419 protein-coding genes, 4 tRNA genes, 1 other RNA gene, 1 pseudogene and 3 riboswitches (1 of these 428 only partly in view) are annotated in these 429,105 nt (G+C 64.9%); of the genes and pseudogenes, 253 read left to right on the top strand and 172 right to left on the bottom strand.

Features of this window, described 5'->3' with window-relative positions; all coding sequences use genetic code 11:
• Positions 1–813: pseudogene (locus H292_RS0108480) on the bottom strand (DUF222 domain-containing protein); the annotation flags it as partial.
• Between the two features lie 55 nt (positions 814–868).
• Positions 869–1,465, bottom strand: coding sequence for a TetR/AcrR family transcriptional regulator (locus H292_RS0108475; RefSeq protein ID WP_027498691.1), 597 nt, complete (start codon positions 1,463–1,465; stop codon positions 869–871).
• Between the two features lie 120 nt (positions 1,466–1,585).
• On the opposite strand from H292_RS0108475, the gene H292_RS0108470 reads away from it, so the two are divergent.
• Entirely contained in the window at positions 1,586–2,467 is an 882-nt protein-coding gene (locus H292_RS0108470) for an alpha/beta fold hydrolase (protein ID WP_020111117.1), read from the top strand.
• Positions 2,468–2,474: 7 nt separating this feature from the next.
• Here H292_RS0108470 and H292_RS0108465 read toward each other — a convergent pair whose 3' ends face one another.
• From H292_RS0108465 to H292_RS0108445, 5 genes are all read right to left on the bottom strand, one after another.
• On the bottom strand, positions 2,475–3,356 hold the full coding sequence (locus tag H292_RS0108465) for an alpha/beta fold hydrolase (RefSeq protein WP_020111116.1): 882 nt from the start codon (positions 3,354–3,356) through the stop codon (positions 2,475–2,477).
• A gap of 88 nt (positions 3,357–3,444) precedes the next feature.
• Positions 3,445–4,833, bottom strand: a complete 1,389-nt coding sequence (hydA, locus tag H292_RS0108460) for a dihydropyrimidinase (protein ID WP_020111115.1) — start codon at positions 4,831–4,833, stop codon at positions 3,445–3,447.
• Positions 4,830–5,216, bottom strand: a complete 387-nt coding sequence (locus H292_RS0108455) for an allophanate hydrolase-related protein (RefSeq protein WP_020111114.1) — start codon at positions 5,214–5,216, stop codon at positions 4,830–4,832. Before H292_RS0108455 ends, hydA begins: the two co-directional genes overlap by 4 nt.
• A gap of 27 nt (positions 5,217–5,243) precedes the next feature.
• Positions 5,244–6,392, bottom strand: a complete 1,149-nt coding sequence (locus H292_RS0108450; protein WP_231383789.1) for an NAD(P)/FAD-dependent oxidoreductase — start codon at positions 6,390–6,392, stop codon at positions 5,244–5,246.
• Positions 6,382–7,347 carry a dihydrodipicolinate synthase family protein gene (locus H292_RS0108445; RefSeq protein WP_020111112.1) on the bottom strand — a complete coding sequence of 322 codons (966 nt, stop codon included), beginning with the start codon at positions 7,345–7,347 and terminating at the stop codon, positions 6,382–6,384. Before H292_RS0108445 ends, H292_RS0108450 begins: the two co-directional genes overlap by 11 nt.
• Positions 7,348–7,541: 194 nt before the next feature.
• Here H292_RS0108445 and H292_RS0108440 point away from each other — a divergent pair, with 194 nt between their 5' ends.
• The 4 genes from H292_RS0108440 (at position 7,542) to H292_RS0108425 (ending at position 11,173) form a co-directional block, all read left to right on the top strand.
• Complete coding sequence (locus tag H292_RS0108440; protein WP_019667569.1) at positions 7,542–8,558, top strand: LacI family DNA-binding transcriptional regulator; 1,017 nt, start codon at positions 7,542–7,544, stop codon at positions 8,556–8,558.
• 196 nt (positions 8,559–8,754) lie between these two features.
• Positions 8,755–9,633 carry an ABC transporter substrate-binding protein gene (locus H292_RS0108435; RefSeq protein WP_019667570.1) on the top strand — a complete coding sequence of 293 codons (879 nt, stop codon included), beginning with the start codon at positions 8,755–8,757 and terminating at the stop codon, positions 9,631–9,633.
• 5 nt (positions 9,634–9,638) lie between these two features.
• Positions 9,639–10,379: an amino acid ABC transporter permease gene (locus H292_RS0108430; protein ID WP_020111111.1), complete on the top strand. Its 741-nt coding sequence runs from the start codon at positions 9,639–9,641 to the stop codon at positions 10,377–10,379.
• Positions 10,376–11,173 (top strand): amino acid ABC transporter ATP-binding protein, encoded by a 798-nt coding sequence (locus H292_RS0108425; protein WP_019667572.1) that lies wholly within the window; start codon positions 10,376–10,378, stop codon positions 11,171–11,173. The genes H292_RS0108430 and H292_RS0108425 overlap by 4 nt, the downstream gene beginning before the upstream one ends.
• 156 nt (positions 11,174–11,329) lie before the next feature.
• Here H292_RS0108425 and H292_RS0108420 read toward each other — a convergent pair whose 3' ends face one another.
• Positions 11,330–13,684, bottom strand: coding sequence for a transketolase-like TK C-terminal-containing protein (locus H292_RS0108420; protein WP_020111110.1), 2,355 nt, complete (start codon positions 13,682–13,684; stop codon positions 11,330–11,332).
• 260 nt (positions 13,685–13,944) lie between these two features.
• On the opposite strand from H292_RS0108420, the gene H292_RS0108415 reads away from it, so the two are divergent.
• From H292_RS0108415 to H292_RS0108395, 5 genes are all read left to right on the top strand, one after another.
• Positions 13,945–14,217 (top strand): hypothetical protein, encoded by a 273-nt coding sequence (locus H292_RS0108415; protein ID WP_231383788.1) that lies wholly within the window; start codon positions 13,945–13,947, stop codon positions 14,215–14,217.
• 128 nt (positions 14,218–14,345) lie between these two features.
• Positions 14,346–15,239 carry an NYN domain-containing protein gene (locus H292_RS0108410; RefSeq protein ID WP_020111108.1) on the top strand — a complete coding sequence of 298 codons (894 nt, stop codon included), beginning with the start codon at positions 14,346–14,348 and terminating at the stop codon, positions 15,237–15,239.
• A gap of 25 nt (positions 15,240–15,264) precedes the next feature.
• The gene (locus H292_RS0108405; RefSeq protein ID WP_020111107.1) at positions 15,265–15,606 is read left to right on the top strand and encodes a DUF2200 domain-containing protein; all 342 of its coding nucleotides are present in this window, start codon (positions 15,265–15,267) and stop codon (positions 15,604–15,606) included.
• Positions 15,607–15,655: 49 nt separating this feature from the next.
• On the top strand, positions 15,656–16,234 hold the full coding sequence (locus tag H292_RS0108400) for an FKBP-type peptidyl-prolyl cis-trans isomerase (protein ID WP_020111106.1): 579 nt from the start codon (positions 15,656–15,658) through the stop codon (positions 16,232–16,234).
• A gap of 111 nt (positions 16,235–16,345) precedes the next feature.
• Positions 16,346–16,915, top strand: a complete 570-nt coding sequence (locus tag H292_RS0108395; protein WP_019667579.1) for a hypothetical protein — start codon at positions 16,346–16,348, stop codon at positions 16,913–16,915.
• A gap of 6 nt (positions 16,916–16,921) precedes the next feature.
• Here H292_RS0108395 and H292_RS0108390 read toward each other — a convergent pair whose 3' ends face one another.
• From H292_RS0108390 to H292_RS0108370, 5 genes are all read right to left on the bottom strand, one after another.
• On the bottom strand, positions 16,922–17,251 hold the full coding sequence (locus H292_RS0108390; protein ID WP_019667580.1) for a rhodanese-like domain-containing protein: 330 nt from the start codon (positions 17,249–17,251) through the stop codon (positions 16,922–16,924).
• Positions 17,248–17,673: a hypothetical protein gene (locus tag H292_RS0108385; RefSeq protein ID WP_019667581.1), complete on the bottom strand. Its 426-nt coding sequence runs from the start codon at positions 17,671–17,673 to the stop codon at positions 17,248–17,250. The genes H292_RS0108390 and H292_RS0108385 overlap by 4 nt, the downstream gene beginning before the upstream one ends.
• A 34-nt stretch (positions 17,674–17,707) precedes the next feature.
• Complete coding sequence (locus tag H292_RS0108380) at positions 17,708–18,127, bottom strand: MarR family winged helix-turn-helix transcriptional regulator (RefSeq protein ID WP_020111105.1); 420 nt, start codon at positions 18,125–18,127, stop codon at positions 17,708–17,710.
• A gap of 197 nt (positions 18,128–18,324) precedes the next feature.
• Positions 18,325–20,730, bottom strand: coding sequence for an ABC transporter permease (locus H292_RS0108375; RefSeq protein WP_027498689.1), 2,406 nt, complete (start codon positions 20,728–20,730; stop codon positions 18,325–18,327).
• Complete coding sequence (locus tag H292_RS0108370) at positions 20,730–21,488, bottom strand: ABC transporter ATP-binding protein (RefSeq protein WP_020111103.1); 759 nt, start codon at positions 21,486–21,488, stop codon at positions 20,730–20,732. The genes H292_RS0108375 and H292_RS0108370 overlap by 1 nt, the downstream gene beginning before the upstream one ends.
• A gap of 108 nt (positions 21,489–21,596) precedes the next feature.
• Here H292_RS0108370 and H292_RS0108365 point away from each other — a divergent pair, with 108 nt between their 5' ends.
• Both H292_RS0108365 and H292_RS0108360 read left to right on the top strand, forming a co-directional pair.
• Positions 21,597–22,820, top strand: coding sequence for a sensor histidine kinase (locus H292_RS0108365; RefSeq protein WP_020111102.1), 1,224 nt, complete (start codon positions 21,597–21,599; stop codon positions 22,818–22,820).
• Positions 22,805–23,452: a response regulator transcription factor gene (locus H292_RS0108360; RefSeq protein ID WP_020111101.1), complete on the top strand. Its 648-nt coding sequence runs from the start codon at positions 22,805–22,807 to the stop codon at positions 23,450–23,452. Before H292_RS0108365 ends, H292_RS0108360 begins: the two co-directional genes overlap by 16 nt.
• 118 nt (positions 23,453–23,570) lie before the next feature.
• On the opposite strand, the gene H292_RS0108355 is transcribed toward H292_RS0108360, so the two are convergent.
• Positions 23,571–24,995 (bottom strand): aminotransferase-like domain-containing protein, encoded by a 1,425-nt coding sequence (locus H292_RS0108355; protein WP_027498688.1) that lies wholly within the window; start codon positions 24,993–24,995, stop codon positions 23,571–23,573.
• Between H292_RS0108355 and H292_RS0108350 the strand changes: the two genes are divergently transcribed.
• The gene (locus H292_RS0108350; RefSeq protein ID WP_027498687.1) at positions 24,994–25,935 is read left to right on the top strand and encodes a DMT family transporter; all 942 of its coding nucleotides are present in this window, start codon (positions 24,994–24,996) and stop codon (positions 25,933–25,935) included. The two genes, H292_RS0108355 and H292_RS0108350, sit on opposite strands and share 2 nt — an antisense overlap.
• 2 nt (positions 25,936–25,937) lie before the next feature.
• On the opposite strand, the gene H292_RS0108345 is transcribed toward H292_RS0108350, so the two are convergent.
• On the bottom strand, positions 25,938–26,444 hold the full coding sequence (locus H292_RS0108345; RefSeq protein WP_020111098.1) for a GNAT family N-acetyltransferase: 507 nt from the start codon (positions 26,442–26,444) through the stop codon (positions 25,938–25,940).
• Between the two features lie 24 nt (positions 26,445–26,468).
• A riboswitch (ZMP/ZTP riboswitch) is annotated at positions 26,469–26,549 on the bottom strand.
• A 42-nt stretch (positions 26,550–26,591) separates the two neighbouring features.
• Here H292_RS0108345 and H292_RS0108340 point away from each other — a divergent pair.
• Together H292_RS0108340 and H292_RS0108335 are read left to right on the top strand one after the other, a co-directional pair.
• Positions 26,592–27,095, top strand: coding sequence for a GNAT family N-acetyltransferase (locus H292_RS0108340; protein WP_230594344.1), 504 nt, complete (start codon positions 26,592–26,594; stop codon positions 27,093–27,095).
• A 48-nt stretch (positions 27,096–27,143) separates the two neighbouring features.
• Complete coding sequence (locus tag H292_RS0108335) at positions 27,144–28,502, top strand: FAD-binding oxidoreductase (RefSeq protein ID WP_020111096.1); 1,359 nt, start codon at positions 27,144–27,146, stop codon at positions 28,500–28,502.
• Between the two features lie 13 nt (positions 28,503–28,515).
• On the opposite strand, the gene H292_RS0108330 is transcribed toward H292_RS0108335, so the two are convergent.
• On the bottom strand, positions 28,516–28,911 hold the full coding sequence (locus tag H292_RS0108330; protein WP_141216197.1) for a hypothetical protein: 396 nt from the start codon (positions 28,909–28,911) through the stop codon (positions 28,516–28,518).
• A gap of 69 nt (positions 28,912–28,980) precedes the next feature.
• The gene (locus H292_RS0108325; RefSeq protein WP_020111094.1) at positions 28,981–29,733 is read right to left on the bottom strand and encodes a phosphotransferase family protein; all 753 of its coding nucleotides are present in this window, start codon (positions 29,731–29,733) and stop codon (positions 28,981–28,983) included.
• Between the two features lie 64 nt (positions 29,734–29,797).
• On the opposite strand from H292_RS0108325, the gene H292_RS0108320 reads away from it, so the two are divergent.
• Positions 29,798–30,457 (top strand): hypothetical protein, encoded by a 660-nt coding sequence (locus tag H292_RS0108320; protein ID WP_019667591.1) that lies wholly within the window; start codon positions 29,798–29,800, stop codon positions 30,455–30,457.
• Between the two features lie 140 nt (positions 30,458–30,597).
• On the opposite strand, the gene H292_RS0108315 is transcribed toward H292_RS0108320, so the two are convergent.
• From H292_RS0108315 to H292_RS0108305, 3 genes are all read right to left on the bottom strand, one after another.
• A complete protein-coding gene (locus tag H292_RS0108315; RefSeq protein WP_027498684.1) occupies positions 30,598–31,782 on the bottom strand; it encodes an epoxide hydrolase family protein in 1,185 nt (394 codons plus the stop codon).
• Positions 31,783–31,900: 118 nt separating this feature from the next.
• On the bottom strand, positions 31,901–32,266 hold the full coding sequence (locus H292_RS0108310; protein WP_141216198.1) for a hypothetical protein: 366 nt from the start codon (positions 32,264–32,266) through the stop codon (positions 31,901–31,903).
• Positions 32,267–32,354: 88 nt separating this feature from the next.
• Positions 32,355–33,668 carry an aspartate aminotransferase family protein gene (locus tag H292_RS0108305; protein ID WP_020111090.1) on the bottom strand — a complete coding sequence of 438 codons (1,314 nt, stop codon included), beginning with the start codon at positions 33,666–33,668 and terminating at the stop codon, positions 32,355–32,357.
• Between the two features lie 206 nt (positions 33,669–33,874).
• Between H292_RS0108305 and H292_RS0108295 the strand changes: the two genes are divergently transcribed.
• Positions 33,875–34,159 (top strand): hypothetical protein, encoded by a 285-nt coding sequence (locus H292_RS0108295; RefSeq protein ID WP_020111088.1) that lies wholly within the window; start codon positions 33,875–33,877, stop codon positions 34,157–34,159.
• A 127-nt stretch (positions 34,160–34,286) separates the two neighbouring features.
• On the opposite strand, the gene H292_RS0108290 is transcribed toward H292_RS0108295, so the two are convergent.
• Positions 34,287–35,180, bottom strand: coding sequence for a LysR family transcriptional regulator (locus H292_RS0108290; protein WP_020111087.1), 894 nt, complete (start codon positions 35,178–35,180; stop codon positions 34,287–34,289).
• A gap of 73 nt (positions 35,181–35,253) precedes the next feature.
• Between H292_RS0108290 and dapA the strand changes: the two genes are divergently transcribed.
• Positions 35,254–36,135, top strand: a complete 882-nt coding sequence (gene dapA, locus H292_RS0108285) for a 4-hydroxy-tetrahydrodipicolinate synthase (protein WP_020111086.1) — start codon at positions 35,254–35,256, stop codon at positions 36,133–36,135.
• Between the two features lie 8 nt (positions 36,136–36,143).
• Here dapA and H292_RS28095 read toward each other — a convergent pair whose 3' ends face one another.
• Positions 36,144–36,338: a hypothetical protein gene (locus tag H292_RS28095; RefSeq protein WP_141215417.1), complete on the bottom strand. Its 195-nt coding sequence runs from the start codon at positions 36,336–36,338 to the stop codon at positions 36,144–36,146.
• Positions 36,339–36,473: 135 nt separating this feature from the next.
• Between H292_RS28095 and H292_RS0108275 the strand changes: the two genes are divergently transcribed.
• The 4 genes from H292_RS0108275 (at position 36,474) to H292_RS0108260 (ending at position 40,322) form a co-directional block, all read left to right on the top strand.
• Complete coding sequence (locus tag H292_RS0108275) at positions 36,474–37,778, top strand: lipase family protein (protein ID WP_020111085.1); 1,305 nt, start codon at positions 36,474–36,476, stop codon at positions 37,776–37,778.
• A 53-nt stretch (positions 37,779–37,831) separates the two neighbouring features.
• Positions 37,832–38,428, top strand: coding sequence for a YoaK family protein (locus H292_RS0108270; RefSeq protein WP_141217840.1), 597 nt, complete (start codon positions 37,832–37,834; stop codon positions 38,426–38,428).
• A gap of 68 nt (positions 38,429–38,496) precedes the next feature.
• Complete coding sequence (locus H292_RS0108265) at positions 38,497–39,921, top strand: MFS transporter (RefSeq protein WP_020111083.1); 1,425 nt, start codon at positions 38,497–38,499, stop codon at positions 39,919–39,921.
• Positions 39,918–40,322: a MarR family winged helix-turn-helix transcriptional regulator gene (locus tag H292_RS0108260; protein WP_020111082.1), complete on the top strand. Its 405-nt coding sequence runs from the start codon at positions 39,918–39,920 to the stop codon at positions 40,320–40,322. Before H292_RS0108265 ends, H292_RS0108260 begins: the two co-directional genes overlap by 4 nt.
• Before the next feature lie 15 nt (positions 40,323–40,337).
• Here H292_RS0108260 and H292_RS0108255 read toward each other — a convergent pair whose 3' ends face one another.
• From H292_RS0108255 to H292_RS0108240, 4 genes are all read right to left on the bottom strand, one after another.
• On the bottom strand, positions 40,338–42,323 hold the full coding sequence (locus H292_RS0108255; RefSeq protein ID WP_019662780.1) for a hypothetical protein: 1,986 nt from the start codon (positions 42,321–42,323) through the stop codon (positions 40,338–40,340).
• A gap of 41 nt (positions 42,324–42,364) precedes the next feature.
• Entirely contained in the window at positions 42,365–43,606 is a 1,242-nt protein-coding gene (locus tag H292_RS0108250) for an ATP-grasp domain-containing protein (RefSeq protein ID WP_020111081.1), read from the bottom strand.
• Positions 43,607–43,726: 120 nt separating this feature from the next.
• Complete coding sequence (locus H292_RS0108245; RefSeq protein ID WP_020111080.1) at positions 43,727–44,068, bottom strand: DUF1801 domain-containing protein; 342 nt, start codon at positions 44,066–44,068, stop codon at positions 43,727–43,729.
• 9 nt (positions 44,069–44,077) lie between these two features.
• Positions 44,078–44,575 carry a hypothetical protein gene (locus H292_RS0108240; protein WP_019662783.1) on the bottom strand — a complete coding sequence of 166 codons (498 nt, stop codon included), beginning with the start codon at positions 44,573–44,575 and terminating at the stop codon, positions 44,078–44,080.
• Between the two features lie 79 nt (positions 44,576–44,654).
• Between H292_RS0108240 and H292_RS0108235 the strand changes: the two genes are divergently transcribed.
• From H292_RS0108235 to H292_RS0108215, 5 genes are all read left to right on the top strand, one after another.
• Complete coding sequence (locus tag H292_RS0108235; protein WP_020111079.1) at positions 44,655–46,064, top strand: GGDEF domain-containing protein; 1,410 nt, start codon at positions 44,655–44,657, stop codon at positions 46,062–46,064.
• A gap of 86 nt (positions 46,065–46,150) precedes the next feature.
• Positions 46,151–47,365, top strand: coding sequence for an acyl-CoA dehydrogenase family protein (locus H292_RS0108230; RefSeq protein ID WP_020111078.1), 1,215 nt, complete (start codon positions 46,151–46,153; stop codon positions 47,363–47,365).
• Complete coding sequence (locus H292_RS0108225; RefSeq protein WP_019662786.1) at positions 47,362–48,384, top strand: phosphotransferase family protein; 1,023 nt, start codon at positions 47,362–47,364, stop codon at positions 48,382–48,384. The genes H292_RS0108230 and H292_RS0108225 overlap by 4 nt, the downstream gene beginning before the upstream one ends.
• On the top strand, positions 48,381–49,112 hold the full coding sequence (locus H292_RS0108220) for an SDR family oxidoreductase (RefSeq protein WP_019662787.1): 732 nt from the start codon (positions 48,381–48,383) through the stop codon (positions 49,110–49,112). Before H292_RS0108225 ends, H292_RS0108220 begins: the two co-directional genes overlap by 4 nt.
• A gap of 154 nt (positions 49,113–49,266) precedes the next feature.
• Positions 49,267–50,241: an alpha/beta hydrolase gene (locus H292_RS0108215; protein WP_019662788.1), complete on the top strand. Its 975-nt coding sequence runs from the start codon at positions 49,267–49,269 to the stop codon at positions 50,239–50,241.
• Here H292_RS0108215 and H292_RS0108210 read toward each other — a convergent pair.
• A complete protein-coding gene (locus tag H292_RS0108210; RefSeq protein WP_020111077.1) occupies positions 50,213–50,401 on the bottom strand; it encodes a hypothetical protein in 189 nt (62 codons plus the stop codon). The genes H292_RS0108215 and H292_RS0108210 overlap by 29 nt on opposite strands.
• A 47-nt stretch (positions 50,402–50,448) precedes the next feature.
• On the opposite strand from H292_RS0108210, the gene H292_RS0108205 reads away from it, so the two are divergent.
• The 6 genes from H292_RS0108205 to lpdA all read left to right on the top strand — a co-directional run bounded on the left by H292_RS0108205 (position 50,449) and on the right by lpdA (position 57,216).
• The gene (locus H292_RS0108205) at positions 50,449–50,910 is read left to right on the top strand and encodes a carboxymuconolactone decarboxylase family protein (protein WP_019662790.1); all 462 of its coding nucleotides are present in this window, start codon (positions 50,449–50,451) and stop codon (positions 50,908–50,910) included.
• Between the two features lie 164 nt (positions 50,911–51,074).
• The gene (locus tag H292_RS0108200; protein ID WP_020111076.1) at positions 51,075–52,430 is read left to right on the top strand and encodes an MFS transporter; all 1,356 of its coding nucleotides are present in this window, start codon (positions 51,075–51,077) and stop codon (positions 52,428–52,430) included.
• Between the two features lie 115 nt (positions 52,431–52,545).
• Complete coding sequence (gene pdhA, locus H292_RS0108195) at positions 52,546–53,649, top strand: pyruvate dehydrogenase (acetyl-transferring) E1 component subunit alpha (protein WP_020111075.1); 1,104 nt, start codon at positions 52,546–52,548, stop codon at positions 53,647–53,649.
• Complete coding sequence (locus tag H292_RS0108190) at positions 53,646–54,647, top strand: alpha-ketoacid dehydrogenase subunit beta (protein ID WP_019662793.1); 1,002 nt, start codon at positions 53,646–53,648, stop codon at positions 54,645–54,647. The genes pdhA and H292_RS0108190 overlap by 4 nt, the downstream gene beginning before the upstream one ends.
• Positions 54,644–55,879, top strand: a complete 1,236-nt coding sequence (locus H292_RS0108185) for a dihydrolipoamide acetyltransferase family protein (RefSeq protein WP_019662794.1) — start codon at positions 54,644–54,646, stop codon at positions 55,877–55,879. The genes H292_RS0108190 and H292_RS0108185 overlap by 4 nt, the downstream gene beginning before the upstream one ends.
• Positions 55,876–57,216 (top strand): dihydrolipoyl dehydrogenase, encoded by a 1,341-nt coding sequence (gene lpdA, locus H292_RS0108180; protein ID WP_020111074.1) that lies wholly within the window; start codon positions 55,876–55,878, stop codon positions 57,214–57,216. The genes H292_RS0108185 and lpdA overlap by 4 nt, the downstream gene beginning before the upstream one ends.
• A 44-nt stretch (positions 57,217–57,260) precedes the next feature.
• Here the strand turns inward: lpdA and H292_RS0108175 are convergent, their stop codons facing one another.
• Complete coding sequence (locus H292_RS0108175; RefSeq protein WP_020111073.1) at positions 57,261–58,634, bottom strand: FAD-binding oxidoreductase; 1,374 nt, start codon at positions 58,632–58,634, stop codon at positions 57,261–57,263.
• 71 nt (positions 58,635–58,705) lie between these two features.
• On the opposite strand from H292_RS0108175, the gene H292_RS0108170 reads away from it, so the two are divergent.
• Positions 58,706–60,454: a helix-turn-helix domain-containing protein gene (locus tag H292_RS0108170; protein WP_020111072.1), complete on the top strand. Its 1,749-nt coding sequence runs from the start codon at positions 58,706–58,708 to the stop codon at positions 60,452–60,454.
• Here the strand turns inward: H292_RS0108170 and H292_RS0108165 are convergent.
• Positions 60,440–61,252 carry an alpha/beta fold hydrolase gene (locus H292_RS0108165; protein WP_020111071.1) on the bottom strand — a complete coding sequence of 271 codons (813 nt, stop codon included), beginning with the start codon at positions 61,250–61,252 and terminating at the stop codon, positions 60,440–60,442. The two genes, H292_RS0108170 and H292_RS0108165, sit on opposite strands and share 15 nt — an antisense overlap.
• A 310-nt stretch (positions 61,253–61,562) precedes the next feature.
• On the opposite strand from H292_RS0108165, the gene H292_RS0108160 reads away from it, so the two are divergent.
• Complete coding sequence (locus H292_RS0108160) at positions 61,563–62,495, top strand: aldo/keto reductase (RefSeq protein ID WP_026347378.1); 933 nt, start codon at positions 61,563–61,565, stop codon at positions 62,493–62,495.
• A 2-nt stretch (positions 62,496–62,497) separates the two neighbouring features.
• Here H292_RS0108160 and H292_RS0108155 read toward each other — a convergent pair whose 3' ends face one another.
• Positions 62,498–63,106, bottom strand: coding sequence for a GNAT family N-acetyltransferase (locus H292_RS0108155; RefSeq protein WP_020111070.1), 609 nt, complete (start codon positions 63,104–63,106; stop codon positions 62,498–62,500).
• 52 nt (positions 63,107–63,158) lie between these two features.
• Between H292_RS0108155 and H292_RS0108150 the strand changes: the two genes are divergently transcribed.
• Both H292_RS0108150 and H292_RS0108145 read left to right on the top strand, forming a co-directional pair.
• Positions 63,159–64,280 (top strand): GAF domain-containing protein, encoded by a 1,122-nt coding sequence (locus H292_RS0108150; protein ID WP_020111069.1) that lies wholly within the window; start codon positions 63,159–63,161, stop codon positions 64,278–64,280.
• 64 nt (positions 64,281–64,344) lie between these two features.
• Positions 64,345–64,872 carry a gamma carbonic anhydrase family protein gene (locus tag H292_RS0108145; RefSeq protein WP_020111068.1) on the top strand — a complete coding sequence of 176 codons (528 nt, stop codon included), beginning with the start codon at positions 64,345–64,347 and terminating at the stop codon, positions 64,870–64,872.
• Here the strand turns inward: H292_RS0108145 and H292_RS0108140 are convergent.
• Entirely contained in the window at positions 64,865–65,614 is a 750-nt protein-coding gene (locus tag H292_RS0108140) for an IclR family transcriptional regulator (protein ID WP_020111067.1), read from the bottom strand. The genes H292_RS0108145 and H292_RS0108140 overlap by 8 nt on opposite strands.
• A gap of 151 nt (positions 65,615–65,765) precedes the next feature.
• On the opposite strand from H292_RS0108140, the gene H292_RS0108135 reads away from it, so the two are divergent.
• Genes H292_RS0108135 through H292_RS0108120 form a run of 4 tightly spaced genes read left to right on the top strand, consistent with a single transcriptional unit; the run spans position 65,766 to position 69,759 of the window.
• Positions 65,766–66,527 carry a CoA transferase subunit A gene (locus H292_RS0108135; RefSeq protein WP_026347379.1) on the top strand — a complete coding sequence of 254 codons (762 nt, stop codon included), beginning with the start codon at positions 65,766–65,768 and terminating at the stop codon, positions 66,525–66,527.
• Positions 66,524–67,153 (top strand): 3-oxoacid CoA-transferase subunit B, encoded by a 630-nt coding sequence (locus tag H292_RS0108130; RefSeq protein ID WP_020111066.1) that lies wholly within the window; start codon positions 66,524–66,526, stop codon positions 67,151–67,153. The genes H292_RS0108135 and H292_RS0108130 overlap by 4 nt, the downstream gene beginning before the upstream one ends.
• 48 nt (positions 67,154–67,201) lie before the next feature.
• Positions 67,202–68,077 carry a dioxygenase family protein gene (locus H292_RS0108125; protein ID WP_020111065.1) on the top strand — a complete coding sequence of 292 codons (876 nt, stop codon included), beginning with the start codon at positions 67,202–67,204 and terminating at the stop codon, positions 68,075–68,077.
• A 20-nt stretch (positions 68,078–68,097) separates the two neighbouring features.
• On the top strand, positions 68,098–69,759 hold the full coding sequence (locus H292_RS0108120; protein ID WP_020111064.1) for a dihydroxyacetone kinase family protein: 1,662 nt from the start codon (positions 68,098–68,100) through the stop codon (positions 69,757–69,759).
• 82 nt (positions 69,760–69,841) lie between these two features.
• On the opposite strand, the gene H292_RS0108115 is transcribed toward H292_RS0108120, so the two are convergent.
• The 5 genes from H292_RS0108115 to H292_RS0108095 form a co-directional block, all read right to left on the bottom strand.
• Positions 69,842–70,327 carry a GAF domain-containing protein gene (locus H292_RS0108115; protein ID WP_020111063.1) on the bottom strand — a complete coding sequence of 162 codons (486 nt, stop codon included), beginning with the start codon at positions 70,325–70,327 and terminating at the stop codon, positions 69,842–69,844.
• Positions 70,328–70,336: 9 nt separating this feature from the next.
• Positions 70,337–70,999 carry a DUF998 domain-containing protein gene (locus tag H292_RS0108110; RefSeq protein WP_020111062.1) on the bottom strand — a complete coding sequence of 221 codons (663 nt, stop codon included), beginning with the start codon at positions 70,997–70,999 and terminating at the stop codon, positions 70,337–70,339.
• 76 nt (positions 71,000–71,075) lie between these two features.
• Positions 71,076–71,522 carry a very short patch repair endonuclease gene (locus H292_RS0108105; RefSeq protein WP_020111061.1) on the bottom strand — a complete coding sequence of 149 codons (447 nt, stop codon included), beginning with the start codon at positions 71,520–71,522 and terminating at the stop codon, positions 71,076–71,078.
• 21 nt (positions 71,523–71,543) lie between these two features.
• Positions 71,544–72,326: a hypothetical protein gene (locus H292_RS26915; protein WP_020111060.1), complete on the bottom strand. Its 783-nt coding sequence runs from the start codon at positions 72,324–72,326 to the stop codon at positions 71,544–71,546.
• Positions 72,327–72,368: 42 nt separating this feature from the next.
• Positions 72,369–73,532, bottom strand: a complete 1,164-nt coding sequence (locus H292_RS0108095; RefSeq protein WP_051127737.1) for a DNA cytosine methyltransferase — start codon at positions 73,530–73,532, stop codon at positions 72,369–72,371.
• 226 nt (positions 73,533–73,758) lie between these two features.
• Here H292_RS0108095 and H292_RS0108090 point away from each other — a divergent pair, with 226 nt between their 5' ends.
• Together H292_RS0108090 and H292_RS0108085 are read left to right on the top strand one after the other, a co-directional pair.
• Entirely contained in the window at positions 73,759–75,549 is a 1,791-nt protein-coding gene (locus H292_RS0108090; RefSeq protein ID WP_020111058.1) for an ABC transporter ATP-binding protein, read from the top strand.
• A complete protein-coding gene (locus H292_RS0108085; protein WP_020111057.1) occupies positions 75,542–77,386 on the top strand; it encodes an ABC transporter ATP-binding protein in 1,845 nt (614 codons plus the stop codon). The genes H292_RS0108090 and H292_RS0108085 overlap by 8 nt, the downstream gene beginning before the upstream one ends.
• Positions 77,387–77,392: 6 nt before the next feature.
• Here H292_RS0108085 and H292_RS0108080 read toward each other — a convergent pair whose 3' ends face one another.
• Positions 77,393–77,716, bottom strand: a complete 324-nt coding sequence (locus H292_RS0108080; protein WP_027498681.1) for a hypothetical protein — start codon at positions 77,714–77,716, stop codon at positions 77,393–77,395.
• Positions 77,717–77,893: 177 nt separating this feature from the next.
• On the opposite strand from H292_RS0108080, the gene H292_RS0108075 reads away from it, so the two are divergent.
• Entirely contained in the window at positions 77,894–78,409 is a 516-nt protein-coding gene (locus H292_RS0108075) for a putative glycolipid-binding domain-containing protein (protein WP_037143148.1), read from the top strand.
• On the opposite strand, the gene H292_RS0108070 is transcribed toward H292_RS0108075, so the two are convergent.
• Entirely contained in the window at positions 78,382–79,350 is a 969-nt protein-coding gene (locus H292_RS0108070) for a prephenate dehydrogenase (RefSeq protein ID WP_019662839.1), read from the bottom strand. The genes H292_RS0108075 and H292_RS0108070 overlap by 28 nt on opposite strands.
• Positions 79,351–79,404: 54 nt before the next feature.
• On the opposite strand from H292_RS0108070, the gene H292_RS0108065 reads away from it, so the two are divergent.
• The 5 genes from H292_RS0108065 (at position 79,405) to H292_RS0108045 (ending at position 81,675) form a co-directional block, all read left to right on the top strand.
• A complete protein-coding gene (locus H292_RS0108065; protein ID WP_019662840.1) occupies positions 79,405–79,968 on the top strand; it encodes a tRNA adenosine deaminase-associated protein in 564 nt (187 codons plus the stop codon).
• Positions 79,965–80,417, top strand: a complete 453-nt coding sequence (locus H292_RS0108060; protein ID WP_020111055.1) for a nucleoside deaminase — start codon at positions 79,965–79,967, stop codon at positions 80,415–80,417. The genes H292_RS0108065 and H292_RS0108060 overlap by 4 nt, the downstream gene beginning before the upstream one ends.
• A 92-nt stretch (positions 80,418–80,509) precedes the next feature.
• Positions 80,510–80,707, top strand: coding sequence for a CsbD family protein (locus H292_RS0108055; RefSeq protein WP_019662842.1), 198 nt, complete (start codon positions 80,510–80,512; stop codon positions 80,705–80,707).
• A 58-nt stretch (positions 80,708–80,765) separates the two neighbouring features.
• Positions 80,766–80,856, top strand: a tRNA-Ser gene (locus H292_RS0108050).
• Between the two features lie 102 nt (positions 80,857–80,958).
• Positions 80,959–81,675, top strand: a complete 717-nt coding sequence (locus H292_RS0108045; protein ID WP_020111054.1) for a siderophore-interacting protein — start codon at positions 80,959–80,961, stop codon at positions 81,673–81,675.
• Between the two features lie 26 nt (positions 81,676–81,701).
• Here the strand turns inward: H292_RS0108045 and H292_RS0108040 are convergent, their stop codons facing one another.
• Complete coding sequence (locus H292_RS0108040; protein ID WP_020111053.1) at positions 81,702–83,441, bottom strand: ABC transporter ATP-binding protein; 1,740 nt, start codon at positions 83,439–83,441, stop codon at positions 81,702–81,704.
• Positions 83,438–85,273 carry an ABC transporter ATP-binding protein gene (locus H292_RS0108035; protein ID WP_231383787.1) on the bottom strand — a complete coding sequence of 612 codons (1,836 nt, stop codon included), beginning with the start codon at positions 85,271–85,273 and terminating at the stop codon, positions 83,438–83,440. Before H292_RS0108035 ends, H292_RS0108040 begins: the two co-directional genes overlap by 4 nt.
• A gap of 219 nt (positions 85,274–85,492) precedes the next feature.
• Here H292_RS0108035 and H292_RS0108030 point away from each other — a divergent pair, with 219 nt between their 5' ends.
• The gene (locus H292_RS0108030) at positions 85,493–86,068 is read left to right on the top strand and encodes a TetR/AcrR family transcriptional regulator (RefSeq protein WP_019662846.1); all 576 of its coding nucleotides are present in this window, start codon (positions 85,493–85,495) and stop codon (positions 86,066–86,068) included.
• Positions 86,069–86,086: 18 nt separating this feature from the next.
• Complete coding sequence (locus H292_RS0108025; protein ID WP_020111051.1) at positions 86,087–86,575, top strand: FBP domain-containing protein; 489 nt, start codon at positions 86,087–86,089, stop codon at positions 86,573–86,575.
• 58 nt (positions 86,576–86,633) lie between these two features.
• Here the strand turns inward: H292_RS0108025 and H292_RS26910 are convergent, their stop codons facing one another.
• Genes H292_RS26910 through H292_RS0108010 form a run of 3 tightly spaced genes read right to left on the bottom strand, consistent with a single transcriptional unit; the run spans position 86,634 to position 89,034 of the window.
• The gene (locus tag H292_RS26910) at positions 86,634–87,101 is read right to left on the bottom strand and encodes a hypothetical protein (RefSeq protein ID WP_037188081.1); all 468 of its coding nucleotides are present in this window, start codon (positions 87,099–87,101) and stop codon (positions 86,634–86,636) included.
• A gap of 20 nt (positions 87,102–87,121) precedes the next feature.
• Entirely contained in the window at positions 87,122–88,027 is a 906-nt protein-coding gene (locus H292_RS0108015; protein ID WP_020111050.1) for an alpha/beta hydrolase family protein, read from the bottom strand.
• Positions 88,024–89,034 (bottom strand): PHP domain-containing protein, encoded by a 1,011-nt coding sequence (locus H292_RS0108010; protein WP_020111049.1) that lies wholly within the window; start codon positions 89,032–89,034, stop codon positions 88,024–88,026. Before H292_RS0108010 ends, H292_RS0108015 begins: the two co-directional genes overlap by 4 nt.
• Before the next feature lie 119 nt (positions 89,035–89,153).
• Between H292_RS0108010 and H292_RS0108005 the strand changes: the two genes are divergently transcribed.
• Complete coding sequence (locus H292_RS0108005) at positions 89,154–89,840, top strand: YceI family protein (protein ID WP_019662851.1); 687 nt, start codon at positions 89,154–89,156, stop codon at positions 89,838–89,840.
• Here the strand turns inward: H292_RS0108005 and H292_RS0108000 are convergent.
• Complete coding sequence (locus H292_RS0108000; RefSeq protein ID WP_196248763.1) at positions 89,821–90,732, bottom strand: sterol desaturase family protein; 912 nt, start codon at positions 90,730–90,732, stop codon at positions 89,821–89,823. The genes H292_RS0108005 and H292_RS0108000 overlap by 20 nt on opposite strands.
• A gap of 209 nt (positions 90,733–90,941) precedes the next feature.
• On the opposite strand from H292_RS0108000, the gene H292_RS0107995 reads away from it, so the two are divergent.
• From H292_RS0107995 to tgt, 6 genes are all read left to right on the top strand, one after another.
• Positions 90,942–91,397: an RrF2 family transcriptional regulator gene (locus tag H292_RS0107995; RefSeq protein ID WP_027498680.1), complete on the top strand. Its 456-nt coding sequence runs from the start codon at positions 90,942–90,944 to the stop codon at positions 91,395–91,397.
• A gap of 104 nt (positions 91,398–91,501) precedes the next feature.
• Positions 91,502–92,158: a TetR/AcrR family transcriptional regulator gene (locus H292_RS0107990; RefSeq protein WP_019662854.1), complete on the top strand. Its 657-nt coding sequence runs from the start codon at positions 91,502–91,504 to the stop codon at positions 92,156–92,158.
• Positions 92,159–92,161: 3 nt separating this feature from the next.
• Positions 92,162–94,456, top strand: a complete 2,295-nt coding sequence (locus H292_RS0107985) for an MMPL family transporter (protein WP_019662855.1) — start codon at positions 92,162–92,164, stop codon at positions 94,454–94,456.
• An 83-nt stretch (positions 94,457–94,539) separates the two neighbouring features.
• Positions 94,540–96,270 carry an ABC transporter ATP-binding protein gene (locus tag H292_RS0107980; RefSeq protein ID WP_019662856.1) on the top strand — a complete coding sequence of 577 codons (1,731 nt, stop codon included), beginning with the start codon at positions 94,540–94,542 and terminating at the stop codon, positions 96,268–96,270.
• Complete coding sequence (locus tag H292_RS0107975) at positions 96,267–98,222, top strand: ABC transporter ATP-binding protein (RefSeq protein WP_020111046.1); 1,956 nt, start codon at positions 96,267–96,269, stop codon at positions 98,220–98,222. Before H292_RS0107980 ends, H292_RS0107975 begins: the two co-directional genes overlap by 4 nt.
• Before the next feature lie 28 nt (positions 98,223–98,250).
• The gene (gene tgt / locus H292_RS0107970; RefSeq protein ID WP_020111045.1) at positions 98,251–99,489 is read left to right on the top strand and encodes a tRNA guanosine(34) transglycosylase Tgt; all 1,239 of its coding nucleotides are present in this window, start codon (positions 98,251–98,253) and stop codon (positions 99,487–99,489) included.
• Here tgt and H292_RS0107965 read toward each other — a convergent pair.
• The 7 genes from H292_RS0107965 to H292_RS0107935 form a co-directional block, all read right to left on the bottom strand.
• A complete protein-coding gene (locus H292_RS0107965; RefSeq protein WP_020111044.1) occupies positions 99,446–100,186 on the bottom strand; it encodes a MerR family transcriptional regulator in 741 nt (246 codons plus the stop codon). The genes tgt and H292_RS0107965 overlap by 44 nt on opposite strands.
• Positions 100,187–100,218: 32 nt before the next feature.
• Positions 100,219–101,808 carry a flavin-containing monooxygenase gene (locus H292_RS0107960; RefSeq protein WP_020111043.1) on the bottom strand — a complete coding sequence of 530 codons (1,590 nt, stop codon included), beginning with the start codon at positions 101,806–101,808 and terminating at the stop codon, positions 100,219–100,221.
• The gene (locus tag H292_RS0107955) at positions 101,805–102,725 is read right to left on the bottom strand and encodes a reductase (protein WP_020111042.1); all 921 of its coding nucleotides are present in this window, start codon (positions 102,723–102,725) and stop codon (positions 101,805–101,807) included. Before H292_RS0107955 ends, H292_RS0107960 begins: the two co-directional genes overlap by 4 nt.
• A gap of 1 nt (position 102,726) precedes the next feature.
• The gene (locus H292_RS0107950; RefSeq protein ID WP_019662862.1) at positions 102,727–103,542 is read right to left on the bottom strand and encodes an SDR family NAD(P)-dependent oxidoreductase; all 816 of its coding nucleotides are present in this window, start codon (positions 103,540–103,542) and stop codon (positions 102,727–102,729) included.
• 131 nt (positions 103,543–103,673) lie between these two features.
• Positions 103,674–104,423, bottom strand: coding sequence for a queuosine precursor transporter (locus H292_RS0107945; protein ID WP_094620703.1), 750 nt, complete (start codon positions 104,421–104,423; stop codon positions 103,674–103,676).
• A gap of 61 nt (positions 104,424–104,484) precedes the next feature.
• Positions 104,485–105,366 carry a tRNA glutamyl-Q(34) synthetase GluQRS gene (gene gluQRS / locus H292_RS0107940; protein WP_020111040.1) on the bottom strand — a complete coding sequence of 294 codons (882 nt, stop codon included), beginning with the start codon at positions 105,364–105,366 and terminating at the stop codon, positions 104,485–104,487.
• 70 nt (positions 105,367–105,436) lie between these two features.
• Positions 105,437–106,411, bottom strand: a complete 975-nt coding sequence (locus H292_RS0107935; RefSeq protein ID WP_019662865.1) for a LysR family transcriptional regulator — start codon at positions 106,409–106,411, stop codon at positions 105,437–105,439.
• 77 nt (positions 106,412–106,488) lie between these two features.
• Between H292_RS0107935 and H292_RS0107930 the strand changes: the two genes are divergently transcribed.
• On the top strand, positions 106,489–107,901 hold the full coding sequence (locus tag H292_RS0107930) for an MFS transporter (RefSeq protein WP_019662866.1): 1,413 nt from the start codon (positions 106,489–106,491) through the stop codon (positions 107,899–107,901).
• Positions 107,898–108,644 carry a 3-hydroxybutyrate dehydrogenase gene (locus H292_RS0107925; RefSeq protein WP_020111039.1) on the top strand — a complete coding sequence of 249 codons (747 nt, stop codon included), beginning with the start codon at positions 107,898–107,900 and terminating at the stop codon, positions 108,642–108,644. Before H292_RS0107930 ends, H292_RS0107925 begins: the two co-directional genes overlap by 4 nt.
• Before the next feature lie 86 nt (positions 108,645–108,730).
• On the opposite strand, the gene H292_RS0107920 is transcribed toward H292_RS0107925, so the two are convergent.
• A tRNA-Ser gene (locus tag H292_RS0107920) sits at positions 108,731–108,815 on the bottom strand.
• Positions 108,816–108,953: 138 nt separating this feature from the next.
• Here H292_RS0107920 and ffs point away from each other — a divergent pair.
• Positions 108,954–109,050: signal recognition particle sRNA small type (gene ffs, locus H292_RS27840), an RNA gene on the top strand.
• Positions 109,051–109,084: 34 nt separating this feature from the next.
• Positions 109,085–110,374, top strand: a complete 1,290-nt coding sequence (locus tag H292_RS0107915) for an aminotransferase class I/II-fold pyridoxal phosphate-dependent enzyme (protein WP_027498679.1) — start codon at positions 109,085–109,087, stop codon at positions 110,372–110,374.
• A gap of 75 nt (positions 110,375–110,449) precedes the next feature.
• On the opposite strand, the gene H292_RS0107910 is transcribed toward H292_RS0107915, so the two are convergent.
• Positions 110,450–111,970 (bottom strand): DHA2 family efflux MFS transporter permease subunit, encoded by a 1,521-nt coding sequence (locus H292_RS0107910; RefSeq protein WP_019662869.1) that lies wholly within the window; start codon positions 111,968–111,970, stop codon positions 110,450–110,452.
• A gap of 132 nt (positions 111,971–112,102) precedes the next feature.
• Between H292_RS0107910 and H292_RS0107900 the strand changes: the two genes are divergently transcribed.
• From H292_RS0107900 to H292_RS0107875, 6 genes are all read left to right on the top strand, one after another.
• Complete coding sequence (locus tag H292_RS0107900; RefSeq protein ID WP_020111036.1) at positions 112,103–112,750, top strand: TetR/AcrR family transcriptional regulator; 648 nt, start codon at positions 112,103–112,105, stop codon at positions 112,748–112,750.
• A gap of 108 nt (positions 112,751–112,858) precedes the next feature.
• Positions 112,859–114,166, top strand: a complete 1,308-nt coding sequence (locus H292_RS0107895; protein ID WP_230595752.1) for a lipase family protein — start codon at positions 112,859–112,861, stop codon at positions 114,164–114,166.
• 122 nt (positions 114,167–114,288) lie between these two features.
• Positions 114,289–114,942: a phosphate signaling complex protein PhoU gene (gene phoU, locus H292_RS0107890; protein WP_019662873.1), complete on the top strand. Its 654-nt coding sequence runs from the start codon at positions 114,289–114,291 to the stop codon at positions 114,940–114,942.
• A gap of 53 nt (positions 114,943–114,995) precedes the next feature.
• A complete protein-coding gene (locus H292_RS0107885; protein WP_026347385.1) occupies positions 114,996–115,799 on the top strand; it encodes a transglutaminase-like domain-containing protein in 804 nt (267 codons plus the stop codon).
• Positions 115,800–115,832: 33 nt separating this feature from the next.
• Positions 115,833–116,408, top strand: coding sequence for an HhH-GPD-type base excision DNA repair protein (locus tag H292_RS0107880; RefSeq protein WP_026347386.1), 576 nt, complete (start codon positions 115,833–115,835; stop codon positions 116,406–116,408).
• Positions 116,409–116,493: 85 nt separating this feature from the next.
• Positions 116,494–118,812 (top strand): DNA polymerase III subunit gamma and tau, encoded by a 2,319-nt coding sequence (locus H292_RS0107875; protein ID WP_027498678.1) that lies wholly within the window; start codon positions 116,494–116,496, stop codon positions 118,810–118,812.
• 102 nt (positions 118,813–118,914) lie between these two features.
• Here the strand turns inward: H292_RS0107875 and H292_RS0107870 are convergent, their stop codons facing one another.
• Positions 118,915–119,154 (bottom strand): hypothetical protein, encoded by a 240-nt coding sequence (locus H292_RS0107870; protein WP_019662877.1) that lies wholly within the window; start codon positions 119,152–119,154, stop codon positions 118,915–118,917.
• Between the two features lie 285 nt (positions 119,155–119,439).
• Here H292_RS0107870 and H292_RS0107865 point away from each other — a divergent pair, with 285 nt between their 5' ends.
• Entirely contained in the window at positions 119,440–120,651 is a 1,212-nt protein-coding gene (locus H292_RS0107865; protein ID WP_020111033.1) for an acetyl-CoA C-acetyltransferase, read from the top strand.
• Between the two features lie 10 nt (positions 120,652–120,661).
• Positions 120,662–122,812: a 3-hydroxyacyl-CoA dehydrogenase NAD-binding domain-containing protein gene (locus H292_RS0107860; protein WP_019662879.1), complete on the top strand. Its 2,151-nt coding sequence runs from the start codon at positions 120,662–120,664 to the stop codon at positions 122,810–122,812.
• Between the two features lie 36 nt (positions 122,813–122,848).
• Here H292_RS0107860 and H292_RS0107855 read toward each other — a convergent pair whose 3' ends face one another.
• From H292_RS0107855 to H292_RS0107785, 15 genes are all read right to left on the bottom strand, one after another.
• Positions 122,849–123,529, bottom strand: a complete 681-nt coding sequence (locus H292_RS0107855) for a GntR family transcriptional regulator (RefSeq protein WP_176458757.1) — start codon at positions 123,527–123,529, stop codon at positions 122,849–122,851.
• Positions 123,530–123,577: 48 nt separating this feature from the next.
• The gene (locus H292_RS0107850; protein ID WP_020111031.1) at positions 123,578–124,735 is read right to left on the bottom strand and encodes a cation:proton antiporter; all 1,158 of its coding nucleotides are present in this window, start codon (positions 124,733–124,735) and stop codon (positions 123,578–123,580) included.
• A 4-nt stretch (positions 124,736–124,739) separates the two neighbouring features.
• Positions 124,740–125,219 carry a cation:proton antiporter regulatory subunit gene (locus H292_RS0107845; RefSeq protein ID WP_020111030.1) on the bottom strand — a complete coding sequence of 160 codons (480 nt, stop codon included), beginning with the start codon at positions 125,217–125,219 and terminating at the stop codon, positions 124,740–124,742.
• Positions 125,220–125,287: 68 nt separating this feature from the next.
• Complete coding sequence (gene mihF / locus H292_RS0107840) at positions 125,288–125,602, bottom strand: integration host factor, actinobacterial type (RefSeq protein ID WP_026347388.1); 315 nt, start codon at positions 125,600–125,602, stop codon at positions 125,288–125,290.
• Between the two features lie 235 nt (positions 125,603–125,837).
• Entirely contained in the window at positions 125,838–126,308 is a 471-nt protein-coding gene (locus H292_RS0107835) for a hypothetical protein (protein ID WP_020111029.1), read from the bottom strand.
• Positions 126,305–127,510 carry an MlaD family protein gene (locus H292_RS0107830; protein ID WP_020111028.1) on the bottom strand — a complete coding sequence of 402 codons (1,206 nt, stop codon included), beginning with the start codon at positions 127,508–127,510 and terminating at the stop codon, positions 126,305–126,307. The genes H292_RS0107835 and H292_RS0107830 overlap by 4 nt, the downstream gene beginning before the upstream one ends.
• Positions 127,507–128,544 carry an MCE family protein gene (locus H292_RS0107825; RefSeq protein ID WP_231383786.1) on the bottom strand — a complete coding sequence of 346 codons (1,038 nt, stop codon included), beginning with the start codon at positions 128,542–128,544 and terminating at the stop codon, positions 127,507–127,509. Before H292_RS0107825 ends, H292_RS0107830 begins: the two co-directional genes overlap by 4 nt.
• Positions 128,541–129,635: an MCE family protein gene (locus tag H292_RS0107820; RefSeq protein ID WP_020111026.1), complete on the bottom strand. Its 1,095-nt coding sequence runs from the start codon at positions 129,633–129,635 to the stop codon at positions 128,541–128,543. Before H292_RS0107820 ends, H292_RS0107825 begins: the two co-directional genes overlap by 4 nt.
• Positions 129,632–130,609, bottom strand: coding sequence for an MCE family protein (locus H292_RS0107815; RefSeq protein ID WP_020111025.1), 978 nt, complete (start codon positions 130,607–130,609; stop codon positions 129,632–129,634). Before H292_RS0107815 ends, H292_RS0107820 begins: the two co-directional genes overlap by 4 nt.
• Positions 130,606–131,616, bottom strand: coding sequence for an MCE family protein (locus H292_RS0107810; RefSeq protein WP_020111024.1), 1,011 nt, complete (start codon positions 131,614–131,616; stop codon positions 130,606–130,608). Before H292_RS0107810 ends, H292_RS0107815 begins: the two co-directional genes overlap by 4 nt.
• Positions 131,613–132,743: an MCE family protein gene (locus H292_RS0107805; protein ID WP_020111023.1), complete on the bottom strand. Its 1,131-nt coding sequence runs from the start codon at positions 132,741–132,743 to the stop codon at positions 131,613–131,615. Before H292_RS0107805 ends, H292_RS0107810 begins: the two co-directional genes overlap by 4 nt.
• Positions 132,740–133,588: an MlaE family ABC transporter permease gene (locus H292_RS0107800; protein ID WP_019662891.1), complete on the bottom strand. Its 849-nt coding sequence runs from the start codon at positions 133,586–133,588 to the stop codon at positions 132,740–132,742. The genes H292_RS0107805 and H292_RS0107800 overlap by 4 nt, the downstream gene beginning before the upstream one ends.
• The gene (locus tag H292_RS0107795; protein ID WP_020111022.1) at positions 133,588–134,397 is read right to left on the bottom strand and encodes an MlaE family ABC transporter permease; all 810 of its coding nucleotides are present in this window, start codon (positions 134,395–134,397) and stop codon (positions 133,588–133,590) included. Before H292_RS0107795 ends, H292_RS0107800 begins: the two co-directional genes overlap by 1 nt.
• A 3-nt stretch (positions 134,398–134,400) precedes the next feature.
• The gene (gene fadD5 / locus H292_RS0107790) at positions 134,401–135,936 is read right to left on the bottom strand and encodes a fatty-acid--CoA ligase FadD5 (protein ID WP_020111021.1); all 1,536 of its coding nucleotides are present in this window, start codon (positions 135,934–135,936) and stop codon (positions 134,401–134,403) included.
• Positions 135,937–136,053: 117 nt separating this feature from the next.
• On the bottom strand, positions 136,054–136,842 hold the full coding sequence (locus H292_RS0107785; RefSeq protein ID WP_179277987.1) for an enoyl-CoA hydratase-related protein: 789 nt from the start codon (positions 136,840–136,842) through the stop codon (positions 136,054–136,056).
• 175 nt (positions 136,843–137,017) lie between these two features.
• On the opposite strand from H292_RS0107785, the gene H292_RS0107780 reads away from it, so the two are divergent.
• Positions 137,018–138,244, top strand: coding sequence for a TetR/AcrR family transcriptional regulator (locus tag H292_RS0107780; RefSeq protein WP_020111019.1), 1,227 nt, complete (start codon positions 137,018–137,020; stop codon positions 138,242–138,244).
• Between the two features lie 3 nt (positions 138,245–138,247).
• Here the strand turns inward: H292_RS0107780 and H292_RS0107775 are convergent, their stop codons facing one another.
• Positions 138,248–139,183, bottom strand: a complete 936-nt coding sequence (locus tag H292_RS0107775) for a DUF808 domain-containing protein (protein WP_020111018.1) — start codon at positions 139,181–139,183, stop codon at positions 138,248–138,250.
• A 117-nt stretch (positions 139,184–139,300) separates the two neighbouring features.
• Between H292_RS0107775 and H292_RS0107770 the strand changes: the two genes are divergently transcribed.
• Positions 139,301–140,365, top strand: a complete 1,065-nt coding sequence (locus H292_RS0107770) for an alpha/beta fold hydrolase (RefSeq protein WP_019662897.1) — start codon at positions 139,301–139,303, stop codon at positions 140,363–140,365.
• On the opposite strand, the gene H292_RS0107765 is transcribed toward H292_RS0107770, so the two are convergent.
• Together H292_RS0107765 and H292_RS0107760 are read right to left on the bottom strand one after the other, a co-directional pair.
• Positions 140,315–141,259 (bottom strand): oxygenase MpaB family protein, encoded by a 945-nt coding sequence (locus H292_RS0107765; RefSeq protein ID WP_020111016.1) that lies wholly within the window; start codon positions 141,257–141,259, stop codon positions 140,315–140,317. The genes H292_RS0107770 and H292_RS0107765 overlap by 51 nt on opposite strands.
• 4 nt (positions 141,260–141,263) lie before the next feature.
• A complete protein-coding gene (locus H292_RS0107760; RefSeq protein WP_019662899.1) occupies positions 141,264–142,760 on the bottom strand; it encodes an aldehyde dehydrogenase family protein in 1,497 nt (498 codons plus the stop codon).
• A 133-nt stretch (positions 142,761–142,893) separates the two neighbouring features.
• On the opposite strand from H292_RS0107760, the gene H292_RS0107755 reads away from it, so the two are divergent.
• Entirely contained in the window at positions 142,894–144,069 is a 1,176-nt protein-coding gene (locus tag H292_RS0107755) for an acyl-CoA dehydrogenase family protein (protein ID WP_026347391.1), read from the top strand.
• Entirely contained in the window at positions 144,066–144,722 is a 657-nt protein-coding gene (locus tag H292_RS0107750; protein WP_019662901.1) for a GntR family transcriptional regulator, read from the top strand. Before H292_RS0107755 ends, H292_RS0107750 begins: the two co-directional genes overlap by 4 nt.
• A gap of 7 nt (positions 144,723–144,729) precedes the next feature.
• Here H292_RS0107750 and H292_RS0107745 read toward each other — a convergent pair whose 3' ends face one another.
• Positions 144,730–145,476, bottom strand: coding sequence for a TetR/AcrR family transcriptional regulator (locus tag H292_RS0107745; RefSeq protein WP_019662902.1), 747 nt, complete (start codon positions 145,474–145,476; stop codon positions 144,730–144,732).
• A gap of 85 nt (positions 145,477–145,561) precedes the next feature.
• Between H292_RS0107745 and H292_RS0107740 the strand changes: the two genes are divergently transcribed.
• On the top strand, positions 145,562–146,380 hold the full coding sequence (locus tag H292_RS0107740; protein ID WP_020111015.1) for an oxygenase MpaB family protein: 819 nt from the start codon (positions 145,562–145,564) through the stop codon (positions 146,378–146,380).
• 82 nt (positions 146,381–146,462) lie between these two features.
• On the opposite strand, the gene H292_RS0107735 is transcribed toward H292_RS0107740, so the two are convergent.
• From H292_RS0107735 to H292_RS0107725, 3 genes are read right to left on the bottom strand one after another with little or no spacing between them, the layout of a single operon-like run.
• Positions 146,463–148,817, bottom strand: coding sequence for an FdhF/YdeP family oxidoreductase (locus tag H292_RS0107735; protein WP_020111014.1), 2,355 nt, complete (start codon positions 148,815–148,817; stop codon positions 146,463–146,465).
• A 40-nt stretch (positions 148,818–148,857) separates the two neighbouring features.
• Positions 148,858–149,115, bottom strand: a complete 258-nt coding sequence (locus H292_RS0107730) for an acyl-CoA-binding protein (RefSeq protein WP_026347392.1) — start codon at positions 149,113–149,115, stop codon at positions 148,858–148,860.
• Positions 149,116–149,158: 43 nt separating this feature from the next.
• Entirely contained in the window at positions 149,159–149,737 is a 579-nt protein-coding gene (locus H292_RS0107725) for a TetR/AcrR family transcriptional regulator (RefSeq protein WP_019662906.1), read from the bottom strand.
• Between the two features lie 11 nt (positions 149,738–149,748).
• On the opposite strand from H292_RS0107725, the gene H292_RS0107720 reads away from it, so the two are divergent.
• Positions 149,749–150,666 carry an oxygenase MpaB family protein gene (locus H292_RS0107720; RefSeq protein ID WP_026347393.1) on the top strand — a complete coding sequence of 306 codons (918 nt, stop codon included), beginning with the start codon at positions 149,749–149,751 and terminating at the stop codon, positions 150,664–150,666.
• Here H292_RS0107720 and H292_RS0107715 read toward each other — a convergent pair.
• Both H292_RS0107715 and H292_RS0107710 read right to left on the bottom strand, forming a co-directional pair.
• A complete protein-coding gene (locus H292_RS0107715; protein ID WP_020111013.1) occupies positions 150,663–151,979 on the bottom strand; it encodes a class I SAM-dependent methyltransferase in 1,317 nt (438 codons plus the stop codon). The two genes, H292_RS0107720 and H292_RS0107715, sit on opposite strands and share 4 nt — an antisense overlap.
• Positions 151,976–153,400, bottom strand: coding sequence for an FAD-binding oxidoreductase (locus H292_RS0107710; protein ID WP_230621072.1), 1,425 nt, complete (start codon positions 153,398–153,400; stop codon positions 151,976–151,978). Before H292_RS0107710 ends, H292_RS0107715 begins: the two co-directional genes overlap by 4 nt.
• A 264-nt stretch (positions 153,401–153,664) precedes the next feature.
• Between H292_RS0107710 and H292_RS0107705 the strand changes: the two genes are divergently transcribed.
• A complete protein-coding gene (locus tag H292_RS0107705) occupies positions 153,665–154,099 on the top strand; it encodes an SRPBCC family protein (RefSeq protein WP_019662910.1) in 435 nt (144 codons plus the stop codon).
• On the opposite strand, the gene H292_RS0107700 is transcribed toward H292_RS0107705, so the two are convergent.
• Positions 154,096–154,704: a TetR/AcrR family transcriptional regulator gene (locus H292_RS0107700; protein ID WP_020111011.1), complete on the bottom strand. Its 609-nt coding sequence runs from the start codon at positions 154,702–154,704 to the stop codon at positions 154,096–154,098. The genes H292_RS0107705 and H292_RS0107700 overlap by 4 nt on opposite strands.
• A 137-nt stretch (positions 154,705–154,841) precedes the next feature.
• Here H292_RS0107700 and H292_RS0107695 point away from each other — a divergent pair, with 137 nt between their 5' ends.
• From H292_RS0107695 to recR, 3 genes are read left to right on the top strand one after another with little or no spacing between them, the layout of a single operon-like run.
• Positions 154,842–155,531 (top strand): siderophore-interacting protein, encoded by a 690-nt coding sequence (locus H292_RS0107695; RefSeq protein ID WP_019662912.1) that lies wholly within the window; start codon positions 154,842–154,844, stop codon positions 155,529–155,531.
• A 26-nt stretch (positions 155,532–155,557) separates the two neighbouring features.
• Complete coding sequence (locus H292_RS0107690; protein ID WP_026347394.1) at positions 155,558–155,896, top strand: YbaB/EbfC family nucleoid-associated protein; 339 nt, start codon at positions 155,558–155,560, stop codon at positions 155,894–155,896.
• A gap of 1 nt (position 155,897) precedes the next feature.
• The gene (recR, locus tag H292_RS0107685) at positions 155,898–156,515 is read left to right on the top strand and encodes a recombination mediator RecR (protein ID WP_026347395.1); all 618 of its coding nucleotides are present in this window, start codon (positions 155,898–155,900) and stop codon (positions 156,513–156,515) included.
• Between the two features lie 42 nt (positions 156,516–156,557).
• Here recR and H292_RS0107680 read toward each other — a convergent pair whose 3' ends face one another.
• The 3 genes from H292_RS0107680 to H292_RS0107670 all read right to left on the bottom strand — a co-directional run bounded on the left by H292_RS0107680 (position 156,558) and on the right by H292_RS0107670 (position 159,526).
• Positions 156,558–157,268, bottom strand: coding sequence for a type 1 glutamine amidotransferase (locus H292_RS0107680; RefSeq protein ID WP_026347396.1), 711 nt, complete (start codon positions 157,266–157,268; stop codon positions 156,558–156,560).
• Positions 157,261–158,526, bottom strand: a complete 1,266-nt coding sequence (locus H292_RS0107675) for a Mur ligase family protein (RefSeq protein WP_019662916.1) — start codon at positions 158,524–158,526, stop codon at positions 157,261–157,263. Before H292_RS0107675 ends, H292_RS0107680 begins: the two co-directional genes overlap by 8 nt.
• A 91-nt stretch (positions 158,527–158,617) precedes the next feature.
• On the bottom strand, positions 158,618–159,526 hold the full coding sequence (locus H292_RS0107670) for an EamA family transporter (protein WP_019662917.1): 909 nt from the start codon (positions 159,524–159,526) through the stop codon (positions 158,618–158,620).
• A 72-nt stretch (positions 159,527–159,598) separates the two neighbouring features.
• On the opposite strand from H292_RS0107670, the gene H292_RS0107665 reads away from it, so the two are divergent.
• Positions 159,599–160,498, top strand: coding sequence for a LysR family transcriptional regulator (locus tag H292_RS0107665; RefSeq protein ID WP_020111010.1), 900 nt, complete (start codon positions 159,599–159,601; stop codon positions 160,496–160,498).
• Positions 160,499–160,540: 42 nt separating this feature from the next.
• Here the strand turns inward: H292_RS0107665 and H292_RS0107660 are convergent, their stop codons facing one another.
• The 6 genes from H292_RS0107660 to H292_RS26895 form a co-directional block, all read right to left on the bottom strand.
• The gene (locus tag H292_RS0107660) at positions 160,541–160,933 is read right to left on the bottom strand and encodes an SHOCT domain-containing protein (protein ID WP_019662919.1); all 393 of its coding nucleotides are present in this window, start codon (positions 160,931–160,933) and stop codon (positions 160,541–160,543) included.
• A gap of 204 nt (positions 160,934–161,137) precedes the next feature.
• The gene (locus tag H292_RS26905) at positions 161,138–162,163 is read right to left on the bottom strand and encodes an ABC transporter ATP-binding protein (protein WP_020111009.1); all 1,026 of its coding nucleotides are present in this window, start codon (positions 162,161–162,163) and stop codon (positions 161,138–161,140) included.
• On the bottom strand, positions 162,160–163,260 hold the full coding sequence (locus H292_RS26900; RefSeq protein WP_051127735.1) for an ABC transporter ATP-binding protein: 1,101 nt from the start codon (positions 163,258–163,260) through the stop codon (positions 162,160–162,162). Before H292_RS26900 ends, H292_RS26905 begins: the two co-directional genes overlap by 4 nt.
• A complete protein-coding gene (locus H292_RS0107645) occupies positions 163,257–164,189 on the bottom strand; it encodes an ABC transporter permease (RefSeq protein ID WP_020111007.1) in 933 nt (310 codons plus the stop codon). The genes H292_RS26900 and H292_RS0107645 overlap by 4 nt, the downstream gene beginning before the upstream one ends.
• Positions 164,186–165,118, bottom strand: coding sequence for an ABC transporter permease (locus tag H292_RS0107640; protein ID WP_020111006.1), 933 nt, complete (start codon positions 165,116–165,118; stop codon positions 164,186–164,188). The genes H292_RS0107645 and H292_RS0107640 overlap by 4 nt, the downstream gene beginning before the upstream one ends.
• A gap of 46 nt (positions 165,119–165,164) precedes the next feature.
• A complete protein-coding gene (locus H292_RS26895) occupies positions 165,165–166,718 on the bottom strand; it encodes an ABC transporter substrate-binding protein (RefSeq protein WP_020111005.1) in 1,554 nt (517 codons plus the stop codon).
• Between the two features lie 308 nt (positions 166,719–167,026).
• On the opposite strand from H292_RS26895, the gene H292_RS0107630 reads away from it, so the two are divergent.
• The 10 genes from H292_RS0107630 (at position 167,027) to H292_RS0107585 (ending at position 177,848) form a co-directional block, all read left to right on the top strand.
• Positions 167,027–168,199, top strand: a complete 1,173-nt coding sequence (locus H292_RS0107630) for an acyl-CoA dehydrogenase family protein (protein ID WP_020111004.1) — start codon at positions 167,027–167,029, stop codon at positions 168,197–168,199.
• 52 nt (positions 168,200–168,251) lie between these two features.
• Entirely contained in the window at positions 168,252–170,417 is a 2,166-nt protein-coding gene (locus tag H292_RS0107625) for an acetate--CoA ligase family protein (RefSeq protein ID WP_020111003.1), read from the top strand.
• Complete coding sequence (locus H292_RS0107620) at positions 170,414–171,343, top strand: SDR family oxidoreductase (RefSeq protein WP_033190088.1); 930 nt, start codon at positions 170,414–170,416, stop codon at positions 171,341–171,343. The genes H292_RS0107625 and H292_RS0107620 overlap by 4 nt, the downstream gene beginning before the upstream one ends.
• Positions 171,343–172,188, top strand: coding sequence for a MaoC family dehydratase (locus tag H292_RS0107615; protein ID WP_020111001.1), 846 nt, complete (start codon positions 171,343–171,345; stop codon positions 172,186–172,188). The genes H292_RS0107620 and H292_RS0107615 overlap by 1 nt, the downstream gene beginning before the upstream one ends.
• Entirely contained in the window at positions 172,185–172,991 is an 807-nt protein-coding gene (locus H292_RS26890) for an acyl-CoA thioesterase domain-containing protein (protein ID WP_020111000.1), read from the top strand. The genes H292_RS0107615 and H292_RS26890 overlap by 4 nt, the downstream gene beginning before the upstream one ends.
• Positions 172,992–173,028: 37 nt before the next feature.
• A complete protein-coding gene (locus tag H292_RS0107605; protein ID WP_020110999.1) occupies positions 173,029–173,493 on the top strand; it encodes a Zn-ribbon domain-containing OB-fold protein in 465 nt (154 codons plus the stop codon).
• The gene (locus H292_RS0107600) at positions 173,490–174,626 is read left to right on the top strand and encodes a thiolase C-terminal domain-containing protein (protein WP_020110998.1); all 1,137 of its coding nucleotides are present in this window, start codon (positions 173,490–173,492) and stop codon (positions 174,624–174,626) included. The genes H292_RS0107605 and H292_RS0107600 overlap by 4 nt, the downstream gene beginning before the upstream one ends.
• Positions 174,627–174,717: 91 nt before the next feature.
• Positions 174,718–175,326, top strand: coding sequence for a TetR/AcrR family transcriptional regulator (locus H292_RS0107595; RefSeq protein WP_020110997.1), 609 nt, complete (start codon positions 174,718–174,720; stop codon positions 175,324–175,326).
• A gap of 168 nt (positions 175,327–175,494) precedes the next feature.
• A complete protein-coding gene (locus tag H292_RS0107590; RefSeq protein ID WP_020110996.1) occupies positions 175,495–176,349 on the top strand; it encodes an MBL fold metallo-hydrolase in 855 nt (284 codons plus the stop codon).
• Entirely contained in the window at positions 176,346–177,848 is a 1,503-nt protein-coding gene (locus tag H292_RS0107585; RefSeq protein WP_020110995.1) for an MFS transporter, read from the top strand. Before H292_RS0107590 ends, H292_RS0107585 begins: the two co-directional genes overlap by 4 nt.
• A gap of 19 nt (positions 177,849–177,867) precedes the next feature.
• Here the strand turns inward: H292_RS0107585 and leuA are convergent, their stop codons facing one another.
• From leuA to H292_RS0107570, 3 genes are all read right to left on the bottom strand, one after another.
• Entirely contained in the window at positions 177,868–179,679 is a 1,812-nt protein-coding gene (gene leuA, locus H292_RS0107580; RefSeq protein ID WP_020110994.1) for a 2-isopropylmalate synthase, read from the bottom strand.
• 179 nt (positions 179,680–179,858) lie between these two features.
• Positions 179,859–180,092: a hypothetical protein gene (locus H292_RS0107575; RefSeq protein WP_019662921.1), complete on the bottom strand. Its 234-nt coding sequence runs from the start codon at positions 180,090–180,092 to the stop codon at positions 179,859–179,861.
• 107 nt (positions 180,093–180,199) lie between these two features.
• On the bottom strand, positions 180,200–182,851 hold the full coding sequence (locus H292_RS0107570; RefSeq protein ID WP_231383785.1) for a LuxR C-terminal-related transcriptional regulator: 2,652 nt from the start codon (positions 182,849–182,851) through the stop codon (positions 180,200–180,202).
• 447 nt (positions 182,852–183,298) lie between these two features.
• On the opposite strand from H292_RS0107570, the gene H292_RS0107565 reads away from it, so the two are divergent.
• From H292_RS0107565 to H292_RS0107505, 13 genes are all read left to right on the top strand, one after another.
• On the top strand, positions 183,299–184,564 hold the full coding sequence (locus tag H292_RS0107565; RefSeq protein ID WP_019662923.1) for an aspartate kinase: 1,266 nt from the start codon (positions 183,299–183,301) through the stop codon (positions 184,562–184,564).
• On the top strand, positions 184,561–185,583 hold the full coding sequence (locus tag H292_RS0107560) for an aspartate-semialdehyde dehydrogenase (protein ID WP_019662924.1): 1,023 nt from the start codon (positions 184,561–184,563) through the stop codon (positions 185,581–185,583). Before H292_RS0107565 ends, H292_RS0107560 begins: the two co-directional genes overlap by 4 nt.
• Before the next feature lie 114 nt (positions 185,584–185,697).
• Complete coding sequence (locus H292_RS0107555; RefSeq protein ID WP_231383793.1) at positions 185,698–187,467, top strand: multicopper oxidase family protein; 1,770 nt, start codon at positions 185,698–185,700, stop codon at positions 187,465–187,467.
• A 90-nt stretch (positions 187,468–187,557) separates the two neighbouring features.
• On the top strand, positions 187,558–188,139 hold the full coding sequence (locus tag H292_RS0107550; protein ID WP_019662926.1) for a TetR/AcrR family transcriptional regulator: 582 nt from the start codon (positions 187,558–187,560) through the stop codon (positions 188,137–188,139).
• The gene (locus tag H292_RS0107545) at positions 188,133–189,608 is read left to right on the top strand and encodes a flavin-containing monooxygenase (protein ID WP_020110991.1); all 1,476 of its coding nucleotides are present in this window, start codon (positions 188,133–188,135) and stop codon (positions 189,606–189,608) included. The genes H292_RS0107550 and H292_RS0107545 overlap by 7 nt, the downstream gene beginning before the upstream one ends.
• Complete coding sequence (locus H292_RS0107540) at positions 189,605–191,293, top strand: GMC oxidoreductase (protein ID WP_020110990.1); 1,689 nt, start codon at positions 189,605–189,607, stop codon at positions 191,291–191,293. Before H292_RS0107545 ends, H292_RS0107540 begins: the two co-directional genes overlap by 4 nt.
• 6 nt (positions 191,294–191,299) lie before the next feature.
• Entirely contained in the window at positions 191,300–191,956 is a 657-nt protein-coding gene (locus tag H292_RS0107535; protein WP_020110989.1) for a hypothetical protein, read from the top strand.
• A gap of 190 nt (positions 191,957–192,146) precedes the next feature.
• Positions 192,147–193,664 carry a catalase gene (locus H292_RS0107530; protein WP_019662930.1) on the top strand — a complete coding sequence of 506 codons (1,518 nt, stop codon included), beginning with the start codon at positions 192,147–192,149 and terminating at the stop codon, positions 193,662–193,664.
• Between the two features lie 76 nt (positions 193,665–193,740).
• Positions 193,741–194,214, top strand: a complete 474-nt coding sequence (locus H292_RS0107525; RefSeq protein WP_019662931.1) for a Dps family protein — start codon at positions 193,741–193,743, stop codon at positions 194,212–194,214.
• Positions 194,215–194,300: 86 nt separating this feature from the next.
• The gene (locus tag H292_RS0107520) at positions 194,301–194,978 is read left to right on the top strand and encodes an HAD family hydrolase (RefSeq protein ID WP_019662932.1); all 678 of its coding nucleotides are present in this window, start codon (positions 194,301–194,303) and stop codon (positions 194,976–194,978) included.
• Positions 194,975–196,753, top strand: a complete 1,779-nt coding sequence (locus H292_RS0107515; protein ID WP_020110988.1) for a glycoside hydrolase family 15 protein — start codon at positions 194,975–194,977, stop codon at positions 196,751–196,753. Before H292_RS0107520 ends, H292_RS0107515 begins: the two co-directional genes overlap by 4 nt.
• A gap of 23 nt (positions 196,754–196,776) precedes the next feature.
• Positions 196,777–197,577 (top strand): SDR family NAD(P)-dependent oxidoreductase, encoded by an 801-nt coding sequence (locus H292_RS0107510; protein WP_020110987.1) that lies wholly within the window; start codon positions 196,777–196,779, stop codon positions 197,575–197,577.
• 10 nt (positions 197,578–197,587) lie between these two features.
• Positions 197,588–198,559: an LLM class F420-dependent oxidoreductase gene (locus tag H292_RS0107505; RefSeq protein WP_019662935.1), complete on the top strand. Its 972-nt coding sequence runs from the start codon at positions 197,588–197,590 to the stop codon at positions 198,557–198,559.
• A 131-nt stretch (positions 198,560–198,690) separates the two neighbouring features.
• Here H292_RS0107505 and H292_RS0107500 read toward each other — a convergent pair.
• Together H292_RS0107500 and H292_RS0107495 are read right to left on the bottom strand one after the other, a co-directional pair.
• Positions 198,691–198,764, bottom strand: a tRNA-Pro gene (locus H292_RS0107500).
• 18 nt (positions 198,765–198,782) lie between these two features.
• On the bottom strand, positions 198,783–199,721 hold the full coding sequence (locus H292_RS0107495) for a metallophosphoesterase (protein ID WP_170947552.1): 939 nt from the start codon (positions 199,719–199,721) through the stop codon (positions 198,783–198,785).
• Positions 199,722–199,906: 185 nt separating this feature from the next.
• Between H292_RS0107495 and H292_RS0107490 the strand changes: the two genes are divergently transcribed.
• The gene (locus H292_RS0107490) at positions 199,907–200,371 is read left to right on the top strand and encodes a GatB/YqeY domain-containing protein (protein ID WP_019662937.1); all 465 of its coding nucleotides are present in this window, start codon (positions 199,907–199,909) and stop codon (positions 200,369–200,371) included.
• A 69-nt stretch (positions 200,372–200,440) separates the two neighbouring features.
• On the opposite strand, the gene H292_RS0107485 is transcribed toward H292_RS0107490, so the two are convergent.
• The gene (locus H292_RS0107485; protein WP_020110986.1) at positions 200,441–202,801 is read right to left on the bottom strand and encodes a penicillin-binding protein; all 2,361 of its coding nucleotides are present in this window, start codon (positions 202,799–202,801) and stop codon (positions 200,441–200,443) included.
• Positions 202,802–203,171: 370 nt separating this feature from the next.
• On the opposite strand from H292_RS0107485, the gene H292_RS0107480 reads away from it, so the two are divergent.
• Complete coding sequence (locus H292_RS0107480; RefSeq protein ID WP_026347399.1) at positions 203,172–203,495, top strand: WhiB family transcriptional regulator; 324 nt, start codon at positions 203,172–203,174, stop codon at positions 203,493–203,495.
• Positions 203,496–203,501: 6 nt separating this feature from the next.
• On the opposite strand, the gene H292_RS0107475 is transcribed toward H292_RS0107480, so the two are convergent.
• From H292_RS0107475 to H292_RS0107465, 3 genes are all read right to left on the bottom strand, one after another.
• Complete coding sequence (locus H292_RS0107475; RefSeq protein ID WP_020110985.1) at positions 203,502–204,626, bottom strand: ArsA family ATPase; 1,125 nt, start codon at positions 204,624–204,626, stop codon at positions 203,502–203,504.
• On the bottom strand, positions 204,623–205,630 hold the full coding sequence (locus H292_RS0107470) for an ArsA family ATPase (protein ID WP_019662941.1): 1,008 nt from the start codon (positions 205,628–205,630) through the stop codon (positions 204,623–204,625). Before H292_RS0107470 ends, H292_RS0107475 begins: the two co-directional genes overlap by 4 nt.
• 68 nt (positions 205,631–205,698) lie before the next feature.
• The gene (locus tag H292_RS0107465) at positions 205,699–207,057 is read right to left on the bottom strand and encodes a wax ester/triacylglycerol synthase domain-containing protein (RefSeq protein ID WP_020110984.1); all 1,359 of its coding nucleotides are present in this window, start codon (positions 207,055–207,057) and stop codon (positions 205,699–205,701) included.
• Between the two features lie 93 nt (positions 207,058–207,150).
• Here H292_RS0107465 and H292_RS28090 point away from each other — a divergent pair, with 93 nt between their 5' ends.
• Positions 207,151–207,318 carry a DUF4177 domain-containing protein gene (locus tag H292_RS28090; RefSeq protein ID WP_019662943.1) on the top strand — a complete coding sequence of 56 codons (168 nt, stop codon included), beginning with the start codon at positions 207,151–207,153 and terminating at the stop codon, positions 207,316–207,318.
• Between the two features lie 2 nt (positions 207,319–207,320).
• Complete coding sequence (locus H292_RS0107455; protein ID WP_027498673.1) at positions 207,321–207,773, top strand: RidA family protein; 453 nt, start codon at positions 207,321–207,323, stop codon at positions 207,771–207,773.
• Positions 207,774–207,777: 4 nt separating this feature from the next.
• On the opposite strand, the gene H292_RS0107450 is transcribed toward H292_RS0107455, so the two are convergent.
• Positions 207,778–208,623 (bottom strand): Gfo/Idh/MocA family protein, encoded by an 846-nt coding sequence (locus H292_RS0107450; protein ID WP_027498672.1) that lies wholly within the window; start codon positions 208,621–208,623, stop codon positions 207,778–207,780.
• Positions 208,624–208,640: 17 nt separating this feature from the next.
• Between H292_RS0107450 and H292_RS0107445 the strand changes: the two genes are divergently transcribed.
• Positions 208,641–209,420, top strand: a complete 780-nt coding sequence (locus tag H292_RS0107445; RefSeq protein WP_019662946.1) for an MBL fold metallo-hydrolase — start codon at positions 208,641–208,643, stop codon at positions 209,418–209,420.
• Here H292_RS0107445 and H292_RS0107440 read toward each other — a convergent pair.
• On the bottom strand, positions 209,417–210,091 hold the full coding sequence (locus H292_RS0107440; protein WP_019662947.1) for a Crp/Fnr family transcriptional regulator: 675 nt from the start codon (positions 210,089–210,091) through the stop codon (positions 209,417–209,419). The genes H292_RS0107445 and H292_RS0107440 overlap by 4 nt on opposite strands.
• A gap of 246 nt (positions 210,092–210,337) precedes the next feature.
• On the bottom strand, positions 210,338–210,589 hold the full coding sequence (locus tag H292_RS0107430; protein ID WP_019662949.1) for a hypothetical protein: 252 nt from the start codon (positions 210,587–210,589) through the stop codon (positions 210,338–210,340).
• Between the two features lie 80 nt (positions 210,590–210,669).
• Between H292_RS0107430 and nth the strand changes: the two genes are divergently transcribed.
• Genes nth through marP form a run of 4 tightly spaced genes read left to right on the top strand, consistent with a single transcriptional unit; the run spans position 210,670 to position 214,053 of the window.
• Positions 210,670–211,503 carry an endonuclease III gene (gene nth, locus H292_RS0107425; RefSeq protein WP_020110981.1) on the top strand — a complete coding sequence of 278 codons (834 nt, stop codon included), beginning with the start codon at positions 210,670–210,672 and terminating at the stop codon, positions 211,501–211,503.
• Positions 211,500–212,159, top strand: coding sequence for a TlpA family protein disulfide reductase (locus H292_RS0107420; RefSeq protein ID WP_019662951.1), 660 nt, complete (start codon positions 211,500–211,502; stop codon positions 212,157–212,159). Before nth ends, H292_RS0107420 begins: the two co-directional genes overlap by 4 nt.
• Positions 212,156–212,866 carry an NUDIX hydrolase gene (locus H292_RS0107415; protein WP_019662952.1) on the top strand — a complete coding sequence of 237 codons (711 nt, stop codon included), beginning with the start codon at positions 212,156–212,158 and terminating at the stop codon, positions 212,864–212,866. Before H292_RS0107420 ends, H292_RS0107415 begins: the two co-directional genes overlap by 4 nt.
• On the top strand, positions 212,863–214,053 hold the full coding sequence (gene marP, locus H292_RS0107410) for an acid resistance serine protease MarP (protein WP_019662953.1): 1,191 nt from the start codon (positions 212,863–212,865) through the stop codon (positions 214,051–214,053). The genes H292_RS0107415 and marP overlap by 4 nt, the downstream gene beginning before the upstream one ends.
• Before the next feature lie 34 nt (positions 214,054–214,087).
• On the opposite strand, the gene H292_RS0107405 is transcribed toward marP, so the two are convergent.
• Both H292_RS0107405 and H292_RS26885 read right to left on the bottom strand, forming a co-directional pair.
• Positions 214,088–215,029 carry an alpha/beta fold hydrolase gene (locus H292_RS0107405; protein WP_020110980.1) on the bottom strand — a complete coding sequence of 314 codons (942 nt, stop codon included), beginning with the start codon at positions 215,027–215,029 and terminating at the stop codon, positions 214,088–214,090.
• Between the two features lie 18 nt (positions 215,030–215,047).
• A complete protein-coding gene (locus tag H292_RS26885; RefSeq protein ID WP_019662955.1) occupies positions 215,048–215,569 on the bottom strand; it encodes a phage holin family protein in 522 nt (173 codons plus the stop codon).
• Between the two features lie 187 nt (positions 215,570–215,756).
• Between H292_RS26885 and H292_RS0107395 the strand changes: the two genes are divergently transcribed.
• Positions 215,757–217,130 carry an MFS transporter gene (locus H292_RS0107395; RefSeq protein WP_026347401.1) on the top strand — a complete coding sequence of 458 codons (1,374 nt, stop codon included), beginning with the start codon at positions 215,757–215,759 and terminating at the stop codon, positions 217,128–217,130.
• Positions 217,131–217,246: 116 nt separating this feature from the next.
• On the opposite strand, the gene acs is transcribed toward H292_RS0107395, so the two are convergent.
• On the bottom strand, positions 217,247–219,193 hold the full coding sequence (acs, locus tag H292_RS0107390; RefSeq protein ID WP_020110979.1) for an acetate--CoA ligase: 1,947 nt from the start codon (positions 219,191–219,193) through the stop codon (positions 217,247–217,249).
• Between the two features lie 440 nt (positions 219,194–219,633).
• Between acs and H292_RS0107385 the strand changes: the two genes are divergently transcribed.
• From H292_RS0107385 to H292_RS0107365, 5 genes are all read left to right on the top strand, one after another.
• Positions 219,634–221,262: a peptide ABC transporter substrate-binding protein gene (locus tag H292_RS0107385; RefSeq protein WP_019662958.1), complete on the top strand. Its 1,629-nt coding sequence runs from the start codon at positions 219,634–219,636 to the stop codon at positions 221,260–221,262.
• 142 nt (positions 221,263–221,404) lie between these two features.
• Positions 221,405–222,331, top strand: coding sequence for an ABC transporter permease (locus H292_RS0107380; RefSeq protein WP_019662959.1), 927 nt, complete (start codon positions 221,405–221,407; stop codon positions 222,329–222,331).
• Positions 222,324–223,283 (top strand): ABC transporter permease, encoded by a 960-nt coding sequence (locus tag H292_RS0107375; protein WP_019662960.1) that lies wholly within the window; start codon positions 222,324–222,326, stop codon positions 223,281–223,283. The genes H292_RS0107380 and H292_RS0107375 overlap by 8 nt, the downstream gene beginning before the upstream one ends.
• On the top strand, positions 223,280–225,025 hold the full coding sequence (locus tag H292_RS0107370; protein WP_020110977.1) for a dipeptide ABC transporter ATP-binding protein: 1,746 nt from the start codon (positions 223,280–223,282) through the stop codon (positions 225,023–225,025). Before H292_RS0107375 ends, H292_RS0107370 begins: the two co-directional genes overlap by 4 nt.
• A gap of 106 nt (positions 225,026–225,131) precedes the next feature.
• Positions 225,132–225,884, top strand: a complete 753-nt coding sequence (locus tag H292_RS0107365) for a hypothetical protein (protein WP_027498670.1) — start codon at positions 225,132–225,134, stop codon at positions 225,882–225,884.
• A gap of 364 nt (positions 225,885–226,248) precedes the next feature.
• Here the strand turns inward: H292_RS0107365 and H292_RS0107360 are convergent, their stop codons facing one another.
• Positions 226,249–227,082, bottom strand: a complete 834-nt coding sequence (locus H292_RS0107360; RefSeq protein WP_020110975.1) for an HAD-IB family hydrolase — start codon at positions 227,080–227,082, stop codon at positions 226,249–226,251.
• Positions 227,083–227,461: 379 nt separating this feature from the next.
• Here H292_RS0107360 and ssd point away from each other — a divergent pair, with 379 nt between their 5' ends.
• Genes ssd through H292_RS0107325 form a run of 7 tightly spaced genes read left to right on the top strand, consistent with a single transcriptional unit; the run spans position 227,462 to position 232,028 of the window.
• Positions 227,462–228,577, top strand: a complete 1,116-nt coding sequence (ssd, locus tag H292_RS0107355; RefSeq protein ID WP_081631854.1) for a septum site-determining protein Ssd — start codon at positions 227,462–227,464, stop codon at positions 228,575–228,577.
• On the top strand, positions 228,574–229,752 hold the full coding sequence (locus H292_RS0107350) for a TadA family conjugal transfer-associated ATPase (RefSeq protein WP_170949319.1): 1,179 nt from the start codon (positions 228,574–228,576) through the stop codon (positions 229,750–229,752). Before ssd ends, H292_RS0107350 begins: the two co-directional genes overlap by 4 nt.
• Positions 229,749–230,537 carry a type II secretion system F family protein gene (locus tag H292_RS0107345; RefSeq protein WP_020110974.1) on the top strand — a complete coding sequence of 263 codons (789 nt, stop codon included), beginning with the start codon at positions 229,749–229,751 and terminating at the stop codon, positions 230,535–230,537. The genes H292_RS0107350 and H292_RS0107345 overlap by 4 nt, the downstream gene beginning before the upstream one ends.
• Positions 230,528–231,106 (top strand): type II secretion system F family protein, encoded by a 579-nt coding sequence (locus tag H292_RS0107340; RefSeq protein ID WP_020110973.1) that lies wholly within the window; start codon positions 230,528–230,530, stop codon positions 231,104–231,106. Before H292_RS0107345 ends, H292_RS0107340 begins: the two co-directional genes overlap by 10 nt.
• 60 nt (positions 231,107–231,166) lie before the next feature.
• Positions 231,167–231,367, top strand: a complete 201-nt coding sequence (locus tag H292_RS0107335) for a DUF4244 domain-containing protein (protein WP_020110972.1) — start codon at positions 231,167–231,169, stop codon at positions 231,365–231,367.
• Between the two features lie 20 nt (positions 231,368–231,387).
• Positions 231,388–231,675, top strand: coding sequence for a TadE family type IV pilus minor pilin (locus tag H292_RS0107330; protein ID WP_020110971.1), 288 nt, complete (start codon positions 231,388–231,390; stop codon positions 231,673–231,675).
• Positions 231,672–232,028 carry an Rv3654c family TadE-like protein gene (locus H292_RS0107325; protein ID WP_020110970.1) on the top strand — a complete coding sequence of 119 codons (357 nt, stop codon included), beginning with the start codon at positions 231,672–231,674 and terminating at the stop codon, positions 232,026–232,028. The genes H292_RS0107330 and H292_RS0107325 overlap by 4 nt, the downstream gene beginning before the upstream one ends.
• Before the next feature lie 28 nt (positions 232,029–232,056).
• Here the strand turns inward: H292_RS0107325 and H292_RS0107320 are convergent, their stop codons facing one another.
• Entirely contained in the window at positions 232,057–232,617 is a 561-nt protein-coding gene (locus tag H292_RS0107320; RefSeq protein ID WP_037188108.1) for an FAS1-like dehydratase domain-containing protein, read from the bottom strand.
• Positions 232,618–232,731: 114 nt separating this feature from the next.
• A complete protein-coding gene (locus H292_RS0107315; RefSeq protein WP_019662972.1) occupies positions 232,732–235,047 on the bottom strand; it encodes a DEAD/DEAH box helicase in 2,316 nt (771 codons plus the stop codon).
• Between the two features lie 497 nt (positions 235,048–235,544).
• Between H292_RS0107315 and H292_RS0107310 the strand changes: the two genes are divergently transcribed.
• The 6 genes from H292_RS0107310 to H292_RS0107285 all read left to right on the top strand — a co-directional run bounded on the left by H292_RS0107310 (position 235,545) and on the right by H292_RS0107285 (position 242,093).
• A complete protein-coding gene (locus H292_RS0107310; protein WP_005248460.1) occupies positions 235,545–235,748 on the top strand; it encodes a cold-shock protein in 204 nt (67 codons plus the stop codon).
• Between the two features lie 167 nt (positions 235,749–235,915).
• Positions 235,916–236,503, top strand: a complete 588-nt coding sequence (locus H292_RS0107305) for a hypothetical protein (RefSeq protein ID WP_019662973.1) — start codon at positions 235,916–235,918, stop codon at positions 236,501–236,503.
• A 144-nt stretch (positions 236,504–236,647) separates the two neighbouring features.
• Positions 236,648–239,641: a type I DNA topoisomerase gene (gene topA / locus H292_RS0107300; protein ID WP_020110968.1), complete on the top strand. Its 2,994-nt coding sequence runs from the start codon at positions 236,648–236,650 to the stop codon at positions 239,639–239,641.
• Positions 239,642–239,756: 115 nt separating this feature from the next.
• Complete coding sequence (locus H292_RS0107295) at positions 239,757–240,311, top strand: DUF3558 domain-containing protein (RefSeq protein WP_231383784.1); 555 nt, start codon at positions 239,757–239,759, stop codon at positions 240,309–240,311.
• Positions 240,312–240,854, top strand: coding sequence for a DUF3558 domain-containing protein (locus H292_RS0107290; protein ID WP_020110966.1), 543 nt, complete (start codon positions 240,312–240,314; stop codon positions 240,852–240,854).
• A 51-nt stretch (positions 240,855–240,905) separates the two neighbouring features.
• Positions 240,906–242,093 carry a DNA polymerase III subunit delta' gene (locus H292_RS0107285; RefSeq protein ID WP_020110965.1) on the top strand — a complete coding sequence of 396 codons (1,188 nt, stop codon included), beginning with the start codon at positions 240,906–240,908 and terminating at the stop codon, positions 242,091–242,093.
• Between the two features lie 9 nt (positions 242,094–242,102).
• Here H292_RS0107285 and H292_RS0107280 read toward each other — a convergent pair whose 3' ends face one another.
• Positions 242,103–242,621 (bottom strand): CGNR zinc finger domain-containing protein, encoded by a 519-nt coding sequence (locus H292_RS0107280; RefSeq protein ID WP_020110964.1) that lies wholly within the window; start codon positions 242,619–242,621, stop codon positions 242,103–242,105.
• Between the two features lie 86 nt (positions 242,622–242,707).
• On the opposite strand from H292_RS0107280, the gene H292_RS0107275 reads away from it, so the two are divergent.
• From H292_RS0107275 to H292_RS26875, 7 genes are all read left to right on the top strand, one after another.
• Positions 242,708–243,409 carry an SDR family oxidoreductase gene (locus tag H292_RS0107275; RefSeq protein WP_020110963.1) on the top strand — a complete coding sequence of 234 codons (702 nt, stop codon included), beginning with the start codon at positions 242,708–242,710 and terminating at the stop codon, positions 243,407–243,409.
• A 60-nt stretch (positions 243,410–243,469) separates the two neighbouring features.
• Positions 243,470–243,542, top strand: a tRNA-Thr gene (locus H292_RS0107270).
• A 264-nt stretch (positions 243,543–243,806) separates the two neighbouring features.
• Positions 243,807–244,199: a VG15 protein gene (locus H292_RS28845; RefSeq protein WP_442978526.1), complete on the top strand. Its 393-nt coding sequence runs from the start codon at positions 243,807–243,809 to the stop codon at positions 244,197–244,199.
• A gap of 125 nt (positions 244,200–244,324) precedes the next feature.
• Positions 244,325–245,068: an ADP-ribosyltransferase gene (locus H292_RS27680; protein WP_051127733.1), complete on the top strand. Its 744-nt coding sequence runs from the start codon at positions 244,325–244,327 to the stop codon at positions 245,066–245,068.
• Positions 245,068–245,397: a hypothetical protein gene (locus H292_RS0107260; RefSeq protein ID WP_020110962.1), complete on the top strand. Its 330-nt coding sequence runs from the start codon at positions 245,068–245,070 to the stop codon at positions 245,395–245,397. Before H292_RS27680 ends, H292_RS0107260 begins: the two co-directional genes overlap by 1 nt.
• A gap of 299 nt (positions 245,398–245,696) precedes the next feature.
• Entirely contained in the window at positions 245,697–246,794 is a 1,098-nt protein-coding gene (locus H292_RS0107255) for a helix-turn-helix domain-containing protein (protein WP_027498666.1), read from the top strand.
• Between the two features lie 5 nt (positions 246,795–246,799).
• On the top strand, positions 246,800–247,360 hold the full coding sequence (locus tag H292_RS26875; RefSeq protein ID WP_020110960.1) for a hypothetical protein: 561 nt from the start codon (positions 246,800–246,802) through the stop codon (positions 247,358–247,360).
• Positions 247,361–247,454: 94 nt separating this feature from the next.
• Here the strand turns inward: H292_RS26875 and H292_RS0107245 are convergent, their stop codons facing one another.
• Positions 247,455–248,105, bottom strand: a complete 651-nt coding sequence (locus tag H292_RS0107245) for a hypothetical protein (RefSeq protein ID WP_020110959.1) — start codon at positions 248,103–248,105, stop codon at positions 247,455–247,457.
• 312 nt (positions 248,106–248,417) lie between these two features.
• Here H292_RS0107245 and H292_RS28085 point away from each other — a divergent pair, with 312 nt between their 5' ends.
• The gene (locus H292_RS28085; RefSeq protein ID WP_143545079.1) at positions 248,418–248,621 is read left to right on the top strand and encodes a helix-turn-helix domain-containing protein; all 204 of its coding nucleotides are present in this window, start codon (positions 248,418–248,420) and stop codon (positions 248,619–248,621) included.
• Positions 248,622–248,950: 329 nt separating this feature from the next.
• Here H292_RS28085 and H292_RS0107230 read toward each other — a convergent pair whose 3' ends face one another.
• Positions 248,951–249,424, bottom strand: a complete 474-nt coding sequence (locus tag H292_RS0107230) for a flavodoxin family protein (RefSeq protein ID WP_020110957.1) — start codon at positions 249,422–249,424, stop codon at positions 248,951–248,953.
• Positions 249,425–249,702: 278 nt separating this feature from the next.
• On the opposite strand from H292_RS0107230, the gene H292_RS0107225 reads away from it, so the two are divergent.
• From H292_RS0107225 to H292_RS0107215, 3 genes are all read left to right on the top strand, one after another.
• Positions 249,703–250,680, top strand: a complete 978-nt coding sequence (locus H292_RS0107225) for a LacI family DNA-binding transcriptional regulator (protein ID WP_020110956.1) — start codon at positions 249,703–249,705, stop codon at positions 250,678–250,680.
• Between the two features lie 118 nt (positions 250,681–250,798).
• Complete coding sequence (locus H292_RS0107220; protein WP_231383783.1) at positions 250,799–252,730, top strand: S16 family serine protease; 1,932 nt, start codon at positions 250,799–250,801, stop codon at positions 252,728–252,730.
• Between the two features lie 57 nt (positions 252,731–252,787).
• A complete protein-coding gene (locus tag H292_RS0107215; protein ID WP_020110954.1) occupies positions 252,788–253,489 on the top strand; it encodes a type 1 glutamine amidotransferase domain-containing protein in 702 nt (233 codons plus the stop codon).
• Positions 253,490–253,498: 9 nt separating this feature from the next.
• Here H292_RS0107215 and H292_RS0107210 read toward each other — a convergent pair whose 3' ends face one another.
• From H292_RS0107210 to H292_RS0107200, 3 genes are read right to left on the bottom strand one after another with little or no spacing between them, the layout of a single operon-like run.
• Complete coding sequence (locus H292_RS0107210) at positions 253,499–254,923, bottom strand: GGDEF domain-containing protein (RefSeq protein WP_020110953.1); 1,425 nt, start codon at positions 254,921–254,923, stop codon at positions 253,499–253,501.
• A 50-nt stretch (positions 254,924–254,973) separates the two neighbouring features.
• Complete coding sequence (locus tag H292_RS0107205) at positions 254,974–256,644, bottom strand: phospholipase D family protein (RefSeq protein WP_020110952.1); 1,671 nt, start codon at positions 256,642–256,644, stop codon at positions 254,974–254,976.
• Between the two features lie 37 nt (positions 256,645–256,681).
• Positions 256,682–257,053 carry a YybH family protein gene (locus tag H292_RS0107200; RefSeq protein WP_230594333.1) on the bottom strand — a complete coding sequence of 124 codons (372 nt, stop codon included), beginning with the start codon at positions 257,051–257,053 and terminating at the stop codon, positions 256,682–256,684.
• Between the two features lie 70 nt (positions 257,054–257,123).
• On the opposite strand from H292_RS0107200, the gene H292_RS0107195 reads away from it, so the two are divergent.
• Entirely contained in the window at positions 257,124–258,029 is a 906-nt protein-coding gene (locus tag H292_RS0107195) for a LysR family transcriptional regulator (protein WP_020110950.1), read from the top strand.
• On the opposite strand, the gene H292_RS0107190 is transcribed toward H292_RS0107195, so the two are convergent.
• Positions 258,026–259,141, bottom strand: a complete 1,116-nt coding sequence (locus H292_RS0107190) for an NADH:flavin oxidoreductase (protein WP_019662989.1) — start codon at positions 259,139–259,141, stop codon at positions 258,026–258,028. The genes H292_RS0107195 and H292_RS0107190 overlap by 4 nt on opposite strands.
• An 80-nt stretch (positions 259,142–259,221) precedes the next feature.
• On the opposite strand from H292_RS0107190, the gene H292_RS0107185 reads away from it, so the two are divergent.
• Genes H292_RS0107185 through H292_RS0107175 form a run of 3 tightly spaced genes read left to right on the top strand, consistent with a single transcriptional unit; the run spans position 259,222 to position 262,272 of the window.
• Positions 259,222–260,034 carry an SDR family oxidoreductase gene (locus H292_RS0107185; RefSeq protein ID WP_019662990.1) on the top strand — a complete coding sequence of 271 codons (813 nt, stop codon included), beginning with the start codon at positions 259,222–259,224 and terminating at the stop codon, positions 260,032–260,034.
• A gap of 9 nt (positions 260,035–260,043) precedes the next feature.
• Complete coding sequence (locus H292_RS0107180) at positions 260,044–261,249, top strand: acyl-CoA dehydrogenase family protein (RefSeq protein ID WP_019662991.1); 1,206 nt, start codon at positions 260,044–260,046, stop codon at positions 261,247–261,249.
• Between the two features lie 33 nt (positions 261,250–261,282).
• Complete coding sequence (locus H292_RS0107175) at positions 261,283–262,272, top strand: ABC transporter substrate-binding protein (protein ID WP_231383782.1); 990 nt, start codon at positions 261,283–261,285, stop codon at positions 262,270–262,272.
• Positions 262,273–262,348: 76 nt separating this feature from the next.
• Here the strand turns inward: H292_RS0107175 and H292_RS0107170 are convergent, their stop codons facing one another.
• The 3 genes from H292_RS0107170 to H292_RS0107160 all read right to left on the bottom strand — a co-directional run bounded on the left by H292_RS0107170 (position 262,349) and on the right by H292_RS0107160 (position 266,560).
• A complete protein-coding gene (locus H292_RS0107170; RefSeq protein WP_020110948.1) occupies positions 262,349–263,458 on the bottom strand; it encodes an NDMA-dependent alcohol dehydrogenase in 1,110 nt (369 codons plus the stop codon).
• Between the two features lie 10 nt (positions 263,459–263,468).
• On the bottom strand, positions 263,469–264,926 hold the full coding sequence (locus H292_RS0107165) for an aldehyde dehydrogenase (protein ID WP_019662994.1): 1,458 nt from the start codon (positions 264,924–264,926) through the stop codon (positions 263,469–263,471).
• Between the two features lie 65 nt (positions 264,927–264,991).
• A complete protein-coding gene (locus tag H292_RS0107160) occupies positions 264,992–266,560 on the bottom strand; it encodes a sigma-54-dependent Fis family transcriptional regulator (protein WP_230621051.1) in 1,569 nt (522 codons plus the stop codon).
• Between the two features lie 75 nt (positions 266,561–266,635).
• Between H292_RS0107160 and H292_RS0107155 the strand changes: the two genes are divergently transcribed.
• Positions 266,636–267,640 (top strand): aldo/keto reductase family protein, encoded by a 1,005-nt coding sequence (locus tag H292_RS0107155; RefSeq protein WP_019662996.1) that lies wholly within the window; start codon positions 266,636–266,638, stop codon positions 267,638–267,640.
• Between the two features lie 5 nt (positions 267,641–267,645).
• On the opposite strand, the gene H292_RS0107150 is transcribed toward H292_RS0107155, so the two are convergent.
• Complete coding sequence (locus H292_RS0107150; RefSeq protein ID WP_019662997.1) at positions 267,646–268,074, bottom strand: nucleoside deaminase; 429 nt, start codon at positions 268,072–268,074, stop codon at positions 267,646–267,648.
• On the bottom strand, positions 268,071–268,193 hold the full coding sequence (locus H292_RS28725) for a hypothetical protein (RefSeq protein WP_020110946.1): 123 nt from the start codon (positions 268,191–268,193) through the stop codon (positions 268,071–268,073). Before H292_RS28725 ends, H292_RS0107150 begins: the two co-directional genes overlap by 4 nt.
• Before the next feature lie 234 nt (positions 268,194–268,427).
• On the opposite strand from H292_RS28725, the gene H292_RS0107140 reads away from it, so the two are divergent.
• Both H292_RS0107140 and H292_RS0107135 read left to right on the top strand, forming a co-directional pair.
• On the top strand, positions 268,428–268,838 hold the full coding sequence (locus H292_RS0107140) for a GDSL-type esterase/lipase family protein (protein ID WP_019662999.1): 411 nt from the start codon (positions 268,428–268,430) through the stop codon (positions 268,836–268,838).
• A 31-nt stretch (positions 268,839–268,869) separates the two neighbouring features.
• A complete protein-coding gene (locus tag H292_RS0107135) occupies positions 268,870–269,505 on the top strand; it encodes a TetR/AcrR family transcriptional regulator (protein WP_019663000.1) in 636 nt (211 codons plus the stop codon).
• 62 nt (positions 269,506–269,567) lie between these two features.
• Here the strand turns inward: H292_RS0107135 and H292_RS0107130 are convergent, their stop codons facing one another.
• Together H292_RS0107130 and H292_RS0107125 are read right to left on the bottom strand one after the other, a co-directional pair.
• The gene (locus H292_RS0107130) at positions 269,568–271,385 is read right to left on the bottom strand and encodes an NAD(P)-binding domain-containing protein (RefSeq protein WP_026347408.1); all 1,818 of its coding nucleotides are present in this window, start codon (positions 271,383–271,385) and stop codon (positions 269,568–269,570) included.
• Between the two features lie 50 nt (positions 271,386–271,435).
• Positions 271,436–272,329 (bottom strand): alpha/beta fold hydrolase, encoded by an 894-nt coding sequence (locus H292_RS0107125; protein ID WP_027498664.1) that lies wholly within the window; start codon positions 272,327–272,329, stop codon positions 271,436–271,438.
• A gap of 39 nt (positions 272,330–272,368) precedes the next feature.
• Between H292_RS0107125 and H292_RS0107120 the strand changes: the two genes are divergently transcribed.
• From H292_RS0107120 to H292_RS0107110, 3 genes are all read left to right on the top strand, one after another.
• A complete protein-coding gene (locus H292_RS0107120; protein WP_026347410.1) occupies positions 272,369–273,157 on the top strand; it encodes a helix-turn-helix domain-containing protein in 789 nt (262 codons plus the stop codon).
• Between the two features lie 94 nt (positions 273,158–273,251).
• On the top strand, positions 273,252–274,082 hold the full coding sequence (locus tag H292_RS0107115) for an LLM class flavin-dependent oxidoreductase (protein ID WP_231383781.1): 831 nt from the start codon (positions 273,252–273,254) through the stop codon (positions 274,080–274,082).
• Between the two features lie 19 nt (positions 274,083–274,101).
• Positions 274,102–275,379: an LLM class flavin-dependent oxidoreductase gene (locus tag H292_RS0107110; protein WP_020110943.1), complete on the top strand. Its 1,278-nt coding sequence runs from the start codon at positions 274,102–274,104 to the stop codon at positions 275,377–275,379.
• Here H292_RS0107110 and H292_RS0107105 read toward each other — a convergent pair.
• The 5 genes from H292_RS0107105 to H292_RS0107085 are packed head-to-tail and all read right to left on the bottom strand — an operon-like array spanning position 275,376 to position 281,712.
• On the bottom strand, positions 275,376–276,587 hold the full coding sequence (locus H292_RS0107105) for an acyl-CoA dehydrogenase family protein (protein ID WP_019663006.1): 1,212 nt from the start codon (positions 276,585–276,587) through the stop codon (positions 275,376–275,378). The two genes, H292_RS0107110 and H292_RS0107105, sit on opposite strands and share 4 nt — an antisense overlap.
• 40 nt (positions 276,588–276,627) lie before the next feature.
• Positions 276,628–278,256, bottom strand: coding sequence for an ABC transporter substrate-binding protein (locus H292_RS0107100; protein WP_230595760.1), 1,629 nt, complete (start codon positions 278,254–278,256; stop codon positions 276,628–276,630).
• A gap of 23 nt (positions 278,257–278,279) precedes the next feature.
• Positions 278,280–279,905, bottom strand: a complete 1,626-nt coding sequence (locus tag H292_RS0107095; protein WP_019663008.1) for a dipeptide ABC transporter ATP-binding protein — start codon at positions 279,903–279,905, stop codon at positions 278,280–278,282.
• Entirely contained in the window at positions 279,905–280,753 is an 849-nt protein-coding gene (locus H292_RS0107090; RefSeq protein ID WP_019663009.1) for an ABC transporter permease, read from the bottom strand. The genes H292_RS0107095 and H292_RS0107090 overlap by 1 nt, the downstream gene beginning before the upstream one ends.
• Positions 280,750–281,712 (bottom strand): ABC transporter permease, encoded by a 963-nt coding sequence (locus H292_RS0107085; protein ID WP_026347411.1) that lies wholly within the window; start codon positions 281,710–281,712, stop codon positions 280,750–280,752. The genes H292_RS0107090 and H292_RS0107085 overlap by 4 nt, the downstream gene beginning before the upstream one ends.
• Before the next feature lie 197 nt (positions 281,713–281,909).
• Between H292_RS0107085 and H292_RS0107080 the strand changes: the two genes are divergently transcribed.
• From H292_RS0107080 to H292_RS0107025, 12 genes are all read left to right on the top strand, one after another.
• Complete coding sequence (locus H292_RS0107080) at positions 281,910–282,980, top strand: 2,3-butanediol dehydrogenase (protein WP_019663011.1); 1,071 nt, start codon at positions 281,910–281,912, stop codon at positions 282,978–282,980.
• The gene (locus H292_RS0107075; RefSeq protein WP_019663012.1) at positions 282,977–283,744 is read left to right on the top strand and encodes an acetoin reductase; all 768 of its coding nucleotides are present in this window, start codon (positions 282,977–282,979) and stop codon (positions 283,742–283,744) included. Before H292_RS0107080 ends, H292_RS0107075 begins: the two co-directional genes overlap by 4 nt.
• A gap of 45 nt (positions 283,745–283,789) precedes the next feature.
• On the top strand, positions 283,790–285,076 hold the full coding sequence (locus H292_RS0107070; RefSeq protein ID WP_019663013.1) for a GAF domain-containing protein: 1,287 nt from the start codon (positions 283,790–283,792) through the stop codon (positions 285,074–285,076).
• Positions 285,077–285,107: 31 nt separating this feature from the next.
• The gene (locus tag H292_RS0107065) at positions 285,108–287,210 is read left to right on the top strand and encodes an FUSC family protein (RefSeq protein ID WP_020110942.1); all 2,103 of its coding nucleotides are present in this window, start codon (positions 285,108–285,110) and stop codon (positions 287,208–287,210) included.
• A gap of 16 nt (positions 287,211–287,226) precedes the next feature.
• A riboswitch (cobalamin riboswitch) is annotated at positions 287,227–287,356 on the top strand.
• A 101-nt stretch (positions 287,357–287,457) separates the two neighbouring features.
• Positions 287,458–288,441 (top strand): ABC transporter substrate-binding protein, encoded by a 984-nt coding sequence (locus tag H292_RS0107060; protein ID WP_019663015.1) that lies wholly within the window; start codon positions 287,458–287,460, stop codon positions 288,439–288,441.
• Positions 288,441–289,535, top strand: coding sequence for a FecCD family ABC transporter permease (locus tag H292_RS0107055; protein WP_020110941.1), 1,095 nt, complete (start codon positions 288,441–288,443; stop codon positions 289,533–289,535). Before H292_RS0107060 ends, H292_RS0107055 begins: the two co-directional genes overlap by 1 nt.
• Complete coding sequence (locus tag H292_RS0107050) at positions 289,532–290,299, top strand: ABC transporter ATP-binding protein (protein ID WP_020110940.1); 768 nt, start codon at positions 289,532–289,534, stop codon at positions 290,297–290,299. The genes H292_RS0107055 and H292_RS0107050 overlap by 4 nt, the downstream gene beginning before the upstream one ends.
• Positions 290,296–290,988, top strand: a complete 693-nt coding sequence (locus H292_RS0107045; protein ID WP_020110939.1) for a (2Fe-2S)-binding protein — start codon at positions 290,296–290,298, stop codon at positions 290,986–290,988. Before H292_RS0107050 ends, H292_RS0107045 begins: the two co-directional genes overlap by 4 nt.
• Positions 290,989–291,047: 59 nt before the next feature.
• Positions 291,048–291,536, top strand: coding sequence for a hypothetical protein (locus H292_RS0107040; protein WP_020110938.1), 489 nt, complete (start codon positions 291,048–291,050; stop codon positions 291,534–291,536).
• Between the two features lie 90 nt (positions 291,537–291,626).
• Positions 291,627–293,027, top strand: a complete 1,401-nt coding sequence (locus H292_RS0107035) for a PepSY-associated TM helix domain-containing protein (protein WP_027498662.1) — start codon at positions 291,627–291,629, stop codon at positions 293,025–293,027.
• Positions 293,024–293,491, top strand: a complete 468-nt coding sequence (locus H292_RS0107030; protein ID WP_019663021.1) for a copper chaperone PCu(A)C — start codon at positions 293,024–293,026, stop codon at positions 293,489–293,491. The genes H292_RS0107035 and H292_RS0107030 overlap by 4 nt, the downstream gene beginning before the upstream one ends.
• Positions 293,484–294,650, top strand: coding sequence for a Dyp-type peroxidase (locus tag H292_RS0107025; protein WP_020110937.1), 1,167 nt, complete (start codon positions 293,484–293,486; stop codon positions 294,648–294,650). The genes H292_RS0107030 and H292_RS0107025 overlap by 8 nt, the downstream gene beginning before the upstream one ends.
• Before the next feature lie 4 nt (positions 294,651–294,654).
• On the opposite strand, the gene H292_RS0107020 is transcribed toward H292_RS0107025, so the two are convergent.
• Positions 294,655–295,104, bottom strand: coding sequence for a hypothetical protein (locus H292_RS0107020; protein ID WP_020110936.1), 450 nt, complete (start codon positions 295,102–295,104; stop codon positions 294,655–294,657).
• Positions 295,105–295,183: 79 nt separating this feature from the next.
• Between H292_RS0107020 and H292_RS0107015 the strand changes: the two genes are divergently transcribed.
• The 7 genes from H292_RS0107015 to H292_RS0106980 all read left to right on the top strand — a co-directional run bounded on the left by H292_RS0107015 (position 295,184) and on the right by H292_RS0106980 (position 299,459).
• Positions 295,184–295,522 carry a plastocyanin/azurin family copper-binding protein gene (locus tag H292_RS0107015; protein ID WP_020110935.1) on the top strand — a complete coding sequence of 113 codons (339 nt, stop codon included), beginning with the start codon at positions 295,184–295,186 and terminating at the stop codon, positions 295,520–295,522.
• Between the two features lie 46 nt (positions 295,523–295,568).
• A complete protein-coding gene (locus H292_RS0107010; RefSeq protein ID WP_020110934.1) occupies positions 295,569–296,186 on the top strand; it encodes a hypothetical protein in 618 nt (205 codons plus the stop codon).
• Between the two features lie 9 nt (positions 296,187–296,195).
• Positions 296,196–296,591: a DUF2752 domain-containing protein gene (locus H292_RS0107005; protein ID WP_020110933.1), complete on the top strand. Its 396-nt coding sequence runs from the start codon at positions 296,196–296,198 to the stop codon at positions 296,589–296,591.
• A gap of 110 nt (positions 296,592–296,701) precedes the next feature.
• Positions 296,702–296,899 (top strand): hypothetical protein, encoded by a 198-nt coding sequence (locus H292_RS0106995; protein WP_019663028.1) that lies wholly within the window; start codon positions 296,702–296,704, stop codon positions 296,897–296,899.
• A 36-nt stretch (positions 296,900–296,935) separates the two neighbouring features.
• Positions 296,936–297,586 carry a GntR family transcriptional regulator gene (locus tag H292_RS0106990; protein ID WP_019663029.1) on the top strand — a complete coding sequence of 217 codons (651 nt, stop codon included), beginning with the start codon at positions 296,936–296,938 and terminating at the stop codon, positions 297,584–297,586.
• Positions 297,583–298,851, top strand: coding sequence for an MFS transporter (locus tag H292_RS0106985; protein ID WP_019663030.1), 1,269 nt, complete (start codon positions 297,583–297,585; stop codon positions 298,849–298,851). Before H292_RS0106990 ends, H292_RS0106985 begins: the two co-directional genes overlap by 4 nt.
• A gap of 2 nt (positions 298,852–298,853) precedes the next feature.
• On the top strand, positions 298,854–299,459 hold the full coding sequence (locus tag H292_RS0106980; protein ID WP_019663031.1) for a hypothetical protein: 606 nt from the start codon (positions 298,854–298,856) through the stop codon (positions 299,457–299,459).
• A gap of 17 nt (positions 299,460–299,476) precedes the next feature.
• Here H292_RS0106980 and H292_RS0106975 read toward each other — a convergent pair whose 3' ends face one another.
• Together H292_RS0106975 and H292_RS26870 are read right to left on the bottom strand one after the other, a co-directional pair.
• Complete coding sequence (locus H292_RS0106975) at positions 299,477–300,823, bottom strand: M1 family metallopeptidase (protein ID WP_020110932.1); 1,347 nt, start codon at positions 300,821–300,823, stop codon at positions 299,477–299,479.
• Positions 300,820–304,884 carry a Pls/PosA family non-ribosomal peptide synthetase gene (locus tag H292_RS26870; protein WP_020110931.1) on the bottom strand — a complete coding sequence of 1,355 codons (4,065 nt, stop codon included), beginning with the start codon at positions 304,882–304,884 and terminating at the stop codon, positions 300,820–300,822. Before H292_RS26870 ends, H292_RS0106975 begins: the two co-directional genes overlap by 4 nt.
• Before the next feature lie 227 nt (positions 304,885–305,111).
• Positions 305,112–305,227, top strand: a riboswitch (SAM riboswitch).
• A gap of 51 nt (positions 305,228–305,278) precedes the next feature.
• Here H292_RS26870 and H292_RS0106965 point away from each other — a divergent pair.
• Positions 305,279–306,622, top strand: a complete 1,344-nt coding sequence (locus tag H292_RS0106965) for an aminotransferase class V-fold PLP-dependent enzyme (RefSeq protein ID WP_020110930.1) — start codon at positions 305,279–305,281, stop codon at positions 306,620–306,622.
• 138 nt (positions 306,623–306,760) lie between these two features.
• On the top strand, positions 306,761–307,270 hold the full coding sequence (locus H292_RS0106960; protein ID WP_230594324.1) for a hypothetical protein: 510 nt from the start codon (positions 306,761–306,763) through the stop codon (positions 307,268–307,270).
• 31 nt (positions 307,271–307,301) lie between these two features.
• Here H292_RS0106960 and H292_RS0106955 read toward each other — a convergent pair whose 3' ends face one another.
• The 3 genes from H292_RS0106955 to H292_RS0106945 are packed head-to-tail and all read right to left on the bottom strand — an operon-like array spanning position 307,302 to position 309,771.
• Complete coding sequence (locus H292_RS0106955; RefSeq protein ID WP_020110929.1) at positions 307,302–307,775, bottom strand: YbaK/EbsC family protein; 474 nt, start codon at positions 307,773–307,775, stop codon at positions 307,302–307,304.
• A 35-nt stretch (positions 307,776–307,810) separates the two neighbouring features.
• Positions 307,811–308,773: an allantoicase gene (alc, locus tag H292_RS0106950; protein ID WP_020110928.1), complete on the bottom strand. Its 963-nt coding sequence runs from the start codon at positions 308,771–308,773 to the stop codon at positions 307,811–307,813.
• Positions 308,774–308,778: 5 nt separating this feature from the next.
• Positions 308,779–309,771, bottom strand: a complete 993-nt coding sequence (locus H292_RS0106945) for a hypothetical protein (protein WP_019663038.1) — start codon at positions 309,769–309,771, stop codon at positions 308,779–308,781.
• A gap of 112 nt (positions 309,772–309,883) precedes the next feature.
• Between H292_RS0106945 and H292_RS0106940 the strand changes: the two genes are divergently transcribed.
• Positions 309,884–310,465 carry a TetR/AcrR family transcriptional regulator gene (locus H292_RS0106940; RefSeq protein WP_019663039.1) on the top strand — a complete coding sequence of 194 codons (582 nt, stop codon included), beginning with the start codon at positions 309,884–309,886 and terminating at the stop codon, positions 310,463–310,465.
• Between the two features lie 70 nt (positions 310,466–310,535).
• Positions 310,536–310,757 carry a DUF6480 family protein gene (locus H292_RS0106935; protein WP_019663040.1) on the top strand — a complete coding sequence of 74 codons (222 nt, stop codon included), beginning with the start codon at positions 310,536–310,538 and terminating at the stop codon, positions 310,755–310,757.
• A gap of 13 nt (positions 310,758–310,770) precedes the next feature.
• Here the strand turns inward: H292_RS0106935 and fes are convergent, their stop codons facing one another.
• On the bottom strand, positions 310,771–312,000 hold the full coding sequence (gene fes / locus H292_RS0106930) for an enterochelin esterase (RefSeq protein WP_037188075.1): 1,230 nt from the start codon (positions 311,998–312,000) through the stop codon (positions 310,771–310,773).
• A 38-nt stretch (positions 312,001–312,038) separates the two neighbouring features.
• Here fes and fepB point away from each other — a divergent pair, with 38 nt between their 5' ends.
• Positions 312,039–313,049 carry a Fe2+-enterobactin ABC transporter substrate-binding protein gene (gene fepB, locus H292_RS0106925; RefSeq protein ID WP_020110926.1) on the top strand — a complete coding sequence of 337 codons (1,011 nt, stop codon included), beginning with the start codon at positions 312,039–312,041 and terminating at the stop codon, positions 313,047–313,049.
• 30 nt (positions 313,050–313,079) lie between these two features.
• On the opposite strand, the gene H292_RS0106920 is transcribed toward fepB, so the two are convergent.
• Complete coding sequence (locus H292_RS0106920) at positions 313,080–313,586, bottom strand: 2-oxo-4-hydroxy-4-carboxy-5-ureidoimidazoline decarboxylase (RefSeq protein WP_019663043.1); 507 nt, start codon at positions 313,584–313,586, stop codon at positions 313,080–313,082.
• A 269-nt stretch (positions 313,587–313,855) separates the two neighbouring features.
• Here H292_RS0106920 and H292_RS0106915 point away from each other — a divergent pair, with 269 nt between their 5' ends.
• Genes H292_RS0106915 through H292_RS0106905 form a run of 3 tightly spaced genes read left to right on the top strand, consistent with a single transcriptional unit; the run spans position 313,856 to position 316,294 of the window.
• On the top strand, positions 313,856–314,683 hold the full coding sequence (locus H292_RS0106915; protein ID WP_019663044.1) for a crotonase/enoyl-CoA hydratase family protein: 828 nt from the start codon (positions 313,856–313,858) through the stop codon (positions 314,681–314,683).
• Position 314,684: 1 nt separating this feature from the next.
• Positions 314,685–315,158 (top strand): MarR family winged helix-turn-helix transcriptional regulator, encoded by a 474-nt coding sequence (locus H292_RS0106910; protein ID WP_230594322.1) that lies wholly within the window; start codon positions 314,685–314,687, stop codon positions 315,156–315,158.
• Between the two features lie 59 nt (positions 315,159–315,217).
• Complete coding sequence (locus H292_RS0106905; RefSeq protein ID WP_020110924.1) at positions 315,218–316,294, top strand: GGDEF domain-containing protein; 1,077 nt, start codon at positions 315,218–315,220, stop codon at positions 316,292–316,294.
• 90 nt (positions 316,295–316,384) lie between these two features.
• Here H292_RS0106905 and H292_RS0106900 read toward each other — a convergent pair whose 3' ends face one another.
• Together H292_RS0106900 and H292_RS0106895 are read right to left on the bottom strand one after the other, a co-directional pair.
• Positions 316,385–316,834 (bottom strand): PAS domain-containing protein, encoded by a 450-nt coding sequence (locus H292_RS0106900; RefSeq protein WP_019663047.1) that lies wholly within the window; start codon positions 316,832–316,834, stop codon positions 316,385–316,387.
• An 80-nt stretch (positions 316,835–316,914) separates the two neighbouring features.
• On the bottom strand, positions 316,915–317,406 hold the full coding sequence (locus tag H292_RS0106895) for an inorganic diphosphatase (protein ID WP_026347416.1): 492 nt from the start codon (positions 317,404–317,406) through the stop codon (positions 316,915–316,917).
• A 178-nt stretch (positions 317,407–317,584) separates the two neighbouring features.
• Here H292_RS0106895 and dacB point away from each other — a divergent pair, with 178 nt between their 5' ends.
• Genes dacB through hpt form a run of 4 tightly spaced genes read left to right on the top strand, consistent with a single transcriptional unit; the run spans position 317,585 to position 321,645 of the window.
• On the top strand, positions 317,585–318,994 hold the full coding sequence (gene dacB / locus H292_RS0106890; protein WP_020110923.1) for a D-alanyl-D-alanine carboxypeptidase/D-alanyl-D-alanine endopeptidase: 1,410 nt from the start codon (positions 317,585–317,587) through the stop codon (positions 318,992–318,994).
• Positions 318,995–319,047: 53 nt separating this feature from the next.
• Positions 319,048–320,070 carry a zinc-dependent metalloprotease gene (locus H292_RS0106885; protein ID WP_027498660.1) on the top strand — a complete coding sequence of 341 codons (1,023 nt, stop codon included), beginning with the start codon at positions 319,048–319,050 and terminating at the stop codon, positions 320,068–320,070.
• Positions 320,046–321,059: a tRNA lysidine(34) synthetase TilS gene (tilS, locus tag H292_RS0106880; protein WP_020110921.1), complete on the top strand. Its 1,014-nt coding sequence runs from the start codon at positions 320,046–320,048 to the stop codon at positions 321,057–321,059. Before H292_RS0106885 ends, tilS begins: the two co-directional genes overlap by 25 nt.
• Positions 321,060–321,093: 34 nt before the next feature.
• Positions 321,094–321,645, top strand: a complete 552-nt coding sequence (gene hpt, locus H292_RS0106875; RefSeq protein ID WP_019663052.1) for a hypoxanthine phosphoribosyltransferase — start codon at positions 321,094–321,096, stop codon at positions 321,643–321,645.
• Here hpt and H292_RS0106870 read toward each other — a convergent pair.
• Entirely contained in the window at positions 321,636–324,053 is a 2,418-nt protein-coding gene (locus H292_RS0106870; protein ID WP_027498658.1) for a serine/threonine-protein kinase, read from the bottom strand. The genes hpt and H292_RS0106870 overlap by 10 nt on opposite strands.
• 272 nt (positions 324,054–324,325) lie before the next feature.
• Here H292_RS0106870 and ftsH point away from each other — a divergent pair, with 272 nt between their 5' ends.
• The 15 genes from ftsH (at position 324,326) to H292_RS0106795 (ending at position 340,338) form a co-directional block, all read left to right on the top strand.
• Positions 324,326–327,223, top strand: a complete 2,898-nt coding sequence (gene ftsH / locus H292_RS26865; protein WP_051127732.1) for an ATP-dependent zinc metalloprotease FtsH — start codon at positions 324,326–324,328, stop codon at positions 327,221–327,223.
• A gap of 103 nt (positions 327,224–327,326) precedes the next feature.
• The gene (gene folE / locus H292_RS0106860) at positions 327,327–327,953 is read left to right on the top strand and encodes a GTP cyclohydrolase I FolE (protein WP_019663055.1); all 627 of its coding nucleotides are present in this window, start codon (positions 327,327–327,329) and stop codon (positions 327,951–327,953) included.
• Positions 327,950–328,792 carry a dihydropteroate synthase gene (folP, locus tag H292_RS0106855; protein ID WP_027498657.1) on the top strand — a complete coding sequence of 281 codons (843 nt, stop codon included), beginning with the start codon at positions 327,950–327,952 and terminating at the stop codon, positions 328,790–328,792. Before folE ends, folP begins: the two co-directional genes overlap by 4 nt.
• Positions 328,793–328,806: 14 nt before the next feature.
• On the top strand, positions 328,807–329,169 hold the full coding sequence (folB, locus tag H292_RS0106850) for a dihydroneopterin aldolase (protein WP_026347421.1): 363 nt from the start codon (positions 328,807–328,809) through the stop codon (positions 329,167–329,169).
• Positions 329,166–329,702 (top strand): 2-amino-4-hydroxy-6-hydroxymethyldihydropteridine diphosphokinase, encoded by a 537-nt coding sequence (folK, locus tag H292_RS0106845; protein ID WP_019663058.1) that lies wholly within the window; start codon positions 329,166–329,168, stop codon positions 329,700–329,702. Before folB ends, folK begins: the two co-directional genes overlap by 4 nt.
• Before the next feature lie 19 nt (positions 329,703–329,721).
• Positions 329,722–330,186: a DUF3180 domain-containing protein gene (locus tag H292_RS0106840; protein ID WP_179275297.1), complete on the top strand. Its 465-nt coding sequence runs from the start codon at positions 329,722–329,724 to the stop codon at positions 330,184–330,186.
• Between the two features lie 104 nt (positions 330,187–330,290).
• On the top strand, positions 330,291–331,535 hold the full coding sequence (locus H292_RS27675) for a DUF6779 domain-containing protein (protein ID WP_020110918.1): 1,245 nt from the start codon (positions 330,291–330,293) through the stop codon (positions 331,533–331,535).
• A gap of 123 nt (positions 331,536–331,658) precedes the next feature.
• Entirely contained in the window at positions 331,659–332,573 is a 915-nt protein-coding gene (locus H292_RS0106830) for a Rossmann-like and DUF2520 domain-containing protein (protein WP_019663061.1), read from the top strand.
• Positions 332,570–333,499 (top strand): pantoate--beta-alanine ligase, encoded by a 930-nt coding sequence (panC, locus tag H292_RS0106825; RefSeq protein ID WP_020110917.1) that lies wholly within the window; start codon positions 332,570–332,572, stop codon positions 333,497–333,499. The genes H292_RS0106830 and panC overlap by 4 nt, the downstream gene beginning before the upstream one ends.
• Before the next feature lie 4 nt (positions 333,500–333,503).
• Positions 333,504–333,935 (top strand): aspartate 1-decarboxylase, encoded by a 432-nt coding sequence (gene panD, locus H292_RS0106820; protein WP_019663063.1) that lies wholly within the window; start codon positions 333,504–333,506, stop codon positions 333,933–333,935.
• A 2-nt stretch (positions 333,936–333,937) separates the two neighbouring features.
• Positions 333,938–334,738: a type III pantothenate kinase gene (locus H292_RS0106815; RefSeq protein ID WP_020110916.1), complete on the top strand. Its 801-nt coding sequence runs from the start codon at positions 333,938–333,940 to the stop codon at positions 334,736–334,738.
• A 114-nt stretch (positions 334,739–334,852) separates the two neighbouring features.
• The gene (locus H292_RS0106810; protein ID WP_094627817.1) at positions 334,853–335,488 is read left to right on the top strand and encodes a cysteine dioxygenase; all 636 of its coding nucleotides are present in this window, start codon (positions 334,853–334,855) and stop codon (positions 335,486–335,488) included.
• Positions 335,485–335,913, top strand: coding sequence for a rhodanese-like domain-containing protein (locus H292_RS0106805; protein WP_019663066.1), 429 nt, complete (start codon positions 335,485–335,487; stop codon positions 335,911–335,913). Before H292_RS0106810 ends, H292_RS0106805 begins: the two co-directional genes overlap by 4 nt.
• A gap of 39 nt (positions 335,914–335,952) precedes the next feature.
• A complete protein-coding gene (gene lysS, locus H292_RS0106800; protein WP_019663067.1) occupies positions 335,953–337,503 on the top strand; it encodes a lysine--tRNA ligase in 1,551 nt (516 codons plus the stop codon).
• Between the two features lie 294 nt (positions 337,504–337,797).
• The gene (locus H292_RS0106795; RefSeq protein WP_019663068.1) at positions 337,798–340,338 is read left to right on the top strand and encodes an ATP-dependent Clp protease ATP-binding subunit; all 2,541 of its coding nucleotides are present in this window, start codon (positions 337,798–337,800) and stop codon (positions 340,336–340,338) included.
• Positions 340,339–340,497: 159 nt separating this feature from the next.
• On the opposite strand, the gene H292_RS0106790 is transcribed toward H292_RS0106795, so the two are convergent.
• Positions 340,498–341,673: a lipase family protein gene (locus H292_RS0106790; protein ID WP_231383780.1), complete on the bottom strand. Its 1,176-nt coding sequence runs from the start codon at positions 341,671–341,673 to the stop codon at positions 340,498–340,500.
• A gap of 135 nt (positions 341,674–341,808) precedes the next feature.
• Between H292_RS0106790 and H292_RS0106785 the strand changes: the two genes are divergently transcribed.
• The 4 genes from H292_RS0106785 (at position 341,809) to H292_RS0106770 (ending at position 347,894) form a co-directional block, all read left to right on the top strand.
• Positions 341,809–343,380 (top strand): MFS transporter, encoded by a 1,572-nt coding sequence (locus tag H292_RS0106785; protein WP_020110914.1) that lies wholly within the window; start codon positions 341,809–341,811, stop codon positions 343,378–343,380.
• 66 nt (positions 343,381–343,446) lie between these two features.
• On the top strand, positions 343,447–343,884 hold the full coding sequence (locus tag H292_RS0106780; protein WP_019663071.1) for an OsmC family peroxiredoxin: 438 nt from the start codon (positions 343,447–343,449) through the stop codon (positions 343,882–343,884).
• 219 nt (positions 343,885–344,103) lie between these two features.
• Positions 344,104–346,446 (top strand): putative bifunctional diguanylate cyclase/phosphodiesterase, encoded by a 2,343-nt coding sequence (locus H292_RS0106775; RefSeq protein ID WP_230594317.1) that lies wholly within the window; start codon positions 344,104–344,106, stop codon positions 346,444–346,446.
• A gap of 29 nt (positions 346,447–346,475) precedes the next feature.
• On the top strand, positions 346,476–347,894 hold the full coding sequence (locus H292_RS0106770) for a sensor domain-containing diguanylate cyclase (RefSeq protein WP_019663073.1): 1,419 nt from the start codon (positions 346,476–346,478) through the stop codon (positions 347,892–347,894).
• On the opposite strand, the gene mhuD is transcribed toward H292_RS0106770, so the two are convergent.
• Complete coding sequence (gene mhuD, locus H292_RS0106765) at positions 347,847–348,155, bottom strand: mycobilin-forming heme oxygenase MhuD (protein WP_019663074.1); 309 nt, start codon at positions 348,153–348,155, stop codon at positions 347,847–347,849. The two genes, H292_RS0106770 and mhuD, sit on opposite strands and share 48 nt — an antisense overlap.
• A 36-nt stretch (positions 348,156–348,191) precedes the next feature.
• On the opposite strand from mhuD, the gene H292_RS0106760 reads away from it, so the two are divergent.
• Together H292_RS0106760 and H292_RS0106755 are read left to right on the top strand one after the other, a co-directional pair.
• Positions 348,192–348,929 carry an alpha/beta fold hydrolase gene (locus tag H292_RS0106760; RefSeq protein ID WP_020110912.1) on the top strand — a complete coding sequence of 246 codons (738 nt, stop codon included), beginning with the start codon at positions 348,192–348,194 and terminating at the stop codon, positions 348,927–348,929.
• Between the two features lie 5 nt (positions 348,930–348,934).
• The gene (locus H292_RS0106755) at positions 348,935–349,741 is read left to right on the top strand and encodes an alpha/beta fold hydrolase (RefSeq protein ID WP_019663076.1); all 807 of its coding nucleotides are present in this window, start codon (positions 348,935–348,937) and stop codon (positions 349,739–349,741) included.
• Here the strand turns inward: H292_RS0106755 and H292_RS0106750 are convergent, their stop codons facing one another.
• Entirely contained in the window at positions 349,742–350,617 is an 876-nt protein-coding gene (locus H292_RS0106750; RefSeq protein WP_020110911.1) for an A/G-specific adenine glycosylase, read from the bottom strand.
• Positions 350,618–350,721: 104 nt separating this feature from the next.
• Between H292_RS0106750 and H292_RS0106745 the strand changes: the two genes are divergently transcribed.
• Both H292_RS0106745 and H292_RS0106740 read left to right on the top strand, forming a co-directional pair.
• Entirely contained in the window at positions 350,722–351,345 is a 624-nt protein-coding gene (locus tag H292_RS0106745) for a carbonic anhydrase (RefSeq protein ID WP_019663078.1), read from the top strand.
• Positions 351,346–351,422: 77 nt separating this feature from the next.
• Positions 351,423–352,163 carry a hypothetical protein gene (locus tag H292_RS0106740; RefSeq protein WP_020110910.1) on the top strand — a complete coding sequence of 247 codons (741 nt, stop codon included), beginning with the start codon at positions 351,423–351,425 and terminating at the stop codon, positions 352,161–352,163.
• 3 nt (positions 352,164–352,166) lie between these two features.
• Here H292_RS0106740 and disA read toward each other — a convergent pair whose 3' ends face one another.
• From disA to H292_RS0106725, 3 genes are all read right to left on the bottom strand, one after another.
• Positions 352,167–353,264: a DNA integrity scanning diadenylate cyclase DisA gene (gene disA / locus H292_RS0106735; RefSeq protein ID WP_019663080.1), complete on the bottom strand. Its 1,098-nt coding sequence runs from the start codon at positions 353,262–353,264 to the stop codon at positions 352,167–352,169.
• Positions 353,265–353,413: 149 nt separating this feature from the next.
• Complete coding sequence (gene radA, locus H292_RS0106730) at positions 353,414–354,823, bottom strand: DNA repair protein RadA (RefSeq protein WP_020110908.1); 1,410 nt, start codon at positions 354,821–354,823, stop codon at positions 353,414–353,416.
• A gap of 44 nt (positions 354,824–354,867) precedes the next feature.
• On the bottom strand, positions 354,868–355,530 hold the full coding sequence (locus H292_RS0106725; RefSeq protein ID WP_371828088.1) for a hypothetical protein: 663 nt from the start codon (positions 355,528–355,530) through the stop codon (positions 354,868–354,870).
• A gap of 447 nt (positions 355,531–355,977) precedes the next feature.
• On the opposite strand from H292_RS0106725, the gene carD reads away from it, so the two are divergent.
• Genes carD through H292_RS0106695 form a run of 6 tightly spaced genes read left to right on the top strand, consistent with a single transcriptional unit; the run spans position 355,978 to position 361,111 of the window.
• Positions 355,978–356,466, top strand: a complete 489-nt coding sequence (gene carD / locus H292_RS0106720) for an RNA polymerase-binding transcription factor CarD (protein WP_019663083.1) — start codon at positions 355,978–355,980, stop codon at positions 356,464–356,466.
• A gap of 17 nt (positions 356,467–356,483) precedes the next feature.
• Positions 356,484–357,164: a 2-C-methyl-D-erythritol 4-phosphate cytidylyltransferase gene (ispD, locus tag H292_RS0106715; protein WP_019663084.1), complete on the top strand. Its 681-nt coding sequence runs from the start codon at positions 356,484–356,486 to the stop codon at positions 357,162–357,164.
• The gene (ispF, locus tag H292_RS0106710) at positions 357,161–357,625 is read left to right on the top strand and encodes a 2-C-methyl-D-erythritol 2,4-cyclodiphosphate synthase (RefSeq protein WP_019663085.1); all 465 of its coding nucleotides are present in this window, start codon (positions 357,161–357,163) and stop codon (positions 357,623–357,625) included. The genes ispD and ispF overlap by 4 nt, the downstream gene beginning before the upstream one ends.
• 23 nt (positions 357,626–357,648) lie before the next feature.
• Positions 357,649–359,064, top strand: coding sequence for a cysteine--tRNA ligase (cysS, locus tag H292_RS0106705; protein ID WP_027498655.1), 1,416 nt, complete (start codon positions 357,649–357,651; stop codon positions 359,062–359,064).
• The gene (gene rlmB, locus H292_RS0106700) at positions 359,064–360,053 is read left to right on the top strand and encodes a 23S rRNA (guanosine(2251)-2'-O)-methyltransferase RlmB (protein ID WP_019663087.1); all 990 of its coding nucleotides are present in this window, start codon (positions 359,064–359,066) and stop codon (positions 360,051–360,053) included. Before cysS ends, rlmB begins: the two co-directional genes overlap by 1 nt.
• Before the next feature lie 56 nt (positions 360,054–360,109).
• Positions 360,110–361,111 (top strand): iron-siderophore ABC transporter substrate-binding protein, encoded by a 1,002-nt coding sequence (locus H292_RS0106695; protein ID WP_026347425.1) that lies wholly within the window; start codon positions 360,110–360,112, stop codon positions 361,109–361,111.
• Positions 361,112–361,128: 17 nt separating this feature from the next.
• On the opposite strand, the gene H292_RS0106690 is transcribed toward H292_RS0106695, so the two are convergent.
• The 6 genes from H292_RS0106690 to H292_RS0106665 all read right to left on the bottom strand — a co-directional run bounded on the left by H292_RS0106690 (position 361,129) and on the right by H292_RS0106665 (position 366,219).
• The gene (locus H292_RS0106690; protein ID WP_019663089.1) at positions 361,129–361,974 is read right to left on the bottom strand and encodes a biotin-dependent carboxyltransferase family protein; all 846 of its coding nucleotides are present in this window, start codon (positions 361,972–361,974) and stop codon (positions 361,129–361,131) included.
• A complete protein-coding gene (locus H292_RS0106685) occupies positions 361,971–362,573 on the bottom strand; it encodes a 5-oxoprolinase subunit B family protein (protein ID WP_019663090.1) in 603 nt (200 codons plus the stop codon). The genes H292_RS0106690 and H292_RS0106685 overlap by 4 nt, the downstream gene beginning before the upstream one ends.
• Positions 362,573–363,331, bottom strand: a complete 759-nt coding sequence (locus H292_RS0106680) for a LamB/YcsF family protein (RefSeq protein ID WP_019663091.1) — start codon at positions 363,329–363,331, stop codon at positions 362,573–362,575. The genes H292_RS0106685 and H292_RS0106680 overlap by 1 nt, the downstream gene beginning before the upstream one ends.
• A 148-nt stretch (positions 363,332–363,479) precedes the next feature.
• The gene (locus H292_RS0106675) at positions 363,480–364,355 is read right to left on the bottom strand and encodes a metal ABC transporter permease (protein ID WP_020110905.1); all 876 of its coding nucleotides are present in this window, start codon (positions 364,353–364,355) and stop codon (positions 363,480–363,482) included.
• Positions 364,352–365,173: a metal ABC transporter ATP-binding protein gene (locus H292_RS0106670; protein WP_019663093.1), complete on the bottom strand. Its 822-nt coding sequence runs from the start codon at positions 365,171–365,173 to the stop codon at positions 364,352–364,354. Before H292_RS0106670 ends, H292_RS0106675 begins: the two co-directional genes overlap by 4 nt.
• 38 nt (positions 365,174–365,211) lie before the next feature.
• Complete coding sequence (locus H292_RS0106665; RefSeq protein WP_019663094.1) at positions 365,212–366,219, bottom strand: metal ABC transporter solute-binding protein, Zn/Mn family; 1,008 nt, start codon at positions 366,217–366,219, stop codon at positions 365,212–365,214.
• A gap of 141 nt (positions 366,220–366,360) precedes the next feature.
• Between H292_RS0106665 and H292_RS0106660 the strand changes: the two genes are divergently transcribed.
• The gene (locus H292_RS0106660) at positions 366,361–367,452 is read left to right on the top strand and encodes a LacI family DNA-binding transcriptional regulator (protein ID WP_026347426.1); all 1,092 of its coding nucleotides are present in this window, start codon (positions 366,361–366,363) and stop codon (positions 367,450–367,452) included.
• 13 nt (positions 367,453–367,465) lie between these two features.
• On the opposite strand, the gene otsB is transcribed toward H292_RS0106660, so the two are convergent.
• The 3 genes from otsB to H292_RS0106645 are packed head-to-tail and all read right to left on the bottom strand — an operon-like array spanning position 367,466 to position 371,423.
• Positions 367,466–370,012: a trehalose-phosphatase gene (gene otsB / locus H292_RS0106655; protein WP_019663096.1), complete on the bottom strand. Its 2,547-nt coding sequence runs from the start codon at positions 370,010–370,012 to the stop codon at positions 367,466–367,468.
• A gap of 51 nt (positions 370,013–370,063) precedes the next feature.
• Positions 370,064–370,711, bottom strand: a complete 648-nt coding sequence (gene kstR / locus H292_RS0106650) for a cholesterol catabolism transcriptional regulator KstR (RefSeq protein ID WP_026347427.1) — start codon at positions 370,709–370,711, stop codon at positions 370,064–370,066.
• A gap of 4 nt (positions 370,712–370,715) precedes the next feature.
• Positions 370,716–371,423, bottom strand: a complete 708-nt coding sequence (locus H292_RS0106645; RefSeq protein ID WP_019663098.1) for a FadR/GntR family transcriptional regulator — start codon at positions 371,421–371,423, stop codon at positions 370,716–370,718.
• 67 nt (positions 371,424–371,490) lie between these two features.
• On the opposite strand from H292_RS0106645, the gene H292_RS0106640 reads away from it, so the two are divergent.
• The 7 genes from H292_RS0106640 (at position 371,491) to H292_RS0106610 (ending at position 376,704) form a co-directional block, all read left to right on the top strand.
• Positions 371,491–372,363 carry an alpha/beta hydrolase gene (locus H292_RS0106640; RefSeq protein ID WP_020110903.1) on the top strand — a complete coding sequence of 291 codons (873 nt, stop codon included), beginning with the start codon at positions 371,491–371,493 and terminating at the stop codon, positions 372,361–372,363.
• Positions 372,364–372,477: 114 nt separating this feature from the next.
• Positions 372,478–373,854: a GntP family permease gene (locus H292_RS0106635; protein WP_019663100.1), complete on the top strand. Its 1,377-nt coding sequence runs from the start codon at positions 372,478–372,480 to the stop codon at positions 373,852–373,854.
• A 1-nt stretch (position 373,855) separates the two neighbouring features.
• On the top strand, positions 373,856–374,380 hold the full coding sequence (locus H292_RS0106630; RefSeq protein ID WP_020110902.1) for a gluconokinase: 525 nt from the start codon (positions 373,856–373,858) through the stop codon (positions 374,378–374,380).
• Between the two features lie 240 nt (positions 374,381–374,620).
• Complete coding sequence (locus H292_RS0106625) at positions 374,621–374,923, top strand: WhiB family transcriptional regulator (protein ID WP_033190153.1); 303 nt, start codon at positions 374,621–374,623, stop codon at positions 374,921–374,923.
• Positions 374,924–375,066: 143 nt separating this feature from the next.
• On the top strand, positions 375,067–375,390 hold the full coding sequence (locus H292_RS0106620; protein ID WP_020110901.1) for a hypothetical protein: 324 nt from the start codon (positions 375,067–375,069) through the stop codon (positions 375,388–375,390).
• Positions 375,391–375,434: 44 nt separating this feature from the next.
• Positions 375,435–376,148 (top strand): DUF2637 domain-containing protein, encoded by a 714-nt coding sequence (locus tag H292_RS0106615; RefSeq protein ID WP_020110900.1) that lies wholly within the window; start codon positions 375,435–375,437, stop codon positions 376,146–376,148.
• Complete coding sequence (locus H292_RS0106610; protein ID WP_020110899.1) at positions 376,138–376,704, top strand: DUF427 domain-containing protein; 567 nt, start codon at positions 376,138–376,140, stop codon at positions 376,702–376,704. The genes H292_RS0106615 and H292_RS0106610 overlap by 11 nt, the downstream gene beginning before the upstream one ends.
• A gap of 1 nt (position 376,705) precedes the next feature.
• Here H292_RS0106610 and bluB read toward each other — a convergent pair whose 3' ends face one another.
• Positions 376,706–377,359, bottom strand: coding sequence for a 5,6-dimethylbenzimidazole synthase (bluB, locus tag H292_RS0106605; RefSeq protein ID WP_020110898.1), 654 nt, complete (start codon positions 377,357–377,359; stop codon positions 376,706–376,708).
• Positions 377,356–379,623 carry a putative bifunctional diguanylate cyclase/phosphodiesterase gene (locus H292_RS0106600; protein ID WP_020110897.1) on the bottom strand — a complete coding sequence of 756 codons (2,268 nt, stop codon included), beginning with the start codon at positions 379,621–379,623 and terminating at the stop codon, positions 377,356–377,358. Before H292_RS0106600 ends, bluB begins: the two co-directional genes overlap by 4 nt.
• Positions 379,624–379,769: 146 nt before the next feature.
• On the opposite strand from H292_RS0106600, the gene H292_RS0106595 reads away from it, so the two are divergent.
• From H292_RS0106595 to dinB, 4 genes are read left to right on the top strand one after another with little or no spacing between them, the layout of a single operon-like run.
• On the top strand, positions 379,770–380,723 hold the full coding sequence (locus H292_RS0106595) for an ABC transporter substrate-binding protein (RefSeq protein ID WP_230621058.1): 954 nt from the start codon (positions 379,770–379,772) through the stop codon (positions 380,721–380,723).
• A gap of 57 nt (positions 380,724–380,780) precedes the next feature.
• Positions 380,781–381,314, top strand: a complete 534-nt coding sequence (locus tag H292_RS0106590) for a GNAT family N-acetyltransferase (RefSeq protein ID WP_019663109.1) — start codon at positions 380,781–380,783, stop codon at positions 381,312–381,314.
• Positions 381,315–381,345: 31 nt separating this feature from the next.
• Positions 381,346–383,211, top strand: a complete 1,866-nt coding sequence (locus tag H292_RS0106585; protein ID WP_020110895.1) for a Na+/H+ antiporter — start codon at positions 381,346–381,348, stop codon at positions 383,209–383,211.
• Positions 383,212–383,246: 35 nt separating this feature from the next.
• Positions 383,247–384,455 (top strand): DNA polymerase IV, encoded by a 1,209-nt coding sequence (gene dinB, locus H292_RS0106580; RefSeq protein ID WP_019663111.1) that lies wholly within the window; start codon positions 383,247–383,249, stop codon positions 384,453–384,455.
• On the opposite strand, the gene H292_RS0106575 is transcribed toward dinB, so the two are convergent.
• Positions 384,441–385,835 (bottom strand): cytochrome P450, encoded by a 1,395-nt coding sequence (locus H292_RS0106575; RefSeq protein WP_019663112.1) that lies wholly within the window; start codon positions 385,833–385,835, stop codon positions 384,441–384,443. The two genes, dinB and H292_RS0106575, sit on opposite strands and share 15 nt — an antisense overlap.
• Positions 385,836–385,920: 85 nt before the next feature.
• On the opposite strand from H292_RS0106575, the gene H292_RS0106570 reads away from it, so the two are divergent.
• Both H292_RS0106570 and H292_RS0106565 read left to right on the top strand, forming a co-directional pair.
• Complete coding sequence (locus H292_RS0106570) at positions 385,921–386,496, top strand: TetR/AcrR family transcriptional regulator (RefSeq protein ID WP_019663113.1); 576 nt, start codon at positions 385,921–385,923, stop codon at positions 386,494–386,496.
• Between the two features lie 30 nt (positions 386,497–386,526).
• Positions 386,527–386,802 carry a DUF2277 domain-containing protein gene (locus H292_RS0106565; RefSeq protein ID WP_019663114.1) on the top strand — a complete coding sequence of 92 codons (276 nt, stop codon included), beginning with the start codon at positions 386,527–386,529 and terminating at the stop codon, positions 386,800–386,802.
• Positions 386,803–386,808: 6 nt separating this feature from the next.
• Here H292_RS0106565 and mraY read toward each other — a convergent pair whose 3' ends face one another.
• The 3 genes from mraY to H292_RS0106550 all read right to left on the bottom strand — a co-directional run bounded on the left by mraY (position 386,809) and on the right by H292_RS0106550 (position 389,772).
• On the bottom strand, positions 386,809–387,885 hold the full coding sequence (gene mraY, locus H292_RS0106560; RefSeq protein ID WP_019663115.1) for a phospho-N-acetylmuramoyl-pentapeptide-transferase: 1,077 nt from the start codon (positions 387,883–387,885) through the stop codon (positions 386,809–386,811).
• Between the two features lie 55 nt (positions 387,886–387,940).
• The gene (locus tag H292_RS0106555; RefSeq protein ID WP_019663116.1) at positions 387,941–388,360 is read right to left on the bottom strand and encodes a helix-turn-helix domain-containing protein; all 420 of its coding nucleotides are present in this window, start codon (positions 388,358–388,360) and stop codon (positions 387,941–387,943) included.
• A 248-nt stretch (positions 388,361–388,608) separates the two neighbouring features.
• Positions 388,609–389,772: a globin domain-containing protein gene (locus H292_RS0106550; protein WP_019663117.1), complete on the bottom strand. Its 1,164-nt coding sequence runs from the start codon at positions 389,770–389,772 to the stop codon at positions 388,609–388,611.
• A 178-nt stretch (positions 389,773–389,950) separates the two neighbouring features.
• Between H292_RS0106550 and clpB the strand changes: the two genes are divergently transcribed.
• The 6 genes from clpB (at position 389,951) to pyrE (ending at position 396,622) form a co-directional block, all read left to right on the top strand.
• Entirely contained in the window at positions 389,951–392,497 is a 2,547-nt protein-coding gene (gene clpB, locus H292_RS0106545; RefSeq protein WP_020110893.1) for an ATP-dependent chaperone ClpB, read from the top strand.
• Between the two features lie 124 nt (positions 392,498–392,621).
• Positions 392,622–393,518: a DUF5666 domain-containing protein gene (locus H292_RS0106540; protein ID WP_230621059.1), complete on the top strand. Its 897-nt coding sequence runs from the start codon at positions 392,622–392,624 to the stop codon at positions 393,516–393,518.
• Positions 393,519–393,571: 53 nt separating this feature from the next.
• On the top strand, positions 393,572–394,507 hold the full coding sequence (locus tag H292_RS0106535; protein WP_020110891.1) for a hypothetical protein: 936 nt from the start codon (positions 393,572–393,574) through the stop codon (positions 394,505–394,507).
• Between the two features lie 69 nt (positions 394,508–394,576).
• Positions 394,577–395,389 (top strand): SDR family NAD(P)-dependent oxidoreductase, encoded by an 813-nt coding sequence (locus H292_RS0106530; protein ID WP_019663121.1) that lies wholly within the window; start codon positions 394,577–394,579, stop codon positions 395,387–395,389.
• 66 nt (positions 395,390–395,455) lie between these two features.
• Entirely contained in the window at positions 395,456–396,025 is a 570-nt protein-coding gene (locus tag H292_RS0106525; protein WP_020110890.1) for a LemA family protein, read from the top strand.
• 57 nt (positions 396,026–396,082) lie between these two features.
• Entirely contained in the window at positions 396,083–396,622 is a 540-nt protein-coding gene (gene pyrE / locus H292_RS0106520) for an orotate phosphoribosyltransferase (protein WP_019663123.1), read from the top strand.
• A 71-nt stretch (positions 396,623–396,693) separates the two neighbouring features.
• Here the strand turns inward: pyrE and H292_RS0106515 are convergent, their stop codons facing one another.
• The 3 genes from H292_RS0106515 to H292_RS0106505 are packed head-to-tail and all read right to left on the bottom strand — an operon-like array spanning position 396,694 to position 399,554.
• On the bottom strand, positions 396,694–396,999 hold the full coding sequence (locus H292_RS0106515) for an EthD family reductase (protein ID WP_019663124.1): 306 nt from the start codon (positions 396,997–396,999) through the stop codon (positions 396,694–396,696).
• Between the two features lie 11 nt (positions 397,000–397,010).
• Positions 397,011–398,612, bottom strand: a complete 1,602-nt coding sequence (locus H292_RS0106510; RefSeq protein WP_019663125.1) for a flavin-containing monooxygenase — start codon at positions 398,610–398,612, stop codon at positions 397,011–397,013.
• A 12-nt stretch (positions 398,613–398,624) separates the two neighbouring features.
• On the bottom strand, positions 398,625–399,554 hold the full coding sequence (locus H292_RS0106505) for an alpha/beta hydrolase (protein ID WP_019663126.1): 930 nt from the start codon (positions 399,552–399,554) through the stop codon (positions 398,625–398,627).
• Between the two features lie 219 nt (positions 399,555–399,773).
• On the opposite strand from H292_RS0106505, the gene H292_RS0106500 reads away from it, so the two are divergent.
• Genes H292_RS0106500 through H292_RS0106475 form a run of 6 tightly spaced genes read left to right on the top strand, consistent with a single transcriptional unit; the run spans position 399,774 to position 405,146 of the window.
• Positions 399,774–400,937 (top strand): ABC transporter substrate-binding protein, encoded by a 1,164-nt coding sequence (locus H292_RS0106500; RefSeq protein ID WP_019663127.1) that lies wholly within the window; start codon positions 399,774–399,776, stop codon positions 400,935–400,937.
• A gap of 38 nt (positions 400,938–400,975) precedes the next feature.
• On the top strand, positions 400,976–401,866 hold the full coding sequence (locus H292_RS0106495) for a branched-chain amino acid ABC transporter permease (protein WP_019663128.1): 891 nt from the start codon (positions 400,976–400,978) through the stop codon (positions 401,864–401,866).
• Positions 401,863–402,795: a branched-chain amino acid ABC transporter permease gene (locus tag H292_RS0106490; RefSeq protein WP_019663129.1), complete on the top strand. Its 933-nt coding sequence runs from the start codon at positions 401,863–401,865 to the stop codon at positions 402,793–402,795. Before H292_RS0106495 ends, H292_RS0106490 begins: the two co-directional genes overlap by 4 nt.
• On the top strand, positions 402,792–403,619 hold the full coding sequence (locus tag H292_RS0106485) for an ABC transporter ATP-binding protein (RefSeq protein ID WP_019663130.1): 828 nt from the start codon (positions 402,792–402,794) through the stop codon (positions 403,617–403,619). Before H292_RS0106490 ends, H292_RS0106485 begins: the two co-directional genes overlap by 4 nt.
• The gene (locus H292_RS0106480; protein WP_020110889.1) at positions 403,603–404,319 is read left to right on the top strand and encodes an ABC transporter ATP-binding protein; all 717 of its coding nucleotides are present in this window, start codon (positions 403,603–403,605) and stop codon (positions 404,317–404,319) included. The genes H292_RS0106485 and H292_RS0106480 overlap by 17 nt, the downstream gene beginning before the upstream one ends.
• On the top strand, positions 404,316–405,146 hold the full coding sequence (locus tag H292_RS0106475; RefSeq protein WP_019663132.1) for a mycofactocin-coupled SDR family oxidoreductase: 831 nt from the start codon (positions 404,316–404,318) through the stop codon (positions 405,144–405,146). Before H292_RS0106480 ends, H292_RS0106475 begins: the two co-directional genes overlap by 4 nt.
• Positions 405,147–405,154: 8 nt before the next feature.
• Here H292_RS0106475 and H292_RS28375 read toward each other — a convergent pair whose 3' ends face one another.
• The 11 genes from H292_RS28375 to H292_RS0106420 all read right to left on the bottom strand — a co-directional run bounded on the left by H292_RS28375 (position 405,155) and on the right by H292_RS0106420 (position 414,283).
• The gene (locus H292_RS28375) at positions 405,155–405,319 is read right to left on the bottom strand and encodes a hypothetical protein (protein WP_019663133.1); all 165 of its coding nucleotides are present in this window, start codon (positions 405,317–405,319) and stop codon (positions 405,155–405,157) included.
• Positions 405,316–406,611 (bottom strand): phenylacetate--CoA ligase family protein, encoded by a 1,296-nt coding sequence (locus H292_RS0106465; RefSeq protein ID WP_019663134.1) that lies wholly within the window; start codon positions 406,609–406,611, stop codon positions 405,316–405,318. Before H292_RS0106465 ends, H292_RS28375 begins: the two co-directional genes overlap by 4 nt.
• The gene (locus H292_RS0106460) at positions 406,608–406,997 is read right to left on the bottom strand and encodes a MaoC/PaaZ C-terminal domain-containing protein (RefSeq protein WP_019663135.1); all 390 of its coding nucleotides are present in this window, start codon (positions 406,995–406,997) and stop codon (positions 406,608–406,610) included. The genes H292_RS0106465 and H292_RS0106460 overlap by 4 nt, the downstream gene beginning before the upstream one ends.
• Positions 406,994–407,458: an FAS1-like dehydratase domain-containing protein gene (locus H292_RS0106455; protein WP_019663136.1), complete on the bottom strand. Its 465-nt coding sequence runs from the start codon at positions 407,456–407,458 to the stop codon at positions 406,994–406,996. The genes H292_RS0106460 and H292_RS0106455 overlap by 4 nt, the downstream gene beginning before the upstream one ends.
• Positions 407,455–408,735, bottom strand: a complete 1,281-nt coding sequence (dctP, locus tag H292_RS0106450) for a TRAP transporter substrate-binding protein DctP (protein ID WP_230621060.1) — start codon at positions 408,733–408,735, stop codon at positions 407,455–407,457. Before dctP ends, H292_RS0106455 begins: the two co-directional genes overlap by 4 nt.
• A 9-nt stretch (positions 408,736–408,744) precedes the next feature.
• A complete protein-coding gene (locus H292_RS0106445; RefSeq protein WP_020110888.1) occupies positions 408,745–410,190 on the bottom strand; it encodes a TRAP transporter large permease in 1,446 nt (481 codons plus the stop codon).
• Between the two features lie 32 nt (positions 410,191–410,222).
• Positions 410,223–410,774, bottom strand: coding sequence for a TRAP transporter small permease (locus tag H292_RS0106440; protein WP_020110887.1), 552 nt, complete (start codon positions 410,772–410,774; stop codon positions 410,223–410,225).
• A gap of 78 nt (positions 410,775–410,852) precedes the next feature.
• Positions 410,853–411,590 carry an SDR family NAD(P)-dependent oxidoreductase gene (locus H292_RS0106435; protein ID WP_019663140.1) on the bottom strand — a complete coding sequence of 246 codons (738 nt, stop codon included), beginning with the start codon at positions 411,588–411,590 and terminating at the stop codon, positions 410,853–410,855.
• A gap of 1 nt (position 411,591) precedes the next feature.
• Positions 411,592–412,356, bottom strand: coding sequence for a crotonase/enoyl-CoA hydratase family protein (locus H292_RS0106430; protein ID WP_019663141.1), 765 nt, complete (start codon positions 412,354–412,356; stop codon positions 411,592–411,594).
• Positions 412,353–413,117 carry an SDR family NAD(P)-dependent oxidoreductase gene (locus H292_RS0106425; protein WP_019663142.1) on the bottom strand — a complete coding sequence of 255 codons (765 nt, stop codon included), beginning with the start codon at positions 413,115–413,117 and terminating at the stop codon, positions 412,353–412,355. Before H292_RS0106425 ends, H292_RS0106430 begins: the two co-directional genes overlap by 4 nt.
• 11 nt (positions 413,118–413,128) lie before the next feature.
• A complete protein-coding gene (locus tag H292_RS0106420) occupies positions 413,129–414,283 on the bottom strand; it encodes a thiolase family protein (protein ID WP_027498652.1) in 1,155 nt (384 codons plus the stop codon).
• A 121-nt stretch (positions 414,284–414,404) separates the two neighbouring features.
• On the opposite strand from H292_RS0106420, the gene H292_RS0106415 reads away from it, so the two are divergent.
• Genes H292_RS0106415 through H292_RS0106375 form a run of 9 tightly spaced genes read left to right on the top strand, consistent with a single transcriptional unit; the run spans position 414,405 to position 424,324 of the window.
• Positions 414,405–415,595 (top strand): acyl-CoA dehydrogenase family protein, encoded by a 1,191-nt coding sequence (locus tag H292_RS0106415; protein ID WP_019663144.1) that lies wholly within the window; start codon positions 414,405–414,407, stop codon positions 415,593–415,595.
• A 32-nt stretch (positions 415,596–415,627) separates the two neighbouring features.
• The gene (locus H292_RS0106410; RefSeq protein ID WP_019663145.1) at positions 415,628–416,398 is read left to right on the top strand and encodes an SDR family NAD(P)-dependent oxidoreductase; all 771 of its coding nucleotides are present in this window, start codon (positions 415,628–415,630) and stop codon (positions 416,396–416,398) included.
• A 25-nt stretch (positions 416,399–416,423) separates the two neighbouring features.
• Entirely contained in the window at positions 416,424–417,449 is a 1,026-nt protein-coding gene (locus H292_RS0106405) for an LLM class flavin-dependent oxidoreductase (protein WP_019663146.1), read from the top strand.
• Positions 417,446–419,089, top strand: a complete 1,644-nt coding sequence (locus tag H292_RS0106400) for an AMP-binding protein (RefSeq protein ID WP_019663147.1) — start codon at positions 417,446–417,448, stop codon at positions 419,087–419,089. The genes H292_RS0106405 and H292_RS0106400 overlap by 4 nt, the downstream gene beginning before the upstream one ends.
• A gap of 14 nt (positions 419,090–419,103) precedes the next feature.
• Positions 419,104–420,270 carry an acyl-CoA dehydrogenase family protein gene (locus H292_RS0106395; protein ID WP_019663148.1) on the top strand — a complete coding sequence of 389 codons (1,167 nt, stop codon included), beginning with the start codon at positions 419,104–419,106 and terminating at the stop codon, positions 420,268–420,270.
• Between the two features lie 13 nt (positions 420,271–420,283).
• Positions 420,284–421,174, top strand: a complete 891-nt coding sequence (locus tag H292_RS0106390) for an HpcH/HpaI aldolase/citrate lyase family protein (RefSeq protein ID WP_019663149.1) — start codon at positions 420,284–420,286, stop codon at positions 421,172–421,174.
• On the top strand, positions 421,175–421,648 hold the full coding sequence (locus H292_RS0106385; protein ID WP_019663150.1) for a MaoC family dehydratase: 474 nt from the start codon (positions 421,175–421,177) through the stop codon (positions 421,646–421,648).
• A 1-nt stretch (position 421,649) separates the two neighbouring features.
• Positions 421,650–423,122, top strand: a complete 1,473-nt coding sequence (locus H292_RS0106380; RefSeq protein ID WP_026347434.1) for an aldehyde dehydrogenase family protein — start codon at positions 421,650–421,652, stop codon at positions 423,120–423,122.
• On the top strand, positions 423,122–424,324 hold the full coding sequence (locus tag H292_RS0106375) for a CaiB/BaiF CoA transferase family protein (protein WP_027498651.1): 1,203 nt from the start codon (positions 423,122–423,124) through the stop codon (positions 424,322–424,324). The genes H292_RS0106380 and H292_RS0106375 overlap by 1 nt, the downstream gene beginning before the upstream one ends.
• Here H292_RS0106375 and H292_RS0106370 read toward each other — a convergent pair.
• Positions 424,314–424,907, bottom strand: coding sequence for a TetR/AcrR family transcriptional regulator (locus H292_RS0106370; RefSeq protein ID WP_020110884.1), 594 nt, complete (start codon positions 424,905–424,907; stop codon positions 424,314–424,316). The two genes, H292_RS0106375 and H292_RS0106370, sit on opposite strands and share 11 nt — an antisense overlap.
• 167 nt (positions 424,908–425,074) lie before the next feature.
• Between H292_RS0106370 and H292_RS0106365 the strand changes: the two genes are divergently transcribed.
• The 5 genes in view from H292_RS0106365 to H292_RS0106345 are tightly spaced (each overlapping or abutting the next) and all read left to right on the top strand, a layout consistent with a single transcriptional unit that may run on beyond the window.
• Positions 425,075–426,307 (top strand): CaiB/BaiF CoA transferase family protein, encoded by a 1,233-nt coding sequence (locus tag H292_RS0106365; RefSeq protein WP_020110883.1) that lies wholly within the window; start codon positions 425,075–425,077, stop codon positions 426,305–426,307.
• Positions 426,304–427,506: a CaiB/BaiF CoA transferase family protein gene (locus tag H292_RS0106360; protein ID WP_020110882.1), complete on the top strand. Its 1,203-nt coding sequence runs from the start codon at positions 426,304–426,306 to the stop codon at positions 427,504–427,506. The genes H292_RS0106365 and H292_RS0106360 overlap by 4 nt, the downstream gene beginning before the upstream one ends.
• Positions 427,503–428,102, top strand: coding sequence for an FAS1-like dehydratase domain-containing protein (locus tag H292_RS0106355; RefSeq protein WP_020110881.1), 600 nt, complete (start codon positions 427,503–427,505; stop codon positions 428,100–428,102). The genes H292_RS0106360 and H292_RS0106355 overlap by 4 nt, the downstream gene beginning before the upstream one ends.
• Positions 428,099–428,533: a MaoC/PaaZ C-terminal domain-containing protein gene (locus H292_RS0106350; protein ID WP_020110880.1), complete on the top strand. Its 435-nt coding sequence runs from the start codon at positions 428,099–428,101 to the stop codon at positions 428,531–428,533. The genes H292_RS0106355 and H292_RS0106350 overlap by 4 nt, the downstream gene beginning before the upstream one ends.
• Positions 428,530–429,105, top strand: the beginning of a protein-coding gene (locus H292_RS0106345) for a thiolase family protein (RefSeq protein WP_020110879.1). Its footprint extends 579 nt past the window's final position; 576 of the gene's 1,155 nt are visible here — the first part of the coding sequence; its start codon is at positions 428,530–428,532; the stop codon falls past the right edge of the window. Before H292_RS0106350 ends, H292_RS0106345 begins: the two co-directional genes overlap by 4 nt.

Here is a 429,105-nt window from a genome sequence, read left to right as displayed (position 1 = left end):
CAGTGTTTCGGCGTCGAGGAGGATCTGCACCAGCGGACCCCGCCGAGGATCGGGCCGGTCCGCGGCACCGTCCAGCGGGCAACGTTCACCGCGCCCGCAGTGGCATTCGAGGGCGTGTTCGCCGTGGATCAACGCCATCAACCCATCGACCCGTAGCGCTGTGGTCGATCTGGGGTCCTCTCGGCAGACCGTTGCGGCGATCTCGGTCACCAATGCGTCGACTTCGGCGCCTTCGAGGTCGGTGACGATCGCTTCGAGTACCGATGCCCCGCCGGAGTCGCGGCGCACCCGCATCGCTCGGCTACTGCGTACCGTGCGCTCTTGTGCGGCTGCGGCTTCGTCCCGGTCGTGGGCGAACCACAGTCGCCACAGCCACAGTCGCAGTGATCGCGGGGTCAACCGTTCCGCCGCAGCGACGGCCTCGTGTTCGAGGGCCGCGATGGTGGCATCGGATGCTTTGCCCAACACGGCGGTCAACACCTGGATCCGCGGCCAGTCGATTCCGCCGAAGACGAACCGCAGCGCTGTGAGCGGCATCCGCGACAATTCTTGCCCGACGGTCAGCAACGGCCGCGTGGCGCTCTGCGACAGACCCAGCGTCACCGCCACCTCGGTGACCACCTGCGCCAGAACGGTCAACGGATCACCACCGGTGGTGTCGGCGTCGGTGAGGCGGATGTCGGCGATCTCGCACACCGCTTCCACCGTTCTCGCGCGGGCGATGTTCTCCCGTACCCGGCATACCGCGGCGTAGCCTGCCAACCCGGCTACGCATGCCGTACTCGATCCCGTCGAAACCCCCGTATCGAACATACTTTCGAATATACGGAGGGGGTCCGACAGGTTCACCCACGCAGCTGGTCGGGCTTCAGTGAAGCACCCGTTCGAGAAGGTGTTCGATGAGTTGCTCAGCGGAATGCCTTGTGCTGTAACCCTGCAGCATGCCTTGTGCGAGTCCGCCGACGGCCATGAGCACGAGATCGGCATCGAGTTCAACGGCGACTGAGGGAGATTCGGCGTCACCGCGCGCACGCGTGAGCTGGTCGGCGACTAGTGTTGCGAGTGCTCGCGGTGCGGCGAAGGTCTCCTCTGCTGTGATGCCTTGCCCCGTGATCGCGGCCCACCCGAAGGCGCCGAGTACCAACACTTCCTCGCGGCGAGGTTCGTCCATTGGCAGTAGTTCGGTCAGCACGGCGCGGAGGGCTTCGCGTGGCGTCGGATCGGTGCCGAGCTCCGACCAACGTTTCATGAAGCGCGCGCCTGCGTCGTCCATGACCGAGCGATGAGTGGCGAGCAGGAACTCCTTTTTGGTGCCGAAGTAGTACTGCACGAGGCGTACCGAGAACCCCGCCTCGGCAGCGACCGTCTGGAACGTGACGGACTCGAGTCCGCCGGTGCAGATGACGCGTCGCACTGCGTCGGTGACCTGACGCCGCCTTACTTCGTGGTCGACCAATCGTGGCACGAACGTCTGCCGCCTTCCTGGATGCTGGTTCGTCAATGATAAGCCCGTACCAGGAAGCCTGATATGGATGTATCATCAACAGTGATATGTCCATATCAATTAGATCGGGGAGGCCGGACAATGCCGAAGATCGGACGTTTCAGCAGCGAGAAGGACAGCCGAAGGTTCACCGACGTTTACGACGCCATCGCTGATCGGTGGCCGGTGCCGTCCACTTCGGTCGACGTCGACACCTCGTTCGGATCGACGTATGTCCGACGATCCGGCACTGGCGAAGGTCTGCCGATCGTCGTGTTGCCCGGAATCGGAGGGAACAGTCTGGTGTGGGGCCGATTCATCGAGGCTCTGGCGCATGACCACGTCGTCTACACGCCGGACGTCATCGGATGGGCAGGGCGGTGCAAGCAAACCGACCCGGTAAGGAACTCGGAGGACGTTGCCCGCTGGCTCGTGGAAGTCATGGACGGTTTGGGGGAGAGGCGATTCCATCTGGCGGGGAATTCAGCGGGCGCCTGGTTGGCTGCATGCGTTGCGGTCCACCAGCCGGAGCGTCCTGCCAGCTTGGCCATGTTGGAGTCGAGCGCTGCAGTCTTCGCCAGACCGCGGATCGGTCTGCTGCTGAAGTTCCTCTGGGTGGGAATTGCGCCGACGGAGAAGCGGATGCGGAAGCTCAACGAATGGCTTCAACCTCGGACCGTGCTCAGCGACGAGGAATACGCTCTTGCACTGGCCGCGGTGAAGTTTCGTATGGCAATGCCGTGGGACCGCACGTTCACGGACGCGGAGCTCGGCGCGATCACTGCACCGAGCCTTGTACTGTTCGGCGCGGAGACGGTCGTCGCCGATCCGAATCTTGCTGCGGCACGGGCGCGTCGACACATCAGGTCCGTGGACGTCGGGTTCTACGAAGGGGTTGGTCACGATCTGATGTGGGCCAACCCCGACGAAGTGATTCCGCGGTTCTTGGCATTCACCGATAGCCATGATCCGGTTCGTGCCTGACCGAGCGTCACCAGTTGCGTAGGTACTCGAGTGCGCGTGCTTGGGCGGCGTCGGATTCGGGGTGGGTGTAGAACGCGAAGTGGGTGCCGCGGTCGAGGGTCAGCAATTCGGACTCGGCGATACCCACGTGTGCGTGCTCGCTGTTCTCCGGCAGTACGTCCGAATCCGCGCTGCCCTGCACCAGCAAGGTGGGCGCTTCGATCGCTCCCCATCCCGGGTCGGCGGATTTGGCGAATTGCACCAGATCGTTGTCCCAGCCCGCTTTGCGCCTGCCCACCTGTGAGGCGGTGAGGGCCATGTCGAGGACGAACTGCTTCTTCACCGGATCGGAGTCGATGTATTTCACGTGTTCGTCGAATTCGTCACCACTGAGGGAGCTTTCGTCCGACACGGCGCCCTGGATCACCTGAAGCGGTTGATGCGCAACGAGTTTGCGCATCAACCAATCACCGATCCTGGTGGTCTGAAAGATGCGCGACGCGATGTCCGGAGTCGGGTTGACCCAGTGTTCGCTCAGGCACGCAATGGCCACGAGCGCACCGGTTCGGTCCGGGTGGGTGGCCGCGAACTGGTAGGCCGACGGCCCGCCTCCCGACCATGCCAGCACGCCCACCTTGGCGATCCCCAACTCGTCGAGCAGCGCGGCGTACAGATCAGCCTGCTCTCGCGGCGTCGCGCGATCGCCCAGTTCGGTTCCGAGGTAGCCGGGCCTCGACACCAAGATCGCCTGGAACTCGTCGACGGGGAGGAAGCCCGCCATCGCGGCGGCGGCGTCGATCCCGCCCGGTGAACCGTGCAGCACCAACACCGGTTTTCCGGAGCCTTTGACTGCGTACTCGATGGGCCCACGCGCAGTGGAGATCACCTTCACATCGACCAGTTGTTCCATGGCTCCTCATCAGCGCTCGGCGACTGAGGATCAATTCTGCTCGCCCACTGACCTCGTCGCTTCGCCCGAATCGTGTGAGAACAGGGCTCTACATACTGAACGCGCCGCTGAAGTCGAGGGGCGCGGCTTCGACGTGCCGTCCGCGGGGCGTTGCGTCGACCAGTACACCGCCGTCGACGACGATGTCACCGCGGACGAGAACCGTGACGGGCTTCCCTCGCAGCGGTATCCCTTCGTAGGGTGTGTAGTCGGTTGCCATGTGCAGGGTGTCCGTCCCGGCGGTCCATTCGAGGTCCGGGTCCCAGATGGCGATGTCTGCGTCCGCCCCCGGCATCAACGATCCTTTGCGGGGATACAGGCCGTTGGTGCGGGCGGGATTGGTGGAGGTGAGCTCCACGAATCGGCTCGGGGTGAGTCCACGGCCGTTCACGAACGTTGAGAAGATCACCGGCAATCTCGTTTCGACGCCGGGTAGCCCGTTCGGCATATGCCTGACGTCGTGGCTGTGCACCTGCTTCTGGGCGGTGTCGTAGCAGCAGTGGTCGGATCCGATGGTGGTGATGTGGCCGGTGAACAGGTGCTGTCCCAATTCCTCGACGACATCGGCTGCACGCAACGGAGGGCAGCACACGAAACGTTCCGGGTGCTCGCCCTCGTACGCGGAGTCGTCGAGGATCAGGTGGTGTGCGACGGCTTCGGTGAAGGCGACGAGCCCACGCTTGCGGGCGTCGGCGACGAGTTCCACAGCTGCCGAACTGGATTGGTGGACGAAGTAGACGGGTGCCTGCTGTGACTCTGCAATCGCGAGAACGGCGGCGACCGACGCGGTTTCCGCCAGTTCGGGTCGTGTCTGCGACATGTGGGCGGCGTCCACACCGTCGGATGCCGCGGCAAAGTTCTGGGCGTCGGTGACGATCGCGTCGGATTCGCAGTGGATGATCACCATTCCGCCGAGGTCGCGTGTGGTCTGCATCGTGTTGAGGATGGTGTGTTCGTTCGCCATCGTCTCACCGGCGTAGGTGGTGAACATCTTCACCGTGCGGATGCCGGCGTCGGCCATGGTCGCGAGCTGATCGGCCGTCGTGTCGTTCCAGTCCACGACGCATGCGTGCAGCGCGGAATCGCACACACCTTCCTCGGCTTTGGCGCGTTGCTTCTCCGCTGCATCCAGCGGTTCCTGGCCGGGACGGGGAATGGCGAAGTCGACGATCGTCGTCGTTCCACCGAACACCGCAGCTGTCGTGCATTCGAGATAGGAATCGAGGGAGGTGAACTCACCGGAGGTGAAACCGACGTGGCAGTGCGGATCGACACCGCCCGGCATGACGAGTTTTCCGGTCGCATCGATCGTTTCGGCGGCTTCGTCGACCTCGCTGCCGGGGCTGAGTACGGCGACGATCTTGCCGTCGTCGATGAGTAGGTCCGCCGGGCCCGCCCAATGGGGCTCGACGAGAGTTCCGCCGCGGACGACCTTCATCGCTGTGCCTCCAGGTATGCCAACCAGCCGCCGCGGTCGCTGATGTCGACGACTCCCGCTGCCGTGAGGGAGTTCTCGCGCATCCGCATCGACAACGATCCCGTGCCGTCGGCCAATTCGATGACACCGAGTTCCAGTTCGGCGGGCTCACGCGGCAACAGTTCCTCGCGGAGTACGTCGTACTCGACCTCGTACAGTTCGCCTGGGACGACGAAGCCCGCGGGCGTCACCGGATGGAGTCCAGGAAACTCGTCGCGCACGGAGTAGAAGCGATACTTCGGTGCGGTGTCGACCGCGCCGAGAAACTTCGCGCGATTCAAGGCGTCGTTGAGCGTGCCACCGGACATTGCCTGCCCGTTGACGAACATGGTGACCAGAGCCATCGTCTTCCTTCTTTCGGGGTGGAGCGTTCAGTGAGCGGTGAGTTGGGTGAGTCGTGCGGGCGAGAAGGTGGAGACGTCCAGCTGCGGGGTCGATCCGTGCACCAGAGCGGTCAGGACACCCGCCCACAGTGGCGCGAACGTGAACGAATACGTCCCGCCTGCCACGAACAGTCCGGGTGCACCGTCGAGTTCGCCGATGACGGGCATCTCGTCCGGAGTGGTGACGACAGGTCCGGTCCAGGTGTCCGTGGGCGTGTCGCGATGCAGGGACGGCAGCAGCCGCGCGACCTGTGCGAGGTTGCCGACGGTGCTCTCGGCCAGCGTCGGCGCTGCATCATGGTCGTGGAACGGCCCCGCCGGCCAACCGCCTCCGAGGACGAGACGACCACGTCGGTCCTGCTTGATCGACATTCCCTCTCCCACATGCTGAACCAGCACCTCGAGTGCGCCGGGCGCGGCGTCCAGGGAGTGCATCTGAAGGGATGTCGGAACCAGATCGAGCGAGACCCCGGCCATGGCGGCGATCCGAGCCATCCACGGTCCGGCCACATCGACGACGACGGGCGCGGTCCACGTGCCTGCCGGGCTGGCGACGTGCCACACACCGTCGACGCGGTCGAGTCCGGTGACCGGGGTCTCGGGGTGCAGGACTGCGCCTTCGGCGACTGCTTGGCGCAGCAATGCCGGTCCGGCGAGGTCCGGTTCGGCGAACCCGTCCCACGCGCACCAGGTGGCTGCCGTGACGCTCGGCCCGAGCAACGGGAGGGCGCGGCGTGCTTCGTCGCCGGTCAGCACCTCGGTCGGGATCCCTGCTGCGTCTTCCCAGGTGTGCTTCGTCTGCAGCGTGAGGGCTTGTTCGTCGGTCTCCGCGACCATGAAACCGCCGCAGCGGTTCAAGCCGAGGCCAGGAACACTCTCGTCGAGAACATCCCACAGTGCGCTGGTCGACTTCTGCAGTGGCAGCAGCTGTTCGACGTCGACGGCCGTTCCCTGACCGGGGCGTCGGGTGTGAATGGTCTGAATGTGCAGATTGCCGGCGGTCGTACCGGATCCAGCGGTGTTGGGCAGCGTTCGATCCAGCACGGCGACGCGGGAGCCGGCCCGCGTGAGTGCAAGGGCTGTCGCGGCGCCGACGATTCCGGCACCGATGACGACCACGTCGACCTCAGAGTGCATGACTTGCCCCTACCGGCCGCGCGTACGCATCTTGAATGCCGGACTGCACGACGATGTTCTGCAGCACGTCGAGGGTCTCGGGATCGGTGACCGGCAACAGTGGGTCGCGAACGTATCCGCCGGGTTGTCCGAGCAGATTCATCACGGCCTTCAGCTGAGGAATCGGAGATGCGTGAATTCCGCTGTAGTCGCCGTTGATCAGGCTTCCGGAGAACGCGCGGTACTTGTCCACCCAGCCGCGTGCGGAGTCGGCGTCACGTTCCGCGACCGCTCGATAGAAGGGAACGGCGAACGGGGCGCCGACGCCACCGCCGTCGATGTTGCCGTCGCCACCGAGCTCGAGCAGCGTGGCCAATCCTCGGCGGTGCAGGAAGCTCCCGAACACGCGCACTCGATCGGATACTGCTTCGACGGTGTCGAGCATCCTCAGCCAGTCGCCGGTGCTGTCCTTGATCGCCACGACGTTGTCCAAGTCGGCGAGGCGTGAGAACAAGCCTGGTACCGCAGCCATGTCGACGGCCACACCGCGTGGCCAGTTGTACGCCATGAACGGTAGTTCGGTTGCTGTGGAGATTTTTTCGTAGAACCGGAAGGTCTCCTCGCCGGAGGTGTGCACGTACGGCGGGGGAGTGGACAGCACACCGTCGGCGCCTGCCGATGCGGCATGCGCCGCGAGTTCACTCGACTCGCGTGCGGTGTAGGCGCTGACGCCGATGACCACGGGAAAGCGTCCGGCGACGGCGTCGATCGCGATCTCGGCGACCTGTCGGCGTTCGTCGTCGGTCTGGCTGAACCATTCACCGGTGCTTCCGTTGACGAGGACTCCGTCCACAGCGACATCGGCGTAGAGGTTCATCAGGTCGCGGAGACCGTCGGCGTCGACGGCGCCGGACTCGGTGAACGGGGTGGGGGATGCGGGCCAGTAGCCGGACCACGCGACATCATCGCGATTCATGATGGAGACCTTTCGAACGAGATCGGTCGGACGAGCGACCGTCTCGGAGGAGTTTTGGGATCGATTGCATAGACTGCCGTCGGGTGGCCGCGATCGTCAAGCCGGAAACGTACTTGTAACGAGCGCACTGTCCAATATCCCTACCGGCCACCGAGAATGTCCGAGTGAACAGCGAGAGGAAGGTGAGGCGACCGATGGCGGTCACCTTGATCGACGTGGCCGACGCCGCCGGAGTGTCACGGAGTACGGCGTCCCGCGCGCTGAGCGGATCGTCGTTGATCTCGGCCGAGACTCGCGCTGCAGTGCAGGAGGCGGCGCGCTCGCTGGGATATCGACCGAATCGTGCCGCTAGTGCCCTCCGGTCCAATCGTTCGCATCTGATCGGCCTGGTCATGAACAACCTGATCAACGCCTCGTTCCACACTGTTGCCGAAGTGGTGCAGAAGCGTGCGTCGGCGAGCGGCTTCCAGGTTCTGCTGTGCATCACCGACGCTGATCCGGCTCGGGAGAACGACGTGCTCGCGATGCTCGGCGACCACGGAGTCGACGGCACCATCGTCATCGGCAGTGGCCGAAGCGCTGCGGCGTCGAACGCGCTGCTCGCCGAGGGCCGAGCCGTGGTCAACCTCATCAGGTCCGTGCAGGGCAGCAAGGCGTCGACGGTCCTCGCCGACGATCTCGACGGTGCCCGTGATGCCATCGCTCACCTCGTGTCGTTGGGACATCGCCGGATCGGTTACATCGGCGGCACCGAGGACGCGACATCGGGCCGGGAGCGCTACGAGGGATATCGGTCTGCGTTGTTCGACGCGGGCATCGACGTCGACCAGGCCATCGTGAGGAAAGGGCCGTTCACGACCGAGTTCGGCGCCGAGGCCGTGAACTCGCTGTTGGACGGGCCCGAGCCCATGACCGCGCTCTACGCGGCCAACCATGAGGCGGTGTTCGGGATTCTGCCGACCCTGGCGTCGCGAGGGGTTTCCGTGCCCGACGACTTGTCCCTCATCTGCCACGAGGACATGCCCTGGTTGGCGTTGTGGCAGCCGGCGATCACCGTGGTCGACAACGGTGCGGCTCAACTGGCGAATGTGGCGATGGATCTGCTGTTTCAGCAGATCAACGGGGCCGCGGTGCCGGACAGGCGGACCTACCGAGTCGGGGCCCAGCTGGTCGAGCGTGCCTCGTGTGGCGCGGTGACGGGCACAACATGAGCGGCGCGGTACGTGGGGCCGCCACCCTCGAATGGTTAAAACTTCATGTATCGCGTGTCATCCGTGTTAACCACGTTGACGCTGACGAAATGCTCTGAGACGCTTTATGCAATCGATCCCATCGGGATCGGCTCGCACCTCGCGAACATTCGAATGGTCACTGCTGCAGTGCAGTTGACGAACGAAAGGCACACCCATGCGCAGGATCATCACGCGGACTCCGCTCCTCGGAATCGCCGCCGCGGCCGTCGTGGCAGCAGGGCTCACCGGCTGCAGCTCCGCTGCGGACGAGCAGGCAGCGCCGACGGACTGTACGCCGACGCTCGGGGCCTCCGATCTGGCCGAGGAGGGTGCGTTGACGATGGCAACGAACGCCACGTTGCCTCCCATGCAGTACGTCGACGCCAATGGCGACGTCGTCGGAATGCGGGTCGAACTGGGCAAGGAAATCGCCAAGCGTCTGTGCCTGACGCCGAAGTTCGTCAACATCGAGTTCGAGGCGCAGATCCCCGGAGTGCAGAGCGGACGCTGGGACATGATCGACACAGGCATGTTCTACACCCCGGCGCGTGCGGAGACGATCGACCTGGTGCCGTACGAGGTTCAGGCGGTGTCGATTTCGGTGCCGTCGGGTAATCCCGAGTCGATTTCCAGCGTCGACGATCTGGCAGGCAAGACCATCGGCGTCGAGGCGCCGGGTTACGAGTTCGACACGCTCACTGCGTTGTCCGAGCAGTTCGCGTCCGAAGGCAAGCCGCCGCTGACGGTCCAGACCTTCAAGACCAATGCCGATGCTTACCAGGCTCTTTCGGCTGGACAGCTCGACGGAACCTCCATCGTGGAATCGGTCACGTCCTTCTACCAGGAGGACGGACGCTTCGAGACGGCCGTCGGTGGAATCAACGAGGCCCCTCTCGCAATGGGATTCGCCAAGGGCAGCGCGTCGTCCGCCGAGGTCGCACGTGTGCTGACGGAGATGCGTGAAGACGGCTACCTCCCCGAGTTGTTCGAGCAATACGACGTCACCGGGTACGAGGGCGACATCGCCGTCAGTACCGGGCCGCTGGACAGCTGATCCACATGTGGTCCTGGGACGCCTTCTTTTCCATTCTCACCAGCACGCAACTCCTCGAGGGTGCGTGGGTCACGATCTGGCTCACCGTCGTCAGCATGATCCTCGGTTTGATTCTCGCGGTCGTCGTCGCCGCGGCGAGGTCGTCGAAGCGGATGCCGCTGCGCGCGATCGCCGGGTTCTACGTCTGGCTCATGCGCGGAACACCGCTGCTGGTGCAGCTGGTGATCATCTACACCGGCCTACCTCAGGTCGGAATCAAACTCGGTGTCATCGAAGCGGCGTTGCTCGGCTTGGTGCTCAACGAGGCCGCGTACCTGTCGGAAATCGTTCGGTCCGGTTTGCTCTCGGTTCCGACCGGTCAGACCGAAGCAGCGCGTGCGCTGGGAATGTCTCCGACAAAGGTCTTCCGCGTCGTGGTTCTGCCTCAGGCTCTGCGGGTGATGATTCCGCCGCTCGGCAACAGTTTCAACGGTCTGCTCAAGACCACGACGCTCGTGTCGGTCATCTCGGTGCAAGAGTTGCTCCGCCGCACCCAGTTCCTGGTGCAGATCAATTTCCGGGTGTTGGAAGGACTGTGTGCCGCCGCGCTGTACTTCCTCGTCCTCACGACGCTGTGGGGCTTGATTCAGCGCATGATCGAGGTCCGTGTGGGTCGGGGCTACGACCGTGACTACCGACGCAAAGGTGGCACGAAGACCGACAAGTTGGACGACAGTGTGATGGAAGCCGAGGCCGTGAACCGATGATCGACGCAGCAAAAGTGATCGACGCCAGGAAAGTCACCACGACGATGGTCGAGGTGCGCAACATGACCAAGGCCTACAACGATCTGGTCGTCCTCGACGACATCGACTTCACCGTCGACAAGGGCGAAGTAGTGCTGCTTCTCGGCCCGTCGGGCAGTGGCAAGAGCACGTTGTTGCGGACGTTGAACTGCCTCGAGACCATCCAGTCCGGCACGGTGCGTGTCTGTGGGGAGATGATGGGCTTCTCCGACAATGCGAATCGGACTCCGTTGTCCGAAGCACAGATTGCGAAGCAACGTCACCACACGGGCATGGTGTTCCAAAGCTTCAACCTGTTTCCGATGATGACGGCACTGGACAACGTGGCGTCCGGCCCTCGGCACGTGCTCGGCACACAGAAGGACCGTGCACGTCGCCAAGCCCGAGAATTGCTCGATCTGGTGGGCCTGGCGGACAAGGGCGAGAACTACCCCTCGCAGCTCTCCGGTGGGCAACAGCAGCGCGTCGCCATCGCCCGAGCACTTGCCATGAAACCCGAAGTGATGCTGTTCGACGAACCGACCTCGGCTCTGGACCCGGAGATGGTCAACGAGGTGCTCGACGTGATGCTTCGCCTGCGCGACGAAGGCATGACGATGGTCGTCGTCAGCCACGAGATGGGTTTCGCCAAAGCCGCAGCGGATCGTGTGGTCTTCATGAGCGACGGCAAGATCGTCGAGGAGGCGCCCCCGAACGAGTTCTTCGACAACCCGAAGAACGCTCGTACCCAACAATTTCTCAGCCGGATTCTCTGACCGCTGAGGAGCCGATGTTTCGAAGGCCCCGGTACGTGGAAGACAAGACCGAGTTCGGACGTGATCGCCCGGGCACCGCGGTCGAGCCAGGGCCCGGAGGTTCAAACACTCGTGCCTCCGGGCCCGCCGCTGCGGGTATCGAATCCCCCCGACGAATCAGCGACCGATGACGTCCAGGGCTGCTCCGATGATGGAGTCCGTGTCGATGTGGTGGTATCTGTACACCTCGTCCAGTGAGCCCACCTGACCGAAATCACTGACGCCCAACGACGTCGACGCGACTTTGTTGACGGTGGCCAGAAACGCCAGGGTGTGTGGATGTCCGTCGAGCACGGTCACCAGGGGCGTTGCCCGATCCGCGGGCAGTAGCTGATCCAGAATCCAGGAGTCACCTGCTCTGTGCCCCTGGCGTGCCTGGATTGCGCGGTAGAGCTCGCCGGGGCTGGTGACGCACAGGACGTCGGCGACGACGCCGATGCCGTCGAGTCGTTCGGCAGCCTGGAGTGCCTCGGTCATCAGCGCCCCCATCGCGGCGATCGTGACCGTGGCTCCGTCGCGCCTGACGAGGGGGTATCCGCCGGCGACGACCTGGCGTCGGCGCCGTTCCCGGGCAGCGGGGTCGGCGGGCACGTCGGCCAGTGTCTGATCGACGGGACGGGTGGACAACCGCAGGTACGCGGAGCTGCCGTCAGGCCTGCCGAGGCGGCCGATGCTGGCGAGCAGCGTCCACTCGACATCGATGGCGAACGCAGGCTCGTACGTGATGCACCCCGGTTGTTCCAGGCCGATCGACGGAGTCTTGATCGACTGGTGCGCGCCGCCCTCCGCAGCGAGAGTGACACCGGACGGAGTGCCGACGAGAATCGACTGGCCACCTGCGTAGATGCCGTAGGACCAGGGTTCGAGCGCGCGTTCGACGAACGGGTCGTACATGACCCCGATCGGGAACAAGGGCTGTCCCCACCGACTCCACGTGGCGCCGAGTTCGCCCATGAGTCCGACGAGGTTGGTCTCGGCAATGCCCAGTTCCATGTGCTGGCCGGTGGGCTTTTCCCGCCAATGCATGATCGTTTCGGCGTCGTCCTCGAACCAGTCGCGACGCTCGGCCGAGGACCAGACCCCGACCTTGTTCACCCAGCCACCGAGGTTGGTGGTGGAACTGACATCGGGGCTGACGGTGACGACCCTGCTCGCGGCGTCCGGGGCATCCCGCGTCAGATCGATGAGCACGCGCCCCAGTGCAGCCTGAGTGGTGGCTGTGCCCTTCGGTGTCCGGCCGATGTCGACCGGCACGGCGGGAGGCTCGGATACAGGGACGGGATCGCGACGAAGGCGAGCAGCTGCCGCGTCGCACACCAGGTCCGACGGGCTGCCCGGGGCGAACGTCGCCCACGGATCGGCCGGATCGACGCCGAGGGATCTACCCAGAGCCTCGTACTCGTCGACGGTCAGAAGCGACGAATGATTCTGCGGGTGACCCTGGGTCGGCAGGCCGAATCCCTTGACGGTGTAGGCGATGACGACGGTCGGCCTGGTGTCGTCGATGCGGGAGTACGCGTCGCGCAACGCCGCCATGTCGTGGCCGCCGAGATTGCGGATGGACTCGGTGAGCAGTGCGTCGTCGAGATCGGAGATCAGGTCCGCGATCGCCGACGCGTCCTGGCCTGTCCCGGGAAGCCGGGATCGGAGTTCGTCCGCGGTGCAGCGGAGGAGCCGCTGGTACTCGGGGTTGGGCATATCGAGAATTCGGCTGCGCAGTGCTTCCCCGTCTGGACGGGCGAAGAGATCCTCGAGGAGGCGGCCGAACTTGACGGTGATCACTTGCCAGCCGGCGGCGTCGAACATCTTCTCGAGGCGCCGTGCAGCGATGTTGGGGACCACCCGATCGAGCGATTGACGGTTCAGGTCGACGATCCACACGATCTCGCCGAGCTCGGCGATACCGGGATCGATGATCGCCTCCCACACGGCTCCCTCGTCGAGTTCGGCGTCTCCGACCAGTGAGTACTGGCGTCCGGAAAACCCCGACGGTCGTGATGTCTCGTCGGGATCGCCGAAGCTGGTTTCGACGTATCGGCGCGACATCGCACCCCAGATGGGTGCGGTGGCACCGATTCCCACCGAGCCCGTGGAGTAGTCGACGGGGTCGGGATCCTTGGCACGCGACGGATAGGACTGCAATCCGCCGAACGAGCGCAGAGTGGTGAGGTACTTCGCGTCGAGCTCACCCAGCAGATAGTTGATCGCGTGGAGAACCGGAGAAGCGTGCGGCTTGACCGACACGCGATCCCCGGCTTCCAGCTGTTCGAACCACAGCGAGGTCATGATCGAGACCATCGATGCGCACGAGGCCTGGTGACCACCCACTTTGAGTCCCGACGGGTTGGGCCGAACTCGATTGGCGTGATGGATGATCGACGTCGACAGCCACAGCACCTTCTCGGCGATCTCGTGCAGATCGTCACGAGCGCCCCGGGGCGAATGATGTTCGGCGGGAGTGATGCTGGTCATGACTGCTCAGTCGATCAGACATCGATGTACTGCACAATGCACGAACGGGAGACTGAGCACGATGCACGGTTTCAAGTGCACCAGGCGGCGTCGAATTGGTCGAAGTGGTCAGTAGCAACCGCCCATGACATCTGTCATCACGTTTTCATGGAGAAGTCACTGCACAAGATGATGAGGCGCACTGTTTTTCGTTTCCGATGAACGACAGAGTCGTAGATGGAAAGAGCACCTGGCTCACAGCATCCACGAAGGAGACGAAGATGAGGAATTCGACCAAGTTCGCGCTGACCACCCTGGCCGCTGCCGCGCTCTTCGGGACCGCGGGTGCCGTCGGGACCACGGCAGCGTCGGCGGACACGATCGAGAACCTGACGCCGCGAGCGAACGACGGCGCGCAGTGCGTGGTGTTGGACGACCACGGTCGTGAGCAGGAGTTTCTGTACGGCCCGCTCGACTGCTCTGACGCTCAATCGGATATCGATCGCGAGGAGCGCCGCGAAGAACGACGCGAGGAGCGCGCGTCCGCGGAATGAGGCATGAGCCGTTCACCGTGAGATAGTGGCCCATGCGGCCGACCTGTTCTGTGTACGTGGATACCGGCTACCTCTTGGCTTCTGCCGCAACTCGAAGGACAGGCACGTCTCTGCGCAGCGGAATCTTCGTGGATTACGCAACGTTGATCGCCGCTCTGGTCGACGCCGCAGAGACCCGATCGGGCTTACCGATACTCCGCGTGTACTGGTACGACTCCGCGCGGAACGGAGTTCCGGACGCCCAACAGGAGCGCATCGGTGAACTGTCCAAGGTCAAGCTCCGACTCGGCCGGTTCGGGGTCAACGGTGAACAGAAGGGCGTCGACCTCCGCATCGGACTGGACCTCGTCGCTCACGCGAGGAGCAACGCGTCGGACGTGTTCTTCCTCGTGTCCGGAGACGACGATCTGACCGAGGCCGTCGAGGAGGCACAGGCACACGGTGTGCAAGTGCTGCTCCTGACCGTCCCGACGAACGACGGCAAACCCCACGGCGTCAGTCGCCACTTGATCCGAGCGTCCGACGGACTCGACTTCTTCGACGGCGCCGCCGTGGATGCGGCCGTCATGAAGATCGATCGGCAGCCGCCTCCCGTCGTCGTCACCGATCCGGTGAGCGTCCCCAAGCCTGCGCACCGGCCGGGACCCAAGCCCGGCCCCCGCGTGCCCACTCCGCTCGACGTCGCGTCCACCGCGCAGGCACCCGCTCCCGTTCGGCCCGCGAACGTTCTCGTCTACAGCGGAACCACCGGATCGGGCACTACCGTCCAACCCGAGTACGTGATGGCGGGTGAGGAAACCGAACTGATCGACGAAGTGGTCTCCCGCGTCCTGGCATCGTTGGAAGCGAGCAGCACACCCGAGGACAAGCTGAGCCTGCAACGCACCAGGCCGAACATCCCACCGGATATCGACCGGGCACTCCTGCTCGACGCCTCCGACGCCATGGGGCATCACGACCTCGACGAGGGAATTCGATACCGCCTGCGCGCGCGGTTCTGGGAGAAGTACGACGAACAGTGACGGCGCACGGCCCTACACTCGTCGCATGCATCGCATCTTCACCACCAGCGTCGCTTCGGTGTATCCGCTGTACGTCACCAAGCTGGAACGCAAGGGACGCACGGAAGAAGAGTTGCGTGAAGTCGTGGAATGGCTGACCGGATTCGACAGTGCTGCATTGGAACGCCATCTCTCCGCCGAAACGACGTTCGAGGATTTCTTCGCCGACGCACGGCTCAATCCGGGCGCGTCGTCGATCACCGGTCTGGTGTGCGGGGTGCGCGTCGAGAACGTCGAGGATCCGCTGATGCAGAAGATTCGCTACCTGGACAAGCTGGTGGACGAACTGGCCAAGGGAAAGAAGATGGAGAAGGTGCTGCGGACCTGACCGGACGGGTGTATGTACCGTTGCTGCGGTGAAATCAACTCGTGTTTCGGTGTCCGGTGTTCTCGTGTCCAGCGCGGCACTCGTCCTGACGTTGGCTGCATGTAGCTCCGACTCCGATGCTCCGGCGGCGTCGACGTCCTCCGCCGCATCGTCGGTAGCGGAGGCAGCGACATGCCCCACCGCGGAACCGGACGACGCGGGCGACCCCGAGTGGACTCTGGCGGGAGATACCGGCAGCGTGTCGGTCATCGGTTCCACGGATTCGTCGGCTCCCGTGGTGGACGTCGAGGCGCCGTTCAGCGTCGCGCAGACGCAGGTGCAGACGTTGCAGGCCGGCGACGGACCTGTCGTGGCGGACGACGCCGAGGTCTCGGTCTGCTACATGGGCGTCAACGGACGCGACGGATCGGTGTTCGACAGCAGTTACCAGCGCGGAGCCCCGGTGGAGTTCCCGCTGACCGGCGTCGTCCCCGGATTCCAGAAGGCGATCGCAGGCCAGACGACGGGGTCGACCGTGGCTGTGGCCATGAACTCCGCCGACGGCTACCCGGACGGTCAGCCCCGCGCCGGAATCGAAGCCGGCGACAGTCTTGTGTTCGCGATCAAAATTCTGGGCGTCACCGGATAACTTCCCGGTGCGTGGCACGAATAGTTGCGTGCTGTGACCGATGTTCAGCGCCACGTACCCCGGCAGAATCGATGATGTCAGATCGAGGACTTCGGCGAAGGGCGGCCCGGGATGCGCTTGCCTGGTCTTGCACTCGGCTTCGTGCCGTGGGCGCTGTTCCTCGTGATGCCGCATCGCGAAGGCGACCACGCGCTGCTCTTCTCGAGCATCCTCACTGCGCTCGTTGCACTGGTGCTCACCCACTGGACCCGCGGGCGGGCAGGAATCAAGTGGCTCGGCGCCACTGCGGTGCTCATCTTCGCGGGTTTCGCAGCAGCATCCCTGGTGTCGGTCCCGTCGTCGACGTGGCTGTCGGAGTACGCGTCGGCAATCGCGCTGTTCGTGCTCGCCGCCGTGATGGCGACGTCGACCCTCGGCGTCACCTTCACCGAGCAGTACGCGCGTGAAAGCCTGCCGAAGGAGTACTGGGGCGCGCCGCGGCTTCGCTCGCTCAACGTGCGGATCTCGGCCACGTGGGCAGTGTGCACCTTCGCGGCAGCCCTGAGCATGACCGTTGCGGCAGCGGTCGCCGACCCGTTCTCGAAATACTTCGCACTCGCGTGGATCGTCCCAGTGTGCTTGACACTCTTCGCTTCTCGTTACACAGCTACGTCGCTGGGGGCCCTCACCTCGCGCGCATGAGTAATGTCAGGTCGTCAATTGCCCGCCCGCAGAACGCCAGTGGATCAAGCCACCGCTCATGTTGACAGCGTCGAAACCGTTCTCCACCAGAAGATTCGCGGCCCCCGCTGATCGCAGCCCGCCCGTGCAGAAGGTGATGATCTTCCGGTCCTCCGGGAAATCGATGCACTTGTCCAGCAGGACTTCCAGCGGTGCGTGCACGGCACCCGGGATGTGCGTCCGGTTCCACTCGAACTCTCGTCGGACATCGACGACGAGCGCGCCCTCCTCCACCAAGCGAACGGCCTCCTCCGCCGAGACGGCGGGTGGTCTACGCAGATAGTGACGGATGCTCATGAGTAACTCGATCCAGGGCGAACGATCATCAGTACGACGACGATCACCCACAACAAGTTGAAAATGCCGGTGGCCATGCCGATTTGCTTCAGCCTTGCCCCGTCGTCGGGAGTCGCCAGGGCCTCGCTCTGCATGGGTGCGATGAGCAAGGCCAACAGGCCGCCGGCCACGATCGTCAGCACGAGAGCGACGCTGATCCACACTTCACCGATGCGCCCTTGAACAGCAGCGAGTACCAGTCCGACGACCGGTACGACGATGGCCAGTAGGCCGTAGACGCGGGTGATGCGATGGAGTGCCTTTGCGACGTCGATGCTGTGTCCGGGCGACGCGTACTTCGGGAACAGGCTTGCGACGACGGCGACCGGGCCGACGAAGAGGATTCCCGCCACCACGTGGATGGAGAGCAACAACGATTCCATGACCTTCAGCCTAACTGAAGGTCATCGGTGTCGATCACTCCGTGGCCGACATCACCCGCAGCATGTGCTCCCGTAAGGCCTCCGTCAGTTCGGGGTGATTCTCGGCGAACTGCACATCCAGGGCGGTTACAGCCTGAGCTGCATCGTCCAGCAGTCTCAGACCTGCGTTCGTCACCCGCAGCTTCGACGCGGCCCCGGCCTGCGCCGTGCCGTCGTCGACCAGGCCGGAACTGACAAATCCGGCGACCGCACTGTGCGCGCTCTGCACAGTGATGCGAGAGCGACGCGCAAGTTCACTGAACGAAATCCCAGGCGTACCGCGAATATGGCCCAGCAGCCCGTACTTCCGCGTCGTCAGCCCAAGCGGCTTCAGCGCCTCCGCGAACGCCGCATCCCACACCCTCGCCACCGTGAGCAACGTAATCATGGGACTGAACGGAACAGGCGCGGACATACCGGCAGATTACCGACGGCCGGGTTGGTCCGTGTGGTGCGGCTCGAGAATTCGTGCTCAGTTGGTCAGATGCCCTGTATCGCTGAGGCGAGCGTAGTTCTGGTGCAGAACATCATCGACAGCCGAGTAGACGCGTCGGGAAAAGGCGAGAACTGCTATGTCATGCACGAGCAACCGTTCTCGTCGGCGGTAATCCACTATCGGCAGTTACCCTCTGACCGCGGTCCGAGCATGCGCCGCGTGACGAGTGCGGTAGCGCCCGATGCCAGGACCAGGCAGCCGGTCATGACCCAGGCGATGGTCCGCCAGGGGAGATGCAGTCCGACCTCGGTGCCGGTCAGTTGGCTCAACCCGGCGGCCATGCCCAACAAGGGTGGGATGGTCACGATCGAACCGAGTGCAGAACCGATGAGGACGATGATCACCGTCTCGAAGACTGCCGTCGACAGTAATTGTCGTGATGTGCCGCCGGAGGATTGCAGAGCCGAGATGTCCGGCCCACGACGGTACGCCGACACAGCCATGCCGTTCGCGACGGCAAGGCCGCAGTAACCAACGGACATCGCAATGAGTGTCGCTGCAAGCCAATTGGTCAGCCGAGCGTCGACTTCGTAATCCTGCAGCGCGAAACTGTAGGCATCCTTCACCGTGGCGCCCGGAGGCAGTTCAGAAGGTGTCATTTCCTGCGGCAGGAAGACGACATCGGTCAGGGCTGATGGATCATGCTCGCGCACCAGGTCCCGCGGCAATACGAAGGCCCCACGCGCGGGATCGAGTGGGAGTACCTGCGAGATGGTCACGTTTTCGGACATTCCGTCCGCAAAGCGCACCGTGATCGTCCGTCCGACCTGCACGTCGACCAAAGTCGCAGTCGCTTCGTCCACAGCAGCATGCCCTGCTGTGGCATAACGTTCGTCGAGACTTCCGATGGCGTCGATGACCGTTGTACTGCCCTGTGTTCCAGGTACGAACAACCGGGTCGGTAGGCCTGCGCGAGTCCCGAGCGGGCCCGCCCCTGATTCCGCCACCACCTGGTCGCTGAGGCCTGGGGTGCCGTCGGATGTCACGAGCACCATTCCCTGCAGTTGCTCGGTCTGCTCGGCGGGATAAGCCACCGCCATCGTCTCTACCATCCCGCTCAACAGCACCGCGAATCCGACGGCTGCAATGACTGGAGCAGCCGTGCCGGCGGCACGTCGCGTACTCGTGGTGAGTTCTGCTCTCAGGAGCATCGGTCCCGCCGAGCGGGATGAACGCGCGAAGGGCCATGTCACCAGCTGTGCGATCGGACCGATGACGATGGGCGCGAGCAGCGCGGCCGAGACGGTGAACAACATGGCTGCTCCGATTGCGTTGGTTGTCCTGCTGTCCGGTGCCGCGCCCGCGGTCAACGCAGTCGCGCCCACACCGCCGAGGAGTGCGGCGATTCCCGATACCCAGCGCACCTTCGTCATGGGATGTCGCTCGACGGCGGCGGCGAGCAGTGCTTCTATCGGAGCCACCCTGGTTGCGGACTCGGCAGCCGTCCAGGCGCCGATCACCGCCACGGCTACTCCGATGGCCACTGCCACTATCACTGGCCAAGCGGAGATGCGCAGATGAAAGTCAGGAGGCTGAACGTCGAGACTCGACAGCACGATTCGCAGTACCGGAGCAAGTGCGAGACCGACTGTAGCGCCGATGATTCCACCGATACAACCGATGGCAGCAGCTTCACCGAGAACCATGCGCCGAACCTGCCCCGGTGAGGCGCCGACGGTTCGAAGCAAACCGAGTTCCCGACGGCGTTCGGCCGTAGCGAGCGCAAATGTCGAGGCTACGACGAAGACGGTCGTGAACAGCCCGATGGACGACATCGCGATGATCAATTGATTACCGAGGTTCCTCCGGTGGCTGACGAATTCGGGCTCGAGTGCTGCTCGATCCTCGCCGGTGACGATCCGGCCGCGGTCGCCCAAGTACTGTTGCGCCGTAGCGGAGACGGCGTCGATCTGCGTGTCCGTCGAAATCGCGAGTCCTATCGCCCGGACACCCGGATCGAGTTGCGCAGCACGCTCGTCGGCGAAATACAGACCAGCACCGCTGAGCGTCCCCGATACGGTGAAGGCCTCCAATCCCGCCGCGAGATTGACCGACACAGAATCACCGGGTTCGAAGCCCAGCGCATCCGGTACGACGACCTGATTGCCATTGGTCGGCGGTGTTCCGGATGTCAATCGATACGGGCTCAGATCGACACTTGCCCAGCCGTGTCCGGCTTCTTCGGCTCCCTCGTCCTCGATCGGAATGCCGTCGACCACGGGTTGCGCATAGAACGAACGGTCGGCGACGACGCGCACGTCCGGCAGGGTGCCGAGATCGTCGGCGATCTGTTGGGCTTCGGTCGCACTCCACGGAACGAAATCCGATGTGTTGCCGAACTCGTTGTCGGCTCGAAGGGGTAATGCGAGCGCAGTCGCCTCGGTCAAACGTGGTTGAACCACGGGGCGTGACGAGTCGTAGACGACGAGTGTCGCACTGATCAGCGCAACACCGAAAGTGGTAGCCAGGAGCGCGGCCATATAACTCGGCCAGTGACTGCGTAGGTTGGCCGACGCAAGCATCAGGACTCCAATCCGGCCAACCGAGTAGCGATCGTGGCAACACTGTCGGACCGACCGCGCTGGATGCTCAGTGAGTCCACTATTCGACCGTCCGCCAGGAAGATCGTTGTGTCTGCATAGGAGGCGGCGAGTGGGTCATGGGTGACCATCACGGTGGTCTGCTGTTGCCGGTCCACCAGTTCACGCATCAGCGTCAGAACGTGTTTCGAAGTCCGGGTGTCCACTGCACCTGTCGGTTCGTCCGCGAAGAGAACATCCGGGCGGGTGATGAGGGCACGCGCGAGGGCGACGCGCTGCTGCTGGCCACCGGACAGTTGAGCTGGACGATGAGAGGCACGGTCCGCGAGTCCCACCTCGGCCAGGGCTGCCGCCACGTCCGTAGGGCGTACGCGCCGACCGGCGAATCGTGCAGGCAGTTCGACGTTCTGAGCTGCAGTCAACGAGCCCACCAGGTTGAATGACTGAAACACGAATCCGACGTGTCGTCGACGTAGTTCGGTCCGCGCTTTCTCGTCCATCTCGGTGATGTCGGAACCTGCAATCCTCACGGTGCCACCACTCGGTGTGTCGAGGCCGGCCGCACAGTGCAGCAAGGTCGATTTGCCTGAGCCCGACGGGCCCATGATCGCGGTGAAACTTCCTCGGGCGAAGTCCATCGACACCCCGGAAAGGGCTGTCACCGCGCGGTTGCCTCGACCATGCACCTTGCGGACGTCCTCGAGTTCGATCGCGGCTTCTGCGTCGTGGTGCTTGTACATTCCTTCAGTGAAGCGGCTGCTCCTGACTCGCACAGTCACGCGCGCTCTATGCGACAGGGGTATGCCAGCACTACCGCGTCGATCACGTCGAGAATCTACGATCGATACATGCGCGTCACGACGGCCTGGCAGGCACTAGCGCACCATCCTTTACGTTTTCTGCTGACGCCATGGCCATGGCGTAGCCTCCTGTATCTGCTTTCCGGCGGCATCCTCAACCTGATCGTGTTCGTGGTGCTCGCAGCCGCAACAGTCCTGGGCGTGATCTTCTTCGTTGTAGTCGTCGGCATCGTCGTGCTGCTGCTCGTGGCGCTGTCGGGCATCGTCGTCGCCCGGGTGGAGCGAATGCGGATACGGCTGGTCGATCTCGACGGAATCGCCGATCCACACCGTCGGCCCCTTTCCCCCGGTGTGCGCGCCTGGGTGCGTACCCGATTCTCGGAGCCGGTGACCTGGCGTGAGTTCGGTTTTGCGGCGTTCTCCGTGACCGCGCTCTGTTGGCTGGACATCACCGTGCTCGCCTTCGCTTTCGTCCTGCCGGTCCTCAGTTTCCGTGCCCCCATGGACGACCCGTCGGCCTGGCCTTGGTGGTTCATCGGTGTGGTCACACTCGCGGCAGGGCCCTATCTGGTGACGGCCTGGGCAGGTGCGCACGCAGCACTCACACGCATCTTCCTGGCGCCCCGTGACGACGAGATCGGGGTCGACCTCACCGACGTCTCCAAGTCGCGCGAGCGTTTGCTCGATGCCTTCGAGTCCGAGCGTGCCCGAATCGAACGCGACCTGCACGACGGCGCACAGCAGCGCCTGGTGACCCTCGGGATGAACCTCGGGCTGGCGAGACTGGATGCGAACGATCCAGAACTCGACGCGCGGTTGTCCGACGCGCAAGGCCAGCTCACTGTCGCGCTCGCGGAGCTCAGGGATCTGGTCCGTGGACTGAATCCGCAGGTGCTTGCCGACAACGGCCTCGCGGCGGCTGTCGCCGACGTCGCCAGTCGGTCCTCCATCGACACCGAGATCGACATCCGTCTGCCCGAGCGTGTTCCCCGCCGCGTCGAGACGACTGCGTACTTCGTTGTCACAGAAGCGCTCACCAACGTCTCGAGGCACAGTCGTGCGACCCGAGCCCGAGTTCACGGTCGCATCCACGCAGACATACTCGTGCTGGAAATTTCCGACGACGGAGTGGGCGGTGCGGATCCACGAGTCGGAACCGGTCTGACCGGGCTTGCCGACCGTCTCGATGTTGTTGCCGGACAACTGAAACTGTCCAGCCCTGCCGGCGGGCCGACCACGCTGAGAGTGGAGATCCCATGCCGTATCGCGTGATCCTGGCCGAGGATTCCACCCTCATGCGGGAAGGCCTCGTCGGGCTCCTGCAACGCTTCGGACACACCGTCGTCGCCGCTGTCGGCAGCGCCGACGAGATCGCTCGTGCGGTCGACGACCACGAGCCGGACCTTCTCATCACCGACGTCCGGATGCCCCCCGGTCAAGCGGACGACGGTGTGAGGGCGGCCGTCGCCCTGCGCGAGCGCATTCCTGGCTTTCCGGTACTGGTTCTCAGTCAGTACGTCGAGCAGTCCTACGCGTCACAGCTGTTGGGCGCAGAAAACGCCGGCGCAGTGGGTTACCTGCTCAAGGACCGCATCGGTGCAGTCACGGTGTTCAACGACGCGGTGGAACGAATCGCATCGGGCGGGACCATCGTCGATCCCGAGGTGGTCCGTCAACTACTTCACCGACGGACGTGCCCGCTCGACCGCCTCAGCAAACGGGAAAAAGAGGTCCTCGCCCTCATGGCCGAGGGCAGATCGAACTCCGAAATCGAAAGGTCCTTGGAACTCAGCGTCCCCGCTGTGAACAAGCACATCAGAAACGTCTTTCTGAAACTCGACCTTCCCAGCGACATCGACGGGCACCGGCGCGTACTCGCCGTCCTCACCTACCTTCGAGGCTGACGAATTCCCGAAGTGCCGCGGCGAATTTCTCCGGTTGGTCTTCTCGATGGAGAAGTCCAATTCCGTTGCTGTCACGGGCTTCGTCCAGTGCAGCTCGATCGAAGAGTACTGAGCCCGTTCACAATCGGGAGGTCGAAGACCGAGAGCGCTCGACAGCCGAGCCAATTTCGCGTGCGGCAATCGGGTAGTCACCGGGGTTCCGACCTGCGAAGTTGAGGCGAAGATACTTTCCTGTTGGTTCGGCCGGGAAGTAGTCGTCTCCTGCGCCGACGATGACGCCAGCCGACCTGCACTCGGAGACCACGACGTCGAGATCCGTCTCGTCGGGGAGCCTCAGCCACAGGTTCAGTCCACCTGCCGGTATGCCTTCGAGTTTCCCCGTTGGAACGTGCTCTTCGATGCTCGTCACGAGAAGATCGCGGCGGGCGGCCAATTGACTGTGGAGACGAGTGAGATGCGTCCGCCATGCCGGCTGAGTGACGACGTCCAAGGCGACGGTCTGAAGAATCGAACTCACGTACATGGACTCCGCGCTCGTGTCCGCGATGATCCGTTCCCGAGCGGGTCCGCGGGCGATGATTGCTGCAACCCGCACCGCGGGTGACACGCTCTTGGTCAATGCTCGCGAATACACGACACGTCCTGTGTCGTCTCGGGCTGCCAGGGGGCTCGGGTGCGCCGAAATTCCGAAGTCATGAGCAGAGTCGTCTTCGATGATGAACGCCCCATGTTGTTCGGCGATCTTCAGAACCTTCTCCGCGAGTTCCGGTTTCCACAACGCGCCGGTCGGGCTCGCGAAGTTGGGTTGGGCATAGAACGCGCGAGCACCGGTGCTCTCGAACGCTCGTCGAAGTTCCTCAGGGTCGGGCCCGGTGAATCCGGAAGGAACAGGAACGACATCGACGCCGGCCTGGGCTGCTGCCAGGATTGCGCCCCAGTACGTCGGCGACTCCATCAGTAAAGGCCGGCCCGCTCCGACCAGTGCTCTGAACGCAGTGCTCAGGCCTGTCTGACTGCCGGGTATCACCGTCACGTCGCTCGACGACGGTGGATTGATTCCGGGGGAAGTGATCGACGCGAGTTCTCGAGCGAACCATGATTGCAGCTCGGGTAGACCTGCGGTCGGTGGTCGATCGACAATGGCGTCACTTCGTACAGCCCGGGCGAAAGCACTACGTACGAGCTTCTCCGGCAGCAACGTTCGGTCCGGGTAACCCGAGTGAAGTGAGACCACGTCGTTCGACGGCGACTGAAGCGCTGCCGGTAGTTTGAGCCGTGTCACGGGGGCGCCGAGTGCGGCGGTTTGCCAACTATAATCGTTGGCTCGGACCGATGTGTTCTCACGCACGAACGTGCCCACGCCGGGCCTGCTCTCGACCACCCCCTGCGATACCAGGACGCGAAGCGCTTTCTGTACGGTCACCGGACTTGCACTGTGTTCGACGACGAGAGAGCGCGTGGACGGCAGCTGCGCGCCAGGTGGGGCGGAGGCGATCCATCGACGTAGGGATGCAACGATCCGCGAACTGCTATCGTCAGACATGAGCCCCCATAGTAGCGCTACTTGTAACCGCGCATCGGCGATATCGTACGTACCCGGCCCGGGAATTCTGTGGGGGTTAGTCGGTGTCGTGGCGTTCTCCCTGACAGTTCCTCTCACTCGTGTGGCCGTCCTGGGCGGCATGCCGGCGTTGTTCGCGGGGGTAGGGCGCGCCGTAGTCGCTGCCGCGCTCGCCGTCCTGGTGCTGGGAGCTACTCGGCAGCGGCTACCGAACGGGATGCAGTGGGCTCGTCTGGCTGTCATCGCCTCTGGCGTGGTGGTCGGATTTCCACTGCTGACCTCGTATGCCCTGACGACCGCCTCTGCCAGCCACAGCGCAATAGTCATCGCACTTCTGCCCGCCACCACCGCAGTGGTCGCAGTCGCGCGAGGCAAGGAGAAGGTCCGTACAGCATTCTGGCTCATGGCTGTTCTCGGGGCGACGGCGGCGTTGGGGTTCTCTGTCGTGAGGAGCGGAGGATGGTCTGTGCCGCAATGGTCCGACCTACTGCTGCTGGCCGCTGTCGTCAGTGCGGCCATCGGGTACGCCGAAGGCGGGCTACTGTCAAGGGAATTGGGATCGTGGCAGACGGTGTCGTGGGCTTTGATAGTGGCTTTGCCGGTAACGGTCCCGTTGACATTCTTATCGCTCGACGGATTGTCCGAGATCGAGCCGAAGGCCTGGGCTGCGTTCGGCTACTTGGCTTCGATCAGCATGTATCTGGGTTTCTTCGCATGGTACAGAGGCCTCGCCATCGGTCCGATCACCAACGTCAGCCAGGTTCAACTTGTTCAGCCCGTTCTGAGTCTTGGTTGGGCTGCAGTCATTCTTCACGAGTACTTGACTTGGTCGTCGGCGCTGGGTGGTGCAGTCGTCGTTGTATGCGCAGCGATGACCGTGCGAACGCGATCATCTCCCGAAAGACTGCGAGCGCGAAAGTAGGCCTATGGCCACGTCTTCAGACGTTTCTCGAAGAGTGTCACGCTGAACCATTTTCCGTCCTCGAATTCGCGACGACCGACTTCGGTGAAACCTTGACCGAGGTAGTACCGGCGGAGCGTGGGATTGGTTTCGGCGCAATCCAATCGAACACGCGAGATGCCTGCGTCGGCTGCCGAGCGGGCCGCGTGGTCGAGCATGGCTGCACCCAGGCCGGTGCCCGCATGACAGCGATCGATGACGAGTCCGTGTACGTACAACGCGTCGCCGTCGTCGGGCCAGATCTCGGGGTCCGACCGTATCGTGCGCATTGCGGCCACGATTGGCGACGACCCGGGATACCGAGCGACGACGAACTCACCGCGCGAGACCTGCAGTCGAACGGTGGACAGCGGAACTTCACCCGGAGACCACTGGTCGATCGAGCGGGATGCCAGCCAGTCCTCGGCAGCATGTCGAAGAGCCAAAATAGCTGGTGCATCGTTTGTTCGGGCGGCCCGCACGTCGAGCATGGGTCCTCTCTTTCACCGGTATCGGTGAAACACCCAGGCGGACGATGTTTCGTGTTCACAGGCTCCCTGATGGTGACCCATCCTTCGCCAGTCGCCTGCAGAAAAATGTAGCAGTGCCGAGGGTGGCGCTCGGTTAGTCTGGTCGCTGTGTCTTTCCGCATAATGCCTGTCGACGGACGATCCTGGCAGTCGTTCCGCGATCAGCGGTTGGAGATGCTGGCGGATTCACCGAAGGCCTTCGTCGAGACGCTCGACTCCGCGACGGCCCAGACCGACAACCAGTGGCAACAGCGCGCCGAGAGCACGAACTCGGCGTTGTCCTGCGGCTTCGCTGCAGTGGACGACACGGACGCGTGGCTCGGAATCATGCGCGCACGCATCGAGGACGGCAAAGTCTTCCTGCTCGGCGTCTACGTGTCGCCGACGGCGCGTGGAGGGGGCGTCGCCGACGCACTGTTGCGCGAAATCGAGCAGTGGGTGTACCGGCAAGGGCACCGTACCTTGACCCTGGAAGTCCACGAGGCGAACGGGCGGGCGCAAGCCTTCTACCGACGCATGGGGTTCGCAACCACAGGTGAGACCGTTCCCTATCCCTTGGCGCCGGACGAGCTCGAGATCGTCATGACGAAGCGGGTCGTGTGCGCAGGTTGAACTCCCGCGTTCGGGCCGTGTAGCGGTCGACGCACTACCCTTCGAAGTATGGAGTTCGATGACGTGCTCGACGCCGCCGCCCCGGGACGGGTTTCGCGAGACGCCGACGTCATGGCCTCGTATTCGGTCGATTGGACTCGGCGTTGGAGTGGACGACCGCGTGCGGTGGTGCGCCCCGAGTCTGCAGAGCAAGTTGCGGACGTGTTGAGAGCCTGCACCCAGCACGGGGTTGCGGTGACGGTGCAAGGCGGCAACACCGGGCTCGTCGGAGGTGCTGTTCCGTCCGATGGAAGTGTGGTTCTGTCGACGCGTGCGTTGCGCTCACACGGACCGGTCTCGGCGGACGGTTCCGTCACGGTCGGGGCCGGTGTCACTCTCGTCGAGCTCGAAACGCTTGCCGCCGAGGCGGGCTACACCGCTGGTTTGTCACTGGCGTCGGGAGAGTCGGCCACCGTCGGCGGCGCCGCATCGGCCAACGCAGGTGGGGCACGCGTGTTGCGCTACGGCTCGGCTCGCCATCGTATTTCAGGACTCCGAGCCGTCTTGCCGAGTGGCGATATCGTCGACCGTGGGACATCGCTGGTGAAGGACAACACGGGCTACGATCTGACGAATCTGCTGATCGGATCCGAAGGAACGCTCGCCGTCATCACCGACGTCACTTGGAAGTTGGTCCGTCCGCTGACCGACCACTTGGTGATAGCGATGTCGTTCCCCGACGTCCGAGCCGCTGTCGATGCCCTCCCGACGATCCTGCAGCTGCCCCAGATCGACGCCGTCGAATGGGCCGAAGGTGCCGCAGTGAGCCGCGTTGCGGAACACTCCGGTACACCGACGCCATTACCCGCCGAGGGTTTCTGGGTGTTCGCAGAGATGGGTTCTTCTCTCGTCGGCGCGGAGCCGGTGCTGGAGGCGTTGATGTCCGGCGGGCTGGACAGCAGCAGAATTGCGATCGCGGAATCCGCTGCGGAACGTCGGGCACTGTGGTCGTTCCGCGAGCGAATCACCGAATCGATCTCTACTGCTGGGGTTCCCGTCAAGCTCGACGTCGGTGTACCAGCCGAGCGGTTCGAAGAGTTCGTCGGCTCGATCACGGACGCAGTCCACTCAGTCGACATAGATGCTGTGCCCGTTCTGATCGGTCACTTCGCCGAGAGCAACATCCATGTCAACATCCTGCCCGGTGCCGGTACATTCGCAGACGACGTTGCCGGAGCGTTGGAAGATGCTGTCCTGGAACTGGTTTTGAGTCACGACGGCACCATCAGCGCCGAACACGGCATCGGCCGAGCCAAACGTAGATGGCTGATCCGCCAACGTGGTGAAACGCAGTTGGCAGCCATGGCGCTGCTCAAGAACGCATGGGACCCACACCGCATCCTCAATCCTGGTGTGCTGCTGGATTGACCGCGGAGTACGGTCAGGACCAGGTCGATTCCCTCCGGTTCGGGGCAACCGTGTACGCACACACGTAACTCGCGGTCAGCAGCACTACAAGAACTATGGCCGACGTCGGAAAACCTGCCCGGTCGAGCGACATGTCGCCTGTACTCGCCATCGCCCACGTCATCACGCCGAGGGCGAGAAGAGCGACCGCTGCTGTCGAACATACCGCGAACCGGTGCTTCCACAACCGTACCGAGCGTGCCGGCAACATCCGATCGGTCGCAAGCGCCACGTGCCCTCCCGCAACCGCCCCCGCGCCGATGAACAGGCCCGCCAGTCCTCCGACGACGGCCGGGACGACGAAGCCGCCGACTCCGATCACCGGAACCGTCGCCGCAGCTCCCGCCACAGCGCCAAGTGCCGCGAACACAACGAGCACTCTTCCCACCCACGTCACGGACCAACTAGAACACGAAGGTTGCTTATCCGAAAATCTTCCTCACCGGCCCGCCAGGCGAATCAGGACATCGACTTCGCACCCTGGGGCGGCTGGATCGAATCCGTGCTCGTGCAGCCAACGAATTCCTCTGAGACTTCGCACCGACCACCATGCCCGGATGACCTCCCTGTCCACGGCGGACCCGTATCCCTCGAGGACGTCTGGGAGGTGTTCCGGGTGTCCCATCGTCAGTGTGGCCAGGTCGTACAGAGCGTCGCCTTGGGCGGCCTCAGACCAGTCGATCACTCCGGTCACGCGGTCGTCCAACACGAACACGTGGGAGGGTTGTAGGTCCCCGTGCACGAAGGCAGGGGCCCATGGGCGTAGTGCTTTCGCGGCCATTCGACGGTTGATCTCGACGATCTCACTCGACACGAGACCGCTGGTCCTCAACCAGGCGCATTCCCGGTCGAGCTCGTTCGAAATTGCGGCCGGGCTAGGTCCGGTCCGTGATGGGAGTGGTGCGCGGTGCAGAGTGCGGATTGCCGCACCGGCGGCGGCCCAGGAACGCGGCGTTGCCGTTGCCGGTGTGCCGAGATTGCCGAGTGGAGTCCCCGGGACAGCGCCGAGCGCGAGCACAGGGGCGCGTTGCCACAGGACGTGCGGCGTCGGGACGGGCGCCCGACCCATGGCATCGACCTCGATGTGGATGTTCGACGGATCGGTGTCGATTTTCAAGAAGACGTCGCCGACACGTACTGTTGCGCGATCTCTGTGCGCGACGACGACTTCGAGTCCGTTCACGTCGGCCATTATGTCCGCGAAGGCAGACCGAGTCAGTTCATTTTCCTCTGAGCGTCGCAGATAAGGTCCGTTCATGCGAAGCAAAAAAGGACGCAGCGGCGTATGGGTCGATATCGCAGTGGTGGCAGCCATCGTGGGAACGGGAGTAGTGGTTGCGGGGATCACCGACACTTCTTCGTCCACCGATCTGGCGATTCCCGGTTGCGAGGAGGTGATTCAGGAAGAGGATCTGATGCGAATCAACTACGCATTCACCACGGGCGCTGAAGTTGCTCGTGCAGACGAGCCGTGGATTGCCGACAGCAAATTGAATGGAATGACCGAGGCGCTCGTCGGTGCGTTGCCGGCAGGTACGGTTGTCGAACCGAATTCCGTCACTTCGCGATTGGAATTCTCCGGTGACCGAGAGACCTACAGTGTCGCAGGTTCGACCGCCGATGCAGGTGCATCCGGGACGATTACGTCGGACGGTCGAACTGGTCTGCTGGATGTAATCGTTGGACGCGCCGACCAGCCACCGGGCCCGTGCTTCGTTGGGACGGTCGACGAGCGAGTCACGTCCCAGGACGGCGCCGTCTTCGATGTCCAGGATCGCGGGGATACCCGACGGGTCGTCGCCATTACACCGGATGAAACGCGAATCGAAGTGACGTCCGTCGGGGTGTTGACGATCGACCAGCTGACCGACATCGCCTCGGCGCCCGGACTGAGAATCAACGCGCCCGGTCGATAGGCGGTTTGCTGGGCGGGGTGTGACACTTGTGCATTCTGCAAGCGGGATTTCGCCTGCACACGACGCAAGTGTTACACCAGAACCGCGAGGAACACGGTGGGCGAGGATTTCGCCTGTCGAATCTCTCGCTTTCTGAGGCGTCAGCTGTTTCCCTGTTCGGTAGCCAGAATCACGGCCGCCAGGCCTTCTCTCAGGTCTGCGACGAAATAGTCGGGGCGTTCCAATGACGGGAAGTGCCCACCCGACTCGGGTTCTTGCCAATGGACGATGTTTCGAAAGCGTTGCTCCGCCCATGGTCGTGGGTTCTTCTCGATGTCGCGGGGGTACGTTGTAATTGCGGCGGGGACATCTACGCGTAGTTCGGGATCGAGTGAGTCGTGGCTCTCGTAGTAGATCCGAGCCGATGAGGCGCCGGTCCGTGTGAGCCAGTAGAGAGTGACGTTGTCGAGGAGTTTGTCCAGCGGAATCGATTCCAGCGGAGAGTCTCGATTATCGGTCCATTCAGCGAATTTGTCGAGAATCCACGCGAGCAGCCCCACAGGTGAATCGACCAGGGAATAGCCGATGGTTTGCGGGCGGGTTGCCTGCTGCTTGGCGTAAGCAATGCTTCCGACTTTGAAAGCCTTTGTCTGTGATACCCATTCGAGCTCTGCAGGGTTGAGGCCGTTGGTCGTCACGCCCGGCGGAGGCTGGGCCAGAGTTGTGTGTATCCCCAACAGGCGTTCCGGGAAGCGTCCGCCGAGTATGGTCGTGATTATCCCTCCCCAATCGCCGCCGTGCGCAACAAAGTTGCTGTAGCCGAGTCTGTCCATCAGCTCGACCCAGGCAGTCGCGATCCGGTCGGTTCCCCACCCTGTGGAGCTCGGTTTGTCGCTGAACCCGAATCCCGGCAGCGATGGGACTACGACGTGAAAGGCCGGAGAATCAGGTGATACGGGCTCTGCGAGCTTGTCCACAACGTCGACGAACTCGGCAATGCTGCCCGGCCAGCCGTGTGTGACTATCAGCGGGGTGGCGTCGTGCCTGCTCGAGCGTCGGTGGAGAAAGTGGATCTCGAGACCCTCGATTGTTGTGTAGAACTGGCCGATTTCTGCGACTCTCGATTCGAAGGACCGCCAGTCGTAACTTGTGTGCCAGTAACGAACAACTTCGACGAGGTCATCGAGCGGCACACCCTGACTCCATCGGAGTGAACGCGGCAGCGAATCGCGAACGGTCTCGGGTTCGGGGAACCGCGTTGCGGCCAATCTGCGTACGAGTTCGTCCAGATCTGCGTCGGACACCCGTGACCGAAACGTATGGACTTCGTCGATTCGACCGACCATGGCAACCCCTTCGTCGACGGCAGTCTGTCAATCATGGGTGACTTTTCAGCGTCGTAACAGTGGCCTTCGAGCCATTACTCGCAACATTCAGGCCATAAAGGCATCGACCTGTTTGGGTCTACAGCGCCTGAAACGCCAGAGCCTGACTGAGAGCGAAGGCGGCTACTTCGACGGCGACGGCTGCAACGAGAAGCGACATCGCAAGGCTGGGAACGGCGAAGGCCAAGACACCGATGCCCAACGCGGCAAAGACATTTGCCGACATGACGGCAAGCAGCATCGGACGTAACGCGACGTGTGCTGTGCCTGTCCAGAGAAGTGTCGCCCATACCGCTACGAGCGCGGCGACGAGGAGAACAGGGAATGGGCCGACCGACAGATGATCGGCGATGAAACGCGAGCATGCTGCAATGCTCAGTGCAGCCCCCGCACAGTAGGCAGCATCCAATCGAAGCGACAAAGAACCAATTCGACGACCGTTCATGCGGACCCCTCGGTGAATTCTACGGAAAGTACCCGGCTCGGTCCTGCGCCTGAGCTCAGTGACCCGATCGAGGATCTGAGACCGGTCGTCAGGAAGAAGAGCTACCGGCCAGGACGGCTGAGATGGAGGCGTCGAGGATGTCGATGCCGTCGTGTAGTTCGGTTTCGGTTGTCGTCAGTGGGGGAGCGATGCGGAAGATGCCGCCCATTCCCGGTAGCTGGACGATATTGAGGTGCAGTCCACGCTCCAGGCAGGCGGTGGTCACTTTCTTGCCCAGGTCGTCGGCGGGGTTCTTCGACTCCTTGTCGGTGACGAATTCGAGTCCGCGTAGCAGGCCACGGCCCCGGACGTCGCCGACGACTTCGTAGGTGTCGCGCAGTGCGTCGAGGCGGTCGGAGAGCTGTTCGCCGAGTTTTGCGGCTTGCTCGACGAGTCCGTCGCGTTCGATGACGTCAAGCACGGTGTTTGCGACGGTGGCAGCCAACGGATCCGATGCGTGGGTGGTCAGGAACAGGAAACCTTTGTCGTTGCAGACGTTCTCGATCTCGTCGCCGGTGATCACCGCGGCGACGGGAAGCCCTGCGCCGAGAGTTTTGGACAGAGTCAGGATGTCCGGGAAGACCCCATCGCGTTCGAAGGCATACATCCGGCCGGTGCGGCCGAGGCCGGTTTGCGCTTCGTCGAGAACGAGCAGCATTCCGCGTTCGACACAGAGTTCTTTGAGCCGTGCCAGGTAGCCGACGGGCGGATCGATGATGCCGCCGGACGACAGGATGGGTTCGACCAGACAGGCCGCAAGTGCGCCGGTGGACTGTCTGTCGATGAGCGAGAAGCCGTAATCGAGCTCGGTCTCCCAGTCGTAGGAGCCGTCGGCACGCCGAAACCGAGGCCGGTAGGAGTCAGGCGTCGGCAAGGTCAGATTGCCGGGGATCACCGGGCCGTATCCTCGTCGTCCGGCGGAGAAGGTCGCGGCCGCCGCGCCGGACGTCATACCGTGCCAGGACCGATCGAACGAGACGACCTCGTATCCGCCGGTGTACAACTTGGCCATTTTCAGAGCCGCTTCGTTGGCCTCCGCGCCGGTGGTGAGCAGTAGCGTCCTGCTGAGTTCCGGCGGGAGGGTGGCGGCGAGCTTGGTGGCGAGGTCGACCACGGGTCTGCTCAACATCCCGCTGAAGAGGTGGTCCAGCGATCCGACGGACTGCGACACCGCTCGAACGATGTCCGGGTGGGAATGGCCGAGGACTGCGCTCATCTGGCCCGAGGTGAAGTCCAGTATTGCCTGGCCGTCGCTGTCGTACACGTACGTGCCTTCGGCCCGTTCGATGATGCGGGGCGTGAACGTCACGCCGTAACGAATCAGGTGGCGATCGGCGTCGCTCCAGAAGCTGTCGGTGCTCATGGGCGTCTCCTCGATTCGGCGGCCCTCCGGTCACGCACAGACTAAGCCACGCGGTGCCGATCCGTCGGCCCATGACGAATGTCATCTCGATTCCGTGACGATGTCAGCCGAGCTCGTGATCCTGCGCACTGTTGCCGAACAGCGGACGACGACAAGATCGTAAGTGACCGAAAGCCAAGCTGCAGAACACGATAGAAGGAGTCATTATGAAGAAGCTCGCCATCCGCACCGCCACTGTCGCTGCCTTGATCGGAGGGCTCGGTGCTGCCGGCGCAGCAGTCGCCACGGCCGATACGGTGACCGAACTTGTCCCGGCTATGAACGGCGGCGCTTACTGCCTGGTCGTCCAGGACGACGGGACAGAGCAGTTGCTGTACAGCAGCTTCCGCTGCGACGAAGTACAGGCCGACATCGACGAGAAGGCCCGTCAGGACGAGCGTCGCGAAGAGCGCAAGGAAGAACGACGCGAAGAGCTCCTTCGCAACGGCTGATCGCACGGCAAGTCCATGAACGAAGTAGCTCTGCCGGAACAGATTTCGATCGAAGGGCTCATCAGCCCGCCCGACCGGCCCGGCGCGTCGATTTCACCGCCACGGACTCGGGCACACGCCGCGTCGTTTATGTGGCAACGAGTGCGTCGACGAGTGCTCGGATGGCCGGGCTGGAATCTGCACTGCGGCGCCAGACGGCGTGCAGTTCACGGGTTGGTGGGCGACGCAGTTCGAGGGATACAAGGTGTTCGCCCAAAGGGGGACGTGCGAGTCGAGGGATGAGTGCGACGGCGTTCGTCGACGCCACCAAGGCGAGTTGGCTGGAGAAGTCGTCGACCAGGTGCCGGACGTCGGGACTGTCCGGCAGGTCGGCGACGACGCGTCGAAACCATTGGTGGCACACGGTTCCCGGTGGACTCGTCACCCAGGTGAGACCGGTCAGTGCGGAGGCGGGCAACGGGTGAACTTCGCGGGTGAGTGGGTGATCTCGATGGACGACGATGTCGCCGATGTCGGTGTGCAACGACCGTCGGTTCAGAGACGGCGGTGTGGGGGCGATGAGTCCGTCTGCGTCGTGCACGAGGGCGATGTCGGCGACACCCGAATCGACGCTGTGAATCGCGCGGTCTGGATCTTGTTCGGTGATCTGCAGGCTCAGCTGTGGGCATGCCGCGCCGAGGGCGCGCATCGCCGGAGCAAGCACACCGCGGATGGCGGTGGAGAAGGCTGCGACCCGCAGAGTGCCGCGCGGTGCACCGTCGGCCACGGAACGTGCGGCTTCGGCGCATCGTTCCAGTGCATCGAAGACGTCGGGAGAGGAGTCGACGAGTGCCTGGCCTGCCGGTGTCAGCACGACACCGCGCCCTGACTGCGCGAGAACCCGAAGACCCAGCTGGCGTTCGAGTCGCTTGATCTGCTGTGAGACGGCAGAGGCCGTGAAGCCGAGTTCGTCGGCGGCCTTCGCCAAGGTGCCCAGGGTGGCCACTGACCTCAGAGCATGTAGCGATGCGACGTCGACCATGAAGCGATGCTACGCATTATCGGCGAAAAACCATCGCTGGACCGAAGGCTTACTGCGTCGCACACTTCTGTGCATGACCACCGAACAGCTCTTCGGCACCAACTGCGTCGCCATGGTGACGCCGATGACCAAGGATGGAGAGCTCGACGAGCACTCCCTCGGCAGGCTCGTCGACCATCTCGTCGCCACGGGGTGCGACGGCATCGTCGTCGCAGGCACGGCGGGGGAGGCGCCCACGCTCACGGACGCCGAGACGGAGAAGCTCGTCGCCGCGGTGGTGTCGCGAGTCGACGGACGAGCGAAGGTGACGGCCGGCGTCGGAACCTACGACACCGCGGCCAGCGTCGCGCGGGCTCGTCGCGCGGAAGCGGCGGGCGCCGACGGGCTGCTCGTCGTCTGTCCCTACTACTCGCGGCCTACGCAGGCGGGCATCGTCGCGCACTGCACTGCCGTCGCCGACGCGACGAATCTCCCGGTGATGTTGTACGACGTGCCGGCGCGGTCCGGCACGGCGTTCTCGCCCGAATCGTTGATTCTGCTGGCCGAGCATCCGCGAATCCGAGCGGTCAAGGATGCCAAAGGTGACCTGTACGAGGCCGCGACGGTGATGTCTCGGACATCTCTCGCCTACTACTGCGGAATCGACGAGCTCAACCTGGCGTACTTGGCAATCGGCGCAACAGGACTCGTCAGTGTGGTGGGCAATCTCGTCGGCGATCGGAACGCGGCCCTCGCGGATGCGGTGCGGCGAGGTGACCTCGTCTCCGCTCGTCGAATCCAGAACGAACTGCTCCCGCTCACCGACGCCGTCATGCGTACGTCTCAGGGCGCGATCATGGCCAAGGCAGCGCTGGCGGAGATCGGCGTCATAGACTCTGCGGCAGTGCGACTTCCGCTGCTCGAATCGCCTCCGGAGGATCTTAGACGCCTGTCCGCCGCGACGAGAGAGTGCTGAACGGCGTTCTACAGCTTTCTGAGCCTCGTCAACTGGACAGCGCTGCCGATTGCCACGATGGGCCAACACACGATGGCGATCCACTCGCTGGTGGAACGTTCGCCGTGAGTGATGTCGTAGATCGCCAATACGGTCAGTGCGATACCGATCACGAGGGTGATCCAGTTGAGCCGCATGCGCGTTGCCGTCGACGTGGTTGTCATGGGAAGAAATGTACGACCGGACGGCGGGTTTTGCTCCCGAATTGTCCAGATGAGCGTGCCGGTGCGGTACGCCGACGGCGTGCGGCGTCCGGTCCGGGGTTAGTGTGACCCGGAGACTCGGACAAAGGGTGTGGGATGAGCGTCGTCGACGAAAAAGCCGGTAGATCTCCGTGGGAACCGCAGGAGATGCCGCGGCCGAACCGGGCAGCACGGCCGGATGCGGACCCGTTCTACGTCGCGCCCGACGGCTTCGAGGAGGCTGCGCCGGGTGATGTCCTGCGGTTCCGTGAGGTCGAGGTGGCGCTGTACGGGAAGATTCCGCAGCAGGTCGACGCGTGGCAACTGCTGTATCGGACGTCCGATCTCCACGGATCGCCGCAGGTCAGCGTCACCACCGTCTTGATGCAGCGCGGAGCGGTTGCCGAAACTCCGCGCCTCCTGTCGTATCAGTGCGCGATCGACGCGGTGTCGGCCACGTGCTTTCCGTCGTACGCGCTGCAGCGGGGCGCAAAAGCGTGGGGCGCGGTTCCGCAATTCGAGTTCGTCCTGGTGCTGCATGCGCTGCGCCGCGGCTGGGTCATCTCGATCCCGGACCACGAGGGTCCGGACGGGCACTGGGGCTCGCCCCGTGAGCCCGGCTTCTTCATCCTCGACGGGGTCAGAGCCTCGTTGCGGTTCGCACTGGCCGGACTGACCGACGACACCAAGGTCGGTCTGTGGGGCTACTCGGGCGGAGGGCTCGCGACGTCCTGGGCTGCGGAGATGGCCCCCGAGTACGCACCGGAGATCGCACTGGTCGGGGCGGCCCTCGGCTCACCCGTCGGCGATCCTGCGTCGGCTTTCACCAGGCTGAACGCGACGTTGCACGCCGGTCTGCCCACCTTGGTGGTCGAAGGGTTGCGTAGGACGTACCCGGATCTGGACAGGGTGGTCAGAGCCCACGTCAATGCCGACGGGCTGGCGTTGCTCGAGTCGGTGGACGACCTGACCACCGTCGCTGCCGTGCGCAAGCTCGCGAAGCACGATCTGGACAGGTACATCGACATTCCGCTCGCGGATCTGCTGGCTACACCGGAAATCCTCGAGGTGTTCGAGGCTATTCAGCCCGGTAGAACCGCTCCCACCGTCCCGATGCTCGTGGTGCAGGCCGTCCACGACCAGATCATTGCCGTCGACGATGTGGACGGACAGGTCGACCGCTACCTCGACAACGGGGTCCACGTCACGTACCTGCGTGACCGACTCAGCGAACATCTGTCCCTGCACCCCCTGTCCGCGCCGCTCACCCTCGACTGGCTACAGGACCGGTTCGACGGACGCCCGGTGCCGCCGTCGGGCGTCACCACGGTCTGGTCGACGGCGTCGTCCTTCGGTGCGGTCCGTGACCTTCTCGCGCTGGCGTGGTCGACGACGATGGCGGTCCTGGGCCGCCGGCTGTGAGTGAAAATGTGTCCTGGGGGACACATTTTCACTCACCTGGGGTCTTGCTTCTGATGCTCTCGTTCGGCGCAGGTGCGACAGATGCGTTCGCCTTCCTCGCACTCGGCGGCGTATTCACCGCGAACATGACGGGCAATCTGGTGCTCGTCGGACTGGTCGGCCGGGACGATTACCTTGCCAGCCTGGTCGGGGCCGCGATCGCCATCGCCGTGTTCTTCGTGGTTCTGCTGGCCGGGTTCCGCTACGCGCACCGCTCCGTGCGCGTCCCGACGTTGCCGTTGCTGGGGACGGCTGCGGCCGTCCAGGTGCTCACCCTCGTGGCGTGGTGGCTCGATGTAGGCGCCGTCGTCGCTCTGGTGGCGATGTCCGCGGCGGCGATGGCGTTGCAGACGGTGGTCGCGCGCTCGTCACTCCCCGAGGGAGGATTGTCCTCGACGTTCGTCACCGGAACGATGGTCAACATAGCCGACGACCTGGCCCGGGGCAGGACCGAGCATCTTGCGCTCAGGCTGGGCGCAATTGCCGCCTTGGTCGCGGGATCGTTCGCCGGTGCCCTGTCGATTCACGCCGAACCCCGACTCGGTCCCCTCGTGGCCGCGGTCGTCGCCTGTATCGGGTTGGCCCTGGCCGCTTTCGTCGTTCGCCGCTGACTTGCGTTGCGGCCTGCCGAGGTCGATACTCGAACTAATAGTTGTGTATCTACAAGTATTGGACTTCGATGAGCGAACTGACCAAGCGGCACCGCTACCTGGTGCTCGCAATCTGCTGCATGAGCTTGTTTCTCGTCAGCATCGACAACACGATCGTCAACGTCGCGCTGCCGGCGATCGGGTCCGACCTGCGGGCATCGGTGTCGGGTCTCCAGTGGATCATCGACGCATACACCTTGGTGCTGGCGTCGCTGCTGATGCTCGGCGGGTCGAGTGCGGACCGGTTCGGCCGCAAGAAGTTCTTCATGATCGGTACGGCACTGTTCATCGCGGGATCGTTGCTGTGCAGTGTCGCGCCGTCGCTGGGCTGGCTCGTCGCGTTCCGCATGGTGCAGGCCGTCGGAGGGTCGATGATGAACCCGGTGGCCATGTCGATCATCACCAACACCTTCACCGATCCGAAAGAACGCGCAGGAGCGATCGGAGTGTGGGGTGGCGTGGTCGGAATCTCGATGGCGGGAGGCCCGCTCATCGGCGGCGCACTGGTCACGTCGGCGGGTTGGGAGTCGATCTTCTGGGTGAACGTGCCGATCGGCCTGATCGCGCTGTTCATGACGTGGAAATTCGTTCCCGAATCCAAAGCAGCGCATGCACGACGCTTCGACCCGGCCGGGCAGGTGTTGATGATCGTGCTGCTTGCCAGCGTTGTGTTCACCATCATCGAGATGCCGACGAAGGGATGGTCTTCGCCGACGATCCTTGCCACTGCCACCAGCGCTGTGGCGTCACTCGTCGGTTTCCTGTACGTGGAGACTCATCGGACCGAACCCCTTGTGGAACTGAGCTTCTTCCGCAGCGTTCCGTTCTCCGGGGCGACCGTCATCGCCGTGTGTGCGTTCGGATCACTCGGCGGATTTCTGTTCCTCAACACGCTGTATCTGCAGGACGTGCGCGGATATTCGCCGCTGCACGCCGGCCTCTACACACTCCCGATGGCGTTGATGACGCTGATCCTCGCGCCGATATCGGGTCGGCTCACCGGTTCTCGCGGACCTCGAACCTCACTGGTGGTGGCAGGAGTCGGCTTCATCGTTTCGTCCCTGATGCTGACCCAGCTGACGGCGACGACGTCCTTCGCGTGGCTTGCTCTTCCCTACCTCGTGTTCGGTATCGGATTCGGGATGGTCAACGCACCCATCACCAACACCGCTGTGTCCGGAATGCCCCGTAGCCAAGCAGGAGTCGCGTCGGCGGTGGCATCGACGTCTCGGCAGGTGGGCCAATCGCTCGGTGTCGCAGTGGTGGGGTCGATCGTCACCGCCGGTCTCGTCGGCACCTTCGCCGACGGGTTCGTCGACGCCGCCCGTTCGGCGTGGTTCGTCATGACTGGTGCCGGAATCATCGTCCTCGCACTTGCTTTCGTCACGACCGGTTCGTGGGCTCGCGGCACAGCAGAGCGGGTTGCGGATCGGTCGTCGGAGCTCGTGGCATGAGCGCGGAGGACGTGTGGGGTGACATCCGTACGCTTGTCTTCGACCGAGCCGATCCGCACCGCGCCGTGGTCGCGGCGACAGGAGAGAGCTTCTATCGGTGCAAGGTACTTCGGCGACTGGTGCCCGGCCCTCTGTCGGCCGGAGCGCTCGCGGAACGACTGAACACCGACCCGCCGTATCTCTCGGTGACGCTGAAAGAGTTGGAATCTCGGGGATACGTGGTACGCACCGAAGACCCTGCCGACCGGAGGCGCCGGGTCGTCGAACTCACCGACTCCGGACGTGAGCTGGCCGACCGGGCGAATGCTGCACTGAACGCACCGCCCGCAGAGTTCGCGAATTTGTCAGCCGACGAATTGGAGCAACTCGAGACGCTGATGGGTAGGCTGCTCCGAAGCTGACAGGCAAATCCGGTGCTAACTCTCGGTACCCGGCATCCGGTCTGCACCCCAGCTGCGTTCGATGTAGCCGATGGTGTCCTGCACTGCCGATGCGGGAACCTTGTCCGGCTCGCCGTTCTCCAGCGGATCGGTGTGGAAGATGTACAGCCGAGACGCGAACTGCTCGAACGGAAGTGAGCCTTCGCCCGCTTTCTCGCCGTTACCGGCCGTGCCGACGACGACGCCGTCGCCCCAGTCCTGACCGCTGTCGTTGTTCGGGTTGAAGAAGTAGACCCGCATGACAGCGTCGGGGTCGGGGGCGACGCGCAGGATCGTGATGGCGTGCCACCCGATGTACCGTGCGGCGCTGTCGGTGACGGCGACACCTGCAGGCTGGGGATGCACCAGCGGTTGGCCCCCGTTGTATTCGAGATGGTACGACGCGTAGAACTGCCGAACGAAGTCGTCCAGGTCGATCAGGTTGCCCGTTGCGACATCGACGTCGATGTTGAATCCGCGTGCGGACCACCAGCCGTGGAACTCCGGGTTGACCCACTTGTGCGGATCCCCGGGGCGGTCGGCGCACCTACGAATCATCTCTGCGTAGATGCGATCCAGATGCGGAACCAGGAGCTGCGACACAGGATCCAGGTCGAGGGGAGCAGTGGTGGCCACGCCACCGGAGCTGTCCTTCGACGACAGTGGCTGCCCCTCGAAGTGCATGACGATCTCGTCGTCGCGCGCGGCCCACACCACCATCTGCAGGAGGTAGTCCGGGTCGTTGTACGCCCACATCGACAGCGCGCGAGCGGACTGGCACGTTGGATTGTCGCCCTGCCCGACGCCCAGCGGTTGCCCGAGCATCGACAGAAGCCCACCGAGCAAACGGGATTCGGGCTCCGGCGTCGGGCCGAACACGTCGACGAGCCGCTGACGTACGCCTGGTTCCAGTCGAAGCGCCAGCTGCCGCCACAGCGACGGCACGATCGGCGGTTGGTGCAGGATGCCGCGGTCGAGCATCAGGGCGATGCCGTACAGGCATTGCGCGGCATCGGGATGCACGGCTTCGACGATCAAGCAGTGGACCAGCTCCGGGTACCGCTGAAGGCAGGTTCGTCCGGTTTCGGAGACGCCGAGTGCTTCACCGAGCAGATAGGTGTTGTGCTCGATCAGGAATCGAACCAGCGTCGCGTGGTACGGCGAGACCAGACCGGTGTCGTGCATGGCCCGGGCGAACCCGCGAGCCTCGAACTCGAGACCCTCGGCGTCCATGGCGTCGAGGCGTGAGCGATACACGTCGACGCCCGGATCCTCGCGGCACGCCTCCGTCGGACCGAACAATGCCGAGATCAATCGATCGAGACCTTGCCCCGATGCCCCGAGATCCACCTCGGGGTCTTCGCGGTACACCGCGATGCGGGTCACCATGGCTTTGATGTGGTCGACCTGAATGGGCCGCTGCCGCAGTACCCGCCAGATCTCGTCGCCCAATTTGTCGAGGACGCTGTCGTATCCGATCTGGTCGGCGACGTAGCCGAACAGATCTCGGATGAGGTGCGCGACCCGGCCGAGCTTCACGCGCTCGGCCTCCGACGGTGCGGAGAACAGCACCTCGAGGTTCATCGCCAACACTTGCGACAGAAAGTGTTTCGCGTCCTCGGCACTGACCGCGGGGTGCGTGTACTCGCCTGCAGCGATTGCTACCAGCCGAAGCTCGCTCGTTGCCTCGAGGACGACGGTATCGATCACACCACTGCGCAGGGACGGCCCGACGAAACCGGGCACCAGGATGTCCGGATGCGCCCAGTCGGTACCGGTGAACAGCCCCGCCTCGTCCAACGCTGCGGCACGTTCACGGACTGCAGCGCATCCACCGCGTTGCAACAGAACTCGATGCAGCGCGTCGAGGACACGTTTGACCTTGGTGGTCTTGGAGAATTCAGGGGCCCCCGCCAATGCTTCGGTGGCGTGGTCGAGTTGTGCGACGCGACTGACCAGCGCCTGGTCGACGGGTGGGTCCAATGTCTGTGACGGACCGGTCGAGAAGTCCCCGAAGTCTTGCCTCACACGTAGAAGTCCAGTTCTTCCTGATGCTTCAGCAGGTCACGCATGCGGTACGGGTCGTCGCCGAAGAAGTACAGCAGACCCCAGTGCGTGCCGAAAGCTGTTCGCTTGGTGACGGTTTCCTCGACGGGTGCCGAGAGGTCGTTGGTTTCGTAGTAGTCGTGCTCGGCGGTTTCGGCAGGAATCTCGAGGTGGCTGACGACGCGCCGGCGTGGGTACACGCCGAAACAGCCGGCGATGCCGGTGGCGTCCTCGACCTCGGTCGGGAAGAACGCGTCGATCTCTTCCTCGGTGGTCTTCGGGTCGAACGCCAGCGCGAGCCCTTGGTAGGCGTTGAAGCCGTAGGCACGCTCGAGGAGCTCGAACACCTTGAAGCCCGGTGGCCGGTACGCGACTTCACCGAAGTACATCTCGCCGTCGCTGGTGACGAAGTATTCCGGATGCACGAATCCGAACTCGATGTCGAAGGTCTTGATGAGCTTCTCGATCTGCGCGGTGATCTGCGGCCGGTACTTCTCGAGCTCCGGAGTTGCGGGCACGAACACCGAGTACCCGAGCGTCACGTACTCGGAGATGTTGAGGAACTTGATCTTTCCGTTGTGGATCCACGCTTCGACAGCGAATTCCCAACCGTCCAGATGCGATTCCATCAGTACCGGGAACTCGTCGTCGGGGATGGAGTCGACCTCGTCGGGAGTGCGGATGACGCGGTGCCCGAGACATCCGGCCTTGTCGAAGGCCTTGAGGTGGATGGGATCGTTGGGGTCACCGTCGAGTTTGAGCAGTGTCTGATTGACCCGGCGGAGGAATCGGACGACGTCCTCTCGGTCGTGCGCCTCCTCGAAGATGCCGACGCGGATGCCGCCGAGCTGCGCGCGACGTTTCATCAGCGCCTTGTCTCGCAGCAACATCGCTTGACCGAACAACCGTGGATTACCGAGCAGAACGGAGTTGATGGCACCCGCCCACTCGACAGTTTCCTCGTACAGCGGGATCGCGACGTCGACACCGCGATCCTGCAGTGCCTCGGCGATCTCGAGCGAACGGTCGTTGATGCGCTCGAAGTTCCAGGAGATGTACGGAATGTCGTGTTCGGTGCAGTACTGCTCGGCCCATTCGGGTGCCACGACCACGTACCGACGGTCGAATGCATCCAGGGCCTCCACCGCGGCGAGACTCCAGCCCAGTAGTGCGACGTAGCCCTTCTCCGGATTCTTCTCCAGTCGTGTGGGCTGCGGCATACATGGTCCTTTCCGTCGGAAACGTGTCGTCAGGTCGTCCCGTCCACCGTACAGAGGGCAGTGCGCAGGGCAAATCGCGCACGCGTGTCCCCGTCGCGACGTGCGGTGGTCACCGCCGGGCTAGCGCTGGTTGACGTCGACGGCGCCGCGGACGAGATCCGAGAAGCCTTTCTCGTCGACGACGTCTCCGGAGTGGATGTCGATCGCACGGCGCGTTCCGGCGTCGAGGCTGGCGTTGAAGATGCCCGACGGATCGGCTACGGACGCGCCCTTCGCGAAGGTCACCTTGACTTTGTCCTTGTAGGTCTCGAGCGTGCAGAGCAGCCCGTCGAGGCTGAACGTGGGCACGCCGTCGGGGTTGGACGGCTTGCGCCACTTCACTTCCTCGGTGACGCCTGGGGCCGCGGCGAGAATCAGTCCTCGGAGGGTGTCCACGGTGTCGATCCGCCAGTCTGCGCTCATGGCGAAAGACTACTGGCGTCGGCGCCACAATCGCAGGACGACGTACGTGTTCGCGACGAGAACCGCGATGTACGGCACCACGAACAACGGCGTGCCCGACGGTGTCAACGCCGAGACCCAGTCGGCCGGGTCGCCGTCGACGACGGGGCGGAACAGGTCGGTGATCTCGGCGGTGACGAGAACGGTCATGCCGAGGATTGCAGTGATGTTGCCGAACGTCGACACCGCCCGGCCGGCCCGAAAATCGCCGATCATCACCAGTGCCGCCACGCAGGCGACGATCATGATGGGAGCGAACACCGTCAGGCCGAACACCGCATACAGATTCCAGTCGCCCAGTGCGCCGGGAAGAAGATCCTGATGGTCGATCAGTGCTACGACCGGCATCGTCAGAACCAGAACGAGTAGCGGCGCAACTCCGACGGTCAATACCCATTCGATATCGCGAGGGCTGCGGGTGCGGTGCCCGACGGCCGTCGTTTGGGGGTATTTGTCCGCTTCGTGCACGGACCTACAGTGCCATACGCGCAGGTGAGATCGAAACGGTTCTCCGCAGGCCAGGCCCGGGATCTGCAAGAATCGACCGATGATCGACGACGTAGCGCTACGACGGGATTCGCTCGTGCGGATCCTGGAGGTCGTGCGCGGCCTGGGCGTCGGCGAGGGATTGGAAGTCACCCTCGCGCGCGTCGCTGCAGCCGTCGTCGATGTGCTGGGTTTCGGTGCCGTCGTCGTCAACGTCAAGGTTCCGGGCGACGGCCTCGTCGTCTCGACGGCAACGGGCCCTCCCGAGGTCCGCGACATGGTCGGCGAGACGATGACGCACGAGGTGTGGCTGGGTCTGCTGGACGCCTGCGAGCGGTGGGGAGAACTACGGTTCCACGAGAACCTGGCGGAGGTCGATGCTCTCGGAGGCGTGTCCTATCGTGACCCGCACCGAACTCACTACCTCTCCGCATCGCCGGATGGTGAGCGGAGGATCTGGCAGCCCGAGTACGCGCTTCTGGCACCGATGTGGGCCGGGGAGAACGCGCTGCTGGGTGTTCTGAGCGTCGATCTCCCGATCTCCGGGTTGATCCCGGACGCCGAGCAGTGCGCGATGTTGGAGTTGTTCGCAGGCCAGGCGGGTGCAGCCATCGCCGAAGCGGCGAGGATCGGTGATGCCGAGGACCAGCAACTGCAGTACCGCGCAGTGTTTCTCGATTCGCCGATTCCGACGGCGATGCTCGGGCTCGACTCCACCGTCGTCGAGGTCAACAGGGCGTTCGAGGAGCTCACGGGCCGGATCGAGTGCGAGCTCCGCGGTCTCGATCTGACCGCGGTGTTCGGCGCCGAGACCAGGCACGCAGGCGTCGAGGACCGTCGCGTGTTGCGTGTGGACGACGAGGAACGATGGGCGCACGTCCGGGTCCAGCGCATCGAAAGTGCTTACGGCACAAGGTTCGTGTGCACTGCCGAGGATCGCAGCGCATCACACCTCGCTCTCGACCACCTGCGCCTGCGCGCGGAGCGCGACGACCTCACCGGACTCGGGGTCAAGAGCCTCGCGATGACGGAACTTCGCGAGCGGCTCGAGCGTCAGGCCGAGGACGACCTCGTCGCATTCCTGTTCTGCGATCTCGACGGCTTCAAAGCCGTCAACGACGGGCACGGCCACCTCGTCGGCGACCGGGTTCTGACGGAAATTGCTGCGTGCCTGCGTGAGTGCGTCGAGGACGGTGACCTCGTGTGCAGACTCGGCGGCGACGAATTCGGGATCGTCGCCACCAGGACGACGGTGGACGGCATCGAGGATCTCGCGCGCCGCTGCGTCGGGAAGCAGAGTTCCGTCCACGGCAGGATGTCCGTCGGAGTATGCATCGTGCCGGCGGGGAGCGGCAGGACGGCCGAGGCGGTGGTCGAGGCCGCCGATTCGATGCTCTATCGGACCAAGGGCGACGGTGGTGGCAACTGGCGGAGCACCGTGCTCGGGCCGGCTGTCGGGAAGCTCAGCTGATTTCTTGACTCCTCTCGGCGGGCTGTGCGAACCTGAAACGGTGACCGAGCGATCGCTCGGTCGGCCCAACTTCGAGGAGCGCGCCGGTGTCGATCGATCTGACGTATTCGCCCCAGGTCCAGACCGTGATCGACAAGACTCGGACGTTCGTTCGTGAGACGGTGTTGCCGATCGAGGACAAGTTCCTCGGAAACATCGCCGATGCGGGCGGAGACGAACTGCGGATTTCTTTGCAGCAGGCAGCCAAGGACGCAGGCGTCTTCGCACCGCACGCGCCCGTCGAATACGGCGGGCTCGGACTGAACATGAGCGATCGCGCTCCCGTGTTCGAAGAGGGCGGCTACTCGCTGTTCGGTCCCGCTGCACTGAACATCGGCGCCCCCGACGAAGGCAACGTGCACATGCTCGCCCACATCGCATCCCAAGGCCAGAAGGAACAGTTCCTCGCGCCCCTGGCGTCCGGCGACGTGCGCTCCGCGTTCGCGATGACCGAGCCGGCCCCCGGTGCAGGCTCCGACCCGTCGGCCTTGACCACGGCCGCAGTCAAAGTCGACGGCGGATGGAAGGTCGACGGGCAGAAGTACTTCATCACGGGCGCGGACGGCGCCGGGTTCTTCATCATCATGGCCAGGACCGCGGGCAAGCCGGGTGACCGCGGCGGTGCGACGATGTTCCTCGCGCCGGCCGACACCCCCGGCATCAAGGTCGGCAGGCACATCGGAACCCTGGACAAAGCGATGATCGGTGGACACTGCGAGGTGTCTTTCGAAAGCGTCTTCGTACCCGACGAGAACGTGCTCGGCGCCGTCGACGAAGGCTTCTCCTACGCGCAGGTCCGCCTGGGACCGGCGCGCATGACCCACGTGATGCGATGGCTCGGTGCCGCCCGCCGCGGCCACGACATCGCCGTCGATCACGTTGCGCGTCGAGAGGGATTCGGATCCACGCTCGGCGATCTCGGCATGGTGCAGAAAATGGTCGCGGACAACGAGATCGACATCGCCGCGACGCGCGCGCTGCTGGTGCAGGCCTGCTTCGCTCTCGACCAGGGATCACACGCTGGGAACGAGACGTCGATCGCCAAAACCTACGCGGCCGAGGCTATTTTCCGCATCGTCGACCGCAGCATTCAGATGTGCGGCGGCCTCGGAGTGTCCGACGACCTGCCGTTGGCCAGGTTGTCCAGGGAAGTCCGCCCGTTCCGCGTCTACGACGGACCCTCCGAGGTGCACCGCTGGGCCATCGCCAAACGAGTCGTCGGCGCAGCCAAGAAGGCAGCGCGTCAGGCCGCCGACAAATGACCGAACTCCCAGGAATGAACACTCCCGCTCTCGCCGTGTTTCTCGGCGAGAACGGCGTGGCACTCGACGGCGAGCTGCGCGTCGAACTGATCAGTGGCGGCCGATCGAACCTCACCTACAAGGCGTTCGACGACACGAACGCCTGGGTCGTTCGCCGTCCCCCGACGAGCGGTCTCACCCCGTCGGCACACGACATGGCCCGCGAGTGGGCAGTGACGAGCGCGCTGCAATCCACCGACGTACCCGTCGCCAGGACCGTGGCCTTCGACCGCGACGGAGACGTATTGGGCGCTCCGGCAACTGTTGTCGAGTTCGACCCGGGTACGGTCATCAGAACCCGCGAGGACCTGGACGCCCTGTCCGACGACGACGTCGCGGCCAACACGTCCGAACTGATCCGCGTACTCGCCCGCCTGCACCACGTGGACTACGACGCAGCGGGCCTCGGCTCGTTCGGCAAGCCCGCGGGATTCGTCGGGCGCCAGGTCAAGACATGGGCTCGCCAGTGGGAAGCCGTCAAGACGCGCGACCTCCCCGATGTCGAGAAGTTACGGGACAAACTGGAAGCGGCGGTACCGTCGTCGTCCGGTGCGTCCATCGTGCACGGCGACTACCGGGTCGACAACGTCATCCTCCGGCGCGGGAATCCAGGTTCCGTTGCCGCAGTGGTGGACTGGGAGATGTCCACCCTCGGCGACCCGCTCACCGACGTCGCCCTGATGTGCGTGTACCGGCAACCGGTGTTCGACGCGGTCCTCGGCACGGCTGCGGCATGGACCAGTGACCGCTACCCGTCCGCGGACGAACTCGCCGAGATGTACAGCCGAGAAACCGGTTCCGGATTGTCCGACTGGAACTTCTACCTTGCCCTCGCCAACTTCAAACTCGGCGTCATCGGCGAAGGCATCACGCACCGAGCGTTGTCCGGCTCCGACTCCGGGCCGGGGGCAGCGTCGGCAGCAGAAGCAACACAGGAATTCATGGCGTCGGGACTCCGCGCGATCGAGGGGAAGAAGTGAAATCTGCACTGGTCACCGGTGGATCGCGCGGCATCGGTCTGGGAATCGCCACTCGCATGGCGCACCTGGGCTACTCGTTGACGATCACGGCGCGCGATGCCGCCGCTCTCGAGGAGGTCGCCGAAGACCTCGGGAAGGCAGGTGCTCCCCAGGTGGTGACGGTGGCCGCCGACCTCGCCGACCGGGACGCCGCCGACCGAATCACCGGCGCGCACGCGAACGCGTACGGATCCATGAACGCACTGGTCCTCAACGCAGGCGTCGGAACGGCAGGCCGCATCGAGGACTACCCGATGCGCCGCTTCGACAAAACACTCGACGTCAACCTCCGGGCGCCGTTCCACGTGCTGCAGAACTCGATCCCGCTCATGCGCACTGCCGTCGACGCCGACCCGGACAACGGAGCCAAGGTCATCGCCCTCGCATCCATGGCGGGCGTCTACTCCGAAGCAGGACTCGCCGTCTACGGCGCCACCAAGGCGGCCATGCTGTCGCTCGTCGAAACCCTGAACGCCGAGGAAAGCGCCAACGGCATCAGCGGAACGTCCATCGCGCCCGGTTACGTCGACACCGACATGAGTGACTGGACCAAGGACAAGATCCCCGGCGACTCCATGATTCGGGTCGACGACATCGTCGAACTCGCGGCCGGCATCCTGTCCCTCTCCTCCCGTGCAGTCGTACCTCGCCTGGTGGTCACCCGCGCCGGGGCCGGGCTGGGAGCGTAGCCGATAACAATCGAATGGATTGGTACACCCGCTTTCGATTGAAGACTCGCCGGTTTGCCACCCGGTCTGTGGACGAAGTTGCCCCACAATCGTTTTGGTGTGCAAAACTGCCGGTGGACACGGTCGTCGGAGCCGTCTCGAGCGCGGGGGTTTCATGGTTCACGCATGGCGTTTCGTTGTGTTCTGCGCGGTCCTCGTCGTGGGCTGGGCCGGTATCCCCACCCTCGCTGCCGCGGAACCGTCGGCCCCGAGGATCGACAGTCGAGTGGACGTCAGCACCACCCTCACTCAGCTCGCGGTGTACTCGCCGAGCATGGATCGAATCATCGACGTCCAGGTGTTGACCCCGGAGACCGAGAGCGGCCCCCGTCCGTCGCTGTACATGCTCAGCGGCATCGGTGAGGAGGACCCGACCAACAGTATGTGGCTGCGCAAGGGGGGAGCTGCCGAGTTCTTTCGCGACAAGAACGTCAACGTCGTGCTTCCGCTGGCCGGGCCGGGAAGCTTCTACGCCGACTGGCAGCGCGACGACCCGAAGCTCGGGCGGTACAAGTGGGAAACCTTTCTGACGCAGGAGCTTCCGCCGCTGATCGACGAGGAGTTCGACGGCAACGGCCGCAACGGGATCGCCGGCTTGTCGATGGGTGCGCAGTCGGCGATGATGCTGGCGTCGCGTAACCCGAGTCTCTACTCGGCCGTCGGTGCGTACAGTGGCTGCTTCGCCTCGGCGGAACTGTTGGGCCAGGGCAGTATGCGCGGGATCGTCACGGCCTTCGGTGGCAACGCGGACAACATGTTCGGGGGACCGCTCGACCCGGCCTGGGCGGCTCACGACGTATTGGTCAACGCCGAAGCGCTGCGTGGCACATCGATCTACGTCTCCGTCGGAACCGGGTTGCCGGGGCCGCACGAGAAATTCGAGACCGCCAAGGACTGGGACGTCGTTGTGGTGGGTGGCCTCATCGAGGTGGGATCGAACTTCTGCACGCACCGGCTGGACGACCGGTTGCGTGAGCTCGCCATCCCCGCCACTTTCGATTTCGAGGACGTCGGCACCCACTCGTGGGCGTACTGGGTCGATCAACTGCCCAAGAGCTGGCCTACCCTCGCCGCCGGCCTCGGGTTGTGAGTTCGAGAACCGAGACCAACGTCTCCACTGCGCGAGGGAAGGCACGGTCGCTCGGTGCGGAGAATCCCACCAGGATTCCGTCGGGCATGACGTCGGACTCGACCTCGGCGGCGCTTGGATGCCTGAACCAGCCGAGACCCTCGACCACGATTTCTGCCACGGAATTGAACCTTATTGCGGTCATCGAGGCGTCGTAGCGTTCCGGTCATGACAACACGCATCAACTTCGCATCCGCATCCCCGGCCGTGCGCACGGCGCTCGTCGCTCTCGACGTCGCCGGCCGCAACGGCATCGACCCAGCCTTGGCCGAACTGATCAAGATCCGAGCGTCACAGCTCAACGGCTGCGCGTTCTGCCTGCACATGCACACCACCGACGCCAGGAAGGCAGGCGAGAGCGAGGAGCGCTTGGCTCTCGTCGCGGTGTGGCGAGACGCAAGCAACTTCTTCGACGAGAAGGAACAGGCGGTACTCGCGCTGACCGAACAGGTCACGCTCATCTCGCAGGGAGGAGTGTCCGACGAGGTGTACGAGCGTGTCGCGCAGCACTTCGACGAGCACCAGATCGGTCAGCTGCTGGCTCAGATCTTCACGATCAACGCCTGGAACCGCATCGGCGTGTCCACCCACCTGGTGCCGGGTGTGAACAATCCGGGCCGCTCCGCCTGAGGGCGAGTGGGAATCGACGTAGTCGCTCAGGGAGAGCACGGAGATCGGAAAGGACAAACTGCACGTGTCGACGCCGCGGGAATGGTCGATTTTTCCATAGGCCAAGCGCCCACCAACCCATAACGTGTCCCAGGTCACTCTCACCACCGAGAAAGCCGAGACACATGCCTGCAGACGCACCGAAACCCGAGATCGAAACGCGGGTGGTCAAGAAGGTCGCCCGACGGATCATTCCGTTCCTGGGTCTGGCCTACTTCGTCAACTACCTCGACCGAACGAACATCGGGCTCGCGAAACTCACCATGAGCGACGAGCTCGGCCTGACCGAGACGATGTTCGGGTTGGCGTCCGGACTGTTCTTCATCGGCTACCTGCTCTTCGAGGTGCCGAGCAACCTGGCGCTGCACAAGTTCGGTGCCAGGCGCTGGATTGCCCGCATCATGCTGACGTGGGGAGTGATCGCCGCGGGCATGGCCTTCGTGCCCACCGCGGGCTGGCTCTACGGTTTGCGCATTCTGCTGGGTATCGCGGAAGCCGGCTTCTTCCCCGGCGTGCTGCTCTACATGACGATGTGGTTCCCGCGTGCGTACCGCGTGCGGTTGATGGGACTCTTCCTGCTGGCGCTCCCGATCTCCTCGGCTCTGGGGGCGCCACTGTCCAGCGCGATCATCCAGTACTGGGACGGTCTGTTCGGGCTCTCGGGATGGCGCGTGATGTTCCTCGTCGAAGGCCTTCCCGCGGTTCTGCTCGCCGTCGTCACCTGGTTCTACCTGACCGACCGGCCTGCTCAGGCGAAGTGGCTCGACGACGACGAAAAAGCGTGGCTGACAGCCGAACTGGAGTCCGAGGACTCCGCGAAGGGCGGACATGTCAGTGGCTCGGTGACTCGAGCACTGCGCGATGCAAGGGTGTGGATGCTCGGCCTCGTCTATTTCGGTATCACCTACGGGCTGTACTCGCTCAGTTTCTTCCTGCCCAGCATCGTCGCCGGGTTCAAACAGACGTTCGACACCGACTTCTCGCTCGTCGCAACGGGTCTGATCGTCGCCGTTCCGTTCGCCGTCGGTGCAGTCGCCATGGTGCTGTGGAGCCGGCACAGTGACCGGACCGGTGAACGTACCTGGCACGTCGCGATTCCAACCCTTGTCGGCGCTGTCTCCATCCCGTTCGCGCTGTACATGGACTCACCGTTCACGACGATGCTCGCGGTGACGGTCAATGCCGTCGGTGTCTTCTGCGCGCTCCCCGTGTTCTGGTACCTCCCGAGCACGTTCCTGACGGGGGCGGGTGCCGCCGCTGGAATCGCGATCATCAACTCGGTCGGCAACATGTCCGGCTTCGGCGCTCCTTACGTGACGGGGTGGCTGCTCGACACCACCGGAAACGCGCGCGCAGGGCTGTGGGTAGTGGGCGCGGTGATGCTCTTGGCCGTCGCGTTGGTTCTGATACTTCGCGGTCGTGTGGGCGCCCGTCCCAGCCCCGTCGCCGCACCGCGCGAGGAATCAATGCGCACAAGATAAGCACGTTTTCGTGACCAGGAAACGTGCAACGTGCTCAATCCAAATCCGAACTATTGATCCTTCTGATGATTCTTGATTGTGTTCCAGGTAACAGTGCAACTGTACGGAGGCCGAGATGGACACCGCAATTTCACGAGCGAGCGATGACGACCTCATCCAGCTCGTCACACCCGAAGGCACGCGAACCGAGCCTTCCGAATTCACCGGCCTCGTCGAGGACATCACGACGGACAAGCTCCGCGACCTCTACGAGGACCTGATCGTCGTACGACGGATCGACGCAGAGGCCACCGCGCTCCAGCGGCAGGGAGAACTCGGGCTCTGGGCACCTCTGCTGGGACAGGAAGCCGCCCAGGTCGGATCCGCCCGCGCACTGCACCCCGACGATTTCGTCTTCGGCAGCTACCGCGAGCACGGGGTCGCGTACTGCCGCGGCGTCGACCCGACGGAAATGTTGCGGTTCTGGCGCGGTTCCACCCAATCCGGCTGGAACCCGTACGAGTACAACATGACAACGCCGGCCATCATCGTCGGATCTCAGGCCCTGCACGCCACCGGATACGGGCTGGGAATGAAATTCGACGGAGCCGACGGCGCCGTCATCACCTACTTCGGTGACGGCGCCACGAGCCAAGGCGACATCTCCGAAGCATTCGGATTCGCGGCAAGTTTCAACGCCCCTGTCGTGTTCTTCTGCCAGAACAACCAGTGGGCAATCTCCGAGCCGGTGACTCTGCAGACGCACATCACGATCGCCGAACGTGGCCGTGGATTCGGTGTTCCCGCGCTACGCGTCGACGGCAACGACGTGCTGGCCGTCCTTGCGGCCACCCGGATGGCATTGACTCGCGCACGCGAAGGCAGCGGACCGATGCTGATCGAAGCCGTCACCTACCGAATGGGACCGCACACCACTTCCGACGATCCCACCCGCTACCGGTCGGCGGCAGTCGACGACGAATGGAAGAAGAAGGACCCCATCGACCGCATCGAGCGACTGCTCGACGCCGAAGGAGCGATGGACGACGCGCTCCGCGCACGCGTCAAGGATCGGGCCGACTGGACCGCAGCCGAACTCCGCCGCGGATGCCTCGGCACCGTGGAGCCGACGGCGATGTCGGTGTTCGACAACGTGTACGCAGACCCCCATCCGTTGATCGCCGAGGAACGAGACGCCTACGCCACCTATCTCGCCGGATTCGAAGGAGCTCAGTCATGACCGCGACACTTGCCGCCCCGCAGCTTCCGCTCGGTAAAGCGCTGAACGCAGGCCTGCGTCGGGCGATGGAAGACGACCCCAAAGTAGTGCTGCTCGGCGAAGACATCGGCAAACTCGGCGGGGTCTTCCGCATCACCGACGGCCTGCAGAAGGACTTCGGACCCAACCGCGTCATCGACACTCCACTGGCCGAGTCCGGAATCATGGGCACCGCAGTCGGACTCGCCTTCCGCGGATACCGGCCGGTCGTCGAAATCCAGTTCGACGGCTTCATCTACCCGGCGTTCGATCAGATCGTCTCGCAGGTGGCCAAGCTGCACTACCGCACCGGTGGCAACGTCACGATGCCCCTGACCATCAGAGTGCCGTACGGCGGCGGAATCGGTGCCGTCGAACATCACTCCGAATCCCCGGAAGGCTACTTCGCGCAAACAGCCGGCCTACGCGTCGTCAGCTGCAGCAATGCCGCCGACGCCAACGTCATGCTGCGCCAGGCCATTGCGTCGGACGACCCGGTTCTGTTCTTCGAGCCCAAGCGACGCTACTGGCAGAAGGGCGAGGTCGACGTCACTGCGCCGATCGACGATGCGTACCCGCTGCACCGAGCTCGGGTCGTCCGTGAGGGCACGGACGCGACGATCATCGCGTACGGCCCACTGGTCGTCACCGCCCTCCAAGCAGCGGATGTCGCTGCGGGCGAGGGCCGGTCGCTCGAGGTGATCGATCTGCGTTCGCTCTCGCCACTGGACACGGACACCATCGCGAAATCGGTCCGCAAGACCGGCAGGCTCGTCATCACCCACGAGGCAGCGACGTTCATGGGTATCGGCGCAGAAATCGCCGCACGAGTACAGGATCAGTGCTTCTACAGTCTGGAAGCGCCCATCCAACGCGTCGGTGGATTCTCCACCCCGTACCCGGCGGCGAAGCTCGAGGAGTTCTTCCTCCCCGACGCCGACCGGATCCTCGACGCAGTGGACAGGACGTTCCCGGCATGACGAACAGCTTTCGCCTACCCGACCTCGGAGAAGGACTCACCGAGGCCGAACTGATCAGCTGGTCGGTCGAGGTCGGTGACACCGTCGAACTCAACCAGGTGATAGCCGAGGTGGAAACCGCCAAGGCGTCCGTCGAGCTCCCATCGCCGTTCGCCGGGACCGTCACGGCGCTGCACGCCGAGGAAGGCTCGACCGTCCAGGTGGGCAACGTCATCATCGACATAACCGACGGCTCGGCCGAGATCGCAGTCGAAGAGCCCGCCGAGAAGGAAGAACGCGTCCCCGTCCTCGTCGGGTACGGCGTAGCCGGTGAGGGCGCGAGCCGACGAGGCAATCGTCGCCCGTCGCCCCCGGCGTCGCCGCCCCCCACGAACGGCAGACCGCTGGCGTCCCCACCGGTCCGATTCGTCGCCAAGCAGCGCGGCGTCGACCTCGCGGACGTACCGGCCACCGGTACACACGGCGAGGTCACCCGGGACGACCTGGCGGCGTACACCGAACGCGGAACCGTCCCGGCCGCAGACACGGTGAAGAACGAAACCCGCACTCCCATCAAGGGAGTTCGCAAACACACCGCGGCAGCCATGGTGTCGAGCGCCTTCACCGCGCCACACGTCACCGAGTTCATCACCGTCGACGTGACCCCGTCGGTGGAACTGCTGGAGAAACTGCGCGCCACCAAGCACTTCCGCGACATCAAGCTCACCCCGCTCGCTCTCGTCGCCAAGGCACTCCTGGTGGCTCTGCGCTCCAATCCGAGCCTGAACTCGGAATGGGACGAGCAGAACCAAGAAATCGTCACCAAGAACTACGTCAACCTCGGAATCGCTGCGGCGACGCCCAGAGGCCTGATGGTGCCGAACATCAAGGACGCACACACCCTCGGTCTGAAAGACCTCGCGCACGCGCTGACCCAACTGACCGTGACGGCCAAGGAAGGCAAGACCGGCCAGGCCGACCTCGCCGACGGCACCATCACGATCACCAATGTCGGTGTTTTCGGTGTGGATTCGGGGACCCCGATCCTCAACCCAGGGGAGGCAGCGATCCTCTGCTTCGGCGCGATCCGTCGTCAGCCGTGGGAGTTCGAGGGAGAGATCGCTCTGCGCTCGGTCACGACGCTGAGCCTGTCGTTCGATCACCGTCTGGTCGACGGTGAGCAAGGATCGAGATTCCTGGCCGACATCGCGTCGATCCTCGCCGACCCGATGAACCTGGTGGCGTTGGCATGAGCGACGTCGTCGTCCTCGGAGGCGGATCGGGCGGGTACGCAGCTGCATTTCGTGCTGCGCAACTGGGACTTTCGGTCACCCTGGTGGAGAAGGACAAGGTCGGAGGAACCTGCCTGCACCGCGGGTGCATCCCGACCAAAGCCCTCCTGCACGCGGCGGAGGTGGCGGACACCGCCCGGGAGAGCTCGTCGGTGGGGGTTCGTGCGAACTTCGAGGGTATCGACATCGGCGGCGTCCACGCGTACAAGGACGGCGTGGTCTCCAAGCTGTACAAGGGCTTGCAGGGCCTCGTCAAGGCTCACAAAATCGAATTCGTCAGCGGTACAGGTAAATACGTCGGAAACAAGACCGTCGACGTGGACGGCCGCAGGATCACCGGATCATCGGTTGTCCTCGCGACTGGGTCGTACGCGAAGGTGCTCCCCGGAATCGAACTCGGGCCGCGAGTGCTGACCAGCGACCAGGCGTTGACCCTCGACTACGTCCCGAAGCGGGCCATCGTGCTGGGCGGGGGAGTCATCGGCGTCGAATTCGCCAGTGTGTGGGCATCGTTCGGCGTCGAGGTGACCATCGTCGAAGCACTGCCCCGACTGGTTGCAGCCGAGGACGAGTGGGCGTCCAAACAGCTCACCCGCGCCTTCAAAAAACGCGGCATCGTCGCACGGACATCGTCGCCGTTCACCGGCGTCAAGGAAACCCCCGACGGTGTGACGGTGACCCTCGACTCCGGGGAGACGCTCGATGCCGATGTTCTGTTGGTCGCGGTCGGGCGCGGGCCCACTACGTCCGACCTCGGCGGCGTCTCGATGGATTCGGGATTCGTCGGCGTCGACGGCAACCTGATGACCTCGGACGACGGCGTCTACGCCGTCGGTGACATCGTGCGTGGACCACAGCTGGCGCACAGAGGATTTCAGCATGGCATCTTCGTCGCCGAGCACATCGCGGGTCTGAAGCCCACCGCAGTCCCCGACGAGAACATCCCCCGGGTCACGTACTCGAACCCCGAAATCGCGTCCGTCGGACTGACGGAAGCGCAGGCGATCGAGCGTCACGGTTCTGCGGATTCCGTCGTCTACGACCTCGCCGGCAACGGCAAGAGTCAGATCCTCGGCGCGTCGGGCGGGGTCAAGCTGGTGCGGGCCGGGGGCTCCATCGTCGGCATTCACATGGTCGGCGCACGCGTGGGCGAATTGATCGGTGAGGCGCAGTTGGTCGTCAACTGGGGCGCATACCCCGAGGAAGTCGCGCACCTGATCCACGCTCACCCAACGCAGTCCGAGGCCTTCGGGGAAGCTCACCTCGCACTGGCGGGGAAGCCGCTGCACGCGCACTGACCCCCTATGTGAGTGGAAATGTAGGCCAGGGCCTGCATTTCCACTCACATAGAGAAGACCTTGCCCGGATTCAAGATGCCGTGTGGGTCGAGGGCGTTCTTCACCGAGCGGTGCATGTCGAGGACGATCGGGTCGAGTTCCTGAACCAGTCCGTCCATCTTGAGCAACCCGACGCCGTGTTCACCGGTGACGGTGCCGCCGAGTTCCAATGCTGCGTCGATGATCTCGGCGAAAGCAGTTTGCGCGCGTTCGCGCGCAGGAAGATCGTCGTGCGGGGTGATTAGCAGAGGGTGCAGGTTGCCGTCGCCCGCGTGGGCGATGTTGGCGATCGTGGTCTCGTACCGCCGGCCGATCTGCTCGATCCGTGAGAGCATTTCCGGCACATGTCTCTTCGGGACACACACGTCCTCGGTGAGGACCGGTCCGAGGCGCTCCATCGCGGGGTAGGCCAGTCGCCGTGCTGCGAACAAGGCGTCGGCCTCCTCCTGGTCGGTCGAGACGGCCGACCACGTGGCACCTGCTTCCTCGAAGCAGGACAGCATCTTCTCTGCTTCTTGGTCCCCGACGATTCCTGGGTCGTCGATCCGGCCGAGCAGGACGACGTTCGCTTCGACCGAGAGGCCCATGTTCTTCCAGGCGTCGACGGCGATGAGGCATTGTTTGTCGATCAGTTCCAGCGCGGACGGCGTGAGTCCCGCTGCGGCAACGGCAGCTACGGCTCTTCCGGCGTCGACGATCGAGTCGAAGTATCCGGCGATCGTCCGCTGGGGATCTTGCAGGGGCCGCAGTTTGACGGTGACCTCGGTGATGATGCCGAGGGTTCCTTCCGACCCGACCATCAGTCCGGCAAGATCGTATCCGGCAACACCTTTGGCGGTCTTGCGTCCGAGCCGGACCAGCTCGCCGGTTCCGGTGACCACCTGCATGCCCATGACGTAATCGCGGGTGACGCCGTATTTGACGCAGCACAGGCCTCCGGCGTTGGTGGCGACGTTGCCGCCGATGGTGGACCAGGGTGCGCTGGCCGGGTCCGGCGGATACCACAGTCCCTGTTCTGCACAGGCGGCCCGCAGGTGGTCGTTGACGACGCCCGGTTCGACGACGGCGTACCGCTCCAGCGGATCTATCTCCTTGATGGCGTCCATACCGTCGAGGGCGAGAACGACGCACCCTTCGGTCGCGTTGGCTCCGCCGGACAGTCCGGTGCCGGCGCCGCGCGTGACGACGGGGGCGCCGTGCGTCAGACAGGCTCGTACGACGGCCTGGACTTCTTCTGCGGTCCGCGGCCGGACGACCGCCACCGGCACGGCGTACGGAGCCCACTCGGCCTCGTCGTGTTGGTAGGACGCGATCACGTCCGGATCGACGACGATGCGGTCCGCGGGAAGGGAGTCCAACAGCTGTTCGACGAGCGTCATGTCTCCGAGTTTATCTGTGAGCTGGGTCTCCACCAATGTAGGTTCTGTCCATGGCGTCGGATAGATCATGGATGGATTTGCTGCTCGACGACGCTTCGATCGACGAGCTCGAGGCGCATCGCCTCGCCTTCCCCGGTCCCGACGCGCACGCTGCCCTGCGGCTTCGTGCGTTGCTGGACCAGCGTCGCCAACGCAGCACCGAGCTGGCGGCTCTGAACGACATCGCAGTGCGGTTGACGACGGCACGTGACGACCGTGTCCTGCTTCAGGAGGTCGTCGACCAGGCGCGCAGGTTGTTGGGAGTCGACCTCGCCTACATGGGCTCGGTGTACGACGACGAATTCGTCATCGAGGTCACCAGCGGTGCTCTGACTCCGAATCTGATCGGGATCCGGTTGGCTCAGGACGAGGGGTTGGTGGGCGTCATCGTGCGCGGAGCGTCTCCGTCGTGGACGCCCGACTATCAGAGCGAGCCGGCGTTCCGGCACATCACCGGTGCGGACAGCGCGGCGCGGTCGGAGAACATGCGGGGGCTGCTCGGGGTACCGCTGAAGGTAGGGGATCGGGTCATCGGTGCGTTGTTCGCGTGCAAGCGTCAGGAGCGTGACTTCGCGGACAGTGAGATCGCATTGCTGTCCGCTCTTGCCGCGCACGCTGCGATTGCCATCGAGAACGTCCGCGCCATCGAACGGCTCGAAGTGGTGAACGCCGAGCTGTCGGCACGGACCGCCGAACTGGAACAGACACTGCAGTGGGACAGGACGCTGACTCAGGTGGTGCTGCGCGGGGGTGGGGTGGGTCGTCTCGTTCGGGAGGTGGCGACACTGTCCGGTCGACCGGCGTTCTTTCTCACCGACGCCTCGTCTGTTCCGGAGTCTCTGGAGGAACGGGTCGTTCCAGTCGAGATCCTGTTCGGGCAATGCCGCGACGGCGCCGACATCGTCGCCGACGACTTTGTCATTGCCCACCGTGTTGCCGCTGCGGGCGAGTTTCTCGGTGTCCTTATCTCGGTGGGTCCGGACGATCAGCAGACGCGGCTGCTCCTGGACCGCGCGGTGCCCGCCATCGCGTTGTCGCTCGCCGAGGAGCGCGCGGCGGCCGAAGCTGCCAGGCGGGCGCAGGACGCGTTTCTGGTCGATCTGCTCTCTCATCCGGCGTCGACCACCGACGACGAGCGACGGCAACTTCGCCTTGCCGGCCTGTCCCCGGGTGCCTCGTACTGCATCGCCGTCGCGCAGGGAATGGTGTCCCGTACCGAGATCGGCAGATCGGAATTCCCGGTGGGTACGGTTGTGGCAGAACATGGTTCGAGGGTGCTTGTCGCGGTGCCCGCGCAGGAACTGGCTGTGGTTCGGCCGATGTTCACGACGGGTGCAACGGTGGGGATCTCGGAGCCTGCCCGCGGAGCGGTCGCGCTGGCGGCTGCCTACCGCGAGGCCCAGCAGACCGTCGACGTGTTGATCACGCTCGGACGAGATGGCGAGGTGTCGTCGGCACGCGGACTCGGTATCTACCGAATCCTGCTGAGCCACATGGCTCGTGAGCATCTCGACGAACTGACCGAGGAGCAATTGGGTCCGCTGATGGCCGAGCAGAGCAAGCGGGGCGTTCCGTTGCTCGAATCGCTGTCGGTGTATCTCGCCCACGGGCGTCACCATTCGGCCACCGCCGCAAGCCTTGGAGTGCACGTCAACACGCTCTACCAACGACTCGACGCCATCGACCGGCTCATCGGTTCCCAATGGCGTGACCCGGACAAGGCACTGGACCTGCAGGTGCTGATGCGACTCCGACGAAGCGCGGATCTATTGGGGAAGTGAACCGAGAAAGTCCAGCAGTGCAGCGTTGAATTCCATGGGGCGGTCCATGTTGGACGCGTGACCGCAGTTTTCGAGCACCACGGAGCGTCCGAGTGGGTTTCCGGCAATGGAGTCCGCTGCGTGCGTACACGGCCAGAACTGGCTCTCCCTACCGGCGACCATCAGTACCGGGACGTCGACGGTGGCAACGACCTCGCGCCAGTCCGCTACTGCGTGATCGTGCAGAAGGGCTTTCATCGGTGGCGTATCGGGTGAGACCATCTTCGGCATCGCGCGGAGCTTCGTGACGAGCTTCAGGATCGGCAACGCGGACTTCCACTTCGGCAGACCCCATCCCGTGTCCGGAACCCCGTCGGCGAAGAACGTGTCCTTGTTGGAGTCGGTCAATCCGTAGAACCCGTTGGACCATTCGGCATCGTTGATCATCTTCGGGGTCTGATCCACCGACACGACGGCCTTCACACGGCCGGTGCCGAACTGCGAGACGTACGACCAGATGGTGCTCGCGCCCATGGAGCCACCACACAGCACAGCATCGTCGACGCCAAGCGACGCGAGCACATTCTCGACGTCCTGACCGTGCCTGGCCATCGTGGCACCGTGCTCGGGAGACTCCGAGTCACCATGCCCTCGGCGGTCCAGAGCAAGAACTCGATAACCGGCTTTCACCAGTGCGTCCTGCTGCATCACCCACGTCGTCGCAGGAGCGCAGAAACCTGCGATCAGAACGATCACGGGCCCGGCGCCCTCGTCGATGTAGTTCAGAGTCACATTGTCGTTGGTGACGACGGTGGGCATGGGCACTCCTTCGGGTCGCTCCCGATGCAACCACGGATCAGGCACCTACGACATGGAGGATTCCTCTACCGAGCGCATCACACCGGCGCGGTCAGGTCGTCGATCGGGCGACGGCTCGGTAGTCCTGCCTGCGGCGCCACTGGTCCGGTGGTCTTCGCACAGTTTTTCCGGAGTTCGCACACGCTTTCAGGTCCGAGCACGCGTGTCACGTCGGGAAAAAGAGTGGCAAGTTGCCGGGTGTCGCCTCGAGGGGAATTTGAGGGACTGTGACGTTGCGAATGCGGTGATCGGCGCTGAATACTTGCTCACCATGCGCTACAACAAGCTGGGTCGGACCGACCTCGAGGTGTCCGAGGTGTCCTTCGGGACCGCGCCGCTCGGAGACATGTTCGGATCTGCCGACGAGGATCAGGCCATCGCGTCGGTGCACCATGCCCTGGATGCCGGGATCAATTTCTTCGACTCGTCGCCGTACTACGGCGGGGGCCTGGCGGAGGAACGGCTCGGCGCAGCCTTGGCGGGCAGGCGCGAGGACGTCCTGATCGGCACGAAGGCCGGCCGATACGGCAACGAGGACTTCGACTTCTCGCCACGGAAACTACGGGAAAGCATCCACACCAGCCTGAAGCTGCTCCGCACGGACTACGTGGATGTGCTGCAACTCCACGACATCGAATTCGTGCCGTTGTCCCCGGTGTTCGAGGACTCCTACGCGGAACTGGTGAAGCTGAAGGACGAGGGATTGTGCCGCTACATCGGCATGACCGGGTACCCGATGCACACGTTGACGCGCGCTGTCACCGAGACCGACCTCGACGTCATTCTGTCCTACGCGCACTACACGCTGCTCAACACCGAACTCGCGACCGCATTGAAGCCCGTGTGCGACGAGCGAGGCGTCGGCGTGATCAACGCTGCGGCAGTGGGATTGGGCCTGCTGACACCCGGAGGCGTCAAGCCGCACATTCCCGCGACCGACGACGTCAAGGCGGCGGCCGCACGGGCTCGCCAGTGGGCGGCGGACAACGGACAGGACATCTCGTTCCTCGCCAATCAGTTCTCGCTGCAACGATCCGGCTGCCCGACAACCGTGATCGGCACGACCAAAGTCCATCACCTCGATTCCGCTATCCGCGCCGCGACGGAACCCATCGACACCGACGTCCTCGATGCAGTGCTGGCTCTGACCGCAGATGTGCACGACGTGTCCTGGCAGAGCGGACTTCCCGAGAACAACGGCTGACCTCAGCTCCCGGCCGGGCGCCGCCACATCGACGTCATCACGGCGCCCGACGCCAACGGGAACGTCTCGGTCACCTCGAACCCGAACTTCTCGTAGAAGGTGACGTTGTCGGCCGACGTGCACACGAGATAGGCGTCGTCGCCGTCCGAATCGCAGCGCGCGAGCCGGTCGAGCAGGAGCGTCGAGACGAAGCCCCGGCCCCGAGCCGACTGGGTACTACCCAGATTCGCCAGATACCACGCCGGTTCGGAAGGATGATGGGCATCGAGCGTCGACCTGACTCCCACCGCCGCGCCGACTCGGGTCCGCAACGCGGGAAGCAGCGCCGGCAACGCGCGCGCGGTGCGCAGCAGCGACGAGTGCTGCCGACCGGGCGGATCCCACACCTCGACGGCAACGGCTGCCCCGTCCTCCTCGACGAACCGCACCCCGCCTCCGGCGATGTGAAAGTGCCGCAGCGACGCGGTGAAGTAGCCGGTCAAAGCCGCGTGCCGTCGCGCGCGATCGGGCCAGATGGTCGCCATCAACGGATCGTCGCGGAAGGCGTCGGCCAGAACCGAGGCGCAGGTGGCGGCGTCGCCGATGGTCGCGGTGACGATTCGGCCAGTCAAGAGTCCCCCGGGGAAATCATTCGGAACAGTCGGTTCGCACTAGGGTGGCTGTGTGAAATCGAAACCGGATGCCGCGGCGCCGCAGCGCAACGTCGACGCGGGGGCACAGCCATGGATGCTGGTGGAGACGCTACATCAGGACAGAGCGACTCTGGTCTCCCTCGGCGGACGACTACGCGAGATGTCGTCCTTGCCGCGCGCCGTCAGGTCGACGGTCGGTGGTCGATCGTCGGCACAGGTCTGGGCGGAAGTCGCCCGGTCGATCGACGTCGTCCGTGAACACGCCGCCTCGCGAGACGTCACGATCCCCACCGGCAGCGGACGCACCCGCGTCGTACTGCATCCCGTCGTCGGCCCGTCGGGTGCCGTGCACGGCATTGCGTTGTGGGTCGGCGACGCAGAGTCCGCCGTCCCGCAGCGGCCCGAGGACGCGCTCGCCGTGACGTTCGAGTCCGAGCGCCGCGCGTTCGTCGTCGACGCGGACTGCCTCCGCGCACTTGCCACGGACCTGCCCTCCGACATCCGAACCAGCTTCACCTCGCCCGAAGTGTTCCGGAAGATCGACGTCGACGACGCGGTGGGCGCCATCGGCGCGCTTCTCCAACCCGCTCCCGACGACGGCGCGACCTGGACCGGCCTGGCGTCGACGACGCACCTGCCCGGCGTTTCCCGCCTAGACCTCGTGTTCACCGCCGACGACGACGGGTCGACATGGCGGGGCCTGGTCCACGCCGTCGAGTCCGAGACGGTGGCACAGCCGCGGCTCGAGACCGCGGCGTTCGCCGCTCTGGGGCAGGTGTCTCCGCAGATGGCGCTGGTCCTGATGGACGTCACCCACAACCGACTGATTCGGTGGCTGACCGATCCGGTGCCACAGATCCAGTGGAAAGGCATCGTCGACGACAGAGACACTCCGCACCCGGACGACGTCACACGCATCTTCGCCGCCGCGTCGGGGATGTACGCGGGCACGGAAACCAGTACCTCCGTCGACGGCATCCGCCTCCGTCGCATCGGCGGAGGATGGACCGTCGTCGACGCTCGCGCGGCGCTGCTGCCGCGTGAGAAGTCGAGCCCGCGATTGATGCTGGTGCAGATGACCGTCGTCGGACACACCGACGACCCGGATCCTGTTCCCGTCGACGACACCGGGCACCCCAGCCTGCTCGACTGAACCCGGCAGAGTGGCCATGGTGCAGAGTGGTCGACACAACGGTGTACTAGAAAAGGATGTGACGATGGCAGGACAGCTGTGGGCACTCGAAGGGGGAAGCCCGGACATCGACCAGGACGCGTGGATCGCGCCGACGGCTACCGTGGTGGGCCGCGTGAAGGTCGGCCCGACGTCGGGAATCTGGTACGGCGCGGTGCTGCGTGCCGAGTTCGAGGACATCACCATCGGCGCGGGCAGCAATCTGCAGGACGGCGTCGCCGCCCACGTCGACCCAGGCTTTCCGCTGACGGTCGGTGAGAACGTCAGCGTCGGCCACAATGCTGTGCTCCACGGCTGCACCATCGGCGACGGCAGCCTCGTCGGAATGGGCGCGATCGTCATGAACGGCGCCGTCATCGGCGAGGGCAGCCTGGTGGCAGCCGGTGCATTGGTGCTCGAAGGTACCCAGGTGCCGCCGCGTTCACTGGTCGCGGGTGTCCCCGCGAAAGTTCGGCGCGAACTCACCGACGACGAAGTGAACCACAACGGACTCAACGCCGCCGTCTACCGCGAACTACTGAAGCAGCACCGCGCAGCCCGTCCACTCACCTGAGGAGGCCGGTCAAGGCGTGGGCATGTTCCAGCAGGAGGGTGCCCAGTTCGTGGTGCCGATCCGGGCGAAAGCGAGTCTCGACGCCGGTGAGGCTGAGGGCCCATGCGGGCTTTCCTGATCGGTCGAACACCGCGGCACCGATGCCCCAGCTGCCTTCGACGAGCAGTGCGGGGTTGACGGCATAGCCCGTCGTTCGTGTGGCGACGATGCGCCGCCGGAGCTCGGCAGTCGCGTGTTGCGGGCCCCACGCCGGCTCCAGGTCGACACTCGTCAGGTACTGATCGATGTCGCGATCCGGTAGATGCGACAGGATCACCAGGCCCGCCGACGCCACTCCGAGCGGCAGCCGAATCCCCTCGTACAACACGTGTGACCGCAGGGGAAAGCTGCCGTCCTCGCGGAGAAGGCAGACGGTCTCGTCTCCACGCCGAGCAGACAGGAATGCACTCTCACCGCTGGCCGCAGCCAGAGCATGTACGACGCCGCGCGCTGGGCCGGTGATGTCGTATCTGCTGGCGGCCGCAGCGCCGAGGAGATACATCTCGGGTCCGAGGGTCCACGAGCCGGTGGCGGAGTCGCGGTCGAGAAACCCCTCGTGGGCGAGCGAAGTGAGCAACCTGTGCGCAGTCGGTCGGGCAAGGTCGGTGGCGCGTGCAAGTTCCGTGGTCGACGCCCCGGCCGGTTCGGCCGCACCGACGGCCTTCAGAAGCGCGGTCGAGCGCGCGACGACGTTGGGTTGCATAGGGGCAACCCTACCCGCTGCGTTCATTCAACGAACGCAATGCTCGACGCTTTTCGGTGAACGAGCAGTTTCGGTCAATCTTTCCGGATCATCGCCACGTCAGGGTCTACTGAAGGTGCGTTTACTGAATGAACACGTGAGGAGTATTCGGATGGCAAGGAAGGTGTACCGGTCGGCCGCCGCTGCCGTGGCCGACATCGGCACAGGCGCGCGGATCGCGGTCGGAGGATTCGGATTGTGCGGAATCCCGGACGCACTGATCGACGCGATCAGCGAGACGGACGCCTCCGAACTCGAGGTCTTTTCCAACAACTGCGGCGTCGACGACCACGGATTGGGCATCTTGCTGTCCCTCGGCAGAATCCGCCGAGTCACCGCGTCCTACGTCGGCGAGAACAAAGAATTCGCGCGGCAATACCTCGCAGGCGAACTCGAAGTCGAACTGACCCCCCAGGGCACCCTCGCCGAGCGACTGCGCGCCGGAGGCACCGGCATCCCCGCATTCTTCACACCCGCAGGCGTCGGAACCCCCATCGCCGACGGCGGAATGCCGTGGCGCTACGACGCCGACGGCGGCATCGCGGTGGCGTCGCCGCCGAAGGAAACCCGGGTGTTCGGGAACAAGCGCTACGTCCTCGAAGAAGCCATCGATGCGGACTACGCGCTCGTGCACGCCGAGATCGGTGACACCGAGGGCAATCTCGTGTTCGACAAGACGGCGATGAACTTCAACCCTCTGGCTGCGATGGCGGGAAGAATCACCATCGCCCAAGTGGAGACGCTCGTCGAACCCGGTGAGATCGACCCGGGCGCAGTGCATCTGCCCGGCGTGTTCGTCCAGCGCATCGTCCACACAGGACCGCAGAACAAACGCATCGAAAAGCGCACCGTCACTGCAGGAGGACAGGCATGAGCTGGACACGAGACCAGATGGCCCAACGCGCAGCAGCGGAGATGGTCGACGGTGAATACGTGAACCTCGGAATCGGCTTGCCCACACTGATACCCGCATATCTGACCGACGACGTCACAGTGGTCCTGCACTCGGAGAACGGCATCCTCGGCACAGGCCCGTACCCGACGGAGGAGAACGTCGACGCCAACCTCATCAACGCAGGCAAGGAAACCGTGACGGTCAATCCCGGTGCCGCCTACTTCGATTCGTCGTTGTCCTTCGGCATGATCCGCGGCGGTCACATCGACACGGCCGTCCTCGGCGGCATGCAGGTCTCGCGCACCGGCGATCTCGCCAACTGGATGGTCCCCGGCAAAATGGTCAAGGGCATGGGCGGCGCCATGGACCTCGTGCACGGTGCACGCCGAGTCATCGTCGTCATGGAGCACACCGACCGCGAGGGCAACTCCAAGATCCTCGACGCCTGCACCCTGCCGCTGACCGGCCAAGGCGTCGTGAACCGCATCATCACCGACCTCGCAGTCCTCGACGTCGTCGGTGACGGGACACTTTCGCTCGTCGAGTTGGCGCCCGACGTCACGCGTACTCAGGTGGAGCACGCAACGGGAGTAGCGCTCGTCTGAATTCGTGCTAAGGTTGAACCTTCAACTTAAGTAGTCGAAGGACAGCCCATGACGTCTGTGATGAATCCGCCGGTCGCCGGCGGTGCGTTCGATGCGTTTCTCGCCGACACAGCCCCCGCGAGTCTCGGCCAGAAGCTGTGGACAGCCGCCGACGGACCGCTTCCCGCGCTGTACATCAGCCACGGTGCACCGCCGGTGTTCGACGACCCCCTGTGGATCGACCAGCTCTTCACCTGGTCACAGGCCATGCCCAAGCCCAGAGCCATCCTCATCGTCAGTGCGCACTGGGAAGAAGCGCCGCTGAGTCTGTCCGCCATCGACGCACCGCTGGTCTACGACTTCGGCGGCTTCGCGGAGCGATACTTCTCGATGACCTACGCGACGCCCGACGCCACCGCGCTGGCCGACCGAGTGGCCGCGATGATTCCGGCATCGGCGAACCTGCACAGGCATTCGTCGCGTGGACTCGACCACGGTGCGTGGGTTCCGCTGAAGGTCATGTACCCGTACGGCGACGTGCCGGTCCTCCAGCTGAGCCTGCCGACGGATTCTCCCGACGCCCTGCTGGATATCGGGCGACGGCTGAAAGCGCTTCGCGCAGAAGGTGTACTCGTCGTCGGTTCCGGATTCATGACCCACGGGTTGCCGTTCCTCTCACGCGAGAACTTCTTCACCAACACCGTTCCGACCTGGTCACGCGACTTCGATCAATGGTCCGCCGAGGCGCTGGCCCGGGGTGACGTCGACGCGCTGGCGAACTTCCGCACCCGAGCTCCAGGAATGCCGTACGCGCACCCCACCGTCGAGCACTTCACACCGTTGTTCGTCACGCTCGGGGCCGCATCGGATCCGGAAGCCCCTGTGCACACCGAGATCACGGGCTTCCAATTCGGTTTGGCGAAACGCTCCTTCGCGGTCTCCTGACGGATCGTTAGGGTGGAGGAATGTTCGTCAACTCCGCCCGAACGTTCGTCGCCGACGCCATTCGAGGGCTCGTCGCCTCCACCGCAGACATCTCCTGGCATCCCGATCCAGGCTTCCTGACCCGGGAAGAACCACTCGCAGCGGGACAGGTAGCTCTCCTGTCCGGCGGCGGTAGCGGCCACGAACCGATGCACGCCGGATTCATCGGAGCCGGAATGCTCGCCGGGGTCTGCCCGGGGCTGGTGTTCACCTCACCCAACGCACTCCAAGTGCACGAGGCATCGAAGTCCGTGAGCGTCGGAGGCGGCGTGGTGCACATCGTCAAGAACTACACCGGTGACGTCATGAACTTCTCGATCGCGCGAGAGCTGTTGCGCGAGGACAACATCGAATCCGACGACGTACTGATCGACGACGATGTCGCGACCGAGCGGGCCGATGGTGACGGGCCGGGCAGACGCGGAACCGCAGCGACGGTGATCGTGGAGAAGATCTGCGGCGCCGCGGCCGAACGCGGAGACACACTCGCCGATGTCGTGGCACTCGGACGCCGAGTCGCGGCGAACTCACGAAGTATGGCGGTGGCACTTCGGGCATGCACGGCACCGGGCTCGAACGAACCCTCCTTCGACCTGCCCGACGGCGAAATCGAACTCGGCATCGGAATCCACGGCGAACGGGGCACCTCACGCGTACCCGACATGCCCGCCCAGGACATCGTTGCTGCACTGACGCAACCGGTAATCGATTCGCTGGGCTTGGAACGCGGCGAATCCGTCATCGCCTTCGTCAACGGACTCGGGGCAACCCACCCGATGGAGCTGCACCTGCTGTACGGCGAACTGGCGGAATACCTGTCCGACAGAGGAATCGAGGTGGCGCGTCCACTCGTCGGCAGCCTGGTCACCGCCCTGAACATGGCCGGCGCATCGATCACGCTCGTCCGCGTCGACGACTCCGTTCTCGAACTTTTCGACGCCCCGACCGACGCTCCGGCATGGCCCGCTCTGGTGCGTGACACAGTGCTGGGGGAGCGTACGGGATTCGGCCCGAGCTTCGCCCCGAGCGAAAACGACTCGCCGCGAAGCGAGTGGGTGTCGGACTGGATGGCGTCGTGGGTGCAGCGAGTGCTCACCGAAGAACCCGCACTGACCGATCTCGACCGCCGCGCGGGTGACGGAGACTTCGGGACCAACATGGTGTCCGCGCTCGAACAGGTGGATCTGGCGCAGATCCGTGAAACCTATTCCGCGCAGACGATCTTCGAAGCCGTGTCCGCTGCGTACCTCGGCCATGCGGGCGGCACCTCCGGAGCACTGTTCGGTATCTGGTTCCGACAGTTCTACCTCGCACTGCACGCGGAAGACCTCGCCGCGATCACCACCGCCGCACGCAACGGACTGGAGAGAATCACCGAACTCGGGGGCGCCCGCGTCGGCGACAAGACCATGGTCGACGCCATCGCCCCAGCAGTCGACGCCCTCGACAACGCGACGGACTTGCGCACAGGTCTGACCGACGCAGCTCGCGCCGCGACCGAAGGTGCGCAGTCGACCGAGAACTTCACCGCCAACAGGGGGCGAGCGTCCTACGTCGGTGACGCCGCCCGAGGCGTCGTCGATCCGGGCGCACTGGTCATTGCGTGGTTCTTCGAAGCGGCCGCGGACGCTGTTCGGGGCTAGAGGTTGGGTGTGGCGTAACAGTTGCGCATTCCCCAGGCGGGATCCCGCCTGTCAGAGGCGCGATTGTCACACCACACCCGGGTCAGGCGAGGGATCCGACGAAGACCGCGGCGATCTGTTCGAGACCGGCCTGGTCGTCGGCATCGAAGCGGGCGAGCAGGGGACTGTCCAGGTCGAATACTCCGACGAGTGTGTCCCCGTCGTACAGCGGCACCACCAGTTCGGATCGGGTCGCACCGTCACACGCGATGTGACCGGGGAACGCGTGCACGTCTTCCACGCGCTGGGTCTGTCGCGACGACGCCGCGGTACCGCACACTCCCTTGCCGAGCGCGATCCGCACACATGCAGGCAGACCCTGGAACGGTCCGACGACCAGCTCTGTGCCGTCGAACAGATAGAACCCGACCCAGTTGACATCCGGGACGGAGTTGAAAACAAGGGCAGACAGGTTGGCGGCGTTGGCAATCCGATCCGACTCGCCGTCGACCAGTGCCCGCGCCTGCTGCGTCAGCTGTGCGTACTGCTCGGACTTCGTACCTTCGAGTGCAGTTGCGGTGAACGACATGGCCCGATTCTAGGTATCGGCGCTTCGGAGCCTCGCGCGCACCGCGAAACCGAGCGTCAGGAGGTAGAGCGACATGCCGGTCACCTGCAGCCGCTGAGCGATACCGAGGCCGTACGAGCCCGGAAGATTGTCGGCGATCATCAACCACGCTGTCGCCAGCGACGTCACGATCAACACGACGAGTCCCACCGTGCGCAGCAGCGCAAGACTGCGGTACCGGAACGCCGCAACGGTGAACGCAACCATGGCAGTGAACACCGCGAACACAACAACTGTGCTGGTCAACGCGTGAATGTGATGCAACTGAGGAAACAGCCCACTCGGTTCCACCGGGCAGGACGGATCGTTCTCCGCAACACACTCGATCGGCAACTGTGAATCGGCAATCGTCGCTGCCCCGAAAACAACCAGCGCACTCCACCCGACATTCGTCAACCGACGACGAGGCAACGTCAACCCCGCCGCACCCGCAACGATCAGCAGAACCCCGGTGACCAAATCCGCCGTGCTGAAAAAATGTCGATACGGCTGATCAGCCGCATCGAGTTCACTGAGGAACGAATGCGCAGGGTCCAATCCCGTATCGAGAAAGAACTCCGCCACCCACGCCGAATACAACACCCCCGCCAGCACCAGCAACACCGTCAGCGCAGTGATCCTCCGTCGTTCCACTCGATCGACAGTAGTTCCACGCTCACCCGCTGTGGTGGGTGCACCTTTTCCCGGACCGAACGTGGCGTTCGGTCAGTCAGACTGACCGAACGCCACGTTCGCTCCCGAAGGGGGGCGAGGATTCGAGGGCGTGCAGGACGAGTGCTGCGGCGTCGGTGACGGGTTCGTGCTCCCAGACTCGGACGACGGTCCACCCTTCGGCTTCGAGGCGCGCGTCGGTGTCGCGATCACGCGCGACGTTCGCGGCGAGTTTGTCCGCCCACCACTGGGCGTTGTTGCGCGGTTTCGTCGCATGAACGGGGCAGCTGTGCCAGAAGCAGCCATCGACGTACACGGCAACCTTTCGGCGAGGAAAAACAACGTCGGCCCGACGCCTCATACCCTTCAGAGGGGCACGGTCGACGAAATATCGCAGGCCGAGCCGGTGCAGTTCTCGTCGAAGCGCAACCTCGGGCTTGGTGTCGCGTCGCCGTTGCTTGCTCAGCCGCGCACTCGTAGCGGCATCGGTGACCGGTCTCCCCACACCCCCACGTTACGGTCTCCCCTAGCCGTCTTCGCTGTCCTCGGGCTCGGACCAGGTGGGCGCGAATTTGTTGCGGCGCTCGACTTCGCCGTGGACGACTGAGACGAAGTCGTCGAAGGACAAGGTCTGAGTGTCCGACGGCCTGCCGTTGCGAGGAGGGGATTCGTCGACGTCGAAGAACCGGACTTCACCGTCCGGGTCGTAGAGGCCGATGAAGACTTTCTCGAACAGGTCGTACCGAGTGTCCTCGGCGCCGAGGTCGACCCACATCTTGCCGGTTCCGCCGACGACAGCGCGTTTGCCGCGACCCGACCGCTTGGACAGCGTCGTGACGTGGTGCGCGAAGGAGGACTTGCCGATGTCGCTGGCCTTGGAGGCGTCACCGTCGTCGCACGTGGCGAAGGGCTCGAACATCACGGCGATCAGCACGCTGTACGGCTGGCGCTGGTGTAGGACCATGGCCTCACCGCGCAACTCGTGGTCGTTGCGGACGATGTTCTTGGTCCAGCGGCCGAACTTGCCGGTCCGGGGGCTGAAGTCCCGGAAGCTGTACGTCTTGATGGAGACGCACAGAATCAGTCCCAGCGTGGGGTCGAGCGCTTTCACGTCCAGCCGCTTGCGGCCTTTCGCGACGTCGACCTGTGCTTCCTGGCCGACGCCCATCGCGTCGGGAGTGATGTTGGGATAGTGCGGGCGCAGGGCGTCGGCGACGGTTTGCGCCAGGTGGTTCGAGAGCCGCTGCGCGTAGTTCTTCTTGTCGCTGCGATCGGCGTCCGGCGCAGGGCTTGTCTCCGGCGAGAGCAAGCGGCCGGGCGAGTGCCGGTGGATCGGGGAACAGGTGGTCGCTCATGCGGCCGGGACTGCACGAGACGTCGGGCTGGGATGCCCGCCCATACGGTCGAGGTGGGACTCGACGTCGTCGAGAAATCCCGGTTGGAACCGAAGATTGCCCATCCGAGCGCGCTTGAGGAATCCGGCCGTCGCCCGAGCCGAGAGCAGCTGGGAATCGTCGAGAAAGTCGCTGAGGTTCTCGTAGGGCTCGTGCACCGGCCACGTCGAGCGGTGCACGCGGTACGCCGAGCCCTTCGCGCCCCACGCGGCGGCGGGCCAGGCTTGACCGGGGAGGATCTGAACGTCGTCGGAGTCGTCGTGGACCTGCGGGCGCTCGATCTGCGCGGCGACCCACGACGCCATCCGAACGCTCACCGCGTTGCCGACGAGCTTCCATCGGTGCCCGGCCCTGACCCCCGGCAGACCGAGCGCCGGTGCAGTCCAGTCCGGGTCGAACCCCTGCAGTCGCTCCGCGCCGACGATCCCCGGCGTGACGATCTCGCCCGACGGCAACCGAACAGCCGGGGGACTGGCGATACCGAGGGACGAGCCGCCCTTCAGCGTCGGAACGGCGTTGACTGCCCAGCCGAGCCCACGGGTGCCCTCGGTCCAGTAGAAACCGCACGGCTGCTCCGACGGGTCACCGTCGGGAAGCGGGCCTTCGTCCTGCGCGAACAGGATTTCGCGGGGGTCCTCGGTGCGGGATGCGAGCATGAGGACTCGCTGACGGCGTTGCGGAAGACCGAACGACCTGGCGTCGACGACGCGGTAGGCCCACATGTACCCGAGATCCGACAGGGCGTCGGTGATGTGACGCATCGCGGCGCCGCGGCCGAGTTGCAGCATGAAGGGAACGTTCTCGATCAACAACCATCGAGGCCCGTTTCGGCGCTTGACCAGACGGAAAACCTCGTCGACGAGCCCGGAGCGTTCCCCGGTGATGCCCGCCGTGCGCCCCGCCTGCGACAGGTCCTGGCACGGAAATCCGGCTGCGACGAGCTCGGTGCCCGACGGCAGCGCTCGGAGCTTGGTGACATCACGGTGAAGCGGCACATCGGGAAAGTGAGCAGCGAGAACCGCGCCGGCGCCGGGGTCGATTTCGCACAGCAATTCCGTCGACCAGCCCTGCTCCGAGAGCCCCAACTCGAGCCCGCCGATCCCGGCGAACAGCCCGACCATCGATCGCGAACCCACGTGCACCCTTCTCTCCCGTAACCGAAACTCGTGGAGAACGTTACTCGAGAAGTACGACAGGTTTTCGCAGGCGCACGGTAGCAGGGCCGAGGCGTGCTTGACCTGAACAATGGTTCAGGTTCGACGATGGAATTCAGCAGTCGAAAAATCGGTTGGTCGAAGTGCTGTCGCGATGAAACCATTCACGCACGCCCGAGTAGGGAGAGCAAACGTGTCGACGGGTGTACTGGAAACGCAGGAGACGACGGCTGCAGTGCCGAACCTTCGGCAGGACGCACCCAGTTCGCTGGCGAGGTTCGTACCGTTTCTGGCCCCGTACAGGTGGTACTTCATCGGGTCGATCGCTGCGTCCATCGTCGCCACGCTGACGGGTCTGGTGATTCCGCTGGTGCTGCAGGGCGTCATCGACGGCCCCATCACCGACGGCAATTTCGCCGGTGTGTGGTGGCCGGCGGCGTTGGTGCTGTTGCTGGGCACGATCGATGCCGTGGGTATCTGGATCCGGCGCTACTTGGTGTCCGGGCCGTCGAGTCAGTTCGAGATATCGGCCAGAGCAACGGTTTTCGAGAAGTTGCAGCGGTTGTCGGTATCCGCTCACGAGGGCTGGGAATCGGGTCAGCTGCTTTCCCGCGCCATCGCCGACCTGTCCTCGCTGCGACGGTTCGTCGCGTTCGTCGGGCCGTTCATCATCATCAACAGCGTCACGTTGGTGGTCGGCCTCGGAGTGCTGTTTCTCCAGTCCTGGCAGCTCGGGCTGATCATGTTGGTCACGTCCGTTCCGCTGGTCGTGATCTGCACCAGGTTCGAGACGCTGTACCGGGTCGTCGCCCGCGATGCGCAGGATCAGGCAGGCGACGTGACCACCACCGTCGAGGAGTCCATCCAGGGCATCCGGGTGCTGAAGGCGTTCGGCCGCAGCGCCCACCTCGGGCGTCGCTTCCTGCGAGAAGCCGCGACGTTGCGTGGGACGGAGATGAAAAAGGTTCGCTACCTTGCCATTCTGTGGTCCTTGATCGTCGGGATTCCACCGCTCGGGATCGGTGCGATGCTGGCGTTCGGCGCGTATTCGATCGTCCAGGGGACGATGACGGCGGGCATGCTCGTCGCGGCCATGGCAATCGTCGCGTTCCTGCTCTGGCCGATCGAGGCATTCGGGTTCCTGCTGGCCGAGCTGAACAACGCGCGCACTGCCGCGGACAGGTACTGGGAAATCATGGATACGGCGGAGACCATCACCGAACCCGACGACCCGGTCACCCTCCCGCAGGACACGCGCGGTGTCCTCGAGTTCCGCGGCGTCGGATTCGCGTTCCCCGACTCCGACGCAGCGCTGTTCACCGACGTCGACTTCCGGATCGATCCGGGTGAGACGGTTGCCCTCGTCGGCGTCACCGGTAGCGGCAAGACCGCGCTGACCAATCTGGTTCCCCGGTTGTTCGACGTCACCTCGGGTTCCATCACCGTCGACGGCATCGACATCAGAACCATGTCGCTCGCGGATCTTCGGTCGGTGGTGTCGGTCGCGTTCGAGGACCCGGTGCTGTTCTCGGCAAGTGTCCGCGAGAACGTCGCGTTGGGTCGACCCGATGCGACCGACGCGGACGTCGACGAGGCTCTCGGCGTCGCGCACGCACGCGAGTTCGTCGACGCACTGCCGTGGGGACTCGACACCCGGATCGGTGAGCAGGGAATGAGCCTGTCCGGCGGACAGCGTCAGCGACTCGCGCTGGCCAGAGCCGTTCTCGGCAAGCCTCGAATCCTCGTGCTCGACGACCCGCTGTCCGCGCTGGATGTGGGCACCGAGGCCCTCGTGCAACGCGATCTACGACGCGTACTGACGCACTCGACGACTCTGCTCGTCGCGCACAGGCCGTCGACTGCCGCACTCGCAGACCGAGTGCTCTACCTGGAGAACGGAACAATCGTGGAGCAGGGTACGCACGAGCGTCTGTTGGCGACGTCGACGCGGTACCGCCACGTGATGGGGTCCCTCGATGACTGACGAGAACGAGAACGATCAGAGCCCGCACGACGACACGGTCGATTGGCGCGGAGTGGCGAACGAGGAATCCGACATCGACCGCACCGGCAACTCGATTCTCGCCGGCCGATCGAGGCAGTTGTTGGCGTCGCTGGTGAGGCCGTACCGGAAGCAGGCGTTGCTGGCGCTCGCGATCATCGTCGTCGACAACATCGCGTTCGTCGCCGGTCCGTTGTTCATCGCGTACGCGTTGGACCACGGAGTGTCGGCTGCGATCGAGGGTAGGTGGGCGCCGCTGGCGTGGACCGTCTTCGGCTACATCGCATTCGGCATCCTCGGAACGATCACCACGTACACGTTCCTGATGGTGTCCGGACGGCTGAGCCAGGCAATTCTGTTCGACCTTCGCGGCCGTGTGTTCGATCATGCCCAGCGGTTGAGCTTGTCCTTCCACGAGCGTTACACGTCGGGCAAGCTCATCTCGCGGCTGACGAGCGACGTCGAGTCGCTGCAGACGCTGCTCGAAAGTGCCCTGAACGATGCATTGTCCGCGGTGCTGTCCATCGTCAGTATCGCGATCATCCTGGTGTATCTCGATGTGCCGCTTGCGTTGGTGGTGCTCGCGGGGTTCGTGCCGCTGGTGTTGATCACTCGGTGGTCGCAGCGTAGGCAGCGCACCGGTTACCGGCGGACGCGAGTGGCGATCGCGAAGGTCGTCGTCCACTTCGTCGAGTCGATGGGCGGTATTCGCGCAGTTCAGGTCTTCCGGCGTGAGAGAAGAAACAACACGATCCTGAACACCGAGGACACCGAATACCGCGACGCGACGACGGCTGCCCTGCGGGGAATGGCCACCTACACCGGCGCCGTCCGATGGATCGGAAACGTCACTCTCGCGATCATCCTCGTGTTCGGCAGCTACCGAGTGATCAACGGACACTTGGACATCGGAGTGCTCGCCGCGTACGTACTGTATCTGCGTCGGTTCTACGGCCCGCTCGACGAACTCGCCATGGTCTTCAACGCCTACCAGTCGGCAGCGGCCGCGCTGGAGAAGATCTCGGGTGTGCTGGAAGAAGAACCGTCGGTGCACGCGCCGACGGATCCGGTCGAATTGCACAGTGCGCGAGGGGACATCGAATTCGACGCGGTCCGCTTCGCCTACACCGGCGACCGCGTCGTGCTACCGGAATTCTCGCTGCACATCCCGGCCGGGCAGGTCGTCGCGATGGTCGGTGCCACCGGCGCCGGAAAGTCCACGCTCGCCAAGCTGCTCGCGCGGTTCTACGACCCGACGCAGGGAACGGTCCGTCTCGACGGCGTCGACCTCCGAGAACTGGGCGACGAGAACATGCGTCGACACATCGTGATGGTCACGCAGGAGTCGTTCCTGTTCTCCGGATCGGTCGCGGACAACATCCGCCTCGGCAAACCGTCGGCGACGGACGACGAGGTGGCTGCCGCAGCCGACGCCGTCGGGCTCACGGAATTCATCTCCACGTTGCCGGACGGAATCGACACCGACGTCCGCAAACGCGGTGGACGGCTTTCCTCCGGTCAACGTCAACTCGTCGCGTTCGCGCGGGTGTTCCTGGCGGCGCCCGCGGTGATCGTGCTCGACGAGGCCACCTCCAGCCTCGACATCCCCAGCGAGCGGCTGGTCCAGCGCGCGCTGGAGACGATTCTGCAGGGCCGTACGGCGCTGATCATCGCGCACCGGCTTTCCACCGTCGCCATCGCCGACAGGGTGCTGGTGATGGAGAACGGGCGGATCGTCGAGGACGGTACGCCGTCGGAACTCATCGAGGAGAAGGGGCGATTCGCCGACCTGCACGAGCTCGCGGTGGCGTCGACCTGAGTGTCGTCACCAGGGTGCGATGGGCGGCTTGACCCACATGATCTTCTCGTCGGCGTGCTTCGGGGAGGCCGACGGGTGACTCGAATTCGACGCCGCCCACTCGTTCTTGCGGTCGAGGAGTTCCGCGGTCATCGTCCACGTCTCCAGCGTGCTCGGGGGAGTGATGTCCGCGGCCCTCGCGAGCTTGCGTCGGGCGGCGTCGGTCATGGCCAGCAGTTCGCTGCCGTCGATACCGCGCTCCCAGATGTAGCGCGCCAACGCCGTTGCCTTGTCCTGTCGCGATTTCGCGGCCTGTTCGGAGTGCGCGAAGTCGAAGCCACCTCCAGTCATGTCGATCACAATAATGCGCCTCGAGAACGAAAAATCACCACAGCTTGTTCCGATGGCCCCCCTGTCGCTTAACGTAGTCGGGTGACCACTCCAACTTCGGGTGCAGAAGCCGCCCCTTCCGTGACCACTTCGACCTGGCCGGCGATTCTGACCTGGCGAGCACACGACGTACCCCGCATGGAGTCGGTCCGCGTCCAGCTGAACGGAAACCGAATCAAGGCGTCGGGCCGCATCATCGGCGGTGCCTGCGACGAACATCCGGCGTTCAGTGCGTCGTACGACCTGGTGACCGACGAGAACGGCATCACCCGCAGGCTTTCCCTGCGCACCGCGGTCGCCGGCGGCGAGAAGCAGGCATCGGTCAGCCGCGACAACGAGGGCTACTGGATGATCGAGGGGTCGCACGCGTCGCAGCGTTCCACCTACAACGGTGCGCTCGACGTCGACGTGGTCCTGAGCCCGTTCTTCAACACCCTGCCGATCCGCAGGCTCGGTCTGCACACCGACTCGTCGGACATCGTCGTACCGGTCGTGTACGTCAACCTTCTGGACCTGAGCATCCAGGAAGCAGGCCTGACCTACAGCAGCGGCGCCGACGGCATTCACGTGCTGTCGCCGGTGTCCAGTTCGTCGGTGACCGTGGACGCCGACGGCTTCGTTCTCGACTACCCGGGGCTTGCCGAACGGATCTGACGCACGACGCCGCCCCGTCGGCCGGCTGCCCGGAATTCTTCGATCCAGTTCTCGTCGCCCGGCTCGATGCCGGTGATGTCGAAACGTTCGTGCTGCTCGTACTGTCCGCGCGCGGCATGGCCGGCGGTGACCAGCGTGCGGGTCGACCCTTCGTCGACGAGTTCCCTACGGGCTGCAGTCAGCAGGTCCAGAGCCGCATCGAGCGCGTCGGTGAGGGCGACGGCGTTGCCCTCGCACATGGCCCGAACCAGATCGGGCGCCGACGACGCCACTCGCGTCCCGTCTCGGAACGAGCCGGCGGCCAACCCCAGCGCGAGAGGGTTGGCTGCCCCGACCTGGGCCAATGCCTCGGCCAGCAGGTGAGGCAGGTGCGAGATGCGTGCGACGGCGCGATCGTGTTCCACGCTCTCGACCGGGATCACGACGGATCCGCAGTCCACGGCGAGCGACGCGACCTGACGCCACACATCGGGATCGGCCCCGTCGTCGACGCCGACGACCCACACCGCGTCCTGGAAGAGGTCGGGATCGGCCGCCGCCCAGCCGGATCGATTCGTTCCCGCCATCGGGTGCCCGCCCACGTAACGCGACGACAGCCCGCGACGCGCGACCGCCGCGGCGACCTCTGCTTTGACGCTGACGACGTCGGTGATCGGGTTGTTCGGGGCGTGCTCGGCAATGGCGGCGAGAATGCCGTCGACGGCGGGCATCGGCACCCCGACGACGATCAATGCGCCGGTCTCCGCCGCCCGGGTGAGTGCTGCCGTCAGGTCGGTGCCGGTGTCGAACCCGGCGTCGGCCGAGCCGGCGATGGCGTCGGCGGAACGGTTGTATCCCCATGCGGTTCGTCCCGCACGAACAGCAGCCTGCAGGACCGATCCGCCGATCAGCCCGAGCCCGAGTACACAGACATCAGTGTTGGTCACGGCACCCAGTTTCACAGGTGGACACGGTGGACTTCATTTCGAGGCGGTAAGGCGACTACCGTTGCGCGCATGGCTGCACAGCGCGGGAGTAACAACTCCGCCAAGGCGAAGAAGTTCGACGGTCCGAGCAAGGAGACATTCGACGACCTCGAAGGGTTCGGCGTTGCCGTCGTCCGCGAGGACGGCAAGTGGCGCGTGACCCCGTTGACCACGGCTGCGTTGTCCTCCCTGTCGACAGCTGAGACCGAACTGCGGGAAATGCGCAGCTCCGGGGCGGTCTTCGGACTCCTCGACGTCGACGACGAATGCTTCGTGGTGCTGCGGCCCGCACCGTCGGGCACCCGTCTTCTTCTGTCCGACGCCAGTCTTGCAGGCGAGTACGACATCGCCGCCGACGTTCTCGACGAACTCAACATCGAGATTCCCGACTTCGACCCGGACGAACTCGACGACATCGAACCGTGGCCCGAGGGCGACATGGGCCTGCTGTCGGATCTGGGGCTGCCGGAGGCCGTCATGGGCATCATCGTCGCCGAGACCGACCTGTACCCGGACGAGCAGCTCGGCTCCATCGCAGGCCGCCTCGGATTCGCCGACGAGTTGTCCGCTGTGCTGGACAAGCTGCCTCGGTGACCGACGAGGACCTCGTTCGCGCAGCGCTCACCGCTGCGCAGGGAGCGTCCGACCTCGACGTACCCGTCGGTGCCGTCGTGTACGACGCCGACGGGCGAGAACTGGCCCGCGCGGCCAACGCCCGTGAAGCGACCGGCGATCCAACGGCGCACGCCGAGATTCTCGCACTCCGCGCCGCAGCGTCGCTTCACGGCGACGGTTGGCGACTGGAAGGCTGCACGCTGGCCGTCACGCTCGAGCCGTGCACGATGTGTGCGGGAGCTCTGGTGCTCGCACGGGTCTCGCGCGTCGTGTTCGGGGCATGGGAACCGAAGACGGGCGCCGTCGGCTCGTTGTGGGATGTCGTGCGGGACCAGCGGCTGGCCCACCGCCCCGAAGTCCGTGGCGGCATCCTGGAGAACGAATGCGGCGACGTCCTACGCCGGTTCTTCGACGCCAGACGCTTATGAAACTCTCATGTTTGTGGCCTCTACCTGTGGGTAAACCGTCGTCGGGGAACGCGGAACACGCGTTCTGAACGACGCATCCTCAGGAGGCAAAAATGGGACTCGACGACAAGATCGGTAACAAGGCCGAGGATCTGGGCGGCAAGGCCAAGGAAGCCACCGGCGCAGCCACCGGCAACGAAGAGCTCCGCCAGGAAGGCAAAGGCGATCAGCTCTCGTCCGCAGTCAAGGACGGCGCCGAGAAGGTCAAGGACGCAGCCTCCAACATCAAGGACAAGCTCACCGGAAACTGATCCGGCCGCTTGACCAGGCGATTTAGCCACAGGCCGCTACTGCGGTATTGTTCTCCGCGGTGGCGTGTCCGAGCGGCCTAAGGAGCACGCCTCGAAAGCGTGTGACGGGTAACCCCCGTCCGAGGGTTCAAATCCCTCCGCCACCGCCAAATCTCCCCACCTGCATCACGCAGGTGGGGAGATTTTTTGTGTCACTGTCTCGCGTCGATCTACACAGCAAACCACTCGGTTGATTAGGGTACCCTGCCCTTATGAGCAGAGGCGTTGAAGGCATCATCATGAAGGCGTACAAGACGGACGACTACAAGTTGACCGTCACGTCCAGGGAACACGTCACCGACAAGTACGTTCGCGTCGGCTTCGACGGCGGCGGATTGCTGAAGAACCACCCGGTCCACCCGACGCAATGGGTCCGCCTGTGGATCGACGACGGCACCGGCAAGGAACGCCAGCGTGGGTACACGCTGACGCAGCAGGACCCCGCAACGGACACATTCGTCATCGAATTCGCCGTCCATTACGGCCCCGCGTCGAAGTGGGCCGAAACCGCCGAAGCCGGTGACGTCCTCGAAGCCACCCTGATGCGCGGAAACAACGGTTCCAGCTTCGAGATCCCCGAGCCTGCGCCGTCCGAGTTCTTGCTGTTCGGCGACACCGCATCGCTCCCGGCGATCAACACCATCCTCGACACCCTCGGCGACACTCCGGCGAAGGTATGGCTCGAATGGCAGTACGAATCCGACCCGACCCTCCCCGTCCACGCAGGACCCAACACCGAAGTGACCTGGCTCCAGCGCGTCGACGACGGTCGTCTCCTGCGCGAGCAAGCAGAAGCTCTCACCCCAGCGGCCGACGCCTTCGCCTGGGTCGCATGCGACGGCCGAACCACGCGCTCGATCGTCAAGACCTTCAAAACCGTCCACGGCTTCGCGAAGGACCGCATCAAGTCACAGGCGTACTGGAAGTAGGGCCGGCCCTCCGTTCCGGGGTCGCGTCAAGCGATGGAGGGATCGCGCTCCAACCTCCAGCCGCTGGACCGCGAGCGCTCGTGCCAGAAGCCGGCGTATCGGCCGTCGAGGGCGAGTAGTTCGTCGTGTGTTCCACGTTCGACGATGCGCCCGTCGTGCAGGAACAGAATTCGATCCGCGTGCGCGATGGTGGCGAGTCGGTGTGCGACGACGATGACGGTCTTGTCCCGAGTCAGCTCATGGATGCCCCGGACGACGACGGCTTCGTTGTGCGGGTCGAGGGCACTGGTTGCTTCGTCGAGAAGGACGATCGGTGCGTCCTTGAGCAACGCCCGGGCGATCGATACACGTTGACGCTCGCCGCCGGACAGGGTGGTTCCGCCTTCGCCGACTTCGCTGTCGTATCCGTCGGGGAGTCGTTCGACGATGTCGTCCACGCAGGCGATCGCGCCGGCTCGACGGATGTCGTCGTCGGAAGCGTCGGGTCTCCCGATCCTGATGTTCTCGGCAATGGACCGCTCGAACAGGTAGACGTTCTGGAACACCAGTGACAACTGCCCGAACAACGTTTCCGACGGTTGCGCACGCACGTCGTGGCCGCCGACCGTGATGCTGCCTTCGTCGACGTCGGCGTATCGAGCAGCAAGCCGAAGCAGTGTGGTCTTGCCCGATCCGCTGGGGCCGACGATTGCCGTCGTCGTACCGGCCTCGACGGAGAACGACACGTCGGAGACGACGGGGGTCTCACCGTAGCCGAAGGTGACACCGGTGAATTCCACGGCGGGCGCGTCGGGCTGCACCGACGAATTCGTCTCGGGCAGAGCAGGTTCGACGAGCAACTCCGTCGCGCGGGCGATCGACGTCGATGCCGACCGCAACGCGGTTCCGATCTGTGCCGCCTGATTGAGTGGTTCGATGAAACGCGCACTCACCGCGATCAGCGCGATGGCTGCGGCGGTGGAGATCGCACCGCCCGTCACTTGGCCGACGACTACATAGGTGAGAGCCAGGAATGCGGCCTGCACGAGAAGGCCGAACATGATCACGCCGGTGACGGCCGATACGACGTTACGAGTTGCCGCGGACTTCTGCGCTTCCAAGGCCGCGCCCAGCGCGCGGTTGCCGTCTCCGACAGCGCCGAACGCACGCAGAACGGGTTGAGCCTGCGCGAATTCGACGACGCGTGTGTCCGCCTCGGTGGCAGCTGCATGTGTTCGCTCGTCCGCTCGGACGTACGCTGCGTTCCCGAGACGGTTGACAGCGAACAGAATCGGTGCGGCGACGAGCATGGACAGAGCAATTCTCCAGTCGACGAACAGCATTCCCACGGCAACTCCGACGGGAACGAGGATGCTGGTGATCAGCTTGGCCGTGAGGTACGCGACGGCGTGCTGGATGTCGAGGACGTTGTCGATGACGATGCGGGACACCGATGCAGCGTTGTGGGTCTCGAACCACGCGAGTGGGAGCGCATTGAGCCGATCACCCAAGCGAGTCTGCAGTCCCGACTGCATTCCGATGGCGATTCTCAGACCCAGCGTTGCTTGCAGGACCGTGAGCCCGCCCATCAGAGCGACGGCAACGGCCATGACTGCCGCCCAGCGCCATGCGCGGCCGGTGTCGCCGTCGAACAATGCCTCGAGCAGCGGCACGAGCAAGCAATACGCCGCGGCCTGCGATAGTGCCTGCGCGACCGTGACGGCGATCAGTCGGGGGTTGAGGTGTGCGTACTCGTCGGGTACGAGACGGAAGACTGCAGCGATCATCGGTTCTCCTCCACGTGTACGGCGGCGCCCAACGCAGCTTCGTTGACATCCCAGAGCCTCTGGTAGAGCCCACCGCCGTGGACCAGATCGTCGTGCGTGCCGCGCTCGACGATCGCTCCCTTCTCCAACACCAGGATCTGGTCGACGCCGGTAACGGTGTGCAGGCGGTGTGCTATCACCAACACGGTTCTTCCGGAGACCAGCACCGCAAGAGCGTCCTGCACCGAGGCCTCGGACTCCGGATCGGCGAACGCGGTCGCCTCGTCCAGAACCAGGATCGGTGTGTCGGCGAGCAAGGTGCGGGCAATCGAGAGCCGCTGGGCTTCACCGCCGGACAGGGAGGCGTCGACGCCTATTTCCGAGTCGTAACCGCGCGGGAGTGTAGCGATGCGCTCATGTATCCGAGCCGCGCGAGTTGCGACCTCCAGCGCCGCTTGGTCGGCGTCGGGACGTGCGAGGAGCAGATTGTCACGAATACTTCCGGCGATGAGGCGGACGTCCTGGAACACGAACCCCACTGTGCGGTAGAGCTGCTCCGGTCCGATGGCGCGGATGTCCCTGCCGCCGATCGTGATTCGTCCGGACTCCACGTCGTAGAACCGAGGCAACAGGGCCGCGAGGGTCGACTTCCCCGATCCCGACGGGCCCACCAGAGCGGTGATGGTTCCCGGCGAGAGCTCGAAAGATACGTCGTGGAGAACGGCACGGTCCTGTCGGTAGCCGAAGCTCACGGACTCGAACTCGACCGTCCCGTCGACGATGCCGGGCGCATCGGTGGTAGCGACGGCCAGTTCGGACTCCTCCTGCAGAGCGTGCAGTCGCTGCGCGGCAACGGCGCCGTCCCTCAGGGCCTGACCACTGTAGCCGAGTCCCATTGCAGCGCTGCCTATCCCGAGGCCGACGAGGAGGAACGGCAGGACGTCGATGGCGTCGAACCACCCCTGGGACACCCCGATCAACCCGCCTACGACCGTCAACAGCATCACGAAGACCGGAGAGATGACGACGTCCGCAGTCGCCTGCAATGGGATCATCGGTGTCTTGAACTTGCCGAGGGCGTCGGCCTGACCGTCGACGGAGTCCTGGAACGACCTGTGTGCTTTCCCTGCCTGGCCGAATGCGCGGACCACCTGGATGCCGTCGACGTATTCGATTGTTGCGGAACGCAGCCGACGATTCCACCGATTGAACACCGCGAGACGGTCGCGACTGGACTGATCCATCATGCGGCTCAACAGAATTGCGTAGACCAGCAGCGGGAGGATCAGCAACAATGCCAGTCTCCACTCGACAGTGAAGAGGTACACCAGCGTGACCAGAGGTATCACCACGGCCCCGACGAACTCCAGCCGCGCATGCGCGACGAGGTAGTGGAGTGCGTCGACGTCGTCCTGTAGATAGCCCTTGATCTCCGCGGAATTGTGAGATGCGAACCAGCCGAGTGGAACCCTGGTGAGTTTCAGCGCCAACGCTCTACGCAACGAGAGTTGAACCCCCGCATCCGTGAGGTGGGACAGAGTCATCGCTACCGCTTGTAGAAGTATCTGCGCACCCAGTGCCCCGAACGCGACGAACAGCAGCACCCAGATGCGCCCGGTATCGGTGGATTCGTCCAGCAGCTCACGGCACATCTCGACGATCACGATGAACGGGGCGACGGCGCACACCGCGGCAACTGCTGCGATGACACTGGCCACCGTCAGGGTGCGACCGACCGGCGCGAGGATTGCGCGTCGGGCATGCGCTTGGTCTTTCTTGTTCTGTTGGGCAACCGTCCGCGGAAGGCTGTTGCCTGCATCGTCCGCGGTCAGCGGTTCGGATTGCACCGTCATGCGCGCTCGCAATCTTCTGTTCTTCACGGGCACCAGCCCACCGGTCGGATTAGATCCTTACACATTCTCAGTAGGCAAGGCTAACCTCGAAAACCGGAAGGTCTGTTACGAGTGGTCGTTGTGCGCCCGGGGTAAACGGTTTGCAGCAAACCTTGCCCGCGTCTACTATTTCCTAGTGTTATTAGGCAAAAGCCGGTTCCGGCTAGGAGGGAGGTAACGATGGCACGCGCAGGCCTCAATGCTGCTCGCCTCACCGCGGCGGCCGCGGACATGGCGGACGAGATCGGGTTCGAGAACGTCACTGTTCTTGCCCTGGCCAAATCGTTCGGCGTGAAAGACGCCAGCCTCTACTCGCACATCAAGAACTTGCGAGATCTCCGGCAACGGGTGGCTGTCGCCTCGCTGTCCGAACTGGCCGATTGGGTATCCGACGCCGTGGCGGGGCGGGCGGGCAGAGATGCGCTCGTCGCGTTCGCCAACGCGTACCGCGATTTCGCCCGTCAACATCCAGGGCGATACAACTCGACTCGATACGAGCTCGACGCGGACGTAGCGCTCGCGAGTGACGCACGCAAACACTCGCACATGTCGCGCGCGATCCTACGCGCGTACAACTTGCCCGAACCCGACGAAACCGATGCAGTCCGATTGCTGGGCAGCACATTTCATGGCTTCATCGAGATCGAGAGCTCGGGGGGATTCGGCTACGGCATCCCCCCGCGAGAATCCGAACAGACGTGGCAGCGAGTACTCGACGTACTCCACCACGCACTCGAAAACTGGCCGAAGGCCTGACGTTCCGGGAGAACACACATGCAGTCCATCACCGAGAAAGAGATCAGACAGTCGTTCGTGAACTGTTCCAAGGGCGACGCCAAACGAATGAACCTGCCATCCACCCTGACCGACACCGACTGGGAACAGCTGGATTTCCTCGGTTGGTCCGACCCGTCGTACGCAGGTCGAAGCTACATCGTCCTACCCAAGGGCGACGAGCTGGTCGGCGTCGCGCTCAAACACGAATCCGGCGGATCCGACCGCGCGCAGATGTGCACCATCTGCACGACGACGCACTCACGCGGCGACGTATCGCTCATGACCGCCAAGAAGACCGGCGAATCAGGGCGGCGCGGAAACACCGTCGGCACCTACATGTGCACGGACCTACTGTGCTCTCTGTACGCACGAGGCAAGAAGACCCCGGCGCTGGGCAACCGGTACCGCGAGAACCTCAGCACCGAGGAGCGCGTCGTACGGGTTCAGGAGAACATCGAAGCGTTCATCGCCAGGCTGTACACCTGACAGGCTGTACACCTGACATCTGTACACCTGACAGCTGCTTCACTCCCGCCGCCTCGGTTCAGCAGCTGCCGAGGCCGGCTGCGTCCAAACCGCGGAGCATCTGCTGCTGGTCCTCGGGAGGGACCGTCGACCAGCTCGGATTGGCCTGCAGCTGTGCGGAAATCCCGTCGACGGTCACGTTCCGTGGAGCGCCGGTGACGGCGAGGGCATCGATCGCGGCAAGGAACTGCTGGCAGGTCTCGACGTACAGTTGCTCGCCGGTGGGCCGGTTCGACCCGTCGCCCTGGTCGATGGGCAATTGCACGGGTGCCGGTGGGGGAGCGTCCGCCGGTGTGGTCTCGGGTACGAAGGATTCGGCCGGAGCGGCAGGCGGCGGCTCCGCAGTCGTGGAAGGGGCGGCCGTCACCGTCACCGTCACCGTCGTCGACGTGGAGGATGTGCTGGGCGCGGCCGAGGACTGCTCGTCCGAGCCGCATCCAGCGAGGGCGAGCATCAACACTGCGCCGGTGACGATGGTCCGCTTCATGGCCAACTGTGTACCAGACGTCACTCGACATCGGCCGCGTGGGCAGCAATGGCGTCGACCGTCGTGCGCCACGCAACCGAACCGCTGTTCGTGAAATCCCCGTGCCCGGCTCCCGGCAGAACGACGACGTCGACGGTATCGCCCGCGGCACGTGCGGCGTCGGCGTAGGCCGTGCTCTGGTTCACGGACACGGTCTTGTCGGCGTCGCCGTGGATTGCCGTCACCCGTGTGCCAATGGGCAGATGCTCGATCGGTGAGGCGACGCGATACCGGTCCGGAACCTGATCGGGCATACCACCGAGGAACGCGGGCACGAGTTTGTCGCCCCCGATGTTCGCGGCACGTGCCATGTCGAAGACGCCGGCCATGATCGTCGCGCTGCGGGGCATGATCTTCGGCTGCGCGCCAGGAGCCGACGCATCCAGGGTGTGACGCCCCGCCAACCACGCGGCCAGCTGGCCGCCGGCCGAGTGGCCGGCCACATGAACGCGGCCCAGGTCCAACCGGCCACCCGCAGCCTCCTGGACCGTGTTGGCCAGCGCCTCCGTCGCGTTGTCGACGTCGGCGAGCGTGTCGCGGTAATCGCCGGTGCCACGGCGGTATTCGATGTTCCACACGGCAATTCCGCGATCGGCCACGGCTTCCGAGATCGGTCCGAAGTACGACATGTCGTACCGCTGCTGCCACCCGCCACCGTGCACCATCACGACAACAGGCAGGGAGTCCGCGCCGTTGTCCGGCAGATACAGGTCGCCCACGTTGTCCTCGTCGGCGCCGTAGAGCAGTCTGATCGGCGGATCCGCCAGGGCCGGGATCAGTGCGGGAGACGGCGTCGGAATCGGGGGCGGCGTGTGCACGGTGGATCCACTGCATCCAGCCGTCAACGCTGCCGTCACGAGGAAGGCCGCTAGTCGTGTGAATTTCACCGGCTGCCACCGGTCCAGGCGAGAAGTTCCTCGGCCGACCAGGTGTTGACGACGCGTTCAGCCGGCACGCCCCGAGCTTCGGCGCGTAGGGCCCCGTAGCCCTGCCAGTCGAGCTGCCCGGGCGCATGTGCGTCGGTGTCGATCGAGAACAGGCAGCCCCGCTCGAGGGCGACATCGATGAGGCGCTCCGGCGGGTCCTGACGCTCGGGCCGGGCGTTGATCTCCACCGCGGTACCGAACTGCTTGCATCCCTCGAACACCACGTCGGCGTCGAACTTCGATTCCGGCCTCGTTCCCCGGCCACCCTCGACGAGCCTGCCGGTGCAATGTCCCAACACGTCGACGTGGGGGTTGGCGATTGCGTTGACCATGCGGCGGGTCATGGACTCGGAGTCGGCCCGCAGGTTCGAATGCACGCTGGCGACAACGATATCCAGTTCGGCCAGCAAGCCCTCGTCCTGATCCAGGCTGCCGTCGTCGAGGATGTCCACCTCGATACCGGTGAGAATGCGGAACGGCGCGAGTTCCTCGTTGAGTTCGGCAACGACGTCGAGTTGCTTCCTCAGCCGATCGGCCGACAATCCGTTGGCTACCTTCAACCGGGGTGAATGATCGGTCAACGCGCAGTACTCGTGACCGAGCCGGGCTGCGGTGCGCATCATCTCCTCGATCCCGCTGCCGCCGTCGGACCAGTTGGAATGGGTATGCAGATCCCCTCTGAGGGCAGACCGGAGATCGTTGTCGCCGATCGGCTCGGCCTCGGCACGCTTCTCGGCAAGAAAGTCCGGTACGTCGCCCGAGAGGGCCTGACGGATGATGAGCGACGTCTTGGCTCCGATGCCCGGCAACGCGGACCACGAATCGGCCTTCCGGCGCTCGGATCGCGCAGTCTCGCCCAACGATTCGACCACGTCGGCTGCACGCCGATACGCCTTGACGCGGTGAGTGTCCGCGCGCGAGCGCTCGAGCCAGTAGGCGATCTCGCGCAGAGCTTCGATCGGGTCCATGTCCCTATTGTCCAGCAGCGGGGTGGCAGCCCGACACGGCGGTATCGGACAAACTTCTCAGCAAGTTGCCAGGTGCACGAACCCCCACAGGGTTGAAGGTGCAACTAGCATTGCGAGGCATGACAAAGAAATGGTGGATAGCCGGCGCACTCGTCGTCGTGATCGCGCTCGGTGCGTACTTCGGCCCCAAGATCTATGCGTCGTTCCAAGAGGACGACGCGCCCGCCGCGACGGTCTCGACCGAGGGAGCGCAAGCCGCCTCCACCGACGACCTGGACGGAACATGGACCATCGTCCCAGGCGACGCGTCGAACACCACGGCCGCGGGATACACCGTCGACGAAGTGCTCAACGGCTCGGACGTCACAGTGGTCGGCACGACCCCCGAGGTCAGCGGCGACGTCACGATCACGGACAACACCCTCACCGAAGGTGAGGTGACAGTGCAGACGGGGTCGATCACCACGGACAGCGACCGTCGCGACAACCAGTTCCGCGGCAACATCTTCGACACCGCCACCTATCCGACGGCGACCTTCACCTTCGACTCGCCCGTGGACCTGGCATCACTTCCCAAGGACGGAACTACGGCCACCGTCACCGCGAACGGAACGTTGACCCTGAAGGACCAGTCCCGTCCTGTCTCCGTCGAGATGGAGGTCCTGCAGTCCGGTGACACGCTCATCGCGTCGGGAAGCATTCCGACGACGTGGACGGACTTCGGCATCGAGCCTCCATCGCTCGGATTCGTGACCGTCGAGGGCTCGGGATCGGTCGACTTCCTGATCAACCTGAACTCGAACTAGTCTCTTTCGCCTCGGCCCTGCTCGGCGTCCACCCCGGCGGGCCGAGGACGAAACCGAACCGTTCACGCCACGACCGCGATGCCGCTACATCCCGTGCGATGGAGCGGTATTCGTGTGTCTGGAGTGTCCAGATGTTGAATGTGTCGACCTTCTTCGTCAGGCCGTAATGCGGCCGCGCCACCTCGTCGGCGTAGCTGCCGAACAGCCTGTCCCACATGATGAAGATGCCGCCGTAGTTCTTGTCGAGATACTGCGGATCGTTCCCATGATGGACCCGATGATGCGACGGCGTGTTGAACACGAACTCGATCACGCGAGGCAGCTTGTCGATCCGTTCCGTGTGAACCCAGAATTGATACACCAGGTTGATCGAGAAACCCACGAACACCATCCACGGCGGAATCCCCAACAGTGGCAACGGAAGCCACATGACTATCTCGCCACTGTTGTTCCACTTCTGGCGAAGAGCGGTGCTGAAGTTGAAGTACTCACTGGAATGATGCGCCTGATGCGTCGCCCAGATGATCCGCGTGCGGTGCGCAGTGCGGTGATACGCGTAGAAGAGGACATCGACGCCCACGATGAGAATCACCCACGTGTACCAGGCGTCGGCCGGCAAATGCCACGGAGCGACGTACACGTACAAGGCCGTGTAACCGAACAGAGCCAGCGTCTTCCATACCGTCGTCGTCGCAATCGAGACAACACCCATCCCGAGGCTGGCCCGCGCATCAACCCCCTTGTAGCTGCCCCGGTCGCCGTCCTCGAGCTTGATCGCGGCACACCACTCGATCACCAGAAGCAGAGCAAACGCCGGAATCGCCAACGCCACCGGATCACGTAACGGCTCGGGGAGTGCATTCCAGGCCGACTGAACCCACTCGCCCACCATTCGACTCCTTTGCGTGACACTTGTAGCTGAAGTGTAACGCTTCGACGTGTCGTGGACCACACCCTGCCGGCCCTCTTCGGGACCGAACGTGGCATTTGGTCACTTGGAGTGACCGAACGGTTCATTCGGTCCCGAAGGGGTTCGGGATTCGCCTATTTCCTATTCGAATGGTAGGAATTAGGGACCATTCGTCGGCCGAGGAGATTGCTGTGCACATTACCGCCAAGGCGGATTATGCCGTGCGGACTTTGCTGGAGCTGGCGGCCGCGGATGGGGTTCCGGGGAAGGCTGAGGCGCTGGCGGGTGCGCAGAAGATTCCGCACAAGTTTTTGGAGTCGGTGCTGTCGGATCTGCGGCGTGCTGACCTGGTGCGCAGTCGGCGAGGGCCCGACGGAGGGTATTGGCTCGCTCGGCCGGCGTCGGATATTTCGGTTGCGGATGTGATCAGGGCGGTGGAGGGGCCGTTGGCGTCGGTGCGCGGGCAGCGTCCGGAGGATGTCGACTACCCGGGCCCCGCGAAGCCGTTGCAGCTGGTGTGGCTGGCGGTGCGGGCGAACATGCGCGCGGTGTTGGAGGAAGTGTCGCTGGCGGAGATCGTTGCCGATGATGTTCCCGCGTTCGTGTTCGAGCTGACTGCCGACCCGGCGGCCTGGGCGCGACGCTGACTCACGTCGGGGTGTGAGCTGACACACCCGTGTGCGTTGGGTGTGACTCAATCGTCAAACTTGCACCCTTCTGCAATAGTGCAGAACTCTGCAACTTCCGTACCTTGGAGTTCGTGACCGCTCCCCGCACTGGCCTTCGTGATCTGAAGAAGGCCGCCACGCGCGACGCTCTAGGCCTCGCAGCAGTTCAGTTGGCGAAAGCGCGGGGACTCGACGCCGTCACCGCCGACGCCATCGCCGCCGAGGCGGGTGTGTCGACGCGGACCTTCCACAACTACTTCGCCAACAAGGAAGAAGCGGTTCTCCACCACATCGAGGCTTCGGCGCTCGAATGGTTCGAGATGCTGCGTGATCGCCCTGCCGACGAGCCCATCTGGGACGCGATGAGACACGTGGCAGTGTCGATCGTGTCCGATCCGGACAAGGACCTCGCGGAGACCTTCGCCGTTGCGCAACTGATCGAAGCGACGCCGAGTGTCATGGCCCGCAAGCTCGAAGTTCACCACTCGCTCATCCGAGTTCTCGGCGAAGCAATTGCCGCGCGTACCGGCACGGACATCGACCGTGACCTGTACCCGAACCTTCTCCAAGCTGCCGTCGGCAATGCCGTCACAGCTGCCTTGACGATTTGGACCGCCGACCCTGAAGGAGATTCTTCGCCGAAACAGCTCGTCGAAGACGCATTCGACCAACTGCAGGCCGGGCTTCCGGACCCTCGCGAAACGAAAACCAGCGCACCGAACACAGACTTCAGGAGCTGACCTGTGGCTACATTTCTCTATCGAGTCGGTAAGTTCGCCTTCCGACGAAAAGGCATTGTCCTCGCCCTATGGCTGGCGATTCTCGTACTGGCAGGCGTCGGCGCCGCCACTCTGTCCGGCCCGACGGCCAACTCGTTCAACATCCCCGGCACTCCGGCGCAGGAAGCTCTCGACCTGCAGAGCGAGCGATTCGGCAACGCCGAGGATCCGCTGACGGCGGTATCGGCGCAGTACGTCTTCAAGGCGCCGGACGGCCAGACTCTCGACACTCCGGCGTACACCGCCGCGATCGACGCGACCATCGCGGACATCGACCAGATCGCCGACGTCGACGCCGCCGCCAAGCCCGGTGGGGCCCAGCCGCTCGCCAACCCGGTCGCGGGCAACACTGCCATCGTCGAGCAGTACAGTTCGCTGGCCGAGCAGGACGGAACCCCCGCCGACACCGCCGCAGCCAACGCGGCTGCACTGTCGCCGCTGAGCCCGAACGGCAACATCGGCACACTCGAAGTTCCGCTGTCCGTCGAGCTGGCCGACGTCACCGAGGACCTGCGCACCTCCCTCGACGAGGCGGCTCAGCCTGCACGTGACGCCGGATTGACCGTCGAGCTGGGCGGCAGCGTCGCCCAGGATGCATCGCCGCCGGGCGGCACGTCCGAGCTCGTCGGCCTCGCTGTCGCCGCCGTCGTCCTGCTGATCATGTTCGGTTCCGCCTTCGCGGCCGGCCTCCCGCTCGTCACCGCCATCGTCGGCATCGGCATCAGCAGCTTGACGATCACCACAGCGTCGGGATTTGCGGACCTGTCCACCTTCACCCCGATCCTCGCGGTGATGATCGGCCTGGCCGTCGCGATCGACTACTCCCTCTTCATTCTCGCCAGGTACAGGCACGAGCTCACGCTCACCGACGACCGAGAGGAAGCCGTCGGACGGTCGGTGGGTACCGCCGGATCTGCGGTCGTGTTCGCCGGCGCAACGGTGCTCATCGCGCTCGTCGCACTGCGTGTCGTCGGCATCCCGTTCCTGTCGCAGATGGGTTACGCAGCCGGCTTCGCAGTGTTCGTCGCAGTCCTGATCGCGCTGACGTTCCTCCCCGCGTTGCTCGGTGTGTTCAAAGGCAAGGCGTTCGGCGGCAAGATCAAGTTCGTCAACACCACCGATCCCGAGGACCCGAACGCACCGCCCACCAACGGTCTCCGCTGGGCACGTGCGCTGGTCAAGCGTCCCGCGATCGGCCTGATCGGCGGCGTCGTACTGCTCGCCGTCATCGCAGGCCCGACGACCGGCCTGTCGCTGGCACTGCCCAGCATCGCCACGTCGGACCCGTCGACCTCGGTCCGAAAGGCGTACGACCTGGTCGACGAGGGCTTCGGGCCCGGCCGCAACGGACCGCTTCTCGTCATCGCCGACGCCTCCGCAACGCCGGAAGCGGATCGCACGGCCGGATTCGGTAAGGTCATCGAGTCGATCTACGAGGAAGACGACGTCGAGAACGCGCAGATCGTCGCGGTGAACCAGGCTGGCGACACGGCACAGATCCTCGTCACGCCCAACAGTTCGCCCAACAGCGATGCGACGAAGGACCTCGTTGCGAACCTTCGTGCAGCAGAGCCGGGCTTCGCCGAGACCGACGGCGTGTCCTACGGCGTGACCGGTCAGACCGCGCTCGAACTCGACGTGTCCGAGCGTCTGCAGGATGCACTCGTGCCGTACCTCGCCGTGGTCGTCGGACTGGCGTTCGTACTGCTGATGGTGGTGTTCCGGTCGATCTTGGTGCCGCTGACCGCGACACTCGGATTCCTGCTCAGCGTCCTCGCGACGTTCGGTGCGACGGTGTTCATCTTCCAGGAAGGCGGGCTGGGGCTGATCAGCAACCCGCAGCCGATCGTCAGCTTCATGCCGATCTTCCTCATCGGTGTCGTGTTCGGCCTCGCGATGGACTATCAGGTGTTCCTGGTGTCGCGAATGCGCGAAGAGTTCGTCCACGGCACTCCGGCGAAGGACGCCGTCGTCAACGGGTTCAAGTACGGAGCCCGTGTGGTGACGTCGGCAGCGGTCATCATGATCTCGGTCTTCGCGGCCTTCATCGCCGAGCCCGACTCGTTCATCAAGTCGATCGGTTTCGCCCTCGCGGCCGCAGTGTTCTTCGACGCGTTCGTCGTCCGCATGGTCATCATCCCGTCGGTGATGGCACTGCTCGGCGACAAGGCGTGGTGGTTGCCGAAGTGGCTGGACAAGATCCTGCCCGACGTCGACATCGAAGGTGCCAAGCTGCAGAAGGCGCCCCCGAAGTCCTGACCAGCCTCGATGGCCGAAGATTGATGTTCACCGGTAGAAATGTGGAGACTGTTACCCATGTGTACGAGTAATCTTCGGCCATCATGCTGATCCCGCTTCTCAAGAAATTTCTCGCTCCCTACAAGGGCGCGATCGCGGGGTTGGTCACCCTGCAGCTCGTGGCCACGGCCGCGTCGCTGTACCTGCCCAGCCTCAACGCCGACATCATCGACAACGGCGTCACGCGCGGCGACACGGGCTACATCCTCACGACCGGTGGGTGGATGTTGCTCGTGTCGCTGGTGCAGATCGTGTGTTCGGTCGCGGCGGTACTCATCGGGGCCAAGGCCGCGATGGGCGCAGGCCGGGATCTGCGCGGTGCCATTCTGCACCGCGTCGGCACGTTCTCCGCTCGTGAGGTCGGCCAGTTCGGTGCACCCTCACTGATCACTCGTAACACCAACGACGTTCAACAGGTCCAGCTTCTGATCGTCATGGGCTTCACCATCGTCGTGATGGCGCCGATCATGTGCATCGGCGGCGTCGTGATGGCGTTGCGGGAAGACATCGGACTGTCCTGGATTCTGCTCATCGCCGTACCCGGCCTGGCCATCGCCATGGGCTTGATCGTCGCGAGAATGGTCCCAGGTTTCCGCGCCATGCAGGTGCGGATCGACGCGGTCAACCGGGTACTCCGTGAGCAGATCACCGGCATCCGTGTCGTTCGGGCCTTCGTCCGCGAACGCAAGGAGATCGACCGGTTCGGCGTCGCGAACGATTCGCTCACCGCCGCAGCACTGCACGTCGGCCGTCTGATGGCGTTGATGTTCCCGACGGTCATGCTGATCTCCAACGTCACCAGCGTCGCCGTCATCTGGTTTGGCGGACACGCGATCAACAACGGCACCATGGAAATCGGCGCACTGACCGCCCTGCTCAGCTACATCATGCTCATCCTGATGTCGGTCATGATGGCGTCGTTCATCGCCATGATGGTGCCCCGCGCCTCGGTGTGCGCCGACCGCATCAGCCAAGTCCTGTCGACCGAGTCCTCCGTCGTCCTGCCCGCCCAGCCGAAACCGTTCGCAACAGCGCCCGGAATCGTCGAGATGCGAAACGCCGAGTTCGCCTACCCCGGAGCCGAGTTCCCGGTTCTGTGCGGCGTGAACTTCACAGCGGAACCCGGCAAGGTGACTGCCGTCATCGGTGGAACCGGATCCGGAAAATCGACTCTGATCAACCTCGTCCCACGGCTCATCGACGTCACCGCCGGCCAGGTTCTCGTCGGCGGCACCGATATTCGTGACCTGGACATCGATGCGCTCCGGCAGGAGATCGGCCTGATCCCGCAGAAGCCCTTCCTGTTCTCCGGCACCATCGGATCCAATCTCCGCTACGGCAAAGCCGACGCCACCGACGACGAACTCTGGGAAGCACTGGAGATCGCGCAGGGCGCAGACTTCGTTCGCAAGATGCCGGAAGGCCTCGAAACCGAAGTGTCACAAGGCGGCACGACGGTCTCCGGCGGCCAGCGTCAACGCCTGGCCATCGCACGAGCGCTGGTCCGCAAGCCGAGCATCTACCTGTTCGACGACTCGTTCTCCGCCCTCGACCTGACCACCGACTCCAAACTCCGAGCCGCGCTGAAGCCGGTCATGAAGGACGCCTGCATGATCGTTGTCGCCCAACGAGTCTCCACCATCATCGACGCCGACCAGATCCTCGTACTCGACGACGGGCAACCCGTAGGGCTCGGAACACACGACGAGCTCATCGCCACGTGCCCGACGTACGCGGAGATCGTCGACTCCCAGCACGCGGTGGCTGCATCATGACGCGACCGGTCCCTCCCACCAGCCAGCCCACACCCGCACCGCCGAATGCACCGGTTGCGCCGGCGAAACCCGGCAAGACGATAGTGCCGGGAACGAGAGCGAAGAACTTCAAGCCGTCGCTCAAACGCATGATCGGCCTTCTCGCTCCCGAGAAGATGCTGCTCTCGATCATGCTCGTCTTCGCGGCCTCCAGCGTCGTACTGTCGGTGGCGTCACCGACGATCCTCGGACACGCGACCAACCTGATCTTCAACGGCGTGATCGGCGGTCAACTCGAGCCCGGACAGTCCAAAGCGCAAGCGGTGGACGGCCTTCGCGCGCAAGGGCAGGACACGTTCGCCGACCTGGTGAACGGAATGGACGTCACGCCCGGCATCGGAATCGACTTCTCCGCCGTCGGAAACGTCCTACTGTTCGTCCTCGCGCTGTACGTGGTCTCGGCACTGCTGGCGTGGGCTCAGGGGTACATCCTGAACATTGCGTTGCAGCGCACCATCCGCAACCTTCGCGGCAGCGTCGAACGGAAGATTCATCGGCTTCCACTGAAGTACTTCGACTCTCACACCCGAGGAGAACTGCTCAGCCGAGTCACCAACGACGTCGACAACGTCTCGACCAGCCTGCAGCAGACCCTGAGCCAGCTGATCACCGGCATCCTGACCGTCGTCGGCATCCTCGGCATGATGATCTGGATCTCGCCGCTGCTGGCTCTCGTTGCCCTGCTGACGGTTCCGGCGTCGTTCCTCGTCACCGCGGTGATCGCCAAACGCTCGCAACCGCACTTCGTCAACCAGTGGAAATACACCGGCAAACTGAACGGTCAGATCGAGGAGACCTACACCGGACACGAACTGGTGAAGGCGTTCGGCCGTCAAGCCGAGGTCGAGCGCGAGTTCGGCGAACGAAACAACAAGCTCTTCGAGTCCAGCTTCCGGGCACAATTCATCTCCGGCATGATCATGCCCGCCATCATGTTCCTCGGGAACGTCAACTACGTCATCATCGCCGTCGTCGGCGGACTGCGCGTGGCGTCGGGCACCCTGAGCCTCGGTGAAGTCCAGGCCTTCATCCAGTACTCGCGACAGTTCACTCAGCCACTGACGCAGGTCGGTTCCATGGTGAACCTGGTGCAGTCGGGAGTGGCGTCCGCGGAACGCATCTTCGACCTCCTCGACGCCGACGACGAGGACCCCGATCCTTCTCGCCCTGCCCTCCCGGCCACCGATCACGGCCGCGTCGAATTCGAGAACGTGTCCTTCAGCTACCGCGAAGATCAACCGCTCATCGAGGATCTCTCGCTCGTCGCGGAGCCGGGGCACCTCGTCGCCATCGTGGGCCCGACAGGTGCAGGCAAGACCACACTGGTGAACCTCATCATGCGCTTCTACGACATCGACGCAGGCCGGATCACCGTCGACGGCGTCGACACCCGCTCCATGACGCGAGACGAACTCCGCGAGCGCACCGGAATGGTGCTGCAGGACACCTGGCTGTTCGGTGGAACCATCCGGGACAACATCGCCTACGGAGATCCCGACGCCACCGAGGAAGAAATTCTCGAAGCCGCGCGCGTCAGCTACGTCGACAAGTTCGTGCATTCGCTGCCGGCCGGCTACGACACGATCATCGACGAGGAAGGCAACAACGTCAGCGCAGGCGAGAAGCAGCTCATCACCATCGCGCGCGCGTTCCTGGCCAAACCGCTGATCCTGATCCTCGACGAGGCCACCAGCTCCGTCGACACTCGCACCGAACTGCTCGTGCAGAAGGCAACAGCCGCTCTACGCAGTGACAGGACCAGCTTCGTCATCGCCCACAGGCTCTCGACCATCCGCGACGCGGACCTCATCGTCGTGATGGAGGACGGCCGAATCGTCGAGCAGGGCGACCACGACTCGCTCGTCGGCGCGGGCGGTGCATACGGGCGGTTGTACGCCTCTCAATTCAGCTAGCCGGGGATGGACGTTTAGGGTTGGGCCTGTGAGCACTCCGAACGATCCCTTCTTCAGCATCGACACCCGGCTGGAGGACCGCCTGGGACGTACGGGGACCATCCACACGCCCCACGGAGACATCGCGACGCCCGCGTTCATCGCCGTCGGTACGAAGGCGACGGTGAAAGCGGTGCTGCCGGAGGCCATGAAGGACCTCGGTGCGCAGGCGGTGCTCGCCAACGCCTACCACCTCTACCTTCAGCCCGGCCCCGACATCGTCGACGAAGCCGGTGGCCTCGGCACGTTCATGAACTGGGACGGGCCGACGTTCACCGACAGCGGCGGCTTCCAGGTGATGTCGCTCGGTGTCGGATTCAAGAAGGTCATCTCGATGGACGCGAGCCGCGTCGAATCCGACGACGTCATCGCCCAGGGCAAGGAACGCCTCGCCCACGTCGACGACGACGGAGTCACGTTCAAATCGCACCTCGACGGATCGCGGCACCGGTTCACTCCCGAAGTGTCGATGCAGATCCAACACCAACTAGGCGCGGACATCATGTTCGCGTTCGACGAGTTGACGACCCTGATGAACACCCGCGGCTACCAGGAGATGTCGGTAGACCGCACACAGGCATGGGCGAAACGCTGTGTCCTCGAACACGAGCGGCTGACGGCGGAGCGCGTCGGGAAGCCGTATCAGGCACTGTTCGGGGTGGTGCAGGGCGCGCAGTACGAGGATCTGCGCCGCAAGGCCGCACACGACCTCGAGACCATCACCGGCGAGACCGGCCGAGGCTTCGACGGCTACGGCATCGGCGGCGCGCTGGAGAAGCAGAACCTCGGCACCATCACCCGGTGGGTGAACGAAGAACTGCCCGAACACAAACCGCGCCACATGCTCGGCATCAGCGAACCGGACGACTTCTTCACTGCCATCGAGAACGGCGCGGACACGTTCGACTGCGTCAACCCGTCACGCGTGGCCCGCAACGCAGCGATCTACGTACCGACCGGCCGATTCAACATCAACACCGCCAAGCATCGTCGAGACTTCACGCCGATCGACGAGAACTGCGACTGCTACACCTGCGCGCACTACACCCGGGCCTACATCCATCACCTGTTCAAGGCGAAGGAGATGTTGGCGTCGACGCTGTGCACCATACACAACGAACGATTCACCGTGAAACTCGTCGACGACATCCGTGAATCCATCCAGCAGAACAGATTCCACGAATTCAAGGACGAGTTTCTCGGTCGTTTCTACGCATCGCGGTCGTGAGATAGTCACCGAGCTCGCGCTGAAGATTCTCGTCCAGAGCCCGGGCGAGCGTCGAGTTCACCGAATACACGGCCAGCTCGCGCATGCGGGTGAGCATGTCCGCCGTCGCGCCCACCTCGGTCTCGCCCGGTAGCCACCCTTCACCGTGCTGGTCGACGATGTGCTGCTTCGCCGTGGCGATCATGTCCTTGGCAACACCGTCGACCGCTGCATGAATACGTTCGTGGACGTCGATGAGCTGCCCGACGGTGAAGCCGTGGCCCGACAACGACGAGAACCCCTCGAGTAACTCCGGGTCGGTGAACACACATTTCTCACCCTCGACCCGAGCCAGGCCCAGCGCCTCGAGCCGCGCCAATTGGTCACCCTCACCGAGGAATTCGTCGACCAGCGCCAGTGGAATCTCCACCGAGTCCTGGCGGGACCACTGCTCGGTGACGGCATTCTGCAACCCGAGGACCTCCGCGAGATCCTTACCGTTCTCCCACCCACTGATGAAGTCGCTGATGTGCGACGTCGTGAAACCACGCTGCAGCAGAATGTCGATCAACTTCAGACGCGCCAGGTGCGTGTCGTCGTAGATTCCGACGCGACCACGCTTCTCGGGAGGAGGCAACAAGCCACGTTCACGGTAGGCGCGCACGTTCCGGGTGGTGGTACCGGCCGCATGGGCCAGATCGTCGATCCGATACTCCACCCGTGATCCTCCCGACAGCCTGCCTGTGTCGGTTACACGGTAGCCGCACGGGCGGCGGTCACCCTCGCCCGGTACTCGGTGACGGTGTAGTCGTCGTAGTTCACCGACTTCAGCTGCCCGACGTACTGGCTCGCGAAGCCGGGGAACATGGTCGCGTTGAAACCGTCCTCGGTGAGATACCAGCTCGAGCAGCCGGAATTCCACGTCGTCCGCTGCAGCCGACGCTGCAGATCCGTGTTGTACTCGCTCTGCTTGTCCGCCCTGACCTCGAGTACCGAGTTCCGTGCGATCGCGTGGGAGATGGCGTCGACGAGATAGTCGATCTGAGCCTCCATGTAGACCAGCGCGGAACTGTGCCCCGGACCCGAGTTGGGGCCGAACGTGAAGTACATGTTCGGGTAGCCCGCGACGCTGATGGACTTGTACGCCTTCGCGCCCGAGCTCCACTCGTCGGCCAGCACGCGGCCGTCGCGTCCGGTGATGGGAACCGGCGTGCCCGTCTTGGACACGTCGAATCCGGTTGCGAAGACGATCACGTCCGCCTGATGTTCGATACCTTCGACGGTGCGAATTCCCTTGGGTGCCAGACGCGCGATCGGCCAGGTCACCAGAGTGCAGTTGTCCCGCTGCAGTGCCGGATAGAACTCACTCGTCATGAGCAGTCGTTTGCATCCGGCCCGGAAATCGGGAGTGAGCTGCCGTCGAAGCCAGGGATCTCGAACCTGTCGCCGCAGGTGCAGCTTGCCGACGGCTTCGACGACGCGGGTGAGCGGCGAATTCCAGACGACGCCGAGGGCGACGGACTCGTGACCCCAGAACCAGGCCTTGCGTGCGATCGACTGCGCAGCCGGGAACTTTCGGTACAGATCCTTGGTGGTCTGACGAGTGGTCAGATTGGTGCGGGGGAGTGCCCAGCCCGGCGTGCGCTGGAAGACCTTGACCGACTGCGCCACCTTGACCAGCTCCGGCACGATCTGAACACCCGACGCCCCGGTCCCGATGACGGCCACCTTCTTGCCGGTGAAGTCGAACTCGTGATCCCAACGAGCGCTGTGGATCTTGTGGCCCTCATATGTGTCGAGGCCGCGGATGCCCGGGAAGCTGACGTTCGCCAACGGGCCCGACGCCATGACGACAGACCGTGCACGTACCGAGGGGTGATCGTCGAACGTGACCTCCCACAGTGACGATGCCTCGTCCCAATGGACACCGGTGACGTTGTGCCCGAAGCGCAGCATCGGACGCAGGGCGAAATCGTCGACCATCCGCTCGATGTACTTCAGGATCTCGGCGCTACCGGAATACGTGTGCGACCAATCCGGATTCGGGGCGAAACTGTACGAGTACAGCCTCGACGGGATGTCACACGCCGCGCCGGGGTAGGTGTTGTCACGCCACGTGCCGCCCGGAGCCGATCCCCGCTCGAAGATCGCAAGGTTCTCGATTCGCTTCTGCTTGAGTCGAATTGCGGTACCGACCCCGGCGAAGCCGCCGCCGATGATGGCTACATCGAGCGGGAGTGGAGCCTGCTGGAATGACCCATGGGACGGGAGTGGAGCCTGCTGGAATGACCCATGGGACGGGAGTGGAGCCTGCTGGGATGAGAGCTGCGTTTCGCTCATGCGACTGGCTCGTAGGTGAGTTCCTTCGACCAGGTGGGCTGGGGGCGCAGCAGCTTCTTCGGGTACTTGGCCGTTGCTCGGACCAGGGCGTCGGCGAACTTGTGGTACGGGTGCGCGCGGTTGATGACGACGCCGGAGTGCCAGCTGATGAAGCGGTACATGGGCAGACGCTTCGGGAATTCGCTTCTCTCGCCGACCTTCTTGAACCTCCGCATCGCGGTGTAGAGGCGTTCCTCGTCGACACCCATGGCCACGATGTTGTCGCGCATCTTGTTCAGCAGTGGGATGTAGCGGAGGGTGCCGATGATCAGCGACGGATTCATCCAGGCTCCGACGGTCTCCACCAGGATCTTGCGCATCGTCGCGTGCCCCAGGAGTTCGATGACCTGGAAATCGACTGCAAGATGGCGTGATTCGTCGGAGTTGATCTTCTTGAAGACCTCCTGGCAGACCGGGTCGTCGATCTCGTCGACGATGAACTTGACCAGTGCGCCGTCGAGTGCGACCTCGAGCATCGGGATGACGGTCCCGAGCACGGCGAGTGACGTCTGATCCGAGTACTTGTCCAGCCAGTCGATGACGAGTTTGACGTTGACATTGGGCTGAGGGATCTCGTCGCCGTCGAGCATGCCCCACCGCCGCATCAGTGCGAGTTCGGCGTTGGCGTGTTTCTGTTCCTCTGCGTGGAAGTAGGTGTAGATCTCCTTCAAGGTGTCCGTCGGAGCCTTCTTCGCCATGGCCGCGAAGCCGCGGGCGCCGACGTTCTCGATCCACATCAGGTCCGACATGAACGGCTTCAGCTTGGTCCAGAGTTCAGGACTGATGGTCTCCGCTCCCGGTGCGTCCCAGTCGATGTCGGCCAACGCCCACTGCTTGTCCTTGATCTTGACGAGCATCTCGTCGAAGTCGAATGCCATGTCAGACTCCTGCTTCCTGTGTGGTTTCCTGTGGTGCGAACCGAGCGAGCAACCCGAGCGTTCGGGTGTAGAGCGCAGGGGCGATGCGCTTGAGGCGCCAGATGACCTTGGCGTCGATCTGCGGCACGACGTAGAGGCGTCCGCGGTCGTACTTGTTCAAGGTGTCGACCGCGACTTTCTCCGGCGTGAACCCCGTCGTGCGCATCAGTGTCTCGGCGATCTTGTTGCCGGCAGCGGTGATACGTCCGTCCTTGGCGACATTCGTCTTCACGAACGTCGGACACAGCACGGTGACTCGGACGCCTTCGGCAGCCATGGTCTCCGACAGCGAGATCACGCCGGCCTTCCCCACGTTGTACGGCGCCATCAACGGCGCAGCACCGAATCCGGCTGCGGACGCGACATTGATGAACCCGCCCTCGCCGACCGCCTTCATTGCAGGCGCGAAGATCTCGCATCCGTGGATCACTCCCCAGAGATTGATCCCCAGCGCCCAGTTCCAGTCCTCGAACCCGATATCGCCGACGGGTGTGCCACCGATCCCGACGCCCGCATTGTTGATCACGAGAGTCGGAGGACGGCCGAGGGTCAGTTCTGCGAACAAGGCAAGGTCCTCGACCTGCTCACGTCGAGAGACATCGCACTTCACCGCATGCGCTTTGTCGCCGATGAGAGCAGCGGTGTCCTCGGCGCGCGTCAGGGAAATATCGGCGCAAATCACCTCACCACCTCGCTTCGCGAGTTCGAGCGCAAACGCACGGCCGATGCCACTGCCTGCTCCGGTCACCACGGCACGAGCGTTGTACGACGGATTCATTCGTTCAGACTCATACTGATTGTGCCATTTGTCAATGGCTCAATAGGCGCGGAAGGTGTATGGACGAGTTCGGGCGTGACCGAATGTGTCGTTCGGTCACGCCCGAGGGGTGAGAGGTACCAGGCCGGAAGCTATGCCGCGACGGATTCCTGGTAGCTGGGTTCGCGCTTCTTGATGTAGGCGATGACGCGGTAGGTGATGGGAAGTACGAGGATTTCGACGAGGGTCTTCCAGATGAAGCCGACGATGACGTAGTTGACGAAGTCTTCCCATGTCGAGATGCCGATGACGCCGGCGGCGATGGAGCAGAAGATCAGGGTGTCGAAGAATTCGCCGACGACGGTCGAGCCGATCAGTCGCGCCCAGAGGTGCTTTTCCTTGGTGCGCTGTTTGATCTTGACGAGGACGAGGGCGTTGAGCATCTGCCCGACGAAGTATCCGGCGAGACCGGCGATGACCAGCCGCGGCACCACGCCGACGACGGTTTCGAGTGACTGCTGATTCTCGTAGAAGCTGGCTGCGGGGAGCTCGATGGCGATCCAGAAGCAGACGGCAGCAAGGATGATCGACCCGAACCCGAGGTAGATCGCGCGTCGCGTCGCCTTGAAGCCGTACACCTCGCTGAGGACGTCGCCCAGGATGTAGGCGAGTGGGAAGAGGAAGAATGCGCCGTCGGTGTTGATCGGCAGCACCTGGAACGGGCCGAGGAATACTTCGCTGTCACCGAAGAACGCGACGCCTTTGCTCGCCGTCACATTCGAGATGATCAGGGTTGCGGCGAACAAGGCCACGATGGTCGGGTAGTAGCCGCGGCTGACGTGCGCGAACTGCGCAACGGCGCCTGGCGTGTCTTCGGATTTCTGAGCTGTCACGTGCCTCATCCAAACACGGGAAATCCCCAGGTCCGAATCGGAAGTGCACAGGATCGACCGACCGAGTCCGTTATGTCTCGAATACCCAGGGGGTCGTCGGAAGCTTCTGCGGGTCGAATCGCCGAAGAATGTCGCCCGGGGACACTTGCTCGTCGGCTTCGGCCAGTTCCAGTGATCGAGCCAGAAGGTGCAGAACGTCTCGCGGCCCGAGACCCAGCGCAGCCTGGTCCTCCAGCGTCACCGCGCCGTCGCGCTTCGCCAATCGTTTTCCCTGAGCATTGAGTGCGAGCGGCACGTGGGCGTAGGTGGGAGCGGGGATGTCGAGCAGCGACGCGAGGTACGCCTGACGCGGGGACGACGTCAGGAGATCGTCCCCGCGGACCACTTGATCCACGCCCTGTTCGCCGTCGTCCACCACCACTGCGAGGTTGTAGGCCGCGACACCGTCGACGCGGCGAAGTACGAGGTCGTCGACCTGGCCGTGAAATGCGCCGAGCACGTCGTCGTGAAAGGAGAACTCGGTCACGTCGGCCTTCAGGCGCACTGCGGGAGGCCTGGTTTTCGTTGCCCGTTCTACGGCCGTCAGATTTCTGCAGGTTCCGGGGTAGGCGCCGTCGGGTGCGTGGGGTGCCGACGCTGCTTCCTGTATTTCCCGACGCGTGCAGAAACACTCGTAGGTCATTCCCGATGCGGTGAGGTGGGCGATGGCGTCGTCGTACAGCGCGGTGCGCTCGGACTGTCGAACAACGGGGCCGTCCCAGTCGAGGCCGATGGCGCGGAGGTCGGCGAGTTGACGGGCCTCGGCGCCCTCGCGCACGCGATCGAGATCCTCCACGCGCATCAAGAACGGTCGTCCTGTGGATCGCGCGAACAGCCATGCGAGCAGCGCGGTACGGAGGTTGCCGAGATGCAGGTCGCCCGACGGGCTCGGGGCGAATCGGCCGGCAGGCATGGCTCGATGCTAGGACAGTCTCGATGCTAGGACACCGCGGGCGTGGAGCGGCAGTTGCGCGAAGTTCGGGCTACGCGCGACCCAGCAGAGCGTCGCGCTGGTCCAGGACGGAGGCTTTGATGGCTTCGACGACTCGGGCGACTTCCGGGCGTCGCAGAGTCTCGGCGCGCGAGACCAGCCAATAATCCAGCCGCACGGACACTTCCTGCGGCAGCAACCGCACGAGGTCGTCGTGCCGATCGGCCATGAAACAGGGGAGCAGTCCGATCCCTGCCGCCGCACGGGTCGCCTCGACGTGCACGAACACGTTGGTCGACGTCACCGACTCTCGCATCAGCGGCGCGAAGCCGGGAGCGATGTCGAGGTCGTCGACCTGCAGCATCGAGTCGATGAAGTAGACCAGCGGATGAGCAGCGAGATCGTCGACGGTGGCCGGTCTGCCGTGGGCTTCGAGATAACTCGTCGACGCATACAGCCCGAGGTGGTAGTCGCTGAGCTTCATCGCCTCCGCGCGGTGCACCTGAGGTTCGCCGACGACTATCTCCACATCCATTCCGGAGCGTTGCTGCGAGGCGCGCCTGGTTGTCGCGACGATCTCCACGGCGATACCGGGGTGGCGAAGCCGAACTCGGGCGACTGCGGGAGCGATGACGTATGCGCTGAACCCGTCGGTCGCGGACACTCTGACCACGCCTTCTGCGTCGTCGTCCGGTCCCATCAGGGAACGGACCGCGGCTTCGATGTTCTCGGCGGCGGCGAGTGCATCCTTGCCGCGGGCGGTGAGTTCCCAACCGTTGCCGGACCTGGCGAGAACTCTGCCGCCCAGGCGTGCTTCGAGCGCGGCGATACGCCTGGAGATGGTGGTGTGGTTGACCCCGAGGTCGTCCGCCGCGGTGTTGTACCGGCCGGTTCTGCCCACTGCCAACAGGATCAGCAAGTCGTCTGCGCTGGGCGGCCGACCATGATCGGGGTGAGCATGCGACACATGTGCATTCTTGCAGATCCCACATGCGTTGTTGGGTATTGCGGGCGGTCCGATCTGCATCGATACTCAGCGATACCGATATGTGTGGTGGTAGTCACAATCTAGCCCGCGCATGTCCCAGAACACGAGGAGTAGCAATGAGCGTCGAAGAACGCACCGAATCACCGGGGAACGACCCCGACGCCACTCCGAGCGGCCTCAAGAAGGTCGTCGGTGCATCGATGGCGGGCACCATCGTCGAATGGTACGAATTCTTCCTCTACGGCACCGCGGCCACGCTGGTCTTCTCCAAGATCTTCTTCGCAGCAGGCACGAGTGAGCTCGACGCGATCCTCGCTGCCTTCGTCACGTACGCCGTCGGCTTCGTCGCACGTCCGCTCGGCGGCATCGTATTCGGTCACTTCGGTGACAAGTACGGCCGAAAGAAGCTGCTGCAGTTCAGCCTCGTCCTGGTCGGCGGCGCAACGTTCCTGATGGGATGTCTGCCGACGTTCAACCAGATCGGCTACTGGGCGCCTGCACTTCTCGTCGCGCTCCGGTTCATCCAGGGCTTCGCCGTCGGCGGCGAATGGGGTGGCGCGGTTTTGCTCGTCGCAGAGCACAGTCCGAACAAGAGCCGTGGATTCTGGGCCAGCTGGCCGCAGGCAGGTGTACCCGCTGGAAACCTGCTCGCCACCGTCGTGCTGCTCATTCTGACCACCGTCCTGCCGGAGGACGACTTCCTCAGTTGGGGCTGGCGCGTTGCGTTCTGGCTCTCCGCAGTGATCGTCTTCGTCGGTTACTACATCCGCACCAAGGTCACCGACGCCCCGATCTTCGTCGAAGCACAGAAGCAGGCCGAGGTCATCAAGGCAGCGTCGTACGGTGTCTTCGAGGTCCTCAAGCGCTACCCGCGTGGCGTCTTCACGGCCATGGGCCTGCGTTTCGGTGAGAACGTCATGTACTACCTCGTCGTCACGTTCACGATCACGTACCTCAAGGTCGAGGTCGGTACCGACACCCAGACGATTCTGTGGTGGATGCTCGTCGCCCATGCCGTGCACTTCTGCGTGATTCCGTTGGTGGGCAGGCTCGCCGACCGCGTCGGCCGCCGTCCCGTCTACTTCTTCGGCGCAGTCACCGCAGGAACCTGGGGCTTCTTCGCCTTCCCGATGTTCAACAGCGGTCACAACGTGGTCATCATGCTCGCGATCATCATCGGCCTCGTGTTCCACGCCTTCATGTATGCAACGCAGCCGGCGATCATGGCAGAGATGTTCCCGACGCGTATGCGTTACTCCGGCGTGTCCCTCGGCTATCAGGTGACGTCGATCGTCGCGGGCTCGCTGGCGCCGATCATCGCGGTTGCGTTGCTCGACCGCTTCGGCTCGGGCGTTCCGATCGCCTGGTACCTCGCGGCGTCCTGCGCGGTCACGTTGATCGCCGTCATCGCCGCCCGCGAGACCAAGGGCCTGGCACTGGAGACCATCGACATCGCCGACGCGAAGAATCTGGCCACGGAAGCCGAGCTCGCCAAGGCAGGGCTGCTCGAACCGGACGTGAAGCGATGACCGACCTGACCGGACGCACCGCACTCGTCACCGGTGGTGCGTCCGGAATCGGGGCAGCGTGTGCACGCGAACTGGCCTCGCGCGGAGCGACCGTCACCATCGCCGACGTCGACGAAGTAGCGGCGAAGGAACTTGCGTCCGAGCTCCACGGCGAGACCTGGGCAGTGGACCTGCTGGACGTGGCCTCGCTCGAAGAGCTGCACCTCGACACCGACATCCTGGTCAACAACGCGGGAATCCAAACCGTCGCCTCGATCGTCGACTTCGACCCAGCCGCGTTCCGGCGGATCCAGACCCTGATGGTGGAAGCTCCGTTCCTGCTGATCCGAGCGGTGCTTCCCGGCATGTACTCGCGAGGGTTCGGACGAATCGTCAACGTCTCCTCGGTGCACGGCCTCCGCGCATCGGAATACAAGGTCGCGTACGTGACCGCCAAGCACGCCTTGCAAGGACTGTCCAAGGTCACGGCACTCGAAGGCGGCCCACACGGCGTCACGAGCAACTGCGTCAACCCCGGTTACGTGCGAACGCCGTTGGTGGAGAAGCAGATCGCCGACCAAGCGGCCGCGCACGGGATCGACGAAGACCAGGTGCTAGAGAAGGTCATGCTGACCGAGAGCGCAGTCAAACGACTCGTCGAACCGGCAGAAGTGGGATCCCTCGTCGGATGGCTGGCGTCCTCGGATGCCGGCATGGTCACCGGAGCGTCGTACACCATGGACGGTGGTTGGTCGGCGCGATAGGGCTGTCGCCCGTCACGTCCGGACGTGATGCTCGCGGACCCGAGAACGAAGAAAGCCCCCTGCGCGTGCAGGGGGCTTTCTCACCGCGGAGGATAGGGGATTTGAACCCCTGAGGGCGTTAACCCAACCCGCGTTCCAGGCGAGCGCCATAGGCCACTAGGCGAATCCTCCGTGGGGAAGCATACCGGGTTACCCCCGTCCGATCCCAAACCGGCTGCTCGTGGGCCGATTCGGAGGCCTGTAGCGGGGCCTCGCGGCAGTCGTGGAACCCTGCCGGTCACCCGTCGTCGACGGTGCGGCTACACTCTTCACTGGATCCCGCGCGGCGCGCATCCTGTGAACTCCCCCAGGGCCGGAAGGCAGCAAGGGTCAACGGGCTCTGCCGGGTGCGCGGGGTCCCCTTTATGTCAAGGGACCAGCATCACGAGAGGCCGCTCCGCATGTCAGCGCAAACCCAGTTCGGGTTGATGAACCATGAGGAGCTCGTCGCCGAGCACGAGCGACAGGCAGCGAGCTACGAGCAGCTGAAGGCCCAGAATCTCTCCCTCGATCTCACCAGAGGCAAGCCGTCGCCCGAGCAGCTCGATCTGTCCTCGGATCTGCTGACACTGCCCGGTGACGATTTCCGCGACGGCAGTGGCACCGACTGCCGCAACTACGGCGGCCTCGCCGGCCTGCCGGAACTGCGCGCGATCTTCGGGGAGCTGCTCGGGATTCCCGTCTCGAACCTCCTTGCGGGCAACAACGCAAGCCTCGAGATCATGCACGACCTCGTCGTCTGGTCCCTGCTGCACGGCCTGCCGGACTCACCGCGGCCGTGGTCGGCGGAACCCAACATCCGTTTCCTCTGCCCAGCTCCCGGATACGACCGCCACTTCGCGATCTCCGAGAGCTTCGGCATCGACATGATCCCGGTCCCGATGAACCCGGACGGCCCCGACGTCGAGGAAATCACGCGGCTCGTGGCGTCGGATCCGCAGATCAAGGGCCTGTGGGCGGTCCCGAACTACTCCAACCCGACGGGTGCAGTGTTCTCCGAAGAGGTCGTGCGCGCACTGGCGTCCGTCCCGGCTGCGGCACCCGACTTCCGGATCTTCTGGGACAACGCCTACGCCGTTCACCCTCTGACCGCGGAGTTCGCACCCGCGTACGACATTCTGGGCTGGGCAGCCGAAGCCGGGTATCCCAACCGCCCGTTCGTGTTCGCGTCGACCTCCAAGATCACGTTCGCCGGTGCAGGCGTCAGCTTCTTCGGAAGTTCCGACGCGAACCTCGAGTGGTACCTGAAGCGTCTCGGCACCAAGAGCATCGGGCCGGACAAGCTCAATCAGCTTCGCCACCTTCGCTTCTTCGGTGATGTCGACGGTGTGAAGGCCCACATGGCCAAGCATCGCGAGATCCTGGCACCGAAGTTCGCTCTCGTCGGACAGATTTTGGAAGATCGCCTCGGAGCGTCCAAGATCGCCTCCTGGACGGAGCCGAAGGGCGGGTACTTCATCTCGCTCGACGTGCTGGACGGTACGGCAGCCCGGTCCATCGCTCTGGCGAAGGACGCGGGCATCGCACTGACCGGCGCAGGCTCGGCTTTTCCGTACAAGAAGGACCCCGAGGACCGCAACATCCGCCTTGCGCCGAGCTTCCCGTCGCTCTCCGAGCTGGAGAAGTCGATGAACGGCGTGGCGACCTGCGTACTTCTGGCCGCGGCAGAAAAACTCCTCCGCACCACGTGAGTACTTATGTAGCGCCCATGGTCGCTACGCAGGCTTCGCTCCTGCCCCAGGGCCTACACAAGTACTCACAGCGGATCAGTGGCCTACTACGACTGCGCCTTCCGGGGCTGCGGGGAGCAGACCGGGCTTGACGACGATGGCCGAGATGACGGCTCCGAGCAGGAAGATGCCCGTCGCCCACCAGAACGTCGTCGTGTAGCTGGCGATTTCAGCGTTGGCTTGGAGTGCGGCTGCATTCGACGCCGACGCCAGGTTGTCGGTCACGTAGTTGGTGGCCGCGGTGGCCGCGATGGTGCTCAGAAGTGCGGTACCGATGGACCCGCCGACCTGCTGCATGGTGTTGACCGTTGCCGATGCAACACCGGAATCGTCGGGGTTGACTCCCGAGATGGCGCCCTGCATGGCGGGAGCCATCGTTGCGCCCAAGCCGAGGCCCATGATGATCAGGCCGGGCAGGATGTGCGTCGCATACGCGGAGTCGACGGCGATCTGGGTGAGCAGTCCCATGCCCAGTGCGGCGACGAGAAGTCCCGACGTCATGAGAACACGAGGTCCGAAGCGCGGCAGCACGATTGCCGTCGACAGCGTCGCGGTGACGATGAGGGCGGCGATCATCGGCATGAACGCGAAACCGGTGCTGATCGGTGTGAACCCGAGTGTGTTCTGCAGGTAGTACGTCAGGAACAGGAACACCGCGAACATGCCCGCACCCGTCACGAAGACGGCGAGGAACGATCCGGCGCGGGTGCGGTCGAGGATGATGCGCAGCGGAAGCAACGGGTGTGACACACGCTGCTGGATGGCGAAGAACACGCCGAGCAGCACCACGCCGGCGGCGAGGAATGCGATGGTGACCGTGTTGCTCCAGCCGTCGGACTCGGCGTGAGCGAAGCCGTAGACGATGGCGAACAGCGCTGCCGACACGGTCAGCGTTCCGGGAATGTCCAGGCGTGGACGGACGTCGGCCTTGTGCTTGGCGAGCAGGAGGAATCCGGCGACGAACGCGAGTGCGGCGAACACCAGGTTGATGTACAGGCTCCAGCGCCAGTTGGCCCATTCGGTGAGCATTCCGCCGAGCAGTAGGCCGAGTGCACCGCCGCCGCCTGCGATGGCGCCGAAGATGCCGAACGCCTTTGCTCGTTCCTTCGGGTCGGTGAACGTGGTGGCCAGGAGCGAGAGCGCCGCGGGTGCGAGCAGGGCGCCGAACACGCCCTGGCCGGCGCGTGCCGCGACCAGCATGCCGAAGTTCACGGCTGCGCCACCCACCGCGGACATCACGGCGAATCCGATGAGTCCGATCAGGAAGGTGTTACGGCGTCCGAACAGGTCGCTCAGACGTCCGCCGAGCAGCAGGAGGCTGCCGAATGCCAGGGCGTAGGACGTGACGACCCAGGAGCGGTTGGCGTTGTCGAAGCCGAGGTCGAGCTGGGCGGCGGGCAGAGCGATGTTCACGACGGTGGCGTCGAGCACCACCATGAGCTGGGCGAGGCCGAGGGTGGCGAGGATCAGCCAGCGGTTTCGGTGTGCCCTGGCGTCGGTGGTCTCCTCCGTCGCCAAGGTCGACGACGAGGTGTCGTCCGGTGACAATGCGGTCATGGTCATCCTTCGATTCGGCTATACGGAGGTGTACCCTCCGGTTACGAAGACGAAGGTAGCAGCTAAGTGGAGGAATGTCCTCCGCTTTTCGGGTGAAACGGACATCGAATGAGTGTGAGAGCCGACACAGGCGTGAAGAAACCGTTGCGAGCGGACGCGGAACGCAACCGCCGACGAATCGTCGACGCGGCTCGCGAACTGTTCGCCTCGCGCGGAATCGACATCACGCTCGACGACGTTGCTGCTCATGCGAAAGTCGGTGTGGGGACGGTGTATCGGCGGTTCTCCTGCAAGGAGGAGCTGATCGACGGCGTGTTCGAGCAGCGTATGCAGGAAATGCTGGCCACCGCGGAAAGCGCTCTGGCTGCTGAAGATCCATGGGACGGACTCGTTCTGTTTCTCGCGGATCTGTTCGCAGGAATGTCGGCGGACAAAGGTCTCGGCGAGGTCGTGCTCGGCACGGACGAAGGATGCAACGGAATCGCCCAGATGAGGGAGCGGATCGACCCGTACGTCGACCGTATCGTGATGCGTGCGCGCGACTCCGGCCAACTGCGCGCCGACGTGCAGGTCAACGACCTGTTTCCGCTGATCGGAATGATCGGTGCGGCTTCGGAATTCATGAAGACGGTAGAGCCGGACAACTGGAAGCGGTACTTCACGATCGTGCTCGACGGCCTGCGTTCGACGCCGGGCGCCGCGACGGAGCTACCCGGTAGGCCGTTGACGGCGGAGGAGATCTCGATCGCGAAAGCGGACATGCATCGCCGACGACGCTGACGCACTCTCGGTGATGCGCTACCCCACTCTTCCCAAGTGTGTCCCCTGTCACGTATGGTCCCAGTCGGATATCACTACCGGTGGGTAAGTACGGGGGTTGGACGATCGATGCGAGTATCACGATTGCTGGGCACTGCGGTGGGCGTTGCACTGCTGGCGGCGGTGGCGGGAGTCCCGCTCGCGTCGGCGCAGCCTGGAGCGGGATCGTCCACCGGGTCGACGGGTGAGTCCGACTTCTACCTCCCGCCCACCCCCTTGCCCGACGGCGGTGCCGGAGACGTGATTCGCACCGAGCCGTCGCCTCTGGCGCTGTCGGTCCCCGGTATCGGCGGACCGCTCCCGGGGACGGCGACGCGAATCATGTACCGCAGCACCGACTCCAACGACGCACCCAATGCGGTCACCGGTACCTATATCGATCCGGCGGCGGAATGGACGGGACCCGGCCCGCGGCCGCTCGTCGTGCTGGCACCGGGGACGCAAGGCCAAGGAGATCAGTGTGCGCCGTCGCGCATGCTGAATCGGCTGATCACGTACACGCCACCACTCGGATTCATGGTCGAGTACGAGGTCCTGGCCGCGTATTCCTTGCTCTCGCAGGGATACGGCGTCGTGATCACCGACTACGACGGTCTCGGAACACCCGGCGCGCACACCTACGTCAACCGCGCGGCCGAGGCGCACGCTGTTCTCGACGCCGCCCGCGCTGCCCAGCAGCTACCCGGCACCAAGATCGCTGCGGGCGGACCCGTCGCGACGTACGGATACTCCCAGGGCGGTGGCGCAGTGGCGGCCGCAGCCGAGGTGGCGGGCGATTACGCTCCCGAACTCGACCTCGTGGGCAGCTACGCAGGCGCTCCGCCTGCCGACCTGAAGCAGACCCTCGAACAGGTCGACGGCACCATCCTCACCGGCGTCATCGGGTACACCCTCAACGGTCTGCTGAAATCGGATCCCGACCTTCAACCTCTGATCGACGAGAACATCAACGACGCAGGCCAGGCCATGCTGCGGCAGGTGGCGAATCAATGTGTGGGCGAGACGATCCTGACCGTCGGACTGCATCGAACCACCGAGTACACCCGCACCGGCGAGCCGATGTCGGTCGTCCTGGATCGGCTTCCCAAGGCCCAGGAGATCCTCGCGAAGAACAAGATCGGCCTGCGCACGCCGACCGCCCCGGTGCTCGTCCAGTCCGGGACGTCCGACGACATCGTCCCGCACGGTCAAGCCGTCGAACTCGCGGGTGCCTGGTGCAGCAGGGGAGCGACGGTTCAGTTCAGCGCCGCGAATGTTCCGTCCATCGTCCCCGGTTCGGGTGCGGGACATATCATTCCGGACCTCCTCGGACTCGGCGAGGCGCAGAACTGGATCAAGGACCGTTTCTACGGCGTGCCCGCCCCGACCAACTGCTGACGCAGGCGATCCCACCAGCACAGCGCCTGGTGTAGAAAGATCAAGGTCCGGGTACAGGACTGAAGGACTTTCGACAGGCAGAGGACGGCGGATGGGGATCTCGATGGACAGGTGGGCTCGCTGTGCGTGAGAACTACAACGAGCAACTCGTCGAGATCCGAGCCGACCTCGCGGACATGTGCACCCTGGCCGAGAAGGCGATGGCGTCGGCGACGCAGGCGTTGCTGACGGCCGATCTGGCGCTGGCCGAGGAAACCATCAGCAGCCGGGAACGCATCGACGAACTCGCCGCGGCGTGGGAGCACAAAGCATTTTCGGTACTCGCGTTGCAGTCACCCGTCGCGCTGGACCTGCGAATCATGGTGAGCGGGATCCACATCGTCGCCGATCTGCAGCGAATGGGTGGCCTCGCCATCCACATCGCCGAGCTCGCGCGCAGACGTCACCCCGCTCACGTCCTCCCCGTCGAGGTGGAGAGCGTCTTCGCCGAGATGGGCCGCGTCGCGGTCGAGCAGGCCGACGCCACCCGCGAGGTTCTGCTGACCAGGGACGCGGACCTGGCCGCCGAGCTGCAGGTCAAGGACGAGAAAATGGACGAGCTGCACCGCAGCCTGTTCACCCTGACCTCGTCTCCCGACTGGCCGCACGGTGTCCCCGCCGCCGTCGACATGACGCTCCTCGGACGCTTCTACGAGCGCTTCTCCGATCACACGGTCGAAGTCGCCAAGCGTGTCATCTTTCTCGTCACGGGCGAATTCCGCCCCGACGAGTCCTGAGGGTGCTCGAGTCCGATCTGCAGGATCGAATGAACGGTGGCAGGATCATCACAATGAAACGCGAAGTCTCGGCCTACCTCGACGTGGACGTCACCGAGGCGAGCACCCTGGAATTCCAGATCGCCATCGCTCCACACCCGGGCGCCGAAGTGTGGGAAGCGCTGTCGTTCACTCTCGATGGCCAGCCGGTCGATTTCCAGGAGATCAGCGGCGCGCACGGCACCCGAATCCACAAGTTGCATGCGGGCGTCGGAAAGCTCGAGGTGTCGTACTCGGCCACCGTGTACGGCAACACCGACCCGGCGCCTGTGTCGGATTACGATCTCTCGCTGTATCTACGTCCCAGCAGATATGCCGAGGCCGACAAGTTCTTCGGTTTCGCGGCAACGGAATTCGGTTCCTACGCGGCGTCGGAGAAATTGCTCGCCGAGGTGTCGTCCTGGGTCGGCTCACGGCTCAACTACGTTCCGGGAAGCAGTGACCCGATCGACGGTGCAGTGGACACCCTCCTCGCAGGTGCAGGTGTGTGCCGGGATTACACCCATCTCGTCGTGGCGTTGCTGCGTGCGGTGAACGTACCGGCACGGCTCGTCGCGGTGTACGCACCCGGATGCGACCCCATGGACTTCCACGCCGTCGCCGAGGCATTCGTCGACGGCCAGTGGCGTGTGGTCGACGCGACGTGCCTGGCTCCGCGGTCGACGCTGGTGCGGATCGCCACCGGTCGTGACGCCGCGGACACGGCATTCCTCGACAACCACGGCGGTTCCATCACGCTCAACAACGCAGTCGTCGGGGCCGTCGTCGACGGACCACTGCCCTTCGACGACATCACTCAACTGGTATCCATCACCTAGGAGCCTCGATCCACAGGTGGCATGATCGACGACATGTCTCCCACCTTGCATCTGACTGGCGACGCGGAAGCCGACGCGTTGTTGGCCGAGGACCCGTTCGCGCTGCTCATCGGGATGCTGCTGGATCAGCAGGTGCCCATGGAATCGGCATTCGCGGGCCCGAAGAAACTCGTCGACCGTCTCGGTGACCTGAAGGTCGACACCATCGCGCAGGCCGACCCCGACGAGTTCGCCGCGGTGTGCGCGACGACCCCTGCAGTGCACCGCTTTCCGGGCTCGATGGCCAAGCGGATTCAGGGTCTCGCGGAGTTCGTCGCCGAGAACTACGACGGCAAACCCGACGAGATCTGGCGTCGCGGCGACCCGAACGGCGCCGAGGTTCTGAAGCGGCTGAAAGCACTACCGGGATACGGCGACCAGAAGGCCCGCATCTTCCTCGCGCTCCTCGGGAAGCAGATGGGCGTCACTCCCGAAGGCTGGCGGGACGCCGCAGGGGCCTACGGCGACGACGGTTCCAGGCGTTCCATCGCCGATGTCGTCGACGAGAAATCCCTGCTCGAGGTCCGCGAGTTCAAGAAGGCAGCGAAGGCAGCCGCGAAGAACAAGTGAGACGCGCTCCGGCCATGGCGGCGGGCATGCTCGACCGCCCGACGGGGTTGTGCCGGTGTCGGTGCGCGCCGGTACCCTTCCATGCGTGGCTCTCTACCGGAAGTACCGTCCTGCGACGTTCGCTGAGGTCGTCGGGCAGGAGCACGTAACCGAACCGTTGAGCACCGCGCTCAACTCCAATCGGATCAACCACGCATACCTGTTCTCCGGGCCCCGAGGCTGCGGTAAGACGTCGTCGGCGCGCATCCTCGCGCGGTCGCTGAACTGCGTCGAAGGCCCGACGTCCACGCCGTGCGGCGTCTGCAACTCCTGCGTCGCTCTCGCGCCGGGTGGGCCGGGCAACCTCGACGTCGTCGAGATGGACGCGGCAAGCCACGGTGGCGTCGACGACGCACGAGATCTCCGAGACAAGGCGGTCTACGCGCCCGCCGAATCGCGCTACGTCATCTTCATCATCGACGAGGCCCACATGGTCACGACAGCAGGCTTCAACGCACTGCTCAAGGTCGTCGAGGAGCCGCCGGAGCACCTTGTCTTCATCTTCGCGACGACGGAGCCGGAGAAGGTGCTCCCGACCATCCGTTCGCGTACGCACCACTACCCGTTCCGGCTGCTCCCGCCGTCGACCATGCGTGGGCTGCTCGAGAAGATCACCGCGCAGGAGTCGGTCCCCGTCGAGGATCCCGTCTATCCGTTGGTGATTCGAGCCGGCGGCGGATCGCCGCGTGACTCGCTGAGCGTGCTGGACCAGCTGCTCGCAGGCGCAGGACCCGAAGGCGTCACGTATCCGCGGGCACTGTCCCTGCTCGGCGTCACCGACGTCGCGTTGATCGACGAAGCCGTGGATGCACTCGCGGCCGGGGACGGTGGATCACTGTTCGGGACGGTCGACAAAGTGGTCGACGCCGGACACGATCCGCGCCGCTTCGCGACGGACCTGCTGGAAAGGCTCCGCGACCTCATCCTCATGCGCGCCGTCCCCGACGCAGGTGAGCGCGGGCTGGTCGATGTTCCCGGTGACGTTCTCGAACGTCTGCGCGACGAAGCGGGCCGCATCGGCTCGGCGACCCTGGCGCGCTATGCAGAGATCATCCACGCCGGTCTGGGGGAGATGCGCGGCGCCACCGCACCGCGCCTGCTGCTCGAAGTCATGTGTGCGCGGATGCTGCTTCCCTCGGCATCCGACGCCGAATCTGCTGTGCTGCAACGTCTCGAGCGTCTCGAGCGGCGCCTGGACGTCACGTTGCCCGCCGGCGAGCAAGCAGCCGTCGACCAGGCTCCGCAGCGTCGTGCTGAGCCGTCGACCCCCAGCGCGCCGCCGGTCGACGACACACCGCCCAAGTTCGTCCGGCCGTCCCAACGGGCGGCTGCGGCCCCCGAGCCTGCAGCGCCCGCGCCTGACGTACCTCCCGTGGTTCCGACCGCTCCCGCAGTCCCTCCGGCACCTGCCGCCAGCATTCCGACGACGCCCGAGCCCGAACCCACTCCTGAGCCCGAGCCGACGCCGCAGCCCGAGCCCGAACCCACTCCTGAGCCCGAGCCGCAGCCCGAGCCCACTGCGGTGCCGCAGCCGGACCCCGAGCCGACCCCGGAACCCGAGCCTGTTCCGGAGCCTGTGTCGACCCCGGAACCCGAGCCGACCCCGGAACCTGAAGCGGCGCCCGTAGAGCCCGAGCGTCCGGTCGCCGAACCGACCCGCGCGTTCGACTTCCCTGCGCCGGTCGAGCCCGAGCCTGCCCCGGAACAGATACCAGCCCCTGAACCAGTACCGAATCCGGAGCCCGAGCCGGTTGCGGCGGCGTCCACTCAGCCGGACGCCGCGGCGATTCGTGCGGTCTGGTCCGAGGTCCGAGCCAAGGTGCGCGAGCGCAGCCGCACGGTCGAGGTCATGCTGTCCGGTGCCTCGGTTCGAGCGGTGAGCGACGGCTCGATCACGCTCGGCCACGATTCCGCGCCGCTCGCGAAGCGGCTGCAGGAAGGACGGAATGCCGACGTCATCAGGGATGCGCTGCGTGATGTGTTCGGTGTCGACTGGCAGGTGACGTGCGTCGTCGGAGCAGCAGCTCCTGCTGAGGAAGCTCCGGTCGCCAAGGCCGCGCCCGAGCCTCCGAAAGCGCCTCCGACCAAGTTCTCGCGTCCGAGCCAGGCGAACAAGCCGGCTTCGACGGCGCGGGAATCGGGAGCGACCGACCACGGATACGACGACATACCGCCCCCCGAGGCGCCCGACTATCCCGACGACCCCGAGCCGGCCGGTCCACCGCCCCCGGAAACACCGGAGGACGAGGAAGAGCTGCTCAAAGCGGCCGCCGAACCTGCCGACCCGTCGGTGCGGCGCGACCCGGAAACGGTGGCCATGGAACTGCTGCAGGCAGAACTCGGAGCAACTCCGCTCAAGGAGTAGGAGTCAGCACCCTTCTTGCCGAGCTGACACGCCCAGTCCGCGGATAGTAGGCGTGCTGGGTCGGTAGAAAGGGTGCTGAGTCGACCACATGACCGACCTTGGTCAGGTTGCTTCGATGTCCTCGGGGTCGACGAAGACGAGTCGGCCGTCGTCGAGGGCGACGGCGTAGCGGTGAGCCCGGGCCCAGGTGCGGTCGACCGATGCCGTCTGCTCACCGAAGTCTTCCTTGACGACGCCTGATTCCTTGGGCCACTGGTCGCGTGGCAGGGAAGAATCGGAGCTGTAGCGCACTTTGACGTGCGCTCCGACCGCGAGCGGCTTCTGGGTGTCCATGGTCATCATCTCCGTAACTGGCCGAGCTCGAACCTCCCCCGCAGGCTCCACTCTGTGGAACCGGTTCGTTCCGCTGGCTCCACTCCCATATCCCCCCGAGTGGTGATGCTATCTCTACCCCTGTCTCGTCGAGCTGAAACGCACGCGCCGGTCACGGACCGCGCTCGTTTCGGTCCTTCACCGGGTTGTGTACCGCGTTCTAGTGTGAGAGGAACCGAGGTGTGATCCTCGAGTCCTGCGGCGCCCTCGGGTGCCGCCGCCGAGTCAGAAGTACGTGGAAGGAACGACCGCGCTGTGACTACAGAAGCGTTCATTTACGAAGCCATCAGGACCCCACGCGGCAAGGGGAAGAACGGCTCACTGCATTCCGTCAAGCCCATTTCGCTGGTCACCGGCCTGATCGACGAGTTGCGTCGACGGTTCCCCGACCTCGACGAGAACCGCATCTCCGACTTGATCCTCGGTGTGGTCTCCCCGGTGGGCGATCAGGGTGCCGATATTGCGCGCACCGCGGTTCTGGCCGCGAAGATGCCGGACACCGTGGGCGGATTCCAGCTCAACCGGTTCTGCGCGTCCGGCCTCGAAGCCGTCAACCTGGCTGCGCAGAAGGTGCGTTCCGGCTGGGACGAGGTCGTCATCGCCGGTGGTGTCGAGTCCATGTCCCGCGTCCCGATGGGCAGTGACGGCGGCGCGTGGGCGATGGATCCGGCCACCAACTACGACACGTACTTCGCGCCGCAGGGCATCGGCGCCGATCTCATCGCGACGATCGAGGGGTTCAGCCGCGAAGACGTCGACGCCTACGCAGTGCAGTCGCAGGAGCGTGCCGCCGCTGCATGGTCGGGTGGCTACTTCGCCAAGTCCGTCGTACCGGTCACCGACCAGAACGGCCTGCTGATCCTCGACCACGACGAGCACATGCGTCCGGGCAGCACGGTCGAATCGCTCGGCAAACTGAACCCGGCCTTCACCGGTGTCGCTGCGATGGGTGGATTCGACGACGTCGCGCTGCAGAAGTACCACTGGATCGAGAAGATCGATCACGTCCACACCGGTGGTAACAGCTCCGGCATCGTCGACGGTGCAGCCCTCGTCCTTGTCGGTAGCGAGCAGGCAGGCAAGGACCTGAACCTGGTTCCGCGTGCGCGCATCGTCGCGACGGCCACCTCCGGTGCAGACACGACGATCATGCTGACCGGCCCGACACCCGCGTCGAAGAAGGTTCTCGCAACCGCAGGATTGACCGTCGACGACATCGATCTCTTCGAATTGAACGAGGCGTTCGCGTCCGTCGTCCTTCGCTTCCAGAAGGATCTGCAGATCCCGAACGAGAAGCTCAACGTCAACGGTGGAGCCATCGCGATGGGCCACCCGCTCGGCGCCACCGGAGCCATGATCACCGGAACCGTGCTCGACGAGCTCGAGCGTCGCGGCGGCCGGTACGCACTCATCACCCTGTGCATCGGCGGCGGCATGGGCGTTGCCACCATCATCGAGCGAGTCTGAGGAACACACCATGAGCGAAAACATGATCACCTGGGACCAGGATTCCGACGGCATCGTCGTGCTCACGATGGACGACCCCAACCAGGGCGCCAACACGATGAACCAGTTGTACAAGGACTCGATGGGCGCGACCGTCGATCGGCTGGAGAAGGAACTCGACTCCATCACCGGCGTCGTGATCACCTCGGCGAAGAAAACGTTCTTCGCCGGTGGTGACCTCAACAGCCTCATCACCGCGAAGCCCGAGGACGCTCAGCGCGTGTTCGACGAGGTGCAGGAAGTCAAAGCGCAGCTGCGACGCCTGGAGAAGCTCGGCAAGCCCGTCGTCTCCGCGATCAACGGTGCTGCACTCGGCGGTGGACTCGAGATCACTCTTGCGACCCACCACCGGATCGCCGCGAATGTCTCGGGCGTTCAGCTCGGTCTGCCCGAGGTGTCCCTCGGTCTTCTGCCCGGCGGCGGTGGCGTCACACGCATCACGCGCCTGCTCGGCATCCAGAACGGATTCATGACGGTCCTCGCCCAGGGCACCCGGTTCCGTCCGGAGAAGGCTCTGGAGATCGGCCTCGTGCACGAGCTCGTCGACAGCATCGACGCCCTCGTGCCCGCGGCGAAGGCATGGATCAAGGCCAACCCCGAGGGTGGCGTCGCACCGTGGGACGTCAAGGGCTACAAGATCCCCGGCGGCACCCCGTCCAACCCGAAGCTCGCTGCCGTCCTGCCTGCGTTCCCGTCGAACCTGCGTAAGCAGATCAAGGGTGCGCCGATGCCTGCGCCGCGCGCGATCCTTTCGGCCGCAGTCGAGGGCGCTCAAGTCGATTTCGACAATGCGTCGACCATCGAATCCCGCTACTTCACCGAGTTGGTCACCGGCTCGGTATCGAAGAACATGATCCAGGCGTTCTTCTTCGATCTGCAGGCGATCAATGCAGGCAAGTCCCGCCCGGACGGCATCGAGAAGACGACGTTCACCAAGGTCGCAGTGCTCGGTGCAGGCATGATGGGCGCCGGTATCGCCTACGTGTGTGCCAAAGCGGGCATCGAGGTGGTCCTCAAGGACGTCGCCATCGAATCCGCGCAGAAGGGCAAGGCGTACTCCGAGGCCATCGAGGCCAAGGCACTCTCGCGTGGCAAGACCACTCAGGAGAAGTCCGACGCGCTGCTCGCGCGGATCCATCCGACCGCCGACGCCAAGGACGTCGAAGGCGCCGATCTCGTCATCGAGGCGGTCTTCGAATCCGAGGAGCTCAAGCAGAAGGTGTTCCAGGAGATCGAGGACCTCGTCGACCCGTCGGCGTTGCTCGGTTCCAACACCTCGACGCTACCGATCACGAGCCTCGCTCAGGGCGTGAAGCGTCAGGAGGACTTCATCGGAATCCACTTCTTCTCGCCCGTCGACAAGATGCCGCTGGTGGAGATCATCCGCGGCGAGAAGACGTCGGACGCTGCGCTGGCGAAGGCCTTCGACCTGGTACAGGTCATCAAGAAGACTCCGATCGTCGTCAACGACAGCCGCGGATTCTTCACCTCGCGCGTCATCGGCACCTTCATCAACGAGGCCATCGCGATGCTCGGTGAAGGTGTGGAGCCGTCGACCATCGAGCAGGCAGGTCTGCAGGCAGGCTACCCGGCGGCGCCGCTGCAGCTCTCGGACGAGCTGACGCTCAACCTGATGCAGAAGATCCGCAAGGAGACCTACGACGCCATCAAGGCCGCGGGTGGAACTCCTCCCGAGGATCCGGCCGGCGCAGTCATCGACAAGATGGTCGACGAGTTCGAGCGTCCGTCGAAGGCCAAGGGCGCAGGCTTCTACGAGTACGCCGACGGCAAGCGCGCCGGCCTGTGGCCTGGCCTGCGTGACGCGTTCAAGTCAGGTACCGCGGACATCCCGTTCGAGGATCTGAAGGAGCGCATGCTGTTCATCGAGGCCATCGAGACGCAGAAGTGCTTCGACGAGGGTGTCCTGAACACCACCGCCGACGCCAACATCGGCTCGATCTTCGGCATCGGCTACCCGGCCTGGACCGGTGGTGTGCACCAGTACATCGTCGGCTACGAGGCCCAGGACGGTTCCCTCGGTCAGGCTGCGTTCGTCAAGCGTGCCGACGAGCTGGCTGCCAAGTACGGCGAGCGGTTCACCGCGCCGGACTCGCTCCGTTAGGTGAGTGGAAATGTGTCCCCTGGGACACATTTCCACTCACAGGGCGCGGTACGCGATCAGGCGTTCCGCGCCATCGGTGAACTGTCGGCGCATCAGCGTGCAGGCCGCATCCACGTCGCCCGCACGGAGAGCGTCGATCAACTGTTCGTGATTACGCACCGCCGCTCGCCCCCATTCCGGATCCGACGCGTACAGCCGGGTGGGGGTGTAGCGGGTGGCGTTGTTGAGAAACCACGCCAGCTTGGTTGCACCGGTGAGGCGATTGAGAACCCGGTGGAACTCGAACTCGGCGATCTCGACTTCCTCGGCCTGATTCTTTTCCACCGCCGCGGCCAGGGACTCGTTGAACTTCTCCAGCTCGGCAACGACGTCGTCGGTGATCTTCGGTGCCGCCCGGCGGACCAGTTCGACTGCGATCTGTCCCTGTAGCCAGAAGATGTCGACGATGTCCTCGGGCGTGAGCGGGGATACGACGTAGCCGCGGTGCGGCACCAGTTCCACCATTCCTTCGCCCCGCAACGTGAGCAGTGCTTCGCGGACCGGGGTGACGCTGACACCGAGTTCGGCAGCCGTCTCGTCGAGTCGGATGAAGTCGCCCGGACGGACCGCGCCGGACATGACGATGTGCCGCACGTGGTTGGCGACGTCTTCGGACAATTGTGGGCGCCGACGCAATGCGGGGGCACCGTCCGCTGGTGATCGACGCTGCTGGGCCATTCGGTCAGCTTAGGCGTCGCAGGAGTGGAGCCTGCGGAATGAATGTTGTCAGTCTGCGCGGACTGCGGGTGGGACGGCGATGACCCGTGCTGCGACAGGGCCCAGAACGGCCATGAGCAGTACGTACGCGGTGGCGAGGGCGGCTAATTCTTTGTCGACGGCTCCGGCTGCCACGGCGAGGCCGGCGATCACGATGGAGAATTCCCCGCGTGCGACCAGTGCGGCGCCTGCGCGAAGCTGCCCGGGTCTGCCGATGCCCTGACGACCGGCGGCCCATGCCCCGGTCATCACTTTGGTGATGGTGGTGACGATGGCCAGGACGATTGCCCAGCCGAGCACCGGTGGCACCGTCGCGGGGTCGGTCTGTAGTCCGAAGACGACGAAGAACATAGCCGCGAACAGGTCGCGGAGGGGTTCGAGTACGCGGGTGGCGTTGTCGGCCGTGGAGCCGGAGATCGCGATTCCCAGGAGGAAGGCGCCGACGGCGGCGGAGACCTGCAGTTCGGACGCGATGCCGGCCACCAGTAAGGCGGCGCCGAGGACGTTGAGCAGTACGACCTCACGGTTCGCGCTGTCGACCAGCGCCGAGACGAACTTGCCGTACCGAAGCGCAACCACCAGGACGACCGTCACGACCAACAGCGAGATACCGACTGCTTCCATGCCGCCGAGAAAACTGACACCGCTCAGCACGGTGGTCAGGATCGGGAGATAGATGGCCATGGCCAGGTCTTCGAACACGAGGATCGACAGCACGACGGGCGTCTCGCGGTTTCCGAGGCGTCCCAGGTCGGTGAGGACTTTCGCGACGATTCCCGACGACGAGATGTAGGTGACCCCGCCGAGGACGAGTGCGCCGACGCCACCCCAGCCGAGCACGAGTGCCAGTACTGCGCCCGGTGTGAAGTTGAGGACGATGTCGACGATTCCCGCGAGCGAGGAGCGGCGAAGTCCGGTGACGAGTTCGGCTGCGGTGTATTCGAGCCCTAACAGTAGGAGGAGAAGAATGACGCCGATTTCGCTGGCGAGTTCGCTGAACTCGTCGATTCCGCCGAGGGTGACGAAGCCGCCGTTCCCGAAGGCCAGGCCGCCGAGTAGGTAGAACGGGATGGGCGACACGCCGATCTTGCCGGCGAGACGAGCAAGAAGTCCGAGTGTGAAGAAGACCGCGCCGAGTTCGATCAGAGCGAGCGCGCTCTCGGCCATGTCGCTATCGGCCGAGCAGCTTGGTTGCGGCGTCGAGGCCGTCGGCGGTTCCTACGGCGACCAGAAGGTCGCCCGCGACGAGCGTGAAATCGGGAGTGGGCGACGGCTGGACCTGCCCTGCGCGCATGACGGCGACGATGGACACACCGGTCTTGGTGCGCATGGTGGTGTCGCCGAGGGTTCGGCCGTCGAATCGCGAGCCCAGTTTGATGGGCAGTTGGCGTGTGTTGATGCCGGGAAGGTCGCGATGCTCTTCCCCGAGCTGAGCAATGAGTTGCGGCGTGCCGAGCAGGTTGCCCAGCGCCGCCGCTTCCTCATTGCTCAGGGTGATGGACGCCTGTGTTGCGTCGGGGTCGTCTTTACGCGAAACGATCAGCTCGTTCGCCCCGTCTTTGCGGGTGATGACACCGATGCGGCGCCCGGATGCGAGGGCGAAATCCTTCCGCACCCCGATCCCGGGCAGCAGGGTCACTTCGACGTTCATGGGGAAATGCTAGCCCCGCACGAGCGAGATATGTCCTCGATAACCCTGCAGGCCGATCCAGCGTCGTATCAGGACGCGACAGCCGCCAGAAGTGCCTCGCGCTGGTTTGCGCCGAGTCCACCGATACGGCGGGTGTCTGCGATGGACAGCTGCTCGAGCAGCTGTGCGGCGCGCACCGAGCCGACACCCGGAAGTGCCTTGATCAGGGCGGACACCTTGGTCTTCTTCACGATCTCGTCGTTCTCGGCCTTTGCGAGAACGTCAGCGACGCTGAGCTCGCCGGACTTGACGGCGGCCAGCAGCTTCGACCGGGCGGTGCGTGCCTCGGCAGCCTTGGCCAGAGCCGCGGTGCGCTGTTCCGGAGTCAATACTGGTAAAGCCATGGCCTGTTCTCCTCGATTGTGGTGACCCGTCGCTTTGTTGACATGGTCTTCGACCCTCTTGCATCGTGCCTGGTGGCTCCGACAATCTATCGAACCAACACGCGTGTGATTCGACGAGAGCCACCGTTCCTTCCCCGCCAGGCTACGTCCTTTGCGTTTCGGGGTGTGCCCCGACCAGCAGTTGGGCCCGATCCGGCGGCCTGCGATCATGCGGCGAGCACCCCCGCGACGGGTGTCAGCGAGGCTCGGCAGACGCCAGCAACCACCGGTCTCCGCTCCGCTCGAGCTCGATGATCATGCGCGACGAATCGGTGCGGCCGTCGGGTGCCGCGAGGTTCCGTACTTGCTGATCGAGGAACACCGCGACGGTGGCTCGATCGTCGGTCAGTTCGACGATTCCGGCGGCGACGACGTGCCCGGTCGCGGTGCCCTGTCCGGTCGTCAGGAGGTCCTGCAGTTTCGTGGAGACGTCGCGGTAGGTGCCGGCGAATTCTTCGGTCGATGCAGCGGTCACTCGGTCGAGGTTCGCACCCGGATCGCCGAAGTCGTACGTTGCGAGTTCTTCGGTGTACTGCGTCGCCGACGCCAGTGCCGTGGACCGGAGGTCGTTCTGATCGCGGTTGTTCAGGTGGAGGTATCCGAGGACGGCCACACCCACTGTGAGAGCGGCGATCACGGCTGCGACGACGCGTGTGCGGAGTGTCATTTCCGTACTCCTTCCAGGAGTTGCTTCCAGTAGTTCAGTGCCTCCACACCGGTCGGGACGAGGAGGGGATTTTCGGCGATCGGGGGCCCGGTGACGCTGCCGGGGACGGTCGACCCGGACAGTCCGAGGTCGTTCGGTCTCGGCGCGTTCTGGGCGCCGCGCTGCTCGAGGTCGTCGCCGGGTGGGCAGTAGAGGTTCAGGTTCGCCTCGCGCGGTGTGGTGTCGCCGACGACGCGGCGCGGTGTGTCGTACCAGCAGACCGGGCCTTGGGTACCGACGAGGGTGAAGTCGCCTCGGTCGCCGTGCACGATGGATGTCAGTTTTCCGAGCGTTTCGGGCATCGCGATCAGCAGTGCGTCCAGTGCAGGGGTGCGTTCTGCGAGGACTCCGGTGACGGTGACGAGGTTGGTCATCAATGCGCCTACTGTTCCGCGCGTGTCGTCGAGCAGCCGCTGTGTTCGTGCCAGGGCGTCGGGTGATCGATCGAGTAGGTAGATCAACGACGGTTCCTGCGCGAGCAGTTGTTGGGTGACGTCGTCGGCGGCGCGCGCAGCTCCTGGCAGCGCGTCCGAGCGGGACGCGAGGGTATCTAGCATCGGTACCGAACGGTCGACGATGTTCGCCAGCGCGGGGGCGTGCTCGTCGAGCATCCGGCTGAGGGTGTCGGCGTCGTCGAAGAGTTGCTGCAGTTGGGTGCCGGTGCCGCCCACGGCGGCGCTGAACGTCTCGCCGATCGAGGTGATCGAGGCTGGATCGATGGATTCGGCGAGGGCCGCCATCCGGGTCAGCAACTCGTCGAGTCGAACGGGTGCCAGTTCGGGCGGAACGTCCAGGCTGTCGCCGTCGGTGAGGTACGGGCCTCGTTCGGTGGTCGGCGAGATGTCGAGGGTCTGGATTCCGAGGGCACTGTTGCTGGTCACGGATGCGGTGGATCCGACGGGAACGCGGGTATCGGGATCGAGGGCGATTCTCACCTCGGCGCCGCCTGCGGTGACCGAGACGTCGGCGACGGATCCGACCGCGACACCTCGGTAGGTCACACCGGTACCGACACCGATGTTCGACGCGTCGGCCATGGTTGCGTGTACGTCGATCGAGCCGCGCAGCGATTGCGATCCGAGCGCGTAGGTGCTGCCGACGACGAGTGCGACGACGGCGGTGATGGCAAACAACACCAGCTGTATGCGGACCGGCCTGTTCATCGCGGTGCCTCGGGGGCGAGCAGTGGATCCAGTGCCCCGGGGATGTCCGCGAGGCGACCCCCGGTGGTCAGTTCTCCGACGGTCTCGGGGAGGTCGAGTGCGCCGTCGAAGACGAGGTAGTCGCCGTGGACCGCACCGTTGAATCCGGCGATGAACTGGTTCATGTTGGTCAGTGCCGGAGTCACGGACGCGTTGAAGCTCTGGATCGAGTGCACGATGTGGGCCAGATCGTCGATGCCGTCGGAGATCTGGGACTGGTTGTCCGCGAACAGCTTCTGTGCGGAGGCTGCGAGTGACGCAGTGGAGTCGACGAGCGAGGCGATGTGGTCGCGTTGGGAGACGAGGAGCTCCATCGTGGGAGCGGCTACGGTCAGCCCGGCGTCGATCGCAGCGCGGTTGTCCGCCAGCATCGCAGAGACGGAGCGTGCCGCGGCCAGGACGCGGTCGAACTCGGCTTGGTGCTCGGCGGCGTTCGCCAGAATCCGGTCGGCACCGACCAGGAGCGTACGGATGTCGGGACCCCGGCCGTCGAACGCGGCGTTCAGCTCGGTGCCGATGGTGCGAAGTTGGTCGAGTCCGCTGCCGTTCAACACCAGACCCAGCGTGGCGAGCGACGTCTCGAGCTCGGGCCCGATCTCGGTGTTCTCGAGCGTGTCGCCGTCGGCCAGCGTGTCGTTGTTCGTCGAGGCATCGCCCGGGATCGTCAGCCGTACGTAGGGTTCACCCAGGGCGGAGGCGAGTTCCAGTGACGCCGTGACATCGGCCGGGAGCGGAACGGACTGGGACAGGCTCAGTCCCACCGCTGCGACGACGCCATCGGTGGACAGGTCGTCGACACGCCCGACCAGCTGCTGGCCGACGCGGACCTCGGTGCCGAGCCGAATCCGGTCGGCACGGGGAAATTGTGCGGTGACGTGGTAGTCGTCACCGTCCGCCGACCGGCCGACGGGGAGTTGTCCCAGACCGATACCGCAGCCGGACAACAGCATGCCGGACAACAACATACAGGCGGATACCAGCGCTGGACGTCTCATCGTTGTCCCCCCAACAGTTGCGGCAGGCCCAGCGGATCGGGCGTCTCGAACGGCACGGTGATCGGGTTGGTGATGCCTGCACCGGTGCAGATGGGCAACGCGTATTCGCGACACAGCGGTACCGCGGCGGCGAACTGGTCGAGATCGGTCGAGATGTTCAACCGGATCCGGGCGCGCTGGTCTTCGCCGATGGTGTTGCCGATGTTCTGCATCATCAGCGGCAGTACGTCCATGAATTCGGCGAACTGTGCTTCTCGCGCCGCGAACTGCCCGGTGAGTGCGCCCGCATTCTGCACCACGGCCCGCACGTCGTCCCCTCGGTCTGCCAGCAGTCGGTCCAGATGGTCGAACATCGATCTCAGCTGGGCGATGGGTTCCCCGATCTCGAGGTCCTGACGCTGTATCTCGTTCCCCAGATTCGCAAGCGAGTCGGTGACCGACTGCACCGCGCCCTGACGGGCCGTGACGGCGGTGATCAAGCGGTCGAGGTTATCGATCAGCGCACCGAGTTGTTCACTGTTGCCTCCGACGACTGCGGTTGCGCGCGAGATGTCTCCTATGGCGTCGTTGATCTGCGGCCCGAGACCGGCCGTCCTGTCGGCGAGGGCGGACAGAGCGCCCCCGACATCGGCGCCCTCTCCGCCGGTACCACTGTCGGGTCCGAGCGCTGTGGCGATGGTGTCGAGGCTGTCCTGCAGTTGGTCCCAGTTGATCGGGGAGTGACTGCGTTCGACTCCGATGACCTCGTCGCCGAGGACGGGTCCGCCGCGGTATGCCGGTCCGAGTTCGACGAAGCGGTCGCTGACGACCGACGGGTTCATGACGAATGCCTGTGCGTCCGCGGGGATGTCGACGTCGCCCGCCACCGTCATGGTCACGCGGACCGAGGTGCCCTGTGGAGCGACGGCGTCGACGGTCCCCACCGGGACTCCGAGGACCTGGACCGGGCTACCCGGGTAGATTCCGTTGATGTACGCGAAATCCGCGGTGACGGTGGTGTTGTCGCCGCTTCCGTGGAACACGAACCACGCGCTTGCGGTCACTGCGACGGTGGCGAGGGCGAGCGCGGCTCTCGCGGCGCGGGTGTTCATCGGGTGCAGCCCTGTTGAACTCCGAGGGAGCAGAGGAGGTTGTCCGGAATCGGTCCCGCGGGGGCGGAGACATCGACCCAGTTGCCGTTACCCGTGGCGTCGGTGACGGCGCGCAAGGCGGGAGGAAGTGTCGTCAGGAGCGTGTCGATGTTCTGTCCGTTCCGTTCGAGGGTGTCGGTCACCGACGTCATGTCGACCAGGAGACGGTCGAGTTCGTCGGCATTGTCGTCGAGGAACGCCGACGCGGTGCCGATCAGCGTTCGGAGGTCGGTTACCAAGCGGCCGAGTGCGGTTCGGCGATCCGACAACGTGGACAGCACGAGCTGTGCGTTCCCGAGGAGTGTCGTCATCGACTGGCTTTCTGCGGCGACGGTCGACGTCAGCGACTGCGCGACGTCGAGCAGGCTCGCTATCTTGTCGTCGTTGCGGGCCAGGACCTCCGACGCCGCACTGATACCGGTGAGAGCATCGGACATCACGGACGAGTCCTCCGGCACGGTCTCGCGCAGGGTGGTGACCATGGACTCGAGCGCGGATACGTCGAGTTCTTCGGCGACCGTCCGTACTTCGGTTCCGATGTCGTCGAGAGAGTAGGGAACCGACGTCCGTTCCGTCGGGATCGTTCGATCGTCGCCGACGGGTCCGCTTCCGTCGGGAACGATCTCGAGGTATCGCTTCCCCAGGATCGTGCGGAGTTTGACGGCAGCATGGGTGCGGTCGCCGAGCGGCTGGTCGCGGTCGAGTCGGAAGTGGACGTCGACGTGATCTCCGGCCAGTTCGACGCTGTCGACGCGTCCGGCCGGCACGCCGGCGAGGAACACGGGGTCGGCTTCGGTGAGTCCGCCCGCGTGCGCGAATTGTGCTGTGTACGGCGCAGTTCGAATCAGATTCCAGCCCTGTGGAATCAGGAGGGCGGACGCGAGCAGGACTGTCACGGCGAGAATTCCGACGATGCCGAGTCTGGTGGTGTTCATCGGCAGATCTCCGTGTGCGCGTCGCCGAAGATGTTCGTCTCGGCGTCGCCCGCCTTCAGGGTGAAGTTGCAGGTGTAGAGGTTCAGCCAGCCGCCGTAGTCGCCGATGCTGTTGATGGAGCTCGCCAGCTCGGGCAGCAACGTCATCGTGCGATCGAACTGCTCGGTGTTGGGTATCCACGATCGGGTCGTCGCACGGAGATCGGCGACGGTGCCGTCGAGTGGCGCCGACGCGTCGGTCGCCAGTTCGGCCAGTGCCGCCACAGCGGTCGATCCGTCGTCGAGAAGAGTGATGAGGGAGTCGTTACGGTCGGCGACGACCCGGCTCATATCGGTCAATCCGGTGATCAGGCGGGTGATGTCGGCGTCGTGGCTGTTCATGGTCTGCAGTACCGCGTCGAGGTCGGCGATCAGGTCGCTGAAGATCTGGTCGTTGTTCGCGAGTCCCCGAGTCACGCCGGCGACGTGACGCAGCAGTGAGTCGACGGTGCCGGCTTCGCCTTGGAATGCGTCGGTGATGGACCGCGCGAGCGCGTTGACCTGACTGGGCTCGATGGCGTCGAACAGTGGTTTGAAGCCGTTGACCAGGGCCGTCAGGTCGACGGGTGGCGACGTGCGGTCCAGGGGAATCGTGGAGTCGAGGGTGCCGGCGGGGTCTTCGGGTGGCACGAGCGCAAGATAGCGTGCACCGAGCATGTCGCCGTATCTGATTGCTGCCGTGACGTTTCCGGGAATCGGCACGGAGGTCTGCACGTCGAAATCCACCACAGCGATGGTTCTGGCGCCGTCGGCTTCGTAGCGCACGTCGTCGACCTTGCCGATCCGTACACCTGCGAGCGTGACGTCGTTGCCGGTGCGGAGCCCTTCGACACCGGTGAATTCTGCAGTGTGACTCCTCGTCTCACCGCTCACCGGCACACTGAGGGTGTCGACGACAACTACGGCGGACAGTAACCCTGCCACCGCGAACGCAGCGAGTGCGAACATCGGACGTGCCAGCGACGTCATCTGATGGTCACCTCCGTTCCGCGGAGAAGGGGAGCGAGCAGCATGGTGCTGGCCGGGTTCAACGGTTCCGATGTCCCGCTCGCGCTGTCCTGAACCTCGGCAAGTGCACAGTTCGGCCCGTTCAGCCCGGGGTAGCGGGGGCAGTCCGCCGCGGTGTAGGGCAGCGGCGACGAGAAGTCCGGGACGGCGGTGATGTCGAAGCGACCGGTCGCGAAGATCCGCGCTCCCGCTGCCCCGAACGGCGCGAACTGATCGAGTGTCGACGCCAGGCCGGATGAGTTCTCGGACACCGTGCCCAGTACGGGCGAGCCGCGACGAACGACGGTGATGGCGCCGGGCAGGTTCTCGTCGGCGACGGTCACTGCGGCGCCGCCGAGTCGCGCGGCCGTCGTCAGCAACGCTTCGACCCCGGTCGAGTGGTCCAGCATCGTCTGCGACAGGCTGGTCGCTGCCTCGATGGTCGCCAGGACGTCCGGTGTTGCCGCAGCGGCTGCATCGGCCACCTGCAGGGTCTGCGGGGTCCTGTCGAGGACGGCGTGGATGGACGGTTCGAGCGTCGTCGACAGTGATGCGAGCCGCTCGATCGTGGCGCCGAGTTGTTCACCTCGGCCGCGCAGGGCGGTGCTGATCGCCGTCAACGCGGCCTGTGTCTCGGCCGGTTTCAAGCTGTCCAGCAGGTCGGTGACCTGTCGATAGACCTCGCTCAGTTGCACGGCGTCCTGCCCGGTGTCCATCGCGAGTTCGTCGCCCGCACGCAGAGGTTCGGAGCCTGCCCCGCCATGGTCGACGAGGCGTAGGTAGACGTCGCCGAACAACGTCCGCGGCACGACGCGCACGAGCGCCGACGCGGGGACCTCGGTGTCGAGGCGCATGGTGACGCGGGATCGATCGACGCCGCTGTCGATGTCCACGACTTTTCCGACCTGCACTCCGTGGTACTGGACGCCGATTTCACCGATCAGTAGGCCCGCGGACGACGGGATCTCCGCGTACACCTCGGGGGCACGTTCGAACGCGCCGTTCCCGTACGCCACAGCGGCGACGGCTGCGACCACGAGGGCTGCGGCCGTGGCCAGTCCGCGCAGGGCGAGCGCTGTCCGGCTCGGGCCCAGTACACGTGGTGTCACGACACACCGAGCCCGGGGACGGAGGGGACGACGCCCCAGAGAACGAAGGTGAGGAACACGTCGGTGATACCGATCGCGAGGATCGACGTACGAAGCGCGCGCCCGGCCGCCCGTCCGACGCCCTCGGGGCCACCGGATGCGTGAAAACCGTAGGAGCAGTGCACGAGTGCGACGATGATCGCGAACACGACGGCCTTGACGACCGAGTAGACGAGGTCGCCGGGGGACAGTGCGAGGTGGAAGTAGTAGTCGTAGGTCCCGGCCGAACTGCCCCCGAAGGTGACGACGACGAGACGCGTCGCGACGAACGTCGCGATGAGTCCGACCATGTAGATCGGCACGATGCAGATCACTGCTGCGATCACCCGAGTCGTCGCCAGAAACGGTATGGGGCGCACCGACATGGAGTCCAGCGCGTCCACCTCGTCGGAGATCCGCATCGCGCCGAGTTGGGCGGTGAACCCGGTCCCTACCTTGGCGGCGAGGGCGATGCTGGCGATGACGGGTGCGAGTTCGCGGGTGTTGGCGATGGCGGAGAGCAAGCCGGACAGCGATGTGAGGCCGATCAGGTCCAACCCTCGATAGGTTTCGACGCCGACCATCATCGCGGCGACGGCCGACATCGCGAACACGATGCCGATGGTTCCGCCGCCGGCGAGCAGTGACGCGTAGCCGAAGCTGACCTCGCCGACGTGCTGTGCCACGTGCTTGGGGTAGCGGCGAAGGGTGTACGGCACGGATGCGACGGTTTCGGCGTAGAACGTCACGTGACGGCCGAGTTCGGAGAAGGCGTTCGTGACACCCCGGCCGCGTCGCCTCAGCCGAACGAAACTGTCGTAGTTCATCAGTAGGTCCCCACCGCGGGAACGATCACTGCATACAGTTGCGACAGAACGGTGTTCACGACGAACACCATGACGAAGGCGAGGACGACGGCCTCGTTGACGGCGTCGGCGACCCCGCTCGGTCCGCCCTTGGCGTTCAGGCCCTTGTACGACGCGATGAGAGTCGACGTGATCGCGAAGCACACGGACTTGACCATCGCCATCGCGAAATCGGACACCCGGCCGTATTCGCTGAACGTGGCGAGGAATGCACCTGCGGATTGGTCGGCGACGAAGACCTGGTAGAAGAAGCAGGCTCCCACCCCGACGACGGTGACCATTCCGCACACTGCGAGTGCGACGAACATCGAGGCGATCAACCGGGGCACGACGAGCCTGGCGATCACGTCGAGCCCCATCACCTCCATGGCGGCGATCTCCTCGCGGATGGTGCGCGAGCCGAGGTCGGCGCAGATCGCGGACCCGGCGACCCCCGCCAACATCAATGCGCAGACGAGTGCGGCGGCCTGGCCGACGACGACGAAGGCGACGACTGCGCCCGAATACGCTCCCGCGCCCAGTCTTCCGGCCAGCGACCCGACGGACACCGCGATCAACACTCCGATGGGAAGCATCAGCAACAGCGCGGGGATCGTGCACACCCGGGCGACGAACAAGGCCTGGGTGACCGTCTCCGTGAGGGAGAGCCTCCGTTGTGCGATCGTGGTGACCGTGCGGCTCGCCGCGGTGACCGAGAACGCGATCAGACCGCCGACCTGATTCGCGAGGTCGCGCGTCGGCGACGCTTTCGCCGCGGGGTCGACAGTCACCGGTTACGCGGGTGTCGGTGAATAGGACGTGCGCAGTGCAACTTTGACGACCTTGCCACTGGCGTTGCGGGGGAGTGAATCGACGACGACGAGTTCCTTGGGGTGCTTGTACCTCGCCAGGTGATCCCCGAGCCACGAGGTCAACTCGGCCAACGTGAGGTCGTCGGAGTCGCTCAGGGCGACCACGGCAACCGGGACTTCGCCCCACTTTCCGTCCGGGCGTCCGATGACAGCCGCCTCGAGAATGCGCGGATGCCCGTAGAGGACGTTTTCCACCTCGGCGCAGTAGATGTTCTCACCGCCGGAGATGATCATGTCCTTCTTGCGGTCCACGACGAACACGAATCCTTCGTCGTCCTGCCTGACCAGGTCACCGGAGTGGAACCAGCCGCCGTGGAAAGCGTCGGCGGTGGCGTCGGGGTTCTGCCAGTACTCCTGCATGAGAGTGGGTCCGCGGTAGACGATTTCGCCGATCTGTCCGGTCGGTACGCCGTTCATCTCGTCGTCGACGATCCGCGCCGACACGGTGGGTACGACGCGTCCGACCGAGCCCAGTTTGCGTAGCGCGTCCTTGCCGTCGAGCACGCAGGTGATGGGCGACATCTCGGTCTGGCCGAACACTGCCACGTTCAGGGCGTTCGGGAACGTCTCGGCCATGGCTTTCAAGATCGTGTCCGACGCCGGTGCCGCGCCCCACGAGATGACGCGAAGGCTCAGATCTCTCGGCTTGCGTGTCTGCTCGGCGCACATGGCCTGCCACTGCACGGGCACGAGGAACAGGGTGGTGACGCCTTCTTCGGCGAGGACGTCGAGAAGGGTCGAGGGGTCGAATGCACCGACGGGGTAGATCACCGTCGGTATGCCCAGTTGCAGACTCGGTGCGAGACTGCCGAGAGCGGCGATGTGGAACATCGGCGATGCGCAGAAACCGACCTCGTCGACACCGTGCATCTGCAGTGCTCGAATACAGGTCAGCGACTGGGCCTGCATGTTGGAGTGTGTCAGCACAGCGCCTTTGGGTCTACCGGTGGTTCCCGAGGTGTACATGATCAGCGCGGGTGCATCGTCGCGCACGTCGACAGGTGGTGCAGGCTGCGCGTCGGCGAGCAGTTCTTCGTAGGCGTCGCCGACGACGATGATGTCGCCCAGTGAATCGACCTGTGCTGCAACTGCATCGGCCAAGGGGGACAGTGTCTCGTCGGTGATCAACAGGTGGGAACCGCTGTTCTGCGCGAGGTAGGCGACCTCGGGCGGAGTCATGCGGAAGTTCACGGGGACGGCCAGTGCGCCGAGTGCGTTGATCGCGAGCACGGCTTCCAGGTACTCGGGCCGATTGAGCATCAGGATCAGCACACGGTCTCCTGAGCCGACCCCTCGTCGGCTCAGGACGCCGGCGAACCTGCCGACCCGGCTGTCGAGCTGGGCCCAGGTGATGGTGGCGCCCTGGAAGCGCAGGGCAGTGGCGTCGGGCTGCATCAGCGCATGCCGACGAACCTGGTTGTTCCAATTGTTTCGAATCGAACGATGGGGTTCGTTCAAGGGAGCGGACAAAAGCTCTTCCTCTTTCGTCGAAGGCGGGATGTGCAGTGAGCGTACCGAAGGTCGGGCTTACCCGAGGGCAAATCGAGACGTTTGTTTCTGCATGTCATGTGCTGTCTAAGTTTGCCGTGATTCGCCTTTGTCGCCGAGTAGTGCGCCTACTCGATTGCGAAATTCCGGCGCAGTCAGCAGTTCGATCTGCCCTTCCCTCTCGCGCGCCAACGCATCGCCCAGAAGTGCAAGCGTCGATGCCGTCAGTGCGTGCTTGGTCAGCTGCAGGGCGCGGGCCGGTCCGTGTGCCAGTCGGCGCGCGACCGATGCGACCGTGTCGGCGAGCTCGTCCGCCGGAAGCGCCTGGGTGATCAGACCCGACGCGGCGGCGTCGCGCGCGGTCATCGGCTCACCGAGCAGTGCCATCGCGGTGGCTCGGGCGCGTCCTATCGCTGCCGGGACGAGCAGGCTCGCCCCACCGTCGGGCATCAGCCCGACGCCCGTGAAGGCCAGAAGAAACGTGGCGTCCTCGGCGGCGTAGACGAGGTCGGCGGCCAGTGCCAGAGACACCCCGATGCCCGCGGCGATGCCGCTGACCTGTGCAATCACCGGAACGGGTGCGTCTATGACGGCCCTGATCAAGGAGGATGCGACGTCCATCGTGTGGTCTGCCTGCAGGCGTGCTTCGGCGTCGCTTCTCGGCTGGGCGCGGGAAAGTTCGACGATGTCTGCTCCGGTGCTGAACGCAGGTCCGCGCCCGGTGATCACGACGACCCGAACGCTCGGCCCGAGTGCGGTGAGTGCGTCGATCAGTGCGGTCGTGGTGGCGCCGTCGAGCGCGTTCATTCTTTCGGGTCGATCGATTTCCAGCGTGAGTACGCCGTCGTCTTCGGTTCTGTGCAAACCGTGGGTCATCGAGAGCTCCAGCCGGGTGTCAGGACGTGGGGCGGATGCAGGAGGGGTGCATGCGAATTGCGGCTAACTTAACTCCTCAAATCGAATGTCTGTCAAGGGTCGTGGAAAATTACTGAACCGACGGGCCGGCGACGGTCACGCGCTATCATGGTTTCTGCTGCTCTCGAGCAGCTTCATGTGCGGTGGCGCGGTGACGGATGGAGGTGTGGTGACGGAAGCGGAAGTGACGGTGAAACGTCGTCGTCCTCGAAATCGGAAGGCGCAGATTCTCACGGCTGCGGCCGAAGCGTTCAGTGAACGTGGCTACCATCCGGTCGGCATCGACGACATCGCTGCGACGGTCGGCATCTCCGGCCCGGCGCTCTATCGTCATTTCCCGACGAAGTACGCACTGTTCGTGCACACCGTCATGCGGCTGGCGGATCAACTGCTGGCCGCGACGGATCCCGCGGTGGTCACCGAGGACGATCCGGAAGCGCGTGTCGAGGCCATGATCACCGCGATCATCCGTACGACCATCGACAACCGCCGGACCGGTGGTCTGTATCGCTGGGAGGGTCGGTACCTGATCGGCGAGGACAAGACGTCGCTGCGGGACAAGCTGTACACCCTGCACGGGCGCGTGGCCGAGCCGCTTCGTCGGGTACGTCCGGCGTTGACGGAAGCCGACGCCGCGCTGCTGGCCACCGGTGCGATCAGTGTGGTGGCGAGCATGACTGCGCACCGAACCGCACTGTCCGCCAAGCAGATCGAGGTCACCGTCCTCCAGGCCGCGTGGTCGGTACTGAGGACGGATCTACCGAAGCTCTCGACGGACGAGTCGGGTGCGGAGCGCCGAGGCGGCGACGGAGGAGATTCCAAACGCGAAGTGCTGCTGCGGGAATCGATGCAACTGTTCTATCAGCGCGGTTATCACGACGTCAGCATCGAGGACATCGGCGCAGCAGCCGGCATCAATGCGTCGAGCGTCTACCGTCATTTCTCGAGCAAGGCCGACCTGTTGGCCGCGGCATTCCACCGCGCGAACGAAAGACTGATCGCGACACTGGACGAGGCGCTTGCGGTATCGACGGAACCGGAGGCCGCTATCGCGACACTGTGCCGGCTCTACACCGAGCTGACGTTCCGTCAGAGCGAGCTCGTGGCCGTCTACTTCGCGGAGATCGGTAATCTCCCGGCCGACCAACGGTCCGGACTTCGGAACGTACAGCGGCAGAACATCGAACAGTGGGCCCGGCTTCTGCGTGATGCGCGGCCCGAGCTGTCGGTGGTGACGTCACGATTCCTGGTGCACGCCGCACTCGGAATCGTCTTCGACGTCGGCCGCGCCGTGCGGTTCGATCGGTCCGACACCACGGTCACGCGGGTGACCGCGGTCATGACCTCGGTTCTTCTGAACTGAAGCTCAGTTCTTGCGCCGCGCCAGCGCGGACTTCACGCCCAACTGTGCGAGTACGACGACGACGCCGACGATCAGGCCGAGCAACGCCGACGCGAGGGTGTTGACGATCCACGCGAGGATCGGTCCGATCCCGGCGATGTCGTGCACCGCTTCCTCGCCGTGGTGGACGAGCTCGTAGAGGGGGTGGAAGCCGAGCTCGTCGATGCCGACGAGGAGGATGTGGCCACCGACCCACAGCATCGCCGCGGTGCCGACGATGCCGAGAAACGACATGACCTTCGGCATCGCCTTGACGAGCCCACGGCCGAACTTCTCGACGAATCCCGTCGACTTGTCTGCCAGGCGCAACCCGATGTCGTCCATCTTCACGATCAAACCGACGACGCCGTAGACGATCACCGTGATGACGACGGCCACGACGGCGAGGATGATCAGCCTGCTCCAGAAGCCTTCGGCAGCAATCGTGTCGAGCGCGATGACCATGATCTCGGCGGAGAGAATGAGGTCGGTGCGGACGGCGCCGGAAACGACGGAGTCCTCGTCCTTCGGCTCGTCGGCGGCCTCGTCGTGGTGGTCACCGTGGCCGAAGACGGCGCCCCAGATCTTGTGCGCAGCTTCGTAGGCGAGGTAGCAACCACCCAGCATCAGAATCGGTGTCAGCAGCCACGGCAGGAATTGGCTCAGCAGCAACGCGATCGGAAGAATGATCAGCAGTTTGTTGCGCAGCGAACCGATCGCGATGCGTTTGATGATCGGAAGCTCACGCTCGGCAGCGAGGCCGCGGACGTACTGAGGCGTCACCGCGGCGTCGTCGATCACGACACCCGCAGCCTTGGCCGTCGCACGTCCGGTTGCCGCTCCCACATCGTCGATGGAGGCCGCGGCCAGGCGCGCGAGTGCGGCCACATCGTCCAACAGGGCAACAAGTCCACCCGCCATCACTGGCCTCCACTTCGAATCGTCCGAACTGCGGCATCACCGCAGGCAGCCCACTCGAGAACGATACCGCCTGCACAGGTAATGCTTTGGTCAAGCAAAGTTGTTAGCATGCGTCACATGTCGTCGACTCGAAAGCTCGTAGCAGGTCTGTCCGCCTCCGTGTTGATGCTGGCGGGGGCGGCCACCGCTCACGCCGCTCCCATCAACACCCCGTGGTCCCCGGACGCATCTGTCGACAGCGAGCTCGAATTCGTGTCCGACGGTGTCACCTACTACGGCAGCCTGCGGCCCGCGATCGGTGAGGTACGCGGCGCTGCGCTCCTCCTGCCGGGCAGCGGACCGATCGATCGCAACGGCAATTCGCCCGAAGGCAACATCACCCCGAACACCATCGCCTACGTCGCCGACGCCCTCGCAGCCAAGGGCATCACGACGCTGCGTTTCGACAAGATCGGAACGGGCCGCACCGGCACCGAGGGAATCGACACGTCCGTTCCGCTCGGATTCACGCAGCAGATCGACACAGCCGAGGCTGCGGCCGCAGCGCTCTCCGACGCCACCGGCATCAGCGGCGAGAAGTTCTCCGTGCTCGGACACAGTGAAGGCGGGCTGACTGCACTGGCCCTTGCGGACCGCGGCGTCGAGATCGGCAACCTCGGACTGCTGGCACCGTTGGCCATCCGCTACCTCGACCTGCTCCACGCTCAGCTCGACCGCGTCCTGGACAACGTCGTCGCCTCGGGTGAAATGACACCGGAAGAAGCCGACGCCGAGCGAGGCCGAGTCGACGAGACCATCGACGCCATCCGCAACGGACGCCCGGTTCCATACCCCGACGACGAAATCCTGGCGTCCGTAGGACTCAGCGACTCGGGCGCGAAGTTCTTCTCCGAAGCAGACGCGCTGGACCCCGCCGTTCTCGCAGCCGCACTTCCCGCCGACACCGACGTGCTGCTGACCTGCTCGGAGAAAGACCTCAACGTCTCCTGCGGACAGACCGACCGCGTCGCCGACGCACTCGCCGGACGCGACCTGCAGTACTCGCGCTTCGTCAACTCGTCGCACATGCTGAGCGAACTCGGCCCGCTGCCGGCGACCGGCCTGGACATCTACGCCCCGCTGCCCCAGTCGTCAGAGTTTCGCGGCGCTCTCGACGCGTGGGCGGACAGCGCTCTGTCCTGACGCACCTGGGTACGGACAACCGAGCGCACCGAGATCGCTCGGCCGGTAGTTGTTCGGATACCCCGGATACGTCTTGTTGTGCGGGTCGGTGGTACTGCGCGAGGACTTGCGGGTCGGGAGAAATCTCTCGGCCCGCGCCTTCGTTCGTAGGCCCGCCACAGCAAGGCGTCGAACAGTGGGGGAGCCTGCGGGGAAGCCGAACGCGTGGGCCATCTTCTCGTCGAGAAGAGCGAACACGCCCTGCGCGACGGCGGGGCGCAGAGGCGTCGGGAACCAGGAGCAGAACAGGTCGAGCGTGTACGTGCCGACTTTGTGGTTGTCCTCGGTGTACCGGAACGTGCGGTCCTCGTAGTCCAGTTTGAACCGGGCGAGCTCGGTGTAGGACTCCGGAATGTCCTTGATGCCCATGCGGATTCCGACCTGGCGGTAGAAGTGGAACGTCGCCAGGCGCTCCGAGGGATGCAGTCTGCGCCACCCGAAGGTGTCGATCCACTCGATCGGTTCGTAGATGAAGGTCGTCAGCACGTAGAGCATGTCGTCGTTCGAGATGGCGTACTGCGAATGCATCCGGTTGACCATGCGTAGCGCTTCGCGGCCGCGCTCGGAATCGTAACCGTGCTCGACCATCTCGCCCATCAGCAGTGCAGTGTCGTCGTAACGCCGTTGCGGCCGGTCACGGAACTCGCCGGTCTTCTCCAGCAACTCGGAGATGGTAGGAACGCAATAGGTTCGGAACAGAGCGAATTCGAGGGCGCGTTGGTAGTCCCACGGGAACTCGTATCCGGCAGTGATGCGGTGAATGGTGTGGCAGTCCGCAACGGGATCGAGTTCCTCGATCCGCTTCAGCCAGCCGTAGCGGCCGCGTTTCGGAGTGAGTTCCTGCGTCGTCGTCATGGCGTCAGCCTCTGCCGTGGCGAAGCTTGAGCACCAGTGCGGAGATCTTGAGATCGCGCGCTTTTCTTCGCATCGTCAGTAGATTGAGTGGCGCGGCGAACTTTTGCACGGCAAGGGATTTGACGGTACTGAACTCGCGGAGACCGTCGGCGCCGTGGATGCGGCCGAAGCCGGAGTCCCCGGTTCCGCCGAACGGCAGCGCTGGAATGCCTGCGAAGCCCAGGACGGAGTTGACGGTGACGACGCCACAGTCGAGCTTCTCCGCCGCGCGTCGTCCGGCTGCGTTGTCCTTGGTGAACACCGATGCACCGAGGCCGTAGGACGATGCGTTGGCGCGTTCGATGCCCTCGTCGAGATCGCGAACCTTGTTCACGACGACGGTGGGGCCGAACGTCTCCTCGGTGATCGCTGTGGAGTTCTCGGGTACGTCGGTGAGAATCACCGGGTCGATGTACGGGCCGTGCAGCGAATCCAGGCCTCCCAGAACGGCTCTGCCACCCTTGGCGAGAGCGTCCTCGATCTGGGATCGGACGATGCCGCTCTGCTTGCCCAATGTCATCGGGCCGTACGAGGACGTGCCCGCGCCGCCGGGTTTCAGGGCCTTCGCCGACGCGGCGAACTTCCTCAAGAACTCGTCGTAGACCGGTGCGGCGACGTAGATGCGCTCGACGCCCGCGCACGTCTGGCCGGCGTTGCCCATGGCGCCGAAGGTCGCGAACTCCACTGCCGCATCGAGATTCGCGTCGGCGTCGACGAGCATGGCGTCCTTTCCTCCGCACTCGGCGACCAACGGAGTGAGGGACTGGGCGCATGTCGCCATGACCTTCTTGGCGGTCGCAGTGGACCCGGTGAACGCGATCTTGTCCACACCGGCGGTGCACAGCGCAGTTCCGGTCGAGCCGTCGCCGGTGATCGTCTGGAACACCGGATGAGCAGCAGCGATGGACTCCCACTTCTGTGCCAGCCAGACCCCGACGCCCGGAGTCAGTTCGCTGGGCTTGAACACCACGGTGTTGCCGGCAGCGAGCGAGTACGCGATGGATCCCATCGGGGTGTAGAGCGGGTAGTTCCACGGCCCGATGACGCCGACGACGCCGAACGGCCGGTACCCGACGTAGGCCTGCTGGTTAGGGCTGATCAAGCCGGAGGACACCTTGCGTTGTTTCAGGATCTTCTCGGCGTTTCTGGCGGCCCAGTCGATGTGTTCGACGCCCAGCATGACCTCGAGCAGCGCGTCCTCGTCGGGCTTGCCGCTCTCGGAGGCGATGACGTCGGCGAGAGATTTCGCGTCACGCGCGATGGCGCTCTTGAATTCGAGCAGCCACCGTTTGCGGCCGGTGAACCCCTGGACGTCCCACCACCTGGCGGCGGACCGTGCGCGATCGACTGCGGCCGACACCTCGGCGTCCCCGGCAATCGGATAGGTAGCGAGTACGTCACCGGTGCGTGGGTCGAGGCTGTCGAACGTACGGGCTTTCGTCTCTACGACCTGGTCCGTCATGGTTGTCCTCCGCGTTGTCGAAATCGCATCACATATATTTGATGTGATTTACTGTTGTGGAGCTCACACTATGCGCCGCGTCCGGTCGATGACAACCCTTCGCATCCCGGCCCTCTACCGTCTGGAGCACTTCATGAGTACGGACTTCACCCAGGAACAAGCATCCTTCGCCGCGGCGGTCGCAGCGTTCTGCGCTCGCGAAGCCGGTACTCGAGAGCAGCGCGACGCGTTGACCGAGCACGGACAGCACACCCACAACCAAGGCCTGTACGACAAGATGGCCGAACTCGGATGGTTGGGCGCGACGATTCCCGAGGAGTACGGCGGAGCCGACGGCAGCGTCGTCGACATGTGCATTCTGCTCGAACAGGCAGCCAAGGGCATGGCCCCGATCGGCGGCATCGGCCCGACGCTGATCACCGGCGCCGCCTACGAGAAGTTCGGCACCGCGTCGCAGAAGGAAACGGTGCTCGGCGGCATCGTCGAGGGAAAGAGTTACTCGATCTCGATGTCCGAACCGGAAGCAGGCTCCGACGTCGGCAACCTCAGCTGCAAGGCCGAGAAGACCGAGGGTGGCTGGCTCATCAACGGCCAGAAGACCTGGTGCTCCAACGCGCACTTCGCGGATCGCATTCTGTTGGTTGCGCGAACCGGCAGGAGCGTAGCCGGTGGAGCGACCCGACAGGAGCGCGGGGAAGGGAAGCACGAGGGATTGACGATGTTCGATGTGCCCGCCGACATCGACGGCCTCAACATCGTGGGAATCGGCACGATGGGTGGCAAGGAGGTCAACGACCTATATTTCACCGATTGCCTGCTCCCCGAGGATTCGGTGGTCGGAGTCGAAGGGCAAGGATGGGCGCAGCTGATGACGGGCCTGAACATCGAACGCCTCATCTTGGCGGCGATGATGCTCGGGACGGCGCAGCGCGCATTCGACGACACCCTCGAATTCATCACGCAACGCAAGCAATTCGGTCGTCCCGTCGGCACCTTCCAAGCACTGCGTCACCGCGTGGCAGACCTTGCGACCGAGATCGAATGCGGTCGGCTACTGGTGTACCACGTCGCCCGGCTCGTCGACGAGAACCCGACGAAGCTGTTCCCGCGGGAAGCGTCGATGGCGAAACTGAAGTTGACCGAAACTGCCAAGAAGGTCGCACTCGAAGGCATGCAGATGATGGGCGGCTACGGCTACGCCACCGAATTCGACATGGAGAAGCACGTCCGCACCACGCTCGTCTCGTCGATCTACGGCGGTACCAACGAAATTCAGCGTGACATCATCGGCAAGACATACGGGCTGTGACTGCTTCGGTACTGCGACGGCGGCCGCAACTGTCGGAAGAGGTTGCGGCGCGCCTGCGAGCGCAGATCATGTCGGGAGTGCTCGGGCCGGGCACGTTCGTGCGCATCGACGACACCGCAGCAGATCTCGGCGTCAGTGCTACTCCCGTCCGCGAAGCGCTCGTGACGCTGCGCGGTGAGGGACTCGTCGAGCAAGTGCCCAATCGCGGCTACCGCGTCGGCGAACTCAGCCGCGAGGACATCGACGACATCTTCTGGCTGCAAGGCACCATCGCCAGCAAGCTCGCCAGACGAGCAGCACGAGTCATCACCGACGTGCAGATCGAAGGGCTCGTCGGCCTCAACGCCCGGCTGCGGGACGCCGTGGCGCGCGCCGACGCACAGGCCGTCGAAACCTGCGAATTCGAGTTCCACCGCTTCATCAACCGGGTGGCGGGCGGCAAGAAATTGGCGTGGTTCCTCTTCGGGGCAATCCGTTATACCCCGGCCAGGCTCTACGCCTCGGATCCGTCGTGGGGCGAGCAATCGGTCCGCAGTCACGACGCTCTGATCGCGGCCTTCTCGCGATGCGACTTCGACACGGTCGGCGAGCTTATGCGCAGGCAGTTCGCCGACGGGGCGGAGCGCCTGGTCGCGCACCTCGGTCTTCCGTGACGCCTGCTTACGCAGGAGTGGAGCCTGCGGAATGACCAGAGTGGGCAGGAGTGGAGCCTGCGGAATGACCAGAGTGGGCAGGAGTGGAGCCTGCGGAATGACCGGACCAGGCAGGAGTGGAGCCTGCGGAATGGCCGGGGCGGGACCCGGTAGGGGCGGCGGCGAGGAGTAGGTCCGTGCACCAGTCGACCACGGCATTCTCTTCGAGAATCAGTTCGCCGCCCAGCCATGAGGTCAACACCTGGGCGAAGCCGCCGACGACGAAGTGGGTCGTGAGGTCGAGGCGTTCGATGGTGTCGGTGGCGTAGAACTCGCTGGCCTGCGAGGCGAGCAGTCCGGCGAACATCTGTGTCGACTCGGATCGTTTGGCGGCGAGAACGTCGTTGCTCAGGGTCGCCGAGAAGAGCAGTCGGCCTCGGCGTGGGTCCTCGGCGACCAGACGCACGATCGTGTGTACTGCGGCGTGGACGCGGTCGTGTTCGGTGTCGGGTGCGGCGCCGACGGCTGCCAGGGTCGTCGTCGTGATTTCGCCGATCACGTGGTCGTACACCGCTTCCATCAGGTCGTTCTTGTCACCGAAGCTCTCGTAGAAGTAGCGCGAGGCGACGCCTGCTCGGCGGCAGACGCCGCGCACGGTCAGTTCCGGTTCGGTCGTTCCGAGCAGGTCGAGGCCCGCTTCGACGAGGGCTCGGCGACGTTCGGCGACCCTGGCCGAGCCGTCGACTCCGCCGTAGGTGCGCGGTGATTCGGCCATGAACACATCTTGACACCGATCGTGCAGCGCGCCTAGCGTAATCTGCACACGCACGTATGCAGATATCCGATCAGAAGGATTCGCCATGACAGTCGACAACGAACTGCTCCGCAAATCGATGACCGGGGTCGGCCTGCTCGCCGGTGGCGCCAACGTCATCATGCAACTGGGACATCCGGCCGTCGGGTACGGAGTGTTCGAGAGTCGCGTCGAAAGCGGCCAGATCAACCGACATCCGGTGAAGCGGACCCGGACCACGCTGTCCTATCTCGCCGTCGCGGGCATGGGCGACGACGACGTCAAGGCTGCGTACCGTAAGGCGACCAACAGATCTCACGCGGCAGTCAAGTCCACGGCGGACAGTCCGGTGAAGTACAACGCCTTCGACCCGAACCTGCAGCTGTGGGTTGCAGCATGCCTGTACCGAGGCTTCGAGGACGTCTACTACGCGCTCTACGACGAACCGGACCCGGAGTTCCTCGACGAGATGTACCAGCGATGCCACGTTCTCGGATCGACGTTGCAGATGCCGCGCGACATGTGGCCCGCGGACCGCATCACGTTCGAGAAGTACTGGGACGCAGCGCTGGCCGACGTGCACATCGACCCGACCATCCGTCGGTATCTTCACGGAATCGCGTCGGCGACGTTCGTCAAACCCCGAGTGCTGCATCCTTTAATCGGCCCGTTCATGCGGTTCGTGACCACCGGGTTTCTCCCCGAACGGTTCAGGGACGAAATGGAACTGCCGTGGGACCCGATCAAGCAGAAGCGGTTCGATCGGCTCATGGGCACCCTCGCCGTGATCAACCGAGTGACGCCTCAGGTGGTCCGGGAAATGCCCTTCAACGTGCTGCTGTGGGACGTGCGGTCCAGAATTCGCGCGGGGCGCGCCCTGGTTTGATGTGAGTGGAAATGTAGTGCCTTCTGGTCGCCCCGCAGGCTCCGCTCCTGCCCCATGGCCTACATTTCCACTCACACAGGGGTCAGCTGAGATGCCGCGGCTGCGGGTGGTTCTTGTGCGCCTCGTCGGATCCGACGCGATCCTGCGTTCCCTCGCTTGCACATGCGTGCGAGGTTCCCGCGCGAACGAGCTGGATCACCACGGACTTCGAGGTCGGGCAGTTGCTGTCGGTGGCCGTCGAATCGAGTGGGACAAGGGGATTGGTCTCCGGGTAGTACGCCGCCGCGCAGCCGCGCGGAGTGTCGTACTCGACGATGCGGAAGCCGTCGGCGCAGCGGTCGACGTCGTCGTCCTCCCACCGCGTCAGCAAGTCCACGATGTCGCCGTCCTGAAAACCGAGCGCCGCGATGTCCTCGCGATGCACGAACACCACGCGTCGTCCGCCTTCGATTCCGCGGTACCGATCGCTCAGGCCGTAGATCGTGGTGTTGAACTGATCGTGGCTGCGCAACGTCTGCAACAGCAGGTGGCCGTTGGGCACATGCAGTACGTCGATCGGCGACGTCGTGAATTCGCCTCTACCCGACTTTGTCTCGAACGTTCGTGAATCCCGAGGTGGATGCGGAAGCACGAAACCGCCGGGCCGTCGGACATTGACCTCGTAGCCCTCGCACCCGTTGACGACGCGTGAGATGTGCGAGCGGATGGTGCTGTAGTTCTCGCGCATGCCCTTCCAGTCGATCCCGTGGCGGTCTCCGACGGCTGCTTCGGCGATACCGGTCAGGATGGCGACCTCGGATTTGAGCAGATCGCTCGCCGGCTTCAGCGGCCCGCGCGACGAGTGCACCGAGCACGTCGAGTCCTCGACCGAAATCCACTGCTCGCCGGTCGCCTGAACGTCCTTCTCGGTGCGGCCGAGAGTAGGGAGGATGAGGGCGATGTCGCCGGTGACCAGGTGCGAGCGGTTGATCTTCGTGGAGATGTGCACCGTCATCGCCATGCGTCGCATCGCCAGATGCGTCACCGTCGAGTCCGGCGTCGCCTGAACGAAGTTGCCGCCGAGGCCGAGGAAGAAACTGGCCTTTCCGTCGCGCATGGCTCGGATGGAATCGACGGTGTCGAGGCCGTGCTCGCGCGGCGGGTCGAAGCCGAACTCGGCCTGGATGGAATCGAGGAAGTGATCGGGCACCCGTTCCCAGATTCCCATGGTCCGGTCGCCCTGGACGTTCGAGTGGCCACGAACCGGAAGCAATCCGGCGCCGGGCTTTCCGATGTTGCCCTGCGCGAACGCGAGATTGGTCAGTTCCTTGATGGTCGCGACGGCGTTGCGGTGCTGGGTCAGGCCCATCGCCCAGCAGAAGACGGTGGCCTTCGAGTCGCGCAGCATCTGCGCTGCCTCGGTGATCTGGTGTCGGGACAGGCCCGTCGATGCGGTCACGACGTCCCAGTCGACGGCGGTGACGTTGTCGCGCCAGGATTCGAAGCCGGTGGTGTACTGCTCGACGAAGGCGTGGTCGATCGCGTCCCATTCGACGAGCAGCGACCCGATGGCCTGGAACAGTGCGAGGTCACCGTTCACACGAATGGGGAGGTGGAAGTCGGACAGGTCCGTTCCCGGCCCGACCATCCCGCGGGGCGTCTGTGGATTCTTGAAGTTGACCAGTCCGGCTTCGCGCAACGGGTTGATCGACAGAATCTTGGCGCCGTTCTGCTTGGCCTTCTCCAGCGCGGACAGCATGCGTGGATGGTTGGTGCCGGGGTTCTGGCCTGCGAGGACGATCAGCTCGGCGTCGTACACGTCCTGGAGGGTGACGCTGGCCTTGCCGATACCGATGGTCTCCTGCAGAGCGATCGACGTCGACTCGTGGCACATGTTGGAACAGTCGGGCAGGTTGTTGGTGCCGAACGCACGGGCGAAAAGCTGGTACACGAAGGCGGATTCGTTCGACGCGCGGCCCGAGGTGTAGAAGATCGCCTCGTCGGGGGAGTTCAGGGACCTGAGTTGTTCGCCGATGAGTCGGAACGCGTCGTCCCAGTCGATCGGCTCGTAGAACCGTCCGCCGGGAAGTTTGACCATCGGGTGGGTGATGCGACCTTGCTGGCCGAGCCAGTGTTCGCTCTTGGAGTCGAGCTCGGCGATACTGTGGGCCGCGAAGAACTCCGGCGTCGCGCGGGTCGTCGTCGCCTCTTCGGCAACTGCTTTCGCGCCGTTCTCGCAGAACTCTGCCGCGTGGCGGTGGCCGGGATCAGGGTCCGGCCACGCGCAGCTCATGCAGTCGAAGCCCTCGGCCTGATTGAGGTCGAGGAGAGTCTTGGCGGTGCGTACCGGCCCCATGTGTCCGAGTGCGCGTTTCATCGACACCGCAACGGCGACGGGTCCGGCCGCGTGTGTCTTGGGCTTGTCGATCTTCAGGTCGGCTTCGTCGTAGTCGCGCACGCGGTCCCTTTCCTCGCCGGTGACCGCGGCGCCCGCCGGGTCAGCCGAGAAGCTTTCCGACCAGGTCGACGTAGGACTGCTTCGCCGAATCCTGGCTGGTGCCCTCGAGCTTCGCCCAGGCGTCGTACTTGGCGCGGTTCACCATGTCCAGTCTTCCCGGACGCTTACCCGTGACGTCGCCGTTCGAACCTTGCTTGTACAACGAATACAGGCTCAGCAGGTCGTCGTTGCTCGGCTTGGAGGTGAGGGTCTTGACGTCGACTTGAGCTTGCTGGAACGACTGATCGAGATCGGACATCTTCACTCCTGGGGCATGTGCGTCGGTGGTGCGGTCGCGTCGATCATGGCACGAGGGTGGAAGCGTCGGAAACCAGTCGGACGCAATGGGCTACGAACTTCTCTCGCGGTGTGCGGACGGTCCCGTCCAGGTATCCGACGAACAGTGCGGTGAGCGCGCCGACGACACCCACGGCAACCAGATGCCTGTCGTCCTCGGAGAGTCCCTTCAGCTGCGCTTCGACCAGGGAGACGAACGTCGGTGCGAGCGCGAGGCCGCTGCCGCTGATGGCGGACTCGGACATCGGCGCCAGCAGCAGGACTCGGCCGACGCTGGGTTGATCGAGGACCAGTTCGACGAACGCGCGCACCGGGGCCTCCGGACTGGTGGCGGGTACCGCGCCGGCGATGGCGGCGCGCGCGAGCTCGCCGACGTGGCCGTACACGGCGCGGATGAACGTGTCGCGGTCGGTGAAGCTCTCGTAGAAGTACCGCTCGGTGAGTCCCGCCGTGCGGCAGACCGCCCGGACGGTGACCGACGGAGCTTTCGGGTCTCCCAGCAACTCGATCCCTGCGTCGAGCAGGGCGTGATAGCGCTGGTACTGCCTATCCGCGAGGGATTGACTACGCATGTTGTCAATCATAAGCTGACAACATGCGTAGTCAGAATGAGCCGCTCGGACCTGACTCACTTACCTGGAAGTACTTCGGAGACTGGCGGGGGCTGCTGCAAGGCGTCTGGGCCGGGTCGATGCAGAACATGCACCCGGGTCTCGGGGCGGGCGTCGAGCAACACTCCACCTTCTTCGACGAACGGTGGGAGCGGCTCTACCGATCGCTCTATCCCATCGGCGGCGTGGTGTTCGACGGCGACCGGGCGGAACAGACTGCGCTGCAGGTGCGCGGATACCACACCGACATCAAGGGCATCGACTCGCAGGGCAGGCGATACCACGCGCTCGACCCGGAGACGTTCTACTGGGCGCACGCGACGTTCTTCATGGGCACCGTCCTGACGGCCCAGCATTTCATGGGCGGGGTCACCGAGGACCAGAAGCGTCAGCTCTTCACCGAGCACATCCAGTGGTACCGGTTGTACGGCATGAGCATGAAACCGGTGCCGAAAACGTGGGAGGACTTTCAGCTCTACTGGAAACGGATGTGCACCGAGGTCCTCGAGGACAACAGGGCAACCCGCGGAGTGCTCGATCTGTCGAAGATCGAACAGCCGCCCCGTGCGACCTGGATTCCCGACGCAGTGTGGGCGGTCATGCGGGTGCCGATAGCACGTGGAGCCGTGTGGATGACGGTAGGAATGTACGACGAGCCGGTGCGTCGGCTGTTGGGCTACACGTGGAACGACCGTGACGAGAAGTTGTTCGAGTTGGTGGGGCGGGGAGTGAATGCGGCGTTCTCGCTGGTTCCGCGCAGGCGCCGCATGCATCCGCGGGCAAGGGCCGGATGGGACCGGGCAACCGGGCGGATCGCGCCGGACAGTCCGCTGGTGCAGACTCCGGCGCGCAACCTACCGCCGGCCAGCGCCGCGGGCGATCCGAGGCACTACCACGGTTAGCCCTCCCACCAGGGGCGCAGGGGTACGTCGGCAGCGCCCTTCGGTCCGAGCTTGACGCCGAGGACCTGGTGCAGCTGAACGACATTGCGCTCGAAGCCGAGACGTGAGCCGGCCATGTACAGGCCCCACACTCGTGCGGTTCCCTCGCCGGCTTCGGCGACACAGGCATCCCAGTTGTCCACCAGGTTCTTGCACCATGCCTTCAGGGTCAGCGCGTAGTGCTCACGCAGGTTCTCCTCGTGCCGGACCTCGAGGCCCACGTCCTGCATTTCGGCGATGATGCGGCCGGAGCCGGTCAGTTCACCGTCGGGGAAGACGTACCGGTCGATGAAGGATCCGGCGCGGGCGTGACTCCGGTTGTCCGGGCGGGTGATGCAGTGGTTCAACACCCGGCCGCCGACGCGCAGTTTCGACTTGATGGCCTCGAAGTACGACGGGTAGTTCTGCACGCCGATGTGTTCGGTCAGGCCGATCGAGGACACCGCGTCGAAGTTCGACTCCGGAATGTCGCGGTAGTCGGAGAAGCGAACCTCCGCGAGGTCGGACAGTCCTTCGTCGGCGATGGCCTTCTGTGCCCACGCCGCCTGTTCCTTCGACAGCGTCGCGCCGATGGTCTTGACGCCCCGGCGTGCGGCGTATCGCACCATTCCGCCCCAGCCGCACCCGATATCGAGTAGCCGGTCGCCTTCCTTCAAGCCGAGCTTCTCGAACACGAGTCGGTACTTGTTCTCCTGCGCGGCCTCGAGCGAATCGTCCTCCGAGGTGTACGCGGCGCAGGTGTACGTCATCGACGGCCCGAGGACGTACTCGTAGAACGTGTTCGACACGTCGTAGTGGTGGGAGATCGAGTCGGCGTCGCGCGTCTTCGAGTGGCGAAGGCCTTCGGCGATTCGACGCCACCTCGGCACCACTTCCTGCGGAGGAGGTGCGATGGGTCGCAACAGATCCCAGCCGAGCGAGCGAGTGATCGACGCCAGGGTCAGCGCGCCGGGGCGCCGGAAATGCAGTTCGTCGCCCATGACGCGGAGGATGTCGTACGGGTCTCCGGGATGGACGCCGACGGCTTCGAGGTCACCGGAGACGTAGGCGCGTGCCATTCCGAGGTCGCCGGGAGCTGTTGCCAGGTAGGTGGTTCCGCGGGGACTCTTGAGGTTGAGGCCGAGGGTCGCGTCCTCGGGGCCTGCGGCGCTTCCGTCGTACGCGGTGAAGCGCAGTGGGATGTTTCCGTCGGACAGAAGCTCGAGGATCTGAGAGATGGTGAGCTTGTTCGCTCGGTGCGCGTCCTGCGCCGTGGGTTCCTTGAACGTTGTCATTTTCCTTGCACCGCCTTCGAATACAGATCCAGCAATCGGGAATCGGGGTCGTATCGTTTCTTCAGTTCTGCGAGCCTCTCGCCGCCGTAGAGCTCGGAGAACTCGGCTTCGGAGTAGAACGCATCGGAGTAGAGCGACTTGTGGCCGTCGAAATCGGTGACCTTCTTCTCGATGGCGCGGTTGGCCGCACCGTCGGGCTCACCGGGGACGATGGGGACCGAGGACCAGAAGCCGACGTTGACGTAGGTTCGTTTCGGTTCGAGGGGGTAGAGGGGCCACGGGCGCGCAGCGTCGGCGCCGGGAGGGGCCGGCTCGCGAAGTCGCAACGGGCACAACCACAGTGGCTCGATGGGGATTTCCTTCAGGAACCACCGCAGGAACGAGGCCGTGTTCTCGATCGGGACCTCGATGTCCTGAACCACCCGTTCGCGCGGCGGGTTTCCCTTGCGGGCTTCGAGTCGATCGGCGATGTCGTACTTACGGTCGAGCGCGATCAATTTCCAGTAGAAGCTGGACCGGCGGTACTTCTTGGGCCAGAAACGCCTGATCCTGGGGTTCTGAGTTCCGAACGCGCGGGAGCACCAGAACCAGTCGGTGTCCCAACGCCACAGGTAATCGGCGATGGTCAGGCGGTCGGTGGTCTTCTGCTGTATCGAACGGTAGTAGATCTCGGACCCGGCGTGGTACTCGCTGACCGGACCGGGAGCGGAAGTCTGGACGCCGAGGGTCAGGTAACTCTCCTCCGGCGTGAACACGACGCCGTCGAGGTACTGCACTCCGATGCCCTCGTAGGAGCGGTCCCGCACGATGTCGTCCATCGTGGCCTGCATGACGTCGAGGTCGTGGAAACGGAGGTGGCGCAACTCCACGTACGGCAGCACGGGCTCGAGCTGGATCTTCAGGCGGGTCGAGTATCCGAGCGTTCCGTAGGAGTTGGGGAAACCCCAGAACAGGTCGGAATTCTCGCCGTCGGGAGTGGCGGTGACGACGGTCCCGCTGCCGGTGAGGATGTCGATCTCCAGGACCGATTCGTGAGGCAGCCCGTTACGGAACGACGTGCTCTCGATGCCGAGGCCGGTGACCGCGCCACCGAGGGTGATGGTCTTGAGCTGCGGTACGACGAACGGTGCCAGACCGTACGGAAGCGTCGCGGCGACGAGGTCCTCGTACGTGCACATTCCGGCGACGTCGGCCGTCCGGTCCTGTGGGTTGACCGTGATGACGCTCGTCAGGCCCGATACGTCGAGGCCGGGGGCCGTCGATGCCGCGCGGGCGCGGAAGAGGTTCGAGGTCTTCTTCGCCAGGCGCACGGTTGCGGAAGCGGGGATGGCGCGGTAACTCTCGAGCAGCAGTTCCACGCCGGCACGATGTGCGGCGAATCCGCTTTCTCGCGGGGCGGGCCTACGTCGGGGAAGAGCAATCGCAGATGGCACATGAAGACGCTATATCCAGGCGTGCCGCGGAGCCACCGAGTATGCGGCCTCGACTGCGAAATTTCACGTAAATGTTGTCGTCGAACGAGGCATTACGGACAAATGTATGCAGCATGCATGTCGTTTGTGCAGCTAAATAAATCCCGGTGAACCCTGTCACACACCCTGACATCCTGTTCCCGTCCGGGTCATCGGGAAGGGCAGGATGGAGCGCCAGGACTCACAATTCGCGTCGACCCGAGGAGACACCACGTGGCACAGGTAAGCGCCAGCAGTTCCATCACCATCGCTCAGGCACCCGAGCAGGTGTTGGCGGCACTCGTCGACTACGAGACGGTACGCCCGCGGATCCTCCCCGAGCAGTACCTCGACTACACCGTCGTCGAGGGCGGTCAGGGCAACGGCACCGTCGCGCAGTGGACACTGCAGGCCACCTCGAAGCGGTCGCGCAACGTGAAGGCGACCGTCGCGGTCGACGGCTCCACCATCGTCGAACGCGACGCCAACTCCTCGATGGTCACCACCTGGACCGTTGCCCCGTCGGGAGCTGGCAGCGAGGTCACCACCACGACCGAGTGGAAAGGCGCCGGTGGCATCGGTGGCTTCTTCGAGAAGACCTTCGCGCCGCTCGGTCTGAAGAAGATCCAGGCACAGACTTTGGCCAATCTCGAGCGCGAGGTCCGCTAGTAGGTCGAGAACCGCGGGTGGTCGATGACGACCGATGCGCCCATGATGAGGGCGCGCATCGACCACTCGTAGTTCGAGTCGTCGTCACGCTTCCTTCCGTCGATGGTGCGCGGAATCAGCTTCAGATCCGACCTCGCGAGGACTGCCGCGTCGTCCTCCCGCTCACGTCCCTCGACGTGCACCATCTCCGACAACGCCACCGCGTGCTCCGCGACCACCGTCACGATGAAGTTCGCTTGCTTGGGCGTCAGCTCGTACAACGTCGAATATTCCATCTGCACCTCGTCGATCCGCGCCAGCGCGCCCGGCGACGACGTCCCGATGTCGAGGAGATACCGAGCGATACCTGGATTACGGTGGACCAGGGAGCGCAAACGCAGGCTGAGGTCCATCAGCGATTCCTCGAGCGTGGCGTCCGCGTCAGGGATGGGGAACTCCCATCGAGCGAGGATCTCTTCCGCCACCGCGGTTCTGAGTGCATCCAGGCTGTCGATGTTGTTGTACACGGCGACGATGCTGACACCCAATTCTTCCGCCAATGCCTTGACCGTCAGGTTCGGCAACGTCAGCGAGATGCCCGTCTCGATCAATTTTTCGAGGGTCACGCGGCGACGGCTGGGTCGAGACTCTTGCATATCTGCAGCTTAAGGCGTGTTCACGTGTCGACAGGGGCCGACGTGTGGCAAACTTCGAGCAAAGTTTAGCCTTACTCAAGTCACGGTCGGGGTGAAGGGAGCGGGCTGTGGAGTATCCGCACGGCGTCATCGACGCCGCGGTGCCGACGATGCACACGTTGGCGATCGGCAGGCCACGACCAGGCACGATGCGAATGACGTCGCTTCTGTCGGCCGGGAGCTACCAGCGTGATTGGGACGAGGACGCGATAGCCGAACAGTTGCGATTCCCCGGCGTCGACGAGCGGGATTTTCGTGTCCGACGGTTCGACGCGGCGCACGGCATCGTCGACATCGAGTACACGCCGTCGCACGAGAGCACGATGATGTCGCGGTGGCTGGATTCGGTCGAGGTCGGCACGCGCACGCGAATCGCGCCGATAGGCGCTGGATTCGGACCTCGTTTCGGCGACGGTCGACGTGTGCACATGTTCGTCGACGAACCGTCCATCCCCGCCGCCCGCGCCGTTCTTCGCTCGTGGCCCGCAGGAACGCTCGGCACGCTGTGGGTGGACACCCCTCGGCCGGAGGATGTCGCCGACCTGCCCGACGTGGACGGTGTCAGCGTGATGAGTTTCCACACCGAACTCGGATTCGACCCGCTGGTCACCGCCGCGAGGCGGATGAGGCTGGACAGCTCGGTCACGGTGTGGGGAACCGGCGAGTCCGGTCGGATGGACGAGATCCGAGCCGCGTGTCTGGCCGCTGGGCTGGCGGACGATCACGTCCGCGTGTTCGGCTACTACTCTCGTAGGTGACGTACCCGAACCGAGAGGACATCACTGTGCAACCCGGTGAGCAGCCAGACATCGCCTCGATCATGCAGCAGGCCCAGCAGATGCAGCAGCAGTTGATGGCGGCCCAGGCGGAGATCGCCGACGCAGAAGTGACCGGTCAGGCGGGCGGCGGGCTCGTCACCGCGACGGTGAAGGGAACCGGCGAACTCGTCGGCTTGGTGATCGACCCCAAGATCGTCGACCCGGAGGACGTCGAAACGCTGCAGGACCTCGTCATCGGAGCCATCGCCGACGCGTCGAAGTCGGCGTCCGCGGTCGCAGCGGAGAAGCTCGGCCCTCTGGCGGGTGGCCTCGGCGGTGGGTCGCTCGGCCTACCTGGATTCTGAGGTGTACGAAGGTCCTGTACAGGATCTGATCGACGAGCTCGGCAAAATGCCCGGCGTCGGGCCGAAGAGCGCTCAGCGCATAGCTTTTCACCTCCTCGGCGTCGAACCGCCCGAGGTGGACCGGCTGATCAAAGCGTTGGCGCGTGTACGTGACGGGGTTCAGTTCTGCACCGTGTGCGGCACCGTCTCGGACAAGGAACTGTGTCGTATCTGTGCCGACCCGCGGCGGGATCGGTCGATTATCTGCGTCGTCGAAGAGCCGAAAGACGTTCAGGCCGTGGAGCGTACGCGCGAATTCAAGGGCCGATACCATGTCCTCGGCGGTGCGCTCGATCCACTCAACGGCATCGGTCCGGACCAGCTCAGGATCCGAGAACTTCTGGTGCGCATCGGAAATCAGGACGACGGTGTGGACGTCTCCGAGGTGATCATCGCCACCGACCCCAACACCGAAGGGGAGGCGACGGCGACCTACCTGGCGCGCATGATGCGCGATTTCCCCGGTCTGGCCATCAGCCGGCTGGCCTCGGGTCTCCCCATGGGTGGGGATCTGGAATTCGCCGACGAATTGACTCTGGGCAGGGCGCTGACCGGTAGGAGGTCGCTCCGCGACACGTGAATGGAGCGGAGCCTGCGCGTCACTCCGCAGGCTCCGTTCTGCTCACGTGCGGCGGAGCCGCTCCCGACGCAACTGTGTGACCTCCGCCAGATCGAGGGGGGCCAGGATGGTCCCGGTCGCCCGCTCGAGCAGGTAATCGGCCAGTTGGGGGTTTCGGGCGAGGACCGGACCGTGCATGTAGGTCCCGATCACCGACCCCTGTACGACGCCTTCGCGGCCGTCGCCGACGCCGTTGCCGACGCCGTGGGTGACCGTCGCCAGTGGACTTGCATCGGGTCCCAGAGTTGTTCCACCGCGGTGGTTTTCGAATCCGGAGAGCTTCTCGGTGAGACCGGTGACGACGGGTTCGGTGATGACTTCACCGATGGATCGTGTTTCCTGGGGTGCCGTCGTGACGTCGAACAGGGATATGCCGTCGACCTTTTCGCCGGACGAGGTCTCGTACCAGTGACCGAGTACCTGGATGGCGGCGCAGATCGCGAGCACCGGGACCCCGCGCGCCGCGGCGTTCTGCAGGCCGGGGTACTGCGTCAAATGCCGCGTCGCGAGGCGCTGAGCGGAATCCTCGGCGCCGCCCAGGGTGTAGACGTCCAGCGACTCGGGAACGGGATCGCCCAGGGTGACCTGGACGATCTCGGCGTCGATGTCCCGCATCCTGAGCCGTTGCCGCAGGATCAAAGCGTTTCCGTTGTCGCCGTACGTCCCCATGACATCGGGGAGTACCAGGCCTATGCGGACGGTGGATTCAGACATTGCCGTGCTCCCGTGCGAGTGCGCGCCCGAGGTCGCGGAACGCGGTGTAGTTGGCCAGTACCTCGACTCGCCCTGGTGGGCAGGATGCGATGGCCTTCAGCGGATCTGCGACGGTGGTGTGCTTCGACCCGGCGTACAGCAGGCGCACGCCGAGATCGGTTGCGCGCTCGCCCGATGCGACGACGGCGACGTTCTCGAAGTGTTCGAACCGCACGTCCCACAGCCAGGACAGGTCCTCGCCGTCCGGAACCTGCCCGTTGACGGCGATGACGAGTCCGTCGACGGTCGGGTCGATCATCGACAGTGCCTCCTGCCAGCCTGCTGGGTTCTTCGCGAGAAGCATTCGGACGGAATGAGATCCGTACTGGACCGTGGAGTAGCGACCGGCCACTTCGTCGACTCCCGACGCGGCGGCCACTGCGTCCTGGGGATCCGCGCCCAGCGTCACTGCTGCAGCTACGGCCTGAGCTGCGTTGCCGCGGTTGGCTTTTCCGGGGAGGGACAACGACATCGGTACGACGAGGCCGTCGGGGCCGTACAGGTTGTTCTCGTCGAGCCACCAATCCGGTGTGGGTCGGGCGAAGTCGCTTCCGGTCGAGTACCAGTGTTCGCCGTCTCGGATGATCGGTTCTCCGGTGCGGGGGCACGACACCGAGTCGCCCGCCCAGCCGCCTCCGGCAGCGACCCACACGACGTTCGGGGCGTCGAACGCAGCCGAGGTGACCAACACGTCGTCGCAGTTGGCGATCACGACGGTTTCCGGGTGTCGTGCGAGACCCGCACGGAGTTTACGTTCGATCATGTTGATCTCGCCGACGCGATCGAGTTGGTCGCGGCTGAGATTGAGAAGTACCACCGCGGCGGGGGATACGGCGTCGCAGACGTGCGGGACGTGCAGTTCGTCCACCTCGAGGGCTGCGAGCGGGGCATCGAAATGTGCGTGCAGTGCAGCGACGATTCCTGCGTCCATGTTGGCGCCGTCGGCTTGAGTCGCCACGTCGCCGAGCGTCCCCAGCGCGGCGGCGGTCATCCGCGTCGTCGTCGATTTTCCGTTCGTTCCCGTGACGACGACGGTGCGACGCCCGGACCCGAGTCCGGTCAGAATGTCCGGGTCGATCTTGAGGGCGACGAGCCCGCCGATCATCGACCCTTTGCCGCGTCCTGCCTTGCGTGACGCCCACGTTGCAGCCTCGGCTGCCCGAAGTGCCAGCCGGCCGCGCGCTCCGATAGCCGCTCTGCGCTCGTCTGCTCGAACCATGCGCCGAGTCTGGCACAAACCTGCCGGTGGATTCTCGTCGGCGTCGACGGTGGCGCGGCCCCCTCGGCGCGGTTGTGAGGCCCACCACGTCTCAGACGCGCAAGGGTTCCACGGTGGTCGCAGCGGTCCGTGTCCTTCGCTTGGTCGACATTCCGCCGAGGCACCCGGCGATGACGACGGCTGCTCCCACCATCGACAGGACGCTGGGGGTCTCGTCGAGGAAGATCCAGGCGCCCGCGATGCCGACGACGGGGACCATCAGTGAGAACGGTGCGACGACGCCTGCAGGGTGGCGGCTGATCAGTACCGTCCACAATCCGGATCCGGCGATCGTCCCCAGCAGCACGATGTAGGCGAGTCCGGCGAGCGCAGGCCAACCGTCCCAGCTGAACGCGGTAGCGAGAGCGTGCCATCCGGTGGTCGGTCCTTCGACCACGGTGGAGAGGGCGAGCATCGGGATCGGTGGAACGACGCACATCCACAGCATCGAGCGCATCGGTTCTTCCCCGCGGGCGAGGCGGTTGCCGAGGTTGCCGAACGCCCATCCGAGCCCGGCGAGAAGAGTGAGTACGACGGGTATCAGGGACGCGGCTTGGGCGCGGTCGTACCCGATGAGGCACATTCCGGCGACGGCGACGGTGATGCCCAGAATCTGACGCCTGCTGACCTTCTCGCGCAACAGCAGAGCACCGAGGATGATCGTGAACGGTGCGGAGGACTGCAGCACCAGGGAGGCGAGGCCTGTCGGCATTCCGGCGTTCATCGCGGCGAACAGGAACGCGAACTGAAGGAAGCCGAACCCGAATCCGTAGAGCAGGAGCCACTTCACGGGGACGTCCGGGCGGCGGACGAACAGGATCACCGGTACGGCGATGACCAGGAACCGGAGTGCAGCGAAGAAGAACGGTGGGAAGTGGTCGAGGCCGACGCGGATGGCGAGAAAGTTCAAGCCCCAGAGCACGGCCACGGTCACTCCGAGGAGGCGGTCACGAGTGGGCACGGGTCCATCGTGGCGGAGTTCAATGCATCAGCACAATCGAATTATTCAGCATTGACAGTTAAGATTCCCTACATGAACGTGGAGCGGTTGCGGATACTCCGGGAGTTCGCCGATCGAGGGACGGCCGGGGCAGTGGCCGACGCCCTGTCGATGACCCCGTCCGCGGTGTCGCAGCAACTGAAGATCCTTGCTCGCGAGGCCGGTGTGCCGCTCCTCGAACCCGACGGTCGACGCCTCCGACTCACGGATGCGGGTGCCGCACTGGTTCTGCGGGCCGACGAGGTGCTCGGCGCACTGGACCGGGCAAGCGCGGAGATGGCGTCGTACGGTGCATCGCCGCGGGGACGCGTGCGCGTGGCGTTGTTTCCCTCGGGTGCTGGGCTGCTGCTGCCGTGTGTGCTGAATCGGTTGCACGACAGCGGAACACAGGTCGATGCACGCGACGAGGACGTTCCTGCATCGTCGGTGCCTGCGCTGCTGGCCGACTACGACGTCGTACTGACCCATCGCGACGACAGTGCACCCGCCACGGCCGCGCCCCGCCTCGAAGTGCGAACGCTGATGCGAGAGCCCATCGATCTACTTCTACCCCTGACACACCGATTGGCCTCCGAGGAGTCCGTCGACGTGCGCCGGCTCGTGGACGAGGAGTGGATCAGCGTCCGCGACGGGTTCCCGGTGGACGACGTGTTGCTGTCGGTCGCCGCCGCCACGGGCGTTCGGCCACGAGTGATCCAGCGCATCAACGACTTCCGGGTCACCGAGGAACTCGTTGCCCGAGGCCACGGAGTCGCACTGATGCCTCGCTATGCCGTCGGGCACCCGGGTGTGATCACCCGACCGCTGGCAGGTGTGCGTGCGGGCAGGATCTACGAACTCGCGACGAGGCCGAATGCGACGACGCTGCCGGCCATCGCCGCGACAGTGGATGCATTCGAGAAGGAAGCCGCCGCTGTGAGTAGAAACGTATAGCAGGGGCGGCAGGAGCGGAGCGACCCGAAAGCAGGCGAACGCTCACGTGAGGGCTTTGGCTTTGAGCTGCGCGAATTCCTCCTCGGTGATAGTGCCGGCATCCAGCAGTTCCTTCGCGTGCGCGATTTCCTCGGCAGAGGTGCGCCCCGCGACCTGCTTGATGTACTGCTCCTGCTCGTCCTTGGCGTGCTGGAGGGCCCGCACCTGACGCTTGGTCATGTCGCCGCCCTTGACGATGATGTAGACGAGAGCGGTCAGGAACGGCGCGATGATGAGGAACAGCACCCACACAGCCTTGGCCCATCCGGAGCTCTTGTGGTCGCGGAACAGGTCGCCGATGATCGAGAACAGCACCATCAGGTAGGCGACGAAGGCAAAGCTGACGACGATCAACCACAGAAAATCCCAGAAGGAATCCACGATTCGGTGCTCCATTCGGCAGAAGGTCCCCGAATGGTCTCAGGCAGCACCGAACAAGATCATCATCCTCAGCGGGTGAATTGGTCCCGTTCCGCTCCAGCTCACCTGCATCGGCAGGTACAGATGGAGTCATCGGAGCCGGGGGCGGTGGGAAACCACGAGAGCCCCTGCTCCGCCCGAACGGCGGAACAGGGGCCCTCGTGGGTAACAGATGCCGGGTCAGCCGGTGAGCGACGGTGCCGCCAGGCTGGAGCGCACTTCATCGGCGAAATGGCAGGCGGATCGGGATCCGTTGTCACGGGTCTCGAGTGCCGGTTCGTCTGTCGTGCAGATCTTTCGTGCGTGCGGGCATCGCGATGCGAACGCGCACCCCGCGGGCGGGTGTGCGGGATCGGGTGCGTCACCGTCGAGGACCGTTTTCGGGCGGGCACGTTGGATCGCGGGATCGGGTACAGGAATCGCCGAGAGCAACGCGTAGGTGTACGGATGTCGTGGTGACTCGTACACCTGTGCGGCGGTACCGATCTCGACGATTCGGCCCAGATACATCACGGCGATTCGGTCGCTGATGTGGCGGACCACGCCGAGGTTGTGCGAGATGAACAGGCAGGTCAGTTCGAATTCCTTGGTGAGGTGCACGAGCAGGTTGATCACCTCGGACTGCGTGGACACGTCCAGCGCCGACACTGCCTCGTCCGCGACGATGATCTTGGGGTCGAGCGCGAGCGCGCGGGCGATCGCGACGCGTTGCCTCTGGCCGCCGGACATCTCGCCCGGATAGCGAGCGGCGAACTCGGTTCGGAGGCCGACCTTGGTCAGCAACGACGCGACTCGGTCCTCGTAGTCGGACCGGCTGAGCCGATCGAAGATGCGCATGGGCTCCGCGATCGCATTGCCGACGGTCTTGGTCGGGTCCAGCGACGCATACGGGTCCTGGAAGATCATCTGCAGTTCTCGACGCTTGCGACGTAGTGCTCCGCGTCGGAGGTCGAGAAGGTTCTCACCCTGGTAGAGCACTTCGCCCTGTTCGGGTTCTTCCAAGCGCAGGATCGACCTACCGAGTGTGGATTTGCCGGATCCCGATTCGCCGACGATGCCGAGTGTCTCACCGGTCCGAACGCTGACGCTGATGTTGCGCACGGCCTGGACCGTCTCGCGTGGCCGGCCGAAGACGTCCCGCGAACGAACGAACGACTTGGACAGGTTTCGCACGTCCAGGAGGACCTGCTTCTCGGGTGCGGTCATCGGATCTCCTCCAGATCGCCGGGGTCGATGGCGGTGGCCGCCGGGACGGCTTCGATAGGAAGTGCAGGCAGGAGGTCTCCGATCTCACCGTCGACGACCCGCACGCACCGTGTGCTTCTTCCGTCGCGGATCTCGATCGACTCCGGATGCATGCTGTCGCATGTCCCTGCCCGAGAATGGCTGCAGCGAGGAGCGAAGCGGCATCCGACGGGCATGTTCTCCGGGCGCGGCACCATGCCGGGAATGGCAACGAGGTCGTCGCCGGGTTTGATTCGCTGCGGCAGAGACGCCAACAGTCCCGCGGTGTAGGGATGCAGTGGTTCGTCGAACACGTCGTCCGCGTGACCGGTTTCCACGGGTTCACCCGCGTACATCACGGTCACCTCGTCGCAGAAGTCCGCCACCACGCCGAGGTCGTGCGTGACCAACAGCACCGCTGTACCGAGGTCGGCCTGCAGCCGTCGGAGAAGCTGGAGTACGCCGGCCTGAACCGTGACGTCCAGCGCCGTCGTCGGCTCGTCGGCGATCAGGAGTTTGGGATCGCAGGCGATGGACATCGCGATCATGGCCCGTTGACGCATGCCGCCGCTGAAGCTGTGCGGATAGTCCTTCGCACGGCGTGCGGCAGCGGGGATGCCGACGAGGTCCAGAACCTCGACTGCTCGTGCCCATGCCTGTTTGCGTGATCTGCCCATGTGCGCGCGCACTGTCTCGGCGATCTGCTCGCCGACGGTGAAGACGGGGTTGAGGCTCGTCATCGGCTCCTGGAAGATCATCGCGATCTCGCGGCCCCTGATATGGCGCATCTGAGATTCGGTCTTGCCCAGCAGGTCGGTACCGTCGAATTCGATTGTTCCGCCGGTGATCCGGCTGTTGTGCTTGGGGAGCAGTCCGAGCACCGACAACGCGGTGACCGTCTTGCCGGAGCCTGATTCGCCGACGAGCGCCCGCGTACCGCCCGGCTCCAGATCGAGCTGAGCTCCGGTGACGACGGGCGTCCACCCGGAGTCCGTTCTGAACTCCACCTGGAGGTCTCGGATGCTGAGCAACCCGTGGCCGGTCCGTTCGGGCTTTCGTAGCGTGTGGGAAGAGGTCATGACTTCCTCCGTTCCTGGCCGACGGCATCGCGGATCCCGTCGCCGAGCATGTTCAGGGACAAGATGGTGAGCATGATCGCGAGACCGGGGGGAACAACCATCCATGGGCTTTGAAAGCGGTTGTCGAATGCGCTACGCAGCATGGAACCCCAACTTGCAGTCGGCGGTTGAACGCCGAGGCCGAGGAAGCTCAGGCCGGCTTCCGCGAGCAACGCCAGCGAGAGCATCAGCGTGATCTGAACCAGCAGCGGGCTCCTGACGTTCGGCAGTACGTGCATCAGAACCGTTCGAGGAGTGGAACATCCGACGACCTTGCTCGCCTCGATGTAGGTTTCTTCGCGTACGTTGATGGTGGAACCACGCACCACACGGAACAGTCGGGGCGCCGATGCGGCGCCGACCGCGAGCATCGCGTTGACCAGGCCTGGACCGAAGATGGCAATGATGGCCAGTGCGAGGACCAGTGCGGGAAGAGCGATGAGCGCGTCGGCGATGCGGCCGGTGATCCAATCGAACTTTCCGCCGAGGTAGCCCGCGAGCAGCCCGAGGGGCAGGCCGGTGGCGGCGGCGAACCCGACGGCGATGAGCGGAGCGACCAGCGAGATCTGGGTTGCGTAGATGAGCCGACTCAAGGTGTCGCGTCCCAATTGATCCGTCCCGAGAATGTGACCGTCGGAGAACAGCGGCAGGAATGCCGAAGCCAACTTCTGATAAGCCGGGTCGTACGGGGCGATCCACGGCGCTGCCACGGCGATCACACCGAGAAGGCCGAGGAACGTCAGGCAGACGACGTTCGTACGCGAACGCAGGATTCGACGGACGAAGATCCTGCCCGGCGACGGGGGTGCGGGCCTCGATTTCGTGCCGGCCGACGAACCGAGACGCCGTCGTGCACCGCTCAGGGGCGCGGAGAGTGGTGTGCTCGTCATGATTGCCTGGCTTTCGGGTTGAAGTACGCGTACGAGATGTCGACGGCGAGGTTGATGACGAGCACGAACAGGGTGATCACGACGACGAACGCTTGGATCACCGGGAAGTCGCGCTCGAGAATGGCCTTCAGTGCCACGGATCCGAGGCCGGGCATCCCGAACACCTGCTCGATGATGACGGCGCCTCCGATGAGCGCGGCCGCCTGAAGTCCGAACACGGTGACGACAGGAACCGCAGCGTTCTTGGACGTGTGCTTGACGATGACCTTCCACCTGGGCAGCCCTTTGGCCGTGGCGGTACGGATGTAGTCCCGTTCGAGCACATCGATGACGCCGGCGCGGGCCTGTCGTGCGATCTCCGCGGCGGTGACGGTTCCCAAGGCGAACGCCGGCAGCGCGAGGTGGGAGAACCATGCCACCACACCTTCGCTGAGCGGTGCGTATCCGGTCGCGGGGAAGAGTCGCAACTGCAGGGAGAAGAAAGTGACGAACAGAAGGCCGAGCCAGAAGCTGGGCATGGAGATTCCCAACGTCGTCAGTCCGGTGAGCGTGCGGTCGATCCACGTCCCTCGGCGCAACCCCGCCATGACACCCGCGAGTACACCGACGACCAGCGACCAGGACAGGGCGACGAACGCGAGAGACAGCGTCACGGGCAGTGCTTCGAGTATCGCGTCGATGTTCTTGTGGCTGCTCAGCAGTGACGTTCCGAAGTCGCCGGACATCAGGTTGCCGACCCAGCTGAAGTACTGCACCACGATGTTCTGGTCGAGGCCGAGTTGAGCTCTGGTCTCGGCGATCTGTTCTGCCGTGGCGTTCTCGCCCGCCGCGACCACTGCGGCGTCGCCGGGAATGAGGTGAATCATCGAGAAGCTCAGAACGGTCACGAGAATCAGCACGGGAATGGCCGCGAGTAGTCGTTTGATCATGAATATCAACACAATTGGAACACCTCGTTCGGATCGAAGGTGGATGTCACTTGCTTACGTCCAAGGTCCGCAGACCGGTGCCACCGGTCTTGTAGAACACGTAGTTTCCGATGTTGCCCTGGCTGGCGACCGATGCCACCGAGTGGCAGAGAACGATCTGCGCCGGCCCCATGTCGAATGCCTCGGCAAGAAGGTCTTCGTATGCGGATTTGCGCTCGTCGACGTCGGTGGAGCGGGCCGTTGCGTCGTACAGCTCGGCCATCCGGTCGGTAGTGAGCCTGCCGGGATTGTCACCGCCACCGGGGAGGTACGCCGACTGTGCGTAGAGGCCGGGATCGGTCCCTCCGCCGTACTGGCCGACGAGTGCATCCGCCTCGCCCGTGACGAACCGGGCACGTGCCTGCGTCGCGTCCATCACCTCGATCCGCATGTCGATACCGACATCGGCCAGGTTCTGCTGGACCACTTGGGCGTTGTTCTGGTAGATGGACAAGCTCGGCACTGCTGCGGTGAAGGTGAATCCGTCGGGCAGTCCGGCGTCGTCGAGTAGAGCGCGGGCACGGTCGGGGTCGTAGGAGGACCAGCCGCTGTCGTCCAGTGCGTCGCTGTGCGCGAAGTATCCTTCGGGGTACGGCTGGGCGCCGGGAATGCAGTCACCGGAGTACAGAACTCGCGAGATGGCTGCGCGGTCGATCGCCAGATTCATCGCTTGTCGCACCTGTTTGTTGCCGAACTCGCTCCTGGCGGAGTTCAGGGAGATCCGGGCCATGCTGGTGCTCGCGCCCTCGGAGGTGAAGACCTGCAGTCCGCCGGCCTTCGCTTCCTCCTTCTGCGGGCCCACCACTCCTGTCATCGTGGACTCTCCCGCCTGGAGCGAGTTCATGCGAGTCGCGGTGTCGAGTTGGATGAGAAAGGTGAGCTTGCTGTACCGATAGGCGTCGTCGTCCCAGTAGTCGGGGCGACGCTCGAAGTGGTAAGCGGTACCGGGAATGCTGCTCGTCATCCTGAAAGCGCCTGCGCCGACCGGATTCTGATCCAGGTCGGTGTTTCCGAGCGCCGCGGGTGAGATGAGCATTCCGGGTCGTGACGCCAGAAGCGTCGGCAATGCTCCACCCGGGCCCACCAGGTCGAAGCGGACCGTCGAATCGTCGACCACATCGACGGATCCGATCGTCTTGTCGATCTGTCCCTTGATGGTGGTCTGGGGATCGTTCAGGATTCGGTCGATGTTGACCTTCACGGCTGCAGCATCTACCGGCGTACCGTCCGAGAATGTAGCTCCCGCACGGATTTTCAGGGTAAAAGTAGCGTTCTCCTCGTCCAACTCCCAACTCTCGGCCAGCATGGGTACCGGGTTGCCGTCGGTGTCGACGTCGGTGATCCGATCGTAGATGACGGCAAGTAACGGTAGGTCGTTTTCAGTAACTCCGCGATGCGGATCGAGACTGCTCGGGACGACGATCTGTCCGTACACGACGGTGGCGTCGCGGTCGAGCGCGTTCGCGTCGAATGTCCGCTGGTCGATACCGGCGCACGCCGTCGACACGGCGCACACGGTGAGGATCGCGAGGGCTCGACCGAGAATCGATCTGCGCGACATGTGGAACCTCCGTTTTTCGTAGAGGTGGCCATTCCCCCGGGCTGGGGAGGAAGTGTTCTCGGAAGTTCAGATCGACTGCGAGCCTGAGCTGCCGGGTACTTCGTCGATGTGCCACGCCCCGGGCTGCAGGGCGATTTCTAGAAGGATGTTCTAAAACCTATCCAGTGTCAAGGCTTGGCCCGATCGAGCGATTCGGTCTTGACAAACCGGGCGTAGATACTTCAGGGTCGCACTAGATCGAAGTTCTAGAATGAGATTCGATCCTCCTACGAATCGTAGCTCCGAACTCCTGGAAAGGAAGTCAGGTCATGGTCGATTTCGCCCTGAACGAAGAAGAAGAATTGATGCGCAAGTCGGTGCGCGCATTCCTCGAGAAGGAGGTCATTCCGCTCGAGAGCGAAGTGCTGCGCAACGAGCGCGAAGGTAGGCCGGGCCTCGAGGACGGCGTCGTGAAGGAGCTACGCGCGAAGGCCAAGAAGTCGGGATTCTGGGGGATCAACACACCCGAGGAGTACGGCGGAGCGAACCTCGGCCCGGTGATGAGCGCCATCATCGCTGCGGAGGCAGGCAGGACCTTCGTGCCGTTCTCGTTCGGTGGTTCCGCCGACAACATTCTGTACGGCGCGAACGACGATCAGAAGCAGCGGTATCTGATCCCGACGATCGAAGGTGAGCGGCGATCGTGTTTCGCGATAACCGAGCCAGGCGCCGGCTCCGATGCACGAAACATCAAGACCCGCGCGGTCAAGGACGGATCCGACTGGATCATCAACGGTGAGAAGATCTTCATCACCGGAGGTAACGAGGCCGACTTCGTCATGGTGTTCGCGGTGACCGACAAGGAGAAGGGCGCGAACGGAGGAGTCACGTGTTTCATCGTCGATCGCGACATGGGATGGACGTCCACTCCTATCCCGACGATGGGGCAGTGGGGACCGGCTGCATTGTCCTTCGTCGATGTGCGTGTGCCGGAATCGAACGTCCTCGGCGAGGTCGGCAAAGGATTCGACCTTGCGATGAGTTGGATAGGGCAGGGGCGGTACATGATCCCCGCCCGTGCCATCGGTTCGGCGGAACGGCTTCTCCAGATGGCGATCGAGCACTCGAAGAATCGAGTGTCTATGGGGCACCCGATCGCCGAGTACCAGGCAATCCAGTGGCAGATCGCAGACTCGCACGTCGAGATCGAGTCCACGAAACTGCTCACGCTTCGCGCAGCGTGGGCGGTGGCGCAGGGCGTCGATGCACGGCATGTCTCGTCGGTCGCCAAACTTCACGGGTCGATCACCGCCAACAACGTCGTCGACCGAGTGCTGCAGATCCACGGTGGGATGGGATACACGAAGGAACTCCCCATCGAACGGTGGTATCGCGAACTGAGGTTGCTTCGAATCTTCGAAGGAACGGACGAGATTCAGCGCCGGACGATCGCGCGGAATCTCATCAAGGGATATGTCAATTCCGACGGCTTCGGGCACTGACGCCGGTGATGCTGGTAATCGAACGCTTCAGTCGAAGACAGGAACTCGTCACATGACCAACCCGACCATCGAAGGCATCGACCTGCGTGCGCTCTTCGAACCCCGATCCATTGCGCTGATCGGGGCGACGGACAAGTCGCCGTGGTCCCTCAACACCTTTCGAAACATCAAGGACAGCGAGTTCGAGGGGAACGTGTACCTCGTCAACCGCCGCAGTGCCGTCGTGCACGGCGAGAAGACCTACTCCGCGCTCGCAGAGTTGCCGGAGGTGGTCGACCTCGTCTTCGTCATGGTTCCCACGACGGTGGTGCTGCCGACGCTGCGCGACGCCGTCGACCAGGGCGTCCGCGCGGCAGTGATCCTGACGTCGGGATTCGGCGAAACGGGTCAGGAAGGCAAGGCGCTCGAAGACGAGATAGTGGCGTTCTCGCGGGCGAGCGGGTTGACGGTGCTGGGTCCGAACGGGAACGGTTTCATCAACGCGGCCGAGGGAATCACTCCCTACGGTCTGCCCATCGGACGCCCGCTCCTGACCGGGTCCGTCGGGTTCGTCCTGCAGAGCGGTGCATTGGCCAGCTCGGTTCTACAGTTCGCGCAGAGCAGGAACGTCGGCTTGAGCTTCCTGACCGCCATGGGCAACGAGTCGATGATGTCCGTGACCGACGTGATGGAGTACCTCGTCGACGATCCGGCCACCTCCGTCATCGCGTTGTTCCTGGAATCGGTACGGGATCCGGTCGAGTTCCGTCGGATAGCGCACCGGGCCCTGCACGCAGGCAAGCCCATCGTCGCACTGAAGATCGGCCGAAGCGCACTGGGCGCGCGGGCTGCACTCGCGCACACCGGGGCACTCGTCGGGGACAACTCCGTCATCGACGCCGCGTTCGAGCAGATGGGCGTCATTCGGGTCAGGTCGTTGGAAGATCTCATCCTCACGGCCGGTCTGATGGCAAGTCTCGGCGGTGGACTGCCCGGACCGCGAATGGGGGTCGTCACGCCCTCCGGTGGGGCCTCGGAAATCATCGCCGATCGCGCCGAGGACGAGGGACTGCAACTACCGACGTTCTCGGCCGACACCACTCACAGGCTGCACGAGATCGTGCCGGACTTCGCCACCGTGCAGAATCCGCTCGATGTGACCGGTTACGTCGTGATCGACCGGACGTTGATGCGCCGCTCGCTCGCGGTGGTCGCCGAGGACGACGACGTCGACTTCGCTGTTCTCCTGTCGGAACTGCCGCGAGTTCCCGGTCCGGACCCGGATGCGGCGTTGACCGCATACGGTGAGTCCGCGAAGAACATTCGCACCACGGCCGTGCCGACGGTCGTGCTCAGCACTGTTCTCACCGACGTCACGGATTACGGCCGGTCGGTGTCGAACTCCGTCGACTTTCCGCATGTGCTCGGCGGCATAGAACACGGTATGACTGCGCTGAGCAACGCTGTCCGCTGGGGAGCGTTGCATCGGGCGACGACGGCCGAGAACGCCGACGTGGCAGTCGATCCCGTGCCGCTGACGTTCGATCGTGAACCGACGGGAATGTGGACCGAGTATTCGGCAGGCAGACTCCTTGCCGAGCAGGGAGTTCCGGTGGTCCCGACGACGCTGGCGTCGACGGCGGAGGAGGCCGTGACCGCGGCAGCCGAGTTCGGTTATCCCGTTGTGCTCAAAGCCGTGGCCGACGGTCTGGGTCACAAGAGCGACATCGGCGGAGTGCGGCTGAACCTGCACGGTCCGGACGCGGTGCGCGACGCTTTCGACTCGGTGACGTCGGCATTGGCCGAACTGGGCTCCCGCGGCGTCGCAACTGTCGTCCAACCCCAACGCAGCATGGACGGAATCGAGATGCTCGTGGGTGTCGTCAGGGACCCGGTGTGGGGGTTGACGCTCGCCGTCGGATTGGGCGGCGTGTGGGTCGAAGTACTTGCGGACGCCGCGGTCAAGGTGCTGCCGGTAACGGAGAACGACGTTCGTCAGGCCATCGAGGGCCTACGCGGAATCACCCTGCTGAAGGGTGCACGCGGCACGACCCCGGTCGACCTCGATGCGCTCGCTCGCACGGTCAAGACGGTCGCCGACGTCGCGGCCGGGCTCGGCGACCGACTGCAGGCGCTCGAGATCAATCCGCTGATGGTGAACGGTTCGCACTGCGAGGCGCTCGATGCACTCATCACCTGGACGGCGACAGACGACGAGAAAGACGAGGAGTTTCGATGACAGGGATCTGTGAAGGCAGAGTAGTGATCGTCACCGGGGCCGGACGTGGCATCGGCCGCGGGCATGCGCTCGAGTTCGCGCGTGAAGGGGCGACTGTCGTCGTCAACGACATCGGAGCCGACGTCGACGGAACCGGCAGTGCGGACGGTCCGGCGGGCGACGTGGTCGAGATGATTCGAGCCGAGGGTGGTCGCGCCCGCGTCGACGGTTCCGACGTGTCGGACGAGGAAGGCGCTCGCCGGCTGATAACCGACACCATCGAGGAATACGGTGACCTCCACGTACTCGTCAACAATGCAGGCATCCTGCGAGATCGAATGTTGACCAACATGACTGCGGCGGAGTGGGACGACGTCATCCGGGTGCATCTGCGCGGAACGTTTCTGCCCCTCCACCATGCCGCGCAGTACTGGAAGCGCCAGTCCAAATCGGGCGCGGCAGTGGACGCTCGGGTGATCAACACCTCGTCGTCGTCCGGGATATACGGGAACGTCGGGCAGGGCAACTACGGGGCGGCCAAGGCCGGTATCGCCAGCTTGTCGATCATCGCTTCGATGGAGCTGGCCCGGTACGGCGTCACCGTCAATGCCATCGCACCCGCGGCGCTCACTCGCATGACCGAGAACCTCGGAGGAAATGCCCGACGCGAGAAGCCCGCACCCGGTGAATTCGATCCGTCCGCGGCGGACAACATCGCTCCCCTCGTCGTCTGGTTGGGCAGCGAGCAGTCGAGTGGCATCACCGGGCGAGTGTTCAACGTTCGAGGCGGCCACATCAGCGTCGCCGAAGGCTGGCATGCGGGACCGAGCGAGGACAAGGGCGCGAAATGGCAACCAGGCGAACTCGGCGAGGTGATTCCTCGGTTGGTCGCCGAGGCCGCGCCGAACGCGGGCATGAACGGGTCGATACCCGAAGGAGTGCGCTGATGCCGCTCGACGAATCCCTTGTCGGCGTACCGAGCGATCCGGCACGGAGGACCTGGGGATCCAAGGATGCCCTCCTGTACGCGGTGGGCGTCGGCGCCGGGCAGGACCACACCCTGCACGAGCTGCCGTTCGTCACCGAGAACTCGGCCCAGGTCGACCAACGCGTGCTCCCCACGTTCGCGGTCCTGGCTACACAGGCCCCGTCCGGACGTAAGCTGGGGAACTTCGATCCCGCCATGCTGGTCCACGCCGAACAGTCGTTCCACATCGACGGGTTGCTACCGGTCGACGGGGACGTACAGGTCACCTCGCGGGTGGTATCCATGCAGGACAAGGGGAGTGGCGCGCTCGTCGTGGTCGAAGCAGATGCCGTCGACAGCGTGACGGGCGCCCCCGTCGCGTCCACTCGCTCGTCGATGTTCATCAGAGGCGAGACGGTCGGCGGTGGACGGGCCTCGAGTCCGGAGGTGGCGCCCATGCCGTCGGGTGCGCCCGACGCGAAGGTGACCTATGCGACGCGGCCGGAACAAGCGCTCGTCTACCGCCTTTCGGGCGATCGGAATCCGCTGCATTCCGATCCGTCGTTCGCGGCACGCGCCGGATTCGACCGGCCGATCCTGCACGGGTTGTGCACGTACGGAATCACCGGTCGTGCCCTGTTGCACGAACTCTGCGGATCCGATCCAGCCAGGCTGCGCTCGATGGAGGGTCGCTTCACCAAGCCGGTTCGCCCCGGTCAGGATCTGACGGTGTCGATCTGGAACACCGCCGACGGCACGCGCTTTCGAACCGAACTTTCGGACGGAACGGTCGTGATCGACCGGGGAACGGTAGTGGTCGCATGACTGCCGGAACCGACGCGGGCCCGACGCCGGCGCCCGCACCGGAACACGATGTCGGCGACGGCGCCGCATTCTTCGACGGCGACGAGGGACGGTACGTGCCGCGACCACATGCGCGTAGTCCCTGGTCGGAGAACCTCGTGCACGGACGACTCGTGTCGGGTCTGATGGCGAGGGAAGTGGAACGTTCGGATCTGGCCGGCCTGCATCCCGCGCGCATGACCACCGACCTGTTCCGGCCGATCCCGATGCAGCCGATAGACATCACCACCTCGGTCCGCCGATCGGGACGACGGGTGCGCATCGTCGAGGTGCTGGCGTCCGTGGACGGAACGCCGGTGGCGCTCGCCAGCGTGCAAGCGCTGCGGTCCGGAGGTGAGGCAGCCCAGGTGGCGTGGGTGCCGGAGCTGTACAAGGCACCGGCGCCCGACTTGCTGCCACCTCCCGAGCGTCGGGCACCACGACACTTCGGTGAAGTTCGCCGAAGCGGCGACGGTGCACCCACACGGAAGTTCTCGTGGTTCCGCGAGACATGCCCGCTGCTGGAGGGTTCGGCGGATTCTCCGTTCGAGATCGCCGCGATGGCGGCGGACTGGGTCAGCCCGTTCACCAACATGGGTACCGACAGCCTGCAGTTCATCAATGCCGACGTGACGTTGTATCTCAGCCGCCTTCCGATCGGGCCGTGGATCGGTTTCGAGAACCTGGACCACAAGGCGGACAACGGTATAGCGGTGTCGGTGTGCGCTCTGCACGACGTGCACGGCCGCATCGGCACGGCGGCATCGGCTGCAGTTCCTTACTGACCTCACGAACGTACGACGACCGAGAAAAGAGAAACCGATGACCAGTTCCACGGTCCATACTCGGCGCATCTCCGCACCCGCTGCGGCCGCGCGCCCCAAAATGGCGCCGAAACCGACGCCCGAGACCGCCCACTTCTGGGCGTGCGCCACCGAGGAACGACTCGTGGTGCAGCGCTGCTCGAAGTGCCACACGACGTACTTCTATCCGCGCGACCTGTGCCCGTCGTGCAGTTCGGAACGGGTCGAGTGGATCGACTGTTCGGGCCGCGCGACCCTGCACACGTACGTCATCGAACACCGGCCGGGACCGGGGTTCGAGAACGATGGTCCGTACGTGGTGGCCGTCGTCGAACTGGAGGAAGGTCCCCGGATGATGACCAACATCGTCGGCGTGGACCCGGACCCGGAGTTGCTGCCGCTCGACCTGCCTCTCGTCGTGCAGTTCGAGGACCGCGGCGACGTCAAGGTACCGGTGTTCCGGCCCGAAGGGAGCAACGCATGAGCTCGGGAACGGTCATCGTCGGCGCCGCCGAAACCGATGAAATCGGCGTTCTACCGGACCATTCGACGCTGAAGCTGCATACCGAGGCTGCCCGGAACGCGCTCGCGGACTGCGGCCTGACGATCGGCGACGTCGACGGCATCGCTGGAGTATCCATGCCGGGGCCGTTGTCCGTCGCGCACAGCCTGGGCATCACGCCGCGCTGGATGGACACGACCAGTGTGGGCGGTACGTCCTTTCTGACGCATGTACGCCATGCGGTGGCCGCGCTCGAATCAGGTCAGTGTTCGGTCGTGCTGATCACCCACGGCGAATCGGGGCGGTCACGAGTCGGTGCACCCGCGTACGCACCGGACCCCGCGTCGCTACCGGGACAGTTCGAGGCGCCCTACGGCGTGACCGGGCCGCCGAGTCGGTTCACCCTCCCCTTCCTGCGTTTCATGAAGGAGACGGGTACCGAGGCGCGTCATCTCGCAGATGTGGCAGTGGCACAACGGAAATGGGCAGGCTTGAACCCCCGTGCGAAGTTCCGTGACCCCATCACCGTCGACGACGTCCAGAATTCTCCGGTCATCGCCTGGCCGTTCCACCTCCTCGAGTGTTGCCTGGTCACCGACGGCGGCGGTGCTCTGGTGTTGACGACCGCGGAGAGAGCGAGGGATCTCGAGGTACGACCCGTGCACGTCCTCGGAACCGGTGAGGGGTACGAAGGACCGGGTATCTCGATGATGGAGGATTTCACGTCGTTCAAGGGTTTCAAGAACTCCGGAGCCGACGCGTTCCGATCCGCCGGCCTGTCGACGTCCGACATAGACCACGTCATGATCTACGACGCCTTCGCTCATCTGCCGCTCTACGGGCTCGAGGACCTGGGATTCGTAGGGCGTGGGGATGCCGGAGAATTCGTGCGAGAGGGGAACACCGCTCCCGGAGGAACGTTGCCCGTCAACACCAATGGCGGAGGACTGTCCTACACGCACACCGGAATGTACGGGATGTTCGCGATTCTGGAGTCCGTGCGTCAGTTGCGAGGAACCGCCGCCGCCCAGGTCGACGGCGTACGGACGTCGCTCGTGCAGGGCAACGGAGGTATGTTCGCGGCCGGTGCCACTCTGATACTGGGGGCCGCCTGAGGACATGATCAGTCCGCTTCGACTTGACCGTCCGCCAATTCTAGAATTACGCTCTCCTGACGCAGAAGCGAGACGATGCTGGGGGGACACGATGACCGACAGGGCGGCTTCGGCGACGACGTGGCAGTGGAGCAAGACGGGGGAGACCCAGCGCAAGCTTCTCGACGCCGCGCTGGACGTGTTCGCCGAAGCGGGATTCCTCAACGCCAACATCTCCGACATCGTCGAGCGTGCAGGATCGAGTACCGGCAGTTTGTACCATCACTTCGGCGGCAAGGCCGAGTTGTTCAGTGCCCTGTGGGACAGGCACAATTCGGCGCATCTGGAGCAGGTTCGCTCGTCGGTTCTGGCCGAGCGCAGATCGGGTACGGCAGATCCGTTGGAGTTGTTCTGTATCGGCGCTCGCGCGTTCCTCGCGGGAAGTTGGCAACGCCGGGATGTCGCGCTGGTCTTCCTCGATACCGACGGGCCCCCCGGGTTCGAGAAATTGAGGCGTGACAGGAGGATCGAGTGGATTCGACAGAACTCGGCACTTCTCGGCCCGGGCGACGACAGTGAGCACAGGATCGCCCTGGGGGTGTTGACCGACATCATCGTGGAGTCTTCTCGCGAAGTGGTGTTGAACTGCAAAACCAAGAAGCAGGCGAACGCAGTGGCGGACATCATGTGCGACATGATTCGAAGGATTGCCGCACCCTGACACAGCTCGACAACCAGTACGGCCGGCTTGCCTGTTCTTCAGGCGGGCCGGCCGTATTCGTGTATGTCGTGAGTTCTCCTTCGCTGTAGCAATTTTGGCTTTCGTGGCGCTCGAATTCGGATAGATTTTCGAGTACGATTCTAGAAGTTACTTCTGAAAGAGGCCGCGATGTGGATCTCGAACGATGCAGTGTCGAAAGAATCGGTATCGAAGAATGCCGTGCCGGTTCCTGGTGTGGCAACACGGGTGGCGCCGAGGGTCGAGTGGCTTCTCGCCCCGAATGCGGGAGCATGGACCTTCGAGGGCACCAATACGTGGATAGTCGGCGAACCGGACGCCGATGCCTGTGCGGTGATCGACCCCGGACCGAAGGATGCAGACCACATCGAGTCGTTACTTCGGGTCATCGGACGCCGCTCGGTGTCCTACGTGGTGCTGACACACGGTCACAACGATCACGAGGGTGCCGCGAGCGGCATCGTGGATGCAACGGGCGCTCGGATCGTGAAAGCCAGAAAAGAGATGTCTCACAGCAACTTTCCCGACGAGCTGGATGACGGAATCGAAGTCCGGTTGCTCCCGACGCCCGGCCACACACGGGATTCACTGTGCGTCTACTTGCCTGCCGACAGAATAGTGTTCACCGGAGACACCCTGCTGGGCAGCGGATCCCCTGTGGTGCACCCGGAACTGCTGCGAGAGATGCTCGACAGTCTGCGAACGTTGCGAGCGCTCGGAGCGTCGACCGCCGTGACCGCACTACCCGGGCACGGTCCCGTTGTCGCGGACTTGGCTGCGTCGGCAGATCGCCGACTGAACGCGCGCAACCGGAGGATTCGACAGGTGCGTGACCTGTTGTCCGAGCGGGAGATGTCCATCGACGAGCTCGTCACCCGGATGTACCCGGAGGTCGAGCACCCCGACGTCCTCTCGGCTGCCCGCAGCTCGATCCTCGCCATGGTCACCTATCTGAACGAGGAATCGGCGCTCGGCCGTACCGTCCTGCAGGACGATGCCCGATGACGGCACGTTCCGATACCGGCGAGGCCGACGCTCGGTGTGAAGCGGAGCAGGACACGCGCCCGGAACGTGAGGTCATGCGCGATGCATGGCGGACGTTGAGTGTGGTCGCCTTCGCGAGCATGGTGATAGGAATGTCCGGCAGCGCACTGAACGTCGCTCTGCCCACGGTCGCACGACATTTCGATGCCAGTAGTCTTGCCGCCAGCTGGATACTCCTCGCCTACATGCTCACCAACACGGTGTTGCTCGTGGCGTTCGGTCGCATGGCGGACATGTTCGGTCGTAGAACGATGTATCTCACCGGGCTCGCGTTCTACACCGTCGGAAGCATCGCGTGCGGGCTCGCTCCCAATGCCTGGTGGTTGGTGGGTTTCCGGGTGATCCAGGCTGCGGGCGGCGCAATGCTGTTGACCAACAGTGCAGCTCTCGTCACTGCGGCCTTTCCGCGCCGTCGCCTCGGCGAGGGAATGGGCATCTATCTCGCATCGTTTTCCATCGCTCAGCTCTGCGGACCGACGCTCGGCGGACTGCTCGCTCAACAGGCAGGTTGGCAGTGGGTCTTCTGGTTCAACGTTCCGATCGGGATTCTCTGCTTGCTGTGGGGATTCATCGCCCTGAAGCCGTCGCCGCGGACCGGTCGTTCGTACTCGCTCGATCTGCGAGGCAACGCCATGATCCTCGTGGCACTGACGTGCGGTCTTGCGGCGTTGTCGCAGGCCACATCGCTCGGATGGTCGCACCCTCTCGTCATCGGCGGGCTGATCGTCAGCGCTGCAATCGTTCCCCTGTTCCTGTGGTTCGAGAAGTCCGTCGACGATCCCTTGATCGATATCCAGTTGTTCAAGCACTGGCCGTTCGGATTCGGGCTGCTTGCGTCGTTTCTCAATTCGATTTCGCAGAGTGGCGTCGTACTGTTGATGGCGTTGTACTTCCAAGCGGTCTCGGGGGTCACACCGCTCGTCGCTGGAGTGATGGTGCTGCCGGTGGCCGTCGCAGCATTGACGGCATCGCTCAGTTCGGGTCCGTTGCAGCGGATCGTGTCGCCGTCGACCCTCGCCGTGACGGGCAATGTCGTGACAGTCGCGGCGCTCGTCGTTCTGTTCGTGGGAACAACTGGCCGAATGCCGCTCTGGGTACTTCTGGTGGGGTTGGCAATCGCGGGTTTCGGTTCGGGTCTGTTCATGCCGTCCAACGCGACAGCGATCATGGGCGACCTGCCCGACGAAAGACTGGGGATCGCCAACGCGATGCGCCTGTTGCTGCAGACAAGTGGATTCGTCGTCGGCACCGCGGTGATTCTGTCGGTCGTGACGAGTGCGCTACCGCTCGACCTGCGCAAGTTCGTGTTCGCGGGCACGATCAGCGAGATCTCGGACTCGGCTGTCGAGCAACTGCTGACCGGATACGGGCGAACAATTATCGCGATGATCGTGGTGGCAATCCTGACAGTCGGAGTCTCACTCTTCGCGCGACACTCGCGCACCGCCGGTCGACGATGACCGGCGGTGCAGCGGAGTCCTACTTCAGCGCCCGGTTGACGGCCGAGACGACGGCGCGCAGGGATGCTGTGGTGATGGAGGTCGCGATGCCCGCGCCCCAGACGGTGACGGCGGTGCCGTTGGGTCCGGTGACGGAGGCTTCGACGTAGGCGGCGGCCTGGGCGTCGTCGCCGGCGGACATGGCGTGCTCGGAGTAATCGAGGACGCTGACGTCGTAGCCGACGGTCGACAGTGCGTCGACGAAGGCTGCGAGCGGGCCGTTGCCGGAGCCGGTGATGTCCTGTTCGACGCCGTCGAGCTTGACCGTCGCGACGATGTTGTCGGTGCCGCCGTCTGTTTCGGCGGCGATGACGCGCTGCTTGATGCGTTCGAGCGGGCGGATCGGCGACAGGTATTCCTGCGCGAAGACGTCCCACATCTCCTTGGGCGAGACTTCGCCGCCTTCACCGTCGGTGATGCGCTGCACGGCCTGAGAGAACTCGATCTGCAGTCGACGTGGCAGTGCCAGACCGTGATCGGACTTCATGATGTACGCGACGCCGCCCTTGCCGGACTGCGAGTTGACTCGGATGACGGCCTCGTAGGTGCGGCCGACGTCCTTCGGGTCGACGGGCAGGTACGGAACCTGCCAGGTGATCTCGCCGATGTCCGAACCCTGCTCGTCCGCAGTGGCTTTCATCGCGTCGAGGCCCTTGTTGATGGCGTCCTGGTGGCTTCCGGAGAACGCGGTGTACACCAGGTCGCCGCCGTACGGGTGGCGCTCGTGCACGGGCAGCTGGTTGCAGTACTCGACGGTGCGGCGTACCTCGTCGATGTTGGAGAAGTCGATCTGTGGGTCGACGCCGCGGGTGAACATGTTGAGCCCCAACGTGACCAGGCAGACGTTGCCGGTGCGCTCACCGTTGCCGAACAGGCATCCCTCGATGCGGTCGGCGCCGGCCTGGTAGCCCAGTTCGGCGGCAGCGACGCCGGTTCCGCGGTCGTTGTGCGGATGCAGCGACAGGATGATGCTGTCGCGCCGGTTCAGGTTGCGGCTCATCCACTCGATCGAGTCGGCGTAGACGTTGGGCGTCGCCATCTCCACCGTTGCGGGCAGGTTCAGGATGATCGGCTTCTCGGGCGTCGGATCGATGATGTCGACGACGGCGTCGCACACCTCTTTGGCGTACGCCAGCTCGGTTCCGGTGTAGGACTCGGGCGAGTACTCGTACCGCCAGTCGGTGTCGGGGTAGTTCGCGGCGATCTCGAGGCATTTACGTGCGCCGTCGGTGGCGATCTTCTTGATGACGTCACGGTCGGCGCGGAAAACGACGCGCCGCTGAAGAATGGACGTCGAGTTGTAGAAGTGGACGATCACGTTCTTCGCGCCCTCGCAGGCGAGGTACGTGCGTTCGATCAGTTCCGGCCTGCACTGAGTCAGGACCTGGATGGTCACGTCGTCGGGGATCGCGCCGTCTTCGATGATCTCGCGGACGAAGTCGAAGTCGGTCTGGCTCGCGGAGGGGAACCCGACCTCGATCTGCTTGTAGCCCATACGAACCAGCAGATCGAACATCCGACGCTTGCGTGCGGGGCTCATCGGGTCGATGAGGGCCTGATTGCCGTCACGCAGGTCGACGGCGCACCACTGCGGTGTTCGGTCGATGACCTTGTCCGGCCACGTGCGGTCGGGGAGCGTGATGGGCTCGACCTCGTCGGCGAACGGGCGGTACCGGTACGTCGGCATCGACGAGTTCTTCTGGGTGTTCCACACGGGCTGATCGCTGGGCGCGGGCCGTGACGGAGGGGTGATGGTGCGCGATCCGGATGTGAATGCGTCGGCAGGTGACATTGGTGTGATCTCCGAGGTTACTGGCTGTACTTGGATATCGACCGGCGCGATGAAACCCCGCGACGGGAAGCCAGTCTGGATCAGACCCCGTCGCGGCGATCGAGGAGAAGCGCGCGCTGCATGGATGCGAGTGTACTACTGCACCTCCACCTCTCACGGCCGGGTTCGCCGATCTCGTGTCAGTCGGGTAAACGACGCAATTCGACGACGGTCAGACCGAGGGCGTCGAACCGAGCCAACATGCCGCGCAGGGCGGTGTCGTCGTCGATCGGCCCGAACATTCGAGTGAACGTAGCGGGGACACGTGCGATCGACAGATCGGGGAACGCGGCCTTCGCACGCTCGGACAGGTCGCCTTCGACGACGAACTCGTACCGAACTCCGTGCGATATGCCGCCAGCGGGTTGAGCCATGTGCCCTCGCTCCACGAAGAGAATCGATGCTTCTCCACCAGCGTCCGCGCCCGGGTCGTCCACTGCATCACCCGTAGCAGATGAATGAATGGCAAGGGGAGCGTCCGTCAGAGCAGCCCGAGTTCGTGGGCGGCGGCGATGGCGTCGCGGCGAGAGCGGACTTCGAGCTTGCGGTAGATGCCGCGCAGGTGTGTCTTGATGGTGTTGACGGAGACGAAGTGGTCCGCGGCGATCTGCTCGGCCGTCCGCCATGACGGGAGTTCGCGCAGCAGTTCCAGCTCGCGACGGGTCAGTGCGGCATTCGGTGACCGGTCGACTCCGGCTCCCGAGTGTGGAACCGAGGCGCGGGCGAGGTCCGCGAAGGGCTCGAGAAGCCCGAACCTGCCGTGGTTGTGGGTCAGGACGTCGCGCACGGTGGTGCCCGCTTCCGCGAACGGAAGCAGAATCGACTCCGGTTGTGCGGCGGTCAGGGCAGCGACGGTGGAGTCGAAGGCGCGGGTGGGGTTCTTGCGTTCGACGGCGACAGCGGCGGCTGCGAGCAAGGCGCGGATCGAATTCACCGGGTTCAGGCAGCGCTTGGTGCCGTCGATGACGCGGGTCAGTTCGGCGTCGGCGGCGTCGAGACGCCCGGCTCGGCGGTGCAGTTCGGCCGCCAGGAGGTGGACTTCACCGACCGGACCGAGCCTCCGCGCGGTCAGGTCGACGAACTCCGCGGCGCGATGAAGTTCTCCCTGCCCGAGGTGTCGACGTTGAATCATCGGGGCCAGCAAGGCCTCGAATCCGGGTAGCGCCGGCCGTTCCAGGTCGGCTCGATCACGCTCGCTCGGCGCGGAACGGCCCGGCTCGTCGGATGCGCCGAGGGCCCACCGTGCCCGGCGTCCGTAGCTCGCGATGGCCAGGTCCGGTGAGGTGCAGATCGCGCGCCAGACGTCGTCGGGTGCAGCGTCTGCCGGCGTCAGCCGCACGATGCCGACGAGCAACTCGACCGACTGCGCGACGGCATGCACGGGCGATCCGGTGAGTCCGTGCGTCCGCGAGTAGTGGAGTGCGTCGTGCGCGGCGGTGTGTGCGTCGGTCAATTGTGTTGCGAGGAAGTGACTTCCGGCGATCGTCGCTAGGCATGTGAGTGCGGTGAGGTGCAGATGTCCAGCCTGTGCGTGCGCGACGGCGTCGGACAGATGGACGTCCGCGGCGGCGCGTCGTCCGAGATGCAGTTCCGCGAGGCCCGCGACCATCGACGCGTAGGCGTCGAGATCCGGGGCTCCTGATTGTCCGATTCCGACGCGCAGGGCCCGGTCCAGCGGCGTCGCCACGGTTCCTGTGTAGAGCGATGCGTGCAGATCGAGGGCCCTGCGCAGTACCTCGGCGCGAGGGTCGCCGAGGCCGTCGCCCGATCGTCGAAGCGCGGACAGGATGCTCACTGCGGGTGCGATCCGGCCGGTTGCCAGGAGAGCGGCCGCGCTGACCAGTCCTGTCCGAACATCGCGTCGAACATCTGCCGGGCTCTGCTCGACGGCGTCGAGTACCTGGGGGCCGTCTCCGCGCAACACCATGCCCAGGCCGGACTCGGACAGTATGTCGACGATTCGTGTGCAGTCGGCGGCGTGCACGCTGTGCTGGAGTGCGAACAATGGGTGGCGAGTGTCGGTGAACCACGAGGACGTGACGCGTTCGAGGTTCCTGATCTGCTCGGCCCCCAGGCGTGCGATCTCCGCGCGGAGATAACCGCGCATGAGCGGGTGGTACCGGTAGCCGGTCTCGGGCCCGGGAATGCGATCGACGAGGAAGTTCTGGGCGAGAAGGCCGTCGATGATGTCCTGGCACCGACGGTCACCGGTGAGCTTCTCCGCGAGGTCGGCCGTGAACCAGTCGGGAACGGACGTCTCGATCAGGAACGTCCGGACGTGAGGCGGAAGGTTGGAAAGGACTTCCCCGACGAGGTAATCCGCGACGGTGTGCTGTGTTCCGGTGAATGCGTCGATGACCTCGGACGGCGGTCGCGCGCCCGTCAACGTCATTCCCGCAAGCCGCAGACCGGCCGCCCATCCCTCGGTCCGAACCATCAACTTGGACAGATCGTCCTCTGCGAGAACGGCTCCGGTGCGCGCCAACATCGCGGCAGCTTCGTCCGCGGTGAACGCGATGGCGGCCGGGGAGATGTCGTGCACTCGACCGTCCAGACGTAACTTCTGCAGCGCCAGAGGTGGTTCGAACCGTCCGGCGAGAACCGTGCGGACAGTGCGCGGCGGCCACCGCAGGAAATTGCCGAGCAACGACAGTGCGTCGTCGTCGTGGAGTAGATGCGCGTCGTCCAGGATCAACGTCACCGGACCGTCCACCGTGTCGAGTGCCTCCACGAGCAGCGCACCGAAGCTGCCCGGCGAGCCTGCAGGTGACGGCACCCGTGCCATCGCCTCGCTCAGCTCGTGCGAGCCCGCATGCTCGAACGCCGAGACGACCGACGATCGCAGATGCGCGACATCGTTGTCGGACTCCTCGACGGTCAGCCAGGCCACCGACCCGGCACGCGCACGTTCGTCGGCGCCGATCCAGTCGACCAACAGGGTCGTCTTACCCGACCCCGCCGGTGCGGTCACCAAGGTCACCACCGAGGGATCGGCGTCGTCGAGCATCGTGAGCAGGCGCGGCCGGCTGATCGTGGTTCGAGGACGAAGCGGAATTCTGCTGCGCAGCTCGGGCGGCGTCACCGAGGGCTGCCGAGACGGCGTCGAGAGTGAAGACAGGGGCAACGTGGTCATACACGACCCTCTCCCGACGAAAAAGGCGCATGTGATGCGATGGACCGGCCAATAGTATTCCGGTTCTTGCGATTTCGGGAAGTAACGCTCGATTCGGACACCGTTCGGTTCGCTTTGGAGGGGCTCAGGCGGAAGGCCGTCCGAGGAGAGTCGGCCGATCGGTACCCACCCGCCGAAACCGCCCGTTTATCCGGATGGACTCCACGTTTCACCTTCGTCGCATCGCGGTGACCCGGGCACCGGCGTCGGACGAATATCCTGGATTCGGGGCCGGGCTGGGACGTGAGCGGCCGGGGGAGACGCTCCCGGTGCCCGTCGGCGGACGGAAGACGCAGGTCAGGGGCGCTGTTGCCGTACCACCAGCGCAAGGAGAGGCCGGACCTCGGTAAGGTAGCTCCGGCAAGTTGCACCAATCGAGACGCACCCAAGCAGCGGAGGTACACACGCGTGGCTCTCATCGTCCAGAAGTACGGTGGATCGTCGGTGGCTACCGCCGAACGTATCCGACGCGTTGCTGAACGAATCGTCGAGACCAAGAAGGCGGGCAACGACGTGGTCGTCGTCGTGTCCGCGATGGGTGATACCACCGACGAGCTCCTCGACCTGGCCGAGCAGGTCTGCCCAGCGCCACCCGCGCGTGAAATGGACATGCTGCTGACGTCGGGTGAGCGCATCTCCAACGCCCTCGTCGCGATGGCCATTCATTCCCTCGGTGCCGAGGCACGCTCCTTCACCGGCTCGCAGGCAGGCGTCGTCACGACGAGCGTGCACGGCAACGCCAAGATCATCGACGTCACCCCCGGCCGCGTGCGCGACGCCCTCGACGAGGGTTCGATCGTTCTCGTCGCCGGTTTCCAGGGCGTCAGCCAGGACAGCAAGGACGTCACGACGCTCGGACGCGGTGGCTCGGACACCACGGCCGTCGCCCTCGCGGCGGCATTGAACGCCGACGTCTGCGAGATCTACACCGACGTCGACGGCATCTTCACCGCCGACCCCCGCATCGTTCCGAATGCACGCCACCTCGACACGGTCTCGTTCGAGGAAATGCTCGAGATGGCGGCCTGCGGAGCCAAGGTGCTCATGCTGCGCTGCGTCGAGTACGCACGTCGCTACAACGTTCCCGTACACGTTCGGTCGTCGTACACCACGAAACCCGGAACCATCGTCTCCGGATCTATGGAGGACATTCCAGTGGAAGAAGCCATTCTCACCGGCGTCGCACACGATCGCAGCGAAGCCAAGGTCACCGTGGTCGGCATCCCCGACTCCCCGGGGTACGCGGCGAAGATCTTCCGCGCCGTCGCGGATGCGGAGATCAACATCGACATGGTGCTGCAGGGAGTGTCCAAGGTCGACACCGGCAAGACCGACATCACGTTCACCTGCCCCAAGTCCGACGGCCCGACGGCCGTGGAGAAGCTCACCAAGCTGCAGTCCGAGATCGGGTTCGCGCAGGTCCTCTACGACGACCACATCGGCAAGGTCTCCCTCGTCGGCGCAGGCATGAAGAGCCACCCGGGCGTCACGGCCACGTTCTGCGAGTCCCTCGCGGACGCAGGTGTCAACATCGACCTGATCAGCACGTCGGAGATTCGTATTTCCGTGTTGGTCAACGACAATCAGCTCGACGAGGCCGTGCGTGTACTGCACGAGGCATTCGATCTCGGCGGCGACGAAGAAGCCGTCGTACACGGAGGTACAGGACGATGACCGTAGTTGCAGTCGTAGGAGCCACCGGCCAGGTCGGCGCCGTCATGCGAACCCTGCTGGAAGAGCGCAACTTTCCTGCAGACACGGTTCGGTTCTTCGCGTCGGCGCGGTCGGCGGGCAAGAAGCTGCCGTTCCGCGGCGAGGAGATCATCGTCGAGGACGCATCCACCGCCGACCTCGCCGGGATCGACATCGCGCTGTTCTCCGCCGGTGCGACCCTCTCTCGCGAGCAGGCCCCGCGCTTCGCCGCGGCCGGTGCCGTCGTCATCGACAACTCCTCGGCGTTCCGCAAGGACCCCGAGGTTCCCCTCGTGGTCAGCGAGGTCAACCCCGACGCGGCGAAGAACCCGCCCAAGGGCATCATCGCCAACCCCAACTGCACCACGATGGCCGCGATGCCGGTCCTGAAGGTGCTGCACGACGAGGCGGGCTTGCAGCGCCTCATCGTCTCCAGCTACCAGGCGGTCTCCGGCAGTGGCCTGGCCGGAGTCGAAGAACTCGCCACCCAGGCGCGTGCCGTCATCGACGACGCGGAAAAGCTGGTGCACGACGGTTCGGCGGTCGACTTCCCGGCGCCGAACAAGTACGTCGCGCCCATCGCCTTCAACGTGTTGCCGCTCGCGGGATCGCTGGTCGACGACGGTTCCGGCGAGACGGACGAGGATCAGAAGCTCCGTAACGAGTCGCGCAAGATCCTCGGGCTGCCGGACCTTCTGGTCAGCGGCACGTGCGTCCGTGTTCCCGTCTTCACCGGCCACTCGCTGTCGATCAACGCCGAGTTCGCGTCGCCGTTGTCGGTGGAGCGCGCACGGGAACTGTTGGCGTCGGCACCGGGCGTCGAGCTCGTCGACGTTCCGACCCCGCTGCAGGCTGCGGGCAAGGATGCATCGCTGGTCGGTCGGATCCGTCAGGACCCGGGCGTTCCCGAGGGCCGCGGACTCGCGCTCTTCGTGTCCGGCGACAACCTGCGCAAGGGCGCTGCTCTGAACACGATCCAGATCGCAGAACTGCTCGTTTAGGCGCCTTCGGCGCGCGTGAGTGGAAATGTAGGCTCCGGGGCAGGAGCGGAGCCGACGGAGCGACCAGAATGCACCGAATTTCCACTCACAACAGGGGGGTGTCGTGTGAACGAGATGTCACGGCGATCCGCGTTTCGCCTGGCCGCCTTCGGTGTCGTCGCCGCGGCGCTGCCGGCGTCGTCGGCCGTGCGCCGCGCGACTGCGGACGACATCTTCGGCGGCCACAGTCCACTGCTGTTCCATTCGCCGCCCCTGCAGCCGTTCCGCGACGAGCTACCCCGTCTGCCCGTCGTCTCCGGCACTGCCGTCGAGCTGAGGGCGCGAAGCGGATCGCATTCCTTCCACGCGGATCTCGCGCCCGGTCCGACGTTCGGTTACGGCGATCTCGACTACCTCGGGCCGACGATCGAGAGCGTCCAAGGCCAGCCCTGGACGTTGCGCTACAGCAACGACACGGACGGTAACCCGTTGGCCGCCGATGTCGACACCTCCCTGCACGGCATGAGCGAACACGACCGGCACATGACGCCGACCTCGCTGCATCTGCACGGGGCGATCACGCAGCCCGATTCCGACGGGCACTCCGAGATGCTGGTCCGTCCCGGCGAGTCGCTGACCCACAGTTTTTCCGGCCTGAACGACGCGGCCGGGTTGTGGTACCACGATCACGCGATGTCCATGACGCGCATCAACGTCTACGCGGGGCTCGTCGGCGTCAATATCGTTCGTGATCAGCATGATTCGGGGGCAGCGGACAATTCGCTCGGACTCCCGTCCGGCGAGTTCGAGATCCCGCTGGTACTGCAGGAGAAGATCATGAATCCCGACGGATCGATGAGCATTCGGTCCAACATTACTGTGCCGCAGGGCAAGTGGGAGGGCGGCGGAACCGGCGACGTCGGCGTTGTCAACGGAAAGATATGGCCGACGATGGAAGTCGCGCGCGGCCTCTACCGGTTCCGTATCGTCAACGCAGGTTCGTACTCGGTGTGGAATCTGTTCATGTCGGGCCAACAGAGCGCGCAGCGGCTGCAATTCTGGGTCATCGGGAACGACGGCGGACTGCTCGACGCACCCGTTCGAACCGACAGTGTTCGCCTCGCGCCCGCGGAGAGAATCGACGTCCTGGTCGACTTCGGGGCCGCAGAACCCGGCGAGCTGATCGAACTGCGCAACGACGAGCCGCCCCCGGCACAAGCCGCGTCGCTGGGAGCGATACCGATGCCGTTGTTCTGCCAGTTCAGGGTGGCGTCGGGCCGCGGGTTCACCGGCGACGTCATGACCATGTACCGAGGTGGGAAGGGGCAACCTCCGCTTCTGCCCGCGCTGCCTCAGGTGCAGGTGCAACGCACCGTGACCGTGAATCAGCCGTCGGCAGGCCTGTCGTTGGCACCGCCGATGATGACGCTCAACAATCTGCGGTACAGCGACCCGGACATCGAGATGCCCGCGCAGGGAGCCGTCGAGCAGTGGAACATCGTCAACACCACGCTCGAACCGCATCCGATTCACCTGCATCTGGTGCATTTCCGGACCCTCGGTCGTGCTCCGATCGACCTCGCTGCGTACCAGCGTGACAATCCACGCCCCGACGTCGGGGTCAAATGGGCCCCCGACGTCGAGCGGTACGTCACCGGGCCGCTTGCTGCGCCTGCGCCGTGGGAAGCGGGTGCCAAGGACACAGTGAACACGTACCCGGGGACGGTCACGCGGATCCTCGTCCGGTTCCCCCGCGCCGACGAACTCGGATTCGACCCGGACGCAACGTTTTCCGCCGGGTCCGGCGGGCACCACGGCTCGGCCGAGCTGCAGGGGTACATGTGGCACTGCCACATGCTCGACCACGAAGACCACGAAATGATGCTCCGCTACCGCCTGGTGTGAGGCCTGCCGTGTGATCGTCGACGGCTGATCCAACTGCCGAACTAAAAAGCAGTCTGGACTGTTTGTTGATTTTCGGATACGGTCAGCAGTGTGACCCAGAGCACCGAACTGACCGAACGCCGCACGCAAGCGGAACGCACGGCGGGCACGCAGGCCAAACTGCTCGACGCGGCGATCGAGTGCCTCGTCGAACTCGGCTTCGCGCGGACCAGCACGCAGGAGATCGCTCGACGTGCCGGCGTGTCCCGAGGAGCGCAACTGCATCACTTTCCGACGAAGGAAGCGTTGGTCACCGCGGCCGTCGGCCATCTGGTGGACAAGCGACTCGCAGAAATCCTGGCCGCGAAGCCCGATCCCGAGCGCGGTGTCGAGGTGTTGAGCGAAGCATTCTCCGGCCCACTCTTCTACGCGGCGCTCGAACTGTGGGTCGCCGCCAGGACCGACGCCGCCCTGCACGAGGCGATGCTTCCGCTCGAACGCAAGGTGTCCGAGGCGCTGATGGGAGGTGCGTCCATCGTCATGGGTAGCCGGATGTCCACCGAGAGCATCGAACTCAGCATAGAACTGGCACGTGGACTGGCCGTGTCGGCCTTGTTCCGTAGCCCCGACGCCGACGCCGCACTCCGGTCGCGGTTGTTGCCCGCATGGGAGCAGAAGGTGATGGAATGGTGATCCCCAGTTCGGTCGATGTACTGGTCGTCGGCGCAGGATTTGCTGGAATAGCCGCGGCCACCAAGGTTCTCGACGCAGACCCGTCGGCGGACGTGCTCGTCATCGAACGTGCTGCCGACGTCGGCGGAACGTGGCGCGACAACACGTACCCCGGGTGTGCGTGTGACGTGCCGACGTCGCTCTACTCGTTCTCGTTCGCGCAGAGCCCCGAGTGGACGCACACGTTCGCCCGTCAGCCGGAGATCTACGCATACCTCAGGGGAGTCGTGGAACGGACGGGTCTGCGCGAGCGCATCGTCACCGAATGCGAATTGCTCGGCGCCACCTGGGATTCCGCATCCTCTCGGTGGAACGTGCAGACGTCGTCCGGCCCGGTGTCGACGCGTGTGCTCGTCGCGGCGACGGGTGCTCTGTCGACTCCGAAACTTCCCGAGGTGCCCGGTATCGAGACGTTCACCGGCGAGATGTTCCACTCCGCGACGTGGAACCATGATCACGACCTGACGGGTAAACGCGTCGCCGTCATCGGCACGGGCGCATCCGCCGTGCAGTTCGTGCCCGAGATCGCCGACCGTACCGAGCGGCTCACGGTGTTCCAACGAACTCCCGCCTGGGTCATTCCTCGGTTGGACCGCACCCTCGGCCGCGTCGAGAAGGCGATGTATCGGCGTTTCCCCCTGTCGCAGAAAGCGGTACGGGCGGCCATCTACAGCTACCGGGAGGCGTACGTTCTCGGTCTGGCGCGCTTTCCCAAGGTGCTACCGCTGGTGTCGATCGTAGCGAGGACGCACCTGCGTCGGCAGGTGAAGAACCCGGCGAAGCGGGCGGCTCTCACACCGAACTTCGTCATCGGATGCAAGCGGATCCTGCTGTCCAACGACTGGTTGAAGACCCTCGACCGAAGCGATGTCGACCTGGTGGCAAGCCGGCTCGCTTCGATCGGGGAGAACTCGGTCAGCGCGGCCGACGGCACGTCCTACCCGGTGGACACGATCATCTTCGCCACCGGATTCACCCCGACGGAGCCACCCGTCTCCCACCTGCTCGTCGGCGACAACGGGGAGACGCTCGCTCAGAAGTGGGGTGGCAGCCCCAACGCATTCCGAGGCACCACCGTCAGCGGATTCCCGAACCTGTTCCTGATGTACGGGCCCAACACCAACCTCGGCCACAGTTCCATCGTCTACATGTTGGAATCCCAGGCCGAGTACGTGGTGTCCGCGTTGGCGCAGATGCGTGAGCGGGGCATCGGCTCCGTCGACGTCACGGAAACCGCCCAGAAGGAATACAACACGTGGATCCACGACTCGCTGGCCGGAACGGTGTGGAACTCCGGCGGTTGCTCGAGTTGGTACCTGGACTCCGAAGGAAAGAATCCGGTGATGTGGCCGACCTACACGTTCACGTTCCGTAACTCGACCCGGACGTTCGACTTGGACAAATACGAAACGAAAGGATCTGCGAGATGACCCATTTCGACGTTCTTGTCATCGGATCAGGGTTCGGCGGTAGCGTCAGCGCGCTCCGCGCCGTCGAGAAGGGGTACAGCGTCGGCGTGCTCGAATCCGGCCGGCGCTTCGCCGACGACCAGCTGCCGAAGACCAGTTGGCGACTCAGAAAGTACCTGTGGGCGCCCGCCCTCGGATGCTACGGAGTACAGCGCATTCATCTGCTCCCCGACGTTCTCGTCATGGCGGGGGCAGGCGTCGGCGGTGGATCGCTGAACTACGCCAACACTCTGTATCAGCCCCCGAAACGGTTCTTCGAGGATCCGCAGTGGGCAGGTATCACCGACTGGCACCGTGAACTCGGCCCGTACTACGACCAGGCCAAACGCATGCTGGGCGTCGAGACCAACCCCACGATCACCCCGTCGGACAAGGTCATGAAGGAAGTGGCCGAGGACATGGGGGTGGGGGAGACGTTCACCAGCACACCCGTCGGTGTGTTCTTCGGTCAGCCGGGAAGGACCGATCCGGACCCGTTCTTCGGCGGCGTCGGGCCGGCACGGACCGGCTGCACCGAATGTGGATCCTGCATGACGGGATGCCGCGTCGGGGCGAAGAACACACTCGTCAAGAACTACCTCCATCTCGCGGAACACGCCGGCGCACAGATCTTCCCGCTGACGACGGTCACCTCCGTCCGGCCACGCGCGAGGGGAGGCTACGAGGTGGTGACGCGTCGCACGGGCGCCAAACTGCGCCGGGCCGACACCGTCATGACTGCCGACCAGGTGGTCTTCGCGGCGGGTACCTACGGCACCCAGAAGCTGCTGCTGGCGATGAAGGAGACCGGGCAGTTGCCCAAGCTGTCCGACCGGATCGGCGGCCTCGTCCGAACGAACTCCGAGGCTGTCCTCGCCGCAACCGCGCGGGGTCGCGAGATCGACTACACCCAGGGCGTCGCCATCACGTCGTCGTTCCATCCGGACGATCACACGCACATCGAACCCGTTCGATACGGCAAAGGCAGCAACGCAATCGGTCTCCTGCAGACAGTGCTGAGCGACGGAGGGGGTCGCACGCCTCGGGTGCTGAAGACTCTCGGCGTCGCGCTGCGTCACCCCGGTGCTGCGCTGCGCAGCCTGTCCGTCCGTCGCTGGTCCGAACGCACCGTCATCGCACTCGTCATGCAGACCGACGACAATTCACTGGAACTGGGTTCGAAGAAAGGGCTGTTCGGCAGGCGTCTGACCAGTCGTCCCGGCCAGGGCGACCCACCTCCGCAGTGGATCCCGCAGGGGCACGAGGCAATACGCATGCTCGCGGACAAGATCGGGGGTGACCCGGGTGGCTCCATCGCGGAAATCGTCAACATCCCGATGACGGCGCACTTCCTCGGAGGGTGCGCGATCGGGGAGAACCCCGAGCGCGGCGTCGTCGACGCCTACCACCGGGTCTACGGATACGACGGCCTTCACGTCGTCGACGGCTCAGCAGTGAGCGCCAATCTGGGCGTCAATCCGTCCCTGACGATCACCGCCCAAGCCGAGCGCGCCCTCGCGTTGTGGCCGAACAAGGGCGAGACCGATCAGCGCCCGTCTCAGGGTCAGCCCTACCGCGAGATCAAGCCGACACAGCCACGCTCGCCGGTAGTGCCCGCCTCGGCCCCCGGTGCCCTGCGGCTGCCCCTGACCGTGAAGGGAGCGTGACGTCCCATGTGGAGCGTCAGTGAATCCGAGTCACCCAGAACCGAGTGGCCGCAGAGCCCGCCACCGCCGTGGCCTGCGTCGGTACGCGCCACGATCTGGTGGCATCGCGCGACCGACGAAGGACGCGCACTGCTTCCGCAGAAAGATCTGCCGGTGACCATGGCCATGGTCGTCGACTATCTGGATTCACCGGTCGGCCCGTACCGAGAGATCCTCGCCAGCCCGGTCCTGCGGCGGCCGGGGAAGCTCATCGGCGCGATGCCTCGCATGGCCGTGCCGTTCATCGCCGTCGACTCCGAGACATCCGTGCACGGAGGACGCACACATTGGAACCTCCCCAAGGTGCTCGCACACTTCGGCGGTGACGTGCTGGGGACATCGACGGCCAGCGGCGACGGATGGGCTGTCGACGTCGCCGCACGAGGCGTCGGGCCGCGGTTCCCGATTCGGGGCGGTCTCGGCTTCGCGCAACCCGTCGACGAGGAAGTCTCCCTGGCCGGCGCCTCGCTCAAGGGCAAGGCGAGACTGTGCCGCGTGCAGGTCGACGCGACAGGACCGTCGCTGGGGGACTGGCTGCGTCCCGGTTCCCACTTCGGCCTCCAGATCGTGTCCGGGACCATGTCGACAGGTGCATCGCGGCTGGTGGGTGACATCGAAGTCTGACGGCCGGTGTCATCCGGTCGGTCCCGCTGGCTCCACTCGCGTCTTTTGACTGATTCAAAAAAATGGCCCGAACAGGTTCGAAAACACGCAGACCGGTTATACGAGCGTGATAGACGTTCCGAGTACAGCCATGGCAGTCGGAGCCAGCCCCTCCGACTGTCCACAGTGAATCTCTCAGGAGGCATCCCGAATGACAGAACCGGCCACCACCAGCAACTCCGGAATCCCCGTACCCAGCGACGACCAGTCGTTGACGGCAGGAACACAAGGCCCGATCCTTCTTCAGGACCACTACCTCATCGAGAAGATGGCTCAGTTCAACCGTGAGCGTGTCCCCGAGCGCGTCGTGCACGCCAAGGGTGCGGGTGCGTTCGGAGTCCTCGAAATCACCGAGGACATCTCGAAGTACACCAAGGCCGCCGCCCTGCAGAAGGGCGTCAAGACCGAAGCGCTCGCCCGGTTCTCCACCGTCGCCGGTGAGCAGGGAAGCCCGGACACCTGGCGGGACCCGCGCGGATTCGCGCTGAAGTTCTACACCACCGAAGGCAACTGGGACCTCGTCGGAAACAACACCCCGGTGTTCTTCGTCAAGGATCCCATCAAGTTCCAGGACTTCATCCGCAGCCAGAAGCGCATGCCGGACTCCGGGCTGCGCGACCACAACATGCAATGGGACTTCTGGACGCTCTCACCCGAGTCCGCCCACCAGGTCACCTGGCTCATGGGTGACCGGGGTATCCCCAAGAGCTACCGCCACATGGACGGCTTCGGCTCACACACGTACCAGTTCATCAACGACGCCGGCGAGCGTTCCTGGGTGAAGTTCCACTTCAAGACCAACCAGGGCATCGACTTCCTGACCCAGGAGAAGGCCGACGAGCTCGCGGGAACCTCCCCCGATCACCATCGTCAGGACCTGTTCGGTGCGATCTCCGAAGGCGACTTCCCGAGCTGGGACTTCTACATCCAGGTCATGCCGTACGACGAGGCCGAGGGCTACAAGTACAACCCCTTCGACCTCACGAAGGTGTGGTCGCAAAAGGACTACCCGAAGATCAAGGTCGGCAAGCTGACCCTGAACCGCAACCCGGAGAACTTCTTCGCGCAGATCGAGCAGAGCTCGTTCGAACCGTCGAACCTGGTACCGGGAATCGCCGCCAGCCCGGACAAGATGCTGCTCGGACGCATCTTCTCCTACGCCGACGCGCACCGTTACCGTATCGGCACCAACTACGCGCAGCTGCCGGTCAACGCACCCAAGGCCCAGGTCAACTCCTACTCCAAGGAAGGGTCGATGCGGTACTCGTTCAACTCCGCCGACACTCCGGTGTACGCACCCAACTCGTACGGCGGCCCGCACGCGGACACCGCGAAGTACGGAGACGACGGATCGTGGGACTTCGAGCCACGTTTCGTCCGCACCGGATACATCGAGCATCCCGAGGACAGTGACTTCGCACAGGCCGGCATCCTCGTCCGTGAGGTCATGGACGACGATCAGCGAGAGCGTCTGGCGGGCAACATCGTCGGCCACGCACTCAACGGAGTGACCGAGCCCGTGCTGCAACGCGTCTTCGAGTACTGGACGAACGTCGACCCCGACCTCGGCAAGAAGGTCGAGGAAGGTGTGCGCGCAGGCCAGAGTGACGCAGCGCCGACGACCAGTCAATCGCCGACCACCCCCGGCGACGAGGCCGAGAAGGTCTGACGCGTCACAATCGGGAACATCGTCCACGTCCGGGCCGTTGAGCCGAGCGACCGTTGAGAACGTAGGAGGCGCACTCATGACCAACCCCATCAGCAGCACTCTCGATGCAGGTCAGCAGAAGATTGCCGGAGATGCCCTGCAGGGCACCGTCGTCGACCTGATCGACCTGTCCCTCATCGCGAAGCAGGCGCACTGGAACGTCATCGGCAAGAACTTCCGTTCGGTGCACCTCGCGTTGGACGAACTCGTCACCGCAGCACGGGACTTCACCGATGAGGCCGCCGAACGCGCAACGGCGATCGGAGTCAGCCCGGACGGACGCTCGGCCACGGTGTCGGCCACAGCAGGCACCAAGGGATTCGGTGAAGGCTGGACCAAGGACGAGCAAGTGATCGCCGCCGTGGTGGACAACCTTGCCGCAGTGGTGGATCGGCTCCGAGGACGCATCGCGGACACCGAGGCCGCAGATCCCGTGACGCAGGATCTGCTCATCGCCATCACCGCCCGTCTGGAGCAACTGCACTGGATGTGGCAAGCGCAGGTCGACTGACCGCAACCCTGTGAGCAGGCCCTCTTCCCCATCGGGAAGGGGCCTGCTCACGTTTCACCCCGGTACGACGCGGGTAGCCGTGGGCAATGACTTCGACTTCAGGCGCAGTCCTGTTCGACATCGACGGCACCCTGGTGGACTCCAACTACGTTCACGTGGACGCGTGGTCCAGAGCGTTCGCCGACGCCGGGGTGACCGTCCCGTCGTGGAGGATCCACCGGTGCATCGGCATGGACGGCGACAAGCTACTCGAATCGCTCGTCGGGTCCTCCGACAGTGCCGCAGCACTCGAAGCGAAGGATTTGCACACCAGCTACTACCAGCAAGCGATCGCGCGGCTGCAAATTCTGCCCGGCGCGCGAGAGTTGCTGCAGCGCATCGACGATGCAGGCCTGACCGTCGTACTGGCCACGTCGGCACCCGAGAACGAACTCGCCCACCTCCGTGACCTCCTCGACGTCGAGGACATCGTGTCCGTCGTGACTTCGTCCGAGGACGCCGACGTGGCCAAGCCGAGCCCCGAGATCGTCGACGTCGCTCTGCAACGCGCAGGCGTCGAAGCCCGCGGAGCGGTCATGATCGGCGACAGCGTGTGGGACATGAAGGCGTCCAGACGCGTCGGAGTGGCAGGAATCGGCGTCCGGTGCGGAGGAGTACCCGACGCCGAATTACGCGCGGCCGGCGCAGAAGCGGTCTACGAGGACCCGGCGGACCTCGTCGAACAACTGACCGACAGCCCCATCGCGAGGTTGACCGCCGTATGAGTCGTCAGGACGGCTACGCAGCAATCGAAGACTACGCAGCGATCGGAGACGGACGGACGGTCGCCCTGATCGCCGACGACGGCCGAATCGACTGGCTTCCCATCCCCAACCTCGACTCGCCGCCCCCGTTCGCCGCCGTCCTGGACGCCGAGCACGGCGGCACCTTCGCGCTCGCCCCCGTCGAACCCTTCTCCGTAGAGCGTGAATTCGTCGAGGGAACCAACGTGCTGACGACGTTGTACACGACCGACACGGGAACTGTCCGCGTCACCGACTCGCTCAACACCGGGGTGGCCGGCAGGCTGCCCTGGGTGGAACTCGGACGTCGCATCGACGGTGTGCAGGGAACCGTCGACATGGCGTGGAAGGTAGCCCCGGGAACCATGCTCGGTATCGCGTCCCCGTGGGCGTACGACACCCAGCACGGCACCGTGCTCCGCGCCGACGGCCTGACGATGGCCGTTCGCACCCTCGAGGCGGACGACGTGACCGTCGGAGACCAGATCATCGACGGCGCGTTCACGACGGCGCCCGGATCACGTCACCTGATCGGGCTGGTCGGCACCGAGAACGAACCGCTGCATCTGCCCGAGCCCATCAAGGTCGACGAAGGTATCGACCGCACCGTCGGCAACTGGAGGATGTGGTCCGACGAATTCCACTACGACGGACCGTGGAAAGAGCACGTGGCTCGCAGCGCCCTGGCTCTGAAACTGTTGCTGCACAGTCCCTCCGGTGCAATAGCCGCAGCCGCGACGACGTCCCTGCCGGAGAACAGGACCGGTGGAAAGAACTGGGACTACCGCTACGCATGGGTCCGCGACACCGCCTACACGATCCGAGCGCTCATCAGGTTCGGTCTACGTGAAGAAGTACACGCCGCAGTGGCCTGGCTGCTGAAGGTCATCCGGCTCAACGATCCTCTCGTCAACGTGTTCTACACGCTCGGCGGCGAACTCCCCGGCGGCACCGAACAACCCGACGTGCCGGGATGGCGCGGCGTCGGACCCGTCGTCAACGGCAACGCCGCCGCAGATCAGTTGCAGCTGGGGATCTTCGGAGACCTGTTCGCGATCGTGCGGTTGTACGTGGACGCAGGCAACGTACTCGACGCCGAAACCGGCAGACTGCTGGCCACCATCGCCGACGAAGCCTGCGACTCCTGGCAGCGCCGCGACGCCGGAATCTGGGAACTCGAGGACGAACAGCACTACACCAGCTCCAAACTGGGCTGCTGGCAAGCGCTCGACTGCGCAGTCCACCTCGCCGAAGAGGGGCAGATCCCCGGCGTCGCCGACAGGTGGCGCGCCGAACGCGGGCGCATCAGGCGCTACGTCGAGGAGGAATGCTGGTCCGAAGAACGACAGGCCTACCTCGCCTACCCGGGAGCAGACGGTCTCGACGCCTCGGTGCTACTGGCCGCGGAGATGGATTTCGATCGGGGAGAACGGCTTTCGTCGACCATCGATGCGTTGGGCCGTGAGCTCGGCGTCGGTCCACATCTCTACCGATACAGCGGCGTCGACAAGGAGGAGGCCACATTCGTCGCGTGCGGCTTCTGGCGCGTCTCGGCGCTCGCCTGTGTCGGACGCGACGCCGAAGCATCCGAACTGATGGACCAACTCGTCGAGACGTCCAACGACGTCGGTCTCTACAGCGAGATGATCGATGCTTCGGACGGGTCGTTTCTGGGTAACTTCCCGCAGGGCTTGAGCCACCTGGCCCTGGTGAACGCAGCGCTGACGATTGCGCATTCGCACGACGCAACGAACTGACTCGTAGGAACGAGGACGCACACATGGATCTGGGAATCGAAGGCCGCGTTGCGGTCGTGACAGGGGCGGACTCCGGCATCGGTTGGCACACAGCTCGATTGCTTCTCCAAGAAGGAGTCACGGTCGTGGTCACCGACCGGGACGAAGAGACGCTGACGAAAGCAGCAGCCGAACTCGACGCCGCCCCGGACAAATTGTTCGCCTTCGCCGCCGACGTGACCGACGCCGACAGTGTCGCCGAACTCGCCCGGAAGACAGCAGCGGCGGTCGGCGACATCGACATACTCGTTCAATCCGCGGGAGTGACCGGCGCGCAAGGACTCTTCCACGAAATCGACGACGAAGGATGGGCCAGCACCGTCGAAACCGACCTGCTCGGGCCGGTGCGGGTGGTCCGAGCCTTCCTGCCCGCACTGCGGCGCGGTGGGTGGGGACGCATCGTTCTGCTCGCATCCGAGGACGCCGAGCAGCCCTACATCGACGAACTGCCGTACTGCGCATCGAAGGCAGGAATCCTGTCGCTGACCAAAGGACTGTCCAAAACCTATGCATCCGAAGGTGTTTTGGTCAATGCGGTCTCGCCCGCCTTCATCCACACCCCGATGACGGACAAGATGATGGACAAACGTGCCGACGAACGCGGCACCGACCGCGACGAAGCAATCGAGACCTTCCTCGACGAAGAACGACCCTTCATGGAACTGAAACGACGCGGCGAACCCGACGAGGTCGCATCCGTCGTCGTGTTCCTCTGCTCGGAACGCGCATCCTTCGTCAACGGCACCAACTACCGCGTGGACTCCGGGTCCGTCGCAACCATCTAGAGGAGGCACCATGACCAACTTCGGCTACACCCTCATGACCGAACAGAGCGGCCCCAAAGAGCTCGTGAAGTACGCCGTCGGCGCCGAGAACGTCGGCTTCGACTTCGAGGTGGCAAGCGACCACTACTCACCATGGCTGTCCTCCATGGGCCACGCACCGTACGCCTGGACCACGCTGGGAGCCGTCGCACAGGCCACCGAACGCGTCGAGCTCATGACCTACGTGACGTGCCCCATCATCCGGTACCACCCCGCCGTCGTCGCACAGAAAGCAGCAACCCTCCAGATCCTCGCCGACGGACGCTTCACCCTCGGCCTCGGCAGCGGCGAAAACCTCAACGAACACGTCGTCGGCGAAGGCTGGCCGTCCATCGACAAGCGCCAGGACATGTTCGCCGAAGCACTCGACATCATCGGCAAACTCCACGCAGGCGGCTTGGTGACCTACGAAGGCAAGCACTTCCGCGTCGACTCCGCACGCATCTGGGACCTACCCGAAGGCGGCGTGCCCATCGGCGTCGCCGTGTCCGGTGAAAAATCCATCGCCCGATTCGCGCCCTACGCCGACCACCTCATCGCCGTCGAGCCCAACGCAGACCTCGTGAAAGGCTGGGTCGACCACCACGACGGACCATCACGCACCATCGGCCAGATCCCCATCTCCTGGGACCCGGACAAGGACGCCGCCATCGACCGCGCCCACGACCGATTCCGCTGGTTCGCCGGAGGCTGGGCCGTCAACGCAGACCTCCCCACCACCGCAGGCTTCGCAGGCGCAACACAATTCGTCCGCAAAGAAGACGTAGCCGACACCATCCCCTGCGGCCCCGACCTCGACGCCATCGTCGACGCCGTCAAGCCCTACTGGGAAGCCGGCTTCACCGACATCGCCCTCGTCCAGGTCGGCGACGAAACCCAGGAACGCTTCCTCGCCGAAGCCGCAGGCCCGTTGCTGGAGAAACTGCGCGCCGCATCGAGCTAGGTTCACCCGGTTCCGGACCGAACGTGCCGTTCGGTCACTTCAAGTGACCGAACGGCACATTCGGTCTCGAAACGGAAGTACGCAGACAACAAAAAGACCCTGATTCGTGAACCGAATCAGGGTCTTTGCTGTCGGGGTGGCGGGATTCGAACCCACGACCTCTTCGTCCCGAACGAAGCGCGCTACCAAGCTGCGCCACACCCCGTGTACCGCACGCAGAAGTCTAGCTTACGACTGCCTCGGAACGCGAAACGCCCTCGTCGGACCCCTCTTTTGGGCCCTTTCGGGGTGCTGGAGTGAGTGTCAGCAGTGTCGCTTCGGGGCGGCAGCAGAAACGTGCAGGCGCGTACGGCGACGTACCGATTCCGGCCGAGACGTGCAGCTGCGTGTGCGCGCCCCACTTCGACGGGCCCTTCACACGTGACCGATCGATCTCGCAGTTGGTGACCAGAGCGCCGTAGAACGGAAGGCACAGCTGACCGCCGTGGGTGTGTCCAGCGAGAACGAGGTCGTAGCCGTCCTCGGCGAACTTGTCGAGAACCCGCGGTTCGGGGGAGTGCGTGATACCGAGCCGCAGGTCCGCCAGTGGATTGGGTTGGCCGGCGATGGTCTCGTAGCGATCGCGCTTCAAATGAGGATCGTCGACGCCCGCGGACGCGATGCGCACGCCCGCGATCTCGAGTTCGCGACGGACGTGGGTGACGTCGTGCCAGCCACGCTCGGAGAACGCTGCTCGGAGGTCGCGCCAGGGGAGTGATTCACCCAGAACGCGCTTGTGGTTCTTCTTGAAGTACTTCAGCGGGTTCTTCGGCTTGGGCGCGAAGTAGTCGTTGCTGCCGAACACGAACAGGCCAGGCCTGGACAGGAGCGGGCCGAGAGCCTGGACGACGGCGGGGACGGACTTCGGATGCGACAGGTTGTCGCCGGTGTTGACGACCAGGTCGGGTTCGAGCCGGTCGAGCTCCCGCAGCCAGTTCTGCTTGAGCCGCTGATTCGGCATCATGTGCAGATCGCTGATGTGCAGGACACGCAGCGATGCCGATCCCGGCTCGAGGACAGCCATCGTGGCTTCGCGGAGAGCGAAGGCGTTGCGCTCGATGAGCGTCGCGTACCCGAGGCCGAGCGCTGCAGCACCGGCCGTGGCCAGGGCTGCCGTCTGCAACGGCGCCTGCTCCGCGTTGGCACGGGCGCGTGTCGCGGCGGCACGGAGAGCGTCGGATGCGAGCTGCGACTGCGGGGCGAACGGGAGGGTCCAAGCATTGTTTTTCACGGACACGTTTCCCACGATACGTCAGTACAGGTAATCGACGTGCGGATGCGGACGGCGCCCGCGTAGCGTTCTGGTACATGTCCGAACTGAAATCCCAGCTCCGAGCCGACCTGACCACATCCATGAAGGCCAAGGACAAGCTCCGCACGGCCACGATCCGTATGCTTCTCGCCGCGATCCAGACCGAGGAGGTCTCCGGCAAGGAAGCGCACGATCTGACCGACGAGCAGGTACTGAAAGTCCTTGCCAAGGAGTCGAAGAAGCGCGGCGAATCCGCCGAGATCTACACCGAGAACGGCCGCGGAGAGCTCGCAGCGAACGAGCGCGCCGAAGCGCAGATCATCGACGAATACCTGCCGACGCCGCTCACGGACGCCGAATTGGCCGATGTCGCCGACACCGCCATCGCCCAGGTGGCCGAGGAAATCGGCGAACGGCCTGGGATGAAGCAGATGGGCCAGGTCATGAAGGTCGCCTCCGCACTGGCTGCGGGTAAGGCCGACGGATCGCGCGTGTCGAAGGCCGTCAAAGACCGCCTCTGACACTGCTGCCCTATGTGAGTGGAAATGCAGGCCCTGGCCTACATTTCCACTCACATGCGGCGGAGCCGCTTATCGCGGTGCGGTGATGCCCGGGATGGCGGGAATCTGCAGCCCCGGCGGAATGGCCGGTAGTTCGATGCCCGGCGGAAGTTCCGGCAGAGCCGGAGCAGGCGGGGCCTCCCGCACCGATCCGTCGCTGACGTAGATCGTGATGGTCGATCCCGGGATTGCCGAACCCGACGGGGACACACCCGTCACCGTGCCGCGGGACGCCGAGTTGGCTGTCGTCGCGACCGTCACCTGGAAGCCTGCGCCCTGGAGCGTCGAGGTTGCCGAGCTCTGGCTCTGACCGGTCACGTCGGGAACCTGACCGTTGGCCGACCCACGCACGTACTTCTGGTCGACGGGTGGCAGCTCGACGGGGCCGAAGTTGTTCGCAACGGGGTCGATGGCGTCGTACCAGGTGCGCGCAGGTTCGTTACCGCCGTACAGGTTGCCGGACCCGCACGGACGAAGTGGGAACGAGCAGATCTCACCGGGGGTCGGCGAGTCGCCGTAGGTGTACACGGCTGCGGCGTAGCGGTTGGTGAAGCCGAGGAAGCCCGACGACATGTGAGACTCCGTCGTACCGGTCTTGCCGGACATCGGGAGCGTCCAGCCGACGGATCCCGCAGCCGACGCCGATGTGCCGCCTGCCTGGTCGTCCTTGCTCATCGCGTTCGCGAGAGTGTTCGCCAGACCGGGCTCGACGACCTGCTCGCAGGCCTGCTGAGTCACGGGGACCGGCTTGCCTTCGCGGTCGAACACCGAGTCGATCGGAGTGGGCGGGCACCACTTGCCGCCCGACGCCAACGTCGCGGCCACGTTGGACAGCTCCAGTGGGTTCACCCAGGTGGGTCCGAGTGTGTAGGAACCGAGGTTCTGGTTCTTCTGGAAGTCGGCCATGCTCTGTTCGTCGAAGCCCGAGGTGTTCGGGTCCGCGTAGGACCGCAGGCCGAGACGAACGGACATGTCGACGACGGGTGCGACTCCGACGGATTCGATCAGCTTCACGAACGCCGTGTTGGGCGACTGGGCGAGCGCATCGGTGATGGAGAGCGACGCCGGGTAGTTGCCTGCGTTCTCGACGCAGTACGTGTTGGCCGGGCAGCCACGAGCACCGCCGTCGCCCAGGCCCTTGACTTCGGCTCGGCGGGGTACCTGCAGGGTGGCGCTGGTTCCGAGTCCTCGTTCCATCGCTGCGGCGGTGGTGAAGACCTTGAAGATCGACCCGGCGCCGTGCCCGACGAGTGAGTAGGGCTGCGGCTGAACCGTTTCGTCGGTGTCGGCGTCGAGACCGTACGTGCGGCTGCTTCCCATCGCCAGGATGCGGTGCGAGTCCTGGCCGGGTGCGATGACGTTCATGACCGTGGCGACGCCGTCGAGCGTCGGGCTCGAGTTCGACGACAGCGATGCCTTGGTGGAGTTCTGCACAGCCGGATCGAGCGTGGTGCGGATGAGGTAGCCGCCCTTGTCGATCTGTTCGCGGCTGATACCGGCGTTCGCGAGGTACTGCAATGCGTAGTCGCAGAAGAATCCGCGGTCACCGGCGGCGATGCATCCTCGCGGAAGAGTCTGCGGCACCGGGAGAACGCCGAGAGGTTCGGTTTTGGCCTGGCGGAACTCGTCGGCCCGGTCCGGGATGTTCTGGATCATCGTGTCCAGCACGATGTTGCGGCGTTCGGTGACGCCCTGCTCGTTGGTGTACGGGTTGAGCGCCGAGCTGGACTGCACCATGCCCGCGAGCATCGCGGACTGCTTCGCGTCGAGCTGGCTGGCGTCGATACCGAAATAGGTCTGCGCGGCGTCCTGGATGCCGAACGACGAGTTTCCGAACGGCACCAGGTTGAGGTAGCGGGTGAGGATCTCGTCCTTCGTGAGTTCCTTGTCCAGCGTCAACGCCATGCGGATCTCGCGGATCTTACGAGCGGGCGTCGTCTCGATCGCGGCGCGGCGCTCGGCGTCGGTCTTGGCGACGACGAGAAGCTGGTAGTTCTTCACGTACTGCTGATCCAACGTCGACGCGCCCTGTTCGACCTGGCCGCTCGTGGTGTTGGTGAGGAACGCGCGCAACGTGCCCTGCCAGTCGACGCCCTGGTGCTCGGCGAACCGCTTGTCCTCGATGGAGACGATGGCGAGCTTCATCTCGTTGGAGATCTTGTCGCTCGGTACCTCGAAGCGTCGCTGCTCGTACAGCCACGCGATCGGGTTACCTGCGGCGTCGACCATCGTGGACACCGCCGGGACCGCGCCTTCGACCAATTCGGCGGACACGTTGTCCACCGTGTCCGCAGCCCGATTCGACGCATAGCCGAACCCGCCTGCCAACGGGAACATGACTCCGGCCAACAGCGCACCCGCGAGTGCGGAACATCCGGCGAGCTTCGCCACGGTTTTTCCAACTGACACGAGCACAGCGTACGTGGACTACTGCAGCTGGCCCAGAAACGCAGATGATCCCGCCGCTTCCGGGGTGCGCTGTCGAGTCGTTACGGAGCGCGTCTGCTTGTAATGGATCACAGGTCGAGCGAGGAACCGCAGGTCGGGACGGTCGTACCAGAAAGTTGCCTCTCTCGTCTTGCGTTCGTCGCCGGATTTACCTAAATTATGAGCACGGTGTGATTCACATAACACTTGTATATGAATGTGGGGCAGCTCCTAGACCGATGTGCTTCGAGCAGTGGAGATCGAGGTCGAAGCAGCGCCGCAGGGGCTTCTGGAACGTTCAGCAAGGACGTTCGAACTGCAAAGGGGATCCGCAATGCACACGACAGCAGCACCGACGCGGCTAGATGTGGAAGAAGCAGAAGCACGCATTGCGTGGGTAGCGCAGGCGCGGTGCAAGGGCACCGATCCTGACCAGCTGTTCGTACGGGGAGCAGCGCAGCGCAAAGCCGCGACCATCTGCCGGCACTGCCCGGTGTTGATGCAGTGCGGTGCCGACGCGCTCGACAACCGCGTGGAATTCGGTGTCTGGGGTGGCATGACCGAACGTCAGCGTCGTGCATTGCTCAAGCAGCACCCCGAGGTCGACTCCTGGTCGGACTTCTTCGAGACGCAGCGCCAGCAGCAGGCCGCGATCTGAACGGACCTACGCGGACCTGGTGAGTTGATCCGCCACCGCGCGGAGCGCATGCAGGTCCGACACCTCGAACGGGAGGGACGGCACGCCGACGATCGGGACCCGTGGGTGTGCCGAGGTGAACCGTCGGAGCAGGCGCAGTTCGCGAGCGGCCGTCACAGCCCGGGCGGCGTGAATGCGCAGCACCGCGGCGGCGAGCTTCCCGTCGTCCGAGCCCTCCAACTGATCGGCAGCCGTGACGGCGTGATCGGCAGGCAGCGACAACAGCGTCGGGTGCGTCCGGTTCAGGATCAGGCCGGCCAGCGGCATTCCCTCACCGCTCAATCGATCCACGAAGTACGCAGCCTCGCGTAACGCATCCGGCTCGGCCGCCGCGACGACGACGAAGCTGGTGCCGCTCTCGCGAAGCAACTGGTAAGTGCGCGTCGCGCGCTCGCGGAAGCCCCCGAACATCGAGTCGAGCGACTGCACGAACGCCGACGCATCGGTGAGCATCTGACTACCGATCACCGTCGACACGCCGCGCAGGGCCAGGCTCATCGCGCTGGTCACCATCCGCGTCAGGCCGCGTCCCGGCGCCATCAACAACCTGATGAACCGTCCGTCGAGGAACGAGCCGAGACGCTGCGGCGCATCGAGAAAATCCAGAGCATTGCGCGACGGTGGGGTGTCCACGACGATCAGATCCCACGTCGAGTCGGACGCGAGCTGGCCGAGTTTCTCCATCGCCATGTACTCCTGCGTTCCGGAGAACGACGAGGCCACCGTTTGATAGAACGGGTTGGCCAGCACCTGCTCGGCTTTCTCCGGCGTCGAGTGCTCGATCACCATCTCGTCGAACGTCCGACGCATGTTCAACATCATGGCGTGCAGTTCGCCCGTCGCCCCGGCAGGCAGTTTCACCGGCTGTGGCGAGTTGTCGAGCTCGTCGACCCCGAGTGCTTGGGCCAGACGCCGCGCTGGATCGATCGTCAACACCACGACCTTGCGGCCCTGCTCCGCCGCTCGAAGCGCCATCGACGCCGCTGTCGTCGTCTTCCCGACGCCACCTGCCCCGCACACCACGACGATGCGGGAGTTGGCACCCCGAAGAATCTTCTCGACGTCGAGTACGGGCGCTGCAGCCTTGCTCATTTCACACCCTGCTCTCTGAGTTCTGCCGCCAGTTCGTACAACCCGCCCAGGTCGACGCCGTCCGCCAGCATCGGCAGGCGCAGTCTCGCGGAATCCAACTCGTCGAGCTGACGGCCACTGTCCACCTGAGCTGCCAGCGTCGACGCGTGCTCGATCGTTTCCGTCAGCAAGCCTGCGAAATCGTCGTCGGACAGGGAAATTCCTGTCTTCTCCAGCCCGGTTCTGAGTGCGGCGACGTCGACGGTTCCGTGTGCCGCGTCGTCGAGCGACTCCTCCGGCAGGTACGTCGGCTCGGTGCGGTTGACGATGACGGTGCCCAACTGCAGATCGGCTGCCTCCAGCTCCGTCACGGCATCCGCCGTCTCCTGCACCGGCAACGCCTCGAGCAACGTCACGAGATGTACGACGGTGTCGGCCGAATGCAGCAACCGGACGACGCCCTCGCTCTGCGAGCGGACCGGGCCGCCCTTGGCCAGGTCGGCCATCGCCTTGGTGACATCGAGGAAGTTGCCGATACGGCCCGTGGGAGGTGAATCGACGACCACCTCGTCGTACACGCGTTTCCCGGCTTTGTCGGTGCGGACGACGCACTCCTTGACCTTGCCGGTCAGCAGGACGTCGCGTAGACCGGGGGCGATGGTGGTCGCGAACTCGATCGCGCCGATCTTGCGCATCGCGCGCCCGGCGAAACCTAGGTTGTAGAACATGTCGAGGTACTCGAGAAACGCAGTTTCGATGTCGATGGCCAGCGCGTAGACCTCACCGCCGCCGTCCGCGGACGCCACCCGCGTCTCGACGGGCGGGAGTGGGGGAACGTCGAACAGCTGGGCTATGCCCTGCCTGCCTTCGACTTCCACCAGCAACACTCGCCGACCGTCGGCCGCGAGTGCCAACGCAAGCGCGGCGGCAACCGTCGACTTACCGGTGCCGCCTTTGCCGGAGACGAAGTGCAACCGCGCAGTGTCGGCCTTCTCCGGCCAACCTTCGAAACTCGATGTGACCACAACACGACCATATAGACGAATCGGATGTCACCTCGGCGGAACCGTGCGGTCCGAGGTCGCGGCGACTATCACGCGTCCTTGATCACGGCGACTACGTCGTCCACGGCCTGCTTCAGAATGTCGACGTAGCGGGCGTGGTCGGGGAAGGTGTCGGGGCACGCAGTCACGCAGATCGTGACCGTGTCGCCCAGGCCGTAGAAGCCGTGGGTGACGGAGCGGGCGGGGCCGAGCATCGGGAAGCCGCCGGAGAAGAGACAGGGCGCCCCGCACAGTTCCAGATCGGTGTCCCCGCGGTCGACACTGACGACCGTCAGGTTGCTCGTCACCGATTCGTGAACGGTGCGCTCACGAGGTGCATGTTTGCGTGCGCGTCTGTCCACAGCGAGAAAGACTGGAGCGGGTACGAGATTCTCGGCTTCGATCCACCGCAGAAGGAGCGGGTCGAGGACGTTCCTGCGTGTCTCGGACAACGACGCCGCGGTTCGTCTTGCGCGCTCGGCGATGTCGGGCACGCCGACGTGAAGGTCGACGTCTCCGTTCACGACGCGGTTCTCGGCGGGCCACGACACGTCCTCGGGAAGTCCCATGGGCACGAGCGCGTTCAGTGTGTCCGGGACTGGATCGCCGATGGTCTCGAGGTAGCGCTCGGTGGCGAGGCCGACGGCGGTCAACGCCGTGGTTGTGACACTGAATCGGGTCCCGGTGATCCGAAGTGGAGCACAAGGGATCACATGGGCGACACGGTTTCCGGTGGGCTCGACGTTGCCCACGATGGACGGTCGAAGGACGTTTCGATCGGTGATGGACCCGCGCGCACGCTCGAAGGTACGGCGTGAGCGGCGCGCGGCAAGACGCGCGGCCACCAGACGAAACGGAAGGGCGGCAACGGCTCCCACCGCCACCGGAACACGCAGGTGAGGCTTGAACAGGCGTGCCTGGGATGGACGAGGGCGTGGCGGCTCCACCGAGAACAGGGCCCGCGCGAGCCGCGTCGCCCCTCGTCCGTCGGTCAGCGCGTGGCTTACCTGAAAGACCACGACCAGTGCGCGCCCCGAGGCGTGCGGTACGTCCTCGACATCTCGTGCCACGTGGACCTGCCAGGCGGCTCGAGTTGCATCGACGGGCGTCTGCACCAGCAGACCGAGTTCGTCGACGACGCCTTCCCATGTGCGAGAATCGAATTGGAGAATCCTCGGAGGTTCGCCGCTTCGGGACCAATACGGGTAATCGAGGTTTCCGGGGATCTCGACGAGACGCTTGTTCAGGTCCGGAATCGATCGGGCACGTACGCCGATGAACTCCGTGATCTCGTCGAACGTCGGGGACGGGAGGTCACCTGTGTCGAAGGTCAGCAGCACGTATTGGTCTCGTGATGTGCTCTTCGAGGCATAGTGAAATGCCGCGTCGAGGATGTCCAGACGGCTCACGGCTTCGACCCTCTCACATGACGCCCGGCCGATACACCGTCGAAGCGTCCGGTCGATCGGACTGCGGCATGACCGCCGACTAGGCTCACCGGCATGAGCGAAAAGACCATCTGGGAGTACTTCACCGCGCCGGTGCTGATTCACGCGACCAAGCAGATTCTGGACAACTACGGTGCCGAGGGCTGGGAACTCGTCACCATCATGTCCGGTCCCAACGGTGGCGACACGTTGGTGGCCTACTTCAAGCGCCCGAAGGCCTAGCGATGGCGTGGAGTGAGCGCTTGGCCGAACTCGGGATCGAGTTACCTCCGGTAGTGCCGCCGCTGGCTGCGTACATTCCCGCCGTGCAGACCGGATCGCTGGTCTACACGTCGGGTCAGCTGCCGTTGGTTTCCGGTGAGCTGACGGCCACCGGGAAGGTCGGCGCGGACGTGTCGCCCGAGGATGCCGCCGACGCTGCGCGTGTCTGCGCACTGAACGCGCTGGCGGCGATCAATTCGCTCGTCGGTGTCGATTCGATCAAGCGCGTCGTGAAGGTCGTCGGATTCGTAGCGTCGGCTCCCGGTTTCACCGGTCAGCCTGCCGTCGTCAACGGGGCGTCGAACGTGATCGGCGAGATCTTCGGTGACGCGGGAAAGCACGCCAGGTCCGCCGTCGGTGTAGCCGAGCTCCCGATCGATGCCCCCGTCGAGGTCGAGCTGATCGTCGAGGTCTGAGCCGTCACACGGCGTCGAGTGCTCGCTGAAGATGGAGCCCGCGGCGAACGGAACAGGGATGCTCGACGCCCCCGGCGATCGACTCGAGGAATTCGTCGAGAAGAACTCGGAAGCAGTCGGTCGCCGGTGTCGAACGGTCCTGCAGTGACAGCACACCGTCGCTGCCGCTGATCTCCACCCGGAAGACCGACGGTTGCACCGGTGTGGCGAGCGACAGGCGCGACGTGCTCAACTTCCCGCCCTCGTGTTCGAGCACCACGGTCCAGGTGTCCGAAGACTCGTCCCGACGGCTCAGCGCCACGCCGGTGATGGGCCCGAGGGTCAGGTCCAGCAGGTCGAAGACGTGCGGCCCGACGTCGAACAGGGCGCCGTCGCGTCGACGCCACGGTGAATTCGAGTACTCGCCTCCGAGCACTGCCCCGGACAGCCAGGTCCCGGATGCCGAACTCCAATCCCGTCCGTCGGCCTCGGCGAGAAACTCACGTGTCTCCGGAGCGAACCGCCTGGTCAACGCCACGATCGAGCCGACGCCTGCGTCGGCGACGGCGTCCGCAAGCCGGGTGGCGTCGTCCAGGTTCGACGCGATGGGTTTGTCGAGCACGACGTGTTTTCCCGCCTCGGCTGCTGCGATGGCCAAGCCGGCCTGCACTTCCGGGGGCACGGCGAACGCGACGGCATCCACGTCGGCCATCAGTGTCTCGACGCTGTCGTAGACCGGGGCGCCCATCCCTGCAGCTGCATCGGGGCGGCGGGCCCACACGCCCACGAAGTCGATAGCGGGGTGCGCGGCAAGGGACGGGGCGTGTGTGGCGCGAGCCCATGGACCCGCGCCGACCAATCCGATTCTCATGCTCTTAAAGTACGACTATGACTCTCGCGCACCCGGCATACGGTCAGCTTCGACAGGTCACACCGACGGCAGCGGTTCTGCTCGCCGACAATCCCGGAAAGATGACACTCGACGGCACCAACACCTGGATTCTGCGCGCACCCGGAAGCGATGACGTGGTCGTCGTCGATCCGGGGCCGAAGGACAAGAAGCATCTCGACGCGGTGGCCGCGTCGGGCACTGTGGTTCTCGTGCTGGTGACGCATCGGCACGGCGATCACACGGGTGGGTTGAAGCGGTTCCACAAGAAGACGGGCGCACCGATCCGCGCGTTCTCCGACGAATTCGTCTACGGCAGCACAGCGTTGGTCGACGGCGAGGTCATCGAGGCGGCCGGGTTGAAGATCACCGTTCTCGCGACTCCCGGCCACACAGCGGATTCGTCGAGCTTCGTACTCGACGACGCGATTCTCACCGGGGACACGATCCTCGGTCGGGGCACGACGGTCCTCGATCCCAAGGACGGGACTCTCGCGGACTACCTGGCGTCGCTGGACCGGCTCGAAGCCGCAGGGGCAGGCAAGATCGCGCTACCCGGGCACGGAGCCGAGGTGGCCGACACAGCGGAGGTTGCGCGAATGTACCGAAAGCACCGGCTGGAACGCCTCGAGCAGATCAAAGCTGCGTTGGCGGTACTCGGCGAGGATGCCAAGCCGATGAAGGTGGTCAAGCACGTCTACGCAGACGTGGACAAGAAGTTGTGGCCAGCTGCGCGCATGTCCGTCAAGGCGCAGCTGACCTACCTTCGAGAGAGCTAGCGAGCTCGGCGAGCCAGACGCTCGGAGTCGGAGATCAGCACGCTCTTGCCCTCGAGCCGCAGCCAACCGCGGTGCGCGAAATCCGCGAGTGCCTTGTTGACGGTCTCACGCGATGCGCCGACGAGCTGAGCGATCTCTTCCTGCGTCAGGTCGTGCGTGACGCGGAGCGAACCGGCTTCCTGGGTGCCGAAGCGCTGCGCCAGCTGGAGAAGCGCTTTGGCGACACGGCCGGGGACGTCGGTGAAGATCAGATCCGCGAGGTTGTTGTTGGTACGACGCAACCGGCGAGCCAGCACGCGCAGAAGCTGCTCGGCGATCTCGGGGCGCTGGTCGATCCAAGCCTTCAGAGCGTCGCGGTCCATGCTGACCGCGCGGACCTCGGTGACCGTCGTCGCGGTGGACGTGCGGGGACCCGGATCGAAGATGGACAGCTCACCGAACATGTCCGACGGACCCATGATGGTCAGCAGGTTCTCGCGGCCATCGGGAGAACGGCGTCCGAGCTTGATCTTGCCGGAGACGATGATGTACAGCCGGTCACCGGGCTCGCCCTCGTTGAAGACCACATGTCCACGAGGAAAATCGACCGGCTGCAGCTGCTTCGTCAGCGCTGCTACCGCAGAGGGTTCGACTCCTTGGAAGATGCCGGCCCGTGCCAGGACGTCGTCCACTTGCGCTCCTTTTGGGATGTCGCCGGCGTGGTCACCCGCGTCGACGAAAGGCGTTTCTCGCTTACGTGCTCCCGGCGAGCCTGAGGCTCGACGAGCTCACGTCAGTAATCAAACATGACAATTATCTCGGTGAAGTCTACTTCGCCGAGATGGATAACGAGTGATCGGCACCACCGACGTGCCGTGAAGGTTGTGAACTAAACGAATTGTTCAGCCGCTGTTCATCGGAAATGCGACATTTCGGGCTCAGCTTGCGCGCTGATCCGCGAGTTCCTCGGAAGCCGGGGTACGACGCTTGCGGCTGTTGAAGCGAGCGAGAGCGTGCGGCATGCCCTCGTTCGCGAGGGTCGCGACCTCGGAGGTGCTGGCCTGATCGAGGAACTCCTGCACTTCTTGTTCGCGGACACCGAGCTTGCTCAAGCGGAACTCCACGCGCTCCATGGCGAGGGCGAACAACATCAGGAGCACAGGGAAGAGCACTACGGCGAGTCCTTGCATACCGAGCAGTAAACACCGAAAAGGTCTCGATAAGAACACAGGGCCGATTCGTTGCAGAATCTTGTCCGTACAGTTGTGGAGTGAAATCGACAGCTCCGTCGGCGCTCGACGTGCGCAAACGCGAAGAGACCGCATTGGGGCTCAAACGCCGAGCGCGACGAATGAACCGAGAGCTCGCCGTCGCGTTTCCGCACGTCTACTGCGAACTCGACTTCACCAACCCCCTCGAACTGGCCGTCGCCACCATTCTGTCGGCGCAGTGCACCGACAAACGCGTCAACATGGTTACTCCGGCGCTATTCGTGAGATATCGCACTGCCAAGGATTACGCCGAAGCCGACAGAACGGAACTCGAGGAGTACATCCGCACCACCGGCTTCTACCGAAACAAGGCGAACTCGCTGATCGGACTCGGATCCGCCCTGCTGGAGAAGTTCGACGGTCAGGTCCCGGCTCGCTTGAAGGACCTCGTCACGCTCCCCGGAATCGGACGAAAGACCGCAAACGTCGTGCTGGGGAACGCGTTCGACGTACCGGGGATCACCGTCGACACCCACTTCGGCCGACTCGTCCGACGGTGGCAGTGGACCGACGCGGAGGACCCGGTGAAAGTCGAGCATGCCGTCGGCGCGCTGATCGAGCGCAAGGAATGGACACTGCTCAGCCACCGCGTGATCTTCCACGGACGCCGCGTGTGCCACGCCCGCAAGCCTGCGTGCGGTGTCTGCGTCCTCGCCAAGGACTGTCCTTCCTACGGCCTCGGCCCGACCGACAAGGTGGAGGCAGCGGCGCTCGTGAAAGGCCCGGAAACGGACCACCTCCTCGAGTTGGCAGGAGTGGAGCCTGCGGAACGACCCGGTGAAGCAGGAGTGGAGCCAGAGTCTGCGGAACGATCTGGTGGGGGACCGCGGTGACGGGGTCTGCGGCGAGGTGGTCGTTGGCGGCGTTGCTGGTGGTCGTGGCGTTGGTCTACGCGATCTGGCCGCGCGGCGACGATCCGGAGCCGGTGACGGGGATGCCTGGGCAGGGCGCTCCGGTCGTCGAGGAGCGTCGGTCCGCGGACACCGCCGAGGCGCTTGCCCCGCTGCGTGAGCGTGCCGGGTTACAGAGTTGCCCGGCGCCGTCCGCCGAGAACGACTCGTTCGGTCCGTTGGCCGGGATCGTGCTCGAGTGCATCGGTGACGGTTCGCAGGTGGATCTGGGCCGCGCTCTCGCGGGGGCTCCGACGTTGATCAACCTGTGGGCGTACTGGTGCGGTCCGTGCGCGCAGGAGTTGCCGCATCTGCAGGAGTACGCGTCGCAGATGCAGGGACGGGTCACGGTGTTGACCGTGCACCAGGACCGGAACGAGTCGAACGGGCTGACGAAGCTCGCTGATTACGGGGTGACGTTGCCGGGTGTGCAGGACGGGGCAGGGCGCATAGCAGCAGCCGTCGGCGCACCGAATGTGCTCCCCGTGTCGATTCTCGTGGGCGCGGATGGCAATGTCGCCGAGGTGCTGCCACAACCGTTCGACAGTGTTCAGGAGATCGACGACGCCGTGTCCGCGGGGCTCGGAATCAGCCGATGACTCCGCAGTGGTTGAGGAAAGTCGTCGACGCAGCGAGTGGCGAACGAGGCTTGATCGACACGACGGGTACCAATCCGGTGCTCGAACGTACGGCGCCCGACGGCGCGATCGTGCGTGCGGCATCGGTGTTGGTGCTGTTCGGTGGTTCGGAGGATGCGGACCCGACGGCGCAGGGCGGAGTGCCTGCCGATGCGGACGTGCTTCTGACTCAGCGAGCAGCGACGTTGCGTCAACACAGTGGTCAGGTGGCTTTCCCGGGAGGGGCCACCGATCCCGAGGACGATTCGCCGGTCGCGACGGCTCTGCGCGAAGCGGTCGAGGAGACCGGCCTCGACCCGGGAGGCGTCGAACCGCTCGCCACCCTGCCCGGCATCTACGTGCCGCCGTCGAGGTTCGACGTCGTCCCGGTGCTCGCGTACTGGCGCAACCCCAGCGAGGTCGGCGTCGTGGACACCGCCGAGGCCGCGCGGGTGGTGCGAGTGCCCATCCGGTCGTTGATCGATCCCGACAACCGATTCCAGGTCCGACACCCGGCGGGATATCAAGGCCCCGCATTCGCGGTCGACGGGATGCTGGTGTGGGGCTTCACCGGCGGTATTCTGGCAGGCCTGCTCGCGGTGTCCGGGTGGGAACTGGACTGGGACACCGACGACATCCGTGATCTGGAGACGAGTTTGGCCACAGTAGGGGAGGGTCTGGACCAGTGACCGGTTCGACATGGGTCGACATCATCGTCCTCGGCGTCGCGCTGGTGGCGGCATCCTCGGGATGGCGGCAGGGCGCGGTGGCGTCGGCGATGGCGTTTCTGGGTGTGGTGCTCGGTGCGGTCGCGGGCATCCTGATCGCCCCCCACGTGTTGGTTCACGTGGACGGGTCACGTATGCGTGTGCTCGTCGGGATCGCGCTGATCGTTGTGCTGGTGATCGTCGGTGAAGTGTCGGGAATGGTGCTGGGCCGGGCATTGCGCAGCGGAATGCATTCTCGCGGAGCACGATCGGTGGACAGCGTCGTGGGCGCTGGGCTGCAGGCCGTTGCGGTGCTCGCGGCGGCGTGGTTGCTCGCCATCCCGCTGACGTCGTCGTCGCAACCGGAGGTAGCCAGTGCCGTGCGCGGATCGACGGTGCTCGGAAAGGTCGACGACGTCGCGCCCGGGTGGCTTCGCGAGGTCCCCAAGGAGTTCTCCGCACTGCTCGACACGTCGGGTCTGCCCGACGTCATCGGACCGTTCGGCCGCACCCCGGTAGCGAACGTCGACGTACCCGATCCGGCTCTGCAGGCCAGCCCCGTCGTGGACCAGCTGCACGAGAGTGTGCTGAAGATCAGCGGTGTCGCGCCGAGCTGCCAGAAAGCGCTCGAAGGATCGGGATTCGTCGTCGCGCCGGAACTGGTGATGACCAACGCCCACGTGGTCGCGGGCACAGACGGAGTCACCGTCGACTCGCTCGGTACCGTCCTCGATGCCGACGTCGTCCTGTTCGATCCCGAGGAGGACGTGGCGATCCTTCGCGTGCCCGGGCTGCAGGCGCCGGTTCTGAACTTCGCTCCCGATCCTGCGGTGTCCGGCGAGAGCGCGATCGTTCTCGGCTACCCGGGCGGCGGTCCGTACACGGCCAGCCCGGCGCGGGTGCGCGAGATGCTCAACCTCAACGGCCCGGACATCTACCGCACCGGAACCGTCGAGCGTCAGGTGTACACCGTCCGCGGCACCGTCCGGCAGGGCAACTCCGGTGGCCCGCTCGTCACCGAGGACGGGCAGGTTCTGGGCTTGGTCTTCGGCGCTGCCGTGGACGACCCAGACACCGGATTCGTGTTGACCGCAGCCGAGATTGCCGACGAACTCGCGCAGAGCATGAACGCCCCGGTGCCGGTGGGTACGGGAGCGTGCATCGTCTGATGCGGCTCCGCCGCATGTGAGTACTTATGCGGGGTCAGCGGACGCCGGACGACTCCAGGAGCTCCTTCAGCTGATCGGTGACCTCACCGGGCGACTCCTGGTGCGCATAGTGACCGGCGCCGAGAACGGTGTGCAGACGCCGCTGCGGTGCCCATCCGACGTCGCCGTGGACGGTGCGGGCCAGGACGTACGGGTCCAGTTCGCCGCGAATCTGCAGCGCGGGGATGTCCAGCGACGTGTCCATCGCCTTCATGAAACGACGGCCGTCGCCGCGGAACTGGCTGCGGAACGCCCACCGCTGATATTCGAGCGCACAGTGCGCGGCACCGGCGATGCGGATCGCGGACCGCAGCTGGGTCACGGCGTCGGTGCATTCCTCGGTGCCCTGCCAGGCAGGGCTGGTCCGCGACCTGAACAGCTGCTCGACGGCCTCGCCGTTCTTCTTCGTCAGGGAACGCTCCGGCACGAGAGGCACTTGATAGCGCAGAAAGAACGGCAGAAGGGCTCGTCGCTGTGCCTTGTCGCGAAGTACCGACCGACGTAGCGCGATGGGGTGCGGCGACCCGACCAGGCCGATCGCGCTCACCATCCTGGGGTGCAACGCGGCCGTGGCCCAGCACACGAGTCCGCCGTCGGCGTGCCCGACGAGTGCAGCCCGCGAATGACCGAGAGCCCTGATGAGGCCGACGACGTCGCCCGCCAGCGTCCATCCGTCGTATCCGCGGGGTGGCTTGTCGCTGTCCCCGTATCCGCGTAGGTCGACGGCGACTGCGCGGTAGCCGGCTTCGGTCAGCGACGTGAGCTGGTGACGCCAGGACCACCAGAAGTCGGCGAAGCCGTGCAGCAGCACCACGAGAGGGCCGTCGGCAGGTGAATCAGCTGCCTCGACGACGTGGAAGCGGATGCCGTTGGCATGTACGTCCCGGTGCGTCCAGGGGCCGGCGAAACGCACCGTCGACGGGTCGGGCTGGCTCATGTTCGGTGCGTGCCGCCGCTACTTCTTGTAACCGGGGATGCCGGGAGTGCTCTCGTGCTGGTTCGGCAGCACCGTCGACGCCTGCTTGAGCGAGTCGATGGTCTTCTCGGGCTTGCGCAGCTTCTTGACGCGCAGGTAGCCGAGGAAGCCGAACAGTGCGGCGACGAGCAGCATGAACACGAAGACGATCAGGAACGCGGCCCACCTGGGCAGCCAGATGTCGAGCGTCTCCGCGGCGAAGAAGAAGAAGAAGAACGCACTGAAGATCAGAACCGCGAGCGCGAGCAGGAAGAACAGGCTGCCCTGCAGACCCTTCTTGATCTCACCGGTGACCTCGGCCTTGGCCAGCTCGACCTCGGCGCGCACCAGCGTCGACACCTGCGTCGTCGCGTCCTTGACCAGGTTGCCGATGCTGCCGGTGCCGGGCGCGCGGTAGTCGACGTCCGACAACGGGATGGACGAGATGGTGTTCGGCACCCCGTCCGGGTAGCCGTTCTTGCCGTTGGCAATGGTGCCTTGGCCGCGATTGGTATCGCTCAACTTCTCGACCCCTCCACTTGCTGGTGCATCGTTTGGTTCTTGCGGCCCTAACACTAGTGCCGACCCATGGTCGTACGCGTCGTGGCTGCAGGAACGACGCATCCGCTGAAATTCTCAGGTTGCTGTCAGGTAACTTCCCAGTTGTACATACCCCCATATATCGAGTGCAATCGCAGGAGCGCAGGCAGTGAGTACTTCCCCGGCCGTCCCAGGTGACGGCTCTGTAGCGGCGGCCCCGGAGGTACCACGGTCTCGTATCGTCGTGGCTTCGATGGTCGGAACGTCGATCGAGTTCTTCGACTTCTACATCTACGCGACCGCCGCGGTTCTCGTTTTCCCCAAGCTGTTCTTCCCGGCCGGGAACGACACGACGGCGTTGCTCGCGTCGTTCGCGACGTTCGGGCTCGCGTTCGTCGCGCGTCCCATCGGGTCCATTCTGTTCGGCCATTTCGGTGACCGCATCGGGCGGAAGGCGACCCTCGTCGGCTCGCTGCTGACGATGGGTGTCGCGACGTTCCTGATCGGTCTGCTGCCGACGTACGACTCCGTCGGCATCATCGCGCCTGCTCTGCTGGCCCTCATGCGTTTCGCTCAGGGTGTCGGTCTGGGCGGCGAGTGGAGTGGCGCTGCGCTGCTCGCGACGGAGACGGCGAAGCCGGGCAAGCGCGCCTGGGCTGCGATGTACCCGCAGCTGGGTGCGCCGATCGGATTCTTCTTCGCCAACGGCATCTTCCTGTTGATCGTCATCCTCACCGGGTACGACGCCGCGGTGTCCGGCAGCGACCATGCCTTCCTGACGTGGGGGTGGCGAATCCCGTTCCTGCTGAGCGCGATCATGGTCATCATCGGCCTGTACGTGCGGTTGAAGCTGGAGGAGACCCCGGTGTTCAAGCTCGCCGTCGAGCGCGGACAGAAGGTCAAGACCCCGCTGGCCGAGGTCTTCAAGACGAGCTGGCGTCAGCTGATCATCGGCACGTTCGTGATGCTGGCGACGTACACGCTGTTCTACATCATGACCACGTGGGTCGTCAGCTACGGAACCGGCAAGGTCTCCGACGTGAACGGTCCGAAGATCACCATCGCCTACACCGATTTCCTCGAGCTGCAGCTGATCGCGGTGCTGTTCTTCGCAGCCCTGATTCCGGTGGCAGGCATCCTCGCCGACAAGTACGGCCGTCGACCCACCTTGATCGTCATCACCGCGGCGATCGTCGTGTTCGGTCTGTCGTTCCACTGGTTCGCGGCGCCGGAGAACGCGTCGGCCGGACGCATGCTGGTCTTCATGTGCGTCGGTCTCGGCCTGATGGGTCTCACCTTCGGCCCGATGAGTGCTGTTCTGCCCGAGCTGTTCCCGACGAACGTGCGGTACACCGGTTCGGGAATCTCGTACAACACCAGCTCGATCCTCGGTGCCGCAGTGGCACCGTTCATCGCCACCTGGCTGGTCTCGAGCTACGGCGTCGGATGGGTCGGGGTGTACCTGGCCATCGTTGCTGCACTGACCCTGATCTCGCTGATCGTGATGAAGGAAACCAGGGACCAGCAGCTCGAGAACGTGTAACGCTCGACTGACGAAAATACCCCCGAGATGTGCGGTTCCAGGAGTCCTGGACGCACAACTCGGGGGTATTTTGCAGGAGCGGAGCCTGCGGAGTGACCCATTTGAAAGCGAAAGTGTCAGCGGCCCTTCTTGATTGCCTCGAAGACCTTGGGATCGACGAGGGTGGAGGTGTCGCCCAGGTCGCGGCCTTCGGCGACGTCGCGCAGGAGGCGTCGCATGATCTTGCCGGAGCGGGTCTTGGGTAGTTCGGGGACGATGGAGATCTCGCGTGGCTTGGCGATCGGTGAGATCTCCTTCGACACCTGTGCTTTGAGCTCGGCGATGAGTTCGTCGCCGGTGTTGTCCACTCCGGCACGCAGGATGACGAACGCGACGATGCCCTGGCCGGTGGTCTCGTCGGCGGCTCCGACGACGGCTGCTTCGGCGACGCCGTGGTGGCTGACGAGTGCCGATTCGACTTCGCTGGTGGAGATGCGGTGGCCGGAGACGTTCATGACGTCGTCGACGCGGCCGAGGACCCACAGGGCGCCGTCGTCGTCGTACTTGGCGCCGTCACCGGCGAAGTACCAGCCTTCTTCGGCGTAGCGGGACCAGTAGGTGTCCTTGTACCGTTCCATGTCGCCCCAGATGCCGCGCAGCATCGACGGCCACGGCTGGTCGAGGACGAGGTATCCGTTGCCGCCGTTGCCCAGTGGCTTGGCGTCGTCGTCGACGATCTTGGCGGAGATGCCCGGTAGTGGGGTCATCGCCGATCCGGGTTTGGTGGAGGTGACGCCGGGGAGCGGGGAGATCATGATGGCCCCGGTCTCGGTCTGCCACCACGTGTCGACGATGGGGGCGGTGCCGCCGCCGACGACGTCGCGGAACCATCGCCATGCTTCGGGGTTGATGGGTTCGCCGACGGATCCGAGCAGGCGGACGCTCGTGAGGTCGTGTGCTTCGGGGATTTCCTTGCCCCACTTCATGAACGTACGCACGAGGGTGGGGGAGGTGTAGTAGATCGAGACCTTGTACTTCTCGATGACGTTCCAATGCCGGTGCTCGTCGGGGGAGTTGGGGGTTCCCTCGTAGACGACCTGGGTGGCGCGGTTGGAGAGGGGGCCGTAGACGATGTAGGAGTGCCCGGTGACCCAGCCGATGTCGGCGGTGCACCAGTAGACGTCCTTGCCTGCTTTGTGGTCGAAGACGTTGTGGTGGGTGTAGGAGGTCTGCGTCAGGTATCCGCCGGAGGTGTGGATGATGCCCTTGGGCTTACCGGTGGTGCCGGAGGTGTAGAGGATGAACAGTGGGTGTTCGGCCGGGAACGGCTGCGCCTCGTGCTCTGTCGATGCCTGCGCGACGCTCTCGTGCCACCACAGGTCGCGGCCCTCGGTCCAGTCCACCTCGGAGTCGGTGCGCTTGACGACGAGCACATGCTCGATCGAGGCTGCCCCGTCGACGGCGTGGTCGACGGTCTCTTTGATGGGCGCGGGCTTGCCGCGTCGCCACTGGCCGTCGGTGGTGATGACGAGTTTGGCTTCGGCGTCGTCGATGCGTGAGCGCAGTGCGGTGGCGGAGAATCCGGCGAAGACGACGGAGTGTGTGAGGCCGAGGCGTGCGCACGCGAGGATGGAGACGATGGCCTCGGGGATCATCGGCATGTAGATCGCGACGCGGTCGCCGGCGACGAGACCGAGGTCGGTGAGGGTGTTCGCGGCCTGGGAGACCTCGGCGAGGAGATCGGAGTAGGTGACGTCGCGGCTGTCGCCCGGTTCGCCTTCCCAGTGGATGGCGACCTGGTCACCGTGGCCGTCGAGGACGTGGCGGTCGACGCAGTTGTAGGCGACGTTGAGTTCGCCGTCGCCGAACCACTTGGCGACGGGTGCATCGGACCAGTCGAGTACCTCGGTGAACGGGGTGTGCCAGTGCAGCCGGCGCGCTTGTTCGGCCCAGAACGCCAGTCGGTCCTTCTCGGCGTCGTCGTAGAGGTCGGCCGTCGCGTTGGCCTGAGCCGCGAACTCGGCCGAAGGCGGGTAGGTCTCCCCGGCGCCGTTCTCAGTGGCTTCAGGGGTACTGGTCGTCATCTCTGATTGCTCGCTTTCGTCGTCCGCGTAAGGCGCTCGATGCCATCACAGGCAGCCCTTGTGAGGGTAGTCACATGTGAGGGCGGTCGCATCGTTGCAGCGGCGTGCAACCCTCTGATCTGCGGTGATCGGTCGGTTTTCCGCGACGGACGGTATTCAGGACTGATCCGTCGGGCCTGCCCGTTCGGAGGGGCTCTCGAGCGGTGGGAAATGACTTGCCGAAAAGTTTCGATCGTGTTTCGTGCTTACTCGCGAGTCAGCAAAAACTGGGGGAGTTCACATGTTCGTTTCAGGATGTGTCTAAAGTCTGCGGTATTGAGATCGTTGCCACCCCGCACTAAAGGATGTGGCCGGCGGTCGCCCCACAGAACCCCGTGGGCGTGACGCCCGTGGGGAGAAGATCACGGCGAACCCGTGATCGACCGAAGAGAGGATTTGTCTTGCGTAGAACACGCATTGCGACAGCTGCGGTAGCGGTTGTCGTATCAGCGGCGCTGGTCACGGCGTGCTCGTCCGGTGACTCGACGAGCAGCGGAGGGTCGGGAGACGGCTCAGCGATCATCAACGCCTGGAGTGGCGAGCCCCAGAACCCGCTTGTTCCTACGAATACCAGCGAGAACACCGGTGGCCGAGTTGTCGACTCGATCTTCGCCGGCCTGGTCTCGTACACGCCCGAGGGTGGTGTGCAGAACGAGGTGGCCGAGTCCATCGACACCACCGACGGTCAGAACTACACCATCACGTTGAAGGACGGATGGACGTTCACCGACGGAACCCCCGTCACCTCCAACTCCTTCGTCGACGCCTGGAACTACGGCGCGCTGTCCACCAACGCGCAGCTGCAGGGATCGTTCTTCGACCCGATTCAGGGCTACGACGAGGTCGCCGCCGAGAACCCGACCGTCCAGACCATGTCCGGACTGAAGGTCGTCGACGACAAGACGTTCACCATCGAGCTCAAGCAGCCCGAGGCAGCATTCCCCGATCGTCTCGGATTCGCCGCGTACTACCCGCTTCCCGAGGTCGCATACGACGACATCGCGGCATTCGGCGAGAACCCCATCGGCAACGGACCGTACAAGTTCGCCTCCGAAGGTGCGTGGCAGCACAACGTCCGCATCGACCTGATCACCAACCCGGACTACGACGGAAACCGTAAGCCCGCCAACGGTGGTGTCAGCTTCATCCTCTACAGCAACCTGGACACCGCCTACACGGATCTGCTGTCGAACAACGTCGACGTCCTCGACAACGTTCCGTCCTCGGCCGTCACCACGTTCGAGACCGATCTGCCCGGCCGCACGGTCAACCAGCCGTCCGCCAGCATCGAGACGTTCACCATCCCGTCGCGTCTCGCACACTTCGGCGGCGAGGAAGGCGTTCTGCGTCGTCAGGCGATCTCCAAGGCGATCAACCGCGATCAGATCACCGAGCAGATCTTCAACAACACGCGTACCCCGGCCAAGGACTACACCAGCCCGGCCATCGAGGGCTGGACGGATTCGCTCGAGAACGAGTCCAACGTGGAGTACGACCCCGAGGCCGCGAAGGCTCTGTGGGCTCAGGCCGACGCCATCGCACCGTGGACCGGCACCTTCGCCATCGCGTACAACTCCGATGGTGGACACCAGGAATGGGTCGACGCTGTCACCAACAGCATCCGCAACACGCTCGGCATCGAGGCGCAGGGTGCTCCGTACCCGACGTTCGCTCAGCTGCGTACCGAGGCCACCAACCGCACCATCCCGACGGCGTTCCGCTCGGGCTGGCAGGGTGACTACCCGCAGCAGTACGGCTTCCTGGCGCAGAACTACCAGACCGGCGGCAGCTCCAACGACGGTGACTACTCCAACCCCGAGTTCGACCGTCTGCTCCGCGAGTCCGCAGGTGAGACGGACAAGGACAAAGCGCAGGAACTGGTCAACCAGGCTCAGTCGATCCTGCTGAACGACCTTCCCGCAGTGCCGAACTGGTACCGCAACGCAGCCAGCGGCTGGTCCGAGAACGTGACCAACGTGAAGATCGGCTGGGACGGTATCCCGATCTACAACGAGATCGAGAAGAACTGATCTTCTCTTCTTCAGCTCCATGAGACCGAGCAGGGCGGTAGGTCTTTCACCTACCGCCCTGCTCGTGTGCTTGCCCCCTCACTACTTTTCGACGCCCCGGCCTTCTCGGTGACGTCCACCTTCCTCCAAAGGAGGTGATCCGATGCTCTGGTACATCGGACGCCGATTACTTCAGATGATCCCCGTTTTCATCGGGGCGACATTCCTGATCTACGCCATGGTCTTCTTGCTTCCAGGAGACCCCATTGCCGCACTCGCAGGTGACAAGGCCATCAGCCCCGCCGTCGCCGATCAGCTGCGGGCTCGCTACAACCTCGACCAGCCGTTCATTGTCCAGTACCTGCTGTACCTGAAGGGCATCTTCACCTTCGACTTCGGAATGTCGTTCTCCGGCCGTCCCGTCAGCGAAGTTCTCGTGCAGGCATTTCCGATCACCGCCAAGCTCGCCGCGATGGCTCTCGTCATCGAGGGTGTCTTCGGTATCGGCTTCGGTCTGATCGCCGGTCTTCGCAAGGGCAAGCTGTTCGACTCGACCGTGCTGATCGTCAGCCTCGTCATCATCGCCGTGCCGATCTTCGTCATCGGCTTCCTGGCGCAGTTCTTCATCGGCATCAAATGGGGCATCGTCCCGCCGACGGTCGGCGGCAACACCAGTTTCAAGAATCTGCTGCTCCCGGCATTCGTGCTCGGTGCCGTGTCCTTCGCGTACGTGGTGCGCCTGACGCGAACCTCGGTCGCGGAGAACCTGAGTGCGGACTTCGTGCGCACGTCGACGGCCAAGGGCCTGTCCCGCAGCCGTGTCGTGAACGTGCACGTCTTGCGTAACTCGCTCATCCCGGTCGTCACGTTCCTCGGCGCGGACCTCGCTGCTCTGATGGGCGGCGCGATCATCACCGAGGGAATCTTCAACATCAACGGCGTCGGCGGCACGATCTACCAGGCGGTCATCCGAGGTGAGGCGCCGACGGTGGTGTCCTTCGTGACCGTCCTGATCGTCGTCTACCTGATCGCGAACCTCGTCGTCGATCTCCTCTACGCAGCGCTCGACCCAAGGATCCGTTATGCCTGAGTCCACATCTTCGAACGACCGCTCCGTGCGGCAAGCGCGATTCGTCGAACAAGACGAGGTCATCGACGTCAGTCAGACCGATGCGGTGAACATCGACGAGGCGCCCGCCAGCATCTGGAAGGACGCGTGGGTGAGCCTGCGCAAGCGTCCGATCTTCATCGTCTCGGCTCTCATCATTCTGGCCGTCATCGTCGTCGCTGCGTTCCCGTCGCTGTTCACCAGCGCCGACCCCAGGTACTGCAACCTGGACTTCAGCATGCAGGGACCGCAGTCCGGCCACATCTTCGGATTCGACCGGCAGGGCTGTGACATCTACGCACGCACCATCTACGGCGCACGCGCGTCGGTGCTGACCGGTGTCGGAGTCACCTTCCTCGTTCTGGTCATCGGCGTGCTGTTCGGTGCGTTCGCCGGCTTCTACGGCGGCTGGGCGGATTCGCTGCTGTCCCGTCTCACCGACATCTTCTTCGGTGTCCCGCTGATCCTCGCTGCCATCGTGCTCATGCAGCTCTTCACCGATCGCACCATCTGGACCGTGATTCTCGTTCTCGCACTGTTCGGTTGGCCGCAGATGGCGCGCATCACGCGTGGCGCCGTGCTGTCGGCGAAGAACAACGACTACGTCATGGCCTCCCGTGCATTGGGAGTCTCCAAGGTGCGCACCCTGATTCGGCACGTCCTCCCGAACTCGATGGCTCCGATCATCGTCATCACGACGATCTCGCTCGGTACCTTCATCGTTGCCGAAGCCACGCTGTCCTTCCTGGGTATCGGGCTTCCCCCGACCGAGGTGTCCTGGGGCGGCGACATCAGTGCCGCGCAGGTCACCCTGCGTCAGGGATCGACGATTCTGTTCTATCCCGCAGCGGCACTGGCAATCACCGTGCTGGGCTTCATCATGATGGGCGACGCGTTGCGCGACGCTCTCGACCCGAAGGCCCGTAAGCGATGAGCGAACGTACGAAAGACGACGCGATGACCACTGATCCAGGCAAAGCAGAGCGGCCTCTGCTCGACATCAAGAACCTCGAGGTGTCCTTCCAGTCGAATTCCGGTCCGGTACCGGCAGTTCGAGGTGTCAGCTTGACGGTCTATCCCGGCCAGACCGTGGCCATCGTCGGCGAATCGGGATCCGGTAAGTCGACGACGGCGCACGCCATCATCAATCTGTTGCCCGGCACCGGCAAGGTGACCGGCGGCGAGATCCTGTTCGACGGCAAGGACCTGGCCACGGCCAAGGAGAAGGACTTCGTCGAGGTACGCGGCAGTCAGATCGGGCTGGTTCCTCAGGACCCGATGTCCAACCTCAACCCGGTGTGGAAGATCGGTTTCCAGATCGAGGAGGCGTTGGCGGCCAACAACATTGCCAAAGGCAAGGCCGCGAAGGCTCGGGCGATCGAACTGCTCGACGAAGCAGGCCTGACGGACTCGGCGAAGCGTGTCAATCAGTATCCGCACGAGTTCTCCGGTGGTATGCGTCAGCGTGCACTCATCGCGATCGGCTTGTCCGCCCGACCGAAACTGCTCATCGCCGACGAGCCGACGTCCGCGCTCGACGTCACCGTGCAGCGTCAGATTCTCGACCATCTCGAAGGTCTGACGAAGGAACTCGGAACTGCGGTTCTGCTCATCACCCACGATCTCGGTCTTGCTGCCGAGCGCGCCGAGCACCTGGTGGTCATGAGCAAGGGCCGGATCGTCGAATCCGGCCCGGCACTGGAGATTCTGCAGAATCCGCAACACCCCTACACGAAGAAGCTGGTCGCGGCGGCACCGTCGCTGGCGTCGCAGCGGCTGAAGTCGTCGGCGGTGCGCAAGGAGATCGTCGAGCAAGCCAAGGAGGTTGCCGAGGAGGTCGTCGCCGAGGAGCACGACAGTGCCTTCGAGCCCGCCAAGGACACCGTGCTGGTGGTCGATCATCTGACCAAGCAGTTCAAGCTGCGCGGCGGCAGCCCGTTCAAATCGACGCTCTTCACCGCCGTCAAGGACGTGTCCTTCACTGTCGAACGCGGTACGACGACGGCCATCGTCGGCGAGTCCGGGTCCGGTAAATCGACTGTGGCGCAGATGGTTCTCGGCTTGCTCGAGCCGACCGAAGGAACGGTGAAGTTCGACGGCCGCGACGTCGCCGGGCTGTCCAACAAGGATGCATTCGCGTTCCGGCGCCGGGTCCAGCCGATCTTCCAGAACCCATACGGCTCACTGGATCCGATGTACTCGATCTTCCGCACCATCGAGGAGCCGCTGCGCACCCACAGCGTCGGCACCAAGAAGGAGCGCGAAGCTCGGGTGCGGGATCTGCTGGACAAGGTGTCGCTGCCGGCCTCGGTCATGCGGCGGTTCCCCAACGAGTTGTCCGGTGGTCAGCGTCAACGTGTGGCCATTGCCCGTGCACTCGCGCTTCAGCCCGAGGTGGTCATCTGCGACGAGGCGGTGTCGGCTCTCGACGTACTCGTCCAGGCTCAGATCCTGTCCCTGTTGAACGATCTGCAGGCAGAACTGGGACTGACGTACCTGTTCATCACGCACGACCTCGCCGTCGTCCGGCAGATCGCCGACGACGTCCTCGTCATGCGCTCGGGTGAAATCGTCGAAGCAGCGAAGACCGACGAGGTCTTCGACAATCCCAAGGAGGAGTACACGCAGCGGCTGCTCGCCGCTATTCCGGGTGGATCCATTCAGCTCGGAGCCTGACCCTCCCGTTCACTCGCACCACCGTGCGTTCACCGCCGACGTCCCGGTCGTGAGCGCACGGTGGTGCGGTGCCGGTGAGAAGAGCACGCGGGTACCGTCGTCACTCGTGACCGATCCACTTGCACCGCTGCTCGAGCTACCGGGAATCGTCGACGCCGCCGAGCGCGCGCGTGATGCTCTCGGCGCTGTTCACCGACACAAGGCGAACCGCCGGGGTTGGCCGGCGACCGCGGCGGAGGCTGCTGTCCGCGCCGCTCGGTCGTCGTCCGTGCTCGACGGTGGCACGATGGACTTCCCCCGTGCAGGCGAGGACGGCGATCCCATTCTGGCCGGGTGCTTGCGCGTCGGGTCCGCGCTCGACGGCGACGCGCTGCAGAACATGCTGCCGGTGTGGAAGCGGGCACCGCTGCAAGCACTCGCACGGCTGCACCTGCTCGCTGCGGCCGACCTCGTCGACGACGACGCACTGCTCGGGCGGCCACGCGACGGCATCGGGAATCGGTTGGATCTTCTCGCCCAGCTCGTCACCGGGGGTACGTCCGCTCCTGCGCCCGTCGTCGCGGCGATAGTGCACGGTGAGCTGCTGACGTTGAAGCCGTTCGGAACCGCCGATGGTGTGGTCGCCCGCGCAGCGTCGAGATTGGTCGCGGCGTCGTCCGGTCTCGATCCGCACAACCTCGGGGTGCCCGAGGTCAGCTGGATGCGACGTTCGCAGGCGTATCGCGACGGCGCCGACGGTTTCGCGTCCGGCTCGGCGACGGGTGTCGGGAGCTGGATCATCTATTGCTGCGGCGCTCTCGAAGCGGGGGCGGCGGAGGCGACGTCGATTGCGGAGGCCGCCGGCTCCGCAAGTCAGTAGAAACCCCAAAAGGGCGGCGTCGTCGACCGAAGTCGACTTCGCCGCCCCTTAGCACGGACTAACCGGTTACCAAGCGTGCAAAGGTGGGCTGTGGCGATTCTGTGATCGCGAGGCCTCGGCGACGATCCGGTGAAGTAGGAGGTCATCCCTGCAACCGGTGCAGGGTTCTTGCTGCTGCTTCCCGAAACTCGCAGGCCCACAGCGCTTCTGCCCTGTCAGCGGCGCGCTCCGCGTGGGTGCCTGATGTCCGTGCTGGGAATCGCGGTCGGGAGAAACGAACCTTCTCTTCCGGTTCGAACTTGGCCTTCCGTTCTTCCGTACGTCATTTGTACCCTGTGGCGCCGCTCACATCAAGGGGTAGAGGTCATCGTTTTCTGCGGAGTAGTCCGTAGGTGATCGCACCGGCGGCCAGAGCGCTGAAACCTACTGCGGCACTTGCCGCTACGGTTGTTCCAGATGGTTTCTGGATGCGTGATCGTAGAGACACCGGGTTGGAGAACGTCAGAATCGGCCATCCCGCGGCAGCGGCTTCCTTGCGTAGCGCCCGGTCCGGGTTGACTGCTGTCGGGTGTCCGACGGCGCCCAGCATCGGCAGGTCCGTGACGGAGTCCGAATACGCGAAACACTGTGACAGATCGTAGTTTCGGGACTCGGCGAGAGACTCCATCGCCTCCACCTTGCCCTCGCCGTAGCAGTAGAACTCGACGGTCCCGTTGTAGCGGCCGTCCTCGACTTCCATCTTGGTTGCCGTGGAGATGTCCGCGCCGAGTGCCTCGGCGATCGGCCTGACGATCTCCTCGCCGGATGCGGACACGACGACGACATCGTGTCCGCGCAGTTTGTGATCCGCGATGAGATCGGCGGCTTCGGCGAAGACGAGTGGATCGACTATGTCGTGCAACGTCTCTGCAACGATCGAACGGACTTGTTCCACGTCCCAACCCGCGCACATCGCTGCGATATGAGCGCGCATCCGTTCCATCTGATCGTGGTCGGCGCCGGAGAGCAGAAAAAGAAACTGTGCGTAGCTGCTCTTCAGTACGGCGCGTCTGTTTATCAGCCCCTGATCGAAGAACGGTTTGCTGAACGCAAGCGTGCTCGACTTGGCGATAATTGTCTTGTCCAAGTCGAAGAACGCGGCAATTCTTCCGGCCGGACGAGTGGATTCGGCGTCGTCGATACGGGCGCTGGTGGTCACACTGTGAAGGATAGAGGGCCCAGGTGACGGGAGGGGAGCCTGCAGGAACGACCCAGGTGACGGGAGGGGAGTCCGTAGTGGTCGGGTGGGTGTCAGGGCTACTGGTCGGTACCGGATTTCGGCGAATGTTGAACTTGCAAAGGGCACGTGATGCGGGTGTAGTATCGGTGCAGTCCGACTAGCTCGGACGTGTTCAGCCCGACCCCCCGGGGCTGAACCCGACGACCCTCGCCTCCTCCCCCCCTGGCGAGGGTCGTCCTCTGTTCGGGGCAAGAAATCTGGTACGGGTGTCCAGTAATTCATCCACAACCCCCCGATTCATCCACAATCGCGCACCGCCCCCTGGTGGCGAGCTGATTCCGCGTCCAAGCTTCTGGCCATGGACACCGACCGAACCGGGACGAGACGCATTCGACCGTGCTTGCTGCTGACCGATGATGCTGCCCTGCGAGCAGAAGTTCTGCGGGTAGCAGCCGCGGCGGATTGCGTTGTGTTAGAACGGAACTTACCGGTCGGTAAGCCTCCGCTCTCGATGCGACTCGAATGGGAGGACGCCGGTGTCGTCCTGGTCGACGGCAGAGCAGTCCGCCTGTCGCTACCGCGACGAGCGGGAGTTGCCGTCGTCGTCCCCGGTGCTGCGGCCGTCGATCACTGGAGATTGGCCACAGCGCTCGGCGCGTCCGACGTCCTGGAACTGCCGAGCGACGACGGCGCGCTCATCGCGTTGCTCAACGCCGAGCCGGGCGAATCCGCGGGAGAGGGTGGAGTCATCACGGTGACGGGTGCGACCGGGGGAGCGGGGGCGTCCACCCTTGCTGCGGCGATAGCCCTCACCGCGTCCTCACGAGACATCCGAACGTTGTTGGTGGACGGAGACGAGTACGGCGCCGGAATGGACTTGCTCCTCGGCTGGGAGTCCAGCCCGGGGCTCCGTTGGCCGGGGCTGACAGTCGAGGCCGGTCGTATCTCCGGCGACGCACTCCGGGGTGCGCTCCCCACCGTCGGACATCTGTCGGTGCTGTCGGCCGGCAGCGTGGCGACCAGAACGCCCGGCGCGGGCCAGGGCGAGGCGTCGACGTCCGCGGTTGTCGACGCCGGACGACGCATCGGCGATCTGGTGGTCTGCGACGCACCGCGCACCATCGGATCCCATTCCGACATCTACCACGACGCGGCGGATCTCGTGGTGCTCGTGGTGACCGCGACGTTGGCGTCGGTGTCCGCCGCAGAGAACGCATCGGCGTACCTCAGCGCCAGGAACTCGAACGTCGGCATCGTCGTCCGCGGCCCCGCCCCGGGTGGGCTCCGCAGCACCGACATCGCCGACGCGTTGAGCCTTCCGCTGCTCGCGAGCATGCGTCCCGAACCGGGGCTTGCCCGACGCGTCGAACGTGGTGGATTGACCCTCTCGGCGCGATCGCCGCTGCGTCGTGCGGCGTCGGACATTCTGGAGACGTTCGCACGTAAGCCTCAGCAGGGACGGTGGGCGGCATGAGCGCCGTCGTGACGGGGGAACTTCTCGACCGGGTGCGGGGCAGGCTTGCCGGCGCGGGTGAGGAACCGACACCGACGACCGTGGCTGCAGCCATCAGGATCGAGGCCGGCGGGGTGCTCAGCGACACCGATCTGTTGGCTGCACTGCGGACTCTGCAGACGGAATTCACCGGCGCCGGACCGTTGGAACCGCTGCTGCGTGACCCGGCTGTCGCGGACGTCCTCGTGACCGCGCCGGACGAGGTGTGGGTGGACCGGGGAGTCGGATTGGAGCGCAGCAGAATCCGTTTCGCCGACGAGACGGCCGTGCGGCGCCTGTGTCAACGGCTCGCGTTGTCGGCGGGCCGACGCCTCGACGATGCTCAACCGTGGGTCGACGGTCAACTGCCCGGGGTCGGTGACGGTTCCTTCGGGGTCCGGCTGCACGCCGTGCTCGCACCGGTTGCGCGCGGCGGCACGTGCCTGTCGTTGCGGGTGCTCCGGCCGGCGACTCAGGGGTTGGGAGCGCTGGCCGAGCGCGGGGCCGTCGATCCGGAGGCGCTGGAGCTGCTGCGCGCTGTCGTGCGGGCCAGGTTGGCTTTCCTGGTGGTCGGGGGTACGGGCGCGGGAAAAACTACGTTGCTCGCCGCGCTTCTCGGTGAGGTCGACGCAACCGAGCGGATCGTGTGTGTCGAGGACGCCGCCGAGCTCGCCCCGTCTCATCCTCATGTCGTGCGGATGGTGGCGCGTGCGCCGAATGTCGAGGGTGTCGGCGAGGTGACCGTGCGCCAGCTCGTGCGTCAGGCACTGCGCATGAGGCCGGATCGTCTGGTGGTGGGTGAGGTACGAGGAGCTGAGGTCGTCGACCTGCTGACGGCGCTCAACACCGGACACGACGGGGGCGCGGGCACCATTCACGCCAATTCTCCCGCCGAGGTACCCGCGAGGTTGGAGGCGCTCGCGGCGCTCGGCGGCATGGGGCGAGATGCGCTGCACAGTCAACTCGGCGCTGCGGTTCAGGTGGTGTTGCACGTGCACAGATCGTCCAACGGCCGCAGGCGATTGAGGGAGATCGCTGTGCTCGTTCCCGACGCGACGGGCCGAGTGGGGGTGCTGCCGGCATGGTCGATCGACGGTACCGCCGGTGGCAGAGCCGACCTGGACGACATGATTCGCCGTCGGATGGACTCGCTGTGACCGCGGTGGGCATACTGCTCTGCGTAGCTGCGCTTCTGGCCGTTCCCGGTCCGCAGGCTCGCCTTCGATCGCTCCGCACTCCGCCAGTGATTGCCATGCGGTACCGAGCAGCGATCGTTCCAGTTTCGGCGGTTGTCGGTGCGGTCGCCCTCGTGTGGTTCGCGGGAGTTCATGCACTGTTCGCCGCTGTGATCGTCGGGGCCACAGTGTGGATGCGTCGACGATCCGCAACCGAGAAGAGGAAGTTCCGTTCCGAATCCGCACGTTTGATCGCCGCACTGGACACCGTCATCGGAGAGCTCGGAGTCGGATCACACCCTGCGTCGGCGTCGGCTGTCGCGGCGGCGGAAAGCTCCGGCACCGTGGGGATCGCGTTCGAACGCGCCTCCGGACACGCACGCATGGGTGGGCGGGCGCACGATGGGCTGTCGGTACCGGACGCAGCGATCTCCGGCCCACTGTCCATCGTCGCCTCCGCATGGCGAATCGCCGACGACCACGGTCTCGCCCTGGCCCGGCTGCTCGGCGCGGCTCGCAGAGACATGCAGGCGCGCAATCGGTTCCGTGACCGTACCCAGGCATCGCTGGCAGGTGCCCGCGCCACCGGAACCGTCCTCGCGTGCCTGCCGATCGTGGGCGTCGGCCTCGGTCAGGCCATGGGAGCGTCTCCACTGTCGGTGCTCCTCGGAGGAGGGCTCGGCGGCATTCTCCTCGTGATCGGAACGGCACTCGTCTGCGGCGGACTCCTGTGGACGGATGCCATCACCGACAAGGTATGCCGATGATCGGGATTGCGATGCTCTGTGCCGCAGCTGCTCTGATCACTGCACCGGTGGACAGGAGTGCACTCGGGAGGGTAGTGGGGGAGGGCGGCGTCGCCGAGAAGAGCGCGACCACGACCGTCGTCGATCGGCATGCGGTGGCAACGTGTTTCGACATGATGGCTGCCTGCCTCGCCGGTGGACTGTCGGCAGGGGCCGCGGCTCGCGCGGTGTCGACGATGGCTCCACCCGACGTGTCCACCGCTCTGCGAACCACAGCGGATCTGCTCGGTCTCGGCGCCGACCCGGACGATGCGTGGAAGGCCGTCGGTGCGCTGCCCGAGGTGGAAGCGTTGGCGCGCATGGCTCGTCGATCCTCCCGATCGGGTGCGTCGTTCGCCGACGCCGTCGTGGAATTGGCAGACTCCGAGCGCGCGAGCGCCGAGGACGCCGCGGCGGCGGAAGCCGAACGAGCGGGTGTGCTCGTCAGTGGGCCGCTGGGACTGTGTTTCCTGCCCGCCTTCGTCTGTCTCGGCATAGTCCCTGTCGTGATCGGATTGGCGAGCTCGGTGCTCGGAGGTGGTGTCCTGTGACGCCACGACTGGAATTCCGGACCGGGTACGCCGGTCCGGACGTCAATGAGGGGGAAGACCATGAAAGCTGTGATGCAACAGGCCAGGACGCGATTGATTCTCGCCGCGGTGAACGCCGACGGGATGTCCACCGCCGAATACGCCATCGGCACCATCGCCGCGGCGGCGTTCGGTGCGATTCTCTACACGGTGGTCACGGGATCGTCGATCGTCGATGCGTTGACCGGGATCATCGATCGCGCGCTCGCCACTTCGGTGTAGCCGACGGCGGTTCGGCGACGGTGGAGGCGGCCATCGCGCTCGCTTCCATCGTCGCCGTCGTCATCACCTGCATCGGTGCGATCACCGCCGTGTCGCAGCATGTCCGGTGCGTCGATGCAGCCAGGGAAGCTGCTCGGCTCGTGGCCCGAGGTGACGACGTATCGGGATCGCTGCTACCTGCGAGAGCCGCGATGTCGGTGAACACCGAGGACGGGATGGTGTCCGTTCGAGTCGAATCGTCCACGCTGCTGCCGGGGCTCACCGTCTCGGCCGATGCGGTGGCGGTCATGGAATCGATACCCGAATGAAAGCCACTCGATTCCAATCACAGGACAAGGGCAGCGTGACGGTGACCGCGGCGTTCGCGTTGACCGCATTGCTGGTGGTGGTGATAGCCGTCGTGCACGTCGGTTCCGCCGTCGGCGCGCGCCACCGAGCACAGTCGGCTGCGGATCTCGGGGCCCTCGCCGCGGCCGGTGCGCTCGATCGAGGCGTCGTGGACGCGTGTGCCACGGGCCGAGACATCGTCGAGCGCGTCGGCGGATCCGTGTCGGCATGCACCGTCGAGGGGTGGGACGTCGTCGTCGAAGTCACTGTCTCGGTGACGCTGGGACGCTTGGGTATCCGTGATGCAATGGCCTCGGCCCGCGCAGGCCCCTGACCGTCACCCCGCAGGCTCCACTCGTGCCCTAACCGCCTCTGCGCATGATGCCGTCGAGCAGGCTGCCGAATCCGTCGTCGGCGGCGGTGACGCCGTTGTCGCGCCGCTCGTCGGTCCGGGCGACGAATGTGGTTCTGGTGGTGACGACGGGTTCGCCTGCCGAGTCGCAGATTTCGTTCCTGGTGACCATGATGTCGCTGCCACCGGCCTGGCGGAACGATTCCAGGCACAGGTCGCTCCCCAGGATATCGCCGGTTCGAATCGTTCTGTGCAGCAGGATCTGCTGGTCGGAGTGCAGAATGTCCTTCAGCCCGTAACCGATGAGGAGGTTCTCGAACAGTTCCGGCAGCACGGCTGCGCCGATGACGGCGACGAACGTGACGGGCGCGATGATGCCGTCGTGTCCCAATTCGTGGCCGGCTGCATCGTCGACGTGGGCGGGGTGGTCGTCGTGGACCGCGCGGGCGAATTCGCGGATCTTCTCGCGTCCGACTTCGTAGGTGAACGTTGCGAAGTGGTGCGCGCCCACCAGGTCCCGGATGGATCGGGGCTCGGACACCTCGTGATCGATAAGCGACACCGTCGACATGGTCACCTCTCCTCGTCTCCTGAAGAGAAGTCCACCATCCGACGGGAAGTTGTGCAGCGAAGCGGTCGAACTCGCCCACAACTTACAAAAGTTGCGGCGCCGTCGTGTGGCCGATCACGACGGGCGAATTGCGGCCACCACGGCATCCAGGACCGTCACAGCGCCGTCCTTGTCGAGGGGGTCGTTACCGTTTCCGCATTTCGGCGACTGCACGCACGACGGGCACCCGGACGGGCACTCGCACGAGGTGATCGCCTCCTTCGTCGCCTCCAGCCATTCGACGATCGCTCGATGTCCCCGATCCGCGAAGCCGGCACCACCGTCGTATCCGTCGTAGACGAACACCGTCGGAAGTCCGGTGTCCGGGTGGAGCGCGGTGGAGACGCCGCCGATGTCCCATCGGTCGCAGGTCGCGACCAGCGGTAGCAGACCGATGGCAGCGTGTTCCGCCGCGTGCAGGGAGCCAGGGAACCGTTCGGCGCTAATTCCTCTGTCCTCCAGCAACTCCGGGGTGATCGTGTACATCACGGCACGGGTGTCGAGCGTCTGCTCCGGCATGTCGAGCTCGATCGAATCGAGAATCTCGCCCGAGTGCAGCCGACGCAGGTAGCCGACGACCTGGTGCGTGACATTCACCTGAACGAGCGCGACGGTGACCTGACCGTGAGTGCGTCGAGAGTGGATGTCGGTGATGGCGATGTCGGTGGTCTCGCGGGCGGACGTGCTCCAATCGGGCTGCTCGGGATGAACGAGAGCCAGACCGTCCTCCAGGTTCAGATCGTCGACGACGAAGCTCTCACCCTGGTGAATGTGTACTGCACCGGGATGCACTGTTGCCGGTGCTTTTCCGGAGTCGACCGTCCCGAGCATCCGCCCCGATCCGCCGTCGACGATGGCAACCTGGGTGCCGGTTCCACCGCGGATGTTCACCGACGCGTGCGGGGCGTACTGCTGGCCGTCCGGCGTGATGAACCAACCGTGCGGTCGCTTGCGTACCAACCCGTCCGCGGCGAGACCGTCGAGCACCGCCTCGGCTCCGAACTCGGCGGCCTCGTCGACCGTGATGGGTAGTTCGGCTGCGGCGCAGAGCATCTGGGGTGCGAGGAGATACGGGTTCGACGGATCGGTGACGGTCGCCTCGATCGGTTTGTCCAACAGGGCGGCGGGATGGTGAACGAGGTAGGTGTCCAGTGGGTCGTCTCGGGCGACGAGGGCGACGAGCGACCCCTCACCTCGTCGACCGGACCGACCCGCCTGCTGCCAGAACGAGGACACCGTGCCGGGGAACCCGGCCACCACCACGGCGTCGAGTCCGGCGATGTCGACACCCAACTCCAGTGCGTTGGTGGTCGCGACACCGAGCAGGGTGCCGTCGGACAGATCGGATTCGAGCTTTCGTCGGTCCTCGGCGAGGTACCCCGCGCGGTAGGCCGCGACGCGGCCGGGAAGGTCCCGGTCGACGTCTGCCAGGAGGCGTTGCGTGCCGAGCGCGGTTACCTCGGCGCCGCGCCGGGAACGGACGAACGTGAGTGTGCGCGCGCCCTCGACCATCAAGTCCGCCATGATGCGCGACGCCTCCGCGCCCGCGGATCGCCGGACTGGCGCACCGTTCTCGCCGGTGATCTCCTTCATGAGCGGGGGCTCCCACAGCGCGACGGTGCGTGGGCCGTGCGGAGATCCGTCGTCGGTCACCTCTTCGCACGGTGCGCCGACGAGCCTCGACGCGGCCGTGCCTGGATTGGACGTGGTGGCGCTGGCGAGGACGAAGGTCGGGGTCGCGCCGTAGCGGGCGCAGATTCGGCGGAGGCGCCTCAGGATCAAGGCGACGTTGGATCCGAACACGCCACGGTAGTAGTGACATTCGTCGACGACGACGTAGCGGAGATTGCGCAGAAACCTGGCCCAACGCTCGTGTGCGCCGAGGATCCCGATGTGGATCATGTCGGGGTTGGTGAAGAGCCACCGGGCGTTGGCGCGTGCCCACTGACGGATCTCGATCGGTGTGTCCCCGTCGTAGGCGCTGGGAAATACCTCGGCCAGTTCCGGTGCATCAGCGCGCAACTCGTCGGTGACGGCGATGGTGCTGCGTAGTTGATCGGCACCGAGCGCTTTCGTCGGTGCCAGATAGAGCGCGGTGCCTCGTGGATCGCCGAGAAGTGTGGACAGGATGGGCATCTGGTATGCCAGAGACTTCCCGGATGCTGTGCCGGTTGACAGGACAACATGATGACCATTGTGGGCGAGAGTTGCCGCGTGCGCCTGGTGTGTCCACGGACGTGCGATGCCGCGAGAACGGAGGACGGCGGCTACTTCGGGCTTCAACCATGTTGGCCAGTCCGTGAATTGGGCCTCGCGACCCGGTAGCTCCGCGACGTGGGTGAGGGGCTGCTCGCCCGACGGAGTACCCGCCAGCACTCGGTCGAGAAGCACCCTGCCGTAGCTGTTCGAATGACCCGTCGGCGTTGGATCTGGTTGGGTCACTACTGCTCTCCATGTTTCGGTTCTGTTGCAGGTGCGTCGCGATGACGTCGCGACCTGCGGGTTTCATGCTATCGGTCGGTCATTCGCACGACGACGGCGCCTCGGCATACGTGCTGGTGAGAGGGGTCGGGCGGCGCAAATCTGCCGGTGAGAAGCGTCAAGATCAACAAAATGTGCGAAAACTGACTTTTTCGACTGTTGGAAACGCGAAAAGCGTGGTTGACTTGAACCGGTCGCAGCTTCTGTGTTCGTTTTCACGCTCGCAGGATCTTATGTTGCGGGCGGTGTGCTTTTGGAGCGTTTCCTGAAGGGGTCTGTGGTTCGGCAACGCCTGTCGGACGCGGGTTCCGCCTGAGGGGGAATTCAGGAAGTACAACGGTCGGAACCGGCCCGGTGGACTGTAAGTGCTGCCCACCGCATCCGGTGTTAGAAAGAGAAGGAAAAGCATGGCACAGGGAACTGTGAAGTGGTTCAACGCCGAAAAAGGCTTTGGATTCATCGCACCAGAAGACGGCTCCGCTGACGTTTTCGTCCACTACTCCGAGATCCAGGGCAGCGGCTTCCGCACCCTCGAGGAGAACCAGCGCGTCGAGTTCGAGGTCGGCCAGGGAACCAAGGGACCCCAGGCAACCGGAGTTCGCGCAGTCTGATCGACACCCCGCTCCCCGTGAGCGGAATCGACACCTCTCATCCCCCTATCGCTTTCGGTGCATGCCGAAGCGAAGGGGGATGAGTTGTATCCACGGCCACTGCCGACACTGTCCCCTCGGATCGTTCCTGCAGGCTCCACTCTCGCATTTGTTCTACTGTCCACATTGTGAACCAGTTGTCCTTCTTCTCCGCCGAGTCGCTGCCGCCGTCGGTGACCGACTTGAGTGGACTTCTCGCGTCCACCGGGCAGGTGGTTCTGTCGGCGTCCGGTGCTCGTATCTCGGTCGTCGTCGATTCTTCCTGGCGCGCGGAGGCCATCGCGGACCTGATGGCGGAGTGCGGGCTCGTGTCCGAACTCGGCCGGTCCGAGGAGGACAGGCCGCTGGTGCGGACGGCGTCGGTGCCCGAGTTGTCGGCACTCGCGTCGTTGTGGACGAAGGGCGCGGTCAAGTCGATGCCGCCGGGTTGGGTGCCCGGCGCCCGCGAGCTCCGCGCGTGGGTGCTCGCAGGCGGCCGACCGGAAGCCGAGGGCGAACGGTATGTTCTGGGACTGGATCCGCATGCGCCCGACACGCACGCCCCGTTGGCTCAGTCGCTGATGAGAGCAGGGATAGCTCCCACCCTCATCGGCACCCGAGGCTCCAATCCAGGGCTCCGCATCACCGGGCGCAGGCGAATGCTGAGGCTGGTCGAGAACGTCGGACCTGCGCCGGAAAATCCGGACGCACGTACCAGTTGGCCGACCGCCGAGTAAGAAGATGTGAAGCTGATCTGCGAGTATTTTGACGTCGTATGCCACTCTGTTACCAGGCGGACCGGCAAGATTGTCGGTTTCGACAGGTAGAAACTGCTCGCGGAGTGGCTCTACAGGACGCAACGAGGAAGGTTCGGCAGCAAGGTGGCAACACGCAAGAACGGCACGGGGGATACCACCACCGGCGGTGCCCAGCCGCGCCGCCTTGTCATCGTGGAGTCTCCGACCAAGGCCAAGAAGATCGCCCCCTACCTGGGGAGCAACTACGTGGTCGAGGCGTCGGTCGGCCACATCCGTGACCTTCCACGCGGTGCCGCGGACGTCCCCGCGAAGTACAAGGGTGAGCCGTGGGCCCGCCTCGGCGTGGACGTCGACCACGATTTCGAGGCCCTCTACGTCGTCTCGCCGGAGAAGAAGGGCAAGGTCGCCGAGCTCAAGAGCCTGCTCAAGGACGCCGACGAACTCTTCCTCGCCACCGACCCCGACCGCGAGGGTGAGGCCATCGCCTGGCATCTCCTCGAGACCCTGAATCCCAAGATCCCTGTTCGACGCATGGTCTTCCACGAGATCACCAAGCCGGCCATCCTCGCGGCCGCTGCCGATACCCGTGAGCTGGACCAGGATCTGGTCGACGCGCAGGAAACCAGGCGCATCCTCGACCGGCTCTACGGCTACGAAGTGTCGCCGGTGCTGTGGAAGAAGGTCATGCCGAAGCTGTCGGCGGGCCGTGTGCAGTCCGTCGCCACCCGGATCATCGTTCAGCGCGAGCGCGACCGAATGGCGTTCCGGAGCGCCGAGTACTGGGACATCTCGGCCACCCTCGATGCCGGGGCAGAGGCGTCGCCGCGTAGTTTCGGCGCGCGGCTGGTCAACGTCGACGGTTCTCGCGTGGCTGCGGGTCGTGATTTCGGTGCCGACGGAAAGCTGAAGTCCGACGGTGTCACCGTTCTGGACGAACCGCGTGCCCGACGCCTCGCCGAGGCCCTTCAGGGCGTGGACCTCACCGTCGCGTCCGCCGAGGACAAGCCGTACACCCGTAAGCCGTACCCGCCGTTCATGACGTCGACGCTGCAGCAGGAAGCAGGCCGCAAGCTGCGGTTCTCCTCCGAGCGCACCATGCGCGTCGCGCAGCGGTTGTACGAGAACGGCTACATCACCTACATGCGTACCGACTCGACGACGCTGTCGGAGTCGGCTATCTCGGCGGCCAGGTCGCAGGCGACCGAGCTGTACGGTGCGGAGTACGTGCATCCGTCGCCGCGTCAGTACACGCGCAAGGTCAAGAACGCCCAGGAGGCGCACGAGGCAATCAGGCCTGCAGGCGATGTGTTCCAGACGCCTGGCCAGTTGCACTCCGCGCTGCAGACCGACGAGTTCCGGTTGTACGAGCTGATCTGGCAGCGGACCGTCGCTTCTCAGATGGCCGACGTGCGGGGCACGACGCTGACGCTGCGCATCACCGGTACCGCGGGCACCGGCGAACAGTGCACGTTCTCGTCGTCCGGCCGTACCATCACCTTCGCGGGCTTCCTGAAGGCCTACGTGGAGAGCGTCGACGACGAGGCAGGCGGTCAGTCCGACGACGCCGAGTCTCGGCTCCCTGCGCTGAAGGAAGGCGCCGCGGTCACCGCGACCCAGCTCGATCCGGACGGCCACACCACCAACCCACCCGCTCGGTACACCGAGGCGTCGCTCATCAAGACCCTCGAAGAGCTGGGTATCGGCCGGCCGTCGACGTACGCGTCGATCATCAAGACAATCCTCGACCGCGGATACGTCTACAAACGCGGCAGCGCACTCGTGCCGTCGTGGGTGGCGTTCTCGGTGGTCGCGCTGCTGGAGGCTCACTTCGGCCGCCTCGTCGACTTCGATTTCACGGCGGGCATGGAGGACGACCTCGACGCCATCGCCGGTGGTCGTGAGCGCCGCGGCGACTGGTTGACGAGCTTCTACTTCGGTGGGGACACCGGGGCCGAGGGCTCCGTCGCGAGGTCCGGTGGCCTGAAGAAGATGGTCGGCACCAACCTCGAGGACATCGACGCTCGCGTCATCAACTCCATCAGGTTGTTCGACGACGATCAGGGCCGCGAGATCCATGTACGCGTCGGGCGCTACGGCCCGTACCTCGAGCGAATGGTGAAGAACGACGACGATCCCGATGGGGATCCGATCTCGCAGCGCGCCAACCTGCCCGACGATCTGCCGCCGGACGAGTTGACCATCGACTTCGCGGAAAAACTGTTCGCGACCCCGCAGGAAGGCCGCAAGCTCGGTGCCGACCCGCTGACGGGTCACGAAATCGTTGCCAAGGAAGGGCGTTTCGGTCCGTACGTCACCGAGATCCTGCCCGAGCCGGAGCCGGAACCGACTCCTCCCGAGCCGGACATCGTGCCGATTCCACAGGACTCGGACGGTGGAGGTGGCACCAAGACCGCAGTGAAGAAAGCTGCGGCGAAGAAGGCTCCGGCCAAGAAGGCGGCGAAGAAGGCCGCCGGACCCAAGCCCCGCACCGGTTCTCTGCTGAAGTCGATGGATCTGGCGACCATCACGCTCGAGGACGCCCTCAAGGTTCTGTCGTTGCCTCGAGTCGTCGGCGTCGATCCGGAATCGAAGGAAGAGATCACCGCCCAGAACGGTCGCTACGGCCCGTACCTGAAGAAGGGCACGGACTCTCGGTCGCTGACCGACGAGGAGCAGCTCTTCACCGTCACCTTGGACGAGGCGCTGAAGATCTACTCCGAGCCGAAGCGACGCGGACGGCAAGGTGAAGCGAAGCCACCTCTGCGTGAGCTCGGCACCGACCCGGTCAGCGAGAAGCCGATGGTGATCAAGGACGGCCGTTTCGGTCCCTACGTCACCGACGGCGAGACCAACGCGAGCCTCCGCAAGGACGACGACGTTGCCACCATCACCGACGATCGCGCCTCGGAGCTGTTGGCGGACAGGCGTGCCCGCGGGCCCGTGAAGAAGAAGGCAACCAAAAAGGCTGCTACCAAGAAGGCTGCTACCAAGACCGCAGCCAAGAAGACCCCGGCGAAGAAAGCCGCAGCCAAGAAAACTGCTGCCAAGAAAACGCCTGCCAAGAAGACACCGGCGAAGAAAACTGCAGCGAAGAAAGCTCCCCCAGCGGACTCCTGATCGCTTCGAACGATGGGGTGCCTGTCGGTCTGCTCGCCTCCATCTGCTCGTATGAACGAACCTTTCGAGCGATGAGGGTGGGCGACGGAACCAACTGCGGCCTCGGTGCGTCCAAGTGGGTGTGGGGAAGAAACTGGTAGTCCTGCTGTGCGTGTTGTTGTCGGTGGTCGCATGTGCTCGGACCTCGCCCGGCAGAGCTGTCGGCCAGGATGCATGGCACGGGCAAGGTCTTGCCGCTGGTGGGTCTACGGGCGGGCAGGCGCCGTCGCCGTCCCCGGCAGCGGTCCCGTCGGCGACCCCGTCGTCCTTCGATCCGTGTGTCCTCGAGGATCTGCAGCTGAGTATCTACGCGGGCGTGGATCCGGCAACCAAGGAACCGTTGCCGGGGGTGGACGGGTGTAGCTGGACGGGCCAGTCCGGGCGTTTCTCGGTCGGGTACAGCGAAGGCGTCGACCGGACTCGGCTCGCGACCACACCCGGAGTCACCGAGTTGAGCGAGTTCGAGGCGGACGGTCAGATGGTGGACAATTTCGTGTTCGAGGGAAACAAGTGCATCTCGTTGGCCGAGATCGATGGCCGAACAGTGCAGTTCACGCTCGCGGAAACGGATTTCGATTCCTTCTGTATACGGCTGAAGGTCGCGACGACACTGATCCTGGAGGACATCTAGATGCGACGATCGGCAGCGCTGGCCATGCTGACAAGTGCGTTCGTGTTGTCCGTCGCGGCGTGCGGTTCCGGTGTCGGCGGGACGGCCACGGCGTCGGACGAGGTCCTCGATGTATCCGAAACAGAGTACGTGACAACGACTTCCGTCGAACCGTCTCCGGAATTCGACCCCTGCGCCTTGCCGGATGCGCTGCTGAGCGATCTCGATCTGGCGGAGGCTCGACCCACTGCGGTCGGAGAGCTCGGGTGTATCTGGGGGAACGACCGTATCGCGGTGTCGGTTCTGGTGTTCGAGGACACGTCGACGCTTCCCGACCCGTACACGAGCCCCTCGACCACCGAGGTTCGTACGCTGACCGACGGCGGGTACACCACCTACGCCTTCCTGCTCGACGGCGACACGTACACCACTCAGACGATGACGGCGTCGGGTGCCGTGATGCTGAGCGCGAATCGACTCGGTGTTTCGTCCGCCGAGGAGGTGCGTGCCGGCTCGATCGACGTTTTGCGCGTGGTGCTGCCACACCTGCCGCCGCCTGCGTGATGCGCCGGGCGCGAGGCGTTCGTGTCGCACCGAGCGACTAGGCTCGCTGGCATGGCGGGAGTTTTCGATCGGCTGATCGGCCAAGAGGACGTGGAAGCAGAGCTGACCGCCGCGGCCGTCGGCGCTCGTACCGGGGACTCGGGGTCCGCGATGACGCACTCCTGGTTGTTCACCGGCCCTCCCGGGTCCGGTCGATCCATCGCTGCTCTGTGTTTCGCGGCGGCCCTGCAATGCACCACGGAGGGGTCACCGGGCTGCGGTACCTGCCATCCGTGCACCACGACGATGGCCGGCACCCACGGCGATGTCCGACGGATCATCCCGCAGGGCTTGAGCATCAGCGTCAAGGAGATGCGGGAGATCGTGCAGATCGCTGCGCGTCGGCCCAGCACCGGGCGCTGGCAGATCGTCGTCATCGAAGATGCGGATCGGCTCAGCGAGGCGGCCGCCAACGCGTTGCTGAAGGTCGTCGAGGAGCCGCCGGAGCGGACGGTCATGTTGCTGTGTGCGCCGTCGACCGATCCGGAGGACATGTCCGTCACCCTCCGCTCGCGCTGCCGCCATGTGCATCTCGTGACGCCCACGACGCCGGCGATCGCGCAGGTTCTGCAGACCCGCGACAAGCTCGATGCGGAGACGGCCCAGTGGGCGGCGTCGATCAGCGGTGGACACGTGGGCCGCGCACGGCGACTGGCGAAAGACGAGGACGCTCGTGCCAGGCGCAAGCGGGCCCTCGGCCTCGCGTCGGCTGCAGCGCGGCCCAATCAGGCCTATCTCGCGGCCGAGGAGATGGTGAAGGCTGCGGAGACCGAAGCCGCGGAGATCAGTGCCGCCCTCGACGACGTGGAGATGGAAGAGCTGCGCACCGCGCTCGGCGCAGGCGGCACCGGTAAGGGCGCGGCGGGCGCGCTGCGGGGGTCTGCAGGCGTCATCAAGGAGCTCGAGGCGCGGCAGAAATCGCGTCGTACCCGTAATCTTCGAGACGCTTTCGACCGAGCTCTGATCGACCTCGCCGGGTTGTATCGCGATGCGTTGACCCGCTCCTACGGATCCACCGCTGTGCTCAACCATCCGGACATGTCGGAACAGATCGAACGTATGGCCAGGGGTGCATCGCCGGAGGCTCTGTTGAAGAGCATCGAGGCAATCCTCGAATGCCGTGAAGCCTTAGCGCTTAACTCCAAGCCCAAGTTCGCCGTCTACGCCATGGTCGCGCAATTGGGTGCAGCGCTGCGCTGAGGCGTGAGATCAGGCCCTCCGCCGCGCCCGCGAAGCCCGAAGATTCGCGATGTTCCCGCAGGTCTTGACGTCGTGCCAGACGCCGCTGTTGTTGCGGGAACGGTCGTAGAACGCAGAGCCGCACGGTTCGTTCCTGCAACGCTTGAGTCGCCGCCAGGTGTCCGCGCGTTGAGCCAGCAGAACCTCGGCCCAGATGCGCGACGTCACGTACTCGTGGCCGGTTCCAGACGGTCCCAACTGGACGGTTCCCGACGCGTCGAGGGTGAGGACGGCGTCGGCGGGCGCCGTTTCCGGGGGCGTGCCTGCGATGAGGAGTTCGATCGTCGTCCGCAGTTCGCGTAGTGCCGCGGCGTCGGCATCGCTGAGGTCGTGCCCCATCGCCGCGGATGCCACCGCGCCGTCGGCGAGCAGGTCCGGGAGTCCTTTTGCGTCGATGGCTCGGGTGTTGAGCAGGTTCTGGACGTGAGCGAGGCCGTCGGGGGCGGGGTCGAGGCGGAAGCGCTCCGTCGGCGTCGGCGTCGATGACATAACTAAACAGTATTTGACTATGTCGATCCGGGCAAGTACTACTGACATAGTCAAAAGCATTTCAGATATGTCGAAGGGTGAGTCCGATGGTGGCAATCGAAGGCGCGGTCGTAGTGGTGACCGGTGGGCAGCGTGGGCTGGGCAAATCGATCGTCGACGAGTTCCTGGCGCGCGGCGCGGCGAAGATCTACGCGACGGCCAGGACGCCCAAGCCGACGGATGATCCGCGCGTCGTCGCGAAGCCGCTCGATGTCACCGACCCGGAATCCGTCGCGGAACTGGCTCGGGAGCTGACCGATGTCACCATCGTCGTCAACAATGCAGGCGCCCCGGGATCGGGTCCGTTGCTGGGATCGACACTCGAGGACGTGCGGACCGTGTTCGAGACCAACTTCTTCGGTGCCGTGCGGGTCGCGCAGTCCTTCGCGCCGATTCTCGCGAGCAACGGCGGCGGTGCACTCGTCGACGTGCATTCGGTTCTGTCCTGGGTGGGTGGCGCCGGAGCGTACGGCGCGTCGAAGGCCGCACTGTGGTCGGCGACCAACTCGCTTCGAGTCGAACTCGGCCCGCAGGGAACCCTCGTGACGGGAGTGCATCTGGGTTACACCGACACGGACATGATCGCGGAACTGGACGTTCCGAAGAACGATCCGAAGGATGTGGCGAAAGCCATCGTCGACGGCGTCGCGAACGGGGACACCGAGGTACTCGCCGACGACGTGACCAGGTACTTCAAGTCCGTTCTCGCCGGCCCGGTCGAGGGTCTCGCCATCCCAGCAGGGGCCTGAGGGGAGTCGATTTCAGTTTCGGGCTGATGCTCCGTTAGACTCACCAACGCCGAAAGGCACGCCGCCTTAGCTCAGTCGGTAGAGCATTTCACTCGTAATGAAAAGGTCAAGAGTTCGATTCTCTTAGGCGGCTCGCAATAGGGCAGGTCGGAGGCAGTTTCTACAGCCTCGGTCCTGCCCTTTTTGGTACCCAGGGCACGTTTACGGCACGGTTTCAGCGAGGAGCCAGCTTGTCGAGTACTCCGCTGGCGTCCGGTGCCATCGCTGCGCGCTCGATGTATTGCTTCATCTGTCTGCTACGCAGAACATCAGCGACCTGTGGCGCAATGCGTCGCGGGCGAATTCAGTTCATCTCGGTTCCGCGAGGTGATGATCCAAGGCGTCCCTGAGCTCGTCGATGCGTACGCCGCTGCGGCCGGTGACGTCGCCACAGTGGTGCGAGGATGCTGCTCCCAGTCTTTCGTACCTGGCGACACCGGCCGAGCTGGCCCCGATCGAGCAACTCGAAGCATCAACCTCGTGGTCCCTACGTGCCAATGGTGATGCGGCACTGACTCGCATGGCTGGGTTCACGTCTCGCGCCATATTCGGTTCGGCACGCCAAACCATCGGTGAGAACGCCGAGAAGGAATCTGGAGCGACCTGGGCACGTCACGCGCAGGCTGGTTCGTGTGCCTTTTGTCGGATGCTCACGACCCGCGCCGAGGTGTATGCGTCCAAGGAGTCGGCTACCACCGCCCGTGGTCTCGTAGAGATCAGTACTACGATCACTGCCGATGCACCGCAGTAGCGGTCAGGCCCGGCCAGGTCTACACGCCCCCGGACTACGTCGACCAATGGGAGGAGCAGTACCAGCAAGCCGTTCGGGCGACAGCAGACGGCGGCCCCATCGACACGGGGGCAGTTCTCGCGAAGATGGACGAACTCGAGCACCCATCAATTAAGGCAGCAGCATCGACAGCCGATGAGAAGTCGGCCGACGAAGTTGCGGCGTGGTTGGCGGCCGAAAAGACTGACGTACCAACGCCCATTACGGTCCGCACGTTCACCGAGGCCGAGGGTCGCAGCTATGGCCGTGACGTCTGGCACGACTATGCCGGATCGCTCGACCAGGAGACGGTGGACGCAGGTCGGACGTACACAGGACCGGGTTACCTGTTCACCAACCCCGGCCTACGCGATGGCATCGACTTCGGCGACACACACGTCGGATCCATGCGAGCAGTTGACGCGATTCGTGGACTCGATGCGGCGATCGAGAATGCCCCGCGCGTGCCGACCGCGATCACGGTCTCGCGTGACGTGGACGCCAGCGTGTTCGGCATCGTCGATGCAGCGGACCTGGCATCGGTGGTCGGTCGTCGATTCCGCGATGAAGCGCACCTATCCACCACGATGCAGTCTCGCCTGACTTTGCCGATCGGCGACGATCAGATCGAGTTGCGCCTGGACGTGCCAGCGGGCACCAAAGCGCTGTATGTCTCATCGTCTGATCGGAATGTGCGCGGACTCGCTGCGTACGGTCCTGACGAGAACGAGTTAATCGTGTGGCGTGGCATCGACTATGAGATTTACGGGACGATGATCGGAGATGATGGTCGACCGGTGCTACTCGGACGACTGGTCGGGCAGGACGCGAAGTTGAGGGAGGTCAACTGATGGGCAGCTTGGAGGACTCCTCGGACATCGGCGCCAAGCCGATCGGCGATCAACGCTTCTACGACGGCAAGCGAGCGGGCACCGGCAGATGGGCAACCCTCAATGGGCTCGGAGTGCTGCGGACCGACGACAAGAACGCGCTACAACTTGCGTCCACCAAGGCGACCACGGACAACGACGCCGCAAACGCCACGCGGTATCGACTCATCGACGCCTGCCGCCGAGGAATCGCCGCAACCACAGCAATCGACACCCTGGTCGCCAAGCATGGCAACCCACCGGTGACGACCGGTGACCTCGGCGGTTGGTCTGACCAGGTCGCTCCCTGATTTCGGCGTCAAACTCACCGCGGCCGGGGTGAAGGTGAATTGACCGGTGAGCGGAATGCATGAGCGGGGTGGGCCCTACTGCCTGCAACCCCTCAGCGTCGAAACGGCAGCCCGCAGGACACCCATGGAACGGGTACCTGCGGGCTTCTCGTATCCCCACGAACCAGTCGATTTCGGTATCATCTTCGTCGACGCGTGGCTTCGGTTTGATGGTGCTGGAACGCCGGGCGTGCAGTTTCGGTGACCTCCTATACCTCAGATATTGGGATTTTGCCAACACCCTGGGTATGCTGGGTCGTATGAGCGGCGAGATTGGACCTCGGGTTCGCGAGTCTATTCAGTCACTCGACCCTGCGCCGACCCACAAGGAAGTAGCCGCGCGGGTCGGAATGACTCCTGACGCGTTCTCGCGCTCGGTCAACGGATCGCGTTCATTCTCCTCGGTAGAGCTTGCCGATGTCGCCGAAGTGCTCGGTGCCGATCTGCATTGGCTTATCACCGGTGCGCCCGATCCAAACCGTGTAGCTGTCGCGGCACGTCATCTGTACACCGACGGTCGGTGGAGCAATCCGGGGCAATCGCGCGACCAACTCGAACTCGACAACATCACGTTGGCCTACCGGCAGGTGTTCGCGGCGGAAGAGGATTTCGCCGGGCCGCAGTTGCCCAGTACGCCCGGGGCGGTGCGAGAGGCGCTTGGAGAAGACTTCGTTCGATACTTCGTCGGGCGTGTTGAAGCGGAACTACGTATCGACGTAGTGAGAACGCCGTCAGTGTCCACTACGTACTCGTTGACTTTCGGGCCCCACCGCGTCATAGCGTTGCAAGCAACACCGAACTGGTTCCACGAGAATTGGGCCATTGCGCACGAGCTAGGACACCTAGCCCTCGGTCACCTTGACGAAAGTTCACGTACTGGTTCGTACCACCGGAATGAGAAGTCCGCCAATGCTTTTGCCGCTGAGTTACTCATGCCCGCCGACGAAATCCGTGCTTTGGACTGGGCTACGATTACCCCTCCCGAGATTGCAGATCAGGTCTGGGATCTGGGTATCTCAACGGCAGCTCTTCTGAACCGTCTGAAGTTCTTGAAGATTGAAGTTCCCGAGCGCGTTGAGGAGCTGTTGCAGCTGAAGACGCAGCGCCTTCTCGCTAGCCATTGGAGAGACGCAAGCAAGGTTCCCGACCAAGTCGCATGGCGAATGGATGCGTCCGCTACGCGTACGTTCCCTAGCCGCTTACGTGAAGCTCATCACGACGCTGTCGACGCCGGAAGGCTGGGTCCAGAAACGTTGGCGTGGATGCTCTCGGTAGACCCAAGAACTTTCGAGGAGGATCTGCCAAAGCGGGTCGAGGATATCTCCGACGCCGATCTGCACTCAGCGCTGGGAATCTGACCAACGTGGCTCAGTTGTTCTTTGCGGATAACACAGTGCTCGTGAACTTTGGTCTGATCGATCGCCTCGACCTATTAGAGCGAGTTTTGAACGGGAAAGGCCGATGGTGCGCATCGATCGAGACCGAGTGCATTCGTTCCTCCATCAGGCCCGAGCTGTCGGCACTCGACGACGTTCCGCGGATCCTAGGCTCACCACTAGTCCCCACCCAAGCCGAGCGGATTCGTGCCCTCATTCTGCGCGAGCAACTGTCGGCTCCCGGTGATGAACGAACGGCCCACTTTGGAGAAGCCGAGACTCTTGCCGTGATGGAAAATAGGTACGCCTCGGATTTGCTCCTGACCGATGATGGTGGAGCTCGCAACCTCGCCGGTCAGCTCAACATCAAGGTGGTGTCGACATGGAAATTACTGGCCGCCGTTACTCGACTGAAGTGGGTCCAGTGCGAGGAGATGCTCGACCATTTGGATCTTCTCGGCAATCACAAAAGAGGGGGGCCACGGCCGTCGAGTGTCGGTGAGCTTAGGCAATGGGCGGGGATGCCTCCGGCACCAGTGACCGAGTAACCACCAATGCACTATGCGCAACCTCGGGTGTTCGACGCCGGGGTTGATGCACGGAGCTGAAGTCCGTGGTTCGACGGCTCAGCGGGCTAATCGCCTACCGTGCGGCCCGCATATCGCCTACGGTCAGCTGGGCAGTCCGCTTGTCGCCCCAGTCGTCGAACCACCACGGCAGGTGTTCCACGCCACCAGGCAAAGGCGCGTCGTCGGGGAACTCGTCGAGGATCTGCCCCACGTAATCGAGCGCCGATACGCAATCCATCAGCCACTTCGTTGCGGCCAGCGCCTCGCGTAATCTGTCCTCGGTGACCGCTACGCGTCGGCGCTTCTGGGCCGACCACTTCTCGTCTGCGAACTCCATGCCGTCGACGCGGACGTAATTCACAGTCCGGTGAGGGGACTCGCCCTCGATCTCCTCCAGGTAGAGCATGTGCGCGAGGTCGTTGCGCACGTCGCGGACAGTGGCCGCCGCGGACTTCATCTCCGCACCGGGTGCACGAATCCCTGCGTCGCGCGCAATGTTCTTCAGGGTCTTGCCGAGCTGTTCGGCATTTGGGTGCACGATTTCGCCCTGGTTCTCGACTCCGGCCGCGTGGTAGCGCTGCCACCGCACCTGCTCGACAAGGTTCGACCATCCGCCTAGCACCTGGAGGATCAGACGCTCAATCGTCTTCGATGGCCAGAACGCGGCATCCTCGAACTGCTGGACTCGGTCGAAGAAGCGGCGCGTGTCATCCGGACTCGTCATAGTTCGAGGTGGATTCTGCCGGTGTCGTTGAGGTCATGCCCCGCGCAGAGCCAAGCGGATACACGAACTGTGGCCTTCGGCAGATCTATACCGCCAATGCGGAGGTGCTTACCGAGCACCTCGTCCTGCCGAGTGGCGGGTGCCACGCATCCATCGACAGCGCACTTCTGATCTTGCAGTTCATCCATGCCAGCGAAGGTACGTGCCCGGAGGCAGGGCGGCAGTCGGTCGACCGAATGGACCGACCTTACATTCGGGCGCGCCACTGGTCTGTCGAGCACCGTGCAGGGGTTCGGTATTACCGTGGTGTCGGTGATCGAGCGCCCCATGACCACGAAAGAAGTTTCGGAGGTCTCCCGCCACGGCGAGAACTGGGTCCGTGACGCTGCCAACACCGGGGCACTCAAGTGCCAGCCGAACCGTGGGCGCGGACAGAAAATGTTCTTCATGCCGAAGGACGTCGAGGACTGGATTGTCCGCGGTTGCCCTCAGATGCCCGAACGCCGCCGACGCTGACCCCATATTCACGGTTGGCCGCGAAAACGGGGCTCACCAGCGGGCACCCTTTTTGGTGACAACACCAAGAAGGGTTGGGTCTGAAAAATGATCCCTAGGGGCACTTTAAGGGAACGGTAACTGTGCGCACTAGGCGAGAACGCTTGGAATGCACACAAGCGGTACAGCGCCTGACCTGGGCTGTTCGTAACCTGCGGCACCAGATGGACTGTCTAACAGGTTGGTCCGTATTGAAAAGGTCAAGAGTTCGATTCTCTTAGGCGGCTCGTAAGAGCGAAACCCCTTCCCAATGTCAGTTGGGGAGGGGTTTTGTCGTGCGGGGCGGGGTCTCATCGAGCGTTGTCGAGCAGGTGCTCGGCGAAGGCGCGGGCGGAGGCGAGGTCGGTGCTGTTCGGTCGCCCGCGTCGGATGCCACCGACGAGCTTGAACGGCATGAATGTGTCGAATCCGCGGCAGGAGAAACCTCCGACGACGTCGAAGCCTTTGTGTTCGAGCCGTTCGACGAGTGATGCGGAGAAGCGGAGCCAGCGGGATTCGGCGAGGCCGCTGGTGGCGAAGAGGAACGCGGGTTTGCCGTCCTGGGGTGGTAGTGCCTCGATGTAGGCAACCAGGTCGGAGTGGAACGAGCCGTAGTAGATGCCTGATCCGAAGCCGACGAGGTCGTGCCCGTCGAGGTCGCGGCCGGCGGGATCGGCCGATTCGGGTGAGATCACCGCGGCGCCGAGGACCCCGGCGATGGCGTCGGCGACCTGTCTGGTGTTTCCGTGGGAGACGGATGCGCAGACGAGGATCGGTTCGCTCATGCCTCCGAGCTTAGCGACGGTCGATCCACAGCCGACCGGCCTCGTTTACTCACAGGCGTGTAATTCGCATACACAGCCCCTGAGCAGTGAAAACCTGTCGCTGGCGCACGTTCATCCACACGCCATCCACAGATCGGACAGGTTGGTCCTCGAGATTTCCACAGGTTTGTCCACAGCCTGTTAGTGCATATGTTCGAATGGGCGTCGGGGAGGCGTTCTGTCTACTGTTGCTCTCGAGGCGAAAACGACGGAAAGGGACTTCTGTGGCTCGACCGACCATGGCCGATGTGGCGAAAGCTGCCGGGGTGTCACCTGCGCTCGTCTCGATCGTCATGCGGGGAGTGGAGGGGGCTTCGGAGGAGACTCGTGCGCGGATCAAGTCGATCGCCGACGAGATCGGTTACGTCCCGGACCGTCGTGCGCAGAAACTTCGTCAGACCAGCTCCCGCCTGTTGGGGGTCACGTTCGATCTTCAGCAGCCGTTCCACGGCGATCTCGTCGAGCAGATCTACGGCGTTGCCGAACGCGCCGGGTACGACGTGATGCTCGGTGCAGTCGCGCCCACTCGGGACGAGGCCAGTGCGGTGAAGACGCTCGTGCACGAGCGATGCGAAGCAGCGCTGCTGCTCGGGTCGCGAATGGATGCAACCGAACTCGGTTCGGTCGACCGTGCGGTGCCGGTCGTGACGTTGCTGCGCACCAGCGGCGTCGACGGTATCGGATCGGTGCGCGGTGACGATGTGGCCGGTGTCGGTTCGGCGGTGGAGCATCTGATTTCATTGGGACACAAGCGAATCGCCCACATCGACGGTGGCAGTTCGGCGGGCGCGCAGGACAGGCGCCAAGGCTTCACCGACGCCATGACAAGGCACGGTCTGCCGGCCCCCATCGTCGAGGGTGGTATCACCGAAACCGAAGGCGCACAGGGAATGCGGCAGCTGCTCGACTCGTCCGATCCTCCGACGGCCGTGGTGGCGTTCAACGACAACTCCGCCACCGGAGTACTGGATCACCTGCTCCGTCGCGGTGTCGACGTACCGGGGGACGTCTCGGTCGTCGGATACGACGATTCTCGCTTGGCGCGCATTGCCCACATCCAGCTGACGTCGATCTCTCAGGATGTGGCCGCGCTCGCCGAGGCTGCGGTGCAGGAAGCGCTCGCGCGCATAGCGGGTGAGACTGCGCGCGATGTGGTGCTGGCGCCGGAGCTCGTCCGGCGAAGGACGACGGCACCCCCGCGGCGAGACCCGGCCTGATCGGTTTCTACCCAGTCTGCTCGAGTGGATCTACTCATGGCCTGACGGGCTGCCATCTCCTACATTGAACGGGCGATTGTTCTTTTTGTCCGATTCGGTGTGTTCGGGGAGGGTTGTCATGGCAAGGCGGAGAGTTCTCGCGACCAGGTCGGTCGCCGTGGGGGTGGCCGCGGTACTCGCGGTCGGCTGCGCATCGACGACGCAGGGGACGGCACTGTCCGAGGGGATGGGTGCGGTATCGACGGAGAGCAGGTCGATGACCATCGCGCCGCTCTTCACCACCGGAAGCGGCGACGGTGGAGTCGGTGAGGAAATCGTCACGAGGTCGGCGACCACGGACTCGTCGTTTCGCGTCGACTTCTCCGAAGCCGAGGTCTCCGGCCTGGGCGACGCCTCGAGGGCGGCGTCGTGGAACGCCGCGATCGTTTCGACGTTGATCATGTCGCAGCCGATGTCCGGTCGCTTCGAGTTCGAGATCAGCGGGCAGATCGACGGTCCCAGCGCGGGCGCGTTGAAGACCGCGGCGCTCATCGCGTTGCAGCGCGACGAACAGATCTCCGACACCGCGACGATGACCGGAACGATCAACGCAACGGGCACCATCGGTCCTGTCGGTGGCATCCCCGAGAAGGTGCAGGCCGCGGGCGCCGCCGGGTACGACACGGTGCTGATCCCACTCGGGCAGCGCAACAGCACCGACCGCAACGGAGACAGTGTCGATGTCGTGCGGATCGGGGACCGAGCCGGAGTGAACGTCGTCGAGGTCGGTGATATCTACGAGGCGTACGGGCTGCTCACCGGCTCCGAGTTGGAGGCACCGAGGCTGGAACCGGACACGCGGCTCGACAACCGGGCGTACGACAAGGTCGACGCGCAGTACACCGCCGCGATGGGCCGGTACGACAATGCGCTGACGATGCTGGACACGCTCGACGTGAACATCCTTCGGACGATGATGAACACCGGGCTCCCGGAGACTGCTGCGAAGGCCGCCGACCGGGCTCGAGATCTGCATCGGCAAGGGTCGATAGCCGGCGCGTTGGTCACCGCGCTCGAAGCCGCCGCCGTCATGGAAGCGTCGTATTCGGTGGGTAACTCGTTGACACCGTTGGTCTCTCAGGGTCCGGCGGGTCTGGGCGCATTTGTTGCGCAGGCTACCAACACAGGTCCGGCGGAAGCCGCGTTCTTCTCGTTTCTCGATTCCATCGCCACGTTCGAACCCAAGACCTTGCCCGACGTCGAAGCAGTGGTCAACGCGTACGCGGGCGCCTTCGACGCGCTGACGATCTTCGACTACGCCGCAAGCGAGATCGAGGCGATCGACGGCCGGATCGACACACAACCCATCGACATCGTCGAGTTCGTCGACTATCTCTCGACCCCGTTGATCTTTCTCGAAGCAGCGAAAGCCCAACTGGCAGGTACGAAAGCCGTGTGGGAGGTCGGCCGCGACAATCCTGGCGCCGACATCGACTCGGGCGTCGACCTCGCTCAGGTCGGCGACTTCTTCCGCCGCGGCGCCGACGCCAACCTCGCCGCGTTTCGGACCGGAATGCCCGCCCAGGTGGCGGATCGTACGGGGCGCTCACTGGATTCGGTGATCGGCCAGCTGTCCTACATGGACATCGACGTCGCGGCAGCCGTGCACCAACGGAACGCGCAGCCCGCGATCGAGAAGTATCTCGGAGAGGGAAAGCCCAACGGGCAGTACGCGACCATCGGTTACGGCGTCAGCAATTACGTCCGCAATCAGCAACTGGTCGAGAAGTACTACAACAACGCGATCACCGACGACAACCTCCGCGTCACCGGGTTCATGTACGAGAACGCGCTGTCGAACGCTTTCGACCTCGCCCGCGCGCAGTTGTCCTCCGACATCGCGGCACTGCAGGCCGGCGGTACACAACCGGTCATCACCGTCGGGCAGTTCGAAAGCGCAGGCGTCAGGCGTGCGGGCACCCCGCTGGAGCAGTTCAACGCCCTCGGCGCCTACAACAGCGGGTACGTGACGACGAGGCTCATGACGTACCTGTCCTCACCTGGTAAGTGACGATGACCGGAGTGCGCGACTGATTCGGAAGTAGCGCCAGCGGGCATGCCAGGACGCATGACGAAACTATTGTTCGCTGTGACCGCCGCCGACCACTGGACCCTGAACGACGGAACCAAGCATCCGACGGGCTTCTGGGCCGAGGAACTCGTCGAATCTCACCGCACGTTCGTCGACGCCGGCTGGGATGTCGTCGTCGCGACGCCGGGTGGCAGGGCGCCCGTCGTCGACGAGGGATCGCTTGCGGTCGACGCCAACGGAGGCGACGAGGCGAAGGTCGCCGACCAGAAGAAATACTTGGACTCGATCGAGTCGATACTGCAGAACCCGGCCTCGCTCGAGGATCAGCGGGCATCGGACTTCGATGCAATCTTCGTGCCGGGAGGCCACGGGCCGATGGAGGACCTCGCGGTGTCGACGAGTTTCGGTGCGCTCGTGACCGATTTCCTGAGTACGGGCAAGATCGTGTCGGCAGTGTGCCACGCACCCGCTGCCCTGCTGCCTGCCACGACGTCGGACGGGGGATGGGTGTTCGACGGCTATCAGCTGACCGGTTTCACCGACGAGGAGGAAACCCAGGCAGGTCTGGCGGACAAGGCGCCGTGGCTTCTCGAATCCAGGTTGAAGGAGCTCGGCGCACGGTTCGAGAGCTCCGATCCGTGGTCGCCGCACGTCGTCGTCGACCGCACGCTCTACACCGGGCAGAATCCGGCGTCGACGAAACCGTTGGCGGACAGAGTGGTTCAAGCCCTGTCCTGACAGTGTCCGTCAGGTCGACCGGTGAACGTCGCTCGCGGGTGTTGCTGTGACGATGCGATTGCGGCCCTGTCGCTTCGCGTCGTACAGCGCCCGGTCGGCAGCGTCGAAGAGCATCTCGAGACTGTCGGATCCGTGCGCGAGTCCGATGCTGACGGTCACGCCGTGACCGGCGAAGTGCTCTGTCGCACGCTGGAACTGGCCGATGCGAATGGTGTCTGCGATGGCGTAGGCGTCGAGCTCGGAGACGTCGGTGCAGAACACCGCGAATTCTTCTCCGCCGAGCCGCGCGAACAGGTGACGGCGGCCGAGGTGAGACCGGACGTCGTCGGCGAATCGCTCGAGAGCACCGTCGCCCGCGCTGTGCCCGTACGTGTCGTTGAGGGCCTTGAAGTGATCGAGGTCCATCATCAGGACCGTGGCAACACCGTCGGCGGCGTCGCGGGTCAAACGGTGTGCGCGACGGAAGAACTCGTCCCGGCGTAGGGCGCCGGTCAGGTCGTCGTGAGCGACGGCGTGGCGTAACGCGGTGATGGCTGCGCGCCGCTCGTTGGTCACGCAGGCCACGGCGATCGGCGCGATCGCGAGGAACGACAATCCGATGCTGACCGACAGTTCCACCGGCATCGCGCCGAGGTCCGGGACCCCGATGTGTCCGTCGGCGGTGAGGACGAGCATCCACATCGTCGTCGTCCAGATGAACAGCGACGTGACGAAGACCCCCGTCGTCAACGCGGCCACGACGAGGGCGGGCATGGCGAACGTGATCGCGCCCGAGCCTCCGACCGCCCACACGAGGATCAGGCAGAGCACCAACAACGCAGCGGCTGGGGCGACCCGCCGCGCGAGTGCGACGACCTCGCCGCGCCGACGGAATCGACGGAGGTCCGCCCTCGTGGGCGCGGTGAGAACCGCAGGCATGACCGCCATGTAGTTGAGGAACTCTCCGGAGAACCAGCGCGCCCATCCGCTCTGCCACGGAGTCGACTCGATGGCCGAGTTCGCGAATCCGCCCGCGACACCGGCGACGGAGGACGCGACGAGAATGACCGCGGCCACCAACGCAAGCGACTGGACACGCGTCAGCCAGGGGCGTTGCTGGCCGATGAGACGGAAGACCAGGAAGCCCGCCGCGACGCCTGCGACGTTGCACAGGTTGAGGACGAGGTTGGAGAACAGTGGACTACCGGTCACCGTGTCGGCGGCAATGTAGCCGAGCGTCGCACTGACCCAGGTGGCGGGCGTTGCGAGGCGCGGTGAGCGAAGCAGTATGCCCAGCAGCAGGGCGTTGGCGGGCCAGAACACGGCCAGCGTGCCCGGAAGGCGAGTTGCGATCCCGAACAGACAGGCGAGAAACACCACTGCGCCGACGAGTGCTGCGCGACGAGTCACGTCGGCAGCGCTGCCGACACGTGAGCTGACGCGCTGCAAATCCATCGAAATGCCCGTTTCTGAACGATTCGTAGGGAAGTTGAATGTTCAGTGTGTCAGAAACGGCGGCGGAACCTCATACCGAGGGGCCTGCCGTCGGGATCGACGAACAGGCGATACGCGACCGCCGCCAGCCGTTGCTGCCACTGCGGAGGCACGTCGATTTCATGGCGGCGAAGTCTGCCCGACGGGCGCGGCGACGCCGACGGTGCCGTGTGCCAGGCGTCGAGACGCGCCGCGCTGCTGCTCACCGCGTCGAAGAACGACGCGGGATCGACGAGGTCTTCGTCGTCGCCCGGCGCGCGGCCCAGGTGCTCGCGGATGAGTTCCAGCCGTAGTTCGCGCGCGAACACCCGTGCTCCGTCGCCGAGACCGGCCGGGTCGACGGGTTCACGAACGTCGCGTTCGTCGTCGACGATCGCGGCCGTCAGTTCGGAGTCGTGAGTCCACGACCGCCGGTTGAAGTTGTCGGAACCGACGGCGGCCCACACGTCGTCGACGATGCACACCTTCGAATGCACGTAGACCGGGATGCCGCGATCGTTCTCGAGGTCGAGGACGAGCACGCGGTCACCACCCGCATCGCGGATCACGTCGAGTGCCGCGGAGTGGCCGAGCAGAGCCGACGGAATGGTGATGGCACTGTCGTCGTCGAGATGTTTCGGGACGACGATGACCAGGCGCAGATCCTGTGAGCGTCGCAAAGCGGCGGCGAACACCCGCGCCACGTCCACCGACCACAGGTACTGATCCTCGACGTAGACCAGTTCGCGGGCGCGCCGCAGAACCTTCGCGTACGCGCGGGCCGCGCTGAACTCACCCTGAGTCGCGAACGGATACGCCGGGCGTCTGCGCGGATACGTGCGGAGAAGTTGGACGCTGCAGGTGCCCGCGGCTGCGGGTGCGTCGTGCTGCTCCGGCAGTTCCGACACCTCACGGGTGACGCCGCGGAGAATGTCGGGGATGGCGTGCCACGGCAGGCGGGACAACGCGGCCGGATCCTCCCACCGTTCACGGAAGACGTGCTCGATGTCGCGGACCGCGGGCCCCTGCACCTGCACCTGCATGTCGTGCCACGCGGGAAGTTCGCCGTACTCGGGCGGGAACGGCCGGCTCACGGGGTCGCCGAAATGATCGGCGTCGTCGCGTCGGGCACGCGCGAGATCGATACCACCGACGAACGCGAGGTCGACCGTGTCGGGATCCTGATACCGGACGACGACGAACTTCTGGTGATGACTTCCCAGCGTCAGGACCCGTTGGTCGAGAATCACCTCGCCGCCTGCCTCCTCGAGACGCAACGCCAACTTCCGGTTCTTGGGACCGGTGAAGCCGAGGGTCTCGATGTGCGAGCGCCACACCATGCCCTTGACGATGCCGCCGCGCTGCGCAACCGACGCGAGCGCGTCCTCGACGGTCGTGTCGTCGGTCAGCAGCTGTTCCGGGTCACCGCGCCAATCGGTGAACAGCACCAGGTCGCCCTCGCCCGCGGCGTCCAGCGCGCTCGCCAGAGCCGCGAAATAGGGTTTGCCGTGCACGAGCGGGGTGACCCGGTTGCCGTCCGTCCAGGCCGCGATGCGGGTGTCGGGGTTGCCGCGCTCCTCGGAGCTGAGGAACCAAGGGTGTTCGGAGTCGAACTTCTGGACCTGCTCGTTCAGTGCGGCACTACTGCGGCCGAGTCGCCGAGCGAGCGCATCGATCGTTCGGTGTAGCGGCTGCGGTATCACGAGGGGAAATACTGTCAGAGCAGTCCGACGGGGCGTGTCACGAGGTCGGGTCGAACTCCGGCTGATCGATGATGCGCAGCCACGAACCGTCCGGTTGACGCTGCACGACCTGGGCGCGGGCGCCTGCATTGTCCTTCGGTGCCGTCGAGGTGAGCGCGATGTCGCCGTACACCAGCGTCGGCAGTCCCTCCTCCAGTTCGAAACGAGGCCCGTGCGCGAGCACCGACGCCCACAGTTCACGTATTGCGGCTCGGCCTGTCGTCGTCTGTCCGGCGGGGTAGGCCATGACGGCGTTGTCGGCGTAGAGCGCCGCGACACCGTCGGCGTCTCCTGCGTTGGATCGCTCGACGAAGAGGCGGGTGATGTCTTCCGGTGTCATTGCTTTGTCGGTCGTTGCTTTGTTTGTCATGGTTCCATCGTCATCACACCGGTACTAGAAGTCCAACAGATAGTTGTGATGAAAGCTAGAATTACAGCTTATGGAACTGAGGCAGCTCGAGTACTTCGTCGCCGTCGCGGAGGAAGCCAACTTCACCCGTGCGGCCGAGCGGGTGAACATCAGCCAGTCCGGCATCAGTGCCCAGATCAAAGCGCTGGAGAAGGAGGTCGGGGCCGAGCTGATCGACCGCAGCAGCAGGGTGGCGCGGCTGACGGTAGCGGGGACAGCTGCCCTGGTACACGCGCGCCGCGCACTGGAATCATCTGCAGCCCTTCGCCATTCCGTCGACGAGGTGCTCTCCCTCGTGCGCGGAAGGGTCGCCGTCGGAATGGTCACCGCATGCACCGTCACACCGCTGTTCGACGCCTTGGCTGCGTTCCACTCCGCGTACCCGGGCGTGGACATCACGTTGGCGGAGGCAAATTCCGACGAGTTGATCGCGCGCGTCCGGTCGGGCACGCTCGACGTCGCCCTCGTCGGCACCGCTCACGGTCCGCCCGAGGGGCTCGAATCGCTGGTCATGATCACGGAAGGACTGGCGGCGTGTGTACCGCCCGGGCATCCGCTGGCGTCGGTATCGGCGGTGACACTCGGCGAGGTGTGCGCCCACCGGGTGGTGTGCCTGCCGGTGGGTACCGGAATCAGATCCGTGTTCGACGACGCCTGTGCCGCAGCGGATATCACCGCCGACGTCGCGTTGGCCGCCAGTGCGCCGGGAGCTGTCGCCGACTTGGCGGCCAGAGGTTTGGGCGTTGCCATCCTGAGTCGTTCCATGGCACCGGATTTCGAGGATCGATTGGTCCCGGTACCGATCTCGGACGTGCCTGCCGACGCTGTTCTCGCCCTGACCTGGTCGCCCAAGGCGAGCACGGCGGTGAGAAAGCTCGCCACCTATGTGAGTGGTTGTGTAGGCCAGGGCCTACACAACCACTCACATAGGGGCTAGACGAGTTCGGTGATGTGATCGCGGGTGAAGGCGATGCGCTCGTTCAATCGGCCGGACTCGACCTTGTTCACCCACTCGGCGTCGGCGAGCAGGGCACGGCCGACGGCGACGATGTCGAATTCGCCCCGCTCGAACTGCTCGAACAGCGGCGTCAGGTCGGTCGTTCCCGACGCACCGTCCGGACCCCAGGCGCTGCCGAACTCCTTGTCCAACCCGACCGAGCCGACGGTGATCGTCGGGAGGCCGGTGATTTCCTTGGTCCACCCGGCCAGTCCTCGGGTTGCATCGTGCTCGGGGAACTCGGGAATCCAGTGGCGACGGGTCGAGGGGTGGAGCACGTCGACCCCGGCGTCGACCAGCGGGGTGAGGATCTTCTCCAGTTCCTGCGGGGTCTGCGCGATCCGAGCGTCGTAGTGATCGGCCTTCCACTGCGAGTATCGGTAGACGATCGCGAAGTCGTCACCCACCTCGGCTCGGATCGCCGCCACCACCTCGGCCGGGAAGCGGGTACGAGCTTCGAGGGATCCGCCGAAACGGTCGTCACGAAGATTGGTTGTCTGCCACAGGAACTCGTCGAGAAGGTAACCGTGCGCGCCGTGCAGCTCGACTCCGTCGAACCCGACGCTCTTCGCGTTAGCCGCTGCGTCGACCCAGTACTGGATCAGCTGGTCGAGGTCGCTGCTCGTGAAGGCGCGGCCCAACGGAGTGCCGTCCAGGGCGATGCCCGACGGGCTGACCGTTGTCACCTCGGGGTTGAGGCGCGGCGAGTCTCCGCGCTGCACGCCGAGGTGCCAGAGCTGCGGGATGATCACCGAGCCCTCGGCGTGGACGGCGTCGACGACGCTCTTCCATCCGTCGAGGCTGTCCTCGCCGTAGATGTGGGGAACTCGGGTGTCCGGGCCTGCCGCGGGGTCGGGGATCAGCGTGCCCTCGGTGATGATGAGGCTCGTTCCGCCTGCGGCCCGCCTGCGGTAGTACTCGGCGACGTTCTCGCGCGGGACTCCGCCGGGGGAGAACGCGCGGGTCATCGGCGCCATCGCGAAGCGGTTACGCAGTTTCAGGGACTTGGTTTCGAACGGAGTGAATAGCCCCGCGGATGCTGTTTCGGTCACGTCGGAGACGAACCGACCGGGGCGCAGCGGTATTCCACCTCGTCTCGGCTGGGGGGATATCGAGGTGATATACCTGGGTGATGAAGGTAACAGGCAAGGTTGCTGTGATCACCGGAGGCGGAGGCGGGATCGGCGGTGCACTTGCCCAGCGGCTCGTCGCGGAAGGCGCGAAGGTCGTCGTGTCCGATCTCGACGCGGCGTCGGCGTCGCGGGTGGTGGAGTCGCTCGAACCTGGCTCGGCGGTGTCTCTCGGGGGTGACGCGTCGAAAACCGACGACATCACCGCGTTGATCGCTCTCGCCGAGGACACCTTCGGTCCCGTGGACCTCTACTTCGCCAACGCGGGCATCAGTGGCGCACCGGGCCTCGACGCGACGGAAGCCGAGTGGGATCTGTCCATCGACGTCAATCTGCGCGCGCACATCCGCGCTGCGCAGCTTCTGGTGCCCGGGTGGATCGAGCGCGGCGAGGGCTACTTCGTCAGTACCGCGTCGGCTGCCGGCCTGCTCACACAGATCGGTTCTGCCACGTACGCGACCACCAAGCATGCGGCCGTGGGTTTCTCGGAGTGGCTCAACGTCACCTACGGTGACCGCGGCATTCGCGTCAGCTGCCTGTGCCCCATGGGTGTGAACACCAAGCTGCTGTACGAGGGCAAGGAATCCGGTAATTCACTCGGGGCGGCGGCTACTGCTGCCGTGCTCTCCGCGGGCGACGTGCTCGAGCCGAGTGACGTCGCGGAGGTCGTCCTCGCTGCGATGGATGCCGAGGAGTTCTTGATTCTGCCGCACCGGAACGTGCTGGAGATGTACCGCAACAAGGGTTCCGATTACGACCGGTGGTTGCGCGGCATGCGTCGCTACCAGAAAGCCCTTCTGGGGCAAGACAACTAAAGGAGCGACGTGTCCTTCTTCGAGACCACCGAGCGCGGCCGGAAGTATCAGCAGGATCTGTTGGAGTTCATGGACTCTCACGTCTACCCGGCGGAGTCCGTCTACGACGAGCAGATGCGCGAGCTCGGCGACCCGCACGGGCAACCCCAGATCATCGAGGATCTGAAGAAGGAAGCCCGGTCGCGCGGGTTGTGGAACCTCTTCCACCCCCACCAGGAGTGGGGGCCCGGCCTGACCAATCTCGAGTATGCCCCGCTCGCGGAGATCATGGGCCGGAGCCTGTTGGCGCCCGAAGCGTGCAACTGCAACGCGCCGGACACGGGCAACATGGAAGTGTTCACGCTGTTCGGAACGGACGAGCACAAGGAGAAGTATCTGAAGCCGTTGCTGGACGGCACTATTCGGTCCGCCTTCGCGATGACGGAACCCGACGTCGCCAGTTCCGACGCCACCAACATCGCCATGCGAATGGAACGCGACGGCGACGACTACATCCTGAACGGCCGCAAGTGGTGGACGTCGAATGCGCTGCACAAGAACTGCAAAGTTCTCATCGTCATGGGCAAGACCGAGCCGGATGCCGCCAGCCACCGTCAGCAGTCGATGCTCGTCGTGCCCATCGATGCGCCGGGTGTCACCGTCGTACGGAACCTGCCGGTGTTCGGCTACGTCGACCGCGAAGGTCACGCCGAGGTGCTCTTCGAGGACGTGCGGGTGCCGTCGAAGGACGTGTTGAAGGGGCCGGGTGAGGGTTTCGCGATCAGTCAGGCCAGGTTGGGCCCCGGGCGGATCCATCACGCCATGCGGACCATCGGCGTCGCCGAGCGGGCACTCGAACTGCTGTGCCGCCGTGCGGTATCGAGAGTCACCTTCGGTAAGCCGATCGCGACGCGCGCCAACATCCAGGATTGGATCGCCGAGGCTCGCATCGACATCGAGAAGACGCGACTGTTGACGCTGAAGGCCGCGTACCTGATGGACACCGTCGGCAACAAGGAAGCACGCACCGAGATCGCCGCCATCAAGGTGGCAGCTCCGGAGATGGCGCTGAAGATCATCGACCGGGCCATTCAGGTCCACGGCGGCGGCGGTGTGTCCGACGACTTCCCGCTCGCGATGATGTACGCCCACATCCGGACGCTGCGGCTGGCGGACGGCCCCGACGAGGTGCACAAGATGTCGATCGCGCGGATGGAGTTGAAGAAGTACCTCTAGAGGCTTAGGCGAGGCTGTGCTAACTTCACGCGCATGAAGCGGACCGCGATGCGCATGATCATTGCCTCGGTGGCACTTGTGGGCCTCGTGGCCTGTAGCAGTGACTCGGGGGACAGTAGCTCCGCCGGGTCGAACGACAGGACGGTGACAATCGATCACGTCGTCGGCTCGACGACGATACAGGGAACGCCTGAGCGCATCGTCGCCCTCGGGCAACAGTGGGTGGACGCGCTGGCGGAGTTCGACGTCTCCCCGGTCGGGTACATCTCCGCAGGATCTCAGGGATACGAGCGGAAGCTTTACCCCTGGCAGACGGGCCTGACCGAGGATTCCGTGATGCTCGACTCGACGTCGGTCGACACGATGAACGCGACCCCGCCCGTGGAGGAGATCGCGGCACTGCAGCCGGATCTCATTCTGGTGGCGGGGATCGCATCTCCCGAGCCGTACCAGTCGCTCAGTGCGGTCGCGCCCACGGTTTTCCCCGAGAAGAGCACGGTGGACAGCTGGCAGTGGCAGATCGAAACGCTCGGAAAGATTTTCGACCGTGAGGACGACGCGCAGTCGATCATCGCCGAGGGCGAAGGCTTCACCGACGGCATCGCCGCCGAGTACCCAGGCTTGGACGGCAAGACCGCGGTGCTCGCCCAGTACATCGTCGCCACGCAGCAACTCGTGGCCGTCGTCGATCCCGACGACGGTGCCGCGCAGGTCTTCGACAGCATCGGTCTCAGTGTTCCTGCGGACCTCGCAGCCTCGCCGGAGGCGACGAGCGGCCGGTTGGTCTTCAGTCCCGAACGGATCAACGAACTCACTGCCGACCTGGTCGTCATGCTGCCCAACGGTGGAACCGCCGCCGACCTCCAGGCCCTGCCTGGCTTCGATTCCCTGCCCGCCGTGGCGAGCGGCGGCGTCTCGGTGCAGGACTACGCCACGGTGGTCGGATTCAATCTGCCGTCCAAGGCGTCGATCGAGTACTCGGTGGAGAAGATTCGTCCCCAGCTCGAGGCGGTAGGCGGCTAGCTAGCTCCCCCTTGTGAGTACTTATGTAGGTCAGGACCTACACAAGCCTCACAAGGGGGCGGTACTCACGTGGGTTCTAGAGGTGAATCACCCCTCGCATGTTCTTGCCGTCTCGCAGATCCTGGTACCCCTCGTTCACCTGCTCGAGTGAATACGTGTTGGTGATCAGCTCGTCGAGCTTGAGCTGGCCGGCGTCGTAGAGGCGCAGCAGCCGGACGATGTCGTACTGAGGGTTCGCGGAGCCGAACAGTGTGCCCTTGATGGTCTTCTGGTTCAGCGTCAGATCCGTGCCGGAGACGTGAACGGTCAGCGCCTCGGGGTCGGCGAGACCGGTGATGACGACGGTGCCGCCCTTGCCGATGGCGGCCGTCGCTGCCTGGACCACTTCCTCGTCGACGGTGCCCACGAGAATCAGGGCCTGATCCGCGCCCTGGCCCCAGGTGAGCTCGGTGAGCTTCTCCTGGGCGCTGGCGTAGTCGCCGAAAGCATGTGTCGCACCGAACTTCAACGCCTGGTTCCGCTTGAATTCCAGCGGGTCGACGACGAGGACGTGCTTGGCGCCCGCGTGCACGGCGCCCTGCACCGCGTTGATGCCGAGACCACCGATGCCGTAGATGATCACCGAATCACCGGCCCGCACACCACCCGCGTACACGGAGGTGCCCCAGCCCGACGGCACGCCGCATCCGACGAGAACCGCTGTCTCCAAGGGCAACCAGTCGTCGATCTTCACGACGGAGTGTTGCGAGATCGTGGCGCGCTCGGCGAACGTTCCCAGCATGCACATCGCGCCGAACTCGGTTCCCTTGCTGTCGCGACGCCGGAATGAGCCGTCGGGCATGCAGCCTTCGAGAATCGTTGCGCCCATGTCGCACAGGCTCTGTCGGCCCGTCGAACAGTAGCGACAGGTACCGCAGTTGGGGATGAACGAACAGACGACGTGATCGCCGGGCTTGACCTTGGTCACGCCGGGCCCCACTTCCTCGATGATTCCGGAGCCTTCGTGCCCACCGACGATCGGGAAGCGCGGTGGGAGGTCGCCGTCGAGCAGATGGAGGTCCGAGTGGCACAGGCCGGCAGCGACGTACTTGATCAGGACTTCGCCCGGCCCGGGTCCGTCCAATTCGAGTTCGAGGATCTCGAACGGCTTGTGTGCTTCGAAAAGTACTGCAGCTTTGGTCTTCACGAAAGATCTCCTAGCGGTAGATGGACTTGAACTGCTGGAAGTTGCCGAGGGCGTCGGGGCCGAGTTCGCGGCCGATGCCGCTGTCCTTGACGCCACCGAACGGTGAACCCGGGTCGACCATGTAGCGGTTGATGCCGATGGTTCCGGTGCGAATCTGCTTGGCGACGCCGTACCCTCGTTCGTCGTCGGAGGTCCAGACGGTGCCGCCGAGCCCGAAGTCGGTGTCGTTGGCGATGCGGATGGCGTCCGCTTCGTCGCCGTACGGGATCACCGACAGCACAGGCCCGAAAATTTCCTCCTGGGCGATGGCGTGATCGTTCTCGACGTCGGCGAACACCGTCGGCGACACGAACCACCCGCGATCGAGATCGGACGGACGGACACCTCCGGTGACCAGCCGGGCACCGTCGCCACTGCCCTTCGCGATGTAGCCCTCGACTCGATCTCGTTGCCGCTCACTGGCCATCGGACCGATCTGTGTCGCCGGATCCAGCGCGTCGCCGACGGCGAGTGATTGTGCGAATGCTTCGAGCACGCCGACCACCTCGTCGTATCGACTGCGTGGCGCGAGCACTCGGGTGCCGAGGAAACACGTTTGACCGTTGTTGAGAAACGTTGCACCGAAGAGGTCTTCGCCGATCTTCGCAAGATCGAGTTCGGCGTCGTCGAGAACGATCGCCGCGGACTTTCCGCCCAGTTCCAGGGTGACGGGCCGCAGTAGTCGTCCGCAGGTCTCGGCGATCGACCGGCCGGCGGCAGTGGATCCGGTGAACGCAACCTTGTCGATACCCGGGTGCGATACGAGGTAGGCGCCCACCTCGCGCCCGCCGGGAACGATGTTGACCACCCCGGGCGGAATGCCCGCCGCCATGACGGCTTCGGCGAACGGAACCGAGTCGAGGACGGTTTCCGGTGACGGCTTGATGACGATGGTGCACCCGGCCGCCAGGGCGGGTGCGTGCTTGAATGCCGCGAGAGTCTGCGGGAAGTTCCACGGCGCGATGGCACCGACGACGCCGATGGGTTCCCGACGCACCGTCGTCGTGCCGCCGAGAAGGTGCGGGTGCGATTCCTCGAACGTCGCCGTTCTGGCAAGCCCGGCGTAGTACCTGACTACCGCGACGGGAAAGCCTGCTTCGAGCTGCAGGGCGATCGAAATCGGCATGCCGTTCTGCGCCGAGACCGTGCGGGCTATCTGCTCACCGCGCGCTTCGAGTTCGTCGGCGAGCCGGTCCAGAGCGTCGGCGCGGGCCGACGGCTCCCACTGACTCCAGCCGCTCGGATCCTCGAACGCGCGACGGGCGGCCGCGACGGCTGCGTCGACGTCTGCCTCCTGCGCCTCCGGAACCGAGCCGATGATCTGTTCGGTACTGGCCGACCGTACGTCGATCCTCGCCGACGAACTCGGGGGTGCCCACTCGCCGCCGATGAACAGCGATGCCGCGTGTATTGCCGTATCTGTACTCATGCATAGATCGTGACCCGCATCACGCCGGGTGAGTGTTCAAAAACTGTACGTTCTCCGCGCGGTTCTCAGTGGATGCCGAGTTCCTTCATTCGCTTGTACAGCGTGGTGCGGCTGATTCCGAGGCTGTCCGCGGTGGCGGCTTTGTTGCCCCCGCACCGAGCGAGTTCGTGCACGATGGCATCTCGCATCGCAGCGTCGAGAGCTGTCAGACGACTCGACGCACCCCGCGCACCGGGCCTGACCAGATCGTGTTCGCTGATGTCGCCGACGGACCTGCGGGCTGCCGCGCTCATCACTTCGTCGCGTAGTTCGCCGATGTTGCCGGGCCAATCGTGATCGATGAGAGCGCGCATGGCGTCCGGGGTGAACCGGGCACGGGAGCCGATTTCCGCGAGCATCCCGCGGACCAGGTCGGGAATTTCGTGACGCCTGGACCTGAGCGGAGCGAGCTCGACGGTGTCCGTGCACAACGACAGCAGTTGGCGGTGCTCCGCCGTGGACGTGTCCCGGATGGAGCTGGACAGTGCGAACCATCCACGCGCCGACTTCAACAGGGCATGCAGTCGGTGCGCGACGGGTGCGTCGGCCAGGTGAATGTTCTTCACCACGACATCCGTACCGGCCGTCACCTGCGTTTCGACGGATGCGAGCCACGCCGCGGGTGTCGTCGTGACGAGATCGGCGGCGTCGAACCATCGTGGCGCGCGGGCGGCAGTCAGCCTGGCCAGTGTCGTCGACTTGCCCGTTCCCGGTTCGCCGACGACACACAGGGGTTGGGACGCGGCCGCTGTCGACGTACGACGCGCGGGCTCGTCGAGCACATCTATCTCGAGGACGACGCCGGTGCCGGACACCGGCCTTTCCCATCGCACGAGTGCCCGGGCTCCGGAGTTCAGGACGACGGAGTCGATGACTCCGCTGCGACGGATCGACTCGTCCGTCAGCGACCGCAGCGCGGCGTGGTCGACGGTGTCGATGACGGCGGCTGCGGACGTGTTCTCGAGCAGAAGTTCGTCACCGATCGCGACGACGGGTGCGCCGCGCCGCCGAGCCGACGCATGTTGGAATGCCTGGAAGAGTCGTTGCTCGCCGCTGCGCGTCTCTTCCAGCAACCGCCCCTGGATGTCCTGCGCGGAATGCGCGAGCATCGGCTGGAGCAGCGGGTTGTCCTCGGATTCGAGGAACGTGATGTCGAGGACGCCCTCGATGCGTTTGGTGATCGGATGGATCAGCGGGTGGCCGTAGCAGCTGAAGCCCTTCATCGACTCCATGTAGTGCTCGCTGCCCCGAACGGCCAGGGGTTTACGGAGTTCGAACGACGTCGAGATCGAGTTGGTGCCCGACGCCTCCTCGGTGAAGGATCGGCCGACGACGGCGCCGACGCCGAACACGACGTCGCGCAGTGTTCGCGTGCCGAAGCGGAGATCGACGAGCCGGGCGTCGCGGTCGGCGAGCAGTACGCAGTAGCCGGAACCGTCGAGCATGCTTTCCATGCGGTCGAGGATCGGGTCGGCGGCTGCGAGGAGACGACTGCGCCGGTCCACGTCACGTAGAGCGGATTGTTCGAGCGAGTGGGCGGGTTCCAGCCCGCTGGAGGCAGAGCGTTGCCACGACAATGCGATCTGCTCACGCACCACACCGTGCTCCTCGTTGTCCCTCGTGACACGAGGCTAGCGCAGAGGCACCGCTCCGCGGGTAGCGTTTTCGGCATGGCTTACAGATACCTCGGCAACAGTGGACTCAAGATCTCGGAGATCACCTACGGAAACTGGCTCACTCACGGTTCGCAGGTCGAGAACGATGTCGCGACGCAGTGCGTGCATGCCGCCCTCGATGCGGGGATCACGACGTTCGACACCGCGGACGTCTACGCGAACGGCGCCGCCGAAACCGTGCTGGGTGAGGCGCTGAAGGGCGTTCGGCGTGAATCGTTGGAGATCTTCACCAAGGTGTACTTCCCGGTCGGGCCGAAGGGGCCCAACGACACCGGACTGTCCCGCAAGCACATCTTCGAGGGCATCGATGCGTCTCTCCGACGGCTGAGCACCGACTACGTCGACCTCTACCAGGCTCATCGTTTCGACTTCGAGACTCCGCTCGAGGAGACCATCGCTGCGTTCGGGGACGTCGTCCGTCAGGGCAAGGCCCTGTACATCGGGGTGTCGGAGTGGACGGCCGATCAGCTGCGCCGGGGTCAGGCGCTGGCCCGCGAGAACGGTTTCTCCATCGTCTCCAACCAGCCGCAGTACTCGGCGTTGTGGCGAGTCATCGAATCCGAGGTCATCCCGACGTCGAAGGAACTGGGCATCTCCCAGATCGTGTGGTCGCCGATCGCTCAGGGTGTTCTCACCGGCAAGTATCTGCCCGGTCAGCCGCTGCCCGAGGGCTCGCGCGCCACCGACGACAAGGGCGGCGACAAGATGATCGAGCGCTACCTCAACGACGAAACACTCACTCGCGTTCAGCAATTGAAGCCGATCGCCGAGTCGCTCGGCATCACGATGGCTCAGCTCGCGGTCGCCTGGGTACTGGCGAACGACAACATCGCCGCCGCCCTGGTCGGTGCGTCACGCCCCGAGCAGATCGCGGAGAACATCAAGGCGTCGGAAGTCACCTTGGACGCGGACGTGCTGAAGAAGATCGACGACGCCCTCGCCGGATCGATCGAGACCGACCCGGCGAAGACGCAGTCACCCGAGGCGCGCCTGGTGTAGAGCGCTCACTGACGGAAGACGTTCAACGCTTCGGCCTCGTCGACCGGACCCTCGACGGTGATGTCCACGTCCGCTGCGGCCACCACTTCGGCGCAGCGCAGCGAGAACCGTGGACCACCGTCGAGGATCTTCGAGAACTCCGGTTCCGAGGCCCCGAACACGATGCGCGTGACGCCGGCCCACACCATGGCGGCACTGCACATGGGGCACGGCTCGCCGCTGGCGTACATGGTTGCGCTCTCGGCCGTCGCGGCGGCGCGGATCGCGACCAGCTCGGCGTGGGCGGTGACATCACCGCCCGACGCGACTTCGTTGCGGCCCTCGGCCAGCACGGTGCCGTCGGCGCCCACGAGCACCGCCCCGAACGGCCGGTTCCCTGCCTCGCCCGCCTCGACGGCGAGTTCGATCGCGCGGCTCAGGTGTGTTGTGCTCATGCCGAAAGGTCCACGGTCGTACCTACTTTCAATTCGTATGCTTTGTCGATCAGTGTGCGCGCCGACACCAGATCCTGCAGTCCGATCCCGACGGAGTCGAACAGCGTCACCTCGAACATTCGGCCTGTCTCGAAGACTACGACGAACAGCGGACTTCAGTCCGAGTCTCGACGCGGACGAACCTTCGCGGAATCCGTGGATTTTCTGAAGCGCATGTGTTTCACTTTTGGCTGTGACTCAGGCCACCCCGAGTTCTGCGGACATCGAAAGAGAGTGCACACGGTGAAGAGACTTGCGACGGCGCTTCTGCCCGTCGCGCTGGTCGGTCAGCTGATGGCGGCAACGCCCGCGTCGTGGACGGGGTCGACACGATCGCGGAGAGCACGAAGGCGCAGGTCCCCGCCTGGTCGGAATTGATCGACTCGATCCGAGCGAAAGCGCCCCACGCCCGCATCGTCCTCGTCGGGTACGGCACCTACATCAGGCCGGGCGGCTGCTTCCCCGACCAGCCGATGCACCCGGCCGACGCGGATTATCTACAGGCGAAGGTCGACGACATGAACAACACCCAGCGCACCCTCGCGGCGGAGAAGGGCATCGAATTCTTCGACACCCGCCCTGTCGCCGAAGGCCACGATTCCTGCGCAGCGCCGGAGGACCGGTATCTGGAAGGGCTCGTTCCCACGCATCAGGCATTGCCCTTGCATCCGAACGCTCTCGGAGCGGACGCCGTCGGGACAGCGCTGGCCGATTACCTGCGCTGACCGCAGCGGCAGGGATGCGAGAATTCGACGTGTGCAGCCCACTCCAACCCGCGCCTACGGCGGACGCTCGGCCGACGACAGACGGGCCGAGCGGCGGAGTCGTTTCGTCGACGCAGCCTTCACCGTGTTCTCGACGACCGGGTACGCCCAGAGTTCGGTACCGCAGATCTGCGCGGAGGCGCGGCTGTCCTCCCGGCAGTTCTACGCGGACTTCTCCAGCCGAGAAGCGTTGCTGAGGGAGGCATACGACCAGGTGAACGAGGCGGCGCGGGCCGCGGTGACGGCTGCTGCGGCGGCGTCCGTGTCCGAGCCGTTCCAGGCTCGGGTGCGGGTGTTGGTCCGGGCGTATCTCGAGTCCGTACTGTCCGATCCGCGTCGACCTCGCTTGGCGTTCGTCGAAGTGATCGGCGTCAGTCCGGAGATGGAAGAGCACAGGAAAGTTCAGATCTCCGAGTGGATCGACGTGCTGCAATCGATCTTCCGCATTGCCGTGGACCGAGGCGAAATCGACGACCGCGACTTCCGGCTGACGTCGACGGCGCTGATCGGGGCGACGAATGCTCTCGTGAATCTGAGCACCACCGCCTCACCCGCGCTGCCCGTCGACGTACTGGTCGACGAGCTCAGTCGCATCGCCGCCGCCTCCACGCTGCCCCCTCCGTTGTGATTGGAAATGCGCACTGGCCTTCACACGCACTGAGGTGCGCATTTCCACTCACGTAGGGAGCGTCAGCGCAAGTGATGCACTTCCTGTAGGCCGTAGACCGGGGTGTCGATGCCCTCGTACCTGGCCTTGATCTGTAGAGCGAGGTACAGCGAATAGTGCCGTGACTGATGCAGGTTGCCGCCGTGGAACCACAGGTTCTCCTGCTGCGTCGGCTTCCACATGTTGCGCTGCTCGCCCTCCCACGGACCCGGATCCTTGGTGGTGTCCGAGCCCAGGCCCCATACCTTGCCGACCTTGTCGGCCGTCGCCTGGTCGATGAGGTCGGCGACCCAGCCGTTCATCGAGCCGTAGCCGGTGGCGTAGACGATCACGTCGGCCGGCAGTTCCGACCCGTCCTCCAGCACAACGCTGTTCTTGCCGATCCGTTCGACCTGTCCGGCAACGAGTTCGATCTTGCCGTCCGCGACGAGCTCCGATGCGCCGACGTCGATGTAGTAGCCCGATCCGCGGCGCAGGTACTTCATGAACAGGCCCGAGCCGTCGTCACCGAAATCGTGCTGGAACCCTGCCTTCTCCAACCGGTCGTAGAAGTCCTTGTCCTTCTCGGCGATCTGTTGGTACACCGGGATCTGGAACTCGTGCATGATCCGGTACGGCAGCGACGCGAACGTCAGATCGGCCTTGCCCGTTGTCATTCCGGATTCCACAGCCCGCTCGGAGTACAGATCACCCAAGGCGATCTCGCACAGTGAATCCGATTTGACGATGTGCGTCGAACTGCGCTGCAGCATCGTCACGTCCACGCCGGTCTCGTACAGCGCTTTGCAGATGTCGTGCGCCGAGTTGTTGGAGCCGACGACGACGACCTTCTTGCCGACGTAGGCGTCGGGACCCGGGTGCTCGCTCGAATGGTGTTGCTCGCCCTCGAAATCCTCCATCCCCGGGAAGTTGGGTACGTTCTTCTTGCCGGACATGCCGGTGGCCATGATCAGCTGCGTGGGGTGCAGGATCACTTCCTCGCCGTCGCGGTCGAGGACCACGGTCCATTTCTTCGCCGCCTCGTCGTAGGTCGCGGTCTTGGCTGTGGTGCGGCTCCAGTACGGAACTTCCATGACCTTGGTGTACATCTCGAGCCAGTCGCCGATCTTGTCCTTCGGTGCGAACACCGGCCAGTTCGGCGGGAACGGCAGGTACGGGAGATGGTCGTACCAGACCGGGTCGTGCAGACAGAGGCTCTTGTAGCGTCCGCGCCACTGGTCTCCCGGCCGGTTCGCTCGATCGACGACGATGGCAGGGACACCCAGCTGGCGGAACCGGGCGCCGAGAGCGATACCGCCCTGGCCGCCACCGACGATCAGCGCATACGGCTGCACGGTGTAGCCGAGCTCCTTCTCCTCGATCTCCTTCTTCTCCGCCCAGTTCTGGGTGTCGGCGTTGGAACCGTGGACTGCTCCCTTGATGCGGGTGTGCCCTTGACGCTCCTCGTGGCCTTTGAGCTCCTGCATGGTGGTGAGCAAGGTCCACCCTTCGTCGCCTTTCAGGCGGAGGTGCCCCTTGCCGCGGCTGGTGGCGGTCTCGAACTCGATCCACGCCGACGTCACCCCGTCGGCCTCGTCGGGTGTCTCGGTGGTGTGGAACCCGGACGGATCGGTGTCCTCCAAACGTTCCGCGAGCATCCCCTCGATCCCGTCTCGGCCCTCGACGGTCTTGAGGTTCCAGGTGAACGTCACCAGGTCGCGCCAGAAGCTGTCGACGGCGAACTTGGCCGCGACACGGCCCGGGTCACGAGCCTTCAGCGCGGCTTCGAAATCCGCGAGCCAGGCGTCGACCCGCTGCTGCGGTGTCTGCGAGAGAACGGGCGGTTCGATGGTCTGGGTCATGGAGACTCCCTTGTCGTTCGTTCGTGTGCTGTGACCCAGCACACTCCTGTCTACGACGAGCGGTCGAGAGTTGCAGTGGGTTGCATGTGACCGGCGTCACCGACGAAGCGCGTGATCGCCGACGCCAATTCCTCCGGCCGGTCCTCGGACACCCACGTACGAGACCCCTCGATCACGGCCAGCGTCGAGTTCGGAAAGTCCCGCGCCAGGCGCTCCGCGTGCTCGAACGGAAAGAACTTGTCATCCGACGCCCACGCCACCAGGACGGGTTGCTCGACGCCGCCGAACCGTCGGGCAGCGTCGAGCGTGTACGTCGTGTCGACGGATCGGAGGAACGTCGCGAGGTCGCGCCGGATCGCGGCGTCGAAGATGGGCGTTGCGAAGTGATCGAGGAGCTCGTCACCCAGTCTCGCGTGGCTCAGCCAGCCGAAGCCGATCGGTGAGCGTCCGTACAGCCGGCGCACCCACGGCACCCTGAGTGCGAAGGCGACGAGGTCGAGGGTGATCGGCACCTGCGCCAGCCGGCACAGGTAGCCGAAGAACGGCGGCGGAAAGTTCTCGTAGGCGTCGCACGGTGTGAGGACGACGCGACCGATGCGCTCCGGACGACGCGTGATCACCAGCTGCGTCAGCATTCCGCCGCCGTCGTTTCCGACGAGAGTCACATCGCGCAGATCGAGTCGCTCGATGACGTCGGCGACGACGTCGGCAATACCGGTGGCCGTCATGTCACCTGCGGGACCTACCGGGATCGCGTGACTGCCGAAGGGCCAGTCGGCGGTGATGCACCGGTGGTTCGCGGCGAGCAACGGAACGACCTTCCGCCAGATCGCGGCATTGGCGAACAATCCGTGGACGAACACGATCGGGGATCCGCTCCCTCGCTCGTACACACGGACTCCGTCGACGATCCTCGAATCACCCAAAGCAGAAACGATGCTCATGTTCCAGACCTCTTCCCTGTTGCCGGATGTGGTGCAAGCATGTCCGGCATGCGAGATGCGGCGCTTCCAGAAACGTGCTGTACCGAGCCGACGCTGTGGCTGTGGGCCGGCAAAGCCGTGTACGTCGGGCCGTCTCTGAACATCGACTACCACTCCGGTTCGATCCTGTGCTTCGCGGTCGGGGCGGACGCGCCGTTCACGCTGCGCGACGAGCACGGCGAACAGTGGAGTGTGCGCAGTGCAGCCGTCGCGCCTCGGACGGTCCATCGTGTGGAAGCGCACGGTGAGCGAATGGTGTTCGCCTACAGCGATCCTGGCGTATCCAGATCCGACCGTATCCTGGATGCGGCGGGTACCCGTACCGGCGGATTCGGCCTGCGACTTCCCTCCGAATCAGCACTGTTGGAACTCGCGGCCGCGGGCTCGCCCGACCCGCGGGCACTCGTCGAGACGCTGTGCGGCCCCGAGCCGCGGCAAGTCGACGAGCGCATCCGTGCGGCCGTACGCATCGTCCGCGAGAAGCCGGGCGCCGTTGTCGCAGCAGCCGACCTCGCCGCTGCCGTCAACCTGTCGACGTCCCGATTTCTGCATCTGTTCTCCGCCGAAGCGGGTACGAGCTTCCGGCGGTACCGCCTGTGGGCTCGGATGCTGCACGTCGGCGAAGCCGTGGCGCGAGGAAGCGATCTCACGACCGCATCGGTCGAAGCCGGATTCTCGTCACCCTCCCACTTCAGCGATTCCTTCCACTCGATGTTCGGCCTGTCGGCCGCAGCGCTTCTGGCCATGGGAACGCGCATCGAGATCCTGGACAGCGAACCCGCACCCTGACACTCGAATCGTGCTGATCGAAAGGGTTTCCCGCAGGCCCGAGTCCTCCTAGTCTTGCGAGGCAACGACGTCGGACAGAAAGTGACTCACTGCTGTGCCAGTATCGAGAACCGTTCCTGTGGGAGTGCGTCTGCGCGACGTACCGTCCGGCGGGGTAGCAGAACTCGCGCGGGCTGCATCCGCTCTCGACGCGTCGGGCACCGGGTTCGTGGTCCTCGGCACGCAGGTGGTCGGACTCGATCCCAGCACGGTCGCAAGCTTTCTCGCACGACGCACGTCCGGACTGGGGCTGGTCGTCGAGGCCGCACCGCAACGCGACCACCCGTACAACATCGCCCGCCGTGTCGCGTCACTCGATCATCTGACCCGGGGGCGTGCGGGCTGGTGGGTGTTGTCCGACGACGATTCCACCGAACTCGGCCTGGGGGTGCGTAGTTCGTGGGTCGATGCACCACGGTCGACGCGGAATCCGGACGCCGTGACGGCGGTACGAGCACTGTGGCGGACGTGGCCGGCGGCCGCGGTCGTCGGTGATGTCGAGTCCAACATCTTCACTCGTGCCGAGGACATTCGGTACGCCGACCACCGGGGGGTCTTCGCCACGGCCGGTCCGCTCACCGTGCCGACCACCCCGCAGGGGGAGCCGGTGATCTTCGGACCGGGCACGTCGGACATCGCCGTCGAGGGAGACACCGCCTTCGCCTCGGTGTCCGTGGACGCGATCGGCAGTGCACTCGACGCCGGCGCATCGGGCGTCGTCGTCGACGTGCACGACCTCGATGCTTGGTTGCACGACGTCCTCCCCGGTCTGATCCAGGACGGCGTCGTACGTCCCCGGCGATCGACGACGACGCTGCGTGGCTATCTGAACATCGGACTACCCGCGGAACCGGACCTGTCCGCGAACAGGCCCGTCTACACCTGACGACAGGGAGCAGTGACACATGTCAGCGGAACACGTCGTTCTCAACGTGAACGTCCTCGATATCGGCATTCACCTCGCCGCGTGGCAGAATTCCGGGTTGGCGCCCACGGCGTTCGTCGACCCGGACTACTTCGCGGACATGGCGCGTCTGGCAGAGCACGGAACGCTCGACGCCTTGTTCCTCGCCGACGGCCCTGCACTACGAGAAGAACCACGGCTCAAGCCGTCCCGTGCGCTGGAACCGTCCGCGATTCTGGCTCTGGTCGCCGCGGAAACCGAGTACCTGGGCGTCATCGGAACCCTGTCGACCACGTTCAACGATCCCGTCGAACTGGCACACAGGTTGTTGTCGCTCGACCACCTCAGCAACGGACGAGCCGCGTGGAACGTCGTGACCACGTATTCACCACAGGCCGGCCACAACTTCGGCCTGAACGACTATCCCGAAAGGAGTGTGCGGTACCGCCGCGCCGCCGAGTTCGTCGACGTCGTACTCCAGTTGTGGAGTGCGGCAGGCACTGCTGTGCCCGTCGCGCATCACGGCGAGTTCTTCGACGTCGAGGGTCTTCTTCCGCTCGGGGCGTCGCCGCAGCGGCATCCGTTGATCGTGCAGGCAGGTGGATCACCACAAGGCCGCGCACTGGCCGCACGTTCGGCGAACGCGGTGTTCAGTGCCGAGTTGACGCTCGATGCAGGACGCCACCACTACCGTCAGGTCAAGGACGACGCGCGGGGGCAGGGGCGTGGTCCGGACGACGTGGCCATTCTTCCCGGCCTGATCACGGTGTTGGGCAAGACCCGCGAGGAAGCGGTTCGCCGCTTCGAGCATCTCGAAAGCTATCTGCCCGAGTACTATTCGCTCGATCGCTTGTCCACCGTGTTGGGCTACGACCTGCGCGGTCACGACCTGGATGCTGCGGTGCCCGACGAAGCGTTGGCCGACGTCGACCCGGACAACTTCACCGCCTCGTTGGGATTTCGCGAGTCCATCGTGCGTTCGATCCAGGAGAGCGGTGCCACCGTCCGCGACGCAGTTCGCGAGTTCAGCGGTGGAGGTCACCGCATCGCCGTCGGTTCCGCCGAGGACGTGGCCGACACCATCGAGACCTGGTTCCGCGCAGGCGCCGCAGACGGTTTCAACCTGATGCCCGACGTGTTTCCCTCCGGTCTGGAGGATTTCGTCGAACATGTCGTGCCGATTCTGCGCGATCGGGGCCTGTTCCGGCGGGAGTACGCCGAAACGACACTACGAGAGCGGTTCTCGTCGGTGAACAGACTCGATCGCGCAGTCGGCTAGAAGAAGCCGGCTTCGGGGAGTTCCGCGTCGTTGACGACGATGTCGCCCAGGACCCGAGCTTTGTACGACGTCGGGTTGTGCGAGAACAGTGTGCGCAGATTTCTCCAGTGCACGTCGAGCGCGCGACCCTGCCGTGTGGCCGATGCGCCGCCGACCTCGAACAGTCGACCCGCAGCCGACAGTGCAAGCTCTTCGACGGCTACTTTCGTCTTGGCGGCAGCGATGGATGCTCGCTCCTCCAGCGTTCGGTCGACGCCGGTGGTCCGAGCAGCGTCGGCCGCGAGATCCTGTGCCGACGCGGCGGCGGCGACCGCCGATTCGACGACGAACGCAGCCGAACTCAACCTGCCGACGACCTCCAGCAACTGTGGATCGTGCCGGGGCGACTCGGCGGCCGCGTAGGTGAACGTGCGCTTCCTGCTCCGCAGCAGTTCGGCGGCGTCGTCGGTCACCGACCGGAGAATACCCGCGGCAATGGCGTGCAGGAACAGTTGGACGAGCGCCTGGCGAGGTCTGCGCTCGATGGGTTCGTTCCGGAACGGCAACGTGTCGCCTTCGGCCACGGCCACGGCCGAGAACACAGTGGTACCGCTGCCGGTGTGACGCTGACCGATGCCGTCCCAGTCGTCACGGTGTTCCACACCGGGGCCGTACGACTCGACGATCGCCGAGAGCACGTCACCGTCCGGCGTGTTGGCCGAGACCCTGATGAAGTCCGAGTAGATCGAGCCGGTGCTGTAGAACTTCACACCGTCGACGACGTAGCCGCCGTCGGCGGGTGTGAGAGTGGTGTCGAAGGTCCCTCCGCCGACGTTGTGTGAGCTCAGCTCGGAGTTGGCTCCGCCGAACAGCTTTCCGTCGACCACGTGCGGTAGCCATTTCAATTTCGTCTCGGACGACGGAACGCGCAGAATGTCTTCCACGAAGGCGAAATGGACACGCAGGATGTGCGGCACGTCCGGGTCGGCTTCGGCCAGGTCGATCACGAGATCGAACAGCTGGGCCAGGGTGTACCCTGCTCCGCCGAGCTGGGTCGGTACCCGCACCGCACCGAGCCGATGCTCCTTGACCAGTTCGATCGCAGTGGTCGGAGGTTCGTGTCCGCCGTCGGATCGGCGTCGCCGGGCGTCCTCGGCGATGGCGGACACCAGCTGCCGCAATTCGTCCGAGCCGTGTGCCGGTGGGGTGCGCCGGAGTGTGGAAGTCATGGTCGAGGTCCTCTCTGTCGTGATGTGGCGTGGCTGGTGGTCACTGTTCGATCCAGGTGTCGTAGAAGAACGGCGGTGAGTTGGCCGCATTGCGGAATCCCCGAACTTCGGGTGCCACGCCGAAGATCTGAGTGTCGGCCAGTAGCGGAATCGTGTACGCGTTGTCGATGATCCGGTTCTGGGCCTCGCGCAGAATCGTTTCTCGCACCAGTGGATCGGTCGCGGTGATGTGGTCTCGAAGCAAACCGTCGAGCACGGGGTCCTTGCCCTGTAGTTGAAAGAGGTCGCCTCGATCACTGTCGTAGTTGACCGACAAGCGCACGGGGTCGGGTGCGGGCCAGCCGTTGCGTCGCAGGCTCAACTCGGGGGCCGTCGTCGCCTTCGGGTAGTTGGCGAAGTCGGTCTGTTTGATCGTCAACGAGATTCCGATTCTGCGGAGCTGCCGCTGGACGAACTCGTACAGCGGTTTCGACGTGTGGTCGTACACATCGACGTAGACGCTCAGATCGAGCGGCCGACCGTCGCGGGTACGGATTCCGTCGGCGTTCCGGTCGGTGAATCCTGCGTCGTCGAGGAGCCGGTTGGACTCGTCCGGATCGAAGCGCACCTCGTCGGATCGATCGGTCCACCCCTGCACACCTTCGGTGGTCACGTTGGTGGCCACTTTCCAGTTGTCGGTGTAGAGCGTGTCGATGATCTCGTGACGATCGATCCCGTACATCAACGCTTTGCGCACCCGGATGTCGTCGACGAACTCTGCGGTCTGACGCACGTCGAGGACGTTGGCCAGACCCGGGTTTCGAAGTCCGAGAACGGTGAAGCCGCGATCGGACAACACCTTCTCGTCCGGTGGCTGCGTGTACCGCAAGGCGTGAGCCTGACCGGACAGCAAGGCTCCGACGCGGACGCTGTCCTCGCGCACCGGGACGATCGTCAGCGAATCCAGGTACGCCTCACCCTGATGGTCGGCAGTCGGGGGTGCCCAGTCGTATCCGCGGCGCTTCACGAGCCTGATCTCCTTGGCTGGAATCTCCGATTCCGCGACGAAGGGGCCGCTGCCGATCAAGTTCGTCACCACGGACTGCTGCTCGTTGGTCGCGTCGATCGTCGCGTCGGCGACCAGCCCTGCGGTGTTCATCGACAACGTCGGAACGAACGGTGCATCGGGTCTCGCCAACGTGACGACGACCGTGCGCGCAGCGTTGTCGGCGTCGGCGGACAGTACTTCCGGGAAGATCGAGTTCCGTGGAATACCCTTGTCTGCATCGCCATTGGCGAACCACAGGAGGTTTCGGGCTACGGACGCGGCGTCCAGTGCCTGACCGTTGCTGTAGCTGACGCCGTCGCGGATCACGAAGGTGTAGACGGTCCGGGTCGGATCGACACTCCACGATTCGGCGATCCAGGGAACGAACTCGAACGTCTTCGGGTCCTGGTACACCAGGCGGTCGAGCATCTGGTCCTTCACCGCGGAGTTCTGCCAGTAACTGACCTGAACCTGCATCGACGCGGTGACCTCTGCGTCCAGGTAGACGAAGTCGCCGCCGCGCGTTCCGGTGCCCGCGGTCGGTCCGGCCGAGGCGTCGGAGCAGGCGGTGGCGGCGAAGAGCGATGCTGCGCCGAGGCCGAACGTGCGCAGCGCAGTCCTTCGGGAGATCGGGCTGGACATGACATCCTTTTCGGGAGAAACGTTCACGCGCGTACGTGCGCGCGACCGGGAATGGACTCGATCAAGCGCTGGGTGTACTCCTCGCGCGGGTCGCGGAACAGATCGGCTGTGTTCCCCGACTCGACGTTTCGCCCGTGCTCGAGAACGGTCACGGTGTCCGACACCTGGCGCACGAGGGACAAGTCGTGCGAGATGAACACGTAGGTCAGTGACAGATCACGCTGCAGTTCCACCAGTAGGTCCACGATCCGTGCCTGGACGCTGACATCGAGGGCCGACGTGGGCTCGTCGAGTACGAGGATGTCCGGTGCCAGGACCAGCGACCGAGCCAGCACCACACGCTGACGCTGTCCGCCGGAGAGATCGAACGGTCTACGCTCGAGAATGTCTCGCGGTAGGGCGACCTTGTCGAGCACATCGTGGACCCGATCTCGCCGCTCGGCTCGCGACCGAACGCCTGCGATCGACAGCGGCTCTGCGACGATGTTCTCGACGGAGTAACGAGGATCCATTGCCGCCAACGCATTCTGGTGGACCAGCTGCAGTCGTCGGGCGTTGCCGCGGCGTGCTCGCCGCGAGGTGTCGAGCGGCGAGCCGTGCACGAGCACCTCACCGGAGTCCTGCCGCTCCAGTCCGCTGACGATGCGCGCGGCTGTGGTCTTCCCGCTTCCGGACTCACCGACGACCGCATGGGTGGTGCCCCGAGCAACGGTGAAGGACACACCGTCCAACGCGGTGGATCGTTCGGTACGAGAGCCGTTGACGGCGAACGTCTTCACGAGGTCTCGCACTTCCAGTGCGGTCTCGACGCGTGCAGCCGGGCGCGAGGCGTACTTGTCCAGCGACAGCGCCGGCGCGTCGGCGATCAACCGACGCGTGTAATCGTCGGACGGTGACGCGAGAACCTCGGCGGCGCGGCCCTGCTCGCGGACGATTCCGTGGTTCAGAACCAGGACGTCGTCGGCATGATCTCGCGCGAGAGCCAGATCGTGGGTGATGAACAGGACGCCGAGACCCAGATCGCGGCGAAGATCGTCGAGCAGGTCGAGGATGCGCGCCTGTACCGTCACGTCGAGAGCCGACGTGGGCTCGTCGGCCACCAGGATCGACGGCCTGGCCGCGATCGCAATGGCGATCAGGACCCGCTGCAGTTGCCCGCCGGACAGTTGATGAGGGTAGGCGCCTGCCCGCTCGGCGGGGTTGCGGATGCCGACTCGATCGAGCAGGGCCACGGTCTCGTCGACGACGCGGCGGCGCTGGACGATCCGATGCAGCAGAAGTGTTTCCGCGATCTGATGGCCCACCTTCTTCAGCGGATCGAGGGAGCCCAGCGGGTCCTGAGGCACGAATCCGATCGTCGAGCCTCGTAGCCTGCGCCAACTGGACTGGGTGTACCGGGTGACGTCGGTACCTGCGATCCGCACCGACCCCGACGTGATCCGCCCCTCTCCTGCAAGCATGCCGATGGCCGCGCGGGCGATGGTCGTCTTGCCCGAGCCCGATTGTCCGACGACTGCGAGCGTCTCACCGTTCCGAAGTTCGAAATCGACGTCGGTGACCACTGGATCTGCACCGTAGGAAATGGTCAGGCCTTCGACGGATACAGCGGTGGCGGTACGGGCAGTTACCGGGCTGTCGACAAGTGTCACTATCCCACTCTCTTTCGGACGATGTGGCTGACTCGGCTGATGCTCAGAACCGTGATCACGATGGCGGCGCCCGGCGCGACGATGAGCCACGGCGCGGTGTGGATGTAGTTACGCGCCTCGGAGATCATCAGTCCCCATTCGGCGGTCGGGGGATTGGCGCCGTATCCGAGGAAGCTGAGTGCCGCGATGGACAGGATCGCGGTCCCGAACTGCAGTGCGGCCAGGGCGAGCACCGAAGAATAGGCGTTGGGCAGAATGTGTCGTACCAGTAGGCGGCCACTACCTGCACCGAGGTGTTCGCTCGCTTCGACGAACGGAAGGTTGCGCACCGTCAGAACTTCCGAACGCATGAGTCTGAAGAAGACGACGATCGACGACACCCCTACTGCGATGGCAGCGTTGACGGTACCGAACCCCAGAGAGACGATGATCGTGATCGACAGCAGCAGAGTCGGAATGGACAGCAGCACGTCGGCGATTCGGCTGGAGATCGCGTCGACCACCCGGCCGAAGTACGCGGAGACGAGTCCCAGCGCGGTTCCGAGGACGAGTCCGATGACCACGGCGATGACCGAACCCAGCATTGTCACGGCGGTTCCGTGAATCAACCGACTGAGCTGGTCGCGGCCGAGGTAGTCGGTCCCCAACCAGTGGACGGCACCCGGTCCTTGCAATGCGGCGTCGGGAAACTCCTGAAGGGGATCGAACGGGGCGATGACCGACGGTGCGACGACGAAGGCAGCGACGACGAGCAGGGCGGCGACCGCCGCCACGTCGCCCGGTGTCCACCCGCGCAGTCGGGAGCGCACCGTGATGGGGCTCGCGAGGGTGGGAAGTGCGAGAGTCATGCCGGCACAGCCTCCTTGGTCGGTGCGGCGGAAATACGTGGATCGATCACGGGATAGACCAGGTCGACCACGAGGTTGGTGATGACGAAGACTGCCGACACCGCGATGACGATGGCTTGGATGACCGGGAGATCTTGATTGCGTACCGCGTCTTCGACCAGATAACCGATTCCGGTCCGCGAGAAGATCGTCTCGGTGATCACCGAACCCGCCAGCAGCTCACCGACGGTGATCGCGGCGATGGTGAGAGTGGGAATCGATCCGTTCTTGGCGATGTGGCCGAACACGATGCGGTCCTCGCGCAGGCCTTTGGAGCGCAGAATGTCCACGTACGGCTGACGCGCCGCTGTGGACAGTCCCTGGACGAGCACCTGGGCAATCGGCGCGGACACCGGAATCGCCAACGCAACCGCGGGCAGCCACAGCGACTTCACCCCTTCGTCGGAGACAGCGGAGACGAGCCCGAGCTGGAACGAAAAGACCTGCAGAAGAACGAGTCCGACGATGAACGACGGCACCGACAGGAAGATCGGCGGAACGGCCCGGGCCGTCTCACGCACCGTGGACGACGGTGCGAAGACCGCCGTGAAGGCGATCACGACGGCCAGCGCGGCCGCGACGAGGAAGGCGAGTGCGGCCAGCGAGGCTGTTTGTGGAATCGCGGTGCCCAGCAGAGAGGACACCGATTTACCGCTGGTCAACGAGTATCCGAGGTCACCGTGTGCGAGCCGCTGGACCGAGATCCAGAACTGTTCGAGTGCCGACTTGTCGAGGTTGTAGTACGCGGTGAGAACCTCGGCGTCCTTCGCGGAGATGGGGTTCTCCGGACTGTGTATCCGACTCTCGATCGGGTTGCCGGGCAGGACGTTCAACACGAAGAACACGAACGTGTAGGTCAGTGCAACGACTATGAACGCCTGAGCAATTCGGTGCAGCACGTAGCGTGCGCGTAATGACATCGAAGGAGTACCTGTCGTAGAAGACGATTGCGAGTATTCAACAAGACCGAGGTTGCCGATGTCGACGGATCGGATCGCCGTGATCTTTTCTCGCTGTCACCGACTCGGCCGCAGCGAATGCAACGCTCTGCAACCCTGTCCCCTGTGGCTGGGGTCACATAGACATGACTGCATCGTTCAACGCTAGGAGAAACACGATGCGCGCAGCTGTCTACTACGGTCCGAACAAGGTCGAGATCGCCGACGTACCCGAGCCGTCGCCCGGGGAAGGCGAGGTCAAGGTGAAGGTCGGCTACAACGGAATCTGCGGCACCGATCTGCACGAGTACTACGCAGGACCGATCTTCGTTCCCACCGAGCCGCATCCGTTGACGAACCAGCAGCTGCCGCTCGTCCTGGGGCACGAATTCTCCGGCACGGTCACCGAGATCGGTACAGGCGTGACGGGAATCGAGGTCGGGGACCGCGTCGCCATCGAGCCGCTGTACCGCTGCGGACACTGCGGACCGTGTCGCGCCGGGAACTACAACATCTGCCAGCAGATCGGCTTCCACGGACTCATGTCCGACGGTGGCATGGCCGAATACACCGTCGTGCCGACGAACATGATTCATCACCTGCCGGAGAACGTGTCCCTCGAACTGGGCGCACTCGTCGAACCGATGTCCGTGGCCTTCCACGCTGCGACACTCGGCGATCCCGATCCGGACGACACCGCAATGGTGTTCGGCGCAGGCCCCATCGGGATCGGGCTGTGGTTCGCGCTCCGCGGTAAAGGCCTCGAGAACGTCTTCGTCGTCGAACCGTCACCGACGCGCCGCGCCTCGATCGAAGCGCTCGGTGCCAGAACCCTCGATCCGACGTCGCTCGACGTGCCGGAGTTCGTCGCCGACTTCACGGACGGCCGCGGCGCCGACGCCATCTACGACGCGGCGGGCGTTCAACCCGCCGTCGAGACGGCACTCGGCTGCATCGGAGCTCGCAAACCACTCGTCAGCGTCGCGATCTACGAAAAGCCCTTGACCACACCGCTGCAGAAGCTCGTCATGAACGAATCCCGCATCCAGGGATCGCTCTGCTACACCTCGGCCGACTACGACGCCGTCATCGAGCTCATGGCCCAGGGCAAGTACGACACGACGGGATGGGTGGACACGATCGCGCTCGAATCGGTCATCGACGACGGATTCGAAGCTCTTCACGCAGGCACCAAGATGAAGGTTCTGGTGGATCCTGCAGTGGGACGCGGCAGCGAGGGTCAGGCATGAGCGTCGCACTCGTCACCGGAGCCGGCCAGGGCATAGGCCGCGGTATCGCACTGCGGCTCGCGACCGACGGCCACGATGTCGCTCTCATCGATCTGGGCTCGGACAAGATCGAGCAGGTCGCCCGCGAGATTCGGGAAATCGGCACCGACGCAACCACATTCGTGGCCGACGTCAGTGATCGCGATCAGGTCTTCGCAGCCGTCGACCATGCGCACGAGGCCCTCGGCAGCTTCGATGTCATGATCAACAATGCCGGCATCGCACAGGTCGCCCCGCTCGACGACGTCCGCCCCGAGGACACGAAGAAGATCTGGGCCGTCAACGTCGACGGTGTGCTGTGGGGAATTCAAGCTGCGGCAGCCAAATTCAGGTCACTGAGCCAGAAGGGCAAGATCGTCAACGCCTCGTCCATCGCGGGTCATGACGGCTTTGCCATGCTCGGTGTCTACAGTGCGACGAAGTTCGCCGTTCGTGCCCTCACCCAAGCCGCGGCCAAGGAGTACGCCGTGCACGGCATCACCGTCAACGCGTACTGCCCGGGCGTCGTCGGAACGGACATGTGGGTGACCATCGACAAGCGTTTCGCCGAGCTGACCGGTGCTGCCGAGGGCGAGACGTACGACAAGTTCGTCGGTGGTATCGCGCTCGGTCGAGCCCAGACGCCCGAGGACGTCGCAGCCTTCGTGTCCTACCTGTCGGGTCCTGATTCGGACTACATGACTGGTCAGGCGGGGTTGATCGACGGCGGCCTCGTGTTCCGCTGACCCGGCTTTGCATGTTCTGAGTGATCTGGAGCACAATTGTCGGTGATGACGCAGACGACAGGACCGGAACCTGCGCTGGCGGCCGGAGAGGACCCGCGCCGCTACGCGCAGATTCTGACTGCCGTGTACGACGCGACGATGGCGGGCGGCAAATCCCCCGCACGTCCCCGCGACGTGATCGGTGATTCGTGGCGACGCCTGCAGACCCTCGGTATCGACCCCGAGCAACGCAGCGTGGCCTCACCGCAGATCGACGTGTCCGATCTGGAGCTGAGCCGTCGGGAATCGGGCTTGTTCGACATCCTCGACGACCTGGGTCGCGGACTCGAATCCGTCGTGCAGGACGGCGACAACATCCTCGTCGTCGCCGATCGACACGGACGGGTCCTGTGGCGGAGTGGGTCGACGTCGGTGCTCGACCGCGCCGACGGCCTCGGGTTCGTCGAGGGTGCCAGCTGGGCCGAGGATTCGGTCGGAACCAACGCGATCGGCACCGCGTTGGTGTCGCGGCGGGCGGTACAGATCTTCTCCGCGGAACATTATGTGCGCAGCCACCATCCGTGGACCTGCGCGGGTGCACCGATCAAGGACCCGCGTACCGGACATGTCATCGGGGCCGTGGACGTCAGCGGGCCCGCCAACACCGTCCACCCGACGACCCTCGCGTTGGTCGACGCAATCGCTCGACTAGCGGAATCTCAACTGCGCGAACATCACCGGCAGAACCTCGACCGTCTCCGGTCGGTCGCAGCGCCGATGCTCGCACGCCTGCAAGCGCCCGCACTCGCCGTCGACGCCAACGGATGGGTCGCTGCCGTCGAGTCCGTGGCGCTGCGCAACCGAGTACTGCTGCCCGAGGACGTCGTCGCCGGGCGGTTCTGGCTGCCGACCCTCGGGGTGTGCGACTTCGAGCCGCTTCCCGGCGGGTGGCTCGTCCGCCCGACCGGAGACGAGGCGTCGGAAACCGGTAGAACGACTGTGTCCCTGGATCTTCGGCACCACCAGCACGTGCGGGTGCAGATACGAAGCGAGGTGGGGGAGTGGACGCACGAACCCACTCCCCGGCACGCCGAGATCCTGTATCTCCTCGCGTCGAGCAGGGAAGGCCGAAGTGCAGCACAGCTGGCCGCGGACCTGTTCGGCGACGACGGCCGAGCCATCACCGTCCGCGCCGAGATGTCCCGGCTGCGCAAGCACATGTCGGGAATCGTGCAGACGCAGCCCTACCGGTTCGACGAGACCGCCGTCGTGGACGTGCTGCTGCCGGAAGACCCGAGCCGACTCCTCCCACACTCGACGGCGCCTGCCGTGGTGCGGATGCGTCGCTCCTGAATCCATCCGTTCACGGCCGTAAGCTGGCCGAATGGGTTATCGGATCGTATCGGAGACGCTGCGGTTCCTCGCAGTCTCCGACCCCGGCAGGCTCCGGCTACGGGCAGCCGCGACGACGACGATCACCGTCGTCCTCGCGATGGCGATTCTGATTCCCGGGTCTCATCTCGTCGGCCAGCCGTTGACGGTCGCGCTGCTGGGCGCTGTCGTCGCCATGCAGTCCTCGGCGGCGGTGAAGGACAAGGACCAACGCAGCCGAGTGATCACGACACTCCTACTGGTGTTTCCGGCGATCCTCGCAGTGTCGCTGTCGGCGGTGCTCTCCCAGTTCGGCAAGGTCGCCGACGTCGGGTTCATCGTCGTGCTGTTCGCCGCGGTGTGGGTGCGGCGGTACGGCCCGCGCGGCACTGCGCTCGGCATGGTCGCGTTCATCTGCTATTTCTTCGCACTGTTCCTACGCGCTCAACCGAGCCAGATTCCTGTCCTCGCGGTGTCCATCGTTCTCGGCGTCGGGATCTCGCTCGCCGTACGCACTCTCGTCCTTCCCGAGCGGCCGGGGCTGGAACTGCGGCGTCTGGTGCGAGCACTGCGAGCCGCGTCGATCGACGTCCTCGAGGTCGCGTCGAACAGAGTCGATCGCGATCTGGACCTGCTCCGCAAGCGTCTGGACCGGCTCGGCAGTACAGCGCTGATGATCGACGACTGGCTCGACCGCAACGATGCCTCGCAGCTGCTGAGCGTCACCAACGAGGACCTCTCGCTCCGCATCTTCGACGCGCAGATAGCCACCGAACAACTCGTGAGCGCGCTGTGGGCCCTCGACCCGATCCCATCTGGGGTCACCCCGCAGGCTGCGCTCCCGCCGAATTCATGGCCGTCGTCGCTCGTCCAGGCCACCACCGCCCTCTCGTCGTGTCTGCAGAACAACCCGTCCGACGACCAACTCCGTGCGGCCAGGCGCCTCGCTGCCGCAGCCGCGGACAAAGCGGATCCGTCCACCCAGGCGGGCATCGCCGCGACGGTCGCGATGCGAGCAGTGCAGGCCCACATCGCCATTCACCACATCACCAGCAATGCGCTGCACACCGAATCCGCACCCAAGGAAAAGCCGGAGAAGGACGACGACACCGATTCGGGGCTGAACCCCAGCACCAAAGCGGCGATCCAAGTTGCCGTCGCGACCAGTGCAGCGACCGTACTCGGCGAAATCATCTCACCGGACCGCTGGTACTGGGCGGTCCTGACGGCATTCCTCGTCTTCACCGGGGCGTCGACTCGCGGTGAGATCCTCTCCCGCGCCGGACACCGCGTCGTCGGTACCGTCGGAGGTGTGCTGGCCGGAGTTCTGCTGTCCGCGTTGGTCGGTCGCAATCAACCGCTGCAACTGCTCCTGCTGGTCGTCTGCATCTTCTTCGCGTTCTACCTCGTGACGGTGGCGTACGCGTTGCTGTCGTTCTTCGTCACCGTCATGCTCGCGATGCTGTACGGACTGCTCGGCACCTTCAGCATCGAAGTGCTCGAACTACGAATCTACGAAACCGCGGCAGGAGGACTCGTCGGGATAGCGTCGGCGTACTTCGTCTTCTCAACCGGCACCAGATCGACGATGGTCGAGAAAGTCGACGACTACCTCGAACAGATGACGGCCATCATCGACACCGGCATCGACGCCGTCATCACGCCCGGCCGCCCGACGGACCTCGTCGTCGACATGCGCAAACTCGACAACGCGTTGAAAGACCTCGTCGCGGCCGGAAAACCCCTCGAGATGGGGCCCACGACACGCACACGCAAAGGCGTCAAACGGCTGCTGCGCATCATGACCGTCAGCAACCGATCCAGCCACGCCCTGGCCCGCGCCGGTGTCGGCGCCTCTCACGCCGAACCCGACACCGGTCCGTCACAGGAGACCGCCGACGCACTACGCCGGGCCGCCGAGGTAACCAAAGCCACCATCGCCGACGTCGGGCGTGCACTCGCAGGCGAACACGTCGACCCACCGGAGAAGTTGACGGAGACCTCGGCCCCCGACGTCATGCTGAAGTCCACCACGACCCCCGGTCCCGTCCGCAGCGCCGTCAGGTCACTGAGCACCCTCAACCGCACCATGGGTGAGGCGCTGACACGCGTCTGACTCCGTCCGTGCATACTGCGATGCGAAGCACGAAGCTGACCTGACGCAGGGGGAAGCCGGTCCGAATCCGGCGCTGACCCGCAACGGTAGGCTGCCCTCGCCAGAGGGCAGCGAGCCCGATTACCCGGCGTCGAGGTTGTGCGACAACCCATTCGTCGTGGTCTACGAATCGGAAAGTCCAGCGCGTGGCGTTCCATGCTGCGCACCGGGCCGAACATTTCGTGGCTCTGAGCTCCAAGAGGTACTCATGTCACGCTCCATCGCCTTCGGCGCCATCGCCGCCGCAACCATTGTCGCCCTTACTGGCTGTTCCCGCGGTGACACCGCACAGGACGCTCGGCAGGCGGACTCGTTCGACGACCCGGTCTCCATCACCAACTGCGACAGCACCCAGCAGTTCGACTCTCCACCTCAGCGCATCGTGTCCATGAACGACCACGTCACCGAGGTGCTCATCGAGATGGGCGTTGCGGACCGCATCGTCGGCATGGGCTATCGAAACGCAACGCCTGCGCCCGAGTTCGCCGAGGATTTCGCACAGATCCCCGGCCTCGCCGACGAGTACCCGACGAAGGAACAGATCCTCGATCTGGACCCGGACTTCGTCGTCGGCGGCATGCGGAGTGCATTCAACGACAAGGAAGGGCGTTCGAGAGAGTCGTTCACCGAGGCGGGCATCCCGACCTTCCTGTTCTCCGAGTACTGCGGATCCGGATTCCCGGACATCGGCATGCTCGAGAACGACTACAGCCAGCTCGGTGGCGTCCTCGGCGTTCCGGAGGAGGCTCAGGCCGTCACCGACGGCGTCCTCGACGGTTTGGCGGCCATCGGTGCCGAACTCGGCGACGCGGAGCCGACGCCGACCTTCTTCTACGACTCCGGTGAGGACGTCCCGACGACCATCGGTGGTGTGGGCGTCGGACAGTTGATCGCCGATCGGTCCGGCGCATCGAACATTTTCCCCGAGGGTGAGCGCCCCTACCTGGACACGACGTGGGAGATCGTCGGAGAGCGCGCCCCTCAGGCCATCGTCGTCCTCGATTACGGTGACACGTCGGCGCAGGGAAAGATCGATTTCCTGAAGAGCCAGCCGATCATGGCGACCACTCCGGCTGTGCAGCAGGACAACTTCATCGTCGTACCGCTCGACGACTTCTTCGAAAGCCCGCGACTGGTCACGAGCGTGGACACCATCGCCCGTGCATTGCATCCCGACCGGTTCACCTCCTGATGGTCACCGTTGCCGACACCGACAGGCCCAGGGCCACGGCGAAAGCGGAGGTGTCCACTCGGTCGAGAATCGGGTTCGGTGCGTTGATCGCAGTTCTGACGGGCGCCTTGCTGATGGTGATCGCCACTGCGGTGTCGTTCGGGTCCGTACAGATTCCCGTCGGCGACGTCTGGGCGATCGTCGTGCACCGGTTGATGCCGGGCGCATTCGACTCGTGGTGGTCCGAGGCGAGGGCGGTGATCGTCGTCGACTCGCGGTTGCCGAGATCGCTGACGGCGGCCGTCGTCGGCGCGTCGTTGGCGATCGCGGGTGGTGTGGCGCAGGCAGTCACGCGCAACCCGTTGGCCGATCCCTATCTGCTCGGAGTGTCGTCAGGTGCCGGATTCGGCGTGGTGCTCGTGATGGCGATGGGAATCGGGGCCGGGGCCCTCGGGGTGTTCACGGTCCCGACCGCCGCGTTCGTCGGGGCCATGATTCCGCTGTTTCTGGCTCTGATGATCGGCGGGCGATACCCACAATCGACAGCCATCGTTCTCGTCGGCGTCGCACTGGGCAGTATCTTCTCCGCTCTGATCACCTTCACACTCCTGGTCTTCGCCGACGAACACACGCTCAGTGGCGTGATGCACTGGCTAGCCGGTGGATTCGGAGACGCGCGGTGGTCCACGTTGACACTGCCCGCAATCGCGCTGCTGATCATCGGCACTGGACTGCTGCTGAGTGCACCCCGGATGGATCTGTTGAAAACCGGTGACGACGGTGCCGCTGCCCTCGGTCTGAACGTCCGACGCTTCCGCGTCGTGCAACTCCTGGCGATCTCCATGCTGGCCGGCGCAGCGGTATCCGTCGGCGGCGGAATCGGATTCGTCGGTCTGCTGGTGCCACACCTCGCCGGATACATCGTCGGGACGCGAGCGATCAGACTTCTGCCGGTCGCCGCGCTGCTGGGCGCGATCGCATTGGTCGGCGCCGACACGCTGGCGCGGTCGGTTTCACGGAGCACAGAGGTGCCCGTCGGGGTCGTCACCGCGCTCGTCGGCGCACCGATCTTCGTCTTCATGCTCTACCGCCAGTACGGAAGGGCGGCTCGATGACACTCGTGGCCAATGCCGTCACCGCCCGACTCGGATCACGGGAGGTGTTGCACGGAATCGATTTTCGAGTTCGACCGGGTGAAGTTCTCGGACTCGTCGGACCCAACGGGTCCGGGAAGACGACGGCGCTCCGGTGCTGCTATCGCGCGCTGACGCCGACCGCCGGGACCGTTCTAGTCGACGGCGTCGACGCGCATGCGATGAAGCGCTCGGAACTTGCGCGCACCGTGGGCGTCGGCACCCAGGAGCCGGAAGCGTCGGTGGGACTGACAGTTCGGCAGTCGGTTGCGCTGGGCCGTGTCCCACACCGGGGCTGGTTCGACCGTCCGACGGGATCCGACGCGGACATCGTCGAACAATGCCTGGACCGGGTCGACTTGACCGGGCTCGCGGAGCGCGATGTCGGGGCACTGTCCGGCGGCGAACGTCAGCGTGTCGCCATAGCTCGGGCACTCGCACAGCAACCTCGCATACTGCTGCTCGACGAGCCCACGAATCATCTGGACCTGCGCCACCAACTCGTCGTCATGAACGCAGTCCGTGATCTCGCCGCGGAGGGCCTGGCCGTCGTCGTCACCGTGCACGATCTACGGCTGGCCGTCGAATACTGCACCTCGCTCGCCGTGCTCGACAACGGATCCGTGGTGGCGACGGGGCCGACGGCCGAGGTTCTGACCGATAATCTCCTCTCGGACATCTTCGGAATCCGAGCCACCGTCTCTGCGGTCCCACGCCCGTCCATCGACATCATCGGCCTCGCATGAGCGTCTACACCGAAGCTGCGGAGAGGGTTCCCGGACTCGCGGAGTACCTGCACGGCCCGTTCGATCTGCCGGCGTCGGCGATGACCGATGCGGACTGGTTGCGGGAGCGGATTGCCGACACAGGCAGGCGCTGGAACTGCACCGACGACCGGATCAACGGGACGCTGTGGTGGTACTCCGCCAGCTCGACGATTGCCTTGCTGGCGGTGTCGACGGCGATGGTGACGGGAACGGCGGCCGATCCGTCGCTCGAGCATTCTCGGTGTTTTCTGCGCGGCGACGGTTACCTCGGCGGGGTGCGGAGCGATCGCACGGTGACGCCGGAGCAGTTGCCCGGTGCCCTTGCCGGCACGTTTCGCGCGGTCGTCGACGCTCTCGCGGCGGCGTCGGGAGCGACGACCAACGCGCTCTGGGCGATCACGTCGGACTCGATAGCCAACCGGTGCCTCGACGTCGGCACGGCCCTCGGAGACCGAGAACGAGGCAGCGCGTTCGCCCAGGAACTCGTGGCCGCGATGTCCTCGCCGCTACCCGCTCCCCGGTTCGTCGACGTGGGAGGCCGACGCTTCACACGCCGCAGCTCGTGTTGCCTGTTGTACCTGACGTCAGCGTCGGACAAGTGCACCAGCTGCCCACGCCGGACACCGTCGGATCGGCTACGAGGGCTCCGCGCCGCCGCGCAATACTAGGAAGCGTAGTAGTCGTCTAAGGTGTCCCCATGACTTTCCGCCCCGACGCTCGTGCGCGTATGCGCGGCGCGTTCGTCGGGGCTGCCTCCGGTGCGCTGAGCATCGCAGCACACGGCGTGGGCGGCGGAGTCATGGTGCCGAGCGAATCGGCCCTCGTACTGCTCGTGGTCGTCAGTGCGGCGCTCGGCGTCCTGACCGCAGCCCTCGGGGACCGCGTCCCGACGACGGTCGTGCTCGTGCTCGGCCAAGTCGTCGGACACACGGTGCTGACGGCGGCGAGTGGGCATCACCACGGCTCGTCACTCAGTCCGTCGATGCTGGCGGCGCACGCATGCGCGACGGTGGTGTGCGCCCTGCTCATTCGTGGTGCCGTGCTCGGGCACAGTCGAGCGTTGGCCGTGTTGCGCCGGATCCTTCCCGTGTTGTGTCTGGTCCTGCCCGTGCAGGATCGGGCTCGCACCGAGAGCACCGAATACCGGCCGAACGTCGTACTCCGACTGTTGGTGTCGTCGGGAACAGGAACTCGCGGGCCTCCCTGCCCTGCTTGATCTTTCGTTCCCTCACACCCGGTGATCCCTCGCGCGTGAAGCGCCGTCGATCACCGGGGTCTTGCGACACCCGACAGAACTGGAACACCTATGTCCACAACCGGCACAGTCGTGCCCGACATCGGGCCGGGCCGACCCGATCGATCACCGCCACGTCCCTCTCTGGTCATGCGCCTGCACTTCTACGCAGGCATCTTCGTCGGACCGTTCATCCTGATCGCCGCGCTCACCGGTGGTCTCTACGCGCTCGCGCCGACGGCCGAGAACATCCTGTACTCCGACCTGCTGACCACCGACTCGGCTGGGCCCACCGCCTCGGTGGCCGAGCAGGTCACGGCCGCGACCCAGGTCAGGCCCGACCTGACCCTCGACGCCGTACGCCCGGCAACAGAACCCGGCACCACCACCAGGGTCATGTTCACCGATCCCTCACTCGGCGAGTCCGAACGGCGAGCAGTCTTCGTCGACCCGGTCACCGCGGAATCCGTCGGCGAATCGGTGGTGTACGGCAGCAGCAACGCACTGCCGGCCCGCACCTGGATCAGCGGATTCCACCGGCATCTTCACCTCGGCGAACCCGGCCGCATCTACAGTGAACTCGCCGCATCCTGGATGTGGGTCGTCGCCCTCGGCGGCGTCGTGCTCTGGGTGCGACGGTATCGACGCGGCGGACGACTCCTCACCGTCGACCGATCGTCGAAAGGTCGAGCCAGGAACCGCAATTGGCACGGAAGTGTCGGTATCTGGATAGCCATCGGTCTCGTTTTTCTGTCCGCAACGGGACTGACCTGGTCCAAGTACGCCGGTGAGAACATCACCGAACTGAGGTCCTCCTTGAACTGGGCCACGCCGGGAGTGAGTTCGTCGATCAGCGGTGACGCGCCGGCACCGCCCGGCGACCACGCAGGCCACGACATGTCGGCCATGGCACCGGAGGCCGACGTGGTGTCCGCTGGAATCGGCCGCCTCGACGCCGTCATCGGAACGGCTCGGGCGGCGGGGCTCGCCGGCGCAGTGGAAGTCACCATCCCTGGTACGGCCGACACAGCCTTCGTCGTCGCGCAGACGCGTGGGCCGTGGGTGTTCTCCACGAGTTCCCTTGCCATCGACGGAAATACCAACTCGATCGTCGATACCAACTGGTTCTCGGAGTGGCCGCCGGCCGCGAAGCTGGCCGCCTGGGGCATTGCGCTGCACATGGGCATTCTGTTCGGGATCGCCAACCAGATCGCGCTGGCACTGCTGGCCGTGGCCTTGGTGACGGTGATCGTCCGCGGATACCTCATGTGGTGGCAACGTCGTCCTTCGGCATCCGCCCCGCCCGCAGGCGGGCTGCGCCGGTTGCCGGTCCGGCAGCTCGTCCCGCTCGCTGCGATCACTGCCGTGATCGGCTGGTTCGTACCACTTCTCGGCATCAGCATCCTCGTCTTCCTTCTCGTCGATGCCCTTCTCGGGCTTCGGCGCCGCGCATCGACATCGGAGTCGCCATGAAAAAACTTCTCGTAGCCCTCGCATCGTTCGCCCTGCTCGCCGGATGTAGCTCGGAAACTCCTGCAACGGAGTCGAATTCGGTCACCATCCGCGAGGCCTGGATCAAATCTGCCGACACGGGAATGACCTCCGCGTTCGCGGAGATCCAGAACACCGGAGACACCCAGGTCCGGGTGGTCTCCGCGCAGTCACCCGCCTCGTCGATGATGGAACTGCACGAGGTGGTCGCCAGTGCCGACGGAACGATGGTGATGAAGCCCAAGGAAGGTGGATTCGCCGTCGGCGCACAGGAAACCAAGGTGCTCCAGGCGGGCGGGGACCACATCATGTTGATGGATGTGACGTCGCCGTTGACTCCGGGAGCAGACACCGACATCACGCTGACATTCGAGGACGGATCGTCGTCCACGTTCACTGCGCAGGTCCGCGAGTTCGCGGGCGCGCAGGAAAACTACGGTGGCTGACGCAGCACCACGCCGCAGTCCCGGAATCAGCAGGCGACGCCTTCTCGGTGGAGGCGTCGCCGCGCTGGGAGCTGCGGGTGTGGCGTACGGATACACAAGGGAGCCGGAGGAATTCGTCTTCGGTCGACAGGTCGTTCCGTTTCACGGGAAACATCAGGCCGGTGTCTCGACTCCGCCGCAGGCGCACGGGACGTTCGTTGCACTCGACCTCGCAGGCGGTGCAGGACGCGAACACGTGGTGTCGGTGTTGAAACTGTGGACGACGGACGCCGACAGGCTCACCCAGGGCATGCCTGCCCTGGCCGACACCGAACCGGAACTCGCGGCCGACCCGGCCAATCTGACGGTCACCGTCGGGCTCGGACCGGGCGCGTTCGCGGCGGCGAGAGTGGCGTCACCCGTCCGGCAGTTGCCTCCGTTCGGCATCGATCGACTCGAGGATCGGTGGAACGGCGGAGACCTTCTGCTTCAGGTGTGCGCCGACGACCCGTCCGCAGTGAGCCATGCGGTGCGGGTGTTGACCAAGAACGTCAGGTCGATGGCGTCGATTCGCTGGGTCCAACGAGGGTTTCGGTCCTCCCGCGGAGCCAGGACGGAAGGTACGACGATGCGCAACCTGATGGGTCAGGTCGACGGCACCGTGAACCCGGATCCGGCAACGGATTTCGACACCCTGGTGTGGAACGACGACGGCAGTACGTCGATGATCGTGCGCCGTATCTCCGTCGAACTCGACACCTGGGACGAGTTGGACCGCGGCGGAAGAGAATTCGCGGTCGGTCGGAAGCTGGACACGGGAGCGCCGATGACCGGCGAACGCGAGCACGACGAGGCGGATTTCGATGCCACCGATCGGTTCGGCATCCCGGTGATCTCGCCTGCGTCGCACATTGCACGTGCCCGGCACACGCACGACGGGGAGCGGTTCTTCCGGCGTGCCTACAACTACGACGATGCACCCGAAGGAGGTTCGACGAGCAATTCGGGGTTGATCTTCGCAACGTATCAGCGCGACATCGACACGCAGTTTCTTCCCGTGCAGCAGCGGTTGGACGAACACGACGCGCTGAACGAGTGGACGACGCCCATCGGCTCCGCGGTGTTCCTCGTGCCCGCAGGAACCTCGGAAGGGGGATACCTCGGCGAGGCGCTGGTCTAGCCGCCTACGGAACCCACCAGTTGCCCTGCCCACGGACAAGGGTGAAGCCACCGGGAATGTCGGTCCAGGCCGAGACGTCACCGGAGCCGGTGCGGATCGGCCCGGACGGCAGGGGACCGGGGAACGCAACCCCGCCCTGCTGCGTGGTGTGGTTGAACCAGTTGATGGCGCAGTTGCACCAGTTGTTCAGCGAGAAGTCGGTGAGGCCGGGAAAGTACGGGTCGACGCGAACGAAGATCGGCTGGTTGACGATCGCCTGATCCAATCGCCACTCGATGACCGCAGCCGGATCGAAGCCGATGGTCGGGCTGATGGCGCCTGCAGGGACGAACTGGACCGGCCTGGCTTGCGCGGACGCGGTGCCGAACAAGGTAGTCGCGAGGAAGATCATCACGGTCGCGAACAGCAGGGTTGCCGACGATGCAACGCTGGTGCGGGCATGTCGTGTCGTCATGGACAAGCCTGGCCTTTCGGTCGATAGATGAACGGCGGTGATGTTACCCGAGCTCACGAGATGCCATACGGTTGAAACTGTGAGACTGAAGCTCGGCGTAGCGATCGTGGCCCTGACCGTCGCAGGATGCACTTCCCAGCCCGCCCAGGAGACGACTGCGCCGCCGGTGAAGAACCAGGTCACCGTGGCCGATCGTGCGTACACGCCAGCCGACATCACCGTCTCGGTGGGGGAGACCGTCACCTGGGTGTTCGACGACGCTGGGATGGCTCACGATGTCGTCGCCGACGATCGGTCCTTCCGCAGCCCCCTCGCCAAGGAAGGCTCGTTCTCACACACGTTCACCGAACCGGGCACCTTCACCTACCACTGCACTCCTCACCCGGACATGATCGGCAGCGTCGTCGTCGTGGCGTAGACAAATGTCTTTGTAAACCTGTGGTTCACACCGTACCCTCACCGGTGTGAACCAAAAGTTGTCAGTATTCGACCCCGGTGACAAGCCGACCGACATCGGCGACGAGCGGTCCCGTCGCACCCACGCGCTCGTGCATCTCGGGCAGGCCATCGAGAACGAAGCCCGCGTCGTCGCCGAGGCTGCCGCGGCGACGGAGAAAGCTGCGTCCACTGCAATGTGGCTCGGTGCCAGCCTGGCCGACCTCGCCGCGGTCACCGGCAAGACCCGTCAGGCGGCCAGGAAGAGGTGGCCGGCTCTGGGCGTCGTGCATCGCCGACGCCTGTGGCTCGCCAACCATGTCGACGATATTCGCTGGGCGGTGCGGGTGCTGTTGGACAACGAAGCCGACATCACCGTCCCGGACACGTCGATCTTCGCCGAGATGACAGACCTCGACGCATCCGTCGGACGCAACTTCGACGAGTCGGCAGTTCACGAGGAGGCCGGTCCGGCGGATCGATGGTTCGCCCTGGACCGCTTGGTCGACGTCGTCCTGCGCCGGATCGTCGACGACGCCGTCACGTCCGGCGGTCAGGCCGAGTTCGCGGTGTTCGGAGCGCGCGGGGTGGTCGGCTACTACGACCACGCAGTGGACAAGCCCGAGACCGACTCGGGACTCACTTAGTCTGGATGCATGACCGAGACAGGGGCGCGACGTCGACGACGCTTCGCTGCTCCCGCGGCGGTTGCGGGACTGACGGTTGCGGCGGGAGCTGTGCTGTTCGTGCGTGATCCGAGGTCGTCGACGTATCTACCGTGTCCGTTTCATGCGCTGACCGGCGTGTGGTGTCCCGGGTGTGGTGCGACGAGGGCGTTCGGAGACCTGGTGCACGGCGACGTCGCGTCGGCCGTGTCGACCAACGTGCTCGCCGTGACACTGCTCGTGTTCGGAGTGCTCCTGTGGGCGACGTGGGTTCGCGGCCGGGCCGTTCACGCGCCGCCGAGGTGGGCAGTGCTGCTCTCGGTGATCGTCGTAGTTCTGTTCACCGTGGTCAGGAATCTGCCGTTCGGTAGCGCCCTGGCGCCTTGAGGAAAGAGGAAGCACATGTGGCTCGAAGCGTTTTCCGTGGTCGTTCTCGTCGGAGCTCTGGTGGTGCTGATCCCGACGGCTCGGCGTGTGTTCAAGAAGGGTGACGACGAATGACCGACTCGTTGAAAGCGCGAGTGCGCGCGAAGCTGCTCGATCAACTCGCAGGTGACGGCGCCACCGACGCGGAGGTGGCCGAGGGCGACGACCCACGGTTCACAGCGATCCGCGACGACCTCGCTGCTCTGGACGACGCAGCAGACGACGACCCCATCGTCGACGTCCTCGCCACGAGGTACTGGGTGCCCTAGCTCGACGCCGAACGCGGCTCATCTAGTATCTATGTTGTGTCTAAGGAACCCACTGCCGCTGAGCACGCCTATGTGACGGTCAAGGAAATGATCGTCACCGGTGAGCTGCCCGGTGGGGAACTGGTCAGCGAAGGCGACATCGCCGGCCGAATGAACATCAGCCGCACTCCCGTCCGTGAGGCATTTCTGCGCCTACAGGTCGAAGGGTGGATGCGGCTCTACCCCAAGCGCGGCGCACTCGTCGTACCCATCGCTGCCAACGAGGCGGAACACGTCGTGTCCGCGCGGTGGCTCGTGGAGACCGGCAGCGTTCGAGTCGTCGCCGCGTCGCCGCACGTGCGCGAGCGGCTTCTGCCTCGGCTACGCGCGAACCTCGCCGAGCAACGGGAGATCGCCGCGACGGGTACGCGAGCCGACTTCAGCGCCGCGGACGCGGACTTCCACCGCCTGATCGTCCGAGCCGGTGCCAACCCGCTGCTCGACGCCTTCTACGACGGACTTCGCGAGCGCCAGCGGCGGATGACGACGCATTCGCTCGCCCGTGATCCCGATCAGATCTCCCGCATCGTCGACGACCACAGCCGCCTCGCGGACTTGATCGAGGCCGCCGACGTCGACGGTTTCGGCGAGGCCGTCGACACCCACATGAGACGCACACACGGATTGGACGAAGGAGGCGCGACATGACCGAGAATTCAGTGAAGGGGTCCGAAGCAACGACTCCGACGCGGACGACCGATACCAGGACGGGACGGTGGATTCTCGTAGCCGCCGGGATGTTCGCCGTCGCGTGGGGCGGAAACGAGTTCACCCCGCTACTGGTGATGTACCGGCTCGAACACGGATTCTCGGCGATCACCGTCGACACGTTCCTGTTCGCGTACGTCATCGGCATCGTTCCTGCGTTGCTCGTCTGCGGTCCGTTGTCGGATCGGCTCGGCAGGCGTCCGATCATGTTGCCGGCGACGGCCGTCGCCGCGGCGGGATCGATCCTCATCGCCATGGGTGCGGACACCGCCGCGATACTCTTCTTCGGCCGCGTGCTCAGTGGTGTGGCACTCGGTATCGGCATGGCTGTCGGCGGCAGTTGGATCAAGGAACTGTCCGCTCGGGCCGGTTCCTCGGCGGGCGCGAGGCGCGCTGCCATGAGCCTCACCGCTGGATTTGCGCTCGGCGCAGGCGTGGCGGGCGTTCTCGCGCAATGGGGTCCGTGGCCCACGCATCTCGCGTACCTGGTGCATGTCGGGATCTGCGTCGTCACCGGCCTCGGCATGATCTCGGTTCCCGAGACGCGGCCCGCAGTGCCACCCGCCGATCGGCGTCGACTCGTCGACGACCTGAAGATCCCGTCCGCCGGGCACAAGCGGTTCCTGCTGGTCGTGGTTCCGCTCGCGCCGTGGGTGTTCGGTGCGGCCAGCGTCGCCTACGCCGTTCTGCCGTCGCTGATGGCAGACCACAGCGGAGGTCATCCGATTGCGTTGTCCGCGTTAATGTCCGTGATCGCACTCGGATCCGGATTCGCGATTCAGGCGGTCGGGCGCAGAATCGACACGCCCGACGCTGCTCGCGGCGCACTCGTCGCACTGACGATTCTGGTGGTCGGCATGGTGCTGGCCGCGTGGGCTGCCTCGGTGCTGACCATCGTCGCGGCGTTGATCGCGGCAGCTGTCCTCGGTTGCGGTTACGGCATGGCCCTGGTCTCCGGGCTGCAGGAGGTGCAGCGCATCGCCGGACCCGACGACCTGGCCGGGCTCACTGCCGTCTTCTACTCGCTGACCTACCTGGGCTTCGCTGTTCCCGCGATCCTGTCGGCGCTGACCGAAGCGTGGCCGGGGGTGGTGACCTATCCGGCGATCTTCACCGCCGGTGCCGTCATCGCTGCAGTCTGCTGGGCGTTCGTTCGTACCCGTTCGACCCACCACCTCCCGGCCGAGGCGTCTAAGATCAGCTGACTATGTCGGCCTCCCCGCTCGTGACCACGCGGCGGGTCCCACTCCTCGTTCCCGTCACCGGGTTGTCGGTGTGGGATTGGCGCGAGAGTTACGCCGTGTTCCTCGCCTTCGTGATCCCGATCCTGCTGCTCACCACCGTGCCAGTGTTGTTGCCGTTCTTCGCCATCGGGCTGATCGTCGTCGGTCTGGGGCTGCGTGTGCGCCGTATCGTCCGGTGGTGGACCCTGTTGAGATTCGCGGACCCGGTCGTCGTCGATGCCGTCGAGCAAACCGTGGCGTCGCGTGGCACCGTGCGTCTCGCTCATGCGACGGGGTGGCGTGTGCACCGCGGGTGGTTCACCGGCGAGATCCACGACAACACGATCACGTACACCGTGGGCGGAGCGCCGCGCACCCTCGTGGTGCGGGGCCTCCCGTACACCTCGGGGGTCGTACTCGCACACCCGACGCGACCTGATGCACTGTGCGTCAGCGCCTTTCCGTTCGATCTCCGGTTGAGCGACGACAGTCGGTGGTCGGTGTCGGTACCACCGTCGTCGTGGCTCGGTGCGGCGGCGACGGCCGTGCTGTACTCCGCGCTGGTGTTCGTCGTGTGGTGGACCCTGTAATTGCCGTGGTTCGAGAACTACGGCAGAGCGGGCAGCTGTTCCTGCCCCAGCCAGGCGTCCCACAGCGACCGCGGGGCTCCGAAGCGCGACGCCAGATCCGTGAAATCGGCGGTACTGACGGTCGAATAGCGGTACTTCGACGTCCATTCCTGGATCAGTTCGAAGAACTTGTCGTTGCCGATGGTGGTGCGCAGCGCATGCAACGTCAACGCGCCGCGCTTGTACACGCGGTCGTCGAACATCTTCGCGGGCCCCGGATCTCCCAGAATCAGATCCCGCGGAAGCCCTCGCTGCATGGTGTGTACGCGTCGGGCCTTCTCCGCTGCGGACGAGCCTCCCGAGTTCTCCGCCCAGATCCACTCGGAGTAACAGGCGAACCCCTCGTGCAGCCAGATGTCCTTCCACTTGCCGAGAGTGAGGCTGTTGCCGAACCACTGATGGGCGAGCTCATGCGCCACGAGCCGCTCGAAATACCGTGTGCCGGAACAGTGATTGGCGCCGAAGATGGACAGTCCCTGCGCTTCGATGGGGATCTCGAGGTCGTCGTCGGTGACCACCACGGTGTACGCGGCGAACGGGTACGGACCGTACAGGCGGGTGAAGGTCTCCATCATCTGCGGTTGACGGCCGAAGTCGTGCTCGAAATTGGGCCTGAGCCGGTGCGGCAGCACGGCTTTCATGCGGACGGGAGACTCGGTGATGGTGTGCTGGCTGTACGGGCCGATCTGGATGGTCGCGAGGTAGGTGGCCATCGGCTCCGGCTGCTCGTACACCCACGTGGTGCGGCTGGCACGAGTCTGCTTGCGAACCAGTGTCCCGTTGGCGATGGCGTAGTACGGCGAATCGGTCGTGATGGTGATCCCGTAACTGGCCTTCGACACGGGGTGGTCGTCGCACGGAAACCACGACGCCGCGCCGTTCGGCTGACTCGCGACGATGGAACCCTCGGTGAGCTCGTCCCAGCCCACTTCGCCCCAGAACCCGTCGATGGGCTTCGGGGTTCCGCTGTACTGAATGTTCACCACCAGCGCCGCGCCCGACGCAACCGGCTTGGCGGGGGTGATCTTGAGCTTGCCTCGGTGCTGGCTGAACTTCACCGATCGTGAACCGTTGACGGTCACCTTGGACACGCGCAGTGCCGGGCCGAGATCGAACGCGAACTTCGAGACGGTGTCGGTGGTGACCGCCGTGATCTTCGCCTTACCGGCGAGTCGGTTGCTCTCGACCTTGTACTCGAGGTCCAACTCGTACCGCGACACCCGGTAGCCGCGATTGCCGTTCTGTGGCAGGTAGTCGTCGATCGGTGGGTCTGCGCCGTCGATGTCGAACGTGGGCGTCACCAACTTGGAGCCACCGAATTTCATAGGCCGGCCCCGGAGTGGAGCCCGCCGGAACGATTTTCGTGGGGGGAGTGGAGCCCGCCGGAACGATTGTCGTGGGGGGAGTGGAGCCCGCCGGAACGACCGTCGTGGGGGGAGTCGAGCCCGCCGGAACGACTGTCGTGGGGGGCCGCGGTCACGATGCGTGCGAAGGGGTCGCCCTTGGCCCAGGGAGCGATGGGGTTGCCCTGCCAACGGGTGTGATGGGGAACCGTGTCTCCGCGCATGACCAATGATGCAGGACCGACCGTCGCGCCGTCACCGATACCGGCGGCAGGCAACGCGACGCAGTGCGGTCCCAAGGTTGCTCCTCGTCCCAGAGTGACGCTGTCCATGGACATGATCCGATCATGGAACAGGTGTGTCTGCACAACGCACCCTCGGTTCACGGTCGCGCCGTCGGCGAGAGTCACGAGATCAGCCTCCGGAAGCCAGTACGTCTCACACCACACTCCGCGTCCGATGTCGGCGCCGAGCCAGCGCAACCACATGTTCAGCACAGCAGTACCCTCGGCGGCCCGTGCGAACCACGGTGCGGCAACGGTCTCGACGAACGTGTCGGCCACCTCGTTGCGCCACACGAACGAACTCCACAACGGATGCTCGACCTTGTCGATGCGGCCGACCCACACCCATTTGGCGGCGGCCGACACTCCGGCCGCGACAGCTCCGGCGAGCAGCAGGACGAGGCCGCTGAGCAGCGCGGCCAGCCAGAAGCCCACGGCGTCGGCGATGGCGGTCAGCCCGAACAGAACGCCGAGCCCGATTCCGAACGTGACCATCACCGGGATCAGGCGGCACGTCTCGACGAGTGATCGCGCGATCTTCAGCTTCACCGGCGGATCGAACGTGCGCGACGAGTCGGCCCGGCCCGCTGCCCGGCGCAACCTCACCGGCGGGCTGCCGAGCCACGAGGATCCGGATTTCGCCTTGTCCGGCGTCGCCGACAGGACCGCGACGAGGCCGTTCTTCGGCACGGTGCGGCCCGGTCCGGTCATCCCGGAGTTGCCGAGGAACGCACGCTTGCCGACCTTCGCGTCACCCAGGTGCATCCACCCGCCACCGAGCTCGTAGCTCGCGACCATCGTGTCGTCGGCCAGGAATGCACCGTCGGCGACGGTCGTGAACTTGGGAATCATCAGCACGGTCGATGCCTCGACGTCCTTGCCGATCTTCGCGCCCAGCAACCGCAGCCAGTGGGGCGTGAGCAGCGACGCGTACAGCGGGAACAGGAACGTGCGGGCCGAGTCCATCAGGCGTTCGGTCGCCCACACCTGCCAACCGATGCGGCTCCGTACCGGGTGATATCCCTCGGTGAGGCCGATGCCGAGCAGGCGGACCGCCACCAGAGTGATCAGCGCGAACACACCGAGCGAGACGAGCGTGGCGACCGGAAGCATGATCGCCGCGCGCCCGACGGCACCGAGCAGGGTCGTCGCGGTGTGCAGCCACCACCCCATCAGTACGAGCGACACACCGAGGGAGAAGATCGCCATCCCGGACAGCATCAGCGACGCGACACCGTAGGCGAGGACCCAGCGCGTGGCCCGCGGGGGAGTCTCCTCCGGCCACGGATGCTCGGCCTTGCCGACCTTCTGCGCGGGCGATCCGGCCCACAGCTGCCCCGCCTTGACCCGGCCGACGACGGCCGAGCCCGCACTCACCACGGCGTTCTTGCCGACGGTCGTGCCCGGCAGGAGTGTGGACCGAGCCCCGACGGTAGCGCCCGCACCGATCTTGATACCGCCGATGTAGACGATGTCGCCGTCGATCCAGTGGCCGCTGAGATCCACTTCCGGTTCGACCGAACAACCGTCGCCCAGCTCGAGCATCCCGGTCACCGGGGGAAGGGTGTGCAGGTCGACGCCCTTGCCGATCTTCGCGCCGAGCGCGCGGGCGTAGTAGACCATCCACGGAGCACCGGACAGGTTGGAGGCGCCACTGGCGTCGGTCAGCCTCGTCGCGGTCCACAGACGAATGTGTGCGCTACCGCCGCGTCGATACGCGCCGGGCTTCAGACCGGCCAGCAGGACGCGCGAACCGACGACCGAGATCGCCATGCGGCCGACCGGAGTGATGAACGCGACGAACGCGACCAGAATCCACCACCACGACACCGTCGGCGCCCACGGAACCTCGGCGAACCAGCTCATCACGTTGAACAGGATCCCCAGCCACGTGATCCACTGCAGACCCGTCAACGTCGTCAGCGGGACCGTGGCCGCGATCTGCGTCCACTGGGCCGACCTGGACGTCGGCTCGACTTCACGCGGAACCACTTCGACGGGCGGCTTCAACTCGTCGAGATAGCGTGCGAGCGACCCGAGACGAGGGTGGTCGTAGAGCTGCGCGACGGTGATCTCCGGGAATCGCTCGCGCAGTGCCGTCACCAGCTGAGCCGCGGACAGGGATCCGCCGCCGTTCTGGAAGAAGTCCGCGTTCTCGTCGGAGACCTGCGCGCCGAGGATGTTGGTCCACAGCTCGGCGACCCATCCTGCGGTGCCGGCGAGATCGGAGCCCTCACCCATGCCGGGCAACGGCCACGGCAGGGCGTTGCGGTCCACCTTGCCCGACGTCCTCGTCGGCATCTCCTCGACGAGCGCGAGCCGCGGAACGAGTGCCGACGGCAACTGTTCGGCCAGAATCCGGCGAGCAGCTTCCAGGTCGAAGTGAGGATCGGTGCTGGCCAGATAGCCGACGAGCACCGAGTTGCCTGCGCCGGTCTTGCGCACGGCAGCGGCCGCACCGCCGACACCGGGAAGCGCCTGCAGTGCGTTGTCGATCTCACCGAGCTCGATGCGTCGGCCGCCCAACTTGATCTGATCGTCGGCGCGGCCCTGGAACAGCAGGCCTTCGAGCTCGAGCTTCACCAGGTCGCCGCTGCGGTAGGCGCGGTCCCATCCGAGCGTCGGCATCGGCGCGTACTTCTCGGCGTCCTTGGCCGGGTCGAGATAGCGGGCAAGGCCGACGCCGCCGATCACCAGCTCACCGACTTCGCCGACGGCAACAGGGTGGCCCGACCCGTCGACGACGGCCAGATCCCACCCGTCGAGCGGGAGGCCGATCCGAACGGGTCCCTTGCCGTCCATGATCGACGCGCAGGCGACGACGGTGGCCTCGGTGGGTCCGTAGGTGTTCCACACCTCGCGGCCGTCGACGGCGAGGCGCTCGGCCAGTTCCGGCGGGCACGCTTCTCCGCCGAAGATCAGCAGCCGGACGGCTTCCAACGCGACGGCAGGCCACAGGGCAGCGAGCGTCGGGACGGTCGAGACGACGGAGATGTCGCGGGACACCAGCCACGGCCCGAGATCGAATCCACTGCGCACCAGGGACCGGGGAGCGGGCACCAGGCATGCACCGTGCCGCCACGCCAGCCACATCTCCTCGCACGAGGCGTCGAAAGCCACCGACAAGCCGGCGAGGACACGGTCGCCCGGTCCCAGCGGATCGTCCTGCATGAACATCCGAGCTTCGGCGTCGACGAACGCCGCCGCGTTGCGATGACTGACCGCAACACCCTTCGGGGTGCCGGTGGAGCCGGAGGTGAAGATGACCCACGCGTCGTCGTCGGGAGTCGGGGTCGTCAGAGCATCAGGGGCGGGGGTGTCCTGCTTCTCGGCCGTACCGGCGGCGATACCGCCTGCCGTGACGACGGCGGTCACCTTGGCCTCGCCGAAGACGAGCTCGGCCCGCTCGTCGGGGTCGTCGGCGTCGACCGGCACGTAGGCGGCGCCTGCGTTCAGGATCGACAGAATCGCGACGTACAGGGAGAAGGAACCGGACGGCATCCGGATGCCGACGCGATCGCCGCGCCGGACGCCGGCCCTGGCCAGCCACTGAGCGCCTTCGTCGATGTCCTCGAGCAGTTCGCGGTAGCTGACGGAGACGGTGCCGTCGTCGATGGCCGGTGCGTCGGGAAACTGCGACGTCGTGGACCGCAGGATGTCGATGAGCGTGCGTTCCTGTGGAGCACGCTCACCGCGCAGGAACTCGGGCGGAACCCCGTTGCGGGTGTCGGCCGTTTCCGATGGTGATTGCACAGACAACCGGGTGTCCTTCTTCTCGTGTGGTACCGAAATTCGAACGAACGTCGCGCGTCGTTATCTCATGTTCGGTTGTCCAGAAGGTGAACAGTCTCGGCTGTCCCCTTCCGACACAAGTCGTAGCTCGGCATTGCGCGGATTCTACTAGGAAGTGCCCCGTTCGCCCCTGTCGAAGGGTTTCCTACCTGGGAGGTTGACAATCCCTCGCCGCGTTTGCCATCCTCTTTTCAGGTCATGAGTACCAGCATCGAGCCCCGGCTTGCTGGTCGGCAACCCTCCTCCGCGGTGGGGTGCTCCGGGTGACGACCTGGCTGGCGCCGGAAAACCGGTGCAGCAAGCGCGGACTCGATTTCCGACAGGTACGTCGGGTCCCTTGATCGACAAGGGGTTATTTGTCATGACTGCTGTTCTGAACAACTCGTGTGCGTCTTTCGCGGCCGTCAGCGGAGCTGACCTTCAGGTCCCGTTGGTCGACGGAACGAGTTGCGCATACGCCAATTTCGACTACGCGGCCAGCGCGCCTGCGCTCGCCGAGGTCACCGCACGGATCGCCGAGTTGCTTCCGTACTACTCGAGCGTGCACCGCGGAGCCGGGTACGCATCCCGTGTATGCACGGCTGCGTACGAGAAGGCCCGGGTGACGGTGTCCGATTTCGTGGGCGCACAGCCGGATTCGGTCGTCGTCTTCACCAGGAACACCACGGATTCGCTGAACCTGCTCGCGGGATGTGTACCGGGTGACACCGTGGTGCTGGACATCGAGCACCACGCGAACCTGTTGCCGTGGAGGGATCGTCGCGTTGTGGTCGCCGCCGACTCGATCGCCGAGACGCTGACACGCATCGAGGTCGAGCTGGAGACGAAACCCGCTGCGCTGCTGGCGATCACCGGCGCGTCGAACGTCACCGGAGAGGTGCTGCCGATCCGCGAACTGGCCGAGCTCGCGCACTCGCACGGTGCGCGCATCCTCGTCGACGGCGCGCAGTTGGTGCCGCATCGCCGCATCGACATCGGTGATCTGGGTGTCGACTACCTCGCGTTCTCCGGCCACAAGCTGTACGCGCCGCACGGTGCAGGCGTCCTCGTCGGCAAGCGGGACTGGCTCGACGCGGCCGAGCCATACCTCGCCGGAGGCGGCGCCGTGCGCTCGGTCTCGATCGATCGGACCGAATGGGCGCCGGTGCCCGCACGGCACGAGGCCGGAACTCCGAACGTCCTGGGAGTCGTCGCACTGGCCACGGCATGCGAGGCGCTGGCTCGGCACGAGTCGGCAGGATCGATCTCGCACGAGCGCGAACTGTCCGACCGTCTGCGCGACGGTCTGTCGTCGATCGACGGCGTCGGCCTTCTGACGGTCTGGAGCGACGCACCGGACACTGTGGGCATTGTCACATTCACGGTCGACGGGTACGGCCCGGGCGAGATCGCCGCGTACCTGTCGGCAGAGCACGGAATCGGTGTGCGCGACGGCAAGTTCTGCGCGCATCCACTGCTGTCCAGGCTCGGCCACGCAGGCGGGGCCGTACGCGCCAGCCTGGGGCTCGGCAGTTCCGGAGGCGACGTCGACAGGCTGATCGACGCGGTCCGGACCCTCGCAACCGACGGACCGTCCTGGACGTACGAGGAGGACGGCGGATGGTGGAATCCGGTGCCGGATCCCCGCCCGTTCCCCGATCTGGCCGACGGTGCCGCAGGCGTGGGATCCCCATGCGCCACACAAACGGTTAGCATCGCTTCATGACAGCAATTGCTCTGTCGCAGAGCGGACTCTGGTCGGATCGCTACGTCGATCTGTGCCGTACCGCCTCGGGGTCGTGTAGGCGTTCGGGCTAGGCCTCAGCCGTCATATCCCTGCTTGCACCAGAAGGACTTCACCTTCATGTCGAACAGTTCAGCCGTACGCGTAGCACTCGTCCACCCGTCGCAGTGGACCGAAATCACCGACGCAGCCCCCACCGAGACGATCGTGCGGATCGAAGCCGCCGACCTTCGTGAAGGGCAGCAGGCACGAGCTCGTGCCCGCGCCGAGGCCGTCGAGGCGGGCAAAGACGCGGACAGCGTCGCCGTGTTCCTCGACATCGAAATCCACATCGCCGACGACGCGAGGACGGCTCGCCGCGAGTTCGCGGCCCTCGACGCGCCTACGGTGCCCGGGTCGATTCGCTACGTCGGCACACCCTCCGGACTGGCCGGCCTGATCGCCGATGTCAAGGCCGCCGACGTCGCCGACGGTGTGACCCTCCTGCCCGTCGGGCCCACGTCCCGGAATCTGGACCGCGTCGCCGACGGCGTCGTGCCGTGGCTGGAGGACCGCGGCGTGGTGTTCGCAGCGGATGCAGTTCTCGAAGGTGCAGGCGTCGCTCGTCGCAGCCGAGTGCTGGCGTCCTGATCCAGGTCACCCTCGCGGTCGGGTCACGCGTTCAGGTGACGTCGACCGCGAGTCCTGCGGTGATGCGCAGTAGTTCCGCGCTGGTGGTCCGGAAGACAGTGTTCGGATGCCCCGCCGCCGCCCACAGTTCTGTGTGTTCGGCCAGCGACTCGTCCACGTAGGTGGGCAGGTTGGTGGGGTGCCCGACGGGCGCGATGCCGCCGATCGGCTGCCCGGTCGCGTGCTTGACGAGGTCGAGCGGGGCACGCGTCAACGTTCCGTCGAGGCGGGCGCCTGTCGCCTCCAGGTTCACCTGATGCGCACCCGACACGAGCAGAAGAACCGGATCGTCGTCGAGCAGGAAGACCAGCGATTTCACGATCGCGCCGACGGCGACACCCAACGATTCAGCGGCGGCCTCGGCCGTCGGTGTCGGCTCGGGCGAGGTGACGACGACGCCGTGGTGTCCGCGCGAGATCAGAATGTCCGCGACGTGGGCTGCGTTCGGGTGAAGTAGCCGGGGCATCTTCCAATGGTATTGCCACTCGGCCCCGTTCGCAGTTACTCGTTGCGCAGTTCGCCGAACAGCCTGAGCCTCGCCATGCCGCCGTCGGGGAAGATGTCCATGCGCACCTCGGACACCGGCTCGGAGTGATCGAGCAGGAAGCGATGCCTGGTGTCCGGCTGCAGACGAGTGCGCGGCAGCAGTTCGATCCATTCACCGTTTCCGAGTTTGCCCGTCAACGACGCAGCACCGGGAGCGTTTCCGAGGAAGCACGACGTGTCGAGCTCGGCCAGATGGATCGTGCCCGTTCCGGCGAGAGTGACCTGGACCCAGTCGTTGGCGTCGTTGCGGCGGCGTGATGTCTCCCATCCTTCGCCCATCGAGCGAGGCGGTCCGGGGAACAACAGATTGTTGGGTGAGCTGTAGAACATGTTGGAGCACGCCGAGACGTACCCGCCGTTCTCGAGCGCCGCAAGATCGAACGGGCCTGCGGCGATGAAGCGCGGATCCGGCTTTCCTCGGCCCAGCACTCGCAACCGCGCGACACCGCCGTCCGGGTAGATGCTGAGCTTGACGTGGGTCCAGCGCTCCTCCGAGGCCACCTTGAAACGGTTCTCGGAGTCGCCCTCGACGGCGCTCTTCGGGACGATGGTCTCCCACGTGGCGTCCTCGTACAGTTCCTTCGCCGACGGGAAGCCTTCGACGGACGCCGCTTCGACGGAAATCTCCGGCGGGTAATTGCCGGTGAACCAGGCGGTGTCGACGACGACTGCGTCGACGACACCTGGCGCTCCGAGCCGCACGATGGCCTCGTCGTAACCCGATTCGCGACGCCGCCGCGTCTCCCAGCCGTCGTAGATCTGCCCTTTGTGACCGAAGGTGGCGGTCTGGTAATCGGCCTTCCCCGGCTTGACCAGATTCTCCTTCTCCGCGAACGTTTCGTCGTTCGCCCACACGACTGCGCCACCGAGAGTGCGTACCGCGAGATCTGGCAAGGGGAGGGGGAAGGTGGTTGTCATGGTGGTCAGGATACTGGGAGTGCGTCCGGTTGCTCGGTGCGTGCGGCCTTCGTGAAGGCGAACAGCAGGGCGATCCCCACCGCCGAATACGCCGCGAGGGCCAGTGCAGGCTGACCGAGGCCCGTCCCGGAGAAGTACACGATGCTGCGCACACCCTCGGTGCCGATTCCCGGCGTGATCCACCGCCCGACGGCGGCGTAGAACTCGGGGAGTACGTAGGGTCCGAACGCGCCTCCGGCACTCGGGTTTCCGAGGATCACGAACACGATGATGGCGATCGGTACCGCCGCCACTCCGATGGCTGCGCGCAGCCCGAGCGTGAACATCGACGTCGCGAACACCACTCCGGTGCCGAGGAGCCACAGCGGGAACCAGTGACCGGCGAACGTGCCGAGCAGGTGGGTGACGATCAGCGCTCCCAGCGCACCGGACAGCACGGAGTACGCGGCGAAGATTCCGAGTTGGGCAGCGGCGTCGCGGCGGGACTTCGGGGCGCCGACGAGCAGGCCGATCGCGGCGGCCAGCAGGTATCCGCCGACGACCCAGCCGACGGACAGATAGAACCCGGACAGTCCGCGGTTGTCGTGGATCCCGACGGGGATGTCGTCACGGACGACGAACTGGCGGCCCTGTGAGGCCTCGACCTCGGTGAAGATCGACTCGAGGGCAGCGGAGATGGAGCTTCCCGCGGCGCTCGCCGTGATGACCGTGTCCGTGCCCGAGGCGCTGACGACATAGGCGCCCAGCACCTCGCGGTCGCGGATCAACGACCTGGCATCTTCGGTGCTGGCGACCGCGCGCGCGTCGAGCGGTGTGCCGTCGATGGCGTTGAGCTTGTCCGCGGTGTCGGTGTCGATTCCTGCGGGCAGACCTTGCTCGGCCACCACCGCGATGGGTATTTCCCGCGGGGTGGGCTGATGGAACGCGGCAACATAGCTCGCGATGAAGCCGAGTTGGAGCAGTAGTACCCCGAACGCGATCCAGACGACCTTGCGCATGCGATCTCCTCCGACACGATTGTGAATACCTCAGGTATTGAATACTCTAGGTATCGTGAACCGACAGGGTCAAGCAACGTGGGCGCCGACACAACGTCCCGGCCGCGAAAACGTGCGCGAACGACTGCTCGACGCCGCCGCCGACGAATTCACCGAGAACGGCTACGCCGCAGCCAAACTGCAGGACATCGCCCGCCGAGCCGGATTCACCAAGGGCGCCGTCTACTCCAACTTCGAATCCAAACAGGCACTCTTCGCGGAGTTGCTGTCCAAGAAGTCGATGGACCTCGCCACCCGCGTCATCGACACCGTCTCCGGCCTCGGCCCGGGCGACGCCGCAGGCAGAAGCGGCGACGCCATCGCCTCCTGGGTCGTCGACGAACCGCGCTGGCCACTGCTCGTCACCGAATACGGGATCCAAGCCGGCCGAGACCCCAGCCTCGCCGACGGATATCGACACGAACGCCGCCGACTCCGCGACGAACTCGAACGACTGATCGCCGAACGAGCCGACGACTGGGGCGTCGGCACCGGAATCGACGCACGCCGCGTCGCAACATCACTGCTCGCCCTGATCTCCGGCCTCGCCGTCGAACACTCCGTCGACCCGGAAGAGATCGACCACGACGCCATCGGCGACGCCATCTCCGCCCTCTTCACCGGCGCAATCGCACGCGCCGCTCTCGAACGTTGAACCCGGGCATCCCGAAATCTCGCAGGCTCCACTCCTGATTGGAGCCGACAGGGATGGGTAACTACGACTCATGACTGCTCAAAATCCTGAACCCGACGACACTGCAGGCCTCGAGGCCGGCGGCGGCGTCACGCCGGGCGATACCCCTCCCGCCGAGACGGGAGTGAGCGGACCGCAGCACGAGCCCCCGCAGCGCAGCCTGGCCATGCCCGTTGTTGTTCTCGGTGTGATCGGACTGATCGTCGTGATCGTCGTGCTTGCCTTCGTCGGCCGGACGCTGGATCTGTTCTAGCGCCGATAGAGCTTCAACCCGGGAGTCGAATCAACGATTCGACCAATTCGCCTCTCCAGCACAGCCATTCGTGACCGCCGTCGAACTCGGAGTATCGAACGTCGATGCCCCGAGTTCGCAGCATGTCCGCAATGCGCTCGTTGTTCGCCGGCATGTGCCCTTCGTGAATCCCCACCGTCATGTCCACGCGGAACGGCGAAACCGCCTGATCGGCAATCATGTCCGCGATGCGCCCACCCAGTGGGCCCTGCACGTCGCCGTGCGGCATCTGCGGCCACCAGAAGGAGCCCGACTGGCTCGCCACCAGCGCGAACCGGTCCGGCCGGGTCAGTGCGGCGAACATCCCTGCCAGGCCGCCATAGCTCTGCCCGGCGACAACAGTGCGCGTCGGATCGTCGGTGAACGGTGTGATGTCGGCCACCAGCGGCAGCAGCTCGTCGGTGATCGCTCGCCAGAAATCGGCGTTGCAGGGGAGTTCCCTACCCCGTGTGTCGTTGTCGATCGTGTGAACGAACACCAGGACAGCCGCGGGGAACTCGCCCGCCTCGGTGGCCAGGTCCAGAACCGGCGCGAGCGGATTGTCCTCCACCCAGCGCTCGCCGTCGAGAACGATCACCAGGGGGCGTCGTGCATCGACGTCTCCCGGGGTCCGGTGCACCCAGACCCGTCGGCTGTTGCCGAGAACAGTGCTGTCCCAGACCAGTTCGTGCGGACCCTCGCCGGTCTTGTCCACCTCGTGCCACCAGCGTTGGACGGGCGCGTCCGGCATCTCGGCCAATGACGCCCGGTCCGTGCCCGACGCCGAGGACCGTCGTGGATTGAACTCGTCGGCCACCGCATGATCGAGAAGCCCGAGGAACCTCGATCGGACCCCCGCTACCGTGTCGGCTATCCCGGGCGGATCCACCTGCGCAACCAACTCCGCCGATGCGGGCACGAACCGGTAACTGCCGCGCCACGTCGATGCGACCTCGGTGGACCAGAACCAGATGCCTGTGTTGTCCAGTCGACGCATCGTCGTCAACTGCGCACTGTGATGGTCGGTCAACGAGCTCGCGTCGAAATACACGCGCGCCGGATCCGCGCCGCTGGAGTGCCTGTACAGAAAGCTGACCTGCACGCGACCGTCGGCCACGGCCGCGATTCGCGGAGTTCCCGCGCGCGAGACGCGTTTCCAGAACTCGGGCTCGGATCCGGCCTCCGCGAGCTGGGAGCGCACTGTCGTTTCCACATCAACTACCATCAGGCAAGCCTAACCTCAGATCGAAAGGTTCATTCCTCGTGCCCACCAGCCGTACCTTCACCCGCGCCGCGGCGGTACTGATCGCGTCGACGGTCGCCCTCGTCGGTTGCAGTTCGTCCGCCGACGACGCGGCCGAGAACTCCGAGACAACAGCAGTAGCGTCCTCCGACGGATCCTGGCCCCGAACGGTCGACACCGAACAGGGGCCGGTGGAGATTCCGGCGCAGCCGGAGAGAATTCTGTCCACGGCGGTCACCCTCACCGGCAGTCTGCTGGCGATCGATGCTCCCGTGGTCGCGAGCGGGGCGACGTCGCCGAACACCGACGTCGCCGACGGTCAGGGATTCTTCACGCAGTGGGGTGGCATCGCGGCCGAACGTGGCGTGAAACCGCTTCCCGCGACGGACATCGACGTCGAGCAGGTGATCGGTCAGAACCCGGACCTGATCGTCGTCTCCAAGACCGGTGCGGACTCGGCGATCGACCTGTACGACCAGTTGAGTGCAGTCGCGCCGACCATCGTCGTGGACTACGGCAACAACTCGTGGCAGGACGTCACCGAACTTCTCGGCGAAGCGACCGGCCACGAGGCGCAAGCGCAGGAGAAGATCGCGACGTTCGAGGATCTGGTGGCGTCTGCGAAGGCGGAGATGGCCTTGCCGCCGCAGCCGACCACGGCGTTGGTCTACAACGGCGCCGAGGGGTCCAACGTGTGGACGGAAGAATCCGCGCAGGGAAGTCTGTTGACCGAGCTGGGATTCACTCTCGCCGACATCCCCTCGGCCGCACTGGGTGACACGTCGATGGGTGCGCGCAAGGACATCGTCCAGATCTCGCCCGAGAACTACTCGCTCGCCTTGGCCGGGCAGACAGTCGTTCTCGTGACGGCCGACGACACCGACGTGGCCGAGTACCGAGCCGACGCCCTGCTCGCACAGACTCCCGCCGTGCAGCAACAGCACGTCTACGCCGTCGGACTGGACACGTTCCGGCTCGACTATTACAGCGCAACCAACTTCGTCGAGCGCCTGCAGGAAGAACTGTCCTGACGAGTGGCCGCCGTGCTGATCGTCCGAACGTCAGTACGGCGGCCAACCGTCCTCGGGGCCGAGTACGCGCTCGATGCGCGTGCGGTTGATCTTCGCCAGCTCGTCCCGCATGACCTTGCGTTCGGTCTCGTCGGAATTGTCGAGGCGATGCCCCAGGTCGACGAGCACGGCGCGGGGGTCGAGACGGAAGGAATCGTCACCGAGCATCGTCGAGCACACGATGTAGCCGTAACCGAACCTTTCGATGTACATGCGGCACGCGTCGATGAACACACTCTGCGTCGCCGGATCCATCCCAGCGCACGTACGTCCGACAGGCCGGAGCGTCGACGCCAGGTAGTCCACGTCTGCGTCGGACAGCTCCGCAAGTTCTGCATCCGCCCGCGCGAACAACTCGGAGTACGACCCGTACGGCCGCGCGTCGGCGACTCGTGATGCCCACGTGTGCGAACAGCTGCACTCGTACAGCGCGTGCACCGCTTTGCGACGCGGCAGATCGTTGAACGTCTCGAGCCCGAGTCCCTGGTGCATCATCATGAAGAAATCATGAGCCGCTGAGGATGCGAATTCCAGGCCTGAGCAGGGTCTTAGCCCAGGCGTAACGCGGCGTAACACGGTGCTGCACTTCCAGCCCTCCCGACCCGAGCCCCTGCGCCGTTCGGAACGGTGCGGGGTCGTCGGTGTCGTTTCGTTCGTGGGGTGTGGGTCAGCATGTGCAGGGTGAGTGGAGGACGAGCAAACTGCTGTTGCTGCGACCTACGCCGACAGCCGAGGTGGGCTGCCCCAGGCTTGTTACTCTCGGGTTCATGACGGAACGGAACTGGAACGCATTCTCGGTCGAGATTTCCGACCATATCGCGTCGGTGACGCTGCTCGGGCCGGGTAAGGGCAACGCGATGGGCCCCGATTTCTGGAGCGAGTGCCCGCGGTTGTTCGCCGAGTTGGACGCCGACGACGAGGTGCGCGCGGTTCTGCTCACCGGATCCGGCAAGAACTTCACGTACGGCCTCGATCTGGCTGCCATGGGCGGGGAGTTCGCGCCGCTGATGGCGGACAAGGCGCTCGCGGGTCCGCGCACCACCTTCCACGACACCATCAAGCGCATGCAGCTGGCCTCGAACGCCGTCGCCGACTGCCGCAAGCCCGTCGTCGCGGCGGTGCACGGCTGGTGCATCGGCGGTGGCCTCGACCTGATCAGCGCCGCCGACATTCGCTACGCCAGTGCCGATGCCAAGTTCAGTGTTCGTGAGGTGAAGGTCGCGATCGTCGCGGACATGGGTTCGCTTGCACGTCTACCCGCGATCATCGGCGACGGACATCTGCGTGAGCTCGCGCTCACCGGCAAGGACATCGACGCCGCTCGTGCGGAGAAGATCGGGCTCGTGAACGACGTCTTCGAGGATCAGGACGCGTTGCTCGCAGGCGCTCGGGCGACCGCGGCGGAGATCGCCGCCAACCCTCCGCTCGTCGTACACGGGATCAAGACGGTCCTCGACCATTCGCGGTCCGCCGCCGTCGACGACAGTCTCCGCTACGTTGCGGCCTGGAACGCAGCGTTCCTGGCGTCGAACGACCTCACCGAGGCCATCACCTCCGTGTTCGAGAAACGGCCGGCGAACTTCAGTGGCAGCTGACATGAGCGGTACCGCCGACATCGACACCGCCGAGGAACTGGGCACTCAGCTCGTCCGACTGCAGCGCATTCGCGAGCGCAAGTTGGCTCAGATGTCCGTCGAGTCCGGTGGCGTGGAAGGCGCAGCATTCGTCTGCCTCTTCCGGCTGCTGCGCGACGGGCCGATGCGATCGAGTGAGCTTGCGACTCTGGTGAACTCGGACCCGTCGACCGTGAGTCGGCAGGTTGCGCAGCTGGTGGAGCACGGCCACGTACAGCGAGTGCGTGACGAGAAGGACGGCCGTGCGTACGTTCTCGCGGTCACCGAGACCGGCCGCAGCGTCGCCGACCGGATGCACCGCAAGCGCACCGACAGCCTCGGGCTGGTACTGGCCGATTGGACTCAGGAGGATCGAGTTGCGCTCGTCGACCTGCTGGACCGGTTCCTGACCGACTACGAGCGAGTCAGGCCCGACGCGCCCTCCGGCCGCGACTGAACGAGTCGATCGCTCGGAGACATCGAATCCCGGGCACGCTGACCACAAGGGAGGACGCGGTGCTGGACGGCACACGACGGTGGTTCCCGCGTACCTTCCGTCCGCACTCAGGCTCCGCCCCGGCGGATCGACTCGAGCGCAGGGTCGGTCTCGGTATCGCGGTTCTCGTTCCCGTGTTCGCCGTCATCGGCGCCGTGGTGATGCTCTCGGACGAAGGCCCGTCGTCGGATCTCCGGCGCATTCTGTGTGGTGCCGTGCTGCTCTCGACTCTTCCGGTCGGGGGGTGGTGGTGGGTGCACGGCCGCGAAGTCGTGCGCATGCCGGGATGGTTCGTCCTCTACGCCGACGTGGGCGTGGCCACCGTTCTGTTCACGTTCGACGAGCGTGGGCTAGCGCTGTACGCGACCGTGTTGTTCGCCGTGATCGGCATCTACATCGCGTATTTCTCGTCCACCACGGTTCTACGGCTGCATTCTCTCTTCGTCAGCGCGGTGATCGTGGTCCTGGCCGTCGGCACCTACATCGAGGGAGTGCACGACGCCGCGTCCGTCGTGGCCCAGGCGCTCGTCGCCCTGGTCGTGGTCAACTCCGTGATCGTGTTCCGAGCCGTCATCAAAGCTCAGTTGGAACTCGCGGTCACCGACTCGCTCACCGGGTTGCTGAATCGACGCGGATTCGAAGTTCGGATCGAACGACTGCTCACCGAGTCCGGCGACGGGGACGACGTCGCAGTGTTCGTCGTCGATCTCGATCGGTTCAAGTCCGTCAACGACAGTCGCGGCCACGCAGCGGGAGACCGGGTGCTGAGGTCGACGGCGCACCGTCTCGAAGCCGTCGTGCCCGACGAGTCCTGCGTCGCCCGCACCGGTGGTGAAGAGTTCACGGCTGCGGTACGAGTGACCAGGTCGCAGGCGCCCGAAGTCGCGGGCATGATCCTCGAATCTCTGCACGAGCCCGCCGACGAAGTGTCGATCACGGGAAGCGTCGGAGCCGCCGTCGTGTCCGTCGATCGGTGGAAGAGCCTGCAGCCACAGGATGCGTCGGCGATGATCCATTCAGCCCTGCTGAAGGCCGACGCCGCCATGTACGAGGCGAAACGGTCGGGCGGCAATCAGGTGCGTGTGTTCGACAAGTGAACAGCCCATATCAAGCAAACAGCCCATGCCAAGCAGACAGCCCACGTCCCGCGGGCCCCTGTCGAGGCATGCGGAACGTGGGCCGAGCCGTCAGCGCAGTGCGCTCTTCGGGTCGTTCCAGAGCTGATCGGTGAAATCTTCGAGTGCGACGAGCACCAGGTTGTCCTCCGCACGCCGAAGGATCGACTTGCTGGCCCGGACCTGAACAACGTCACCGGTCTTGTCGGTCATGCGCCACAGTGAGTCGGCGCGGGTGGCGACGGTCGTCAGGAACATGTCCGCGACGTTGACGCCCTCGGGCGCCTGGTCGGGGAAGATGTCGTGCAGGTGGAAGTCCGCGGGCTCGGACCGGTCGGTGCCGAAGAGCTCGTCGAACGCCTCGTTGGCGAACACGATCGCGCCACTGGGGTCGACGGCCAGAATCGGCACCGGGATCCGGTCGAGAACGACCGTGACGGGAAGATCGGGAAACTGTGCCGGATCGGAAATGGCTCTCGATTCCGAATTACGACGCTCGCCTGTCGTGTTGCTGTCGGTCATGTTTCTCCCCACCTGATGCTTTCCCTGGTTTACGTTGCTCGAAGTTCTCTCTTCACCCCACGATGGCCGAGCATCGTGTGTCAGTGCTCCGGATTGTCCGCCAAACGTTTGAACGATGCAGCGATTTCCGCTTCTGCCTCGGCGCGCCCCACCCAGTCGGCTGCGGTGACGTGCTTGTTCGGCTCGAGGTCCTTGTAGTGAACGAAGAAGTGCTTGATGGCGTCCAGCTCGAACGTCGACACGTCGGACAGGTCCTGGATGTGATCCCAGCGCTTGTCGCCTGCGGGAACGCACAGCACCTTGTCGTCGCCGCCCGCCTCGTCGACCATCTTGAACATCGCCACCGGGCGTGCCTCGACGATGACGCCGGGGAACACCGATTCCGGGAGCAGAACGAACGCGTCCAACGGATCGCCGTCCTCGCCGAGGGTGCCTTCGATGAAGCCGTAGTCGGCCGGGTATGCCATCGCCGTGTAGAGGTAGCGGTCAAGCCGAACGCGACCCGACTTGTGGTCGACCTCGTACTTGTTGCGCTGACCCTTGGGGATCTCGATGGTGACGTCGAACGACACGTGCACGCCCTCGCTCTTCTTCTACGTTGGGTGCGCCCGAAGTGACGCACGATGGTGGCGGCGCAAGCGTACCGGACAGGGCGATAGTGTTGAGGGACTGTCGCCGAGCCGTTGTGAGCAGAAATGCGTCCTGGGGGACACATTTCTGCTCACATGGCGAGATTGAACTGACGGAGGAATGGTGGCGGGGTTGACCAAGCGTTCTCTCGGCCCGACGGCGGGGCGCAAGCGCCGACGGACCAGAGTCCTGCTCGTGCTGGGCGTGATCGTGGCCCTGGCCGCGGGCGGAACCGCGGTCGCCGCGATAGTTCCCGGCATCTCGGGCGACGAGTCGCAGGCCGCGTCCGCACCCGAACCGGATCCGATCCAGCTCGATCCGGCGTTCACCCCGGTCTCCGATGCTGCAGTCGCGCCCACCGCAGCAGGCGTGGCGGCCGCCCTGGCGCCGGTCGTCGGAGTGGACGCACTCGGCGCGTTCACCGGAGTCGTCGCCGACGCGGTCAGCGGCGATGTTCTGTGGTCCTCCGGCGGCGACACCCCCATGACTCCTGCGTCCACGACGAAGGTGCTGACCGCGGCCGCGGCGATGCTGTCCATGCCGTCGAACCACCGAGTGACCACGCGGGTGGTCAAGGGGCAGAACGACGGCGAGATCGTGATCGTCGCCGCGGGCGACCCGACCATCACCGCCCAGCCGAAGGGAAGCCCCGGCTTCTATCCGGGAGCGGCACGGATCGACGATCTCGTGGAGCAGATCCAGCGTTCGGGTGTGCCCGTCGACCGCATCGTCGTCGACACCTCGATCTACTCCGGCCCGACGATGGCGCAGGGATGGTTCGATCCGGACGTTGCCGCCGGTTACATCACGCCCATCGAACCGATCATGATCGACGGAGGCAGGTCGGTACCGCTCGAGGACGAGTCGCCCCGCAGTGCCCAGCCTGCCCTCGACGCCGGTCGCGCGCTTGCCCGTGGGCTCGGGATCGACCAGGCGCGCGTCACGATCGGAACGGCGCAGGACGGAGCCGACCAGGTTGCCAGTGTGCAGTCGGCGCCACTGCGTGAGCGACTCGGTCAGATGATGGGCCGGTCCGACAACGTCCTCGCCGAAGCCATCGGACGCGAGATCGCGATCGAGACGAACACGTCGGCGTCGTTCACCGGGGCGGTGGACTCGATCGGGCAGGCGCTGTTCTCGGCAGGCTACGACCTCACCGGAATGACACTGCACGACGCGTCCGGCCTGTCCGTCGACGACCGCATACCCGCCCGAATCCTCGATCAGATCCTGACGTCCGCCGCCGGTACCGAGCGCGAAGAGCTTCGCCCGATGCTCGACTACCTGCCGGTCGCCGGTTCCACCGGAACCCTGTCCGACCGGTACGCGAGCGACGACCGCATCGGAGCCGGATGGGTCAGGGCGAAAACTGGCACACTGTCAGCAGCAAGCGCTCTCGCCGGATACGTCGTCGACGTCGACGGAAGGGCACTCACGTTCGCTCTGATGTCCAACGACCGACCGCCGGAGATTTCACGGCCGGCACTGGACGCAGTGGCGTCGACACTCAGGATGTGTGGTTGCCGGTGACCCGCTCGAACACGGATTCACAGCGCGAGGACGACACCCAGGCTCCCGGCGGGATCGGGGCGTCCGTCGACTGGGCGTTGGCGTCGAAGACCGGCGCCAAACTCGCCCCGAAGCCTCCGTCGACGTCCCGGTACACCGCCGATGCCATCGTCGCCGAACTCGCCGAGGCGTCCGTCCGTGCCGAGGGTCCGGTTCGTGACACCACCGGACTGGCCGACGGCCTTGCGGTGCCGCAGGCGCAGATCGTCGACCGCGCGGGCTGGATCGAGGCCGCCGCCGCGTCGATGAAGCACCTGACCGGGGAGGCGGACACCGAGCCGTCCGGCCTGCTCGGTGGCAAGCCCGCGGGATTGCAGGCGGGGGCGATGCTCGCGTTTCTGTCGAGCGCCATTCTGGGACAGTATGATCCGTTCACGGGTGAGAACGGAACGCTGCTTCTCGTCGCGCCCAACATCATTGCCGTCGAACGCGCACTTCGAGTGTCGCCCAGTGACTTTCGCCTGTGGGTCTGCCTCCACGAAGTGACTCACCGCGTGCAGTTCTCGTCGGCGCCGTGGCTGGGCGAGTACATGCGCAGCAACGTGGCCCTGCTCTCCGACGGCGTCGACGAGCCGGTGAGCGAGGTCGCGTCCCGGCTCACCGCTGCGCTCAAGAACCGCAAGGGATCGGACAAGGCCGAGGACGCCGGAATCGTCGGGCTGCTCCGCGCGACGCAGCCGGCGCAGACGCGCGACGCGATCGATCGTCTACTGGTGCTCGGCACCCTCCTCGAAGGCCACGCCGACCACGTCATGGACGCAGTCGGGCCCGCGGTCGTCCCGTCCGTCGCCCAGATCCGCAGTGCGTTCGACGGTCGTCGGAGACGAAAGCAGAACCCTCTCCAGCGAGTAGTTCGGGCGCTGCTCGGCGTGGACGCGAAGATGGCGCAGTACGTGCGCGGCAAGGCCTTCGTCGACCACGTCGTCGGCGCAGTCGGGATGGAGCGGTTCAACACGATCTGGACCGACGGTGACACGTTGCCGCTGCTCACCGAGATCGAGGACCCGGACCGGTGGATCGCGCGCGTCCTCGGCTGAGTCGGTCCGATCAGGCGCAGCCGGTGCTGCTTCCCGAGGAACCGGCGATTCTGGGCGTCCGGCATGCCGTCCGCTCGTGGTCGGCCGATCATGGCGGGGGACCCGTCGCCGTTGCCCTGTCCGGTGGCGCGGATTCGCTGGCCCTGACCGCAGCCGCAGTCGCCGAGGTACCGGATGTTCTCGCCCTCGTCGTCGATCACGGTCTGCAGCAAGGATCCGCCGCCGTCGCGGCTGCGGCGGCAGCGCAGGCCGTGGCCTTCGGATGCAGTGATGCGGTGGTCCTGACGGTCGACGTCGGACATTGCGGTGGGATGGAGGCGGCCGCCCGGCGCGCCCGGTACGACGCGTTGGGCGACGCGCGTGCAGGCAGGCCGGTTCTGGTCGCGCACACACTCGACGATCAGGCCGAGACCGTGCTGCTCGGCCTGGGTCGGGGATCCGGTCCGCGTTCGATCGCCGGAATGCAGGCGTGGGACGACCCGTGGGGACGTCCGCTGCTGGGCGTGCGTCGATCCGTGACCCGTCAGGCGTGCCGCGAACTCGGCGTCGTCCCCTTCGAGGACCCGCACAACACCGACGCTGCGTTCACCAGGGTCCGGCTCCGGCACGAAGTTCTGCCGCTGCTCGACGACGTCCTCGGCGGCGCTGTCGCGGAGGCCCTCGGCCGGACGGCCGCGCAGATACGGGAGGACGCGCAGGTTCTCGACGACCTGGCCGCCGAGCTGCTCGACCTCGCGCGCGACGGTGACGCGGTTCTGGTGACGATGCTCACCGAGCGCCCTGCTGCGCTTCGTCGACGAGCACTGCGGCTGTGGCTGTTGGAGCGCGGCGCGAAAGGACTGTCGGACAAACAGTTACGGCTCGTCGACGATCTCGTGGGTGCGTGGCGCGGGCAAGGGGGAGTCGCAGTGAGCGGTGCGCCGACGGGTGCCAGGTTGGTGGTGGGGCGCCGACATGGCAGGCTGAACGCAGAGCTCGAATGGAACTGAATCCGACCACGAGAAACACCTGAAGGGACCCGGCGTGTACGAGGGCGACATCGAATCGATTCTCATCTCGGAAGAGCAGATCAGAGACCGCACCGCCGAGCTGGCCGAGACCATCGCGAAGCGGTACCCGGTGGATGCGCCGGAGGGTGATCTGTTGTTGGTCGGTGTGCTCAAGGGCGCCATCATGTTCATGACGGACTTCGCGCGTGCCCTCCCCATTCCGACGCAGCTGGAGTTCATGGCCGTCAGTTCGTACGGATCGTCCACGTCGTCCTCGGGCGTCGTGCGGATCCTGAAGGACCTGGACCGCGACATCAACGGCAGGCACGTGCTCATCGTCGAGGACATCATCGACTCGGGCCTCACGCTGTCCTGGCTCAAGCGCAACCTCGCGACGCGCAACCCGGCGTCCCTGTCGGTGGTGACGTTGCTGCGTAAGCCCGACGCCATCAAGGTCGACGTCGAGGTCTCCGATGTCGGCTTCGACATCCCCAACGAGTTCGTCGTCGGGTACGGCCTGGACTACAACGAGCGGTACCGGGACCTGCCGTACATCGGGACGCTCGCACCGCACGTCTACAGCTGATTCGTCGGCTTTCGCGACACCACTCGACGTAGCGCACCGAGGTCGAGCTCCACCGACCGGAAGATCGCGTACGACGCCACGAAGGCGGCGATGCCCCCGATGCACACCACGCGCACGACGTCGAGGACGCCGGGGATGTCCGACGCCGGAACGAACGTGAGACCGGCGACGGCAACCAGTGGGATGGCGGCGGCGACCGTCAGGTAGCCGACGCTTCGACGGCTCAGTGCGTCGAGCAGCGCGTGATCCCTGTCGCCTGCGCTTCCGTACGGAAGAAGTGACGGGTACAGGCATCGGACGGTGAACAGCGACACCAGGAAGAACGGATAGGCCGTCGCCATCGCGCCGCAGACCACCAGTGACGCGATGAAGTGGACGTACGCCTGACCCGGTACCGATCCGGCGGCGATCTGCAGGGACACCGGAAACGCGATTCCGGCACATATCCACAGTCCGAGGCACACCGCCACGACCCTGCCCGCCGCACGAAGGGTGTCTGCCCGAGCCTGCGCCAGTCGGTCGTCGCACACGTCGCGCCCGCCGCGCAGGGCGGCCGGAACCGCCAGGACATGTCGGAAGAAGTAGACGATGAGGGCGAGCCCGATCGGCCAGAACAAACCGTTGATCACCACCGTGACGGTCTCGAATCTGTCCTGCGCCACCGGGATCAGATCGCCGATGATGAGCGCCTTGTTGTGCTGGTAGTTGTAGACGGCCGCCGTCACGTTGGGGATCCCGATCGCGGCGGTCATCACCGGCACCGTGAACGGTCGAAGCCGGGCGCGAGCACTCGTCGGCGGCGGGTCGACCAGAGCACGCGCACGACGATCCAGGCACAGATCCAACTGTTGGGCCACGTCGTGACCGCCCGGCAGGCGCTGGTCGACGTCGGCGGACAGGCAGGTCAGCAGTACGCGACGCAACGTGGCCGGACAGTCCGCAGGCAGCGACGCCTGCGCGGCAGCCGTCACGCCGTCCTCACGGGCCGTCAGCAGCGCGTCGATCACCGTGCGGTCTCCGTCGACGTTCGCCGCCGCTGCGTCGTCGAACGGTTTGCTGCCGGTGAGCAACTCCCACAACACGACACCGAGGGAATACAGGTCGCTGCGGGTGTCGAGTTGGTCGGCACGTCCCGGTCGCGACGGGTGACACGCCTCCAGCTGTTCCGGGGACATGTAGGACAGGGATCCGCCGAAGTAGGCGACGGGGCTGTCACCGTCGACCTGGTCGGAGAATCCGATGTTGAAATCGGCGAGTTTGGGCACGCCTTCGGCGGTGAGCAGAATGTTTGCCGGTTTGATGTCGCGGTGCAGAATTCCGTGCTCGCCGGCGTAGTGCAGCGCGTCCGCGAGCCGCCGCCCCAGCCATGCGACGGTCTCCGGCCACGACAGGGTCGAAATGTGTTCGCGGATGGACGAATCCGTCGGAACAACGCTTCCTCGCGATTCGAGTGCGGCGTCGACGGTGTCCAGCAGCAGCTGACCGCTGCGCGATTCGACCGGGCAGGCACGCACTCGACGAAGAAGATCGAGAAGTGTCCCGCCTGGCAGATACTGCATGTACAGCAGACGCAGCCCTCGACCGGGAAGTATCCGTTGGTCGAAGACTCGGACGATGTAGTCGTGATCGAGCTGGGCGAGCATCTGCGGCTCGCTGCCGTGGTTCGAGGAGATCTTCACCGCGACGATTCGCTGCATCGAACGTTGCCGGGCCAGGAACACGCGGGCGAACGCGCCGCGGCCGAGGCCCATCAGCAGATCGAAATCGTCGACGCGATCACCCGCGTCGAGATCCTCCAGCTCGTCCGAAGATCCGGGGTGCGTCGGCGCCGCCCCCGGTCTCGTGTCCTGGGATCTAGAGTCCTGGGGGCTTGTGTCCTGCGAGATCGTCTTCTGTGGTCCCGTCGCGTCCAGGTCGGGGGACTGCATCTCGGTGTTCTCGCCGCTGCCGATGTTCAACAACCGAGCCAACGCGTCCTCGTGCGCCGGATACTCGCGGACGTACTGGGCGGGCGTCACCGAATCCCCGCTCTGGCGGCGGATGCAGAACTCCTCGTAGACCAGGTCGACCGGAAGTGATCCCACGTCGAAATCGGTCAGAATCGAGCGGAAATCAGCGCAGTACTCGGCCAGCCGCTTCGGTCGATGCGCCCGCAGCCACCGCTCCTGAAGGTCGACGGCGATCAACTGCATCAGACACCGGCGCCGGATCGACTCCGAATCGGGGAGGTAATCCGCCAGGTCGGGCACCACCGACCCGCCCTCGGCCCGAGCGGTACGCCAATCCCGCCGCAACCTGCGTTCTGCGTCTCCCGGTATTAGCCGGGCAGCGGCAACCGTCCGGACGGCGTCCGCACTGGCCGGAACGTCGTTCGCGAAGGCACTGACTCCATCCGAGCCGGGCTGCACGGACCAACGATAGACCCGAAGTTGCCCAAGCACTGCTGGTATTTTTTCGTGACCGGCACGGGGAACCGGAAAGGCGTGATGCGCGTTGGATGGGGGAGAATCGTGATACATCCGTCGGGCGAACGGCGTGGGGGATGTATCGCCGGGTTACCGCACCACGAGTACGCCGCGGCCGCTCGCGGTAACCTGGGGCATCCGGTGCTCGAGCTGAACCAGCAGAGTGGCCCGGTAACTGGAACTGGAAAGGACGAGGCCGTCTCGGCTGAAGCTGTATGAATCGGAAGACAGTTATACGGAACCTGGCCATCGTGTTTGCGATACTGCTGGCGATTTTCGCTTTCAGCTACTTCGGAAACGACACGAGGGACTGGAAGTCCGTCGACACGTCGGTGGCCATCGCCCAGCTCGACGACAACAACGTCGAGAAGGCCCAGATCGACGACCGCGAGCAGCAGGTCCGCCTCACCCTGAAGAACGGCAACGACGCCACCGAGAACGAAACGCAGATCATCGCGAAGTACCCGGACTCGGCGTCGCAGACCATCTTCGACAAGGTCAGCGCGGACGGCCTCGAAAGCTACAACACCGTCGTCAGCCAGGACAGCTGGGTGTCGTCGCTGCTGCTGTTCGTTCTTCCGATGCTGATTCTGCTCGGTGTCTTCATCTTCATCATGAGTCGCATGCAGGGCGGTGGCCGCGGCGGCGTCATGGGCTTCGGCAAGTCGAAGGCCAAACAACTCAGCAAGGACATGCCCAAAACGACGTTCCAGGACGTCGCAGGTGCCGACGAGGCAGTCGAAGAGCTGTACGAGATCAAGGATTTCCTGCAGAACCCGGCTCGCTACCAGTCGCTCGGCGCGAAGATTCCGCGTGGCGTGCTGCTGTACGGCCCTCCCGGAACCGGCAAGACACTGCTGGCACGCGCCGTCGCCGGTGAAGCAGGCGTTCCGTTCTTCACCATCTCCGGCTCGGACTTCGTCGAGATGTTCGTCGGTGTCGGCGCTTCCCGTGTCCGCGATCTGTTCGAGCAGGCCAAGCAGAACAGCCCGTGCATCATCTTCGTCGACGAGATCGACGCCGTCGGTCGTCAGCGTGGCGCAGGCATGGGTGGTGGCCACGACGAGCGTGAGCAGACCCTCAACCAGCTTCTCGTCGAGATGGACGGCTTCGGCGAGCGCACCGGCGTCATTCTGATCGCCGCCACCAACCGGCCCGACATCCTCGACCCGGCGCTGCTGCGACCAGGCCGTTTCGACCGCCAGATACCGGTCGGTGCTCCGGACCTGGCCGGTCGACGCGCGATCCTCGCGGTGCATTCCGCCGGCAAGCCCGTCGCTCAGGACGCCGATCTGGAAGGTCTCGCCAAGCGGACCGTCGGAATGTCCGGCGCGGACCTTGCCAACGTCATCAACGAGGCCGCTCTGCTGACGGCCCGTGAGAACGGCACCGTCATCACCGAGGCCGCGCTGGAGGAATCCGTCGACCGCGTGGTCGGAGGGCCGCGCCGCAAGAGCCGGATCATCAGCGAGCACGAGAAGAAGATCACCGCGTACCACGAGGGTGGCCACACCCTCGCGGCGTGGGCGATGCCGGACATCGAGCCCGTCTACAAGGTCACCATCCTCGCCCGCGGTCGGACGGGTGGTCACGCGATGACCGTCCCCGAGGACGACAAGGGCCTGATGACCAGGTCGGAAATGATCGCGCGGCTCGTGATGGCGATGGGTGGCCGCGCGGCCGAGGAGCTCGTGTTCCACGAGCCGACGACAGGCGCATCCTCGGACATCGACCAGGCGACCAAGATCGCTCGCGCGATGGTGACCGAGTACGGCATGAGCAGCAAGCTCGGAGCAGTTCGCTACGGGCAGGAACAGGGCGACCCGTTCCTCGGCCGCTCGATGGGTGTGCAGTCGGACTTCTCGCACGAGGTCGCCCGCGAGATCGACGAGGAGGTGCGCAAGCTCATCGAAGCCGCGCACACCGAGGCGTGGGCCATTCTCAACGAGTACCGCGACGTGCTGGACACTCTCGCAACCGAATTGTTGGAGCGCGAGACGCTGACCCGCAAGGATCTCGAGAAGATCTTCACCGGCGTCACCAAGCGGCCGCGGATCACACTGTTCAACGACTTCGGTGAGCGCATCCCGTCGGACAAGCCCCCGGTGAAGACGCCGGGTGAGCTCGCGATCGAACGCGGCGAGCCGTGGCCTCCGCCGCCCATCGCGCCCAAGGTCGTTCCGCCGCAACAGTTCCCGCAGCCCAGCTACGCAGGCTCCCCGCAGCTGACCAAGTCCGGTCAGGACGGCTACAACGGTCAGGACGGGTACAACGGCGGCAGGCCGGGAGCGCACACCAACGGTGCCCCGGCCAACGGTTCCCAGCACAACGGTGGCCCGGTCAACGGTGGTCCTGCGAACGGTGGTCCTGCGAACGGTGGTCCCGCGAACGGTGGTCCCGCGAACGGTGGTCCCGCGAACGGCGGCACACCGTACGGCAGTGCCCCATACAACGGTGGATCGCGCGGAGGCCAGCACTCCGGTGGTGCCGACGCCACGGGCAGCCACCCGGGCAACGGCAACTATCCGGGCGGGAACTACACCGGTGGCGGTGCTTACAACGGTGGCGGCAGCTACCGCAACCCCGAGACTCCGCGATCGCGTCCGGATTACGGCGCACCTGCCGGCTGGTCGGCACCGGGCTGGCCCCCGCGTGACGCTTCCGGTCCCGGCAGCGGTCGCCCGGGTGAATCGGGTCCGCAGTTCCAGGCGCCGCCGACGTACCAGTCTCCTCAGTACCGTCCGCCTCAGTACCAGCCCCCGGAGTACCGCGAGCCAGGTAACGATGGCAGGTCCGGCACTCCGGATTCCGATGACGCGTCCGGCAGTCAGGGTTCGGCGGGCCAGGGTGGAGGCTCGGCCGCGTCGGGTCAGTACGGCGACCAGCGCCCGTCTCCTCAGTACCGCGACCCCGCCGGTTCGCAGTGGGATCCCCTGGGCGGATTGCCGCTCGGCGGTCCCGTGCCCCAGGGTCCGAACGAACAGCGTCCGAACGAACAGCGTCCTGATGCACCGCGTCCGGAGAACCAGCGTTCCGATGCGCCGGAGTCCGAGCACGGCGGCGACGAAGGTCCTCGCACGCAGCGGTGGGAAGGTCCCGGCGGGCACAGTTAGGTCAGTCGGGATCGGGCGATAGGCTTACGCGGCGCAATGAGTGGGCCTGCGGTTGTGAGCCGCGGGTGGACCGAAGGAAAGAGCACACGTGTCAGTCACGCGGATGGACGATGAGGGCGCCCCGGTTGCGCCGGACAACCTCGTCGCAGTTGCAACAGGGCGCACGTTCGACCAGCCGCGTGCCGAGGCCGCGGTCCGTGAGTTGCTGATCGCCGTCGGAGAAGATCCTGACCGTGCCGGCCTGCTCGACACCCCGGCGCGCGTGGCCCGTGCGTACAAGGAGATGTTCGGCGGGCTGTACACGGACCCGGATTCGGTGCTGAACACGACGTTCGACGAGGGCCATCAGGAACTCGTTCTGGTGCGAGGTATCCCGATGTTCTCGACGTGCGAGCATCACCTGGTCTCGTTCCACGGCGTCGCCCACGTCGGGTACATCCCCGGCAAGAGCGGCAAGGTGACCGGCCTGTCCAAGTTGGCCCGCGTCGTGGATCTCTACGCCAAGCGTCCGCAGGTGCAGGAGCGTCTGACCAGCCAGATCGCCGACGCCGTGATGCGCAAGCTCGACCCGCGCGGCGCCATCGTCGTGATCGAGGCGGAGCATCTGTGCATGGCCATGCGCGGCATTCGCAAGCCAGGAGCCAGTACGACCACGTCGGCCGTCCGCGGACTGTTCCAGTCGAGTGCAGCGTCTCGATCCGAGGCGTTGGATCTGATTCTGCGGAAATGAGGTCTTTTCGGCCGTTTCGGCCCGGCGCCCATGTGGTGATGGGCGTTCTCAACGTCACGGCGGATTCGTTCTCCGACGGTGGTCGGTATCTCGACGTCGATGCTGCCGTCGCACACGGTGTTCAGCTGCACGCCATGGGTGTGGACATCGTCGACGTCGGTGGCGAATCGACGCGTCCGGGAGCGGAACGCATCGATCCGGAGGTCGAAGCCCGACGAGTGGTGCCGGTGATTGCCGCCCTCGGTGAGCAGGGCATCCCGACGAGCGTCGACACGATGCGCGCATCGGTTGCCGCCGCCGCGATCGAAGCAGGCGTCACCATCGTCAACGACGTGTCCGGTGGCCGGGCCGACCCGGACATGGCGTCGGTCGTCGCGGACGCAGGCGTGCCGTGGATCCTGATGCACTGGCGGAGCTCGGAGAACTATGCGCACTCCGGTGCGGCCGATCACTACGACGACGTCGTGGCGGACGTTCGACGCGAGCTGCTTCACCAGGTGGATCGCGCTGTCGCTGCCGGAGTCGACCGATCCAACATCGTGTTGGATCCCGGCCTCGGTTTCGCCAAGAACGCCCACCACAACTGGCAACTGCTCCACGCGATTCCCACGTTCGTGGAATTGGGAATGCCCGTCCTGATCGGGGCGTCGCGCAAACGCTTCCTCGGGTCGCTGTTGGCGCAGGACGGCGTCGACCGCCCGCCGGCCGGCCGTGAGGTCGCGACTGCCGTCGTATCGGCGCTCGCGGTGGCAGCAGGGGCATGGGGCGTACGCGTGCACGACGCCCGCTCCACGCTGGACGCGGTGGCCGTCGTCGACGCATGGGAGGCAAGCGCATGAAGGGCGAGCATCGGGTGAGCGACCGAATCGAGTTGCGCGGGTTGAAGGTTCGCGGACACCACGGAGTCTTCGACTTCGAGAAGCGCGACGGCCAGGACTTCGTCGTGGACATCACCGTCTGGATGGATCTGAAGCCGGCTGCCGCGTCCGACGACCTGACGGCAACGTTGCATTACGGCGAACTGGCCGAGGCCGCCGCCGCCATCGTGGCGGGCCCGCCCCGGGACCTGATCGAAACGGTTGCCGCCGAGATCGCAGATTCGGTCATGACCGATACCCGGGTCGACGCCGTCGAAGTGGTATTGCACAAGCCGTCGGCTCCGATTCCTCTGGAATTCGTCGATGTCGCCGTCGTCGCCCACCGAGTGCGCTCATGACGCAGGTCGTACTGTCGATCGGCAGCAACGTCGGTGATTCGCTCGCACACCTGCGGTCCGTCACCGACGATCTCGGACCGCGAGTGCGAGCGGTGTCGAAGGTCTACGTGTCAGCGCCGTGGGGTGGCATCGAACAGCAGGATTTTCTGAACGCGATCGTCGTCGCCGACGACCCGGAGCGCGGACCGTACGAGTGGCTGGAGTTCGCCAGGGAACGCGAAGCGAACGCCGAGCGGGTTCGTGAGGTGCGGTGGGGCCCTCGCAGCCTCGACGTGGACATCGTGGTGTGCCGATCGGATGCCGGCCAGGACGTCGTCGGAACCGATCCGCAGTTGTTGCTGCCGCATCCCCGTGCCCACGAGCGCGCGTTCGTCCTGCTCCCGTGGCTCGACGTGGAGCCCGACGCCACCCTCGCGGTCGGCACGGACGCCAGGCGCGTCGACGACTGGCTCGCGACGTTGAGCGCCGAGGAACGCAGTGGCGTCCGGGCGACCGACATGACACCCGTCTCCGCAGAAGAGCGTCGAGAGTAGACGCGCGCGGATGACCGAGATGAAACCGACACGGGTACGAGACCTCGTCTCCATCGCGCTGTTCGCAGCCGTCGCGATGTGGCTGCTGGTCAGGTCGTTCTACGGGATGCTTCCGCCGATGTCGGTGCTCGTCGGCGCATCGCTGTACCCGATCGCCATCGGTGAGCTGATCTTCGCGTTCGTGCTGCGGTCGCGAGTGGGGACCAGCCGGATCGGCGACGGACCACGCCACGTCCACCCCATCACGGCCGCTCGGGCCCTGGCCCTGGCGAAAGCGTCGGCGCTGGTGGGGTCGGCCGTGACGGGTATCTGGGCCGGTTTTCTCGTTCACATCCTGCCCCAGGCGTCGACCGTGCGAGCCGCGGCCGCCGACAGGCCGGGAGCCATCGTCGGGCTGCTTGCCGGTCTCGCTCTCGTCGGTGCCGCGCTGTGGCTCGAACAGTGCTGTCGCACACCGGAGGATCGCGGAGACGATCCGCGCTGACTCGCGCGGGTCCCGTCACGTGGCCGAACCACCCAGCAGGCGCTGTGGCGATCCACAACCGAGGTTGACCGGTTCGTGGCGATTTGCCAGCTACCCTGGTTGCCATGACCGAACCGACTCGCGCAAAGGCCGCACGCCGTTCGCGGCGCAGTGCGAGCCAATTGTTCATAGCCGCGTTGGTCGTCTTCGGAGTCGCGGCGAGTGTGCTGCTGCTGTTCAGCGAGAACGTCCAATGGTTGCGGGTGGGCCTCGTCTCCGCGTTGTGGGCGGCGATCGTGGGCGCGTTCGCGATGACGAAGTATCGACGCGAGGCCGCGGCGGATCAGACGAAGGCCAAGGACCTGCAAACGGTGTACGAGCTGCAACTCGCGCGGGAGATCTCCGCCCGGCGTGAGTACGAGCTGGGTGTCGAGGCGCGTGTGCGCAGCGAAGTGCAGCTCGAGACCAGTGAGGTCGCGGCCCTGCGGGCGGAACTCGCGCACCTGCGGGAGAACCTGCAGATGTTGTTCGACGGCAATCTCCCCACCGAGCGGGTAGCCCTCCGCGCCGAGGCGACGCGGGTGGCCGAGCTCGGCGGAGGCCGCAATTACGACGGGTACCAACCAGCGCCGTCGGGGTTGTACATCCCCGGGCGTACCGGTGCCAACGAGCCCGACTCGGCGCTCAGGGATCCGCGAGGCCAGCGGCCGAGCGCCCCGGTCTCGCCGGTTCAAGGAATCGCCAACCCGTACGACGAACCAGTGACCGCGGAAACGTCGGTGCTCTACCCCGACGTGCCGATCGGCAGCGAGGTCCCCCTCGGCTACACGCACGCTCCCACCTCCCAGGCTCCCGCGCCCCAGGCGTCCGGCGATGGAACTGCCGGTGGTGGAACTGCCGGTGGTGGAAGCCCGGTACAGCCTCGGCGAGGTGACGCGCGGGCTCCCGGCGGTGGCCGACGGGTCCCGACGCCTCCCCGCGCCTCCGCTGCGCCGTCGGCGTACCCGGAGCCATCCCCCGAAGTACCAGTCGAAGCCGAGTACGCAGACGTGGTGCACGACTCGCCGGCCGAGGTCGTTCCCGAGCCACAGTCGCAGCCCGAGCCCGAGCCCCAGCCCGAGGTTCGGCAGCATTCCGAGCCCGAGCCGCAGCCCGAGGTTCGGCAGGATCCCGAGCCCGAGAGCCCGTCCCAACATTGGGATCTTCCGGATCCCGAGCCGCGGTCACGGCGTCGGCGCCGGGCGGAACCCGAGGACGGGGACACCGCCGGAGCGCACTCCAACGGTCGTTCCGTCGCGGAGATCATGGCAGGACTGCAGTCGGGTTCCGGTGAGCCCACCGAACGCAGGCACCGTCGTCGCGCCGACTGACGCGATCGTGAACTAGATCACGTTGATGCGCCGTGGCCGGTGCCTGCCTTGTGAGGCTATTCTCTTGGACAGGACGTCTGGTACCCGCCGAGCGGGACTGGAACGAACGAGAGGAAGTAATCGGTGACCTCATCCGAGTTCACTGCTGATCCCGCACCTGCGCGTTTGGCGGTCGGCATCGTGTCGGCAGGTCGCGTCGGCACAGCTCTCGGCGAAGCTCTCGAGCGCGTCGGACACGTCGTCGTCGCCTGCTCTGCCGTGTCCGAGGATTCGGTGCATCGTGCGCGCACACGCCTTCCGGACACGCAGATACTGCCGGTCGACGAGGTCGCCACCCGCGCCGAGTTGCTGATCCTCGCGGTCCCCGATTCCGAACTCGCCTCGCTTGCAACGGGTCTGGCGGCAACGGGCGTCGTGGCGCCGGGCAAGCTCGTCGTGCACACTTCCGGCGCCAACGGTGTGGGCATTCTGTCGCCGCTGTCCGCTCGGGGTGCCGTGCCGCTGGCGATCCATCCGGCGATGACCTTTTCCGGACTCGCCGAGGACACGGATCGACTGGCCTCGGCGTGTTTCGGCATCACTGCGGCCGACGAGATCGGTTACGCCGTCGCGCAGGCGCTCGTGCTCGAACTGGGCGGAGAACCGGTGCACGTCGCGGAGACGGAGCGAGCGCTGTATCACGCCGCTCTGGCGCACGGATCCAATCATCTCGTCACCCTCGTCGCCGACGCCGTCGAGGCTCTGCACGTTGCTCTCGACGGCCCGGGATTTCCCGGCATGGACACCGAACCCGGTGTGCCGCAGCGTGTTCTTGCGCCGTTGCTGAATGCTGCGCTCGAGAATGCGCTTCGACGTGGACAGTCTGCGTTGACGGGGCCGGTCGCCCGCGGGGATCTGAGCGCAGTGCAGAAACATCTGAGTGTGCTGCGGGAGGTGGACCCGCGGATTGCCGAAGGGTACCGAGCCCTGTCGCTGCGGTCCGCGCAGAGAATCGGCGCACCCGCGCCACTGGTCGAGTTTCTGGAAGGCGAACGATGACACTGGCAGGTAGCTACAAGGCCGGGGAACTCACGGTCCACCACGATCCCGCCGTGATCACCTCGGTGTCCAAAGCTCTTCGCGCAGTGGGCAAAACTGTGTCTCTCGTGCCGACGATGGGTGCGTTGCACGCAGGTCACATCCACCTCGTCCGGCAGGCCAAGCTCACCGGAGCTGTCGTCATCGTGTCGATCTTCGTCAATCCTCTGCAGTTCGGGGCAGGGGAGGACCTGGACGCCTACCCGCGCACGCTCGACGCCGACGTCGAACTGCTTCGTGGGGAAGGGGTCGAGCTGGTGTTCGCGCCCTCCGCGTCGGACATGTACCCGGCCGGTCCGCGCACCACCGTGCATCCAGGCCCGCTCGGGGCGGAGCTGGAAGGCGCTTCCCGGCCCACACATTTCGCGGGCATGCTCACCGTGGTCGCGAAGTTGCTGCAGATCGCGTCGCCGCACGCGGCGTACTTCGGCGAGAAGGACTATCAGCAGCTCACTCTGATCCGTCAGATGGTTCGCGATCTGAACTTCGACGTCAAGATCTACGGCGTGCCGACGGTCCGCGAGCAGGACGGGCTCGCACTGTCCTCCCGCAATCGGTACCTCGACTCCGCGCAGCGAGACGCCGCGATGGTTCTCTCGGCCGCTCTGGTAGCCGGAGCGCACGCAGCGGCAGGTGGTGTGTCGGCGATCCTGTCGACCGCGCGGGGTGTGCTGGACTCGGTCCCCGGGGTCGACGTGGACTACCTCGAGGTCCGCGGCGTGGACCTCGGGCCGGCCCCGGAACGAGGAGACGGGCGACTCCTCGTCGCCGCCAGAATCGGAACCACCCGCCTCATCGACAACGTCGGGGTGGCCGTGGGCACCGGCTTCCTCGAAGCAGGAGTGGAGCCTGCGCAGGCGAACGAATTTATCAAAGCTGAAGGGTGACAACATGTTTCGCACAATGATGAAGTCCAAGATCCACCGCGCCACCGTCACGCATGCCGACCTGCACTACGTTGGCTCGGTCACGGTGGATCTGGATCTGATGGAGGCTGCCGATCTGCTGGAAGGGGAGCAGGTCACCATCGTCGACATCGACAACGGTGCGCGCCTCGAGACGTATGTGATCACCGGTGAGCGGGGCAGTGGCGTCATCGGAATCAACGGTGCGGCAGCTCATCTCGTCAACCCCGGTGATCTGGTCATTCTGATCGCCTATGGAGTGATGAACGAGCAGGAGTGCAAGGACTACGCGCCGCGAGTGGTGTTCGTCGACGACAAGAACGCTCCGGTGGAGTTGGGCTCCGATCCTGCCCACGCGCCCGAGGGGTCCGGTCTGATCACTCCACGCACGCTGCGCGCCGACTCCGTGCTGGTCTAGCTGTGCTGCTCGCAGTCGACGTTCGCAATACCTCGACGACGCTCGGATTGTTCAGCGGAAGTGGTGATCACGCGACGCTGCACCGAGACTGGCGGGTGCGGACCGACCCCAACGTCACCGCCGACGAGCTGGCGTTGATGCTTCGTGGGCTGATCGGGCCCGATGCCGGGCAGATCACGGGAGTGTCGGCGTTGTCGACCGTGCCCTCGGTGCTGCGTGAGACGCGCACGATGCTGGCCCGATACTGGAAGCATGTGCCGCACGTGGTGGTGGAACCCGGTGTGCGCACGGGAGTTCCGTTGCTGGTCGACAATCCCAAGGAGGTGGGTGCGGACCGCATCGTGAACACGCTTGCCGCGCATGATTTGTACGGGAGTGCCTGCATCGTGGTGGATTTCGGCACCACGACGTGCGTCGACGTGGTCTCGGCCAAGGGTGAGTTCCTCGGCGGCGCCATCGCACCGGGCCTGGAGATCTCGACGGCGGCGATGTCGTCACGTTCCGCGGCGTTGCGTGAGGTGGAATTGCTGCGACCGCGTTCCGTCGTCGGCAAGAACACCGTCGAGTGCATGCAGGCCGGGGCGGTCTTCGGGTTCGCGGGCCTGGTCGACGGCCTGGTGAATCGGGTCCGGCGCGAACTGCCGGAGTTCGGGGGCAAGGACGTCGCCGTCATCGGGACGGGTGAGAGTGCGCCGCTCATCATGGCGGAAAGTGCGTCCGTCGAGCACCACGAGCCGGATCTGACGCTCGAGGGCCTGCGTCTGGTGTTCGAGCGAAACCTGGCGAAAAGACGGACCCGCTAGCGCAACTGGAACGGTTGTGTAAGAATCGTCGTCGTGATGATGTGCATGGGACCCCAGGAGTGTTGTCGAGGCTGACCGCTGCCTCATTCAATTACCTATCCTGGAGAAGTTTCCATGCTTTCCACACCTGTCTTTTCTGGATCTCTGTCGTCCACTTCTGCGCCCAATCTGACGCTTCCGACTCGGTTGCGGCCTCACGACCTGCTGCGGATCACCGATCAGGGTGCGTCCGACGTCCTCGAAGGACGCTTCGACCACCTGCTGCCCGCCGGTGGCAACTGGCCCACCGGTGAGCGCTGGTCGACGCGGTTGCACGCCGACGACGACCTGGATGTCTGGCTGATCAGCTGGGTACCGGACCGCTCCACCGAGCTGCACGATCACGCCGGATCGCTCGGTGCACTCACCGTGTTGAGCGGATCGCTCGTCGAATACCGTTGGGCGGGAGACGGACTGAAGCGTCGTCGACTCGACGCCGGGGATCAGGCGTCCTTCCCGCTCGGATGGGTACACGACGTCATGCGGGCACCCGCATCGATCACCGGGCAGGAGCGGAGCCTGCGGAGTGACCCGATCACTGGGCAGGAGCGGAGCCTGCGGAGTGACCCGACGACTCCTCACCCGACACTGAGTGTCCACGCCTATTCACCGCCGCTGACCGCGATGTCCTACTACGAAGTGACCGACAAGTCGGCACTCCGACGAACCCGCACCGAGCTGACCGATGAGCCCGAAGGACCTTCGAAATGAGCAAGACCGTCGTCCAGATGCTCGACGAAGCACGGACTCGAATCGACCGGATGACCGTCTTCGAACTGCGTGACGCCGTCGAACGCGGCGCGATCGTCGTCGACATCCGTCCGCAGGCCCAACGGGCCGTCGAAGGGACGCTGCCCGGCGCGCTGGCCATCGAACGCAACGTGCTCGAGTGGCGTCTGGATCCCACCAGCGACGCTCGGTTGGTCGCGGCGGTGGATCACGACGTCGAGTGGATCGTGATCTGCTCCGAGGGGTACACGTCCTCCCTGGCTGCAGCGTCGCTGCAGGAGTTGGGGTTGCACAAGGCGACCGACCTCGTCGGTGGCTACCAAGCGCTCAAGTCCGCTGGACTGCTCGGTGTTCTGACGAAGGCGCGGCACTGCGTCCGTGAAGCAGAAGCCGTCACGGCGCACTGATTCTGTCTTTGTCGCACGCGCCGGATAAAGTGTGCTTCCGTGACTGACGCAGCTTCCCCCACCGCCGCCGTTCCAGAATCGTCGGACGCCCAAGAGCTGTCGGACACTCCGGAACAGCTTCGGATTCGTCGTGCCAAGCGGGACCGTCTGCTCGAGCAGGGGCAAGAGGCGTATCCCGTGTCCGTGGACCGCACGCATTCGCTGCTGGAGATCAGGGAGCAGTTCCCGAGCCTCGATGCCGATACCGCTACGGGTGAGCTCGTCGGCGTCGCCGGACGCGTCATCTTCGTCCGCAACACAGGAAAGCTCTGTTTCGCGACGCTGCAGGAGGGCGACGGCACCCAGCTCCAGGCGATGATCAGCCTCGCCGGAGTCGGGGAGGACGCGCTGGCAGCGTGGAAGTCGGACGTCGACCTCGGTGACTTCGTGTTCGTGCACGGCGAGGTCATCTCGAGTCGCCGCGGCGAGCTCAGCGTCATGGCCGACAAGTGGCAGATCGCGTCGAAGGCATTGCGTCCGTTGCCGGTTGCGCACAAGGAATTGAACGAGGAAACGCGCATCCGTCAGCGTTACCTGGATTTGATCACTCGCCCCGAGGCTCGTGAGGTCGCGCGCAAGCGCATCGCCGTCGTGCGTGAGCTTCGCACTGCACTCGAGCGCCGCGGCTTTCTCGAGGTCGAGACGCCCATGCTGCAGACGCTGCACGGCGGCGCGGCTGCACGCCCGTTCGTCACGCACTCCAATGCGCTGGACGCGGACCTGTACCTGAGGATCGCGCCGGAGCTGTTTCTGAAGCGCTGCGTCGTCGGCGGTATCGAGAAGGTCTTCGAGATCAACCGCAACTTCCGTAACGAAGGCGCGGATTCGTCGCACTCACCGGAGTTCGCGATGCTCGAGACGTACGAGGCGTACGGGACGTACGACGATTCCGCACGGATGACGCGTGAGTTGATCCAGGAAGTCGCGCAGGCCGCCCTCGGCACACAGATCGTGCTGCTCCCCGACGGCACCACGTACGACTTGAGTGGTGAGTGGACGACGCTCGAGATGTACCCGTCGCTCTCGGAGTCCATCGGAGTCACCGTCACCCCGGATACGACTGTCGACGAGCTGCTCGCGCTCGCCGAGAAGGTCGGGCTCGAGGTTCCTCGCAAGGACGGCAAGCCCATCTACGGCCACGGGAAGCTCGTCGAGGAACTGTGGGAGCACCAGGTCGGCGACGGCCTGTCCGCGCCCACGTTCGTTCGTGACTTCCCGGTGGAGACGTCGCCGCTGACTCGCCAGCATCGCAGCAAGCCGGGCGTCACCGAGAAGTGGGATCTCTACGTCCGCGGCTTCGAACTGGCCACGGGGTACTCCGAGCTCGTCGACCCGGTGATCCAGCGTGAGCGTTTCGAGGATCAGGCCCGTCAGGCTGCCGCCGGCGACGACGAGGCGATGGTGCTCGACGAGGACTTCCTGGCGGCGATGGAGCAGGGCATGCCGCCCACCACGGGCACGGGCATGGGAATCGACCGGCTCCTGATGGCGCTGACCGGCCTCGGCATTCGGGAGACCATCCTGTTTCCCATCGTGAAACCGCAGGGCTGAGTCCCTCGGCTGTTCGCCAGCAGCGGACAGATAATCGGAAACGAATACGCATCGGCCCGCGTTAAGAACTGTAAGCAGGCACTTCAGTCACCCACAGCAACGCCGAGCGTTGATCCGAGGGGGCCGAGGGTCGGCGAGTGAACGACCGGCCAACTACAGTGAGGCTGGAGGCGTAGACGTCGTAGTTGTCGTCGTCGAGCGCCTCCGATGCCGAGCGACCCCGTGTACTGGATACTGTGGTGCTAGAAGACCTGGTGGGAAGTGCTACCTCCCACCGAGAAGTGAGGGAGAGCGATGTTCGAGAGGTTCACCGATCGCGCGCGGCGTGTTGTCGTCCTGGCTCAAGAAGAAGCCCGGATGCTCAACCACAACTACATCGGCACGGAGCACATCTTGCTCGGGCTCATCCACGAGGGTGAGGGCGTAGCGGCGAAGTCTCTGGAGTCGTTGGGTATCTCCCTTGAAGGAGTCCGCAGCCAGGTCGAGGAAATCATCGGTCAGGGCCAGCAGGCTCCGTCCGGTCATATTCCGTTCACCCCGCGCGCCAAGAAAGTCCTCGAGCTCAGCCTGCGTGAGGCTCTGCAGCTCGGTCACAACTACATCGGTACCGAGCACATTCTGCTCGGGCTGATCCGCGAGGGTGAAGGCGTCGCCGCCCAGGTTCTGGTCAAGCTCGGTGCCGACCTCAACCGCGTGCGTCAGCAGGTCATCCAGCTACTGTCCGGCTACCAGGGCAAGGAGCCGTCGGAGTCCGGCAGCAGCCGCGGCGAGGCCGGTACGCCGTCCACGTCGCTGGTGCTCGACCAGTTCGGTCGCAACCTGACTCAGGCTGCACTCGAAGGCAAGCTCGACCCGGTCATCGGCCGCGCGAAGGAAATCGAGCGCGTCATGCAGGTCCTGAGCCGCCGTACCAAGAACAACCCCGTTCTGATCGGTGAGCCCGGTGTCGGTAAGACCGCTGTCGTCGAGGGGCTCGCGCAGGCCATCGTCAACGGCGAGGTCCCCGAGACCTTGAAGGACAAGCAGCTCTACACCCTCGACCTCGGGTCGCTGGTTGCAGGCAGCCGTTACCGCGGTGACTTCGAGGAGCGCCTGAAGAAGGTTCTCAAGGAGATCAACACTCGCGGCGACATCATCCTGTTCATAGACGAGCTGCACACGCTCGTCGGCGCAGGTGCCGCCGAGGGCGCTATCGACGCGGCCTCCATCCTCAAGCCCAAGCTTGCTCGTGGCGAGCTGCAGACCATCGGTGCAACCACCCTCGACGAGTACCGCAAGTACATCGAGAAGGACGCTGCTCTCGAGCGGCGGTTCCAGCCCGTCCAGGTCGGCGAGCCCACCGTCGAGCACACCATCGAGATTCTCAAGGGTCTGCGCGATCGTTACGAGGCACACCACCGTGTCTCGATCACCGACGGTGCACTCGTCGCGGCAGCAACTCTGGCGGACCGGTACATCAACGACCGATTCCTGCCGGACAAGGCAATCGACCTCATCGACGAAGCGGGCGCGCGGATGCGCATCCGCCGGATGACCGCGCCGCCGGACCTGCGCGAGTTCGACGACAAGATCGCCGACGCGCGTCGCGAAAAGGAATCCGCGATCGACGCGCAGGACTTCGAGAAGGCCGCGAACCTGCGCGACAAGGAAAAGCAGCTGGTTCAGCAGCGTGCCGAGCGCGAGAAGCAGTGGCGTTCCGGTGACCTCGACGTCATCGCCGAGGTCGACGACGAGCAGATCGCCGAGGTCCTCGGAAACTGGACCGGTATCCCCGTCTTCAAGCTCACCGAGGAGGAGACCACCCGTCTGCTCCGTATGGAGGACGAGCTGCACAAGCGGATCATCGGGCAGGTCGAGGCCGTCAAGGCCGTCTCCAAGGCCATCCGCCGTACGCGTGCGGGTCTGAAGGACCCCAAGCGTCCGTCCGGCTCGTTCATCTTCGCCGGCCCGTCCGGTGTCGGTAAGACCGAGCTGTCCAAGGCACTGGCGAACTTCCTGTTCGGCGAGGACGACGCGCTCATCCAGATCGACATGGGCGAGTTCCACGACCGCTTCACCGCGTCGCGTCTGTTCGGTGCTCCTCCCGGATACGTCGGATACGAAGAGGGCGGCCAGCTCACCGAGAAGGTCCGCCGCAAGCCGTTCTCCGTCGTGCTGTTCGACGAGATCGAGAAGGCACACCAGGAGATCTACAACACCCTCCTGCAGGTGCTCGAAGACGGCCGTCTCACCGACGGCCAGGGACGCACGGTCGACTTCAAGAACACCGTGCTCATCTTCACCTCGAACCTCGGTACCTCGGACATCTCGAAGGCAGTCGGTCTCGGCTTCTCCTCAGGTGAAGGCACCGGCTCGAACTACGAGCGCATGAAGCTGAAGGTCAACGACGAGCTGAAGAAGCACTTCCGCCCGGAGTTCCTGAACCGTATCGACGACATCGTCGTGTTCCACCAGCTCACCCAGGACGAGATCATCCAGATGGTCGATCTCATGCTCAACCGCGTCGAGGGTGCGCTGAAGAACAAGGACATGGCCATCGAGGTCACCGAGAAGGCGAAGTCCCTCCTCGCCAAGCGTGGATTCGATCCGGTTCTGGGTGCGCGGCCGCTGCGTCGCACCATCCAGCGCGAGATCGAGGATCAGCTGTCGGAGAAGATCCTCTTCGGCGAGATCGAGCCCGGACAGATCGTCCTGGTCGACGTCGAGAACTGGGACGGCGAAGGCGCAGGCGAGGACGCGAAGTTCACGTTCCGCGGCGAGAAGAAGGCCATCACCGTTCCCGACGAGGTTCCGGTCGACCTGGCCAAGGCCGCTGGCGACAGCGACAGCGAGTAGTCGGGTAGTTCCACCACAGCGGGCCGCATCCCTCACGGGGTGCGGCCCGCTCTGCTGCGTAGGGGTGTTCAGCTGCCTGCCTCGCCGGGGGTGTGATCACGTCGGGCAGCCGGCATCGATGCCGGGGGTGGGCCGGGCTGGGCCGGGGGTGGGCCGGGATCAGCGCGCGAGGAGGCCCGCAATCCAGGGCATGACGTCGCCATAGGCGATCAATCCACCGGGGGCGTGGTTGACGCCGGGAACCGGGACGCGGGGGATCGGGTACTCGATGTAGGTGAGGTCGGTGAATCCGGCTGCTGTCCAGCGATCTCGGAGTGTCCGGCTCTGCTGGATCTGCACGGTGTCGTCGGCGACGGATTGCGACAGAAGAACCGGGGCGCTCGGCACTCCGTATCCGACGGTGTTCGCGCGCATCAGCGATGCCGCGGGCTCCTCGGCGAGCCGTGCTGCGAGGGATCGGCCGTCGGAGGTGAGGTCGGTCGATCGCAGGAGCCGGTTGGCGGCTATATCGGTCGAGCACCAGTTCTGTGACTCGTCGAGCAGGGCCTGACCGTTCGAATTGAATTGTGAGCGAAGTCGTTCGGCGTCGTCAGGGTGCGCGTTGATCAGCCCGCCGACAGCGTAGAGCAGTGCAGGAGCAAGCGGCGTGTTGTCGAGGTTGTCGATGTTGAGCGTCGGATCGGCCGGTGGCGCGCCGATGTACGAGCCGCGGACGTCGAGTTCCGGTGCGTACGACGCCGCCAGTTCTGCCGCGGCCCCCGCGGCGTGGCCGCCTTCGGAGTAGCCGAACAGGACGACAGGTGCGTCCGAGTCCCCGGCGCCGACGCGTGCGACGTCGAGCAGGGCGTGAGCTGCGTCGACTCGTTCGAGGTAGGTGTGCCCGCCCGGGGTTCCGAGGCCCACGTAGTCGGTGGCGGCGACGGAGTATCCGGCGAGGAGGAGTGGTAGGACAGCGGGGGAAGACCCGACGGTTCCCAGCACTGCCGAACCGGCGCATCGGTCGGCCATCCCGGATGTTCCCGGGGCGTAGGCGATGACGGGCCTCGGGCCTGGCCCCGGCCAGGGTGCGGTCGGTGTCATCGTGTAGCCGGAGACTACCGTCGGGTCGCCCTGAGTGTTCGTGGTGCGGTAAAGAATTCGGTCGATGTCCAGCCCGAGTCCGTCGCCGAGAGGTGGTCCGACGCGGATCGATCGCACGACATCGCCGTCTGCTCGCGCGGCGATGTCGGGTACGGGTGCGGAGTAGAAGTCGGTGAGCGGATCGGCCTGAGCAGGTGCCGCTCCCAACGAGGCCACGACGAGGGCGATGAGCACCGTGCACCGGATTCGAGTCACAGCCGTCACCGTAGTGCGGACAGACCGGGGTCGCAGGCCAACGACGCGCCCACTCTTGCGAGCGAGAGGGGGCGGCAGAACTTCGCACCCAACAGGTGAGGCGCAGTGTGCGGGCGATGCGCTTGACTGACGGTCGTGCCCCTCGACTCGAAGCCGGCCCGCGCCGGACTGGTGTTGTTCGTTCTGATCCTGGTCGCTGCGGTGGCGAATCTGAACCTTGCCGTAGCGAACGTGGCGCTGCCGGAGATCGGCCGGGACTTCGACGCGAGCCAGACGCAGCTCAACCTGATCGCCGTTGCCTATTCGCTCGGGTTGGCGGCGTCGGTGCTGTATCTGGGCGCGCTTGGTGACCGGTACGGCCGCAAGATGCTTCTGGTGCTGGGCATGGCGTTGTCGGTGCCTGCATGTGTGATCGCCGGATTCGCGCCGAACTTCGAGGTGCTGTTCGGCGCACGACTACTGGGAGGTGTGTCGGCGGGCCTGGCGTATCCGACGACGCTGGCGTTGATCACGGCGCTGTGGTCGGGGCCGGCGCGGACCAAGGCCATTGCACTGTGGTCTGCGCTGGGCGGTGCCCTGTCCGCACTGGGACCGCTGCTGTCGGGGGCGCTGCTCGAGAAGTTTCACTGGGGTGCAGTGTTTCTCGTGACGCTTCCGCTGGCCGGACTGGCGTTGCTGCTGGCTGCCGTGCTCGTACCGTCCCACGTCAACGAGACCACCGACCCGGTGGACAACCTCGGCGGCATGGTGTCCGTGGTGTTCATCGCGGCGCTCGTGCTGAGCATCAACTTCGCACCGGTCGACGGCAGAGGGACACTCGCGATCGGACTCGGGGCGATTGCCCTGGCGGCGGGTGCGGTGTTCGTGCTGCGGCAGGCACGTGCCGAGTTCCCGCTGTACGACCTGTCCATCGCTCGCCGCAAGACCTTCTGGGCGGCGGCGCTCGCGGGCATCATCGTCTTCGGTTCGCTGATGGGCTTCATCTTCGTCGGTCAGCAATTCCTGCAGAACGTGCTCGAGTACTCCACTCTGCAAGCCGGGGCGTCGACGCTTCCCGCGGCTGCCGCCATGGTCCTCGTCGCACCGCAGTCGGCGAAGTTGGTCGAGTCGAAGGGGTCGAGGTTCACGCTGCTGCTCGGCTACTTGTTCATCGTTCTCGGTCTCGTCGTCGCGTGGGCTACCTGGAAGGAGAACGTCTCCTACCTGTTCGTCGCCCTGAGCTACGTGCTGCTCGGAATCGGCGTCGGGTTCGCCGGTACCCCGGCGTCGCGCTCGTTGACGGGGTCGGTGCCCGTCGATCGGGCAGGAATGGCGTCGGGAACGGCGGATCTGCAGCGCGATCTGGGCGGCGCGATCATGCAGTCGACGCTCGGGGCCCTGCTGACGGCGGGATATGCAGCGTCGTTGACGTCCGCGATCGCGAATTCGCCGCAGGCGAGCCAGGTCGGTACCGAGACTCAGTCGATCCTGACGAAGTCCTTTTCGTCCGCGGCCGACATGGCCGAGCGGTATCCGCAGTACGGCGATCAGATCATCGACGCCGCGAGGCAGGCGTTTCTCGACGGTGATCAACGGTCGTATGCGGCCGCGATCGCGGTGGTGGTCGTCGGAGCAGTCCTCGTGTTCTTCGCATTCCCTCGTCATGACGAGGAGAAAAGGCTTCTGGCGCACTATCATTCCCAGGACAGCAGGAGTCTGCCGGATTGAATCGCTAGCCTTCGAGTATGCGGCCCTGTCGTCCGGCCGGGCGCATGTCGAGAGGAGTCAGACGCTATGCCCACACGTACATCGCGCACTGCATGGAACGGAACTCTGGAAGCCGGTTCGGGTCAGGTGGAACTCACCAGTTCCGGCGCAGCAACGTTCGACGTCTCGTTTCCCAAGCGTGCTGCCGAGAACGCCGACGGCACCACCAGTCCGGAAGAGCTGATCGCTGCGGCGCACTCGTCGTGCTACGCGATGCAGCTGTCCGCCCTCATCGCGGAGGCAGGTGGCACGCCGCAGAGTCTCGAGGTCAAGGCCGAGGTCTCTCTCGGACCGGACGACCCAGGGTTCAAGCTGACGGGGATCGCGCTGACCGTTCGCGGTGAGGTCGACGGCCTCGACGCCGAGGGCTTCGCGAAGGCAGCGCAGGCCGCGAAGGAGACATGCCCGGTCAGCAAGGCTCTCACCGGTGTGGAGATCACCCTCGACGCAGCGCTCGAGTCATGACGGCCGACCACCGAAGAAAACGGGCTGATCGCCCGAAATTGTGACCTGTCACTGAAGAAGTGAGGGAGGCTAGATAACCTTCCAACCGTCGTGTCTGAGATCCTGGACAAGTCGAGCAATCCGAACGGCAAACGGCATCGAATGCAGTTCGTACGCCTGACGCGATTCGAACAAACGGACACGACGGTGGTTGGGACCCGGAAAGGACTCACTCGGGGCATGAGGTGGTCGAGCTTCCTGTCGGTAGGGCTGGTGGGTACCGGCGTCTACTTGTGGCTGCCGAGCGGATTGCCCAGGATCTCGGTGTACGCGCTGATCACCGCCGCCTGCGTCGTGACGTTCGCCTGCGTCAGCAAGCACCGGAGCCTCGCCAACCGACCCACGTGGTTCTTCCTGCTGATGGGCCTCGTGGCGTGGGGCCTCGGCGATCTGATCACCGCGGTGTATCTACTGGGCGACACAACCGTGCCGATGGTCTCGCCGGCCGACGCCGCCTACCTTCTCGGGCACGCTGCGTTCATCGTCGGTGTGCTTCTGATCCACGACGACAACGGCCATCGCGTTCTCCGGTTGGAGGACGCACTGGAGGGCTCGATCGTTGCCACCGGCGTCGGGCTGGCTGCGTGGATCTTCGTCGTCGGCAGCCGCCCGGACATCTCCCTCGGGTTCGATGCGTTCTCCGAGTACTGGCCTGTGGTGGTCTACACCACCGCAGACGGCTTCGTCGTCTCGTTGCTCGTCATCCTCCTGTTGTCCAAGCGTGCACGAACATTGCCGTTCACGATGACGGCGGCGGGTTTCGTGACGTTCGCGGTGTCGGCGTGGATCAATTTCCTCGCCGTCGAGCGGTTCGAATTCCGCGACACGAGCGTGGTCAGCGCGGGATGGCTCATCGGCTACATCCTTCTGACGGCGGCGACCCTGTATCCGCCACAAAAACTCTGGACCGTGCCCGACGAGAAGCCGAGACGGGTCGTCGAACGCACTCGGCTCGCTGGGCTCAGTGCAGGCATTCTGCTGTCTCCCGTCGTGATGGGCATCGAACTCGTACGCGGCGTGCCGGTCTCCGAATGGGGCTGGGTCGTGTTCGGGTCGTCGGTTCTTGCCGTCGTACTGGTCGCGGCGCGGATGGCATGTTTCCTGGCGGCGCTGCGCCGACAGGCCGAAGCGTTGTCCATCGCCGCGGTGTCGGACCCGGTGACGGGGCTGGCCAACCGACGCCACCTCGAAGAACTTCTCGACCGCTCCCTCGCCGACGCCGGTGCCTGTGGTGTCGTCGTGTTCGTCGTCGACGTCGACCGCTTCGCGCAGATCAACGAGACCTTCGGCTATCCGGTCGGGGATCGCGTGCTCCGTGAGATCGGGCAGAGGTTGTCGGCGGCAGCGGCGAGCGATTCCGTCGTCGGGCGTCTCGGCGGTGACCAGTTCGTGGTGTCCCTGGCCGCGGACCGGTTGGTCGTCTCCACGTCGGTAGCTGCGGATCATTTTCGCAGCGCAGTCAGCGAGACCATGTTCGTCCGCGACATCAATGTGGCTCTGGACGCGACGGTCGGCGTCGTGGAGTCCTCGAAGCTTGCCGTCGTCGACGCCGAGGCCCTCCTGCAGCACGCCCACGTCGCGCTCACCTTCGCCAAGCACGGCCACGAACGCTCGTCGCTGTACAGCCCGGCTATGGACTCCGACCGCCACGATCAGATGCGACTGCTCGGGGAACTCGAAACCGCCATCCGCGAACGGCAACTGCGGGTGTTCTTCCAGCCGTGCATGGATCTGAAGACGGGCCGGATCTCGGGAGTCGAAGCACTGTTGCGGTGGCAGCATCCACGCGAGGGCCTCATTTCGCCCTGGTCGTTCCTCCCCGACGCGGAACGCTCGGGTCTGCTCCCTTCGATCACCGCCTACGTCCTCGACGATGCGCTGGAATGCTGCAGCACCCTCCGCCGAAATCGGTCGGACTTCCGCGTGTCCGTCAACCTCTCGGTCCGCAACCTGCTGGACGCCACCTTGGTGGAGAACGTGGCCACCGCCCTGCAATCCCACCGTGTCCCTGCATCGGCGGTGCAGTTCGAGGTCACCGAGACCACGGCCATGACCGACCCCCGTCGTTCCGTCGATTCGCTCGTCGCGCTCCGGGATCTGGGCGTCTCGCTCGCCATCGACGATTACGGCACCGGCTACAGCTCGTTGGCCTACCTGAGATCCTTGCCGGTCCAGACCCTGAAGATCGACAAGTCGTTCGTCACGGCCATGAACAGTCAACCGACCAATGCGTCGATCGTGCGGTCGACCATCGATCTCGGCCGGAGCCTGGGCATGACCGTCGTCGCGGAGGGCGTCGAGGACGCCAAGACTCTCGACCGCCTGCGCGCACTCGGGTGTGACGGTGCACAAGGGTTCCACATCGGTCATCCGGTCCCCGAGGAAGAACTGGAGACCTCGATCGATCGAATCGAGAGCCTCGTCGGGGCCGGCCGACCGAGCCCCGAATCGCACCCGTCACTGCCCTCGTCATCGGCTTCTCATGGTGCGAAAGCCGTCGGATCGGCAGCGAATCGAAACTGAACATCGAGGAGCCACAGGTCGCGGACTGGGTGGCAGAATTCGCCGCGATTGCCGAACGGTCGCCCGACGCGATGTACCTGCGGGGCGCGGACGGTCATGTGGCGTACGCCAATTCGGCCGCCCAGGGGCTCGTCGGGGCCGGGGCGGCCGGCATCGAGTTCAGGGAATCGCTGCGTGTCGCAGGAGATGTCGACCCAGTCCTGCGGGCACTCGGTGCAGGTGGCGTCTGGACCGGAGACAGTGTCCTGCGGCACGTGCGTTCGGGCGCCGACATCCCTGTCTGGGTATCGGCGTTCGTCGTCACGGGACGACATGCTCGCACGCCTGTCGTGGCCGTCGTCGCACGCGACCTTCGCGGACGGTTCGACGTCGAGTGCCGCCTGCGCGAAGCCGTCGCGGACGCCGCTGCCCACGCGCGTGAGCAGCGGACGGTCGCCGACCTGAGTCGAACTGCGTTGACTGCCGGTCGGTCTCGTATTCTCGCCGAGGCGACCGACGCTGCTGCGGCGCTCGCCGGGATGGACTGTGCCGTCGTCTTCGAGCCGAGCGCTCCGGATCGCTCCGAACTGTTGGCCGTGTCCTACTCCGGTCCCAGCGCCCCGCCGTCCGCAATTCCGTTGTCGCGCTTGTCGCATGCTGGACTCGCGTTGCGCTCCGACGCTCCGGTCACGTGCGCGGACCGGGACACCGAAACGAGATTCCCGACGGATTTCATGGTGGCACGAGGCGTGCGCAGCGGCGCCGCCGTGGTCATCGAAGGATCGGATGAGCCGTGGGGAGTGCTCGCGGTGTACAGCGCGGAGTCAGGGGAATTCAGCGACGGAGAGCTGGCCTACCTGCAGACGGTCGCAGGTGTGGTGTCCGCGGCGATGCGCAGGCAGGACCTGGAGACGGAACTGCGTCGTCGGATAGCGCACGATCCGTTGACCGGTCTGGCCAACAGGGTGCTGGTGCGTCAGCGCATCGCAGACGTGAGGGTCCACGGGAACCCTTGTCCGATAGCGGTTCTGGTGGTCGATCTGGACAACTTCAAGATGATCAACGACACCCTCGGTCACGCGGTGGGTGACCGGGCGCTCCAGTTCGTGGCGACTCTCCTGGCAGATGCCGTCGACCAGGGCGACATCGTGTCGCGGTTCGGCGGCGACGAGTTCGTCGTCCTGCACCTTGGACCCGATCCTGTGGGTGTGGCGATGCGCATTCTCGAGGGACTCGCAGTGTCGTTCGGAATCGACGGCTTCGACATCACCGTCGCGGCCAGCATCGGCATCGCGGTGGACGAGAACTACACCGCCGATGCCGACGACCTGTTCCGGCGCGCCGACTCGGCGATGTACACCGCGAAGAAATCACGAACGACGGGGTACGCGGTGCACGGACACTCGGACCCGCGGCACGGCTCAGCGCCCCGGAGTCACATCCAGCACGACCTCGAATTCGAGCAGTGACGCCCCCGAGGCGACCGGCTTCGCGCGTTCACCGGAATGAGCGGCCCTGGCAGGTCCCGACGCCCACTGCTGGAAGGCCTCTTCGGTCTCCCACTGCGTGACGACGAAGTAGCGGTCCTCGCCTTTGGTGGGGCGGAGAAGTTGGAAACCGAGGAAGCCGGGTGAACCCTCGACGGCACCTGCTCGTGCAGCGAAGCGCTTCTCCAGCTCGGGGCCAGCGCCCTCGGGAACCTCGATTGCGTTGATCTTGACGACAGCCATGACGCCAGATTACCTGCGCGGCTACCATCGTCCTCGATGCTGCACGACGAGGGTGGAGACGGCCCGCCGATCCTGCTGCTGCACGGGCTCATGGGCAGCTCCGGGACGTGGCGGCGCGCCCTTCCCTGGCTGCGCACCCTCGGCCACGTCCATACGTACGACGCTCCGGGCCACCGGCGTCCGCCGCCCTCGACATTGACCACCGAAGCCTTCGTCGAGGATCTGGCGGCGCATGCCGAGACGCTGGGCGGGGCGGCGGTGATCGGCCACTCGATGGGCTCCCTGCACGGATGGTGCCTGGCCGCTGCCCGTCCGGAACTGGTGACGGCCCTCGTCGTCGAGGACATCGCGCCGGACTTCCGTGGCAGGACGGCCGACGCCTGGGCCGCGATGATCAGGAACTGGCCGCAGCCGTTTCCGACGGAGGCCGCCGTCCTCGACTACTTCGGGGAGGTGGCGGGCCGATACTTCCTGGATTCGTTCACCCGACGGGAGGACGGGTGGTACCTGCACGGTGAGGTTTCGACGTTCGAGGCCATCTCGTCGGAATGGGGAAGGCGGGACTTCTGGGCGGAGTGGGAAGCCGTCGACGTGCCGTCGTTGCTTCTCGAAGGTGAGTTCGGGATCACACCCGACGGGCAGATGGCGGAGATGCACGCGCGGAACCCGAAGTCCGAGTACGTGTTCGTGCCCGGCGCGGCCCATCTGATCCACGACGAGTCCCCGCAGATCTACCAGGAGGCGGTGACGAGCTTCCTGACCGCACTACGATGACGCGAATGTCGTCGGCGAAGCTCAACGGAATCGAAATCGACTACGAGGTCACGGGCTCCGGCCCCCTCGTGGTCTTGGTGATGGGAACCGGCAGCCCGGGGCGAGTGTGGAAGGCGCATCAGGTGCCCGCGCTGGTGACGGCCGGTTTTCGGGTCGTCACGTTCGACAACCGGGGTGTTTCGCCGTCGTTCGAGGCCGGCCGGTCCATGATGCTCGACGACCTCGTCGCCGACACGGCCGCGCTGATCGAGCATCTCGGTGGCATGCGAGCACGCGTCGTCGGTACGTCGATGGGGGCGCGCGTCACGCAGGAACTCGCGCTCGCCCGCCCCGACCTCGTCTCCCACGCCGTGATGATGGCGACGTACGGGCGGTCGTCGACGATGCAGAAGGCGTGGTCGCAGGCCGAACGCGATCTGTACGACGCCGGGATCACGCTCCCCGCGTCCTACCGTGCGGCGATGACCGCGATGAACAACTTCTCGCCCGCAACGCTGCGGAACGAGCAAGCGATCGCGGATTGGCTTGCCGTGCTGGAATTCTCGGGTGGGCAGCCGACTGCGGGCCGACGCGCACAGATCGGTCTGGAGATGCGCGCGGGCACCGAGCGGCTGACGGCGTATCGCAAGATCACCGCGAAGTCGCTGGTCATCGGATTCGCCGACGACCGATTGATCCCGGCGCACCTCAGCCGTGAAGTCGCCCAGGCAATTCCGGGAGCACGCTACGAGGAGATCCCGGACACCGGGCATTTCGGCTACCTCGAACGACCCGACGTCGTCAACAAGGTTCTGGCGGACTTCCTGCGCTGATCAGCCCTCGCCCGCCAGACAGAACAGACCGGACTCGGTCTGCTCGACCAGACCGTCGAGCAGCAGCGAATCCAGCGCCCTGTCGCGCTGACCGGGATCGGTGAGCCACACGATGTCCAACTGCGCCCGTTCCACCGGGCCGGGACTCTCCCGCAGCACGGACATCAGCTTTCCGCGCACCTGTCGATCGGTGCCGGCGAACTTCTGCACCTTCTTGACCGGACCTGTGTACGCCGGTCTCCCCGCGTCGATCCACGAGCACTTCGGCAGCGGACACAACAGGCAGGCCGGGTTCTTCGCCGTGCAGATCAACGCGCCGAGTTCCATCAGAGCCGCCGAGTACCGCGCCGCGCGAGCCTTCGGGCGGGGGAGCAGGGCGTCCACGTCCGCGAGATCACGCGTCGTCGACGGATTACCCGGCTCCGCCTCGCCGTGCACAGCACGGGCGACGACACGACGAACATTGGTGTCGACGACCGGAACTCGCCGACCGTAGGCGAAGCAGGCCACCGCACGCGCGGTGTACGCGCCGATACCGGGCAATCCCAGGAGAGTGTCGACGTCGTCGGGCACCACGTCACCGTGCTCGGACGCCAGGACCGACGCGCATTCGTGCAACCGCAGAGCCCGACGCGGATAGCCGAGCTTGCCCCAGGCCCGCAGAACCTCGGCCTGCGACGACGCCGCCATCTTCGACGGAACGGGCCACTTCCGAACCCACTCCTCCCAGATCGGAGCCACGCGAGAGACCGGTGTCTGCTGAAGCATGATCTCGCTCATCAGTATCTGCCAAGCAGTCACTCCGGGCCGACGCCACGGCAGATCCCGCTCCTCGGCATCGAACCAGCTCAGCAACGCTGCCGTATCGATGGGCACGTGTCCTCAACAGCCTTTCGTCCGCGCGACGGTCCGGTGGCCGTCCGGGACCGGCGAGGGAACCTGACTCGCCGGTAATCGTCGACCCATGCACAATGACTTACATGCCTGCCTCCAACCCAGCATCAGCATGGAAGTCTCTCAAAGAGGGTAACCAGCGTTTCGTCGCCGGCGCCCCCCTGCATCCCAGTCAGGGTATCGAGGACCGCACCAGACTCGCCGACGGCCAGAGCCCCCGCGCAATTCTGTTCGGTTGCGCGGACTCTCGCGTCGCCGCCGAGATCATCTTCGATCAGGGCCTCGGGGACATGTTCGTCGTGCGCACCGCCGGCCACACCGTCGACTCGTCCGTGCTCGGCTCGATCGAATACGGCGTAGCCGTGCTCGGTGCGCACCTCATCGTCGTCCTCGGACACGACAAGTGCGGCGCCGTCAGGGCCACCACGGACGCACTCGATTCCGGCGACATCCCCGGCGGCTACATCCGCGACGTCGTCGAACGCGTCACCCCGTCGGTCCTGTCGGCCAGGCGCGACGGCTACACCGACGTCGACGATTTCATGGCCCGCCACGTCGAGGAAACGGGCAACCTGCTCATGCAGCGCTCCCGAATCATCGCGGAGAAAGTCGAATCGGGTGATGCCGCCATCGTCGGATTGACCTACAAGTTGTCCGAGGGAAGTGCGCGATTGCGAGAGGTCATCGGCGACATCGGCGAGAAGCCCTGACGTAAATACCCAGGTCCGACGCGACACGCCGTATGTGCTTGCGGGATGGCTGAGCTACCGCCAATTACGGTAGTTCTGTGTTGCAACCAACCGGGCCGCTGCCTCCCGAAATCTATTGGCGTCGTCGCGCACTCGCCATCGGTGCTGCCGTCGTCGTGCTCGGTTTGATCGTGTGGTTCATCAGCTCGCTCGGTGGCGGTGAGGACGATCAGCAGACCCAACCGGCGGGCGTCGTGTCGAGCGCAAGCCCATCGACCACGGCCCCGTCGTCGACGAGTTCTCAGCAGCAGGCGTCCGCATCGGACGGCGGCTCGGGTGGGTCCGGCGGTTCGGGAGGATCCGGTGGCTCCGGCGGCGGCGCTCCCGCGTCGTCGGGAGCCTCGGGAACCTCCGCTGCTCCCGCTGCGGATCTCCCGGTGGCCTCCAACCAGTGCGCGGATCAGAGTCTCGCGATCAAGGCGACGCCGGACAAGGCGACGTACCGAGTCGGCGAAGAGCCAGGATTCACCGTCGTCATCACCAACATCAGCTCGACGGAATGCCAACGTGACGTCGGTGCCGGTCTGCAGCAGGCTCTGGTGTTCACCCTCGACGATCAGCGAATCTGGTCCAACACCGACTGCTTCCCGGACGCCCAGTCGGACCTGCGGTCCTTCAAGCCGGGTGAGCAGGCAGGGTTCACGGTCAAGTGGTCGGGAACCAACTCGGTTCCCGGTTGCGGTGAAGAACGCGTCCCCGTCGGCGCCGGTTCCTACAAGGTGATCGCCCAGCTCGGTGAACTGCGCAGCTCGCCGGAACCGTTCAACATCACCACCTAGACGTCAGTCGAACGGCCCCGCGATGGACGATTCGGCCAGGCGCGACAGGCCTTCTCGGATGTGCCGGGCCCAGAGGCCGCCGATGCCCTCGACCGATTGCAGGTCGGCGGCGGTGGCCGCGAGAAGCCCCTGCAGAGTGCCGAAGGATGCGACCAGACGGTGGATCTGGCTGAACTGCAGACGCGGTACCCGCGTCAGTACCCGGTAGCCGCGCGGGCTCATCGGAGTGTCGAGGGCCTCGATCGTCGCGGGATAGCCGAACGCACGCGCCAACGTCGTCAGGTCGAGAAGGTCGACGTCGGTCAGCTTGTCCAGAGCGCCGAGCGCACGCTCGACCGCTGCCGTGCCCGCAGGTTCCGTGCCTGCCAGGTAGTCCCGGACGACGAGTTGACGGTCGATGTCGTTGTCGCCGAGCAGCTCCTCCAGCTGCAGCGCCAATTGCCTTCCGTCCGTGCCGAGTTCGAGAACGTTCTGTTCGATCTCCACCGACACGCGTCGCACCATCTCGAGCCGCTGCGCGACGGTCAACGCGTCCCGCAGGGTCACGAAATCCTCGATCTCGACGACCGACAGTTGCCGGGTGTTGTCGTCGAGACGCGCTTTGTAGCGTTCGAGAGTCGCGACGGCCTGGTTGGCGCGCGATTGAATCGTCGCGGAACCTTCGACGACATGCCGGATACCGGCGACGTAGACGCTGACGATGCTCATCGACTGGCTGACGGAGACGACCGGGTAGCCGGTCTGCATCGCGGTCCGTTCCGCTGCGCGGTGCCGCGTACCGGATTCCACGGTGGGGATCTTGTGGTCGGGCACCAGCTGAACGTTGGACCGCACGATCCGCTTGCCGTCGGTCGACAACACGACGGCGCCGTCCATCTTCGACAGTTCTCGCAGTCTCGTCGGGGCGAACTCGACGTCCAGCTCGAATCCGCCGTCGCAGATGGCTTCCACTTCGTCGTCGTAGCCGAGCACGATCAACCCGCCGGTACGGCCTCGCAGGATGCGCTCGAGCCCGTCACGGAGAGCAGTGCCGGGGGCAAGGCGGGCAATGGTCTCCCGGAGAACAGGGGACGTCGGCTCGCCGCGTGTCGAGTCGGTCATGCTCATCCCCTCGTCGATGTCGGCGTTCACGGATGCAGGGGTGGTGCGTGTCCTGCAGGAAAGAGGTTACGTGAGCGGGAGTGGAGCCCGCGGAATGACCCGATTATGCGGGAGTGGAGCCCGCGGAATGACCCGAATTTGCGTGCTGACTAGCGAGAGCGGGGACGGACGGAGGTCAGGGCGTCGGCGAGGTTGGTGACTGTTCTGACTTTCATTCCGGCGGGCATCGGGTCGTCGTGTGGAGGGGTGATGGCGTGGGTGAAGCCGAGGCGTGCCGCTTCGGCGAGTCTTCTGCCGAGGCCGGACACGCGGCGGATCTCGCCTGCGAGGCCGACTTCGCCCAGGATGACGAGGCCGGGATCGAGTGGCACGTTGTTGACGCCGGATGCGACGGCGGCGGCGAGGGCCAGGTCCACGGCGGGTTCGGTGGTTTTCATACCTCCGACGGTGGCGGCGTAGACCTCGCACTTGGCGATCTTGAGGCCGCAGTGTTTCTCGAGGACCGCGAGGATCATTGCGACGCGGGCGGAGTCGAGGCCGCTGACGGCCCGTCTCGGTGACGGCATGTGTGTCTCGACGACGAGTGCCTGCAGTTCGGCGAGCAGGGGGCGCTTGCCGTCCATGGTGACGGTGACCGCCGTGCCTGCGACGGATTCCGTCCGGTGGTGCAGGAACAGCCCGGATGGGTCGGAGATGCCGACGATGCCCGTCTCGCGCAGTTCGAAACAGCCGACCTCGTCGGATGCGCCGAATCTGTTCTTGACGCCTCGGATCATCCGCAGGGTGGAGTGTTTGTCGCCTTCGAAGTGGAGGACGACGTCGACGAGGTGTTCGAGGGACCTCGGTCCGGCCACCGCGCCGTCCTTCGTGACGTGACCGATGAGCAGTACCGCGACTCCGGTCGTCTTGGCGAGCGAGGTCAGTGCACTGGTGATGGCGCGTACCTGGGTGACGCCGCCGATGACTCCGTCGACGTCGGCGGCGAGCATCGTCTGCACCGAGTCGACGATGAGCAGGCTGGGCTTGACCTGCTCCACGTGCCCGAACACCGTGGCAAGGTCCGATTCGGCGGCAAGGAACACACGCTCGTGGACAGCCCCGGTGCGGTCGGCACGCAGACGTACCTGCCCGGCGGACTCCTCACCCGTGACGTACAGAGCGCGTCTGTCCTCACCCGTCCGTGCCCACCGATGGACGACCTCGAGGAGCAGCGTCGATTTTCCGACGCCCGGCTCGCCCGCGAGAAGTACGACGGATCCGGGGACCAGGCCGCCACCGAGAACCCGGTCGAACTCGCTGATGCCGGTGGAATTGGCCTGGGACGTCGTGCTGCTGATCTGGGTGATCGCGGCAGCGGGCGACGTCGGGATCATCGGCGCGAGCGTCGACCGTGTGTTCCCGGCCCCGAGGCCGGACGCGCCTGCTCGGGTGGCGACGGGTGCGAGGACCGTGGCCTCGTCCATCGAACCCCAGCTACCGCACTCCGGGCAGCGCCCCACCCATTTGGCGACGGTGTGATGGCAGGCCGAACAGCGGTAGTTGGACTTCAGTTTGGCCACGGGAGAAGACTAGAGGTGACCACCGACATCGAATGCGTCGAAGATCAGTTGTTCCCGTCCGCGCCTTCTTCGACCTCGGTCTCGACGACGCTCTGCTCGGCTTCCGCAGCTTCGCCGTGCAGCTCCGCCTCAACGGGGGACTTCTCGGAGATGTTGCGCTCGAGGACCTGACCGGCGTCGACGGGAACGAGAAGCTCCACGTCGCCCGCGTCTTCGAAGGTGAAGGTGATCGGAACGGTCAAGCCCGGACGAACTTCCTCGCCGATGCCGTTGAGCTCGACGACGATGAACTGGAGCGGAATGTCGGGGTTGGTGGCCTCGTTGTCCACGGGCGTACCGGCGCCGAGTGCAGTCAGCGGTGCGATCTCGGTTCCACCCGGCTCTTCGCCGACGGTGATCGACGACGCCGCTGTCGTGGAGATGCGCGTCAGAGTGTCTGCGTTTGCGGGGCTGTTGTTGACGGCGATGAATCCGAGCTCCACCTTGCCGCCTGCCTCGATCGAGTACTCCTCGGTCTGCGGGTAGACGACGTGGACGTTGCGCAGCGAGATGTCACCGATGTCGGCGGAGTTTCCGTTGACGGCGGACACCTGCGTCGCCGTCTGCGAGATCTGGCCTGCGCCGCACGCGGACAGTGCGAGTACACCGCCGGCTGCGAGGGCGACAACGGCTGCCAGTCGCTTTCCGGGGCGTACCGCAGGCTCCAGGCTGGTACTGGTCTTCGGGTTCGCGGTCGCAGCAATGAACGCAGTCACTTCGTCGTCCTCCAGGTGTGGCCGGTGTCGATGGCGCGGGCGAGGCGGCTGCGTCGTTCAGCCGATTCGTCGGTCCACTAGGCAGAGTAGTAGTCAGCCCGCGGCGATGGATCGCTGGGGCGCGAACACGCTGTCCGATTGCCGACTTCTCGGCGTGTCGGCGGGGTGTCGATTGCATGCTCGGAGGGGTGAGAAAGCGCTGCTCCGTGTCGTCTGCGCCACACGGAGGAGGGATGCGAATCGGGGGTCGAGACCGGAGCCCGCGGGGCGACTCGAGAGGTCGGCACTGCACGTCCAGGCGCCCATGTCAACCCCTGCCGCGTCGGCTCCGTGCCCCTGACCTGCGCCGTTGATCCGGGCGCGTGGTAAACTGGGAAAATCGAAAGGGGCACGGGACACATGATTTTCAAGGTCGGAGACACCGTCGTTTACCCCCATCACGGAGCGGCGCTGATCGAAGCGATAGAAACCCGCACCATCAAGGGTGAACCGAAAGAGTACCTAGTTCTCAAAGTAGCTCAGGGCGATCTCACCGTTCGAGTTCCTGCAGACAACGCCGAATATGTCGGCGTTCGCGACGTAGTAGGACAAGAAGGACTGGACAAGGTGTTCCAGGTTCTTCGTGCGCCGCACACCGAAGAGCCCACCAACTGGTCCCGTCGATACAAGGCGAACCTCGAGAAGCTTGCTTCGGGCGACGTCAACAAGGTTGCCGAGGTAGTTCGCGACCTCTGGCGGCGTGAGCAGGACCGTGGATTGTCCGCAGGCGAGAAGCGCATGCTGGCCAAGGCCCGTCAGATCCTCGTCGGAGAATTGGCTCTGGCCGAGGGAACCGACCAGGCCAAGGCGGACACCATGCTGGACGAAGTACTCGCCGCAGCATCCTGATCACCAGCGACACCACGGTGACAGGATCCACCTCGGGTTCCGTCGTCGCACTCGTTCCGGCGGCGGGGCAGGGCCTGCGTCTTCAGCAGGGTCTGCCCAAAGCCTTCGTGACAGTCGGTGGCACCACACTTCTTCGACGCTCGGTCGACGGCCTGATCGCATCGGGATCCGTCGACCGAATCGTCGTGATGGTGCCGGAGGAACTCGTCGAGCACACACGTGACCTGTTCGCCGACGTCACCGTCGTTGCCGGTGCAGCAGAACGAACCGACACCGTCGCCGTCGGACTGAAAGCAGCCGAGGGCGCGGACATCGTTCTCGTCCACGACGCGGCCCGCGCACTGACCCCTGCGTCGCTGATCGCGCGCGTCGTGGCGGAAGTCCGAGCCGGCCGGGGCGCCGTCGTACCCGCACTGCCGGTAGCCGACACCATCAAGACCGTCGACCTCATGGGCGCGGTTCTGGGCACCCCCGAACGCAGCGGGTTGCGCGCGATACAGACGCCGCAGGGATTCCGCGCCGACCTTCTGCACCGCGCCTACGCGGAAGTTTCGAGCATCGCCACCGACGACGCAGGCCTGGTGGAACGTCTGGGCGAAACCGTCCACACCATCGTCGGCGACGCACTTGCCTTCAAGATCACCACTCCGCACGACCTTCTTCTTGCGGAAGCCATCGTCGGGCGGGAGAACTCATGAGAGTCGGGATCGGTACCGACGTCCACCCCATCGCGAAAGGCCGACCGTGCTGGCTGGCGGGCCTCGAATTCGCCGATGCCGACGGTCTGGACGGGCACTCCGACGGTGACGTCGCATCGCACGCGCTGTGCGATGCACTGCTGTCCGCGGCTGGACTCGGTGACCTGGGTTCGGTGTTCGGCACCGGCCGCCCGGAATGGGACGGCGTCAGCGGGGCTGCGATGCTGACCGAGGTCCGACGATTGCTGACGGAGAACGGGTTCTCCATCGGTAACGCTGCCGTACAGATCATCGGCAACAGGCCCAAGATCGGCCCGCGGCGCGCGGAGGCACAGGAAGTGTTGTCCGCGGTGCTGGGGGCGCCCGTGTCGGTATCGGCGACCACCACCGACGGTTTGGGATTGACCGGCCGCGGCGAGGGAATCGCCGCCGTCGCGACCGCACTTGTCGTGAGCGAGTAAATGCACCGGTAGGATTGCTGGTCGTGACCCTTCACCTATACGACACCGAGACGAGGGCCCTGCGGGAATTCTCCCCCTTGGTCCCTGGCCATGCTTCGGTGTACCTGTGTGGGGCAACGGTTCAGGGTGAACCGCACATCGGCCACGTTCGTAGCGGCGTCGCGTTCGACGTCCTGCGTCGCTGGCTGTCGGCGCACGACTACGACGTCGCTTTCATTCGCAACGTCACCGACATCGACGACAAGATTCTGAACAAGGCACGCGACGCGGGGCGCCCGTGGTGGGAGTGGGCCGCGACGTTCGAGCGGTCCTTCACGTGGGCGTACGACAAACTGGGTGTGCTTCCGCCGTCGGCGGAACCGCGCGCGACCGGGCACATCACGCAGATGGTGGAACTGATCGAGCGACTGATCGCATCCGGTCACGCTTACGCTGCCGACGGTGACGTCTACTTCGACGTCGTCAGCTTCCCCGACTACGGCGCGCTGTCCGGCCACAAGCTCGACGACGTCCACCAGGGCGAAAGCGTCGGCGCAGGCAAGCGGGATCCTCGCGATTTCACGCTGTGGAAGGCCGCCAAACCCGGTGAGCCGTCGTGGCCGACGCCGTGGGGCCGCGGTCGCCCCGGTTGGCACCTCGAATGCTCCGCGATGTGCGAGGCGTACCTCGGATCCGATTTCGACATCCATTGCGGCGGTCTGGATCTGGTGTTCCCACACCACGAGAACGAGCGTGCCCAGAGCAAAGCCGCCGGTGACGGCTTCAGTCGGTACTGGCTGCACAACGGGTGGGTGACGATGGGCGGCGAGAAGATGTCCAAATCGCTCGGCAACGTGCTGTCGGTACCCAACGTGCTCAAAAGTATTCGGCCGCAAGAGCTTCGGTACTACCTCGGCAGCGCGCACTACCGCTCGATGCTCGAGTACTCGGACAACGCCTTGCAGACAGCGGCGGTCACGTACCGAGGCATCGAAGGATTCGTCAAACGGACCGTCGAACGCGCGGGCGATGTTCCACTCGGGACGTGGACCGAGGACTTCGCCGCGGCACTGAACGACGACCTCGGCGTACCCAAGGCTTTGGCCGCCGTCCATGCGACGGTCAAGGCAGGCAACAGCGCCCTCGAAAGCGGCGACCTCCTGGGCGCCGTCGAGCAGGCCTCGAAAGTGCGGGCCATGCTGTCGATTCTCGGCGTGGACCCGCTCGACGCACACTGGTCGTCGGAGGCAAGCGACAACGACGCTGTCGTCGGTGCGCTCGGTGTGCTCGTCGACGCAGAGTTGCAGCGTCGCGCGCAGGCGAAGATCGACAAGGACTGGCCGACGGCGGACGCGATACGCGACCGCCTTGCCAAGGCCGGCATAGATGTGACAGATACCCCGAGCGGGCCGGAATGGACCGTCGGGGACACGAGCAGTAACGACGAAGCAGGGCAGTGATGGCAGGCAATTCCAGTAGGCGCGGCGCAGTACGCAAGTCAGGCACCAAGAAGGGGCAGGTCGCCGGATCCGGTGGCAACCGTCGCCGGGGCCTCGAAGGGCGTGGCGCGACCCCTCCGGCCGAGGCCAGGACCAAACATCCGGCGTCGCGCAGGGCGAAGCTGGCGGACAAAGCCGCCCAGAACAGCGGCGGCAGGAACGGCGGCACTCGCCAGGGTGGTGGACGCGTCGCCAGTCGCAAGAACGACGACGGTCCCGAGGTCGTTCTCGGTCGCAACCCCGTCGTCGAATGCCTCCGCGCCGGCGTCCCCGCCACAGCACTGTGGGTGGCCGTCGGAACGGACAGCGACGAACGACTGAAGGAAAGCGTTCAGCGTGCAGCCGACGCCGGCATCTCCATCCTCGAGGTGCCGCGGTCGGACCTGGACAAGCTGAGCGCCAACGGTCTGCATCAGGGTCTGGCCCTGCAGGTGCCGCCGTACCGCTACGCACACCCCGACGACCTCATCGGCAACGCTCGCGCTCAGCAGGAGCCCGCACTGCTGGTTGCCCTCGACAACATCACCGACCCGCGAAACCTCGGTGCTGTCGTCCGGTCCGTTGCCGCGTTCGGAGGCCACGGCGTCGTCATTCCGCAGCGCCGAAGTGCAAGCGTGTCCGCCGTCGCGTGGCGCACCAGCGCCGGTGCCGCCGCTCGCCTACCCGTCGCCCGCGCAACCAACCTGACGCGAACGCTCAAGGACTGGCAGACCAAGGGCGTCACCATTGTCGGCCTCGACGCCGAGGGTGACACCACGCTCGACAACTTCGACGCCAGTGGCCCCGTCGCCATCGTCGTCGGCTCCGAGGGCAAGGGCCTGTCCCGTCTCGTCCGCGAGACGTGCGATTCCATCCTGTCCATTCCGATGGCCGGACCGGTGGAGTCCTTGAACGCCTCCGTCGCGGCCGGAGTCGTGCTGGCCGACATCGCACGGCAGCGCAGGCTCTGACCACACGGCTCCGAATCAGCTGGTAGGTTAGGCACACCTTAGAGAGGGTGTGTCGAATGATGTCGAAGAAGTCACGGCTGTACGCCGGTGTCGCGACGGCCGGACTGTTGCTCGGATCGGTCGCATGTTCGTCGGAGTCCGCTCCCGATACGGCGAGCGACACCAGATCCGTCGTCCACAAGCTGGGTACCACCGAGGTACCCGTGGACCCGGAGCGCATCGTCACGGTCGGGTACTCCGATCAGGACACCCTGCTCGCGTTCGGTGAGGTCCCGGTCGGCGTCACCGACTGGTACGGCGACTATCCGGACGCGACGTGGCCGTGGGCGCAGGATGCCCTCGGCGACGCCCACCCCGAGGTGTTGAACCGGGGCCAGTTCACCGGTGCGGCCAACATCGATTTCGAGGGCATAGCGAAGCTCGAACCGGACCTGATCATGGCGCAGTACATCGACGTGAGCACCGACGCGTACGCCAGGCTTTCGGAGATCGCACCTACGGTGACGGGTTCGCCCGACTATCCGGATTTCGGTATGCCGTGGCAGGAAAGCGTGCGTCTCGTCGGCGACACGCTGGGCGAGGCCGACAGAGCTGCAGAGCTCGTCCAGAGCGTCGACGCCGAACTCGGCGAGCAGCGCGAGGCCCACCCCGAATTCGAAGGAAAGACAGTAGCGGTGGTCGAATCGGGTGAGCCCGGTTCGTTCTGGGTGCGGTCACCCAACGATCAGCGGTCCCGCCTGCTCACTTCGCTCGGATTCGTCATCCCGCAGCAGATCACGGACCTTGCAGGGGATCTCGATGCATTCGAGATCAGCACGGAACAACTCGGGATGCTCGACCTCGACGTTCTGGTGTGGAACACCGGGGGCACCGAAGGCACGAGCGACCGAATCAGAGCGACACCCACGTATCAGGTGCTGAACGTGGCCAAGGACGGACGGGACGTTTTCGTCGACGACCCCATCGTCTCCGGCGCCCTCACATGGGGCAGCGTCCTGAGTCTGCCGTTCGCGATCGACGCGCTCGTCCCAGAGTTGGCGGCTGCTGCGTCGAAGTGACGCGCAGGCCGAGGCATCTATCGAGGACCGAAGCGCACCGAGTCGCCCGGCCGTAGCTGCCCCAGCCGCGATAGGTCGGCGTCGCGCACCACGCCGATCACCGGGTAACCGCCGGTGACGGGGTGGTCGGCCAGGAAGACGACGGGTTTGCCGTCCGGAGGCACCTGTAGAGCTCCGATCACCATTCCCTCGCTGGGCAGTTCAGTGGAGTCGGTGCGCACCAGTGCGGTGGCGCTTTCGAGGCGTACGCCGACACGATCGGCGTCGGCGGTGACGGTCCATTCCTGCTCGAACAGTGCCGACGGATTGTCGAACCAGTCCGCACGTGGACCCGGCACGATCCCGATCGGCCCGGATGATGTGACTTGCGGCGCCAGTTCTGTTGCGGGCCAATCGGATACGTCGTCGCCGACCGCGAGGATGGTGCCTGCCTCGAGCGGCGGGGGTCCCAGGCCGGACATCGTGTCCGTCGACCGGCTGCCCAGAACCTTCGGGACGTCGACGCCGCCGCGCACGGCCAGATAGGTTCGAAGGCCCGACGTCGGTGTGCCCAGGCTCAATTCGTCGCCGTCGTTCAGAATCAGCGTGCACTCCATGCCGTCGGCGATGCCGCCGACCGTCACCGGGCACTCCGCACCGACGACGGCGACGACCACCTGTCCACGCGCCCGAACGCGGAGGCCACCGAAGGTCGCTTCGAGGGTTGCGGCGTCGACGGTGTTTCCGACGAGTCGATTCGCGGCGTCGTGTGCAGCCCGGTCCGCGGCGCCCGACCAACCGACGCCGATCCCGGAATGCCCGGGACGACCGCGGTCCTGGACGGTGCACAGGGGGCCCGGGGTGAGAACCTCGAGGGATTTCATCGTTGTTCGAACCGAACTGTGACGCCCGGCCGGAGCAGTGCCGGTGGATCACGTTCCACGTCCCACAGCACGGCATCGGTCCGGCCGATGAGCTGCCAACCACCCGGTGAACTGCGTGGATACACTCCGGAGAATTCACCGGCGAGCCCGACGGACCCGGCGGGCACCGTCGTACGCGGTGTTGTTCTCCGTGGCACGGTCAAGCGGTCGTCCTGACCGACGAGATAGCCGAATCCCGGTGCGAAGCCGCCGAATGCGACCGTCCACGTCTGCTCGGTGTGCGCCCGGACGACCTCGGCGACCGTCAGGCCGGTGGCCTCGGCGACGTCGCTCAGGTCCTCACCGTCGTAGGTGACGGCTACGACGACGGTGTCGGTGTCGTCCTCGACTTCCTGCGCGGACGGTTCGGTGCTGCGAACCCAGGCGAGTACGGCGTCTCGATTTCCGTTGTGCCGAACCAGAACTGTCCGTGTGGCCGGGACGAGGTCGACCACCGAGTCGATCCGCGATGCCGCCAACGACCGGTAGTTCGCCATGGCGTCGGCGAGATCTGCGTATTCGACGAGCACTGCCCGGTCTCCGGCGTCGCGGACGAACATCAGACGAACGCGGTGATGTCGATGTCGTTGTCGGACAGTATGTTCTGTACGGCCACGGCCATCTCGACGGCGCCGGGAGAGTCCCCGTGGACGCACACCGATTCCGCGTCGATCCGTACGGTCGACCCGTCGATCGCTTCGATCGTGCCCTCCTGCACCAGGCGCAGAACTCGCCTCGCCACCTCGGTGGGATCGGACAGGACCGCATCGGCTTCCCGCCGGGACACCAGTTCTCCCGACGGTGTGTAGGCGCGGTCCGCGAACGCTTCGCTCACCGTACGAAGGCCGGCCTGGCTCGCTTCCTCGAGGAACACCGAGCCGGGAAGCCCCAGAACCGGAAGCGCGGGATCGTAGGTGCGGACGGCATCGACGACGGCGCGGGCCTGCTCGCGATGGCCGACGATCGCGTTGTACAGCGCACCGTGCGGCTTGACGTACGAGACAGCGGAACCCGCGGCACGAGCGAGACCGTCCAGGGCGCCGATCTGATACAGCACGTCCGCAGTCAGGTCGGCCGGTTCCATGTCGACGAAACGCCTGCCGAAGCCCGCGAGATCGCGATACCCGACCTGAGCGCCGATACGAACTGCATTGTCGACAGCAGCCCGGCACGTCGCCAGAATCGTCGTCGGATCACCCGCGTGAAACCCGCACGCGACATTCGCGCTCGTGACGAGGGTCAGCATGGCGTCGTCGTCGCCGAGCTTCCACGTGCCGAAGCTTTCGCCGAGGTCGGAATTCAAATCGATGGAAGGCATCGTCGACGATTCTATGCGGCCCGAGGTGACCGAACGGCACATTCGCTCCGAGGTGCGCGGGCGACCCCAGTGCACACAAGTCGGGTCCGCAGGGCCGGATGTGACCCCAGGAGGCGATTCGTGTGCACTCAGGACCGGTGAAACCGGATCAGACGAGCACACGCCCCGAGTTGGACTTCCTCCGCGAACCGACGGCCCGGCAGACGAGGTAGATGACGAACGAGATGGTGGTGACGAACGTCGAGACGGGAACGCCGGGAGCGAGCGACAGCAGGATTCCGCCCACCGCTGCGGTCTCGGCGAACACGATCGACAGGATCGTCGCCTTCAACGGGCTCGCGGTGACGCGGGCAGCGGCGGCGGCGGGCGTGATCAGCAGCGACAGCACCAGGAGTGCTCCGACGATCTGGACGCCCAGAGCACAGGCAACACCGACGAGCACCGCGAACACGACCGACAGTGCGCGCACCGGGACGCCACGGGCCAGGGCGACCTCCGGGTCGGTGCTGGCGAACAGCAACGGGCGATAGACGACGGCCAACACGATCAGCACGACGACGGCGCAGATCAGCAGCAACTGCAGGCCGCTCTGCCCGACGCCGACGATCTGGCCGATGAGGAGCGAGAAGCTCGTTCCGGTTCGTCCTGGGTAGAGCCAGATGAAGAGGACCGACAATCCGAGACCGAAGGACATGATGACGCCGATGACGGAGTCGCGGTCGCGTGCCTTGGATCCCAGTAGCGCGAACATCACGGCGGCGACGACGGATCCCACGATGGCACCGAGCCCGACGGTGATGCCCACCAGCAGTGCCGCCGATGCGCCCGTCAAGGACAGTTCGCTCGAGCCGTGGACTGCGAACGCCCATTGCCTGCTGACGATGAGTGGTCCCAGTGCTCCGGCGAGGAGTCCGAGGATCGCGGCGGCGATGAGCGCTTGCTGGACGAAGTCGTATCCGAGCAGGTTGGCGGTGGAACTGAAATCGAGCATCTTGGAGAAGGCGTCGACGACTTTCTCGTTCATGAGACGTCCTCGGTCGGGGGGTGGTGCGCACCTGCGGTGCCGAGTGCGTCGATGGAGTCGCCGGTTCCGACCACGACGAGGCGTCCGCGGACTCGGAGGACCTCGACCTCGGTCCCGTAGAGCTCGGAGAGAACTTCGGTGGTCATGACCGTCGACGGCGATCCGATGCGGAACTTGCCGTCGACGATGTAAACGATTCGATCGACGAGGGGGAGGATCGGGTTGATCTCGTGGGTGACGAACAGGACGGCGGTGTCGTGCTCGCGGCGTCGGCGATCGATCAGTTCGGACACGAGGCGTTGGTTGGCAAGGTCGAGGCTGAGCAGTGGCTCGTCGCACAGCAGCACCGACGGATCGCCGACGAGTGCCTGCGCGATGCGGAGCCGTTGCTGCTCGCCACCGGACATCGTTCCGACGGGTGCTCCGGCGAACGCGTTCGCGTCGACCTGGTCGATGGCGGCCTGGACGATGCGCTTGCGCTCACGCATTCCGCGGAAGCCGAGGCCCCACCGGTGCCCGTCCCATCCGAGGCCGACGAGGTCGCGTCCGCGGAGCGGCAGGCCGTCGTCGATGCTGCGTTGCTGGGGGACGTATCCGACGCCGGACTGGCCCCGCCGGACGGGTGAGCCGCCGATGGTCGCCGTGCCCGACGTCAGCTGGTTCTGGCCTAGCAACACCTTGAGCAGGGAGGTTTTCCCCGACCCGTTGGGGCCGAGGATCGCCACGAATTCTCCTGGCTCGACCTCGAGGTCGAGGTTCTGCCACAACGTGCGGTCACCGAACGACAGCCCGGCGTCGCGCAGTTCTACAGCAGACATGGGTTACAGCTTTCCAGCACCTGGGTGGTCAGGCCCACTCAGGATGCACTGAGTGCGGCTTGCAGATCCTCGGCAGCCTTGGTCTGCCACTGGATGTACGTCTGGCCTTCCGGCAAGGTCTCGGTGACCTCGACGACAGGAATGTTCGCGGCCTCGGCCGTGGAACGGATGTCCTGGGTGACTGCGTCCTGGGTCTGGATGTTGTAGATCAGAACGTCGACGCTGTTCGAGGTGAAGAGGTCACGTGTCGCGGCGATGGACGCGGGGGACGGGTCGTTGCCCTCCTCGATGGCGTCCTTGAAGTCCTCCGGTGTGCGATCGTCGAGGCTCGACTCCTCGATCAGGTAGTGCGCGATCGGTTCGGTCTGTGCGACAGGTGCATTGGGGTGATCGGCCGCGATCTTCGCGGTCACGTCGGTGATGGCGTGGACCTGCTCGTGGAACGACTCGGCGTTCGCGGTGTACTGCGCCGCGTTGTCCGGATCCAGCTGTCCGAGCTTCTCGGCGATGGATTCTGCTGTGGCAGCGGCAACTTCGGCGTTGTACCAGACGTGCTCGTTGACCTCGCCGTGGCTGTGGCCGTGCTCGTCCTCGGTGGCAGCCTCTCCGGCGGCGGGCTCGTCCTCGTGGGTGCCCTCGCCTTCGTGACCGTGTTCTTCTCCGAGGAGGTCGAAGGCGTTGACGCTCGGGACGTTCTTGCCCTCGGAGGACAGGATGTCGTCGATGAATTCGTCGTATCCGCCGCCGTTGTAGACGACCAGGGAGGCCTCGGCGACCTTGGCTGCGTCACCGGGGGACGCCTCGTAGGAGTGGGGATCGGCCGATGGGTCCGCGATGATGGAGTCGACGGTGGCGAGGTCGCCTGCGACGGCTTCGGCGACGCTGCCCCACACGTTGGTCGACGCCACGATGGTGACGGGGCCGTCGACGGCGGTCGCGGGGGCGGAGTCGGTGGAGGCGGTGGACTGCGTGTCGGAGCTGCAGGCGCTGAGCGCGAGGGCCGCTGCACAGGACAGGCCGACGAGGGTGGTGGCGGTGCGACGCATGGGGGCACTCCTTCGGAGTGAAGAATCAGATGCAATTGGAAACGGTTACCGTTGTATTCTAGCTTCGCGCACGTCAGCGATCGAATCGGGCAAACACGGCCCGATTTTCGCTGCGACCCGGTATGCGACTAACGTCCGAGTATGTCCAGGTCGAGGGAGCCGCGTCGCCCGGCCACATTGGCGTCCATCGCCGCCGAACTGAAGGTGTCACGCACCACGGTGTCGAACGCCTACAACCGCCCCGATCAACTGTCACCTGAGCTGCGGGAACGCGTGCTGATGGCAGCCAAACGTCGCGGATACGCCGGGCCCGATCCCGTGGCACGGTCGCTGCGTACCCGGAAAGCCGGGGCTGTCGGTCTGGTTCTTACCGAGGCGCTGAGCTACTCGTTCCGCGACCCGGCCGCCATGGCGTTCCTCGCCGGCCTCGCGGAATCGTGCGAAGCCGCCGGGCAAGGCCTGCTGCTGATTCCCGCAGGCCCGGACCGAGACGACACCGCCGCCGCGGCTGTCGTCCAACAGGCAGGGGTCGACGCCTTCGTCGTCTACTCCGTCGCCGACGACGACCCCTATCTCCTGGCCGTCCGCGAACGGCACCTGCCCATCGTCATCTGCGACCAACCACGAGGCGTCCCCGAAGCCGCACTGGTCGCCATCGACGACCGCGCCGCGATGAAACTCATCGCCGACCAGGTCATCGCCCTCGGGCACAAGCACATCGCGGTGCTGTGCATGCGCCTCGGACGGGACCGACGCGACGGCGTCGTACCCCCGGTGCGGCTGGCCAACAGTCACTTCCACGTCCAGCGTGAGCGTATCGCCGGAGTCCAGGACGCGATGCGGGAAGCCGGACTCGACCCGGACGCTCTGACCGTCGTCGAACGTTTCGAGCACACACGACGGTCCGGCCACTCGGCGGCAGCCCAAGCGCTGCAAGCGAATCGAGACACCACCGCGCTGCTGTGCACCACCGACGTCCTTGCACTGGGAGCGCTGAACTTCGCGAAGGTCACCGGCATCGACGTCCCCGGCGAACTCACCGTCACCGGATTCGACGGCGTCGAGGACGCCATCCGAGAGAACGTGACGACGGTTCGTCAGGACGCCGAGGAGAAGGGTCGACGCGCAGGCACATTGCTGACGTCGACCGCGCGCTCCGGCGTCGTGACCGCCGAATTCCTGCCGACCGAATTGGTCAAGGGACGTACTGCGGGTGCTCCCCCCACCGCGTGAGCGGCGGGGGTGTTCAGCTGAGCAACGCCGCGCACCTGAGCAGTCCGAGGTGGCTGTAGGCCTGCGGGTGGTTACCCAGTGACCGCTCCGCGACGGGATCGTATTCCTCGCTGAGCAGTCCGGTGGGTCCTGCCGCGCTGACCAGCTGCGCGAACAGGGCTTCCGCTTCGGCGCGCTGCCCGACGAGCAGGTAAGCCTCGACGAGCCAGGCTGCACAGAGGTGGAACCCGCCTTCGCCGCCGGGCAAACCGTCGTCGTGGTGGTACCGGTAGACGGTCGATCCACTGCGCAGTTCGGCTTCGGTAGCGGTGACGGTTGCGGCGAACCGCGGGTCCGAGGGATCGATCAGGCCGGACAGGCCGATGTGCAGCGTGGCGGCGTCGAGGTCCGTGCCGTCGTACGCCGCGGTGTAGGACTGGACCTCGTCGTTCCACCCCTGCTCGAGAACCTCGGCGCGAATCGTCGAACGCAGTGTCTCCCAAGTTGGTTCGGCAGTGCGGCCGAAGCTCGCGGCGAGGGTCAGCGCCCGGTCCACCGTCAACCAGCCCATGACTTTCGAGTAGACGTGGTGGCGAGGATTGCCGCGGATCTCCCAGATACCGTGATCGGGTTCGGTCCACCGCCGCATCACGGCCTCCACCATGGACCGGACCAGCGACCAATCGTCCTCGGACAGGGCCTCTTTCCCTTCCAGCCCTGTCGCCTGACGCGCGTGCGCGAGCGACGAGATGAGGTCGACGATCGGCCCGAAGACGTCGAGCTGAACCTGCTGGTTCGCGGCGTTTCCGACGCGCACCGGCCGCGAGCCGGCGTACCCGGGTAGTTCGTCGATGACGGCTTCCGGTGGGAGTCCCAGACCCCAGATGGTGTACAGCGGATGCAGACGTTCCGGTCCCGGAACCGATTGCAGCACACCGTGAATCCAAGACAGGTAGCTTTCCGCCTCGGCGGTGGAACCGACGTTGACCAGCGCCGAGGCGGTGAGGGCGGCGTCGCGTAGCCAGCAGTAGCGGTAGTCCCAGTTCCTGACGCCGCCGATTTCCTCGGGCAGTGACGTGGTGGCGGCCGCCATGATGGAACCCGACTCCGCGTGAACGAGGCCGCGCAGTGTCAGGGCGGATCGCTTCATCAGATCTCGTTTGAGCGGCGGAAGAGCCAGTCCGTCGACCCACTCCTTCCAGTACGCCTCGGCCTGCCGACGTCGCTCGACCTCGGGTACTTCCGACGGTCCGAGATCCTCTGTTCCCAAACGCAATTCGAGAACGACCGGGCCGCTCGACGGATCCACCTCGGCATGAGCGGTTTGCTGGGTGCCGTCGGACACGACGTTCCACCGCACTCCGGGGCTTCGCAAGACCATCGGGTCGGCCGTGCCGTGAATGCGGAGGCCGTCGGCTTCGGGTTCGAGTTGCACTCGGACCTTGCCGAACTCGGGGCGAGGCGCAAACGTCACGACCGCCGCGGCTTTTCCGGTGATCACGCGTGTCACACACGTCTGACCGGTGGGCACGTCGTGCGGAAGGTAGTCGGTGACCTGGAGGCTCGACCACTTGGTCTGCACGGTCATCGTGCCGTCGACGTACTGCTGGCTCAGCGGTAGAGCCGTACGCGTCGGGCCGACGCTGAAATGGCCCGCTTCGTCGCCGCCGAGAAGGTGCGCGAAGACGGCAGCGGCATCGGGCTCCGGATGGCACAGCCAGGTGAGGTCCGCGTCGGGAGTCACCAGGGCGACGGCATTGGGGCTGGCCAGCATCGTCAGCCGTTCGATACGAGGCGCGTCGGCTCCCGAGAGCCACTGGCGTCGTTCCTCGAGCAAGAACGCCAAGGCCAGCGCAACCTGCTGCGTGGAGTCGATCCGGAACTCGGCCGAACTGTCGCCTGCACCGACCTTGACGCCGATGTCCGGACCGTGGAGGCGAGCGAAGGCCTTCTCGTCGGTGACGTCGTCGCCGAAGAAGACCGCTGCGGTCGCGCCTTCCTGGTGCCGGAGGATGTCCAGGGCGACGCCCTTGTCGGTGACGATGACAGCGAGTTCGATCACCGACTTGCCTTCGGTGACCTGCACTCCGTCACGGCGGGCGACGCCCTCGCGCACGGCGTTCAACGCCCGTTCCGCGTCGACGGGCTCGGCGTTGCGTACGTGCAGCGCAGCGCTCGCCGGCTTGACCTCCACTCCGACGCCGGGGAATCGGCCGGCGATCGACTCCATCTCGGCGGAGATGTCACCGAGCAGCTTCTTGGCCTTGTCGTCGATCGCGTGGATGAAACCGATGTCGAACTCACTGCCGTGGCTTCCGACGAGCTGAACTTCGGCGGGCAACCGGGACAGTGTTGCCAGGTCACGTAGTGCGCGGCCGGAGATGACCGCCGCGGTGGTACCGGCGAGCGTCGCGAGCCCGCGCATGGCGCTGACGGCCTCTGCGTGGGGAAACGCCTTCAGCGGATCGGACACGATGGGAGCCATCGTGCCGTCGTAGTCCGAGGTGACGAGGAGGCGAGGGGTCCGGGCGACGCCGATGAGAGCGCGTCGGAGTTCCAGTGGCAGTTCCAGAGCAGTCACTCGAATGAATCTATGCGATAGCCGCGGAACCGGCTCACCGGTCCCCTCACGTCACATCGACGCTTCGGCGTTTCCGAGGAGCAGGTCGACGGTCAATTCCAGCCTCATCGCAACATCGTTCGCCGACGATCGTCGCGTCAACCACGCCACCAGATTGGACAACCAGACGTCGCTGACGACACGAGCGATGTTGAGCTGCAACTGTGTCGGCTCACCGTCGCTCATCGCCTCGGCGAACATTCGGTCCATCAATCGACCCACATGATCGACCTCGGCGGCCGCGGAGGCGTCGGCCGACATGAATGCTCGGGTCATGGCTTCGGTGAGCAACGGATCACGCTGCATCGCACGTGTGATCTGACTCAGGACCAGATGCATGCGTTCCCGCGGGGTCCGGCCGGACGGGAACGTGCGTTTCGCGGCGATCTTCTCGAACTCGCGGGCAAGCGCGGACACGAGCAGGTGCACTTTCGACGGGAAATAGCGGTACAACGTTCCGACAGCCACGTCGGCACGTTCGGCGACCGCACGCATCTGCACCGCGTCGTACCCGCCCTTCGATGCCAGCGCGAGAGTCGAGTCCAGGATTCGTCGGCGACGTTCACGCTGCGCCTCGGAACCGAGGACCTCGTCCACCAGGGCGCCCGCGGATCGCGGTGACTCGTCACGGCCCTGGCCGGTGCGTCGAGCAGTGGGCATCGTGTCACTCACCCCGTGCAGTCGCGGACATCGCGGCGGCGGACTCGGTGACGATCTCGAGCATGGCCTGCTCCGCGGCGGCCGCGTCCCCGGCCTGGATCGACGACGCGACGACGCCGTGGAGACGAATCGCTTCCGGATCGGCCTGGTGCGGCATCAACGCGTGCCGTGTCCGACCGGCGAGTACCTCGACGACGATCTCCGACATCGAGCGCAACATCGGATTGCCCGACGCCGCGAGCAACGTGCGGTGAAAATCGGAGTCGTGAGCGAGATAGGCGTCGGAATTCGCGGCGCGAGAGGTGGCCGACATGCCGATCACCGCCGCGGTCAACTGGCCGCACTGCTGCGGGGTCGCACGATCAGCGGCCAGGCGAGCAGCCAAAGGCTCTATGCCGGAACGAAGTTCACTGAGAACGATCAGCTGCTTCGCGCGATCGGGGCCCGCCAGTTGCCACCGGATCACCAGCGGATCGAGTGCGTTCCACGCCGTCGACTCCTGCACGGTGATGCCTACCTTGCGTCTGACGGTCAGGAGCCCGAGCGACTCCAGCACGCGGACGACCTCGCGCACCACGGTCCGCGAGACCTCGAAGCGGGCAGCCACGTCGTCGGCGGAAATCCGGGTACCCGGGACGATCGTTCCGTCGACGATGTCGCGTCCCAGTTTCTCCAGGACGGTGACGTGCAACTGCAAGGATTCGGCTACCACTTCTCGATCGTGCCACGTGTGCGCCGGGTTCTCTTCCCGCTACTGTGACGGGCGGGAGGGATGTCCAATGACTGCAGACAGAGTCGACGTGCGTTTTCCGTCCGGGGGTATCGAGTGCGCCGCCTGGTTCTACCAGGGGGCTGCCGGTGCACCGGTGGTGGTCATGGGGCACGGCCTCGGCGGCGTCAAGGAGATGAGACTCGACGCCTTCGCGGAGAAGTTCGCGGCCCAGGGATATTCGTGCCTGGTGTTCGACTACCGGCACTTCGGCGGCAGCGACGGCGAGCCGCGTCAGCTGCTCGACATCGACGAACAGTTGGAAGACTGGGCAGCCGCCATCGCGTTCGCCCGCACCCGGGCCGAGAAGATCGTGCTCTGGGGCACGTCGTTCGGCGGCGGGCACGTGATCGTCGCGGCGGCGCGGGACGGTCACGTCGATGCGGTGATCTCCCAGTGCCCCTTCACCGACGGCATTGCATCGGCGCTTGCGACGAATCCACTGGTCGCGGTGCGTGTTACTGCTCGCGCTCTGCGCGACAAGCTCGGTTCTGCGCTCGGCCGAGCACCCCGAACGATCCCGCTCGCCGGCAAGCCGGGCGCGACGGCGCTGATGTCGTCCGAGGATGCGCTCGACGGTTACCTGGCGCTCCTTCCCAGCGGGGCGCCGTTCCGCAACGAGGTTCTCGCCAGGGTCGGGCTGGACATCCCACTGCGACGACCGGGGCGTCATGCGTCGAACGTCACGTGTCCGATCCTGTTCACGGTGTGCGAGACGGACACCGTCGCCCCGGCGAAAGCAACTCTCCGGCACGCTGCACGCGCGCCGCGCGGCGAGGTCATGAGCTATCCCGACGGGCACTTCGCCATCTACGTCGGCGACGCCTTCGAGCGCGTCGTCGCGGATCAGATCGCGTTCCTGCAGCGAGTGGTGCCCGTCTAGCTATTTGTAGTACAAATCGGCCGAGGTCTTGTCATTCGTCGTACTTTTGGGCATAGTGAGCCGAGTCACCTCCCGGGGGAGGTGCCGACCACCTCACCGAAAAGGTAAATGCCCATGCTCACGACACTTGCTCAGGCCGCCGACGGCGCCACCGCGTCGGACGCTCGACTCATCCTGTCCGCGATCGTCGGCGTCGCGGTCATCATCGGTCTCATCACCTGGCTCAAACTCCACCCGTTCGTCTCCCTGACCATCGGAGCCGTCGGAGTCGGAATCGCCGCCGAACTCGGTGCAGCCGATTCGGTCGCAGCGTTCGTCGAGGGCTTCGGATCGACGATGGGCAGCGTCGGCATCCTCATCGGCTTCGGCGCGATGTTCGGAAAACTGCTCGCCGATTCCGGCGGAGCGGACCGCGTGGTCGACACACTCGTCGGGAAATCCTCGCCCGCGCTCCTTCCGTGGACGATGGCGCTCGTCGGCGCCGTGATCGGGCTTCCGATGTTCTTCGAGATCGGCCTCGTCCTGCTGATGCCGGTGATCATCCTGGTGGCCCGGCGGTCCGGTCAGCCTCTGATTCGAATCGCCATCCCGACGCTGGCAGGACTGTCCGCGATGCACGGTCTCGTGCCGCCGCACCCGGGCCCGCTCGTCGCCGTCTCCGCGCTGGACGCCAACCTCGGACTCACGCTCGGTCTCGGAGTGATCGTCGCGATCCCGACGGTCGTCGTCGCCGGACCGCTGTTCGGCAAGCTCGCGTCCAAGTGGGTCGACGTGCCGGTTCCCGCCCTGTTCGAAACATCCGAGAACGAGGAATCGCGCCGACGCCCGACATTCGCGGCGACCCTTGCTGCGATCCTGCTGCCCGTGGTCCTCATGCTCGGCAAGGCAGCGGCCGATGTCATTGCCGCAGAATCGAGTTCACCACTGAAGGGTCTGCTCGACTTCCTCGGCACACCCGTGGTCGCGCTGGGAATCGCCGTCCTCGCCGGAATCTTCCTCCTCGGCCGCGGAGGTGGAATGGACCGGCCCGCGATCGCGAAATCCCTCGAGAGCTCACTGCCCCCGATCGCCGGAATCCTCCTGATCGTCGGCGCCGGAGGCGGTTTCAAGCAAGTACTCATCGACACCGGAATCGCCGACGTCATCGCCGACGCCATCAAATCCAGCAGCCTCCCCGTTCTCTTCCTCGCCTGGTTGGTCGCGGTACTGATTCGCGTCGCGACCGGTTCGGCAACCGTGGCCACGGTGACCGCGTCGGGAATCCTGGCTCCTGTTGCAGCAGAACTGTCCTCGACCCACGTCTCCCTGATGGTCCTGGCCATCGGCGCAGGCTCACTCTTCCTGTCGCACGTCAACGACGCCGGATTCTGGTTGGTCAAGGAATATCTGGGTACCTCCGTCGTGCAGAATCTGAAGACATGGAGCGTGATGGAGTGCGTGATCTCGGTGACAGGCCTGGCCGGTGTCCTGGCGTTGAGTGTGGTGATCTGACATGACAACGCACCCGGTACTGGTGATCATGGGCGTATCCGGATCCGGAAAGTCCACCGTCGCAGGCATTCTCGCCGGAGCACTCAAATGGGACCTGCAGGAGGGCGACGACCTGCACCCCGACGCCAACGTCGCTAAAATGGCCTCGGGCCACCCACTCACCGACGAAGACCGATGGCCGTGGCTCGAGACCATCGCGGACTGGATCCGAGCGCACACAGAAGCAGGTGAGCCAGGAATCGTCACGTGCTCGGCACTCAAACGCAGCTACCGTGACGTCCTGCGGAAAGGTTCGGAGGGCAACGTCGTCTTCGTCCACCTCGCAGGCTCCCGCGAACGCATCAGCGGCAGACTCAACGCCCGCATGAACCACTTCATGCCCAGCGGCCTCCTCGACACCCAGATGTCCACCCTCGAACCCATCGACCCCGACGAACCGGCCATCGTCATCGACGTCGGCCCACCACCCGCCGACATCGCCGCCTCCATCATCGCCGAACTCGAGACCTACCTTCGGACCGAATGAACCGTTCGGTCACTCCAAGTGACCGAACGGCACATTCGCTCACTTCAAGTGACCGAACGTCACGTTCGGTTCGGCGGAGGGCGAGGTATGAAGCAGCGGTGCTGGTTTTTAAGCATACGAATGAACGACTTTCTTGCCAAAAATATGGTGAATGCGAGAAAGTGAACTAGTTCACGACTACATCATCCGCGCGGACAGGTCACGAGCCTTGTCGCACGAGCGTCCGAAGAGGAGACACCGATGGTGAGAGGTGCGCCGTCCAGGCCGGTGGAGTTGCCGGTACCGACCGCAGATGTGTGGGAGTGGCAGTTGCACGGTCGGTGTCGTGGGTACGACTCGTCGGTGTTCTACCACCCGGAGGGGGAGCGTGGACGCGCTCGCGCGCAACGCGAGCGCAAGGCGAAGGACATCTGCTCGACGTGTCCGGTGCTCCTCCGATGCCGCACGCACGCGCTGTCGGTGAACGAACCGTACGGAGTGTGGGGCGGAATGTCCGCGCACGATCGCGCCGACTACTACCGCGCCGAAGCTCGCTTCGCCTAGCGGGTCGTTCCTGCAGGCTCCACTCCTGGTCTGATCTGGTCGTTCCTGCAGGCTCCACTCCTGGTCTGACGGGTCGTTCCTGCAGGCTCCACTCCTGGTGGCCTAGTCTCACCGACGTGGATCGAACTCCGTTGCCGCCTCGGGTGAAGGGATGGGACGTCGCCGTCTCGGTGACTGCTCTCGTGTTCACGGTGATGCTCGGCGGGGTGGCATTGCTGGGCGGGGTGTTCTCGCTGGCGTTTCTCGATCACTGCCCTCCGGAGACGTGCAGTGCCGACGGGGCGGTCACCGCCGTCGGAGCAACACTGGGGGCGGCGGGGCTCGTCGGCGTCGCGGGCCTGGTGACGACTCTCGTTCGCCTGGCTCGCGGACGCACTGCGTGGCCGTTCGCCGTCGGCACCCTCGTCGTGTGCATGCTCACCTGTATGGCGGGCGTCGTCGGATACGCAGCGGCCGTCGGAGCTTGAGGGGCGAGGCTTTCTGTCGGTGGGCAGGTGCAGGATGTCGAGTCATGAACAAGGTCCTGCGGGCGACGCTGGCTAGTGCGGTCGTCATCACCACCGTCATCGGTATTGCGTCGTTCGTTCTCAGTTTCGCTGCGCTGTGGGACCTGGCGACCATGGCGGGTGTTCCACGGAGCCTGTCCTGGCTGTGGCCCGTCATCGTGGACGGCACGATTCTGCAGGCCACCATTTCGGTGATCGCTCTCGCCCAGTTCGAGGATCAACGCAGTGGTCGACGCTTCTTCTGGGCGGTGTTGGTCACGGCCGCTCTCGTCAGCATCGGGGCAAACGCCATGCACGCCTTCATTTCCGGTGCAGGCACATTGCATCCGGCGCTGTCGGCGACCATCGCCACCGTTGCGCCGGTCAGCTTGCTCGCCGCCACCCACGGCCTGGGCATTCTGGTCAGGGTGCCGTCGGGCACCGTGGTGACGGTCGACCAGATTCCCGACGCCCCCACACCCGACGCCCCCACACCCGACGCCCCCACGCCCGACGCCCCCGCGCCCGAGGCCGTCGAAACCGGTGCCGGCATCGAAGACCCTCGCGAGATCACCCGGCCGACCGGACCTATCGTCGAGACCGTTCCGGACAAGCCGTCCGTTCGGCCCGCGCAACGAGTACAGCCGGAGACCACAGACGTCGATCCGCTCGTCGACGTGGACCGATGGGTTCTCGACGACGACCGCGTCGAGGATCTCTACCCGGTCGATGCGCCCTGAGCAGGCACGAGGCAGTGAGCACCGATGGACCGGCGCAGTCCGTGGCACCATCGAGAGGATGACCGACGTGACGCCGCTACAGCCAGGCCCCGGGCAGGAGTCGGTGTGGGACTACCCTCGCCCTCCGCGTCTGGAGCATTCGAACCGATTGATCACCGTCAGGTTCGGGGGAATCCTCGTCGCCGAGACCAGGGAGGCGTGGCGAGTCCTCGAAACGAGCCATCCCCCGACGTGGTACATCCCGCGCGACGACGTCGCCGCAGATGCCCTGAGGCCGTCGGCGGCACTGTCCACCCACTGCGAATGGAAGGGCGCGGCGACGTACTGGGATGTCGTCTGTGGTGACGCGGTCAGCGAAGGCGCGGCGTGGAGCTACGAGACTCCGACCGAGCAATTTCTGCCCATCACAGGGCATCTCGCGTTCTCGCCCAGTCGCTTGGAGTGCGAGGTCGACGGTGAACGCGCCACCCCGCAGGAAGGTGGGTTCTACGAAGGCTGGATCACCAGCGATGTCGTCGGCCCGTTCAAGGGGATTCCGGACAGCTGGGGCTGGTGAACTACTGCCGCCGGAACCGCTCGTGGTGAACGGCGTCGGACAGGGGACGGCGATGGCGCCAGCCGAAGCGCTCGAGGTCGGGGACCTCCTGGAATTCGGTGACCGGTCCCACGCACAGCCACGCTATGGGCCGCACCGGGGACGGTATGTCGAGTAGTTCGGTGAGGAACTGCTCCTGGTAGAACGAGACCCAGCCGACTCCAATTCTTTCCGACACCGCTGCGAGCCAGAGGTTCTGGATGGCGAGTACCGCGGAGAACAATCCGGTGTCGTCGACGGTTGCGCGCCCGAGGATGTGTGTGCCGCCGCGCTCCGGGTCGTAGGTGACGACGACCCCTGTGCGGCTCGATTCGATTCCCTCGATGCGGATCGGGTTGAACGTCGCGCGCCTGTCCGCAGGCAGCGATTCGGCGAACGCCACTCGTTCGGCGGCAACGTGCCTCTCGAACGCGGCAAGGGTGTCCGGTGACTGCACGATCACGAAGTCCCACGGCTGAGTGTTGCCCACGCTGGGCGCATGGTGGGCGGCATCGAGAATTCGGTGCAGCATGGCGTCGTCGATGCACGTTCCGTCGAACTCGGCGCGGACGTCACGCCTCGACCGGATGGCCGTGTGAACGGACATGTGTTCCCCGGCGCCGTTGCCGAAAGTCATGATGTTTGCACCTCTCCACCGATTCTCTGTTCGAGTGCAGCGACCACCGCGGGTATGTCGGCGGCCGGCACGGGACGGCCCAGATGGAAGCCCTGAGCGTGGTCGCAGCGAAGTTCCTTCAACGCCAGGAGCGTCTGCTCGTCCTCGACCCCCTCGGCTACGACGGTGAGCCCGAGTGTCCGGGCGAGGTCGATCGTGGAACGAACGATGACCTGGTGTGCGACGACCGATGTCATGTCGGCGACGAAGACCTTGTCGATTTTCAGTTGCTGCACGGGCAGGGTCTGCAGGTACGCGAGCGAGCTGTACCCGGTGCCGTAATCGTCGATGACGAGCGTGACGCCGAGATCACGCAGCTGGTTCAGGGTTTCGATCGCCCCTGGCGGGTCCGTCATCGACGACGTCTCGGTGATCTCGATCGCGAGTGTCGACGGGTCGAGGTGCGAGGTGTCCAGTACTCGCGCAACCTGCTCGACGAGTGTGGTGTCCAACAGGTTTCGGGTCGAGATGTTGACCGACACGGTCAGGTCGATGCCGTCTTCGCTCCATGCGTGCCGTTGGGTGGCGACCTCGGTGAGCACGTAGTCGAGTAGCGGTCTGATCAGGCCGGTGCGCTCCGCCACGGGAAGGAATGCCGCGGGTTCGACGAGACCGCGTTCCGGATGGTTCCATCGCAGGAGGGCTTCGACACCGATCGCCCTCATCGTCGTCAGGTCGACCTGCACTTGATAGTAAATAGCGAGATGTCGTTGCTCGATGGCGTTTCCCAGCTCGCTGAGCAGTGACAGCTGGGCGCTGTTGTCGCGGTCCATCGAACTGTCGTACACGGCAATACGTGGCTGCACTGTTTTTGCGTATTGTGTTGCGCGATAGGCCTGTTTGGCCAATCCTTCGGTGGTGGCCGAGACGTCGGATCGAGTCCTGTTCGCCGACAGGGCAATGCCGATGCTGACTTCCACGAGCAGCGTGGCCGGGCCGACGGTAACGGGCTGATTCAGTGACGCATGCAGGCGCCCGGCGACACTGACGGCGTCCGATCGTTCGGCGTGCAGGACCACGGCGAACTCGTCGGCCCCGACTCGACCGATCACGCCGACTCGACCGATCGAAGCGCCGAGCCGAATCGCAACCGCGCGCAGCACGTCGTCACCGATACCGTGGCCGAAGGTGTCGTTGATCTCGTGGAACCGGTCGACGTCGATGATCAGGAACGCCAGTGGTGTGTCGCGGCGACTGTCGTGGGACATCCATTTCTCGACGCCGATGCGATTGGACAAGCCGGTGAGTTGGTCCGTCTCGGCGACGCTGCGCAGTGCACGCGTCTGTCGTGCCAGAAGCAGGAGCAGCTCGGACACGCGGATGAACACGAGGACGACGAGAACGGTGGCGCATGCCACGACGCCCCAGCCCCATTCCGCCACCGGTTCGCCGCGGATCAAGAGGATGGCCATGGCTGCGGGCGCGGTGAGAGTAGCGGCAGTGACGACCACGACGGTGGGGAAGCTGAACGAGGCAGCCGCTGTGTCCGCCGGGCCTCGTCGCGGTTTCGGCGACGCGAGAGTGCACACCGACGGGTGCAGAGCGGCCGTTCCGACCAGGAGGTAGAAGGCGAGATACCCGGCGTCGGTCACGCCCGTACCTATTCCGACGAACGAAGTGGAGGTCGCTTCGGCGGCGAGATCGGCTGCCAGCACGACGAGTACGGCGACGGTGAGCAGACGATAGGAGGCGCTCCGCCACTGCGGTGCGCCGACGAAGTGAACGAGCAGACCGAGCAGGTACACATCCATCGCCGGATAGGCGACGGCCAGCACTCCTTCGGCGGTGGACACGTCGACCGAATCGGGACGTACGACGAACACCCACAGCAACAGACCGAACGCGATCATCACGATGGCACTGTTGGCCACGTGACCGAGTTGGCCTCGACGCCAGCCCCGGTGGACCAGAAGGTAGAGCCCCGATGCGAGAACGGGGTATCCGGCGAGATAGATGATGTCGACGACGGTGATGGCGGGGGGCGAGTCCGCCGTCGCCAGAACGAACGCCGTCGCGTCACCCAGGGCCCAGAGTCCGCTCCCGATCGCGATCAGAATCCACCCGGACATCGATGCGGGCCGGTTCACTGCAACGCCGACGACGACTGCGGCGACGGACGCGACGGAGACGGCCACGAAGAGCGTGTTCGAGGGAGTGCCCGCCGGCATGTACAGGTACACGGCGCAGGCGACGATGCCGAACGCGGGGAACAGCCACCATTTCACCAGGGTGCGTCCTTCCCTGCGTCCTGTACCTGCGCTCGGCCGACGTGATTCACTCTAGGCGACCGGGCGCTCGTCGGTTGGCAAGACCGGCAGGCGCGAGCGGGCCGTTTTGCTAGGTAAGGCTTAGCTGGGTTAGCTTTGCTTGCGTGTTCAACAAAGCTATCGTTCGCGCCACCTCCGCTGTGGCAGTACTCGCCCTCGCCGCCGGTTGTTCGACCACTTCCGGGGACGAACCGAAATCCACCGAATCCTGGAACTACACAACCGCATTCGGCAACACCGTGACGGCGGATTCACCGCCGGACACGATCGTCGTCGACGCGTACAGTGCTGCCGCGCTATGGGACTACGGCATCCGCCCGGACGGTGTGTTCGGATTCGGACTGGCCGACGGATCCGCGCTCGGCACTGCCGAAGCCGATCGGATGACCGTCATCGGCACCGACTCGGTGTTCGACACCGAAGCAGCTGCAGCGCTGGATCCCGACGTGATCATCGGGTACGCGAAGAAGACTGCGCCGCAGTCCTGGACGTGGTGGGACGCCGCACAGGCCGAGCAGATCGCCGCTGTGGCACCGTTTCTCGGAGTCGACGTCAGTCTGTCGATCGACGAGTCGCTCGACCAGTACCGATCCATCGCCGAGGCTCTCGGCGCCGACGTCGACAGCCCCGAGATCGCGGCGGACCGTGAGGACTTCGAGGCAGCGAAGCAGCGGGTGAAGGACGCAGTGTCGGCCGAGCCGGGGCTGACGGTCATGCCCCTGAACGTCGACACCGACGGTATCTACATCGGCACCGAGAACCTCGTCGTACTGAAACTGCTGCGCGAGCTCGGTCTGACCCTCGCCGGCCCGGAAGCCGACGGCCCGTGGTCGACGGTGAGCTGGGAGAACGTGCCGCAGTACCCGGCCGACATCGTCCTCGAATACCCGGCGAGCAAACCGATCCTCGCCGACTCGGTGATCTACCGGTCTCTGCCCGCAGTAGCGGCCGGCCAGGTCCTCGACTGGGACGACAAGCGCCCCAACACCTACGCCGAGTACGCCGACTGGCTCCGGCAGCTGGCGGGGTCCATCGAGCGCGCGAACAAGCTCACCTGAACCTGCGGACGCACAATCCATGGCGTCGGCGACGAGTTCGGATTACCGTCACGGTTCGTGATCACGTTCCGACGCGTCGTCGACGCGGACTTCCCGCTGATCGGGCAGTGGCTGTCGCATCCCCACGTTGCGCGGTGGTGGAATCAGGACTCCTCCGTCGCCGCGGTGGAACGAGACTTCGGTCCCGTGGCGCGCGGCGAGGAGCCTGCGCAGGATCTGCTGGCCTTCGAGGACGGCGCGCCGTTCGCGCTGGTTCAACGCTGCAGATGGGCCGACTACCCCGAAGACCTCGCGGCGATCGCCGCGTACATCGACATGCCGCCCGAGGCCACCACGATCGACTACCTCATCGGTGAGGTGTCCGAGATCCATCGAGGCCGAGGAACGCGACTGATCGCGGCGTTCGCGGAGGACACCTTCCGGGCCTATCCCTCGTCGAACAGCATCATCGTTCCGGTCGTCGCGGGCAACCGTCAGTCGTGGCGAGCGTTGGAGAAGGCCGGGTTTCGCCGTATCGGCGAAGCGCAGCTGGACGCGGACAATCCGATCGACCCACCACTGCACTACGTGCAGCGCCTGGACCGCGTCTGACGGACGACGACGCCGGGAGCACAATCTCCTCATGGAGATTGCTGTCCTGCTCGTCGTGCTCGCGATCGGTGTCCTCGCGGTCGCGGCACTCGCCGAACGACTCGACGTCCCGGCGCCCCTGCTGCTGATTCTCGTGGGGGCTGCGGCGTCGTACGTTCCCGGAGTCCCCGAGATCCACCTCGAACCGGAGGTGGTGCTTCTCGGACTGCTGCCGCCGCTGCTGTACGCCACGGCAATTCAATCGTCGTTGGTCGACTTCAATGCCAACCGACGGTCGATCCTGCTGCTGTCGATCGTTCTGGTGATCGCGACGACCTTCGGCATCGGTGCCGTCGTACATGCACTCCTCCCCGGCATCTCGTGGCCGGCGGCGTTGGCGATCGGTGCCGTCGTCGCGCCTCCGGACGCCGTCGCAGCCACTGCGATCGGCCGCCGCATCGGACTGCCTCGTCGCGTCGTCACCATTCTCGAAGGGGAGTCCCTGCTCAACGACGCCACCGCGTTGGTCGCGCTGAGCACGGCGATCTTCGCCCTCGGACATTCGGTCCACGTCGGTCGGGTCGGACTGGACTTCCTCGTGGCCGCAGGCGGGGGCGTGGCCATCGGTCTGGTGACCTTCGTGATCGTCGCGAAACTGCGTCGGCGATTGACCAATCCTGTTCTCGACACCGCCATTTCGTTCATCGTCCCGTTCGCCGCGTACCTTCTCGCCGAGGAGGTGCACGCGTCGGGTGTGCTCGCCGTCGTCGTCGCCGGGCTTCTGCTGGGGCACAAGGCGCCCATTCTGCAGTCCGCGCAGTCTCGAATCGCCGAGCGAATCAACTGGCGAACCATCGCCTACATCCTCGAGAACGCCGTCTTCCTGTTGATCGGTCTGCAAGCGTCGTGGCTGCTCCGCGACGTCGGGACCAGTGCTCTGCCCGCGACGACGATCATTGCCGTCTGCGCCGCGACACTCGTCGGCGTCATCGCGATCCGCATGGTGTGGGTGTTCGTCGCGCGTTTCGCGCTGATTCACCCCGGCGCCGACGCGTCGACCGGTGTGGTCCCGTCGTGGCGCTACACGCTTCTGATCGGGTGGGCCGGCATGCGCGGAGTGGTGACGCTGGCCGCCGCGTTCGTGATCCCGTTGGGGACCGAGTACCGCGAAATCCTGCTGTTGATCGCATTCACCGTGGTGGCAGGAACCCTGTTCGTGCAGGGCCTCACGTTGCCGGTCCTCGCTCGTCTGTTGAAGGTGCCGTCGCCGGACCCGATGGACGACGCGTTGGCGCGGGCGACCCTGCTGCAGCAGGCGTCGAAGGCCGGGGAGAAGGCACTGGACGATCTCGAGTACGACGACCCGCACGGAGTGGAAGCCCTGGTCCGCCAACGCGTCGAGCAGCGGAATTTCTCGGCGTGGGAACGGCTGGGTACCACCGCCGAACAGGAGACCCCGAGCGAGCTGTACGCGCGGGTTCGCCTGACGATGATCGAGGCCGAGCGCGCGCGGATCCTGGAGATCAGAAGCACCGGCACCGTCCCGTCCGAGGTGGTCGGCGAGGTTCTCGCCATGCTCGACGTCGAGGAGTCGATGATCGACATCGCGGGTGAGGACCGCAGCGAGATCAAGGTGTCCAATGCGCGGCGCGTCCATCCCGGGGCGGGGTGCGAGGAACTGGACCGATACCCGGTGGCGGAGAACGTGTCCGACGGTACGTGCCATGAATGCATCCGCGAGGGGACGGAATGGGTCGCCCTTCGGCAATGCCTCGAATGCGGCAACGTCGCCTGCTGCGACTCGTCGCCCAAGCGACATGCGACGGCGCACTTCCATGCCACGACGCACCCCGTCATGGAGTCCGCCGAACCAGGCGAGAACTGGCGCTGGTGCTACATCCACCACGTCACCGCCTGAGAAAATCCGCACTTGTCGGACCGGCGTGCGAACATATGTTCGTGATCATGCATGCCGATCTCGACTCGTTCTACGCGTCGGTCGAGCAGAGGGACGACCCGCGCCTGAGAGGACGACCAGTCCTCGTGGGCGGCGGTGTCGTGCTCGCGGCAAGCTACGAGGCGAAGGCCTTCGGAGTGCGTACCCCGATGAGTGGGTCGCAGGCCAGGGCACTGTGCCGCGACGCCGTCGTCGTTCCTCCCCGGATGGACGCCTACATCGAGGCGAGCAAGGCCGTCTTCGAGATCTTCCGCGACACCACCCCGCTCGTCGAGGGGATCTCGGTGGACGAGGCGTTTCTCGACGTCACCGGTCTGGGAAAGATCCGCGGCACTCCGGTGCAGGTGGCGCAGCGGCTCAGACGCGAGGTCAAGGAGAAGGTAGGGCTGCCCATCACGGTCGGCATCGCGAGCACCAAGTTCCTCGCGAAGGTCGCCAGCGCAGTCGGCAAGCCCGACGGCCTCCTGCTCGTCGAGCCGGGACGTGAGCTCGAGTTCCTGCACCCTCTGAAGATCGAGCGGTTGTGGGGCGTGGGGAAGGTGACGGCGGAGAAGCTGCATGCCTTCGACATCGTGACCGTCGGTGACATCGCCGCGCAGTCCGAGGCATCGATCGTGTCGATTCTGGGGAAGGGCGCGGGGCATCACCTGTACTCGTTGGCCAACAACCGCGATCCCCGACGCGTGCAGACCTACCGTGGACGCAGCTCGATCGGCGCCCAGCATGCACTCGGGCGTGGTCCGACGTCACCGAAGGACGTCGAGGCCTCGCTCATCGCTCTGGTGGACCGCGTGACGCAGCGGATGCGTGCCGCCGAGCGGACCGGCCGCACGGTCGTTCTGCGGCTCCGGTTCGCGGACTTCACCAAGATCACGCGCTCGCACACACTGAACCGGGCAACAGCGGACACTCGGGACATTCTCGATGCCGCCCTCGCGTTGCTGCGTGAGGCTGCGCCTCTGATCGCCGATCAGGGCATCACGCTGGTCGGGGTGACCGTCGCGAACATCGAGCGCACGGGCGCCGAGCAGCTCGAGCTGCAGTTCGATGCGCCACCGCGCAGCGGGGTGCAGGGCGCACCGAGCGCATCGGCGTTGGACATCGCTCTCGACGGTGTGCACAGCAAATTCGGGAAGAAGGCACTGACCCGCGGGGTGTTGCTGGGCCGCGACTCCGGACTGTCCGTGCCGCTACTTCCGGATTGACACCGTCAGCCGGAAATCCTTCGGCATCAGCGTCAGCCGCTCCTCGACCTTCAGGCGATACGTCGGATCTGCCTGGAAATCGAAGTGCTGCAGCAACGTACCGAGTACGAGGACGGCCTCGTGGATCGCGAACTGTCTTCCGATGCAGGCACGTTCGCCGGTGCCCCAGGGCTTGTAGACGTGGCCCGGGCGTGAGCGCACCTCGGCCGAGACGAAGCGATCTGGATCGAACACTTCGGGGTTCTCACCCCAGACCGGGTCGCGATGCAACCCGGGAATCAGCACGAACGCCCAATCGCCCTGCTTCATCTCGTGTACACCGCCGATGACGGTGTCCTCCCGGGCTTCCCGCGCGAAGGCAGGTGCTGTCGGCCACAGCCGCAGGGTCTCGTCCAGTACTCGCCGGACGTAGCGCAGCTTGGGTACCTGCTCGAACGACGGTGCTTCACCGCCCCAGACTTCGTCGACCTCCGCGCGTGCGGCGTCCAGTACGTGCGGATTGTTCGCGAGGTAGTAGAGGGCGAACGACAATGCCCCCGAGGTGGTCTCGTGGCCTGCGATCAGAAAGGTCAGTATCTGCTGGCGAATGTTCACTTCGCTCAGCGCATTCGGGTTCCCGGAATCCCGCGCGGCGTCCAGCATGATCTCGAGCAGATCTGCATGGGCGCCCGGGTCGGAACGTTCGTCGCGGCGGGTGCGCACGATGTCGTCGAGGACCTGTTCGAGGTAACGCTGATTCGCGAGGTTGCGCCGGTCGGCTTTCTTGAAGACGAGGTTCGCCAACCAGGGGATGGGAACGATCTCGCGACGCTGATTGTGCGAGAGCACGCCGACCATCGCGTCGACGAAGGGGTGGGGTTTGCTTCGGCTGAAGGAATCGAAACCGTAGCTGAACCCGGTGCGTCCGATGGTGTCCAGCGTCAGCTTCGTCATGTCCGAGGAGACGTCGACGGAGGTCTGCGAACGCCAGTGTGCCGCAAGCTCGGACGCAACGGCGAGCATGATGTCGTGGTATCCGCGCATGGCGCTCTGAGCGAACGCGGGGCGCAGGAGGTCGTGTGCCTTCTGCCAGTTCGGTTCGTGAGAATAGGCAGTGAACAGTCCGTCACCGCCGACTGATCTGAGACCTTCGATCGCGGGGGACACGTGCTTGACGAATCTGGACTCGTCGCACAGTTCCCCCGCGAGGTCGGCGCCGGAGACGAGCACGTAGCGGCGACCGAGGACGACCCGCTCGAAGATCGGGCCGAGCCGTGCGGCGAGTGCCATCGAGTCCTGGACCGGCCTCGACGCGTGGGCGCCGACGACGTCGCCCAGGACGGGCAGGCGTCGGGGCGGGTGGGGGAGCGCTGCGCTGCGTACTCCGACGTCGACGACCATGTGCGACCTCTTCGCTCGTTACTGAACTCGGATACAACAGTGAACGTACTCGCTACTGAACTCGTGTCAAGTAGCATCCTGGGTGATGAACGGCGTTCGAAAACGACTCTCCCCTGACCTGCGGCGCGCGCAACTACTCGACATCGGGTCGAAGCTGTTCGCCGACAGGCCCTACGACGAGGTGTGGATCGAGGAGGTCGCCGACCTCGCCGGAGTATCCCGGGGCCTGATGTACCACTACTTCGCGTCGAAGCGAGATTTCTTCGCGGAGATCTTGAAGGTCGAGTCCGCGCGCATCCTCGACACGACCGCGCCGGACACGTCACTGCCGGTGGCGGATCAGGTCGCGGCCGGCCTCGACGCCTACATTCGCTACACCGTCGAGCACGAACACGGCGTCCGGGCCATCAACCGCGGTGCCATGCTGGGTGACGCGGAAATCCAGGCCATCCTCGCCGACGAACTGGAAGTGCAGCAGCAGCGGATTCTGGCCGCGCTGCCCGCCGAGATTCGCGAGGACGAGATCACCCGGACGGCACTGCGTGGTTGGGTGTCGTTCGTGCGTGCGGTCTGCATGGACTGGCTCGATCGCCGATCCATCAGCGAGGACGAGGTCAAGGCGCTGTGCCTGCGTGCACTCGACGGGCTGCTCAGGACGTGAAGACCGGCGGAAAAGTCTATCGTGGCTGGTATGTGCCGAAACATCACCACCCTGCGCGGGCTGGAACCGCACGCGACGGACGAGGAGATCGAGGCTGCGGCCCGGCAGTACGTCCGTAAGGTCAGTGGCGTTCAGAAAACGTCCGACGCCACCCGCGATGCATTCGAGCTCGCAGTTGCCGAGGTCACCGCGACCACTCACAGACTGCTCGACGCGCTTCCCGAGCGTCGCCAGCCGCCACCGACGGTTCCGCCGCTGCGTCGCCCGGAAGTTCAGGCGCGGATCGCAGCGAAAGCCGCCGGCTGATCGATATCAGCCGACCGCCGAGAGGTACTCGCTGTAGAACAGACCCATACCGAGTGCCGAGGCGATGGCTGCCATCAACCACAGCCGGATGATGACGGTGGTCTCCGGCCAACTCGCGAGCTCGAAGTGATGATGGATCGGTGCCATACGGAAGACCCGAACACCGTTGGTGCGGAAGATCGCGACCTGGATGACGACGGACGCAGCCTCGACGACGAACAACGCGCCGATCGCAACGGCGAGCAGCTCGGTCTTGGTGACCACGGACAGACCCGCGAGCAGACCGCCGAGAGCGAGCGATCCCGTGTCACCCATGAAGATCTTCGCGGGCGCGGCGTTCCACCACAGGAAGCCGATGCACGCACCGGCCGCGGCGGCACAGACGATCGCGAGATCGAGAGGATCCCGCACGTCGTAACACCCGACGCGTGGGTCGGTGCTGCAGGACTGCCGGTACTGCCAGAACGTGACGACGGTGTAGGCCCCCAGGGCCAGCGCCATCGATCCCGCGGCGAGGCCGTCGAGCCCGTCGGTCAGATTCACCGCATTCGACCAGGCCACGACCAGGACACAAATGAAGCCGACGAACAACAGGGTCGGCATGTACACGATGGCGAAGTCGCGGACATAGGACAGGTTTCGGCTGCCGGGCGTCACTGCGTTGCTGTCCGGAAAGCGAAGGACGAGAAGCGCGAACACGACCGCAGCGCCGATCTGGCCGACGTACTTGGCGCGCGCGGTGAGTCCGAGGTTCCTCTTGTTTCGCAGGCTCGTGTAGTCGTCGACGAAACCGACGATGCCGAGGGCCGTCGTCAGACCCAGGACGAGCAAGGCCGACGCCGAAGGGCCCCCGCCGTCGTATGCGATGCCGACCACGTGCGCCCCGCCGTATCCGACCCACAGCGCGACGAGGATCGCGACGCCGCCCATCGTCGGTGTTCCGCGCTTCGACTGATGGCTCGCCGGTCCTTCCAGCCGAATCTCTTGGCCGAAGCCCTGCTTCGAGAACTGCCGGATCAGCATCGGGGTGAGCAGAATCGACACCGCGAGAGCTGTTCCTCCCGCGAAGAGAATCAAGATCACCGCGTGTCATCCCCCTGATCGTCTGGCTGCAGTTACTGCCCGGTTATCGGCCGACTCAACGCGTGCTGTCCGGAGGAATCTCCGGAAGCCCCTCACTGGCACGCAATTTTTCGGCCATCGAGCTCAGTAGATTCTGTGACTCCTCGGACAGATCGAACGCACGCGCCGACAGACGCTTGAGGCCATAGCCTTCGAGCTGAGTCACCAACTCGAGGTCGTGATCGATCTTGCGCGCGTAGATGTCGTTGAAGAAGTAATCCGGCTTCACCTTGAAGAACCGGGCGAGTGCAGCAACGGTGTCGTTCGACGGATTCGTCCGCTGACCGGAACGCAGCTGCGAGATGTACGGCTTGGAGATCTGGTGGCCGTGCTCGGCGAGCGCATCGGCGACTTCTGCATTGGTGTGGGGCTTACGGCCAGGTGGATGCACCGTGTTGAACAGACTGTTCAACCGTGCCGCGAAGTCTGCAGGCATCGGGATCTACTCTCACCCTTCTCGGTATGACCGGGCCGTCTTCGACGCGGCCCGGAAACGATAACGAGTAGGTAACCACATTCCAGGCCGACTGGCTGTTTCGGCGCGACGAACGGTAGAACGTGTTGCTTTCGGATCGGACGACCGGAGAAATGCGGAGCCCGGCGCGGCCCCGCCATCGACCACGTCATTCGAACGATCGACGAGGCACGGGTTCGAGCGCAGGCCGTTTGCCAAGCGTTAACTGCTCACAGCGGATCGTGCTGCACGTGTTCCATCGGGGTGCCGACCTTCCGCAATGCGTAGAGCGTCGTCCGCACCATCGACGGCGAACCACAAATCTGGATCTGCCGGTCCGCCCACGAGCCGAACTGCGTGACGACCTTCCCGATGGACCCGTGCAGCCGATGATGCATGCCCCACGGCAGTTCCGGCGTCGGACCGGAATGCCACCACGGATTCTCGTCCTCCTCGGTCACCGGAACCACCGTCAACCACGGGTTGGACAGCGATAGCTGCCACAGGGTCTCGGCGTCGTACAGATCCCGGGGATACGTGCCCCCGACGAACAGGTGCACTCGCGGGTTGTGGCTGCGTCGAGCCATGTCCATCACCTGAGCACGGAGCGGCGCCAGGCCGGTGCCGCCTGCGATCATCAGCACGTCCTCGGCGATTCCTCGGTCGATCTGCAATCCACCCAAAGGAGGGCTGACGGCCCATCGATCGCCGACGACCGACTCGGTCACCATGGCGGGGGACACCCAACCGCCGGACACCCGCCGAACGTGAAACTCGATCTCGCCCTGCGGATTACACGGAATTGCCGGCGACAGGTACCGCCAGAGTTTGGGGCGTTGCGGAATCTGCACGCTCACGTACTGACCCGGGTAGTAGTGAATGCCCTCGTCCAGTTGGAGGCGAATGATCGCCAGATCGTCGAGCACCCGTTGATGCTCGACGATCGTGGCGCCCCAGTACGGGGGCAATTCGTCCGAGTCCGCCGCAACGGCCATGTTGTCGGTGACGAGCGCTAGCGTCCGATGCCAGGCGTCCTCGACTTCGTCCGTCCACACCTCGTTGCCGACGAAGTTGCGGAACGCCGAGATCAGGGCCGAGGCACCCGCTCGGAAGTGGGTGCCGTCGACGCCGTGCTTGCGGTGGTCTCGGCCAAGTTGCTGGAGGAACGACTCGACGCGCTCGTTCTTGTCGAGATTGTCGAAGATGTAGGCCAGCGCACGGACGAAATGGTCGCGTTGCTGGTCCATCGACGCCGGAAAGAACGCCCGGAACTCCGGATGGTCGACGAACAGCTGGGCGTAGAAGGACCGTGCGAGAAGTGCCGGACCGTTCTCAGCGGCCAGAACGGACTTGAAACCGGCACGAACCAGGGAGATCGCCCGTGCATCGAGCATCGATCAACCTCCGCCGCAGCTAGACGGTTCCAAAGTAGACCGCCCGAGGGTATCCCGATTACACACCACTGGCCACAGAAGAAAACTGAGAAAATCAGACTTGAGCGGAACAGGCTCAAGTCTTGGTACGTTGTACCCACCGACATCAAATTTTCTCCCAGCAGAAAGCAGGTGACCGGTGGACAGTTTCACCCCCACCACGAAAACGCAGGCCGCACTCAGTGCCGCTCTGCAGGCCGCATCCGCGGCCGGAAACCCGGACATCCGTCCGGCGCATTTGTTGGTGGCGTTGCTCGATCAGACCGACGGCATCGCCTCCCCCCTGTTGAAGGCTGTCGGCGTCGATCCTGCGACTGTGCGCGGTGAAGCTCGCACCCTGGTCGATCGACTCCCGTCGGCAACCGGATCGACAACGACTCCGCAACTCGGTCGCGAAGCGCTGGCGGCCATCACGGCTGCGCAGAACCTCGCTACCGAACTCGACGACGAGTACGTCTCCACCGAGCACCTCATGGTCGGACTCGCGACGGGTGACAGCGATGTCGCCAAGCTCCTGACCGGCCACGGCGCCGGACCGAACGACCTGCGCGACGCCTTCCAGACTGTCCGCGGCAGCGCGCGCGTCACCAGTGCCGATCCCGAGAGCACCTACCAGGCGCTCGAGAAGTACAGCACCGACCTGACCGCCCGGGCCCGCGAAGGTCAGCTCGATCCGGTCATCGGCCGCGACACCGAAATTCGTCGTGTCGTACAGGTACTGTCCCGCCGCACCAAGAACAACCCGGTTCTCATCGGTGAGCCCGGCGTCGGCAAGACCGCCATCGTCGAAGGTCTCGCGCAGCGCATCATCGCCGGCGACGTGCCGGAAAGCTTGCGCGGCAAGACCGTCGTCTCGCTCGACCTCGGCTCGATGGTCGCCGGTGCGAAGTATCGCGGTGAATTCGAGGAGCGGCTCAAGGCCGTGCTCGACGACATCAAGAACTCGGCCGGCCAGGTCATCACCTTCATCGACGAGCTCCACACCATCGTCGGAGCTGGCGCGACCGGTGAGTCCGCGATGGACGCGGGCAACATGATCAAACCGATGCTCGCGCGCGGTGAACTGCGGCTCGTCGGTGCGACCACGTTGGAGGAGTACCGCAAGTACATCGAGAAGGACGCAGCGCTCGAGCGTCGATTCCAGCAGGTCTACGTCGGCGAACCGTCCGTCGAGGACACCGTCGGCATCCTGCGTGGGCTCAAGGAGCGCTACGAGGTGCACCACGGTGTGCGCATCACGGACTCCGCGCTCGTCTCCGCCGCCACACTGTCCGACCGCTACATCACGTCGAGGTTCCTGCCGGACAAGGCAATCGACCTGGTCGACGAGGCCGCGTCGCGTCTCCGCATGGAGATCGACTCGCGTCCCGTCGAAATCGACGAGGTCGAACGAGCCGTCCGGCGACTCGAGATCGAGGAGATGGCGCTCGAGAAGGAGACCGACGATGCGTCGAAGGCTCGTCTCGAGAAGCTGCGCGCGGAACTGGCCGACGGCCAGGAAAAGCTCAACCAGTTGAGCACCCGCTGGCAGAACGAGAAGAACGCCATCGATTCGGTTCGCGTCCTCAAGGAAGAACTCGAGAACCTGCGCGGTGAATCCGAGCGTGCCGAACGCGACGGAGATCTGGGAAAGGCAGCCGAACTTCGGTACGGCCGCATCCCGACGCTCGAGAAGGAGCTTGCCGAGAAGACACAGGCAACTCCGGCGCAGGACGACGTCATGCTCAAGGAAGAGGTCGGTCCGGACGATGTCGCCGACGTCGTCGCAGCCTGGACCGGCATTCCTGCAGGCCGCATGCTCGAGGGTGAAACCGCGAAGCTGCTGCGGATGGAAGACGAGTTGGGCAAGCGCGTCGTCGGGCAGAAGGACGCCGTGCAAGCGGTGTCCGACGCCGTCCGTCGTGCTCGCGCCGGCGTCGCCGATCCGAACCGTCCGACGGGCTCGTTCCTGTTCCTCGGTCCGACCGGTGTCGGCAAGACCGAACTCGCGAAAGCGTTGGCGGACTTCCTGTTCGACGACGAGCGCGCCATGGTCCGCATCGACATGAGCGAGTACAGCGAGAAGCACGCCGTAGCTCGACTCGTCGGCGCGCCTCCCGGCTACGTCGGCTACGAGGCAGGCGGTCAACTCACCGAAGCCGTCCGCAGGCGTCCGTACAGTGTCATCCTGTTCGACGAGGTCGAGAAGGCTCACCCCGATGTCTTCGACATCCTGTTGGCCGTGCTCGACGAAGGCAGGCTGACCGACGGGCAGGGACGCACGGTCGACTTCAGGAACACCATCTTGATCCTGACGTCGAACCTCGGTGCCGGGGGATCGAAGGACCAGGTCATGGATGCGGTCAGGCGCGCGTTCAAACCGGAGTTCGTCAACCGCCTCGACGACGTGGTGGTGTTCGACGCCCTGTCCGAAGATCAGCTGGAATCGATCGTCGACATCCAGCTCGGCTTCCTGGCCAAGCGCCTTGCAGCACGCAGACTGACGCTCGACGTGACGTCGCCGGCGAAGCTGTGGCTGGCAGCTCGGGGCTACGACCCGCTGTACGGCGCTCGTCCGCTGCGCAGGCTGATCCAGCAGGCGATCGGCGATCAGTTGGCAAAGCTGCTGCTCGCAGGAGACGTCCGCGACGGTGACGTCGTGCCGGTGAACGTATCGGCAGACGGCGACGCACTCGTACTGGGTTAGACCGAGTATTTCGCTCCACTCTTGCGCGATATTTGCGGGATTCCGTGAATATCGCGCAAGAGTGGAGCTCTGTGCACGCCTGGACGTTCGTCACCCGCGAGGTGCCGGACGTACCCTCGGTGTCATGAGTTATCCGGACGATCAGCGCGCGAGAGTGGAGCCCGCGGAAGGACCCCACGACCGGCCGTGGGAAGACGGCACCGCGAATCCGCCTCCGGATCGTCCCGAACCCGATTACGTCGCCGACGGCTGGCAAGCATATCCGGACACCCAACCGTACCCGGATTCCCAGCCGTACCCGGATTCCCAGCCCTATCAGCAGGCACAGCCCTATCAGCAGGCACAGCCCTATCAGCAGGCACAGCCCTATCCACAGGCGCAGCCCTACCAGGACCAGCCGACGCAGCAGTACGGATATCCCCAGCAGTACTCGCCGCAGCAGCAGTACCCAGCCCAGCAGCCCAACCCGACCCAGGTGTTTCCGGCGTACGACCCGAGGCAACACCAGGCTCCGCCCGAGTACGGCGAGTATCAGGCTCCGCCCGAGCCGAAGGGGCCGCGGCGGTGGATGTTCGCGCTGGTCGCCCTGGCCGCACTGGCGGTCGTCGTGCTGGCAGGAATTCTCGTGTTGACCAATCAACGATCCGACACCGAAGACGTCGCGGTTCGGCCACCGACCAGCCTGGCCCCGATCCCCACGCTCCCGCCGAGCCAGGCGCCCCTCGCGCCACCGTCGGCTCCCGGTGGACTCGTCCCGGGAGGTATCCCGGAAATTCTGGGGAACTCCGGCGCGGCGATCGGAAACATCACCGCCATCGACGGTCCGACTCTGACGATCCAGGGCATCGACGGCGCCCCCGTCACGGTTCTCGTCACCCCGCAGACGCAGGTCCTGTCCCTGTCCGGCTTCGACGCCTCCTCGCTGAAGGTCGGGTCGCTCGTCGTCGTGAACGGCAGCCCCATGGAGAACGGTGCCATCACGGCGGACATCATCGTGGAAACCCCCGACCTGGGCGGGTGAGCCATCACGAGGCCGAACCGCTGGACGCTATAAGCTGACCCTCGATGACGGCTATGTGGTTCGGACTTGCAGCGATCGCCCTCCTGGGTGCGGTCGCCCTTCTGTACATCGACCGTTCGCGCCGGGACCAGGTAGGCCGGGTACGGCAGATGTGGGCCAAGGCGCAGGGATACACGTACGAGGCGTCCGACGACGACATCGTGTTGCAGTTCCGGCGTGCTGCACTCGCCAAGCCCGAGCAGACCACTGCGGTGGACCTCGTGAGCGGAGTTCGACGTGGCGAGAAGTTCGTACTGTTCGACGTCGAGGAGACGTCGACGATCGTTGCAGTCCAACGACCCGTCGGATCCGACGTGGACATCGACCTTCGGTTGAAGTCGACGCCGCCTCCGCGCGACTCGGATATGGAGCTGCTCGGGTCTATCGGCCCCCGTGTCGTGTTCGCGACGAACGTCGAAGTGGCGCGCCGCGTGTGCGATCAACGCATGGCTGCGTTCACCGAATCCGTTCCGGCCGGCCTGAACCTGCTGTGGAGCGAGAACGACTGGACACTCGGATCGTTGCCGCTCGGCAGCACCGGACGCGACTGGGACGCCGCCATCGACGCAGTGGCGCGACTGTCCGGGATGCTGCACGTACTCCCGCCCGTCAACAACCGACGTCCATCCGGTCCCGCTCGAACCAGCCCTCCGCAGCGCAGTCGACCCGAAACCACCGTCGGGCGCCAGAGCCCAGAACCCAGGCAGAACCCAGAAGCTAGGCAGAGCCCAGCGCCCAGGCAGAGCCCAGCACCCAGGCAGAGCTCCGAGCCTCGTCGGAGCCCGGAACCCCGCCAGAATCCGGAACCCCGGCAGGCGCGCCCCGAGGTGCGGCGTCCCGAGCCCAGGCCGCCGCTGCGTTCCGGTCCCGTCATCCAACCGTCCGGACCCCGGCCACCGAGCCGTCCGACACCCATCACTCGCGACTCGGACCGCCGCCGCCAGGACTGATCCGCAGGACCGGACATTCGGCGGTGTGGGACTCCACAACACGTCGATCGCACCGTAGCCTTCAGTTTCATGACCGCCGAACCGATCGAACCAGCGTCCCCCCTCACCGTGCGCCCGGTTGCCCTCGTCACCGGACCGACGTCCGGTCTCGGCGCAGGATTCGCCACTCACCTCGCTGCTCGCGGCTACGACCTCGTGCTCGTTGCCAGGAACGAGGTGGGGCTGCGTTCGCTCGCGGACGACCTGCGCGTCCGCTTCGGAGCCGACTCGGAGATCATCCCGGCGGATCTGGCCACCCAGGCGGGACGGGACGTCGTCGCCGAGCGGCTGAGCCGGGGCGTCGAATTTCTCGTCAACAACGCAGGTTTCGGAACTTCGGGTGAGTTCTGGACAGCGGAACCCGAGCTGCTGCAGGCGCAGCTCGACGTCAACGTCACCGCGGTGATGCAGTTGACCCGAGCAGCGCTGCCGTCGATGGTTGCTGCCGCGAAAGGCACCGTGGTCAACGTGGCGAGTGTTGCGGGCATTCTGTCCGGCCGCGGATCGACGTACTCGGCGTCCAAGGCGTACGTCATCTCGTTCTCCGAAGGACTGTCCGGTGGCCTCGCCGGCACGGGTGTCCAGGTGCAGGCACTGTGCCCCGGGTTCGTGCGCACCGAGTTCCACCAGCGCGCGGGCATCGAGATGTCCAGCATCCCGAAGTTCATGTGGCTGAACGTGGAACAGGTCGTGCGTGAATCCATGCGTGATCTGGGCAAGGGCAAAGTCATCAGTGTGCCGGGCGCGCAGTACAAGGTCCTGACGGCGCTCGGCACCAAGGTCCCCAAGAGTGCTGTGCGGAAGCTGACGAATCTGGTCGGTCGAGGTCGCGGCCGAACCTAGGCGACTTCGGCGCGTATGGGCGAGCCTCCGAGCGCGATTCGAGTATCACCGTTAAATTCAGACCTTGTGACTGTTTTCGTGATCGTGGCGATCCTCGTACTTGCAGTTCTCGCCTACGCGGCGAGCGTCGAGCGTCGGGTGCGGCGTTATCGGTCGAACACGGCCGCGAGCAGGCAGCTGGTGACCGTGGAGCTCGAGCGTCGCTACGTTCAGCTGGATCCGTTCATCGCGGCCGTCGAATCGTCCGGCCTGGACCAGGATCTGGTTCGTCAGCTCGTCGGCGCGAGGTCGTGGTCCAAGGCGGTACGAGACAAGAACCTCGGTCTACAGGCACAGGCAGCCGCCGAGAACGCGCTGTCGGCGGCGGTGCACGCAGTGCTGTCCGAGTCCGACACCCACCCCAAGTTGCGATCCAACTGGGCTTTCCAAGGCCCCGCCGGCGACCTGGAAACAACGGAGAAGCGCATCGCCGGCGCAGTGCGCGTCTACAACGACAATGCGTACGCGTTGGCGCAGCTGCGTAGTTCGTTCGCGACCAAGCCCATGGCCACGGTACTGAAGGTTGTTCCGCCCGAGCCGTTCGTCGAGCACGTCGACCTCGTCGCCGACGAAAAGCCGGAGGACGTGCCCGCCTGAGCCTGTGGGATTCCGGCCGGTAGATTCATCGACTGAATCGACCGAAGGGAACCTCACATGGCCGACAGTGCCCAGCGTGCCGAACTGGCCGAGCTGGTTCGTGAACTGGCCGTAGTCCACGGCAAGGTGACGTTGTCATCCGGCAAGGAAGCCGACTACTACGTCGACCTCAGACGCGCAACGCTGCATCACCGCGCGAGCGCGTTGATCGGAACGCTGATGCGCGAATTGGTGGCCGACTGGGACTTCGACTCCGTCGGCGGCCTGACGATGGGAGCCGATCCCGTCGCGCTGTCCATCGTCCACGCGGAAGGCCGCCCGATCGACGGATTCGTCGTGCGCAAGGCCGCCAAGGCCCACGGCATGCAGAGGCAGATCGAAGGACCCGACATCGTCGGCAAGCGGGTGTTGGTCGTGGAGGACACGACCACGACCGGGAACTCACCGCTGACTGCGGTGAAGGCGCTCCGCGACGCGGGAGCAGTCGTCGTCGGAGTTGCGACGGTAGTCGACCGGGCAACCGGAGCCGACGACGTCATCGCTGCCGAGGGGCTCGAATACCGCTCGCTGCTCGGCTTGGCCGATCTGGGTCTGTAGCGGCTTCGCCGCTGGTGGTGTGGTTAGGCGCCCCAGGGGGCACCCAACCACACCACCAGGCGCGGAGCGCCTCAGGCCACCTCGACCTCATGCATATCCATGACGAAGCCCGCTCCGGCGAAGTTGGGCATGTCGTCGGCACCGGCCTTGCCCTCCTCGGATCCGAGGGCTGCAATGGCGTCGTCCTTGGACGGGAAGTTCAGGTTGCCGACGACGAAGTGTGCAGGCTGGGATCCGTCCAGTGTTTCTGACACACCCCACTCGAACGAGATGATGCCGGGCATCTTCGCGGTCAGTGGCGCATGCACGCTTCGGTAGTGTGCCAAGAACGCATCGGGGTTCTCGGGGTGGTTGTAGGCGATGCTGATGCGAAACATTCGAGCTCCTTCTAGTGGGTGATCGTGAAGCCTTCGTAACCCTTGGATGCGACGTCGTCGCAGATGTCGCGGTAGACGTTGAGTCCGCCGACGTAGGACATGATCATGCGAGGTTTGCCTGGGATGTTGGCGCCGGTGTACCAGGAGTTGCCCTCGGGGTAAAGCGTGGTGTCGGCGAGTTCGATTGCTTGCGTGGTCCATTCCTTTGCTGCGGTCTCGTCGGCCTCGAATGTCCTGGCGCCGATCGACTCCAGATGTGCGACGGTGTCCGCTGTCCACTCGACGTGCTGTTCGATGGCGCAGACCACGTTGGTCAACACGTTGGGGCTACCGGGGCCGGTCAAGGTGAACAGATTGGGGAACTCGTCGACGGCGATACCCAGATATGTGGTGGGACCGTCGGTCCACTTGTCCTGCAGTGACTTCCCGTTGCGTCCACGGATGTCGATCTTCAGCAGGGGGCCGGTGATGGCGTCGAAACCGGTGGCGAAGACTATGACGTCGAGCGGGTATTCGTCGTGGGCGGTCTTCAACCCGGTCGGAGTCAATCCTTCGATCGGCGCATCCTTCACGCTCACGAGCGATACGTTGTCGCGATTATAGGTCTGAAAGTAGTTGGTATCGAGTGTGATTCGCTTGGCCCCCAAGGGATGCTCGCGAGGTGAGAGTGCCTCGGCAAGTTCAGGGTCCTCGACGACGGATCGGATCTTGCCGCGGAAGAACTCGGCGATGGTGTCGTTGGCCTGCCGATTGCTGAGCAGGTCCGGGTAGGCAGCGATGAGATCGATGGCCCGATGGCGACTCCATCGTTCCTCGAACACCGCCAATCGCTCTTCCTCGGAGTGGTCGAATGTGTTGACTGACAATGTGTCCACGGGCTGGCCGCCCCCGGACGCCTTCGATGCGACCTTGAAGTTCTCGATGTCGGCTCGAAAGGACTGCTTCTCGTCCTCGGTCAATGGGCGATTGCCGCAGTCGAGGCTGAAGGCAGGTGTGCGCTGGAAAACCGTCAGATGTTCGGCCTGCTCGGCGATCTTCGGGATCACCTGAACACCAGAAGATCCGGTGCCGATGACGCCGACCCGTTTGCCGGTGAAGTCGAACCCGTCGCGCGGCCACGCGCTGGTATGGATCGTCTCGCCCTCGTAGGCGTCGAGACCCGCGAAGTCGGGTGTCGATGACGTCGAGAGGCATCCCGCGGCGGTGATCAGGTACTTGGCGGTGACGTATTCACCGGTGTCGGTGCCGACCGTCCACCGTAACGCCTCCTCGTCCCAGACCGCTGATTCGACACGTACTCCGAAACGAAAGTGCTTCTTGACATCGAGTTTCTCGGCGACGAAGTCGATGTAACGCAGGATCTCCGGCTGAGCAGGATAGCGTTCTGTCCACTCCCACTCGTCGATGATGTCCTGGGAGAACGTGAACGCGTATTCCATGCTGATGCAGTCGCATCGTGCGCCGGGATACGTGTTCCAGAACCACGTACCACCGACGGTTTCTGCGGCCTCGTATCCACGGACCGACAGGCCGAGAGACTCGAGCTTGTGCGTCATGTAGACGCCGGAGAAGCCGGCGCCGATGACGACGGCATCGAAATCGCTTGTGCTCACGGAACACTCCTTTCAGGCGACAACGGATGTGAGATGGGCGCGAACGGATTCGCCGACGTACGCGATACCGGCGTCGGCTCCGGGGAGGATGTTGACGAACTGGAAGAAGCCATGCATCTGTCCGTCGAACACTCTCACCTCCACGGGTACGCCCGCGGCGGTGAGTTTCTCGGCATAGGCTTGACCTTCGTCGCGTAGAACATCGTGTTCGGCCAGCAACACCACTGCTGGTGCCACTCCTGACAGGTCCTCTGCGTGCAAGGGTGACACGTCCCAGTTGCGGCGTACTCCGGCATCGGGTGTGTAGAGATCCCAGAACCAGATCATCGACGTCTTGTCGAGCATCAACTGGTTGGCGGGGTCGGCGTACGAGCTGTTGTCGAAATCGTGGTCGGTGACGGGGTAGACCAACACCTGTAGCGAGACGGCCGGGCCGTTCTCTCGCACTGCTCGCTGCGCGACGACGGCTGCAAGGTTGCCGCCGGAACTGTCGCCGCCGACCAGTAGCGGCAACGCAGAATCGGAGCGAGAAGCGGTCCACTGCAGAACATCCCATGCGTCGTCGGCTGCAGTCGGGTAGATGTTTTCGGGAGCGAGTCGGTAGTCGGGAAGCACTACGGTGCACCCGGTCTCGACCGCGAGGCGTCTGGCAAGTGTGTCGAACTGATCCGGTGTGCCGACGACCCAGCCACCGCCATGGAAGTAGACGAACACCCCGCGTGGGCTGTCGTCAGGTGTCAGGACGCGAACCGGAATTGCATGTCCATCCGCCGCCTCCACCGTCAGGTTCTCGACCGACGCCATCTCGGGCCCTGGACCGTAGAGGTCGATGAATGTGTCGTTCATCGAGCGGACCTCGTCGGGGGTCATCTCGTGGAGCGCTTTACCGCCTCCTTCGGCGGCTTGGGCGAGGAACGCGGCGGTGGCGTCGTCGAGTGCCATGACAGGACTCCTTCGGAGTGTTCTAATTACGGACGGCATCCGTTCAGGTGATACACCTCACTCTAAACGCTGATAATCATTCGCCGCAACCATCTGTTGTCACGGCTTTTTCTGCTGCGACTTTGTCCTCAAATGTGATCTGGACAACTGGACGTTTTGGTTCTACTGTGACAGCGATCACGAGTTCATGCGCATCATTGCCATGAAATAGGAGGAGCCATGAAGTTCACCACGGGTCCCGGCAGGCTGGTCCTGTTCGGGCTGACCGGAGCCATGCTGTCGATGGCAGCATGTAGTGGGTCAGGCCCATCCGGTGCAACAGCCTCGGGGGAGATGCCCGCCGAGATCACCGTGCTCTCCACGACGGACAAGACCGGAACGCTCGCGTACGTCGGAGGTTCCCAGCTCGAAGGTATCGAACTCGCCGTCCAAGAGATCAACGAGCAGAAGTTCCTCGGCGACTCCACGCTGAAGCTCGACAGTCGCGACACCGCAGGCGACGCCCAGACAGCCGCGAGTCAGGTGACCGAAGGGATCGCGAACCCGAACGTCGCCGCCATCCTCGGCACCGTGTCCGGTGCGCAGTCCGTGGCGGTGGCGCCGATAGCAGAGTCGTCGAAGACTCCTGTCGTGTTCACCCAGTCCGGTAGTGCCGGTGTCGTCATCGGCGACTACACGTTCCGATCGACCGCACCCCAGGAGACATACTTCCCCAAGGCGATCGATCATCTGAAGACCCTCGGCGCCAAGCGAATCAGCGTGCTCTACAACGCAGGCCAGCCGACACTGGCGGAGATCGCCGAGAATCAACTCCCCGCGTTGCAGGAGAGTGAGGATCTCGAGATCCTCTCGAGCACCAGCGTGCAGTCGACCACCCAGGACTTCGCGTCGACCATCACCAAGATCGTCGGCGAAAAGCCGGATGCCGTGGTGTTCCTCCTCGTCGGTGCGCAGAATTCCACCGCGATGTCGCAGCTGCGCCAAGCAGGCTTCGACGGCCCAGCCGTCGGAAATCCCGCCGCAGGCGCCGGAAACCTCGCGCCCGCAGGGCCTGCAGGCGCGGGAATGTTCTGGGCGACGGACTTCAACTACCTTCAGACCGCACCGTCTTCGGTCTCCTTCGTCGAGGCTTACAGCGCCAAATACGGCAAGAACCCGCTCAACTACGCAGCCGAAGGCTACGACGCGGCATGGATGATCGCCAGGGCCATCAAGGAATCGGGCGGCGCCTCGCGTGAGGACATCAAGAACGGTCTCGACGCCGTGGCCACGGCCGGATTCGACGGCGCCGTCGGACCGGTGACGTTCGAAGGCAACGACCAGCGAGTGGCGGGAGTTGTCGTCGAGTGGGACGGGACCGCAGAAGGGTTGCTGGCGGAATGACGGTCACCGAACGTTCACGGAAGAGGTGATCTGAAACCATGGGCCAGACACTCATCGATGCGGCGATACTCGGATCGATCTACGTACTGTTCTGTCTCGGCATGTCCCTCGTGTGGGGCACCGTCGGCATCCTCAACTTCGCGCACGGCGCGATCTTCATGTTCGCGGGGTTCGTCGGATACCTGGTGGTCAAGGACCAACAGCTGCCGATGATCGGCGTCATTGCGGTGTCGGTGTTCGTGGGTGCGTTGTTGTCCACAGCCATCGAAGTGCTTGCTTTCCAACCGATTCTGCGGAGGGCAAAGACTCATCGGATCGCAGAGCTGCAAATTCTGATCGGCGGCATCGGCGTTGCTGCCATCCCGCTCGCGATCGCCCAGTACGTCACCAAGTCCGAACCGTTCGGATTCTCCAACAGTTCGTATGCAGTGAAGGTGTTCTCGCTCTTCGGTCTTCGCATCTCGAACACCGGTTTGATCATCGTGCTGTCCGCCGTGATTCTCACGGTCGGGATGGCGATATGGCTGCGCAAGTCCATGGCAGGACTTGCGCTCCGTGCCATCGGTGTCGATGCCGAAACGGCAGCGTTGATGGGAGTCGACCGTCGAAAGCTCTCCCTGTCCACAATGGCCTTTGCCGGTGGTCTTGCCGGTCTCGCGGGCGCCTTGCTCACGTTCAATCTCGGCGCCATCACTCCGGAAAGCGGTGAGACACTGCTGATCAAGGCATTTGCGGTCATCATCCTCGGTGGCGTCGGGAGCACGGCCGGTGTCGCTGCCGGCGCCTACATTCTGGCGTTGTCGGAGACTCTGGTGTTGCGATTCACCGGTGGTGGCTGGGTCGACGCCGTGTGCTTCGGCATGATCTTCCTCGTCCTGCTGCTTCGCCCGCAGGGTCTCTTCGGCCGCAAGGAGGTGCGAAGGGTATGAGTCAGTTCTATTTCACGCATATCGTTCTGTTCCAGAGCACGTTCACCGTTCTTCTTCTGGCTCTGAGCATCCAGGTCCAGCTTCGCATGGGCGTGTTCTCGTTCGCAGGCGCCGGGTTCTACGGTCTCGGTTCCTACGGCGCCGCGATCTTCGTGATCCGGTACGGGTTCAGCTCGTTCGCCGCGATTGCTGCCATCATGATCGTCTGCGGAGTGATCGGGTTTCTGCTGGCATTGCTGGTTCAGCGTCTCAACGGTCTCTACCTGGCGATGGCCACGGTCTCCTTCGATCTGATCATCACGGTCGTCGCGCACAACGGTGGCTCGCTCACCGGCGCGTCGGTCGGACTGTTCGGCGCACTGGCGTTCCCCCAGTTGACCATCGGGCACATCATCGCGATCACGGTGCTCGTCGTCGCGCTTCTGGCGCTGAGCGAACGAGGTCGTCTCGGTCGTAGAATCGACGCGGTCCGTGAAGATCCGGAATTGGCCGCATCCATGGGTGTCAACGTTTCTCGCTATCGAATCAGCTCCTTCGTGATCAGTGGATTGATCGGCGCACTTGGTGGCGCGATCAACGTATTACTGCGCACGACCGTGGCGCCGGAGAGCATCGGATTCCCCTTGGTGGTTCTCGGGTTGACGATCATCATCGTCGGCGGCGGGCGCTCGTGGCTCGGCATCGTCCTCGGCGCGATCATCTTCACATGGCTGCCGTACTACCTCGAGATCGTCGGGCAGTACCAGGCCATCGTCTACGGCATCATCGTCGCGATCGCTGCCGTCTACGTACCGGGCGGGATCTACGGAACCGCCCTTGATCTGGTTCGGAAGTCCAAGGCCAAAAGACTCGCAGGGGTTGCTCGTAAGAAGGAACCCGACGACACGGTCGAGGAACTCGCTCTAGCCGAGATAGGGGATAAACCGTGACTACCGACGCAGTGTCACGAGAGACTGTCGCTCGCCACGCCACAACCGAGGTGGTGCTCGGAATAGACGACGTCGCAGTCCACTACGGCGGCATCAAGGCTGTCGACGGTATTTCCTTCGACATCACCCGAGGAAAGATATTCGGCATCCTCGGACCGAACGGATCCGGCAAGAGCACCCTGTTGGCGGCGATCACTCGATTGACGCCCCTGACACGCGGTGCCTTGACGTTCGAAGGCGAACCGTTTGCGAAGGTGTCTTCGCAGAAGGTCGCCAAGCTCGGCATTGCCCGCACATTTCAGACGGTACGACTACTGCCGGACCTGACCGTTCGCGAGAACGTCGCTCTGGGGGCGGACCTCGGCTCCGAGGAAGGTGGCCTTCGCGAGTTGTTGCTCGGGCGCAAGGCCTTGCTGAAGCGCTCGAAAGATGCGGTCGCGGAGGCGCTGGAGCGGACTGGGCTCTCGGGCTTGGAGGACATCAGGCCAGGGGAGCTGTCCTATGGGTTGCAGCGCCGGGTGGAGATCGCCCGCGCAATTGCCATGTCGCCCACACTTCTTCTGCTCGATGAGCCGACAGCGGGCATGAACAAGACCGAACGCGAGGATGTATCGGAGCTGTTGAAGAAGTTGCGCGAAGAAGGCCTGACGCAACTTCTCGTCGAACACGACGTGCAGATGATGGTCGATACCTGCGACACGCTGATCGCAATGAATTTCGGCGTACTGATCGCGCAAGGGAAGCCGCAGGACGTCGTGCGCGAACCAAGTGTCCAGGAAGCATATCTCGGGAAGCGAGGAGCGCAGGATGCTCGTAGTCAGTGATCTCCACGTCCAGTACGGCAAGGTCAGCGCGGTCACGAACATCGGCCTGACGGTCGAACCCGGCCGAATTACGCTGGTTCTCGGGGCGAACGGAGCAGGTAAGAGTACGACGCTGCGAACCATCGCCGGCTTGGTGGAACCGATGTCGGGCACCATCGTTCTCGATGATGTTTCCCTCGTCGGACTCAAGGCCCACAAAGTGGTGCGACGCGGGATCTCACTCGTACCGGAGGGTCGTCAAGTCTTCGCGTCGTTGTCCGTGGCGGAGAACCTGCGTATCGGTGGATACACCTCGACCAGGGAGAAGCGCGAGAAGAACACCGAACTCGCGTATGAACTGTTTCCGATTCTTCGTGAGCGAAAGGACGGGCCTGCAGGACTGTTGAGCGGTGGTGAGCAGCAGATGCTTGCCTTCGGACGTGGACTGATGTCCGATCCGAAGTACATCATGATGGACGAGCCGTCGATGGGTCTTGCGCCCGCCGTGGTCGACACCGTCATGGCAAGTGTCCGCGAGATCGCCGACCGCGGGCTCGGTGTGCTGATGGTCGAGCAGAACGCCGAAGCGGGGCTCAGGGTTGCCGACGATGTCGTCGTGGTCAATCGTGGCGACTCCGTGTACTCCGGTGGTGCCGAGGAAGCCCGCTCGCACTCCTCGGTGGTGCTGGCGTTCCTGGGTGAAGCGGCTTTGGGCGCATGAGCAGGTTCAGCGGCAAAGTAGTCCTCATCACCGGTGCTGCCCGCGGACAAGGTCGTAACCACGCACTGCGTTTCGCCGCCGAAGGCGCCGACATCATCGCAGTGGACGCATGCGAGGACGTCGACACCGTCGGATACGACCTTGCGACGGAGGACGACCTGGCGGAGACGGTGCGGGCGGTCGAGAAGCTCGACCGTCGGATCGTGGCGTCGAAGACGAATGTCCGCGACCTCGAGGCGCTACGTGCAGCCGTCGATTCCGCAGTAGGCGAACTCGGCCGACTCGACGTAGTGGTAGCCAATGCGGGAATTGCGGGTAGCGGTGTGACGCACGAGTTGTCCGCCGAGAATTGGCACAACATGATCGACACCAACCTGACCGGCGTGTGGAACACGACGACGGTCGCCACTCCGCACATCCTGAAAGGCGGCGAGGGCGGTTCGATGGTGCTCATCAGCTCCGTCGCGGGAACGAAAGGTCTGCCGTACAACGCCCATTACACCGCAGCCAAGCACGGTGTCCTCGGGTTGATGAAGAGCCTCGCGAACGAGCTCGGCCCGCAGAACATCCGTGTCAACACGGTGAACCCGACCAACGTCGAGACTCGGATGCTGTTGAACGACGCGATCTACAGGCTGTTCCTTCCCGACGAGGAAGCACCCACTCGGGAACAGGTGGTTCCGCTCCTGCACGACATGCACGTACTCGACATTCCGTATGTCGAGCCGGACGATGTCAGCAACGCGGTGCTCTTCCTGGCGGGCGACGAATCACGCTACGTAACCGGTATTTCCATCCCCGTCGATGCGGGAGTCCTCATCAAATAGTGGCAGAGTCAGGGTTGTGCGCCCAGTTCCCAAGTGAACTCGTCGACCAGCGCGTCGATTCGTTCGCAGAACTGGATAAGCAACGGTGATTCTGGAAGTTCGGCCACCAACTGCGTTACGGCGTCGAGATGAGCCCGGGCACGGCCCAATTCTTGCTCGATCGAGTCGGTCATCGCACTGCCCTTCGGTCGGTCCAGCGTCGGGACTTGAAGTGCTGTTCGTCCAGTGTCCCGGTGGGTAGCACAGAGATCGACATCGAGATTCCGACAGTGCGCTTGATCGTCTCCGCGATATCCGCCATCAGGTTCGGGTCGACGTCGGCAGCCGCGTCGATCTCCAGCTGCAAGTCGACGGACTCGCTGCCGTTATCGGCAGTGTGAACAATCGCTCTGTAGTCGAGTACGGGCACACGGAGCACCGCCGCATCCACAGCGCTCGGCCAGATATTCATACCCCTGATCTTGATCATGTCGTCGATGCGACCGATCGATCCCGCCTCGAACTCCGGAAAGAAGCCGTCGCGCAGCAACCGGATGCTGTCGCCCATCCCGAACCGTATGCTCGGCAACCCGCGGGTCCGAAGGGTCGTGACCACTATCTCGCCGCGCTCACCAGGAGCTACGGCGACCCCGTCTGGATTGAGCACCTCGATGAGACAACGGTGTCCGATGCCGTGGAGGACGCCGCGTCCGTGTTCCTCGATCGCACCGGTTTTGGTCGCCATCACCACTCCGAGGGTCTGAGTTGCACCCCACCCTTCGTGGACTGTGGCGCTCCAGAACTCCTGCATCGACTCCGCCCACTCGATCCCGTAAGGCTCACCGGAGAGAAAGATTGCTCGTAGCGCAGAACCAGAGCGCTTCGGCTCGATCCCGAGACGCTTGGCCTCGGCTGTCATGCGGTGTAGGTAGGAGGGCGTGATGGACATGCCGGCGCAGCCGAAACGTTGCAGCATGTCGATGCGCTCGGCCGTTGATCCCGTGAATGCGTTGGTCGGAACGAGACCGGCAGCGAGAGCGGATGCCTGGAAGTACGGCCCGGCCATGGTCTGCGAGTACGGAATGGTGAGCATGATCTTCTCGCCTGCGGCAAGACCGGCCCAGAAGTACTGATAGGCGCCGCCGGTACCCAGAGCGGCGAGGTCGTGTGCCGTTCGAGGATGTACCTCCCTGCCCACCCCGCTGGTCCCGCTGGTCAGGTGTAATTGGCGAACGTCGTCCCGCACAGTGCCAGGATGCAGTTTCTGGTAGCGGAGATAGTCGGCCTTGCGGGCAACCGGGATGTGAAGGGCGAAGGACCGCTGGTCGACTACGGAATCGACATCGACGGCATGGTCTCCGTAGAACCATCGGTGGAAGGGGGACTCGTCCCGGGCGAGCCGGACCGCACGGACCAGTGCAGTGTCGCGGAAGCGGGTCGCCGTGAGGCCGCTCATCGATTCGGTCAGCGCATTCGCGGTAGTCATCTCATACCATCCCGGACCATGATTGCCGTTGCAGTGGCAGCTCGGCGGTCGTTGTCCTGCAGCAGAATCAGGTCGACGGTTACCGATGTATCGGACTCGTCGGTGATGACGCCGCGTACGACGGCATCCTGGCCGGTAAGCACGAAATCGTGCAGGGCGATGGCCCGCAACGATTCGAGCGAGGCGCGCGTACCAGCCCACTCGCCGACGCACCGTTCGAACATCGCGAGCACAAACATGACGTCTGCGTAGGCGCCAGGCGCACCGCCGGCCCGTGCAGCCTCGTGGTCGATGTGTGCCGGAGCGAAATCTCGACTGGCAGCGGCAGACATCACGAGCCGTTGGAACGTCAGAGGCAGCCGGATCTCCGGTAGAGGTGCGTTCATCGTCGGGACTCGAACGGGAAGTACCGATAGACGCTGCACCGCTCGCGTGCGATAACAGTGCCATCCTGGCGTAGGAAGGTCAGCTCGAAATCCACGAAGCTGCCGTCGCCCACACTTGTTCGTTTCGGCGTCACGCCAGTGACCCGGTATTCGGTAGTGATCACGTCTCCGGGCCGCAGTGGGTGAAAGTACTCGAATTCCATCCTGTTGGTGACGGATTCGGCAGCGGGCACGCCGCACGCATCCCAGGGCAACGGAGGGAGGGCGCCGTCGCTCAATGACGGGTCTCCTGGCGTCCAGTACGCAGGCATGGAGAACGAGGACAGCATTGCCCATGGAGCGATGGGGTCGACTGGGTCGACGAAGCGTGGGTCGGCCATCTCGTGCGCCTCGACGAACCGTCGGATCGCCTCGCGAGTCACCGGCTCCGCGCCGACGGTGATGGCAACAGGATTGTTCATGCTTCCGTGTCCGGCGAGGTCGGGCGGTGGTCGAGTAGAACCTCGTCGAACACGGCGTCGACGTAGGGCCCGAGATCGATGGCGTCGGTGTCGTAGAAGTCGGCGAACTCCGGGTAGGTCATCGTCTCGTCGTAACCGAGATCTCGGACGAGGGTGCTCCACCGCGAGGCGGTTGCGGCCCATTCGGTCATCGAGGTGGCTGCGTCTTCCAGCGCTGGGGACTGTTTCAGCAGTTCGAGTTGTTGGTTGTTGACGCTCTGTAGTCGCTCTCGTGCATCCGGTGCGAATTCGGTGATTGTTCCGCCTGCGTCCTGGATGTCGTGCACTCCCTGCACCATCGCGTCCCACGAGGTGCGGATATTGGTTTCGAGGAAGACGTCGAGTCGATCGAACAGCAATTGCTGAACGAGCAGCGGCATGCTGTCCCAACGGTTCTGGTTGAGCGCTACGGACCCGAAGGTCAAAGCGAAGCCAGCGGACGGATCGATGATCACTTCCGGTGTCAGACCGAGGTACCCGCCCAGCACTGCGTTCTGCACCGAGGTCGCGGTGCAGTCGACCACGCCGCGTTGCAGGCTTTCGTACAGCTCCGAATACGACGCACTCACCGGTATGGCGCCCAACCCGCTGATCTGTGCGCCTTGAGTCCGGCCTGCAGCGGAAATCTGACGTCCTCGTAGTTGGTCGAGGGTCTGCGCCTCCTCGGCGCACAGTAGCGCCATGCCGCCCCCGTTGTACGACGGCATCAACAGATGCATGTCGTTGTCCGCGAATTCCTGCGCGACTTCTTCTGTTGCGTACGCAGACTCGAGCAACCACGCGTGCGATTGCAGAATGCCTGCGATAGGAGACATATCGCCGAGGAAGGACGCGTTGATCAACGTGTTGACCGCCGGATACTCGGCTGGTTGGTTGGCGACAGCGAAGCCGTCGATGTCCGTTCGTCCGTCGCCCAGTGCGTCGTCGATCTCACTGGCACCTGCGATGGCGTTGGCGTAGAAGATATCGAAGGTCACCTTCCCGCCCGACCACTCGGTGACCGCGTCGTAGTAGATCTCCATCTTGTCGCTGACGAACGAGCCCTGAGGTCCGGGGGTCTGTGCGTACAGGTGAACAGGTTCGACATCGTCGAAGGCGGCCCGGTACTGGTCCAGGGTGGCGCCGTACTCGATGCCGGGTCCACCACTGTTCGATTCGGTCGTTGTGGTGCAGGAGGTCGCCACGACCACGGTCGCGGCAATGACCATGCAGGACAGTGCTTTGGGGAAACCGAACACGTTCAACCTTTATCCACCCATCTGGCTTGGAAGAAACGTTGCGACTTGCGGGAACGCGATCAGCAGGACGACGAAGACGAGCGCGATCGGCATCACCCATGCAACGCTGGCGAATACGTCGCGCAGACTGATCTTGTTGCCGAGGTTCACTTCTGGGTCCTGCGCTACGCCGTGAATGATGTAGGACAGGATGCCGACGGGCGGAGTGATGACGGCGAGCTCGCCCATGAAGACGACGAAGACACCGAACCACAGCAGCGAGATGTCGAGGTAAGCGAGCGTAGGGATGAGCAGTGGTACCGTCAGGAGCATCATCGCGAGGGCGTCGAGGAACATCCCCATCACGAGGTAGACCACGGTCATCAACGCGAGGAACTGCCACGCCGTCAAGCCAAGGTTGGTTGTCCAATCGGTGAACCCGGTCGTCAATCCGGTCAAGGGAAGCATTCTGGACAATGCGGTTGCGCCGAGAAGCATCAGGAAGATCGATCCGGTGCTTGCTACGGCACTCACAGCAGCCTCGCTGACTGCGGCAAATGGGCGGTCGCGGCGACGTGCGAACAGTGCGACGAACAGCGCAACCATCGCCGCAGCGCCGCCGGCCTCGGTAGCGGTGAAAACGCCGGAGAACATGCCAACCACGACCACCAGCACGAGGACCGGAACCGGCCACACCGAAACGAGTGCACGCCACTTGGCACCCGTGGATTCCGGAGCGACGTCCACCTTCTCCGGTGTCTTCGGTTTGACAATCGATGCCGCGATCATCAGCGCGATGCTGAACAAGACCGCCACTGCCACACCGGGGCCGACTCCGGCCAAGAGTTGCTCTCCAACAGGGACTTCCGCGATCCCGGCGAACACGACAAGAGTGATCGAGGGTGGTATGAGCTGGCCGGGCAGTCCGGCGGCCATGACGGATCCGATGGCCAGACGCTTGTCGTAACCCGCTCGGAGCATCTCGGGGATGCCGATACGTGCCAACGCATAGGTAGTCCCGACTGTCGAACCGCTGACCGAGGCGAGCCCAGCTCCCGCGAGGTTGGTGCCGACTGCCAGGCCGCCGGGCATCCACCCCAGCCAAGTCCGTGCGACATCGTAGAGCTTCTCGGTCACTCCGGATCGCCACAGCAGCAGACCCATGAATACGAACATCGGAACGACACTCAACGTCCATTGTGCAACATTGTGATACGGCAATTTGCTGACGGTGCTGGTGACGACACCGAAGTCGCGCAGTGCCCACATTCCCATCAGCGCGGACACCAAAAGCGCGAAACCGATGTGCATCCGCAGGAAGATCAGGCTCAGTAGCAGGACGATCGACAGGACGCCGATGGTCTCCTTCGATCCGCCGAGGAACGTACCGACGGTGGACCCGACGGCTGCCGCGACGAATACTGCAAGGGTGATGCTTCCGCTCGGGAATCGGCCTGCTCGAACTCGACCGGGCATTGGTTTGGAGGGTTCGCGCGTGGCTACGGCGGTCATCGTGCCTTCTCTGTGTCGGCCGCGTGGTCGGATTCGGGAGAGACAGCAAAAGAGGATCCGGAATCGTCGATGTCTTCGTCGTGTAATTGTTTCCATCCGAGACGTACGTACTGTACGGCGAAGAGTGCGAACGTGATCGGGACGAGGTACGTCAGTGGCCACGCTGCGATATCGGTCAGTCCGGCCGTCAGCTCGATGTCGCGATTGTGTTGCGCATGATCGAACGAGTAGGCGACGGTAACCAGGCAGACCGCTGCGCACACGATGCTCGAGCCTGCGGCAACGTACCGCTTGGCGGCCGCAGGGAACCGTGTGTAGAACATATCGGCCCACACGTGTTCGCCGCGATGCATCGCGATCACGAAGCCCAGTAGGACGACCAAGGGCATGTACCAGTACTGGACTCGTTCGAGGGTGCCGGTTACGGGCTCCCCGAACACAGTGCGAGAGAACGCGTTTGCGACGGTATGCACCATCATGGCGAGGAGCCCTACGACCGCAGGTATCTCGACCAGCGTGAACAGGCGATTGCCTACAGGATTCGTCAAAACAGGTGCTCCGCTCGAAAGAGTGTGATGCAAACAACTCTATCTATACGAATGATGCGAAGCAATAGAATCGGACATTCAGTACTGGCCCGATGCGCCACCATCGACGGAGATGGCCGACCCTGTGAGGAACGGGACATCTTCTCGGAGAAGGAAAACTGCTGTGCGCGCGACTTCTTCGGCACTGGCCATACCGCGACCACCGACACCCTGGGCCGGGATCGCTTGACCGTCGCGAGCGAGAAGTGCCCTGAACTTACCGATGATGGGTGTGTCGGTCGAACCAGGACAGATACAGTTCACAGCTATCCCGTGCTCGCGTACCTCGGCCGCAGCAGTTCTCGTCAGCCCGAGAATTGCGTGTTTCGCGGCAACGTAATCCGCGCGCTTGGCTGCTCCTTGCAGGCTCGCGATGGATCCTGTGTTGACGATCTGCCCCTTGCCCGTCGTGATCATGTGTGGAAGAACATACTTCAGTCCGTAGAACATGCTGTTCAGGTTGACCGACATCGTGGTCGACCACTCGGCCGGAGACATGTCCACGATCGCTCGGTTGACTCCTGCTATCCCGGCATTGTTGAAGAACTGATCCGGAATGCCGAGTGTGTCGACCGCAGCGGCTACGTAGTCCTCGACCTCAGCGGGATTCGAGACGTCAGCTCGGTGCGCGACGACGGTGCCGGCCGACATCCGACTGGTCTCTTCGGCGCCGGCGAGATCGATGTCGACGGCGAGTACCTGCGTACCTGCCTGCGCGAGTTCGAGACATACAGCTCTGCCTATCCCGCTTCCGGCGCCGGTGACGATCGCAACCACCTCAGCGCCCCTTCCAGACCGGAGTCCGTTTCTCCTTGAACGCCGACGCCCCCTCGCGGGCGTCTTCCGAGCTTCTGACCGGCTCGTAGATCTTCCACATCTCCGCGAATTGCTCGTCGTTGGACCAGTCGCGGGCCTTGGTGATGATCTCTTTGGTCGCCCGCACGGCCATCGGGCCGTTCTTCGCGATCTTCTTCGCCAGCTCCAACGCGACCTCCAGCGCCTCTCCCGCTGGGGTGAGCCGGTTGATCAGGCCGGCGTCCTTGGCTTCCTGCGCACTGATGAAGTCACCGGTGAGGCACCACTCGACGGCCAACGCGCGCGGGACCCGGTCGGGCAGCCGGAGCAATCCGCCACCACCGGCGAGCAACCCGCGCTTGACTTCGGGGAGTCCGAACACTGCCGTCTCGGACGCCACCACCAGATCACAGGCAAGCACAATCTCGAATCCGCCCGCGATGGCGTGGCCCTCGACAGCGGCGATCAGCGGTTTCGCCGGGGGAGTCTCGGCGACGCCCGCGAATCCCCGCCCCGGAATCGACGGCTTCTCACCGGCAAGGAAGGCCTTCAAATCCATTCCGGTGCAAAAACTTTTGCCCTCGCCGGCAATGACACCCGCGACGAGGTCGTCGCGGGCATCCAGTTCGTCCATGGCGTCGGCGATGGCCTGCGCAGTGGCAGTGTTGATCGCGTTGCGGACCTCGGGACGGGTGATCGTGACGACCTGTACACCCTCGATCTGCTCGACCCTGACCAGAGCACTCATCGTGGCTGCATCCGGATCGCGCCGTCGAGCCGAATGACCTCACCGTTGATCATGGCGTTGTCGACGATGTGCAATGCAAGCTTGGCGTATTCGTCGGCGTCACCCAACCGGGCCGGGTGTGGAATCTGGGCGGCCAAGCCGTCGCGAATTTCCTGCGAGAATCGGGACAGAATCGGTGTGTCGAAGATTCCAGGAGCAATGCTGTTGACGCGAATCAGCTTTCGCGACAGATCGCGAGCTGCAACCAAGGTCATACCTACAACACCCGCTTTGGCCGACGCATACGGAATCTGGCCGATCTGACCTTCCCACGCTGCGACGGATGCCGTCATGATGACGACGCCACGCTCACCGTCGACCGGTTCGTTGCGGACCATGCGAGCGGCCGCGAGCCGGAGAACATTGAAGCTGCCGATCAGGTTCGTCTGGATCAGCGAGGTATAGAGCTCCAGAGAGCCCGGTGTGCCGTCCTTTTCGACGACGCGGACGGTTCCGCCGCGACCCGCGCAGTGCACAACGGACCGAATGGGAGCCCGCGCTTCGGCGAGATCCAACGCCGCATCGACGGCGTCGGGATCGGCGACGTCGGCGGGACCGAACTGCACGAAGTCGCCGAGCTCCTGCGCCACGTCCTTGCCGGCGGACTGCGGCAGATCGACGATGACAGTGTTGACGCCTGCGGCGACGAACCGCTTGACCGTCGCGAGTCCGAGGCCGGACGCCCCGCCCGTGACGACCGCGGAAGAATTGGTGAGATCCATGAACCGACTCCTTACTTCAGTATCTCGATGATGGTTGCGTTGGCCATTCCGCCTGCTTCACACATGGTCTGCAATCCGTAACGGCCACCGGTACGTTCGAGGTGATTGATCAACGTGGTCATGATGCGGGCGCCCGACGCACCCAATGGATGCCCTAGTGCAATGGCGCCACCGACGGGATTCAGCACGTCCTGATCGACGCCGAGTTCCTTCGCCCATGCCAGCGGTACCGAGGCAAATGCTTCGTTGACCTCGAAAGCGGAGATGTCGGCCAGCGTCAAACCCGCCATTTTCAACACCTTTTCGGTCGCCGGGATCGGGCCGGTGAGCATCAGTAGAGGATCGTCGCCGATCACCGCGGAGGCGACGATTCTGGCCCGGGGCCGCAGACCCAACTGCGAGGCCCGCTCCTCGCTCATCACCAACAGGGCCGCCGCACCATCGGTGATCTGCGACGCGTTCCCGGCGGTGACGGTCCAGTCGAGGTCAGGGAACTGCGCTCGACGCTCGTCGGTGCCGAACACGGCTTTCAGTCCGCCGAGCTTCTCGGCCGTTGTGCCCGTTCGGATGGTTTCGTCGGCGACGAGGCCACCGACCGGCACGATCTCGCCGGCAAAGTCCGCCTCCGAGGCTCGTGCGTGGGAGCGAGCGGAGTATTCGTCGAGTTCCGACCTGGAGATTCCCCACTTCTGTGCGACGAGTTCCGCGGCGACTCCCTGCGGCACCAGCACTGGGAACCGCTCTCGAACACCCTCGCCGAACGGATCGGCGTCGCCGCGTGCACTGCCCATGGGGACCCGGCTCATCGATTCGACCCCGCCTGCGATCGCGATCTCGTACGCACCGGCCACGACGCCGTGGACGGCGAAATCCAGTGCCTGCTGGCCGGAGCCGCATTTGCGTTCGACCGTCACCGACGGCACGTGGGCCGGGAAACCCGCGGACAGCACAGCCTGACGGCCTGGCGTTCCAGACTGCTCACCGTTGCCGCCGACGCAGCCGATGATGACGTCGTCCAGCAAGCCCGCGTCGAGCGAGGATCTGTCCGCCAACTGCCTCAATACCTGACCGAGAAGGTCGGCGGGGTGAAGGTGTGACAGTCCACCTCCGATTTTGCCCTTGCCCATGGGCGAACGTACGGCGTCGACGATGACTGCTCGTGTCATGAAAACCCTCCTGAAGCAGGTTTCTGGAAAGCTCGCGAACTATTCATGATTATGTTTAGCATGAACCTAGTGGCCGACGAGTGAGATCTTGTACCGTAGGTCACACCGGATTAGTATAATCATGAGCATGAAAGAGGTGGCCATGTCTGCCAGCACACTCACCGACGACGAGCGCGCCATCAAAGAGGTGGCCGCCAAGGTCGCCTCTGAGCGGTACGCCCCCAAGGCTGCGCAGTGGGATGCGGAGAGAACTGCGTTCCCGCTCGAAGAACGCAAATTCCTCGGATCGCTCGGCTTCCTCGGGATCGCCCTTCCCGAGCGTTTCGGCGGAGGAGGTGCGCCGCTTCAACAGGCGCTCAACGTCATCGAGGAGTTCGCCTACCACTGCAGGCCCGCCGCATTCCAGATCTTCGAGGCGAACACCGGCCCAGCCCAGGTGATCGCCCGGATCGGAACCGAGGAGCAGCGAGAGCGGTTCCTGCCTGGAATCATCGCCGGCGACCTGACGATGGCCGTGGCGATCTCCGAACCCGACGCGGGCTCTGCTGCCACGGATCTGACCACCAAAGCAACGGTAGACGGCGACACGGTTCGAGTCAGCGGAAACAAGCGCTGGATCTCCAATGGCTCCGAGGCCGACGTCTACCTCGTCTATTCGCGCATGAGCGATGCCCAGGGCGCGAAGGGGATCGGCGCTGTTCTCGTCGAAGCCAATCGCGAGGGTGTCAGCTACGGCGCACGCGAAAAGCTCATGGGCTTCCGCGGGATCCCGTCGGCCGACATCTACTTCGACGATGTCGCCGTTCCGAAGGAGAACATCGTCGTCGAACCCGGTGGCTTCCGCACGCTCTTCACCGCGTTCTCGATCGAGCGACTCGGCAATTCGACGATGAGCCTTGCGCTTGGTCAGGCGGCGCTCGACCAGTCGATCCGCTACGTCCAGGAGCGAACGCAGTTCGGCAAGCCGTTGATCGAGTTCCAGGCCGTACAGATGACGATCGCGGACATGGCGCTTCAGGTCGATGCCGCCAGGCTGCTGCTGCAGCGCGCAGCTGCATCGGTGATCGACGGGGAACAGCTCCCCAACTCGCTGCACGTCTCCCTTGCCAAGTGCACCGCTAACGAGATGGCCAAGAAGGTCACCGACCTGGCGATGCAGCTTCACGGCGGCAACGGTTACACCGAGGAGTTCGGCATCGAGCGCATGCACCGTGACGCGCACGGCTGGGCGCTCGCCGGCGGGACGCCGACCATGCAGAGAACCCGAATAGTTTCCGAATTACTGGGACGTTCGTTCGACCAACGCGCTTGAATAACGAAGTAACTTGAGAAGGAGTACAAGAAATGCAGCGATATGAAGGCCGCATCGCCGCCGTCATCGGCGGAGGATCCGGCATGGGCCGTGCCATCAGCCATCGTCTCGCCTCGGAAGGCGCGTTCGTCTACGTCACCGACCTCAGTGAGGAAGCCGCGCGCAAGGTTGCCGCGGAGATCGAGGCCGAGGGCGGTCGGGCGACGGCCGTGACGGTCGACGCGACGAACAACGACGACCTGAAGTCGCTCTTTGCCAAGATCGACGCCGAGAAGGGTGTACTTCATGCGCTGCACGCCCAGGTCGGCATGCCGGGTCCGGGTGGGCTCGAGGTCGACGATGCGACGTGGGACAAGAACATCGACGTCAACGTCAAGAGCGCCTACTACTCCACGACGCTCGGGTTCGAACTACTCAAGAAGGCGGGCGGCAAGGGCTCGGTGACGCTGACCTCGTCGACGTCGGCGCTCATCGGTTCGCCGTTCAGTCCCATCTATTCGATGACGAAGGGTGCGCTCGTACCGTTCGGTCGCGCTCTCGCACTCAACGGCGCCAAGGATGGAATCCGCGTCAACGTCATCTGCCCCGGGCAGGTCAAGACGCCGATGCTCGCTCAGTTCTTCGGACGCGAGCCAGGATCCGACGTCTCTGCTCTCACCGCTGACTTCGTCGCGACTATCCCACTCGGCCGCGGCGCCGAGCCCGAGGAGATCGCGTCGGTCATCGCATTCCTCAACAGCGACGACGCCAGCTACATCACCGGCGTCACCATCCCCGTCGACGGCGGCCTCACCGCGCAATAAGCGCGCCAGATCAGAAGGGACTCTCATGGTTCAGGTCGGCTTACTGCTCAGCGACGTGCCGAAGTCGGTGACGCCGGCGCAGCAGTTCAAGGACATCCTCCGCATCGTCGAGACCGCGGAGGACAACGGTTTCAACTACATCGCCATCGGTCAGCACTTCCTCTACGGCGATCTTCGCTGGCTCCAGCCGGTGCCGCTGCTCGCTCGCCTTGCCGCGCACGTCGCGCCGACGACCAAGCTCGTCACGCAGATCATGATCGCACCGCTGTATCACCCGGTCATGCTCGCCGAGGAGATCGCGACTCTCGACGTCGTCACCGAGGGCAGGTTGATCTTCGGTGCCGGATTGGGCTACCGCCCCGAGGAATTCGACTACCTTCAGGTTCCGTACAAGGAGCGAGCCGGGCGGTTCGACGAATCCCTCCAAGTGATGAAGCAGCTGTGGACCCAGGACGAGGTCACCTTCGAGGGCAAGTACTTCCAGCTCGACGGTGTCAAGCCGCACTTGCATCCGGTCCAGCAGCCGCACGTTCCGATCTGGATCGGCGCTCACGCCATGGGCGGTGTGCGCCGAGCAGGAAAGTACGGCGACGCCTACGCCGTGCCGCCCGAGACCCCGAAGCACGAGGTCGAGGAGCGCTACCGCGTCGTGAAAGATCTGTTCGAGGCACGCGGCAAGGAATTCGGCCTTCAGCCGCTTCGCCGCAACGTCCTCGTAGCGGACAGCAAGGAAGAGGCGATGGTCGAGTACGCCCGTGTCGCTCAGGGCCGGTATCTCACCTACGCCGCCAAGGGTCTCGACGTCATGGCGGGCCGCGACCTGGCGAACCAGTTCGCCGAGTCGGTGTCCGACCACGTCATCGTCGGAACTCCGGACGACGTCGTCGGCAAGCTCACCGACCTCGTGACCACCCTCCCGGTCGATCCACTGCTTCTGCGCCCCCAGTGGCCGACGATGGACGGCGACGAGACCATCGCCGCGATCGAGCGCCTGGGCAAGGATGTCGTTCCGTCGATGCTGGCCCTCGAACCGTTCCGGGATTTCAAGTGAGCCAGACATACACCGATCTGCACCCCAATTTCACAGACCCCGAGGGGTGGACGCTCAGCAACGTTCTGCGGACCCACGCCGCAGCCACGCCCGACGCCACCTTCCTGGTGACGCCCGAGGAGAAGCTGGAGTTCACCTACTCCGAGATTCTCGGCTCCGCAGAACGTATCGCCGGCTCATGGCATGCCGCAGGCGCGCAGCAGGGTGACCGCGTCGTCATCATGGCGATGAATTCCTCCCGGCTGGTGCGTAGTTGGTTCGCTGCCGCCGTCGGCGGAACCGTCGAAGTGCCGATCAACACCAACTACGAAGGCGAATTCCTCCGCCACCAGATCGTCACGGTCGGAGCCCGCTGGGCCGTCATCGACGACACGTTCGCCGAGCGCTTCGTCGCCATCGCCGAGCACAGCCGCGGCATCGAGGAGTTCTGGGTCATCGACACCGGAACCGCGGACAAGGCGATCGCCCTGCTGCGCGAGCACGGTTGGCAGGCCGAAGCCTGGGACGAGCTGGAGAAAGGTACGCCCGTCACCGTTCCTGCGCCGCGGGCGCAGGACCTCGGGGCGATCTTCTTCACCTCGGGCACCACGGGGCCGTCCAAGGGTGTCGCGATGCCGCACTCGCAGCTGTACTTCTTCGCGCAGGAAGTCGTCTCGCTCACGCGGCTCACTCCCTCGGATCGCTACATGACGACGACGCCGCTATTCCACGGCAACGCCCAGTTCATGGCCGTCTATCCAGCGCTCGTGGCGGGCGCCAGTGCCGTGGTGCACCCCAAGTTCAGTGCAAGTCGATGGATCGACATGGTCCGTGACTCCGGTGTCACCGTCACCAATTTCGTCGGCGTCATGATGGACTTCGCGTGGAAACAGGCGCCACGGGAGAACGATCGCGACAACCGGTTGCGCGCCGTGTACGCAGCCCCGATCGCGGACACCGTCGTCGAGCAGTTCAAAGATCGTTACGGCATAGAGGCTTTCGTCAACGCATTCGGTCTCACCGAGACGTGCGCGCCGATCCTCACTCCGTACGGCGAGAAGATCCCGCCCGGCGCGGCAGGCAAGGTGGCGTCGGACTGGTTCGACATCAGGCTTGTCGACCCCGAGACCGACCGCGAAGTACCCGTCGGCGAGGTCGGAGAGCTCGTCGTACGCCCGGTCCAGCCGTGGACCTGCAGCATGGGCTACTACGGCATGCCGGAGAAGACCCTCGAAGCGTGGCGCAATCTCTGGTTCCACACCGGTGACGCACTGCGGAAGGACGAGGACGGCTGGTTCTACTTCGTCGACCGCTACAAGGACGCGCTGCGTAGGCGCGGGGAGAACATCAGCTCCTACGAGGTCGAACAGGCCGTACTGGCACACCCGGCGGTCGTCGAATGCGCTGTCATCGGGGTACCCGCCGACGTCGAGGCCGGCGAGGACGAGGTGCTCGCTGCCGTGGTCGTCAGCGAAAAGGCCGATCCTGCCGAGATTCTCGATTGGTGCAAAGGACGAATCCCGGCCTTCGCCACACCTCGCTACGTCCGTTTCCTGGACGCACTTCCCAAGACACCGTCCGAGAAGGTCCGCAAGGCAGTACTGCGCGACGAGGGCGTCACCGCCGACACGTTCGATCGCACTGCGGTGCCGGTCGCATAGCGCAGGAGATACACATGGACTACTCTTCCGACCCCACGCACGACGACATCCGCGCCGCGGTCAAGACGCTCTGCAAGGCGTTCCCCGACGACTACTGGATGGAGCACGACGACAGCCACGAATTTCCGTGGGACTTCTACAACGCTGTGGCCGAGGGCGGTTGGCTCGGCCTGACGGTCCCCGAGGAATACGGCGGCGGGGGACTCGGTGTCACCGAGGCCGCGATCGTCGAACGTGAGATCTCGGCATCCGGAGCAGGTATGGGCGGTTGCAGCGCCGTGCACATCGGCATCTTCGGATTCGAGCCGATCATCCACCACGGTAGCGAGGCGATGAAGAAGAAGTACCTTCCTCGCGTCGTCACCGGCGAGCTGCACACCTCGTTCGCCGTCACCGAGCCCGATGCAGGCACCGACACCACCAACATCAAGACCTTCGCGAAAAAGGTCGACGGTGGATTCGAAGTGTCGGGCAAGAAGGTCTGGATCACGAAGGCGCAGGAAGCGGAGAAGATGCTGCTGCTGTGCCGAACGAGTCCGCGTATCGACGGTGAGAAGCGCACCGCGGGAATGACGTTGCTGTTCGCCGACATGGACCGCAGCAAAGTACAGATCCGCCCGATTCCGAAGATGGGACGCAACGCCGTCGACACCAACGAACTGTTCATCGACGAGCTGTTCGTCGCGGACGAGGATGTCGTCGGCGAGGTCGGTCATGGGTTCCGCACCATCCTGGGCGGTCTGAATGCCGAGCGCGTGATCTCGGCCAATGCCGCCCTCGGCATCGGTGAGGCGGCGCTGCGCCGCGGCACCCAGTACGCGAAGGAACGCGAAGTGTTCGGCCGGCCCATCGGAAAGAACCAGGGCATCGCATTCCAACTCGCCGAAGCGCGCATCCGACTCGACGCTGCGACCGCTGTGGTCGACAAGGCCGCGTGGATGGTCGACGCCGGTCTGCCGTGCGGCCGAGAAGCAAACGCCGCCAAGTACTTGTGCGCCGAGGCAGGCTTCTTCGCCGCCGACGCAGCGCTTCAGGTGCACGGCGGATTCGGGTTCGGCAAGGAGTTCCACGTGGAACGGTACTTCCGCGAATCCCGTCTGATGCGGATCGCGCCGATCAGCCAGGAAATGGTCCTCAACTACACCGCCGAGCACGTTCTCGGTTTGCCGCGCAGCTACTGAGAGGACTTCTGACATGCAGCCGTATCGTTCGATCCTGTTCGTTCCCGGTCACCGGCCGCGGTGGGTGGACAAGGCCGTCGCGTCCGGCGCCGACTGCGTCGTACTCGACCTGGAGGACTCGGTGCCCCTGGCGGAGAAAGAGGCTGCGCGCGGCACCGTCGCAGAATCCATCGCACGAGTGCGCGAGACCAATCCCGATGTGGGACTGTTCGTTCGAGTGAACCCGCTCGCGACTCGGCTCACCGGCGCCGATCTGGAAGCCGTCGTCGTCCCCGGGCTGACCGGAGTGTTCGCGCCGAAGATCGAAAAGGCCGTCGACGTGCTGCAGTACGACACGTTGCTCGACCACTTCGAGGCACGCAACGGTGTCGACGGCCTCGAGTACATCGTGCCGGTCGAGACCGTGAAGGCGATCCACAACTCCCTCGAGGTAGCGACGGCATCGCCGCGCGTGGGCGCGATGATCGGCCCGTCGGCCGAGCACGCCGATATCGCCCGCGAGGTGGGATACGAATGGACGCCCGAGGGGCTCGAAACCCTCTATCTGCGTAGCCGGGTTCTCCTCGCGTGCCGAGAAGCGAAGATCCACGCGCTGACCGGATTGTGGGAGGACCTTGAAAATCTCGATGGTCTTCGGGAATTCGCGGTCAAAGGTCGTCAGCTCGGATTCCGCGGCATGATCGCGATCCACCCGTCGCACGTCGAGACCGTCAACGATGTGTTCAGCCCGTCCGAGCAGGACATCGAGTTCTACCGAGGGTTGGCCGAAGCATACGAAAAGGCAGAGGTGCAGGGGACCGGTGCACTGCGGTACCGAGGTCTGCACATCGACAAGGCGCACTACGACAAAGCAGTTCAGTGGCTGGAGCGCGCCGAAGCGATCACCAAGAGAGGCGAGAAGTAAATGCGAGGCTTGTATTTCGAAGAGTTCGAGGTCGGTAAGCACTACAAGCATGCGATGACCCGCACTGTGACCGAGATGGACAACGTCATGTTCACCTCGCTGACGATGAACATTCAGCCGCTACACCTCGATGCGGAGTTCTGCAAGGGCACGATTCACGGTCAGCGACTGTTCAACAGTCTCTTCACCGTTGCGTTGATCGGTGCGTTCCACGTACCCGAACTGACCATGGGAACCACCCTCGGCAATCTCGGCTACGAGAAGATCACCTTTCCCAATCCGGTGTTTCACGGTGACACTCTGCGTGCCGAGACCACCATCAAGAACAAGCGCGAATCCAAGAGCCGCGACGACTCCGGCATCGTGTGGTTCGAGCACATCGGCTACAACCAGCGCGACGAGATCGTCTGCGTACTCGAGCGCGTCGGCTTGATGGCCAAGCTGCCTGCAGAACTACAGAAAGAAGGTGCGTGAGATGACTGCCGTGGCGGAGATAGATCAGACGTGGGTACCGGACACCAGGACTCTGCTGATCGGCGATACCGATGCCCAGCCGCAGGGTGAGACGTGGAACGTCTACAACCCCGCCACCGAAGAGGTCATCGCGACCGTCGGGGGAGCGTCGAGCAGCCAGGTCGATGACGCAGTCGCCGCAGCGCGGAGGGCATTTCCGGCGTGGTCCGCACTGAGTGGAGAAGAGCGCTCGAAGCACATCCACCGCTTCGCCGACGCGCTGGAGAAGGCCGCGGACCGGTTGCTACCCTCGATCGTCAACGAGGTGGGGTGCCCGGTGTCGCTGGCCTCGTACCTGCAGGTGAAGATGGCCGTCGACGAGCACCTGCGCTGGGCCGCCGAGGCTGCGAAGACCGATCGTACGATCCATCTCGGCGAATACGACAAGCCGGTTCCGACGATGAGCGACGTGGTCCACCAGCCCGTCGGCGTGGTCGCCGCCATCACCGGATACAACTATCCGCTCAATCTCGCGATCTTCAAGTTCGGCGCCGCGCTGGCGGCGGGCTGCACCGTCGTGCTGCTTCCGTCGCCGCGAACCCCGCTCACCACCCTGTTCCTCGGCGACCTCATCAAGGAATCCGGCCTGCCGCCGGGCGTCATGAACGTCATCATCGGCGGTGCCGATGTGGGACAACAACTCTCGTCGCATCGTGGCGTGGATCGCGTCTCGTTCACCGGGTCCGACGGCGTCGGCGCGAAGATCATGGAGCAGGCGTCGGCCAACCTGACGGGTGTGACGCTCGAACTCGGCGGCAAGTCCCCGAACATCGTGCTCGAGGGTGTCGACGTCAAGAAGATCGCGGTCGAGATGCACCTTCGCTGGGCACGTAACGGCGGCCAGGGATGTGCAGCGCTCGCACGGCTTCTCGTGCACGACAGCGTGTACGACGAGTTCCTGGAAGCCGGCGCATCGGCGTTCGATCAGATGGTCGTCGGCGACCCATGGGATCCCGCGACGAACATCGGACCGATGATCCGGCCCGACCATCAGGCCCGCGTCAACGGTTTCATCGACGGATCGGTCGCCGAGGGCGGCACGAAGCTGCTCCAAGTCACCAAGCCGCTGCCGGAGAAGGGATGGTTCGTCAATCCGGTTCTGCTGGGCGGACTTCCGCACAGCGCACGGGCAGTGCAACAGGAGATCTTCGGACCCGTCGCGGTGATCGTGCCGTTCAAGAACACCGAGGAAGCGATCCGTCTCGCCAACGACACCGACTACGGTCTCGCGGCGAACGTCTGGTGCGACGATCCGATCGAGGCCAGGCGGGTCGCGGAGCAGGTCCGGGCCGGAACGGTGTGGATCAACGGAGGTGGCTCGATGCGCCCCGACGCACCGTTCGGCGGTTACGGCAAGTCCGGAGTCGGCCGTGAGCTCGGCGAGTGGGGCATGAAGGAATACCTCGAGGTCAAGCACATCCAGTGGAGGATCTGATGGGCGCCACCGGTCCGCTCGCGGGCATCAAGGTCGTCGAGCTCGGCACGATGTACGCCGCGCCGACGGCAGGGCGCATGCTGCGTGACTTCGGCGCGGAGGTCATCAAGGTCGAGGACCCAGCCTCGGGTGACTATGCACGGCAGTGGATTCCGCAGAAGAAGGGCTTGTCTCTCGGGTTCTCGCGGCTCAACGCAGGAAAGCGGTCGGTGGGAATCGATCTGCGCGATGCCGAAGGTCGTGCGCTGGTCAAGCGTCTCATTGCCGGCGCCGACGTAGTCATCGAGTCGTTCAGGCCAGGGCGTCTCGAATCGTGGGGACTCGGCTTCGAGGAACTGTCGAAGGACAACCCCGGGCTCGTTCTGGCTCGCGTGTCCGGCTTCGGCCAGACCGGGCCGAACCGCCTGCTGCCGGGATTCGGCACCGTCGCCGAGACGGCCAGTGGATTCGCCAACGTCAACGGTTGGCCGGACTCGCCTCCCACCTCGCCGCCGTTCGGTTTCGCCGACTCCATCGCGGGCCTGTCCGCAGCGATGGGCGTGGCGATGTCGTTGTTCAAGCGGGAAAAGACCGGTCTCGGTGAGGAAGTCGATGTCGCGCTGTACGAGCCGCTGATGTTCATCGTCGGAGACATGTTCCTGAAGTACACCGCGACGGGCGAGATTCAGCAGCGCATCGGTAATTCGACCGGAGCCGCGTCACCTCGCGGCATCTACGAGGCGGCCGACGGGAAGTTCCTGTCCATCGCCGCGTCCAATCAGGCTATCGCCAAGCGATTGTTCGCGGCGATGGGCAAAGCGGAGGTCATCGACGATCCTCGCTACGCGACCAATGCCGATCGCCTGCGGAACAACGACGACGTGCAGCAGATGGTCATCGACTGGTGCAAGAGCATGCCGCGCACCGAGGTGCTCGAGGTGCTCGAGAAGTTCGAGGTGGTGAGCGCACCGGTCAACGACGCATCGGACGTGGTGGAGGATCCGCATTTCCTGGAACGCACGTTGGTGGAGATCACGGGCAACGACGTACTCGGCAAAGTTCTGATGCCGGGTCCGGTCCTGCACATGAAGAGCTACGACGGTCCGGTGTACGACGGGGTGCCTGGGGTCGGGGAGCACACAGCCGAGATTCTTACGGCGGAGTTGTCCTTGAGTGCAGTTGAACTCAGCGACCTCGCCACGCGCGGGATCGTCAGCGCGTAGTTCGCAGTACATGGTCGACCAAGGTGCGGGCGTACTCTTCGGAGTGCGCCCGCACTGCGTCGTCCAGCTTCTTCGGTGTGCTGAGGGTGTGCAGAATGATTGCGCCGAGCAAGGTTTCGAGCAGCAGCGTCACCGAGGTGCCGGCGGGGAGCTGACCGCGGGCGATGGCTTTGCGGACCATCTCGCGTGCGGCGAGGGTTTGCGAGTCGCGGAAGAGCGCGAATTGGTCGGTGACGCCGGGGATGGAATCCCCCTCGATGGCCATGCGAAAAATCGCTCGTCCTGCTCCGCCGAGGTAGAGCCGCATGGTCTGGCGTGCGAGTTCGAGGAGGTCGGCTTTGATGTCACCGGAATCCTGAGTGGCGACGACGGTGATGCGGTCCTCGATGGCGTCCTGCAGCAGGGTGTTCTTGTTCGGCCACCGAAGGTAGATCGACGCCTTTCCGACGGAGGCCTGACGCGCGACGGCTTCGATGGAGAACTTGGCCCATCCCTGGGTTCCGAAGATGTCGACGGCGGCATCGAACACGCGTCGTTCCAGGTCGGGGTCGCGTGGGCGCCCCGTCTTGGAGGTGTCCGGCACAGCCGTCTCCTTCTCGTTCGAAAGATTTGTGACCTGAACCACTGAAAACCATTGATTCGTGTCAGGGGAGAGTGTACTTTCCTAGTTACGGACGAAGAACGTTCAGAAACGTTCCGCCTTCCTGCTGATTCGGAAGGTGTTCTCCCTTTTCATGATTGGTGGGCGCAATGGCGCTGTTGGAGCGGTACCGCGTGCTCGACTTCACTGATGAGCGTGGCTTGCTCGCAGGCCGAATGCTTGCCGATCTCGGAGCCGACGTGGTCCAGGTCGAGCCGCTCGGTGGATCCTCGGCGCGGACAGCCGAGCCACTCGGACCTCGTGGATCGTATTTCTGGGACACCTATGCGGCCAACAAGCGCGGCATCGCGATCGACTTCGAGGATCCAGCGGGACTCCATGACTTGATCGCTCAGGCCGACGTCGTGATCGAATCGGCCGGACCCAGCGTGATGGACAGCCTGGGGCTCGGATTCGAAAAGTTGCACACCCTGTACCCGCGCCTGGTCTACGTCTCGATTTCGGCGTTCGGATCCACCGGGCCGAAGGCGCGATACGCGGCCAGTGACCTCGTGGTCTGGGCTGCGGGAGGACCGCTCGACCCGCATCGGGAGGCAGATCGGCCACCGGTCAGGATCTCGATTCCGCAGGCTTTTCTCCATGCCGCCGCCGATGCCGCCGACGGCGCATTGTTCGCGTTGCTGGCACGGACACGCACCGGTCGCGGTCAGCATGTCGATGTCTCCGCGCAGGCATGTCTCGGAACAGCGACGCTGGGAAGGGTTCTCGCCCACACCGCAGGTGATGTAGCCCCGGAGTGGGAAAAACTCGTAGATGGTCCGGTGAAGAAGATCGATCAGTCCGGTAGCGGTTCCGGTACCGATCCCGCCAAGAAGAAATGGCGCTGCGCCGACGGTCTCATCGAATTCCATCTCACTGTCGGACGCGCCTCCGGTGCGTTCACCACCGCGTTCTTCGGGTGGATGGCGTCGGAGAATTCGGACTACGAGCGATTCGCGTCGATCGATTGGCGCGAAATTCCGGACATGGTGGCACGCGGGGAATTCGACGACGCTCGATTCGACGAGGCCCGCGGCGCCGTCGCCGAGTTCTTGGCCGGCAAGACGAAGAACGCTGTGCTGGAAGCGGCACGCGAACACCGTCTGCTGTGCGTGCCGATCTACGACACCGGGGACGTTGCTGCGAGCCCACAACTCGACGCACGGAGCTTCTACTCGACCGTCGTCGACGATGCAGGTCGCGAGATCAGGATGCCCGGTGCGTTTGCGAAGGTCGCCGGCGAGCCTCTCGAAGTACGCACACCCGCACCGTCGTTGGGACAACACACCGAGGAAGTTCTCACCGACTGGGTAGGCACGCGCGTCATGGAGAACGCGTCATGAGCAAGCCACTCGACGGAGTGAAGGTCCTCGACATGTCCTGGGTGGTAGCCGGCCCACTCGTCGGGCGAGCCCTTGCCGACGCAGGCGCAACCGTCGTGCGCGTGGAATCCGGCACCAAGGTCGAGACCGCGCGCCTGATGCCTCCCTTCGAGGGTGGTGTTGCAGGACATGAGAATTCGGCGCTGTACGGAAATGTGAATGCAGGCAAACTCGGTGTGTCGTTGGATCTTCGGCTCCCGGCCGCACGTGCCGTCGCCAGATCTCTTGCCGACTGGGCCGACATCGTCCTCGAGTCGTACGCACCCGGGCGAATGAAGAAGTGGGGGCTCGACTACGAGAGCCTGAGCGCGACGAATCCGGGCCTGATCATGGTGAGCAGTTCCATCAACGGACAGGACGGGCCCTACAGCGGCCTCGCCGGTTACGGAAATGTCGGTGCCGCCCTGTCGGGATTCCAATCTGCGGTGGGATGGGAGGATCGGCTTCCGCTCGGACCGTTCGGCCCGTACACCGACTACGTGGCTCCGCGGTTCGGCCTGGCGGCGTTGCTCGCTGCCCTGCTCGAGCGTGAGCAGAGCGGCGTCGGTGCGTACATCGACATCTCGCAGGTCGAGTGCGGTGCCTTCCTGCAATCGCCCTATCTGGCCCAGTATTCGGCCGAGGGAACGGTCGTCGCGCGGCGTGGCAACAGCGACGCAGCGTTCGCTCCCAACGGCGTCTACCCCTGCGTCGACGGACGGTTCGTGGCCATCACCGTCGGCGACGACGACCAGTGGCGGATGCTCGCCACGGTCATGAATCTTCCCGACGCCTCAACCAATTTCCGCACGCTCGACGTCCGACTGCGGCACAGCGACGAACTCGACGATCTCGTTGCTGGATGGACCGTGCGGCATCGTTCGCAGGACCTCGAAGATCTTCTGCAACGCGTCGGTATTGCCGCACACGTCTCGGCCGACAGCCAGGCTTTCTGCGAGGACCCACAGCTGAGACACCGAGGGCATCTGGTAGAACTCGACCACCCTCTGCACGGACGAGTGACGATCGAAGGCCCTAGGTACCAGCTCAGCGACACGCCATTGTCCGTCGACCGAGCGGCCCCGGTGTGCGGCCAGGACAACACATACGTACTCGGTGACATCCTCGGCCTCACCGCCGAGCAGATCGAAACATTGGAAAGTGAAGGTGCACTGACATGACGACAGAACTGACGGACGTCAGGCCGTCCTGGGTGGCGGACTGGGACGAACTCGTCGTCCGGGTAGGCGAGGACTTCTCCGACGGCAGTATTCGCTGGGGCGGTGATCCGGTCGAGTCCGGAACTGTCCGCCGGTATCTTGAACCGCTCGAGCTCGACAGTGCTATTCACTACGACGAGGATGCTGCCCGCGGCGCTGGGTTCGACGGTGTGATTTCGCCGTCCACTGGCCTGCTGTCCTGGGCGATCGCAGCGATGCGCAACCCCGGTGAGGAGACGCTGTACGGCAGTGCCGATCGCGACGCGCAGCCGACGCGAAGCCCGATCAACAACGAAGACCCGTATCCAGGACCGGAGACGAGTGGGTTCCTCACGGCCAGCATGGAACTCGACTTCGTCAGACCGGTCCTGCTCGGCGAACGACTCGGAAACCGAGGTCGACGACTGATCTCGTGCAGTCCCAAGCAGACCTCGCTGGGCCGAGGTGCGTTCCTGTCCTGGGAGAACGACATCGTCAGCGACCGCGGCGACGTCGTCGCGCGAGTACGCAACGTCGTCTACGCCTACAACCCCGTGACCGAGGACTCCGAATCATGAGATTTTTCGAAGACGTCACCGAGGGCGAGCAGCTCCCGGTGCCCGAATACCCGCTGTCGATGTACCGACTCGTGATGGCGGCGGGGTCGAACCGCGACTTCAACTCAATCCACCACAACTCCGAGTACGCCAAGGATTCCGGCGCACCCGAGGCCTACGCCAACGTGCTGTTCCTGATGGGCATGTGGGAGCGGGCAGTTCGCGACTGGGCAGGACCGACCGGTGTCATCGGATCGGTGAAGGGCTTCGCAATGAAGAAGTTCAACCTCGTCGGTACCACCACGACCGTGCACGGCACCGTCGTCGGCAAGGAGATTCGAGGCGACAAAGGCATCGTGGCGGTCGAACTGGTCAGCCGTAACGAAGGCGTCGTCACGGTTGGACCCGGAACGATGGAAATCGAACTGCCTCTCCAGAAAGCTCTGGTATGAAAGCCTCGATCGCCGGTCTCGGTGTGACCGAGATGGGCCGGATCTATGGCAAGACGGCGACGAACTTCGGCGCCGACGCGGTCCGTCGGGCAGCGGCCGATGCGCACCTCGAGCTGAGCGAGATCGACGGTCTTCTCATCAGCGGCGGAGTCACTGGCGAACTCGGCTTGCCGCTCGCGCAAGAACTCGGTCTCGAAGACCTGTCGCTGCTGTCGGTGATGCAGTCCTACGGCTCGACCGCCGGAGCGATGGTTCAGTTCGCGGCATCGGCCATCGAATCCGGACAGGCCACCGCGGTGGCCTGTGTATTCGCGGACGCGCCGTTGAAAGAGCGCGTCGCGACCGGGGCGTCCTATGCACAGGCCAACTCGGGCGGGGTCGGTTGGGAAGGGATTCTTGGATCAACCGGTGTCAACAGTGCCAACTCGCTGTACGCACTGGCAGCCAACCGGCACATGCAGACCTACGGCACCACCTCCGAGCAGCTCGGGTCGGTGGCCGTCGCGCAGCGGGCCTGGGCTGCATTGAATCCTCTTGCGCAGATGCGTGATCCGATCACCCTCGCCGACCAC

Source organism: Rhodococcus sp. 114MFTsu3.1 (assembly GCF_000383555.1).
In the GTDB taxonomy this organism is placed as follows: Bacteria; Actinomycetota; Actinomycetes; order Mycobacteriales; family Mycobacteriaceae; genus Rhodococcoides; species Rhodococcoides fascians_E.
The sequence above is the reverse complement of the archived record's forward strand: the minus strand, read 5'-3'. Positions and strand labels throughout refer to the sequence as shown.

What these genes read in the sequence shown, in the direction of transcription:
- H292_RS0107910 (WP_019662869.1), bottom strand. Translation starts at nt 111,970, where the DNA reads ATGACCGCATTGTCACCGGACGACACCTCGTCGTCGACCTTGGCGACG.
- H292_RS0107065 (WP_020110942.1), top strand. Translation starts at nt 285,108, where the DNA reads ATGGGTTATCGGATCGTATCGGAGACGCTGCGGTTCCTCGCAGTCTCC.
- H292_RS0108045 (WP_020111054.1), top strand. Translation starts at nt 80,959, where the DNA reads ATGAGCAGAGGCGTTGAAGGCATCATCATGAAGGCGTACAAGACGGAC.
- H292_RS0107175 (WP_231383782.1), top strand. Translation starts at nt 261,283, where the DNA reads ATGAAGCGGACCGCGATGCGCATGATCATTGCCTCGGTGGCACTTGTG.
- H292_RS0107155 (WP_019662996.1), top strand. Translation starts at nt 266,636, where the DNA reads ATGGCTTACAGATACCTCGGCAACAGTGGACTCAAGATCTCGGAGATC.
- H292_RS0108245 (WP_020111080.1), bottom strand. Translation starts at nt 44,068, where the DNA reads ATGAGCGCAGACTGGCGGATCGACACCGTGGACACCCTCCGAGGACTG.
- H292_RS0107630 (WP_020111004.1), top strand. Translation starts at nt 167,027, where the DNA reads ATGGTCGATTTCGCCCTGAACGAAGAAGAAGAATTGATGCGCAAGTCG.
- H292_RS0107050 (WP_020110940.1), top strand. Translation starts at nt 289,532, where the DNA reads ATGACACTCGTGGCCAATGCCGTCACCGCCCGACTCGGATCACGGGAG.
- H292_RS0107620 (WP_033190088.1), top strand. Translation starts at nt 170,414, where the DNA reads ATGACAGGGATCTGTGAAGGCAGAGTAGTGATCGTCACCGGGGCCGGA.
- H292_RS26890 (WP_020111000.1), top strand. Translation starts at nt 172,185, where the DNA reads ATGACTGCCGGAACCGACGCGGGCCCGACGCCGGCGCCCGCACCGGAA.
- H292_RS0107570 (WP_231383785.1), bottom strand. Translation starts at nt 182,851, where the DNA reads ATGACCACGTTGCCCCTGTCTTCACTCTCGACGCCGTCTCGGCAGCCC.
- H292_RS0107645 (WP_020111007.1), bottom strand. Translation starts at nt 164,189, where the DNA reads ATGACGAGCACACCACTCTCCGCGCCCCTGAGCGGTGCACGACGGCGT.
- H292_RS0106660 (WP_026347426.1), top strand. Translation starts at nt 366,361, where the DNA reads ATGTCCAGGTCGAGGGAGCCGCGTCGCCCGGCCACATTGGCGTCCATC.
- H292_RS0108145 (WP_020111068.1), top strand. Translation starts at nt 64,345, where the DNA reads ATGGCAGGACAGCTGTGGGCACTCGAAGGGGGAAGCCCGGACATCGAC.
- kstR (WP_026347427.1), bottom strand. Translation starts at nt 370,711, where the DNA reads ATGCCCACTGCTCGACGCACCGGCCAGGGCCGTGACGAGTCACCGCGA.
- H292_RS0107715 (WP_020111013.1), bottom strand. Translation starts at nt 151,979, where the DNA reads ATGACAACGTTCAAGGAACCCACGGCGCAGGACGCGCACCGAGCGAAC.
- H292_RS0107680 (WP_026347396.1), bottom strand. Translation starts at nt 157,268, where the DNA reads ATGTCTGAATCCACCGTCCGCATAGGCCTGGTACTCCCCGATGTCATG.
- H292_RS0106945 (WP_019663038.1), bottom strand. Translation starts at nt 309,771, where the DNA reads ATGCGCAAGGTCGTCTGGATCGCGTTCGGGGTACTACTGCTCCAACTC.
- H292_RS0107870 (WP_019662877.1), bottom strand. Translation starts at nt 119,154, where the DNA reads ATGATGACCATGGACACCCAGAAGCCGCTCGCGGTCGGAGCGCACGTC.
- H292_RS0108055 (WP_019662842.1), top strand. Translation starts at nt 80,510, where the DNA reads ATGGGACTCGACGACAAGATCGGTAACAAGGCCGAGGATCTGGGCGGC.
- H292_RS0107325 (WP_020110970.1), top strand. Translation starts at nt 231,672, where the DNA reads ATGAAAGCCACTCGATTCCAATCACAGGACAAGGGCAGCGTGACGGTG.
- H292_RS0106540 (WP_230621059.1), top strand. Translation starts at nt 392,622, where the DNA reads ATGAGTTATCCGGACGATCAGCGCGCGAGAGTGGAGCCCGCGGAAGGA.
- H292_RS0106490 (WP_019663129.1), top strand. Translation starts at nt 401,863, where the DNA reads ATGAGTCAGTTCTATTTCACGCATATCGTTCTGTTCCAGAGCACGTTC.
- H292_RS0106900 (WP_019663047.1), bottom strand. Translation starts at nt 316,834, where the DNA reads ATGACCGACAGCAACACGACAGGCGAGCGTCGTAATTCGGAATCGAGA.
- H292_RS0107220 (WP_231383783.1), top strand. Translation starts at nt 250,799, where the DNA reads ATGGCAAGGCGGAGAGTTCTCGCGACCAGGTCGGTCGCCGTGGGGGTG.
- H292_RS0106935 (WP_019663040.1), top strand. Translation starts at nt 310,536, where the DNA reads ATGACTGCTCAAAATCCTGAACCCGACGACACTGCAGGCCTCGAGGCC.
- H292_RS26900 (WP_051127735.1), bottom strand. Translation starts at nt 163,260, where the DNA reads ATGACCTCTTCCCACACGCTACGAAAGCCCGAACGGACCGGCCACGGG.
- H292_RS0106405 (WP_019663146.1), top strand. Translation starts at nt 416,424, where the DNA reads ATGGTTCAGGTCGGCTTACTGCTCAGCGACGTGCCGAAGTCGGTGACG.
- H292_RS0107775 (WP_020111018.1), bottom strand. Translation starts at nt 139,183, where the DNA reads ATGGCGGGTGGACTTGTTGCCCTGTTGGACGATGTGGCCGCACTCGCG.
- H292_RS0107850 (WP_020111031.1), bottom strand. Translation starts at nt 124,735, where the DNA reads ATGGCCGAGAGCGCGCTCGCTCTGATCGAACTCGGCGCGGTCTTCTTC.
- H292_RS0106425 (WP_019663142.1), bottom strand. Translation starts at nt 413,117, where the DNA reads ATGGATCTCACCAATTCTTCCGCGGTCGTCACGGGCGGGGCGTCCGGC.
- H292_RS0107450 (WP_027498672.1), bottom strand. Translation starts at nt 208,623, where the DNA reads ATGAGAATCGGATTGGTCGGCGCGGGTCCATGGGCTCGCGCCACACAC.
- H292_RS0108305 (WP_020111090.1), bottom strand. Translation starts at nt 33,668, where the DNA reads ATGAGCACCGACAGCTTCTGGAGCGACGCCGATCGCCACCTGATTCGT.
- H292_RS0108005 (WP_019662851.1), top strand. Translation starts at nt 89,154, where the DNA reads ATGACAAAGAAATGGTGGATAGCCGGCGCACTCGTCGTCGTGATCGCG.
- H292_RS0108160 (WP_026347378.1), top strand. Translation starts at nt 61,563, where the DNA reads ATGCGCTACAACAAGCTGGGTCGGACCGACCTCGAGGTGTCCGAGGTG.
- H292_RS0107785 (WP_179277987.1), bottom strand. Translation starts at nt 136,842, where the DNA reads ATGACCCACGGTTTGCACAGAACCGAAGACGACGGCGTACTCACGCTG.
- H292_RS0108455 (WP_020111114.1), bottom strand. Translation starts at nt 5,216, where the DNA reads ATGGCTCTGGTCACCATGTTCGTCAACGGGCAGGCAATGTCCGGTGGC.
- H292_RS0108385 (WP_019667581.1), bottom strand. Translation starts at nt 17,673, where the DNA reads ATGGAATCGTTGTTGCTCTCCATCCACGTGGTGGCGGGAATCCTCTTC.
- H292_RS0108295 (WP_020111088.1), top strand. Translation starts at nt 33,875, where the DNA reads ATGAAGAAGCTCGCCATCCGCACCGCCACTGTCGCTGCCTTGATCGGA.
- H292_RS0106570 (WP_019663113.1), top strand. Translation starts at nt 385,921, where the DNA reads ATGAACGGCGTTCGAAAACGACTCTCCCCTGACCTGCGGCGCGCGCAA.
- H292_RS0106615 (WP_020110900.1), top strand. Translation starts at nt 375,435, where the DNA reads ATGAACAAGGTCCTGCGGGCGACGCTGGCTAGTGCGGTCGTCATCACC.
- H292_RS0107665 (WP_020111010.1), top strand. Translation starts at nt 159,599, where the DNA reads ATGAACGTGGAGCGGTTGCGGATACTCCGGGAGTTCGCCGATCGAGGG.
- disA (WP_019663080.1), bottom strand. Translation starts at nt 353,264, where the DNA reads ATGACCGACTCGACACGCGGCGAGCCGACGTCCCCTGTTCTCCGGGAG.
- H292_RS0106410 (WP_019663145.1), top strand. Translation starts at nt 415,628, where the DNA reads ATGCAGCGATATGAAGGCCGCATCGCCGCCGTCATCGGCGGAGGATCC.
- H292_RS0108310 (WP_141216198.1), bottom strand. Translation starts at nt 32,266, where the DNA reads ATGAACGGTCGTCGAATTGGTTCTTTGTCGCTTCGATTGGATGCTGCC.
- H292_RS0108000 (WP_196248763.1), bottom strand. Translation starts at nt 90,732, where the DNA reads ATGGTGGGCGAGTGGGTTCAGTCGGCCTGGAATGCACTCCCCGAGCCG.
- H292_RS0107370 (WP_020110977.1), top strand. Translation starts at nt 223,280, where the DNA reads ATGAGCGAACGTACGAAAGACGACGCGATGACCACTGATCCAGGCAAA.
- H292_RS0108120 (WP_020111064.1), top strand. Translation starts at nt 68,098, where the DNA reads ATGTTCGTCAACTCCGCCCGAACGTTCGTCGCCGACGCCATTCGAGGG.
- H292_RS0106805 (WP_019663066.1), top strand. Translation starts at nt 335,485, where the DNA reads ATGAGCAAGACCGTCGTCCAGATGCTCGACGAAGCACGGACTCGAATC.
- H292_RS0107200 (WP_230594333.1), bottom strand. Translation starts at nt 257,053, where the DNA reads ATGACAAACAAAGCAACGACCGACAAAGCAATGACACCGGAAGACATC.
- H292_RS0107590 (WP_020110996.1), top strand. Translation starts at nt 175,495, where the DNA reads ATGTGGATCTCGAACGATGCAGTGTCGAAAGAATCGGTATCGAAGAAT.
- H292_RS0107810 (WP_020111024.1), bottom strand. Translation starts at nt 131,616, where the DNA reads ATGACGTCGCTGGCACGTCCGATGTTCGCACTCGCTGCGTTCGCGGTG.
- H292_RS0107125 (WP_027498664.1), bottom strand. Translation starts at nt 272,329, where the DNA reads ATGAGCATCGTTTCTGCTTTGGGTGATTCGAGGATCGTCGACGGAGTC.
- H292_RS0107915 (WP_027498679.1), top strand. Translation starts at nt 109,085, where the DNA reads ATGTCAGCGCAAACCCAGTTCGGGTTGATGAACCATGAGGAGCTCGTC.
- H292_RS0106985 (WP_019663030.1), top strand. Translation starts at nt 297,583, where the DNA reads ATGACCGAGAATTCAGTGAAGGGGTCCGAAGCAACGACTCCGACGCGG.
- H292_RS0107545 (WP_020110991.1), top strand. Translation starts at nt 188,133, where the DNA reads ATGGTGATCCCCAGTTCGGTCGATGTACTGGTCGTCGGCGCAGGATTT.
- H292_RS0107055 (WP_020110941.1), top strand. Translation starts at nt 288,441, where the DNA reads ATGGTCACCGTTGCCGACACCGACAGGCCCAGGGCCACGGCGAAAGCG.
- H292_RS0107725 (WP_019662906.1), bottom strand. Translation starts at nt 149,737, where the DNA reads ATGATTGACAACATGCGTAGTCAATCCCTCGCGGATAGGCAGTACCAG.
- H292_RS0107520 (WP_019662932.1), top strand. Translation starts at nt 194,301, where the DNA reads ATGACTTCGACTTCAGGCGCAGTCCTGTTCGACATCGACGGCACCCTG.
- H292_RS26895 (WP_020111005.1), bottom strand. Translation starts at nt 166,718, where the DNA reads ATGTCGCGCAGATCGATTCTCGGTCGAGCCCTCGCGATCCTCACCGTG.
- H292_RS0107895 (WP_230595752.1), top strand. Translation starts at nt 112,859, where the DNA reads ATGCGAGTATCACGATTGCTGGGCACTGCGGTGGGCGTTGCACTGCTG.
- H292_RS0106500 (WP_019663127.1), top strand. Translation starts at nt 399,774, where the DNA reads ATGAAGTTCACCACGGGTCCCGGCAGGCTGGTCCTGTTCGGGCTGACC.
- H292_RS0106565 (WP_019663114.1), top strand. Translation starts at nt 386,527, where the DNA reads ATGTGCCGAAACATCACCACCCTGCGCGGGCTGGAACCGCACGCGACG.
- H292_RS0106920 (WP_019663043.1), bottom strand. Translation starts at nt 313,586, where the DNA reads ATGATGATGCACCAGGGACTCGGGCTCGAGACGTTCAACGATCTGCCG.
- H292_RS27675 (WP_020110918.1), top strand. Translation starts at nt 330,291, where the DNA reads ATGACCGAACCGACTCGCGCAAAGGCCGCACGCCGTTCGCGGCGCAGT.
- H292_RS0108215 (WP_019662788.1), top strand. Translation starts at nt 49,267, where the DNA reads ATGGTTCACGCATGGCGTTTCGTTGTGTTCTGCGCGGTCCTCGTCGTG.
- H292_RS0108265 (WP_020111083.1), top strand. Translation starts at nt 38,497, where the DNA reads ATGAGCGAACTGACCAAGCGGCACCGCTACCTGGTGCTCGCAATCTGC.
- H292_RS0108270 (WP_141217840.1), top strand. Translation starts at nt 37,832, where the DNA reads ATGCTCTCGTTCGGCGCAGGTGCGACAGATGCGTTCGCCTTCCTCGCA.
- H292_RS0108290 (WP_020111087.1), bottom strand. Translation starts at nt 35,180, where the DNA reads ATGGTCGACGTCGCATCGCTACATGCTCTGAGGTCAGTGGCCACCCTG.
- H292_RS0107830 (WP_020111028.1), bottom strand. Translation starts at nt 127,510, where the DNA reads ATGAACAGGCCGGTCCGCATACAGCTGGTGTTGTTTGCCATCACCGCC.
- H292_RS0108165 (WP_020111071.1), bottom strand. Translation starts at nt 61,252, where the DNA reads ATGCCCACCGTCGTCACCAACGACAATGTGACTCTGAACTACATCGAC.
- H292_RS0106475 (WP_019663132.1), top strand. Translation starts at nt 404,316, where the DNA reads ATGAGCAGGTTCAGCGGCAAAGTAGTCCTCATCACCGGTGCTGCCCGC.
- H292_RS0108080 (WP_027498681.1), bottom strand. Translation starts at nt 77,716, where the DNA reads ATGACTGGAGGTGGCTTCGACTTCGCGCACTCCGAACAGGCCGCGAAA.
- H292_RS0107005 (WP_020110933.1), top strand. Translation starts at nt 296,196, where the DNA reads ATGACCGAGACAGGGGCGCGACGTCGACGACGCTTCGCTGCTCCCGCG.
- H292_RS0106910 (WP_230594322.1), top strand. Translation starts at nt 314,685, where the DNA reads ATGAGCGGTACCGCCGACATCGACACCGCCGAGGAACTGGGCACTCAG.
- H292_RS0107110 (WP_020110943.1), top strand. Translation starts at nt 274,102, where the DNA reads ATGTCAGCGGAACACGTCGTTCTCAACGTGAACGTCCTCGATATCGGC.
- H292_RS0108040 (WP_020111053.1), bottom strand. Translation starts at nt 83,441, where the DNA reads ATGATCGCTGCAGTCTTCCGTCTCGTACCCGACGAGTACGCACACCTC.
- H292_RS0107075 (WP_019663012.1), top strand. Translation starts at nt 282,977, where the DNA reads ATGAGCGTCGCACTCGTCACCGGAGCCGGCCAGGGCATAGGCCGCGGT.
- H292_RS0106460 (WP_019663135.1), bottom strand. Translation starts at nt 406,997, where the DNA reads ATGAACGCACCTCTACCGGAGATCCGGCTGCCTCTGACGTTCCAACGG.
- H292_RS0108355 (WP_027498688.1), bottom strand. Translation starts at nt 24,995, where the DNA reads ATGTCTGACGATAGCAGTTCGCGGATCGTTGCATCCCTACGTCGATGG.
- H292_RS0107535 (WP_020110989.1), top strand. Translation starts at nt 191,300, where the DNA reads ATGTGGAGCGTCAGTGAATCCGAGTCACCCAGAACCGAGTGGCCGCAG.
- H292_RS0107660 (WP_019662919.1), bottom strand. Translation starts at nt 160,933, where the DNA reads ATGGAGCACCGAATCGTGGATTCCTTCTGGGATTTTCTGTGGTTGATC.
- H292_RS0108335 (WP_020111096.1), top strand. Translation starts at nt 27,144, where the DNA reads ATGGAGTTCGATGACGTGCTCGACGCCGCCGCCCCGGGACGGGTTTCG.
- H292_RS0107320 (WP_037188108.1), bottom strand. Translation starts at nt 232,617, where the DNA reads ATGTCGACGGTGTCGCTTATCGATCACGAGGTGTCCGAGCCCCGATCC.
- H292_RS0106375 (WP_027498651.1), top strand. Translation starts at nt 423,122, where the DNA reads ATGGGCGCCACCGGTCCGCTCGCGGGCATCAAGGTCGTCGAGCTCGGC.
- H292_RS26905 (WP_020111009.1), bottom strand. Translation starts at nt 162,163, where the DNA reads ATGACCGCACCCGAGAAGCAGGTCCTCCTGGACGTGCGAAACCTGTCC.
- H292_RS0108225 (WP_019662786.1), top strand. Translation starts at nt 47,362, where the DNA reads ATGACCGAACTCCCAGGAATGAACACTCCCGCTCTCGCCGTGTTTCTC.
- H292_RS0108390 (WP_019667580.1), bottom strand. Translation starts at nt 17,251, where the DNA reads ATGAGCATCCGTCACTATCTGCGTAGACCACCCGCCGTCTCGGCGGAG.
- H292_RS0108260 (WP_020111082.1), top strand. Translation starts at nt 39,918, where the DNA reads ATGAGCGCGGAGGACGTGTGGGGTGACATCCGTACGCTTGTCTTCGAC.
- H292_RS0107275 (WP_020110963.1), top strand. Translation starts at nt 242,708, where the DNA reads ATGGTGGCAATCGAAGGCGCGGTCGTAGTGGTGACCGGTGGGCAGCGT.
- H292_RS0107040 (WP_020110938.1), top strand. Translation starts at nt 291,048, where the DNA reads ATGCGCGGCGCGTTCGTCGGGGCTGCCTCCGGTGCGCTGAGCATCGCA.
- H292_RS0106550 (WP_019663117.1), bottom strand. Translation starts at nt 389,772, where the DNA reads ATGCTCGATGCACGGGCGATCTCCCTGGTTCGTGCCGGTTTCAAGTCC.
- H292_RS0107405 (WP_020110980.1), bottom strand. Translation starts at nt 215,029, where the DNA reads ATGAGCCAGCCCGACCCGTCGACGGTGCGTTTCGCCGGCCCCTGGACG.
- dacB (WP_020110923.1), top strand. Translation starts at nt 317,585, where the DNA reads ATGGTGGCGGGGTTGACCAAGCGTTCTCTCGGCCCGACGGCGGGGCGC.
- H292_RS0108415 (WP_231383788.1), top strand. Translation starts at nt 13,945, where the DNA reads ATGAGGAATTCGACCAAGTTCGCGCTGACCACCCTGGCCGCTGCCGCG.
- H292_RS0106775 (WP_230594317.1), top strand. Translation starts at nt 344,104, where the DNA reads ATGAGGTGGTCGAGCTTCCTGTCGGTAGGGCTGGTGGGTACCGGCGTC.
- H292_RS0107845 (WP_020111030.1), bottom strand. Translation starts at nt 125,219, where the DNA reads ATGAACGTCGAAGTGACCCTGCTGCCCGGGATCGGGGTGCGGAAGGAT.
- H292_RS0108375 (WP_027498689.1), bottom strand. Translation starts at nt 20,730, where the DNA reads ATGCTTGCGTCGGCCAACCTACGCAGTCACTGGCCGAGTTATATGGCC.
- pdhA (WP_020111075.1), top strand. Translation starts at nt 52,546, where the DNA reads ATGGACACCGCAATTTCACGAGCGAGCGATGACGACCTCATCCAGCTC.
- H292_RS0108275 (WP_020111085.1), top strand. Translation starts at nt 36,474, where the DNA reads ATGAGCGTCGTCGACGAAAAAGCCGGTAGATCTCCGTGGGAACCGCAG.
- H292_RS0107515 (WP_020110988.1), top strand. Translation starts at nt 194,975, where the DNA reads ATGAGTCGTCAGGACGGCTACGCAGCAATCGAAGACTACGCAGCGATC.
- H292_RS0107640 (WP_020111006.1), bottom strand. Translation starts at nt 165,118, where the DNA reads ATGATCAAACGACTACTCGCGGCCATTCCCGTGCTGATTCTCGTGACC.
- H292_RS0106505 (WP_019663126.1), bottom strand. Translation starts at nt 399,554, where the DNA reads ATGGCACTCGACGACGCCACCGCCGCGTTCCTCGCCCAAGCCGCCGAA.
- H292_RS0107505 (WP_019662935.1), top strand. Translation starts at nt 197,588, where the DNA reads ATGACCAACTTCGGCTACACCCTCATGACCGAACAGAGCGGCCCCAAA.
- H292_RS0108135 (WP_026347379.1), top strand. Translation starts at nt 65,766, where the DNA reads ATGGCAAGGAAGGTGTACCGGTCGGCCGCCGCTGCCGTGGCCGACATC.
- H292_RS0107825 (WP_231383786.1), bottom strand. Translation starts at nt 128,544, where the DNA reads ATGAGACGTCCAGCGCTGGTATCCGCCTGTATGTTGTTGTCCGGCATG.
- H292_RS0107615 (WP_020111001.1), top strand. Translation starts at nt 171,343, where the DNA reads ATGCCGCTCGACGAATCCCTTGTCGGCGTACCGAGCGATCCGGCACGG.
- bluB (WP_020110898.1), bottom strand. Translation starts at nt 377,359, where the DNA reads ATGACTTTCGGCAACGGCGCCGGGGAACACATGTCCGTTCACACGGCC.
- H292_RS0107925 (WP_020111039.1), top strand. Translation starts at nt 107,898, where the DNA reads ATGACCGACCTGACCGGACGCACCGCACTCGTCACCGGTGGTGCGTCC.
- H292_RS0107340 (WP_020110973.1), top strand. Translation starts at nt 230,528, where the DNA reads ATGCCGATGATCGGGATTGCGATGCTCTGTGCCGCAGCTGCTCTGATC.
- H292_RS0108435 (WP_019667570.1), top strand. Translation starts at nt 8,755, where the DNA reads ATGCGCAGGATCATCACGCGGACTCCGCTCCTCGGAATCGCCGCCGCG.
- H292_RS0106585 (WP_020110895.1), top strand. Translation starts at nt 381,346, where the DNA reads ATGGAGATTGCTGTCCTGCTCGTCGTGCTCGCGATCGGTGTCCTCGCG.
- H292_RS0107955 (WP_020111042.1), bottom strand. Translation starts at nt 102,725, where the DNA reads ATGGCATTCGACTTCGACGAGATGCTCGTCAAGATCAAGGACAAGCAG.
- H292_RS0108085 (WP_020111057.1), top strand. Translation starts at nt 75,542, where the DNA reads ATGACTGACGAGAACGAGAACGATCAGAGCCCGCACGACGACACGGTC.
- H292_RS0108065 (WP_019662840.1), top strand. Translation starts at nt 79,405, where the DNA reads ATGGCTGCACAGCGCGGGAGTAACAACTCCGCCAAGGCGAAGAAGTTC.
- H292_RS26910 (WP_037188081.1), bottom strand. Translation starts at nt 87,101, where the DNA reads ATGAAGCGGACCATCGTCACCGGCGCAGTGTTGATGCTCGCCCTCGCT.
- H292_RS0107540 (WP_020110990.1), top strand. Translation starts at nt 189,605, where the DNA reads ATGACCCATTTCGACGTTCTTGTCATCGGATCAGGGTTCGGCGGTAGC.
- H292_RS0106810 (WP_094627817.1), top strand. Translation starts at nt 334,853, where the DNA reads ATGCTTTCCACACCTGTCTTTTCTGGATCTCTGTCGTCCACTTCTGCG.
- H292_RS0107455 (WP_027498673.1), top strand. Translation starts at nt 207,321, where the DNA reads ATGGCGTGGAGTGAGCGCTTGGCCGAACTCGGGATCGAGTTACCTCCG.
- H292_RS0107195 (WP_020110950.1), top strand. Translation starts at nt 257,124, where the DNA reads ATGGAACTGAGGCAGCTCGAGTACTTCGTCGCCGTCGCGGAGGAAGCC.
- H292_RS0107230 (WP_020110957.1), bottom strand. Translation starts at nt 249,424, where the DNA reads ATGAGCGAACCGATCCTCGTCTGCGCATCCGTCTCCCACGGAAACACC.
- H292_RS0107755 (WP_026347391.1), top strand. Translation starts at nt 142,894, where the DNA reads ATGAGTACGGACTTCACCCAGGAACAAGCATCCTTCGCCGCGGCGGTC.
- H292_RS0106670 (WP_019663093.1), bottom strand. Translation starts at nt 365,173, where the DNA reads ATGTCTGCTGTAGAACTGCGCGACGCCGGGCTGTCGTTCGGTGACCGC.
- H292_RS0106465 (WP_019663134.1), bottom strand. Translation starts at nt 406,611, where the DNA reads ATGACTACCGCGAATGCGCTGACCGAATCGATGAGCGGCCTCACGGCG.
- ssd (WP_081631854.1), top strand. Translation starts at nt 227,462, where the DNA reads ATGGACACCGACCGAACCGGGACGAGACGCATTCGACCGTGCTTGCTG.
- H292_RS0107415 (WP_019662952.1), top strand. Translation starts at nt 212,156, where the DNA reads ATGACTCCGCAGTGGTTGAGGAAAGTCGTCGACGCAGCGAGTGGCGAA.
- acs (WP_020110979.1), bottom strand. Translation starts at nt 219,193, where the DNA reads ATGACGACCAGTACCCCTGAAGCCACTGAGAACGGCGCCGGGGAGACC.
- H292_RS0107060 (WP_019663015.1), top strand. Translation starts at nt 287,458, where the DNA reads ATGTCACGCTCCATCGCCTTCGGCGCCATCGCCGCCGCAACCATTGTC.
- H292_RS0108420 (WP_020111110.1), bottom strand. Translation starts at nt 13,684, where the DNA reads ATGACCAGCATCACTCCCGCCGAACATCATTCGCCCCGGGGCGCTCGT.
- H292_RS0107860 (WP_019662879.1), top strand. Translation starts at nt 120,662, where the DNA reads ATGAGCGAAAACATGATCACCTGGGACCAGGATTCCGACGGCATCGTC.
- H292_RS0107780 (WP_020111019.1), top strand. Translation starts at nt 137,018, where the DNA reads ATGTGCGGTGGCGCGGTGACGGATGGAGGTGTGGTGACGGAAGCGGAA.
- folE (WP_019663055.1), top strand. Translation starts at nt 327,327, where the DNA reads ATGGACGATGAGGGCGCCCCGGTTGCGCCGGACAACCTCGTCGCAGTT.
- H292_RS0107085 (WP_026347411.1), bottom strand. Translation starts at nt 281,712, where the DNA reads ATGTCATTACGCGCACGCTACGTGCTGCACCGAATTGCTCAGGCGTTC.
- H292_RS0107255 (WP_027498666.1), top strand. Translation starts at nt 245,697, where the DNA reads ATGAGCGGCGAGATTGGACCTCGGGTTCGCGAGTCTATTCAGTCACTC.
- H292_RS0107745 (WP_019662902.1), bottom strand. Translation starts at nt 145,476, where the DNA reads ATGGCCGAATCACCGCGCACCTACGGCGGAGTCGACGGCTCGGCCAGG.
- H292_RS0107245 (WP_020110959.1), bottom strand. Translation starts at nt 248,105, where the DNA reads ATGACGAGTCCGGATGACACGCGCCGCTTCTTCGACCGAGTCCAGCAG.
- hydA (WP_020111115.1), bottom strand. Translation starts at nt 4,833, where the DNA reads ATGAAGGTCGTCCGCGGCGGAACTCTCGTCGAGCCCCATTGGGCGGGC.
- H292_RS0106630 (WP_020110902.1), top strand. Translation starts at nt 373,856, where the DNA reads ATGACAACGCACCCGGTACTGGTGATCATGGGCGTATCCGGATCCGGA.
- H292_RS0106575 (WP_019663112.1), bottom strand. Translation starts at nt 385,835, where the DNA reads ATGGTCGTCGACGTCGGAGTACGCAGCGCAGCGCTCCCCCACCCGCCC.
- H292_RS0106915 (WP_019663044.1), top strand. Translation starts at nt 313,856, where the DNA reads ATGACGGAACGGAACTGGAACGCATTCTCGGTCGAGATTTCCGACCAT.
- H292_RS0107525 (WP_019662931.1), top strand. Translation starts at nt 193,741, where the DNA reads ATGACCAACCCCATCAGCAGCACTCTCGATGCAGGTCAGCAGAAGATT.
- H292_RS0107430 (WP_019662949.1), bottom strand. Translation starts at nt 210,589, where the DNA reads ATGCAAGGACTCGCCGTAGTGCTCTTCCCTGTGCTCCTGATGTTGTTC.
- H292_RS0107070 (WP_019663013.1), top strand. Translation starts at nt 283,790, where the DNA reads ATGACGCAGACGACAGGACCGGAACCTGCGCTGGCGGCCGGAGAGGAC.
- H292_RS0107935 (WP_019662865.1), bottom strand. Translation starts at nt 106,411, where the DNA reads ATGCAGATCGGACCGCCCGCAATACCCAACAACGCATGTGGGATCTGC.
- H292_RS0106995 (WP_019663028.1), top strand. Translation starts at nt 296,702, where the DNA reads ATGACCGACTCGTTGAAAGCGCGAGTGCGCGCGAAGCTGCTCGATCAA.
- H292_RS0107375 (WP_019662960.1), top strand. Translation starts at nt 222,324, where the DNA reads ATGCCTGAGTCCACATCTTCGAACGACCGCTCCGTGCGGCAAGCGCGA.
- H292_RS0107035 (WP_027498662.1), top strand. Translation starts at nt 291,627, where the DNA reads ATGTCCACAACCGGCACAGTCGTGCCCGACATCGGGCCGGGCCGACCC.
- H292_RS0107855 (WP_176458757.1), bottom strand. Translation starts at nt 123,529, where the DNA reads ATGGCCCAGCAGCGTCGATCACCAGCGGACGGTGCCCCCGCATTGCGT.
- H292_RS0108010 (WP_020111049.1), bottom strand. Translation starts at nt 89,034, where the DNA reads ATGGACCCGATCGAAGCTCTGCGCGAGATCGCCTACTGGCTCGAGCGC.
- H292_RS0108405 (WP_020111107.1), top strand. Translation starts at nt 15,265, where the DNA reads ATGCATCGCATCTTCACCACCAGCGTCGCTTCGGTGTATCCGCTGTAC.
- dinB (WP_019663111.1), top strand. Translation starts at nt 383,247, where the DNA reads ATGTTCGTGATCATGCATGCCGATCTCGACTCGTTCTACGCGTCGGTC.
- H292_RS0106635 (WP_019663100.1), top strand. Translation starts at nt 372,478, where the DNA reads ATGCTCACGACACTTGCTCAGGCCGCCGACGGCGCCACCGCGTCGGAC.
- H292_RS0108185 (WP_019662794.1), top strand. Translation starts at nt 54,644, where the DNA reads ATGACGAACAGCTTTCGCCTACCCGACCTCGGAGAAGGACTCACCGAG.
- H292_RS0108315 (WP_027498684.1), bottom strand. Translation starts at nt 31,782, where the DNA reads ATGGTCGGTCGAATCGACGAAGTCCATACGTTTCGGTCACGGGTGTCC.
- H292_RS0107885 (WP_026347385.1), top strand. Translation starts at nt 114,996, where the DNA reads ATGAAACGCGAAGTCTCGGCCTACCTCGACGTGGACGTCACCGAGGCG.
- H292_RS0106690 (WP_019663089.1), bottom strand. Translation starts at nt 361,974, where the DNA reads ATGAAATCCCTCGAGGTTCTCACCCCGGGCCCCCTGTGCACCGTCCAG.
- H292_RS0106960 (WP_230594324.1), top strand. Translation starts at nt 306,761, where the DNA reads ATGTCGAACAGTTCAGCCGTACGCGTAGCACTCGTCCACCCGTCGCAG.
- H292_RS0107350 (WP_170949319.1), top strand. Translation starts at nt 228,574, where the DNA reads ATGAGCGCCGTCGTGACGGGGGAACTTCTCGACCGGGTGCGGGGCAGG.
- H292_RS0106430 (WP_019663141.1), bottom strand. Translation starts at nt 412,356, where the DNA reads ATGAGTGCTCTGGTCAGGGTCGAGCAGATCGAGGGTGTACAGGTCGTC.
- H292_RS0108350 (WP_027498687.1), top strand. Translation starts at nt 24,994, where the DNA reads ATGAGCCCCCATAGTAGCGCTACTTGTAACCGCGCATCGGCGATATCG.
- H292_RS0107105 (WP_019663006.1), bottom strand. Translation starts at nt 276,587, where the DNA reads ATGACTTCCACACTCCGGCGCACCCCACCGGCACACGGCTCGGACGAA.
- H292_RS0106780 (WP_019663071.1), top strand. Translation starts at nt 343,447, where the DNA reads ATGCCCACACGTACATCGCGCACTGCATGGAACGGAACTCTGGAAGCC.
- H292_RS0106385 (WP_019663150.1), top strand. Translation starts at nt 421,175, where the DNA reads ATGCGAGGCTTGTATTTCGAAGAGTTCGAGGTCGGTAAGCACTACAAG.
- H292_RS0108365 (WP_020111102.1), top strand. Translation starts at nt 21,597, where the DNA reads ATGCGCGTCACGACGGCCTGGCAGGCACTAGCGCACCATCCTTTACGT.
- H292_RS0106390 (WP_019663149.1), top strand. Translation starts at nt 420,284, where the DNA reads ATGCAGCCGTATCGTTCGATCCTGTTCGTTCCCGGTCACCGGCCGCGG.
- H292_RS0106395 (WP_019663148.1), top strand. Translation starts at nt 419,104, where the DNA reads ATGGACTACTCTTCCGACCCCACGCACGACGACATCCGCGCCGCGGTC.
- H292_RS0108235 (WP_020111079.1), top strand. Translation starts at nt 44,655, where the DNA reads ATGATCGACGACGTAGCGCTACGACGGGATTCGCTCGTGCGGATCCTG.
- H292_RS0108370 (WP_020111103.1), bottom strand. Translation starts at nt 21,488, where the DNA reads ATGTACAAGCACCACGACGCAGAAGCCGCGATCGAACTCGAGGACGTC.
- H292_RS0106495 (WP_019663128.1), top strand. Translation starts at nt 400,976, where the DNA reads ATGGGCCAGACACTCATCGATGCGGCGATACTCGGATCGATCTACGTA.
- H292_RS0107260 (WP_020110962.1), top strand. Translation starts at nt 245,068, where the DNA reads ATGGGCAGCTTGGAGGACTCCTCGGACATCGGCGCCAAGCCGATCGGC.
- H292_RS0107835 (WP_020111029.1), bottom strand. Translation starts at nt 126,308, where the DNA reads ATGACACTCCGCACACGCGTCGTCGCAGCCGTGATCGCCGCTCTCACA.
- H292_RS0108030 (WP_019662846.1), top strand. Translation starts at nt 85,493, where the DNA reads ATGGCACGCGCAGGCCTCAATGCTGCTCGCCTCACCGCGGCGGCCGCG.
- H292_RS0107335 (WP_020110972.1), top strand. Translation starts at nt 231,167, where the DNA reads ATGAAAGCTGTGATGCAACAGGCCAGGACGCGATTGATTCTCGCCGCG.
- H292_RS0107730 (WP_026347392.1), bottom strand. Translation starts at nt 149,115, where the DNA reads ATGTCCGATCTCGATCAGTCGTTCCAGCAAGCTCAAGTCGACGTCAAG.
- H292_RS0106840 (WP_179275297.1), top strand. Translation starts at nt 329,722, where the DNA reads ATGAAACCGACACGGGTACGAGACCTCGTCTCCATCGCGCTGTTCGCA.
- H292_RS0107880 (WP_026347386.1), top strand. Translation starts at nt 115,833, where the DNA reads ATGTCTCCCACCTTGCATCTGACTGGCGACGCGGAAGCCGACGCGTTG.
- H292_RS0108125 (WP_020111065.1), top strand. Translation starts at nt 67,202, where the DNA reads ATGACGTCTGTGATGAATCCGCCGGTCGCCGGCGGTGCGTTCGATGCG.
- H292_RS0108175 (WP_020111073.1), bottom strand. Translation starts at nt 58,634, where the DNA reads ATGACGCTCGTCGAACAGCTGTTGGACTCCCTTCCCGCGGACCGCATC.
- H292_RS0108190 (WP_019662793.1), top strand. Translation starts at nt 53,646, where the DNA reads ATGACCGCGACACTTGCCGCCCCGCAGCTTCCGCTCGGTAAAGCGCTG.
- ftsH (WP_051127732.1), top strand. Translation starts at nt 324,326, where the DNA reads ATGAATCGGAAGACAGTTATACGGAACCTGGCCATCGTGTTTGCGATA.
- H292_RS0106745 (WP_019663078.1), top strand. Translation starts at nt 350,722, where the DNA reads ATGCCTGCCTCCAACCCAGCATCAGCATGGAAGTCTCTCAAAGAGGGT.
- H292_RS0106975 (WP_020110932.1), bottom strand. Translation starts at nt 300,823, where the DNA reads ATGAAATTCGGTGGCTCCAAGTTGGTGACGCCCACGTTCGACATCGAC.
- H292_RS0107675 (WP_019662916.1), bottom strand. Translation starts at nt 158,526, where the DNA reads ATGGTTCGAGCAGACGAGCGCAGAGCGGCTATCGGAGCGCGCGGCCGG.
- ispF (WP_019663085.1), top strand. Translation starts at nt 357,161, where the DNA reads ATGAGAGTCGGGATCGGTACCGACGTCCACCCCATCGCGAAAGGCCGA.
- H292_RS0106685 (WP_019663090.1), bottom strand. Translation starts at nt 362,573, where the DNA reads ATGTTCGTCCGCGACGCCGGAGACCGGGCAGTGCTCGTCGAATACGCA.
- H292_RS0108140 (WP_020111067.1), bottom strand. Translation starts at nt 65,614, where the DNA reads ATGCAACCCAACGTCGTCGCGCGCTCGACCGCGCTTCTGAAGGCCGTC.
- H292_RS28095 (WP_141215417.1), bottom strand. Translation starts at nt 36,338, where the DNA reads ATGACAACCACGTCGACGGCAACGCGCATGCGGCTCAACTGGATCACC.
- H292_RS0107475 (WP_020110985.1), bottom strand. Translation starts at nt 204,626, where the DNA reads ATGAGCAAGGCTGCAGCGCCCGTACTCGACGTCGAGAAGATTCTTCGG.
- folK (WP_019663058.1), top strand. Translation starts at nt 329,166, where the DNA reads ATGACGCAGGTCGTACTGTCGATCGGCAGCAACGTCGGTGATTCGCTC.
- H292_RS0106625 (WP_033190153.1), top strand. Translation starts at nt 374,621, where the DNA reads ATGGTGAGAGGTGCGCCGTCCAGGCCGGTGGAGTTGCCGGTACCGACC.
- H292_RS0107185 (WP_019662990.1), top strand. Translation starts at nt 259,222, where the DNA reads ATGAAGGTAACAGGCAAGGTTGCTGTGATCACCGGAGGCGGAGGCGGG.
- H292_RS0107595 (WP_020110997.1), top strand. Translation starts at nt 174,718, where the DNA reads ATGACCGACAGGGCGGCTTCGGCGACGACGTGGCAGTGGAGCAAGACG.
- H292_RS0106380 (WP_026347434.1), top strand. Translation starts at nt 421,650, where the DNA reads ATGACTGCCGTGGCGGAGATAGATCAGACGTGGGTACCGGACACCAGG.
- H292_RS0106555 (WP_019663116.1), bottom strand. Translation starts at nt 388,360, where the DNA reads ATGCCTGCAGACTTCGCGGCACGGTTGAACAGTCTGTTCAACACGGTG.
- H292_RS0106610 (WP_020110899.1), top strand. Translation starts at nt 376,138, where the DNA reads ATGCGCCCTGAGCAGGCACGAGGCAGTGAGCACCGATGGACCGGCGCA.
- H292_RS0107560 (WP_019662924.1), top strand. Translation starts at nt 184,561, where the DNA reads ATGACCGTAGTTGCAGTCGTAGGAGCCACCGGCCAGGTCGGCGCCGTC.
- H292_RS0108445 (WP_020111112.1), bottom strand. Translation starts at nt 7,347, where the DNA reads ATGAATCGCGATGATGTCGCGTGGTCCGGCTACTGGCCCGCATCCCCC.
- H292_RS0107960 (WP_020111043.1), bottom strand. Translation starts at nt 101,808, where the DNA reads ATGAGCGAAACGCAGCTCTCATCCCAGCAGGCTCCACTCCCGTCCCAT.
- H292_RS27680 (WP_051127733.1), top strand. Translation starts at nt 244,325, where the DNA reads ATGGACGAACTCGAGCACCCATCAATTAAGGCAGCAGCATCGACAGCC.
- H292_RS0107090 (WP_019663009.1), bottom strand. Translation starts at nt 280,753, where the DNA reads ATGACTCTCGCACTTCCCACCCTCGCGAGCCCCATCACGGTGCGCTCC.
- H292_RS0107770 (WP_019662897.1), top strand. Translation starts at nt 139,301, where the DNA reads ATGTCGTCGACTCGAAAGCTCGTAGCAGGTCTGTCCGCCTCCGTGTTG.
- H292_RS0107980 (WP_019662856.1), top strand. Translation starts at nt 94,540, where the DNA reads ATGCTGATCCCGCTTCTCAAGAAATTTCTCGCTCCCTACAAGGGCGCG.
- H292_RS0108250 (WP_020111081.1), bottom strand. Translation starts at nt 43,606, where the DNA reads ATGCCGCAGCCCACACGACTGGAGAAGAATCCGGAGAAGGGCTACGTC.
- H292_RS0106535 (WP_020110891.1), top strand. Translation starts at nt 393,572, where the DNA reads ATGTGGTTCGGACTTGCAGCGATCGCCCTCCTGGGTGCGGTCGCCCTT.
- mihF (WP_026347388.1), bottom strand. Translation starts at nt 125,602, where the DNA reads ATGGCTTTACCAGTATTGACTCCGGAACAGCGCACCGCGGCTCTGGCC.
- H292_RS0107380 (WP_019662959.1), top strand. Translation starts at nt 221,405, where the DNA reads ATGCTCTGGTACATCGGACGCCGATTACTTCAGATGATCCCCGTTTTC.
- H292_RS0107020 (WP_020110936.1), bottom strand. Translation starts at nt 295,104, where the DNA reads ATGACGACACGACATGCCCGCACCAGCGTTGCATCGTCGGCAACCCTG.
- H292_RS0107290 (WP_020110966.1), top strand. Translation starts at nt 240,312, where the DNA reads ATGCGACGATCGGCAGCGCTGGCCATGCTGACAAGTGCGTTCGTGTTG.
- folP (WP_027498657.1), top strand. Translation starts at nt 327,950, where the DNA reads ATGAGGTCTTTTCGGCCGTTTCGGCCCGGCGCCCATGTGGTGATGGGC.
- H292_RS28845 (WP_442978526.1), top strand. Translation starts at nt 243,807, where the DNA reads ATGCGTACGCCGCTGCGGCCGGTGACGTCGCCACAGTGGTGCGAGGAT.
- H292_RS0108170 (WP_020111072.1), top strand. Translation starts at nt 58,706, where the DNA reads ATGGATTTGCTGCTCGACGACGCTTCGATCGACGAGCTCGAGGCGCAT.
- H292_RS0106355 (WP_020110881.1), top strand. Translation starts at nt 427,503, where the DNA reads ATGACGACAGAACTGACGGACGTCAGGCCGTCCTGGGTGGCGGACTGG.
- H292_RS0107280 (WP_020110964.1), bottom strand. Translation starts at nt 242,621, where the DNA reads ATGTCATCGACGCCGACGCCGACGGAGCGCTTCCGCCTCGACCCCGCC.
- H292_RS0107120 (WP_026347410.1), top strand. Translation starts at nt 272,369, where the DNA reads ATGTCCGGCATGCGAGATGCGGCGCTTCCAGAAACGTGCTGTACCGAG.
- H292_RS0107555 (WP_231383793.1), top strand. Translation starts at nt 185,698, where the DNA reads ATGTCACGGCGATCCGCGTTTCGCCTGGCCGCCTTCGGTGTCGTCGCC.
- lpdA (WP_020111074.1), top strand. Translation starts at nt 55,876, where the DNA reads ATGAGCGACGTCGTCGTCCTCGGAGGCGGATCGGGCGGGTACGCAGCT.
- H292_RS0107720 (WP_026347393.1), top strand. Translation starts at nt 149,749, where the DNA reads ATGCGTAGTCAGAATGAGCCGCTCGGACCTGACTCACTTACCTGGAAG.
- H292_RS0106360 (WP_020110882.1), top strand. Translation starts at nt 426,304, where the DNA reads ATGAGCAAGCCACTCGACGGAGTGAAGGTCCTCGACATGTCCTGGGTG.
- H292_RS0107575 (WP_019662921.1), bottom strand. Translation starts at nt 180,092, where the DNA reads ATGGCTCAACCCGCTGGCGGCATATCGCACGGAGTTCGGTACGAGTTC.
- H292_RS0107480 (WP_026347399.1), top strand. Translation starts at nt 203,172, where the DNA reads ATGCACACGACAGCAGCACCGACGCGGCTAGATGTGGAAGAAGCAGAA.
- H292_RS0108200 (WP_020111076.1), top strand. Translation starts at nt 51,075, where the DNA reads ATGCCTGCAGACGCACCGAAACCCGAGATCGAAACGCGGGTGGTCAAG.
- H292_RS0108025 (WP_020111051.1), top strand. Translation starts at nt 86,087, where the DNA reads ATGCAGTCCATCACCGAGAAAGAGATCAGACAGTCGTTCGTGAACTGT.
- H292_RS0107150 (WP_019662997.1), bottom strand. Translation starts at nt 268,074, where the DNA reads ATGAGCACAACACACCTGAGCCGCGCGATCGAACTCGCCGTCGAGGCG.
- H292_RS0107490 (WP_019662937.1), top strand. Translation starts at nt 199,907, where the DNA reads ATGTCCGAACTGAAATCCCAGCTCCGAGCCGACCTGACCACATCCATG.
- H292_RS0106530 (WP_019663121.1), top strand. Translation starts at nt 394,577, where the DNA reads ATGACCGCCGAACCGATCGAACCAGCGTCCCCCCTCACCGTGCGCCCG.
- H292_RS0108380 (WP_020111105.1), bottom strand. Translation starts at nt 18,127, where the DNA reads ATGTCCGCGCCTGTTCCGTTCAGTCCCATGATTACGTTGCTCACGGTG.
- H292_RS0106480 (WP_020110889.1), top strand. Translation starts at nt 403,603, where the DNA reads ATGCTCGTAGTCAGTGATCTCCACGTCCAGTACGGCAAGGTCAGCGCG.
- H292_RS0108440 (WP_019667569.1), top strand. Translation starts at nt 7,542, where the DNA reads ATGGCGGTCACCTTGATCGACGTGGCCGACGCCGCCGGAGTGTCACGG.
- H292_RS0107625 (WP_020111003.1), top strand. Translation starts at nt 168,252, where the DNA reads ATGACCAACCCGACCATCGAAGGCATCGACCTGCGTGCGCTCTTCGAA.
- H292_RS0107945 (WP_094620703.1), bottom strand. Translation starts at nt 104,423, where the DNA reads ATGAGGCACGTGACAGCTCAGAAATCCGAAGACACGCCAGGCGCCGTT.
- H292_RS0107080 (WP_019663011.1), top strand. Translation starts at nt 281,910, where the DNA reads ATGCGCGCAGCTGTCTACTACGGTCCGAACAAGGTCGAGATCGCCGAC.
- mhuD (WP_019663074.1), bottom strand. Translation starts at nt 348,155, where the DNA reads ATGGCTGTCGTCAAGATCAACGCAATCGAGGTTCCCGAGGGCGCTGGC.
- H292_RS0107760 (WP_019662899.1), bottom strand. Translation starts at nt 142,760, where the DNA reads ATGACGGACCAGGTCGTAGAGACGAAAGCCCGTACGTTCGACAGCCTC.
- H292_RS0106695 (WP_026347425.1), top strand. Translation starts at nt 360,110, where the DNA reads ATGATGTCGAAGAAGTCACGGCTGTACGCCGGTGTCGCGACGGCCGGA.
- H292_RS0106795 (WP_019663068.1), top strand. Translation starts at nt 337,798, where the DNA reads ATGTTCGAGAGGTTCACCGATCGCGCGCGGCGTGTTGTCGTCCTGGCT.
- H292_RS0107310 (WP_005248460.1), top strand. Translation starts at nt 235,545, where the DNA reads ATGGCACAGGGAACTGTGAAGTGGTTCAACGCCGAAAAAGGCTTTGGA.
- H292_RS0107445 (WP_019662946.1), top strand. Translation starts at nt 208,641, where the DNA reads ATGACTCTCGCGCACCCGGCATACGGTCAGCTTCGACAGGTCACACCG.
- H292_RS0106965 (WP_020110930.1), top strand. Translation starts at nt 305,279, where the DNA reads ATGACTGCTGTTCTGAACAACTCGTGTGCGTCTTTCGCGGCCGTCAGC.
- H292_RS0107215 (WP_020110954.1), top strand. Translation starts at nt 252,788, where the DNA reads ATGACGAAACTATTGTTCGCTGTGACCGCCGCCGACCACTGGACCCTG.
- H292_RS0108470 (WP_020111117.1), top strand. Translation starts at nt 1,586, where the DNA reads ATGCCGAAGATCGGACGTTTCAGCAGCGAGAAGGACAGCCGAAGGTTC.
- H292_RS0108130 (WP_020111066.1), top strand. Translation starts at nt 66,524, where the DNA reads ATGAGCTGGACACGAGACCAGATGGCCCAACGCGCAGCAGCGGAGATG.
- H292_RS0106445 (WP_020110888.1), bottom strand. Translation starts at nt 410,190, where the DNA reads ATGCCCGGTCGAGTTCGAGCAGGCCGATTCCCGAGCGGAAGCATCACC.
- H292_RS0108325 (WP_020111094.1), bottom strand. Translation starts at nt 29,733, where the DNA reads ATGGCCGACGTGAACGGACTCGAAGTCGTCGTCGCGCACAGAGATCGC.
- H292_RS0107975 (WP_020111046.1), top strand. Translation starts at nt 96,267, where the DNA reads ATGACGCGACCGGTCCCTCCCACCAGCCAGCCCACACCCGCACCGCCG.
- H292_RS0107530 (WP_019662930.1), top strand. Translation starts at nt 192,147, where the DNA reads ATGACAGAACCGGCCACCACCAGCAACTCCGGAATCCCCGTACCCAGC.
- H292_RS0107130 (WP_026347408.1), bottom strand. Translation starts at nt 271,385, where the DNA reads ATGACCCAGACCATCGAACCGCCCGTTCTCTCGCAGACACCGCAGCAG.
- H292_RS0106515 (WP_019663124.1), bottom strand. Translation starts at nt 396,999, where the DNA reads ATGTTTCGCATCAGCATCGCCTACAACCACCCCGAGAACCCCGATGCG.
- H292_RS0106755 (WP_019663076.1), top strand. Translation starts at nt 348,935, where the DNA reads ATGTCGTCGGCGAAGCTCAACGGAATCGAAATCGACTACGAGGTCACG.
- H292_RS0106760 (WP_020110912.1), top strand. Translation starts at nt 348,192, where the DNA reads ATGCTGCACGACGAGGGTGGAGACGGCCCGCCGATCCTGCTGCTGCAC.
- H292_RS0107765 (WP_020111016.1), bottom strand. Translation starts at nt 141,259, where the DNA reads ATGACGACGACGCAGGAACTCACTCCGAAACGCGGCCGCTACGGCTGG.
- H292_RS0107285 (WP_020110965.1), top strand. Translation starts at nt 240,906, where the DNA reads ATGGCGGGAGTTTTCGATCGGCTGATCGGCCAAGAGGACGTGGAAGCA.
- pyrE (WP_019663123.1), top strand. Translation starts at nt 396,083, where the DNA reads ATGGCCGACAGTGCCCAGCGTGCCGAACTGGCCGAGCTGGTTCGTGAA.
- H292_RS0107950 (WP_019662862.1), bottom strand. Translation starts at nt 103,542, where the DNA reads ATGAATCCGTCGTACAACGCTCGTGCCGTGGTGACCGGAGCAGGCAGT.
- H292_RS0108395 (WP_019667579.1), top strand. Translation starts at nt 16,346, where the DNA reads ATGCGCTTGCCTGGTCTTGCACTCGGCTTCGTGCCGTGGGCGCTGTTC.
- H292_RS0108430 (WP_020111111.1), top strand. Translation starts at nt 9,639, where the DNA reads ATGTGGTCCTGGGACGCCTTCTTTTCCATTCTCACCAGCACGCAACTC.
- H292_RS0106640 (WP_020110903.1), top strand. Translation starts at nt 371,491, where the DNA reads ATGACTGCAGACAGAGTCGACGTGCGTTTTCCGTCCGGGGGTATCGAG.
- H292_RS0106350 (WP_020110880.1), top strand. Translation starts at nt 428,099, where the DNA reads ATGAGATTTTTCGAAGACGTCACCGAGGGCGAGCAGCTCCCGGTGCCC.
- H292_RS0107605 (WP_020110999.1), top strand. Translation starts at nt 173,029, where the DNA reads ATGACCAGTTCCACGGTCCATACTCGGCGCATCTCCGCACCCGCTGCG.
- H292_RS28725 (WP_020110946.1), bottom strand. Translation starts at nt 268,193, where the DNA reads ATGTTCGAGGTGACGCTGTTCGACTCCGTCGGGATCGGACTGCAGGAT.
- H292_RS28375 (WP_019663133.1), bottom strand. Translation starts at nt 405,319, where the DNA reads ATGACCGACTCGATCGAGCAAGAATTGGGCCGTGCCCGGGCTCATCTC.
- H292_RS0108425 (WP_019667572.1), top strand. Translation starts at nt 10,376, where the DNA reads ATGATCGACGCAGCAAAAGTGATCGACGCCAGGAAAGTCACCACGACG.
- panD (WP_019663063.1), top strand. Translation starts at nt 333,504, where the DNA reads ATGTTTCGCACAATGATGAAGTCCAAGATCCACCGCGCCACCGTCACG.
- H292_RS0107030 (WP_019663021.1), top strand. Translation starts at nt 293,024, where the DNA reads ATGAAAAAACTTCTCGTAGCCCTCGCATCGTTCGCCCTGCTCGCCGGA.
- H292_RS0106665 (WP_019663094.1), bottom strand. Translation starts at nt 366,219, where the DNA reads ATGCGTCGCACCGCCACCACCCTCGTCGGCCTGTCCTGTGCAGCGGCC.
- H292_RS0108360 (WP_020111101.1), top strand. Translation starts at nt 22,805, where the DNA reads ATGCCGTATCGCGTGATCCTGGCCGAGGATTCCACCCTCATGCGGGAA.
- H292_RS0106420 (WP_027498652.1), bottom strand. Translation starts at nt 414,283, where the DNA reads ATGACACGAGCAGTCATCGTCGACGCCGTACGTTCGCCCATGGGCAAG.
- H292_RS0108450 (WP_231383789.1), bottom strand. Translation starts at nt 6,392, where the DNA reads ATGCACTCTGAGGTCGACGTGGTCGTCATCGGTGCCGGAATCGTCGGC.
- alc (WP_020110928.1), bottom strand. Translation starts at nt 308,773, where the DNA reads ATGACAACCACCTTCCCCCTCCCCTTGCCAGATCTCGCGGTACGCACT.
- H292_RS0108345 (WP_020111098.1), bottom strand. Translation starts at nt 26,444, where the DNA reads ATGCTCGACGTGCGGGCCGCCCGAACAAACGATGCACCAGCTATTTTG.
- H292_RS0108205 (WP_019662790.1), top strand. Translation starts at nt 50,449, where the DNA reads ATGACAACACGCATCAACTTCGCATCCGCATCCCCGGCCGTGCGCACG.
- H292_RS0106680 (WP_019663091.1), bottom strand. Translation starts at nt 363,331, where the DNA reads ATGCCTTCCATCGATTTGAATTCCGACCTCGGCGAAAGCTTCGGCACG.
- H292_RS0107225 (WP_020110956.1), top strand. Translation starts at nt 249,703, where the DNA reads ATGGCCGATGTGGCGAAAGCTGCCGGGGTGTCACCTGCGCTCGTCTCG.
- H292_RS0106980 (WP_019663031.1), top strand. Translation starts at nt 298,854, where the DNA reads ATGTCGGCCTCCCCGCTCGTGACCACGCGGCGGGTCCCACTCCTCGTT.
- H292_RS0107210 (WP_020110953.1), bottom strand. Translation starts at nt 254,923, where the DNA reads ATGGATTTGCAGCGCGTCAGCTCACGTGTCGGCAGCGCTGCCGACGTG.
- H292_RS0106415 (WP_019663144.1), top strand. Translation starts at nt 414,405, where the DNA reads ATGAGCATGAAAGAGGTGGCCATGTCTGCCAGCACACTCACCGACGAC.
- H292_RS0106675 (WP_020110905.1), bottom strand. Translation starts at nt 364,355, where the DNA reads ATGAACGAGAAAGTCGTCGACGCCTTCTCCAAGATGCTCGATTTCAGT.
- H292_RS0108465 (WP_020111116.1), bottom strand. Translation starts at nt 3,356, where the DNA reads ATGGAACAACTGGTCGATGTGAAGGTGATCTCCACTGCGCGTGGGCCC.
- H292_RS0107815 (WP_020111025.1), bottom strand. Translation starts at nt 130,609, where the DNA reads ATGAACACCACCAGACTCGGCATCGTCGGAATTCTCGCCGTGACAGTC.
- H292_RS28090 (WP_019662943.1), top strand. Translation starts at nt 207,151, where the DNA reads ATGAGCGAAAAGACCATCTGGGAGTACTTCACCGCGCCGGTGCTGATT.
- H292_RS0107100 (WP_230595760.1), bottom strand. Translation starts at nt 278,256, where the DNA reads ATGTCCAGCCCGATCTCCCGAAGGACTGCGCTGCGCACGTTCGGCCTC.
- gluQRS (WP_020111040.1), bottom strand. Translation starts at nt 105,366, where the DNA reads ATGCCTGCCGGCCGATTCGCCCCGAGCCCGTCGGGCGACCTGCATCTC.
- H292_RS0106365 (WP_020110883.1), top strand. Translation starts at nt 425,075, where the DNA reads ATGGCGCTGTTGGAGCGGTACCGCGTGCTCGACTTCACTGATGAGCGT.
- H292_RS0107165 (WP_019662994.1), bottom strand. Translation starts at nt 264,926, where the DNA reads ATGAGTACAGATACGGCAATACACGCGGCATCGCTGTTCATCGGCGGC.
- H292_RS0108320 (WP_019667591.1), top strand. Translation starts at nt 29,798, where the DNA reads ATGCGAAGCAAAAAAGGACGCAGCGGCGTATGGGTCGATATCGCAGTG.
- H292_RS0108115 (WP_020111063.1), bottom strand. Translation starts at nt 70,327, where the DNA reads ATGTCGTTCACCGCAACTGCACTCGAAGGTACGAAGTCCGAGCAGTAC.
- H292_RS0107510 (WP_020110987.1), top strand. Translation starts at nt 196,777, where the DNA reads ATGGATCTGGGAATCGAAGGCCGCGTTGCGGTCGTGACAGGGGCGGAC.
- H292_RS0107800 (WP_019662891.1), bottom strand. Translation starts at nt 133,588, where the DNA reads ATGAACTACGACAGTTTCGTTCGGCTGAGGCGACGCGGCCGGGGTGTC.
- leuA (WP_020110994.1), bottom strand. Translation starts at nt 179,679, where the DNA reads ATGTCACCTGCCGACGCATTCACATCCGGATCGCGCACCATCACCCCT.
- H292_RS0108095 (WP_051127737.1), bottom strand. Translation starts at nt 73,532, where the DNA reads ATGGTCGGGCTGTTCGCCGGGATCGGCGGGCTCGAGTTGGGGCTCTCG.
- H292_RS0108035 (WP_231383787.1), bottom strand. Translation starts at nt 85,273, where the DNA reads ATGACGGTGCAATCCGAACCGCTGACCGCGGACGATGCAGGCAACAGC.
- H292_RS0107585 (WP_020110995.1), top strand. Translation starts at nt 176,346, where the DNA reads ATGACGGCACGTTCCGATACCGGCGAGGCCGACGCTCGGTGTGAAGCG.
- fes (WP_037188075.1), bottom strand. Translation starts at nt 312,000, where the DNA reads ATGGTAGTTGATGTGGAAACGACAGTGCGCTCCCAGCTCGCGGAGGCC.
- panC (WP_020110917.1), top strand. Translation starts at nt 332,570, where the DNA reads ATGACACTGGCAGGTAGCTACAAGGCCGGGGAACTCACGGTCCACCAC.
- H292_RS0107930 (WP_019662866.1), top strand. Translation starts at nt 106,489, where the DNA reads ATGAGCGTCGAAGAACGCACCGAATCACCGGGGAACGACCCCGACGCC.
- H292_RS0107600 (WP_020110998.1), top strand. Translation starts at nt 173,490, where the DNA reads ATGAGCTCGGGAACGGTCATCGTCGGCGCCGCCGAAACCGATGAAATC.
- H292_RS0108075 (WP_037143148.1), top strand. Translation starts at nt 77,894, where the DNA reads ATGGAGTCGGTCCGCGTCCAGCTGAACGGAAACCGAATCAAGGCGTCG.
- H292_RS0106955 (WP_020110929.1), bottom strand. Translation starts at nt 307,775, where the DNA reads ATGCCCCGGCTACTTCACCCGAACGCAGCCCACGTCGCGGACATTCTG.
- rlmB (WP_019663087.1), top strand. Translation starts at nt 359,064, where the DNA reads ATGGCAGGCAATTCCAGTAGGCGCGGCGCAGTACGCAAGTCAGGCACC.
- H292_RS0107045 (WP_020110939.1), top strand. Translation starts at nt 290,296, where the DNA reads ATGAGCGTCTACACCGAAGCTGCGGAGAGGGTTCCCGGACTCGCGGAG.
- H292_RS0107740 (WP_020111015.1), top strand. Translation starts at nt 145,562, where the DNA reads ATGACAGTCGACAACGAACTGCTCCGCAAATCGATGACCGGGGTCGGC.
- dapA (WP_020111086.1), top strand. Translation starts at nt 35,254, where the DNA reads ATGACCACCGAACAGCTCTTCGGCACCAACTGCGTCGCCATGGTGACG.
- H292_RS0107820 (WP_020111026.1), bottom strand. Translation starts at nt 129,635, where the DNA reads ATGAACACCCGCGCCGCGAGAGCCGCGCTCGCCCTCGCCACCGTCGCA.
- carD (WP_019663083.1), top strand. Translation starts at nt 355,978, where the DNA reads ATGATTTTCAAGGTCGGAGACACCGTCGTTTACCCCCATCACGGAGCG.
- H292_RS0106455 (WP_019663136.1), bottom strand. Translation starts at nt 407,458, where the DNA reads ATGAACAATCCTGTTGCCATCACCGTCGGCGCGGAGCCGGTGACTCGC.